The following is a 339480-nucleotide window of genomic DNA, read 5'->3' on the forward strand; positions in this document are numbered from 1 at the left end:
GGCCCCGCGAGCAATCGCGGGGCCCGGGGCCGTTCGGTGGTGCGGCGAGGTCAGCCGTCCGAGGGGTCCTCGTCCGGTCCGGCCGACGGGTCGTCGGGTGTGCCGCCGTCGCCGTCCTTGGGCTTTCCCCTGTCCGGCCGCTGCGGCTTGGGCGGTCTCGTACGCCCGCTCGACGTGTCCCGCAGGTACGGCGCGTCGCCGCTCTCGGTGGCGTGGCCGCCGGGTGCCTGGCCCGGCCCGCCGACGTCCCGGCGCCGGAGATACCGCTCGAACTCCCGCGCGATGGCCTCGCCGGACGCCTCGGGGAGCTCGGCGGTGTCCCGCGCCTCCTCCAGCGTCTGCACGTACTCCGCGACCTCGCTGTCCTCGGAGGCCAGCTGATCGACCCCGAGCTGCCAGGCACGGGCGTCCTCGGGCAGTTCTCCCAGCGGGATCCGCAGCCCGAGCAGGTCCTCCAGGCGGTTCAGCAGCGCCAGCGTCGCCTTCGGGTTGGGAGGCTGCGACACGTAGTGCGGCACCGCCGCCCACAGGCTGACGGCCGGCACGCCGGCGTGTGTACAGGCCTCCTGGAGGATGCCCACGATCCCGGTCGGACCCTCGTACCTGGTCTCCTCCAGGTCCATCGTCCTGGCCAGGTCCGGGTCCGAGGTGACCCCGCTGACGGGCACCGGCCGGGTGTGCGGGGTGTCACCGAGCAGCGCGCCGAGGATGACGACCATCTCGACGCCCAGTTCATGGGCGAAGCCCAGGATCTCGTTGCAGAACGAACGCCAGCGCATGGAGGGTTCGATGCCTCGGACCAGCACCAGGTCGCGCGGTTTCTCCCCGCCGATCCTGACCACGGACAGCCGTGTGGTCGGCCAGGTGATCTTTCGCGTGCCACTGTCCAGCCACACCGTGGGGCGGTTGACCTGGAAGTCGTAGTAGTCCTCGGCGTCGAGCGCCGCGAACACCTCGCCCTTCCATTCCCGGTCCAGATGTCCGACCGCGGTGGAGGCTGCGTCACCGGCGTCGTTCCAGCCCTCGAACGCGGCCACCATGACCGGGTCGACCAGCTCGGGTACCCCCTCGAGCTCGATCACCCAGGCCTCCTTCCCAAGTTCCCTTGTGTACGGACCAACCTTACGGCTTCCGGCACCCTCGGCAGCAGCCCGTTTGCGTCCGGTGGGGAACCGTGCACGGCTGTGATTCATCCGAGCTGTGTCGGGCCGTCGCCGATACGGATTCGCCGGATCCCTGGACTGTGTCCACCACATGGGGTTATACATCGGATGACCGACAAGAGATCCGATGTTATTCCCCTGGGGGCGCACATGAGTCCGACCGTCACGGATCTCGCGGTCGAGGACGTCCGGTTCCGCACCTCGGAGTACCTGGACGGCTCGGACGCCATGAACCCCGACCCCGACTACTCCGCCGCGTACGTCGTCCTCCGCACGGACGGCGAGGCGGAGGGGCACGGCTTCTGCTTCACCATCGGCCGCGGCAACGATGTCATGGCCGCCGCCATCGCGGCCATCGGGCCACACGTGGCCGGGCGCCCCGCGCCGCGCACGGCCGCCGACCTCGCCGATCTGTACCGCGCGCTCACGCACGACTCCCAGCTCCGCTGGCTCGGCCCCGAGAAGGGCGTGATGCACATGGCGGCCGGTGCCGTCGTCAACGCGGCCTGGGACCTCGCGGCAAAGCTGGCGGGCATGCCCGTCTGGCGGTTCCTCGCCGGGATGACGCCGGAGGAACTCGTCTCGCTCGTCGACTTCCGTTACCTCACGGACGCGCTCACCCCGCAGGAGGCGCTCGCCGTCCTGCGTGCCGCGGAACCCGGGCGCGCCGAACGCACCGAGCGGCTGCTGGCCGAGGGCTATCCCGCCTACACGACCTCCCCCGGCTGGCTGGGATACGACGACGACAAGCTCGTACGCCTGGCCGAGCAGGCGGTCGCCGACGGCTTCACGCAGATCAAGCTGAAGGTCGGCGCCGATCTCGACGACGACGTCCGCAGACTCTCGCTCGCCCGCCGGGCCGTCGGCCCCGGCATCCGGATCGCCGTCGACGCCAACCAGCGCTGGGACGTGGCCGGCGCCGTGGAGTGGATGAAGGTCCTCGCGCCGTACGACCCGTACTGGATCGAGGAGCCCACCAGCCCCGACGACGTACTCGGCCACGCGGCCGTCCGCGCCGGGCAGCCCGTCAAGGTCGCCACCGGCGAACACGTCGCCAACCGGGTCGTGTTCAAACAGCTCCTCCAGGCCGGCGCGGTCGACTTCGTCCAGATCGACGCCGCGCGCGTCGCGGGGGTCAACGAGAACCTCGCGATCCTGCTGCTGGCCGCCAAGTTCGGCGTACCGGTGTGCCCGCACGCCGGAGGCGTCGGACTGTGCGAACTCGTCCAGCACCTCGCGATGTTCGACTACGTCGCGGTCTCCGGCAGCTGGGAGGACCGGGTCATCGAGTACGTCGACCACCTCCACGAACACTTCGCCGACCCGGTCGTCATCAGGGGCGGCCGCTACGTCGCCCCGCGCGCACCCGGCTTCTCGGCCCGCATGCTCCCCGCGTCGATCGCCGACCACCGCTACCCGCAGGGCCCTGTCCGGCAGGCCCGCCACACCCCCGAGGAGACCGGCCGATGACCACCACACAGGATTTCGACGGACTGTCCGCCCTGGTGACGGGCGGTGCCTCCGGGATCGGGGCCGCCGTGGCCGCCCTGCTGCTCTCCCGGGGCGCCCGCGTCGCCGTGCTCGACCGCGACCCGAAGGACGCCCCCGCCGGGACGCTCGCGCTCGAGGCCGACGTGAGGGACGACGGGGCCGTGCGCAGGGCGGTCGACCGGGCCGCGGGGGAACTGGGCGGTCTGCACACCCTGGTGTCCAACGCCGGGATCGGCTCGGTCGGCACCGTCGAGGACAACGCCGACGACGAGTGGTCCCGCGTCCTGGACGTCAACGTGCTGGGCATGGTCCGCACCGCCCGCCACGCCATGCCGCACCTGCGCCGGGCCGCGGCGGGGCGCCCCGGGGCCGTGTCGATCACGCAGACCTGCTCGATCGCGGCCACCGCCGGGCTGCCGCAGCGAGCGCTCTACAGCGCGAGCAAGGGCGCGGTGCTCTCCCTCACCCTGGCGATGGCCGCGGACCACGTCCGCGAGGGCATCAGGGTCAACTGCGTCAACCCCGGCACCGCGGACACCCCGTGGATCGGCCGGCTGCTCGGGCAGGCCGAGGACCCGGCCGCGGAGCGTGCCGCGCTCGATGCCCGGCAGCCGCTGGGACGGCTGGTGTCCGCCGACGAGGTGGCCGCCGCCGTCGTCTACCTGGCGAGCCCGGCCGCGGCGTCCGTCACCGGCACCGCGCTCGCCGTGGACGGTGGGATGCAGGGGCTGCGCCCGCGGCCGGTCCCGCCGGCACCGCGCTGAGGGCGGGGCGCCGGGTGCGGACAGCGCCCGGCCCGGACGTCACAGGGCCGAGCGCAGCCACTGCTCCACACTCGCCACGTGCACCGTCGCCCAGGACCGAGCCGCCTCCGCGTCCCGGTCCCGCAGCGCCGCGAGGATCGCCCGGTGTTCGCGCAGCGTACGGCCGACCGCGTCCTCCTGGGTCAGGCCGCGCCACACCCTGGCCCGGGTGGTGGGGCCGGACAGGCCGTCCAGCAGGGAACACAGCACCGAGTTGCCGGAGGATCGGGCGATGCCGCGGTGGAACTCCAGGTCGCAGGCGACCAGTTCCTCCACCGAGGGGTCGTCCCCCAGCGCGTCCAGCTGGGTGGTCAGGGCCTCCAGCTGGGCTTCCTCGATCCGCTGCGCCGCCATCGCCGTCGCCGCGGGCTCGAGGATCCGGCGGACCGCCAGGAACTCCAGGACCGTGTCGTCGCGATGGAAGTCCACCACGAAGCCGATCGCCTCCAGGAGCAGTTGCGGGGCCAGGCTGGTGACGTAGGTGCCGTCGCCCTGGCGGACGTCCAGGATCCGGATCAGCGACAGCGCGCGCACCGCTTCGCGCAGCGAGTTGCGCGACAGGCCGAGCTCGGCCGCGAGTTCGCTCTCCTTGGGAAGCCGGTCCCCGGGGGCCAGCGCACCCGAGACGATCATTCCCTTGATCTTCTCGATCGCTTCGTCGGTGACGGCCATGAAGGGCCTCCTCGCACACAAGACATCCGATGTATCGCCTCATTATGCGTCCACCGGCCCGGGGCGCGTTTCACCGGGCGCCCACCCAGGACTCCGGCCGTCCCGGACCCGGCCCGCCGGCGCCCCGCGTCACTCCCAGAGCGTGGAAGGAGCCTCGCGCCGGACCGGAGCCGTGGCGGCCGTGCGGCACGTCCACCGCGCACGCCGAAGGGCGGCCCCCCGATCCGGGGGACCGCCCCTGCGCGGGCGTACCGCGCCGTCAGCGTCCGTCCGCCAGCATTCCCTCGACCCGCGCCCGGATGTCGTCGGTGGCCAGACCCCGGATGGTCAGCGTCGTCCGGCGCCGCAGCACGTCGTCCGCCGTCTCGGCCCACTCGCGGTCGCGCGCGTACGCGACCTGCGCCCAGATCTCCGGGGCGTCGGGGTGGATGCGCTCGCCGAGCGACGGGTCCTCGTCCGCCATCCGCGCGATGTCGAAGGAGAGCGAGCCGTAGTGGGTGGCGAGGTGCCGGGCGGTGTCGGCCGACATCCGCGGTCCAGGCGTACCGCCGCCGGCCAGCAGCCGGTGGGCGACCGCGTCCGGGTTGGCGATGCCGGGCAGCGGCACCTTCTTCGGCAGCCTGGCCATCGGCTCCATGTCCTCGGCGAGCGGCTGTCCGGGAAGCTCGGCGAGCTTGTTCATGACCGTACGGCCGATGTGCCGGAACGTCGTCCACTTGCCGCCCGCGACCGACAGCATGCCCCCGCGGCCCTCGGTCACCACCGTCTCGCGCTTGGCCTTCGACGTGCTCCCGGGGCCGCCGGGCAGCACCCGCAGGCCCGCGAACGAGTAGGTGATCAGGTCGCGGGACAACTGCTGGTCCCGGACCGAGAACGCCGCCTCGTCCAGGATCTGCGCCGTGTCCTTCTCGGTGACCGCGACGTCGGCCGGGTCGCCCTCGTACTCCTCGTCGGTCGTGCCGAGCAGCAGCATGTCCTCCCACGGCAGGGCGAACGTGATGCGGTACTTGTCGATGGGGGTGGCCAGCGCGGCCTTCCACGGCCGGGTGCGCTTCAGGACCAGGTGCGCGCCCTTGGACAGGCGGATGGAGGGCGCCGAAGCCGGGTCCTCCAGCTTCCGCAGGTGGTCGACCCACGGCCCGGTGGCGTTGAGCACCAGACGGGCGTCGATGCCGAACTCCGTACCGTCCTGACGGTCCTTCAGTTCGGCGCCGGTCACCCGGCCCCTGGTGAACCGCAGCCCCGTGACCGCGGCGTGGTTGAGGACCTCGGCACCCGCGTCGACCGCCGCGCGGACCGTCATCAGCGCCATCCGGGCGTCGTTCATCTGGTCGTCGCCGTAGACCGCGACGGCTTTCAGGTTGTCCGTGCGCAGCTCCGGCACGTCGCGCCGTGCCCGGGCCGGGCTGATCACGTGGCCGACGCCGTCACCGAAGGCGGACAGCGCCGAGTACGCGAAGACACCCGCGCCGAGCTTGGCGGCGCCGTGCGGGCCGCCCTTGTAGACCGGCAGGTAGAAGGTGAGCGGGTTGGCCAGGTGCGGGGCGACCTGGCGCGAGACCGCGCGCCGCTCGAAGTGGTTCTCCGCGACCAGCTTCACCGCGCCGGTCTGCAGGTAGCGCAGACCGCCGTGGAGCAGCTTGGAGGATGCGGAGGAGGTGGCGCCGGCGAAGTCGCCGGCGTCCACCAGGGCCACCCGCAGTCCGGACTGCGCCGCATGCCAGGCGGTGGAGATGCCCAGGATGCCGCCGCCGATCACCAGGAGGTCGTACGTCGCCTTGGAAAGCCGCTCCCGGGTCTCGGCGCGGCTCGGGAGGGAGCCGGAGGCCGGATGCGTCCCGAGGGCGGGGACGCTCTGCAGGGTGGTCATGTCGTGTGCTCCTCAGCTCTCTTCGTCCTCGATCCAGCCCATGGTCCGTTCGACGGCCTTGAGCCAGCTCTTGTACTCGCGGTCACGCGTGGCCGCGTCCATGCGGGGTGTCCACTCGGCGGCCCGGCGCCAGTTGGCGCGCAGCGCGTCGGTGTCCGGCCAGAAGCCGACGGCGAGACCGGCGGCGTAGGCGGCGCCGAGGCAGGTGGTCTCGGCGACCATGGGGCGCACCACGGGCGCGTCCAGGAAGTCGGAGAGGGTCTGCATCAGCAGGTTGTTGGAGGTCATTCCGCCGTCGACCTTGAGCGCGCTCAGTTCGACGCCGGAGTCCTTGGTCATGGCGTCGCTGATCTCGCGGGTCTGCCAGGCGGTGGCCTCGAGCACGGCACGGGCGATGTGCGCCTTGGTGACGTAGCGGGTCAGGCCGGCGATCACCCCGCGGGCGTCGGGGCGCCAGTACGGCGCGAACAGGCCGGAGAACGCGGGCACGAAGTACGCGCCGCCGTTGTCCTCGACGGAGGAGGCGAGTGTCTCGATCTCGGCCGCGGACTTGATCAGGCCCATCTGGTCGCGCATCCACTGGACCAGCGAACCGGTGACGGCGATGGACCCTTCGAGGGCGTACACCGGCTTCTGGTCGCCGATCTGGTATCCGACGGTCGTCAGCAGCCCGTTGTACGAGTTCACCGGGGTGTGGCCGGTGTTCATCAGCATGAAGGTGCCGGTGCCGTACGTGGACTTGGCCTCGCCCTGGGCGAAACACGTCTGGCCGAACAGCGCGGCCTGCTGGTCGCCGAGTGCGGAGGCGACCGGGACGCCGTCGAGGACGCCGCCCTTGGCGTTGCCGTACACCTCGGCGGAGGACCGGATCTCCGGCAGGACGGCCGCCGGGATGTCCAGCGACTGGACGATCTTGTCGTCCCACTGCATCTTGTGCAGGTTCATCAGGAGGGTGCGCGAGGCGTTGGTGACGTCGGTGACGTGGACCCCGCCGTCGGTGCCGCCGGTCAGGTTCCAGATGACCCAGGAGTCCATGGTGCCGAAGAGGATGTCGCCCCGCTCGGCGCGCTCGCGCAGCCCCTCGACGTTGTCGAGCAGCCAGCGGACCTTGGGGCCGGCGAAGTACGAGGCGAGCGGCAGGCCGGTCTCGCGGCGGAAGCGGTCCTGGCCGACGTTGCGGCCGAGCTCCCGGCAGAGCGCGTCGGTGCGGGTGTCCTGCCAGACGAGGGCGTTGTGGACGGGCTCACCGGTGTTCTTGTCCCAGAGCAGGGTGGTCTCGCGCTGGTTGGTGATGCCGATCGCCTTGACGTCGGCGGAGGTGATGCCCGCCTTGACGATCGCTCCCGCGACGACTTCCTGGACGTTCTCCCAGATCTCCGTGGCGTCGTGCTCGACCCACCCCGGCTTGGGGAAGATCTGCTCGTGCTCCTTCTGGTCGACGGAGACGATCCGGCCGTCCTTGTCGAAGACGATGCAGCGGCTGGACGTGGTGCCCTGGTCGATGGCCGCGATGAACGGCCCGGTGGTGTGTGCGTCGGTCACGGTGTGCTCCCGGAGGTCTGTGTGGTGTGCGGGTCTGGCTCAGGCGAAGGCGAGGTTGTAGAGACCGCCCGCGAGTGCGGCCCCGATGAGCGGTCCTACCACCGGTACCCAGACGTAGCCCCAGTCCGAACCGCCCTTGTTCGGAAGCGGCAGCAGCGCGTGCACGATCCGCGGCCCGAGGTCGCGCACCGGGTTGATCGCGTAGCCGGTCGGGCCGCCGAGCGACAGACCGATGCCGACGACCACCAGCGCGGTGATCAGGGCACCGAGCGCGCCCAGGCCGTTGCCCTCGTCGTTGAGGCCCTGGGTCAGGATCGCCAGGACCAGCACGAAGGTCGCGATGATCTCCGTGACCACGTTCTGTACGCCGTTGCGGATCTCCGGACCCGTGGTGAAGACACCGAGCACGGGGCCGGCCTCGGGCGCGGACTTCTGGTCGACCATGCCTTCCTCGGCCGGCCGGCCGCGCACGATCTCGGGGTCGGTGAGGTGCGCGTGGAACTGTCCGTAGTAGACGGCCCACACGAGCACCGCGCCGATCATGGCGCCCAGCAGCTGGGAGGCGAGATACAGGGGTACGTCGCCCCAGGGGGTGCCCCCCTGGATCGCGAGCCCGATCGTGACCGCCGGGTTGAGGTGTGCACCGGATACACCGGAGGCTATGTAGGCGCCGGTCAGCACGGCGAAACCCCACCCGAAGGTGATGGCCAGCCAGCCGGCGTTGTGCGCCTTCGAGCGCTTGAGGGTGACGGCGGCACAGACACCGCCGCCGAGCAGTACGAGTATGGCGGTACCGATGGTCTCGCCGATGAAGATGTCGGAGCTGGACACCCGCGACTCCTTTGTCCTTCGTCCAGGGGGGAATGCGAAACACCGGGTCTCTCCGGTGGATCGCGGCCCCAGGCGGGTACCCGTCGAGCGTGGGTACGTCACCTGTAGGGCTTGACCGGCCCTCGGCACTGTCACACCCTAACGCGTATTGCCGTTAGGTGTTCGACAATGCCGACCGGTGAGCGGCAATGTTTCTCCCCGGCGGGTGGTGAGTCAAGGGGTGTGTGACGCGCGACTCGATCGTTACCGACGCCGCGGGGCGGGTTCAGAAGCGCCCGGCGCCCAGATCCCGGGATACGGCGCGTGCGCAGTCCCGCACGGCCGCGACGAGCTCGGGGCGCAGCTCGCCCCCCGCGCAGACGCGCTCCACGGCGCCCGTCACCGCCACGGCGCCGACCGGCATGCCGCGCCGGTCGTGGACGGGGGCTGCCACCGCGGAGACGCCCTCCCAGGTCTCCTCCACGTCGGACGCCCAGCCCTGCGCCCGGATCAGGTCGAGCATCGACTCGAAATCCTGCTCGTCCGTGACGGTGCGCGGCGTGAAGGACCTGCGCTCGACCTCCGTGGCCTCGCTGTGCGCGACGGGGTCGTAGGCGGAGAGCACCTTGCCCAGGGCCGTCGAGTGCAGCGGCTGCATGGCGCCGACCTCGAGCACCTGGCGGCTGTCGTCGGGGCGGAAGACGTGGTGGACGATCAGGACGCCGTGCTGGTGGAGCACGCCGAGGTGCACGCTCTCGCCGCTCGACCGGGCCAGGTCGTCGGTCCATACGAGCGCGCGGGCGCGCAGCTCGTGGACGTCGAGGTAGCTGTTGCCCAGGCGCAGCAGCTCCGCGCCGAGCTGGTAGCGGCCGGACGCGGCGTCCTGCTCGACGAAGCCCTCGTGCTGGAGGGTGCGCAGGATGCCGTGCGCGGTGCCTTTGGCCAGGCCCAGTGAGGACGAGATGTCGGACAGGCCGAGCCGACGCTCGCCGCCTGCCAGCAGACGCAGCATCGCCGCTGCCCGCTCGAGCGACTGGATGTTCTTCGCCATCGCGCCGTACTCCTCCACCTCGGTTCGACAATGCTGAACACTATCGGTCGATGCCGACCTGTGTCCGGTCGCGCGACGATTCTCCGCCACCCCGTGGTCGGGGCCGTTCCCCGCACAGCATGCAGTCCGCCCCGTGGGACGCGACGACCGGCCCGGGCGCCACCCGGCTACGCTGGCCGCGTGCCCCCTCCGCAGAGGGGCGCAAAGCCGACAGCCGTCGCACCCCAGGGAGAACATCCATGGCCTCGTTGCCGACCCCCTCAGCTGACAGCCGGACCCGAGCCGCGGCGCTCCGTGAGGCGCTCGCCACCCGGGTGGTGGTGGCGGACGGTGCCATGGGCACCATGCTCCAGGCCCAGGACCCGACTCTCGAGGACTTCGAGAACCTCGAGGGCTGCAACGAGATCCTCAACGTCACCCGCCCCGACATCGTGCGTTCGGTGCACGAGGAGTACTTCGCGGTCGGTGTGGACTGCGTGGAGACCAACACGTTCGGTGCCAACTCCTCCGCCCTGGGCGAGTACGACATCCCCGGCCGGATCCACGAGCTGTCCGAAGCCGGCGCCGGCATCGCCCGGGAGGTCGCCGACCGGTTCACCGAGTCCACCGGACAGCAGCGCTGGGTGCTCGGCTCCATCGGCCCCGGCACCAAGCTGCCGACGCTCGGCCACGCCCCGTACACGGTCCTGCGCGACGGTTTCCAGCAGAACGCCGAGGGGCTGATCGCCGGCGGCGCCGACGCGCTCATCATCGAGACCACGCAGGACCTCCTCCAGACCAAGGCCGCCGTGCTCGGCGCCCGGCGCGCCCTCGAGGCGACCGGCAGCGACCTGCTGGTGCTGTGCTCCCTGGCCTTCGAGACGACCGGCACCATGCTGCTCGGCAGCGAGATCGGCGCCGCGCTGACCGCGCTGGAGCCGCTCGGCGTGGACATGATCGGCCTGAACTGCTCGACCGGCCCCGCCGAGATGAGCGAGCACCTGCGCTACCTCACCCGTCACTCCCGCATCCCGCTCCTCTGCATGCCGAACGCCGGACTGCCCGTACTCACCAAGGACGGGGCGCACTTCCCGCTCGACGCCGAAGGCCTCGCCGACGCCCAGGAGACCTTCGTCCGGGAGTACGGGCTCTCCCTAGTCGGCGGCTGCTGCGGTACGACGCCGGAACACCTGCGACAGCTCGTCGAGCGCGTCCGCGGCACGGCTCCCTCGGCCCGCGAGCCGCGCCCCGAGCCGGGTGCCGCCTCGCTCTACCAGACCGTCCCGTTCCGGCAGGACACCTCGTACCTCGCGATCGGCGAGCGTACGAACGCCAACGGGTCCAAGAAGTTCCGCGAGGCCATGCTGGAGGCGCGCTGGGACGACTGTGTGGAGATGGCCCGCGACCAGATCCGCGAGGGCGCGCACATGCTCGACCTCTGCGTCGACTACGTGGGCCGCGACGGCGTCGCCGACATGGAGGAGCTGGCCGGCCGCTTCGCCACCGCCTCCACCCTGCCGATCGTCCTCGACTCCACCGAGGTGCCCGTCCTGCGGGCCGGTCTGGAGAAGCTCGGCGGCCGTGCCGTGCTGAACTCCGTCAACTACGAGGACGGGGACGGCCCGGAGTCCCGCTTCGCCCAGGTCGGCAAGCTGGCGGCCGAACACGGCGCCGCGCTGATCGCGCTGACCATCGACGAGGAGGGCCAGGCCCGCACCGTCGAGCACAAGGTCGCCATCGCCGAGCGGCTCATCGAGGACCTCACCACCAACTGGGGCATCCACGAGTCGGACATCCTCATCGACTGTCTGACCTTCACGATCTGCACCGGCCAGGAGGAGTCCCGCAAGGACGGGATCGCCACCATCGGCGCCATCCGTGAGCTGAAGCAGCGTCACCCCGACGTGCAGACCACGCTCGGCCTGTCCAACATCTCCTTCGGCCTGAACCCCGCCGCCCGCGTCGTGCTGAACTCCGTGTTCCTGGACGAGTGCGTCAAGGCCGGTCTGGACTCCGCGATCGTGCACGCCTCCAAGATCCTGCCGATCGCCCGGCTGGAGGAGGAGCAGGTCAAGGTCGCCCTCGACCTGATCCACGACCGCCGGGCCGAGGGCTACGACCCCCTCCAGCGGCTCATGGAGCTCTTCGAGGGCGTCAACACGAAGTCCATGAAGCAGGGCAGGGCCGAGGAGCTCCGGGCCCTGCCGCTCGACGAACGGCTCCAGCGCCGCATCATCGACGGCGAGAAGAACGGCCTGGAGGCCGACCTCGACGAGGCGCTGCGGACCCGGCCCGCCCTCGAGATCGTCAACGACACCCTCCTGGCGGGCATGAAGGTCGTGGGCGAGCTCTTCGGCTCCGGCCAGATGCAGCTGCCCTTCGTGCTCCAGTCCGCCGAGGTCATGAAGACCGCGGTGGCGCACCTCGAACCGCACATGGAGAAGTCGGACGCCGACGGCAAGGGCACGATCGTGCTGGCCACCGTCCGCGGCGACGTCCACGACATCGGCAAGAACCTCGTCGACATCATCCTGTCCAACAACGGCTTCAACGTCGTGAACCTGGGCATCAAGCAGCCGGTCTCCGCGATCCTGGACGCAGCGGAGGAGCACCGGGCCGACGTCATCGGCATGTCCGGCCTGCTCGTGAAGTCCACCGTGATCATGAAGGAGAACCTCCAGGAGCTGAACCAGCGCAAGCTGGCGGCCGAGTACCCGGTGATCCTCGGCGGCGCGGCCCTCACCCGCGCCTACGTCGAGCAGGACCTGCACGAGATCTACGAGGGCGAGGTCCGCTACGCCCGCGACGCCTTCGAGGGCCTCCGCCTGATGGACGCGCTCGTCGCGGTCAAGCGCGGGGTGCCCGGCGCGACCCTCCCCGAGCTGAAGCAGCGCAGGGTACCCAAGCGTGAGACCCCCGCGGCGGAGGTCGCGGAGCCCGAGGAGGGCGTGCGCTCCGACGTCTCGGTCACCAACCCCGTGCCGGAGCCGCCCTTCTGGGGCACCCGCGTCGTCAAGGGCATCCAGCTCAAGGAGTACGCCTCGTGGCTCGACGAGGGCGCGCTCTTCAAGGGCCAGTGGGGCCTCAAGCAGGCCCGGGCCGGCGACGGGCCGACGTACGAGGAGCTCGTGGAGACCGAGGGGCGCCCGCACCTGCGTGGCTGGCTCGACAAGCTCCACACCGAGAACCTGCTGGAAGCCGCCGTCGTCTACGGCTACTTCCCCTGCGTGTCCAAGGGCGACGACCTGATCCTGCTGCACGAGGACGGCTCCGAGCGCACCCGCTTCACCTTCCCGCGCCAGCGCCGCGGCCGCCGCCTCTGCCTCGCGGACTTCTTCCGCCCGGAGGACTCGGGGGAGACGGATGTGATCGGACTCCAGGTCGTCACCGTCGGCTCGAAGATCGGCGGGGCCACCGCCGAGCTCTTCGAGGCGAACTCCTACCGCGACTACCTGGAGTTGCACGGGCTGTCCGTGCAACTGGCCGAGGCCCTCGCCGAGTACTGGCACGCGCGGGTCCGCAGCGAGCTCGGCTTCGCCGGTGAGGACCCGTCCGACGTCGAGGACATGTTCGCGCTGAAGTACCGCGGCGCGCGGTTCTCCCTGGGCTACGGCGCCTGCCCCGAGCTGGAGGACCGCGCGAAGATCGCCGATCTGCTGGAGCCCGAACGGATCGGGGTGAAGCTCTCCGAGGAGTTCCAGCTGCACCCCGAGCAGTCCACGGACGCGATCGTCATCCACCACCCCGAGGCGAAGTACTTCAACGCACGGTAGAACGCTGTTCGACGCGCGGTCACGCACCGGTGCGCGCGCCGTGGGCGGGCGAGTCGTAGAATGGTCGGTCCAGTGCAGGCCGGTCGCCGCTCCCACCGGGAAGGCGGCCGGCCTTCTCGTCCCTCATGGAGGTGTGCCGGATGACCAGTACGGTCCCCGCGTCCCTGACCCGCACGACCGACGGGTCGTCCCTGCAAGCGGTTCTCCTCGACATGGACGGCACGCTGGTCGACACCGAAGGCTTCTGGTGGGACGTGGAGGTCGAGGTCTTCGCCGACCTCGGCCACCGGCTGGAGGACGCCTGGCGCGACGTGGTCGTCGGAGGGCCGATGACGAGGAGCGCCGGCTACCTCATCGAGGTCACCGGCGCGGACATCGCCATGGAGGAACTCACCGTGCTGCTCAACGACCGCTTCGAGAAGCGCATCAGCCGCGGCGCGCCGCTGATGCCCGGGGCCGCCCGGCTGCTGGCCGAGCTCGCCGCGCACGGGGTGCCCACCGCGCTGGTATCCGCCTCGCACCGGCGCATCATCGACCGGGTCCTGGAATCGGTGGGCCGTCACCACTTCGCCCTCACGGTCGCGGGGGACGAGGTGGCCCGGACGAAGCCGCACCCCGATCCCTACCTCGCGGCGGCGGCCGGCTTCGGGGCGGACCCGTGGCGCTGCGCGGTCGTGGAGGACACCGCGACGGGTGTGGCCGCGGCCGAGGCGGCGGGCTGCCGTGTCGTCGCCGTGCCGTCCGTCGCGCCCATCGCACCCGCTCCCGGCCGGGTCGTCGTACCGTCGCTGGAGCACGTGGATCTCGCTTTCCTGCGCGGGCTGGTCACGGAAAGGCGATAGCCGGTACACCGAGGGTGCTTCGTGGAAATGCGACAGGATTCCCGCTCCGAATCCTGTCCGTTCCGGACTTTCCCGGTGTTCGAAAATCAGGTCCATGTCAATGCGCGTGATGGTGTGCGAACGTGATTTGCGTCACTACGTGTGACGTCCGGAGTTCAGGTGGATGGACTCGTGCGCCCGTTTCGTACACCCATAAGTCCGGTTGATCTAGTGGTGTACGAAACATTCCCGGGCGTGGCATGGACAACCCGTCATCGGCGATCACCCAATGAATACGCGGCTGTTCCAGGCGGTCGGGCCGCCTTGCGGCGCCTACTAATCTCGGTTTTCTCACATGCCGGAATGAGGGAGACCGCCCAGATGAACCGCAAGACGCTGGTGCTGCCGGCCGTAGTGGGCCTGCTCGCGCCCGTGCTCGCCGCCTGTGGCGGGTCGGACGAGGGGGGCGATGCCATCGTGGTCGGGACGACGGACCAGTTCATCGCCTCGGCGGACACCCCGGCACCGTTCGATCCGGCCATCGGCTACGACGCGGGCATCTGGAACGTACTGCGGCAGACCGTGCAGACGCTGACCCACATACCGCGCGGCGGCGGTGAGCCGGTGCCCGAGGCCGCCCAGAGCTGCGCCTTCACCGACACGGAGAACGAGAGCTACCGCTGCACACTGCGCGACGGGCTCACCTTCTCCGACGGCACGCCCGTCACCCCGGAGGACGTGAAGTACTCCATTCAGCGCGTCATCGACATCAAGGACGAGAGCGGCCCGGTCGGTCTGCTCGACAACATCGACACGATCGAGACCAAGGGCGAGAACCAGGTCGTCTTCCACCTGAGCACCCCCGACGCGACGTTCCCGTACAAGCTCGCCACGCCGCCGGCCGGCATCGTCCCGAAGGACAAGTACCCGGCGAAGTCGGCCCGGGACGGCTTCCAGATCGACGGATCCGGCCCGTACACGATGAAGCCCGAGGTCAAGGGCGGCAAGATCGTCAAGGTGGTCTTCACCAAGAACCCGAAGTACAAGGGTGACCTGAAGATCAACAACGACAAGGTCGAGCTCGCGTCCTTCCCCGACGCCGTGGCGATGGGCAAGGCGCTGGACGACAAGAAGATCGACATGATGACCCGCACCATGTCGCCCCAGCAGTCCCAGGACATGCTGGCGAAGCCGAAGGAGGGCATCAAGCTCACCGAGATGCCCGGCCTCGCCATCAGCTACCTCGCGTTCAACACCGAGGACCCGGTGGTGAAGGACAAGGCCGTGCGCCAGGCCATCGCCCAGGTCATCGACCGCGGACCCATCGCGAGCAAGGTCTACGGCAGCACCGCCGAGCCGCTCTACTCGCTGATCCCGTCCGGCATCACCAGCCACACCACCTCGTTCTTCGACAAGTACGGCGAGCCCGACGTCGCCAAGGCCGCGCAGTCCCTGGACAGGGCCGGCATCAGCACGCCGGTGAAGTTCACGCTGCACTACACGACGGACCACTACGGCCCCGCCACCAAGACCGAGTTCGAGACGCTGGCGAAGCAGCTCAACGCCACGAAGCTGTTCGACGTCGACGTCCAGGGCACGCCGTGGGACAAGTACCGTCCCGCGCAGAAGAAGGGCGACTACGCGGTCTACGGCATGGGCTGGTTCCCCGACTTCCCGGACCCGGACACCTACACCGCGCCGTTCCTCGACAAGAACAACTTCCTCAACACGCCGTACCGGTCGGCGCTCGCCCAGGACACGCTCATCCCGCAGTCCCGCCGCGAGGCCGACCGCAGCGCCGCGAGCCCGGCCTTCGAGAAGCTCCAGGACATCGTTGCCAACGACGTGCCCGTGCTGCCGATCTGGCAGGGCAAGCAGTACGTCGCCTCGCTCGACGGACTGACCGGCGTCGAGTACGCCGTCAACTCCTCGGCCGACCTCCAGCTCTGGGAGCTGGGTCGCGGCGCCATCTGACGCGGCACCACCCCGAGAACCGGTGCGGTCCGGAGCCATGGCTCCGGACCGCACCGGTTCTCGTCCGTCAGCGACCCGTCGTCACTGGGCCCCGGGACGCACCAGACCGCTCTCGTAGGCGTATACGGCGGCCTGCACGCGGTCGCGCAGGCCCAGCTTCGTCAGCACATGGCCCACATGCGTCTTGACCGTGGTCTCGCTGACGAACAGGTCGGCGGCGACCTCCGCGTTGGACAGCCCGCGCGCGACCAGCTTCAGCACCTCCACCTCGCGTTCGGTGAGGGTGTGCAGGGCGTCCGGGACGGGCTCCTCGCCCGAGGGCAGATGGTCGGCGTACTTGTCGAGCAGCCTGCGCGTGATGCTGGGTGCCAGCATCGCCTCGCCCGCGGCCACCACCCGAATGGCCTGCACCAGCTCGTCGGCCGGCGCGTCCTTGAGCAGGAAGCCGCTGGCCCCGGCGCGCAGCGCCTCCACCACGTACTCGTCGAGATCGAACGTCGTCAGGACCAGCACCTTCGCCGGGCCGTCGCGGCCGGGGCCGGTGATCTGACGGGTCGCCTCCACACCGTCCATCCGCGGCATCCGGATGTCCATCAGCACGACATCCGGCTGGAGCGCCCGGACCTGGTCGATCGCCTGCAGGCCGTCCCCGGCCTCACCGACCACCGCCAGGTCGCCCTCCGCCTCCAGGATCATCCGGAACCCGGTGCGCAGCAGCGGTTGATCGTCGACGAGCAGGACGCGGATAGCCACGGAATCTCCTTAAGGGCCTTCGAGGGCCACCGGTTGTCCGGCCTCGGGCAGGACCGGTTCCATTCTGCCCTGCACACCCTCCACCGGGTCCGCCGGGCGGACCGACAGCGGATATACCGGGGGAGTCCCGCCGAACTCCGGACAGACCGCCCGGTGATCGCACCAGCCGCACAGTTTCGTCGGCCTCGGCCGCCACTCACCGGTCTCCGTCGCCACCCGGATGGCGTCCCACAGGGCCAGCAGCTTGCGCTCCACGCGCTCGAGATCGGCCGGCACCGGGTCGTACGTCAGCACGTCCCCACTGCCCAGGTAGACCAGCTGCAGCCGGCGCGGCACGACCTTCTTCAGCCGCCAGACCACCAGGGCGTAGAACTTCATCTGGAACAGGGCGCCCTCCGCGTACTCCGGGCGCGGCGCCTTGCCCGTCTTGTAGTCCACGATGCGGACGTCGCCCGTCGGGGTCACGTCGACCCGGTCGATCACCCCGCGCAGCCGCAGCCCCGAATCCAGCTCCGTCTCGACGAACAGCTCGCGCTCGGCCGGCTCCAGGCGGGTCGGGTCCTCCAGCGAGAACCAGCGCTCCACCAGCCGCTCCGCCTCGCCCAGCCACCCCGCGAGCCGCTCGCCCTCCGGGTCCCCCGCGAACAGGTCCGTCAGCTCGGGCTTCGACTCGACCAGGCGGTCCCACTGACCGGGGATCAGGGCCTTGGCCCGGGGAGCCGTACGGTCCACGGCCGGCGCGTCGAACAGGCGCTCCAGCACCGCATGCACCAGCGTGCCGCGGGTAGCGGCCTCACTGGGCTTCTCGGGCAGTCTGTCGATGACCCGGAAGCGGTAGAGCAGGGGGCACTGCATGAAATCGCTCGCGCGCGACGGCGACAGGGACGAGGGTGGCCGAGGCGGGCGCGGTACTGACGTCATGCAGCAGACCCTACGGCCCGCCACCGACACCCAGCGGCATACCATCGACCACAGAGCTCGTACACAGCATGACCGTGGCAGAGGAACCGACCGAAGGGACCCCGTGGACGAGAGCGGCGACAGCGGGCGCCCGCAGGACGGCGCGGGGGGTTCCGACCCCGGCACCGGACCTGACAAGGGAAAACCGCGACGTCCGGCGGACCCGGGCGGCGGCCTTCTCATGGGCCGTCCGTTCGGCGTGCCCGTGTACGTGGCACCGAGCTGGTTCGTCGTGGCCGCGCTCATCACCTGGGTGTTCGGCGGCCAGCTCGACCGGGTCCTGCCCGAACTCGGCGGAGCCCGCTACCTGGTCGCGCTGTTCTTCGCGATCGCCTTCTACGCCTCCGTCCTGGTCCACGAGCTCGCCCACACCGTCGTGGCCCTGCACTACAAGCTGCCGGTACGCCGCATCCAGCTCCAGTTCTTCGGCGGCGTCTCCGAGATCGAGAAGGAGTCCGAGACCCCCGGGCGCGAGTTCGTCCTCGCCTTCGTCGGCCCCCTGCTCTCGCTGGTACTCGCCGGGGTCTTCTACGTCCCGCTGCAGTTCGTCGAAGCGGGCACCGTCCCCGGTGTGCTCCTCGCCGGCCTGATGATCTCCAACCTCATCGTCGCCGCGTTCAACCTGCTGCCCGGTCTGCCCCTGGACGGCGGACGGATGCTCCGTGCCGTCGTCTGGAAGATCACGGGCAAGCCCATGAGCGGCACCGTCGCGGCCGCGTGGGTCGGCAGGGGCCTGGCCGTCACCGTCCTGATCGGCCTGCCCCTCCTCACGCACACCGGCGCCCTCGGCAACGCCACCGGCGACATCGGCGGTGTGGAGACCGTCACCGACGCGCTGCTCGCCGCGATCCTCGCCGGAATCATCTGGACCGGAGCCGGGAACAGCCTCCGCATGGCCCGACTGCGCGAACACCTCCCCGACCTGCGGGCCCGCACCCTCACCCGCCGTGCCGTACCCGTCGAGTCCGCCACCCCGCTCTCCGAGGCGCTCCGCCGCGCCAACGAGGCGGGCGCCCGTGCCCTGGTCGTCGTCGACGGACTGGGCAGCCCCAAGGGCGTCGTGCGGGAGGCGGCCATCGCCGGCGTACCCGAGCACCGCCGCCCCTGGGTGCCCGTCAGCGGCCTGGCCCAGGACCTCACCGAGGGCATGAGGGTCCCCGCCGAGCTCGCGGGCGAGGCACTCCTGGACCGGCTCAAGGCCAGTCCCGCCACCGAGTACCTCGTGGTCGAGGAGACCGGCGAGATCTACGGCGTCCTGTCCACCGCCGACGTGGAGCGCGCCTTCGTCAAGGCCATGGCCCGTCCCTCGGCCTGAGGGGCCCGGAAGGCGGCCCCCGAAATACCGGTAGGCTGGCCGCATGTCCGAACCGACCGGTGCCGCCCGCCGTCGCGGCCCATTCAAAGTCGGGGACCAGGTCCAGCTCACCGACCCCAAGGGACGCCACTACACCTTCACTCTCGAGGCCGGGAAGAACTTCCACACCCACAAGGGTTCTTTCCCCCACGACGAGCTGATCGGTGCTCCCGAGGGCAGTGTTGTCCGTACCACGGGAAACGTCGCCTACCTCGCGCTGCGCCCCCTGCTCCCCGACTACGTCCTGTCCATGCCCCGCGGCGCCGCCGTGGTCTACCCCAAGGACGCGGGCCAGATCCTGGCCTTCGCCGACATCTTCCCCGGCGCACGTGTCGTGGAGGCGGGAGTCGGCTCCGGAGCGCTCAGCACCTTCCTGCTGCGCGCGATCGGCGAGCAGGGCATGCTGCACTCCTACGAGCGCCGCGAGGACTTCGCCGAGATCGCCCAGCAGAACGTGGAGCGCTACTTCGGCGCCCCGCACCCCGCCTGGGAGCTCACCGTCGGCGACCTCCAGGACAACCTCTCGGACACCGACGTCGACCGTGTCGTCCTGGACATGCTCGCGCCCTGGGAGTGCCTCGACGCCGTCTCCAAGGCCCTGGTGCCCGGCGGCATCCTCTGTGCCTACGTCGCGACCACCACCCAGCTCTCGCGGACCGTCGAGTCCATCCGCGAGATCGGCTGCTTCGCCGAGCCGCAGCCCTGGGAGTCGATGATCCGGAACTGGCACGTCGAGGGCCTGGCCGTCCGGCCGGACCACCGGATGATCGGCCACACCGGCTTCCTCGTCACCGCCCGCCGTCTCGCGGACGGCGTCGAGCCCCCGCTGCGCCGCCGTCGCCCGTCCAAGGGTGCCTACGGCGAGGACTACAAGGGTCCCGGCAGCCGGAACGCCGACGCGAACAGCGACTGACCAACCGCGGCAACGCACAGGCGCCGCCGCCGAGTTCCCCGGACCGACCCGGGGCCGGCCGCGGCGCCTTCGCGCTGCCCGGGACCGTTCCGCCGCGACCCCGCCGTTCCCTCCCCGGTGTGAGGTGTGGCACGATGCTGGCCACCCCCGCCCGCCGAGGTCCGCTCGGCACCCGCCCCCACGGGCTTCCAGGAACCATCAGGAGACATACCGCGTGCAGACCTCCGTGCTCCCGGACCTCGCGCACACCGACGCCAAGGCGGTGCACTGGCTCGCCACGGCCACGGCGATGGCCGCCGTGGTCGCCCTTGCGGGGCTGCTCCAGCCCGACGCGGCCACCGCGACCGCCTCGGCCTCCGAGCACGGCGCCACGGCTCGGAAGGGCGGCGCGCCCGCCGCGACGGCGCCCGACCCGGCCGGCGTGACCTTCCCGCTCGACTGCGGCGGCGCCGGACAGACCGTGGCCGACAGCGCCCCCGGGGACCTCGACGGGGACGGCGCGCCCGAGACGGTCGCCGTCGTCCGCTGCGCAGCCGGGTCGGGCACCCCTCCCAGCGGCGTGTACGTCCTGACACGGCGGAGCGGGGCCGCACCCCGGGTCGTGGCGACCCTGGTGGACCCCGCTCAGCGGCTCGCGGTGACCGGTCTCACCGTCCGCGACGGCCGTATCTCGGCCAACCTGCTCGGCTACTCCTCGCCCGACGTACCGCGCTGCTGCCCGGACGAACTGGACAGCGCCTCCTGGAAGTGGAAGGGCAACGCGTTCGTCAGGTCCGCCGGCCCGGCCGGGGACGGCGCGCGGGCGGCCTGAGCCGTCAGTCCGCGTCCGGCCCGAAGACCTCGACGCTGTCCGAGACCCGGCGTACGTGAATACAGTCGCCCGGGCACTCCTTGGCCGAGTCCACCACGTCCTGGAGCAGGGGCAACGGCACCGGAGTGGTGGCCCCCTTGTCCTGGAGCAGCTCGTCCTGCGTGCTCTTCACGTACGCCAGGCCGTCGATGTCCAGCTCGAACACCTCGGGCGCGTACTGCACGCAGATGCCGTCGCCGGTACAGAGGTCCTGATCGATCCAGACCTCGAGGTCCTGGGTGTCGCCGCTGCCCGGAGCGTCCTGCTGCACGGTCATCTGTCCTGCCGTTCCCTGCGTATCTGCACCAATTGAAGCCAGCCCTGACGGGTGTTGAACACTTCGACGATACAACCGGCTGCTTTCCGATGCCGAAGGGTGGGTATTCCCTTGGCGTGAGTAAGGGCGCAAGGGTGAAGATCGGACCGACTCCCGGGTCTTTGTGATCTAGGGGTTTCAATCATCACCCACCCAGGTAGGGTCAGGAAGCGTCCAGCTCCCCTTGGAGGAGGTGAGGACCGTGGCAGCCCACGACGACGAAATCAACCGCGGCACCCGGCCCGCGCGCGGGTCAGAAGACCCGGCCGGCCAGGTCGCCTATCTCGAGCAGGAAATCGCCGTCCTGCGACGTAAGCTCGCCGACTCTCCGCGTCATACGAGGATTCTCGAAGAGCGGATCGTCGAGTTGCAGACCAGCCTGGCCGGCGTGTCCGCTCAGAACGAGCGGTTCGCCAACACGCTCCGCGAGGCCCGCGACCAGATCGTGGCCCTCAAGGAGGAGGTCGACCGGTTGGCCCAGCCACCGGCAGGCTTCGGAGTCTTCCTGCAGGCCAACGAGGACGACACCTGCGACATCTTCACCGGGGGCCGCAAGCTCCGGGTGAACGTAAGCCCCAGCGTGGAGCTCGAAGGCCTCCGGCGAGGCCAGGAGGTCATGCTCAACGAGGCGCTCAACGTGGTCGAGGCCATGGAGTTCGAGCGGGCCGGGGACATCGTCACCCTCAAGGAGATCCTTGAGGACGGCGAGCGCGCCCTGGTCGTCGGGCACACGGACGAGGAACGGGTGGTGAGGCTCGCCGAGCCGCTCCTGGACATCACCATCCGCCCCGGCGACGCCCTCCTGCTCGAACCCAGGTCCGGCTACGTCTACGAAGTGGTCCCCAAGAGCGAGGTCGAGGAGCTCGTCCTCGAAGAGGTCCCGGACATCGACTACAACAAGATCGGCGGCCTGGGCGACCAGATCGAGCTGATCCGAGACGCGGTCGAGCTCCCGTACCTCCATCCGGACCTCTTCAAGGAGCACGAACTGCGTCCGCCGAAGGGCATCCTGCTCTACGGCCCCCCCGGCTGCGGCAAGACACTCATCGCCAAGGCCGTCGCCAACTCACTGGCCAAGAAGGTCGCCGAGGTCACCGGACAGCCCGCGGGGAAGAGCTACTTCCTCAATATCAAGGGTCCCGAGCTCCTCAACAAGTACGTCGGCGAGACCGAGCGGCACATCCGCCTCGTCTTCCAGCGTGCCCGGGAGAAGGCGAGCGAGGGCACCCCCGTCATCGTCTTCTTCGACGAGATGGAATCGCTCTTCCGCACCCGGGGTTCCGGAGTCAGCTCGGACGTGGAGAACACCATCGTCCCCCAGCTGCTCGCCGAGATCGACGGCGTGGAGGGCCTGGAGAACGTCATCGTCATCGGTGCCTCGAACCGTGAGGACATGATCGACCCCGCGATCCTGCGGCCCGGCCGCCTCGATGTGAAGATCAAGATCGAGCGTCCGGACGCGGAGGCCGCGAAGGACATCTTCGCCAAGTACCTCACCCCTTCGCTGCCGCTCCACTCGGACGACCTGGCCGAGCACACGGGCTCGAAGGAAGCAGCCGCCCACGCGATGATCCAGTCCGTCGTGGAACGGATGTACACGGAGTCCGAGGAGAACCGCTTCCTCGAGGTCACGTACGCGAACGGCGACAAGGAAGTCCTGTACTTCAAGGACTTCAACTCCGGAGCGATGATTCAGAACATCGTGGACCGGGCGAAGAAGATGGCCATCAAGGCATTCCTCGAGCAGGGCCAGAAGGGCCTGCGCGTCTCCCATCTCCTCCAGGCATGTGTGGACGAGTTCAAGGAGAACGAGGACCTGCCCAACACGACCAACCCGGACGACTGGGCCAGGATCTCCGGAAAGAAGGGTGAGCGGATCGTCTTCATCCGCACACTCGTCACCGGAAAGCAGGGCGCGGACACCGGTCGCTCCATCGACACGGTGGCGAACACCGGGCAGTACCTGTAAAACGCAGACCGGCTGCGGATGCCCGGCAGGGCATCCGCAGCCGGCTGTTTTCCCCGCAGGTCCGGCCACACCCGAACAATGACGCAATTGATCTCCCCACCGGCGCAGAGGCGCTCTAGGCTCTGCGGTACCGCCGAGTCGCGCAGTGCGGGGACGGGCACCGCGGACCAGCAGCGGTACTTGAGCGCCGTTCCCGGACGGGAGCGGCGCCGGGCAAGGAGGGCCGCATGACCGTACGGCGAGTGATGGGCATCGAGACGGAGTACGGGATCTCCGTTCCCGGCCAACCCAACGCCAATGCCATGCTCACCTCGTCCCAGATCGTCAACGCCTACGCGGCGGCGATGCACCGGGCGCGCCGCGCCCGATGGGACTTCGAGGAGGAGAACCCGCTGCGCGACGCGCGAGGCTTCGACCTCGCCCGTGAGACCGCGGACTCCAGCCAGCTCACCGACGAGGACATCGGCCTGGCCAACGTGATCCTCACCAACGGTGCGCGACTGTACGTCGACCACGCGCACCCCGAGTACAGCTCACCCGAGATCACCAATCCGCTGGACGCGGTGCTGTGGGACAAGGCCGGCGAGCGGGTGATGGCGGCGGCTGCCGAACGGGCCGCCGCGATCCCCGGCGCCCAGCCGATCCACCTCTACAAGAACAACACCGACAACAAGGGCGCCTCCTACGGCACGCACGAGAACTACCTGATGAAGCGGGAGACCCCGTTCTCGGACATCGTGCGCCACCTGACGCCGTTCTTCGTCTCCCGGCAGGTCGTCACCGGCGCCGGGCGCGTGGGTATCGGCCAGGACGGCCACGAGCACGGGTTCCAGATCAGCCAGCGCGCCGACTACTTCGAGGTCGAGGTCGGCCTCGAGACGACGCTCAAGCGCCCCATCATCAACACCCGCGACGAACCGCACTCCGACGCGGAGAAGTACCGCAGGCTGCACGTGATCATCGGCGACGCGAACCTCTCCGAGATCTCGACCTATCTGAAGCTCGGCACCACCTCACTGGTACTGGCCATGATCGAGGACGGCTTCATCAACGTCGACCTCGCGGTCGACCAGCCGGTCCGCACGCTGCACCAGGTCTCGCACGACCCCACACTGAAACAGCTGGTCACGCTCCGCAGCGGACGGACACTCACCGCTGTCCAGCTCCAGATGGAGTACTTCGAGCTGGGCCGCAAGTACGTCGAGGAGCGGTACGGGGCGGACGCCGACGAGCAGACCAAGGATGTCCTGGCCAGGTGGGAGGACACCCTGAACCGCCTGGAGAACGATCCGATGAGCCTGTCGGGTGAGCTGGACTGGATCGCCAAGCGGGAGCTCATGGAGGGCTACCGGCGCCGTGACGGCCTGGACTGGGACGCCCCGCGCCTGCACCTGGTGGACCTCCAGTACGCCGACGTACGGGCCGACAAGGGCCTGTACAACCGTCTGGCGGCCCGCGGCAAGATCAAGAGGCTGTTGGACGAGAGTGACGTCGAGCGGGCCCGGACGAAGCCCCCGGAGGACACCAGGGCCTATTTCCGGGGCCGCTGCCTGGAGCAGTACGCGGACGACGTCGCCGCGGCCTCCTGGGACTCGGTCATCTTCGACCTGCCGGACCGTGACTCCCTGCAACGTGTGCCCACCATGGAACCGCTGCGGGGTACACGCGCTCACGTCAAGGAGCTCCTGGACCGCTGCCGTACGGCGGAAGAGCTGGTCCGGACCCTGACGGGGGCCTGAAAGGCGCTCCGGCTGGGAATCAATCAGATGACCTCCTGACGTTGAGGAAAGTACCGGGCCAATGTCGGACCCCGTAGGTAGGGTCTGATCAAGTGCTTCGAACCGAGCGGGGTGAGCTACATGGCGACCAAGGACACCGGCGGCGGACAGCAGAAGGCGACACGTTCCACCGAGGAGACCGAGGAGCAGGCGCAGGAAGCGCAGGGCTCCGAGGACCTCAAGGAGCGGCAGGAGAAGCTCAGCGACGACGTCGACGACGTCCTGGACGAGATCGACGACGTGCTCGAGTCCAACGCTGAGGACTTCGTTCGAAGTTTCGTGCAAAAAGGCGGACAGTAAGCGAAAATGTCCGAATCGGGAAAAGAGAAGTGGTGCTCCGGCTGTAAGAGGGATCTGCCACTTCCCTCGTTCACGGCGGACAAGAATCGACGCGATGGGCTTCAACCTCGGTGCCGGGGGTGCGTGGCTGCGTATGGGGCCGCGCACTACCGGCGCCGCCGGGAGGCTCAAGGCAAGCCGGTAAGGGAGCGCGTGGACGTTCCACAGGGGCACAAGGAGTGTCGGACGTGTGGCGAAGTCAAGCCGCACAGCGAGTGGCACCGCAACTCCACCGCCACCGACGGGCTGGCGACGCGCTGCAAAGCGTGCAAGGCCGTTCAGGGACGCGCAGGTCACCTGAAGCGCCACTACGGCATGACCGAGGCCCAGCGCGACGCCATGATCTCGTCGCAGTCGGGCGTCCGCACGGTCTGCCTAGCTGCTCCCGCCGTTCATGTGGATCACTGCCACAAGACGGGTAAGGTCCGGGCGTACTGTGCTTCAACTGCAATTCGGCCATCGGCAAGTTGGGGGATGATCCTGACTCCCTGCGCAGGGCCGTCGCATACCTGGAGGGAAACGCGTGGAAGCCAACACTCGTAGCACCGGGCGTCTACCAGCTGCCTTCCTGACGCCGGGATCGTCCTCGTTCATGGACTTCCTGTCCGACCAGTCGCCCGGCATGCTTCCGGGCAACCGGCAGCTGCCGCCCATGGCGGGCGCCGTCGAGGCGCCGCACGGCACCACGATCGTCGCGGCCAGCTTCCCCGGCGGCGTGGTGCTCGCCGGTGACCGGCGGGCGACCATGGGGAACATGATCGCCCAGCGCGACATCGAGAAGGTGTTCCCGGCCGACGAGTACTCCGCGGTGGGAATCGCCGGCACGGCCGGTCTCGCCGTGGAGATGGTCAAACTCTTCCAGCTGGAGCTGGAGCACTTCGAGAAGGTCGAGGGCGCCACGCTCTCCCTGGAGGGCAAGGCCAACCGCCTCTCCACGATGATCCGCGGCAACCTGGCGATGGCCATGCAGGGCCTGGCGGTCGTCCCGCTGTTCGCCGGGTACGACGTCGACCGGGAGAAGGGCCGGATCTTCTCCTACGACGTGACAGGCGGGCGTTCCGAGGAGCACGGCTACGCGTCCACCGGCTCCGGTTCCGTCTTCGCGCGCGGGTCGATGAAGAAGCTGTACCGCGAGGACCTGACGGAGGAGCAGACGCTCACCCTGGTCGTACAGGCGCTGTACGACGCGGCCGACGACGACTCGGCGACCGGCGGGCCGGACGTGGCCCGCCGGATCTATCCGATCGTCACCGTCATCACCGACGAGGGCTTCCGCAGGCTCGACGACACGGAATCCTCGGAGATCGCGCGCGCGATCCTGGAGCGCCGGCTCGAGCAGCCCGACGGCCCCCGTGCCGCGCTGCTCTGACCGGTCCGATGCTTCTCCGATGCACTCGTCACTGACAGAAAGGGACGGATAGCCGGTGTCGACGCCGTTCTATGTCTCACCTCAGCAGGCCATGGCCGACCGGGCGGAATACGCCCGGAAGGGCATCGCCCGTGGTCGCAGCCTGGTTGTGCTGCAGTTCGCCGACGGCATTGTGTTCGTCGGCGAGAACCCGTCCCGCGCGCTGCACAAGTTCAGCGAGATCTACGACCGGATCGGTTTCGCCGCCGCCGGCAAGTACAACGAGTACGAGAACCTCCGGATCGGCGGAGTGCGCTACGCGGATCTGCGGGGATACACCTACGACCGTGACGACGTGACGGCCCGTGGGCTGGCCAACGTCTACGCGCAGACGCTCGGCACCATCTTCTCCAGCGCGGCCGAGAAGCCGTACGAGGTGGAGCTGGTGGTGGCCGAGGTGGGCGCGGGCCCCGAGGGGGACCAGATCTACCGGCTCCCGCACGACGGGTCGATCGTGGACGAGCACGGCTCGGTCGCGGTCGGCGGCAACGCCGAGCAGATCAGCACCTTCCTGGACCAGCGCCACCGCGACGGGATGTCGCTCGCCGAGGCCCTCAAGCTGGCCGTGCAGGCCCTGTCCCGCGAGGCCAACGGCAACGAGCGGGAGATCCCCGCCGAGCGGCTCGAAGTCGCGGTCCTGGACCGCACGAGGCCGCAGCAGCGCAAGTTCAAGCGGATCGTCGGACGGCAGCTGGCCCGGCTGCTGGAGGCGGACGGTGCCGGGGCGACTCCGACGGACGCCCCGTCCGACACGGAGGAGCCCGCAGGCGGCGACGCCACGGCCGCGGACGCCGAGGCTCCCGCGAAGGGGACCGACGCCCCCGGCGAGGGCACGGACGGTTCCACGAAGAAGTAGCACGCTCCGCAGAAGCACCCCAGGTGCCCCCGGCCGTTGCACGCGGCGCCCGGGGGCACCCTCACGTGGTGGGCGGGGGAGCGGTGGAGCCGCGTACCACCAGGCTCACCTGGATGTCCCGGTCCTCGGCGTGCCGCCCGTCCAGGACGGCCAGCAGGGCCGACATACCGCGTCGGCCGACCTGTTCGGCCGGCAGGCGCACGGTGGTGAGCTCGGGCTCCACGGCGGTGGCGAGCGCGAGGTCGTCGAAGCCGGTCACGGAGATGTCGTCGGGCACCCGCAGCCCTCTTCTGCGGACCGCCTTGCAGGCACCGGCCGCCAGGATGTCGTCGTCGCAGACGATCGCCGTCGGCAGCGGCCCCGAGGACGTCAGGACGGCCTCTGCGGCCTCGCGGCCCGCCCGGACGCCCAGCGCGGAGGTGACGGTGCGCAGGGCGGCGCCGGGGACCTCGCGCACGGCATCCTCCAGCGCCCGGGCGCGTACCGCGAAGGTCCAGGTGTCCACGGCGGAGGCCAGGTGCACGATCCTGCGGTGGCCGAGACCCAGCAGATGCTCCGTCACCTGGCGCATGCCGTCCGCGATGTCGAGGTTCACCCGTGCCGCCGCGCCCTGGTCCTCGGGATCGCTGTCCAGCATCACGAGCGGGAGCTCCGCGGCCCTGAGCGCCCCCAGCGTGCCGGTGGCCATGGACGAGGCGATCACCCCGTCGAGAGCCGCGCGCGCCGAGGCGAACGGGTCCCTGGCGGGTCCGGCCCCGTCGGGCGACGGGTACAGGACGACGCCGAAGTCGTGCTCGGCCGCGACGGCCGCGGCGCCGGTGTAGACCCGGGCGAAGAACTCGTTGGTGAGGGCGGGCACGACGAGGAGCGCGGTGCGGGTGCGGCCCAGCCGGAGACTGCGGGCCGCGAGGTTCGGCCGGTACCCCAGCTCCCGTGCGCTGTCGCGCACCCTGTCGGCGGTCGCCGCCGACACCCGCCCGCGCCACTTGTCGCCCAGCACGAGCGAGACCGTGGCCTGGGAGACGCCCGCGGCCCGGGCCACGTCACGGCTGGTGGGCCGGGGTGGGGCGGGTTGCCGGGCGCTGCTCAATCGTGCCTCCGTGCTGTGCCGGCCGGGCGTCCCGGGATGGACTCGCGGACTGCCCACATGGTACGTATGGACGCGGACGTTATACGTAAAACCCCGAGGGTGCGACTCCCGGCGGGGGAGAGGGGCGGACATGGCCGCGGGGTATCTGGACATCCTCCGGGCGCGGCACGCCGCCCGGCTCCTGGCGGGAACACTGGTGGGGCGGCTGCCGAACGGCACCGCACACATCGCGATCGTCCTGTTCACCCGGGCCGAGGGGGGCAGCTACACGCTGGCCGGTGCGCTCGCCGCGGCGTACGGTCTCGCCACGGCCGTGGGCCAGCCCCTGCTCGGCCGGGCCGTGGACCTGTACGGCCAGCCGCGCGTCCAGCTGCCCGCCGCCGTCCTCTCCGCGCTGGGCATGGCCGGGCTCGCGCTGGCCGGTCTCGGCTCGCTCCCGGCGGCGTACGCGGCGGTCGTCATGGCCGGGGTGTTCACGCCACCGCTCGAGGGCGGCCTGCGTGCCCTGTGGCCCACGGTGCTCGGCCGCGAGGACCGGGTGCACCGGGCGTACGCCATGGACGCGGTGGCCCAGGAGATCATGTTCACCCTGGGGCCGCTCCTGGTGATGGTCCTGGTGTCGCTCCGGTCGCCGGCCGCCGCGCTGCTGGTCATCAACGCCGTCGGAGTGCTGGGGGCGCTGTCCGTCGTCCTCTCCGAACCGTCCAGGACCTGGCGTTCGGCGCCCCGTGAGGCCCACTGGCTCGGCGCCCTGCGGTCGCCGGGGCTGCTGGCCCTGCTCGGCGCCTTCTTCTTCGTCGGGCTCGCACTCGGCTCGATCACGGTGGCCGGTGTCGCGTACGCCGACGACCACGGCCGGGAGTCCGTGTACGGCTGGCTGATGGCCGCGCTCGGCCTCGGGGCCCTGATCGGCGGAGTGGCGTACGGCGCGCGGGAGTGGGCCGGTGCACCCGAACGGAGGCTGCGGGGCATCGTCGCGCTGCTGGCCGTCTGCTACCTGCCGCTGACACTGACGCCCGGTGTGCCCGCGATGACCGCGCTGGCCGCGCTCGCGGGTGTGTTCCTGGCGCCGGCGATCGCCTGCTCCTTCATCGTGGTGGACCGGCACGCGCCGCGCGGCACGGTGACCGAGGCGTTCTCCTGGCTCGTGACGACCTTCGGGGTGGGCGCGGCGGCCGGAACGGCGGTGGCCGGCCCGGCCGTCGAGCTCGGTGGCACGGCGTGGAGTTTCGCCGTCGCGGGGGCCGGTGGAGTGGCGGCGCTACTGGTTCTCATGACCACCGGAAGGGTCCTCGCAGCTCCCGGGCGTACGGCCGCTGTCGTGGCCGGTTCGGAAAATGATCGAAACGGTGCCGCCGAACCCGGTTTCAGCTCAGGCCATAAGGCGTAATGTTCAGTCATGGACCGCCGCATTTTCGGGCTGGAGAACGAGTACGGCGTCACGTGCACGTTCAGGGGACAGCGCCGACTGTCACCTGACGAAGTGGCGCGCTACCTCTTCCGCCGTGTTGTGTCATGGGGCCGCAGCAGCAATGTCTTCCTGCGGAACGGCGCCCGCCTCTACCTCGACGTGGGATCGCATCCGGAATACGCAACTCCCGAATGCGACAACGTGGCCGAACTGGTCACGCACGACAAAGCAGGCGAACGCATTCTCGAAGGTCTGCTCGTCGACGCCGAACGCCGCCTGCACGAGGAGGGAATCGCGGGCGACGTCTATCTCTTCAAGAACAACACCGACTCGGCCGGAAACTCCTACGGCTGCCACGAGAACTACCTCGTGGCGCGACACGGAGAATTCTCCCGGCTCGCGGACATCCTCATTCCGTTCCTCGTCACCCGGCAGCTGATCTGCGGTGCCGGAAAGGTGCTGCAGACGCCGCGCGGGGCCGTCTACTGCGTGAGCCAGCGGGCGGAGCACATCTGGGAGGGCGTCAGTTCCGCGACGACCCGCTCCCGTCCGATCATCAACACCCGGGACGAACCGCACGCCGACGCGGAGCGGTTCCGCCGCCTCCACGTCATCGTCGGCGACTCCAACATGTCCGAGACGACCATGCTCCTCAAGGTCGGTGCCACCGACCTCGTGCTCCGCATGATCGAGGCGGGCACGGTCATGCGCGACCTCACCCTGGAGAACCCGATCCGGGCCATCCGCGAGGTCAGCCACGACATCACGGGACAGCGCAAGGTGCGTCTGGCCAGCGGCCGTGAGGCCTCGGCCATCGAGGTCCAGCGCGAGTACTACGAGAAGGCCGTCGACTTCGTCGAACGCCGTGGCATCCGCACCGGCACCGTCGACCAGGTCCTCGAACTGTGGGGCCGCACGCTGGACGCCATCGAGGCCGAGGACCTCGACCGGATCGGCACCGAGATCGACTGGGTCATGAAGTACAAGCTCATCGAGCGGTACCGGGCCAAGCACAACATGACCATGTCGAATCCGAGGGTCGCTCAGATAGACCTCGCCTACCACGACATCCACCGCCGGCGCGGGCTCTACTACCTCCTGGAGCGCAAGGGACAGACCGCCCGCATCTGCAACGACCTGAAGATCTTCGAGGGCAAGTCGGTTCCCCCGCAGACGACCAGGGCGCGGCTGCGCGGCGACTTCATCCGCCGGGCCCAGGAGCAGCGGCGGGACTTCACTGTCGACTGGGTCCATCTCAAGCTCAACGACCAGGCGCAGCGCACCGTGCTGTGCAAGGACCCGTTCCGCTCCGTCGACGAGCGGGTGGAGAAGCTCATCGCGGGCATGTGACCGGACACCGGATGTCCCGGCCCCGGATGCGACCGGGCCCCGTACGTTCCTCGTACGGGGCCCTTCGCTCGGCCTAGAGTGTCGGGAACATTCATGTGCCGTCTGAGATCTGAGGAACCAGTGCGCCGACTTGCCGGCCTTCTCGTCGTCCCCCTTCTGCTGCTGTCCACAGCGGCATGCGGCGACGACAAGGCCTCCGACTCCGCCTCGACCGAGAAGGGCGTTCCCGCGATCACCGCGGGAGCCAAGTTCGGCGAGAAGCCCACTCTGGCCAAGGGTGAGGGTAAGCCCCCCAAGGAACTGAAGACCGACGTCATCAGTGAGGGTGACGGCGCGAAGCTCAAGAACGGCGACGCGATCCAGGTCAACTACCTCGGACAGGCCTGGGACTCCACCAAGCCGTTCGACAACAGCTTCGACCGCAAGCAGCCCTTCGACCTGACGCTCGGCGCGGGCATGGTCATCCAGGGCTGGGACAAGGGTCTCGTCGGTCAGAAGGTCGGCAGCCGCGTCGAGCTGGTCATCCCGCCGGACCTCGGTTACGGCAAGCAGGGGCAGGGCGACATCAAGCCCAACGCCACGCTGGTCTTCGTCATCGACATCGTGAAGGCGACTCAGATCCCGGCCTCGGCCAAGGGCACGGCCGTCGCCCAGGACAACATCGACCTGCCGAAGGTCGGCACCAAGACCGACGGCAAGGCCCCGACGGTCACGATCCCCAAGAGCGACCCGCCGAAGAAGCTCGTCTCCAGCTACGTCCTGGAGTCCGAGGGCGAGGTCATCAAGGAGTCCGACAGCGTCGTCGTGAACTACGTGGGTCTGCTCTGGAAGGGCAGCAAGCCCTTCGACAGCACCTACGAGGCGGGCAAGACGCAGACCTTCCCGCTGGCGCAGGTCACCCTCAAGGGTCTGAAGAACGGTCTGGTCGGCAAGAAGGTCGGCAGCCGTGTCCTGCTGGTCATCCCGCCGGACCAGGGCTTCGGCAACGAGGCGCAGCAGACCATCCCCGCGAAGTCCACGCTCGTCTTCGCCGTGGACCTCCTGGCAAAGATGTAAGACTGTCCCGGTTGCCCAGTTCATCAGTAAGAGGAGAAAGTCAGTGAGCATCGAGAAGCCCGAGATCGACTTCCCGGGTGGCGAGCCGCCGGCCGACCTGGAGATCAAGGACATCTGGGAGGGCGACGGACCGGTGGCCGAGAAGGGCCGGACCGTCTCCGTGCACTACGTCGGCGTGGCCTTCTCCACCGGCGAGGAGTTCGACGCCTCCTGGAACCGCGGTACGCCGTTGCAGTTCCAGCTCGGTGGCGGACAGGTCATCGCGGGCTGGGACCAGGGCGTCCAGGGCATGAAGGTCGGCGGCCGTCGCCAGCTGACCATCCCCGCGCACCTCGCCTACGGCGACCGCGGCGCGGGCGGCGGAGTCATCGCCCCGGGTGAGACGCTTATCTTCGTCTGCGACCTCGTCGCGGTCTGATCCGTCCCGTACAGGAGCCAGGGCCCGCGCCGCAAGGCGCGGGCCCTCGCTTTGGCCCGGACACCCGGGGGCGGTACGGTCGACGGTCGGAGAGCACGTCGAGAAAGGGCGTCGATGGCGATTGCCAAGGCCGAACGGCTGATGAACCTGGCGCTGTGTCTGCTGGGTACCCGGCGCCCGCTCAGCAAGCGTGAGCTCCGCGGGTCCATCGAGGCCTACCTGGAGGCGGGCTCCGACGAGTCCTTCAACCGGATGTTCGAGCGCGACAAGGACGATCTGCGCGAACTCGGCCTGGTCATCGAGACCGTGGAGAACCTGGACGGCGACACCGGCTACCTCGCCCGCCGCGACAGCAACCGGCTGCCCCCCATCACCCTCGACGCCGAGGAGGCCGCGGCCCTCGGGCTCGCCGCCAAGGTCTGGCAGCAGGCCCGCCTCGCCGGGGCCGCCAGCGGGGCCCTGCAGAAACTGCGCGCCGCCGGGATGCCCGAGACCGAGGACGCCTACGAGGTGCACAGTCCCCTCGAACCCCGTATCCCGGTCCACGAGGCCGCGTTCGAGCCCCTCATGCTCGCCTGCCGTGACCGCCGCCCGGTCACCTTCGACTACCGCAAGGGGAACGCCGCCCGGCCCGAGCAGCGCCAGGTCGAGCCCTGGACGCTGGAGTGCTGGCGCGGCCACTGGTACCTGGCCGGCTGGGACCGGGACCGGGGAGCCGAGCGGGTCTTCAGGCTCTCCCGCATCTCGGGCCGGGTGCGCTCCCGCGCCGGGGTGTTCACAGCCCCCGTTCCCGACGCCGTCACGGTCCGCGAGACCGTGGAGAGCTGGGCCGGCGAGACCGCGACCAGGACCGCCGCCATCCGCCTGCGCGCCGGCGCCGGCTACCCGCTGCGCTCCCGCGCCGTATCGGTCCGGGAGACCGGCGACGGCTGGGACGAGCTGGAGATCCCGTACGGACACGGACTGGACGCCTGGCTCGTCGAGTTCGGGCCCGACGTGATCGTCACCGGACCCGCCGATCTGCGGGCCGACGTGATGGACCGGCTGCGCGCCGTGGCCAAGGACTGAGGGGGACCCGTACATGGCCACGAACGCGATCGACCAGACCAGGCGGATGCTCTCCCTGGTCACGTATCTGCGGGAGCGTCCCGGAGCGCACGTCCAGGACGTGGCCCGGGCCTTCGGCATCACCGAGGACGAGCTCATCTCCGACCTGGACGTGCTCCCCATGTGCGGGACCAGCTTCCGGGGCGGGGACCTGCTCGACATCGACACCGACGGCGACCGGATCTGGTGGCACAACCCGGACGACGTCGCCGAGCCGCTGCGGCTCGCCGCGGACGAGGCCACCGCGCTGCTCGTCGCGGCCCGCGCCGTCGCCACCCTCCCGGGCCTGCGCGAGAGCGACCGGCAGGCACTGGTGCGCGCGACCGCGAAGCTGGAGACCGCGGCCGGTGAGGTGGGGGCCGCGAGTTCCCGGCTCTCGGTGACCTTCGAGTCGGAGGGGGGCGTCTTCGCCGACGTGGACCGGGCGATCTCCGAGCGGCGCCGGCTCTGGCTGCGCTACTACTCCCCGGCCCGCGACGAGCTCACCGAGCGCGAGGTGGACCCGATCCGGCTGTTCGCCGTCGGACACACCTACATGGAGGGCTGGTGCCGGCTCTCCGAGGCGCGGCGGACCTTCCGCCTCGACCGGGTCGCCGAGATCAGGCTGCTCGACGCCCCCTCCGCCCCGCCCGAGCTGGAGCTCCGCGACCTCTCCGAGGGACTGGTCCAGCCGGCGGCCGAGGATCCGGAGGTCGTGGTCGAGGTCGGCCCCGGCGGCCGGTGGGTCGCCGAGTACTACCCCCACGACAGTGCGGAGGAGCTTCCCGACGGCGGGCTGCGGATCACCCTGCGCACCCCCGACCCGGCCTCGCTGCGCAGGCTCGCGCTGCGGCTGGGCGGCGAAGGGCGCATCACCGCTCCGCAGGAGCTGGCCGAGAGCGCCCGGCTGGCGGCGCGCGAGGCACTGGCCGGCTACGACGACGCGCCCTGAGCGGAGGGCGCCCGGTGCACCGAGGAGACGGAGGTCCCATGACCGCGACATCGAGTACGCAGACCGGCCCGGTGCCGGTCGCGGTGCCCGACGCCGTACTGTTCCGGGCCGCCTGCCCGGACTGCCGTGAGCGGTTCGAGCTCTCGGCAGGCGCGCTGCGGCTGGCGATAGGGGCCAGTCGCCGTACGACGTTCTACTCCTTCACCTGCCCCGCCTGCGGCTCCGCCGTCCGCAGGCCGGCGGGGGAGCGCATCATCGAACTCCTCAGCGGCGGCGGAGTGCGGACCCTGCGCCTGCACACCGCCCTGCGGTAACCCACCGGCCGCCCCGCGGCACACGACACACATCGAGGCTCCGTCCATGTTCTGGCCCATGCTCGCCATCGCTCTGGGATTCCTCGGCCTGGCCGTGCTGGGGGTGCTGGCCGTCAAGGTCTTCGTCGAGGCACAGCGCCTCGCGAAGCAGGTGTCCGCGACCACCCGGCGGATCAACCGAGCGGCGGAGGATCTCGAACGAGCGGCAACCACCCTCGCCGACACAGGTGAAGCCCTGCGTTGACAGGAGCGCGGCCTCCGGATTCACCGGTTCGGGGGGTACGCTGCTGGAGCGGCCCAGGCAGGGAGGTGTGGGCCGCAAGCGGGAGTACGCACGGGCATTGCCTCACGTTTACCCCTGCGGGTTACGATCGCTCCAGCGCGCAAGTCGGACGTATGTCCGGGCGAACAGGTAGCGAGCCCACCCCCCAGACGCCTCAGTTGAGAAGGAAGTCGCACATGATCGGCAATCTGAAGCCCCTCGAGATCGTTCTGATCATCGCTGTCGTCCTGCTGCTCTTCGGTGCCAAGAAGCTTCCCGACATGGCGCGCTCGCTGGGCAAGTCGGCCCGCATCCTCAAGAGCGAGGCCAAGGCCATGAAGAAGGACGACGAGCCCGCGGCACCCACCACGGAGACCGTCGCCGACACCCCTCCGACCGCGGCCACCGCGCGTACGATCCAGGCCGCTCCGGGAGACGTCTCCAGTTCCCGTCCCGTCGGCGAGGCCAAGCCCACCACCCAGAGCTGACAGCTGATCCGCACGACCGGCAGCTGCCGTACGAGACGAGGGAAGTGGGTTGCTCAAGTCTGCCCGCAAGCAGGAGAAGGACGACGAGGGGCGGATGCCCCTCCTCGATCACCTGCGTGAGCTGCGCAACCGGCTGCTGAAGTCGGTCCTGGCGATCGTGATCGCCGTGATCGCCGCGGCGTTCTTCCAGAAGGAGATCTTCGAGTTCCTGATGAAGCCGATCCTTGACTCGGTCGGCTGCAGGAACGGCGCGTTGACCATGATCAACGGTCGCCCGTGCGCGGAGATGACCACCAACGGTCTGCTGTCCCCCTTCACCATCGCGCTGAAGGTGTCCCTGATGGCGGGTGTGCTGGTGGCCACCCCCGTCTGGCTCTACCAGCTCTGGGGCTTCGTCGCCCCCGGCCTGCACAAGCAGGAGAAGCGCTACTCGATCGCCTTCGTCGTCGCCGGGGTGCCGCTCTTCCTGGCCGGCGCGTACCTGGCGTACGCGATCCTGCCGCAGACCGCCCAGATCATGCTGGGGTTCACGCCCGACAACGTGAAGAACCTGCTGCCCCTCGACGACTTCCTCGACCTGATCACCCGCATGGTGATCGTCTTCGGGCTGGCCTTCGAACTGCCGCTGCTCCTGATCCTCCTCAACATGACCGGTGTCCTGTCCGGCGCCCGCATGCTGCGCTGGTGGCGCGGCATGATCGTCGGACTGACCGCCTTCGCCGCCATCGCCACGCCGGGCGGCGAGCCCATCTCGATGCTGCTGCTCGCCGGCCCGCTCGCGGTGCTGTACTTCATCGCTGTCGGTATCTCCCTGCTCAACGACAAGCGCAAGCGGCGTGCGGACCCCGACGCCGAGCTCGACGACGACGAGGCCTCGCGGCTCGACCTCACGCCCGAACCCGTCGGTGCCGTAGAGGGGGTACCCACCCCGCGGGCTGCCCTGCCGGAGCAGGCGGGCGGCGAGCCGGACGGCGGCCGTTCCCACCGGCTCAACGGTTACGACGACATCACCTGACCTTGTAGGGTCCCGCACGTGACCAGCGAGATCACCCTCTTCGTCAATCCCACCGCAGGAGGCGGCCGGGGCGCGCGCGCCGCGCAGCCGGCCGCCTCCGCGTTGCGGGACGCCGGCTTCTCCGTCCGCACCGTGCTCGGTGAGGACGCCGACGACGCCCTGCGCCGGGCCCGGGAAGCCGTGGCGGGCGGGACCGGCGCCCTGATCGCAGTCGGCGGGGACGGCATGATGTCCCTCGCCCTGCAGGCCGTCGCCGGTACCACGACCCCCCTCGGTGCGGTGGCGGTCGGCACCGGCAACGACTTCGCCCGTGCCCTCGGGCTTCCGGTACGGCACCCGGCGGCGGCCGGCCGTCTGGCCGCCGAGGCCCTCAGGTCGGGGTCGGTGCGCGAGATCGACCTCGGCCGGGTCGGGGAGCGGTGGTTCGGCTCCGTGCTGGCCTCCGGCTTCGACTCCCGGGTGAACGACCGGGGCAACCGGATGCGCTGGATCGGCGGGCGGTTCAAGTACGACCTGGCCATCCTCGCCGAGCTGGCGGCGTTCAGACCGGTCCCGTACCGCCTCAGGCTGGACGGCGGTCCGGTGACCGAGATCGAGGCCACGCTGATCGCGGTGGGCAACGGGACCACGTACGGCGGCGGCATGCGGATATGCGCCGACGCGGTCATGGACGACGGGCTCTTCGACGTGACCGTCGTGGGGGACTGCAGCCGGACCACCCTGCTCAAGGTGTTCCCGAAGGTGTACCGGGGCACGCACCTGGACCACCCCGTCGTGACCGTGCACCGGGTGGCCTCGATAGAGCTGGCCGCCGCCGGTGTCACTGCCTACGCGGACGGCGAGCCGATGGGCCCGCTGCCGCTCACCGCCACCTGCGTACCCCGCGCGGTCCGGGTCCTCGCACCGTGAAACAAAGATCGGGCTGACTGTCGTACGAGGCGGGTAGGCTCGTATCAAGATGACAGAGGACCTCTCACCAGCTGAGCGATACCAGGCCTCCCGGGTGCGTGCCGCCGAGCAGGCGACGGCCCTCGGGCCCTTCCGCGAGATGTACGAATTCGGCCTGGACCCGTTCCAGATCGAGGCCTGTCAGGCCCTGGAGGCGGGCAGCGGGGTGCTGGTCGCGGCCCCCACCGGGTCGGGCAAGACGATCGTCGGCGAGTTCGCCGTCCACCTCGCCCTGCTGCAGGGCCGCAAGTGCTTCTACACCACCCCCATCAAGGCCCTGTCCAACCAGAAGTTCACCGACCTCGTGCGGCGCTACGGCGCGGACAAGGTCGGTCTGCTGACCGGCGACAACAGCGTGAACTCGGACGCACCCGTGGTGGTCATGACCACCGAGGTCCTGCGCAACATGCTGTACGCGGGCTCCCAGTCCCTCACCGGCCTCGGCTACGTGGTCATGGACGAGGTGCACTACCTCTCCGACCGCTTCCGCGGCGCCGTGTGGGAGGAGGTGATCATCCATCTGCCGGAGTCCGTCACCCTGGTCTCCCTGTCGGCGACCGTGTCCAACGCCGAGGAGTTCGGCGACTGGCTGGACACCGTCCGCGGTGACACGCAGGTGATCGTCTCCGAGCACCGCCCCGTGCCGCTGTGGCAGCACGTCATGGCCGGGCGCCGGATGTACGACCTCTTCGAGGAGGAGTCCGACCACGGCGGCCGGGGCACCGGCCGGCGCGAGGTCAGTCCGGATCTCGTCAGGCTCGCCCGCATGGAGAACCAGCGCGGGTACAACCCGCGTGAGCGACGGCGCGGCAAGATGGTGCGCGAGGCCGACCGAGAGCGCGAGCGCCGTCAGCGCAGCCGCATCTGGACGCCGGCCAGGCCCGAGGTCATCGACCGGCTCGACGCCGAGGGGCTGCTGCCCGCCATCACCTTCATCTTCAGCCGGGCCGGCTGCGAGGCCGCGGTCCAGCAGTGCCTGCAAGCCGGACTCCGGCTGAACGACGACGGCAAGCGGCATCTCGTGCGGGAGATCGTGGAGGAGCGGACCGCGTCCATCCCTCCCGAGGACCTCCATGTCCTCGGTTACTACGAGTGGTTGGAGGGCCTGGAGCGCGGCATCGCGGCGCACCACGCCGGGATGCTCCCGACCTTCAAGGAGGTCGTGGAGGAGCTCTTCGTCCGGGGCCTGGTCAAGGCGGTCTTCGCCACCGAGACCCTGGCGCTCGGCATCAACATGCCCGCGCGCTCGGTGGTGCTCGAGAAGCTGGTGAAGTGGAACGGCGAGCAGCACGCCGACATCACCCCGGGCGAGTACACGCAGCTGACCGGGCGTGCCGGGCGTCGCGGCATCGACGTCGAGGGCCACGCGGTAGTGCTGTGGCAGCGGGGCATGGACCCCGGAGCCCTCGCCGGACTCGCGGGCACGCGTACGTATCCGCTGCGCTCCAGCTTCCGGCCCTCGTACAACATGGCCGTCAACCTTGTGCAGCAGTTCGGGCGGCACCGCTCGCGCGAGTTGCTGGAGACCTCCTTCGCGCAGTTCCAGGCGGACCGTTCCGTGGTCGGGATCTCCCGGCAGGTCCAGCGCAACGAGGAGGGTCTGACCGGCTACAAGGAGGGGATGACCTGCCACCTCGGGGACTTCGAGGAGTACGCGCGGCTGCGCCGCGACCTCAAGGACCGGGAGACGGACCTCGCGAAGCAGGGGGCGGCCCAGCGCAGGGTGGCGGCTGCCTCGTCGCTGGAGAAGCTGAAGCCCGGTGACGTCATCCACGTGCCCACCGGCAAGTTCGCCGGCCTCGCTCTGGTGCTGGATCCGGGGCTGCCCGCGGGGCGGACCAACGGGCATCGCGGGCTGGAGTACCACGACGGGCCGCGTCCCCTGGTGCTGACCGCCGAGCGGCAGGTCAAGCGGCTGGCCCACATCGACTTCCCGGTGCCGGTCGAGGCGCTGGAGCGGATGCGGGTGCCCAAGTCCTTCAACCCGCGCTCCCCGCAGTCCCGCCGTGACCTGGCCTCCGCGCTGCGGAGCAAGGCCGGGCACCTCGACCCGGGACGGCACCGCAAGCAGCGGGCCGCCGCGGCCGACGACCGCGAGATCGCCCGGCTGCGCACCGAGCTGAGGGCCCACCCCTGCCACGGGTGCGACGAGCGTGAGGACCACGCCCGCTGGGCGGAGCGGTACCACCGGCTGCAGCGCGACACGCGGCAGCTGGAGAACCGTATCGAGGGCCGGACGAACACCATCGCCCGGACCTTCGACCGCATCGTCGCGCTCCTCACCGAACTGGACTACCTGCGCGGCAACGAGGTCACCGACAATGGCCGCCGGCTGGCCCGGCTCTACGGCGAACTCGACCTGCTCGCCAGCGAATGTCTGCGGGAGGGTGTCTGGGAGGGTCTGAACCCCGCCGAACTCGCCGCCTGCGTATCGGCGTTGGTCTACGAGGCGCGCCAGGCGGACGACGCGGTCGCACCGAAGCTGCCCTCCGGTCCCGCGAAGGTCGCGATGGGCGAGATGGTCCGTATCTGGGGGCGGCTCGACGCCCTGGAGGAGGACTTCAAGATCAGCCAGACGGAAGGGGTCGGCCAGCGCGAGCCCGACCTCGGCTTCGCCTGGTCGGTCTACATGTGGGCCTCCGGCCGCACCCTGGACGAGGTGCTCCGGGAAGCGGGGATGCCGGCGGGCGACTTCGTGCGGTGGTGCAAGCAGGTCATCGACGTACTCGGTCAGGTCGCGGCCGCGGCGCCCCGGGACGGCGGTTCGGTGGCCAAGAACGCGCACAAGGCCGTCGACGCGGTACTGCGGGGAGTGGTGGCGTACAGCTCCGTGGGCTGACGGAGGACCGGCACGGCGGGGTGGCCGCAGGCGGATGACAGTCGCCTGTGGCCACTCGTGTGTGCTCCCCTCTCAGGTTTTCTTGTTCTTCACGGCGACTCCCGCGCAGACCGCCCCCAGCACGACCGCCAGTCCGCCGACGATGACGTTGTTGAGGATCACGCCCATGTCCGGGCTCGAGCCCACGATCCACGTCGACACGATGAGCCAGGCGCCCAGCGCGCAGATGGCCAGGCTCATGCCGGTCATCCGCTCGGGCATGGCGGTGAAGCAGAGTGCCAGTACGGCTATCGCGATGCCGATGACGAGGTTGTGGGTCACCAGGGAGGGCTGGCTCGCGGTGAAGTGAAGCACCCACGGCGAGACGGCGCAGTACAGACCGAGCAGGAACACGGGTGCGTCCGCCATGGCGGTGGAGCGTCCGCCGCTCATCACGCGGTCGTGGCGCGCTCGCATCTCGTCGGCGTCGGGGTGCCCCGAGATGTCCCGGCCGGTGGTGTCCGCCCGCCCGGTATCGCGCCCGGTACCCCTTCCGGTGTGTGAGAGGTTACTCATGAGGATGGTCTCCTTCGCACTTGCTGGAGCGACCGCGGTCAGGCACGCGGTCCTTCGCTCTCCTGACAAGTGTGCTCTTACCTGTCCCTTATGTGTAGTTTTCCGGGTGGCTGCTTCCTGCGATTACGTCGAGCCGCCCCGCCGGCCACTCCGGCGCCGCCCACCGCCGCGCCGGCCCCCGGCCCCACGGCACGAGCCCCGAGGTCCGCGCTTCCGTGACCAGGGAGTGGTCGCGGAGCGTGGCCCTCGGGGCTCGTCGGCGTCATCCCGTCAGCGTGCTGACGGGTCGCGGGTTCAGCTGGCCGGCATCAGGACGGTGTCGACGATGTAGACCGTGGCGTTGGAGGTCGGGACGTTGCCGCAGACGACCTTGGAGGAGTCGTTCACGGTGTAGTCCTCGCCCGAACCGGCGGTCGTCAGCTTGGTCTTGGCCAGGGTGTCGAACGAGCCCTTCTCCAGCTGCTTCGGCGTCAGCTTCTCGCCGACGACGTGCGCGGTGAGCACCTTGGTGAGGGCGGCCTTGTCGGCGAGCAGCTTGTCCAGGTCGGCCTTCGGGATCTTGGCGAAGGCGTCGTTGGTGGGCGCGAACACCGTGATGTTCTCGGCGCTGTTCAGGGTGTCGACGAGACCGGCCTGCTTGACTGCGGCGACCAGCGTGGACAGGTCCTTGTTGTTCGACGCGGCCGTGGCGACCGGGTCCTGGGCCATGCCCGCGAACGAGCCCGCACCCTCGGCCGGGACCGAGGCACAGCCCGGGCCGAACGGCTCGTCCATGGTCGCGGCGCTCTCGGTCTCCTTGGCCGGCGCGCTCGACGCGGCCTTGTCCGCACCGGAGTCGGTCGACTTGTCGGAGTCGCTGGAGCAGGCGGTCAGCGCGAGCGGCAGCATGGCCGCGGCGGAGACGGTGAGGGCGATGCGACGAAGGTGACGGTTGTTCATGGTGTTCTCCTGGATGGATCGTTGTTCAACAGAGGGAAGGGAAGGAATGGGGCGGGCGGCCGGTTCGGGGATTCAGGTCACGTCGACCACCACCGAGTGCCACCCGGTCGCACCGTCGGGTACGGTGCCGACCCGCTTGTCGGTCTGTGTGGCGCCGGTACGGTCCGTCGCCCGTACCTCGAGGGTGTGGTGACCGGCCTTCGCCGGCCACTCCCACACCCACTGGCGCCAGGTGTCACGGCCGGCCTCCGCGCCGAGTCGCGCGGTGTGCCACTCGCCGCCGTCGACCCGGACCTCGACCCGGGCGATTCCCCGGTGCTGGGCCCAGGCGACACCGGCCACCGGCACCGTCCCCGCTCGCGGAGCGGCGAAGGGGCGGGGCGTGTCGATCCGTGACTGGGTCTTGATCGGAGCCTCGCGGGACCAGTCGCGCTTGACCCAGTAGGCGTCGTACGCGTCGAACGTCGTGAGTTCGATGTCCTGGATCCACTTGCACGCCGATACGTAGCCGTACAGGCCGGGGACGACCATCCGGACCGGGAAGCCGTGGTCGAACGGCAGCGGTTCGCCGTTCATACCGACCGCGAGCAGTGCGTCGCGGCCGTCCATGACCTCCTCGACCGGAGTGCCGATCGTCATCCCGTCCACGGAACGCGCGACGATCTGGTCCGCGCGCCCGCCCTTGGACGGGGGCTTCACCCCGGCCTCGCGCAGCAGATCGGCCAGTCGTACGCCGATCCACCTGGCAGTGCCCACGTAAGGACCGCCCACCTGGTTGGACACGCAGGTCAGCGTGATGTCGCGCTCGACGAGCTCGCGTCCCAGGAGGTCCTGGAAGTCGAGCGTGACGGGCCGCGCCACTCCCTTGCCGTGGATCCGCAGCCGCCACTTGTCGGCGTCGACGCGCGGGACCACCAGAGCGGTGTCCACCCGGTAGAAGTCCTTGTTCGGGGTGGTGAAGGAGCTCAGACCCCGGATGTCCAGATCCGCTCCGCCGGGTATCGCGGGAGCGGCCGAGGCCGGCGACGGGAGGACGATGTCACCGCGCGAGGCGGAGACCCCGGCCAGTTGGGACGCCTGGAGCCGTCGGCCCAGGAGGCCCGCACCGGCCGAGGCCGCCGCGGCGGCGGTCGCCGCGATGACGAATCCACGGCGGTCGAAGGTGCCCTGGTCCCCGCCGTCCGTCTCCCCAGCCGCGGGAGACGGGACGGTGACCGGGGCCAGCCGTCCGGCCAGGAAGTACAGCACTCCTGCGGCCACCAGCGCGCCCACGACCGAAGGCAGTACGTCCCCCGGCCGGCCTTCCGGCCGTCCGGCGGCGGACACTGCCCCGACCACGCCGAAGACCAGTACGGCCGCAGCGCCGATCCACCGGTGCCTCAGCGCGAGGACCCCGACCGCCATGGCGAAGAGCGCCAGGAGTACGAGGATCCCGAGCTGCAGCACCAGCTTGTCGTCGGTGCCGAAGTTCCGTACGGCGAAGTCCTTTACGGCCGGGGGAGTGCGGTCGATGACGGCACCGCCCACTGCCGTGACCGGACCGGCCTCGGGACGGACGGCGGCCGCGACCAGTTCGGCGACGCACAGGGCGGTGAACCCGGCGATCAGACCGCTGAGCGCGGCGAACGCGGCGCGTGCCCAGCGGGATCCCCGGGACCACGGGGCCCCTTGCTTCTGCGAATCGTCTCGGTCTGTTCTCACACCAGGGGTTCGGCGCCGATCGCCCGGCGGATTGGTCGTTCACTCGATCGAAGGAAGTCCGATCATCGGCCAATCCGCGGCGGCCGCTGCCACGAATGACCTCTGAGGGGCACTCCAGCAGTGCCCCGGCCAGGCATGCAACACCGGAAGGAACCCGAATGACACGGGAGCGGCGGCGCACAGCCGTAGTGGGTAGCGGGGTGGCGGGACTGACCGCCGCGCACGTCCTGGGGAGGGCGCACGACGTGACACTCCTCGAGGCGGACCAGCGTGTGGGGGGTCACGCGCACACCCACGACCTGACCTCCTCGGACGGCCGGACACACCGCGTCGACTCGGGGTTCATCGTGCACAACCGCCGGACGTACCCGAACCTCCTGCGGCTCTTCGACGAACTCGAAGTGGCCACGCAGGAGTCGGAGATGAGCATGTCCGTGCGCTGCGAGGGGTGCGGGCTCGAGTACGCGGGCGCCAAGGGCGCCGCGGGCCTGTTCGCCCGCCCCGGATCCGTGGTCCGGGGCCCCTACCTGAGGATGCTGACCGAGGTCCTGCGGTTCCACCGGGCGGCCAGGGCACTGCTCGCCATGCCCGAGGGCACCGGGATCATGACCCTGGGCGAGTTCGCGGCCCGCGGACGGTTCTCCCCCTACTTCTGCGCGCACTTCCTGACACCCATGGTCTCCGCGGTCTGGTCCTGCGACCCGGTGACCGCGATGCGCTACCCGGCCCGCTACCTCTTCCGGTTCCTGGAGCACCACGGGATGCTCTCGATCGGCGACTCGCCGGTCTGGCGGACCGTCACCGGCGGATCACGCGAGTACGTCGACCGCATCGCCAAGCAGGTGCACTCCGTGCGGACCGCCACCGGGGTCAGGACGATCCGCCGGCACAGCGACGGCGTGGAGGTCGTCACCGAGGACGGGACGACCGAGGACTTCGACGCGGTGGTCGTGGCGACCCACCCCGACCAGGCACTCCGGCTGCTCGCTGACCCCAGCGACGAGGAGCGGGCGACCCTCGGGGCGTTCCGCTACTCCCACAACCCCACACTGCTGCACACCGACACCAGCCTGCTGCCGCGCAGCCGGGGTGCGGCAGCCTCCTGGAACTACCTGATGCCGTCCTGCGCGGCCGACGCCGACCGGGTCACCGTCAGCTACGACATGAACCGCCTCCAGCGGCTGGACGCGCCCGAGCGGTACGTCGTCACGCTGAACGGCGCGGACCGGGTCGACCCGGGCCTCGTACAGGCCCGCATGGTCTACGAACACCCCGTCTTCACGCCCGAATCGGTCGCCGCCCAGGCCAGGCTGCCCGCGCTCTCGGGCCCGGTCACCGCCTACGCGGGGGCCTACCACGGCTGGGGGTTCCACGAGGACGGCTGCCGCTCCGGGGTCGAGGCCGCCGCCGCGCTGGGAGTGGAGTGGTGAGCAGCGCCCTCTACCCCTGCACGATCACCCATGTACGGACCGCCCCCCGCAAGTACGGCCTGCGGCACCGCACCTATCTGTGGCTCATCGACCCGGACCGCCCGCCGCGGCTGCCCGCCCTGCTCCGCCCGCTGGCCGGCTTCGACGCCCGCGACCACTTCGGCGGCACGGCGCCCACCGTCCGGGCCGGGCTCGAACGATTCCTCCGGGCGCGTGGCGTGGACCTCGGCGACGGCAGCGTCACCATGCTCACGCAGGCCCGGGTGTTCGGCCACGTCTTCAACCCGCTCACCGTGTACTGGTGCCACCGCCCCGACGGCACCCCGCTCTGCGTGGTCGCCGAGGTCCACAACACCTACGGCGAACGCCACTGCTACCTGTTGGACCCGGACGCCGCCGACCGGGCGGTGACCGCCAAGGACTTCTACGTGTCGCCGTTCTTCCCGGTGGACGGCCACTACCGGATGAGGCTGCCCGAGCCGGACCTGAGGCTGAGCCTCACGGTCCACCTGGAGCGTGAGGACGCACGCCCGTTCACGGCGACCGTGCTGGGCACCAGGCGCCCCGGCACCCCCGCCCAGTTGCTCCGGCTGTTCCTGCGCCACCCCTTCTCCACGCTGGTCGTATCCGTCGCCATCCGGCTGCACGGCATCCGGCTGTTCCTCCGCAGGCTGCCCGTGCAGCCACGTCCCCGTCATCGCACCCAGGAAGGCATGCAGTGAAGGTGCCCACCTCTCCCACCCCGCCCAGCTCCCCCGCCACCTCGCCCGTGGTTCCCGTCCGCAGCGGCACGATCCCGGCCCAGACCCGGGCCGTCACGACCCCGCACACAGGCGTGGATCCGGACCGATGGCCCGACGTCGCCGCCCAGCCACGGGCGTCGGGGGTGAGGACCGCCATCGCCGAACGGCTCGTGCGGCATGCCTTCTCCCGGCTCCCGCTGCGCGCCCGGCTCGCCGGCCGCGACAGCATCGGGCTGGGCGGACCGCTCATGGAGATCCGCCGTCCCGACGCGTTCTTCCGGCGGATCGGAGCGGGCGGGCTCGTCGGCTTCGGCGAGTCGTACATGGCCGGTGAATGGGACTCGCCCGACCTCGTCGGCGTCCTGACCGTCCTCGCCGGGAACGCCGCCGAGATCGTGCCCGCGCCGCTGCAGAAGCTGCGGAGCCTGTGGGCCCTGCGGCAGCCGGCCGCGCAGGCCAACACCCCCGAGGGCTCGCGCGACAACATCAGCCACCACTACGACCTGTCGAACGAGCTCTTCGCGCTGTTCCTCGACGACACGCTGACGTACTCCTCCGCCGTCTTCCGCGGGTTCCCGGCGGAGCACGAGCTGCTGCCCGCCGCCCAGCACCGCAAGATCGACCGGCTGCTCGATCTCGCCTGCGTGGGCCACGGCACCGAACTGCTGGAGATCGGCACCGGCTGGGGCGAACTCGCCCTCAGTGCCGCCGCGCGGGGCGCCCGCGTCACGAGCCTCACCCTCTCGCGGGAACAGCAGGAGCTGGCCCGGGCCCGGATCCGGGAGGCCGGCCTCGACGACCGGGTCGACGTGCGGCTCTGCGACTACCGGGACGTCACCGGGCAGTACGACGCGGTCGTCAGCGTGGAGATGATCGAGGCCGTCGGCGTGGAGTTCTGGCCCGTCTACTTCCGCACCCTGGAGCGCTGCCTCGCCCCCGGCGGCCGGATCGCGCTCCAGGCGATCACCATGCCGGACGACCGGATGCTCGCCAGCCGCAGCACCTACACCTGGATCCAGAAGTACATCTTCCCGGGCGGGTTCCTCCCCTCCACCGAGGCCGTCGAGCGCGTCACCACCGCGCACACCGGCCTGCGGATGAGGCAGCGCAGCACCTACGGCATGCACTACGCCGAGACCCTGCGGCTGTGGCGTGAACGCTTCGAGGAGCGGGCCGCGCAGGTCGACGCACTCGGCTTCGACGCGACCTTCCGGCGTATGTGGACCTTCTACCTCGCTTACTCCGAGGCCGGTTTCCGGTCCGGTTATCTCGATGTGCAGCAGATTCTCCTGACTCATGAGGACACCGCGTGAACACCTTTACCGAAACCCCGGGAACCGGCGCCGCGCAGCGGATCGCGCCGGTCATCGAGCAGTTCCTCGGCGGTCCTCCGCCGGTCAGGATCAGGATGTGGGACGGTAGCGAGACCGGTCCCGAGGACGCCCCCACGGTGCACGTCCGTTCCCGCCGGGCGCTGCGCCGGCTTCTGTGGCAGCCGGGGGAACTCGGCCTCGCCGAGGCCTACATCACCGGTGACATCGACATCGCCGACGACCTCGCGGAGGGACTGCGCGCGATGCGCCGCGCGTCCCGGGAGCAGGGCATGCGGCTGCCCCGGCCCCGCATGGCCGACCGCCTCAAGGCGGCCCGCACAGCGCTGCGCCTCGGTGCGGTCGGCCCCCGCCCGCCGGTACCCGCGGCCCGGGCCGGACTCAGCGGCGCGCTGCACAGCAAGGCCCGCGACCGGGCCGCCATCAGCCACCACTACGACCTGTCCAACGCCTTCTACTCCCTGCTGCTGGACGAGACCATGGCGTACTCGTGCGGCTACTGGACCGGCACCGGCCCGGACTACGCACCGGCCGACGCCCAGCGCGACAAGCTGGAGCTGATCTGCCGCAAGCTCGGGCTTCGGTCCGGTGCGCGCCTCCTCGACATCGGCTGCGGCTGGGGTTCCCTGACGCTCCACGCGGCCGGCATGCACGGGGTCCGCGTCACGGCCGTCACCCTGGCCAAGGAGCAGGCGGCGTACGTACGCGCACAGGTCGAGGAGCGCGGGCTGCAGGACCTCGTCGAGGTGCACAACTGCGACTACCGCGACGTCGCGGGCATCCCCGGCTTCCGGGGCGGGTACGACGCGGTGTCCACCGTCGAGATGGGGGAGCACGTCGGGGACGCCGAGTACCCGGCCTTCACCGCGCTGCTCCACTCGGTGCTCCGGCCGCAGGGGCGTGCCCTGGTCCAGCAGATGTCCCGGGGCACCACCGCCCCGGGCGGCGGTGCCTTCATCGAGTCGTACATCGCGCCGGACATGCACATGCGCCCGCTCGGCGAGACGGTCGGCCTCCTCGAAGGGGCCGGGCTGGAGGTCCGTGACGTGGAATCGATGCGTGAGCACTACGTGCTGACCGTCGAGGCTTGGCACCGGACCCTGGAGGAGCGCTGGCCCGAGTTCGTCGCACTGGTCGGTGAGGAGACCGCCCGCGTCTGGCGGCTCTACCTGGTGGGCGGTGCTCTGGCGTTCGAGGAGCGGCGCATGGGGGTCGACCAGATCCTGTCCGTGCGGCCGGACGCGGACGGATCGGCGGGCATGCCCGCCACCCGGCACGGCTGGTACGCGGGACTCGGCGCGGGGGCCGAGCCTGCCGTCCACACCCCGGCCGAACCGGTGGTCGCCGGGCAGCGCCACGGTTCCGGCCTGTGAACGGCTTCGCCTGGTCGGCGTGGGCCGCGAACCTGGCCGCGTCGGCGGGTGCCGCCCTAGCGGTCATGCTCGTGACGTTCCTGATCGCCCTGCGCAAGCGGATGCACCGGATCGTCGACGTGGCGTGGGGCCTGGGCTTCACGGCCGTGGCCCTCGCCTCGTACGCCATGTCGGCCGGCGACGGGGACGACGCCCGGCGGCTCCTGGTGACGGTGCTGACGGCCGTCTGGGGCGTGCGGCTCGCGGTGCACATCGGCAGGCGGGGCCGGGGCCACGGTGAGGATCCTCGCTACGAGGCCATGCTGGCCAAGGCTCCGGGCAATCCCGACCTGTACGCCCTGCGCAAGGTGTACCTGTTGCAGGGCGGGCTGGTCTGGCTCATCTCCCTGCCGGTGCAGGCCGGTTACTACCTGCCGGGGCCGCTCGACGGGTGGGCCTGGGCCGGTGCCGCGCTGTGGGCGGTGGGACTCGCCTTCGAGGCGGTGGGCGACGCCCAGCTGGCCCGGTTCAAGCGCGATCCGGCGAACAAGGGGCGGATCATGGACCGGGGGCTGTGGTCCTGGACCCGGCACCCCAACTACTTCGGGGACTTCTGCGTCTGGTGGGGGCTCTTCCTCGTCGTGTGCGCCGACCCCGCGGTGGCGGCCGCGACACTCGTCTCGCCCGTCGTGATGAGCCTTCTGCTGACCAAGGGCAGCGGCAAGGCGCTGCTGGAGCGGCACATGGAAGGACGGCCCGGATACGCGGAGTACCTCGCACGCACCAGCGGCTTCTTCCCCCTGCCACCCGGCACGCTCCGCCGGCGCTGAGTCGGCGGACGCCGGACCAACGGGAAAAGGGTCTGCCCCCGGCCTCGAGTCGAGGCCGGGGGCAGACCCTTGTACGGAACGGCTCAGGCGTCCCGGAACTCCATCAGGGCCAGCGGCTGCGAGGTCGGCTGCTCGGAACCGCCCGCCGGTTCCACGGTGATGCCCATGCCGGACGCGTGGTCCACGGGGCCGTCCAGCAGCACCGTCTCGTCGGTGGTCGACGGGTTCATCAGACCGGCGGAGCGCATCGCGCCCCCGTCGTTGAACCAGAGCTGGTACACCTTGCCGCCGGGCGGCTGCGCCATGTCCGAGGCCAGGAACACCGCGCGGTTCACGCTCTCCGAGACCACCACCGTGCCCCGTGCCCCGTCCGCCAGGTCCGAGGCGCTCGTCGTGGCGTCCGGTGCGGTCAGCACCTGCGCCACCTGCTCGTTGTGCCGTTGGGCCAGGTCCGCCTCCTGCCGGGCGTCCTGCGCGACGTTGTTCTGCCACACGGCCACCCCGCCGAACGCCGCGGCGGCGGCGACACACGCGGCCAGCGCGTACGTCGACCAGCGTCCGGCCCGGCCGGTGGCGGACGCGGAGCGGGAACCCCGCGCGTGGGACGGCGCCTCCTGCCGTACGGTCGTGATCTCCCTCAGTACCCGGCTGCGCAGTGCGGGCGACGGGACGGTGGACACCGCGAGCCCGAGCCGGGCGGCGGTGGCGGTCAGCTCCCGTACCTCCTGGCTGCAGGCCTCGCAGGCCCCCAGATGCCGTTCGAACGCGACCCGCTCGTCGTCCGGCAGCGCGTGCAGGGCATAGGCCCCGGTCAGCGTGTGCAACTCGGCGGTGCTCATGCGTTCACCCCCAGGCAGTCGCGCAGCCGGATCAGTCCGTCGCGCAGTCGTGTCTTGATCGTTCCCAGTGGTACGGACAGCAGTTCGCCCACCTCGCGGTAGGTGAGCCCCTGGTAGTACGCCAGCGTCACGGACTGCCGCTGGAGCTCCGAGAGCGTGCGCAGACAGCGCCGCACCTGTTCCCGCTCCAGCCGGGTCTCGACCTGCTCGGACACCTCGTCGAACTCCGGCGTGCGGTCGAGCAGCGCAGCCTTGTGCTCACGCGCTGACGTGGCCTCGGCGGAACGGACCCGGTCGACGGCCCGGTGGTGCGCGAGCGTCAGCACCCAGTTCATCGCGCTTCCGCGGGACGGCTGGAAGCGGGGCGCGGTGCGCCAGACCTCGACGAGCACTTCCTGCGCCACCTCCTCCGACTGGGCCGGATCACGGAGCACACTCCGTACCAGGCCGAGAACCGGCCCACTGACCTGGTCGTACACCCGGGTGAAGGCGTCCTGGTCGCCCCGGGCGACCTGGACGAGCAGCTCCTGAAGGTCGGGCCCCGCTGAGGGGATCCCGCTGATGTGTACGGCTTCTTTCACGCGGAGGTTCCTCCCGGAGCACGCATCGGTTTCCCAGGTGGTTCGGAGCCGACGGCCATGCGGATTGGTGGGCGACCCGATATCCTCGCACGCCCTGCCCTCGAACACGTACGCGTCAGCGTGATGCTCCGCTCCGCTCGTACGGAGGATGGCGACCGTGTCCCGTCACGCTCCGCCGGGCTCCCGCGGAAAAACGCGGAGCCCGGTCGCCGTCGGGAGACGGCGACCGGGCTCACGTGGACCGGGGTGCGGCGGCGCTAAGCGGCGCTCTCCTGCTCGCGCTCCACCTGCTCGTTCCATTCGCGCTTGACCGCGCGCCACGCGTCGTCGTTCTGGCCGAGGCGCCAGTAGCCCGAGATCGACAGCTGCCCGAGCGGGACACCGCGCTCCAGGCGCAGGTGGCGCCGGATCTCCTTCACGAAGCCCGCCTCCCCGTGGACGAAGGCCTGCACCGCGCCCTCGGGGAAGTCCAGCCCTCGCACGGCGGCGACCAGGCCCTCGCCGACCGGGCGCGCGCCACGGTGCAGCCAGGTCAGCGAGACGCCTTCGGGCGCCTCCAGCTTCTGCTCCTCCGAAGGGTCGGGCACCTCCACGAAGGCGTGGACCAGCGCGCCCGCCGGCATCCGCTCCAGCGCCGCGGCGATCGCGGGCAGCGCGCTCTCGTCGCCCACCAGCAGGTGCCAGTCCGCCGAGGCCTCCGGGGCGTAACCGCCGCCGGGGCCCAGGAAGGTCACCTGGTCACCGGGGCGCGCCCGTGCGGCCCAGGGGCCGGCGAGGCCCTCGTCGCCGTGCACCACGAAGTCGACGGCCATCTCACGGGCGACCGGGTCCCAGGAGCGCACCGTGTACGTCCGGGTGGTCGGCCACAGCTCGCGCGGGTACGCGTCGCGGATCGCGGCCATGTCGAAGGGGTGGGCGTAGTCCGCGCCCTCGGGCGCGAAGCACAGCTTGATGTAGTGGTCGGTGAAGCCCGCGAGGGCGAAATCGGCCAGGCCCTCACCTCCGAGGACCACACGCACCATGTGCGGGGTGATCTGCTCGGTGCGCAGCACCTGCGCCCCCTGCGCCTTGGGTGTCCGGCGTTCCGGCCGCTCTGCCACGAGGTTCTCCCTGCGTCCGCACATATACGAGGTCCTGGGTACTTAGGCTTACCTAAGCTAGCACCCTCACGGCTGGAGCGTCAGCAGGAGTCGCTGCAACGAGCCCCCCAGGCCCCAGCGCGTCGCGAGATCCTCCAGGGCGGCGGGGTCGAGCGGTTCGCGGGGGAGTGCGGCGTCGAACACCGGCAGGGGCACGTCTCCGGCGACCCGGACCACCTTCGGGGCCACCGCGACGTAGTCCCGGGCCTCGTCGAGACGCTTGCGCTGGGACGGGGTCAGCCGGGCGGCCGGGTCGTCCACCGCCGCCATGATCCCGGCCAGGTCGCCGAAGGCGTCCAGCAGCTTCGCCGCGGTCTTCTCGCCGATCCCGGGGACGCCGGGCAGGCCGTCGCTCGGATCGCCGCGCAGCAGGGCCAGGTCGACGTACCCGGGGCCGTCCACGCCGTACCTGCCGCGCAGCCAGTCCTCGTCGGTCACCTGGAGCGTCCCCACGCCCTTCAGCGGGTAGAGGACCCGGACCCCGCGGGCGTCGTCGACCAGCTGGTAGAGGTCGCGGTCCCCGGTCACGATGTCCACGGGCCCGGTGGCCCGCCCGGCCAGCGTGCCGATCACGTCGTCGGCCTCGTACCCGGCGACCCCCACCCGGGCGATGCCGAGCGCGTCCAGCACGGCCTCGATCACCGGGACCTGGGGGGAGAGGGTGTCGGGGACCTCCTCCTCGTCGGGCACGCCCCCGGTGGTCTCGACGGCCACCCGGTGCGCCTTGTAGGTCGGGATCAGGTCGACCCGCCACTGCGGGCGCCAGTCGGCGTCCATGCAGGCGACGAGCTCGTCCGGCCGGTGGTCCTGGACGAGCCGGGCGATGAAGTCGAGCAGTCCGCGCACGGCGTTCACCGGTGTCCCGTCCGGTGCGCGCACCGAGTCCGGGACGCCGAAGTAGGCGCGGAAGTACAGGGAGGCGGTGTCGAGGAGCATCAGGCGTCGCGTCACACCCCGATGATGCCGCACCCCACTGACACGGCCGCGGTCGGCAGGCGCGCGGTTCCCGCATTCCGGACACGTTCGAGTGGCCTGGGTCACACATGTGTTTGGTTCGCGTAAGTGGGGGCAGGCGCGGCATCGGAGCGGACCACGTCCATTTCTCTACGGATGTACGTGCTCTGCGGACCGAATCCGCACCGCTCCACGGTCTGTCGAAGGGGGTGGCAGACCGTTTTCGGTTCAACGCGTGAGGTGTATGTGTCAAGGCTGCAAGCCGAACACTTGTACAAGGTGTTCGGCAGACGACCCGATCAAGCCGTGCAGAAGCTCGAGAGCGGCACCCACCGCGACGAGTTGCGCGCCGACGGAACGACCGCAGCGGTGATCGACGCATCGTTCACCGTGGAACCGGGCCACATCTTCGTCGTCATGGGACTCTCCGGATCCGGCAAGTCCACACTGCTGCGGATGCTGAACGGGCTGTTGGAGCCGACGTCCGGACGCGTGCTCTTCGACGGACAGGACCTGACCGCCCTGAGCCCCCGTGAACTGCGCGGTGTCCGTTCCAAGAAGATCAGCATGGTCTTCCAGCACTTCGCGCTCTTCCCCCACAGGAGCGTCCTCGAGAACGCCGCCTACGGCCTGGAGGTGCAGGGCGTCCCGCGCGCCGAGCGTGAGTCGCGGGCCGCCGAGGCCCTGCAGATGACCGGGCTCGGCGGCTGGGAGAAGTCCTGGCCGGACGAGCTCTCCGGCGGTATGCAGCAGCGCGTGGGCCTGGCCCGCGCGCTCGCCACCGACGCCGACCTGCTGCTGATGGACGAGTCCTTCAGTGCGCTCGACCCGCTGATCCGCCGGGACATGCAGGACCAGCTCCTGGAACTGCAGAAGCGGCTGAAGAAGACCATCGTCTTCATCACCCACGACCTCAACGAGGCCATGCGCCTCGGTGACCGCATCGCGGTGATGCGGGACGGCGAGATAGTCCAGCAGGGCACCGCCGAGGACATCCTCGTCCGGCCGTCCGACGACTACGTGGCGTCGTTCATCCAGGACGTGGACCGCTCCCGGGTGCTCACCGCCGGCTCGATCATGCAGGCGCCCGCCGCGGGCCGCTCCCACGCGGACCTGCTGGCCGAGGCGCCCGCGACGGTCACCTCGGAGACTCCCGTCGCGGAGCTCTTCGCCCCCTGCTCCACCAGCGGTGCCGACGTCGCCGTCACCGACGCGGAGGGCGGCGTCATCGGCGTCGTCCCGCGTGAGCGGCTCCTCGCCGCGCTCGGCGAGGAACCCAAGGTCGACACCCAGGTGCCGGCTGCCCGCAGCGAGGACAAGAAGGTGATCGCCGGTGCCTAGGCTCTCCTTCGGTGCGTGGGTCGAGGACGCGGTCGACTGGCTGCAGTCGAACCTCACCTGGATCTTCGACGCGATCAAGACCGTGCTCGGCGGGATGTACGACGGTGTCAACGCCGTGCTCGGCGGCGGCGAACCGCTCCTGATGGCCGGCATCTTCGCCGTCATCGCCTTCTGGCTGCGCGGCGTGTTCCCCGCCGTGCTCACCTTCGCCGGATTCGCGCTCATCGACTCCCTCGCCCTCTGGGACGAGGCGATGGCGACCCTCTCGCTGGTCGTCGTTGCCGCCGTCATCACGATCGTGATCGCGGTGCCCACCGGCATCTGGGCCGCGCGCAACAACAGGGTCAGCGCCGCGCTGCGGCCGGTCCTCGACGTCATGCAGACGATGCCCGCCTTCGTCTACCTGATCCCCGGCGTCATGTTCTTCGGTGTCGGCGTCACCCCCGGTGTCATCGCCACGATCGTCTTCGCGATGCCGCCCGGCGTCCGTATGACCGAGCTCGGCATCCGCCAGGTCGACGGCGAGCTCGTCGAGGCCGCCGCGGCGTTCGGCACCTCGCCCAAGCACACCCTCACCCGGGTGCAGCTCCCGCTCGCCCTGCCGACGATCATGGCCGGAATCAACCAGGTCATCATGCTGGCGCTGTCGATGGTCGTCATCGGCGGCATGGCCGGCGCCGGCGGCCTCGGCGAGAAGGTGTACGCCGCGATCACCCAGCTCCAGGTCGGCCTCGCCGCCGAGAGCGGTATCGCCGTCGTCATCCTCGCCATGTACCTGGACCGGATGACCGGCGCGCTCAACGAGCGCGTCTCGCCGCTCGGCCGCCGCGCGGCCGCCAAGGTCGCCGCCGGTGCGCGGCGCCTGAAGTTCGCGCACTACAAGCCGGGAACCGCCGTCGCGATGACCGGTGTCGTCGTGCTCGCGCTCGTCGCGGGCGGCCTCAACATCGCCGGCTCCGACGACTCGAAGACCGCGCAGGCCGGCAGCGCCGACGTCGGCGACGGCCAGAAGATCAACCTGGGCTACATCCCCTGGGACGAGGGTATCGCCTCCACCTTCCTCTGGAAGGAGATCCTGGAGCAGCGCGGTTACGAGGCCGGGATCACCCAGCTCGACGCGGGACCGCTCTACTCCGGTGTCGCCCGCGGCGACATCGACTTCCAGACGGACTCCTGGCTGCCGACCACGCACAAGGACTACTGGGACAAGTACAGCGACCAGCTGGACGACCTCGGCTCCTGGTACGGGCCGACGTCGCTGGAGCTGTCGGTTCCCTCGTACGTCAAGGGCATCGACTCGCTCGAGGACCTCAAGGGCCAGGGCAAGAAGTTCGACGGCAAGATCATCGGCATCGAGTCGAGCGCCGGGATGATGGGCACCCTGAACAAGAAGGTGCTCAAGGAGTACGGCCTCGAAGGGGAGTACAAGGTCGTCTCCTCCAGCACCTCCTCGATGCTGGCCGAGCTCAACGCCTCCATCAAGAAGAAGGAGCCTGTCGTGGTGACCCTGTGGTCGCCGCACTGGGCCTACGGCAAGCACGACCTGAAGAAGCTCAAGGACCCGAAGGGCGCCTGGGGCAAGGGCGAGCAGATCCACACCGTCGCCCACAAGGGCTTCGCGAAGAAGGCGCCCGCGGTCGCCAAGTGGCTGAAGGACTTCAAGCTCAGCGAGAAGCAGCTCACCGGTCTCGAGAACGAGATCCAGGGGGCCGGCCAGGGCAAGGAGCAGGACGGCGTCCGCAGCTGGCTGAAGAAGAACCCCGACGTCGTCGACAAGCTGGCGCCCGTGCCGGGCGGCGCCGGCGGCTCGCAGCAGGGCAAGGACGCGGGCAAGACCGTCGACATGGGGTACTTCCCGTGGGACGAGGCCATCGCCAGCACCTACCTGTGGCAGAACATGCTGGAGGACCGGGGCTACAAGACGTCGGTCAAGCAGCTCGACCCGGGGCCGCTCTACACCGGTCTCGCGCAGGGGCAGCTCGACGTCCAGTTCGACTCCTGGCTGCCGACGACGCACAAGGACTACTGGGACCGGTACAAGGACAACCTCACCGACCTCGGTTCCTGGTACGGGCCGACGTCGCTGGAGCTGTCGGTTCCCTCGTACGTCAAGGGCATCGACTCGCTCGAGGACCTCAAGGGCCAGGGCAAGAAGTTCGACGGCAAGATCATCGGCATCGAGTCGAGCGCCGGGATGATGGGCACCCTGAACAAGAAGGTGCTCAAGGAGTACGGCCTCGAAGGGGAGTACAAGGTCGTCTCCTCCAGCACCTCCTCGATGCTGGCCGAGCTGAACCGGTCGATCAAGAAGAAGGAGCCTGTCGTGGTGACCCTGTGGTCGCCGCACTGGGCCTACGGCAAGCACGACCTGAAGAAGCTCAAGGACCCGAAGGGTGCCTGGGGCAAGGGCGAGCAGATCCACACCGTCGCCAAGAAGGACTTCGCCAAGGACTTCCCGGAGCTGACCGGCTGGCTGAAGGACTTCAAGCTCAGCGAGGCGCAGCTTGCCTCGCTCGAGGTGGAGATCCAGAAGGGCGGCGCGGGCAAGGAGAAGGAGTCCGCCCGTCGCTGGATGGACGCCAATCCGGACGTGGTGGCGAAGCTGGCGCCCGTCAGCGGCTGATCCACGATCCCGTCACGGCCTGAAGGGGACGGTCCCGGTAGCGAACCGGGGCCGTCCCCTTCAGGCTGGTCCGAGGGAGTCCCCGAAGGTTCCCGACCGTCTGCTTGGGCTCCATCACGCAAACGACATGCGTAGGGTGCTGGCAACCGGGAGGATGGCGAACCGGGGAGGGAGCCGGACATGGATGACAAGGAAGCCCTTCGAGTGGGTGCCGCGGTTCGCCGACGCCGCAGGGCCCTCGGACTCACCCTGGCCGTGGTGGCCGGGCGCAGTGGTCTGTCCGTACCGTTCCTCAGCCAGATCGAGAACGAACGGGCCAGACCCAGCCCCAGGTCACTGGACCGGGTGGCCGACGCGCTGGAGACCACGACCGAGCGGTTGAAGGCCGCGGCGGACTCGGCGCGCGCCGTGGACGTCTCACGGGCGGACGACGGGGAAGGTGTGCGGCGCCTGGTGCGCGGCCGGCACCAGCTCAGCGCGCTGGAGTTCATCGGCGAGCACGACCTCGGGCGTGAGTTCCAGCACCGCAACGACGAGGTGATGTACGTCGTGGAGGGTGCCGTCGAGGTCGAGGCCGAGGGACAGGCCCACCGGCTGGGCCGGGGCGACAGCCTCTTCCTCTCCGGCGGGGTCCGCCACCGGTGGCGGGCGACCGTCCCCGGCACCCGGCTGCTGGTCGTCTCGGTCGCCGAGCACATCGACGCGACGTACGACGCGCGGCGCTGACGGGGAGCGCCATGCGTGTCGTCTCCCTCGTCCCTTCGCTCACGGAGGCGGTCGCCGTCACCGCCCCCGGCCTGCTCGTCGGTGTCACCGACTGGTGCACCCGTCCCGCCGGGCTGACCGCCGCCCGGATCGGTGGGACGAAGAACCCGGACACCGCCGCCGTGGTGTCGCTGCGCCCCGACCTCGTCGTCGCCAACGAGGAGGAGAACCGGGAGGTAGACCTGGCCGCCCTGCGTGCCGCCGGCCTGAACGTCCTGGTCACCGAGGTGCGCACCCTCGACCAGGCCTTCGCCGAACTGGAGCGGGTCCTCACGGCGTGCGGGCTGCCGGAACCCCGCTGGCTGGCGGAGTCCCGGGCGGCCTGGGCGGCGCTGCCGTCCCCTCCCGCCCCACGCCCCGCGGTCGTCCCCGTCTGGCGCAGGCCCTGGATGGTGCTGGGCCGCGACACCTTCGCCGGGGACCTGCTGGCCCGGCTCGGGGTACGGAACGTCTACGCCGGCCACCACGAGCGCTACCCCCGGGTCGCCCTGGCCGAGCTGAACGCCTCGGAGGCCGAACTGGTCGTCCTGCCCGACGAGCCCTACCGCTTCACCGCCGCCGACGGGCCCGAAGCCTTTCCCGGACTGCCCGCCGTGCTCGTCGACGGGCGTCACCTCACGTGGTACGGGCCGTCACTGGCCGAAGCGGCCGTGGCGCTGCGAGCAGCGTTCCGCTGAACAGCCCGCCCAGGGTCCGTACGCCGGCGACCGCCCAGGCCGTCACCAGCAGCGCGTAGAGAGCCACGGCCAGCCAGGTGAAGGCGGTCAACCCGGTGTGCCGGGCCAGCCCCGCCGCGCCCGTGACGCACGTGCCGACCGGGAAGGTGAAGCCCCACCACGTCATCGTGAACCGCATGCCCCGCCGCGCCGCGCGCACCACCATCGCCCCGGACAGTGCCAGCCAGAACAGCGCGAAGCCCATCACCGGAACCCCGTAGAGCACGGCGAACGCGCCGAAGGCCGAGGCGTACCGCGGCCCGATCGCGCCCTGTGCCACGTCGGCCAGCTGGTTGACCGCGGTGGTGGACTGGCCCAGCGGCCCGAGCACCAGGAAGAGCGTCGGCGTCAGCGCGAGCGGCAGCGGGCCCCGGTGCACCAGCCGCGCGAAGACCAGGGGAAGGACCACCAGGGTGGCCAGCAGAGACAGCCCGAACATGCCGTAGCAGGCCAGCAGCAGCGTCTCACGCCACTGGCCCGGTGGCAGCTCGGGCACCAGCAGAGGACCGACCGCGGCCGAGACCATCGGGGCCACCAGCGGGAGCAACCACACCGGCGACGCGCTCCCCGGCTCAGGGCGGTGGCGTACGACCATCAGGTAGGGGATCGCCACCGCGGCGGCCAGGGCCGCACAGGTGCCCGCGGTGAACAGCAGCGCGTCCACGGCGACCGCTGCCCTGTGCCCGATGACGTCCCGCCCGGCCACCAGCGTGCCCGCGCCGACCGCGAGCAGCGCCATGGACGTGCAGCCGTGGAAGGGGGCGACGGCGGGATCGAGCAGATGTGCCCTGGCCTGGTCCCGGTGCAGGAGCCAGTGCCCGGTGCGCGCCGCCAGCAGGACCACGAGCAGAGCGGCCGACAGCGCCCACACGACGACGCAGACGGCCCGCAGCCCCGGCACGTCCACGGGCAGCGCGACGCCCGCGGTCGCGACGACGGCGGTGCCCATGACCGTCGCGTACCAGTTGGGGCCGAGGTACCGCAGGGAGGGGAGCCGGGGAGCGGCGGTACGGGGCGCGGACACCCCTGTCTTGGTCTGCGGAAAGATGGCCATGCCACGATTCTCCGCGGCCGGGCCGCGGCTCACCAGGGAGCACACGGCTATGAGGTCATAGGCTGGCCTTATGCCCAGTCCCGTGCCCTCCTCGCTGCCCCACCGGGTCCCCGACCTCGGTGCCATGGTGCTCCTGCTCGCCGTCGCACGGCACGGAAGCCTGGGCCGGGCTGCCAGGGACGTCGGCATCAGCCAGCCCGCGGCGTCCGGCCGGATCAGGTCGATGGAGCGGCAGCTGGGCGTCGCGCTCCTGGACCGTTCGCCCCGCGGCTCCCGGCTGACCGACGCGGGCGCGCTCGTCACCGACTGGGCGCGCAGGGTCGTCGAGGCCGCTGAGGCGTTCGACGCCGGCGCCCAGGCGCTGCGGGACCGGCGTGACTCCCGGCTCCGGGTGGCCGCGAGCATGACCATCGCGGAGTACCTGCTGCCCGGCTGGCTGATCGCGCTGGGGGCGGAGCGGCCGGGGACGGCCGTGTCGCTGCTCGCGGGCAACTCGGCCGCGGTCGCGCTGCGGCTGCTGGCCGGTGAGGCGGACCTCGGTTTCGTCGAGGGCCTCTCGATACCGGAGGGACTGGACGGCACGGTCATCGCTCACGACCGGCTCGTGGTGGTGGTCGCCCCCTCCCACCCCTGGGCGCGCCGCAGTCGGCTGAGCCCGCGCGAACTCGCCCAGGAGCCGCTGATCCTGCGCGAACACGGCTCGGGCACCCGCCAGGTCCTGGACGCCGCGCTGGCCTCGCACGGCGGACTGGCGCGCCCGCTGCTCGAACTCTCCTCGACCACCGCGGTGAAGGGTGCTGCGGAGAGCGGCGCCGGTCCCTGCGTGCTGAGCGAACTCGCCCTGGGCGAGGAGCTGTCGGCGCGGCGCCTGGTCAAGGTCCCGGTCGAGGGCGTACGCCTGCGCCGCCAGCTGCGCGCGGTCTGGCCCGCTGGCCACCGGCCCACGGGGCCGGCCCGTGACCTGCTCTCCCTGACGGCGCGTAAGCCTGACGGTGCGTGAGTCCTGATCCCGTGCAGGCCACGACTGGTGTGGGCCGGTTGCCCGGCGGCCGAGGGCGCGTTCCTCCGGTGCGGATCTCAGGCGGGTGTCTCAGGCGGAGGCCACGGCCGCCGCGGCCCCGGCCGCTTCCACCAGGGCCCGCATGATGCGGAGGTCGTCGCCCATCTCGGGGTGCCACTGCACGCCGAGCACCCACGGCTCACCCGGCAGTTCGACCGCCTCCACCGTGCCGTCCGCCGCGTGCGCGGAGACCACGAGTCCCGGCGCGAGGCCGTCCACGGCCTGGTGGTGGTAGGTCGGTACCGACGCCTCCTCGGGCACGAGCGAGGCGTAGAGCGTCCCCGGGACCGGAGTGACCGTGTGCTCGCCCAGCACGCCGGCCTTGCCGAACGGGCCCGTGTGGCCGTCCAGATGCTGGGTGAGCGTGCCGCCCAACGCCACGTTCAGCAGTTGCATCCCTCGGCAGATGCCCAGTACCGGGGTGCCGGCCGCCCGCGCGGCGCGGAGCAGGGCCACCTCCCAGGTGTCGCGCTCGTGGGCCGGCGGGCCCGTCCTGAAGTCGCGCTCCGCGCCGTACAGTCCGGGGTCGACGTCGGCGCCGCCCGCGATCACCAGGCCGTCCACCCGGGCGACGGCCGCCGCCGCGCGCGACGGGTCGTCCGGCGGCAGCAGCGCGGCGAGTCCGCCGGACCGCTGGACCAGCCGGGGATAGGCGGAGGGGAGCACCGCCGCGGGGAGCTCCCAGACGCCCCAGCGAGCCGCCGGCTCCAGATAGGTCGTGACGCCGATCAGCGGTTCGTGCATGGTGCGGTCCCTCCGGCGGCCGGTCTGCGGACCGGCCCGGTGCAATGGTGTCGCGTCATACCTTTGTTCGTACCGGGCCGTCGCGCAAGAGCAGTGATCCGGAAGGGCAAGATCAAGCCAGGAAGCCCCGCAGCAGTGCGGCCGTCCCCGCGCAGTGCTCACGCGTCACGGCCCGCGCCCCCTCCTCGTCGCCGTCGAGCACCGCCTCGACGACCGCCGTGTGCTGGTGCTGCGAGTGTTCGAGGTTCCGTACGAGCAGGGGTATGCAGTCCAGCAGGTCGTTGACGGTCGCCCGGACGGCCGCGTACCGGGTCGCCAGGGAGGGGGAGCCGGACAGCTCGGCGAGTTCCAGGTGGAAGAGGGTGTCGAGCCTGCGGTAGTCGGGCAGATGTGCTTCGTGTGTCGACGCCAGAGCCCTGCGCAGCCGGTCCGCGCCCTCGCCGTCGAGGCCGCGCGACGCGCACAGCCCCGCGGCACCCGTCTCCAGCACCTCGCGGAACAGCAGGACGTCCTCGATGTCGACGTCCGCCACCCGGCGCCGCAGTTCGAAGGGGTCGGACGGGCCGGTGCGGGGAAGCACGAACGTGCCGCCGTAGCGGCCCCGCCGGGACTCCACCAGGCCCTGGTCCTGGAGCACCTTGAGCACCTCGCGAAGCGTCACGCGGCTTATGCCGAGGAGGCCGGCCAGCTCGCGCTCGGCGGGCAGCCGCCCGCCGCCGGGCACCAGCCCGAGCCTGACCACCTGGAGGATCTGCTCCAGCGCCTCCTCGAAGCCGTTGCCCGCCCGCACCGGCCGCAGCGTGGGCAGCAGTCGGTCGAGGGAACCTGCTTCCCCGGTCTCCTCCGCCACGTCACGATTCCCTTCCCCCCAATGGTTTTCTCCCATACCTTATGCCTTCCGGCTGACCGAACGAGGAGTATCCCGTGGCAGACCGAACACCCCCGCTCCACGTCGAGGAGCTGCGCGTGCTCGTCGAGAGCGGTGAGATCGACACCGTCGTCCTCGCCTTCCCCGACATGCAGGGCCGGCTCCAGGGCAAGCGGTTCGCGGCCTCCTTCTTCCTCGACGACGTGCTGGAGCACGGCACGGAAGGCTGCAACTACCTGCTCGCCGTCGACACGGACATGAACACCGTCGACGGATTCGCGATGTCCTCCTGGTCGGGCGGCTACGGCGACTTCGCGATGCGCCCCGACGTCAGCACCCTGCGCCGCATCCCCTGGCACGACGGGACCGCCCTGGTCATGGCGGACCTCTCCTGGGAGGACGGCTCGCCGGTCGTCGCGGCGCCGCGCCAGATCCTCCGGCGGCAGTTGGAGCGGCTCGCCGCGTACGGGCTGACCGCCCACGTCGGCACGGAGCTCGAGTTCATCGTCTTCAAGGACACCTACGAGCAGGCCTGGGACCGCGACTACCGCGGGCTGACCCCGGTCAACCAGTACAACATCGACTACTCCGTCCTCGGCACCGGGCGCGTCGAGCCCCTGCTGCGCCGTATCCGCAACGAGATGGCGGCCGCCGGGCTCACCGTCGAGTCGGCCAAGGGCGAGTGCAACCCCGGCCAGCACGAGATCGTCTTCCGCTACGACGAGGCCCTCGTGACCTGCGACCAGCACTCCGTCTACAAGACCGGTTCCAAGGAGATCGCCTCGCAGGAAGGCGTCTCGCTCACCTTCATGGCCAAGTTCAACGAGCGCGAGGGCAACTCCTGCCACATCCACCTCTCGCTCCAGGACACCGACGGACGAAGCGTCATGGCCGGCGAGGACGGCACGATGTCGCCCCTGATGCGGAGCTTCCTCGCGGGCCAGCTCGCAGCCCTGCGCGACTTCTCCCTGCTGTACGCACCGAACATCAACTCCTACAAGCGGTTCCAGCCCGGCTCCTTCGCCCCGACCGCCGTCGCCTGGGGCCACGACAACCGCACCTGCGCCCTGCGGGTCGTGGGCCACGGCCGCTCGATGCGCTTCGAGAACCGGGTGCCGGGTGGTGACGTCAACCCCTACCTCGCCGTCGCCGGACTCGTCGCGGCCGGGATCCACGGCATCGAGAACGAGCTCGAACTCCCCGAGGCGTGTGAGGGCAACGCCTACACGGCCGGGTACGAGCAGGTACCGACCACCCTCCGCGAGGCCGCCGGCCTCTGGGAAGCCAGCGAGGTGGCCCGGGACGCCTTCGGCGAGGAGACCGTCGCGCACTACCGCAACATGGCACGCGTCGAACTGGAGGCGTTCGACGCCGCCGTCACCGACTGGGAGCTCCGCCGCTCCTTCGAACGGCTGTGAGGCACACCGTGATCCACGAGCACCGGGTCCTGGACCCCGCGACCGAACAGCTCGTCGCCACCGTCCCGGCCACCACCGCCGCCGAGGTCGGCACCGCCGTCACCCGCGCCGCCGCGGCCCAGCGGACCTGGGCCGCCCTGGCTCCCGCCGACCGTGCGCGGCTGCTCCGCCGCTTCGCCGTCCTCGTGGACGAGAACGCCGAACAGCTGGCCCGGCTGGAGGTCACCGAGGCGGGCCACACCCTGGGCAACGCCCGTTGGGAGGCCGCCAACGTCAGGGACCTGCTGGACTACGCGGCCGGGGGAGTGGAACGCCTGACCGGCCGCCAGATCCCCGTACCGGGAGGGATCGACCTCACCCTCCTCGAACCGCTCGGTGTCGTAGGGGTGATCGCCCCGTGGAACTTCCCCATGCCGATCGCCGCCTGGGGCGCCGCACCCGCCCTCGCCGCCGGCAACGCCGTACTCCTCAAACCGGCCGAGACCACGCCCCTCACCGCCCTGCGCCTGGCCCGCCTCGCGCTCGACGCCGGACTGCCGGAACACCTCTTCCAGGTACTGCCCGGCGCGGGCGACGTGGCCGGCGACGCCCTGGTCGAACACCCCGGCGTGGCCAAGATCGTCTTCACCGGTTCGACCCGCGTCGGCAAACAGATCATGGCCAGGTGCGCGGACCGGGTGAAACGGCTGACGCTCGAACTCGGCGGCAAGAGCCCCAACATCGTCTTCGCCGACGCCGACATCGAAGCCGCCGCCACCGCCGCGCCCATGTCCTTCCTGGACAACGCCGGCCAGGACTGCTGCGCCCGTACCCGCATCCTCGTGCAGCGCTCCGTGTACGACCGGTTCCTCGAGCTGCTCGTCCCGGCCGTCGCCTCCGTCGTCGTGGGCGACCCCTCGGACGAGAGGACGCAGATGGGGCCGCTGATCTCCCGGACCCAGCTGGAACGTGTCCGCGCACTCGTCCCCGAGGGCGCGGACGGCATCCGGGGCAGCGCCCCCACCGGACCCGGCTTCTGGTTCCCGCCGACCGTCCTCACCGGGACCGCACCGGACGCGCCCGTCGCCACCGAGGAGGTCTTCGGACCGGTCGCCGTCCTGCTGCCCTTCGACGACGAGGCCGACGCCGTCCGGCTCGCCAACGCCACCGACTACGGCCTGGCCGGATCGGTCTGGACCCGTGACGTGGGCCGCGCGCTGCGCGTCTCCCAGGCGGTCCGCGCCGGCAACGTGTCCGTCAACTCGCACTCGGCCGTCCGCTACTGGACGCCGTTCGGCGGGTACAAACAGTCCGGGCTCGGCCGTGAACTGGGGCCCGACGCCCTCACGGCCTTCACCGAAACCAAGAACGTCTTCATCGGCACGGAGGCCTGAGCACGCATGAGCAACGACACCGGGAACGTCTGCCGCCGTCTGACCGGCCGCACCGCGGTCATCACCGGGGCCGGCAGCGGCATCGGCCTGGCCACCGCCCACCGGCTCGCCTCGGAAGGGGCCCACGTCGTCTGCGGCGACATCGACGAGAACGCGGGCAGGGCCGTCGCGGAGGACGTCGGAGGCACCTTCGTCCGGGTCGACGTCACCGATCCCGACCAGGTCGAGGCGCTCTTCGCCGCGGCGCACGACACCTACGGCTCCGTCGACATCGCCTTCAACAACGCCGGGATCTCCCCGCCCGACGACGACTCGATCCTCACGACCGGGCTGGAGGCGTGGAAGCGGGTCCAGGACGTCAACCTCACCTCCGTCTACCTCTGCTGCAAGGCCGCCCTTCCGTACATGCGGCGCCAGGGCCGCGGCTCGATCATCAACACCGCGTCCTTCGTGGCCCGGATGGGCGCCGCGACCTCCCAGATCTCGTACACCGCGTCCAAGGGCGGCGTCCTCGCCCTGTCCCGCGAACTCGGCGTGCAGTTCGCCCGCGAGGGGATCCGGGTCAACGCCCTGTGCCCCGGCCCGGTCAACACCCCGCTGCTCCAGGAGCTGTTCGCCACGGACCCGGAACGAGCCGCCCGCAGGCTCGTGCACATCCCGCTGGGCCGGTTCGCCGAGGCGACGGAGATCGCGGCGGCCGTCGCCTTCCTGGCCAGCGACGACTCCTCCTTCGTCAACGCCAGTGACTTCCTCGTCGACGGAGGCATCTCGGGGGCGTACGTGACCCCGCTCTAGAAGCCCCTGTCCGCGTCCCCCGAGGGGATGCGGCTCAGAGGCCCGCGGGGCCGCGCCTCAGAGGAAGGTGCGGCCCTCACCGCGGTACGTCGGCACGGTCGCGGTGATCCGGTCTCCCTCGATCAGCCGCAACTCCTCGAAACGCTCGCACAGTTCACCGGCCTTGGCGTGCCTGAACCACACCTTGTCGCCGATCAGCAGATCGTCGGCGGGAGCGCCGAGCAGTGGCGTCTGCACCTCTCCGGGACCCTCCTGGGGGTCGTAGCGCAGCCCGTCGGGCAGATACGGCACCGGCAGCCGGTCCGGGCCGGTGGCGCCCGAAGCCGGGTACCCGCCGCCGAGCACCGTCACCACGCCGACGCCCGGCCGACGCACCACCGGAAGGGCGAACAGCGCGGCCGGACGGCCCGTGAACGACGTGTAGTTGTCGAACAGTCGGGGCACGTAGAGCCCGGACCCGGCCGCTATCTCGGTCACCGCGGACTCGGCAGCCGTGTGCTGCACGCTCCCGGTGCCGCCCCCGTTCACGAACTCCAGGTCCGGGGCCACGGCCCTTACCGCCCGCACGACCTCCGCGCGCCGGGCCGCCAGTTCCCGCCGGGCCGTCGCCTGCATCAGGCGGACCGCACGCGACCGCAGCGGCCGGCCGGCCACCGAGTCACCGACACCCGCGACATGCCCCTCGTACGCCATCAGACCCACCAGCCGGAAACCCGGCCTGCGCGCCACCGAACGTGCCAGGTCCGCCAGTTGGGCGGGGGAGCGCAGCGGTGAACGCAGTGCGCCGATCCTGACCCGGCCGCCCAGCAGCCGCAGCGACGTGTCCAGCTCCAGACAGACCCGGATCTCCTCGGTGCCGCCTGCCCGCGCCGCGTCGATCAGCTCCAACTGCGCCCGGTCGTCCACCATCACCGTCACGGAGGCGGCCAGCTTGGGATCGGCGGCCAGTTCCGCGTAGGCCGCCCGGTCCGCCGACGGATACGCGAGCAGTACGTCGTCGAATCCCGCCCTGGCCAGCCACAGCGACTCGGCCAGGGTGAAGGACATGATCCCGGCGAACCCCGGACGCGCCAGGACCCGTTCCAGCAGCGCCCGGCAGCGCACCGACTTGCTCGCCACCCGTACCGGCTTCCCGCCGGCACGGCGCACCAGATCGTCGGCATTGGCGTCGAAGGCCTCCAGGTCGACCACGGCCAACGGGGCGTCGAGATGGGCGGTGGCCCGGTCGTACCGGCCCCGGTCAGCGGTGCGCACAGTCATGGCCGCAGCTTGCCAGACCGGTAGTACCAGTGGGTAGGGCATGTCCGGCCCGGATCCCGCCGGGGCCCGCGTCCCGTTGCCCACCGGGCGCCGTCCACCCCGTAGAGTGACCGTCACGCGATGGACGGACGGACCCCCGCGTACCGGTGGTCCGTGTGCGGTACGGGACGTGGACCAGGGGGACGGATGAGTACCGAGGCGCGACGCGCTCCAGTGCCGCCCCGCCCGGCCACCCCGCCCTCCGTACCCGGCCCGCCCCCACCGCGCACGGAGCCCGCACCGCCCTTCCAGGGCGCGCGAACCGGGGCGCCCGTACCGCCCGTGGAGACCACCACCCGGCTGCGCCCCGTGCCACCCCCGCCCTCCGGGCCCCCGCCCGCGCCCCGGCGAAGGCCCGTCGGCGCGGTGGGCCTCACCCCGCGTCCCGGCGCCACACCGGCCCCGCCCGGCGCCCGGCACGCGTACCCTGAGACCCCCGCCGAGACCACCACCCGGCTGCGCCCCGTCAAGGCGCGCGGCCCCGGCCGGGCCGCGGCCGCCGTCGTGTGCGCGGTGCTCGGCCTCGGGCTCGTCGGCGGCGCCGTCACCGGCAGTCTGCTCACCGGCGACTCCGCGGCGGAGCCCGGCGACGACGACCCGTACGCGGCGAGCCGCTCCGCCTGGCACAGCGTGCCCGTGGACACCCTCTTCCCGCGCACCCTCAAGGGCGACGGCGCGGGTCCGGGAGCGACCGACCGCGTCTGGACCCGGATCGGCGTCGCGGCCGACGGCGGATGCGCGGCCGGCCTCGACCCGCTGCTGCTCGAAGCCCTCGGCCCGGTCGGCTGCGAGAGGCTGGTGCGCGCCACCTACACCGACGCCACACGCAGCAGCGTCACCACCGTCGGCCTGGTCTTCACCGAGGCGGACGCGGAAGGGATGGGCGCGCTGGGCACCCGGTTCACCACACAGGAACTCGCCGCGCGCTCCGACCTGATGCCCCGCACCTATCCGGTCGAGGGCACCGCGGCCGCCGGATTCGGCGACCGGCAGCGCGCCAGCTGGACGGTCCACGTCCTGACCGAGGCACCCGTCGTCGTGTACGCGGTCTCAGGCTTCGCCGACGGCCGTACCGTCGACGAGCCCCAGCCGGCCGCCGAGGCCATGGCGGCCGACGCGACATCGGCCCCCGCCCAGGCCGGGCTCGGCCATGAGGCGAAGGGCGTCGCCGACCGGGTGGAGCGCGCCCTGCGCAGGACCGTCGCCGACCTCGCGGAGCAGCCGGGATGACCCGCTCCCGCCACAGGGCCCTCACCGCGGTGGCCGCGGCCGCCGCCTTCGCGGTGCTGCCCGCCGTGCCCGCCCACGCGGACGCGATCCGGGACCAGCAGTGGGGCCTGGAGGCCCTCCACACCGAACGCGCCTGGCAGACCACGAAGGGCCGGGGGATCACCGTCGCGGTCCTGGACACCGGCGTCGACGACGAGCATCCCGACCTGGCCGGCCAGGTGCTTCCCGGCAAGGACCTCATAGGCCTCGGGGCCGAACGCGGCGAACGCTCCTGGGCCCTGCACGGCACCGCCATGGCAGGCATCATCGCGGGCCACGGCAGCGGCCCCGGACGGGGCGACGGCGTGCTCGGCGTGGCCCCGGAGGCGCAGATCCTGCCGGTCCGGGTGATCCTCGAGTCCAACGACCCCTCGCGCGCCGAGGCCCGGAAGTCACGCGGCGCGGCGCTCGCCGACGGCATCCGCTGGGCCACCGACCAGGGTGCGGACGTCATCAACCTCTCGCTCGGCGACGACAGCAAGTCCGCGCACCCCGAACCCGGCGAGGACGCGGCCGTGCAGTACGCCCTCGGCAAGGGCGTGTCCGTCGTCGCCTCCGCCGGCAACAGCGGCGAGAAGGGCGACCGGGTCTCGTACCCCGCCGCCTACCCGGGCGTCATCGCGGCCGCCGCCGTCGACAGGTACGGCACGCACGCCGCGTTCTCCACGCGCCGCTGGTACGCCACCGTCAGCGCCCCCGGTGTCGACGTCGTCGTCGCCAACCCCGACCAGCACTACTACATCGAGTGGGGCACCTCCGCCGCGTCGGCCTTCGTCTCGGGCGCCGTGGCGCTGGTCCGCGCGGCCCACCCGGGTCTCTCGCCCGCCCAGATCAAGACCCTGCTCGCGGACACCGCGCGCAACGCACCCGCCGACGGCCGTGACGACGCCCGGGGCTACGGGCTGGTCGACCCGGCCGCCGCGATCGAGGCAGGGACGAAGCTGCGCCCCGACGAGCTGAGCGCCCGGTCCGCCGAGGCCGGCTACCGCAAGCGGTACTTCGGCGGCGGCCCCACCCCGAAGCCGAAGGCCGAGGACTCGGCGAGCCGGCTCGCACCCTCGGCCGGCGGTCTCGGAGCCGTACTCCTCGCCGTGGCGGTGGTGCTGTGGCGGGGGAGGAACCCCGGCAGCGGCCGCCGGAACACCCCGTACGCTCCCGGCACCGGCGCGCCCCGCTGACGAGGCCGGGTCCGGCACGACGGCTCGCCCCGCCCACCCGGGCCGGCTGCGTGCGACGGGCCGGCTGACCAGGCCGGGTCGGCCGGCTCCGTGCGACGGGCCGGCCACCCCTCGCCGCGCTCCGGCCTGACCGGCACCGGGTCCGCCGGGCTTCGGCCGGGCGCCCGACACTCAGCCCGCCGCGCCCGTCACGCCTGCCGCGGCCCTCGCCACGGACTCCACGAGCGCGATGCCGGCCTCCTTCGTCGTGTGTCCGCGCGACAGCACCGCCATCAGCAGGGTGTGGCCGCCGCTCTCCACCCGCCCGATGCTGTTGACGTCCCAGAGCCCCGTCGTCGTCCGGGGCATCCAGCCGTTCTTGAGCGCGCAGCCGGTGCCGGCGGCGGACACCCCCCATCGCTGGTCCGCCTCGACCTGTCCCATCAGCTCGGTCAGAAAGGCCCGCGAGGTCGCGGACAGCTCCGAGGCCGTGCCGAAGACCGCCCGCAGCAGTCGCACCTGGTCCGCGGCCGTGGTGCGGGTCAGTCCCCAGGCATGAGCGGCCTTCGTCCCGGTCAGGCCGAGCCGTTCGTTCGCCGTGTCGAGCGCGTCCTCCCCGCCGACGGCCCGGAGCAGCTCGGTGGCCGAGGCGTTGTCGCTGCGCGTGATCATGGCCTCCGCCCGCGCCTGCTCGGCGCCGTTCAGCATCCGTCCCTCGTCCTGGGCGCGCAGCAGCAGCGCCGCCAGGATGTCGACCTTGACGATGCTCGCGGTGTCGTACGCCCCGTCCCCGTAGGACGCGTTCGCCCCGTTCGTGGTGTCCAGCACCGCGACCGACACGTCGGCGTCGACGGCCGGCGCCGCCAGCGCGGCGGCCAGCTCGGCGTCGAGATCCACCTCGGGCTCCTCGCTCCGGTCCGCCGCGGCCGGCGGACTCGACGCGGACGATACGGCGGCCACGGCGGCGGGTGCGCCATCCGGCGGACGACCCACCGGCTACGCACCCCCCGCGGCGGAACCGGCCGGCGTGACGACCGCGGTCGTCACGGACGCGGACAGCACCGACCCGCGCGTTCTGCGGCGGGGTGTGGCCCGGACGCCAGGAGCCGCAGCCGGCGGGGGTCCGTGCTCCCTGTGCCCGACCTGTCGCCCGGGTGGGAGAACCGACCCACTACGCTCGTCGTGTGGCGCTCAAGAACATTCCGGACTCCGGCTTCTCCGACGACGACGGCACCGCCTCGCCCGAGCTGACGGCGGCCCTCGCCGCCTGGGCGGGCGACCGGTCGGCCGTCGCCCCCGTCCTCGCGGCGCTCCGCGACGCCCGGCTGCTCGTCCCGGTCGTCGCGGTCCTGGGCGAGGTCGAGGAGGACGGTGAGGAGCAGCGCGAAGCTCCCGGCAAGGGCGGTGGCGGGCGACGGGGGAGCGGGCTGCGCCGAGAGAAGACCAGCGACATGGCCGTGCCCACCCTGCAGGCCGGTGACCGCCGCGCTCTGCCGGCCTTCACCTCGACCGCCTCGCTCGCCCGGTGGGACCCGCGGGCGCGCCCTGTCGCCGTACCCCTGCACCAGGCGCTCCAGGCCGCCGCGCACGAGAAGGCCGACACCGTGGTGCTCGACCTCGCGGGACCCGTCGCCTTCGAGCTGACCGGTCCGGCACTGCTGGCGCTGGCCGAGAACCGGAGCAGCGCGGACCCGCTCGACGACCCCGCCGTGATCGGCGCGGTGCGGGAGGCCGTGGCCGCCGAACCCGCGGTCCTGAGCGCCTGTCTGGGCCCCGGCCGGGCCGACGGCACCCTCGCCCTGGTCCTCGCCCAGGACGCGGTGCCCGCCGATGCCGCGCGCCGGGTCGCCGACGCCCTCTCGGCCAGCGAGGTGCTGCGCGCCCGGCTCGTGCGTGGTCTCGACCTCGCGCTGCTGCCGGCCGGTGCCGAGGCCCCCGGCGAACCGCTTTTCACCCGTTGACGCGCCAGAGCCCGCCACCCGTGAACGGGCGGCGGGCTCGAAGTGACGCGCGGACGGCCCGGCCCTCGTCGGGCCCGGCCGGGTCCCGACCTCAGCCGTAGACGGGGCCCGTGTACTTCTCGCCGGGGCCCTGGCCCGGCTCGTCCGGCACGAGCGACGCCTCGCGGAAGGCGAGCTGGAGCGACTTCAGGCCGTCGCGCAGCGGCGAGGCGTGGAAGGTGCTGATCTCGGTGGCGCTCGCGTCGAGCAGCCCGGCCAGTGCCTGGACCAGCTTGCGGGCCTCGTCCAGGTCCTTGTGCTGCTCGCCCTCCTCGGTCAGGCCGAGCTTCACGGCTGCCGCGCTCATCAGGTTGACGGCCACGGTCACGATCACCTCGACCGCGGGAACCTCCGCGATGTCGCGGGCCATGTCGTCGAAGCCGGGGTTCTCGGTGCTGGGGGTGGTCGCGTCGCTCATGCCCCACACGATAAGGCCAGGCCGAGCGCGTCCCCGCGCCGGGAGCGGGGCGGGGACGGGGGATTAGCGCCCGCGGGGGCGGGCTGCTAACCTTGTGTAACGACCGGCCGGACACCTATGTGCTCGGCCCACAAGTGGAGGCTCCGATCTCCCACCTGACCGTCCCCCGGGACGGCGGGTCACCGGTCAGGCGGTAGCCATCGTTCCGTACGGACGATGGGTCCGCTCGACAGCGCCCCGCGGTTGCACGCGGCGGTGTTCCGGTATTTTCAGGAGCCCCGCCTGTGTCCCGTCCGGGGCATTTCTGTTTTCCCCGCTCGGTTGGTCCCAAGAATGACGTTACGCGGCTGTCCGCCAGGCGGTCGCGTGGTGCTACCGAGGAGGATCCATCAGCGCCGAGCCCCGCATCAACGACCGGATTCGCGTTCCCGAGGTGCGACTTGTCGGCCCCAGCGGCGAGCAGGTCGGGATCGTTCCGCTTGCCAAGGCCCTGGAGCTCGCACAGGAGTACGACCTGGACCTGGTCGAGGTGGCGGCGACAGCCCGTCCCCCCGTGTGCAAGCTCATGGACTACGGGAAGTTCAAGTACGAATCGGCCATGAAGGCCCGTGAGGCGCGCAAGAACCAGGCGCACACGGTCATCAAGGAAATGAAGCTCCGGCCGAAGATCGACCCGCACGACTACGACACCAAGAAGGGTCACGTCGTCCGGTTCCTCAAGCAAGGGGACAAGGTCAAGATCACGATCATGTTCCGTGGCCGCGAGCAGTCCCGTCCCGAGCTGGGATTCCGACTGCTCCAGCGTCTCGCTTCGGATGTCGAGGACCTCGGCTTCATCGAGTCCAACCCGAAGCAGGACGGCCGGAACATGATCATGGTTCTGGGCCCGCACAAGAAGAAGACCGAAGCCATGGCCGAAGCCCGCGAGGCCCAGGCCGCCCGCAAGGCGGAGCGTCAGGGGACCACCCCCGACGCCGAGTCCGAGGGCGAGACCGCTGAGGCCCCCGCCGCAGCGGCCGAGGCTCCGGCCGAGACACCTTCCGAGGCGTGACCTCCGGGGGCTGCCATCCAGGCGCCCCCGGGTCCCCCGGAAACCACCCAGAGATCTGACGCCCCTGCAGTCCGGTGCCCGCACCGTGAGGGTCGCCACTGACGAGGAGATAACGGCGCCATGCCGAAGAACAAGACGCACAGCGGTGCCAGCAAGCGCTTCAAGATCACCGGCTCCGGCAAGGTGCTGCGTGAGAAGGCGGGCAAGCGCCACCTGCTCGAGCACAAGTCTTCCAAGAAGACCCGCTCGCTGAGCGGCACGGTCGTAGTGGCTCCGGCCGACGCCAAGAAGATCAAGAAGCTTCTCGGCAAGTAGGGGCCGACGCCTCCGGTGAGTCCGGAGGCACGACCTCCAACCGACCGGGACCAATTCGTTTCCGGGCCGTGTGAGTTCAACCACGGCCCCGCTGCAAGGAGTCAAAAGTGGCACGCGTCAAGCGGGCGGTAAACGCCCACAAGAAGCGCCGGGCGATCCTCGAGGCCGCCAAGGGTTACCGCGGTCAGCGTTCGCGCCTGTACCGCAAGGCCAAGGAGCAGGTCACCCACTCCCTGGTCTACAACTACAACGACCGCAAGAAGCGCAAGGGCGACTTCCGTCAGCTCTGGATCCAGCGCATCAACGCGGCCGCTCGCCAGAACGGCATGACGTACAACCGCCTCATCCAGGGTCTGAAGGCCGCCAACATCGAGGTGGACCGCAAGATCCTGGCCGAGCTCGCGGTCAACGACGCCAACGCGTTCGCCGCCCTCGTCGAGGTCGCCCAGAAGGCCCTCCCGAGCGACGTCAACGCCCCGAAGGCCGCCTGACCCGGGCAGCACTTCAGTCGTTCCAGTGTGTGGAGCCGGACCCGCAGGCGTGTGCCGTCTGCGGGTCCGGTGCGTTGCACCACGTGCCGCGTACGTAGTCAGCCGTACGCGGAGAAACGTACGCAGAGAAGCCGACTTACGCAGAGAGGCTCGCCGCCGACCATGGGCACCCCCGAACTGATCTCCGCGCGATCGCCGCGAATCGCCGCCGCACGCCGACTGGCCAGGCGCAACTTCCGCGGCAAGGAGCGCAGGTTCATCGCCGAGGGGCCGCAGGCCGTACGCGAGGCCGCCGCGCACCGGGGCGGCGACGGCGGGCCCACGCTGACCGAGCTCTTCGCCACCGTCGAGGCCGCCGACCGGTACGCCGACATCGTCGCCGCCGCTCACGACGCCGGCGCCCGCGTACACCTCGCGGACGCGGACGTCCTCGCCGACGTCTCGCAGACCGTCACCCCGCAGGGCCTGATCGGCGTGTGCCGCTTCCTGGACTCGCCCTTCGAGGACGTCCTCGCGGCGAAGCCCACCCTGGTCGCCGTCCTCGCCCACGTACGCGACCCCGGCAACGCCGGTACGGTGCTGCGCTGCGCGGATGCCGCCGGCGCGGACGCGGTCGTGCTCACAGACGCCTCCGTCGACCTCTACAACCCCAAGTCGGTCCGCGCCTCCGTCGGCTCCCTCTTCCACCTGCCGGTGGCCGTCGGCGTACCCGTCGAGCAAGCGGTGCGGGGGCTGCGGGACGCCGGTGTGCGCATCCTGGCCGCCGACGGCGCGGGTGACAGGGACCTGGACGACGAGCTCGACGCCGACACCATGGGCGGGCCCACCGCCTGGGTCTTCGGCAACGAGGCCTGGGGCCTGCCGGAGGAGACCCGCGACCTGGCCGACGCGGTGGTCCGGGTGCCGATCCACGGCAAGGCCGAGAGCCTCAATCTGGCCACCGCCGCAGCCGTGTGCCTCTACGCCTCGGCCCGCGCCCAACGCCCCCGCCGCACCCGCTGAGCCACCTCCCCGCCGGCCCCCGACCGCTCGATACAGGCCACACCCGGTGGTGCGCGCCCACAGGGTGTCGCTCGTCCGCCGACGCCTAGTAGGGTGACGAACTCGGGGGCCCACTGCACCGGTTCGAGAGGTGGGGTACGGGATATGGCTGTCGGCACGAGCGGGCCGCGAGCGGCACACACGGCCGCCGTGCGCGACCTCTCCGACGCGGCCGGCGAGAGCGCCGCCATCGGCGACCCGGTCACCGGCATCGGCCCGGACGACCTCCCCGACGGCCTCGTCGTCGCCGACGAGACCGGCCGCGTCATCTGTTTCAACGCCGCCGCGGCCCGGATCACCGCCACACCCCAGGCCGCCGCGCTCGGCCGCGACCTGGACCAGGCGCTGCCACTCGAGGACCTCAAGGGACGGCGCTGGTGGACCCTGACCGACCCGTACGGCGGTCTCGCCACCCGGGTCGGCCAGCCCGAACGCAATCTGCTGCTGCCCGGCGGCCGCGAGGTCCTCGTCACCGCCCGGTACGTGCGCGAAAGCCCGACCGGTCCGGTCCGCAGGCTGGTCGTGTCGCTGCGCGGTACCGAGGCGCGGCGCCGCACCGAGCTCAGCCACGCCGAGCTGATCGCCACCGTCGCCCACGAGCTGCGCTCGCCGCTCACCTCGGTCAAGGGTTTCACCGCGACGCTGCTGGCCAAGTGGGGGCGGTTCACCGACGACCAGAAGCGGCTGATGCTGGAAACCGTCGACGCCGACGCCAACCGCGTCACCCGGCTCATCGCCGAGCTGCTCGACATCTCCCGTATCGACTCCGGCCGGCTCGAACTGCGCCGCCAGCCCGTCGACGTCTCCGCGGCCGTCGAACGCCACGTCCAGGCCCTCACCGCGACCGGCCAGGCGCCCGACCGCTTCCTCGTGCACACCCGGCAGCCGCTGCCGATGCTCTGGGCGGACCCGGACAAGGTCGACCAGGTGCTCGGCAACCTGCTGGAAAACGCGGTGCGCCACGGCGAGGGAACCGTCACCATCGAGGTGGCCCCCGCGCCCGCGCCGGGCAAGAGCGACGAGATCGGAACGGCGGTCACCGTGAGTGACGAAGGCCCCGGTATCCCCGAGGAGTCGATGGCGCGCGTCTTCACCCGCTTCTGGCGGGGGAGCAAGCGCGGCGGGACCGGCCTGGGCCTCTACATCGTCAAGGGGATCGTCGAGGCGCACGGCGGCACGATCACGGTGGACCGGGGGCCGGGCGGCGGCGCCGAGTTCCGGTTCGTCCTGCCCGTCAGCGCCCCGGCCTATCTGACATAAGGGTTTCGCGGAGCGAAACCACTCGGGGTGGTGGCGGGCTGCGCGGGGGCCCGGACGGCCCGCGGGCCTCTTCGTCCCCCGGCGGCCCGTAGACTCGACTTTTGGCACCTTTGCGCCCTCAGTCGTCGAGCGGGGGACCGCGGGGTCCGGGGTTTTCCCGGTTCAGCGCAGTATCAGCCAATCGGAAGCACGGGAAGAGATGTCGGCACCGAACAAGTCGTACGACCCAGTCGAGGTCGAGGCACTGAAACCGGAAGAGATCGAGCGCATGCGGGACGAGGCGTTCGCCGCCTTCGCCGCCGCGGGCGACCTCGACGCGCTCGCCCAGGCGAAGACCGCGCACACCGGTGGTACCTCGCCCCTGTCGCTCGCCAACCGCGAGATCGGCGCCCTGCCGCCGCAGGCCAAGGCCGAGGCGGGCAAGCGCGTGGGCCAGGCCCGCGGCGCCGTCTCCAAGGCGCTGGCCGCCCGGCAGACCGAGCTGGAGGCCGAGCGTGACGCCCGGGTGCTCGTCGAGGAGGCCGTGGACGTCACGCTGCCCTACGACCGCACACCCGCGGGCGCGCGCCACCCTCTGACGACCATCATGGAGCGCGTCGCCGACGTCTTCGTAGCCATGGGCTACGAGGTCGCGGAGGGCCCCGAGGTCGAGGCGGAGTGGTTCAACTTCGACGCCCTGAACTTCGTGCCCGACCATCCGGCCCGGCAGATGCAGGACACCTTCTTCGTCCAGGGCGCCGACGGTGCCAGGACCGACGAGTCCGGCGTCGTGCTGCGTACCCACACCTCACCGGTCCAGGCGCGCTCCCTGCTCAGCCGCAAGCCCCCCGTCTACGTGGTCTGCCCCGGCCGGGTCTACCGCACCGACGAGCTCGACGCCACGCACACCCCGGTCTTCCACCAGATCGAGCTGCTCGCGGTCGACGAGGGCCTCACCATGGCCGACCTCAAGGGCACTCTCGACCACATGGTCCAGGCACTGTTCGGTCCGGACATGAAGACCCGGCTGCGGCCGAACTTCTTCCCGTTCACCGAGCCGTCCGCCGAGATGGACATGGTCTGCTACGTCTGCCGCGGCGAGTCCGTCGGCAACCCGGACCGCCCCTGCCGCACCTGCGGCAGCGAGGGCTGGATCGAGCTCGGCGGCTGCGGCATGGTCAACCCGAAGGTGCTCGTCGCCTGCGGTGTGGACCCCGAGAAGTACAGCGGATTCGCCTTCGGGTTCGGCATCGAGCGGATGCTGATGTTCCGCCACAACGTCGAAGACATGCGAGACATGGTCGAGGGTGACGTCCGGTTCACCCGGCCGTTCGGGATGGAGATCTGATGCGCGTCCCGCTTTCCTGGCTGCGGGAGTACGTCGACCTGCCGGCGACCGAGACAGGCCGTGACGTACAGGCCGAGCTCGTCTCCGTCGGGCTCGAGGTCGAGACCGTGGAGCAGACCGGCGCCGGCCTCAAGGGCCCCCTGGTCGTCGGACAGGTCCTGACCATCGAGGAGCTGGAGGGCTTCAAGAAGCCCATCCGCTTCTGCACCGTCGACGTCGGTGCCGCCAACGGCACCGGCGAACCGCAGGAGATCGTCTGCGGCGCCCGCAACTTCTCCGTCGGCGACAAGGTCGTCGTCGTCCTCCCCGGCGCCGTGCTTCCCGGTGACTTCGCGATCGCCGCGCGCAAGACGTACGGCAAGACCTCGCACGGCATGATCTGCTCCACCGACGAGCTCGGCATGGGCGACGACGGTACCCACGGCATCATCGTGCTGCCGCCGGAGTACGAGCCCGGCACCGACGCTATCGAGCTCCTCGAACTCGTCGACGAGGTCCTCGACATCGCCGTCACACCGGACCGCGGCTACTGCCTGTCCATGCGCGGTGTCGCCCGCGAGACCGCCATCGCGTACGGCCTGCCGCTGCGCGACCCGGCGCTCCTGGACGTCCCCCCGCCGAACGCGCACGGCTATCCGGTGAAGGTGTCCGACCCGATCGGATGCGGCAACTTCACCGCGCGCACGGTCACCGGTCTGCGCCCCGAGGCGCGCTCCCCGATCTGGATGCAGCGCAGGCTGCAGAAGGCCGGGATGCGCACCGTCTCGCTCGCCGTCGACATCACGAACTACGTGATGCTCGAACTCGGCCAGCCGCTCCACGCCTACGACCGCGCCCGGGTCGACGGGCCGATCGGGGTACGGCGGGCCCAGCAGGGCGAGAAGCTCACCACGCTGGACGGTGCCGTCCGCGTGCTGGACGCCGAGGACCTCGTCATCACGGACAACCGCGGGCCGATCGGTCTCGCGGGCGTCATGGGCGGCGCCGACACCGAGATCGCCGACCTGCGGGCCGAGGAGACCGGTACCACCGAGGTCGTCATCGAGGCCGCGCACTTCGAGGCCATCGCCATCGCCCGCACCGCGCGCCGTCACAAGCTGACCTCGGAGGCCTCCAAGCGCTTCGAGCGGGGCGTCGACCCGAAGGCCGCAGCCGCCGCCGCGCAGCGCACCGTCGACCTGCTGGTCCTGCTGGCGGGCGGCACGGCCGAGGCCGGGGTCACCGAGATCACCGCCCCGTCCGCACCGCACACCATCGCGATGCCCGCGAACCACCCCGACAGGGTGGCTGGTGTCGCCTACGGCCGCGAGACCGTCGTACGCCGTCTGCAGGAGGTCGGCTGCGACGTCTACGGCCAGGACGAGCTGATCGTCACGGTGCCGTCCTGGCGCCCCGACCTCGCCGCGCCGAACGACCTCGCCGAAGAGGTCATCCGGCTGGAGGGTTACGAGAACCTCCCGTCCACCCTGCCCACGCCGCCGTCCGGTCGGGGGCTCACCGACCGTCAGCGGCTGCACCGCCGCATCGGCCGGGCCCTGGCGGGCGCGGGTTACGTCGAGGCGCTGAACTACCCGTTCATCGGCGGTGCCGTCCTCGACCAGCTCGGCCTGGAGCAGGACGACGCCCGCCGTCGTACGGTCACCCTCGTCAACCCGCTGTCCGACGAGGAGCCGGCGCTGCGCACCACGCTGCTGCCCGGCCTGCTGGGCGCGCTGCGGCGCAACGACGGCCGCGGCAGCCACGACCTGGCGCTCTTCGAGACCGGGCTGGTCTTCAGGCCCTCCGGTGAGGAGACCAGGGCCGTGCGGCTGCCCGTCGACCGCCGTCCCACCGACGAGGAGATCGCCGGACTGGACGCGGCGCTCCCGCGCCAGCCGCGCCGCGCCGCCGTCGTCCTCGCGGGCGCACGGGAGCAGGCCGGCTGGTGGGGCAGGGGCCGCCCCGCCGACTGGGCGGACTCCGTCGAGGCGGCGCGCACCATCGCCCGCGAGGCGGGTGTCGAGGTGACGGTCCGAGCCGACCGCCACGCCCCCTGGCACCCCGGCCGCTGCGCCGCGCTGTACGTCACGGTCGACGGCGAGGAGACCCTCTTCGGTCACGCGGGCGAACTGCACCCGCGTGTCGTCAAGGAGCTCCACCTGCCCGAGCGGACCTGTGCCATGGAGGTCGAACTCGACGTCCTGGAACAGGCCGTCGACGGCGCGCTCCAGGCGCCGAGGATCTCCGCCTTCCCGGTGGCGACCCAGGACGTCGCCCTCGTCGTCGGTGCCGACGTGCCCGCCGACGCGGTGGAGCAGGCGCTGCGCGAAGGCGCCGGTCAGCTGCTGGAATCGCTCCGGCTGTTCGACGTCTTCACCGGCGAGCAGATCGGTGAGGGCCGCAAGTCCCTGGCGTACGCGCTGAGGTTCCGCGCCCCGGACCGGACGCTCACCGTCGAGGAGGCCTCCGCCGCACGTGACACGGCGGTCGCCCTGGCAGCCGAGCGCACGGGAGCCGTGCTGCGCGGCGCGTAGCCACCCGGAAGGTGAGGAGGGGCGTATCCGGCCACCGGATACGCCCCTCTCTGTCTCGCCGGACGGCCCGGTGACCGCACACGGCCCGTCTGTCATCGGGGCAGTGGGCTGTGCGATCCGGCGCCGTCCGCTCTGCCACGGAGTGTCGGGCAGGCCGGCAGAACGGACGGCGCGGGTGCGGGTCGTCGAACTTTACGAGGGGGAGCCGACGACCCGGCCGCCTCTTGCGAGGGACTCATTCAACCGAGCGGTGTCCCGGAGCGGCAGAGTGCACAGCGGGACGGTTCGGGCATTGCGTTCACACCCCGTGTGAATCGTGCTCCACTAGGGTCGTTGCGACACGCACATGGGGGGGGCAATGGAGCCCAACGTCCTGCTCGAATCCCTGATCGACGAGGCCGGCGTGTCCCGGGCGGGACTCGCCGGCCACGTCAACCAGGCCGGCCGCGCACGCGGGCTGTCCCTGCGGTACGAACACACGGCGGTCTCCCGCTGGCTGAAGGGTCAGCGCCCGCGCGGGCAGGTCCCCGACCTGATCTGCGATGTCCTCGGGCGCCGGCTGCGACGGCCGGTGACGCTCGACGACATCGGCATGGGCGTCACGGGGGTGTCCACTCCCGCACGCGACGGCGGCCTCTCCGGGTTCGTCGAGCACGCGACCGCCCTGTGGCGCTCCGACGACCAGCAGCGCCCGCACCTCGCCGCCGTGCCGGTCGTCACCGGTACGACGGCGGTGATGCCGGTGTGGGAGTGGGAGAACCCTCCCGAGGACGCCGATGTGGCACGCCCCGGCCCCTCGCGGGTGGGCAGGGCCGACATAGCGATGCTCCGCGCCGCCCGCGCCCACTACGAACAGATGTACAGGAAGACGGGCGGCATCGCGACCAGGTCCCGGGTCGTCGGATTCCTCAACGCCGAGGCCGCGCCGCTGCTGCGCGGCGGGTACGGCGACGCCACGGGCCGTCAGCTGCACCGGGCGACCGCCGGGCTGGTGGCGGTCGCGGGTATCTGCGCCTACGACTCCGACGCCCACGGGCTGGCGCAGCGGTACTTCCACCAGGCGCTGCGGCTGGCCAAGGCCAGCGGGGACCGGGGGCTCGGCGGCTATGTCATCGCACTACTGGTGAACCAGTCGCTCCACCTGGCGGACTTCCGCCGGTCCGTGGCCTTCGCCGAGGCGGCGCTGCGGGCGGCGGGCCCGCACATCACCCCGGCACTCGCCGCCGACCTGCACGCGATGCAGGCCAAGGCCTATGCCCGGCTGGGCGACAGCCGCGCCGCCCTGGAGTGCATCCGGCACGCGGAGGCGGAGGCCGGCCGTATCCGTACGTGCGGCGAGCCGGACGAGACGGGCTACGTCCAGCCCGGCCTCGTCAACGTCCAGGTGGCCGAGGCGCTGCTGAGCCTCGGAGATCTCGCCGGAGCCCGGGAGCACGCGGCGCTGGCCGTACGCTCCCCGGCGCACGATCGCGGGACGGTGCACCGGCTCGCCATGCTCACCCACCTCGAACTGCTCCAGGGGGAGGCGGAGAAGGCGGCCGGCACGGCCTGTGAGATGGCGGAACGCGCCCGGGGCATGGAGTCCCGACGCCTCCGGGACCGACTGCGGTCCGTGCGGGAGCACCTGGCCGCGAGTGGCTGCGCGGACGCCGAAGCCGCCGCCGACGTCATCGGCGGAGCGCTGCGCGTGCCTCTGTGAGCCTCGTGCGGGGGGCCTGCGCGCGTTCCGCTGCGCGGCCGAGCCTGCTCGGATGTTGCCATCGACCAGTCGGAAGGTGGCAGAACTGTGCAGTGGGCGAACTTAAGCGAACAGACCGTGTATGAGAACCGTTGGTTCCGGGTCAATCTGGCGGATGTCGAACTCCCTGACGGGCGCCGTCTGGACCACTTCCTGATCCGCCTCAGGGCCGTGGCCGCCGCGACCGTCGTCAACGAGGCCAACGAGGTCCTGCTCCTGTGGCGGCACCGGTTCATCACCGACAGCTGGGGATGGGAACTCGCCGCGGGCGTGGTCGAGGACGGCGAGGACGCCGCGGCCGCGGCAGCCCGGGAGATGGAGGAGGAGACCGGTTGGCGCCCCGGCGCACTGGTCCCGCTGATGACCGTCGAGCCGGCCAACGGCCTCATCGACGCACGGCACCACCTCTTCTGGACACGTGAGGCGACCTGGACCGGCGACCCGGTGGACGACTTCGAGTCCTCGCGCCGCGAGTGGGTCCCGCTCAAACTGGTGCCGGACATGATCGCGCGCGGTGAGATCCCGGCGGCCAACATGACGGCCGGTCTGCTGATGCTCCATCACCTGCTGCTGAGCTGACCGCGTGCCCGTGCGGTGGAGCGGACCGGGTGATGTCCGGCTCCACCGCAGGGGAGGCGGTTCAGCCGTACGGGTAGAAGCCCGAGCCCGTCCTGCGGTCGAGCCGCCCGGCGGCGACCATCCGCTGGAGCGGCGGGGGAGCAGCGGCGTGCAGCGGCTCCTTTTATTGCGCGTACCACCACTGGTCGGCGCTGCGTACAGCCCTTTCGGACGTTCGACCAAGCTTCGAGGAAGGCTTTCCGCCCGCTAGGGCCGTCCGACCTGCGGTCGGCGTGCAGGACGTGCCAGGCGGTCTGCTCGGCTCCCGACGGCCAACCGACGTCGGGGGTCGCGGGGGCCTGCTGCGATCGGCAAGACCTACGAGGTTCCGTGCGGCCTTCCGAGTGCCGGCAGAGTTGCCGCCGAAGGGACAGGTGAGACGTCGAGGCTCATCGTGTCCATCGGGCCACCCTGATCTCCGTCGTCCGTACGGGAGGAGTCCTGTCCGACCGGGGGCCTGTGCCCCGGCTGCGGTGCGTGCGCTCCGCCCATGGTCCAGACAGACAGTCTTCCTGGCCGGCCACTGAAAATCTATGCTGGCCGAGGTAGACATCGAGGTGCTGGGTGGTTATGGTTTCTCTCGTAGCCAAGAAGGTCAGCGAAGCCTGGCAGATATGAACTGCCAGGCAGTAGTAGTCAGCAGTTGCAGTGCGCAGGTCGGTGCGGTGGTGGAGTTCCGAAGCCGGGGTTCTTGCAGGATGGCGACGGGGCTGGCGACCGGACCGGGCGGCCGCATCTTTCAGGGGCTGCCATGAGTAGGACCGTAGGACGTAAGTGCAGTCCGCAGTACCAGTGGTACCTCGGTAAATGGCGTCAGGCTGCGGCGCGCGTACCGGGAAGTTCGGCAGTGGGGTTCCAAGCCGGAGCAGACGCAGGACGGGCGACGGGGCTGGCTGTCGAAGTGGCGCTGTGAGAGGCCACCAGAAGCACGGAAGTGTTTGTCCAGAGGGAAAGAACGGAGGAGTTGAACGCCATCAGGATCGCCCGGGCGGAAGTGTTGGGCCCGGGTACCGCAGGACATCGCAAGTGAGGTGGTCTCCGGTCAAGCAACCGCGATCCCCGCAACCCCCGGACCTCTTCCAGGCAGGTATGCGGAAACACAGAGTCGGCGCAGCCGATCAAGGCCGGCTGATGGTGTAGCAGTTCCTTCGGGGCCCTGGTGCCATTGGCACCAGGGCCCCTCCGACGTGTGTGCCACAGGAAGGTGCAGATGGCAGCAGGCGACTCGTTCGGCCGGCTCGACGACGACTACCCCGCCTGCACCATGGGTCGGGCAGCCGAGATGCTCAACACCGCGCAAGGGTTCCTCCGCGCCATCGTCGAAGCCCGCCTCATCACCCCCTGCGCTCCGTGGGCGGCCATCGCCGTTATCCCCGCTACCAGCTCCGCATCGCCGCCCCGCGCCCGCGAACTCGTCGACGGCGGTACCCCGATCGAGGCCGCCTGTCGCATCGTCATCCTCGAGGGCCGACTCGAGGAAGCCCAGCGCATCAACGCCGAACACCGCAGAGACGCCAGGCCCCCCGGAACGGCCTGCCTCGGTCTGAAGCCCTGCGCGTCCGGTGGGAAACCGGCGGGTGCCGAACCCGCCTGGCCTAAGCGCGCTCAAGGGCCGTTCCCCTGAGGTTGCCACGCTCGAGAGGATGCTCTCGTCCTCGGCGCTGCGAAGGTACGTATTCTTTCTGCAACGCTGTGCCCGGGGAGGGGCGATATCTATGGCCGCGGCGTGAGGGTTCAATGCGCCGCCCCGGGAGTGTTTTTGCCGCAGTGAAGAGAATGAGATTTCTCGCTGCATGCGGACCATTACGGCATGCTACTGTCTGTCTCGGTTGCAGTTGTGGTTCCCAAAACTTCAAGCTTCTGCGTGGGTATTTTCGACCAGTGGAAGCTTCATTGTATTTCCGGTATCTCTCCGGGCGGGGCATCATCGCGGCGACGCGGCGTCCGTGCATGACGGATTCCGACGTACCTGCCCCTCGAAGGAGACATGACATGGCGTCAGGCACTGTGAAGTGGTTCAACGCGGCCAAGGGTTTCGGCTTCATCGAGCAGGACGGTGGCGGCGCTGACGTGTTCGCCCACTTCTCGAACATCGCCGCCCAGGGTTTCCGTGAGCTGCTCGAAGGTCAGAAGGTCACCTTCGACATCGCACCGAGCCAGAAGGGCCCGACGGCCGAGAACATCGTTCCCGCCTGACGTTGCCGCGCACTTCGTAGCTGGGGCCCACATCCTTCGGGGTGCGAGCCCCAGCTCCGGGCATTCTCCGGCAGTGGTGCCACCTGCGGTGGAGTCTTCTCCGCCCGCAGAACCTTCTCGCTGCCCACTCCTCCCGAGTCCACCTGTCGGTGGAACTGGATTCCCCGCCCACGCGGCGTTACTCATTCCAGGGTCTGTATCCCGCTCCGGGGCCAATCGCAGATCTCATTTGACTTCGCATTCCGCTCGGCCCGTTCTTGTGATTCCCCGCGCTGTTCGTCCGCTGCGAGAATTCCTTGATACGTGCCGTATCAAGGAAGGTTCTGAATGAACCCCACACGTACGAACAATTACTCTTCCCGCAGCCGTGCCGCCGACTCCGGCCGGGGCGGTGGCCGTTTCAACTCGACCGCCTCTACCCGTTCCGCTGCCCCGGCCCGTTCCGGCGGTTCGGGCCGCTCAGCCGGCAAGGGGCGGCGTCCCGCCGCGGTTCAGGGCGAGTTCGCCCTGCCGGTCACGGTCACTCCCGCGCTGCCCGCCGTCGAGGCGTTCGCCGACCTCGACATGCCGGGGCAGTTGCTGGCGGCGCTGACCGCCCAGGGTGTGAGCGTTCCTTTCCCGATCCAGGGGGCGACCCTGCCCAACACCCTCGCCGGTCGCGACGCCCTGGGACGTGGGCGCACCGGCTCCGGCAAGACCCTCGCCTTCGGCCTGGCTCTGCTGGCCCGCACCGCCGGTCAGCGTGCCGAGCCCCGACAGCCGCTGGCCCTGGTCCTCGTGCCGACGCGTGAGCTGGCCCAGCAGGTGACCGACGCCCTGGCCCCGTACGCCCGCTCGGTGCGGCTGCGCATGGCCACCGTCGTCGGCGGCATGTCGATCGGCCGGCAGGCCAACGCGCTGCGCGGTGGCGCCGAGGTCGTCGTGGCGACACCGGGCCGGCTCAAGGACCTCATCGACCGGGGTGACTGCCGACTCGACCAGGTCGCGATCACCGTGCTGGACGAGGCCGACCAGATGGCTGACATGGGCTTCATGCCCCAGGTCACCGCACTGCTGGACCAGGTCCGCCCCGAAGGCCAGCGGATGCTGTTCTCCGCCACCCTGGACCGTAACGTCGACCGCTTGGTCCGCCGCTACCTCACCGACCCGGTCGTCCACTCCGTCGACCCCTCCGCCGGTGCGGTCACCACGATGGAGCACCACGTGCTCCACGTCCACGGAGCGGACAAGAACCGTACGACCACCGAGATCGCAGCCCGCGACGGCCGGGTGATCATGTTCCTGGACACCAAGCGGGCCGTGGACAAGCTCACCGACCACCTGCTGGCCAGCGGGGTCCGTGCCGCAGCACTGCACGGCGGGAAGGCGCAGTCGCAGCGCACCCGGACCCTGACCCAGTTCAAGACCGGGCACGTCACCGTGCTCGTGGCCACGAACGTCGCCGCCCGCGGCATCCACGTCGACAACCTCGACCTCGTCGTCAACGTCGACCCGCCGACCGACCACAAGGACTACCTCCACCGCGGCGGCCGAACCGCACGGGCAGGGGAGTCCGGCAGCGTCGTCACCCTCGTCACCCCCGACCAGCGCCGAGACATGACCCGCCTCATGACCGCTGCCGGCATCGTGCCCCAGACCACCCAGGTCCGCTCCGGCGAAGAGGCACTCGGCCTCATCACCGGCGCCCAGACCCCCTCGGGTATTCCCGTGACGATCACCGCGCCGGTGGTCGAGCGGCGCCGGCGCAGCGCGCCCTCACGAGGCCGGCGCAGCCCCGCCTCCACGGCCCGGCGCGTGACCGCGCATCAGTCCTCCTTCGACGCCGCTGCCTGAGAACGGGACATCCTCGGCGACCGAGGACCGTTCACCTCACCGCTGACCACCATGGCCGAAGCCGGGCACATGATGCGCCACAGCCACGTCGATGCCCTGCCTGTGGTCGACGAACACGGCAGTGCCCTGGGCGTCCTCGCCCTCGCCGGCTGAGCCGCCCCATCCGCGGCAGTACCACTCCCCCTTCGTTCCTCTCCCTGTGAGGCATCATGCGCTGTGTCATCGCCCGCTTCCCGTTCGACCTGACCAGGAGCGGCGTCCTGGAATCGATGAAAGGCATCAAGCCCGAGCACGCTGCCGGCGAGTCCGTGATCATCGGCCGGCGCACCTACCCCGTCAAACAGGTCGGCCAGGTCATCACACGCCAGGACCGCCGCGACTTCAGCGCAGGAGAAGTCGTGCGAGCCATGACCCAGCTCGGCTTCACGTGCTCCGAACGCCCCCATGCCCCCGCACCCGCCCGGGTGCTGAACCCGTTGCAGCAGGCGGCCGCGATGCTCGGCGCCCCTGTGGCCGTTTGAGCGATGGGCAGGCGCGAGCTGCCTACAGAGCTGTGGTGAGGGTCCGGCCGACACACTTGGGTCGGACCCTCACCGCGTATCGAGGTCTCTCGGCGCGGGCGATGGGGTCAGTGCTCGGAGTAGCTGAAGTCGCCCACCGCCCAGGCGCTGACGTCCTCGATCGCGACCCGGTACACCCGCCCGTCTTCGGGCACGCGCATCCTCACCGTCGCTCCGTAGCGCTCCGGCACGGCGCCGGTAGGCAGTGGAAGACGAGGCTCCCTCGGGGCAGCGCGCGGTCCTGACCTCGGGGAACGTGCCCCGGCGGGCCCGCCGGTAGGACGGTCAGTAGGCGTAGAACCCCGAGCCCGTCCTGCGGCCGAGCCGGCCCGCGTCGACCATCCGCTGGAGCAGCGGGGGAGCGGCGTACAGCGGCCCCTTGTACTCCGCGTACAACTGGGCCGCGTTGCGCGTAGCCCTGTGACCTGCGGTTTCGCCGGTTGTGTGGCGGCTTTGTCAGCGCCAGGGACTTCTCGGGGACTTTCGATCCCGCATCACACGAGCCACGTATCCATCGCGGCCAGTCCGCGCTTGCCTGCGCCCGGCATGAAGTGAGCGTAGTAGTCGAGCGTGACCTTCGGGGAGGAGTTCCCCAGCCAGGTCGCCACGCTCACGATGGACTCGCCGGCCTGCAACTGCACACTCGCGAAGGTATGGCGCAGAACGTGGAACATGTCCGGCCGTGAGCGCTCGTAGACGGGGTGGAGGCGGACGCGGGAACCGTAACTCTCCGCCTTCTCGCCGACCTGGCGCAGAACCCCTGCGGCTACGAGAGCGGGCTTCCAACTGCGCTCGTTCCAAGTCCCGGGATTGATCCGAAGCCCGTGGGAGGTGCTCAGCACGAGTCGCAGGGTGATCGGCTTGCGCTGACGCTCTTCCAACTCGGTCGCCGGCGTCTCGGGATTACGCCACGGCAGGGTGCACTCGACCGGCGGAAAGCGCTGGTAGTGGAGCCGAACGCGGCGGGCGAGGTTCGGCGGAAGGGGAACATCACGGGTCTTTCGGCCCTGGGGAGGCAGAAGTACGGCCACCCCTTCCCGTCCCAGCGGAGCTGGCGCCGTATGTGGACCACCTCCGCCCTGAAGGCGAAGTCCTCTTCCGCGAGGCCGAACGCCTCGCCTTGGCGAACTCCGAGGGCGAGCCTGAGGTCGCGCGTGGGCTTTGTCCCGCAGGCCAAGCGCTGGGTGGTGGAGCAGACGAACGGGATCGTGATGTTCTACCGGCGGCTGGTCCGCGATTACGAACACCGACCCGCCAGCTCCCGCTCCCGCGTCTTCTGGGCGATGACCTCCGTGATGGCCCGCCGCCTCACCGGCGCCACCACCCCCGCCTGGAGGACACCGTGACCGAAAACCCACAGATCAGTGCCGTCCTGGAGTACATCGAGGCGCGCGAGCGCGAACTCGGTGAGCAAGCCGTACAGCTCCGCTCCCGCATCGGGGAACTCACCGCGCGGCTCGGCGAACTTGACGCGGAAAGCGAGAACCTGCGCATCACCCGCAAGACTCTCCACGCCATCCCCGCTCCGGCGCCCGCCGAGGAGACGCCCCGCCCTGAGGTGCCGGACCACCCGGCCTACCAGCAGATACTCACCGCCCTCACCGACGCCGGACGGCCGATGCGGGCCCGCGACCTGTGCCAGGCCCTCGACCTGCCGATCCTCCCGAAGAACACCGAAGGCATCCGGCCCAAGCTGAAACGCCTGGTCACACGAGGCATCCTCACCGAACCCGAACCCGGCCTGTTCACTCAGCCCCGCACCTGACCCCCGGCTTACCCCGTCGACCAGGACTCCTCACCCAACCCCCAAACCCGAAACGGGCATTACGTCACGTACCGCACTCTCAGAGCGGCTCGCGCCTTGGGCGCGTGCAGCGGGTTGAAGTGCGGGTTGATCGTCAGGGCCTTGGTGAGGTCGTCGCGGGCAGCGTCGGTGTTGCCGAGGGACTGCTGGATCATGCCGCGGTGGTAGTGGAAGAGGGCGTTGCGGGTGCCCAGTGCGAGTGCCTTGTCCGAGGCGGTGAGGGCTTCTTCGTCCTGGCCGTTGGTGTGGAGGGCCCAGGCGAGGGCGTCCTGGGAGTCGAGGAAGGGCCGGCTCTTCAGGCTTTTTCGGGCGAGGGCGAGCGCTTGTTCGTGGTCTCCGTGGTCGGCTTCGAAGAGGGCGGCGTCGGAGTCGAGTGTGACGCCGTTGGCCGCGAAGAGTTTCTGTTCGGCGCGGAAGATGTCGTACTGCTGGTCTGCTTGCTTCGTGCGGCCGAGTGACTCGTAGAGCTCGCCGAGTTGGAGCACGTATTCGGGTAGAGGCAGGCGCTGTCCGGCCCGGGTGAGGTCGGTGAGGGCTTCGGTGTTCTTTCCGAGGGCGGCCTCGGCCCTGGCTTTGATCTGGAGCAGGGGGGCGTCGTCGGGGACGGCGCGCAGGCCCTGTTCGGAGTCGGTGAGTGCCTGGTGTGCGTCGCCGTTGTTGAAGGCCATCTCGCTGAGGTAGTAGCGGGCGAATGCCCGGTCCGCCGGACTGCCGGCGCTCTGCAGGGCTCGTTGCATGTCGCTGCGCGCGGTGGTGGTGTCTCCCCGCAGTTCCGCGGCGTAGGAGGCGCGGGCAAGGGACGGGGTGCCGGGTTTGAGGTCGACCATCTTCTGCACGGCGTCGGCAGCTTCGGAGTAGCGGCCCAATTGTGTGTAGGCGTCGGCGAGCGTCCCGTAGAGCGTGGCGTTGTAGGGGTTGACGGCGACAGCGCGCTTGGCCCAGGACAGTCCCTGGGAGAAGTTGTGCCGGGCCGATTCGAGTGCGGCCATGCCGCCCATCGCGGCGAAGTTGTCCGTGCTGTCCAGCGTGAGTGAACGCTTGAGGACTTCTTCGGCCTTGGGGTAGTACGTCGGGTCGGCAGTGATCTTCGCCTGCTGGACGTAGTTCAGGCCGAGCGTCCCGAGCGCGACGGGATCGCGGGGATTGCGCCGTGCGCGGTCCTGGAGCGTGCTGATGTCGGCAGCCAGCGGGTCAGCGCCGGTGGCGGGGCCTCGGCCCGAGTTGGCTTCGGACGTGCCCGGGACGCTCTGCGACGCGGGCCACGGGGACAGCCCGAGTCCGCCGGCGAGGAACAGAGCCGCGGCGAGAACGACGGCCACCGTGGCGGACAGCAGGAAGCTTCGACGCGTGGGCAGTTGGCGCAGTTGCATGGTCTCTTCCCGCTCTTAGGGGTGTGGCCGGGCCCGGTGGTCAGCGGGCAAGGGTGGCGTAGACGACGAGGTTGTCGAGGTACTCGCCTTGCGTCCGGTCGTAGGTGCCGCCGCAGGTGATCAGCCTCAGTGCCGGTGGACCGGTGGTGGCGTAGACCTGGCTGTCGGGGAAGGCGTCCTTCTCGTAACTCCGCAGCGCCCGGACGGTGAAAGCCAGTTCCCTGCCGTTGTCGCTGCGGATGGTTATCCGATCGCCCGGCCGCAGTGAGGACAGTCCGTAGAAGGCTGCTGGTCCGGTGGCGGAGTCGACGTGTCCGACGAAGACCGCCGCACCCGGGTCACCGGGCCGCGGGCCGTCACTCCACCATCCGACTTCCGCGGGATCCCCCGGTGCGGCGAGCCTGCCGTCCTGCTGGACGCGGAGGCCGGTAAGTGGCTTGTCGAGGCCGATCGAGGCTATGCGTATCCGCTGGGGCGGCGCCCCGGGTGCGGTTTCAGTCATGGTGTTGTCCGACCCCGGCTGGACAGGGACCTCTCCTATGTCGATGTCCCTGACAGCGTGGGTCGTCGGATCGAGCAGGACCCAGGTACCGGCGCCGCCGAGCCCGATACCCGTGGCGACGGCGACCGCTGCGATGATGCGGCGGCGGCGCTTCGGGTGGTGTCCCTGGTCGCGCCGCGGTCGCCCGCCCTCGGAGTCCGAGGGCGGGCGACCTGTGGCGGCGGGGCTGGTCATGCCTGGTTCGCGCGCCGCCGGCGCAGGGCCAGCGCTCCCGCGCAGGCCAGGAGTGCGCCGCCGCCAACTGCGGTGACGGCCGCGACGGGGAATCCGTCGCCGAAGGCGGTGCCGCCGAAGCCCGCTCCGACGCCGCCGTCGGGGTGCAGGGAGTCGGCCTGGTTGACGGCTGCGGTGTTGGGCAGCGCAACGTAGGGGAAGGAGTTCCCGGGCTGACGGTAGGGGGTGTCGACCGCGTCGCCCGCTGCCAGGCCCTTGACGATCTTGCCGGTCTGGGCGGCGCCTTCGAGGGCCTGGAGCTCGATGTCGACGACGTCGTCGTTGAGCCGGCGGCCGTTGGGGAAGCCGCCCAGGTCCTGGGCGAGAACGCCGAGGCGGTTGGGCTTGGCTGTGACGGGCACGGACATGTTGAGCCGCAGTTCCTCTGCCGGGACGAACGCGGCCTTGTCGACGTCGGCGTTCAGCAGCTGTGAGTTCAGGTCCGCCTTGATCGGGCCGCATGCCTTGCAGATACCGGTGAGGAAGATCTCGACCAGGTCGTTGCGCGGCGTCGCCGGTGCCGGGATCCCGTAGATGCTCTGGATCAGCTTGGGCACGATCGGGTCCTTGACCTTGTCGACCACCGGGGTGACCGAGGCATCCTTGTCAGGGCTCAGCGCGTTGAAGGCGTCCTTGTACTTCAGCGGGACGACCACCTCGTTGACCAGCGGGTTCCCGAGTCGTGAGACCTGGCGCCACTCCGACTCGCTGCCCTGGTCGGGTGCGGTGTCCTTGTCCGGTCCCTTGGCGTCCCCGGCCGAGGACGACTCCCCGCCCTTGTCACCGGCACCGACGACGGCCGCGCCCTTGCGGTCAGTGGTGGACCAGACGCCGATCACGGGGTTGCGGGTGGCGTCGCCCTTGAGTGCCAGATCCTTCTTCGGCACCTGGAGGGCGATGGTGTTGACGTTGTAACCGGCGAGCGTGTTGTGCCCGGTCTCCTTCAGATTGCCTCCGTACAGGAGGTCGAAGATCCGAAGGTCCAGGAAGAACGGGTCGGACGCCTGCCCGGCGAATGTCTGGCCGCCGTTCGGCAGGTCCAGGACGGCCTGCTTGCGCAGCGAGGCGTAGTCGGGCATCGACGCGATACCCACGTTCGACGGAGCCGCCGGCGCGTCCTTGAGGAGCGTCTTGGTGCTGCCGTGCGCGTCGGTCGCCGTCAGGGTGTAGGTCTGACGGAAGTTGAGGGTCGGGTCGTCCAGCTTCTTCACGACACCGGTGTTGTAGAGGAACTGGTCGGCGGCGTCCCGGATGTGGTCGGTGAACGCCCACGTGTAGGTGGTGTCGGGTTTGCCGTCACCGTTCGCGTCGATCTTGATGTGGTAGCGGGCGTCGTTGGCGAACGGGTAGAAGTTCGGTCCGCCGTTGGGCTCCTCGAAGGGAATCCAGTTGGCCACCAGTGTGACGGTGTCCGGCTTGTCGGGGCTGGTGAAGGCGTAGACGTCGGTGTTGTCGGCCTTCGGGTCGCCCGAGGTGAGGGGCGCCTCGCGGTGGCTGGAGGCGGAGCTGGTGCCGGGCGCCAGGCCGGTGAGCGCCATGGCGCTCACCAGGGCGAGGGTTCCAGAGGCTGCGAGCGCTCGTTCGAGGCTGCGAGCCGGGCGTTTCGATCGGGGGCGGCAGGACTGCATGGGCCATCCGTTTCCGGTGAGAGCCGCGGCCCTCCGGAAGCTGAAGGTAGGCGGCTGGGGTCTGCGCTCGAAGAGCCACCTGGGAGCAAGCCGGGCCCAACCCGGAGGTGAAAACCACGCGGCACACGCCACACAATGTGACTAAGAGCTACGTAAAGAGCACCACGCGTGGGAAGCCTGCGCGCGGCGGAAGGGCCGAACGGGGACTTGGCAGGAACGTCCTCTGCCCCCGGGCGGAGGGGCGCTGTGAGCCGCGCGGGTGACGAGGCGACCAGGACCGGCACTCGCAGAGAACGAACGGGTACCACTGTGGTCCGCCCCCTCGGGCGGACCAAGCCATCAAACTGCAGGCCGCGCCAGCCATCCAGGCGTTCCCCTGCGCCCCCTCGCCGGAGGCGAAACGGATGAATTCCCTGCTCGGAAGCCGTCCTGTGGTGACCGCTCACCGTGTCCTCGCGCGGCGTGTGGCCCTGCTGGCCACCGCCGTGGTCTCGCTGTTCGCCGTGGCCGTACCCACAGCCGAGGCACATCCCCTCGGTAATTTCTCGATCAACGAGTACGCCGGATTCACCCTCCACCCCGACCACGTCGATGTGCTGACGGTCACCGACACCGCCGAGATCCCCACACTCCAGGCCACCCCGGCCATCGACACCGACGGCGACCGTCAGACGAGCAGCAGCGAACGCACCACCTGGGCCACTACTCAGTGCGCCGCCACCTCGGCAAAACTCACCGTCACTACCCCGCAGCGCCTGGTCTGGACGACACGGTCGGCAACCTTCCGCTTCCAACCGGGCCAAGGCGGTCTGCGCACCGGGCGACTGGAGTGCCGGCTGCGCGCACCGCTGGACCTGACAGTCGGGGCGGTGACCTTGCGGGTCGACACCGGCGCCGACAGGAAGCGGGTCGGCTGGCACGAGATCACCGCAACGGGCATCGGAACCCGCCTCCAGCACTCCACCGTCCCCCAGACCTCCTCCACCCATGAGCTGCGCAGCTACCCGCGCGACCTTCTCTCCACGCCGCGCGGCGACACCACTGCACAGGTGACAGCCGGCCCGGGTGGCCAGACCGCCGGTACCCCCCTCAGCAACACCGCAGAGGCGGGAGAAGGAGGCGGCCTCACCGGACGCGTCGAAGCGCTGTCGCAGCGCCTCACCTCGATGACCGGAGCGCGCGACCTCACCCTGCCGATCGGCCTGCTGGCGGTACTGCTCTCGCTCGTGCTCGGCGCGGGTCACGCGCTGCTGCCAGGGCACGGAAAGACCGTGATGGCGGCCTATCTCGCAGGGCGCCGCGGCAACGTGCGCGACGCGGTCACCGTCGGAGCAACCGTGACAGTCACCCACACCGCCGGCGTCATCATCATCGGCCTCTGCCTCACCACCTTCTCCTCCCTGGCCGGAGACACGGTGCTGAACTGGCTCGGGGTCATCAGCGGCGCCCTCGTCACCCTCGTCGGCGCCACACTCCTCACCGACGCCACCCGCCGCTCCCGCCACAACACTGCCGCCGCTGCCCGCCCGGCTGAAATGTCACCCCTCGCAATGGCCGGCGCCGGTGCACATGGCCACGTCTCCGCGACCACCGAGATGCCCCACATGCACGACCACCCGGTCCACACGCACGAACCACACGCGCATCCCCACAGCCACGGACACGACCACGAAAAGCCCCACCGCCACGGCCTGTTCGGACACACCCACCACCACGCGCACCCCCACGCACCCGTCGAAGGCGGCGCACAGCCCTTCACCACGCGCGGACTCATCGGTCTGGGGGTCGCCGGCGGACTGGTGCCCAGTCCTTCCGCGCTCGTCGTGCTTCTCGGTGCCATCGCCTTGGGCCGTACCGGCTTCGGCGCGGCACTCGTCCTCGCCTATGGCATCGGCATGGCGGCCACCCTCACAGCCGTCGGAATCCTCCTCGTCAAGCTCGGCAACCGAGCCGAATCCCTTACCTCCCGACCCGCGTTCGCACTCATCCGCAGGGTCGCGCCCTACACCGCTCTCCTGACCGCGGCACTCGTCCTCGTCGTCGGACTCAGCCTGGTCGCGCGCAGCCTCCCGCTGGCCTTGTAATCAGCGGCCATACGCCTGCGGCAGTGACTCCGACCCGGCAGACTCCCGAATGCATCGACGTGCACCGTCACCCGACGGGACCAGGCACAAAGCACGACAACCGCCCCCGTCCTGGCTCGGGCGGGGGCGGTCAGGGCGCGCGTCTTGGCCGACTGACACCCGGACATGCGCAGCGCGCATACCGAGGGCCGAATCATGCACGCATGTCATCTCAAGCCGGCGGGTCGGCCCGGAGTCACGGGCCGGTACGCTCGCTCACCCGACTGGCGGCAGAGACCTGCGGAGAGCGCGCGAAAGATGCGGCAAGGCCCCAGGTTGCGGCTGGGGGCATTACCACCGAAGGCTTGGCTGCGGACCGACCGTGGCCGAACGATCAGCGGTCTCAGCGGTGGTTGTACTTGCCGTGCTTCTCGTGCTTCCAGTCCTTCTTGCCTTCGTGCTGTTTGCCACCGTCGTGGTGCTGCTGACGGCCGTAACCGCCGTTGACACAGGTGTTGCCGAAGCTCGGGTTGAGCAGTCCGAGCACGTTGACGGAGTTGCCGCACGCGTTGATCGGGACGCTGATCGGGATCTGCACCACGTTGCCGGACAGGACGCCCGGCGAGCCGTAGGCCAGACCCTGCGCGCCAGCGTCGGCACTGGCCACACCGGAACCGGCAAACGCCAGCGCCCCGGCGGCCACGGTCAGGACGACCGCGCTTCCAAGCTTGAACATGAAACCTCCACGAGGAACGAATGCCGCCGCAACCAAGGCGACGAACTCCGCTCCACGATGCGCGCCCGTCCCCGCATGGCCCCTAGGCGCGCCCACAGGCCGACCGCAATCCCACGAATGGTCGCCCTTGCAGCGAGAGTTGATCAATACAGGCGCGCCGCAAGGATCACCCAGCCCTGCTCGCCAGACGAAGGAAGGCGAGCTGCCATTGCGCCGATTTCTCCACGCCACACTGCGTGAAAGGCCGCTTTGCATCGTCTCGCACACCTGGATCGAGAAGGATTCGGGACTGCTGCACGGATGGGTGACACCTGACTGTCACGACGTCAACGGTTGTGTCCTGCTTGTTCGGCGTAGTGGATGGCTCGTGCCGCGTTGATGAGGCCGATGTGGCTGAACGCCTGCGGATAGTTTCCGAGCGCCTCCCCGGAGGTGGGGGAGATCTCTTCGGCGAGGAGGCCGACGTCGTTGGCGCAGGCGAGGGCGGTTTCGAAGACTGTGCGTGCGCGCGGAACTTCGCCGGTAAGAGCCAAGGCGTGGGCAAGCCAGAAGGTGCAGAGCAGGAACGCCCCTTCGTCGGATGCGAAGTCGTCCCGGAGGTAGCGGCGTACCTGTCCGCGTGTGTCCGAGAGCTGGTCCGCGATCGCGGACACGGTGGCGCGGATGCGGGGGTCGTCGCCGGGAAGGAATCCGACGAGGGGAAGCATGAGGGCTGAGGCGTCGAGCTCGCTGGATCCGAATGCTTGAGTGAAGGCGCCGAGGCGGGGGTTCCACCCTTCGGTTTCAATGGCTGTGCGAATGGTCTCGCGGGCTCGTCGCCAGGCATCGACGCGTTCAGTTGCCGCCCCGAGCGCGGGTGCGAGATCAATGGCCCGGTCGAGGGCGACCCAGCACATGAGTTTCGAGTAGAGAAAGTGACGGCTGGGCCCTCGTACTTCCCAGATTCCCTGGTCGGGCTCCTTCCAGCGTCGAGCGGCGGTCTCGGCGGCCTGGAGGAGGAAGTTGCGGGTGGGCTGGTCGAACCACTCGGTGCGGGGGTGGGTCTGGTGTGCGGCGTCGAGCAGTTCGCCGTAGACGTCGAGTTGGTGCTGGCGCCAGGCGTCGTTGCCGGTGCGCACCGGTGTGCTGCCCCGCCATCCCGAGAGGTGGGGCAGGGTGCGTTCGCTGAGGTCTCTTTCGCCGCCGATGCCGTACATGACCTGCAGGTCGACGCCTCGTTCCAGCTGGGTGGCTGCGGCCTGCGCGAGGAATCCGAAGTAGGCGGCCTTCTCCTTGTCGCAGGCGGAGGTGGACAGGGCTTGGAGGGTGAAGCTGGCGTCGCGGACCCAGGTGTAGCGGTAGTCCCAGTTGCGGTCGGCTCCGATGCTTTCCGGGAGGGAGGTGGTGGCGGCCGCGACGATGGCGCCCGTGGGTGTGAAGGTCAGTGCCTGCAGCACGCGCCCGCTGTGGGCAACCTCGTCCCTCCACCGGCCTTGATAGCCCTGATGGATCCCCGTCCAAGACCTCCACCCCTTGATCGTGTCGTTCAGGCGACGGTGGATGCGCCCACCTCGCCAGGATTCCGGTTGCGCCTCGCCCCAGGCAGGCAGGGACGACAGCGCGAACCCGATCCGCCGGCCCGCCCTCAGTACCGTCTCCCCGTGCGCGGTCGCGCCTTCGATCCGCAGCGGGAGCGGTGCGGACAACACGAGACGCTGTGCGCCTCCGTACGCGCTGAGTCCGCCACGTACGAGGGACATCACCGGGTGAACGAGGCCGAACTCCGGGCGGGGCGCGAAGCTGGTCTCCACCGCCACCGATCCACTGGTACAGGTGATCTGGCGCAGCAGCACGCCGGGGGAGGACGCCCCCAGCGCGTGCCCGCGCTCGCGGTGTCCCATCGCGAGTGCGTCGAGGAGAACCACCGTGCCCGAGGAGGTATGGAAGGTGGTCTCCAGCGCCAGGGTCTCGGGTACGTAGCGGCGGGTGACCTCACTCGGTCCGCTGGGCCGGATCGTCCAGTGCCCGGCCTCCTCGTCGAGCAGACGGGCGAAGACCGCCGGGCTGTCGAAGCGCGGCAAGCACAGCCAGTCCACCGACCCTGCCGTGGACACCAGCGCGGCCGAACGGCAGTCCGACAGCAGCGCGTAGTCACCGATCGGGCGCGTGCTCACGTCAGTCCTGCCTGCCGAGCGCGGATGGGGCCCGGTCCTGATCGCCGGGTCACGGGGCGGACTCGTGGCCAGGAGTGCCGTTGGCAGGTCCCGTCCGTGCCGCGCCGGGCCGTTTCACACCCGACTCCGGTGTGGGGCGGGAGCGCCCCATACGGATCAGCAGGGTGAGCGCGGAGATCGCGAACAGTGCGGCGGTGATGAGTAGCCAGCGGCCGAGGTACACGTCGGTGGAGAGCGTCGTGTACAGGGTGAAGCGGTGGCTGACCCGCTGCAGGATCAGGGGAAAGTAGGTCAGGAACAGGACTCCGGAGAGGAAGACCGGGACCCGGACGTAGTTGATCCAGCGCATTGCCGGGCGGGCGGTTTCACCCGGTGCGGCTGGTTCCCGGCGCTCGCCCAGCAGGGTCTGGGCGGCGCGGTCGGTCACGGTGTAGAGGGGCAGCAGCACCAGGTCGTGCAGCAGGGCCGCTCCGACGAACCAGAGGACCACCTTCCACGGCTCGGAACCGGACAGCAGCCGGATCCCCGCGTAGCCGGTCAGCGCGAATGAGCAGAGCACCAGGAGCAGGTGCAGCGGCGAGGCTCCGTAGAGACTGCGGAAGCGGTTCATAGGTTCTCCCCGAAGGTCAGCCGGGTGACCCATTTGGTGTTGTGGACACCCGGATTGGCCGGGACGATGATGCGCGCCGGGTAGCCGTGGTCCGGCGACAGATCGGCTCCGTTGACTCGCAGAGCCAGCAGTGAGCGGGGGTCGCGGACCTGGTTGTCGCGCAGTGTGGTCGAGCGGAAGGAACCGCTGAGCTGGGCGGACTGGACGAAGACCCCGGGCGGGCTGTCGGTGAACCCGACGAGGGCGGCCAGATCGGCCAGCCGGACTCCGCTCCACTCCTGGTCCTCGGTGGACCAGCCCTCCACGCAGGCGATCGGCAGGGCCGCGCTGTGTTGTGGGAGCGCCAGGACCTCGTCACGGGTGAGGACCCGCTCGCGGGCCCCGCCCCGAACGACCAGACGCCAGGCCGCACCGGTGTCGACGGCGCGGATGCCCACGCTGGCCGCGGTCTTGTTGATCTGGAAGCCGTTGGGACCGGGGCCCGGGTCCTGGCTGCGCGGCGCGAGCAAGGCGGTGGGCCGGACCCAGCCTCCGATGCTCTGCCCTGCCGTCACGGCGAGCAGCACCAGGGAGCCCGCCCCCACCATCCCCAGCGCACCCCGGCGGGACATGGTCGGCGCGGCAGGGCGAGGAGTGACCAGACCCGTGGAATCCGGACGGGAGGTCTCGCCGGTCTTGGGCCGGCTGCGTAGTTCCTCGCGGAGACCGCCGCTGCGCAGCATCCGGACCATGAGCGGGATCCGGAAGGCGATGTGGACGACGAACGCGCCGATGAAGACCCAGGCCCCGTAGAAGTGCAGGGGGTAGAAGGAGCCGGGGAAAATGTAGTCCAGCTGGATGTTGAGTACCCCGGTGGCGAATTCGAACAGCACCCCGCCCACGAGGAGGAGCACCGAAATCCGCTCCAGCGCGTGACTGACGGACTTGACCGGGGGCCAGGAGAACAGCTTGGGGACCACCGACCACAGCTTCGCGAGCAGTACTGGAATCAGCACGATGCCAAGCGTGATGTGAACGCCCTGGGTGAGCCGGTAGAGCCAGTACGGATGTGTCGGCCAGGAGAACAGATAGAAACCCAGCCAGCCCCGGTCCGGAGTCTTGTCGTTGGCACCGAGGTCGGGGTTGTACGCCGCGTACGAGAGCAGTCCCGTGACGAACATCAGGGTGATGCCCACCAGCAGCACCGCGCCGAGCACCGACGTCAACCAGGGCCCGCGCAAGGGACTGCGCCAGAACCCCGGCCGGGTCGGACCGGACGGCGGCCCCTCCCGCAACAGGCCCTCCAGACGGGCCCGCGGCGAACTCTTCGCCACGGCCACCGGCCGCGCAGACGAGCCGGTCCTGGGCGCGGAGGATGCATAGCCGGTGCCGGCATCTCCATCCCCGTTCGGCGGGCCGGGTGAGGAGAGGCGGCCGCTACCGCTGCGCGGGCCCTCTTCGCTTCCATCAGGGGGCGGGGCCGGGTTCCGAGTCCGACCGGGGCCACCGGCCGGTGCGGCTCCGGCCCGAGGCGGCGGCTCGTGGATGCCGGACGTATCGGGACCGTCCGCGCTTCCATGCCCGGCGTCCTGGGGCCTTGGGCCCTGGTCTTGTGAGTCACCCATGGGATTCCTTGTGCTTCAGCAGACGGAAGATCACCGAATGGCATCGCACAGTAACCCTGGAATTTGCATCCGCCGTGTTCCTGAGGGCGGACGTAATAATTTGTTCCCCAACCAGCTCGCACCAGTCGGTTCTACTTATCAGCGCGAGATCCGAAAATCCGAACTGCCCCGTATGAATGGGTGACGAGCCCGTGTGTGCATGCAAAGCCCGGGCCCCGTTGTGCGACCGTGGGCGACGTGACGGGAGCAAAGAATCGTCCTGGTCGTTCCCCGGGCAGTGACGCAATCTCAATGGCCGGCCGATCAGCCGGCCGCGCCGGGGAGTCCGCTGTCATTCCTGGATCGGTACAGCCTGACGCCCGGACTGCAGCTCCGGAATTCCAGACTGTCGTGAGTACAGCGGAGTCACCTGAGACCAGCCCTGGCCCTTGGCATGAGGAGACCTACACGGTCGCCGTCACCTCGGGCCTTGGCCCTCTCTTCCTGCAGTGCGCGGACGGGGCACGGGTCCCTTTGGACGTTGAGCGGTGGTCCAGCACCGCGGACGCCGCAGACATGACCGTCCTCCAGCGTTGCGAGAAGAGCGTGCTCGACATCGGCTGCGGCCCCGGCCGTTTAGTCGCAGCCCTCTCCAAGACCGGGCGCACGGCACTGGGTATCGACATCAGTCCAGCAGCCATCACGCGGGCCCAGGGCGCGGGCGGGTCGGCACTGCACCGATCAGTCTTCGATCCGCTCCCCTCCGAGGGTCAGTGGGGCACCGCCCTGCTCATCGACGGCAACATCGGCATCGGCGGAAACCCAGGCAGACTACTCAAACGAGTGGCGGAGATCGTCCAGCCCGGCGGGCTGCTCCTCGCAGAGGTGTCGCAGCCCGACGTCGACGAACGCTTCAACGCCCGGATCGGACAACCGAGGGAGTTTTCGCAGTACAAGCAGGGAAGGCTGCGACAGCGCCGAAAGGCCCAGGGCTTCGGGCCCGCGCATCCGCGCCGTCGCTCCATAGCGCTCCGGCACGGAGTCGGGTCGGTAGCAGAAGACGAGGCTCTTTCGGGGCCGCACACGGTCCTGACCTCGGGGAACGTGCCCCGGCGGGCCCGGCGTGAGCGCCGGGCCCGCCGGTGGGACGGTCAGTAGGCGTAGAACCCCGAGCCCGTCTTGCGGCCGAGCCGGCCCGCGTCCACCATGCGCTGGAGCAGCGGGGGAGCGGCGTACAGCGGCTCCTTGTACTCCGCGTACATCGAGTCGGCGACCGAGGCCACGGTGTCCAGGCCGATCAGGTCGGCGAGCTTGAGCGGACCCATCGGGTGGGCGCAGCCCATCTCCATGCCGTTGTCGATGTCCTCGCGGCTGGCGATACCCGACTCGAACATCCGGATCGCCGAGAGCAGATACGGGATCAGCAGTGCGTTCACCACGAAGCCGGACCGGTCCTGGGCGCGGATCGCGTGCTTGTCGAGCACGTTCTGCACGACTGCCTCGGCACGCTTTATCGTCTCGTCGGACGTCGTCAGCGCGGGGATCAGCTCGACGAGCCGCTGTACCGGGGCGGGGTTGAAGAAGTGGATGCCGATGACCTGGTCCGGGCGGGAGGTCGCCACGGCCAGCTTCACCAGCGGGATCGACGAGGTGTTCGAGGCGAGGATCGCGTCGGGACGAGTCACGACCTGATCGAGTACCTGGAAGATCTCGGTCTTGACCTGCTCGTTCTCCACCACGGCCTCGATCACGAGATCGCGGTCGGCGAACTCGCCGAGGTCGGTCGTGAAGCTGAGGCGGGCGAGGGTCTCGTCGCGCTCCTCGGCTGTGATCTTGCCGCGTTCGGCGGCCTTGGAGAGCGAGTTGTGCAGCCGGGTACGCCCTATCTCCAGAGCCTCGCCGGTGGTCTCGGCCACCTTGACCTCGAGGCCGCTGCGGGCGCACACCTCCGCGATGCCTGCGCCCATCTGGCCACAGCCGACCACTCCGACGCGTGCAATGTCGGCCATAGAGTCCGTCACCTCGTGCCTTTCGCTGATCTCCGTGCGGCGTTCCCGTTTGATTCCGGTGCCCGCCTCGACCCCACGACGTTACTCCGCGATCGGGTTCCGGTGAGCTGCGGGTCGCGTCGAGCCGATGCGGGCATGATCCGCGTCACATGCTGCGGAAACGGCATATGAGGACGAAGAAGTGAAAGGTGCACACATGCGTGTTCTGGGTCGGAGATCCTTCGTACTGGGTGCGGCGAGCACGGTGGCCGCGCTGACGACAGCGGGTGACGCCGTGGCGGCACACCGGCCGGGCGCCCGCCGGCACCGGCACCGCAGGGCGGGCCAGGGCGAGATGCGCGGCATGTGGATCGCCACGGTCGCGAACATCGACTGGCCGTCGGCGACCGGCCTGAGCGCCGCCGCCCAGGAGGCCGAGCTGACCGCCCATCTGGACCGGGCGGTGGACCTCAGGCTCAACGCCGTGGTCCTCCAGGTCCGGCCGACCGCCGACGCGCTGTGGCCGTCGTCGTTCGAGCCGTGGGCGCAGTGCCTGACGGGCGTCCAGGGCAAGGACCCGGGCTGGGACCCGCTGGGGACGGCGGTGCGTGAGGCGCACGCCCGAGGTCTGGAACTCCACGCGTGGTTCAACCCCTACCGGGTGGCCAACCACACGGACCCCTCGAAACTGGTCGCCACCCACCCCGCCAGGATCCACCCGGACTGGGTCCTGCCGTACGGCGGCAAGCTCTACTACAACCCGGGGCTGCCCGAGGTCCGCAGGTTCGTCCAGGACGCGATGCTCGACGCGGTCGGCCGCTACGCGATCGACGCCGTCCACTGGGACGACTACTTCTACCCCTACCCGGTGGCGGGCCAGGTCTTCGACGACGACGCCGCCTTCGAGGAGCACGGCGGGGACTTCACCGACAAGGCGGCCTGGCGGCGCGACAACACCGACCGGCTGGTGAGCGAGACCGCCGCGCGCATCAAGGAGGTCAGGAGCGGCGTCCGGTTCGGGATCAGCCCGTTCGGTGTCTGGCGCAACGCCTCGACCGACCCGCTGGGCTCCGACACGGCGGCCGGCGTACAGACGTACGACGACCTGCACGCCGACACCCGGAAGTGGGTGAAGGAGGGCTTGATCGACTACATCTGCCCCCAGATCTACTGGAACATCGGCTTCCCCGCCGCCGACTACGCGAAGCTGCTGTCCTGGTGGGCCGGGACGGTCAAGGGCACGGGTGTCGACCTGTACGTCGGCGAGGCGCTCCACAAGGCGGGTGACCCCGCCCAGCCGGCCGCCTGGCAGGATCCGGCCGAACTCTCCCGTCACCTCGACCTGGCGGCCGGCCATCCGGAGGTGGGCGGCCACGTGTACTTCTCCGCGAAGCACGTGAAGGCCGACCGCATCGGGGCCATGGCCCGGGTGGTCGCCGACCACTACCAGGTGCGGGCCCGCACTCCACGCTGACGGCCGGACCGCCGGGGGGCGGCCTGCCCGGCCGGGCCGTGGGACTCCGACGTCTTCCCGTGCGCGCGGTGCGGACCCGTTCACCGGTCCGCACCGCGCGCACGCGTGCGCCGGGAGCCGCTCGTGCCCCCGGCGCACACGGCCCCTACCTGTGAGGGTCCTCGGGGGCGGAGTGCTGGACGACGCTGTCGGGGCCCGGGGACCTGATCGTCTCGTGCCCGTCCTCGAAGCGCAGCCGGTACGGGGGGCCGCCCCCGTCGCCGAGCACTTCGATGATCTCTGCGACCTGGTCGTGCTGTCCCACGGTCCTGCCGTGCGTCAGCAGCCGGTCGCCCGTGTGTGCGTCCATCGGGAGTGACCTCCTCGCGAGTGGCGGTCCATGTCGACAAGTCTATGACCCGATGCGCTCGCCGCCTCCTGCGCGGCCCCTCGCCGCAAGCCCTGGCCGGGGGGTGCGCCGGCTCCCCGCCCGCTGGGTGGCGGCGATGCAGACGAGGACGGCCACCGCCGCCACCGGCGCCGCCGCGGAGACCTCCTCGCCGAGCGCGAGGAACGACCAGACGAGGGTCAGCAGGGGCTGGGCCAGCTGGAGCTGACTGGCCCGCGGGACGCCGATCTCGGCCATGCCCCGATACCAGACGTACAGGCCCAGGAAGGTCGACCCGGCGGCCACCCAGACCAGCCCGATGATCCCGTGCGCCGTCAGGTGGACCGGTTCGAAGGGCAGTGCCACGGCCGTGCCGGCCACCGCGAGGGGCAGGGCGAGGATCAGTGCCCACCCGATCACCTGCCAACCCGGCATCACCCTGGCCAGCCTGCCGCCCTCGGTGTAGCCCGCCGCGCAGACCAGGAGCGCGCCGAACAGGTACAGATCCCCGCCGGAGACCGTGCCCCCGCTCTGCTGGACCGTGAAGACGATCACCACGGCGGCCCCCGCCAGCGCCGCCGCCCAGAAGGCCCGCGGCGGGCGCGACCCGGTGCGCAGCGCGGAGAACAGCGCGGTGGTCAGGGGTAGCAGCCCCACCACGACGGCCGCGTGCGAGCTGGTCGAGGTCCGCAGGGCCAGTGTCGTCAGCAGGGGGAACCCCACGACCACCCCGCCCGCGACCACCGCGAGGCCCGGCAGGTGGCGCCGGGCCGGCAGCGGCACCCGGCCCGCCAGCAGCGCGCCCGCGGCGATCAGGCCGGCCAGCAGGCTGCGCAGCGCGACCAGTGACCAGGGGCCGAAACTCTCCAGCCCCCACACCGTCGAGGGGAACGTGAGGGAGAAGGCGACGACGCCGAGTCCGGCGAGCAGGACGCCGCCGCCCGGAGTCCGGTGCGCCGCGTGGCTGTCCTCGTCGACCGCTATCGCCGTCCGGTCGATAGCGCTATCCTGTGCTGTCATGCAAGAGCGTAGCAGCGTCGCAGAGCTGGCGAGTTCCCTGCGGAGGGAGCTCAACCGCTACTCACCAGGTGGAAAGCTGCCATCCAGTCGTGCACTCGTCGAGCGCTTCAAGGTGAGTCCGGTGACCGTCTCCCGGGCCGTCGCGCAGCTCGCCGCCGAAGGGCTGGTCGTCACCCGGCCCGGGTCCGGAGCGTTCCGGGCCGAACCGCCCGCCACCGCGCCCGACCCGGGCGACACCTCCTGGCAGGAGGTCTCCCTCAGCGGCGACAGCGGACCCGAGGTCGTCCCGCGTACCGTCGACGCCTCCGGAGTCCTCGTCACGCTCGCGGCGCCACCGCCCGGGGTCGTCGAGTTCAACGGCGGCTACCTCCACCCCGGCCTCCAGCCCGAGCGGGCTCTGGCCGCCGCGCTCGCCAGGGCCGGCCGCCGGCCAGGGGCCTGGGGGAGGCCGCCCACCGACGGACTGGCCGAGCTGCGCGCCTGGTTCGCCCGCGAGATCGGCGGCACACTCGGCGGGTCCGACGTACTGATCACGGCCGGTGGCCAGAGCGCCCTGGCCACCGCGCTGCGGGCGCTCGCCCCGCCCGGCGCCCCCGTCCTCGTCGAGTCGCCCACCTACCCGGGCATGCTGGCCGCGGCGCGCGCCACCGGTCTGCGGCCCGTACCCGTGCCGGTGGACGCGGACGGGGTGCGCCCCGAACTCCTGGAGTCGGCGTTCCGTGCGACCGGGGCCCGGGTCTTCGTCTGCCAGCCGCTGTTCCAGAACCCCACCGGCTCGGTGCTCGCCCCCGAGCGGCGCGAGCGGATCGTCCGTGCCGCCCGCGCGGCGGGCGCGTTCGTGGTCGAGGACGACTTCGCACGCCACCTCGTCCACGAGGACGCCGGCCCGCTGCCCGAACCCCTGGCGGCCCACGACCCCGACGGAGTCGTCGTCCATGTGCGCTCCCTCACCAAGATCACGTCACCCAGCCTCCGCGTCGGCGCGCTGGCCGCACGCGGACCCGTCCTGGAACGACTGCGCGCCATCCAGGTCGTCGACAGCTTCTTCGTGCCGCGTCCGCTCCAGGAGGCCGCTCTCGAACTCGTCGGCTCCCCGGCCTGGGAGCGCCATCTGCGCGCCGTGGCCGCCGAACTCGCCACCCGCCGCACCGCGATGACGGCCGCGCTGCGCACCCGGCTGCCCGAACTCGCCCTGCCGCACGTGCCGTCCGGCGGCGGAAGCGTCTGGCTCAGGCTGCCCGGGCAGGAAGCCGAGCCCGTGCTGGTCTCGGCCGCGCTGCGGGCCGGCGTCGCGGTGGCGCCCGGCCGGCCGTACCACTGCGCCGAACCACCGGCCGGTCACATCAGGCTGAGCTTCGCCGCGGTGTCCGGGCCCGCCGAGATCGCCGAGGGGGTACGCCGGCTGCGGGCCGCCTGGGACGAGGCGCGGCCGCGGGCGCGATAGCGTCCCGCGCATGACCGACAGAGACATGTCAGAGCAGCGCCACGAGATCTCGTCCGACCCGGCACGGCTCGACCACGCCCGTATCCACCACTGGCTCTCCACGGACGCCTACTGGGCGCTCGACCGCACCCGCGAGAAGCAGGACCTGGCCGTCGCCGGCTCCCTCAACTTCGGTGCCTACGACCGCGCGACGGGCGAACAGGCCGCCTACGCCCGGGTGGTGACCGACCACGCCACCTTCGCGTGGATCTGCGACGTGTACGTCGACCGAGGTGCCCGCGGGCAGGGCCTGGGCACCCGGATCGTCACCGCGGCCCGGGACCACCTCGCACCCCTGGGCGTGAGCAGGTTCCTCCTCGCGACGAAGGACGCCCACGGCGTCTACGCGAACATCGGCTTCGCCCCGCTGGAGGTACCGGACATGTGGATGGCCCTCCAGGTGAGCTGACGGCAAGCGCTTGTACACGCCGCCGCGCCGCCCTCTTGACCGGCGCGGCGTTCGGCTCCACGATCCGCCCATGAGTGTTCGCGTCTCACTGGTCGCCGCAGCACGCAGTTCGGCCCTCCTCGCCGAGCGCTTCGACGACGACCGGCCGCTCGACGAAACGGGCTGGCACGAGGTGAGGCTCGCCGCGCACGCTCTGGTACCGCTCGGCGCCGCCGAGATGCGCTACTGCTCACCCACCCCGCGCAGCCGCGCCACCGGCGACGCCCTCGGCTACGCCCCGCTGGTCCAGCCCGCGCTCCGCGACTGCGACATGGGCCGATGGCGGGGGTACACGTTCGCCCAGGTCGCGGCCGGTGAACCGGCCGGCGTCCACACCTGGCTCACCGACCCGCGCTCCGCCCCGCACGGCGGCGAATCCCTCCTCGCCTTCATCTCCCGCATAGGGGGCTGGCTCGACACCCGCCCGGTCCAGGACGGTTCCATCGTGGCCGTCGCCGAACCCGCGGTCGTCCGTGCCGCCCTCGTGTACGCGCTCAGGGCCCCGCCGTCGACGTACTGGAACGTCGAGGTGCGCCCGCTGTCCACGCTGACGCTCACCGGGCTGCCCGGCCGCTGGAGTCTCAGCCTCGAAGGGCTCCCGTACTGACGGGCCCGGCCGGACGTACGTCCCGGGGGCCCTCCGGTCGGAGGAACGGTGTGCCCGGCGCCTTCCCGCCGGTCCGACCAGTCGGTATGGTGCGAGCCACCGAGACGAGGAGAGACCCGTGCCGCAGATCCACGGCCACTGTGACGACCGCTTCACGGCGGTGCGCGACGCGTTCGCGGCGAACTTCGCCGAACGCGACGAGCTCGGCGCGGCCGTCACCGTCCTGCTCGACGGAGCACCCGTCGTGGACCTCTGGGGCGGCTGGGCGGACGGCGGCCGGACCCGGCCGTGGGAGCGGGACACCGTGGTCAACGTGTGGTCCACGACCAAGGGCCCGACCGCGCTGTGCGCTCACATCCTCGTCGACCGGGGACTCCTCGACCTGGACGCCCCGGTGGCCGCCTACTGGCCCGAGTTCGCGGCCGAGGGCAAGGAATCCGTACGCGTGCGCCACCTGCTCTCGCACCGTTCGGGCGTCGCGGGCCTGCGCGATCCGCACACCCTGGCCGAGCTCTACGACTGGGAGCTGACCACGGCCCGCCTCGCGGCCACCGCCCCGTGGTGGGAGCCGGGCACCCGCTCCGGGTACCACGCGATCTCGTACGGCTTCCTCGTCGGCGAGGTCGTCCGCCGCGTCACCGGCCTGCTGCCGGGGGAGTTCCTGCGGCAGGAGGTCACCGGACCGCTCGGCATCGACTTCACCGTCGGGCTCCCCGAGGAGGACGCCGGTCGGGTCGCCGAACTCGTCCAGCCGGCGACCGTCTCACGCGAACAGGCGGCGCTCTTCGCCCGCATGGAGCTCGTCGCCCTCGCCTCCCTGCTGAACCCCGGCACGGGCATCGCCGCGGCCAACACCCCCGAGTGGCGGGCCGCCGAGATCCCCGCCGCCAACGGACACGGGACCGCACGCGCGGTCGCCGCCCTCTACGGCGTCCTCGCCGGACGCGGCACCCTCGACGGCCGGCGGATCCTGTCCGAGGAGGCGGCCGAGCGGGTCCGCGAGGGGCAGGGCAGCTGCCGGGACCTCGTACTGGGGGCGGGATTCGCCCACGACACCGAGCTGGGCCTCGGCCTCTGGCTCAGCGGCCCGAACGCGTCGTACGGCCCCAACCCCCGCGCCGTGGGGCACGACGGCGCGGGCGGATCCTGCGGCCTCGCCGACCCCGAGGCCGGAATCTCCCTCGGCTACGTCATGAACCGCATGGGCCCGAACATCGCCGACGACCCGCGCAAGATGGCCCTGGTCGACGCGGTGTACGGCGCGCTCCCGCAGGCCCGGTAGCCGCTCGGTGACCCGCCGCGCGTGCGCCTGCCGACCCGCCGCAACCACGAGGGGCAGCGCGGGCGCAGGTCACCGCTACGGCCGGCGGCGGGGCTTTCCGCGCTTGCCCGCGGCCTTGGGGTTCTTGGCCCCGCCCTTGGGGTTCCTGGTCCCGCCGGCGCCGCCCCGGGGGGTCTGGCCCGCCGCGGTCCTCCTCGGCGCGGACGCCTTCTTCCTGTCCTTGGGCTGCGGCGGTGTCGGGGGCCGCCCCCGGGTGCTGTTCACGGTCCGGCCGCGGACGATCCCGATGAACTCCTCGACCAGGTCGGTGGTCTTCTCCTCCGGCCACGACAGGGCGATCCGCGACTCGGGGACACCGGTCAGCGGCCGGTAGGTGAGGTCCTTGCGGTGGTTCAGCCGGGCCAGCGACTGGGGAACCACGAGCAGGCCCACCCCCGCCGCCACCAGCTCGGCGGCATCGGCCGTCGTCGCGGGCCGCTCCGACGCGGGCCGGCCCGGCGGGCGCTCCCAGTCGAGGGTGTCGTCCAGGGGATGCAGCACGATCTCGTCGGCGAGGTCCTCCACCGACATCTCCTCGACGGCTGCCCCCGCGTGGTCCTTGGGGAGCACGACGACCGTGGTCTCCGTGTAGAGGGGGATCGCGCTGAGGTCCGTTCGGTCGACGGGCAGCCGTACGAATCCGGCGTCCGCCCCGCCGTCACGCAGCAGACCGGCCGCCTCGGCCGCGGGCACGCCGACGAGGGAGAGCGAGGTGCCGGGCAGCCGCTCGTTCCACACGCGTACCCACTTGGTCGGGGTCACGCCGGGAACGTAGGCGAGCCGGAACACAGGGGGTACCTCCGAGCCAGTCACCCCGCCAGGTTACCGGCCGTGGTCGGAGGGGGCGCACATGCTCGATACCCTGGACGGCATGACGTCGCACCAGACCACCCAGACCATGAAGCCCGCCACCGCGGCGAAGAAGCTGGGTGTGTACCTCGAAGCCACCCCCGCAGAGTTCCAGGAGGGCGTCGTCTCGCGCGCCGAGCTGAACACGCTGCAGTCCGACCCGCCCCAGTGGCTCCAGGAGCTGCGCCGCAACGGCCCGCACCCCCGCCCGGTGGTCGCCTCGAAGCTGGGCGTCTCCATCGCCGGCCTCGCGCGGGGCGGTGTCACCGAGCCGCTCACCACGGAGCAGATCGAAGCCCTCAAGCAGGAGGGCCCGGAGTGGCTGCAGAAGGAGCGCGCCACCCAGGCGGACGTCCGCAAGGAGACCGTGCGCATCAAGGAGCGGGACGCGGCCAGGGCCGAGCAGGGCGACCGCGACGCCTGACCTTGATGTGAACCGCGGGGACGTCCGCGTCGCGGGCTCCCGACCGCCGGCGAGGTCCGCGGACACGGCCGGTCCGGGCAGCGCCGCCCCGGCCTCCCGTCAGCCCGAGGCGAGAAGCTCGAGCGTGTCGATCACACGGTTCGAGAAGCCCCATTCGTTGTCGTACCAGGCGACCACCTTGACGTGGCGGCCGTCGACGCGGGTGAGGGCCGAGTCGAAGATCGACGAGGCCGGATTGCCCGTGATGTCGGATGACACGAGAGGGTCCTCCGAGTACTCCAGGACGCCTGAGAGCGGCCCCTCCGCCGCGGCGCGGTACGCCGCCAGCACGTCCTCGCGCGTCACGTCGCGGGCGACGGTCGTGTTGAGTTCGACGATCGAGCCGACCGGAACCGGTACGCGGATCGAGTCGCCCGACAGCCTGCCGTCGAGGTTCGGCAGCACGAGGCCGATCGCCTTGGCGGCGCCCGTCGTCGTCGGCACGATGTTGACGGCGGCGGCGCGGGCGCGGCGGGCGTCGCGGTGCGGACCGTCCTGAAGGTTCTGCTCCTGGGTGTAGGCGTGCACCGTCGTCATGAAGCCGTGCTCGATACCCGCGAGTTCGTCCAGCACCGCGGCCAGCGGGGCGAGCGCGTTGGTCGTGCACGAGGCGTTCGAGACGATCGTGTGCGACGCCGGGTCGTACGCGTCGGTGTTGACGCCGAACGCGAGCGTGACGTCGGCGCCGTCCGCCGGAGCGCTGACGAGTACCTTCTTCGCGCCCGCGTCGAGATGACCGCGGGCGGCCTTGGCCGACGTGAAGCGGCCGGTCGCCTCGAGCACGATGTCGACGCCCAGTCCGGCCCACGGCAGCTGGGCCGGTTCACGCTCGGCGAGCACGGCGATGCGACGGCCGTCGACGACCAGGGTGTCCCCGTCGGCGTTCACCGGACGGCCGAGCCGGCCCGCCGTCGTGTCGTAGGCGAGCAGCCGCGCGAGGGTGGCGGGCTCCGTGAGGTCGTTGACGGCGACGACCTCCAGGCCACTGTCGCGTTCGAGCAGCGCGCGCAGCACGTTGCGTCCGATGCGGCCGAATCCGTTGATGGCGATGCGAGTCATGAGTGGTGTCCCTTCCGGTTCACCATCAGGTTCGCGCGCGGCGCCCGCCGGTGACAGCGGCGTGATGGCCACGGTCCGAAAGGATCGTGCCACCTCGCGCGGACGGGCTACTCCCCCCGGCCGAAGGTGCGCCGGTACTCGCTCGGTGTGGTGCCGAGGATGCGATGGAAGTGCAGCCGCAGGTTGGTGCCGGTTCCGAGGCCGACGTCGGCGGCGATCTGCTCGACGCTGCGCTGCGATCGCTCCAGGAGTTCGCGTGCCACGTCGACGCGGGCGCGCATGACCCACTGCATCGGCGTGTACCCCGTGTCCTGGAGGAAGCGCCGCGAGAAGGTGCGCGACGACACCGCCGCGTGCCGGGCGAGCGCTTCGAGGGTGAGGGGCTCGCCGAGCCGGCGCAGTGCCCACTCCCTGGTCGCGGCGAACCGCTCGCCGAGCGGCTCCGGCACGCTGCGCGGCACGTACTGCGCCTGACCGCCGCTGCGGTACGGGGCCGCCACCAGGCGTCTGGCCGCGTGGTTCGACGCGGCCACCCCGAGATCGCCGCGCAGGACGTGCAGGCACAGGTCGATGCCCGAGGCGGCGCCGGCCGACGTCAGCACGCTGCCCTCGTCGACGAAGAGGACGTTCTCGTCGACCGAGACGAGCGGATGCTTCGCCGCGAGTGCCCGCGTGTAGTGCCAGTGGGTCGTGGCGCGCCTGCCGTCGAGCAGGCCCGTGGCGGCGAGCGCGAAGGCGCCGGTCGAGATGGCGGCGAGCCGCGCGCCCCGGTCGTGGGCGCCGACCAGCGCGTCGACGACGGCCCGCGGCGGGTCCTCTCGGTCCGGGAACCGGTAGCCGGGGACGAAGACGATGTCGGCCCACTCAAGTGCCCGGAGGCCGTGGGCGACGAGGTACGACAGGCCGTCGCCGCCGGTCACGGGACCTGGTTCCGCACCGCACACCCGCACCTCGTACGGCATGCTCGCGCGGGTCGTGAACACCTGCGCCGGAATGCCGACATCGAGGGGCTTCGCGCCTTCGAGCACGAGCACGGCGACGTGATGGGGGGACGGGGCGGTCACGGGACGAGGGTACGCGGGGGCGCGGGGCGCACCGGCCGGGTTCCGGAAGCCGGGCGCGGTCCGCCGTGGGTGCCCGGAGTCCTTGGGCGCCGGCTTGCCGGGCCTGTGCCGGACGGTGGATCGGACAGCCGGGAGATCTTTGCATAAAACTGCATTGCTGCGTATAGTCATGCCATCAATGAGGAGGATTTCCGATGGTGGTACGCGTGGCAGTGGCAGGGGCGAGCGGATACGCCGGAGGCGAACTGCTCCGTCTGCTCCTCACCCACCCGCAGGTCGAGATCGGGGCCCTGACCGCCCACTCCAACGCGGGAGAGCGCCTCGGCGCGTTGCAGCCGCACCTCAGGCCGCTCGCCGACCGGGTGCTCGCGCCGACCACCGCCGAGGTGCTCGGCGGCCACGAAGTCGTCTTCCTGGCGCTGCCGCACGGGCAGTCCGCCGCCGTCGCGGAGCAGCTCGGTGACGACGTGCTCGTCGTCGACATGGGCGCCGACTTCCGACTGCGGGACCCGGCTGACTGGGAGCGGTTCTACGGCTCACCCCACGCCGGCACCTGGCCCTACGGCCTGCCCGAACTCCCCGGTGCCCGCGCCGCGCTCGCGGGTGCCAAGCGGATCGCCGTGCCCGGCTGCTACCCGACCGCGGTGTCCCTCGCCCTCTTCCCGGCGTACGCGGCCGGCCTCGCCGAACCCGAGGCCGTCGTCGTGGCCGCGTCCGGCACCTCCGGCGCCGGCAAGGCGGCCAAGCCGCACCTGCTCGGCTCCGAGGTCATGGGCAACATGACCCCGTACGGCGTCGGCGGGGTCCACCGGCACACCCCCGAGATGATCCAGAACCTCGGTGCCGCGGCGGGGGAGCCCGTCACCGTGTCCTTCACCCCCACCCTCGCGCCGATGCCCCGCGGCATCCTCGCTACGTGCAGCGCCAAGGCGAAGCCGGGTGTGGGCTACCGGTCGCTCCGCGAGGCGTACGAGAAGGCCCTCGCCGCCGAGCCGTTCGTCGATCTGCTGCCCGAGGGGCAGTGGCCGGCCACCGCCGCCGTGTACGGATCCAACGCCGTACAGATCCAGGTCGCCCACGACGAGGCGGCCGGCCGGATCATCGCGATCAGCGCCATCGACAACCTCGCCAAGGGCACCGCCGGAGGCGCCCTCCAGAGCATGAACATCGCCCTCGGTCTCCCCGAGGACACGGGTCTTTCCACGATCGGAGTCGCACCGTGAGCGTCACGGCAGCCAAGGGATTCACGGCGGCGGGTATCGCCGCCGGAATCAAGGAGAGCGGCGGGCCGGACCTGGCCCTCGTGGTCAACAACGGCCCCCGCCGCGCCGCCGCCGGCGTCTTCACCTCCAACCGCGTCAAGGCCGCACCCGTCCTCTGGTCGCAGCAGGTGCTCAGGGGTGGCGAGGTGACCGCCGTCGTACTCAACTCCGGTGGTGCCAACGCCTGTACGGGACCCCAGGGCTTCCAGGACACCCACGCCACGGCTGAGAAGGCCGCCGAGGTGCTCCCCGGTCACAGCGCGGGGGAGATCGCGGTCGCCTCGACCGGGCTGATCGGCCTGCTCCTCCCGATGGACAAGCTCCTGCCCGGCGTCGAGAAGGCCGCCGCCGCCCTCAGCGAGCACGGCGGCGAGCGCGCCGCCATCGCGATCAGGACCACGGACACCGTCCACAAGACCTCCGTCGCGGGCGGCGAGGGCTGGACGGTGGGCGGCATGGCCAAGGGCGCGGGCATGCTGGCCCCCGGCCTCGCCACCATGCTGGTCGTCCTCACCACCGACGCCGACGTGGACGCCCCCGCGCTCGACGCGGCCCTGCGCGACGCCACCCGCACCACCTTCGACCGGGTCGACTCCGACGGCTGCATGTCGACCAACGACACCGTGCTGCTGCTCGCCTCGGGCGCCAGCGGGATCACCCCCGCTCGGGCCGAGTTCGACCAGGCCGTGGGGAGCGTCTGCGCCGACCTCGCCCGTCAGCTGATCGGCGACGCGGAAGGAGCCTCCAAGGACATCCGCATCGAGGTGGTCAACGCGGCGACCGAGGACGACGCCGTCGAGGTGGGCCGCAGCATCGCGCGCAACAACCTCCTCAAGTGCGCCATCCACGGCGAGGACCCCAACTGGGGCCGGGTCCTCTCCGCGATCGGCACCACGCGGGCCGCGTTCGAGCCGGACCGGCTGAACGTCGCCATCAACGACGTATGGGTGTGCAAGGGCGGCAGCGTCGGCGAGGACCGCGACCTGGTCGACATGCGCTACCGGGAGGTCAGGATCACCGCGGACCTCGCCGAGGGCAGCGAGTCCGCCGTGATCTGGGCCAACGACCTCACCGCCGAGTACGTCCACGAGAACAGCGAGTACAGCTCATGAGCGCCGCGAGGAAGCACACCGCGCTGCCCAAGGCACAGATCCTCATCGAGGCGCTGCCCTGGCTCACCCGGCACAACGGCAGGACCGTCGTCATCAAGTTCGGTGGCAACGCCATGATCGACGAGGAGCTGAAGGCCGCCTTCGCCCAGGACGTCGTCTTCCTGCGGCACGCCGGCCTCAAGCCGGTAGTCGTGCACGGGGGCGGCCCCCAGATCAGCGCCCAGCTCGACAAGCAGGGCCTGGTCAGCGAGTTCAAGGCCGGGCTCCGCGTCACCACGCCCGAGGCCATGGACGTCGTACGCATGGTGCTGGCCGGACAGGTCCAACGCGAGCTCGTCGGCCTGCTCAACCAGCACGGTCCGCTCGCCGTCGGCATGACCGGCGAGGACGCGCACACGATCACCGCCGTCCAGCACCGCCCGGTGATCGACGGCGAGGCCGTCGACATCGGCCGGGTCGGCGAGATCACGGCCATAGACACCGGGGCGATCCAGGCGCTGCTGGACGACGGCCGGATCCCGGTCATCTCCTCCATCGCCCGCTCCGCCGAGGACAACCACGTCTACAACGTCAACGCCGACACCGCTGCCGCCGCACTCGCCGCCGCGCTGAACGCCGAGACGCTGATGGTCCTCACGGACGTCGAGGGCCTCTACGAGGACTGGCCGAACAGCGACGACGTGATCAGCCGCCTCACCGCCGCCGAACTGGAGAAGCTGCTGCCGTCGCTCTCCAGCGGCATGGTGCCCAAGATGCGGGGCTGCCTCCACGCCGTACGCAACGGCGTCGAGACCGCCCGCGTCATCGACGGCCGCGTCCAACACTCGATCCTGCTGGAGATCTTCACCGACGAGGGGGTCGGCACGATGGTCGTGCCCGACGCGGTCCCCGCCGCACAGCCCGGTACCGAGGGGGAGTCATGAGCAACCAGGAGTTCGCCCGGCGCTGGCAAGGCGCCCTGATGGACAACTACGGCACTCCGCAGCTGCCCCTGGTGCGCGGCGCCGGCGCACGGGTCTGGGACGCCGAGGGGGCCGAGTACCTCGACTTCGTCGGGGGGATCGCGGTCAACGCGCTGGGCCACGCCCACCCCGCGGTGACCGAGGCGGTCTCCAGGCAGATCGCCTCGCTCGGGCACGTGTCCAACCTGTACACGGCCGAGCCGCCCATCGCCCTGGCCGAGCGGCTGCTCCAGCTCTTCGGACGGCCGGGCAGGGTCTTCTTCTGCAACTCCGGTGCCGAGGCCAACGAGGCGGCGTTCAAGATCGGCCGGCTGACCGGGCGTACGCACATGGTCGCCACCGACGGCGGCTTCCACGGCCGGACCATGGGCAGCCTCGCCCTGACCGGCCAGCCCGCGAAGCGCACCCCGTTCCTGCCGCTGCCCGGCGACGTCACACATGTGCCGTACGGCGACGCCGACGCGCTCCGGGCCGCGGTGACGACCGACACCGCGCTGCTGGTCGTCGAACCCGTACAGGGCGAGAACGGCGTGGTCGTACCGCCCAAGGGCTATCTGGAGGCGGCCAGGGAGATCACCCGGGCCACCGGCACGCTGCTCGTCCTGGACGAGGTGCAGACCGGGATCGGCCGCTGCGGCCAGTGGTTCGAGCACCAGGCGCACCAGGGCGTCGAACCCGACATGGTCACGCTCGCCAAGGGGCTCGGCGGCGGACTGCCGATCGGCGCCACCGTCGCGTTCGGCGCTGCTGCCGACCTCCTGAAGCCCGGTCAGCACGGTACGACGTTCGGCGGGAACCCGGTCGCCTGCGCCGCGGGTCTCGCGGTCCTGGACACCCTCGCGGCCGACGGCGCCCTCGACCAGGTCAAGCGGCTCGGCGAGCGGATCAGGGACGGCGTCGAGAGCCTCGGACACCCGTTGGTCTCCCACGTCCGCGGCGCCGGACTGCTGCTGGGTATCGTGCTCACCGGGCCCCTCGCACCGCAGGTGCAGCAGGCGGCTCAGGGAGCCGGACTCCTGGTGAACGCGCCCGCCCCCGACGTCGTGCGGCTCATGCCGCCGCTGATCATCGGTGACGCGGAGGTGGACGGGTTCCTGCGGATTCTGCCGGGAGCTCTCGACGCGGCTTACGGGGACGGACGATCCGGGGAGTGACGATCCGGAGAATGAGGCGACGACGATGACCGAGGCGCAGGACACCGAGCACGGCGGGCCGTCGGTGCCGCAGACCCGCACCGCACGCCACCGCAGGATCGTGGACATCCTCAACCGGCAGCCGGTGCGCTCGCAGAGCCAGCTGGCGCGGCTGCTGTCGGACGACGGGTTGAGCGTCACCCAGGCGACGCTCTCCCGGGACCTGGACGAGCTCGGCGCGGTGAAGATCCGCAACACCGGAGGCGAGCTGATCTACGCGGTGCCGAGCGAGGGCGGCTTCCGCACCCCCCACGCCCCGCTGGGCGGGTCGGCCAAGGAGGAGCGGATGCGCAGGCTCTCCGCCGAACTGCTCATCTCCGCGGAGGCCTCGGCCAACCTGGTGGTCCTGCGCACGCCTCCCGGCGCCGCCCAGTTCCTCGCTTCGGCCATCGACCAGGCCGAACTCCGGGCGATCCTGGGCACGATCGCGGGGGACGACACGCTGATGCTGATCAGCCGCGATCCGAACGGCGGCCAGGCGCTGGCCGACCATCTGCTGAGGCTCGCCCAGAACGACCGCTGAGCGGCGGCCGGTTCAGTAGCGGGTGACCGCGGTCGGACCCGACGCCGTCCCGACCGCGATGTGCGGACGCCGGGCCGGATCGGCCCAGGCCAGGATCCGGTCCATGGCGGCCGCCGGCACGGAGACGCAGCCGGCGGTCGCGCCCTTACCGTCGACGTGGAGGAAGATCCCGGCGCCCCTGCCGCGCACCGGCCGGCGGTAGTTGAAGCCGATGACGAGCGCGCGGGCGTACTGCGCGGAGTAGGCCACCAGGTGTTCGGCCTCCGCCGCCCGGCAGTCGGCGGGCAGCGGTCGTACCCAGCGGTTGTAGGAACCGGACTCGTTGTCCTGGCACCACCACGCACGGTCGTCGACGCGGCGGTAGGGGTAACGGGTCCCGGGCGAGGGCGCCCCGACACCGAACGCGAACGGCAGGTCGTACAGCCCGGTGGGTGTGGTGTCCGTGCCCTGGGTCCGGGTGGTCCCCTCGGCCAGACCGTTCGCCCCGAAGCGGGCGGGCGCCGAACCCGCCGCCGTCCATCCCTCCGGGCGCCGGTCCCACCAGGTGACCGTGCCGGTGGTGGCGCCCGTGCCGGGGGCCTCGGCCGTGATCAGCTGGGTGCCGCCCCCGGTGTCGGCCATCCGGTCGGGGAGGGGCAGGTCCGTGGGCCCGGCCGGCGGTGCCGCGAGAGAACCCGCGAGTGCCAGCAGGACCGACCCGGTGACCAGGAATCCGCGCATGCTCCGGACCGTACGGCGCGGGGAGGAACACCCCCACCGCGCCTGCTCCGTACGGCCCAGCGCCTCACCCCGTGGGTGTGGGCGGCATGGCCGGCAGCGGCAGGGGGAGCCCCGGCAGCCCGTCGATGCTGGTGGCGATGTCGGACTTCTTCTCGAAGTACTCGCTCAGGCTGTCGTCGTCCTCGCGCGCGAACCGGTCGGAGTGCAGGGAGCGGTCCTCGTCGTACGACATGAAGGGCACCGCGTACCCGCAGGTGTCCCGGATCAGTTCGGCGGTCACCACGATGACCGCCCTCAGCCCGTGGCGGGCGTGGTCGACACCCGGGAAGTGGCCCAGCAGCCCGGCGAACCTCGGGTCGTCGCGGAAGACCGGCTCACCGCGGCCGTGCACCCGGACGATGTTCGGTGGCCCCTGGAAGGCGCACCACATCAGCGTCACGCGTCCGTTCTCGCGGAGGTGGGCGATGGTCTCGGCGTTGCTCCCGGCGAAGTCGAGGTAGGCCACGGTCCGTTCGTCGACGACGGCGAACGACCCGCTCACGCCCTTGGGCGAGAGGTTGACCGTGCCGTCGGCGCCCAGCGGCGCCGTCGCGGTGAAGAAGACGGGCTGCTCCTCGATGAAGGTCCTGAGTCGTCCCTCGATGCGTTCATGCGTCTTTCCCATACGTCGATTATCGGGTCGGAGGTGCCGCCGCATCGCAGGGTTTCAACTGGTGGAACCGGCCGGCGGCAGAGGCTCGTAGCGGGCGCGCTGCGCCTCGTGGGCGACCTCGGGATCCTCGTCGTCCTCCAGCGCCGCCAGGACCCGCTTGCGCAGGGCGAGGCTGTGGGCGCAGAGCAGCCGCAGGCCCGACCGGCGTACGTGCCGGGGGCGTCCGGGGGCGACCAGCGAGACCAGCCACTCCTCCGGTACGAGCAGGACGTACGGGACGAGCGCCTTGGTGGCGGTGCGTACCACCGGGGGATGCGGATCCTCCATCGCGGCCATGAGCTCGTCGGGCGAGACCGCGTCGAGCATGCGCAGCGACGCGAGCGCCGCGGCGCGCACCCGGCCTTCCGGGTGGGCCGCGAGGGGCCGCAGGAGCGCCGGCGCGTCAGGGGCGCCCGACTCGGCCAGACCGAACGGGGCTCCCGGCGGCAGGCCGGGCGCGGCCGCGCCGGCGCACAGCGCGCGGTAGCGGGCAACCGGGTCCTCGCCGTCGAGACGCAGGACGAGCCGGGCCGCGGAACGTACGACGGCGGACGGGTCGGCCAGGTGGGCGGCGGCCTCCGGGCCGCGTCCCGCGCGGTGCAGCGCCGTCACCGCGGAGGAGCGTGTCACCGCCGAGGACGCGCCTAGCAGCGGGTCCAGCAGCCGCTCGGGATCACCGGGGGCCACCCGGCCCAGCAGCGCGCCGGTGCACAGGTGGCGGACGCTCCGGTCGCGGGCGGTGAGCGCTAGTTCCGTCAGCGTTCCGGGGGTGAGGAGCCCCCGTTCCAGGGAGAGACGCACCCCGAGGAGCCGCACGGCAGGCAGCGGACTCGCGCGGAGGGCCACCGCCAGGGCGGCCGGCGGGAGGTCCGCCGCGCCGAGTACCCGCTCCAGCGCCCAGGTGCCGTGCGGGCGCAGGGACAGGCGCAGCGCGGTCGGCAGCAGTCCGCGGGCCGGCGCCCCGGGTCCGTCCAGGGCCGTGGCCAGCATTCGCCGGGCCCGCTCGCGAACCTCAGGGCGGCTGTCGGCGCAGCGTACGAGGACCAGCGGCAGCAGGACGGGGCGCCCGGGGGTGAACGCCAGCGCGGCCTCGCGCGCCTGCCACCGGTGATGGCACAGGACGACGGCGGTCTCCGGTTCGGAGGGTGGGAAGCGCGACCAGGTGACGTCCTCGGCCTCCTCGTCCCAGCGTGGTGCGGCTGCCCAGTCGACGGACCCGCTCCCGTCGCGGCGGCCCTCCCGGACCAGCTCCTCCAGGGGGCCGGCTCCGGGCCGAAGCGCGGTCGCCGACCGTGTCCGCCGGTCGAGCGCGGTCCACGCCTCCGGATCGGCCGTGTCCAGGGCCGTGGCCAGAGGTTTTCCCAGGAGGAGCCGGTCCTGGGGAGGGAGGAGCAGCGCGGGGGACAGGGGGATCAGGTGCCGCATGGGTGCAGCCTAGAACCGGGACGGACGGCCATCCGCCCCGGCCCGGTCACGCGCGCGGGCCGCGCCGCCCGCTTTGACAAAACATACGGACCATTGCATAGTTATACCTGCCTGTTCGTGGCGCCCCCGGTCCGTCCTCGAAGACCGTGGCGAGCGCGACCCGGCTCGCGCCACCGTTCCACCGCCGCCTTCCCCCTCGCGACCGGGCGGGCGGCAGCCCATCCCACCTCGCACCCCCTTGCACTCCGAGGAGCACGCAGTGAGCAACGGCACCGGCAACAGCGACGTACGCCTGTGGGGCGGCCGTTTCGCCGACGGTCCTGCCGAGGCGCTGGCCAAGCTGTCCGCCTCCGTCCACTTCGACTGGCGGCTCGCGCCGTACGACATCGCCGGCTCCCGTGCGCACGCCCGCGTGCTCAACAAGGCGGGCCTCCTCACGCAGGACGAGCTGACCCGCATGACCGCCGGACTCGACGCGCTCGAAGCGGCCGTCGCCGACGGCTCGTTCACCGGCACCATCGCCGACGAGGACGTCCACACCGCCCTGGAGCGCGGCCTGCTGGAGCGCCTCGGCCCGGACCTCGGGGGCAAGCTGCGGGCCGGCCGGTCGCGCAACGACCAGGTGGCCACGCTCTTCCGGATGTACCTGCGCGACCACGCGCGGATCATCGGCGGTCTGCTCGCCGAACTCCAGGACGCGCTCGTGGGGCTGGCCGAGGCACACCCGGACGTCGCCATGCCCGGCCGCACCCACCTCCAGCACGCCCAGCCCGTCCTCTTCGCCCACCACGTCCTGGCGCACGTCCAGTCGCTCTCCCGGGACGCCGAGCGGCTGCGCCAGTGGGACGAGCGGACCGCGGTGTCGCCGTACGGCTCGGGCGCGCTGGCCGGGTCCTCGCTCGGGCTCGACCCGGAGGCGGTCGCGGCGGACCTCGGCTTCGAGCGCGGCTCCGTCGCCAACTCCATCGACGGCACCGCGTCCCGTGACTTCGTCGCCGAGTTCGCCTTCGTCACCGCGATGATCGGGATCAACCTCTCCCGGATCGCCGAGGAGATCATCATCTGGAACACGAAGGAGTTCTCCTTCGTCACCCTCCACGACGCCTTCTCCACCGGCTCCTCGATCATGCCGCAGAAGAAGAACCCGGACATCGCCGAGCTGGCCCGGGGCAAGTCCGGCCGGCTCATCGGCAACCTGACCGGCCTGATGGCCACGCTGAAGGCGCTCCCGCTCGCCTACAACCGCGACCTCCAGGAGGACAAGGAGCCGGTCTTCGACTCCTGCGACCAGCTCGAGGTCCTGCTCCCCGCCTTCACCGGCATGATGGCCACGCTCACGGTCAACCGGAAGCGCATGGAGGAGCTGGCGCCGGCCGGCTTCTCGCTGGCGACGGACATCGCCGAGTGGCTGGTGAAGCAGGGCGTGCCCTTCCGGGTGGCCCACGAGGTCGCGGGCGAGTGCGTCAAGGAGTGCGAGCACCAGGGCATCGAGCTGGACGAGCTGACGGACGAGCAGTTCGCGAAGATCTCCGAGCACCTCACGCCCGAGGTGCGCACGGTCCTCGACGTACCCGGTGCCCTCGCCTCCCGTGACGGCCGCGGCGGGACGGCCCCCTCGGCCGTGGCCGTCCAGCTCGCCGAGGTGAAGGCCGACCTGGCGACGCAGCACGCCTGGGCCACCGCGCGCGGATGATTCCGAAGGCATCGCGGGCTACGTTGACGGGAAGGCGTTCGGAACCGACCCAGAGGAGCCCGCGATGCCCTTCGCCCGCCTGAACCGAGCGACCACCCCGACCTCCCACATCGGGCTCGGCCTGGCCGCAGTCGGCAGGCCCGGCTACATCAACCTGCGGCGCGACCGGGACCTTCCCGCCGACCGCGGCGTCGAGGTGCTGCGCGCCCGTACCCACGAACTCCTGGACGCGGCCTACGCCCAGGGCGTCCGGTACATCGACACGGCCCGCTCCTACGGCCGGGCCGAGGAGTTCCTCGCCGAGTGGCTCACCGCCCGCCCCGACGCGGCGGACCTGGTCGTCGGCAGCAAGTGGGGCTACACCTACACCGCCGACTGGCGCGTGGAGGCCGAGGCCCACGAGGTGAAGGACCACGGCCTCGCCACCTTCGAACGGCAGTACGGCGAGAGTGCGGGAATCCTCGGCGACCGGCTCGACCTCTACCAGATCCACTCGGTGACGGCCGACAGCCCGGCACTGAGCGACAAGGACCTGCACGCGCGCCTCGCCGAACTGGCCGCCGGCGGAACCACGGTCGGCTTCTCCACGAGCGGCCCCGCCCAGGCCGACGCCATCAGGTCCGCGCTCGCCGTGACGGTGGACGGCGAACCCCTCTTCCGGACGGTCCAGGCGACGTACAACGCCCTGGAGACCTCAGCGGCGCCGGCGCTCGCCGACGCGCACGACGCCGGGCTCACGGTCATCGTCAAGGAGGCCATGGCCAACGGGCGGCTCGCCGGTACCGAAGCACCCGCCGTCGTCCGGGAGATCGGCGCCGAGGCCGGACTGGACGCGGACGCCGTCGCCCTGGCGATCGTGCTCCACCAGCCGTGGGCCGGCGTCGTCCTGTCCGGCGCGGTCACGGTCGCCCAGCTCGCCGGCAATCTGCACGCGCCGCTGCTCGACCTCGACCCGGAACGGCTCGACCGGCTGTCCGCCCTGGTCGAGGAGCCGGATGCCTACTGGCGCCACCGGGCCTCACTGCCCTGGAGCTGAACCCGGGCTCCCGGCCGTGATGCCCGCGGCCGGGAGCGCTCCGCGTACGCCGACCGGCCCGGGAGAGGCCCGACCGTGATCCCGCGCGGCGTAGGCGCACCCCGCCCGGCCGGGCTCACCCCTCCCACTCCGCGAGTGCGTCGAAGTCCGTCCGCGACAGGCCCACCCCGGGGTCGACCCGCAGCAGCAGGGCGTGCCCGGGGTGATGCGCCGCCACCCAGTCCCTGTCGATGCCGGAGATCTCGTCGTCGACCCAGGCGAACGGCCTTCCGTCGGCGTGGTGGACGACGTGGCGCGTCTTCCAGTACGTCCCGTCCGCCGGGGTGCCGTGCATCGAGGGCCAGTCGATGTACGGCAGCGGTGGCAGCCCGAGGCGCGGACCGACCCACTCGTTGGCCTCGTCCTTCCAGGTGGTCGCCCAGACGAGTTCGTACCGGGCCGAGAGGGTCAGCAGCTCCTCCCCGTGCTCCGCGCTGAGGAGGACCGGCAGGGGCGCCCCCGTCTTCCACCCCGTCGGCCGCATCCGGTGGAGTGCGTAGCCCTCCGGGACCGGACGGTGCGCGAGCGCCGCGAACGGGTTGAGCGGACCGTCGATGTCGATCAGCAGCAGCGGCTTCATCGCGCCATGGTGCCCCTTCGGCCGCCCGGCGGCCGTGAATTCTCACCGGTTGCTGCGGGATGGGCCCGGCATCCGGGTGCCCCGGTACCCCCTGCCGCTCAGGGCGTCGGCAGGGGTTGGCGTACGGCCGAATGGGACACTGGTGTCTCACATGGGCTAGTGTCGTCTCATGACTCTTGATCGCCAGCAGGTACTGCGGAGCGCCGCGGCACTGCTGACCCGCAGATCCACCGCGACCATGGACGAGGTCGCCAGGGCGGCGGGAATCGGGCGTGCCACGCTCCACCGCCACTTCGCCGGCCGGGACGCCCTGGTCGGAGCGCTGGAGGACCTCGGGATCCAGGAGTTCGAGGCCGCGCTGGACGCCGCCGAGCTCGACGAGGGAACCGCCGAGGACGGACTCCGTCGACTGATCGCGGCCGTCGAGCCCAGCGCGGGACTGCTGTCCTTCCTCGTGACCGAGAACCAGCTCTTCGAGGGCGACGACGTCAACGAGGGATGGAACCGTCTCGACGCCCGCGTCTCGGCCTTCTTCCGGCGCGGCCAGGAGCGCGGCGAACTCCGGATCGACCTCACCCCCGCCTGGCTGACCGAGGCGCTGTACGGCCTGATCGGCAGCTGCGCGTGGTCCGTCCAGACCGGCCGGGTCGCCGCGCAGGACTTCCCGTACATGATTGTCGAGTTGCTCCTGGGTGGAGCACGCCGGAGCGTGGAGAAATGAGCAGCACCGACCAGCGGGCGGGAACCACCGGCGACGTGCACCACCCGGGACGGTGGGTCGCCCTCGCCGTCCTCGTCCTCGCGGTGCTCCTCGTCGCGGTCGACGCCACCGTCCTCGGCCTCGCGACCCCGTTCCTCAGCGAGGACCTCGAACCGACCGGCACCCAGCTGCTCTGGATCGGTGACATCTACTCCTTCGTCATCGCGGGTCTCCTCGTCTCCATGGGCAGCCTCGGTGACCGCATCGGCCGCAAGAAGCTGCTGCTGACGGGGGCCACCGCCTTCGGCGCGGTGTCCGTGCTCAACGCGTACGCCTCCAGCCCCGAGATGATGATCCTGGCCCGGGCGCTGCTCGGTGTCGCGGGCGCCACCCTGATGCCGTCCACCCTGGCCCTCATCCGGAACCTCTTCCACGACCCGCGCGAACGCAGCCTCGCCATCGGCATCTGGGGGGCGATGGCCTCCGCCGGCGCCGCCGTCGGGCCGGTCGTGGGCGGCCTGCTGCTGGAGCACTTCTGGTGGGGGTCGGTCTTCCTGATCAACCTGCCGGTGATGGCGGTCCTCGTCGCCGTCGGCAGCAGGATGATCCCCGAGTCCAAGAACCCGGCGGCGGGCCCCTGGGACCTGCCCAGCGTGGGGCTGTCCCTGGTCGGAATGATCGGCATCGTGTACGCCATCAAGGACGTGGCCTCGCACGGACTCAGCTGGCAGGTCGCCGCGGTGGCCGTCGCCGGCGCGGGTGCGCTCGTCTGGTTCGTGCGCCGACAGCTGAGACTGCCCGTCCCGCTGCTGGACATGCGGCTCTTCCACCACCGGGGCTTCTCGGGAGCGGTACTCGCCGACCTGCTGACCATCCTCGGCCTGTCCGGGATCGTCTTCTTCCTGTCCCAGTTCCTGCAGCTCGTCCAGGGGCGGGGCCCGCTCGAGGCAGGCCTCGCCGAACTGCCCGCGGCGGTCGGCGCGGTGACCGCCGGGCTCATGGCCGGCACGGTCGCGCGCCGCTACACCGTGCGCTCCGTGGTCGCCGGCGGGCTGGGGGCCATCGGCGTGTCGCTCGCCGTGGTCACCGTGATCCACAAGGAGACGGGTTATCCGCTGATCGGCGCCCTGCTCCTGGTGGTGGGCGTCGGCGCGGGCTTCGCGTTCACCGTGACCTCCGACGTGATCCTCTCCAGTGTTCCGAAGGAACAGGCGGGCTCGGCGTCCGCCGTGTCCGAGACGGCGTACGAGCTCGGGGCCGCCCTCGGCATCGCGCTGCTCGGATCCATCGTCACGGGCGTCTACCAGGGCTTCGGCACCCCCGAGGGCATCCCGGACCGTGCCGCTGCCGCCGCCCACGAATCACTGGGCGGCGCGGTGGAGACGGCCGGACGCCTGCCCGCCCAGCAGGGCGACGCGCTCGTCGTCGCGGCGCAGGAGGCCTTCGTCAACGGATTGCGGGTGTCCGCGGCGGTCGGCGCCGTCGTACTGCTCGCGACCGCGGTGGCCGCGTGGTTCCTGCTGCGGAGCGAGAAGCTGGAAGAGGGCATCGTCGCGGACGAGTGAGCGGCCCGGCGCGTTCGCGCCGGGCCGCCCGAATGCACTCGTTCGGCTCAGGCGGCCTTCGCCTTGGTGGCGTACATGTCGACGTACTCCTGGCCCGACAGGCGCATCACCTCGGCCATCACTGAGTCGGTCACCGCTCGCAGCACGTAGCGGTCGCGGTCCATGCCCTCGTAGCGCGAGAACTCCATCGGCTCACCGAAGCGGACCGTGACCTTGCCCGGGCGGGGCAGACCCGAGCCGCCCGGCTGCAGCTTGTCGGTGCCGATCATCGCGAACGGGACGACCGGGGCACCCGTCATGAGCGTCAGCCGCGCGATGCCCGTACGGCCGCGGTAGAGCCGGCCGTCGGGGGAGCGGGTGCCCTCGGGGTAGATGGCGAAGGCGTTGCCCTCGTCCAGCACCCGGCGGCCCGTCATGAGTGCGGCGACACCGCCGCGCCCGCCGTCACGGTCCACGGGGATCATGCCGCAGCCAGTGAAGAACCAGGCCATCAGCCTGCCCTTGAGGCCCTTGCCGGTGACGTACTCGTCCTTGCCGATGTAGAACACCGGCCGGTCGCAGCAGATCGGCATGATCATCGAGTCGATGAACGTCAGGTGGTTGCCCGCGAGGATCACCGGCCCGGTCCCGGGGATGTTCTCGACACCCTCCACCTGTGGCCGGAAGAGAAGGCGCAGGATGGGTCCGAGCACTGCCTTGATGACCGTGAGTCGGGACAACGCTTCCTCCGGTGACGTGGCCGGGCGGCCGGGGCGGGAATTCGTGAGGGTCTGTGCAGGTGAGGACGATACTCGCGGGTTCGCTCTCCGCGCACATCGGGTTCACGGAGCGGATACGCAGTGTTGACGTGTGTTTCCGCCATGTTCGTCCACGGGCCGCCCCGCCGATGGCGTAGCCGCCTACGATCAAGCCTTCCCCGAAGGTGCCGGACATCACATGCGAGGAGCATTCATGACAGAGCGCGCGTGGACGGGCCCCGGCCGTAGGACTCTCCTGGGAGCGGCCGTCCTCGGCCCGGCGGCCCTCGGGATCTCCGGAACGGCGAACGCGGCCGGGCGTGGCGCGGCGGACGCGAAGGGCGCGGGTCACCGCCCACTCCGCGGGCTCCCCGTACCCACCGTCATCGGTCACCGGGGTGCCAGCGGCTACCGTCCCGAGCACACGCTCGGCTCCTACCAGCTGGCCCTCGACCTCGGCGCCCACATCGTCGAGCAGGACCTCGTGCCGACCAGCGACGGCCACCTCGTCTGCCGCCACGAGAACGACATCACCGCCACGACGGACGTCGCCGACCATCCCGGGTTCGCGAGCCGCAGGACCACCAAGCAGGTCGACGGCGTCACACTCACCGGCTGGTTCACCGAGGACTTCACCCTCGCGGAGCTGAAGACGCTCCGTGCCAAGGAGCGCATCCCCGGCAACCGCCAGGAGAACACCCTGTACGACGGCCGCTGGGAGATCCCCACCTTCGAGGAGGTCCTGCGCTGGGCCGACAAGGAGGGCCGCAGGCGCGGCAGGCCCGTCTGGCTGTACGTCGAGACCAAGCACCCCTCGTATTTCAGGGGGCTCGGGCTCGGACTCGAGGAGAAGGTCGCCCGGCTGCTGCGCAGGTACGGCCGGCACCGCGCGGACTCCCCGCTGATCCTGCAGTCCTTCGAGCCGAGCTCGATCCAGCGGCTGGCCGAACTCGTCGCCGTTCCGCGCGTCGTCCTGCTGGCGGGCCCCAAGGAGAGGCCCTGGGACTTCGTGGAGGCCGGGGACCCCCGCACGGTGGCGGATCTGGTCGAGCCCGCAGGACTGAAGTGGATCGCGTCCTTCGCCCAGGGCATCGGCCCCACGCTCGACCTGGTCATCCCCAAGGACGCCTCAGGCCGGCTCACCTCACCGACCACCCTGGTCGCGGACGCGCACGCCCGGGGGCTGATCTTGCACCCGTACACCATGCGCAACGAGAACACCTTCCTCCCCGCGGACTTCCGGCGCGGCACCGATCCGAACGCGTACGGCGATGCCTTCGGAGCCTTCCGGACGTACTTCGGGACCGGTATCGACGGGGTGTTCTCCGACAACCCGGACACGGCCCTGCTCGCGGCGGCCGACTTCGGCGAGGACTGAGCCCCACCTCCGCCACCGGTACGGCCCGTCAGCCGTCTGGCCGGGATGCCACGGTCGGGTGGAGCTCCCCGTGTGCGGCAACCGCCCGCGCGCGGGGAGCGTTGACGGGGCATGACATTTCTTGATCATGTTCTGTACGTCGGTGGGCACGGGCGCGAGCAGGCAGGGGCTCCGGTCCAATCACCGTCACGGTCACCGGCCGTGGCTCCCGGCGACGCCGGGCGGGCCCTCTTCCACGCCCTGCACGCCCTCGTCCGCGCCGAGGCGACAGCCGAGGCCCACGCCGCCGGTGTCGAGGCCGCCGACCTGGAACAGGCGGTGTGGCTGCGGCTGCTGGAGCGCCGGGCCGGGCCGGAGGCGCCGGCCGATCCCGCCCGCCGGGTCCGCGCCGCCGTACGGGCGGAAGTCCGTACCGCCCGCCGCAGGGCCCGCTGGGAGCGCGCGTATCCGGCGGGCGGATCCCCGGGGGACTGGGCCGGCTGCCCCGAACGGATCACGGTGAGGGCGGAGGAACGCCGGGCGCTGCGTGGCGCGGTGGGCCGGCTCCCCGGACGATGCCGTCGGTTACTCGAGGCGATGCTCGCTCCCCACGATCCGACCTACCGGGAGATCGCAGGGGAGTTGGGTATGTCACAGGGCAGTTTGGGCCCGATGCGTTCCCGATGCCTCGGATGTCTGCGCAGAATGCTCGCGGCGGAGGTTGTAGCTCCTGAACTGCGGGGAATGGAGCGGTAGACAACCGGCGGATGCAGGTGAGCGGGAGGCATGCGCACATGGGCATGAGCGTGACCATCTCGGCGGCGGCGGCACAGGACGTCGAACAGATCTTCAGACTCCAGTACCTCTGTTTCCAGAGCGAGGCGGAGCTCTACGGCAACTACCGGATCGACCCACTGATCCAGACCCTGGACTCCGTGCGTGACGAGGTCGCCACCGACCTCGTGTACGTGGCCCGGCTCGGGGAGGAAGTCGTCGGCTCCGTACGGGGCTTCACCGACGAGGAGGGCGTGGGCCGGATCGGCAAGCTCTGCGTCCACCCCAGGCTCCGCAACCACGGCCTCGGGACCAGGCTCCTGACCGCCGCCGAATCGGGTCTGGCGCACGGACGTTCCGCCACGCGCTTCCGCCTGCACACGGGGGAGCGCAGCGAGGGCAACCTGCGGCTCTACCGCAAGGCGGGCTACGCCAGGGTGGGCGGCACCACCGGGGGCGACGGTGTCCGGCTGGTCCTGCTGGAGAAGGACCGGCCGGACACCGACGCCCCCGCCTTCGTGGCCAGTGCCTGAACCGCCGTCGTGACGGCCGGTGTCAGGCGTTCCGCGCGCGGCGCAGCCAGAGCATCCCGGTGACCGGAAGGATCACCGGGATGAAGAGGTAGCCCATGCCGAACTCCGACCACACCGTGCTGTCGGGGAAGGCGGACGGCTCCACCAGCGTCCAGGTACCCACGATCAGCACCCCCGCGAGCTCGGCGGCGCAGCACATCAGCGCCGCCCTGCGCGCCTTCTCGCCGCCCCGCACCAGCGAGTACGTGATGAAGCCGTATACGACCGCGGCGACGGCCGACAGGGTGTACGCGAGCGGTGCCCTCCCGAAGTCCAGGACCATCTCGACGATCGAGCGGGACGCGGCGGCCACCGTGAACACCCCGTAGAACCAGACCAGCACCCGCCCCGGGCCGGTACCGAGCTCGAACCGCTGCTTCTGCCGAAGGCCGGGGGAGCCGGGAGCCTCTGTACGGCCGGTGTCGCTCATGGTCAGTTTCCCCAGATGTCGTAGAGCCGCACTTCGAGGACGGCGAGCACGATCGCACCCGCTGCCACCGTCACCGAACCCCACCGGGTCCGCTCCGTCAGCGACAGGAAGGCCGCCGCGGGCACGGCGGCGAAGGCGCCGATCAGATAGGCGATGAAGATCGTCATGCCCTGGTCGGGCCGCTCACCCCGCGCGAGCTGCACGACCCCCACGACCAGCTGTGCCAGTGCCAGCACGGAGACGAGGGCCATGCCGATGAAGTGCCAGTCCTTCGTGGGCTGGTCCCGGTAGGCGGCGTATCCGCACCAGGCGGCGAGGGCGAGCGCGGTCACGGCGACCGCGACCGTCAGGGCGACGAGCATGGGGTCGAGGGTATTACGGACCCGGGGAGGGGCCGCGTGCGGGCCCGGGTGGACGGCCCGTGTCCGCGCACCGTGGCCTTTGCCACAGCGCTCGGACGGCATGATCGTTCCAGGCCCGACCGAGGCCGCGCCGCCCGCTCCGCGTTCACGCAGGTCACAGGGGTGCACACGGGCGACCGGCGCGAGCGGCGCACCCGTCCACGGCCGTCCGCTATACGGACACGGTGGCCGGGCCGAAAGTTACGTCTGTTTTACTTGGGACATGACCACGACGAGCTACCGCAGCCCTGCGACCGAGGCGATCACGACGCCCGGTGCTCGTTGTATGTGTCGAATGCGCGCCTTCTGAGGGCCCCCGCCTGAGCCTCGCGCCCCGAAGCGAGACCGGGCCCGTGCCGTCCGCGACCGGCGGACCGAGCCGGCCCGGGCATGTCCCGCGCCCGCCGAGGACGGCACATGCCGGGACTCCCACCGGTCGACCACCGAGAGCAGTCCCACCAGACGTATGCCCCGTGCCCGGCGGACACCGCGCCGCGCACTCGACAGTGACGGAAACCCTGTGATCACCACTTCGGGCCTCACGAAGGTCTACCAGTCACGCGGCCGCGAGGTCACCGCCCTGGACGGCGTGGACCTGCACGTCCGCGAAGGCGAGGTCTACGGCGTCATCGGACAGAGCGGCGCCGGCAAGTCCTCGCTCATCCGCTGCGTCAACCTCCTGGAACGCCCCACCTCGGGCACCGTGACGGTCGCGGGCCAGGACCTCACCGCCCTGGCCGGCCGCGGCCGGCGCGCGGGCAGGGAACTCCGCCGGGCCCGCAGCCGGATAGGCATGGTCTTCCAGCACTTCAACCTGCTGGACTCACGCACCGTCCGGGACAACGTCGAGCTCCCCCTGGAGATCCTCGGCGTCTCGGGACAGGAACGCACCCGCAAGGCGCTGGAACTGCTCGACCTCGTCGGCCTCTCCGACAAGGCCAAGGCCTACCCCGGCCAGCTCTCCGGCGGCCAGAAACAGCGCGTCGGCATCGCCCGCGCCCTGGCCGGCGACCCGAAGGTGCTCCTCTCCGACGAGGCGACCTCCGCGCTCGACCCCGAGACGACCCGCTCCATCCTGCAGCTCCTGCGCGACCTCAACCAGGAGCTCGGCCTCACCGTCCTGCTCATCACGCACGAGATGGACGTGGTCAAGACGGTCTGCGACTCCGCCGCGCTGATGAAGAAGGGCCGCGTCGTCGAGTCGGGCACGGTCGGCGACCTGCTCGCCACCCCCGGTTCCGAACTGGCCCACGAGCTCTTCCCCGTCGGAGGCACCGCCACCGGCCCCGACCGCACCGTCGTCGACGTCACCTTCCACGGCGAGGCCGCGGCCCGACCGGTCATCTCCCAGCTGTCCCGGACCTACAACATCGACATCTCGATCCTGGGCGCCGCGATGGACACCGTCGCCGGCAAGCAGATCGGCCGCATGCGCATCGAGCTGCCCGGCCGCTTCGAGGAGAACGTCGTACCGATCGGCTTCCTGCGCGAGCAGGGCCTCCAGGCCGAGGTCGTCGACGGCGCCGCCGCCGACACCACCGGGATCCCCGCCCAGACCCCCGCCGCGATCACCAAGGAGGTGGCGAAGTGACCTGGTCCGAAATGCAGCCGCTGCTCTCGCAGGGAACCATCGACACGCTCTACATGGTGCTCTGGTCCACGCTCGTCACCGTCGTCGGCGGACTGCCGCTCGGCATCCTGCTCGTCCTCACGGACAAGGGCGGACTGCTGCAGAACACGGTGGTGAACAAGGTCATCGGCGTGGTCGTGAACATCGGCCGCTCGCTCCCCTTCATCATCCTGCTGATCGCCCTGATCCCCTTCACCACCTGGGTCGTCGGCACCTTCATCGGCCCGTCCGCGATGATCGTGCCGCTCGCCGTCGGCGCCATCCCCTTCTTCGCGCGGCTCGTCGAGACGTCCGTACGCGAGGTCGACCACGGGCTCGTCGAGGCCGCGCAGTCCATGGGCGGATCCATCCCGACGATCGTCCGCAAGGTCCTGCTGCCGCAGGCACTGCCCTCGCTCGTCTCGGGCGTCACCACGACCGTCATCGTGCTCATCGGCTACTCCGCGATGGCCGGAGCGGTCGGCGGCGAAGGACTCGGCTCCAAGGCCGTCACCTACGGATTCCAGCGCTTCGACAACCAGTTCATGCTCATCACCGTCGCGCTGCTGATCGTCATCGTGACCGTGGTCCAGCTCGTCGGGGACGGAGCCGTACGCCTGCTGGCCCGCCGGGGACGCACCACCACCTGATCCTCACCTCCCCATGAAGCCCCGAACTCCTTGTCCGGGCGCACCACCATCACCACCGGAAAGAGGCACTCTTCGTGCGTAAGAGCATCAAGATCACCGCTGCCGCCGCAGCCACCGCCGCCCTCGCCCTCGGCCTGAGCGCCTGCGGCACGGACTCCGACCCGGCCGCCAAGGGCGGGACCGGCGCCAAGGCGGACACCTCCAAGGCCCTCGTCGTCGCGGCGTCCCCGACGCCGCACGCCGACATCCTCGACTACGTCAAGAAGAACCTGGCGGACAAGGCCGGCCTCAAGCTGGAGGTCAAGGAGTTCACGGACTACGTCCTGCCGAACACCGCCACCGAGAACGGCCAGGTCGACGCCAACTTCTTCCAGCACAAGCCCTACCTGGACGACTTCAACAAGAAGAACAAGACCCACATCGTCCCGGTGGTGAACGTCCACCTCGAGCCCCTCGGCCTCTACGCCAAGAAGCTCAAGGACGTCAAGGACATCAAGCCCGGCCAGACGGTCGCCGTCCCGAACGACACCACCAACGAGGGCCGTGCGCTCCAGCTGCTCGCCGAGAACGGGCTGATCACCGTCAAGGACGGCGTCGGCACCAACGCCAAGCTCAGCGACATCACGGACAAGAAGGGCCTGGAGTTCAAGGAGATCGAGGCCGCGACCGTGCCCCGCGCCCTGGACGACGTCGACGCCGCCGTCATCAACGGCAACTACGCCATCGAGGCAGGCCTGAAGCCGGGCCAGGACTCCCTGGTGCTGGAGAAGGCCGACGGCAACCCGTACGCCAACTTCCTGGCGGTCAAGGACGGCAACGAGGACGACCCCCGGGTCCAGAAGCTCGCGAAGCTCCTGAACTCCGACGAGGTCAAGAAGTTCATCGAGGACACCTACAAGGGATCGATCATCCCCGCCTTCGGCGCGCCCGCCAAGTCCTGACCCCAGGGCGCCATTTGCACCGTGAGCCCCGCACACCTCCACACGGTGTGCGGGGCTCCGCCGCGCGGACCCGGCCATGCGCGCCATCGGTCCGATGCTGCATGCTGTGTCTTCACACGGTCTTCGGCATGGAGCTGCGCATGACTACCACCTTCCCGTCCATCTCCATCAGCACGGACAGGTTGGTGCTGCGCCCCTTCGACATGGCGGACGTGCCGGCGTACATCGAGATGATGAACGACGAACTGGTCACCGCCTGGACCGAGGCGCCGTATCCCTACACCCAGGTCGACGCCGAAAGGTGGGTGCGCAGGATCGCCCCCGCCGAGCGGTCCCAGGGCCACGGCATCGTCTTCGCCGTCACCGAGTTCCTCACCCAGCGCCTGGTCGGCTCCGTCCGGCTCCTCAACACCGACCGCCGCACCCTGGCCACCGAGGTCCGCTACATCACGGCTCCCTGGGCACGCGGCGAGGGGTACGCCACCGAGTCCGTGCTGGCGCTCGCCGAGTGGCTCTTCCGCGACCAGGGCTTCGAACGCATCGAGTTGCGCACCCCCGCCGGGAACACCGCCTCCCAGGAGGTCGCCCAGAAGCTGGGCTGCATCAGCGAGGGCGTCCTGCGCAACGCCCGTATAGCCCGGACCGCGACCGAGGACGGCGGCTGGACCGACATCAGGACCGACCTCATCGTCTGGGGACTCCTGCCCGAGGACCTGGAGGGCGTCGCCGAACAACTGGCCGAAGCGGGCGGATACGGCACGTACCAGGACTGGAACTGACCCCCGTACCGGGCCCGGGGAGTCACTGAAGGGGCGCTGGTACGGACCGGATACGCTCACCCTTGCTCCGCACGCATCCCGCGGACAGCCCCCGCTTGTGAGACCCCAGGAGACTCGACGATGGCCGACCGGGTCACGGTGATCGGCTGCGACGGCTCGCCACTGACCAGAGCGGCGACGGCCGCGCTCTCGGCCGCCACGCTGGTCGCCGGCGCCGCCCACCACCTCGCGCTCGCCGAAGTCCCCGAGGGCGCCGAGCGCATACGCCTCGGCAGTGTCGAACTGGCGGCCCGGAGGATCGCGGGCCACCGCGGCAGCGCCGTCGTCCTCGCGGACGGCGACCCGGGTTTCTTCGGCGTCGTACGGGCGCTGCGCAAGCCGGAGCACGGCCTCGAGGTCGAGGTCGTCCCCGCCGTCTCCTCGGTGGCAGCCGCCTTCGCCCGCGCCGGGATGCCCTGGGACGACGCCCAGATCGTCGTAGCCCACCCGCGCACCCTGCGCCGCGCGGTCAACGTCATCCGCGCCCACCACAAGGTTGCCGTTCTCACGTCCCCCGGCGCCGGTCCGGTCGAACTCGCCCTGCTCCTCGACGGAGTGCACCGCACCTTCGTGATCTGCGAGGAACTGGGCTCCGCGCGCGAGCGGGTCACCGTCCTCACCTCGGACAAGACCGCCGACCACACCTGGCGCGACCCCAACGTCGTGATCGTCGTGGGCAGCGGGCCCGAGGCCGTCGCCGACGGAGTCTGGATCGCCGGCCGCCGGCCCGAGGTGGTCCGGGGCTGGGCGCTGCCCGACGCCTCCTACGGCGAGCGGGAGGGGGGCGAAGGCGAGTCGCCCGGACTGCGAGCCGCCCAGCTGGCCCGGCTCGGCCCGCGCACCGGCGACCTGGTCTGGGACATCGGCTCCGGTGGCGGGGCCCTCGCCGTGGAGGCGGCCCGCTTCGGCGCCGCCGTGATCGCGGTCGACAGCGACCCGGACGCCTGCGCCCGTACGGCGGCCGCCGCCCGTACCTTCCAGGTCGCCGTCCAGGTCGTCCGCGGCTCGGCTCCGCACGTTTTGGAACGCCTGCCCGAGCCCGACGTCGTACGGATAGGCGGCGGCGGTGTCCCCGTCGCCACAGCGGTCGCCGAACGACGGCCGGAACGTATCGTCACCCATGCCTCGAACCGGGACGAGGCGGAGGCCCTGTGCGGGGCCCTCGCGGAGACCGGCTACACGGTCGAGTGCGCGCTGCTCCAGTCCGTCGAACTGGACACATCCGACTGGGCGGAGCGCGAACGCTCCGTCGTCTTCCTTCTCTCCGCGGTGCGTTCCGACCTCGCCCCCTGAACGTTTGCGGCCCCGCGCGAGGTAGGCTGACCGATTGTTGTACCGCGCCCGGCCGTTCGACAGTTCGTTCGTCAATGTCCGGAAAGGTGGACCGTTTTGGTCCGCGATGTGGTACAGCGCAACCGGGGGACGCGCAACGTGGCGTAGTCCACAGCGAGCCGAGGCGGAACTGTCTGTCGCGGTGGTGACCGCCCGCGAGAACATGTGGCTCCGCGCGCGTTCCGTGCCGCGCGGCGAGCCCGCTCGTTCTCGTTGACGAGCGCCGGCGTGCTGTGGTTCGGACATCCCGGGCGTAGGGCGAAGGAGCACTGACGATGGGCGAGGGGTACGCATGACTGACACCGGCCGGATCCCGGGCGAGGGACTGCCGGAGGACGCAGGCATGGTGGAGCAGCCTGGCGTCCCCGCACCGGACGCCTACACCTACCTCGAACCCTCCGGGCAGACACCCGAGGACGACGACCTCCTCCTTATGCCCGCGGCGCAGGGCGCGTGGAGCGACGCGCCGGCCACGGGCCAGTACGAGCACACGGGCCAGTACGAGCACGGTGCCGCGCAGCAGTTCCCGGCGCAGGGCCAGGCCGCTGCGAACGGCGCGCACGCGTCCGGATCCGCCGAGGTGAACGGCGTGCGCGTCCCGGCGCACCCGCCCGTGCAGGTCCCGGTGGCGGCCACGCAGCCCCGGCGCCCGCTGCACCGGGGCCCCGCGTCCACCGAAGCGCCCAGCTACGGGCGCACGCCCACCGGCGTGGTCCGCTCGCTCGCGGACCGCGGACCGGCCGGCGCACCGCGCAACCCCATGCCCGTACGGCACGCGGGACCGCCGACGACGGGCCCCGAGTACTTCGAGGTGCCGGCGGACGACGGCGCGCTGCTGCCCGGTCCGCAGCTGGGGGAGATCCCGCCCCAGGGCGCTCCCGCGTGGGGCGCGCCCGAGCCGGCCCCGGCGCCGGAACCCGCACCCGAGCAGGTCGCGGCCCCCGTGCAGGAGGCCGCTGTGGCTGCTGAGCCGGTCGCCGCGGAGCCGCCGGTCGCGGTTGAGCCCGCCGCCGTCGCCGAGCCCGCGCCGGCGGAGCCCGTGGCCCAGGCCGCCCCGATCGCCGACGCCGAGGAGCAGCCGCCCGTGACCGCGCCGGCCGCGGCGGAGCCGGTGGTCACGGCCGAGTCCGCTGTCACCGCGCCCTCCGCCGTCCCCGTGGAGGCCGTGCCCGCGGAGGCCGTGCCGACCGAGCCCGCAGAAACGGTCGCCCCCGAGCAGCCGGTGCCGGCCGTCGCGCCCGGGACACCTGCCGAACCGCCGACGGAGCCCGGCGAGGAGATTCCCGCGGCGGCCTTGGTCGAGGCTCCCGCCGAGGTCCTGGAGGCACCGCCGGCCGAAACCCCCGCCGAGCCGATCGCCGAGGCCGCCGCCCCGGCCCAGTTCGCTCCGCCCACGCCCGTGGACGGCGCCGTGCCGACGCCCGCGTACGCCGGCACGGCGCTCGCCGACGTCCGGCCGGACGTCGCCCTGGAGGCCGTCCCCGCCGATCCCGAGCAGACAGCCGCGCCCGAACAGGAGCCCGCCCCCCTGGTGGAGCCGGAGCCCGAGCCCCCGGTGGAGGCACCGGCCGCCGCCGAGCCCGAACCGCTCCCGGTTCCTGAGGCGCCCCAGCCCGTCGCCGCCGTGCCCGAGCCGGAGCCCGAGCCCCCCGTGGAGGTCCCGGAGCCGGTCGCCCCGGAGCCCGTGCCGGTCGCGGTCGAGGAGACGGCCGGCACGACGGTCGAGCAGGAGCCGGTGGTCCCGCCCGAGCACCACGCCGTCGTGGAAGCCGAGCCCGTGACCGAACCGGTGGCCGAGCCCGTGACCGAGCCGCAGGCCGAGTCCCAGGACCCCGCCGAGCCGGAGCCCGGCACCGGGCCCGAGGTCATCGAGACCCCCGGGGCCGAGGCACGGGAGGCCGGGGCCGCCCACCCCGCGGAAGTGCCCGTGACGGCGGAAGCACCCGCGGCTTCAGAACCGGCCGTGGCACCCGAACCGGCCGACGCACCCGAACCGGCCGTGGCACCCGAACCGGCCGACGCACCCGAGGCGACCGGAGCGGCCGAGCCCGCCGAGGCGGCCCCGGTGTCCCCACCCGCCCCCGGCTACGACGACGCCGAGCGCGAGGCCGTCCTGCGTGTGATGCGTGAGCGTCGCGACATCCGCAACGGCTTCCGCGGCGACCCCATCCCGCACGAGGTCCTCCTGCGCGTCCTGGAGGCCGCGCACACGGCGCCGAGCGTCGGCCACTCGCAGCCCTGGGACTTCGTCGTCATCCGCTCCGCGGAGACGCGGCGCTCCATGCACGAGCTGGCGCAGCGCCAGCGGGAGGCGTACGCCAAGTCGCTCCCCAAGGCCCGGGCCAAGCAGTTCAAGGAACTGAAGATCGAGGCCATCCTCGACACCCCCGTGAACATCGTGGTGACGGCCGACCCCACCCGTGGCGGCCGCCACACCCTCGGCCGTCACACCCAGCCGCAGATGGCGCCGTACTCGTCGGCGCTCGCCGTGGAGAACCTGTGGCTCGCCGCCCGCGCCGAGGGCCTCGGCGTCGGCTGGGTCAGCTTCTTCGACGAGCGTGAGATGGTCCGCGCGCTCGGCCTGCCCGAGCACCTCGAGGTCGTCGCCTACCTCTGCGTCGGTTACGTCGACGAGTTCCCGGAGGAGCCCGAGCTGATGCAGGCGGGCTGGGCCAAGCGCCGTCCCCTGTCCTGGGTCGTCCACGAGGAGACGTACGGCCGCCGCGCCCTGCCCGGCGAGGAGCCGCACAACCTGCTCCAGGAGACCATCGCCGGTATCCGCCCGCTCGACGCCAAGGCCCTCGGCGAGGCGTGGGAACGGCAGAAGCGGATGACGAAGCCCGCCGGTGCGCTGGGCATGCTGGAGATCATCTCCGCCCAGCTGTCCGGTCTCTCCCGGCTGTGCCCGCCGCCCGTCCCCGAGCCCGCGGCCGTCGCGATCTTCGCCGGTGACCACGGGGTGCACGCCCAGGGTGTCACGGCGTGGCCGCAGGAGGTGACCGGCCAGATGGTCGCCAACTTCCTCGGCGGCGGCGCCGTCTGCAACGCCTTCGCCGCGCAGGTCGGTGCCGAGGTCTGCGTCGTCGACGTCGGCGTGGCGTCCGAACTCCCCGCGACCCCGGGTCTGCTGCCGAGGAAGGTCCGTCCCGGTACGGCCGACTTCACCACGGGGCCCGCGCTGTCCCGCGAGGAGGTGCTCGCGGCGATCGAGGTCGGCATCGAGACCGCCCGCGACCTGGTCGCCGCCGGCAACAAGGGCCTCCTCACAGGTGAGATGGGCATCGCCAACACCACCGCCTCGGCCGCGCTGATCTGCGTCTACACCGGCATGGACCCGTCGGAGGTGACCGGTCGCGGCACCGGGATCAACGACGAGATGCACGCCCGCAAGGTCGATGTCGTACGCCGGGGCCTGGAGCTGCACCAGCCCGACCCCGCCGACCCGATCGGCGTCCTCGCCGCGGTCGGCGGCCTGGAGCACGCCGCTATGGCCGGCTTCCTGCTGGGCGGTGCCTCACTGCGTACGCCGGTGATCCTGGACGGCGTGAGCGCCGGTGCGGCCGCGCTGGTCGCCCGCGCCATCGCCCCCGAGGCACTCGCCGCCTGCATCGCCGGCCACCGCAGCGCGGAACCGGGTCATGTCGCGGCCCTCAACAAGCTGGGGTTGCGCCCGCTGGTCGACCTGGACCTCCGCCTCGGTGAGGGCACCGGCGCGCTGCTCGCGCTCCCGATCGTGCAGAGCGCGGCCCGCGCGATGCACGACGTGGCGACGTTCGACTCCGCGGGCGTCACCGAGAAGTAGCACCCCCCGTGCCCGGACGAGCCCGACCGGCCCGTCCGGGCGCCCCCTCACGGTGCCCGGGCGGGCCCGCCCGGCGGAGGCCGGTCCGCGAGCGCCCGGCACCGGCCGGAAGTCCGCCGCCGGGTGTGCTCCGGACCGCACGGCACCGCACCGGCCACCGCGGGCACCACCCCGTATCGTGGTCCCACGCGCCACTGCCCCACTCAGCCCACGTCACAGCCGCTCCACCGCCGCAGCGGCCCGCAGCACACCGCACCCTGCACGAGGAGCCCGTACGAGCATGGCCGAGTACGACGATCACCCTGCCTACCCCGTCGGTCTGCGCCTCAACGGGCGCCGCGTCGTCGTCGTCGGCGGCGGCCAGGTCGCGCAACGCCGGCTCCCCGCGCTGATCGCGGCCGGAGCCGACATCACCCTGGTCTCCCCGTCCGCGACCCCCTCAGTCGAGGCCATGGCCGACACGGGCGAGATCCGCTGGGAGCGCCGCAGGTACCAGGACGGGGACCTCGCCGACACCTGGTACGCCCTCGTCGCGTCGTCCGACGCGGTCGCCAACGACGCCGCGTCCGCCGAGGCCGAACGCACCCGCACCTGGTGCGTCCGCAGCGACGACGCCGAGGCGGCCACCGCCTGGACGCCCGCCACCGGCCGCAGCGAGGGCATCACCGTCGCCGTCCTCACCACCACCTCGGAAGGCCGGGACCCCCGGCACTCCGCCGCGGTCCGGGACGCGATCGTCGAGGGCCTGCGCGACGGGACCCTGGCCGCCCCGTACCACCGCACCCGCGCCCCCGGCGTCGCTCTGGTCGGCGGCGGACCCGGCGATCCCGACCTGATCACGGTCCGGGGCCGCCGCCTCCTCGCCGAGGCGGACGTGGTCATCGCGGACCGGCTCGGTCCCCGTGACCTGCTCGACGAGCTCCCGCCGCACGTCGAGGTGATCGACGCCGCGAAGATCCCCTACGGCCGCTTCATGGCCCAGGAGGCGATCAACCGGGCGCTGATAGACCACGCGAAGGCCGGCAAGTCCGTGGTCCGGCTCAAGGGCGGCGATCCGTTCGTCTTCGGCCGGGGCATGGAGGAGGCCCAGGCCCTCGCCGCCGAGGGGATCGCCTGCACCGTCGTCCCCGGTATCTCCAGTTCGATCTCCGTGCCCGGTGCGGCCGGGATCCCCGTCACCCACCGCGGTGTCGCGCACGAGTTCACCGTGGTCAGCGGTCATGTGGCACCGGAGGACCCGCGTTCCCTCGTCGACTGGCGGGCCCTCGCGCAGCTGCGCGGCACCCTGGTCCTCCTGATGGCCGTCGACAAGATCGGCGCCATCGCCCGCGCGCTCATCGCCCACGGAAAGTCCCCCGACACCCCCGTCGCCCTGGTCCAGGAGGGCACCACCGCCGCCCAGCGCCGGGTCGACGCCACCCTCGCGAACGTCGGGGAGCGGGCCGTCACGGAAGAGGTGCGGCCCCCCGCCGTCATCGTCATCGGCGACGTCGTCGCCGTCGGCACGGAACCGGCGGCGCGGCCCGAAGGCTGACCCGCCGGCCTCCCGACCTACCCCCACACCACCCGACAAGGCAGTAGCACCCGTGGCAGAACTCATCACCGTCGACGACCCGGACGACCCGCGCCTGGGCGACTACACCGGCCTGACCGACGTCGCGCTCCGGCGCAGGCGGGAGCCCGCCGAGGGGCTCTTCATCGCCGAGGGCGAGAAGGTCATCCGGCGTGCGGCGAACGCCGGTTACGAGATGCGTTCCATGCTGCTCTCCGCCAAGTGGATCGACGTCATGCGCGACGTGATCGACGAGGCCTCGGCCCCGGTGTACGCCGTCTCGCCCGAGCTCGCGGAGCGCGTCACCGGCTACCACGTGCACCGCGGGGCCCTCGCCTCCATGGGCCGCAGGCCACTGCCGGACGTAGCGACGCTGCTGGCCCCGGCGCGGGCCGAGGTACGCAGGGTCGCCGTCTTCGAGGACATCGTCGACCACGCCAATCTCGGCGCCGCCTTCCGCAACGCGGCCGCGCTCGGCGTCGACGCCGTCCTGCTGACCCCGCGCTGCGCCGACCCGCTCTACCGCCGGGCGGTGAAGGTCTCGATGGGGTCCGTCTTCCACGTCCCGTGGACCAGGCTGGCCTCCTGGCCCGAGGACATGGGGCTGCTGCGCGAGGCGGGCTTCACCACGGCCGCGCTCTGTCTCGGCGACCGGTCGATCACCCTGGACGAACTCGGCGCGCGGCGGCACGAGAGGCTGGCGCTGGTCTTCGGCACGGAGGGCGACGGCCTCACCCCCGAGGCACTGGCCGCGGCCGACGTCCATGTGCGCATCCCGATGGACGCCGGGGTCGACTCGCTCAACGTCGCCGCGGCCTCCGCCGTGGCCTTCTACGCGACCAGGGTCACGCCCGCCTGACCCGACCGCGTGCCGACCGGGTCAGGGTGGCAGGGACCGGGTTCCTCAGGACCCGTCCGACAGTTCCGCGTGCGCGGTGGCCGCGTCGTACGTCTGCGACGGCGGGCCGTCCAGCCCTCGGGCGGGTCCCTGGCAGCCCTGAGCGGCCGCGATGCCCAGAGCCACGAGCAGCGTCACCACGACGAAGACGACCAGGCGCTGACGCAGCAGCCGGGGATTCGCCGGCCTCCGCTTCCCGGTCTTCCCCGCCGAGGTCGTCCGTACCCCGGGCCGGGTGCCGGACCTCGGTCCTGCGCCCTTCTGCCCCTGCGGATGCTGACCTGAGCGGGTGGACCCCCGGGTGCCCTGAGGATGCGAACCGTCCGTGCGGGGAGGCCCCGAGCGCGACGGCGCCGGACGCCGGCCCCTGGAGCGCGGCAGGGGTCCGCCGCCTGTCGCACGACGGGTGGACTGCTCGGTGTACGGGCCTTCCAGCCGGCCGGTCGGCCGGTCGAGCTCCTGCGCGTTCCGCTGCGCGGGGGGCCGGCGCTCGTGCAGCCCCTGAGCCTCGCGTGCCGCGATCTCCTTGAGCCGCATGGAGAGCTGCAGCGTGCTCGGCCGCTCCTCCGGGTCCTTCGCGAGACAGGCCCGCACGAGCGGCGCGAGCGCGTCGTGCACGTCCAGCAGATGCGGCTCCTCGTGGACCACGCGGTAGAGCATCACCTCGGAACTGCCGTGCCCGAAGGGCGAGTCGGCCATCGCCGCGTACGCGAGGGTCGCCCCCAGCGAGAAGACGTCCGTGGCGGGCGTCACCGCCGCGCCGCGCACCTGCTCGGGGGCCAGGAAGCCGGGCGAGCCGACGGCCGTTCCGACATGGGTCAGTGTGCTGGCGCCCGTCGACCAGGCGATGCCGAAGTCGATGATCCGGGGGCCCTTGGGGGAGAGCAGGATGTTCGACGGCTTCAGGTCGCGGTGGACGACCCCCGCCTCGTGCACCGCCACCAGGCCCTCCGACAGGGCCGCGCCGATCGAGGCGACCTCGGCGGCCGGGAGCGGACCCTCCTCGGCGACCTTGTCGTGGAGCGAGGGGCCGGGCACGTACTGGGTCGCGAACCACGGGCGGTCCGCCTCCAGGTCCGCGGCCACCAGCCGGGCCGTGCAGCCGCCGCGGATCCTCCGTGCGGCCGACACCTCGCGCGCGAAGCGCGAGCGGAACTCCTGGTCCTCGGCCAGATCGGGCCGGATCACCTTCAGCGCGACCCGCTGGCCCCTGCGGTCGGAGCCCAGGTAGACGACACCCATGCCGCCGGCCCCGAGCCGCCGGTGCAGCCTGAACGAGCCGACGACACGCGGGTCCTCGCGCCGGAGCCGCATCATCGCCATCGTCTGCCCATCCCCGCTGCCTGGTCCGCCTGACGAGGCACAGCTTACGTACCCGTGGCGCGGCGCGCTCAGAGGCCGCGCCCTCGCCCGCTGAACGATTGTCAGTGCCCGGTGAGAGAATTGAGCAGTGGTCAGGGAGCCGGAGATCCACGCTCCGTGGCCCGTGCGAGATCTCAAAGGACCGTCGCAGAAGGGGGATTGGATCAATGAAGGGCGATCGTGTGGAAATAGTCGTGGACGCGGGTGACACGACCAGGACGTACGAAGTGGTGGCCTCCAGGGCAGGCCGCCGGGTGGAGACAGCGGTCCGTCGGGGTGTGGTGGAAGTGAGTGAAGTCACCCGAAGTGGATCAGTTGTCCGTACCGCCCGCTTCATGGCGACCCGGGTGCTCGCCCTGGTCGAACAGCCGGTCCCCAGGGAGGACGCCTCCGAGCGCTCGCACCTGGACGATCCCAGGGCGGCATAGCGCCACCGGCCGGGCCGCCCCGGTCCGCGAGCCCTCCTGTCGCGCACCGGTCCGGCCCGGCCGCACTCCGGGGCGCCGGTCCGCCGGCCGTCGGACCGGTCCGGGGCGTTCCCTAGGTGGCCTGCCTCCGGTCTCCACCCAGGGGAGTACACGCGGAGCGGTCGGCTCATCCTCCGGGAGGCCCGCCATTCGGTACGCGGGCATGACGCCGGACGGCCCCGGCCTCCCTAATGTTTAAGTCATGCGGTGGGCGGCGAACTCGTCCCCCGAGGCCAACGCCCGCCGCTCCGGAACAGGTCAGGAGAGGAACCATGGCGGACACGGCTGCGCGGACCATGATCCGCACGCAGGGACGCAGGGCTTACACCTCGTTCGGCGTACGCCCGTCCGGGACCCGTCACCCGCTGGTGGCGACCGCCATGGTCCTTCCCCTGGCGGCCCTGCTCGTAGTCGTCTTCGGCGGCTGGGACGCAGTGGTCACACAGGCGTCGTCCGTGGGCGTGATGCTGGGGCGCTGAGCGGCGCCCCGGGTCCGGAAGAGCGGTCCGGACCGGGACATCCGGCCAACAGCCCCGTGGGGACGGGGGTGCGGCGGGCGGCAGCGTTTGTCCGGTCAGCTGGGGAGCTGGCCGGACATCGCGCTGTCCGGGCCCGTGAGGCCGCGTACGATCGGCGCCGGTACCGGCCGCATCGCCGGCCGATCACCGCTGTGGAGCCGAGCAGATGACCACCACCACCGTCGTACGCCTGCTGGGCGACCTCGCGCACGGCGGCGCCCACGCCGCCGGCGCCGCGTGCGCGTGCCCCCCGCCGGAGTTGCTCGCCGACCGCCCCGACGCCACGGTGGTCCGCAGCGGGCAGGTCGTGGCCAAGGCCCACGCCGCCGATTCTGAGTTCCCCGCCCTCACCGCCCGGCTGGAGCTGGCCGCCTCACCGGTCATGGCCGGCATCCTGCTTCCGCCGCTGCCGTCCCCGGCCCCGCCGCCGGGCGGCGCCGACGGCCGGGCCGTCAGCCTCTGGCCCTACGGCGTACCCGTCGACCCCGCCGACCCCGACGCGGCCCCCTGGGAGGAGGTCGCCGTCCTGCTGGCGGGGCTGCACCGCACCCCGCCGCCGCACGCGCTCCCGCCGATGCGCGGGCCGGCCAAGGCGGCCCGCGCGGTCGCCCGGATGACCACCGCCCGCCCGGAGGACCCGACGACCCTCCCGGTGCTCGCGGCCTGGCACGGGCTGCCCGGCTGGGCCCGCGGCGAGGGCCCGGCACCCGGGCACCGGGACGGCTTCCTCTGCCACGGCGACCTGCACCTCGGCCAGCTCGTCCGGGATCCGGGCCGGCCCGCCGGGTGGCTGCTGATCGACATCGACGACGTCGGCCTGGGCGATCCCGCCTGGGACCTCGCGCGGCCCGCGGCCTGGTACGCGGCCGGGCTGCTCGCCCCGGAGGTCTGGCTGCGCTTCCTGGAGGCATACCGGGCCGCCGGGGGACCGGCGGTGCGTGCCGAAGGCGACCCGTGGCCCGAGCTGGACGCCGTCGCGCGGGCCCTCACGGTGCAGACGGCCGCCCTCGCCCTGGCCAAGTCCGCGGCGGAGGAGCGTAGTCCGGATGAGGTGGAACAGTTGATGATCGATGCATGTGTCCGAATTGCCTCCCTCCCGCCCGAGTTGGCGGCCGGATCCTCGTCGTAGGGTGAAGCGATCGTCGCCGGGCGCGGATACCGGTGACGTCGTCACGACTGAGGAGCCGACCCGATGATCCAGTGCCCCAAGTGTCACGCCCAGATGAACACGTACAACCGCAACGGCGTCCAGATCGAGCAGTGCAGCGGCTGCCGGGGGATATTCCTGGACTACGGCGAGCTGGAGTCCCTGACGCGTCTTGAGTCGCAGTGGGCGCAGCAGGCCCCGCCGGCCCCCCAGGCCTACCCGTCCGCGCCGGCCCCGCAGGCCTACCCGTCCGCGCCGGCCCCCGCCTGGGGGGCTCCGCACCACGGCGGCCACCACGGCCACCACCGTCAGAAGAGCTTCGGCCGGATGCTGTTCTCCTCCTGACCGGTCTGCTGAGCGGCCGTCGCCGCGGGCGGGTCCGTGCCTCGGGCGCGGACCCGCATTGCATACGGTCGACGGATTTCCGCTCATGATCTGGTCACGGCACCGACCGGTGCCTAGAGTGCGGGTGCATGAACTTCCTCGACAGGTCCCGAACTGTCGCGCCCCCGGGGTGGAGCCGTTGGCTCGTACCGCCCGCCGCGCTCGCCGTGCACCTCTCCATCGGACAGGCCTACGCCTGGAGCGTGTTCAAGCCCCCGCTCGAATCCGCCCTCGACCTCTCCGGAACCGCCAGCGCCCTCCCGTTCCAGCTGGGCATCGTCATGCTCGGCCTCTCGGCCGCCTTCGGCGGCACCCTGGTCGAACGCAACGGCCCCCGCTGGGCGATGTCCGTCTCCCTGGTCTGCTTCTCCACCGGCTTCCTCGTCGCCTCGCTCGGCGCGGCCACCGGGCAGTTCTGGCTCGTCGTCCTCGGGTACGGCTTCATCGGCGGCATAGGCCTCGGCATCGGCTACATCTCGCCCGTCTCCACCCTCATCAAGTGGTTCCCCGACCGCCCCGGCATGGCTACCGGCATCGCCATCATGGGCTTCGGCGGCGGCGCGCTGATCGCCTCGCCCTGGTCGACCGGGATGCTGGAGAGCTTCGGTACCGACCGCTCCGGCATCGCGACGGCATTCCTCGTCCACGGTGTCGTCTACGCCGCCTTCATGACACTCGGCGTCCTCCTCGTGCGCGTGCCGCCGGACGGCTGGCTGCCCGACGGCTGGGAACCGAAGCAGGAGACCCGCAGGCTCGTCACCAACGCCCAGGTCTCCGCCCGCAACGCCCTGCGCACACCGCAGTTCTGGTGCCTGTGGGTGGTCCTGTGCATGAACGTCACGGCGGGCATCGGCATCCTCGAGAAGGCCGTGCCCATGATCCAGGACTTCTTCACCGACACCTCCACGCCGGTGTCCGTCTCCGCCGCGGCGGGCTTCGTCGCGCTGCTCTCCCTGGCCAACATGGGCGGCCGTCTCCTGTGGTCCTCCACCTCGGACCTGATCGGCCGTAAGAACATGTACCGGGTCTACCTCGGCGTCGGCGCGCTCATGTACGTGATGATCGCCCAGCTGGGCAACGACTCCAAGCCGCTCTTCATCTGCTGCGCGCTGGTGATCCTGTCCTTCTACGGGGGCGGCTTCGCGACCGCCCCCGCCTACCTGCGGGACCTCTTCGGCACCTTCCAGGTCGGAGCCATCCACGGCCGCCTGCTGACCGCCTGGTCGACGGCCGGCGTGCTCGGACCGCTGATCGTCAACAGGGTCGCGGACGCGGGGGAGAAGGCCGGCCACAGCGGCCCCAGCCTCTACACGACCTCCTTGACGATCATGATCGGGCTGCTGGTCGTCGGCTTCGTCGCCAACGAGTGCATCCGCCCGGTCCACGCACGCTTCCACGAGGCACCGGAAGGGAGCCCCCGTGTCCACCAGCAGTCGTAAGCCGCTCATGGTGTTCGTCTGGCTCTGGGTCGCCCTGCCGTTCGGCTACGGGCTGTACGAGCTCGCGCGCAAGGCCACCCAGCTCTTCACCGGTTGACGGGAACGGGGTGGCGCGGACCGGCTGATCCGCGCCACCCACGACGAAACCCCCGGTCGTCGAGACGACCGGGGGTTTCGGATGGTGCGCGATACTGGGATTGAACCAGTGACCTCTTCCGTGTCAGGGAAGCGCTCTCCCGCTGAGCTAATCGCGCAGGGCGACCCTGCGTGTACTGCGTGCGCGATACTGGGATTGAACCAGTGACCCCTTCCGTGTCAGGGAAGTGCTCTCCCGCTGAGCTAATCGCGCGGGGGTCCTTGCGGACCGGTGGACGATACTGGGATTGAACCAGTGACCCCTTCCGTGTCAGGGAAGTGCTCTCCCGCTGAGCTAATCGTCCTTGGAGGTGGAGACGGGATTTGAACCCGTGTAGACGGCTTTGCAGGCCGTTGCCTCGCCTCTCGGCCACTCCACCAGGGACGGGGGTTCGGGAAGATCCCCCGTCTACTGCGAGCGGACGACCAGGTTCGAACTGGCGACCTCAACCTTGGCAAGGTTGCGCTCTACCAACTGAGCTACGTCCGCTTGTCTTTCCCGGTCGGCTCGCGCGTCCCGGTGACGTGTTGAACTCTAGCGGATTACCGGGCCAGCACAAAAACGCGTTTGCGCAGCGTGCTGCGCCACCACCGCCCCGCCGCAGGTCACCGCGCCCGGTCCTAGACTCGGTGGTGTGCACGAGCTCACCCCCCTGGCCCGCTTCGGTGGCCTTGTCGCCTCCGGTCTGCGGGATGTCACCAGCGACCCCGAGGCTCTTGAATCATCCGGTTTCTGGGCCGTCTGCGCCGATTTCGAGGGCCGGCTCGTCTGCGCCCGCTTCGCCGACGTACGGTCCGAGCGGGTTCCGCCGCCCGTGCCGGGCGCCTGGCACGGGCCCGCACCGGCCGACTGGACGTCCTCGCTCGACGAGGACGCCTACCTGGACGGCGTACGGCGGATCCGTGGACACATCGCGGCCGGCGAGGTCTACCAGGCCAACCTCTGCCGGGTGCTGTCCGCGCCGCTGCCCGACCCGCGGGCGGACGTGGACGCCCTCACGGCCCTGCTGGCCCGGGGCAACCCGGCGCCGTACGCGGGGACGATCCGGCTGCCAGGCCACGGCGTCGAGATCGCTACCGCCTCACCCGAGCTCTTCCTGGCGCGCGACGGCCGCACCGTGGAATCCGGACCGATCAAGGGCACCGGGCGCACCGAGGGCGATCTGCTGGAGAAGGACCACGCGGAGAACGTGATGATCGTGGACCTGGTCCGCAACGACCTGGGCCGTGTCTGTGCGCCCGGCAGCGTGGAGGTGCCCGATCTCTGTGTGGTGGAGAAGCATCCGGGACTGGTCCACCTCGTCTCCACCGTGCGGGGACGCCTCGCCGAGGGCGCGGGGTGGCCGGAGCTGCTGACCGCGGCGTTTCCGCCCGGGTCCGTCACCGGCGCCCCCAAGTCCAGCGCGCTGGGGATCATCGCGACGCTGGAGACGGCGCCGCGCGGCCCCTACTGCGGAGCCGTCGGCTGGGTGGACGCCGACCGCGCCACCGCGGGACTCGCCGTCGGGATACGGACCTTCTGGATCGACCGCACCGGCCCGGCGCCCTTCCTCCGCTTCGGTACCGGGGCCGGAATCACCTGGGGGTCCGACCCGGGGCGTGAGTGGGCGGAGACCGAACTGAAGGCGTCGCGGCTGCTCGCTGTAGCGTCGGGCGCCTACGAGGAGACAGGAAGGACCGCGTCATGAGGATTTGGGTCGACGGCGCACTGCGTGACGCCGATGACGCCCGGCTGTCCGTGCTCGATCACGGACTGACCGTCGGGGACGGCGTCTTCGAGACGGTCCGGGTGGCCGAGGGCCGCTCCTTCGCCCTCACCCGGCACCTCGACCGGCTGACCCGCTCGGCCAGGGGCCTGGGGCTGGCCGACCCCGACCACGAGGAGGTCCGCCGCGCGGTGGCCGCCGTCGTCGAGGGCAACCCCATGGGGCTGGGCAGGCTGCGGATCACCTACACCGGCGGCATCTCCCCGCTCGGCTCGGACCGCGGCGACGCGGGGCCGACCCTGGTCGTCGCTATGGGAGAGGCCGCACGCCGCCCCGACAGCACCGCGGTGGTCACCGTCCCCTGGACGCGCAACGAACGCGGAGCGGTGACCGGCCTCAAGACGACCTCGTACGCCGAGAACGTCGTCGCCCTCGCGCGCGCCCACGGGCAGGGCGCCTCCGAGGCGCTGTTCCCCAACACGGTCGGGCGGCTCTGCGAGGGCACCGGATCCAACGTCTTCGTCGTCCTCGACGGCCGCATCCACACGCCCCCCGTCGCCTCGGGGTGCCTCGCCGGGATCACCCGGGCCCTTGCCGTCGAGTGGACCGGCGCGCGGGAGACCGACCTCCCGATCGACGTGCTCGAGCGGGCCGACGAGATCTTCCTGACCTCGACCCTGCGTGACATCCAGGCCGTCCACCGGGTCGACGGGCGGGAACTGCCCGGTGCGCCGGGCCCTGTGACGTCCAAGGCCATGCGGATCTTCGACGAGCGCGCGGCGGACGACCTCGACCCGTGAGCGGACCCGCGTGAATCCGGGCCGGGGGAGCGGCGTCGGGTGAACCGGCATCCGTGAACGGGGGTGACGGACGGCCGTCCAGCGGATAGAACACCCTGATGACCACGACCCTCAGGCCCACCGGGCCGATCGAGCAAGGCGCCGACGGCGCACGGGCACGCGCGTACGACGTGTGCGACAACGGGCGGCCCGTCGGCGCCGTCGGCATCGCCACCGACCCCGAGTTCGGGACCTCGGCGGGCGTCGTCCACTCGCTGCACATCGAAGAGGCCGACCGCAGGCGCGGCCGCGGCACCATCGCCGCGCTCGCCGCCGAGGAGGTGCTGCGCGGCTGGGGCTGCAACCGGGTCCGCCTCGTGGTCCCCGCCGGTGACGCCGCGGCCCTGGGGCTGGCGGCCGTGCTCGGCTACACCGAGCGCAGCCGGAACATGCTCAAGACCCTCCGGCGGACCGCCCCCGCACTGCCGGACGGGGTCACCGGCCGCCCCATGACGGAGCCGGAGTTCGCCGAGTGGGCGGTCACGAGCGTCGAGACGTACGCACGGAGCTGGGCGGAGCGGGGGGTGACGGACGAGCAGGCCCGGTACAAGGCCGAGGCCGACCACGGCAGGCTGCTGCCGGACGGTCTCGCCACCCCGGGGATGTACTTCCACGTCCTGGTGAGCGACGAGGCGGTCGTCGGCCACGTCTGGGTCGCCCGGCACCGGACACCGGAGGACGAGGACATCGGCTACGTGTTCGACGTCGAGGTGCGCGAGGCCCACCGGGGGCGCGGGTTCGGCCGCGCGCTGATGCACCTCGCGGAGGACATCACGCTCGACGCCGCCCTCGACCGTCTAGGCCTGCACGTCTTCGCCTCGAACACGCCCGCACTCCGGCTGTACGAGTCCCTCGGGTACGGGACGACGCGGTACAACCTGGCCAAGGCCCTCTGACGGTCCTGGCCGGCGCGTCGGCACCGGGTCAGGCCGTCGGGCCCCGGGCGGCCCGTCAGTCCCGGGCGGCGAGCAGGCGGTCGGCGATCTCCTCGATCCGCTCGCGCAGCCCCTCCTGGCTCTTCCCGCCGTCCAGCCGCTCGTCGCCGATGACGTAGGTCGGGGTCCCGGTGACACCGATGGCCTTGCCCTCGGCCTGGTCCGCGTCCACGATCAGCAGATGCCGGCCGTCGATCAGCGCCGTGTCGAACTCTTCCGCGTCCAGGCCCAGTTCGCCCGCCACCTCGAGCAGCAGGGGCTCACCGGCGTGGGCGAGGTCGCCGGCCCTGGCGAGTACGGCCTCGATGTAGGGCCACCCCTTGCCCTGTACGACCGCCTCCTCGGCGGCCTGCGCCGCCGCGTACGCGTGCTTGTGCTTCTCCAGCGGGAAGTGGCGCAGCCGGATCTCCATCCGGTCGCCGTAGCGTGCGCGCAGGGCGTGGACGTCGCCGAGGGCCCGATGGCAGTCGGGGCACTGGAGCTCGCACCAGACGTCGAGGACGACCGGCGCTGCGTAGGGGGAATCGCTCATGGAACCAGTCTTCCAGCCCGGACCCGCGCTACCCAATCGGGACCTGGGGAGGAAAACAGCCCTGAGATGTCCCTGATCCGGTCCCGGGACGTGGCCCCGCCACCGGTCGCCGGTGCAGGATGGAAGGGACGTTTCCCTACGGCTGGAGGCCACGATGCTTGCCGAGACCATCTGTTCCGCGGTGTCGGCGGCGGGCCTGGGTATCGCCGCGATCACGGCGTACCGGAAGCGGTACCTCGCCGCGACGCGGATCGCCGCGTACGCCCTGGTGCCGGTGGGCCTGGTGATGACCGGTGTCATCGACTGGGTGTCGGGCATCGTCTTCGACCCGAGCGTCTGGATCGGCTTCGGCCTGCTGGGTCTGGCCTGGCTGCTTTTCATGGCGACCCGCGCCGTGGAGCGCCGGGGCGGCTCGACCCGCAGGGAGCGCAAGGCGGCGCGGGCCGCGTCGAGAAGCGGCGCCGTCGCACCCGCGGCCTCCTCACCCACGCTGACCTCCGGTGCGGGAGCGTCGGCCGCTCAGCCGCAGGACCGTTCCGGGAAGAAGCCGCAGCGGGGTTCCGGTGGCGACGACTTCAGCGACATCGAGGCGATCCTGAAGAAGCACGGCATCTGACCCGGTCCCGGGACCCCGTCGGCCCGGCTGCGGGGGCGCTGAAGGGGTGAATCGATTCACGCGGAGTGCCGGACGTCGGCCCGGGCTCGGCATGCCGGTATATTCGGCTTGCCAAGATCCGATCTTGACGGTATCCCGTGGGTACGGTTAGCGTCCCGAGATGGATTGAAACAATTCAATCCTGTGGGACCGCGGTCCGCGCGGCAGCGCGACGGCCATGCCGGACGTCCGTACACCAGGGCCGGGCGCCGATGTGCGGCGGTCGGCGAACGCATCAGTGGGGCGGGCAAGTGGGGCGTGTGGCAGGGATCAAGGACGTGGCCCGGCAGGCCGGAGTCTCGGTCGGCACGGTCTCCAACGTGATCAACCGTCCCGAGGCGGTGCTGCCCGACACCCGTGCGCGGGTGCTCGCGGCCATCGAGGAACTCGGGTACGTGCGCAGCGAGTCGGCCAGGCAGCTCAGGGCCGGGCGAAGTCGCATCATGGCCCTCCTGGTGCTGGACATGGGCAACCCGTTCTTCGTCGACGTCGCCCGTGGCGCCGAGCGTGCGGCGCGGGACGCCGGTCTCGGCGTCATGGTCTGCAACAGCGGCCAGAGCCCGGAGGAGGAGGCCGAGTACCTCGGCCTCTTCGCCGAGCAGCGGGTGTGCGGGGTCCTGGTCACGCCGGCCGACGCCACCGGCGGCAATCTCGAGGCCTTCGCCCGTCACCGGATCCCGTACGTACTGGTCGACCGGGTGGCGTCGTCCACCGACACCTGCGCCGTCTCCGTGGACGACGTGCGTGGCGGGATGCTCGCCGTCGGGCACCTGGTCTCGGCCGGCCACAGTTCCGTCGCCTACGTGAGCGGGCCCGGCGACCTGCACCAGATCAGGGACCGCCGCGAGGGTGCCCTCGCGGCCCTCGCCGAGGCCGGGCTCGGCCCCGAGGCGCTCGTCGAGATCCCCTCCGACCGCCTGGACGTGGCGGCCGGCCGTGACGCCGGGGCCAGGCTGCTCGGCCTGGTGCCGCGGCCCACCGCCGTCTTCTGCGCCAACGACCTGCTGGCACTGGGCGTCCTGCAGTCGTTGTACGCCGCCGGGGTGCGGGTGCCGCAGGACGTGGCCATCGTCGGCTACGACGACATCGAGTTCGCCGCGGCCGCCGCCGTGCCGCTCACCTCCGTGCGTCAACCCGCCGTGGTGATGGGGAGGATGGCCGCCGAGCTCCTCCTGGAGGAGGCGGACGACGGTGACGGCAGCCACCGGCACCGCAGCGTCGTCCTCCAGCCGGAACTCGTGGTGCGCGCGTCGAGCGCCGCCCCGCGCTGAACCCCGCCGGGCGGCGGCGGGCCGTGTCCTCGGTCCGCCGCGGCCGGGTGGGCGCCGGACGCACGAGTCACGTGCTCTCGGAGAGCCTGGTGGGGCGAGAGGTGCGAAAACTTGACGGGCGTTCGGACGGGGGAGCGAAATCCGTTCATCCCTGAGGGGGTGAACTCGCCCTGTAAGAAACCCTGTTGATCACAGGGCGGGCGACTCTGGGTCATGATCGCTTCGAGATGGTGGACACATCCCGGGGCGAAGCCCCCGCACCCAGTGCCGAGGAACCGCGAGGTTGCCTCTTCGCGCTTTCCCAGCCGCCCCTGATGATCTTCCTCACGGTCGTCGGCGGCCTGTTGCTGATGGCTGCCCTGCACGACCTCTTACTCCTGTGAGCAGCCGTACGGCGACGCGCCCCCGCTCCTTCCGCGCGGTGCCGGTCGGCCCGTCACGGGGCGCTCCCGCACCGAGGGAGCCTTTGGTCCTCCCCTCCCCGGCTCCGGCCGCGTGTCGTGTCCCGCGACGCCGGCGGGTCAGCCCGCCGCCTCCTTGCGGCGGGCCCGGTAGGCGGCGACGTGGAGCCGGTTGCCGCAGGTGCGGCTCGAGCAGTAGCGACGGGACCGGTTGCGCGAGAGGTCCACGAAGGCGTCCCGGCAGTCCGGTGCCTCGCAGCGCCGCAGCCGTTCCTGCTCGCCCGCGACGACGATGAAGGCCAGTGCCATGCCGCAGTCGGCCGCCAGGTGGTCCGAGACCGAGGCGTCCGGTGCGAAGTAGTGGACGTGCCAGTCGTAGCCGTCGTGGTTCGTCAGCTGGGGGGTCGTGCCGGCCGCGGCGACCAGGCCGTTGACGAGTTCCGCCGCGGTCCTGGCGTCGGGCGCCGCGAATATCTCGGCGAACCTGCTCCGTACGTCCTGCACGGCGCGCAGGTCCTTCTCCCCGAGCGCGCCGACCCCGCTGATGTGGTGGCGCTCGGCGAAGCCGTAGAGCGCGGGGATGTCGGCGAGCCCGTCGCCGGCGCCGGGCTCCGCCGCGGTGTTCACCAGATCGACCACCGTTTCGAGGGCGATCCTGGTGTCGTGTGGGATCAGCACGCTTCGCTCCCTGGCCTCCGGCGGGCGGGCGCCCACCGATGCGGGCTGACTCTACTGGCTCACGGAAGGGCCTCAGGGCCGGGTGCGGGCTCGCCGGCGGCGGGCGGTGCTTCCTGCCGGGTCGCGAGCGCCCGGGGCCCTCCCGGCCGCACAGGGGGCCGTCCGGACGGCCCCGCCGATGGCGGTGGGGCTGATGGTGCGGGTGCAGCGGTGATCCGCCCGGCGATCCGGTCGGCGTGCCGGGCCTGCCACCGCCCGGCGATCAGCCCGGTGCGGTCGCCGTGCCGCACCGCGTCGTGCCGGCCCGCCCCGGTTGCCGCGCCCGCCACCAGGCCCGTCCGCGGCCCGACGTGTCGTGCCCGGCACCGGGACGGGGCGCACCGGAGCGGCAGAGCACGCATCGGCGCCGCCGCCGCGGTGGGTTCCGCGGCGACGGCGCCGGTGTAAGCCCTATGAGGTTGTCCGCGCGACGCCGTCTCCCCGAGTCGGACGGCGTTCCGGAGCTCCTGGCCTGGCTCAGCTCTCGGCCAGGATGTGTGAGAGCTCCGTATCGAGGTCGAAGTGACGGTGCTCTGTGCCCGGCGGAACCGCGGCGTCGGTCCTCTTCAGGAACGACTCCAGGGCTCTCGCCGGAGCTTCCAGCAGGGCTTCGCCCTCCGGGGAGCTCAGTGCGATGCATACGACGCCTTGACCGTGACTACGAGATGGCCAGACGCGGACGTCTCCGGTGCCGGTGGGCCGGTGCAGCCCCTCGGCAAGGAGGTCACGGGCGAAAACCCACTCGACCGTCTCCTCCGCTCCGGTGTGGAAGGTGGCGTGCACGGCATAGGGATCGGCCGTGTCATACCGCAGGCCCGCGGGTACAGGCAGTGACGACTCGCTCGACACAACGAGGCGCAGGTGCAGCTCGCAGCTGACCGTGGTGTTCATAAGCGCCAGGGCCTTTCGCTCAGTGTGCGCTCGGGGATTCGCACGTCGGCGAAATCGACATGCCACCTACGGTGGCGTTGTAAACCCCTCTGACCTATTTGTGATGTTTCAGGTCGCTCGTACAGCGGTGTGTAACTTTGGGTTATGCGTCCATTCCAGTGACGATCGACGGTCCGGTAGGTTGGAGTTCATGAACGCGGAGAGTGACGAGCGGAGAGGGACCGCCGCGACGGTGGTCCCCGGGTCCGTCTCGGGTGACGGGCAGAAGTCGGAGCGGGAGCTGGGGTCGCGGGCGCCCCGGTTCATCCGGTCGTCGAGGGTGCTTCATCTGAGCTGGCAGGTCGGGATCTTCGTCGTCGGCCTCGCCGTGGTCGGGGCGGGCATCGTGATGCTGCCGCTGCCGGGCCCCGGATGGCTGGTGATCTTCGGCGGCATGGCGATCTGGGCGACCGAGTTCGTCTGGGCGCAGCTGGTGCTTCGATGGACCCGGCGCAAGGTCACCGAGGCCGCCCAGCGGGCCCTCGACCCCAAGGTCCGGCGGCGCAACATCGTCCTGACCGCGGTGGGTCTCGTGATCATGGTGGTGCTGGTCGGGATCTATGTCTGGAAGTTCGGCGTGGTGATGCCGTGGAAGATCGACGAGTGAGCGCACGGTGGTCCGGAGGCGCCGCTCACATGGGGTAATGTTTGCGGTGCGCCGGGGCGATTAGCTCAGTGGGAGAGCGCTTCGTTCACACCGAAGAGGTCACTGGTTCGAACCCAGTATCGCCCACCCGGACAGATGGCCCGGAAGCTTCTCAGAAGCTTCCGGGCCATCCGCGTTCTCCGTATGCGCCTCTCGGCTCCCGCCCGAGGGCTTTCCCTCGGGCGGGAGCCGGTGTCACCGCATCCGGCCGAAGCTCTCCTTCACCCGGCGCGCGTCGCGCAGCCGCTGTTCGTACGTCGCACCCACGCCGAGCAGCAGCAGCCCGGCGAGAGCCGGGGGTGCCCAGCGGGGGAGCGCGTCGAAGACCTGCACCACGTGCGGTGCCAGTTCGTGCAGACCGACCAGCGCCAGCACCGACCCGCCCAGCACCAGCGGCGCCTGCAGCCGCCGGCGGGCGCCCACCAGCGTCACCACGAGTGCGCCGGCCCCCAGCAGCAACGGCCGCAGCCAGTGCGGGTCGCCCCAGGCCACGAAGAGGCTCGGCACCATGGTCAGGGAAAGGGCGGGGCCGTAAGCCGCCCAGGACGAGGCGGCCGGATCCCTGCGGCGACGTACGTACCCGACCCCGAACGCGGCCAGGGAGACCGGCAGGGTGTACGCCTCCGGGGCCGACACCCCGGAGGCCGCCAGCCGCACCCACGACGCCGCCACGAACAGTGCCGCGGCCACGTGGCCCGCCACCGTCCGCCGCTCGGGCCGCAGCGCCGTCACCGCGGCCAGCACCCCGCACAGCCCCAGGACCAGTGCCAGGACCGGCGGGTCGGTCACCGCGAGACCCACGGCCACCAGAGCGCCGGCCGCCCCGGCGAGTTCCACCGGCAGCGCGAGCGCCGGCTGCCGCAGCCTTCCCCCGAGGAACACCGTCGCAGCCGTCACCACCAGCACGACCGGGGCGGTGTGCGGAGCGTTCCAACCCAGCGAGGCACCCAGAGCCGTGGCCACCGCGATCGCGCACAGCACCGAACCGCAGGCGAGCAGCGCCTGCACCGCGGCCACCCGGGACCGTGTCGCCGCCGCGGCGAAAAGCACCGTCAGCGTCCCGTACACCGCGTAGGACGCCGGTTCGGCCGCCAGCCCCAGCAGTCCCGCGCTCGCCGCGCCCACCAGCGCGCACACCAGCCAGGTCACGGCGAGCGCGTCGGCACCGCGCCGCACCGAGGCGATCAGCAGCACCGCCGCCAGCAGCAGCTCCACGGCCACCGCCACCGCGTACGCGGCGTCCGCCGCGGCGAGCAGCGTCAGGACCGACCCCCAGGCCAGGACGGACGCGACCACCCCGGACGCGACGCGCCACCCCGTGCCGGGGAACACCCGCGGCCACCTCGTGTGCAGCGCTGCCGCCAGGCCCGCGGCCAGTGCGAGCACCACCGCGGCGGCGGGCGGGCCCGACCACGTCGTCGAAGGCCCGAGAGCACCCCGGAAACCGTCCGGCGCGCCCGCCCACACATCCGCGAGCGACGACGCCGGCCCCAGCAGCACCGCGCCCATCACGGGCGACGCCCACAGCACCGCAACCGCCACCACCGCGCCCGATGCACCCAGCACGCCCCGTACCACCGGCAGCGGGAGCCTGAGCCGCAGCACCACCGGCAGCGCCGCACCGCAGACCAGGTACACCACGACGGCCCAGTCCCACGGCAGCGGCGTACGCAGCACTCCGCCGACGGCCGCCACCACCGCGAGGCCGGCGACCACACCCGCGAGCACGGCCGTCTCCTTCGGCGCGCGCCAAGCCCCCAGGAGCGCCACCCCCGCACCGGCCAGCAGCAACGCCCCCGCGCCCACCGCCTCCACCGGGCCCCCGGACGACACGGACAGTCCCAGGCCCAGTCCCAGCGCGATCAGCCCCGTGAGCCACGCCCCCGCGCAGGCCGTGACCCGCACCGCGAGCCTCCGGCCCCGCACGGCCACCACGGCATCGGCCCCAGCGGTCAGTACGAGCGCCCAGCCGAAGCCGGTCGCGGAGGCCCCCGCCGCCCACGCGCCCAGCACCAGCGGCAGTTGCCCGGCCGCCACGGCCGAAGGCAGCGGCATCCGCAGGCGGCCGAGCAGCAGCCCGTACGCCGTCCAGACCACGACCAGCACCGCGCAGGAGACCGCCGCGAACGTGAGCCCGTCCGAGTCCGGTGCCGCCACGGCATGCAGGGCGAATGCGTCCAGCACCGTCAGGACCAGGGCCAGCGCGGCCACGGACTCCGCCGTCGCGGGCAGCCTGCGGCCCAGCAGCAGCGCGGGCGCCACCAAGGCGCCTGCCGTCACCGCCGCCAGCACCGCCGAACGTCCGGCGATGCCCATCTCACCCCAGCTGAACAGGGTGAACGCGATCGCGGCGACCGTCAGCAGCAGACCGCCAAGGACCAGCAGCACGTTCTGCACCCCACGCGCCGGAGCGGCCGGAGCGGCGGGCGCGGGCGGCACGAACGGCCCGGGGCGGGCGGCGGGCGCGGGGAAGGGCGGCGGGACGGTCGGCGTACGCAGCACGCTCAGCAGCCAGGCGCGGCGGTTCAGCAACTGCAGCCGGCGGGCGTCCAGCCGGGCGAGTTCACGGTCGAGGAGGGGCAACTCCTCGGCGGGTGGCGGCACATGTCTCATACAGGGGAGTGTGGCGGCGGCCGGCCCCGACCGGCATGCGCTCGGATACTCAGTTCCGCCCCTGAGTAGGAGTTTGAACCCGGGGTCCCGGTCCCTGTATGGTTCAACCCGTTCCCGGGCGATTAGCTCAGTGGGAGAGCGCTTCGTTCACACCGAAGAGGTCACTGGTTCGAAACCAGTATCGCCCACCCGGGAAGAGCCGGTCCGTCAGCACCACCGACGGACCGGCTCTCGCGTACCCGGCCCCCGATCAGGCCGCGGCCGGCAGCTCCGGGCGCAGCGGCCACGCCGGATCCACGGCCTCCGGCGCGCCGTTCTTCTCGAACCACGCCTGCAGGCCCCGCGCCTGGGCCGCGTGCCACACGGCCTGCAGCGAGTGGACCTCGGCCGCTGAGAGCCGCTCCAGCCGGGTGGAGAACCGCCGCCCCACCGCGCGTACCAGCTCCAGCGACGCCGCCGCGTCGGCCGCCGCGTCATGCGCCCCCTCCAGCGTCACCCCGTACAGCCGGCACAGGTCCGTGAGCGTGCGCCGGCCCTTGCGGTAGCGGTCCAGATGCTTGTCCAGCACCCGCGGATCCAGCACGCACAGCGGGGCGTTGCCCAGGTAGCCGGCCAGCGAGGACGCGCGGTGGCGCCTCAGCTCCCGGTCCAGCAGCGTGAGGTCGAACGGCGCGTTCATCACGACCAGTGGCCGGCCCGTCGCGCACTGCTCCGCCAGTGCCCGCGCTATCTCCTCGACCACCGGTGCCGGCCACCGCCCGTTGCGCCGCAGATGGTCGTCGGTCAGACCGTGGACCTCGGTGGCGCCGGGCGGCACCGGAATCCCCGGGTTGACCAGCCAGCGGGTGACGCGCGGCCGGCCGGCCGCCGCGTCCTGGACGACGAGGGCGGCCGACACGATCCGGTCCTCCTCGACGTCAACGCCTGTCGTCTCGGTGTCAAAAGCCGCCAGCGGCCCCTCGAACCAATGCATCATCCCCGAACTCCTCGCACCGGCTTGACAGATGGCGGGAATCCTCCGCCCGATTCGGTGATACCCGCGCCCTATGCCTGATACGCCGTTTACGGGACCTCTCCTGCGGTGACAACACAATTGACGGGCAAGGAAGTTGACCGGCCCGCCAGCGGAGACCGGGCAACCGGTCGGCACAGCCCGGAAGGCACGGAGCCATGGCGCTCGCGCAGCCGAACCCAGGGAGTCCCGCCCGCGCCGAGGCCCCCGGGGCAACGCCGCCGCCGCAGCGGAACACGGCGCCGCTGCGCGGCACCCTCGCCACCACCGCCTGCATGGAGACCCTCCAGGTGGGCTACCTCCACGCCGTCGCCGCCGCGGCGGGCTGCTCGCTCTCGCAGCCCTTTCCCGACAACGGCATCGACTGGCACGTCAGCCACGGGGCGCCCGACCACACCGTCGACGACGAAGTGACCGTCAAGGTGCAGCTCAAGTGCACCTACCAGATTCCTCCGCACCCGCCCGGCGCCGCCTTCTCCTTCACCCTGGACAACGCCCACCTGGTGAAACTCGCGCGCACCCCCGTGTCGGTGCACAAGATCCTGGTCGTGATGCTCGTGCCCCGCAGCCAGGACGACTGGCTCCGCGCCGGCCACGAACGGCTCGACCTGCGCCACTGCTGTTACTGGACGAACCTGGCCGGCCACCCGGTGACGGGCCGGAACCGGACCACCGTGCGTATCCCGACCTCGCGGATCTTCGACGACCGCGCGCTCTGCGACATCATGGCGCGGGTCGGGGCGGGAGGGAGACCCTGATGCACCGCTCGACGGACGAGCCGGCCGGAGCAACACCCCCGGCGAACAAACGAGCCCACCCGTACGCCGACGATCCGGACCTCCGGCCGTACGCGGCCGAGACCGGCCCCCGCCCGCACGCCGAGCCGGTCCCCGACCCCGCACACGTCGACCCCGCCGTCCTCGGTGCCCTGCTGCTCCGGCACGGCTGGCGCCGCCGAGGAGGCGCCCGCGGACGCTACGGCCGGTGGACCCCGCCGGGTCCGGCGGGGTCCGGCACGAGCCTCCTGGTGCCGGACAACTCGGCCTTCCCCGACAGCGAGGACCTGCTCGCCGAAGCCCTCACCGCCCTCGGCCGCGGTGCCGACCCGTCCGCCCGCGACATCCTCGTCGCCCTCACCGTGCCGAGCGACGAGATCCGCTGGCTGCTGGACGGGCCCGAGGGGGCTGGTGGAGCCGCCGACTGGACCGGCGCCGACCAACTGCGCTCGGCGGCGCGGCAGATCCTGCTCGCGGGGGCCCTCGCCGTACGCGGCCGGACCGGCTACCACGGTGCCCGTCACCGGAGGAAGGCGCGGGCGGCGCTGGACGGCACCCTCGTCGGGACCGCTCACGGCGGCCGCGGCCTCACCGCGTTCGTCCCCGTGACCGGGGGGAGGGAGGTCGCCGTACAGCTCTACGGCGCACTGCAAGCCACCCGGGAGGCGGTGGACTACCAGCGGGCGACCGGCGGGACGGAGGCATTCGACGCCGCCGTCGCCGCCGGGGTCAGCCGGGAGCTGACGGAGGCGGTCGTGGCTCTGGTGCGGGGAGCCGAGGGCGCCGTGATCACACTGGCCTGGGCGCCCGCGGCCGGAACGCCGCGGGGGTGCCCGGCGAACCCCGAGCCCGTCGAGTTCTCCCCGGGCGACCTGCCCGCCCTCCGCCTCGCGGGGGTCCGGTACCTCCGGGACGAGCCCGCCGTGCCCGTACGCATCACCGGGGCCGTCGTACGGCTGAGGCGCCAGGGCCCGCGAGGGCCCGGAGTGGTACGGCTGCGGGTCCTGGCGGGTGCCGAGATCGCGCACGTACGCATCGAGCTCGACGAGGAGGCCTACCGGATCGCCGCCCACGCCCACCTCGTCGGACTGCCGCTGCGGGTGGAGGGCCGACTGGAGAACCGGGGCGGATTCCGCCGGCTCACCGGTGCCTCGCAGGTCGCACCGGTCCAGGTGGACGAGGCGGAGCGGGACCGCCTGATGAAGTCGCTCAAGGAGAACGTCGACTTCTTCGAGGAGGCCTGCACGGGGGACGACGGGTAGTCCCCGCAGGATCCCTTTCGCGTCCGGGGCCTCCGGCTCGGTACGATTCCTCTGCGCGCAGAGGAAAGCGACGCACCCCCTCAGTCAGGAGAGACCGGTGTCAGACGTCCGTGTGATCATCCAACGCGATTCCGAGCGGGAAGAGCACGTGGTGACGACGGGAACGACGGCCGCCGAACTCTTCCCCGGACAGCGCACCGTCGTCGCCGCCCGGGTCGAGGGCGAGCTGCGGGACCTGGCGTACGAGCTCAAGGACGGCGAGGTCGTCGAGCCCGTCGAGATCTCCTCCGAGGACGGCCTGGACATCCTGCGGCACTCCACCGCGCACGTGATGGCCCAGGCCGTGCAGGAGCTGCACCCCGACGCCAAGCTCGGCATCGGCCCGCCGGTCAAGGACGGCTTCTACTACGACTTCGACGTCGAGAAGCCGTTCACGCCCGAGGACCTCAAGGCCGTCGAGAAGAAGATGCAGGAGATCCAGAAGCGGGGGCAGCGGTTCTCCCGCCGGGTCGTCACCGACGAGGCCGCCCGCGAGGAGCTCGCCGACGAGCCCTACAAGCTGGAGCTCATCGGCATCAAGGGCTCGGCGTCGTCCGACGACGGCGCGGACGTCGAGGTCGGCGGCGGCGAGCTGACGATCTACGACAACCTCGACGCGAAGACCGGCGAGCTGTGCTGGAAGGACCTGTGCCGCGGCCCGCACCTGCCGACCACCCGGTTCATCCCCGCCTTCAAGCTGATGAGGAACGCGGCGGCGTACTGGCGGGGCAGCGAGAAGAACCCGATGCTCCAGCGCATCTACGGCACCGCGTGGCCCACCAAGGACGAGCTCAAGGCGCACCTGGAGTTCCTGGAGGAGGCCGCCAAGCGCGACCACCGCAAGCTCGGCAACGAGCTGGACCTCTTCTCCTTCCCCGACGAGATCGGCCCCGGCCTCGCCGTCTTCCACCCCAAGGGCGGCGTCATCCGCCGTGCCATGGAGGACTACTCGCGCCGCCGCCACGAGGAGGAGGGCTACGAGTTCGTCTACAGCCCCCACGCCACCAAGGGCAAGCTCTTCGAGAAGTCCGGCCACCTGGACTGGTACGCCGACGGCATGTACCCGCCCATGCAGCTCGACGACGGGGTGGACTACTACCTCAAGCCGATGAACTGCCCGATGCACAACCTGATCTTCGACGCGCGTGGCCGTTCCTACCGCGAACTGCCGCTGCGCCTCTTCGAGTTCGGCACGGTGTACCGGTACGAGAAGTCGGGCGTCGTGCACGGGCTGACCCGTTCGCGCGGCTTCACGCAGGACGACGCGCACATCTACTGCACCAGGGAGCAGATGGCGGAGGAGCTCGACCGGACGCTCACCTTCGTCCTGAACCTCCTGCGCGACTACGGTCTGACGGACTTCTTCCTGGAGCTCTCCACCAAGGACCCGGAGAAGTTCGTCGGCTCGGACGAGGCCTGGGACGAGGCCACCGAGACGCTGCGCCAGGTCGCCGAGAAGCAGGGCCTCCCGCTGGTCCCGGACCCGGGCGGAGCCGCGTTCTACGGCCCGAAGATCTCCGTGCAGTGCAAGGACGCCATCGGCCGCACCTGGCAGATGTCGACCGTGCAGCTCGACTTCAACCTGCCGGAGCGCTTCGACCTGGAGTACACGGGTCCGGACGGCGCGAAGCAGCGCCCGGTCATGATCCACCGCGCCCTGTTCGGCTCCATCGAGCGCTTCTTCGCCGTGCTCCTCGAGCACTACGCGGGCGCGTTCCCGGTGTGGCTGGCCCCGGTCCAGGCCGTCGGCATCCCGATCGGTGACACCCACGTCCCGTACCTCCAGGAGTTCGCCGCCAAGGCGCGCAAGCAGGGGCTGCGGGTCGACGTGGACGCGTCGTCGGACCGGATGCAGAAGAAGATCCGCAACCAGCAGAAGCTGAAGGTGCCCTTCATGATCATCGCGGGCGACGAGGACATGGCCAACGGCGCCGTCTCCTTCCGCTACCGCGACGGTTCCCAGGAGAACGGCATCCCGGTCGACGAGGCCATCGCCAAGATCGCGAAGGCCGTCGAGGACCGCGTCCAGGTCTGACCCGCATCGAGGGAGGCCCCCGGGGAGCGCTACGCGTCCCCCGGGGGCCTCTCCTCGTCCTCCCGCCTGAACACCTGCACCAGCCACGACGAGAACGAACCCGTCACCGCCCCCAGCAGCGCGAGTCCGCAGGCCATCAGGCCCACCGCGACCACCCGGCCGCCGAAGGTGACCGGGACCGCGTCGCCGTAGCCCACCGTGGTCAGCGTCGCGCAGGCCCACCACACCGAGTCGCCGAACGTACGGATCGATGCCCCCGGAGCGTCGTGCTCCTGGTGGTAGACCGCGAGTGCCGCGGAGAGGCCGAGGAGGACGGCCGTGAGGCCCGCGTACGTGATCACCCGCGCGTAGAGGCTCAGCCGGGGCCGCTCCCGCCGGTTCTGGACCGCCGAGTACACCTGCACCATGCGCAGCGGGCGCAGCAGGGGCAGCAGCAGGACCACCGTGTCCAGCCAGTGGACGTGCACGAACCGTCCGCCCAGGCCACTCAGGTGGAGCCTCGTGCCGTAGTCCACGGCGAAGACCAGCCAGGTCGCGCAGACCAGGGCGAGGGCGAGGTCGCGAACGGTGCCGTCGTCGTGCGGGGCGAGGACGCGGACCGCGTAGCCGACGAGGAACAGCATGGCCGCGACGAAGAGAGGTGCCTCCGTGCGCTGCTCCCACTCCTGGAGCCGAGTGGGGACTGGGGGCTCGGTGCGCTCGCTCATGGCGCCAGCATCCCGGTGCGCCGACCGGGTCCGCCCCGGCGACACGCGCGGCGGGAGTGACGCAATATGCTGACCGGCATGACGAGTGAGCCGGAGCAGCAGATCGGAGTGGGGACGCCCGACGCGTTCCAGCGCCTGTGGACACCCCACCGGATGGCCTACATCCAGGGCGAGAGCAAGCCGAGCGGCCCGGGAGCCGGGGACGGCTGTCCGTTCTGCGAGATCCCGTCGAAGTCGGACGAGGACGGGCTCATCATCGCGCGAGGCGACATGGTCTACGCCGTGCTGAACCTCTACCCGTACAACGGCGGGCACCTCATGGTGGTGCCGTACCGGCACGTCGCCGACTACACGGAGCTGGACGGTCCGGAGACGGCGGAGCTGGCTGACTTCACGAAGCGGGCCATGGTCGCGCTGCGGGCCGCGTCCGGGGCGCACGGCTTCAACATCGGGATGAACCAGGGTGCCGAGGCCGGGGCGGGCATCGCCGCCCACCTGCACCAGCACGTGGTGCCGCGCTGGGGCGGGGACACCAACTTCATGCCGGTCGTCGGGCACACCAAGGTGCTTCCGCAGCTGCTCGGGGACACCCGGAAGATGCTGGCCGGTGTGTGGCCGGCCGAGCTCCCGTCCGGCTGAGCTCGCGGCTGGCCGAGTCCCGGCCGTGCTCGGGCCGGGCGGTGCCGCCGCGCGGCGCCCCGGGGGAGATCACGCGTCGTAGACGTCGGCCTTCCTCGGGGAGGCGTCCTGCACCATGCCGCTGAGGACCATGGAGCGGTTGTCGAAGCGCTCGGTGTCGACCCCGTGCTCCTTCAGCACCCGCTTCGCGGCGGAGTGCACGACGCGCAGGACGGGGGTGGCCGCCCGCATGGCGTCGTCGGCCATGAAGCGGTGGCCCCAGGGCTTGGCCGCCCACGCGTGGCGCAGGCCGAAGGGCTCGGGCAGGACGATCTTGCCGCCCAGGTAGTCGAGCAGCGGCGGGTACCAGGTCAGCGGCGCGCGCAGGGCGAGCCTGACCACCTCGTCCGCCTTGACCAGCGGGAGCGCGACCTTCCTGGTCTCCCAGAACCTGACGGCCTTCTTGACCGTCCGGGTCGGGGCCTCGGGCTTGCTGAGGAAGAGCGAGTGGACCGGACCGAGGGCGTGCCCGGTGACCTCGATCCGCAGGGTCTCGTGCAGCACCGTGACGGTGATCAGCATCGTGATCACGAGCTGGCCGTCCCACAGGGTGAACTGGACGCCCAGGTAGTGGCGGTCGCCGCTGCCGAACTGCTGGTGGTTGCAGATCCGCTGGATCTCGTGCGGCTTGATCTGGAACGTGGCGACGTCCTCGCCCTCGGGGCGCGAGACGGAGTCCGCGTTCTCGCCTACGGGCGAGACGACCCAGTGCTTGACGGACGGGGTGGGGAAGCCGCCGGTGTTCAGCGGGCCGCGCTCCAGCATCTTGAGCTGGTCGTGGATGGCGCGTACGACGTCCCAGCTCCGGAACTGGTGGATCTCCTTCGCGGGGTCCTCGGGGACGAGTTCCTCGGCGAGCTGCCAGCTGCCCCAGCGCGTGCCCATGCCGAGGATGCCCTTGGGGCCCGCGTAGAAGATCGAGTTGGACTGCTGCTCGGCCGAGAGTTTCTCCAGCCCCTGCCGCAGGGCCTCGCGGGCGGTCTCGTTGGGGTTCTTCGGCACCGCCTCGGGGATCTTCGCGCTCACGCCGGTACCGGAGAGCAGCCCGTCCCAGCGGGCGCGCAGGTCCCGGACGGAGGTCTCCGCGATCCGCTTGGCGAGCAGCCAGCCGACCAGCGGTGCGAGGGCCGAGGCGCGCAGGTAGAGCGCGGGCAGCCCGGTCAGCGGCATGGCGACCAGGAAGACCGCGGCGAGAACGCCGAGCACGGCGAGCAGGAGGCCGCCCAACGTCTGGAAGAACTTGTCCTTGGACTTGTTGAGGGAGTCACGCAGCCGGAAGGCGAGGACCCAGAAGAGCAGGCCGGGCAGGAAGACGATGCCGAGGACGGCGGTGATCAGGGTCAGCCTGGTGTCGCGCGCCTTGCGCAGCCGGGTGGCGGACAGGCAGTGCTCGACGACCGTCCGGGGGTCGGTGCCGAACGACTGGACGAGTGCCTTGCGGCCACCGCCGAGCATGCGTTCCTGCACGGCCCGGGAGAACGCCTCACCCAGATTCGGCCTGAAGTAGACGGACTTGAACAGCTTGGACTCGCCCGGCTTCACCTCGGACTTGTGCCACTCGCTGTTGGCCTTGAGGATCTCCTGCACATCGCTGTCGCGGTACGCCGCCGAGGCAAGGGCGTTGGTCGCCACCTCCTGCCCGCCCGAACCCTGGAGCGGAATCTGCGCTCCAGGAGAGAAATCGAATCCGTTGTCGGCCACTGTCGCCCCCACTCGCCCGCACGGCCTGCCTCTGCGGCTGTTCCCAACTACCGTACTTCGCACACCTTCTGAGCTGGGATCACAGCGTATCGTCCGGACCGGGCGGGCGCCCGCCCCTTGTGCCGGAAGAGGTCTCAGGTCCCGTTCGTCCGGCTTTTCGGTGATTCGCGGAGGTGGTCGGCGAGTCGTGCGGGCATGGGTTCGTGCCGGGCGTACGCCCGGTCGAAGCGCCCCGTGCCGTGCGTGAGCGAGCGGAGACCGATGGTGTAGGTGCCGATCTCGGCCTCCGGCACCTCGGCGCGCACGAGCGTGCGGCCATCGGTCGCCTGCTCGGTGCCGACGACCCGGCCGCGGCGGCCCGAGAGGTCGCCCATGACGGCCCCCACGTAGTCGTCCGGCACCAGGACGCCCAGCTCCGCGACGGGCTCGAGGAGTTCGACGCGGGCGCCGGCCGCTGCCTCGCGCAGTGCCAGCGCGCCCGCGGTCTGGAAGGCCGCGTCGGAGGAGTCGACCTGGTGCGCCTTCCCGTCGAGCAGGGTGACGCGCACGTCCACGAGCGGGTGACCGGCGACCACCCCGCGCGCGGCCTGGGTGCGTACGCCCTTCTCCACGGAGGTGACGAACTGGCGGGGCACGGAGCCGCCGACCACCTTGTCGACGAACTCGATACCCGCGCCCGCCGGCAGCGGCTCCACCTCGATCTCGCAGACGGCGAACTGGCCGTGGCCACCGGACTGTCTGACGTGCCGGCCGTACCCGGTGGCGCGCGATGCGAACGTCTCGCGGATCGGGACCCGGTGCGGCTCGGCGTCGACCTGTACGCCGTACCTGGTGCGGAGGCGTTCCAGGGCGACGTCCGCGTGGGCCTCGCCCATGCACCACAGGACCACCTGACGGGTGTCCCGGTTCTGCTCCAGCCGCATGGTGGGGTCCTCGGCGACCAGGCGGCCCAGGGCCTGCGAGAGCTTGTCCTCGTCGGTCCTGCCGTGGGCGCGGACCGCGAGCGGCAGCAGCGGGTCGGGCATGGTCCACGGCTCCATCAGCAGCGGGTCGCCGGTACCGGAGAGCGTGTCACCGGTCTCCGCCCCGCCCAGTTTGGACACGCAGGCCAGGTCTCCGGCGACACAGCTGTCCAGCGGGCGCTGCCGCGCACCGAACGGACCGGTGAGTGCGCCCACGCGTACGTCGGCCTCGTGGCGGGGGCGTGTGCCGCCGCCGGGGCCGGTGAGACCGTGACCGCACACGTGCACCGCCTCGTCGGGCCGCAGTGTGCCGGAGAAGACCCGTACGAGGGAGACCCGTCCCACGTACGGGTCGGACGCGGTCCTCACCACCTCGGCGACCAACGGCTCCCCCGGATCGCACACCGGGGCGGGGCGTGCGGCGCCCTCCGGGGTGGTGACGGCCGGTGGCACACGCTCCACGGGGGAGGGGAAACCAGCGGTGACCAGGTCCAGCAGCTCCACGGTGCCGATTCCCCGGCGGGCGCCCCTGACGGCCGGGGCCGCGGCGAGGACGGGGTGGAAGGAGCCGCTCGCGACGGCGCGTTCCAGGTCGCCGACGAGTGTCCCGGTGTCGATCTCGCCGCCGCCGAGGTAGCGGTCCATCAGGGTCTCGTCCTCGCTCTCGGCGATGATCCCCTCGATGAGCCGGTCACGGGCCTCCTCCAGCGTTCCCCGCTGGTCAACGGCGGGCGCTGCCTCCTGCCGTTCCCCCGAGGAGTGGTCGAGGACCCGCCGGGTGAGCAGCCCGGTGAGCCCGGTGAGCGGCGCGTGCCCGTCGGGGCCCTCGGGGCCCTGCACCGGCAGGTACAGGGGGAGCACGGCGTCGGGGTCGTCGCCCCCGAAGAGGCGGCCGCACACCCGGGTCATCTCGTCGAACGGCGTACGGGCGGTGTCCAGGTGGGTCACCACGACGGCCCGTGGCATCCCGACCGCCGCGCACTCCTCCCAGAGCGCGCGGGTGGTGTCCGCCACGGCACCGGCCTCCTGGGCGGCCGAGACCACGAAGAGGGCCGCGTCCGCCGCGCGCAGACCGGCCCTCAGTTCCCCGACGAAGTCCGCGTAGCCGGGGGTGTCCAGGAGATTGATCCGGTAACCGTTCCATTCGACCGGCACCAGGGAAAGCTGCACGGAGCGTCGTCCGCGCTGCTCGATCTCGTCGTGGTCGGAGATCGTGGAGCCGTCCTCGACCCGGCCGGCCCGGTTGACGGCACCGGCCGTCAGCGCGAGGGCCTCGACCAGGGTGGTCTTCCCCGAGCCGCTGTGGCCGACCAGCACGACGTTCCGTATCGAATCGGGCCGGCCGGCCGCCGTCGCCCTGCCGGCGGCCCCGGTGTGCGTGTGTGTCCTGTCGCCCATGACGCGTGCCTCCCGGTCGGTGGTCCTCCTCGGGAACCGAGGCGGACGCACGGGCGGGGGAGCCGCCGCGGCGGCTTCGGCGACGCCCGCGGTCATTCGAGCGTCGCACCCGCGCCGGACCCCGTCCATACGTCGGGTGGGGCCCGGCATGACTTCCGGGAGAGCGGACCGGACGGGGTGCCCCGCAGTTGCCCGGCACCGCTCGTGACTACGATGGGGCGGCCGGTGGCCGAAGTGGCCGCGCGGCGCCCACCGAACCTCGGGAAGGCCATGCTGAACAAGTACGCGCGTGCATTTTTTACGCGTGTCCTCACACCGTTCGCCGCTCTGCTGCTCCGCCTCGGGGTCAGCCCCGACGCGGTCACACTCGTCGGTACGGCCGGAGTGATGGCAGGTGCGCTGGTCTTCTTCCCGATGGGGGAGTTCTTCTGGGGCACGATCGTGATCACGCTCTTCGTCTTCTCGGACCTGGTCGACGGCAACATGGCCCGGCAGGCCGGTGTCTCCAGCCGGTGGGGCGCGTTCCTGGACTCGACCCTCGACCGGGTGGCGGACGGGGCGATCTTCGCCGGGTTCGCCCTCTGGTACGCGGGCGGCGGTGACGACGACGTGCTGTGCGCGGTGGCGATCTTCTGCCTGGCCAGCGGCCAGGTGGTCTCCTACACCAAGGCCCGGGGCGAGTCGATCGGGCTGCCGGTCGCGGTGAACGGTCTGGTGGAGCGCGCCGAGCGGCTGGTGATCTCGCTGGTCGCGGCGGGGCTCGCCGGACTGCACGGCTTCGGCGTACCCGGGATCCAGATCCTGCTGCCGATCGCCCTGTGGATCGTGGCCGTGGGCAGCCTGGTGACCTTGGTCCAGCGGGTGGTGACCGTGCGCAGGGAGGCGGCCGAGGCCGACGCCGCCGCCGTCCGGAGCGGGACCACGGAACAGGGGAGCGGGACCGCACAGTGAGCGGCACGGTGTCCGACATGAGGGAACGCCTGACCGACGGGCTCTACGGGCTCGGCTGGGGCGCCGTCAAGAAGCTCCCCGAACCGGCCGCCACCGCGCTCTTCCGCACCCTGGCCGACCAGGTGTGGAAGCGCCGCGGGAAGTCCGTGCTGCGCCTGGAGTCGAACCTCGCCCGAGTGGTGCCCGACGCGGACGCCGCCCGGCTGGCCGAGCTGTCCAAGGCCGGGATGCGCTCGTACATGCGCTACTGGATGGAGTCCTTCCGGCTGCCGGCCTGGAGCCCGCGGCGGATCAAGGAGTCCATCGACGTCCAGGACGTCCACCGGCTCACGGAGGCCCTGGAAGCGGGCAAGGGCGCCGTCATCGCGCTGCCGCACCTGGGGAACTGGGACCTGGCGGGAGCCTGGGTCACCACGGACCTCGGGCTGCCCTTCACCACGGTCGCCGAACGGCTCAAGCCGGAGACCCTCTACGACCGGTTCGTCGCCTACCGCCAGGGCCTGGGCATGGAGGTCCTCCCGCACAGCGGAGGCTCCGCCTTCGGGACGCTCGCCCGGCGGCTGCGATCGGGCGGGCTCGTCTGCCTGGTCGCCGACCGCGACCTGTCCGCCTCCGGCGTCGAGGTCGACTTCTTCGGGGACACCGCGCGCATGCCCGCCGGACCGGCCCTGCTGGCCCAGCAGACCGGTGCGGCCCTGCTGCCCGTCACGCTCTGGTACGACGGCACGTCCGTGATGCGGGCACGCATCCATCCGCCGGTCGCCCAACCGGAGACGGGCACCCGTGCCGAGAAGACGTCCGCCATGACGCAGGCCCTGGCCGATGCCTTCGCCACGGGCATCGCGGAGCACCCGGAGGACTGGCACATGCTCCAGCGCCTCTGGCTCTCCGATCTGGAACCCCAGGAGGAAGCGCCGTGAAGATCGGCATCGTCTGCCCGTACTCCTGGGACGTCCCCGGCGGGGTGCAGTTCCACATCCGCGACCTCGCCGAGCACCTGATCCGCCTCGGCCACGACGTCTCGGTGCTCGCCCCCGCCGACGACGACACGCCGCTGCCCGCGTACGTCGTCTCCGCGGGCCGGGCGGTTCCCGTCCGCTACAACGGCTCGGTCGCCCGGCTGAACTTCGGCTTCCTGTCCGCCGCGCGCGTCAGGCGCTGGCTGAACGACGGCACCTTCGACGTCATCCACATCCACGAGCCCACCTCGCCCTCGCTGGGGCTGCTCACCTGCTGGGCGGCGCGGGGGCCGATCGTGGCCACCTTCCACACGTCCAACCCGCGCTCCCGCGCCATGATCGCCGCCTATCCGATCCTCCAGCCCGCGCTGGAGAAGATCAGCGCCCGGATCGCGGTGAGCGAGTACGCGCGGCGGACCCTGGTCGAGCACCTCGGCGGTGACGCGGTGGTCATCCCCAACGGCGTCGACGTGGACTTCTTCGCCGGCGCCGAACCCAAGGCCGAATGGCAGGGCGGGACGCTCGGCTTCATAGGGCGCATCGACGAGCCGCGCAAGGGCCTGCCCGTCCTGATGAAGGCGCTCCCCGCGATCCTCGCCGCCCGCCCGGAGACCCGGCTGCTGGTCGCGGGACGCGGCGACGAGGAGGAAGCGGTCGCCTCCCTGCCGAAGGAGATGCGCTCGCGCGTCGAGTTCCTCGGCATGGTCAGCGACGAGGACAAGGCACGGCTGCTGCGCAGTGTCGACGTCTACGTGGCCCCGAACACCGGCGGCGAGAGCTTCGGCATCATCCTGGTCGAGGCGCTCTCGGCGGGCGCTCCCGTACTCGCCAGCGACCTGGACGCGTTCGCGCAGGTCCTCGACCAGGGCGCCGCCGGCGACCTCTTCGCCAACGAGGACGCGGACGCGCTGGCCACGGCCGCGGTCCGGCTGCTCGGCGACCCGGAGCGCCGTGCCGGACTCCGGGAGCGGGGCAGCGCGCATGTGCGCCGCTTCGACTGGAGGACGGTCGGCGCGGACATCCTCGGCGTGTACGAGACGGTGACGGACGGCGCGGCGGCGGTGGACGCCGACGAACGCACGGGGCTGCGCGCACGCTTCGGTCTCGCCAGGGACTGAGCCCGGGCGCTGACGGCACGGGCCGGCGGCCGGCCGGCCGCGCGGCCGCCGGGAAAGCGGGTGCGGGGCGAACCGGCGGCCGCCGCCGACGGTAGCCTTTCCGCCCGTGATCGAAATCCTCATCTGGACCGTCGCCGCGCTCTTCGCGATCGGCCTGTACCTGAGCTGGACCGCCGGACGGCTCGACCGGCTCCACGCCCGTATCGACGCGGCGCGCGCGGCGCTGGACGCCCAGCTTCTGCGCCGCGCCTCGGTCACCCAGGAACTGGCCACCTCCGGTGTCCTCGATCCCGCGGCGTCGATCGTGCTGTACGAGGCGGCGCACGCGGCCCGGCAGGCCGAGGAGGAGCAGCGCGAGGTCGCCGAGAGCGAGCTGAGCACCGCCCTGCGGGCCGTGTTCGGCGAGACCGCCCAGGTCGAGGCGGTGAAGGAGTTCCCGGGAGGCGAGGACGCGGCCAGGGAACTCGCCGCCGCCGTGCGCCGCGTACCGATGGCGCGCCGCTTCCACAACGACTCGGTGCGTGCCGCCCGTGCGCTGCGCAGGCACCGGACGGTGCGGCTCCTCCGGCTCGCGGGCCACGCCCCGTTCCCGCTGGCGTTCGAGATGGACGACGAGCCGCCGGTCGCCCTGGCGGACCGGCCCGGGAGCTGACCGCGGGCGGGGAACGATCCACGGGGTGTCCATTGGCCCTTGCTGTGGACCGGTCCCGGGGCGTTTGCTCGGGGCTGCAGCATCCAGAGTCTTTCACCCCCAGTGAGGTCGATCCGTGTCCACGCTTCCCAGCACCCCGCAGTCCACCGAGACCCCGGCCACCGGCACCGCCCGCGTCAAGCGCGGCATGGCCGAGCAGCTCAAGGGCGGCGTGATCATGGACGTCGTCAACGCCGAGCAGGCGAAGATCGCCGAGGACGCGGGCGCCGTGGCCGTCATGGCGCTGGAGCGGGTGCCGGCCGACATCCGCAAGGACGGTGGCGTGGCCCGGATGTCCGACCCCAACATGATCGAGGAGATCATCGAGGCCGTCTCCATCCCCGTCATGGCCAAGTCCCGTATCGGCCACTTCGTCGAGGCCCAGGTGCTCCAGTCCCTCGGCGTCGATTACATCGACGAGTCCGAGGTCCTCACCCCGGCCGACGAGGTCAACCACAGCGACAAGTTCGCCTTCACGACCCCCTTCGTCTGCGGTGCCACCAACCTGGGCGAGGCACTTCGCCGGATCGCCGAGGGCGCCGCGATGATCCGCTCGAAGGGTGAGGCCGGCACCGGCAACGTCGTCGAGGCCGTCCGGCACCTGCGTCAGATCAAGAACGAGATCGCCCGGCTGCGCGGCTACGACAACAACGAGCTGTACGCCGCCGCCAAGGACCTCCGTGCCCCGTACGAGCTGGTCAAGGAGGTCTCCGAGCTGGGCAGGCTGCCCGTCGTCCTGTTCTCGGCCGGTGGTGTCGCCACCCCCGCCGACGCGGCCCTCATGCGTCAGCTCGGTGCCGAGGGCGTCTTCGTGGGCTCCGGCATCTTCAAGTCCGGCGACCCGGCCAAGCGTGCCGCCGCCATCGTGAAGGCCACCACCTTCTACGACGACCCGAAGATCATCGCGGACGCCTCGCGGAACCTCGGCGAGGCCATGGTCGGCATCAACTGCGACACGCTGCCCGAGGGCGAGCGCTACGCCAACCGCGGCTGGTAAGCACCGATGACCGACACCCCTGTCATCGGAGTCCTGGCCCTCCAGGGCGACGTACGGGAACACCTGATCGCCCTGGCCTCGGCGGACGCCGTGGCCAGGCCGGTCAGGCGGCCCGAGGAGCTCGCCGAGGTGGACGGGCTGGTCATCCCCGGCGGCGAGTCCACCACGATGTCCAAGCTGGCCGTGCTCTTCGGCATGATGGAACCGCTGCGCGAGCGGGTGGCCGCGGGGATGCCGGTCTACGGCTCCTGCGCCGGGATGATCCTGCTCGCCGACAAGATCCTCGACCCCCGCTCGGGCCAGGAGACCGTCGGCGGCATCGAGATGATCGTGCGCCGTAACGCTTTCGGGCGGCAGAACGAGTCCTTCGAGGCGGCCGTGGAGGTCGCGGGAGTGCCCGGCGGACCCGTCGAAGGCGTCTTCATCCGTGCCCCCTGGGTGGAGTCGGTGGGCGCGGGCGCCGAGGTCCTCGCGGTGCACGGCGGGCACATCGTGGCCGTACGCCAGGGAAACGCGCTGGCCACGTCGTTCCACCCGGAACTGACCGGAGACCACCGTGTGCACGCGCTCTTCACCGAGATGGTGCGCGCCATGGGCTGATCCGATCCCGGTAGGATCTCTCGGGTTCGGATCGATTTTGGTGACGCGAAGGAGAAGGCAGATGTCCGGCCACTCTAAATGGGCTACGACGAAGCACAAGAAGGCCGTGATCGACGCCAAGCGCGGCAAGCTCTTCGCGAAGATGATCAAGAACATCGAGGTCGCGGCCCGCACGGGCGGCGCCGACCTGTCCGGTAACCCGACCCTCTTCGACGCCATCCAGAAGGCCAAGAAGAGCTCGGTCCCGAACAAGAACATCGACTCCGCGGTCAAGCGCGGCGCCGGCCTGGAGGCCGGTGGCGCCGACTACGAGACGATCATGTACGAGGGCTACGGCCCGAACGGCGTCGCGGTGCTCATCGAGTGCCTCACCGACAACCGCAACCGTGCCGCGTCCGACGTCCGTGTCGCCATGACCCGCAACGGCGGTTCGATGGCCGACCCGGGCTCGGTCGCGTACCTGTTCAACCGCAAGGGCGTCGTCATCGTCCCCAAGGGCGAGCTGGCCGAGGACGACGTGCTCGGGGCCGTCCTCGACGCGGGTGCCGAGGAGGTCAACGACCTCGGAGACTCCTTCGAGGTGCTCAGCGAGGCCACCGACATGGTCGCGGTCCGCACCGCGCTCCAGGAGGCCGGCATCGACTACGACTCGGCCGAGGCCAACTTCGTCCCGACCATGCAGGTCGACCTCGACGAAGAGGGCGCACGCAAGATCTTCAAGCTGATCGACGCGCTCGAGGACAGCGACGACGTGCAGAACGTCTTCGCCAACTTCGACGTCTCCGACGAGGTCATGGAGCAGGTCGACGCCTGAGGGCGGCGGTAGGCGGTACACGGACGGGCCGACGGGACACACCCCGTCGGCCCGTCGCATTGTCGGTGCGACCCGATAGCCTGCGGGAACAGGTGACCGAGCGGTGGAGGGGGCCCTCAGATGCGGGTGTTGGGCGTGGACCCGGGGCTGACCCGGTGCGGTGTCGGGGTCGTCGAGGGCGTCGCCGGCCGGCCGCTCACCATGGTCGGCGTCGGCGTCGTGCGGACCCCGGCCGACGCGGAACTCGGCCACCGGCTGGTCGCCATCGAGCAGGGCCTGGAGCAGTGGCTCGACGAGCACCGGCCCGAATTCGTCGCGGTGGAGCGGGTGTTCAGCCAGCACAACGTCAGTACGGTGATGGGCACCGCCCAGGCAAGCGCGGTGGCCATGCTCTGCGCCTCCCGCCGCGGCATCCCCGTCGCCCTGCACACCCCCAGTGAGGTCAAGGCCGCCGTCACCGGCTCGGGCCGCGCCGACAAGGCGCAGGTCGGGGCGATGGTGACCCGGCTGCTGCGGCTCGCCGCCCCGCCGAAGCCCGCGGACGCCGCCGACGCCCTCGCCCTCGCCATCTGCCACATCTGGCGCGCACCCGCGCAGAACCGACTGCAGCAGGCCGTCGCCGCCCACCGCACGCTGAAAGGCCGCACCGCATGATCGCCTTCGTCTCCGGCCCGGTTGCCGCCCTGGCCCCGACCACTGCCGTGATCGAGGTCGGAGGGATCGGCATGGCAGTCCAGTGCACCCCCGACACCCTCGCCGGCCTGCGGATCGGCAAGGAGGCCACACTCGCCACCTCCCTGGTCGTCCGCGAGGACTCGCTGACCCTGTACGGCTTCGCCGACGACGACGAGCGGCAGATCTTCGAACTGCTCCAGACCGCCAGCGGTGTCGGCCCCCGGCTCGCCCAGGCCATGCTCGCCACCCATCGCCCGGACGCCCTGCGCATCGCGGTCGCCACGGGGGACGAGAAGGCGCTCACAGCGGTGTCCGGCATCGGCAAGAAGGGTGCGCAGAAGCTCCTCCTGGAGCTCAAGGACCGGCTCGGGGAACCCGTCGGCGCACACATCGGCCAGCAGGGCATCGGCGCCGCGGTCAGCTCCTCCTGGCGCGACCAGCTGCAGGCGGCCCTGATCGGCCTCGGCTACGCGACCCGCGAGGCCGACGAGGCCGTGACCGCCGTGGCGCCGCAGGCCGAGGCCGCGATCGCCGACGGCGGACAGGCCCCCGTGCCCCAGCTGCTGCGCGCCGCCCTTCAGACGCTCAACCGCGCACGCTGACCCCAGGGGCCCCACGCGGTCCCGTACGCCGGCCGGGACACCGCACGGACCGGCACCGATACACCCGAGGCGGGACTGACGAGATGAACTGGGACGAGACCGGGTCCGACACCGGTGAACTGACCGACGAGCGGCTGGAAGAGCGCCTGGTCGCCGCCGGCGCGGACGGCGAGGACACCGCGGTCGAAGCGGCCCTGCGCCCCAAGGACCTTCACGAATTCGTCGGCCAGGAGAAGGTGCGCGAGCAGCTCGACCTGGTCCTCAAGGCCGCCCGCGCCCGTGGTGCCACCGCAGACCACGTCCTGCTCTCCGGCGCCCCCGGCCTCGGCAAGACGACGCTGTCCATGATCATCGCGGCGGAGATGGGCGCCCCGATCCGGATCACCTCCGGCCCCGCGATCCAGCACGCCGGAGACCTCGCGGCCATCCTCTCCTCCCTCCAGGAGGGTGAAGTCCTCTTCCTCGACGAGATCCACCGCATGTCGCGGCCGGCCGAGGAGATGCTCTACATGGCGATGGAGGACTTCCGGGTCGACGTCATCGTCGGCAAGGGGCCGGGCGCCACGGCCATCCCGCTCGAGCTGCCGCCGTTCACGCTGGTGGGCGCCACCACCAGGGCCGGACTGCTGCCTCCCCCGCTCCGAGACCGCTTCGGCTTCACCGGCCACATGGAGTTCTACGCCCCCACCGAGCTGGAGCGGGTCATCCACCGGTCCGCAGGCCTCCTCGACGTCGCCATAGACACCGAGGGCGCGGCCGAGATCGCCGGACGCTCCCGAGGCACGCCCCGTATCGCCAACCGCCTCCTGCGCCGCGTACGGGACTACGCCCAGGTCAAGGCCGAGGGGTACATCGACCGTGACATCGCCGCCGCCGCCCTGCGGGTGTACGAGGTCGACGCCCGCGGGCTCGACAGGCTGGACCGCGCGGTGCTCAGCGCCCTGCTGAAGCTGTTCGGCGGAGGGCCGGTGGGACTCTCGACCCTCGCCGTGGCCGTGGGGGAGGAACGCGAGACGGTCGAGGAGGTCGCCGAGCCCTTCCTCGTACGCGAGGGACTGCTCGCCCGGACCCCGAGGGGCAGGGTCGCCACCCCCGCCGCCTGGGCGCACCTGGGGCTGGTGCCCCCGCAGCACGGCGCAAAGGGACAACAGGGCCTGTTCGGGGCGTGAGGCGCGACGCTTTGGCCAGCAGGGGAACCTCGGTGCCATGCTGGACGTTGTTCCAACGATGCGGACTCGCTTAGACTCCGCCGATGCCGCCCGTTCAGGTCGGTGTACCCACCCCCGTAGACCAGGCCGCGTGAAACCAGCGTGGTCGTGCGAAGGAAGTTCCGTCCCGTGAGTCTCGTGACCCTCCTCCCCTTCATCGTGCTCATCGGGGCCATGTTCCTGATGACCCGGTCCGCCAAGAAGAAGCAGCAGGCGGCTGCGCAGATGCGCAACGACATGCAGCCCGGCACCGGCGTCCGGACGATCGGGGGCATGTACGCCACCGTCAAGGAGATCCAGGACGACACGGTCATCCTCGAGGTCGCGCCCGGCGTTCACGCCGTCTACGCCAAGAACTCCATCGGTGCCGTCCTGGACGACGCGGAGTACAACCGCATCGTGCACGGCGACGAGGCCGACGGCACGGTCGTGCCCGACGACGCCTCCTCGCTCACCGACGGAGAGCCCGTCGAGGCGGCCGACGACGATGTCGCGAGGATCGACCTGGGCAAGAAGGCCGAGGACGAGACCGTCACGGAGGACGCCGAGGTCAAGGCGGCGGACGTCAAGGGCGCCGAGGTCAAGGACGTCAAGTCCGACGGCGAGGGCGACGCGAAGTAGTTCCACGACCCTGAGACGCCGGACACCCACAGGTGTCCGGCGTCTCAGGGGCCGTGCGGTCTTCTGCGGGGGCGGGTCCCCACAACACTTCGTGGCCGCTCGGGCGCGTACCCGGCGCGGGGCGGTTGGACACAGGGAGAAACGAAAAGGTGGCAGCACCGAAGAAAGGCCGGGGTTCAACCGGTGGACAGGGCAGGCCGGGCCGCGCCCTGGCGCTGATCCTGATTGCCATGGTCGCCCTGACCGGCGGGATGTTCCTGTCCGGTCACACCACGCCCCGGCTCGGTATCGACCTGGCCGGCGGCACATCGATCACGCTCAAGGCGAAGAGCCAGCCCGGCAAGCCTGACGCGATCAACGAGACCAACATGAACACCGCGGTCAGCATCATCGAACGCCGTGTCAATGGTCTGGGCGTCTCCGAGGCCGAGGTCCAGACCCAGGGCGCATCGAACATCATCGTCAACATCCCCAAGGGGACGAACTCGGCACAGGCCCGGGAGCAGGTCGGCACGACCGCCCAGCTCTACTTCCGGCCCGTGCTGACGGTCGCCGGCGGCGGACCCACCCCGGAGGGCTCCGCGAGCCCGTCCGCGAGCGGTTCCGACAAGCCGAGCGCGAAGGCGACGGACCCGGAGACCGCGTCCGGTTCGAAGGCGACGCCCTCGGCGAGTGCCACCACCCAGGGCCGTGCCGTCACCGACGCCCTGAAGAAGGACGCGACACCGACCCCCAAGGCCAGCACCTCGGGAGCCGCCGGGTCGGAGAGCCCCGCCGCCACCGGGACGCCGGACCCGGCCACCGCGGCGCTGGAGAAGAAGTTCACGGCGCTGGACTGCACCGACAAGAAGGCCCGCGCGGCCGCCGGCGACGGCGTCAAGCCCACCGACCCCGCGGTCGCGTGCAGCTCCGAGGGCGACGCCAAGTACCTCCTCGGCCCGGCCGAGGTCTCCGGTACGGACGTCGACGACGCGAAGGCGCAGTTCGACCAGCAGCGCGGCATCTGGCTCGTCTCGATGGAGTTCACGGACAAGGGCTCCAAGAAGTTCCAGACGATCACGAAGAAGCTGTCCGCCCAGCAGTCCCCGCAGAACCAGTTCGCGATCTCCCTCGACGGCGAGGTCGTCTCCGCGCCCCAGGTGAACGAGACCCTCAGCGGCAGCGCCGAGATCTCCGGCAGCTTCACCCAGCAGTCCGCGGAGGACCTGGCCAACGTCCTCTCCTACGGCGCGCTCCCGCTGTCCTTCACCGAGGACACGGTCACCACCGTCACCGCCGCACTCGGCGGCGAGCAGCTCGAGGCCGGTCTGATCGCCGGCGCCATCGGACTGGCCCTGGTCGTCATCTACCTGGTGGCCTACTACCGGGGTCTGGCGCTCATCGCCCTCCTCAGCCTGCTGGTATCCGGCATCCTGACCTACACGATCATGGCGTTGCTCGGCCCGGCCATCGGCTTCGCGCTGAACCTCCCGGCCGTCTGCGGTGCGATCGTCGCGATCGGTATCACGGCGGACTCGTTCATCGTCTACTTCGAACGCATCCGTGACGAGATCCGTGAGGGCCGTACGCTCCGTCCGGCCGTCGAGCGTGCCTGGCCCAGGGCCCGTCGCACCATCCTCGTCTCCGACTTCGTGTCGTTCCTCGCCGCGGCCGTGCTCTTCCTCGTCACGGTCGGCAAGGTCCAGGGCTTCGCGTTCACGCTGGGTCTCACGACCCTGCTCGACGTGGTCGTCGTGTTCCTCTTCACGAAGCCCGTCATGACGCTGATGGCCCGCACTAAGTTCTTCGGCAGCGGTCACCCGTGGTCCGGCCTGGACCCGAAGCGGCTCGGCGCCAAGCCGCCGCTGCGCCGCTCGCGCCGCGTCAACGCCCGCACCGACCACCCGAAGGAGGCGTGAGATGTCGCGACTCGGCAACCTCGGCGCCCGGCTCTACCGTGGCGAGGTCGGTTACGACTTCATCGGCAAGCGCAAGATCTGGTACGGCGTCTCGATCCTGATCACCATCACGGCCATCCTCGGCGTGGTGGTCAGCGGCCTGAACATGGGCATCGAGTTCAAGGGCGGCGCGGTCTTCACGACCGACTCCAAGGCCAAGGTGTCCGTCTCCCAGGCCCACGAGGACGCTGTCGCGGCCTCCGGGCACGAGGCGATCGTCCAGGAGCTCGGCAACGGCGGACTCCGGATCCAGATCACCGAGGTCGACACCGCCAAGGCCGACCAGATCAAGACCCAGCTCTCCAAGGACCTCGGTATCCCCGAGGCGGAGATCAACGCGGACCTCGTCGGCCCGAGCTGGGGCGAGCAGATCGCCAACAAGGCCTGGGCCGGCCTCGGCATCTTCATGGTCCTCGTGGTGGTCTACCTGGCCATCGCCTTCGAGTGGCGCATGGCCATCGCGGCCCTCGTCGCGCTGATCCACGACATCACCATCACGGTCGGTGTCTACGCGCTGGTCGGCTTCGAGGTCACGCCTGGCACCGTGATCGGTCTGCTGACCATCCTCGGTTACTCCCTCTACGACACGGTCGTCGTCTTCGACAGCCTCAAGGAGGGCACGAAGGGGATCACCAAGCAGACCCGCTGGACCTACAGCGAGATCGCCAACCGCTCCATCAACGGCACGCTGGTGCGCTCCATCAACACCACCGTCGTCGCGCTGCTGCCGGTCGCCGGTCTGCTGTTCATCGGTGGCGGTGTCCTCGGCGCGGGCATGCTGAACGACATCTCGCTGTCGCTCTTCGTCGGCCTCGCCGCAGGCGCCTACTCCTCGATCTTCATCGCCACTCCGCTGGTCGCCGACCTCAAGGAGCGCGAGCCGCAGATAAAGGCACTGAAGAAGCGCATCCTCGCCAAGCGTGCCGCGGCCGCGGCCAAGGGCGAGTCCGCCGAGGACGAGCGCGACGACCTCACGCAGGACGTCGACGAGGACTCCGAACCCGCCGGGGCGGTCGTCGGCCAGCGCCGGCAGGCCGGGGGCCACGGCCGCACTCCCAGGAACCGCCGATGACGAGCACCGACGTCACCGACGCGACCAGGGAGCTGCTGCTCAGCCGGATCCGTGACGTGCCGGACTATCCGAAGCCCGGAGTGCTGTTCAAGGACATCACCCCGCTGCTCGCGGACCCGGTCGCCTTCAGCGCGCTCACCGACTTCTTCGCGGAACTGTGCACACGGCACGGAGCCACCAAGATCGTCGGCCTGGAGGCGCGCGGGTTCATCCTGGCCGCACCGGTCTCCGTCCGGTCCGGGATCGGGTTCGTGCCCGTACGCAAGGCCGGCAAGCTGCCCGGCGCCACCCTCGGGCAGGCGTACGAGCTGGAGTACGGCTCGGCGGAGATCGAGATCCACGCCGAGGACCTGTCCGCCGGTGACCGGGTCATGGTCATCGACGACGTCCTGGCCACCGGCGGCACCGCGGAGGCCTCGCTGGAACTCATCCGGCGGGCCGGTGCACAGATCGCGGGGGTCTCGGTCCTCATGGAGCTCGGCTTCCTCGCGGGCCGTGCCCGGCTGGAGTCCGGGCTGCGGGGCGCCCCGCTGGAGGCTCTGATCACCCTCTGACCTGCGCCGTGCGACAGCCGCACGGGTGTGGAGACGTACAGGACGGGTATCCGGGAACATCCGGGTACCCGTCCTGTGTCGTGCGGGGTTCCGCAGTCCCGGGGCGAGGACCCGCTCAGGGGTCGATACCATGGGCTTTCCGGTAGCCCGGATCCGTACGAGGAGCGCTCTTGCCAGACGAGGTCCAGCCAGTCGCCGCCCCGCAGCCCGAAGAGCCCGCGGAGGCCTCAGCCATGCCCGGGAAGGCGCAGCCCGACCGGGAGGGCGAGCCCGGGGCCGCGGCCGAGCGCGCGCAGGACCCCGCGGGGACACCGGACCACCGGACGCCCGCCACGTCGGCCAAGCCCACGCCGCCTCCCGGCACGAAGGCGGCGCCGCCCGGCGGCCCGAAGCCCGCCACGTCCGCCGGAGAGAAGCCCACGCCGCCCTCCGGGACGCCGGCGGAAGCGTCTCCCGCCGAGCCCGCGCCGTCCCCCGGCACGAAGCCGACCCCGTCCGCCGGGGAGAGGTCCGGGCCGGTCTCCGGAGCGAAGGCCGAACCGGCACCCGGGACCGGTTCCCCGACGGCACCCGCGGCACCGGCTCCCGCCGCGAAGCCCCCGGCCAGGCCCGCCACCAACCCGCCGGCCGCCCCCGGCCGCTCGGGTGGCTCCTCCAACCGGGTCAGGGCGCGGCTCGCCCGACTGGGTGTACAGCGCTCCAGCCCGTACAACCCCGTCCTCGAACCCCTTCTGCGCACGGTCCGCGGCAACGATCCCAAGATCGAGTCCGCCACGCTGCGCCAGATCGAGCGCGCCTACCAGGTCGCGGAACGCTGGCACCGCGGGCAGAAGCGCAAGAGCGGCGACCCGTACATCACCCATCCGCTCGCCGTCACGACCATCCTCGCCGAGCTCGGCATGGACCCGGCGACGCTGATGGCCGGACTTCTGCACGACACGGTCGAGGACACCGAGTACGGCCTCGACACCCTGCGCAAGGACTTCGGGGACCAGGTCGCGCTGCTGGTCGACGGGGTCACCAAGCTGGACAAGGTGAAGTTCGGCGAGGCCGCCCAGGCGGAGACCGTGCGCAAGATGGTCGTCGCCATGGCCAAGGACCCCCGGGTCCTGGTCATCAAGCTCGCCGACCGGCTGCACAACATGCGCACGATGCGCTACCTCAAGCGGGAGAAGCAGGAGAAGAAGGCCCGCGAGACCCTGGAGATCTACGCGCCGCTGGCCCACCGCCTGGGCATGAACACCATCAAGTGGGAGCTGGAGGACCTCGCCTTCGCGATCCTCTACCCCAAGATGTACGACGAGATCGTCCGCCTCGTCGCCGAGCGCGCGCCCAAGCGCGACGAGTACCTCGCCATAGTGACCGACGAGGTCCAGGCCGATCTGCGTGCCGCCCGGATCAAGGCCACCGTCACCGGCCGTCCGAAGCACTACTACAGCGTCTACCAGAAGATGATCGTGCGAGGCCGGGACTTCGCCGAGATCTACGACCTGGTGGGCATCCGCGTCCTCGTCGACACCGTCCGCGACTGCTACGCGGCGCTCGGCACCGTCCATGCCCGGTGGAATCCGGTACCGGGGCGGTTCAAGGACTACATCGCGATGCCCAAGTTCAACATGTACCAGTCGCTGCACACCACGGTGATCGGTCCCAGCGGCAAGCCCGTAGAGCTCCAGATCCGCACGTTCGACATGCACCGCCGCGCCGAGTACGGCATCGCCGCGCACTGGAAGTACAAGCAGGAGGCCGTCGCGGGTGCCTCCAAGGTCCGTACGGACGTCCCCAAGCACGCGGGCGGCCGGGGCCAGGACACCGTCAACGACATGGCGTGGCTGCGCCAACTGCTGGACTGGCAGAAGGAGACCGAGGACCCCAGCGAGTTCCTGGAGTCCCTGCGCTTCGACCTGTCGCGCAACGAGGTCTTCGTCTTCACGCCGAAGGGCGACGTGATAGCGCTGCCCGCCGGCGCGACGCCGGTCGACTTCGCGTACGCGGTCCACACGGAGGTCGGCCACCGGACCATAGGGGCACGGGTCAACGGACGCCTCGTACCGCTGGAGTCGACGCTCGACAACGGCGACCTGGTGGAGGTCTTCACCTCGAAGGCCGCGGGCGCCGGGCCCTCCCGGGACTGGCTCCAGTTCGTCAAGTCCCCCCGGGCGCGCAACAAGATCCGTGCCTGGTTCTCCAAGGAGCGCCGCGACGAGGCGATCGAACAGGGCAAGGACGCCATCGCGCGGGCCATGCGCAAGCAGAACCTGCCGATCCAGCGGATCCTGACGGGCGACTCCCTCGTCACGCTGGCGCACGAGATGCGTTACCCCGACATCTCGTCGCTGTACGCGGCGATCGGCGAGGGCCATGTCGCGGCCGCCGGCGTCGTCCAGAAGCTCGTCCAGGCGCTGGGCGGCGAGGACGCGGCCAACGAGGACCTGGCGGAGAGCTCCCCGCCCTCGCACGGCCGCAACAAGCGTCGCGCCAAGGCGGATCCGGGCGTGGTCGTCAAGGGCGTCGACGACGTCTGGGTGAAACTCGCCCGCTGCTGTACGCCCGTTCCCGGCGACCCGATCATCGGGTTCGTCACCCGGGGCAGCGGCGTCTCCGTCCACCGGGCGGACTGCGTCAACGTGGACTCGCTCTCGCAGCAGCCCGAGCGGATCCTCGATGTGGAGTGGGCGCCCACCCAGTCGTCGGTCTTCCTCGTCGCCATCCAGGTCGAGGCACTGGACCGCTCGCGACTGCTCTCCGACGTCACGCGGATCCTGTCCGACCAGCACGTGAACATCCTGTCGGCGGCCGTCCAGACGTCCCGCGACCGTGTGGCCACCTCCCGCTTCACCTTCGAGATGGGCGACCCGAAGCACCTGGGACACGTTCTGAAGGCCGTACGGGGCGTGGAGGGCGTCTACGACGTCTACCGGGTCACCTCGGCGCGGCGGCCTTAGCGGGAGCTGCGCCTGGGGGTCCGGCACCGGACCTCCCAGGCGTACCCGAGGAACGGCGGGTGTCAGCCCTCCAACTCGTACTGCCCGTACTCCAGGAAGTACCGCATCTCCTCCGGTGTGCCGCCGATCGCCTCGCCGACCGCCGCGCGGAGGGCGTCGCTGATGTCAGGGCGGGCGAGGATGCGGAAGAGGGCGACACGGTCGTCCTCGGCCTGCGCGAGCCGGTGGCCGGTCTCCAGCCACTGCCTGATCTCCTGCGGGCTGCCGCTGTCCAGCAGGGCGTCGACCTCCCTGGTGACCCGCTTGCCGGAGTCCGGATCGGCGAGGATCCGCAAGAGGGCGACACGGTCGTCCTCGGCCTGCGCGAGCGGGTAGCCGGTCTCCAGGAAGTACCGCATGGCCTCCGGGGTGCCGTTGTCGAGGGCCGCGTTCGCCTCCCGGACGACCCTCCTGCCGCTGTCCTCGTCGGCCAGGATGCGGAGGATCGCCGCACGGAGGTCGTCGTCCGACATCTGGCCCACCGGTGTGGTGGCACCGTCGGCAACCGCTGTGGCGGCAGGCGCCGACGGTGCGGGCCCGGCGGCGAAGACCGGTCCGGCCAGCAGGAGGGCCGGGAGCAGGGCGGTGGCGGTGGCGGTCAGAGCGGCACGGGTCGATCTCATGTGTGGGCCTGCCTCAGGGATGCGGAGCTTACGGTCCCGGCAGTCGTACGGCTCCTGCCGGTCCCAGGATCCTCGCGTCCGGGCAGGCCCGGCCGCACTGCGGGATCCCGGCAGTCGTGACGCCCCTTCACTGCCGCCCGCACGCGCCCCACCGGGCCACCGAACGAGACGCGGGGCGGGCGCCGCACGTGGAAGGGCTCCCGTACGCCGTGCGTACGGGAGCCCTTCCACGTGCGGTCGTGCGGAGAGCGTCAGCCGCCGAACTCCTCCACGCCCTTGAGCGCCTGGTCGAGCAGCGCCTGCCGGCCCTCGAGCTCGCGCGAGAGCTTGTCCGCCTTGGCGTTGTTGCCCGAGGCGCGTGCCGCGTCGATCTGCGTACGCAGCTTGTCGACGGCCGCCTGGAGCTGACCGGTCAGACCCTGGGCACGCGCCCGCGCCTCCGGGTTCGTCCGGCGCCACTCGGACTCCTCGGCCTCCTGGAGAGCGCGCTCCACCGCGTGCAGCCGGCCCTCGACCTTGGGGCGGGCGTCGCGCGGCACGTGGCCGATGGCCTCCCACCGCTCGTTGACGGAACGGAACGCAGCCCGGGCCGCCTTCAGATCCGTCACCGGGACCAGCTTCTCCGCCTCGGTGGCGAGTTCCTCCTTGAGCTTGAGGTTCTCGCCCTGTTCGACGTCCCGCTCGGCGAAGACGCCGCTGCGTGCCGCGAAGAACACGTCCTGGGCACCGCGGAAGCGGTTCCACAGATCGTCCTCGGCCTCGCGCTGGGCGCGGCCCGCAGCCTTCCACTCGGTCATCAGATCGCGGTAGCGGGCAGCGGTCGTGCCCCAGTCGGTCGAGCCGGAGAGCGACTCGGCCTCGGTGACCAGCCTCTCCTTGACCTTGCGGGCCTCCTCGCGCTGGGCGTCCAACGCGGCGAAGTGCGCCTTGCGGCGCTTGGAGAAGGCGGAGCGGGCATGCGAGAAGCGGTGCCACAGCTCGTCGTCGGACTTGCGGTCCAGACGGGGCAGGCCCTTCCAGGTGTCGACGAGTGCCCGCAGGCGCTCACCCGCCGACCGCCACTGGTCGCTCTGCGCCAGCTCCTCGGCCTCGACGACCAGCGCCTCCTTGGCCTGCCGAGACTCGTCGGTCTGCTTGGCCTTCTGGACCTTTCGCTCCTCACGGCGCGAGTCGACGGTCGCGACGAGGGTGTCCAGCCGCTTGCCGAGCGCGGCGAGGTCACCGACGGCGTGGTGCTCGTCCACCTGCCGGCGCAGGTGCTCGATCGCGGTCGTCGCGTCCTTGGCCGACAGGTCGGTGGTCTTCACCCGCCGCTCGAGGAGGCCGATCTCGACCACCAGGCCCTCGTACTTGCGCTCGAAATAGGCCAGAGCCTCCTCGGGGGAACCGGCCTGCCACGATCCGACGACCTGTTCGCCCTCGGCTGTACGCACGTACACGGTGCCCGTCTCGTCGACACGGCCCCACGGGTCGCTGCTCACAGCGCCTCCTCCACCTGATGCATCGAAGGGGGTTCACACCCCCCGTGCATCGTCCACAGTTTCCTGGGGCGGGCAGCGCCCGCCCTGCACAACGCCAATCTAGGCGACCGGCCGCCCGGCTGTCCGCACTCAGCGCGGCTGAAATTCTCCGGTCCGGCCGTGAAGCCGGGCGCCGGCCCGCCGACGGGACGGTCAGGCCTTGCCGACGGTCGCCTTCTCGACGGTGACCGCCTTCTTCGGAGCACCGTCACCGGCCCCGTCCGCCACGCCTGCCTCGGCGACCTTCTTGACGGCCTTCAGGCCGGCGTCGTCCATGGTGCCGAACGGGGTGTAGCTGGGCGGCAGTTTGGTGTCCTTGTAGACCAGGAAGAACTGGCTGCCGCCGGTCCCCGGCTGGCCGGTGTTCGCCATCGCGACGGTGCCCGCCGGATACGTCACCGAGCCGTCGGCACCCGCCTTGCCCAGAGCGGTCAGGTTCTCGTCCGGGATCGTGTAGCCGGGACCGCCCGTGCCGTCGCCCTTCGGGTCACCGCACTGCAGCACGAAGATGCCCTCCGTGGTCAGCCGGTGACACTTCGTGTCGTCGAAGTACCCCTTGTCCGCGAGGGCCTTGAACGAGTTCGTGGTGTGCGGGGTCTTCGCGGCGTCCATCGTGATGCCGATGTCGCCCTGGCTCGTCTTCAGCGACATCGCGTACTTGGCCTTCTTGTCGACGGCCATCTTCGGCTCGGGCTCACTGCTCTCGCTCGCCGAGGGGGACGCCGAGGGGCTCGCGCTCGCCGCCGCGTCGGCGGAGCTCTTCGAGTCGTCACCGTCGAGGAAGAGGTACGAGCACACGCCGATGACCGCCACCACGGCCACCGCGGAACCGATGACCGCCGTGAGGCGCCTGGTCCTCCGGCGTGCTTCCTCCCGGCGCTGCTGCTGCCGCTCGAACTTCTCCCGGGCGAGCTGCCGCCGCCGCTGATCGCTGCTGACCACCGGATGGTCTCCTTGTACGTCGTGTGATCGGGCCTGGATTGCCCCGTACGGTATATGGGTTAGCTGTGTAATGAGGAGCGCCGGTAGGCTCTGATCTGCCGCATTCCTCTCCGCGGCCCTCCTCGTCGGACGAACTTTAAGGACGATCGTGCTCATTGCCGGGTTCCCCGCCGGGGCCTGGGGGACCAATTGCTACCTGGTCGCCCCCGCCGCCGGTGAGGAGTGCGTGATCATCGACCCGGGCCACCAGGCCGCCCAGGGCGTCGAGGAAGCGCTCAGGAAGCATCGGCTCAAGCCCGTCGCCGTCGTGCTGACCCACGGCCACATCGACCACGTCGCCTCCGTCGTCCCCGTGTGCGGCGCCCACGACATCCCCGCCTGGATCCACCCCGAGGACCGCTACATGATGAGCGACCCCGAGAAGGCACTGGGCCGTTCCTTCGGGATGCCGCTCATGGGCGAGCTCACCGTCGGTGAGCCGGACGACGTGAAGGAGCTGTCCGACGGCGCCGCGCTGAAACTGGCGGGCATGGAGTTCGGCGTCGCGCACGCACCCGGCCATACGAAGGGGTCGGTGACGTTCAGGATGCCCGAGGCCGCGGACGTACCGCAGGTCCTGTTCTCGGGCGACCTGCTCTTCGCCGGCTCCGTCGGACGCACCGACCTGCCCGGCGGCGACCACGCCGAACTGCTCCAGTCGCTGGCCCGTGTGTGCCTGCCGCTCGACGACTCGACCGTGGTGCTGTCCGGCCACGGCCCCCAGACGACCATCGGCCGCGAGCGCGCCTCCAATCCGTACATCCACGGACTGGACGCGCCCCGCCGAGGAATGTGACGAGAGAAAAACCTGTGAGCACCTTCCAGGCCCCCAAGGGCACGTACGACCTGATCCCGCCGGACTCCGCGACGTACCTCGCGGTGCGTGCGGCGCTCGCCGAGCCCCTGAAGAACTCCGGCTACGGCTACATCGAGACACCCGGCTTCGAGGACGTCGCGCTGTTCGCCCGTGGCGTCGGCGAGTCCACCGACATCGTGTCCAAGGAGATGTACGCCTTCGAGACCAAGGGCGGTGACAAGCTGGCGCTGCGCCCCGAGGGCACCGCCTCCGTGCTGCGCGCCGCCCTGGAGGCCAACCTGCACAAGGCGGGCAACCTCCCCGTCAAGCTCTGGTACTCCGGCTCCTACTACCGCTACGAGCGCCCGCAGAAGGGCCGGTACCGTCACTTCTCGCAGGTCGGCGCCGAGGCCATCGGCACCGAGGACCCGGCGCTGGACGCCGAGTTGATCATCCTCGCCGACCAGGCGTACCGCTCGCTCGGCCTCGCCCAGTTCCGCATCCTGCTGAACTCCCTGGGGGACAAGGAGTGCCGGCCCGTCTACCGCGAGGCGCTCCAGACGTTCCTGCGCGACCTCGACCTCGACGAGGAGACCCGCCGACGCATCGAGATCAACCCGCTGCGGGTCCTCGACGACAAGCGTCCCGACGTCCAGAAGCAGCTGACCGGCGCCCCGATGCTGCGCGACTACCTCTGTGACGCCTGCAAGGCGTACCACGAGGAGGTCCGCGACCTGCTGACGGCGGCGGGCGTGGTGTTCGAGGACGACGAGAAGCTGGTCCGCGGCCTCGACTACTACACGCGCACCACCTTCGAGTTCGTGCACGACGGTCTCGGCTCGCAGTCCGCGGTGGGAGGCGGCGGCCGGTACGACGGGCTGTCCGAGATGATCGGCGGCCCCGCGCTGCCGTCCGTCGGCTGGGCGCTCGGCGTGGACCGTACGGTGCTCGCGCTGGAGGCCGAGGGGATCGAGCTCGACATCCCCGCCACCACCAGCGTGTACGCGGTGCCGCTCGGCGAAGAGGCACGGCGTGTCCTCTTCGGCCTGGTCACCGAACTGCGCAGGGCCGGTGTGGCCACGGACTTCGCGTTCGGCGGCCGTGGGCTCAAGGGTGCGATGAAGAGCGCGAACCGCTCAGGCGCCCGCTACACCGTCGTCGCCGGTGAGCGGGACCTCGCCGAAGGCAACGTCCAGCTCAAGGACATGGAGTCCGGCGAGCAGGAGGCCGTGGCGGTCGGCGATCTGGTGACCGCGATCCGGAGCCGACTGGCCTGAGACCGCCTGCCGCAGTCCACCGTGCCCGCCCGGTCCGCCCGGGCGGGCACGGTGCGTCCGGGCCCTGCCGTCAACTCGGCGGAGCCGATTCATCCTGCCGGACGATGCCGATCCGGAAGCGCCCCCGGTGGTGGCCGGATCGGCCCCGGGCAGCTCGACCACGCCGCCGGTTCGGCCGCTGCGACTCGGGGTATCCCCACCGCGGTGGCCATCCCCACCCGGGCCGCGGTCGCCTCACCTGGACGGATCCGCAGGTCGAGACCGTCCATGGCGGTCAGCTCGCCGCACCGTTCGCACAGCCCGCGCACGTCGGCCGCGGGTTCCTCGGTGCGGCCGAGGGCCTCCAGGAGTGCCACGTTCCTGACCGCACCCGGGAACACTTTTATGTTCATCGAACGGATGGCCGCACAGGCGGTGCGGCACAATGACCCTGCCCGGCCGGCTACTCAGTGATGGAACGGCGATATGACGATGGCAGCGGTAGACCACCCCTCCTCACAGCAGGACGAGGACAGCGGCGCGAAGACCTTCGGAGGCAGTCGCGCGCTCGCGCTGCTGCTGGTGATCACGGGAGCGGCCGGACTGCTCGCCGCCTGGGTGATCACCATCGACAAGTTCAAGCTGCTCGAGGACCCGAGCTTCACACCCGGCTGCAGCCTGAACCCGGTCGTCGCCTGCGGCAACATCATGAAGAGCGAGCAGGCCGCCGCCTTCGGCTTCCCCAACCCGATGCTCGGGATCGCCACCTACTCCGTGGTCATCGGCATCGGCATGGCGCTCCTCGCCGGCGCCCGGTTCCGCGCCTGGTACTGGCTCGGCCTCAACGCGGGCACGCTGTTCGGCGTCGGCTTCTGCACCTGGCTGCAGTACCAGTCGCTGTACAACATCAACTCGCTCTGCCTCTGGTGCTGCCTGGCCTGGGTCGCCACGATCGTCATGTTCTGCTACGTCACGACGCACAACATCAAGCACGGCGTCATCCCCGCCCCCGCCGGGCTGCGGAACGCCCTCACCGAATTCCACTGGGTGCCCCCGGTGCTGTGGATCGGGATCATCGGCATGCTGATCCTGACCCGCTGGTGGGACTTCTGGACCAGCTGACTCGGCCCGCGGTCCTGTCAGCGGGGTGACATAGGGTTCTGAGCGTGGAGCCCGACCTCTTTACCGCAGCAGCCGAAGACCGCCAGGAGAAGGACCCGTCCAGCAGCCCCCTCGCTGTCCGGATGCGTCCTCGAACGCTGGACGAGGTCGTCGGCCAGCAGCACCTGCTCAAGCCGGGGTCGCCACTGCGCCGCCTGGTGGGCGAAGGGAGCGGCGGGCCGGCCGGGCCTTCGTCGGTGATCCTCTGGGGCCCGCCCGGCACGGGCAAGACGACCCTCGCGTACGTGGTGAGCAAGGCGACCAACAAGCGCTTCGTCGAGCTCTCCGCGATCACCGCGGGCGTCAAGGAGGTCCGTGCCGTCATCGAGAGCGCGCGCCGCGCCACCGGTGGCTTCGGCAAGGAGACCGTCCTCTTCCTCGACGAGATCCACCGCTTCTCCAAGGCCCAGCAGGACTCCCTGCTCCCCGCCGTCGAGAACCGCTGGGTGACGCTGATCGCGGCCACCACGGAGAACCCGTACTTCTCGATCATCTCCCCGCTGCTGTCGCGCTCACTGCTCCTCACCCTGGAGCCGCTCACCGACGACGACCTGCGTGCCCTGCTCCGTCGGGCCGTGTCCGACGGACGTGGGCTGGCGGAAGCCGTCGGGCTGCCCGAGGAGGCCGAAGCACATCTGCTCCGGATCGCCGGTGGCGACGCGCGGCGTGCACTGACCGCGCTGGAGGCGGCCGCCGGCGCGGCCCTGTCCAAGCACGAGCCGGAGATCACGCTCGAGACGCTGGAGGAGACGGTCGACCGCGCGGCCGTGAAGTACGACCGGGACGGCGACCAGCACTACGACGTCGCGAGCGCCCTGATCAAGTCGATCCGCGGGTCCGACGTGGACGCCGCCCTGCACTACCTGGCCCGGATGATCGAGGCGGGGGAGGACCCGCGCTTCATCGCGAGGCGGCTGATGATCTCGGCCAGCGAGGACATCGGGCTCGCCGACCCCACGGCGCTGCCCACCGCCGTGGCGGCGGCCCAGGCCGTCGCCATGATCGGTTTCCCGGAGGCGGCCCTCACCCTCAGCCACGCCACGATCGCGCTGGCGCTCGCGCCCAAGTCCAACGCGGCGACGCTGGCGATCTCGGCCGCGCAGGAGGACGTGCGCCGGGGCCTCGCCGGCCCGGTGCCGGCCCATCTGCGCGACGGTCACTACAAGGGCGCGGCCAAGCTGGGCCACGCCCAGGGCTACGTCTATCCGCACGACGTGCCGGGAGGCATCGCCGCCCAGGAGTACGCCCCGGAAGCCGTGCGCGGCCGTCGCTACTACGAACCCACGCGGTACGGCGCGGAGGCGCGCTACGCGGACGTGGCGGACCGGGTCCGCGAGCGGCTCGGCCGCGCCGAGCCGGGCGGCAACCCGCCTTCGTGACGGCCGCGGCTCAGCAGGCCGCGGCCTCGAAGAGCGTGTACATGGCGCGGCGCAGCTCACCGACGTCGCGTACGGGGTCCGGGAACTCGAAGCGGGCATCGAAGCAGGCACCGCTCTCCTCGACGAACCGCACCCGCAGGCCGAAGCGGTCGAGGGCGACCGGCACGGCCTCGGGCAGGCTCCTGCCGTCGGCGCGCTCCTTCCGCCCGCCGAGCAGCGCGGACAGCGATCCCATCTGCTCGCCGTGGGCGGCGTGCAGATGCTGGAGCAACTCGGTCTCATGGGTCACCAGCGGGTCGGCGACCGCGTCCCGGAACGCCTCGGGCTCCACCTCCTCGGCTCCCCAGAGGTCGTCGACCGACGCCTCGCCCGTCTCCAGGCGGAGCATCACCCCACCGGGCCCCGCCAGACCCGGCACGGCGGTGAGCCAGCCGGCGATCCGGGCACGGCCGCGGATCCTGTGGGGGACGGACACGGGTGCGACGTCGGTGATCTCCAGCACCGCCGTCAGCTCGTCCCCCTGGGCGCGCGTCGCGGCCCGTACCACCGGGGAATCGGCGGGGAAGCCGAGGAACAGATCCCCTTCCGGGCCGATGCTCCTGCTGTCCGGCATCAGCTGGTCGGGATGGATCACATTCAGCCCCGGTACGAGCAGCACCGCGGAGCAGGTACTCTGTACGAGAGTTCGTGTGCGCTCGGCTGCTGACGGCATCCGAGTGTTTTCAAGCCCGCTGGGACGCGGCTGACCACGATCAGATCGGCCTTCCGTCGTTACGGCGCCTTCGTGTGCGCCGTCGCTGTCTGTGCTGTCCGTGACGTGTGTGGTGTTCCCAGGGCGAGACATGCGATCTCCTTGAGTAAGGTAAGCCTAACCTAACCTACAACGGAGGTCTGGAGAACGTGCCTAACCAGTCGCGTCCCAAGGTCAAGAAGTCGCGTGCCCTCGGCATCGCCCTGACGCCGAAGGCTGTCAAGTACTTCGAAGCCCGCCCCTACCCGCCGGGCGAGCACGGCCGTGGCCGCAAGCAGAACTCGGACTACAAGGTCCGTCTGCTCGAGAAGCAGCGTCTGCGTGCGCAGTACGACATCAGCGAGCGCCAGATGGCGCGTGCCTACGACCGCGCCCGTAAGGCCGGCGGCAAGACGGGCGAGGCGCTCGTCGTCGAGCTCGAGCGCCGCCTCGACGCCCTGGTCCTGCGTTCGGGCATCGCCCGCACCATCTACCAGGCCCGTCAGATGGTCGTCCACGGCCACATCGAGGTCAACGGTGGCAAGGTCGACAAGCCGTCCTTCCGCGTGCGCCCCGACGACGTCGTGCAGGTCCGCGAGCGCAGCCGCACCAAGGTCCCCTTCCAGGTGGCCCGTGAGGGTGGCTACGACACCGACGGCGAGACCCCGCGCTACCTCCAGGTGAACCTGAAGGCCCTGGCCTTCCGCCTGGACCGTGACCCGAACCGCAAGGAAATTCCGGTCATCTGCGACGAGCAGCTCGTCGTCGAGTACTACGCCCGCTGATCCAGGCGTAGCGCTCAACCGAGCTCGGGCCCGCCCCTCCCTGTCGTACGGGAGGCGGCGGGCCTTCGCGTTTCCCCGCCGCCGCCGTCCCCGCCGCCCGGCGGTCCCTCCCTCGGCGGTTCACCCTCCGCCGGCCCTCCGTCCGTCGTCCCTCCGCCGGTGCGGGCGGCGAGCGCGCGTGCCACAGCGGCCTTGGCGTCCAGCCGGCGGCCCGATCTCCGTTGCGACTCGTAGCGCGCGTCCCCCAGTTCCGTCCGGGCCAGCTCCTCGCAACGGGCCCGCGGCCTCCCGTAGTGCACCGAGCCGAACAGCGGCAGTCCCACCGAGGGCCAGATCCGGTCGGCGGCTCCCTGGAGCACCGCCGCCTCCGCCGCGTCGCCCTCCGTCACGGTGACCAGGGCCAGCAACTCCAGGGAGAGGGCCGTGCCGAGCAGGTCGTGGAAGGCGTGCGCGATGGACAGGGCCTCGCCGAGCATCCGGCGCGCCCGCCCGCTCAGCCCGGCGTGCAACGCTCCGTAGGCCAGGACGTACAGCGCGTACGCCATCGCCCACCGCTCGCCGTGGTCCTGGCAGATCTCGCGGACCTCCTCGCAGATCTCGGCCGCACCGTCGAGGTCCCCGAGGAAGGCCACGGCCATGCCCAGTTCGACCTGCGCCATCAGCACGTTGCTGTTCAGCTCCCCGATCTCCCGGTAGCGGCCCAGGGCCTCTCGCAGCAGCTCCTGGGCGCGGGCCGGGTCGTCCGTCACGATCGACAGGCAGCCCGTCCGGTGCACGGCGTAGGCGACGGCCGACGCGTCCCCCGCGAGTTCGCCCTCCTCCCGGCACTCGTGCAGGGCCGACACCGCGCCCACCGCGTCGCCCTGGAGCACGGCGACGTAGCCGAGCACCCACAGGGCCTTCAACCGGGCGTGGTCGTACGGCGACTCCTCCTCCAGCACGTGGTCCAGCCAGTGGCGGCCCTCCGACAGGCGTCCGCAGCCGACCCAGTAGAACCAGAGGGTGCCGGCCAGGTACTGCGCGAGGTGGACCTCGTCGGGGCTCTCCATCGAGCACTCCATGGCCCGGCGGAGATTGGGCAGTTCGCAGTCGATCCGGGCCGCCGCCTCCGCCTGCCGGGGACCGAACCAGTCCAGCTCGCACCAGGTCGCGAGCCCCAGATACCAGTCCCGGTGCCGACGCCGCAGCCGCTCCGTGTCCCCGGTCGCCCGCAGCCACTCCGCGCCGTACTCACGCACGGACTCCAGCAGCCGGTACCTGCTGCCGACGGCCGAGTCCTCGCGCAGCACCACGGACTGCGACAGCAGTTCGTCCAACACGTCCAGCACGGAGTCCGCCGGCAGGCCGGGACCGCTGCAGACGTATTCCACGGCCTCCAGGTCGAACTGTCCGGCGAACACCGAGAGCCGTGCCCACAGCAGCCGCTGCTCCGGTGCGCACAGCTCGTGGCTCCAGCCGATCGCCGTACGCAGCGTCTGGTGCCGGGGGAGTGCGCTGGGGCTGCCCCCGGTCAGCAGCCGGAACCGGTCGTCCAGACGGTGCAGCACCTGTTCCGTGCTCAGGGCGCGCAGCCGTCCGGCGGCCAGCTCCAGGGCCAGCGGAATGCCGTCGAGGCGGCGGCACAGCTCCCGCGAGGTCTCCAGGTCGGCGCCCTCCGGCGTGAACCCGGGGCGCACCGAGGCCGCTCGCCGGGTGAAGAGCTCCATGGCGTCGCCGTCGGTCATCGGCGGGAGTGGAAAGGCGAGTTCACCGTCCACCCGCAGAGGGCGGCGGCCCGCGGCGAGCACCTGGAGCCCCGGTGCCCGGCGCAGCATCTCCCGTACGAGGCCGGCGCAGTCGTCGGCGAGATGTTCGAAACCGTCGATCACGAGCAGGAGTCGGCGTCCCGCGCAGTGTTCCAGCAGCACGGTCCGGGGCGGCCTGCCGGTGTGGTCGGTGAGTCCCAGTGCGCCGACAAGGGTGTGCTCCAGCAGGCCGGGATCGTGGACGGTCGACAGCTCGGCGATCCAGACGCCGTCGCAGTACCGTTTCTCCACCAGCGCCGCGACGCGGGTGGCGAATCGGGTCTTGCCGATCCCGGCGCCGCCCACCACGGTGACCAGCCGGGACTCCCGCAGGAGCGGTTCGAGTTCGGCCAGTTCTTCGTCGCGTCCCACGAAGGCGGTCAGCTCCGCCGGGAGATTTCCGCGCACGGGGGCGGGCTCCGTGTAGCCGGCTGCGGGGTAGGGGCGCTGAGGGCGTCGCATGAAACACGCAGAGTACTGGCACATAAGCTCTCCGTACAATCTCCCCGCCTCCGGGGCCCGCACCGCCCGCCCGTAATGCGGTACGGCGCCTGACGCCCGGCGCGATAGGCTCGGGGGACGACGATCGGCGGTGGCAGCACGCTCCTGCCGGACCGAGACAGGCAGGCAGGCCGGGGAGGGATCCCGGCCCGTGCGGGCGACGAACAGAGAGCGGTGCACTGTGTCCGGTGGAGAGGTGGCCGGCATCCTGGTGGCTGTCTTCTGGGCGATCCTGGTTTCCTTCCTCGCCGTGGTACTGGTGAGGCTGGCCCAGACGCTCAGAGCGGCCACCGCGCTGGTGGCGGACGTGACGGAGCAGGCGGTTCCACTGCTTGCCGACGCCTCCGCCACGCTCCGCTCCGCGCAGACCCAGCTGGACAAGGTCGACGCCATCGCGAGCGACGTCCAGGAGGTCACGTCCAACGCCTCCGCGCTCTCCACGACCGTCGCGTCGACGTTCGGCGGGCCGCTCGTGAAGGTCGCGGCCTTCGGCTACGGAGTGCGGCAGGCCATCGGCCGCCGTACGTCCGCGGAACCGGAGCCGGCCCGCCGCGCCGTCATCGTCGGCCGTACCGTGCCGTCCGCCCGCAGGAAGCGGAACGGCCGAAGCTCCCGTGGACAGAAGGACTGACGCAGCGATGTTCCGCCGTACGTTCTGGTTCACCGCCGGCGCAGCCGCCGGTGTCTGGGCCACCACCAAGGTCAACCGCAAGATCCGGCAGCTGACTCCCGAGAGCCTTGCGGCGCAGGCCGCCGACAAGGCGGTCGAAGCGGGGCACAGGCTGAAGGACTTCGCCCTCGACGTGCGTGAGGGCATGGTCAGGCGCGAGGCCGAACTGGGCGGGGCGCTCGGCATCGAGGCCTCCGACGAGCCCGAACGCGTCACCTACCGATCGCTTCCCTACAGGTCGAACAACCGGAATGAGGACCACTGATGGAGTCGGCTGAAATTCGCCGCCGCTGGCTGAGCTTCTTCGAGGAGCGCGGTCACACCGTCGTCCCTTCGGCGTCGCTCATCGCGGACGACCCGACTCTGCTGCTGGTCCCCGCGGGCATGGTCCCCTTCAAGCCGTACTTCCTCGGCGAGGTGAAGCCGCCCGCCCCGCGCGTCACCAGCGTGCAGAAGTGCGTGCGTACACCGGACATCGAAGAGGTCGGCAAGACCACCCGGCACGGCACGTTCTTCCAGATGTGCGGCAACTTCTCCTTCGGCGACTACTTCAAGGAAGGCGCCATCGAGTTCGCCTGGGCGGCGCTCACGGACTCGGTCGAGGACGGCGGCTTCGGGCTCGACCCCGAGCGTCTCTGGATCACCGTCTACCTGGACGACGACGAGGCCGAACAGATCTGGCGCGACAGGATCGGCGTCCCGGCCGAGCGCATCCAGCGCCTGGGCAAGAAGGACAACTTCTGGTCCATGGGCGTCCCGGGCCCCTGCGGCCCGTGCTCCGAGATCAACTACGACCGCGGCCCCGAGTTCGGGGTCGAGGGCGGCCCCGCCGTCAACGACGAGCGTTACGTGGAGATCTGGAACCTGGTCTTCATGCAGTACGAGCGCGGTGCCGGTGACGGCAAGGAGGACTTCCCGATCCTGGGGGACCTGCCGTCGCAGAACATCGACACCGGACTCGGCCTCGAACGCCTCGCCATGATCCTGCAGGGCGTACAGAACATGTACGAGACCGACACCCTGCGCGTCGTCATGGACCGGGCCACCGAACTCACCGGTGTGCGCTACGGCGCCGAGCACGGCTCGGACGTCTCGCTGCGCGTGGTCGCCGACCACATCCGCACCTCGGTGATGCTCATCGGCGACGGCGTCACCCCCGGCAACGAGGGGCGCGGTTACGTCCTGCGCCGCATCATGCGCCGGGCCATCCGCAACATGCGGCTGATGGGTGCCACCGGCCCCGTCGTCCGCGAGCTGGTCGACGTCGTCGTCGACACCATGGGGCTGCAGTACCCGGAGCTGATCACCGACCGCAAGCGCATCGAGACCGTCGCCCTCGCCGAGGAGGCCGCCTTCCTCAAGGCCCTCAAGGGCGGCACTAACATCCTCGAGACCGCCGTCACCGAGACGAAGGCCGCCGGCAGCCAGGTCCTGGCCGGGGACAAGGCGTTCCTGCTCCACGACACCTGGGGCTTCCCGATCGACCTCACGCTGGAGATGGCCGCCGAACAGGGCCTCTCGGTCGACGAAGAGGGCTTCCGCCGCCTGATGCAGGAGCAGCGGGACAAGGCCAAGGCCGACGCCAGGGCCAAGAAGACCGGTCACGCCGACCTGTCCGCCTACCGCGAGGTCGCCGACAGGTCCGGTGTCACCGAGTTCACCGGCTACACCTCCACCGAGGGCGAGTCGACGGTCGTCGGCCTCCTCGTCGACGGGGTGCCCTCCCCGGCCGCGAGCGAGGGCGACGAGGTCGAGGTCGTCCTCGACCGCACCCCGTTCTACGCCGAGGGCGGTGGCCAGCTCGCCGACCAGGGCCGCATCAGGCTCGACACCGGCGCCGTCATCCAGGTACGCGACGTACAGCAGCCCGTGCCCGGCGTCTCGGTCCACAAGGGCTCGGTCCAGGTCGGCGAGGTGACGCTCGGTGCCTCGGCCCACGCCTCCATCGACAACACCCGCCGCCGGGCCATCGCCCGCGCCCACAGCGCCACCCACCTCACGCACCAGGCCCTGCGCGACGCGCTCGGCCCCACGGCCGCGCAGGCCGGTTCGGAGAACTCGCCCGGCCGCTTCCGCTTCGACTTCGGCTCGCCCGCCGCCGTACCCGGCACGGTGCTGACCGACGTCGAGCAGAAGATCAACGAGGTCCTCGCCCGGGAACTCGACGTCCAGGCCGAGGTCATGTCCATCGACGACGCCAAGAAGCAGGGCGCCATCGCCGAGTTCGGCGAGAAGTACGGGGAGCGCGTCCGGGTCGTCACGATCGGCGACTTCTCCAAGGAGCTGTGCGGCGGCACGCACGTGCACAACACCGCCCAGCTGGGTCTGGTGAAGCTGCTCGGCGAGTCGTCGATCGGTTCCGGCGTGCGCCGCATCGAGGCCCTCGTCGGGGTCGACGCGTACAACTTCCTCGCCCGGGAGCACACGGTCGTCGCCCAGCTCCAGGAGCTGCTCAAGGGCCGGCCCGAGGAGCTCCCCGAGAAGATCTCCGGGATGCTCGGCAAGCTCAAGGACGCCGAGAAGGAGATCGAGAAGTTCCGCGCGGAGAAGGTCCTCCAGGCCGCCGCCGGGCTGGTCGACTCCGCCAAGGACGTCAAGGGTGTCGCCCTGGTCACCGGGCAGGTGCCGGACGGCACCTCGGCCGACGACCTGCGCAGGCTGGTCCTCGACGTGCGCGGGCGGATCCAGGGCGGCCGGCCGGCCGTCGTGGCCCTGTTCACCACGGCGAACGGGCGCCCGCTGACCGTCATCGCCACCAACGAGGCGGCCCGCGAGCGCGGCCTCAAGGCCGGCGACCTGGTCCGTACGGCCGCCAAGACCCTCGGCGGCGGTGGCGGCGGCAAGCCCGACGTCGCCCAGGGCGGCGGCCAGAACCCGGCCGCCATCGGCGACGCGGTCGCCGCCGTCGAACGCCTCGTCACCGAGACGGCATGACGTCGGACCTGCCGAAGATGCGCCGCGGCCGCCGGCTCGCGGTGGACGTCGGGGACGCCCGCATCGGGGTCGCCTCGTGCGACCCCGACGGGATCCTCGCCACGCCGGTGGAGACCGTGCCGGGACGTGATGTCCCGGCCGCCCACCGGCGGCTCGGCCAGATCGTCGAGGAGTACGAGCCGATCGAGGTCATCGTCGGTCTGCCCCGCTCCCTGGGCGGCGGCGAGGGCCCGGCGGCCGTGAAGGTGCGCGCCTTCACCCAGGTCCTCGCCCGCGCGATCGCACCGGTCCCCGTGCGCCTGGTGGACGAGAGGATGACCACAGTGACGGCCACCCAGGGGCTGCGCGCTTCGGGTGTGAAGTCCAAGAAGGGCCGGTCTGTCGTCGACCAGGCTGCCGCTGTGGTGATCCTCCAGAACGCTCTGGAGTCCGAACGGGCGTCAGGTACTGCTCCGGGCGAGGGCGTCGAAGTGGTTGTCTGATCGCGATACGGTAACGTTCCGCGCGATGCGCCGGTGTTCGAACAGACACCGCACAGCCAAGCGAAGAGGCGGAGCGTCGTCTCGCGGCTCAAGGGGATCGATGACTGAGTATGGCCGGGGCTCCGGCTCCGAACCGTGGCATCCCGAGGACCCCTTGTACGGGGACCAGGGATGGGACGGCCGTCAGGCCGCCCACGGCCAGGGCCAGTACGACGGCCGGCAGCAGCCCTACGCGCAGGACCCCTACGCCCAGCAGGGTTACCAGCAGGACCCGTACGCGCAGCAGCCGCAGCACCCGCAGGACCCGTACGCGCAGCAGCAGCAGTACCAGCAGCACGAGTACCAGCAGTACGGCACTCCGCAGGACCCCTACGCCCAGCAGCAACAGCAACAGCAACAGCAACAGCAGCAGCAGCAACAGCAACAGCAGCAGCAGCCGCAGTACGACGGCGGCTGGGACACCGGCCGGCAACCCGCGATGCCCTACGACGCCCAGCCGCCCTACGGCGAGAACCAGCCCGGCGGTTACGGGGAACAGGCCGACTACTACGGCACCCCCGAGGCCTACCCCCCGCCGCAGCCCCCGGGCCGCCGTGAGGAGGCGCCCCGGCAGCAGAGCCCGGACTGGGATCCGGACGCGCCGCAGGAGGAGACGCATCCTTTCTTCACGGATGCGGACGAGCCCGCCCAGGGCCGTGGATCGCGGGGTTCCGGGGACTCCGGGGACGACGACGAGTACGACGACGACCCCCGCGGGTCCCGGCGTGGCGGTGGCGAGCGCCGGGGCAAGGGCAAGAAGAAGAACCGCAACGGCTGCGCCTGTCTCGGCGTCGCGGCGGTCCTCGTCGGCGGCCTCGGCGGGGTGGCCTACTTCGGCTACTCGTACTACCAGAGCCAGTTCGGTGAGGCGCCCGACTACGTCGGCAGCGGCAAGGGACCGGTCGAGGTGGAGATCCCGGAGGGAGCCTACGGGAACGAGATCGCGAGCATCCTCAAGAAGGCCGGCGTCGTGAAGTCGTCCGGTGCCTTCATTTCCGCCCAGAACGGAAAGTACAAGGGGAAGTCCATTCAGGCCGGCGTGTACAGCCTGAAGGAGGAGATGTCCGGCGAGAGCGCCATGGCTCTGATGCTCGATCCGAAGAGCCAGAACGCGCTGGTCTTTCCCGAGGGCACGAGTACCACGGCTGTCTACGCCGCGATCGACAAGAGGCTTGAACTCAAGAAGGGCACCACCGCCGCCGTCGCGAAGACGAAGGCCCAGAGCCTCGGGCTGCCCGCATGGGCCGATGACGATCCGCAGGTCAAGGACCCGCTGGAAGGATTCCTCTTCCCGGCCGCGTATGCGGTCCCCAAGGGCTCGAAGCCCGAGGACGCGTTGAAGAAGATGGTCGCCCGTGCCAACAAGGAATACGGGAAACTCGACCTGGAGCAGAACGCGAAGAAGCTGAATCTGAAGTCGCCGCTCGACGTCATCACCGTGGCGAGCCTCGTGCAGAAGGAAGGCAAGTACAAGCACGACTTCGACAAGGTCGCGAGAGTCGTCTACAACAGGCTCAAGCCGGACAACGTCGAAACCGTCGGAAGGCTCGAATTCGACTCGACGGTCAACTACATCCGCGCGGAGAGCACGCTGGACGTGGGCGCCGTCGACGACCTGCGGAAGATCGACGACCCGTACAACACGTACAGCATCAAGGGCCTGCCGCTCGGCCCGATCTCCAATCCTGGCGCGGACGCCCTGCATTCGGCGATCAGCCCCGCGTCCGGTCCCTGGTACTACTTCGTCTCCGTCACCGAGGACAAGACACTGTTCGCCGTGACGAACGAGGAGCACGAGCGCAACCGCAAGGAGTACGAAGAGAACAAGGCGGACCAGTGAGCACCCTCCGGCGCGCGGCCGTCCTCGGCTCGCCCATCGCCCACTCCCTCTCGCCCGACCTGCACCGTGCCGCGTACGCGGCACTGGGCCTCGACAGCTGGTCGTACGAGCGCTTCGACGTCGACGAGGCGGCACTCCCCGGCTTCGTCGGTGGACTGGACTCCTCCTGGGCGGGGCTCTCCCTGACCATGCCGCTCAAGCGGGCGATCATTCCGCTGCTGGACGGGATCAGCGACGCCGCGGCCTCGGTCGGGGCGGTCAACACCGTGGTGCTCGGCGAGGACGGCCGGCGGATCGGCGACAACACCGACATCCCCGGCATGGTGGCGGCGCTGCGCGAGCGCGGTGTGGAGAAGGTGGAGTCCGCCGCGATCCTCGGCGCCGGCGCCACGGCCTCCTCCGCGCTGGCGGCACTCTCCCAGATCTGCACAGGGCCGGTCACGGCCTATGTGCGCAGCGCGGCGCGGGCCGACGAGATGCGCGGCTGGGGCGAACGCCTCGGCGTCGACGTACGGACCGAGGACTGGTCTGCGGCGGACCGGGCCCTGCACGCCCCGCTGGTCGTCGCCACGACACCGGCCGGGTCCACGGACACGCTGTCCGGCGCGGTGCCCGATGCCCCGGGCACGCTCTTCGACGTGCTCTACGAGCCCTGGCCGACCGAGCTCGCCTCCCGCTGGGCGGCGGCCGGGGGAACCGTCGTCGGCGGCCTCGACCTCCTCGTCCACCAGGCCGTACTCCAGGTCGAGCAGATGACCGGACACGGCCCGGGACCCCTCGCCGTCATGCGGGCGGCGGGCGAGCGGGCCCTCGCGGCGAGGGAGCGCCGGTAGGCACAGGTGGCGGACGTGGTCCGGACAGGCCGTGAAACGTCCGTCTGATGGACCGGCGACCGGACCGCACCCCCGGACATGGGAGGATCGGGGGCGGCGGGCCAGGGCCGCGCACCCGGTCGCGCCGCCGCAGTTTCAGGCGCGAGCATGAGGAGCACCGTTGAGCAGGTTGCGCTGGCTGACCGCGGGGGAATCGCACGGCCCCGCACTGGTGGCGACGCTGGAGGGTCTTCCCGCCGGTGTCCCGGTCACCACGGAGATGGTGGCGGACGCCCTCGCCCGGCGACGGCTCGGTTACGGGCGCGGCGCGCGGATGAAGTTCGAGAGGGACGAGGTCACCTTCCTCGGCGGCGTACGGCACGGCCTGACCATGGGCTCGCCCGTCGCCGTGATGGTCGGCAACACCGAGTGGCCCAAGTGGGAGCAGGTCATGTCGGCCGACCCGGTCGACCCGGAGGTGCTGTCCGCCCAGGCCCGCAACGCCCCGCTGACCCGCCCCCGGCCCGGTCACGCCGACCTGGCGGGGATGCAGAAGTACGGCTTCGACGAGGCCCGGCCGGTCCTGGAGCGCGCCAGCGCCCGCGAGACCGCGGCCCGGGTTGCCCTCGGCGCCGTGGCCCGCTCCTACCTCAAGGAGACGGCGGGCATCGAGATCGTCAGCCACGTCGTGGAGCTGGCCGCGGCCAAGGCGCCCTACGGCGTCTACCCCGAGCCCTCCGACGTCGAGCGGCTCGACGCCGACCCGGTGCGCTGCCTGGACGCCGACGCGTCCAAGGAGATGGTCGCGGAGATCGACCAGGCCCACAAGGACGGCGACACCCTCGGCGGAGTCGTCGAGGTCCTCGCGTACGGCGTGCCCGTCGGGCTCGGCTCGCACGTGCACTGGGACCGCAGGCTGGACGCCCGGCTCGCCGCCGCGCTGATGGGTATCCAGGCGATCAAGGGCGTCGAGGTCGGAGACGGCTTCGACCTGGCCCGGGTCCCCGGGTCCAAGGCGCACGACGAGATCCTCGCCACCGAGCACGGCATCAAGCGCGCCTCCGGCCGTTCAGGCGGTACCGAGGGCGGGCTCACCACGGGTGAACTGCTGCGGGTCCGCGCCGCGATGAAGCCCATCGCCACCGTGCCCAAGGCGCTCGCCACGGTCGACGTGGTGACCGGCGAGGCCGCCAAGGCCCACCACCAGCGCTCGGACGTCTGCGCGGTTCCGGCCGCCGGGATCGTCGCCGAGGCCATGGTCGCCCTGGTGCTGGCCGACGCGGTCGCGGAGAAGTTCGGCGGCGACAGCGTCCCCGAGACCCACCGCAACGTGCAGTCCTACCTCTCCCACCTCCAGATCCGGTGACCGCGCCACTGATCGTCCTCGTCGGCCCGATGGGCGTCGGCAAGTCCACCGTGGGGGAGCTGCTGGCCGAGCGCCTCGGCACCGGGTACCGCGACACGGACGCCGACGTCGTGGCCACGGCGGGCAAGGCCATCTCCGAGATCTTCATCGACGAGGGCGAGGAGCGCTTCCGCGCGCTGGAGCGGGAGGCCGTACGGGCCGCCGTGGACCGGCACACGGGCGTACTCGCGCTCGGCGGCGGCGCCGTACTGGACGACGGGACCCGGGCCCTGCTGGCCGGCCTGCCGGTCGTCTACCTCTCGATGGACGTGGACGAGGCCGTGCGGAGGGTCGGGCTGAACACCGCGCGTCCCCTCCTCGCGGTCAACCCCCGACGGCAGTGGCGCGAACTCATGGACGCCCGGCGCCACTTCTACGAGGAGGTGGCCCGCGCCACCGTCGCCACCGACGACCGCACCCCCGAAGAGGTCGCCCTGGCGATCCTCGACGCACTGGAACTGCCGGAGCGCACGGGAGAGCCCGTACCGTCCGGCCGGGAGAGCACAGGCATGACTGAGAACGGCACCACGCGCATCCGGATCGACGGGACGGCGGGCACCGACCCGTACGACGTGCTGGTCGGCCGACAGCTGCTCGGCGAGCTGCCGGGCCTCATCGGCGACCGTGCCAAGCGCGTCGCCGTCCTGCACCCCGAGGCGCTCGCCGGGACCGGCGAGGCGGTCCGCGAGGACCTCGCCTCCCAGGGCTACGAGGCGATCGCGATCCAGCTTCCGAACGCCGAGGAGGCCAAGACCGTCGAGGTCGCCGCCTACTGCTGGAAGGCGCTCGGCCAGACCGGTTTCACCCGCACCGACGTCATCGTCGGTGTGGGCGGCGGAGCCACCACCGACGTCGCGGGCTTCGTCGCCGCCTCCTGGCTGCGCGGGGTCCGCTGGATCGCCGTACCGACGACCGTGCTCGGGATGGTCGACGCGGCGGTGGGCGGCAAGACCGGCATCAACACCGCCGAGGGCAAGAACCTCGTCGGCGCCTTCCACCCGCCGGCCGGCGTGCTCTGCGACCTCGCGGCCCTGGACTCGCTGCCGGTCAACGACTACGTCTCCGGCATGGCCGAGATCATCAAGGCCGGATTCATCGCCGACCCGGTGATCCTGGACCTGGTCGAGGCCGACCCCCAGGGCGCCCGTACGCCCTCCGGAGCGCACACCGCGGAGCTCATCGAGCGCTCCATCCGGGTCAAGGCGGAGGTCGTCTCCAGCGACCTCAAGGAGTCCGGGCTCCGGGAGATCCTCAACTACGGGCACACACTGGCCCACGCCATCGAGAAGAACGAGCGCTACAAGTGGCGTCACGGCGCGGCGGTCTCGGTCGGCATGGTCTTCGCCGCCGAGCTGGGCCGGCTCGCCGGACGCCTCGACGACGCCACCGCCGACCGGCACCGCGCCGTCCTGGAGTCGGTCGGGCTGCCGCTCACCTACCGCGGTGACCAGTGGCCCAAGCTGCTGGAGAACATGAAGGTCGACAAGAAGTCCCGCGGCGACCTGCTGCGCTTCATCGTCCTGGACGGCATCGGCAAGCCCACCGTGCTGGAGGGCCCCGACCCGGCCGTCCTGCTCGCCGCCTACGGTGAGGTCTCCGCGTGAGCACCCGCAGGGTCCTCGTGCTCAACGGGCCGAACCTCGGGCGCCTCGGCTCCCGAGAGCCCGACGTGTACGGGGCGACCTCCTACGCCGGTCTCGTCGACGCCTGCCAGGCCCTCGGCAAGGAGCTCGGCTTCGACGTCGAGGTCCGCGAGACCAACGACGAGGGCGAACTGATCCGCTGGCTGCACGAGGCGGCCGACGACTCGCTCCCGGTCGTCATCAACCCTGGTGCCTTCACGCACTATTCGTACGGAATGCGGGACGCCGCGGCCCAGCGCACCGCCCCGCTGATCGAGGTGCACATCTCGAATCCGTACGCACGCGAGGAGTTCCGGCACACCTCGGTGATCGCCCCGGTGGCCACCGGCACCGTCGCGGGGTTCGGGATCGGCTCCTACCGGCTCGCCCTGCGCGCCCTGGCCGACGAACTGACGGACTGAAACCGGGCACTCCCTACCTTCCCCGCCCGTTCACCGGGTGGCGGCCGGGGAAGGTACGGTTGCCGTCGACCAGCGCCAGTTGCCTGTACGAGACGGAGTGCCACCGGATGCAGCACGCAGTGGGGGCCCCGCTGCCGCCACCCCAGGGTCCCGGAGACGGACCGTGGGCGCACCAGGCCCAGCACTCAGACCGGCCCGGCGGGCCGGGAACGCCGCCTCCCGTGGCGCCCCCCGCGCCGCCTCCCATGGCACCGGCGCCCCCCGCGCCGCCAGGGCCCAGGCACGCCCCGGTGCCGCCCGCCGGGGAGACGACAGGGCACGTCCAGCTGCCGCCCGGCGGCCCCGTCCCGCTGCCCGCGCCGCACGCCGAGCAGGGCACCGGAGCCGCGACCCTGGCCGTGCTGCTGATCGGCCCCGCCGGAGCGGGCAAGACCACGGTCGCCAAGCTCTGGGCGGCCCGCCGCCGCGTCCCCACCGCGCACGTCTCGCTCGACGACGTCCGCGAGTGGGTGTGCTCCGGCTTCGCCGACCCGCAGGCCGGATGGAACGACCACTCCGAGGCCCAGTACCGCCTGGCCCGGCGCACCTGCGGCTTCGCCGCACGCAACTTCCTCGCCAACGGCATCTCCTGCATCCTCGACGACGCGGTGTTCCCGGACCGGCCCGTCGTCGGCCTCGGCGGCTGGAAGCGCCACGTCGGTCCCGGCCTGCTCCCCGTCGTCCTCCTGCCCGGCCTGGAGGTCGTCCTGGAGCGCAACGCGGCCCGCAGCGGGAACCGCAGGCTCTCCGACGAGGAGGTCGCGCGGATCCACGGCCGGATGGCCGGCTGGTACGGATCGGGCCTGCCGATCATCGACAACTCGACCTACGACGTCGAGACGACCGCCCGGGTCCTCGACGACGTCCTGGCCCGCTCCATAGCCAGCCCGCCCACCTGGTAGCGGCCGCACGGCCCCCGGTCGGATGCGCTGACCGGGCGGGCCGCGGCGAGCGCTCGTAGGCTCGAAAGCATGTCAGAGCTGTACGCCGTCCGACGCGGGCTGCTGCGTGACCGGTACGCCGCCGCCGGGTCCGCGGCCGCCCTGGTCTCCCACCCCGCCAACGTCCGTTACCTCGCGGGCGTCGCCCCGCCCGGCGCCGTGCTGCTGCTCGGCCCCGGCGAGGACGTCCTGCTCTGCCCCCGCGCTCCGGCCGGGGACCCCGCGCACGGCCGCCCCGACGAACAGCTGCGGCTGGAGCTCCTGCCCGATCCGGCTGGCGACCCGGTCGTCGCGGCAGCCGGCCTGGCGCTCTCCCTGGACGCGGACTCGCTCGCCGTCGAGGAGCACGACCTGACGGTCTCCCGGCACCGCGCCATGCTCTCGGTCGCCCCCCGGCTGCGCCTGGCCGACCTCGGCTCCACCGTGCAGCAGCTGAGGGTCGTCAAGGACGAGGAGGAGCTCGCCTGCCTGCGGATCGCCGCCGAGATCACGGACCAGGCCCTCGGAGAGCTCCTGGAGTCGATCCTGGTCGGCCGCACCGAACGCCACCTCGCCCTGGAGCTGGAGCGCCGGCTGGTGGACCACGGGGCGGACGGGCCGGCCTTCCCGACCTCCGTCGGGACCGGCCCCAACTCGGGTCGCGGGCGGCACCGGCCCTCCGATCGCAGGGTCGAGGAGGGCGATTTCCTCTCCGTCTGCCTGGGGGCGAGCTATCGCGGATACCGCTGCGAGATCGGGCGGACGTTCGTGATCGGGACCAGCCCGGCGGACTGGCAGATCGAGCTCTACGACCTCGTTTTCGCCGCTCAGCGGGCCGGTCGGGAGGCTCTCGTACCCGGTGCCGCCTACCGTGACGTGGACCGTGCGGCCCGCCATCTCCTGGACTCGGCCGGTCATTCGGAGGGCCTCCCGGAGAGCACCGGGCACGGGGTCGGGCTCGAAATCGACGAGGACCCGCAGTTGGCACCGACAGCCATGGGTAAACTGGACGCTTGTGTGCCGGTCACCGTCGAACCGGGGGTCCACCTCCCGGGCCGGGGCGGTGTCCGGATCGATGACACGCTCGTCGTGCGCCCCGAGGCGGACGGCGGACCCGAGCTACTCACCATTACGACCAAGGAGCTGCTCGCGCTCTAGGGGAACTCCTCACGGATACTCCCGGGCGCGCGTCCTCGGTCGTCCACCAGCTTCAGTCCAGGAGATTCCGCAACCGTGGCTTCCACGAACGACCTCAAGAACGGCCTGGTGCTCAAGCTCGACGGAGGCCAGCTCTGGTCCGTCGTCGAGTTCCAGCACGTCAAGCCCGGCAAGGGCCCCGCCTTCGTGCGCACCAAGCTCAAGAACGTGCTGTCCGGCAAGGTCGTCGACAAGACGTTCAACGCCGGTGTGAAGGTCGAAACGGCCACCATCGACCGCCGGGACATGCAGTTCTCGTACATGGACGGCGAGTACTTCGTCTTCATGGACATGAACACGTACGACCAGCTCATGGTCGACCGCAAGGCCGTCGGCAACTCCGCCAACTTCCTGATCGAGGGCTTCACCGCCTCCGTCGCCCAGCACGAGGGCGAGGTGCTCTACGTCGAGCTGCCCGCCGCGGTCGAGCTGACCATCCAGCACACCGACCCGGGCGTCCAGGGCGACCGCTCCACCGGCGGCACCAAGCCCGCCACCCTGGAGACCGGTTACGAGATCGGTGTCCCGCTCTTCATCTCCACCGGCGAGAAGATCAAGGTCGACACCCGTACGGGCGACTACCTCGGCCGGGTGAACAGCTAACCGTGGCTGCCCGGAACAAGGCCCGCAAGCGCGCCTTCCAGATCCTTTTCGAGGCCGACCAGCGCGGTGAGTCCGTGCAGACGGTCCTCGCGGACTGGGTGAGGCTCTCGCGGACCGACGACCGTCAGCCCCCGGTCGGTGAGTTCACGATGGAGCTGGTCGAGGGGTACGCGGAGTACGCGGACCGCATCGACGACCTCATCGTCACCTACGCGGTGGACTGGGAGATCGACCGCATGCCGGTCGTCGACCGGAGCATCCTGCGGCTCGGCGCGTACGAGCTGATCTGGATGGACGCGACCCCCGACGCCGTGGTGATCGACGAGGCGGTCCAGCTCGCTAAGGAGTTCTCCACCGACGACTCCCCGGCCTTCGTGAACGGCCTGCTGGCCCGGTTCAAGGACCTCAAGCCGAATCTCCGCCGGGAGCAGCAGTAGTGGTCCGGCGGCGTTGAGCCGAACGAAGGGCCCACGGCCGATCACCCGGCCGTGGGCCCTTCGGCGTTCCCGGTCCCGGCGTTCTGCTGCCAGAGCCGGTCCTCGGTCCCGGCGTCGGCCGCCAGGACCGCGTCGGCCGCCAGGACCGGTCCTGGCACGGAAAAGCCGGACCGGCGGGGTTCCCTGAGGACCCCCGCCGACCCGGCGGTACGTTTCTGCGGAGGCTGGTCAGCCCTCGTCGTGGGCCACCGCGCGGCGCGCGTCCGCGTCCAGCACGCCCCAGCTGATCAGCTGCTCCGTGAGCACGGAAGGCGACTGGTCGTAGATCACGGCCAGGGTGCGCAGGTCGTCCTGGCGGATCGAGAGCACCTTGCCGTTGTAGTCGCCGCGCTGGCTCTGGATGGTCGCCGCGTAGCGCTGGAGCGGACCCGCCTTCTCCGGCGGCACGTGGGCGAGGCGCTCCAGGTCGAGGACCAGCTTCGGCGGCGGCTCGGCGGCACCGCCGGGCGTCGTGCCGGGCAGGAGCTCCTGGACCGGGACGCCGTAGAAGTCGGCCAGCTCGGCAAGGCGCTGAACGGTCACGGCGCGGTCGCCGCGCTCGTAGGAACCGACCACGACGGCCTTCCAGCGGCCCTGCGACTTCTCCTCCACGCCGTGGAGGGAGAGGCCCTGCTGGGTGCGGATGGCGCGGAGCTTGGCCCCGAGCTGCTTTGCGTATTCGCTGGACATAAGGCTCCCCGGACGCTGGAACGTTCGCGGCTGGGCCGCGTGGCTGGTAACTCACTGTGAGGTTACGCAGCGTTACTTGGCTGCGTCAAGCCGAGAGGTCCGCAGTGCCACCTCCTGGGGGCGGGGCCGGGGGCTCGCGCAAGCCCTGGTAACGTGGATGACGCAATTTCGACGTCCTTTAACGTCCGTCCAGTGAGGCGGAGAAGGAGGTCCGTTTCTTATGGACGCACAGCATGACCACACCGGCAATGCGGCACGCCCCGTTCTCGAGGCTCCCGACATCGCACGGGCCCTGACCCGAATCGCCCACGAGATCGTCGAACGCGCCAAGGGCGCCGACGACGTGGTGCTGCTCGGCATCCCGACCCGCGGGGTCTTCCTGGCCCGTCGGCTCGCCGGGAAACTCGAGGAGATCACCGGCCGGAAGACGCCGGTCGGGTCACTCGACATCACGATGTACCGCGACGACCTCCGTATGCGCCCCGCACGTGCCCTGGCACGCACGGAGATCCCCGGTGAGGGCATCGAGGGCGCGCTCGTCGTCCTGGTCGACGACGTGCTCTTCTCCGGCCGCACGATCCGCGCGGCGCTCGACGCCCTCGGCGACATCGGCCGCCCCCGCGCCGTGCAGCTCGCCGTCCTGGTCGACCGCGGCCACCGCGAACTCCCGATCCGCGCCGACTACGTCGGCAGGAACCTCCCCACGTCGCTGCGGGAGACGGTCCGGGTCCAGCTCTCCGAGGAGGACGGCCGCGACGCCGTGCTGCTCGGCGTCAAGCAGACCGCCCCGACGGGCGAGCAGTAGCCGCGGTCCGCTCCCACGCGCGCCTCACCGGCCGCCCGGCTGCTTCCGCACGCCCGTTCGCCTGATTCCTCCACCCTCACGGAGATCCCAGATGCTGCGTCCTCCCGGGGAATCCCCCCGGACTCCCCGTCACCTCATCTCGGCCGCAGACCTCACCCGCGACGACGCCGTCCTGATCCTCGACACCGCCGAGGAGATGGCCCGGGTCGCGGACCGGCCGATCAAGAAGCTTCCCACCCTGCGCGGCCGTACCGTCGTCAACCTGTTCTTCGAGGACTCGACACGGACCCGTATCTCGTTCGAGGCCGCGGCCAAGCGGCTCTCCGCCGACGTCATCAACTTCTCCGCGAAGGGCTCGTCGGTCTCCAAGGGCGAGTCGCTCAAGGACACCGCCCTGACGCTGGAGGCCATGGGGGCGGACGCCGTCGTGATCCGGCACGGCGCGTCCGGAGCCCCGTACCGCCTCGCGACGTCCGGCTGGATCAACAGCGCCGTCGTCAACGCCGGTGACGGTACGCACGAGCACCCCACCCAGGCACTGCTGGACGCGTTCACGATGCGCCGCAGGCTGGTCGGCCACGACGCCGGGATCGGCCGGGACCTGGAAGGCCGCCGGATCACGATCGTCGGCGACATCCTGCACAGCCGGGTGGCCCGCTCCAACGTCCACCTGCTGCACACGCTCGGCGCGCACGTCACCCTGGTGGCCCCGCCCACCCTGGTGCCGGTCGGCGTGGAGCAGTGGCCCTGCGACGTCAGCTACCGCCTCGACGACGTGCTGCCGAAGTCGGACGCGGTGATGATGCTCCGTGTGCAGCGTGAGCGCATGAACGCCGCCTACTTCCCGACCGAGCGCGAGTACTCCCGCCGCTACGGCCTGGACGGCGAACGCATGGCCCGGATGCCCGAGCACTCCATCGTCATGCACCCCGGCCCGATGGTCCGCGGGATGGAGATCACCGCCGAGGTCGCGGACTCGGACCGCTGCACGGCGGTCGAGCAGGTCGCGAACGGTGTCTCCACCCGTATGGCCGTCCTGTACCTGCTGATGGGCGGCTCCGAGACCGCCCTGACCTCCGCCGCCGCCCGTACCGAGGAGAACAAGTAACCATGAGCAAGATCCTTATCCGCGGTGCGAAGGTACTCGGCGGAGAGCCGCAGGACGTCCTCATCGAGGGCGAGACCGTCACCGGTACCGGCACCGGGCTCGACGCCGCGGGCGCCACCGTCATCGAGGCGGCGGGCCTCATCCTGCTGCCCGGCCTCGTCGACCTGCACACCCACCTGCGCGAGCCCGGCCGCGAGGACTCCGAGACCGTCCTCACCGGCACCAGGGCCGCGGCCGTCGGCGGTTTCACCGCCGTCCACGCCATGGCCAACACGTTTCCCGTCGCCGACACCGCCGGCGTCGTCGAGCAGGTCTGGCGGCTCGGCAGGGAGTCCGGCTACTGCGACGTGCAGCCCGTCGGCGCCGTCACCGTCGGCCTGGAGGGCAAGCAGCTCGCCGAGCTCGGCGCCATGCACGACTCCGCCGCCGGGGTGAAGGTCTTCTCCGACGACGGCAAGTGCGTCGACGACGCCGTGATCATGCGCCGGGCCCTGGAGTACGTGAAGGCCTTCGACGGCGTCGTCGCCCAGCACGCCCAGGAGCCCCGCCTCACCGAGGGCGCGCAGATGAACGAGGGCGTCGTCTCGGCCGAGCTCGGTCTCGGCGGCTGGCCCGCCGTCGCGGAGGAGTCGATCATCGCCCGGGACGTGCTGCTCGCCGCCCACGTCGACTCCCGGGTGCACATCTGCCACCTCTCGACCGCCGGCTCCGTCGAGATCGTGCGCTGGGCCAAGTCCAAGGGCTGGAACGTCACGGCCGAGGTCACCCCGCACCACCTGCTGCTCACCGACGAGCTCGTACGGTCCTACGACCCCGTCTACAAGGTGAACCCGCCGCTGCGCACCGAGGCCGACGTCATGGCCCTGCGCGAGGCGCTCGCCGACGGCACCATCGACTGCGTCGCCACCGACCACGCCCCGCACCCGCACGAGGACAAGGACTGCGAGTGGGCGGCCGCCGCCATGGGGATGGTGGGCCTGGAGACCGCGCTCTCCGTGGTCCAGCAGACGATGGTGGACACCGGGCTCATCGACTGGGCCGGCGTCGCCGACCGCATGTCGTTCCGCCCCGCGGCCATCGGCCGGCTCGAAGGACACGGCCGGCCCGTCTCGGCGGGTGAGCCCGCCAACCTCACCCTGGTCGATCCGGCATACCGTGGAGCAGTGGACCCCGCGGGCTTCGCCTCCCGCAGCCGCAACACTCCGTACGAGGGTCGCGAGCTGCCCGGCCGAGTGACCCACACCTTCCTGCGGGGCCGTGCCACGGTCGTCGACGGGAAGCTCGCGTGACAACACTCAACCCCAGTTATCAGCTGTACCGGCTGGCCGCCGACCAGAAGTCGGCCGAGGTGACCGACTGGTCCGCCCGCATCAGCTGGGTGCTCGCACTGGTCGTCCTCATCGCGTTCGTCTACTGGCTGATGCGCCAGGGATGGAAGTGGCGGGGGAGCCTGCAGTCCGGTCTGCCCGAGCTCGCCACCACCCCGTCAGGCTTCACGGACGGCGAGAAACTGCTCACACTGACCGGCCGCTACCACGCGTCGACGACCGCCGGGCAGTGGCTCGACCGGATCGTGGCGCACGGCCTCGGTACCCGCAGCCGGGTCGAGATGACCCTCACCGAGCAGGGTCTCGACGTCGTACGCCCGGGCGCGGCCGACTTCTTCGTACCGGCCGCCGCCCTGCGCGAGGCGCGGCTCGACAAGGCGCTCGCCGGCAAGGTCCTGCCCGAGGGCGGCCTGCTGGTCATCACCTGGGCGCACGGCGACCAGCTGATCGACTCCGGTTTCCGCTCCGACCACGCGGCCGAGCACCTGGCGTGGGTCGAGGCCGTCAACCACCTCGGCGGCACGGCCGCCGACCACCCCACCAGCACGACGGAAGGCACCGCACGATGACGATCTCCACCCGGGGAGCCGGAAAAGCTCCCGCCGTACTCGTCCTGGAGGACGGCCGCTCCTTCCGCGGCCGCGCCTACGGGGCCGTGGGGGAGACCTTCGGCGAGGCGGTGTTCTCCACCGGCATGACCGGCTACCAGGAAACGCTCACCGACCCCTCGTACCACCGCCAGGTCGTCGTCATGACCGCCCCGCACGTCGGCAACACCGGCGTCAACGACGAGGACCCGGAGTCGAAGCGGATCTGGGTCGCCGGCTACGTCGTGCGCGACCCCGCCCGGGTGCCCTCCAACTGGCGCTCCCGCCGGTCGCTGGACGACGAACTCGCGAGCCAGGGCGTCGTCGGCATCAGCGGTGTCGACACCCGCGCCCTCACCCGCCACCTGCGTGAGCGCGGCGCGATGCGCGTCGGGATCTTCTCGGGCGACGCGATCTCCGACGAGGACACGCTCCTCGCCCGGGTACGCCAGGCCCCCGAGATGGCGGGCGCCGACCTCGCGGCCGAGGTCGCCACCCAGGAGGCGTACGTCGTCCCCGCCATCGGCACCAGGAAGTTCACCGTCGCCGCGATCGACCTCGGCATCAAGGGCATGACCCCGCACCGCATGGCGGAGCGCGGCATCGAGGTGCACGTCCTGCCCGCCACGGCCACCCTGGACGAGGTGTACGCGGTCGCACCCGACGGCGTCTTCTTCTCCAACGGCCCGGGCGACCCGTCCACGGCCGACCACCCGGTCTCCGTCATGCGGGGCGTCCTGGAGCGCAGGACCCCGCTGTTCGGCATCTGCTTCGGCAACCAGATCCTGGGCCGCTCGCTCGGCTTCGGCACGTACAAGCTGAAGTACGGCCACCGGGGCATCAACCAGCCGGTGCAGGACCGCACGACCGGCAAGGTCGAGGTCACCGCGCACAACCACGGGTTCGCCGTCGACGCGCCGCTGGACAAGGTCTCCGACACGGAGTTCGGACGCGCCGAGGTCTCCCACGTATGCCTGAACGACCAGGTCGTCGAAGGGCTGCAGCTGCTCGACCAGCCGGCCTTCAGCGTCCAGTACCACCCCGAAGCGGCCGCCGGCCCGCATGACGCCGCGTACCTCTTCGACCGTTTCGTCACCCTGATGGAGGGCCAGCGTGCCTAAGCGCTCCGATATCCAGTCCGTCCTGGTCATCGGCTCGGGCCCGATCGTCATCGGTCAGGCCGCAGAGTTCGACTACTCCGGCACCCAGGCCTGCCGCGTCCTCAAGGCCGAGGGCCTGCGCGTCATCCTGGTGAACTCCAACCCGGCGACGATCATGACCGACCCGGAGATCGCCGACGCCACCTACGTCGAGCCGATCACCCCCGAGTTCGTCGAGAAGATCATCGCCAAGGAGCGCCCCGACGCGCTCCTCCCGACCCTGGGCGGCCAGACCGCGCTCAACACCGCGATCTCCATGCACGGGAACGGTGTCCTGGAGAAGTACGGCGTCGAGCTCATCGGCGCCAACGTCGAGGCCATCAACAAGGGCGAGGACCGCGACCTCTTCAAGGGCGTCGTCGCGGCCGTCAAGGCCAGGATCGGCTACGGCGAGTCGGCCCGCTCCGTCATCTGCCACACCATGGACGACGTCGTCGCGGGCGTCGACACCCTCGGCGGGTACCCCGTCGTCGTCCGCCCCTCCTTCACGATGGGCGGCGCCGGCTCCGGCTTCGCCCACGACGAGGAGGAGCTCCGCCGCATCGCCGGACAGGGCCTCACCCTCTCGCCGACCACCGAGGTGCTCCTGGAGGAGTCCATCCTCGGCTGGAAGGAGTACGAGCTGGAGCTGATGCGCGACAAGAACGACAACGTCGTGGTCGTCTGCTCCATCGAGAACTTCGACCCGATGGGCGTCCACACCGGCGACTCCATCACGGTCGCCCCGTCGATGACCCTCACGGACCGTGAGTACCAGCGGCTGCGCGACATCGGCATCGCGATCATCCGGGAGGTCGGTGTCGACACCGGTGGCTGCAACATCCAGTTCGCCATCGACCCCACCGACGGCCGGGTCATCGTCATCGAGATGAACCCGCGCGTCTCCCGCTCCTCGGCCCTGGCCTCGAAGGCCACCGGCTTCCCGATCGCCAAGATCGCCGCCAAGCTGGCCGTCGGCTACACGCTCGACGAGATCCCCAACGACATCACCGAGAAGACGCCGGCCTCCTTCGAGCCGACCCTCGACTACGTCGTGGTCAAGGCCCCGCGCTTCGCCTTCGAGAAGTTCCCCTCCGCCGACTCCACCCTCACCACGACCATGAAGTCCGTGGGCGAGGCCATGGCGATCGGCCGGAACTTCACCGAGGCGCTGCAGAAGGCCCTGCGCTCCCTGGAGAAGAAGGGCTCGCAGTTCGCCTTCACCGGCGAGACCGGCGACAAGGCCGAGCTGCTCGCGGAAGCGGTCCGCCCCACGGACGGGCGCATCAACACCGTCATGCAGGCGATCCGGGCCGGCGCCACCCAGGAGGAGGTCTTCGACGCCACGAAGATCGACCCCTGGTTCGTCGACCAGCTCTTCCTGATCAAGGAGATCGCGGACGAGCTGGCCGCCGCCGAGCGCCTCGACACCGACCTGCTCGCCGAGGCCAAGCGGCACGGCTTCTCCGACGCCCAGATCGGCGAGATCCGCGGCCTGCGCGAGGACGTCGTGCGCGAGGTCCGGCACGCCCTCGGCATCCGCCCGGTCTACAAGACGGTCGACACCTGCGCCGCGGAGTTCGCCGCGAACACGCCGTACTTCTACTCCTCCTACGACGAGGAGAGCGAGGTCGCGCCCCGGACCAGGCCCGCGGTGATCATCCTCGGCTCCGGCCCGAACCGCATCGGCCAGGGCATCGAGTTCGACTACTCGTGCGTCCACGCCTCGTTCGCCCTGCACGACGCCGGCTACGAGACCGTGATGGTCAACTGCAACCCGGAGACCGTCTCCACGGACTACGACACGTCCGACCGGCTGTACTTCGAGCCGCTCACGCTCGAGGACGTCCTGGAGATCGTGCACGCGGAGTCGCTGGCCGGTCCGATCGCGGGTGTGATCGTGCAGCTCGGCGGCCAGACCCCGCTCGGTCTCGCGCAGGCGCTCAAGGACAACGGCGTCCCCGTGGTGGGCACGTCTCCCGAGGCCATCCACGCCGCCGAGGACCGCGGCGCCTTCGGCCGGGTGCTGGCCGAGGCCGGACTGCCCGCCCCGAAGCACGGCACCGCCACCACATTCGCCGAGGCCAAGGCGATCGCCGACGAGATCGGCTACCCCGTCCTCGTACGCCCGTCGTACGTGCTCGGCGGCCGGGGCATGGAGATCGTCTACGACGAGGCCCGGCTCTCCTCCTACATCGAGGAGTCCACCGAGATCAGCCCCACCCGGCCGGTCCTGGTCGACCGCTTCCTCGACGACGCGATCGAGATCGACGTGGACGCGCTCTACGACGGCACCGAGCTCTACCTCGGCGGCGTCATGGAGCACATCGAGGAGGCCGGGATCCACTCCGGCGACTCCGCCTGCGCGCTGCCCCCGATCACGCTCGGCGGCTTCGACATCAAGCGGCTGCGGACCTCGACCGAGGGCATCGCCGCGGGAGTCGGCGTACGCGGGCTGATCAACATCCAGTTCGCCCTCTCCGGCGACATCCTCTACGTCCTCGAGGCCAACCCGCGCGCCTCGCGGACCGTCCCCTTCACCTCGAAGGCGACCGCCGTGCCGCTCGCCAAGGCCGCTGCCCGGATCTCGCTGGGCGCGACCATCGCGGAACTGCGCGCCGAGGGACTGCTGCCCAAGCAGGGCGACGGCGGCACGCTGCCGCTGGACGCGCCGATCTCCGTCAAGGAGGCCGTCATGCCGTGGTCGCGCTTCCGCGACATCAACGGCCGTGGCGTCGACACCGTCCTCGGCCCGGAGATGCGCTCCACCGGCGAGGTCATGGGCATCGACTCGGCGTTCGGCACGGCGTACGCCAAGTCGCAGGCGGGCGCCTACGGTCCGCTGCCCACCAAGGGCCGCGCCTTCATCTCCGTCGCCAACCGCGACAAGCGCTCGATGATCTTCCCGGCGCGCGAACTGGTGGCCCACGGCTTCGAACTGCTGGCCACCTCCGGTACCGCGGAGGTCCTCAAGCGCAACGGGATCAACGCCACCGTGGTGCGCAAGATCTCCGACGGCGAGGGCACCGACGGTGAGAAGACCATCGTCCAGCTGATCCACGAGGGTGCGGTCGACCTCATCGTCAACACGCCGTACGGCACCGGCGGCCGGCTCGACGGCTACGAGATCCGCACCGCGGCCGTCGCCCGGTCCGTGCCGTGTCTGACGACGGTCCAGGCGCTCGCCGCGGCCGTCCAGGGCATCGACGCGCTCAAGCAGGGCGACGTCGGCGTACGTTCCCTCCAGGAGCACGCCGAACATCTGACCGCGGCCCGCGACTGAGGGCCTCGCGTCCGGGTCGGGCCGGGCTCACGAGCCCTGGTCCCGCCTGACCCGACCTCGAGTACCCAGCCGCCCAGCAGGGGGACACCGGAAGCGGTGTCCCCCTCTTCATGAGGACACCGTGATGTACAAACTCTTCTTCCAGCTGGTCTTCAAGCGCATGGATCCGGAGCGCGCCCACCACCTGGCGTTCCGCTGGATCCGCCTCGCCGCCCGGACCCCCGTGCTGCGCACGTTCGCCGCCGCCGCGTTCGCCCCCCGCCACGAGGAGCTGCGCACCGAGGCACTCGGCCTGCGGATGCACGGCCCCTTCGGGCTCGCCGCCGGCTTCGACAAGAACGCGGTCGCGATCGACGGCATGGCGATGCTCGGCTTCGACCACGTCGAGATCGGCACGGTCACCGGTGAGCCGCAGCCCGGCAACCCGAGGAAGCGGCTGTTCCGCCTGGTCGCGGACCGGGCCCTGATCAACCGGATGGGCTTCAACAACGAGGGCTCGGCGGCCGTGGCGGAGCGCCTCGCCACCCGTGTCCCGGTCTTCCGTACGACCGTCGGCGTCAACATCGGCAAGACCAAGGCCGTCCCCGAGGCCGAGGCCGTGGGCGACTACGTGAAGTCCACCGAGCGGCTAGCGGCCCACGCCGACTACCTGGTCGTCAACGTCTCGTCGCCCAACACGCCCGGGCTGCGCAGCCTCCAGGCCACCGAGGCGCTCCGCCCGCTGCTCACGGCGGTGCGCGAGGCGGCCGACCGAACCGTCACCGACCGGCGCGTCCCGCTGCTCGTCAAGATCGCGCCGGACCTCGCGGACGAGGACGTCGACGCCGTAGCCGACCTGGCCGTCGAGCTCGGTCTGGACGGCGTCATCGCCACCAACACCACCATCGCCCGCGACGGCCTCGGCCTGAAGTCGGACGCGTCCCTGGTGCGCGAGACGGGCGGACTCTCCGGCGCGCCCGTCAAGGAGCGCTCGCTGGAGGTCCTGAGCCGCCTGTACGCCCGTGTGGGGACCCGGATCACCCTGGTGGGCGTCGGGGGAGTCGAGAACGCCGAGGACGCCTGGCAGCGCATCCTCGCCGGTGCCACGCTCGTCCAGGGCTACAGCGCCTTCGTCTACGAGGGGCCGTTCTACGCCCGCGCGATCCACAAGGGGCTGGCCGCCCGGCTCGCCGCATCCCCCTACGCCACCCTCGCCGAAGCCGTCGGCGCCGAGACACGGAAGGCCCCGCGGTGACCCCCGAACCCTTCGGCGCGCGCCTGCGCCACGCCATGGACACCCGCGGGCCGCTCTGCGTCGGCATCGACCCGCACGCCTCCCTGCTCACCTCCTGGGGCCTGAACGACGACATCGCCGGTCTGGAGCGCTTCACGCGCACGGTCGTCGAGGCCCTGGCCGACCGGGTCGCCGTGCTCAAGCCGCAGTCCGCCTTCTTCGAACGCTTCGGCTCGCGCGGGATCGCGGTCCTGGAGAAGGCCGTCGAGGAGGCCCGCGCCGCCGGGGCCCTGGTGCTCATGGACGCCAAGCGCGGGGACATCGGATCCACCATGGGCGCCTACGCGGCCACCTACCTCGACAAGGACTCGCCGCTCTTCTCCGACGCGGTCACCGTCTCGCCCTACCTCGGCTTCGGTTCCCTGCGTCCGGCGCTCGACGCCGCCGCCGCTTCCGGCGCCGGGGTCTTCGTGCTCGCCCTCACCTCCAACCCGGAGGGCGCGGAGGTGCAGCGGGCCACCGTCGCCGACGGCCGGACGCTGGCCCAGGTGATGCTCGACCACATGGCCGCGGAGAACGAGGGTGCGACGCCGCTCGGATCCGTCGGCGCGGTCGTCGGCGCCACTCTCGGGGAGACGGGCGTCGATCTGTCCGTCAACGGTCCGCTGCTGGCTCCCGGCATCGGCGCGCAGGGCGCGACGCCCGCGGATCTTCCCCGCGTCTTCGGGGCGGCGGTGCGCAATGTGGTGCCCAGCGTGAGCCGGGGCGTGCTCCGCCACGGACCGGACGCGTCAGGGCTGCGCGAAGCCGCCGTACGGTTCGCGGACGAGGTCCGTTCGGCCGTTCCGGAAAGCTGACCATGCCACGTAACAGCCTGTTGAAGGAATCCTGACCTGAATTCCGGGTTGTTATGGCCGAAATGTCCCGGTCGGCCAAGGCTGACCAGGACTTTTCGTCTGTTCTCGCTGACTCAGGCGGCCTCTGCCGCTAGTCTCCGTCGAGGGCCAACGAGCACAGGTTGTTCGTTGCTCACCAGGTGTGGAGCCACCAGGTTCCACACCGGTCCGTATCCGACAGATCGACATCCGAGGTGACGTAGGCGTGGCTCTTCCGCCCCTTACCCCTGAACAGCGCGCAGCCGCGCTCGAGAAGGCCGCCGCGGCTCGCCGGGAGCGCGCCGAGGTCAAGAACCGACTGAAGCACTCCGGCGCCTCGCTCCATGACGTGATCAAGCAGGGCCAGGAGAACGACGTCATCGGCAAGATGAAGGTCTCCGCCCTTCTCGAGTCGCTGCCCGGCGTCGGCAAGGTCCGTGCCAAGCAGATCATGGAGCGGCTCGGCATCTCCGAGAGCCGCCGGGTCCGGGGTCTTGGCTCCAACCAGATCGCATCCCTGGAGCGTGAGTTCGGCGGCAGCCCCGCCTGACGTTCTCAGGCACTCCTGAGAACCTGGATAATCGCCGCATGGCTGCAACATCCCGGGGGACGTCCCCCGTACCCCCGGACGTACGTCCGCGGCTGACCGTGCTCTCCGGCCCCTCCGGGGTCGGCAAGAGCACGGTCGTCGCTCATATGCGCAAGGTTCACCCCGAGGTGTGGCTCTCCGTGTCGGCCACGACACGCAAGCCGCGCCCCGGTGAGCGCAACGGAGTCCACTACTTCTTCGTGGACGACGAGGAGTTCGACAAGCTGATCGCCAACGGCGAGCTGCTGGAGTGGGCCGAGTTCGCGGGCAACCGCTACGGCACGCCACGCCGTGCCGTGCTCGACCGCCTGGAGGCGGGCGAGCCGGTGCTGCTGGAGATCGACCTGCAGGGCGCCCGGCTGGTCCGCCTGTCGATGCCCGAGGCCCAGCTCGTCTTCCTGGCACCCCCGAGCTGGGACGAACTGGTGCGCCGGCTCACCGGCCGCGGGACCGAGGCGCCCGACGTGATCGAGCGCAGGCTCACGGCCGCGAAGGTCGAGCTGGCCGCCGAGGCCGAGTTCGACAGGACCCTCGTCAACACCTCCGTCGAGGACGTGGCACGCGAGCTGCTAACGTTGATGCTGCAGGCTTCCGGCCTCCGCGGCACCGACGACTGATCCCACCGGTCCACCTCGCCGGTCACCATCGCCGGTCCCGGACGCATCACCACTGCGGAACCAGCATGATCAAAGATCTCTTTGATCTCTATCCCCTTCGGAAGGCAGAGAGTGTCCTCTTCCATCACCACGCCCGAGGGCATCATCAACCCGCCGATTGATGAGCTCCTCGAGGCCACCGACTCGAAGTACAGCCTTGTGATCTACGCCGCAAAGCGCGCGCGCCAGATCAACGCGTACTACTCGCAGCTCGGTGAAGGCCTCCTCGAGTACGTCGGTCCGCTCGTCGACACCCACGTGCACGAGAAGCCGCTCTCGATCGCGCTCCGCGAGATCAACGCGGGTCTGCTGACGTCCGAGGCCATCGAGGGCCCCGCGCAGTAAGCAGGCGGTACAGACGCACGTTCACCACCGGCCCGGCGGTCCTCACCGCCGGGCCGGTGGTGTGTCCGGGGCCGGACCCGCCGGAGACACTCCGGCACTGTGAGGCAGCATGGAGCCGACACGTCACGAGGCCGCCGAGGGCCTGGTGCGCGGAGACACGAGTGCGGGGAGACGCAGTGGACAAGCCGAGGGTCGTCCTGGGGGTCAGCGGAGGCATCGCCGCGTACAAGGCGTGCGAGCTGCTGCGCCGGCTGACAGAGTCCGGCCATGACGTGCGGGTCGTACCGACCGCCGCGTCCCTGAACTTCGTCGGGGCCGCCACCTGGTCGGCCCTCTCCGGGAACCCCGTGTCGACCGAGGTCTGGGACGGCGTGCACGAGGTGCCGCACGTGCGCATCGGCCAGGGGGCCGATCTCGTCGTGGTCGCACCCGCCACCGCGGACATGCTGGCCAAGGCCGCCCACGGCCTCGCCGACGACCTCCTCACCAACACGCTCCTCACCGCCCGCTGTCCGGTCGTCTTCGCGCCCGCCATGCACACCGAGATGTGGGAGCACCCCGCCACCCAGGAGAACGTCGCCACGCTGCGCCGTCGCGGGGCCGTCGTCGTCGAGCCCGCCGTCGGCCGGCTCACCGGCGTCGACACCGGCAAGGGCAGGCTGCCGGACCCGGTGGAGATCTTCGAGGTCTGCCGGCGCGTCCTGACCCGGGGCCCCGGCACCCCCGACCTCGCCGGGCGACACGTGGTGATCAGCGCGGGCGGCACCCGTGAACCCCTCGACCCGGTCCGCTACCTGGGCAACCGCTCCTCGGGCAAGCAGGGCTACGCGCTCGCGCGCACCGCCGTCGCCCGGGGCGCCAGGGTGACGCTGGTCGAGGCCAACACGGGCTTCCCCGACCCGGCCGGAGCCGACGTCCGCCACGCCGGGACGGCCCTGCAGTTGCGGGAGGCCGTGCTGAAGGCCTCGGCCGACGCCGACGTGGTGGTGATGGCGGCGGCGGTGGCGGACTTCCGTCCGGCCGAGTACGCCACCGGCAAGATTAAGAAGAGGGACGGCCAGGAGCCCGCGGCCGTCGCCCTCGTCCGCAACCCCGACATCCTCGCCGAGGTCGCCGCGGAACGCGCCCGCCCGGGGCAGATCGTCGTCGGCTTCGCGGCCGAGACGGACGACGTCCTCGCCAACGGCCGCGAGAAGCTGCTCCGCAAGGGGTGCGACCTGCTCGTCGTCAACGAGGTGGGGGAGCGCAAGACCTTCGGGTCGGAGGAGAACGAGGCGGTCGTACTGGCGGCGGACGGGGCCGAGACCGCTGTGCCGTACGGGCCCAAGGAAGCGCTCGCCGACACGGTGTGGGACCTGGTTGCGGCCCGGTTCCGCTAGATTGCGCATCCGGATCCGGTGGAACGGTAATCCTGGAAGAAAGCCCATAACTTGCACCCGAAGGGAGGGGTTATCGTACCGTCGTCAACAGTGCCGCAGGTCACAGACCTCCCAAAGGGCGAGACGTGTGGCCCATTCACCGGATGCGACCGATAAACTGGTCGACGGAATGTGCCGGGCGCAGCTCCCGGCCGTCCACCAATGATCAGCCAGCAGCCGCTGCAACCCCAGGGAGCGATGTGTCCCGCCGCCTCTTCACCTCGGAGTCCGTAACCGAGGGTCACCCCGACAAGATCGCTGACCAGATCAGCGACACGATTCTCGACGCGCTCCTGCGCGAGGACCCTTCCTCGCGCGTCGCCGTGGAGACCTTGATCACCACTGGTCTGGTGCACGTCGCGGGTGAGGTCACGACCAAGGCCTACGCCGACATCCCCAACCTCGTGCGCAACAAGGTGCTGGAGATCGGATACGACTCCTCCAAGAAGGGCTTCGACGGTGCCTCCTGCGGCGTCTCGGTGTCCATCGGTGCACAGTCCGCGGACATCGCCCAGGGCGTCGACACCGCTTACGAGAAGCGTGTCGAGGGTTCCTCGCCGAGGGGCGAGGACGACGAGCTCGACAAGCAGGGCGCCGGCGACCAGGGCCTGATGTTCGGGTACGCCTGCGACGAGACCCCCGAGCTGATGCCGCTGCCGATCTACCTGGCGCACCGGCTCTCCCGCAGGCTGTCCGAGGTGCGCAAGAACGGGACCATCCCGTACCTGCGCCCCGACGGCAAGACCCAGGTCACCATCGAGTACGACGGCGACAAGGCCGTCCGCCTCGACACGGTCGTCGTCTCCTCGCAGCACGCCTCGGACATCGACCTGGACTCGCTGCTCGCCCCCGACATCCGTGAGTTCGTCGTGGAGCACGTCCTGTCGCAGCTCGTCGGCGACGGCATCAAGCTGGACACCGAGGGCTACCGCCTGCTGGTGAACCCGACCGGCCGCTTCGAGATCGGCGGCCCGATGGGCGACGCCGGCCTGACCGGTCGCAAGATCATCATCGACACCTACGGCGGCATGGCGCGGCACGGTGGCGGCGCCTTCTCCGGCAAGGACCCGTCCAAGGTCGACCGCTCGGCCGCGTACGCCATGCGCTGGGTCGCCAAGAACGTCGTCGCCGCGGGTCTCGCCACCCGCTGCGAGGTCCAGGTCGCCTACGCGATCGGCAAGGCCGAGCCGGTGGGTCTGTTCGTCGAGACCTTCGGCACCGCCGCCGTCGAGACGGAGAAGATCGAGCACGCCATCGGCGAGGTCTTCGACCTGCGCCCGGCCGCGATCATCCGCGACCTCGACCTGCTCCGCCCGATCTACGCCCAGACCGCGGCGTACGGCCACTTCGGCCGCGAGCTCCCCGACTTCACCTGGGAGCGCACCGACCGCGTGGACGCGCTGCGCGCGGCGGCGGGCCTGTAGTACCTCGTTTCGTCGTCCTTCACGCCGGGGCCCGGACACCAGCACGCGGTGTCCGGGCCCCGGCGCGTCCCCGGCAGCGGCGGACCCCGCCGCGACCGGGCCCGGTCGCCCGTGCCGTGCCGCCGTCCGGCCCCGCTGTCGGTGGCGTCTGGTAGGAATTCAGCTGTGAGCAGCGACAACGAGCGTCCCGACGGGCCCGGACCGGGGGCACCGGAGCAGCTTGCGCTCATCCGGGAGACGGTGCGCAAGGCCGAGGTGCCGCGTGCCAAGCCCAGGACCTGGCGGGGAGCGGCTCTCGCCGGGGAGCTGCCGGTCGCCCGTGTCCTGGTGAACAAGGGCGCGCTCCACCTCGATCAGTACTTCGACTACGCCGTCCCCGAGGAACTCGACGCCGACGCGCAGCCAGGGGTGCGGGTGCGGGTGCGCTTCGGAGCCGGCGGGCGCCAGGTCCGCGGCGGGAGGCGCGAGGGCGGCGGGCTCATCGACGGCTTCCTGATCGAGCGCCGTGCCTCGTCCGACTACCAGGGCGCCCTCGCGGCCCTCGCCTACGTCGTCTCCCCCGAGCAGGTGCTCGGCCCGGAGCTGCTGGAGCTCTCGCGCGCCGTCGCCGACCGTTACGCCGGAAGCCTCGCGGACGTGCTCCAGCTCGCCGTGCCGCCCAGGAACGGCCGCGCGGAGTCCAAGCCGTCGCCGTCGCCGCTGCCCCCGCCTCCCGTCCCCTCGCCCGGAACCTGGGAGCGGTACGCCCAGGGGCCCGCGTTCCTGCGTGCCCTGAGCGAAGGCGGCGCGCCGCGAGCCGTGTGGACGGCGCTCCCCGGACCGCACTGGCCCGAGGAGATCGCCCGCGCGACGGCCGCGACGCTCGCCTCCGGCCGGGGCGCGCTCGTCGTCGTACCGGACGGGAGGAGCGCGGGGCGGGTCGACGCCGCGCTGACCGCGCTGCTGGGGGAGGGGCGCCACGCGCTGTTGACCGCCGACTCCGGCCCCGAGAAGCGCTACCGCCAGTGGCTCGCGGTCCGCAGGGGCTCCGTGCGCGCGGTGGTGGGCACCAGGGCCGCGATGTTCGCCCCGGTCGCCGACCTGGGTCTGGTGGCCGTGTGGGACGACGGCGACTCCAGCCACAGCGACGACAACGCCCCCTTCCCGCACGTCCGGGAGGTCTTGGAGCTGCGGGCCGCCCACGGCCGGTGCGCGTTCCTGCTGGGCGGGACGAACTGCACGGTGGAGGCCGCCCAGCTGGTCGAGAGCGGCTGGGCCCTGCCCCTGCGAGCCGACCGCGACCAGCTGCGGATCGCGGCACCACTCGTGCGCACGGTCGGCGACGGGGAGCTCGCGCGGGACGGCGCCGCCCGCTCCGCGCGGCTGCCCAGCCTGGCCTGGCAGACCGTACGTGACGGGCTGCGCAGCGGTCCGGTGCTCGTCCAGGTGCCCCGTCGGGGGTACGCACCACGGCTGGCCTGCGAGCGCTGCCGCGAACCGGCGCGCTGCGCCCACTGCGCGGGCCCGCTCCAGGCACCGGACCAGCGGGATCTCGACTGCGCCTGGTGCGGTCGGGCCGAGACGGCCTGGAGCTGTACCGCCTGCGGCGGCCGGCGGCTGCGTGCGCAGATCGTCGGGGCCCGGCGGACCGCTGAGGAGCTCGGGCGCGCGTTTCCCGCGGTTCCGGTGCGGACGTCGGGCCGGGACCACGTGCTGGACTCCGTGCCGGACCAGCCTGCCCTGGTGGTCAGCACACCCGGGGCCGAGCCGGTGGCCGAGGGCGGTTACGCGGCCGCCCTGCTGCTGGACGGCTGGGCGATGGTGGGGCGGCCGGACCTGCGGGCGGGGGAGGAGGCGCTGCGGCGCTGGACCGCCGCCGCCGCACTGGTGCGAGGCCAGCCGGAGGGGGGCACCGTGGTGATCGTGGCCGAGCCGACCCTGCGGCCCGTCCAGGCGCTGGTCCGCTGGGATCCGGTCGGCCACGCCCGCCGCGAGCTGGCGGAGCGCGCCGAACTAGGCTTCCCGCCCGTGTCCAGGATGGCCTCGGTGGCAGGTCCGCGCGAGGCGGTGGCCGCCTACCTCGCCGGTGCGGAACTCCCGGCCGAGGCGGAGGTGCTCGGGCCCGTCCCGGTGCAGCGACCCGCACCCGGCAGGCCCCGCAGGCAGGGTGACGGCCCACCCGGCGAGACCTGGGAGCGGGCGCTGATCAGGGTCCCGCCGGGCCGCGGAGCGGCGTTGGCGGCCGCGCTCAAGGTCGCGCAGGCGGCCAGGACCGCACGCGGCACCGGGGACCCCGTGCGGATCAGGATCGACCCGCCGGACATCGGCTGACCGGGACACCGGCCGGCCCGGACGTCCGCCGACCCGCAAATCGTCCGACCCGGACAGCGGTCGATCAGGCCGGAACGGTCCGCGCCGTCCGCCACGTGCCCGCGCCCGGACCTCGGCCCGGCGCGGGCACGTGGGCGGACGCTCCGGTCGGCCCGCCCGCGGTCAGCCGTTGCGCGGGCCGGGGAAGGCTCCCGGGCGCAGGTCCTCGCGCGGACGGTCCGACGGCTGGGGCGGCATGGAACGGGCGGCGGGCACGGCCGGTACCGCCGAGTCCGCCGGCAGGGGGGCAGGGCGGCTCGCCGTCTCCGAGGTCTCCGCCGCACCCGGCTGCGGGGTGTTCCTGCGCGCGCCGTAACGGCGGTGCACCGCCTGCTTGGTGACACCGAGCGCGGAGCCCACCGCGTCCCACGAGAAGCCGAGCGAGCGGTCGAAGTCAACCGCCGCGGTGACGAGTGTCTCGACGCTGTCCCGCAGTTCCTGGGCGAGCCGGACCGTGGGTGCCGGCGCCCTGCCGTAGACGACGAAGCCCGCGGACGGGCCGGAGCGGCGCGGACGGTAGACGTTGCCCAGCTGCGCAGTGAGGGTACGCAGGGCGTCCACCTGCCGCCGGACCCGCTCGATGTCCCGCACCAACAGGTGGAGACTGGCACGCGCTTGGGCGTCGTGGGTTGCGTGGTCGGCCATGAAGAAGCCTCTCGAACCGGCGTTGAAAGGGATCGGACCGCGCGGTGGCGGCCCACTTCGGTCAATCTCACTTGACCAACGCGTCACCCGGCCATGTGGTCACGCAACAGGGGCGTATGCGCAACTGTGAGGGGCGCACGGGCGGGCGTACGCCCCCCGGCCGCGGGCTCTAGGATGGTGTGCTGCTCGCCACGTACATCCGGCCCGAGAGGCAGTGCGCCACCCATGAAGCTCGTCTTCGCAGGTACCCCCGAGGTCGCCGTTCCCGCTCTGGACGCGCTGATCGCCTCCGACCGCCATGAGGTCGCCGCGGTGGTCACCCGCCCCGACGCGCCCGCCGGACGCGGCCGCAGGCTGGTGGCCAGCCCGGTGGCCGAGCGCGCGGAGGAGGCGGGGATCGAGGTGCTCAAGCCCGTCAAGCCGCGCGACGAGGACTTCCTGGCGCGGCTGCGGGAGATCGCGCCGGACTGCTGCCCCGTCGTCGCCTACGGGGCGCTGCTGCCGAAGACCGCGCTGGACGTGCCCACCCGTGGCTGGGTCAATCTGCACTTCTCGCTGCTGCCCGCCTGGCGCGGGGCCGCGCCGGTCCAGCACGCGGTCATGGCCGGGGACGAGGTCACCGGAGCCTCGACCTTCCTGATCGAGGAGGGTCTCGACTCGGGGCCGGTGTACGGGGTGCTGACCGAGGAGGTCCGCCCCACCGACACCAGCGGTGACCTCCTCACCCGGCTCGCCTTCGCGGGCGCGGGACTGCTCGCGGCGACCATGGACGGCATCGAGGACGGCACCCTGCACGCGGTGCCGCAGCCCACCGGAGGGATCACCCTCGCACCCAAGATCACCGTGGAGGACGCCGAGGTCCGTTGGTCGGAGCCCGCGTTGCGCGTCGACCGCGTGGTGCGCGGATGCACCCCCGCCCCCGGTGCGTGGACCCTCTTCCGCGGGGAGCGCCTCAAGCTGGTCCAGGCCGTGCCGGTCCTGGACCGCACCGACCTGGCCCCGGGAGAGCTGTCGGTGGGCAAGAACAACGTCTACGCGGGCACCGGTTCGCACGCGGTGGAGCTCCTCTGGGTCCAGCCGCAGGGCAAGAAGCCGATGCGGGCCGCCGACTGGGCCCGAGGCGTGCGCATCGCCCACGGGGAGCTGCTGGGCCTCTGAGGCCGCGGGGAGCTGCTGCGTCTCCGAGGCCGCGGCAGGCGGCCGGCCCCGGCACCCCCGGACGGAGGCACCGGCCGTCGGTGCCGGACCATCGGGACCCTCAGGGCCGGGCGGCCGGGCCGGGCGACGTACGCTGGACGGGTTCGCCCCCTCACCATCAGCGGAGCACCTTTCACGTGAACGACCAGCAGCGTCGCCGTCCCTCCAAGCCCCACCGCCGTCCCCAGAAGGACCCGGTGCGCTTCCTCGCCTTCGAGGCGCTGAGGGCGGTCGACGAACGGGACGCGTACGCCAACCTCGTCCTCCCCCCGCTGCTGAAGAAGGCACGCGCCAAGGGCGACTTCGACGGCCGGGACGCGGCGCTGGCCACCGAGCTGGTCTACGGCACCCTGCGTCGCCAGGGCACGTACGACGCGATCGTCGCCGCCTGCGTCGACCGTCCGCTGCGCGAGGTCGACCCGCCGGTGCTCGACGTACTCAACATGGGCGTCCACCAGCTGCTCGGCACCCGGATCCCCACGCACGCGGCGGTCTCCGCGAGCGTGGAGCTGGCGCGGGTGGTGCTCGGCGAGGGGCGCGCCAAATTCGTCAACGCGGTGCTGCGCAAGGTCACGGCCCACGACCTCGACGCCTGGGTGGAGCGTGTGGCCCCCTCCTACGACGAGGACGCGGAGGCGAACCTCTCCATCGTCCACTCCCACCCACGCTGGATCGTCTCCGCGCTGTGGGACGCCCTCGGCGGCGGTCGCGCCGGGATCGAGGACCTGCTGGAGGCGGACAACGAACGGCCCGAGGTGACGCTGGTCGCCCGCCCCGGCCGCTCGACCACCGACGAGCTGCTGTCGGCCCTCGGCGAGGAGAACGGCCTTCCCGGCCGCTGGTCCCCGTACGCCGTGCGGATGGCGGAGGGCGGCGAACCCGGGGCCCTGGCCGCCGTGCGGGACGGCAGCGCGGGCGTCCAGGACGAGGGCAGCCAGCTCGTCGCCGCCGCCCTGGCCGCCGCCCCCGTCGAGGGCGCCGACACCCGGTGGCTCGACGGCTGTGCGGGTCCCGGCGGCAAGGCCGCCCTGCTCGCCGCGCTGGCCGCCGGACGCGGCGCGACGCTGCTCGCCGCGGAGAAGCAGCCGCATCGTGCCCGGCTCGTCGAGCGCGCGCTGGCCGGCAACCCCGGTCCCTACCAGGTGATCACCGCCGACGGCACCAGGCCGCCGTGGCGGCCCGGCTCCTTCGACCGGGTCCTGATGGACGTGCCCTGCTCCGGACTCGGCGCGCTGCGGCGGCGCCCCGAATCCCGCTGGCGGCGCCGCCCGGCCGACCTGGAGAGCTTCGCGCCGCTGCAACGCGGCCTGCTGCGCGAGGCGTTGAAGGCGGTACGGGTCGGTGGGGTCGTCGGCTACGCGACCTGTTCGCCGCACCTCGCGGAGACCAGGGTCGTCGTCGAGGACGTACTCAAGGGGCGCGGCGGGGCGCCCGTCGAGGCGGAGTGGATCGATGCCCGCCCGCTGCTGCCGGGCGTGCCCGCGCTGGGCGAGGGACCCGACGTCCAGCTGTGGCCGCACCTGCACGGCACCGACGCGATGTACCTCGCCCTGCTGCGGCGCACGGCCTGACGCGGCCGGCGCCTCGGCGTCGCCGCCCGGGTCGGGCCGTCAGCGGGGACGGTCGCCCGCGATCGCGACGCGTTCGGCCACCCGCCGGTGCGGGGCGTAGTCGTTCACCGCGTAGTGCTGCGTCGCCCGGTTGTCCCAGAACGCGACGTCACCTGCGCGCCATCCGAAGCGCACCTGGTACTCGGGCACATGCGCCTGCTGGAACAGCAGGCGCAGCATCCGGTCGCTCTCGTCCCGGTCCCAGCCCACGATCCGGGTGGTGAACGAGGTGTTGACGAAGAGCATCCGGCGTCCGGTGGCGGGATGTGTCCGCACCACCGGGTGCTCGACCGGCGGGAAGCGGTCCTGGAAGGGTGCCAGCCGCTCCGCGGGGGTGAACCGTGCGAACCCCGGTACGAAGTCGTGCACCGCCCTCGCCCCTTCGAGACGTTCCTTCACCCGGGGCGGAAGGTTGTCGTAGGCGGCGGCCATGTCGGCCCACATCGTGTCGCCGCCGTACGGGGGGACCTCGCGCACGTGGATAACCGCGCCGAGTGCGGGCCGCTCGCGGAACGTCACATCGGTGTGCCAGACGTTCTCGAAGCCAGGGGTGGTCGTGCGGTCGAAGCGAGCGACCTCCGGATCGTCCCCGGCGGCCAGCAGGGGGTTGGTCTCCAGCTCACCCCAGTTGCGGGCGAAGGCCCGCTGCTCGGCCGAACCGGGGTGCTGCCCACGGAAGAAGAGCACCTTCCACTCCAGCAGCGCCCGGTCGAGCTCCTCGCGTACGCCGGGTGCGAGCGGACGGGTCAGGTCGACACCGCCGACCTCGGCCCCGATGACCGGGCCGAGCGGAACGACGTCGAACAGCGTGTAGGGCCGGTCGGCCTGTCCCGGCGCCAGCCGGCGCAGCTCACGGGGGCCTTCGTACAGGCCGTCCGGAGGCAGCCGGGACGCGCGCAGCGCGGGGCCGGAAGCGGTGGACGTGGTGAGTGACATGGGGACTCCTGTCTGCGTGCGGCGTGCGGGGCCGGCCGCTCGGAACGTCCGGCCCCGTCTCGGCTCAGCGGGCAGCCTCGCGTACCGCCGCGCCGATCTCGGCGCGCAGCGCGGCGTACTCGGGCAGCCCCCGCAGCCCGTCCGGGTCGTCGCTCCCGGTACGCGGCAGCGGGATGGGGACGTCCAGTGCGACGGTACCCGGACCGGCGCTCAGGAGGACCGCCCGCGTACAGAGGAAGACGGCCTCGTCCACCGCCGCGAGGACGGGGCTCTGGAGGGAGACCGCCGGCTCACCCGAGGGGCGGCCGGAAGGCGGGCGGACGACGCCGCACAGTTCTGGAAGCGCTCAGCGCTGCCGGGCCAGGCTCAACAGGAGCAGCTGGTCGCACGGCAGAGATCGATGCTGAGGCGCTCCTTCAGGAACTGGTCGCTGATCACGGTGAGTTTCTAACACAGCCTCAGGGCGCGCACCAGAGGCTGTCCGCGACCTGGTACGGACCGGAGCGGGTCCCAAGGGCTCCGCGGGCCCCACCGGCCCCACGGCGCCGAGGCGGGTGCGGGCCGGGGCCTGTGGGTCCCGGCGTACGGGCCCCACAGGAGTCCGTGGGCGGGCGGGACGGCGGGGGACAGGACGCCGGGGCCGGTGACGCCGGAATCGCGCGACAGGGGACCGGGATCGTACGAACCGTAATGATCCCGTGAGGCTTCGGGGCGCACCGGGGCGGGGGAAGTGGCGCGGAGCATGGCAGGCTTGGGGCATGGCCCAGATCAACCCCAGCATCCTGTCCGCCGACTTCGCGCGTCTCGCAGAGGAGGCGAAGGCCGTCGACGGTGCCGACTGGCTCCATGTGGATGTCATGGACAACCACTTCGTGCCCAACCTCACGCTCGGCGTGCCCGTCGTGGAGGCGCTGAGCAAGGCCACGGACATCCCGCTGGACTGCCACCTCATGATCGAGAACGCGGACGTCTGGGCGCCCCGGTACGTCGAGGCCGGTGCCGGCTCCGTCACCTTCCACGCCGAGGCCGCCGCCGCACCCGTGCGCCTGGCCCGGGAGATCCGGGCGAAGGGTGCCCGCGCCTCCATGGCGCTGAAGCCCGCGACGCCCATCGAGCCGTACGAGGACCTGCTCCCCGAGCTCGACATGCTCCTGATCATGACGGTGGAGCCCGGCTTCGGCGGCCAGGCGTTCCTGGACATCATGCTGCCGAAGATCCGCCGCACCCGTGATCTGATCTCCAAGCACGGTCTTGAGCTGTGGCTGCAGGTCGACGGTGGCGTCTCCGCCGCGACCATCGAGCGGTGCGCCGAGGCCGGTGCCGACGTGTTCGTGGCCGGATCGGCCGTCTACGGGGCCGAGGACCCGGCCGAGGCGGTGCGCGCGCTGCGCGCGCAGGCGGAGACGGCCACGGCCTCCGCACCCTGGGCGTGCGGCCACTGAGACAAGCGTGGATGAACGCGGCCCGACGGGCCGGATCAAGGATCGCCGGATCTGACAGGATGAAGGCGTATCGGGCGTGTGAACAGCAGTGAGGAGATCGCGTTGTCTGGCATCTCGGCGGGTCGGTCAGCCATGCGGATGGGACCCGCTGAGCTGGTGCAGGCGGCGGCCATGGCGCGTCGTTTCTACCTGGAGGGAAAATCCAAGATCCAGATCGCCGAGGAGTTCGGCGTCAGCCGCTTCAAGGTGGCACGGGTCCTGGAGACGGCCCTGGAGCGTGATCTCGTACGCATCGAGATCCGGGTACCGGCGGAGCTGGACGCGGAGCGCTCCGACGCGCTCCGGGCACGCTACGGCCTGCGGCACGCCGTCGTGGTCGAGTCCCCGGCGGAGGAGCAGGACGACGCCGCCGACCCGGAGAACCTCGGTGAGGTGGCGGCCGAGCTCCTCGGCGAGCTGGTGGCCGAGGGCGACGTGCTGGGGCTGGCCTGGGGCCGCTCCACCATCCACATGGCGGCCGCGCTCGACCGGCTGCCGCCGTGCACGGTCGTGCAGCTGACCGGGGTGTACGACGCGGGGACGGCCGAGCGCGGCTCGGTCGAGGCGGTCCGCCGGGCCGCGCAGGTCTCCGGCGGCGAGGCGCACCCGATCTACGCCCCGATGCTGCTGCCCGACCCCGCGACGGCGGCCGCCCTGCGCCACCAGACGGGTATCGCCCGCGCCTTCGAGTACTTCGACAAGGTGACGGTCGCGGCGGTCTCCATCGGGTCCTGGGAACCCGGCATCTCCACCGTCCACGACATGCTCTCGGACGAGGAGCGGGCCCACTACGCGTCGCTCGGCGTGGCCGCGGAGATGTCCGCGCACCTCTTCGACTCGGACGGCCGCCGGGTCGGCCGGGATCTCGGTGAGCGGTGCATCACGGTGGAGGCCGACAGGCTGCGCCGGATCCCCGAGGTCGTGGCCATCGCCGGGGGCCAGCGCAAGGCCGCCGCGATCGGTGCGGTACTGCGATCGGGCCTGGTCACCAGCCTCGTCACGGACACCGCCGCGGCCGACTTCCTCCTGACCGACTCCGCCGCCGGAGAGCGGCCCGCCCTGGAGAGGGCAGACCCCGACGACTGAAAGCGGGTACGGCGGAGGCCGGGCACCCGCGCGGGCGCCCGGCCTCCGCCGTGTTCGGTTCAGGACGCTGTCGGGCCCGCTGTCCGCCCGGCGTGGTCCGCGCCAACGCCGAAGACGGTCTCCTCCAGGTACGCCCCGGGCTCCGAGTACTGGCTGACGTCCGCCGGGTTGTAGCGGGGGGTCTGCCGCGACCAGTCCAGATTGCCGCGCATCCAGCTCCGCATCCCGTCGAGGTACGGCACGAGAACGGCCGACAGCCTCGGGTACATGTCGAGCAGCTCCTCCTCGGCGGTGAGGAAGCGCTCGGTCTCGGTGGCGATCTCGGCGCACACGTGCTCCAGCGCCTGCCGCTCCCCGTGACCGCGATGGTGCCGGACCAGGTGGACGAGGTTGTGGATCTCGCCGAGCACCTGCTCCTTCTCGTAGGAGTAGACGTCGTTCGCCCAGCACACGACGTTGCAGGAGGCTTCCAGGGCCGTGATGAACCGGGGGTCGTTGTGGACCCACTCCGGCGCCTCCACGCCCGCCACGATCTCGATCAGGTCCATGCACACGTGGATCGCCCCGGTGTGCCGCCGCCGGGCGATGTAGGTCGCCTCCGACGGCACGATCCCGTTGGCGCGGTTGCCCGCCTCCCAGGTGGTCGTGGTCGTCAGGTACATCATGAGGTGCCAGACGAAGCGGGCGCGCCAGTGCGGGGCGGCCTGCGGAATCGTGCGTTCCCACAGATCCACCAGGGCGACGAGTGCGGCGGGTGCCCCCTCGCCGGGCCGGGGGCCCGGGGCCGTGCCCTCGACCACGGAGCGCATCCGCTCCACCACGTCGCGTACGCGCTCGGGGCTGCGGCCCAGGTGTCCGTCGTCGAGCTGGTCGTCGACGAGGAAGAGCCAGACGAACCAGTCGGCCACCAGGTCGAGGTGCTCGCTGTCTGCCGTCGGGTAGACCATGCCCACGAAGGCGCCGAAGTCGGCCTGTTCGAAGCGTTGCCTGGCGGACTCCCGGTGTACCAGGCCGGTGTGCCGCGTCCAGGTGTCGAGGTGCTCACGGGTGTGTCCCACATACGGATTGCTCCGCTGGGGGAACGGGCAGAAGATGTCCGGCAGTTTGTTCTCCACAGGCGGATCCCCATCCTCTCCGGTCAAGCACGTGACAGGTGTTCCGGGCCCATCGGCCGCGTTGTCGCTACCTCAGGGACCTGCGAATTTCAAGTTACCTGACACTTTGTCACCCGGTCCAGGGATAGTGATCGCAGAGAGGCGAATCCCGTTCGGGTAGGGTCCGTGGGTAAGGCAGGTTTCCACTTGCCCGGCCCCCGGGCGGTTCCCTTGGAGGAACTGACGAACGCGGGGGTCCTTTGCTGTGTCTTCGTGGAAACGACCTGCACCGTTTCGTATGAAAAAATGGGTGTTATGCGTTTTCTTGAGCCCGGCACCGGTCGTTACACGGCCGCTCCCTCGGTCCCCCACGACCTCACGTACGACGACGTCTTCATGGTCCCCGGCCGCTCGGCGGTCGGGTCCCGGCAGGCCGTGGACCTCTCCTCACCGGACGGCAGCGGCACCACCATCCCCCTCGTCGTCGCCAACATGACCGCGATCGCGGGCCGCCGGATGGCCGAGACGATCGCCCGCCGCGGCGGGCTGGTCGTGATCCCCCAGGACATCCCGATCGAGGTCGTCACCGAGGTCATCGGCTGGGTCAAGAAGCGCCACCTCGTGCTCGACACGCCGATCGTGCTCGCCCCCGGCCAGACCGTCGCCGACGCGCTGTCCCTGCTGCACAAGCGGGCCCACGGTGCCGGCGTCGTCGTGGACGCGGAGAACCGGCCGGTCGGCGTCGTCACCGACCACGACCTGACCGGCGTGGACCGCTTCACCCAGCTGTCCGAGGTCATGACCAAGGACCTGGTCGTGCTGGACGCGTCCATCGACCCGCGCGACGCCTTCAACAGGCTCGACGGTGCCAACCGCAAGCTCGCCCCCGCCGTCGACGCGGACGGCCGGCTCGTCGGCATCCTCACCCGCAAGGCCGCGCTGCGCGCCACGCTCTACACACCGGCCACGGACGCGGGCGGCAGGCTCCGGATCGCGGCGGCCGTGGGGATCAACGGTGATGTGGCGGGCAAGGCCGCACAGCTCATCGAGGCCGGCGCCGACACGCTGGTCGTGGACACCGCGCACGGCCACCAGGAATCCATGATCAGCGCGGTCGCCGCCGTGCGCGCGCTGAACCCGTCCGTACCGGTCGTCGCGGGCAACGTCGTCGCCGCCGAGGGCGTGCGCGACCTGATCGAGGCCGGCGCCGACATCGTCAAGGTCGGTGTGGGACCCGGTGCCATGTGCACCACGCGCATGATGACCGGTGTCGGCAGGCCGCAGTTCTCCGCCGTACTGGAGTGTGCGGCCGAGGCGAGGAAGCACGGCAAGCACGTCTGGGCGGACGGCGGTGTCCGGCACCCGCGCGATGTCGCCATGGCGCTCGCCGCCGGTGCGTCCAACGTCATGATCGGGTCCTGGTTCGCCGGCACGTACGAGTCACCCGGTGACCTCCAGCAGTCAGCCGACGGGCGGTACTACAAGGAGTCCTTCGGGATGGCCTCGGCGCGCGCGGTGAAGAACCGCACCTCGGACGAGTCCGCCTACGACCGCGCCCGCAAGGGGCTGTTCGAGGAGGGCATCTCCACGTCGCGGATGTTCCTCGACCCGGGCCGTCCCGGTGTGGAGGACCTGATCGACTCGATCATCGCCGGCGTCCGCTCCTCCTGCACCTACGCGGGTGCCGCCTCGCTCGAGGAGTTCTCGGAGAAGGCCGTCGTGGGCGTGCAGAGCGCCGCCGGCTACGCCGAGGGCAAGCCGCTGCACGCCAGCTGGAGCTGAGCCCCCGGGCCGCTGACGCCCCGTGCAGAAGGTGCCCCTCCCGGGTGTACGAGCCGGAAGGGGCACCTTCGCGTGCACGGACCCGAAGGCTTCGCCACGGCCGTTCGACTTCGTGTCCGGGCGTTCCTTTTCACCCTCAACTCAGTGGAAGAATCAGTAATATGAGTGTCCGTCAACCACCCGCTCCTCTGCGGTAAGGGATCTCATGTCCTCCTTCTTCACCGACCTGGCCCAGCAGTACGTCGACGGCGAGTGGAGGCAGGGGAAGGGGTCCTGGGACATCATCGACTTCAACCCGTACGACGGGGAGAAGCTCGCGTCGATCACCGTCGCCACGTCCGACGAGGTCGACCAGGCGTACCGGGCCGCGGAGCGCGCCCAGCAGGGGTGGGCCGACACCAACCCCTACGCCCGCAGGGCGGTCCTGGAGAAGGTGCTGCGGATCGTCGAGGAGCGGGAGGCCGAGATCGGCGAGGCGATCGTCGCGGAGCTCGGCGGCACCCTGCTGAAGGCCGGGTTCGAACTGCACCTGGCCAAGGAGTTCCTGCGCGAGGCGGCGCGGCTCGCGCTGCGCCCGGGCGGGCAGATCCTCCCCTCGCCCACCGAGGGCAAGGAGAACCGTGTCTACCGGGTGCCCGTCGGCGTGGTCGGTGTCATCAGCCCCTTCAACTTCCCCTTCCTGCTGTCCCTCAAGTCGGTCGCGCCCGCTCTGGCCCTCGGCAACGCCGTCGTCCTCAAGCCCCACCAGAACACCCCGGTCTGCGGCGGCACGCTGATCGGCAAGCTCTTCGAGGACGCCGGGCTGCCCGCCGGACTGCTGAACGTCGTGGTCACCGACATCGCCGAGATCGGCGACACGCTCATCGAGCACCCCGTCCCGCAGGTCATCTCCTTCACCGGCTCCGACAGGACCGGCCGTCACGTCGCGACGGTCTGCGCGTCCAACTTCAAGCGCGCCGTGCTCGAACTGGGCGGCAACAGCGCACTGATCGTCCTGGACGACGCCGATGTGGACTACGCCGTGGACGCGGCCGTCTTCAGCCGCTACGTCCACCAGGGCCAGGTCTGCATGGCGGCCAACCGGATCCTGGTAGACCGTGCGGTGGAGCGGGAGTTCACCGAGAAGTTCGTCGCCAAGGTCGCCTCCCTGCGCGTCGGGGACCCGGCCGACCCCGCCACCCACATCGGCCCGCTGATCAACTCCTCGCAGGCCGACGCGGTGTCCAAGCTCGTCGACGAGACCGTCGAGGCGGGCGCCACGGCGCTGCTGCACGGCCGCGCCGACGGGAATCTCGTCAGCCCCTCGGTGCTGACCGGACTCGCCCCCGACTCGCCCGTCCTGCACCAGGAGATCTTCGGGCCCGTCGCCCTCCTCGTCCCCTTCGACGGCGAGGACGAGGCCGTGCGCATCGCCAACGACACCCCGTACGGGCTGAGCGGTGCCGTCCACACCGGCGACATCGAGCGCGGGGTACGGGTGGGGCAGCGGATCCGCACCGGCATGATCCACATCAACGACGGCACGGTGCACGACGAGCCCGTCGTCCCCTTCGGCGGGGAGAAGAGCTCGGGCCTCGGACGGTTGAACGGCGATTCGATGATCGAGGCGTTCACCACCCAGAAGTGGATCTCGGTCCAGCACGGACGCTCGCGGTTCCCCTTCTGACCGGCCGCGCTCCGCGGTGGGCGCGCCCCGCGCGGGGGTGCGCGTGGTCTACTTCGGGGGCGGCACCTGCCGCCCCCGAATCGTCCCCCGCAGAGAATTGATCCACCCGAAGTGCGCCTGAACGACCTCGACGAACGCATCGTCCACGCCCTCGCCGAAGACGCCCGCCGCTCCTACGCCGACATCGGCGCGCTCATCGGCCTCTCCGCGCCCGCGGTCAAGCGCCGTGTGGACCGGCTGCGCGCCGAAGGCGCCATCACGGGCTTCACCGTGCGGGTCGACCCGGCGGCGCTCGGCTGGGAGACCGAGGGCTTCATCGAGATCTACTGCAGTCGCAACACCGCCCCCGAGGCGATCAAGCGGGGCCTCGCCGCCTATCCGGAGGTCGTGTCCGCCTCCACCGTGACGGGCGACGCCGACGCGATCGTGCAGGTCTTCGCCGCGGACATGCGCCACTTCGAGCAGGTACTGGAACGCATCGCGGGGGAGCCGTACGTGGAGCGGACGAAGTCCGTGCTCGTGCTGTCCCCGCTCCTGCGGCGCTACTCCTCGGCCCCTCCGGCCTGACGACGGGCCCTCGGGTCCGGTGCGGGGCCGTCCGGGTCGGAGGTCCTCCCGCCCGACCACGCGCGGTCCCCGCCGACGGCTGCGGACCGGTTCCGGCGACGGCCGGCGCCGAGACCGAGATCACTCGTTTGACCTGCGGAAACGCCCTACGCAACGAATCGCCGCGGCAGCGGCTCCGCACGCAACGGATCGACGGTGGACGCGCAACATCCGCGCCTTGTCCGGTGCGATCCCCGCGCCGTACCTTCGATACGTCTCCCCGCTCAACCCGCCCCGCCGAGGTCAGCCATGCCACCGTTGCGCACCGCCCTGCTCCAGAGCTCCGGACGACCCGGTGCCGTCGCCGAGAACCTGAAGGTGCTGGACGAGGCCGCCGCGCGGGCCGCCGACGCGGGCGCCCGGCTGCTGGTCTCGCCCGAACTGTTCCTGACCGGGTACGCCGTCGGCGACGCCGTCCCCGAGCTGGCAGAGCCCGCCGACGGGCCCGGTGCGCGAGCGGTCGCGGAGATCGCCGTACGCCACGGGCTCGCCGTCCTGTACGGCTACCCGGAACGCGACGGCGACCGGATCTTCAACGCCGCCCAGCTCGTCGGCCCCGACGGCAGCCCGCTCGCCGGCTACCGCAAGACCCACCTCTTCGGCCCCTTCGAGCGGAAGTGGTTCACCCCCGGTGACGTACCCGTCGTCCAGGCCGAGCTGGACGGCGTACGGATCGGGCTGCTGATCTGCTACGACGTCGAGTTCCCCGAGAACGTGCGCGCGCACGCCCTGGCCGGGACCGAGCTGCTGCTCGTGCCCACCGCGCTGATGCACCCCTTTCCCTTCGTCGCCGAATCCGTCGTCCCGGTCCGCGCGTTCGAGAGCCAGATGTACATCGCCTACGTCAACAGGACGGGCACGGAAGGTGAGTTCGAGTTCACCGGACTGAGCTGCCTCGCCGGACCCGACGGCACGGTCCGCGCCCGGGCCGGCCGGGGCGACGACTTCGTCCTCGGGGACGTCGACCCGGAGTACCTCACCGCCTCGCGCGCCGCCAACCCGTATCTGCGAGACCGCCGCCCCGCCCTGTACCGCTCCCTCGCCTGAGCCCCCGCCCCGCCCTGAGCCACCCCCATTCGCAAGGAGTCCGTACCCCATGACGTCCACGGTGCCCAACGCCGTCCCGCACTCCGACGCGCAGCAGCCGCCGATCACCATGTTCGGGCCGGACTTCCCCTACGCGTACGACGACTTCCTCGCCCACCCCGCGGGCATCGGACAGATCCCGGCGACCGGGCACGGGACCGAGGTCGCCGTCATCGGCGGCGGGCTCTCCGGCATCATCGCGGCGTACGAACTCATGAAGATGGGTCTGAGGCCCGTCGTCTACGAGGCGGACCGGATCGGCGGGCGGCTGCGCACCGTCGGCTTCGAGGGCTGCGAACCCTCACTGACCGCCGAGATGGGCGCCATGCGCTTCCCGCCCTCGTCCACGGCGCTCCAGCACTACATCGACCTCGTGGGCCTGGAGACCCGGCCGTTCCCCAACCCGCTCTCCCCGGCCACCCCGTCGACCGTCGTCGACCTCAAGGGCGAGTCCCACTACGCGCGGACCATCGACGACCTGCCCCCGGTGTACCGCGAGGTGATGGACGCCTGGAACTCCTGCCTGGAGGAGGGTGCCGACTTCTCCGACATGAACCGTGCCATGCGCGAGCGCGACGTGCCGCGCATCCGGGAGATCTGGGCGAGGCTCGTCGAGAAGCTCGACGACCAGACCTTCTACGGCTTCCTCTGCGGTTCGGACTCCTTCGCCTCCTTCCGGCACCGCGAGATCTTCGGCCAGGTCGGCTTCGGAACCGGAGGCTGGGACACCGACTTCCCGAACTCGATCCTGGAGATCCTGCGCGTCGTCTACACCGAGGCCGACGACCACCACCGCGGCATCGTCGGCGGCAGCCAGCAACTGCCGCTGCGCCTTTGGGAGCGCGAGCCGCAGAAGCTCGTCCACTGGCCGCTCGGCACGTCGCTCTCCTCCCTGCACGACGGGCAGCCGCGTAGCGCCGTCACCCGGCTGGACCGCACGGCCGGCAACCGGATCACTGTCACCGACGCCACCGGCGACATCCGCACCTACGGTGCCGCGGTCTTCACCGGACAGTCGTGGCTGCTGCTCTCCAAGATCGCCTGCGACGACGCGCTCTTCCCGATCGACCACTGGACGGCGATGGAGCGCACCCACTACATGGAGTCGTCCAAGCTGTTCGTGCCGGTCGACCGCCCCTTCTGGCTCGACAAGGACGCCACCACCGGCCGGGACACCATGTCCATGACGCTCACGGACCGGATGACCCGGGGGACGTACCTCCTCGACGACGGACCGGACAGGCCGGCCGTGATCTGTCTCTCCTACACGTGGTGCGACGACAGCCTGAAGTGGCTGCCGCTGTCCCCGAGGGAGCGCATGGACGTCATGCTCAAGTCGCTCGGTGAGATCTATCCGGGCGTCGACATACGCAAGCACGTCATCGGCAACCCCGTGACCGTCTCGTGGGAGAACGAGCCCTACTTCATGGGCGCGTTCAAGGCCAACCTGCCCGGCCACTACCGCTACCAGCGGCGCCTGTTCACCCACTTCATGCAGGACCGGCTGCCCGCCGACAAGCGGGGCCTGTTCCTCGCGGGCGACGACATCTCCTGGACGGCGGGCTGGGCCGAGGGCGCCGTGCAGACGGCGCTGAACGCCGTCTGGGGCGTGATGGCCCAGTTCGGCGGGGCGACCGACCCCACGAACCCCGGGCCGGGCGACGTCTTCGACGAGATCGCCCCCGTCGAGCTCCCGGAGGGCTGAGCCGGAGGCCCCCGGGCACCAGGGCGCCCGCCGGGCCCGCGTCGGCCGGGCGGTCGCACGCGCGGTCCGTGTGCCGGGGGCGATTCGGATGATCGGCTGAACGTCTTGTACTTTTCTCCGGGGCTTTCGTGAACGGAGAGTACAAAATGGCGGGTTTCGGCTGGAAGCTGCACGGGGACGGTCGGCACCTGAAACCGGGTGAGATCGTCAGGCCGGACGAGCGGCTCACCTGGACCCGGACGATCGGGCTCGGCGCCCAGCACGTGGTGTCGATGATCGGGGCCTGTTTCGTCGCCCCCGTGCTCATGGGCCTGAACCCCAGCCTCGGACTCATGGCCTCGGGAGTGGCCACCCTGCTCTTCCTCGTCATCACACGAGGCCGCGTCCCCAGCTACCTCGGCTCCTCGCTCTCCTTCGTCGGCGTCGCCGCGGTCATCGGCAGTCAGGGGGGCGGCCCCGCCGAGGTGACCGGCGCGCTGTTCGTCGTGGGCCTCGCGCTCACGGTGGTCGGCATCGTGGTGCAGCGCCTCGGCGCCAGGATCATCCACGCGGTGCTCCCGCCCGCGGTCACCGGCGCCGTCGTCATGCTGATCGGCTTCAACCTCGCCCCCGTCGCGGCGGGTACCTACTGGCCGCAGGACCAGTGGACCGCGCTGGCCACGATGCTGTTCACCGGCCTGGCCCTGGTGGTGCTGCGAGGCTTCCTGTCACGCATCGCGATCTTCCTCGGCCTGGTCTTCGGTTACGCACTCTCCTGGATCCTCGACCTCACGCTGGGCAGGATCCACTCCGCCGACGGCAGCGGCAAGGTCGTCGACCACTGGCGCCTCGACCTGACCCCGGTCAAGGAGGCCGACTGGCTCGGCTTCCCCGATCTGCACGGTCCCTCCTTCAGCGCCTCCGCGATCGTCGTCGCCCTGCCCGTCCTGATCGCCCTGGTCGCCGAGAACACCGGGCACATCAAGGCGGTCGGCGAGATGACCGGCGACTCGCTCGACGACCGGCTCGGTACCGCCATCGCCGCCGACGGAGCGGCCACCATGGTCTCCACGGTCGCCGGCGGCCCGGCCACCACCACGTACGCCGAGAACATCGGCGTCATGGCCGCCACCCGCGTCTACTCGACCGCCGCATACATGTGTGCCGCGTTCTTCGCCCTGCTGTTCGGCCTCTGCCCGAAGTTCGGCGCGTTCGTCGTCGCCATCCCGGGCGGCGTCCTCGGCGGTATCACCGTCATCCTCTACGGCATGATCGGCCTGCTCGGGGCCCAGATCTGGATCCGCAACAGGGTCGACTTCAGCCAGCCGCTCAACCTGATCCCCGCGGCGGCCGGTGTCATCGTCGGAATCGGTGGAGTGAGCATCAAGTTCACCGACGACTTCGAGCTCAACGGCATCGCCCTCGGCACCCTCCTGGTGCTCACCGGCTACCACGCCCTCCGCCGGCTCGCCAAGGCCTCCGGCACCTACCAGCCGGCGCTCCTCGACGCCGGGGCGACGGAGTACGACGACGAGCCCGGGAAGCGGCCGGACCCGGCGTAGCACCCGGGCGCGGGCGGGAGCCGGCGCGGCTCCCGCCCGCGCCCGCACTACGCCCCGGTGTCCGCCGCCACGGACTCCCACAGCCTCACGGTCACCTCGTCCAGCCGGTCGAACCGCTGCGTGATCCGGTTCAGCACCGACGCGGAGGACGTCGCCTCGTAGCGCAACGCCAGCACACCCATCGCCTCCCAGTGCCGCACCGCCTCCTCGTGCAGGGCGAGGCTGCCCTCCGACGCTCCCGCGGCGTGCAGCGAGGAGGACATCAGTTTCAGACTGGGCACCGCGTAGAGGACCGAGGCGTGGTGGAACAGACGGCGGGCGCCGCGGGTGGCGCGCTCGGGTGACCCCGCGAAGCACTCCTCGCACAGTTCCTGGTAGTCGCGGATCGCTTTGCGGAACCGCTCCTCCGCGAAGAACCGCTCCGCCTGACGGGTCAGGGCGCCGCTCAGCCCGGCTCCGGCACCGTCGCTCCCGCCGGGGGACGCGGCCAGGTCGTCGGAGACGGCGTAGAAGAAGCCCATCGCGTCGTGGGCCTCGCTCCTGATGCGGTCGCCCGCCGACCGGACCAGGTCGTCGAGGGTCACCGCGGCCCGGCAGCTGAACGGCTTCAGGTCGACGACGAGGCTGTCGTGCACCTCCACGTGGCTGTGGTCGTCGGCGATCCTGTCGACGACGACCGCGTGCAGGTAGGGGGCGTTCTCGCGGTACACATCGGCGTAGTTCAGGTGGGCCGTGTTGACCCACACGATGACCGCCCTGTGCCGACGCAGGAGCGCTTCGAGCTGCGCGCCTGGAGCGTCGAAGTCGACGGGCTCCTTGTGCACCGTGAACGCCGACCGGGTCATGCCGAGCGCACCGGCCTCCTCCACCGGGAAGATGTACTCCGGGTAGCCGGACTCGTCCAGGCCCGCCTGGAACAGGTAGCCGTCGCCACGCTCGAAGACGGCCTGTTCCTCGACCGCGCGGCCGGCGACGGCGGCGAGGACCGAGTAGCTTCCGGTCAGGCAGTTGACGGCGGTCTGCTCGTACCGCTCGATGATGTGACTGTTCATCGGCTCAGTCCCGCAGTTCGAGCGTGCAGCACTTCACGCTGCCGCCGGCCTTGAGGAGCTCGGTGAGGTCGACCCCGATCGGCTCGAAGCCCCGCTCGGAGAGTTGCCGCGAGAGCTCCGTGGCCGCCTTCGGCAGCAGCACGTGCCGGCCGTCGGAGAGCATGTTCAGGCCGAACACCGCTGCGTCCTCGTCGGTCGCCAGGATCGCGTCCGGGAACATCTCACGCAGCACCGCCTGGCTGCCCTCGGAGAACGCCTGCGGGTAGTAGGCCACTTCGTCCGGCGACAGCACCGCGAGCGCGGTGTCCAGGTGGTAGTACGAGGAGTTCACCAGCTGAAGGCCCGTGACGGGCAGCCCGAAGAACTCCTGTGCCTCGAAGTGCGAGCGCTGGTCGGTACGGAAGCCCGTGCCGGCGAGCAGCCGGCGCCCGACCACCAGGTAGTCGCCCTCGCCCTCGTTGATGTGCTCGGGCCAGCACAGCTCCTCGTACCCCTGCCGCCGGAACCACTCCAGGTAGGCGGGGCCCTCGGCGGTGCGCTCGACGTGTCTGAAACGGGCACCGAACACCTTGCCGTCGACGACGGTCGCGCCGTTGGCCGCGAAGACCATGTCGGGCAGTCCGAGGACGGGGTCTATCTCCAGCACCGTGTGGCCCAGGTCCTGGTACAGGGCGCGAAGCCCCTCCCACTGGCGCAGCGCGAGGGCGCCGTCCACGGGCTTGCCCGGGTGCATCCACGGGTTGATGGAGTAGGTGACGTCGAAGTGGCTGGGGCGGCACATCAGGAACCGGCGCGGGGTCGCCGTGCGGGTCCTGGTCCGTGCGACGGACTGGTTCGCAGTCATGTCTGCTGCTTTCCTGAGTAGGGGAGGGGAGAGGTGCCGTCGCCGCTGTCGACGACGGGTGTGATCCGGGCGACGGCGGCCGCCGTGACGGCGCCGTCCGGGCTGCTCCAGTCGAGGAACCGCCAGCCGGACAGCGAGTCGGGGTCCATGAGGTCGAGCTCGCGCAGTGCGCCGAGTGTCGCCACGCCCACCTTCACCAGGGCCTCCTTGCGCACCCAGAGGCGGAGGAAGGCAGCCGCGGGGTCGGGGTCGGCGCGGACCACGGCGAGTTCGGCGGGTGCGAGCACCCGGGCGGCCACCCGCGGGTCGAACACCGCCCCCGATGCGTCCTCCACATCGACGCCCACGGGGCCCGGACCCGCGGCGGCGGCGACGGCACCGCGGGCGTGGGAGAGGCTGACCCCGACGTCGGGACGGCCCCGCAGGAACGGCCTGCCGTGGTCCTCCGCGCCGCAGTCGTCGCAGATCTGTCCGAGTACGAGGGTGGCCGCGGGCGCGCCCGTGAACCGTGCCGCGCACAGTCTGACCAGCACGTGCGCGGCCACGAAGTCGTCGCGGCGGGGCCCTTCGGGGAGACGGGCGGCGCGCTCCTGTTCGTACGGGGCGAGACGGACCGAGTCCGCGAGAGGCAGGACGTCCGCGGTGGGGCGGACCATCACGAGAGGGCCGGGCGGTCCCGCGGCGGCACGCGCGGCCCGCGCCGCGGCCGATCGCGTGCGGCAGCCCGCGGACGTGTCGGGGCCCTCGCCCGGCAGCCGCGGCAGTCGAGTGAGCACCGCCGGTCCTTCCTTCCTCATGTCGTTCGTCCGGTTGTCCGGGACGGTGCCGGGTGGTGCACGGGGTCAGTGGCCCATGCCGATCCCGCCGTCGACCCGCAGGACCGTGCCGGTGACGTACCCCGCGTCCTCGCCGGTGAGATAGCCGACCGCGGCCGCCACCTCGTCGGACGTGGCCATCCGGCGCATCGGCACCGTCGCCAGCAGACCCTTCCGCTTCTCCTCCGGCATGGCGGCGACCATGTCCGTGTCCGTGTAGCCCGGAGCGACGACGTTGACGGTGATGCCCTGGGCCGCCACCTCCAGCGCCAGCGACCTGGCGAAACCGATGAGACCGGCCTTCGAGGCCGCGTAGTTGGTCTGTCCCACCGCGCCGGAGAGTGCCACGGTCGAGGACATCAGGACGATCCGCCCCCACCGGGCACGCATCATGCCCCGCAGCACCGGCTTGACCCCGTGGAACGCGCTGAGCAGATTGGTGCGCAGCGGTGCCTCGAAGTCCTCGGCGGTCATGGCCGCGAACATCCGGTCCCGGGTGATGCCGGCGTTGAGGACGAGTACCTCCACCGGGCCCAGTTCCTCCTTGACCCGCGCACAGGCCGCGGCCACCGCCTCGGCGTCGGTGACGTCGCACCGCACACCGAACAGCCGCTCGGGCGGATCACCCGTACGGTAACTGACCGCGACCTGGTCCCCGCGGGCGGCCAGATGCCGGGCCACGGCGAGGCCGATGCCGCGGTTCCCACCGAGGACCAGTGCGGTACGGGGCATGTGGTTTCCTTCTCCGTCTCCGGGGCTTCCGACTTCCGACACGGGTTCCGTGCCGGCGGTGTTCGCACGGGGCGGCCTCAACCGCGCGGTCCCGGCGTCGCGTCCCCGAGCGGGTCCAGCGCCTTGGTCACCTGGTCGGCGATCTCGCGGGCCGGGCGGGAGTTCATCATCTCCAGATGGGTGCAGGCGACGCGGTGTTCGACCAGCCGGCCGCCGACGTACGGCACCCATGGTTCACCCACCGGGGCCGTGCGGCCCGGTTCGTCCGCGGCGGTGAAGTGCAGCACGTCGCCGCGGAACCGCTCGGGACGGAACTCGGCCCGCAGCCGGATCAGGTTCTCGACGACTGCCATCAGCCGCTGCGCGTCGGGCACCACCTGGCGCACGGCGGCGGTCTCGGTCTCGATGAGCCGGCGCATCTCCCGGGGTTCCAGCTCCTCGTCGGTGCCGACCATGGCCGTGTCCAGCATGGCGAGCAGTTCGACCTCCTCGCCCTCGGCCTGGAGCCGGGTCGCCAGCGAGTGGGCGACCAGACCACCGAAGGACCAGCCGAGCAGCCGGTACGGCCCGTGGGGGCGTACCGCGCGGACGTGGCGCAGATACTCGTCGAGCAACTCCTCGTAGGAGGAGGGGAGTGCTTCCTCGGAGGCGATACCGCGCGCCTGGAGCGCGTACACCGGCTGGTCCGGGGCGAGCCTGCGCATCAGCGAGGCGTAGCTCCAACTGAGCCCGAATCCGGGGTGGAAGCAGAACAGCGGGGGCCTGCCGCCCTGGGTACGCAGCGGGAGGAGGACGCCGAAGTCGTCGGCCGGGGCACTCGCGGGCGCCGCGCTGTCCGGGCGCAGCCGCTGTGCCAGCCCCTCGACGGTCGGCGTCTCGAAGAGGTCGCGCACGGTCAGCCCGGTACGCAGTTCCGCCCGGATGCGGCCGACGAGCCGGATCGCCATCAGCGAGTGCCCGCCGAGGTCGAAGAAGCTGTCGGTGGCCGACACCTCGGGCAGGCCGAGCGCGTCGGAGAACAGCGCGGCGAGGCCGAACTCCTCGGGGGTGCCGGGGGCCCGGCCCTCCGAGGCTCCGAAGCCGGGGTCGGGCAGCCGGGCGCGGTCGAGCTTTCCGCTGGGCGAGAGCGGCAGCACGTCCAGCGGCACGACCGATGCCGGAACCATGTACTCGGGAAGCAGCCGGGCTGCGGCGGCGCGCAGCCGCGCCGGGTCGGGCGCGGCGCCGGGCGCGGGAGTGACGTAGGCGACGAGCCGGCGTTCGCCGTGCCGGTCCTCGTGCGCCACGACGACGGCCTGCGCCACCTCCGGCCGCTCGGCGAGTACGGCCTCCACCTCGCTCGGCTCGACGCGGAAGCCGCGCAGTTTGACCTGCTGGTCGGAGCGTCCGACGTAGTGCAGCTGTCCGTCGGGACCGCGCAGCACCACGTCGCCGGAGCGGTACATGCGCTCGCCAGGTGCCCCGAAGGGGTCGGTCACGAATCGGGACGCGGTCAGGTCGGGGCGGTTCAGATAGCCCTGCGCCACGCCCGCGCCCGCGATCCAGAGCTCGCCGGGGACCCCGACGGGCACCGGCCGCCCCTTGCCGTCGAGCACGTACAGACGCGTGTTCCGCAGGGGACGGCCGATGGACGGCGTGTCCTCCTCCGGGTCACCCTCGCCGTGCCGCCCGGTGGCCGACGCGCTGGCGTACACGGTGGTCTCGGTGGGGCCGTACGCGTTGACGAGCCGCGCGCCCGGCACGGCGGCCCGCAGCCGCGCGGCCACCTGCGGGGACAGCGCCTCGCCCGCCAGGACGAGATGGCCGGCGCGCAGTTCGCAGCCGCCGTCGGCGATGAGCCTGGCCAGCACCGAGGGGACGCCGCTGACGAGCGTGCCCTGCCATCCGCCCCGTTCGCCTATCTCCAGCAGGTCGCGGACGATCTCGATGCTGCCGCCGTTGAGGAGCGGCCCGAGGATCTCGAACACGGAGACGTCGAAGTTGAGGGAGGTCGCGGCGAGTACCCGGTCCAGTCCGTCACCGAAGGCGTCCGCGGCCCACGCCGCGAGGTTGACGACGTTGCGGTGGGTGACGGAGACCCCCTTGGGGCGGCCCGACGAGCCGGAGGTGAAGATGACGTACGCCGTGTGGTCCGGGGTCACCTCCCGCTCGAACGGGCCGTCTTCGTACGCGTCGAGGGCCTCCGACACCGCGGGGTCGTCCAGCAGGACCAGCGGCGGGGTGCCGTCGCCGGCCGGGAGACTGCCCACCGCGGACGACTCGGTGAGCACCAGTGCGGGCACGGCGTCCTCCACCATGAAGGCCAGCCGCTCCGACGGGTAGGCCGGGTCCAGCGGCACATAGGCGGCACCGGCCCTGAGCACGGCGAGTACGGCGACCACGGTGGCGGCGGAGCGGTGCAGCGAGATACCGACCAGCGAGCCCGCTTCCACGCCGCGATCGGCGAGCAGCCGTGCCAGACGGGCGGAACGCTCGTCCAGCGCCCGGTAGCCGAGGCTCTCCCGGCCGCAGACGACGGCGGTGGCGTCGCCGCGCCGGGCCGCCTGCGCGGCGAACAGGGACGGCACGGTGTCGCCGGTGACCGGCGCACCGGTGTCGTTCCAGTGGTGCAGGACGCGCTGCCGTTCCGTATCGTCCATCAACGCGAGGTCGGCGAGGGGGAGGTGCGCGTCGGAGGCGACACCGGCGAGGAGGCTCGCCAGGTGTTCCCCGAGGGCGTGCACGGCATCCGCGCCGAAGCGCTCGGTGTCGTACTCGATGTACACGCGGACGTCGTCGTCCGACTCCACGAAGGTCAGCATCAGCTCGAACGCGGCCGTCGCGTTGGCGATCGGCATCACCTCGATGAGCAGCGCGGCCCCGGGCGGGGCCGCGGGACCGGTCCGCACGTGGTTGAGCCCCAGCTGGAACACCGGCTGACGACCCGCCGAGCGGGGCGGGTTGAGGACCTGGACCAGCTCGTGGAAGGGCACGCCCTGGTGACGCATCGCCTGGAAGGTGCGGCCCTGGACGTGGCGCAGCAGCGGCAGGAAGCCCTCGTCCGCGTCGAACCTGGCACGCAGCGGCATGGTGTTGACCGTGAGCGCGACCAAGCCCTCCGAGCCCGGCTCCAGACGGGTGGAGAGGGGAACGCCGAGCACGATGTCGCTCTCGCCGGTGTAGCGGCCGTAGAGCGCGAAGGCGCCCGCGGCGAGTACGGAGAAGAGGCCGGCACGGTGTTCGACGGCGAGCTCGCGCAGTCGGGCCACGACCGGTCCCGGCAGGTCACGGCGGTGCGTGGCCGCGCGCCGGCCGGTGGTGCCGCTCAGCCTGGCCATGGGCAGGTCCAGGGCGGCCGGAGCGCCGTCGAGTTCGGTGCGCCAGTGCTCCAGGGCCCGGGCGCGGCGCCGGTCGGACACCCCGGAGAGCGTGGCGCCGACGTGCTCGGCGTAGCTCAGGAGCGGCGTGCCGAGCGGATTCGGCCGGCGCTCGGCGGATGCCTCGTACAGCGCCGCGAACTCGCCCGCCACGACGTCCATGGACTGGCCGTCGGCGACGCTGTGGTGTGCGACGAGCAGGAGTACGTGCCGCTGCGCGCCGAGGCGGAACAGGGTGGCGCGCAGCAGCGGCGCCCGGTCGAGCCGGAACGGACGGTCCTGTGCCTCGGTGAAGTACCGGTCCAGGTCCGTGCCGTCCTGGTCCGCCGCGGTGAGGTCGACCTTCTCGACGGCGACGGTGACGCCGGCGGCCACCGTCTGCCGCGCCTCGCCCTCGTGCTCGGTGACGCTCACCCGCAGCGCCTCGTGCCGCACGGTCAGCGCGTGCAGCGCGGCGTCGAGGGCGTCCCGGTCCAGCGGCCCGGTGAGCCGCAGCGCCAGGGCCAGGTTGTGGGTGCCCGGCCGGCCGTGCGCCGCCTCGGCGAACAGCACGCTCTCCTGGGCGGGGAGGAGGGGGAGAATCCTGGCCTCGTCGTTCATGGTGATGTCCCGTCGGCAGGGGTGAGGGCAGCGCGATGGTCCGGACGACGCGGGCGCGGGCGTCGTCCGGCGCGGCGGTACGCGCACGTACCGTGCGGTGACGCGGGGCCGTACGGCGGTACCGGGCGGCGTGGGCCGTACTCCGGGGAGCACGGCCCACGGGTTGGGCCGGGGTCCTCGTTCGGACCGGCCCGCGGGGACAGAGCTCAGGCCGGGACGGCCACGGGCGTGTTCGGGTCCGTGGCGAGGAGCTCGACGGCGCGGGCCGCGAAGTCCTCGATCGTCTCGTCAGTCGTCTCGGCGGACACGTACATCGGCTCCTCGATGTCCGGGGCCAGGTGGTAGCCGGCCTCGCGCATGCCCGCGTACAGCGTGGTGTACGGCGACTGCGCCTGCGCGGCGACGTCCGACTTCACACGGATCGGCGAACCCTGCGGCACGAAGATGAACGCGAAGATGCTGCCGGTCCTGGCGAAGGTGAAGTCGAGCCCCCGGTCGACGCGGTGGCGCTCCACAGCGGCCTGCAGGAGGGCGCTCCTGCGCTCCAGCTCCTCGTAGAAGCCGGGGCTCGCCAGCACGTCGAGGGTGGCGAGGCCGGCCGCCATGGTCAGCGGGTTGCCGGCCAGTGTGCCGCCTTGGAGCACCCGCTCCTCGTCGAGCAGCCGCATGATGTCGCGACGGCCGCCGAACGCGCCCACGGGGGTGCCGCCACCGATGATCTTGCCGAAGGCGGTGAGGTCCGGGGAGACGCCCAGCAGGTTGCTCGCGGGACCGTAGGTGAGCCGGAAGCCGGTGATGACCTCGTCGAAGATCAGCACAGCGCCCTCGCGGTCGCAGATGCGCCGCAGATCGGCGAGGAAGCCCTCCTCGGGCAGGACGAGGGACATGTTGCAGGCGATGGGCTCGACGACGACGGCCGCGATCTCGCCGGGGCTGTCCGCGAACGCCCGCTCGACGCTCGCGGCGTCGTTGTACTCGGCGAACACGTTGGAACGCATGGCGTCCGGGTCGAGGCCGGCGTCGCGCATACGGGTCTCGTCCTTGTTCTGGACCAGGTCGAAGTGGCCGTGGTAGCCGCCGTTGAAGCGCAAGACACGGGTGCGTCCGGTGTAGGCGCGGGCCAGCCGCAGGGTGGACATCACGGCCTCGGTGCCACTGCACACGAAGCGCAGCTGCTCCAGGTGGTCGGCGGTCGCCGTGATGCGCTCGGCGAGCTCGACCTCCTGCGGGCAGTAGGTGCCGAACAGCGTGCCCTTGACCGCCTGCTCGGCTATGGCGGAGCTGACGGCCTCCGGGGCGTGTCCGAGGATCAGCGGACCGAACCCGTACATGAAGTCGACGTACCGCGTGCCGTCGACGTCGTGGAGGTACTGACCGTGCGCCTCGGCCACGACCAACGGGTCGGTCTCCACGTTGCGGCAGGCGCGCAGCGGCGAGCTGGCACCGACGGGAATGGTGTGCTGAGCACGCTTGATTTCCGGCCTCATGAGGATTTTTCCGTTTCGGTGTCGATGGTGCAGTCGGTCATCAGGACGTCCAGCAGCGCCTCTGCCTCTTCGCGGGTGTCGCGGGCGAAGTAGGCGGTCAGGACCGTCTCGAAGTTGAGCGGCGGGGCGAGCACGAACTGGCCGTCCGGGCGGTGCAGGTGCACCGTGGTGACGTCGTTCTTGTGGCAGACCTCGACCGCGCGGGCGGTGTTCCTGAGGAACCCGCTGCGCTCGATCGGGGCGTCGTACTCCAGCGCCACCCGGTGGTGCAGCGGCTCGGGTGCGAGGGCCTCCCGGCCCAGCCGGTGCAGCAGGTCGTACGCGTCCAGCCCCGTGCAGATGCGCAGTTGCTGGTACGTGGTGGTACCGCCGCCGCACAGTCGGGGGGCCAGTTCGAGGATCCGCAGCCGGCCCTGGCCGTCGAAGCGGAACTCGGCGTGGAAGGGGGAGTTGTCCAGGCCGACGCCCGGGATCACGCTTTCCAGCAGAGCGGTGAAGTCACGGCCCAGCTCCGCGTCGAACGGCTCGGTCAGGTAGGCCACCTCGTGGAACAGGGGGCCGACCAGGGGCGGAAGCTTGCGGTGGATCTGGAGCGGGACGACCCGTCCTTCGCTGACCACGCCGTCGATGGCGTACTCGTTGCCGTCGAGGTACTCCTCGGCGAGCATCCGCGACTCGCCCGAGCTCTCCCGCAGCACCGTGCAGACCCGCTTGGTCTGGATGAACGCCTTGGGGAACTCCGCGGGCGTCTCGGCCTTCACCACGCCCGCGCTGTAGAAGCCGTTCGACGGCTTGACCACGAGGGGGAAGGTGAGCGCCGCCTCGGCGGCCGCCAGCGCCTGGGGCGCCTTGGCCGAGGTGTCCAGCTCGATGTGGCGGGTGATGTGGTCGCGGACCGCGGGGTGCGCCTTGAACCGGGTCTTGTCGACGAGGCACAGCAGCGTGTCGATGTCGCGGGTGGGCATGCCCAGTTCGCCGCGCAGCAGCTCGAGCTGGATCTGGAAGCTGTCGTGGAAGGAGATGACGTCGTCGACGTCAGCCAGGTCCGCCGCTTCGCGCGCGGCGTCGGCGACCGTCCGCCGCCAGTTCTCCCGGTCGTCCGCGGCCAGCCGCGGCGGGGCGAAGAACTGGACGGTGAAGCCCCGCTCGTGCGCGTAGTCGAGGTAGTCGCGGCAGTCTTCCTCGCGGCCGAGGATCAGTACGTTCACGGAAAAGGCCACACTCTCTGTCTGGTGGTCGGTCAGGCGGACTGCTGGACCGGTTCGTCGGTGTGGAGCCGGTTCTCCTCGTTGCTGACGGCCCGCCTGATGCGCCACAGGCAGAGCGCGGCCATCACGGCCTCGAAGGCGGAGAAGATCACCCACATGCCCGGCAGCATGTCCGGGTCGTCGCGGTTGAGCAGCACGAACGCGATGATCGTGGGGACGCACAGACACCACATGAGGACGATCCGTGCGATGAATCCGAAGCGCGCCAGACCCAGGCACTCCAGCACGGCCGAGCCGACCATCGAGAACATGAACGCGAAGGAGTACGTCCACAGCACCCGTGAGGTGTCCACGGCGTGGGCGGTCACCGAGGTGCCGGCGCCGTCGAGGCCGAACGGGCTCAGCAGCAGGGACGGGGTGAGGATCTGGAAGACCGCGACCACCGCCACGTACAGGCCCGAGACGGCGAGGGTGACCCGCATGATGTGCGGGATGTTCCGGTGGAGTCCGGCGCCCACCGCCTGACCGCACAGGATGTTGCACCCCAGGCCGAGACCGATCAGGGGGATGACGGCTGCGTAGTTGAGCGCCAGCGCGACGTTGTTGGCGGCGAGCGCCACCGGGCCGAGGACCGCGGCCAGCCACACGAACGCGGTCTGGCCCAGTTCCTCCAGACTCAGGGAGCCGCCGGCGGGCGCGCCGCGCCGCAGCCGGAGCCACAGCACCCCGGTCACCTTCCGGCCGCCCCGGCGCATGAGCCGGCCGAAGCCCGCGACGTAACCCTTGGGCAGGTACACGGCGTACCCGACGAACATGACGGACACGGCGCTGAGCGTGCCGAGCGCGGAGCCGCGCATGCCGAGCTCCGGCAGCCCGAAGCGGCCGAAGACCAGGCCGACCGTCATCACGACGCCGACCACCTGGCCGATGATGCCGACGACCATCGGCACCCGGGTCCTGCCCATGCCGTTGAAGTACGAGGACAGGGCCATGTTCAGGGTCATGACGGTGCCGTAGAGGGTGGAGAGGCCCAGGAACTGCGCCTCCAGTTCCTGGATGTGCGCGGGCTGCCCGCTCAGCGTCGGCACCCACGTCAGCAGCGGGGTGGACAGGAGCAGCAGCGCCGAGAGCAGCAGGCCGAGGGCGAAGCCGTTGGCGCCCTCGTCCATGGCCTCGCGCTTCTCACCGCGGCCGTTGGCCTGCGCCACGTAGGAGCGGGTGATGCCGACCGCCCCCGTGGTCACCATGATCACCGTGGTCGCGGTGAAGACGGCCGGGCCGGAGGCCGCGAGCGTGTCCTCGGAGTAGCGGGCCAGGCAGATCCGGTCGACGAGCAACAGGATCAGGTTCCCGACCATGCCGAACATCAGTGGCACCGAGATGCGTACGACCTCGCGCACCGTGTCCAGGTCGAGCAGCCGTCCCCGGGTGACGCTCATCGGCGGACACCCCGGCGGGGGTGCCCGCCCCGCCGGAGCGGGGCGGGCGGACGGGCGCGGCTCACAGGCTCACCCCGGACTCGACCAGCAGCTCCCGCACGCTCTCGAGCAGCGCTTCACGGCCCGACAGGTCGAAGGGCAGCACGTCGCCGACGTCCAGCATCTCGTCGAGCCGCTCCTCCAGGCCGACCAGGAACCGCATCTGGTCGAGCGAGCTGACGATGATCTGCGACGGTTCGGCGTCGGCCGGAACATCCCGTGCGGCCGCGAGTTGCCGGAGCAGGTCGTCGACGACGGTCCTCAGGTCTTCCATGGATTTCATTTCCTCGATGGGTCGGATTCGGGAACCGGCTCGTCAGGCCGATGTGCCGAGCAGGCCGTACGACAGCAGCGCGTAGGTGAGCCGGTCCAGGCCGATCCCTGCGCAGCAGGTCGCGTCGGCTCCGAGGCCGCGCAGCCCGAACGAGTCGGCGAACACCTCGCCGTGCGCGTTCACGCTGGCCACGGACAGCTCGCCGTCGGCGAGCGGCACCCGCACCTCGAACTTGCTCTTGTTGAGCAGCTGGGCCTCGCGGGTCATGGTCGGAGCGTCCCCGAAGAAGGCGTCGGAGGCGCTCACCACACGGTGCGGCACCCCGAGTTCCGCGAAGAAGTCCGTGAACGCGCCGAGGATCCGCTCGTAGTCGTGCGCGACCTCCTCGGCGCTGCCCATCCGGACGAGCTCGAACATCCTGAACTCGCCCAGCCGGGTGGCGCTGTGGTTGCGCGACTCGTGCCGGAAGACCGGTCCGTCGATGGCGAAGAGCCCGGTGTCGTAACGGTGCTTCAGCTCGGCCGCGTTCGCGTACACGTGGTAGCACGTGACCGGGGTGAGGACGGTGTCGGCCGGTGTGTAGAAGGAGCCCAGTGCCTCGGGCTGGTCGGCCCTGAGCTGGGACACGGTGACCCCGTCCCAGTAGCGGTCCCGGATACGGGCGACCGCGTTCACGAGGTTGGGGAACTTCTGGTAGTAGCCGGCCCGGACCAGGACGTCGCGGGCGATCTGCGCCGATCCCGCCAGCAGCGGTGCGCCGAAGGCCTCGGCGAACCGCTCCCGGCACAGCCGGCGCACATGGTCCATCGCCGCGGTCCACTCCGGCCCGTGCAGGTAGACGCCCCTGGCGACGGCGATCCGGTCGTCGTCGGGGAGAGCGCAGGACAGGCCGGGACGCCCGGCCTGCTCGGTGACGACAGTGGCGGGCACCTCACGGTGGCCGCGCAGGAAGTGGCGGACCATCTCGCCGATTTCCCGTTCGGAGGGGCCGTCGGGCACCGCGACCTCGATGCCCCTGTCAAGCTGCTCCACGGTCACGCCGTCGTGGTGGAACGCCAGGGCCTTGCGCAGTTCGTCGGCGGTCCCGGCGTCGACCGGGCGTTCGTAACGGTAACGCGCGCCGTTCACGTTGTGCCTTTCAGATGCGGTGACGCATGGGGACCCAGTCGGCCAGGAGGATGGCGCGTTCGCCGGGCTCCGGGTCGCTGCCCTTGCGGATGGGGCCGACGTAGTGGCTGACGAGGTCGTCCGTGATGGCGTACGCCTCCAGCGGGCGCTCCATCTGGAACTCGGCGAGCCGGTCCGCCGGCGGCACGTCCTCCGGCTGCTTGCCCCGGTAGTCGGGGGTGGCGATGAGGTTGGCGCCGCCCTCGGCGTTGTGACGGTAGATCAGGTGGGCGAAGACGTAGGGCTCGCCGTCCTGGTGCAGCTCGTTCGGGGAGGACACGGCCTCGCGGTCGTCCTCCTCGATGTGCAGCTTGATCAGGTGCACGCCGACGTAGAGCGGCCAGACCGCGTCGTCCTCGCTCCAGCGGGTCTGGGAGAAGTCGAACTGGATCATGTCCAGGAGGAGCTTGTTCTCGCACACCTCGTCGCTGATCGCGGGAAGGTTGCGGGTGACGTTGACGTACTCGGGGTTGTTGTCGCCCTGGTAGTAGCCGTTCATTCCTTCACGTGCCTGGCTCTCGGTGGCCGGCATCCAGAAGAATTCTTTGGACCAGGGCAGGAATACGCCGCGTGCATATCGACGGTAGCGGCCTGAGCCGGTCGCGTAGGGATCCTCCGGAAGATCCTCGTAAGCCGCCCTGAGTTCTTTGTAATCCGCGCTTTCCTCGTCGATACCGAAATGGGAGGCGAGGTCCCATCGGTCGTATCCCTGGCGCGCGAGATCTGAAATGTTTTCGGGCACAGCAGAAGTCCCCCCGGAGCAAATGTGTCTGTCGAGCCCGAGATTAGTTGACTGGATACATCATCACAATGTGAACAAGGTCACAAAGTTTTCCGGCCGAACTGGCCGGCTGGCGGAAGGAATCGGGCGTCATGGCTCAAAAGGCGCTGTTCTTTCAGGCTTTTTCCTGAATGTGCTGGCCAGTGGGTCGATGGGGGTTCAATTCCGGCCAGGCTGGAGAAGGTCGAAAGCGGGCGTTCCGCATGTCCGGGGACGAAAAGTTTCACACTTATTGCGTTGACATGTCGCCCACGTCGTGCTTATCTTCGTCGCCAGCAACCTGAAAACATGGGGGAAGAATGTCGGACAGTGTGATCGACGGACGAATTTCCGAGGTACTGAAGCAGATCGCCGAACTGCCCGATTCTTTCGAGGTGTCGGCCGATCAGAATCTCAGGGCCGATCTGGATATCGATTCCCTCAAGCTGATCGATGTGGTCGTCCAGGTGGAGGCGGCCCTGGACATCGAGCTCGGTGACGAATTCTCCCGTGACCTCGTGACGGTCGGGGACCTGCAGCGACACGTCAGCGAACAGGTCGGCGGCTGACCGTCGCGCGCGCCCTGCCCACCCGATTCCAGCGCCACGGAGAATTGAGTTGTTCGAGTTCACCCTGGGTCCGGTCGCGCTGTGCGCGCCCGGACCGACGGACGGCCAGGACGAACACGCGGGCCTCCCGCCCGACCTGCACGAGGTGATCGGCACCGCCGGCGACCGGTTCCGCGATCCGTTCACCCGGATCTGCCTCTACCTCGCCCTCGGCTGCGCGGAGACCGCCGGAGAACGTGACGACGACACCGTCGTGATCGGCACCGAGTACGGCAACACCGCCGCGCTTGTCGGCCTGCAACGCGAAGCGGCGACCAAGGGGCGGCTGCTCTCCGCCCAGAACTTCCCCAACGCCACGTCCAGTTCGGCGTCGGCGTTCGTCAACCTGCGCATCGGCTCGACCGGACGCAACATGACGATCAACGCGGGCGTACTCACCCCGGTCATGGCCATGTGGCAGGCGCTGTCCGCCCTCGACCAGGACCGCTCCGCCGTCAGCCGGCTCCTCATCGGAGACGTCTACGCGCCGGAGGCCGCCGAGGACGCGGCGCTCGACACCGGGGACGCGCCCTGCACTGACGGCGTCGCGCACGCCTTCCTGCGCAAGGGGGCCGAGTTCACCGCCGAGTTCGTCTTCGGTGCCACCGGCGAGCCGCACCCGGGCCCGGTGCGCTCCGTCCTCCGGGCCGGTGCCCTCGGATCGGAGGCCGGTGACGCGGAGCCCGTCCCCTTCGCGGAGCGCAACAGCGCCTTCGCCACCCGGGCCTTCCTGGACCTGGTCCACACACTGGCGCCCGCCGAGGCGGCGGCCCTCGAATGCCACGCCCCGGACGGTCGCCACGCCACCGTGACGGTGACCCGGCAGCACGCGAACAGCACGAACGGGAGGTCCTTGTGAACCGGGGAACAGCAAGGGTCTTCATCACCGGGCTCGGCGTGATCTCGCCCGCCGGTGCGGGTGTCGAGCCCTTCTGGGACGACCTGTGCGCGGGCCGCAGCCGATTCGAGCAACTGCCCCCGCTCTACGCCGGTATGAAGTCCGGGATCCTCGGCGGACGGGTGCCCCGGGAGGCTCGCGAGACCGCCCTCGCCCAGGTGGACGCGGTCACCCGGGAGAACCCCCGGGCCGCCTCGCTCTTCGCGGAGTTCGCCGCCCTGGAGGCGCTGCGGGACGCCGGGCTGGCCCCCGGGGACGACGCGCTGCGCAACGCCGTCGTCTGTGTCGGCAGCAGCGACGGCCAGGCCGAGGTGCTGGAGGACCTGGTCGCTGAGCGCCGGGGCATCGCCGGGAGAGGCGGCTTCTCCAGCTATTCCATCGCCCATGGTGTGGCGCGCACGGTGGGGGCATCGGGCCCGGCCCTGCTGCTCCAGAGCACGTGCGCCTCCGCGAACGTCGCGCTCTCCTGCGCGCTCGAGATGCTCCGCGCGGGCATCGCCGACACCGCCGTCGTCGGCGGCTGCGACCCGTACTCGGAGAAGAACATCATCGGGTTCAACACCCTCCAGGCGATCGGGCCCTCGCCCTGCAAGCCCTTCACCAGGAGCCGGCGCTACGTCACGCCCTCGGAGGGTGCGGGCATGTTCGTCCTGCAGACCGAGCGCGCCCTGCGCCCGGGGGCGACCCCGTACGCCGAAGTGCTGGCCACCGCCATCAGCAACGACGCCAGCCACCCGACCGCCCCGGACCGTGACGGGGTGGCCTCATGCCATCGGCGCTCGCTCGACGAGGCCGGCCTCAAGGCCGAGGACATCGACGTGATCTTCGCGCACGGCACGGGAAGCCGGGCCAACGACACCATCGAGGGCGGCATCTTCGCGGAGCAGTACCCGCGGACCGCGGTCACCGCGATCAAGAGCACCATCGGGCATCTGATGGGCGCGGCCGGCGCGGCCGGAGCCGTGGCCGCTTGCCTGACGATGCGTCACCGGCTGGTGCCGCCGACCGCGGTCGATCCCGACGACATCGAGCTGGACGTGAACCTGGTCACCGGAGAGCCGCTGCCGGTGCCGGACCTGCGGCACGTCCAGAACAACGCCTTCGGCTTCGGCGGCAACAACGCGATCAGTATCTTCCGGAGCGTGTCATGACGCTCCCCTCGTCCCTCACGGGCGAGAAGGCGGTACTGCGGCTGGAGTTCGACGGTCCGCTCGCCGTCCTCACCATGGACAGCGCGCCGATGAACCTGTTCGACCTGGCGATGTGGGACGCGTGGGAGGACGCGGTCGGCCGGCTGACCGCCCGTCCGCCCCGCGCCCTGCTGGTCCGGGCGGAGGGCCGCGTCGTCAGCGCGGGTGTGGACGTGAGCGTCTTCGCCGGGCTCGCCCCCGAGGACGCGGCGTCCTTCTGGCGGGCCAAGCTGGGCATCACACAGGCCCTGGAGGCGCTGCCCTGCCCCGTGGTGTTCGCCGCGCACTCGCTGACCCTGACCGCGGCCTTCGAGCTCGCCCTGGCGTGCGACCTCGTGGTGGCGACGCCGCAGGCCAGGTTCGGCCTGGTCGAACGGAAGATCGGCTTCACTCCGGCCATGGGCGGCACCCAACGCCTGGCCCAGCGCGCCGGACCGTCCCGCGCCCGTGAACTCGTCATGACCGGCGACCTCTACCGCGGGACGGTGCTCGCCGACTGGGGTGTGGTCAACGCGCTCTTCCCGCCGGCCTCCTTCGACGCCGACGCCCGCGCCTACGCCATGCGCCTGGCCACGGGTCCCACCCGCGCCCACGAGGCGACCAAGGGCATCGTCCGCCGATGCCTCACCGGCGGCGTTCCGGCGGCGGACACCGCACTCCCCGACGTCGCCGCGGAGGTGGCCGCCACCGCCGACCACCGTCACGCCGTCGCCGCGTTCCTGGCGGACGGCCCGGAGCACACGGCGGAGTACCTGGGCCGCTGACCGCTCCCCGGCCGGACCGCTGATCCACGGCGTACCGACCGGGCCGGCACCGTCAGTTGCCCGTCGGGCTCCTGTCCGGTGCCGGCCGCGGTACGCCGCTCACCGTGACCTCGCGGTCGCCCGCCCGCAGCACACCGGCGCCCAGGACGAGCCCGAACGCCAGCACCGTCACCAGGCCGAACGACACGATGAGCGAGGTGGCCTCGGCCAGCGACCCGATGGCGGACGGCGCGATGAGCCCGGAGGTGTACGTGATCGTGGCGACGCCCGCGATGGCCCGGCTGGGGTTCGTGCCGCTGCGGCCCGCCGCGGCGAACGCCAGCGGCACGACCACCGCCACGCCCAGGCCGAGCAGCCCGAAACCGCACAGTGCCGGGGTGGGGCCGTCGGACAGCACCACGAGCAGTCCGCCGGCCGTGGCCAGGACGCCGCCCACCCGCACCGTCCGCACCGCGCCGAACCGGTCGACGACCCGGTCGCCGGCGATCCGGGCGATGGCCATGGTCAGCGCGAACGCTGTGGTCGAGGCCGCCGCGAGCCCGGCGGAACTGCCCATGACGTCCTTGAGGTAGACGGCCGACCAGTCGAGACTCGCCCCCTCCGCGAACACCGCGCAGAAGCCCACCGCACCGATGACCAGCGCCGACTTCGGCGGCAGCGTGAAGCGCGGCGGCGGCTCCGCGCCGGGTGCGCTGCGCAGGTCGAGCACGCGGTGGCAGGCGGCCAGGCCGAGCACGGTCAGCAACAGCGCGGCCAGGGTGTGGTGCAGCCGGGCGTCGGCCCCGACGTGTGCGGCGACCGTGCCGGCCGCGGAGCCGACCAGGGCGCCCAGGCTCCACATGCCGTGCAGCCCGGACATGATCGACTTGTCGAGCCGGTTCTCCACCTCCACGCCGAGCGCGTTCATCGCCACGTCCGACATCCCCGCGCAGGCGCCGTAGACGAAGAGCGCGGCGCAGAGCGTGAGCAGGTTCGGGGCCAGGGCCGGCAGGATCAGCGCCAGCGTCCACAGTGCCAGTAGCCCGCGCAGTGCCGTGCGGGCGCCGAAGCGGTGGCTGACACCGCCGGCCAGCGGCATGGCCAGTGAGGCGCCGATGGCGGGAAACGCGAGGGCGATCCCGAGCTGGCCGGCGCTCACCGAGGCGTGGTCCTGGATCCACGGGACCCGGGTCGCGAAGCTGCCGGTCACCGCTCCGTGCACGGCGAAGACCGCAGCGACCGCGTATCTGGCCCGCCTGACCTGCTCCGTGCCGAAGACCGGGACCGCTGGATCCTTCGTCATGCGCCGTGCCCTCCCCTGGGAAATCCTCGCCGCCGGTGTCCCCGGCGTCCGTCGCGCGGTGCGGCCGTAAACTATCAGGAACCCTGCCTGATAAATAACCCCGCAACGGCGGGAACGCAGTGATCTGGAAGGATCCCGGCATGCCCGCATCCCCGAGCACCGCCCGGGCCATCAACGACCGGCTCGCCCTGCGACTGCTCCAGCAGGACGGCCCGCTGACGGCCACTCAGCTGAAGACCATGACCGGACTGTCCCGCCCCACGGTCGCCGATCTGGTCGAGCGGTTGCAGGACGCCGGTCTGGTCCGGGTCGTGGGGGAGAGCGGCTCGGACCGCCGCGGCCCCAACGCCCGGCTCTACGGGATCGTCGCCGACCGTGCGCATCTCGCCGCCCTCGACGTCCGCACGGACAGCGTGGCCGTCGTCGTCGCCGACCTGCTCGGTGTCACGCTCGCCGAGGCCACCCTGCCGATCGGCAGCGACACCGGGACGCGGCCCGCCGTCGAACTGGCCGTGGCCGTGGTGGAGCGCGCCGCCCGCGCCGCGGGCACGGCCCCGCTGCACAGCGTCGGCATCGGCGCCCCCGGCCTCATCGACCCGGTCACCGGCGAACTCAGGGACACCGCCGGGCTCCCGGCCTGGCACCGCGGCCTGGTCAAGGAGCTCCAGCGGCGGCTGTCCGCGACCGTCCTCGTGGAGAACGAGACCAACCTCGCCGCCGTCGCCGAACACCGGATCGGCGCGGCGCGCGACCGCGACACCTTCGTCATGCTCTGGCTCGGCCAGGGCGTGGGCGCCGCCGTCATGCTCGACGGCAGGCTGCGCCGGGGAGCCTCCGGCGGCGCGGGCGAGATCGGCTTCCTGCCGGTGCCCGGCACCACCGGGCTCCCCTCGGCCGTCAATTGCGACGGAGGTTTTCACTCCCTGGTGGGCTCGGCCGCCGTCTGCGAGCTGGCGGCGGACCACGGCATCAGGACCTTGGATCCGGCGGCGGACGGGACGCACGAGCAGGACCCCGCAGCCGCGTTCGCCGTCCGTGCCGCGCTGCGCGCCGACGACGCGGCCGGTGCCGCGTTCCTGGGGGCGCTCGCCGACCGGCTCACGCTCGGCGTCGCCGCCGTCGTGTCCGTGCTCGACCCCGGCTGTCTCGTGCTGGCCGGCGAGGTGGGGCGCGCCGGCGGTGACGTGCTGGCCTCGATGGTGGAGGAGCGGCTGGCCCGGATGTCACCGTTGCCCACCGAGGTCAGGGCGGGGGCGCTGGGCGGTGGCGCTGTCCTGCGCGGTGCGCTGTTCGCCGCCCGGGAGGCGGCGCAGGACGCACTTTTCGCCCCGGGAGCATGACGCGCCCCGGAGATGCCCCGGAGGTGCGGGGACGGCAGCGGCCTATCCGGCCGGGTGGCTTGAGCGCAGGACGGGCAGGCCCATGGGCAGGACGCCGCCGAGACCTGGGACAGCGGCGGGCGGAGGGGAGGAAGCTCTGCGCCCGATGCCCGAGGTGCGATCGCCCACCGGGCGGCGGCGATCAGGCCCGAGGGGCACGTCGACGCGAACGGCTCCGCACCCGGACGCCTGCAGTCTCGCAGGGCCTGCGGTACGTGGGCCTGCGGTACGTGGTTGAGCACGGCACGCACGTGCCTGAGTACTGCTGGGGCCGCCGGTACGCGTGTATGCGTCGGCCAGAGCGTCGAATTCCGGCAACGCCGCATGTCCGGTCCAGCGGTGCCGGGGCCGTGCGCGCGTCGCCGAACGATTCCGGTCAGGGGAGCGGGGGACGGACCGTCGGCGGTTCGTATCGGTCGGTTCGTCAAATCCCGCGCGGATGCGCAGGGTTCGTGCCGTTCTTGTGGAAGTCGGCCGTAGGCTGTCGCCGGAGAACAAGGGGAGACGATGTCTGACGACCACGAGGCAATCATTCCGGTGTGGACGCTGGCGACCGGGGACGTCCGGGTGCCCGCAGTGGCCGGCGACGGGCCGATGACGGCTGAGCGACTGACCGAACTGCGCAGTGTGCTGGCCGGACTGGCCGACGAGCCGATCGCCACACTCGAGGTACATCCGCTGCCTGGCAAGCTCGACCGCAGCCGAGGTCTCCCGCTCGATGCCGCGAGCCCCTTGGCGCAGCACCTGTCGCAGCTCATCACGCAGTCAGCGCGAGCGAAAGCCGCCGGCGAGGGCCTCTACCGCATGGTGGTTCCGGCGAAGGTTGCCGCCCAGCTCGGTCAGGGTGTGGTTCGCCCGATGGCGGCGAAGGGGTTCGCCTGTGGCTTTCGCGGTCCAATCGTGAACTCGACGGGCCAGATCGTCACCGGTGCGACGTTCGTACCAGTCGGAAAAGTGGCAGCAGCAGGCGCAGTCGGCGGAGCCGGTGCTACAGCCGGAGTCGCGGCAGCAGGCAGCGCTGCGCTAACCGTCGCGGCGCCGCTCGTGCTCATGGCCGTAGCGGTGGGGGTGAGCGCGCACGCCGACCAGAAGCGCCAGCAGGCCATCGAGCACATCACAGAACTGCTGGAGCAACTGCGCGAAGAGAAGCTGGACGCCGAGCACAGCGAACTCGACGGCTGCCGCGACGCCATCGACAAAGCTACGGCCATCCTGCTCGACCAGGGCAAGCTCGGTGCCTCTCTGGGGCTGGACTCCGCGGTGCACGCCATCAACACGGCGCTGGGCGCCGCCGACCGTCGCCTCGCGCAGTGGCAGAGCGCACTCGACAAGCTGCCCGAGGGGAAGGGCGTCGACATCGGCACGCTGGCGAAGGCGTTCCCCGGCATCGACGACGAGGGCGGCACATTCCGTGCCCACCTCGAACTCGCCGCCCTGGCCATCGCGCTGAAGCAGCGGGTCATCGTCCTGCAGGCCGTCGAGCATGCCCAGAGCGACCCCGACAACCTGTTCAGTAACTTCTCGCGCGCGCTCAAGGCCGACCACAAGCGCCTCGAAGCACTGGAGACGAGCATCGCCGGTGTCCTGGAACGCCTGTCGGCGCTTGAGCTGGCACGCCCGCAGAGCCTGCGGCCCGTCTTCACGACCGGCGAGGTGGACCGCCTGATGCGCGCGGCCAACCGGATTCACAAGCTGGGCGACGGCGCGATGGTCGACAACCGCAAGGCCGACGTGGCGATCGAGATCGCCCGCGACAAGGACGGCTCGGTGGTCGTGTTCCCTGCGCTGCCCGTGTAGGCGCGGACGCGTCGCCATCGCCCTCGCACGGTGAGTGGTGCGGAAGTGCCCGAACCGGCGAGCGCGCATTGGCTTTCGACGTGTCGTGCAGCAGTGTGACCGACAACAGGGCCGTCGCACCTGCGGAAGGCGTACCGGCTATGCGGAGAGCTCCAGTACGGCCCAGACCGTCTTGCCCGGTCCGTCCTCCGCGCAGTCAGAAGGCTGTACGTGATGTGCACCGGCCTGTACGCAGGAGGGGGACCGCGCCGGCGCCCCTCCGTGGTTGGACAGCCGGAGTCGGCTGGGCGGCCTCCGAGGTCCGTGGCTGCCGTCTGCGAGGGCGCTGTGGTCAGGGCAGCCGTGTCAGCTCGCGGAGCTGGCTGACCAGCGCGTGGACATCGCGTTCGGCCGGCGGACCGGCGGGCGCTGTCGGAGTGGTGTCCGACGCGGCGGTGCGGCAGCCCCGGCACAGGCCGTCGGGCAGTGCTTCGGGCGCGCCGGGACGGCCGACTGGGTGCGCCACCGCAGAGGCTAGGTGATCCACGGGTGGCGGGGACGGATGAGTATCGGCCCGCTTGTACTCACTCTTTGGAGGGACCTGCCTGCGAACGCCGTGCAGGCGTGCGAGCGGTTGATTACGGTGCCCGAGCGGGACATGGCAAGGCGGGCGCGGTGGTTCGGGGGCCGCCGACGCGGGTGATGTCGTCCTGTCGGTTGAGCTGTGAAGTGCTGGCTGTTGTGTGACGGTTGGGCGCGACGGACGCGGTGCGTGTGCGTACGGGGACAGGCGGTGGCGGATGACGCAGGACGAGATGGATGCGGGCGTGGGTACGACGGAGGGCGTGGAGCGCTCTTCGGGCACCGCCGCTCAGCCGGAGGGCAAGGCGGAGAACGGGGTTGCGGTCGCGTTCGGGCGGCAGTTGAAGCTGCTGCGGGTGAGGGCGGGGCTGGACCGGGTGGAGTTCGGCAAGCGGCTGGGGTACGCGGCGCAGTCGGTGGCCTCGTTCGAGCAGGGGCGACGGATTCCGCAGCCGGAGTTCGTCGACAAGGCGGACCGGGTGCTGGACGCCGGGGGACTGCTGGTGGCGTTGAAGGAGGAGCTGGCTCGGTCGCAGTATCCGGCGTTCTTCCGGGACGCTGCCCGGTTGGAAGCCGAGGCGCTGGAGCTCTTCCTATACGCGGTGAGTGCCGTACCTGGGCTCCTGCAAACCGAGGAGTACACCCGTGCTCTGCTTGCGATGCGGCGGCCACTGCTGGACGAGGACATCATTGAGCAGCGTGTGTTGTCTCGCATTGCTCGACAGCAGGTACTCAACCGATGGCCCGCTCCCCTGATCAGCTTCGTGATCGAGGAAGCCGTTCTGCGGAGGCCGTTCGGCGGAAATTCCGTACTGCGGGGCGTGCTTGAGCAGATTCTTCTTGTGGGGCGTCAGCGAAGCGTTGAGATTCAGGTCATGCCGACGGTCCGAGAGGACAACGCCGGACTGGATGGACCGTTCACCCTGATCACGCGCAGGAGCGGTGAGCAGCTCGCGTACTTGGAGGTACAAGGACGCAGCATCCTGCTGACCGATCGCGACGAGGTGCGCTCTGTGGCGGCACGCTATGGGATCATCCGTTCGCAGGCTCTGACTCCGCAGGAGTCTCTGGTATTCATCGAGAAGTTGCTGGGAGAGCTATGAAGACCACTGATGCTCCTGTCACGCAGGAGCTGGCTTGGGTCAAGAGCAGCTACAGCGGGGCTGAGGGCGGCGAGTGTGTCGAGGTGGCTGCCGCAGCTGCCCAGGTGTTCGTCCGTGACTCGAAGCAGGTCAATGGTCCTGTGCTGACCGTCGGGCCCGGCGTGTGGGTCGGCTTCGTGGGACTCGTCACTGGCTGAGTGGCGTACGCCGGAGAGCCCCGCCGCGTGCCGATCAGGCGATGCGGCGGGGCGCTCCTGTTACGTAGGGGCCCTACTCGTCCACGTTCTCCTCGCGGCGGATCATCCGCCACGCCGCGTGCGCTGCGGTCCAGGTTGGACCGAAAGCTCTTGTCGGGGCCGAAGTACTGGCGCCCTATGCCGGCGGTCGTCTCGATGTGGTCGGCCACGTCGTCGGCGAAGGCCCTGTCCCAGACCTTGCCGAAGTTGGCCTCGTCGTTGACGACGGCCGCTGCTCGGGCCTTGGGGTCTTCCTTGGTCTTGTTGAACGGCTTGCGGACGTCTTCCTCGGTAAGGTCCGTGCCGAACTTGGCGTTGAACGCCTCGATCAGTTCCGACAGCAGTGACTTCTCCGCCTCCGCCGCGCCGCCCGTGCCGTCACCGAAGCCGGGGAGCTGGGCGTAGCCCTCGGGGGAGAGGGAGACGTCGTACTCGCCCGTCTTCTCCACCCGCAGGTGACTGACGTCGATCTCGCCTATGTCGACGCCACCGTCCGCGCGGCGCGGGAGCCGGTTGAGGAGGTACGCGGTGCTCTACCCGGGAGGCGGGACGGCGCATCCGGGGCCAGTGACCGCCGGACCGCCCTCGCCTCGACCGCCGACGCCCGGTCGCGACGACCAGGAGCCCGCACGATGAATTCCGGAGCGGAAGCGCGTCGGCCGAGCAGCACCGGGACGGTGGCTGCAGCAGGTGGGCGCCGGTGCTGCGCCGGCGTCCGGGTGGGACGCGCCAAGCCGGACGGGGGTGCGCCCGCCCGGGCACGCACGTGCCCCGCGGTGACCGGCGGTGCCGGTCACCGCGGGGCTGTGTCGTGCCGGAGCGGTGTCAGCAGGCCCCGAGGTCCTGCCAGACGCCCCACTCACCCGTGGTGCCGGGGGTCTCGCCCTTGGTCCACCACCGGGCCTTCCAGGTGTGCGAGCCGTGGCTCACCGTCGTACCGCCTCCGTACTCGGCCGTCGCGCTCCACGCCGCCGCGGAGCAGCTGCCGCCGCCCGGGGTCGGGGTCGGGCTCGGCGTCGGAGTCGCCGTCGCCGTCGGGGTCGGCGTGGGAGTCGCCGTGGGTCCGGTGCCCGTACCCGGTTGGACCACGGTGGTACCGCGTGCCAGGTCGCCGGCGAGTGAGTACGTGGACCCGCCGAAGGCCACCGTCCAGTTGGACGGGGTCGACGTCGGCAGGTAGTACACGAAGTCCAGCTGTACGGAGGCGCCCGGAGCCAGCGTCTGCCAGGTCGGCAGCTTCAGCGAGACGCGGTTGAAGTCGCCCTTCAGCCCGCCGACGTTGTTCGCCGCGGTGTGGTCGCTGCGCACGATCCTCGTGCCGAATCCGGACTGGTCCTTGGCGTTGGCCGGAGCGGAGGTCGCGTAGTCGAACTGGAACTCCGTGCCGCCGGGCAGCGTCGCCGAGGTGTTGTTGGTGATCTTGAGCTTCGGGCCGATCGGGTAGTTCGAGTCACCCAGCGGGAACTGCTCGAACGACACGTCGATGTCCAGTGCCCGGGAGGGCAGGTCGATGCCGGACCGCTTCGCGCCGTACGGGGCGGCCGACCTGAACTTCTCGTACATGGCCGAGGTCAGTGTGGAGCCCGGCTCGTACTGCCCCTTGGCCGCGTTCCAGGCGTAGTCGCCCGCGAGCTCCCAGATCATCGTGCCGCCGATGCCCTTGTCCACGACGTAGTCGGCCTTGGCGGCCACCGACTGCTCGTCCTCGGTGGACAGGAACACCTTCTTCTGGGCGTTCCACAGCCAGGGTGCGACGAGCGTCGAGTCGTAGTTGCGGGCGTAGGTGCCGGTCAGCTTGGTGGACGCCGGGAAGCCGTACCGCGTGACGTAGTCGCCGACGACGCCCTTCTCCAGGTTCTTCGCGTGCCACATCGGGTTGGAGCCGGCCGGGGACTCCTTGCCGTTCGTGTCGAGGTCGTGCCAGAGGTTGTCGATGCCGACCGCTCCGTCACCGCACTTGGTCAGGCCCGCGCCGGCCGGGCAGTCGGTCGTGGCGGCCTTGCCCCACAGGCCGTTCGTGCCGCCCTGTACGTTCTTGAAGCCGCGCGTGTAGTACGGCAGCCCGATGTTGATCCGGCCCGCCGGCATGGAGCCGCGGAAGTAGTGGTAGGCCCAGTCGGTGTTGAGGTATCCGACGCCCCCGTACTGGGACGTCGAGTAGACGCCCGCCTGTGCCAGTTCGGCGTCCTTGCCGTCGTCGAAGAGCGAGGCGTTGGGGCCGACGTACTCGTTCCAGGCGCCGTGCAGGTCGTAGGACATGATGTTCACGTAGTCCAGGTACTTCTGGACCTGGAAGGTCTCCATGCCGCGCAGCAGGTAGCCGGACGAGGGTGCCGCGACGGACAGCAGGTAGTGCTTGCCGTCGGCGGCGGACGCACGGTCGAGCTTCTCGCGCAGCGTCTTCATCAGGGCGCCGTAGCCCTTGACGAGACCGGCGCGGCGGGCGTTGGCGAGCGTGTGGTCCAGCGGGTTGCCCGCGTCCTTCATCGTCGTCGGGTACTCGTAGTCGATGTCGACCCCGTTGAACCCGTACTTCTTGACGAAGGCGACGGCGGAGTCGGCGAAGGTGTTGATGCCGCTCTGGTTCACCGAGCCGTCGGCGTTGGTGGCCATCGAGTAGAAGCCGCCGGAGTCCACCCGGTCGCCGCCGTCGTCGAAGTAGCCGCCGGTCTCGGCCCATCCGCCCACGGAGACCAGGGTCTTCACGTTCGGGTGCTGCTTCTTGAACTTGTTGAGCAGGTTGAAGTGGCCCTTGTAGGGGAGGGCGGGGTCCATCTCGGCCCCCGCGACGCCGGGCCAGGTCATCCCGGTGGAGGCGTTCTCGGGGCCGTCCGTGCCCACGGAGATCTTGTTGGCTCCGTCGACGTGGGCGAACGCGTAGTTGAGGTGGGTGACCTTGTCCCACGGGATGTCCGAGGCGAGGTAGGCCGGCTTGCCGTCCTTGCCGGTACGCCAGTTGGTGAAGTACCCGATGACCCGGCGCTGGTGGTCGGCGCCCATCTTCTCGCGGCCTTCGGTGTCGTAGACGGAGCAGTACGGCACGTCGACGCCGGGCGTCCGGTAGAGCCCGTCGGGGCGACAGGACTCCTGGTCGGCGGCGGCGGCCGACGGGGTGGCGGTGAGCGAGCCCAGCAGCAGCCCGGCGGCGGCTGCGCCGACTGCGAACAAGGTGGCTCTCGCACGGATGGGGGACAGCATGTGTCGTTCCTCCTGGGGAGGTCTGCGGAACACAACAACTGGCATGGGTGGCTCGCGCGGTACGTCCGGGTGTGCGCACACCCGGCGGGCGTTCCTCGGAGGTGACGCAGAGATTAAGAGGACTAGACCAATGAGTCAATAGGTATGGACCATCTCGACCGCGGCTGGAGTTCCGCCGGCTTGTGTGAGCGGCCCCACGGAGGACGTCTGTTCGGCCCGGGCCCGGTCGTGGCACAATGTGTCCTGTACCAGTAGCAGCGCACTCCGGGGTCGGTGCAATTCCGAACCGGCGGTTATAGTCCGCGACCCGTCCGCATCCAGCGGCCGGTTGACCAGGTGGGATTCCTGGACCGACGGTTAAAGTCCGGATGGGAGGCAGTGCGCGGCGGCACGTCACAGGTACGCCGCCGTAGGCGGATGCGTTCCCGGGATCTCCGGGGCGATCACATCCGGTCCACGGATCTTCGGCGTTCGTCTGTCGCGTTCCGCTTCATCTGTCGTCATCGACAGGCCCCGGAGTCCGTGCCCGAAGAGGCAGGAGGACCCGGTGGCCACCGCAGCCGAAACGACCGCCATGCGGCGCGCGATCACGCTCGCAGCCCGCGGACTCGGCGCCACCAGCCCCAATCCGGTCGTCGGATGCGTCGTCCTGGACGCAGCAGGGGAACAGGCCGGCGAGGGCTTCCACCAGCGCGCCGGAGGGCCGCACGCCGAGATCCACGCCCTTCGCGAGGCCGGCGGAAGGGCCCGTGGCGGCACCGCCTGCGTCACCCTCGAACCCTGCAACCACACCGGACGCACCGGTCCCTGCGCCCAGGCGCTCGTCGAGGCCGGCGTCCGCCGGGTCGTGTACGCGGTCGGTGACCCGAACCCGCAGGCCGAGGGCGGTGCGGACACCCTGGTGGCCGCGGGCGTCCAGGTGGAGCGGGGACTGCTCGCGGACGAGGCGGAGACCGTCAACACCGCATGGCTCACCTCGGTCCGGCTCGGCCGCCCGTACGTCCTGTGGAAGTACGCCGCCACGCTCGACGGCCGGGTGGCCGCCGCCGACTCCACCAGCCGCTGGATCACCTCGCCCGAGTCCCGGGCGGACGTCCACCGCCTGCGTGCCGAGGCCGACGCGGTCGTGGTCGGCTCCGGCACGGCCCGCAGCGACGACCCGCAGCTGGGCGTGCGCGGCATCGAAGGAGCCACCCAGCCCCTCCGCGTGGTCGTCGACACCGGGGCCACCGCCGTACGGCCCGGGGCCCGGGTCCTCGACGGGACCGCCCCCACCCTGGTCGCGGTCGCCGACGGCGCCGAGGCCGGCCACCTCCCCGCCGGAGCCGTGCTGCGCCTGCCGCGCGCGGCGGCCGGACCCGGTCTGGACATCCAGGCCCTGCTCGCCGCGCTGCACGGGCGCGGGATCCGCTCCGTACTCCTGGAAGGCGGTCCGGTCCTGGCCGGCTCCTTCGTCGCGGCGGGAGCGGTCGACACCGTCGTCGGCTACCTCGCCCCGGTCCTCCTCGGCGCGGGCCCGGCGGCCCTCGCCGACGCCGGAATCTCCACCATCTCCCAGGCGTTGCGCCTCGACGTGACCGAGACCGTCCGAATCGGCCCCGATCTGCGCATCACCGCCGTCCCCGTTCCTGCTCGGAAGGGAAACTGAGTGTTCACCGGAATCGTCGAAGAACTGGGTGAGGTCACCGCCGTCGAGGAGCTGGGCGACGCCTCCCGCTTCCGGCTGCGCGGCCCCGTGGTCACCGAAGGCGCCAAGCACGGCGACTCGATCGCCGTGAACGGCGTCTGCCTCACCGTCGTGGACACCGGGGACGGTGAGTTCACCGCCGACGTGATGGCGGAGACGCTGAACCGTTCCAGCCTCGGCGCCCTGAAGACCGGCTCCCGGGTCAACCTGGAGCGCCCCATGGCACTCGGCGGCAGGCTCGGCGGGCACATCGTCCAGGGCCACGTGGACGGCACGGGGCACATCGTCGAGCGCCGGGTCTCCGAGAACTGGGAGATCGTGAAGGTCTCCCTGCCCGGCGGCCTGACCCGCTACGTGGTGGAGAAGGGCTCGATCACGGTCGACGGCGTCAGCCTCACCGTCGTCGACGCGGGCTCCGACCACTTCACCATCAGCCTCATCCCCACCACCCTCGCGCTGACCACGCTCGGCATCAAGGAGCCCGGCGACCCGGTCAACCTGGAGGTGGACGTCCTGGCGAAGTACGTCGAGCGGCTGCTCGGCACGAGCACATCGCCCGAGCGCGGGGAGCCGGTCTCATGAGCGCCCTGGACTGGCTGAACTCGGAGGCGTTCACCGCCTTCGGGCAGCACATCATCTGGTCCGACATGCTCGGCAACACCATCGGGCTGATCGCGCTCGCCCTCGGCTGGCTCCGCTCGGTGTGGACCTGGCCCGCCCAGCTCCTGTCGGGTGTCGTCCTGGTCGCCGCCAACGTGTCCGTGCAGCAGGCGGGCAGTGTCGGCAAGCAGCTGGTCGTCATCGCCGTCGCCGTCTGGGGCTGGCAGCAGTGGACCCGCGGCCGGCAGAAGGCGCAGGACGGATCCATCGCCGTGCGCTTCGCCACCTGGCGCGAGCGCGCCTACCTGGTCGGCGGCGCCGTCGTGGGCACCCTCGCCGTCGGCGGACTCTTCACGGTCTTCCCGTCGCTGTCCTGGAGCCCGTGGGCGGACGCCTACATATTCGCCGGCACGCTCGTCGCGATGCTCGCCCAGGCCCGCGGCATGGTCGAGTTCTGGTTCGCCTGGCTGCTCGTCGACCTCGTCGGCGTGCCGCTGAACTTCCACAGCGGACTCGCCTTCTCCGGTCTCATCTACGTCGTCTACGGCGCCCTCGTCCTGTGGGGCATGCGCGACTGGTGGCTGCGTACGCGGACACCCGCTCTGGAAGGAGCCACGGCATGACTGCCCAGCCCGCCTGGTTGCACGAACGCACCATCGACGACCTCTCGCTGGACCCGGTCGAGCAGGCGGTCCGCGACATCGCCGCCGGACGGCCCGTCGTCGTCGTGGACGACGAGAACCGGGAGAACGAGGGCGACCTCGTCATCGCCGCCGAGAAGGCGACACCCGAGATCGTCGCCTTCATGATGAGCGAGTGCCGGGGCCTGATCTGCGCTCCCATGGAGACCGACGAGCTGGAACGCCTCGACCTCCCCCAGATGGTCACCCACAACACCGAGTCGATGCAGACCGCCTTCACGGTCTCCGTCGACGCCTCGGCGGAGCACGGGGTGACCACCGGGATCTCGGCGGCCGACCGCGCCACCACCCTGAGGATGCTGGCCGGCGGCCGGGCCGGACCCGGCGACTTCGTGCGCCCGGGCCACGTCTTCCCGCTCCGCGCGAAGGCCGGGGGAGTCCTCGTCCGCAACGGGCACACCGAGGCGGCGGTCGACCTGGCCCGCCTCGCCGGACTGCGCCCCGCCGGCGCCATCGTGGAGATCGCGGGCGAGGACGGCGTGATGCTGCGGCTGCCCGAACTCGTCCCCTTCGCCCGGAAGCACGGCCTCACGATCATCTCGATCGAGGACCTGATCGCCTACCGGCGCAGCGCCGAGCCGACCGTCCGCCGTGAGGCCGAGGTGCGGCTGCCCACCACCTTCGGGCCCTTCACCGCGTACGGATACCGCTCCGTCGTCGACGGCGTCGAACACGTGGCGCTCGTGCACGGCGACATCGGCGACGGCGAGGACGTACTCGTCCGGGTCCACTCCGAATGCCTGACCGGCGACATCTTCCGGTCCCAGCGCTGCGACTGCGGGCCCCAGCTGCACGCCTCCATGGAGCGCGTCGTCGCCGAGGGCCGCGGAGTCGTCGTCTACCTGCGGGGACACGAGGGACGCGGCATCGGGCTGGTGTCCAAGCTGCGCGCGTACGAGCTCCAGGAGCGAGGCTCCGACACCCTCGACGCCAATCTCGAACTCGGCCTGCCCGCCGACGCCCGGGACTACGCCGCGGGTGCGCAGATCCTGAGCGACCTCGGCGTCCGCACCCTGCGCCTGATGACCAACAACCCGGACAAGACCGCCGCGCTCGTGCGGCACGGACTCGGGATCACCGGACGCGAACCCATGCCCGTCCAGGCCGGCGAGCACAACCTGCGGTACCTGCGCACCAAGCGGGACCGCATGGGGCACGACCTGCCCTGGCTCGACGCCACCGCCGCGTCGGCCTGCGGCAACCAGTAACCACCGACGAACACACAGGGAGAGACATGAGCGGCAAGGGCGCACCCGAACTGTCCGTACGCAACTGCGGGGACCTGCGGGTGGCGGTGATCGCGGCCCAGTGGCACGAGAAGGTCATGGACGGACTCGTCGACGGGGCCCTGCGCGCCCTGCACGACCTCGGCATCGACGAGCCGACGCTGCTCCGGGTCCCCGGCAGTTTCGAGCTCCCGGTGGTGGCCAAGGTGCTCGCCGGCCGCGGCTACGACGCGATCGTCGCGCTCGGCGTGATCATCCGCGGCGGCACCCCCCACTTCGAGTACGTGTCCCAGGGCGTCACCAACGGCCTCACCCAGGTCACCGTCGACACCGGGGTCCCCGTCGGCTTCGGCGTGCTGACCTGTGACACCGAGGAACAGGCCCTGGACCGGGCCGGACTCGAGGGTTCGCACGAGGACAAGGGGCACGAAGCGGTCACCGCGGCCGTCGCCACCGCGGCCACACTGCGGACCGTCAGCGAACCCTGGCGCTGAGCAGCGCCCCCGGACCCCGTATTCTAAGGACCATCATGGCGAACAAAACCTTCGAAGAGCTCTTCGCCGAGCTCCAGCTCAAGGCCGCCGACGGCGACCCCTCCACCTCCCGCACCGCCGAGCTGGTGGACAAGGGCGTGCACGCCATCGGCAAGAAGGTCGTCGAGGAGGCCGCCGAGGTCTGGATGGCCGCCGAGTACGAGGGCAAGGAGGCCGCCGCCGAGGAGATCTCGCAGCTGCTCTACCACGTCCAGGTGATGATGGTCGCCCGTGGCATCTCCCTCGACGACGTCTACGCCCACCTCTGAGCACGCCCGCCGCACGTCCCTGAACTCCCTCCGCACAAAGGAAACCCGACCTCATGCTGCGCATCGCCGTCCCCAACAAGGGTGCAATCTCCGGGCCTGCGATGGCGATGCTCCATGAGGCGGGCTACCGGCAGCGCAAGGAGTCGAAGGAGCTCGTCCTCGTCGACCCCACCAACGAGGTCGAGTTCTTCTACCTGAGGCCGCGCGACATCGCGATCTACGTCAGCTCCGGGCGGCTCGACATCGGCATCACCGGCCGCGACCTGCTGCTCGACTCCGGAGCCGAGGCCGAGGAGATCCTCCAGCTCGGCTTCGCACGCTCCACCTTCCGATACGCCACGAAGCCCGGCACGGCCAACGGCCCCAAGGACTTCGACGGCATGACCATCGCCACGTCCTACGAGGGCATCGTGGCCAGGCACCTCGCGCGGGAGGGCGTCAACGCCTCCGTCGTCCACCTCGACGGCGCGGTCGAGACCGCCATCGAGCTCGGTGTCGCGCAGATCATCGCCGACGTCGTCGAGACCGGTACCAGCATGCGCAACGCGGGCCTCGAGGTCATCGGCGAGCCGATCATGAAGTCGGAAGCGGTGGTGATCCGCCGCAAGGGCGCCCCCGAGGACGACCCCAAGGTCCAGCAGTTCCTGCGCCGGCTCCAGGGCGTCCTGGTGGCCCGCAGCTACGTGATGATGGACTACGACTGCCGGGTCGAGCACCTGGAGCGCGCCGTCGCCCTCACCCCGGGCCTGGAGTCGCCGACCATCTCCCCGCTGCACCACGAGGGCTGGGTCGCCGTGCGTTCCATGGTCGCGTCCAAGGAAGCCCAGCGGATCATGGACGACCTGTACGAGCTGGGCGCACGCGCCATCCTCACGACGGCCATCCACGCCTGCCGCCTCTGACGGCCGGACCACCACACCCCAAGGACGACAGCGCCGCCATGTCCGCCTCCACGCCCCGGCCCCCCGGGCTCCCCGACCTCCCGGTCACCTTCAGGCCCACCCGCACCAGGGTGGTCCTGCTGACCGTGGGGGTGGCCATGTTCGTCGTCATCACCGCCGTCGCGATGGTCCTGGAGAACCTCGGCCCGGGGGAGCGGACCAGCTTCGTCTTCGTCGCCCTGCTCTTCTTCGGCGTACTCGCCCTGCTCAGCAGGCCCCGGGTCACCACCGACGTGACCGGGGTCACCGTCGTCAACATCACCCGCACCCGCCGACTGGCCTGGGCGGAGATCCTGCGCGTCAACCTGCGCGCCGGCGACCCGTGGGTCTTCCTCGACCTCAGCGACGGCACCAGCATGCCCGTCCTCGGAATCCAGCCCGGAATCGCCCGGGAACAGGCCATCCGGGACGCCCGTACACTCCGCGCTCTCGTCGACTTCCACGGCAGCGGAGTGAACGGCGCCACCGAGAACAGCTGAGCCCCCTGCCCCACTCGGCCGAATCCCGATTATTCTGGAGAGCGGCGGCGCACCCGGTGTGCCGCCGCCCCGCACCAGAAGGCCTTCGAGGCCCGCGGGGCTCTTTCCTGCGACCCAAGGAGTGACTCCCTCCAGCAATGGACGGATCGTCCGGTAGTACCTGCGCCGCCCCCTCTCCGGAGGCGGCGGCATGACCACCCCCCTGTTGCTGCTTCTCGCGGCATTCCTTCTCATCCTCGCCAACGGGTTCTTCGTGGCAGCCGAGTTCGGGCTCGTCACGGTGGAACGGCCGGACGCCGAACGCGCCGCCGCCGAAGGCGACCGCCGGGCCCGTACCGTCGTCGCCGCCCTGCGCGAACTCTCCTTCCAGCTGTCCGGCACCCAGCTCGGCATCACGATCACCTCACTGGTCGTGGGCATGCTGGCGGAGCCGGCGCTCGCCCAACTGCTCGCAGGGCCACTCGGCGCCACCGGGCTGCCCGACGGGGCCGTACCCGGGGTGAGCGTGGTGACCGGCATGCTGCTCGCCTCGGCCGTCCAGATGGTGATCGGCGAACTCGTACCGAAGAACTGGGCGGTCTCGCGGCCGCTCCAGGTCGCCAGGTTCGTGGCCGGGCCGCAGCACCGCTTCTCCGCCCTCCTGCGCCCGGTGATCACCCTGCTGAACACCGTCGCCAACCGGCTGGTGCGGATGCTCGGTGTCGAACCCACCGACGAACTGGCCTCCGCCAGGACCCCCGGTGAACTCGTCTCGCTCGCCAGGCACTCCGCCGAGGCCGGCACCCTGGAACAGGACACCGCCGACCTCTTCGTGCGGACCCTGTCCCTCGCCGGTCTCACCGCCCAGCACGTCATGACCCCGCGGGTGAAGGTCAGCGCACTGCAGTCGTCGGCGACGGCGGCCGACGTCCTCAACCTCACCCGGGCCACGGGGCTGTCCCGCTTCCCCGTCTACCGGGACCGCATCGACGAGGTCGTCGGCATGGTCCATCTCAAGAACGCCCTGGCCGTCCCCGCCCAGGACCGGCTGCGTGTCCCGCTCAGCAGGATCGCCGTGCCGCCGCTCCTGGTCCCGGAGACACTCCCGGTCGAACAACTGCTCCAGCGGCTGCGCAGTGAGCAGCCGATCGCCGTCGTGGTCGACGAGTACGGCGGCACCGCGGGCGTCGTCACCCTCGAGGACATCATCGAGGAGCTGGTCGGCGAGGTCAGGGACGAGCACGACGCCGAGGGCGCCGACCGCCCCGAGCTCACCCCCGTCGTCGCCGACGACGGCCGGGCCGGCTGGGACGTGGAGGGCAGCTGCCGGGTCCTGACCCTGCACCGGATAGGCCTCGACGTACCCGAAGGGCCGTACGAGACCGTGGCGGGTCTGGTCGCCGACCTGCTGGGACGCATCCCCGCACCCGGTGACCGGGCCGAACTGCCCGGCTGGCGCGTCTCCGTCCGCCAGGTCGGCCACTACCGGGCCGAGCGGGTCAGGTTCGTCCGGCTCACCGACATACCGCACAAGCCGGAGCGGCCTTCCCAGGATCTGCTGGAGGCCGTGCGATGAGTCTCGTACAGCTGATGTTCGCAGGCCTCCTCGTGCTGGCCAACGGCTTCTTCGTCGGCGCGGAGTTCGCGCTCGTCTCCGTACGCCGCAGCCAGGTCGAGCCGCTCGCCGCGAGCGGGTCCAGCAGGGCCAGACAGGTCATGTACGGCCTGGAGAACCTGCCGCAGATGATGGCCGCCGCACAGTTCGGCATCACCGTCTGCTCCCTCACCCTCGGCGCCGTCGCCGAGCCGACCGTCGCCCACCTCCTGGAGCCGGTCTTCCACGCGGCACACGTGCCCGAGGGGTTCGTCCACCCGCTCGGCTTCGCTCTGGCCCTCGTCTCCGTGGTCTTCCTCCATCTCGTCATCGGCGAGATGGTCCCGAAGAACCTGGCGATGGCCGCGCCGGAGAAGACCGCGATGTGGCTCAGTCCCGGACTGGTCGGCTTCGCCCGGCTGTGCCGGCCGGTCACCTCGGCGCTCGGGGCCTGCGCCCGGCTCGTGCTGAGGCTCTTCAAGGTCGAGCCGAAGGACGAGGTCGAGGCCGTCTTCACCAGCGAACAGCTCAACCGGCTGGTGGAGGACTCAGGCCTCGCCGGGCTGCTGGAGCCGGAGGCCCAGGAGCGCCTTGAGGACGCCCTGGAGCTCGGGAGCAGGCACGTCACCGACGTACTGCTCGACCGTGCGTCCCTGGTGACCGTGGATCCCTCCGTCACCCCGCGCCGCCTGGAGGAGCTGACCGTGCGGACCGGCTACTCGCGCTTCCCCGTCTGCGCGGAGGGCGGCGGCCCGTTCATGGGCTACCTGCACGTCAAGGACGTCCTGGAGCTGGAGGACGGCGAACGGGCCGTTCCGCAGCAGATCTGGCGTCCGATGGCGACCGTGCGGGCGGAGCTCCCGCTGGACGACGCCCTCACGGTGATGCGCCGCGCTGCGACGCACCTGGCCCAGGTCGCCGACGCGTCGGGCAAGGTGCTCGGCCTGGTCGCCATGGAGGACGTCCTGGAGATGCTGGTGGGGGAGGTCCGCGACCCGGCCCACCGGGTCTCGGTGCCCCGCCGCACGGTGGAGGTGCCGAAGACCATGGCTCCCACGGGCTGATCCCCTCCGGCGCCGGATGCCCCGCCAGGGCCTCCGGCGCCGGAGACCGTGCTCCTACAGGGCGCCGGGCTCCTGCGTGCCCCGGTCCACCGGGCCGCGCCCGGACAGCACCTCGCCGTACGCCTGCATCAGATCAGGCAGCCGCAGGGTCGCCAGATCGTCCCGGGTGGGCGTCACCGTGTAGCCGGACAGCCGCAGGTCCCGGTACGCGCAGCTCTTCTCGTACAGGGTGCGCAGGAAACGGCCGTTGCCCAGTTCGTCGATCCAGCCCTGGCCGGTCACGTGCCCGCTGATGCTGCGCAGCTCGTCCAGGGACTCCTCGTCCCACGCGTCGCCGTTCTCGGCGGCCAGCACCCCGCCGATCGCGGTGAGTTCGAGGGGCCGGTAGCTCGGGAAGTCGACCCGGGTGGTGAAGCGCGAGGACAGCCCCGGGTTGGCGGAGAGCAGTCTGTCCATGCCCTCCGGATAGCCGGCGAGGATGACGACCAGGTGGTCCCTGTTGTCCTCGGCGCGTTTCAGCAGGACCTGCAAGGCCTCGTCGCCGTACGCGTCGCCCTTGCTGTAAGCGGAGTTGGCGAGGCTGTACGCCTCGTCGACGAACAGCACCCCGCCGAGCGCCGAGTCGATCAGTTCATTGGCCTTCACCGCGGTCTGCCCGAGGAACTCGCCCACCAGATCGGACCGCTGGGCCTCCACCAGGTGATCGCCGCCGAGGAGCCCGAGCGCGTAGAACACCCGGCCCAGGATGCGGGCCACCGTGGTCTTGCCCGTCCCGGACGGGCCGGAGAACACGAAGTGGCGCTTCGGCGGCTGCACCGGAAGCCCCTGGTCGGCGCGCAACCGGGCCATGTTCAGCTGCGCCGAAAGGGCTTTGACCTGGCGTTTCACGGGTTCCAGTCCGACCATCCGCTCAAGTTCCGCGAGCGCCTCCGCGAGCAGCGCGGGATCACTGGGACCCGCCGGGAAGACCGCTGCCCGTGGCGCGCCCGGCTTCTCCCGCGCCCCGACGGGCCCTGACGCAGGGGCGGAGGCCCCGGGCACGACGACCTCCGGATCCCCACCGAGCCAGGACTCACGGCCCTCCACCAGGTCGGTTCCCAGCACCATGTCGCCGTCCGGCTGGGTCTCCACCGCCGTGCCGTCCGCACCGAAGCCGGCCAGCGAGACCGCGGCCAGGTCGGCGGCCTCGTCGTATCCGTCCCCCTCGGATATCGCCGCCAGCCGGGCCGAGGTGTCCATGAAGGCCGGGTCGACACGGTGGACCGCCCGGTACAGCGGCAGAGCGGCGGCGCTGCGCCCGGTGCCCTCGTGGGCCCGCGCCAGCCAGTAGCGCAGTTCCTTGCGCTGCGGCTGCTCGCTGCGACACCGCATCAGGGCTGCGGAGAGGAGGGGCTCCGCCTGCCCGTACATCTCCAGGCGCACCCTGGCCATGCCGCCGAAGAGGCCCGCCTCGATTCCGAGCAGCGGATCGTCGACGAGCTGCTCCGTGGTCCGTACGAGCAGCTCCCAGTCCTTCACCAGATAGGAGCGACAGGCGTGCAGGAACCGCACCTGGGGATCCGCGTCGATCGGCGGGAGGCCGGCCAACGCGCGGTCCAGGTCGGGGACATGGCGTCCGTCCAGCCAGTGCGAGGCATGGGCGAGCAGCAGGTCGCGCGGGCTCTCCAGCACCGGCTGGACCCACCATCCCAGCCAGTACCAGGAGTTGAGCGTGCGGCGGTGGCGGGTGCGCTGTTCGCCGAAGCGGTCGCGGTGGCGGTACATGCGCAACAGTGCCGTGGTGGTGTCGATCCGCAGTGCGTGCAGGCCGAGCCAGCCGTCCGCCATGCCCGGATCCAGGCGCACCGCGGCCCGGAACTCCTCCTCCGCCTGCGGATACGCGCCCATGGTGTACGCGTCCACCCCGCGCAGCCAGGCGAGGTCGGCCGGGGCACGCATGCCCTGAGCGCCGATGTCCATCAGGTCCCCCACAAACCGTGCCCCCAGAATGTCCCGCCCGCACAGCATGCCCAGCGCAGCGCGCCTAATCACCGTCGAGGGGACGGGAATTGACCACACCGAGACGCATCGTACCGGCACAGGGAGTGAGCGGTTAAGGCCGTTACCGGCGCTTCGGAGGCCGTGACCGAGGGTGATCGGAAAGGGTGTTCGGGTGGCGGAAGAGGGTGGGGCGAGGCCCTGACCGGGTGCGAACGGCTGTGGGCACCGCCTCTGCGGGGCCTCGGGAGGCCGATGCCGAGAACGCCGCAGCCCCTGCCGGTACTCGGTCGAGCCGGGTTCGGAGCGCTTCCCGCACCCCTGTCCGCACCCTTGCCCTCGGCCGGCGAGCCCGGTCGGCCTCAGTCCTGACCGTCCGTCACGATGTGGCTCGCCCGCGCTTTCGCCCGAGGTCCTTCCAGCCACGCGTATCCCGCGGGATCCTGCCGTATCACCGCGTCCGCGAAGGGATATGACGGATCGTCGGCGAAATGCCGCCGCTCCGCGACCGTCCAGCCGTCCCAGAACCCGGCGAGTCCGGGACCGTCGCGGAGCCTGCCCCGCTCCCAGGAGGCCTGGCTGTCCCCCTCGATCCACAGCAGTGCCGAGAGGAACGGCCGCACCGCAGCGCGACCGGCCCCCACCCCTTCGATCAGCATCACCGGCGCGGGTGCCAGTGTCCTCGGCGCCCCGAAGCGCCGTGTCGTCCAGTCGTACGGGGCGTACCGCGCGCACTCGCCCTGGGAGAGCGGGTCCAGGACCTGTGCCCGGAGCCGGCCGGGCCAGCCGAAGAGCTCCTCATGGGTGGCCAGGTCGTCCAGGTGCAGCACGGGCGCGTCACCCAGGGCGGCGGCCATCCGGCCGGCGAACGTGCTCTTGCCCGACCCGGCGTGTCCGTCGACCGCGACCAGCCGGACCGGCCCGCAGGACGGCGGGAGGAAGCGCAGCCGGCGCGCGTGGTCCGCGAGGTCGTTCATGGTCCCACCCTACGAGAGGCGGTCACCCGGCCCTGAGCATGCGCAGGTCACGCCAGTGGACCAGACCAATATTGCTCCCGCGGCGCGGGAGCAATCACTGGCCGGATCCGGTACCGACCCGCGATAGTTGGAGCACCGATCGGCACCCGCAGCCCCAATCCGCCCAACGACCGGGGGTCTCGCCCATGACCAGACCGACTTCACGCAGGACCGTGCTCACCGCCGCGCTCGCGGCCGGGGCGGGCGCCGTCGCCTCCGCCGGCCCGGCGGACGCCGTCCCCTCCGGTACCCCCTCCTCCCCGGCGGTCGCCTCGCTCGTGGACAACCGTTTCTGGACCACGTACGCCGACTGGCGCTTCGGCTCGTCCGCCGGGACCCGGCCCGTCGCCGGTCTCCGGCCGGGCCTGGTGATCGCCACCCCGGCCGGACGCACCGACTACACCGACCCGCACACCGGGAGGACCGGCACCTGGGAGTACGGGACCTGGACCTCCCCGGTCCACCGCTCCGACGTCCCGGCCACCGAGGTGATCGCCTCCTGGAACGCGCACACCCCTCAGGGGACCTGGATCCAGATCGAGCTGCGCGGGCGCTACACGGACGGCACGGACACCCCCTGGTACGTCATGGGCCGATGGGCCTCGGGCGACACCGACATCCGGCGCACCTCCGTCGACGACCAGACCGACGGGAAGAGCACCGTCTGGACGGACACCTTCTCGGTGGACGACGCTGCGAGCGGACTCCGTCTGGTCTCGTACCGCCTGCGGCTCACCCTCCACCGCACGCCGGGCACCCGCCTCACCCCCACGGTCCACCGCGTCGGCGCCATGGCCTCGGACGTCCCCGACCGCTTCACCGTCCCGGCCACCACGCCCGGCGGTGCCCGCGAGCTCGCGGTACCCCGCTACTCGCAGAACGTCCACGTGGGGGAGTACCCGGAGTACGACAACGGGGGCGAGGCCTGGTGCAGCCCCACCTCCTCGCAGATGATCATCGAGTACTGGGGCCGGCGCCCCACCGCGGAGGACCTGGCCTGGGTGAAGCCGGGCCTCGCCGACCCCCAGGTCTGCCACGCGGCCCGCTACACCTTCGACCACCAGTACGACGGGTGCGGCAACTGGCCCTTCAACGCCGCGTACGCCTCCACGTACAAGGACATGAGCGCCGCCGTCACCCGGCTCGGCTCGCTGTCCGAGCTGGAGAGGCTGATCGACGCCGGTATCCCGGTCATAACGTCACAGTCCTTCCTCAAGGGTGAGCTGACGGGCGCGGGTTACGGGACGTCGGGCCACCTGATGACGGTCATCGGCTTCACGGCCGACGGCGACGTGATCGCCAACGACCCGGCATCACCGGACAACGACGCGGTCCGCCACGTCTACGCGCGGCGCGAGTGGGAGAACATCTGGTTGAGGACCAAGCGCTACGACGCGAACGGCGCGGTCCGAAGCGGCACGGGCGGGGTCTGCTACGTCTACTGGCCCACTGCCCCGACCCCGGGTCAGCGCCGCGTGCTGCGGTCGCTCGGGCTGGCCTGATCCGGCAGGCCCCCGGCCCTCGTGGTGGTGCGCCGGCGCCTGGGAGCGGGACCACGGACGGCATGCCTGAGGGCGTGCCGTCCGGAGGTGCCGTGCGGCGGCGCCCCGCAACACCGGACCGTGTGGCGCCGAGCCCTGTCACGAGCCGCAGCAGCCAGGGCCGGCCGGTGCCTCCTCTGCCGCCGCCGCGGTGGCACCGATCAGTAGCGGTGCGGGTTCCGGCGAGGCGCAGCACCCTGACCCGGCCGCCTGCTCGGCGGCAGGGTCGTCGAACAGGCCGGCGCCGCCGCAGACCCCGGTCTCCGGGAGGCTGAGTTCGACCCGGTCGGCAGCTTCGAGGTCGCCGGCGACGGCTGCCGCGACGGAGCGGACCTGCTCGTAGCCCGTCATGGCCAGGAACGTCGGGGCCCTGCCGTACGACTTCATGCCGACCAGGTGGACCCCCGCCTCGGGGTGGGACAGTTCGCGGTGGCCGTGCGGGGGGACGCTGCCGCAGGAGTGCTGGTTGGGATCGATCAGCGGGGCCAGCACCGCGGGTGCCTGGAGGCGCTCGTCGAGACCGAGGCGGAGCTCGGAGAGGAACGAGAGATCGGGGCGGAAGCCGGTCAGCACGATCACCTCGTCCACCGGGTCCAGGCGGCGGCCGTCCTCGTCGACCAGGACGATCCGGCCCTCACCGTCGCGTTCGACGGCTTCGGTGCGGAAGCCGGTGACGGCGTCGGCGTGACCCTGGTCGACCGCGGCCTTCGCGGCGAGTCCGAGAGCGCCGCGGGCGGGGAGCTGGTCGGAGTCTCCGCCGCCGAAGGTGGAACCGCCGATGCCGCGCCTGAGGATCCAGACCGCGTGGGTGCCCGGTTCGTCCCTCGCGACACCGGCGAGCTCGGCCAGCGCGGTGAAGGCGGAGGCACCGGCGCCGATCACGGCAGTGCGCCGGCCCGCGTAGCGGGAGCGGACCGCCGGATCGCCGAGATCGGGGACACGGTAGACGAAGCGGTCGGCCGCGGCCTTCTCCCCGAGTGCGGGCAGACCGCTGCCGCCGGCAGGGCCCGGGGTCCTCCAGGTGCCCGAGGCGTCGATGACCGCGCGGGCCAGGATGCGCTCCTCGTGCCCGCCGGCGGACTCGACGTGGACGACGAACGGCCGGCTCTCGCGGCCGGCGTCGACGATCCGGTCGCGGCCGGCCCGTGAGACGCCGGTGACCGTGGCGCCGGTGCGGACCCTGTCGCCGAGCACGTCGGCGAGCGGCCGCAGGTACTGCCGGGCCCAGTCCCCTCCGGACGGGTACGTCGTCGGATCCGGCCTGGCCCAACCGGTGGGAGCCAGCAGCTTCACGGCGGCGGGGTCGACGACTTCGCCCCAGGTGGAGAACAGGCGCACGTGGCTCCACTCGCGGACGGCCGCACCCGCGGTGCCGCCCGACTCCAGGACGACGGGCTCGACGCCTCGCTCGACGAGGTGGGCTGCGGCGGCGAGTCCGGTGGGGCCGGCTCCGATGACGACGACGGGAAGCTGCTGGAAGCTCATGGTGCTCGGTCTCCTCGGGGAGTGCGGGGAGTCGGCGGTGCGCGCGGACGAGGGTGGTCGGTCCGCCCGCCGGCTTGCCCGGGCGGTGCCGGTGTCGAAGCGCGCGGCTCCGACGGAAGCGCACATCGACGTGGCGGACGGTGCGCCGTTCGGACGGCTGCCGTGGCGACGACCCGCTAATTCGATGCTTGTCGATATGTTGGAGATTGCCACTCGTATCGACGGGTGTCAACATAGACATATGTCGAAGTCGGAGATTGTGGAGCTGCCCGTCCCGCAGGGCAGCGTCGATGTGCCGTGCTGCCCGCCCATCACGGCGGGGGAGTTGTCCCGGACGGATGCGGAGAGGATGGCCGCCATGTTCAAGGCGCTGTCGGATCCGGTGCGCCTGCGGCTCTTCTCCAGGGTCGCCTCCCACCCGGGCGGCGAGGCGTGTGTGTGCGACATCGCTGACGTGGGTGTCTCGCAGCCGACCGTCTCGCACCACCTGAAGAAGCTGCGCGAGGCCGGCCTGCTCACCTCGGAGCGGCGCGGGACCTGGGTCTACTACCGGGTCGCACCGTCCGTCGTGGCCGCGATGTCAGCCATGCTCGACCTGCGTACCTGACGTGCCTGCCTGACCCGGCCGTGACGCCTGCGCCGCGCTCCGGAGGGCGGCGCTTCAGCCGTTGCCGCCCCGTGTGGTGAGTGCTGTGGGCGCGAACCTCCCGCGCCAGGCAAGCGCGACGTACACCAGCCCGATGAGGACGGGCACCTCGATGAGCGGGCCGACCACTCCGGACAGCGCCTGGCCGGAGGTGACGCCGAAGGTCGCGATCGCGACCGCGATGGCCAGCTCGAAGTTGTTGCCCGCCGCGGTGAACGCGAGCGTGGTCGTACGGTCGTAGGCCAGGCCGAGGCCCTTGCCGAGGAGGAAGGTGCCGAAGAACATGATCGCGAAGTACACCAGCAGCGGCAGTGCGATCCGTGCGACGTCCAGCGGCTGCGAGGTGATCGTCCTCCCCTGCAGGGCGAACAGGACGACGATCGTGAACAGCAGTCCGTACAGCGCGAAGGGGCCGATCCTCGGCAGGAACGTCGTCTCGTACGACTCGCGGCCCATCTTCCTCTCGCCGATGCGGCGGGTGAGGAAGCCGGCGAGCAGCGGGACGCCGAGGAAGACGACGACGTTCAGCGCGATGTGCCACACGGGTACGTCCAGCCCCTGCCCGTCCCCGAGGCCCAGCCACCGCGGCAGCAGATCCAGGTAGAACCAGCCCAGCACGCCGAACGCGAGCACCTGGAACACCGAGTTGAGCGCTACGAGTACGGCGGCGGCCTCGCGGTCGCCGCAGGCGAGGTCGTTCCAGATGACGACCATGGCGATGCAGCGGGCGAGGCCGACGATGATCAGGCCGGTGCGGTACTCGGGCAGGTCCGGCAGGAAGATCCATGCCAGGGCGAACATGACCGCCGGGCCCGCGATCCAGTTGACGGCCAGCGAGGACGCCATCAGCTTCCGGTCGCCGGTGACGCTGTCGAGCCTGTCGTAGCGGACCTTGGCCAGCACCGGGTACATCATGACGAGCAGGCCCAGCGCGATGGGCAGTGAGATTCCGCCGACCTCGATCTTCGCCAGTGCGCCGTTCAGGCCCGGGACGAGTCGGCCCACGGAGAGGCCGGCGGCCATGGCGACGAGTATCCACACCGCGAGGTAGCGGTCGAGGGTGGAGAGTCTTCCGGTGACCGACTCCTCTCCGGTGCCGGGGAGTGTGCTCGGCTCGGTGGAGGTCACGGGCAGGCCCTCTTGTTCCGGACGGCGGTACGGGCGGATTCGGCGAGCTCGGCGAAGTGCGCGGACACCGAGGCCAGTGCCTCGGGGCGCAGTTTGAAGTAGGTGAACCGGCCGCAGGGCTCGGTATCCACCAGCCCGGCCTCGCGCAGCACCTTCATGTGGTTGGACAGGTTCGTCTGCCTCGCGCCGGTCTCCTCGACCAGGTGGGACATGCAGAGCGTCTCCCGGGACAGCAGGGTGACGACCCGCATGCGGAGCGGATCGCCCAGAACCCGGACCACATCAGCGTCGACTGAAGTCATCATGGGCTGATACTTTCACATCAGCAGTCGCTGATGCCAGCAGGTGCTGACGTCAGCACTTCCTGATTCGATTCCGTTGCGAGACGAGAGATGCCCACCGATGTCCGACAAGCCCTCCGTCCTGTTCGTCTGTGTCCACAACGCCGGCCGCTCCCAGATGGCAGCCGCCTGGTTGACCCACCTGGCAGGGGACCGCGTCGAGGTCCGCTCCGCGGGCTCCAGCCCGGGCGACTCGGTGAACCCGGCCGCCGTCGAGGCGATGGCCGAGGCCGGCATCGACATCTCCGCCGAGACGCCAAAGATCCTGACCGTCGAGGCGGTCGAGGAGTCGGACGTCTGCGTCACCATGGGGTGCGGTGACACCTGCCCGGTCTTCCCCGGCAAGCGCTACCTGGACTGGAGGCTCGAAGACCCCGCCGGTCGGGGCGTGGTGGCGGTGCGTGCGATCCGGGACGAGATCAAGGCCATGGTCGAGGGACTGATCGAGGAGATCGCGCCGGGCGCGTCCGGATGACGGCCGACGCGGGCGGCCGGAACGCCGTCGCCGCACCGGGCCTCGACCGCACCGGACTCCGACCGCGCCGGGTGCCGGCGGCACCGGGCCTCGACCGCGCCGGGTGTTGACGGTGGCCACGCGGCCCACCTACTTCGCAGACGGCTGACCACCCCGGCCGTCGACCACCCCCGCCGGCCACCGCTGCCCGGCCCCGGTCTCCGTCAGCCGCGCACCCCCTCGAAGTCCGCGCCGACCGTGAGCGTCACCACCCCGGGCGCGGCTTCGGGGTCCGTCCGAGGCTTCGCGGGCTTGCGCAGCCTCTGCGCCACCGCGCGCGCCTGCTCCTCGAGTCCCGGGGGGCAGGTGACCGCGGTCTTCCCGTCCGGCTCCTGGGCGTTGCCGGTCCCCGCGACGGAGTAACCCGCCAGGCGGAGTTGCTCCGAGGCCCCGGCGGCGGCTCCGGACGTGCCGGTGCCGTTGAGCACCTGGACGCTGATGCTCCGCGCCGTCAGTGGCGTCGGCGTCGTCAACCGGTCCTTCTCGACCTCCTCGTCCCCGGCGAGAGCGCTGAACAGGTCCTGAGCCTGGGGGTACTGCCAGGCGATGTTGGCCTTGTCCGCCGGGACGTCGAGCTCTCGCGGGTAGTTCGGCACGGTCAGGAAGGTCAGCCTGTCGGAGGGGATGGACCGGATGTCCGACGCGAGCGCGGTCAAGGGCTTGATCCCGGCCAGTTCCGGATCCGTGGTGACCGACTTGGTCGCCGAATCCAGTACGTCGTACATGGCGCCGGGGCTGGTCAGCTTCTTCCGCGCCTTCGCCGCCAGCGCCTCCATGAACTCCTGCTGGCGGCCTATCCGGCCGATGTCGGAGCCGTCGCCGACGCTGTACCGGGTACGGACGTAGCCGAGGGCCTCCTCGTCCTTGACGGTCTGGCAGCCCGCGTCCAGTTCCAGGTGGGCCTTCTCGTCCCGTATGGCCTGCTCGGGGCAGACCTCGATGCCGTCGACGGCGTTGACCATCCCCTTGAACCCCTGGAAGTCGACCGACAGGAAGTGGTCGATGCGCAGACCCGTGTTCTGCTCGATGGTCCGGATCGTGCAGGCGGCCGCGCCGCCGACGTCGCCCTTCGTGCCTCCGATGGCGAACGCCTCGTTGACCTTGGCCCGGTGCGGGGTCGAGGTGGTGCCGTCCCCGCGGTCGCACGCCGCTATCGGCACCCAGGAGTCACGTGGCAGGGAGACGACCGTGCCCCACTTCCGGTCGGCCGACAGGTGCAGGACCATCAGTGTGTCCGACTGCATGGTGTCCAGGTCCCTGCCGTACGCGGCGTTCGCGCCGTCGCGGCTGTCCGAACCCACGACCAGGATGTTCAGGGCACCCGGGCTGAGGTTGGCGGGCCGGTCCCCGCCGATCTTCCCGTCGATGTCGCCCGCGTGGATGTTTCCCTCCAGGCTCTGGTAGACCCATGTTCCGGCACCGCCGGCGCCGGCCAGCAGCACCGCCAGGACGCCGACGGTCCACGCGAGGTACCTGCCGCGCCGTGTGAGCCGGACGGCCCCGGCGCCCCCGCCGCGCCCACGGCGCTCCCGCCCCTGTGCCCCTTGCATGCGCTTCCCCTCCGGTCGTGGGACAGCACGGTCCATGCCGCCCTGATGCATTCTCACCCGCGGCCGGGAATGCTCCGATCTCCATCGCTGCGGACGCCCGCCTCCCGATGGCGTCCCGGCGGCACCGTCGGTCCCCTGCGGCGCGGGCGTTCACCTACCTGGTGCGTGAACGCCACCGGTACGGCGCGCGAACAGCCGCTCGCATCTCAGTACGATGAGCGGCCCAGGCGCCGGGCATCTCCGGGCGGCCGCGGCAGGAGGGAGACGGCATGACGGGCCAGAACCAGGACGGTGCCGCTCGGCATCCCCGCCGCAGGGGCCAGGGAGAGCTGGAGAGCCAGGTGCTGGCCGAGTTGCGCCGCGCGCCGCACCCGGTGAACGCCGGATGGGTCCAGGAGCATCTCGGCGGCGGGCTCGCCTACACGACGGTGATCACCATCCTGACCCGTCTGCATGCCAAGGGCGCCGTCGAACGGGAGCGCTCGGGGCGATCGTTCGAGTGGACGGCGACGGCGGACGAGGCGGGCCTGGCCGCTCTGCGGATGCGCCGGGTACTGGACGCCGAGGCGAACCGTGAGGCGGTGCTGGCGAGTTTCGTGACCGCGTTGCCCCCGGGCGACGAGCGGCTGCTGAGGGATCTGCTGGCGCAGGCGGCCGGCGAAGAGGAAGACTGACCGCATGGGCATCTTCGTCTTCCTGCCGATGGTGCTGCCGCTGAGCGCCTGGCCGGTCGCACGCCTGGCCGAGCAGCACCTGCACCCGCGTACGGCGACCTGGCTCCTCTCGGGCGTCGCCTCGGTCCTCGCCGTGTGCAGCACGCTGTCGCTCGTCCTGATGGTCGTGGTCGGTACGGCCCAGCTTCCGGGCAATCCCCTGCCGGACGGCTGGTCCGACCCCGAGGTGAGAGAGGCCGTTCCCTACGACGAGTTCGCGGGGAGGGTGGCCATCCCGCTCCTGCTCGTGGTGTCGGTCTGCTGCGGCTGGACGACGGCGCACCACTTCCTGGTACGCCGACGGGCCGGCCTCGCCCTGTCGGGGCTGCCGTCGACGCAGGTTGCGCTCCTGCCGGACGCGACACCGTACGCGTACGCCCTGCCGGGCCGTCCGCGTGGAAGGGTCGTCGTCACCACCGGCATGCTCGCCGCCCTCGACGCGCCGGAGCGGCGGGCGCTGTTCGCGCACGAGAGGGCGCACCTGGCCGGCGCCCACCACCGCTTCCTGCTGACGGTGCAACTGGCGGCCCGCGCCAACCCGTTCCTGCGCCCACTGCGCACCGCCGTCGGATACACCAGTGAGCGCTGGGCCGACGAGGAGGCGGCGCTCGCCGTGGGCAGCCGGCGCAGCGTGGCCAGGGCGATCGGCAAGGCGGCCCTGATGTCCCCGGGAGCCCCCGCTCCGACGCTCGCGGCGCTGGCGGCCCCCGGCCCGGTGCCGCGCCGGGTCGCCGCGCTGCTCGGTCCCGCGCCCGCGGCGCGCGCGTGGCCGCCGCTGTCCACGACCGTGGGGCTGGCGGTGTGGGGTGCGGCCGCGGGTGCGGCGTTCTCCGCCCTGGCGTCGGCGAACTCGGCCGTCACGCTCTTCTTCATCCTCAAGGCCGCCACACCGCTGTAGGCCGTCGGCCGGCCGCGCGCACGGCCGGACGGTGATCCGCACGACATCACCTCCTACGAGCTTTGCCGTTCCTTTACAGTGTTGTAGAAGTTCGTGGCGCCGGGCGGACGCTTTCGTCATCACTGTGAACGCAGTGGCAACCGGTCGGCCGCGGATCATCGCATCGGAAGCCGGAACCTGTCGCGACGCGCAGGGTCGTCCGGCACCTTCCAGACACAAGGAGAGCTCGTGTCCGCCCTACCGACGGACCTACCGGGGCCGTGCCCCGGGCCCTGCCGCCGTGCACACGGCCCCCGGCGCGGCGGTGCGCGATGAGCGCCGTACTCGGCCTGGTCGCCGTCCTGGTCCTGACCGCCGGTACCGGCTACTTCGTCGCCCAGGAGTTCGCCTACGTGGCCGCGGACCGGCTCGCCCTCGCCCGTGAGGCCGAGGACGGCGACCCGAGGGCCGCCCGCGCGCTCAAGGTCCTCGAACGCCTCTCGTTCATGCTCTCCGGAGCTCAGCTCGGCATCACCGTCACCGGGCTGGTGGTCGGGTTCCTGGCCGAGCCGTCCGTCTCCGCGCTGATCAGGCCGGTCCTCGAAGGCATCGGCCTGTCGGGCGGGGCGGTCCCGGTGATCTCCGTCGTCCTGGCCTTCGTCGTGGCGACCGTGGTGCAGATGGTGCTCGGCGAGCTCGCCCCCAAGAACCTGGCACTCGCCGTACCGGAGAGGCTGGCCAAGTCGCTGTCCGCGTCGACTCTCGCGTACCTCAAGGTCGTGGGCCCCCTGGTCCACGTCTTCGACGGTGCCGCCAACAGGCTGCTGCGCAAGGTGGGTGTCGAGCCGGTCGAGGAACTGCACCACGGCGCCACGCTGGAGGAGCTGAGCCACCTGATCGGGGAGTCCCACGAGCAGGGCCATCTGCCGCCGGACACCGCCGAACTGCTCGACCACGCCGTGTCCTTCTCGGAGCGGACCCTGCACGCGGTCATGGTGCCCCGGTCCGACGCCGTCTTCGTGCGCGAGGATGCCACAGCGGCCGACGCCGTACTGCTGATCGCCCGGCACGGGCACTCCAACTACCCCGTGCTGGGGGACCACCCCGACGACGTCGCCGGGGTGCTCGGCGTACGTGACCTGATGCGCCTGCCCGCGGACGGCTTCGACCGGAGCGCCGCCGGTGACGCGGCGCGGAGGCCGCTGCTGCTGCCCGAGACGCTTCCGCTCCCGGACGCCGTCGCCCGGATGCGGGAGCGGGACGACGAGTTCGCCGTCGTCCTCGACGAACACGGCGGTGTCGCGGGTGTCGTCACCTACGAGGACATCGCGGAGGAGCTGGTGGGCGACATCGCCGACGAGTCCGACACCGTCGTGGAACTCGCCGTCGCGGACCGCGGCGGCTGGCTCGTGGACGCCGGCCGCCGCCTCGACGAGGTCGCGTCGGCCACCGGTATCGCGCTCCCCGAGGGGCCGGACTACGACACCGTGGCCGGGCTGATCATCGACCGGCTCGGACGGTTCCCGGGCATCGGCGACCGCCTCGCCGTGGCGGACGTCGACATCGCCGTTCTCACCCTTGACCGCCACGTGCCCGAACGCGTACGCGTCGAGCGGCGCACGCCGCCCGCCGGGCCCTCGACCGAGGAGACACAGGCGTGAGCTTCCCGTTGGCACTCTTCATCACCGTGCTGCTCCTGATCGGCAGCGGATTCTTCGTGGCGGCCGAGTTCGCGCTCGTCGCGGCCAAGCGCCACCGCCTGGAGAAGGCGGCGGAGGAGGGGAGGAGAGGCGCGAAAGCAGCCCTCGCGGGGATGCGCGAGCTGTCGTTGATGCTCGCCGGGGCCCAACTCGGCATCACCGTCTGCACCCTGGGTCTGGGTTCGATCTCCAAGCCCGCCATCTCCCACGAGGTGGACCCGCTGCTGCACGATCTCGGACTGCCCAGTGGCCTCAGCTACGGCATCGCCTTCGCGTTCGCCATGACCGTCGTCGTCTTCCTGCACATGGTGGTCGGTGAGATGGCCCCCAAGTCCTGGGCCATCGCCCACCCGGAGCGCTCGGCGATGCTGCTGACGCCCCCCTTCCGGGCCCTGGTGAAGTGCGTCCGCCCGCTCATCTGGCTCCTGAACAGGATCAGCAACACCCTGGTGCGGATGTGCCGGGTCGAGCCGCGCGACGAGCTCGCCGACGTGCACAACCGGGAGCAGCTCACACATCTGGTCGCCGAGTCCGAACGCCTCGGCCTCATCAACAGGACCGACTCGGAGCTGATCACCCGGTCCCTGACCGAGCCTCGGACACCGGTCACGGAACTGCTCACGCCCGCCGAGGACATCATCACCGTGCCCGCCGGGGCCGACCTCGACGCCATCCTGGACCGGGCGCGCCTCGCCGACCGTACGCGCCTCCTGGTCAGCGACGGCGAGCGCATCCTCGGCTCGCTGCACGCGCGGGACGCCCTGGTCGCGCGCACCCGGGGCCGGAAGGTCACGGCACGCCTGCTGGCCAGGCCCGTCCCCGAGCTGCTCACCGACGACACCGTCGCCCACGCGGTGGAGGAACTCCGCCGCAACAGGGCTTCGCTGGCCGTGATCCGGGACGGGAACGGACGCCTCGTCGGCCTCGTCAGCCTCGACGACCTGATCGCCCGGTTGATGGGGCTTCAGCCGGCCTGAGCCGCGCGGTGCGATCGCCCGGGGGTGCCCTGTGGGCGCCCCCGGGGCCGATCTGTGCGCGAGGCCTCGCCTGCCGGGGGATCGGGAGGCGAGGAGGCATGCGCGGGGCGGCCCGGGGCATTCGTACTTCGACAGTGCTGTCGAAGAAGAGCGGCAGCCGGAGTGCGGAGGCGGAAAGACATGGAAATCTCGAGCATCATCGGGGCGATCTTGATCGGGATCATCATCGGCATTCTGGGGCGCCTGGTCGTTCCCGGCCGTCAGCGCATCGGCATCCTGCTGACGATCGTGGTGGGCATCGTCGCGGCGTTCATCGGTACGGCGATCGCCGCCGCCCTGGACGTCTCCGGTACCAACGGCATCGACTGGATAGAGATCGCCATCCAGGTCGGCGTGGCCGCACTGGGCGTCGCCGTCCTCGACCGGGCGACGTCGCGTCGCTGACGGCTCCGTCCGACCGTTCACGGTGACGCCGGTCCGGCGGTCCCGGCCCGCCCGCGGCGGCCCGGGACCGCCCGCGGCGGCCCGGGACCGCCCGGCCGACGGTGAGGACGCCGGCCCCCGCGCGCAGGTGTGGAACGGCCCACAGCCGTGCCGGGTCCGTAGGGGCCGGGATCCCTTGTGGGGAACGGGAGGCGGGTCCCGCAGAGGGGTCCCGCCGGTGGGCCGCTGTGACCCGGGTCTCTACCCCGCAGCCCGTTTCTGCTGCACTGTGTTCGGGTCACGGGGGGCGACCGTCACCGATCGACCGAGCGAGATGCCATGACCGCAGCAGCCGCAAGCGAGAACACCACCCGCGCCCGCCGCGCCCGTACGGGCGGTCCCGGCGACGGGCCCGACATCCTCGAACACGTCCTGGGCTGGACGCTCGTCGTCGTGCTCGCCGTGTTCGTCACCGGTGCGGGACTCATGTGACGCGTGACCGCCGTGGCCGACCGGTGGGGTGGGGCGCCCGCCCGGCACCCCACCCCTGACCCGCCCTGCGGTCCGTGTACCCCCTCGGGGCTAGTTGATGGCCTTGATGAGCTCACCGTTCGCCGTGTCGCCGCTGAGCTCCCAGAAGAAGGTGCCTCCGAGGCCCTGGTCGGCCTTGTAGTCCATCTTCGTGGCGATCGTGGCCGGGGTGTCGTAGCTCCACCAGTTGGTGCCGCAGTGGGCGTACGCGGTGCCGGCGACCGTGCCGGTGACCGGGCAGCTGTTCTTCAGGACCTTGTAGTCCTCGATGCCCGCCTCGTACGTACCGGGCGCGGCGCCCGTCGCCGTACCGCCCGGCTCCGACTGCGTGACGCCGGTCCACCCGCGCCCGTAGAAGCCGATGCCGAGGAGCAGCTTCTCCGAGGGGACGCCCAGTTCCTTGAGCTTGGAGATGGCCGCGTCGGTGTTGAAGCCCTCCGTCGGGATGCCCGGGTAGGAGGTCAGCGGTGAGTGCGGGGCCGTCGGTCCCTTCGCCGCGAAGGCGCCGAAGAAGTCGTACGTCATCGGGTTGTACCAGTCGAGGTACTTCGCCGCGCCCGCGTAGTCGACCGCGTCGATCTTGCCGCCGTCGGAGCCGTCCGCGGTGATCGCCGAGGTGATCAGGTTGCCGGTGCCGAACTTGGTGCGCAGCGCCGACAGGAGGTTGCCGTAGGCGTCACGGCCGCTGGTGTCACAGGTCAGGCCGCAGGCGTTGGGGTACTCCCAGTCGATGTCGATGCCGTCGAAGACATCGGCCCAGCGGGGGTCCTCTACCAGGTTGTAGCAGGACTCGGCGAATGCGGCCGGATTCTGCGCGGCCTCACCGAAGCCTCCGGACCAGCTCCAGCCGCCGAACGACCAGATGACCTTCAGGTCGGGGTGGAGCTTCTTCAGCTTGCGCAACTGGTTGAAGTTGCCCCGCAGTTCCTGGTCCCAGGTGTCCGCGACCCCGTCGACCGACTGGTCCGCGGTGTAGGCCTTCTCGTAGTCGGCGTAGCTGTCGCCGATGGTGCACTTGCCGCCCTGCACGTTCCCGAAGGCGTAGTTGATGTGCGTCAGCTTGTCGGCCGAGCCCGACGTCTCGACGTTCTTTACGTGGTAATTGCGGTCGTAGACACCCCAGTTGGTGAAGTATCCGACCACCTTGCCACCCGCGGCCGCCGGGGCCGCTTCGGCGGCCGCGGGCGCGGCGGTGGGGGCCGCTCCCGCCGTCGAAGTGCCGGCCACGCCGAGCAGGGCGGCTCCGAGCGCGGCGGTACAGAGGGTTGCGGCGAGCGCCCGGAGGCGGGCGCCGCGGGGACGGTGAAGTCCGGTCATTGTGGCTCCTCGTGGGGGAGGGCTTGGTTGAAGGTGCCGACCGGTCCACCACACTTGGCATGGACGCGGTGAGGCATTGGGGGAGACCGTAGAAGGACTAGACCAGTTGGGTCAATGGTTCGGACCAATTTCCCCGCTCAGGGGCACGGGTGCCCGGTGACGCGGGCGCTCCGATCGGGCATACTCAACGCGCCACAGCCGCTGACCGGCGCCTCCCGTGATCCGGGAAGGCAGGATCGGCTGGGGAGCCGTAGATTTCCGGGCATCGCCCGGGACCGTCCGGCGTCGCCGCTCACACCCCGCGCGCGCGACCGCCGAAACCCCCGACAGGGAGGAGAGCGCAGTCATGTCCGACCGTGCCCCGCAGCCGGTGGAACGCCGCCTGCCCACCGAGGAGTCCCGGCAGCTCGTCGAGCTCGTACGCGACATCGTGTCGAAGGAGATCGCTCCCCGGGCGGCCGACGAGGAGGAGGCGGGACTCTTCCCGCGTGAGGTCTTCACCCTGCTCTCGGAGGCCGGACTGCTCGGACTCCCCTACGACTCCGCGCACGGCGGCGGCGACCAGCCGTACGAGGTCTACCTCCAGGTGCTCGAGGAGCTGGCTGCCGCCAGGCTCACGATCGGCCTCGGCGTCAGCGTCCACTCGCTGGCCTGTCACGCGCTCGCCGGATACGGCACCGAGGAGCAACGGGCCGCCCACCTCCCGGCGATGCTCTCGGGCGGCCTGCTGGGCGCCTACTGCCTCTCCGAGCCCTCCTCGGGCTCCGACGCCGCCTCGCTCCGCACGAAGGCCGTGCGCGATGGCGAGGGCTGGGTCCTCACCGGCACCAAGGCCTGGATCACGCACGGCGGCGTAGCCGACTTCTACACGGTGCTGGCCCGGACCGGGGTGGAGGGCCCCAGGGGGATCACCGCCTTCCTCGTGCCCGGCGACGCCGAGGGGCTCGACGCGGCCGTGCCCGAGAAGAAGATGGGCATGAAGGGGTCGCCCACCGCCCAGCTCCACTTCGACGGTGTGCGGATCCCGGACGACCGCCGCCTCGGTGAGGAGGGGCAGGGTTTCGCCATCGCGCTGTCCGCGCTGGACTCCGGGCGCCTGGGAATCGCGGCCTGCGCCGTCGGCGTCGCCCAGGCGGCCCTGGACGAGGCGGTCGGCTATGCCACCGGGCGGCACCAGTTCGGCCGTCCGATCGCGGACTTCCAGGGGCTGCGCTTCATGCTCGCCGACATGGCCACCCAGATCGAGGCCGGCCGTGCGCTCTACCTCGAGGCGGCCCGGCTCCGCGACGCGGGCCTGCCGTTCTCGCGGCAGGCTGCGATGGCCAAGCTGTTCTGCACCGACGCCGCCATGCGGGTGACCACCGACGCCGTCCAGGTCCTCGGCGGCTACGGCTACACGCTCGACTTCCCCGTCGAGCGGCTGATGCGCGAGGCCAAGGTGCTCCAGATCGTGGAAGGCACCAACCAGATCCAGCGCATGGTCATCGCCCGTCACCTCGCGGGTCCCGAGACGCGCTGAGCCGGACCGGGCGGTCCGACCACACGGGTGTCGTCATGATCCGGTTCCACTCCTGGTCATGGCGCCCCGGAAGTGTCAGACCCGCGCTCTCCCAGTTGCGGAGCATGGCGCGGTAGATGGGCGGATCGGTGGTGTGCGGCACCGACTGCCGTGCGGACTCCCGGGACTGCGGTCCGGGAAGCGGAACCGATTCTCCGGCCGTCGGTGCGGCGAGGCGGCGGCGTACGGTGCCGGCCGTTGAATGCAGCGTGGTCATGCAGGACCAACGCCGGTACAGGGCCCCAGGTCACTGTCCCGCCGAATCGTGCGCCCGTTCCTCGGGGTCCGCGCCCGCAGCGGGGGCGGCGAGCCGTCCGTACCAGGCCGGGCCTGGTACGGACGGGGATGCGCGGGAGCTCAGGCGGCGTGGCGCTGGGCCAGCGGCACGTACCGCACGGGACGCGAGCCCGGACCGCCGGCGTGCGAGAAGGGCTGCATCCGCCAGTCGAGTCCCTGAGGGAGCGTCAGAAGCAGTGCGGTCTCCTGCTCCTGGGCCTCGAGGGTCTCGTCGGCGGGGCGCGCGCCGGAGGCGTCGCGGTTGGTGCCGGGGCACACGGTGAGGACGAACGGGTTCCAGGGCGAGGGGCACAGGGCGTGCTCCGGGAGCACGGCCTCGTCCGCCAGCAGGGCGATCGGCCGGGCGCAGTCCGGGCAGACCACCCGGTACATCTCGAATGTGTCGTACGCGTCGGGAGCGCTGTCCTCGTCGCGGGCGGCGTACTCGTCGGGATCCGGTTCGGTACGTCCGGTGAGCTTCAGGCTCTGCATGGGATCTTCCCCCTCAGGTGGGCCGGCCAGGCGCCACGGCCTCGGCCACAGCAAGCACTTCCCGTCGCGCGTCGGCCGTAACCGCGAGCCCGTCGGCTACCCACCCGTAAACATGTGGCATTCATCACATGCCCCTCGAAGCGGCCCCTCCGGGCCGCTCACGACTGTGCGTGGAGGGACCCGGGGCCATAGGTTGATCCGCATGGAGGAGCTGGACCGTCAGATCGTGGAGTTGCTCGTCAAGGACGGGCGGATGAGCTACACCGACCTGGGCAAGGCCACCGGCCTGTCCACCTCGGCCGTTCATCAGCGTGTCCGCCGCCTGGAGCAGCGCGGGGTGATCCGGGGCTACGCCGCCGTCGTCGCCCCCGAGGCGCTCGGCCTGCCCCTCACCGCGTTCATCTCGGTGAAACCCTTCGACCCGAGCGCCCCCGACGACATCGCCGAGCGGCTCGCCGGTGTACCGGAGCTCGAGGCGTGCCACAGCGTGGCGGGCGACGAGAACTACATCCTCAAGGTGCGGGTCTCCAGCCCCCTGGAACTGGAGCACCTGCTCACGCGCATCCGTACGCTGGCCGGCGTCTCCACCCGCACGACGGTCGTCCTCTCCACCCCGTACGAAGCACGTCCACCGCGCATCTGAGGTGGAGGGGAGGGGGTGCGGGCCGGACCGCCCCCGGCAGGCGCGAGACTGGTCCCATGACCGAGAGCACCGCCCCCCAGAGCGAACACCGCACCGTGCTGCTGCGCGGTGGAGACGTCCACAGCCCCGCCGATCCGTTCGCCACCGCGATGGTCGTCGAACGCGGCCATGTCGCCTGGGTCGGGTCGGAGGGCGCGGCCGACGCCTTCGCGAGCGGCGTCGACGAGGTGATCGACCTGGAAGGCGCCCTGGTCACCCCCGCGTTCACCGACTCCCACGTCCACACCACGTCGACCGGGCTGGCGCTCACGGGACTGAACCTCTCCGGTGCGCGCACCCTGGCCGAGGCACTCGGGCTCGTCCGCGCGTCCGTCGGCGACCGGGCGGGGGACCGGGTGGTCCTCGGCCACGGATGGGACGCCGCCCGCTGGCCCGAGCGGCGGCCCCCCTCGCGCGGTGAACTCGACGAGGCGGCGGGCGGGCGGGCCCTCTACCTGCCCCGCGTGGACGTCCACTCCGCCGTCGTCACCACCGCTCTGCTCGACCTCGTCCCGGGTGTCACGTCGATGCCCGGATACCACCCCGAAGGCCCGCTCACCGGCGACGCCCACCACGCCGTGCGCGCCGCCGCCCACGGCGCGGTCACACCCCGGCAGCGGGCCGAGGCCCAGCGCGCCGCGCTGGCGCACGCCGCCTCGCTCGGGATCGGCACCGTGCACGAGTGCGCCGGCCCGGACATCTCCGACGAGGAGGACTTCACCGGGCTGCTGAAGCTCGCCACCGAGCTGCCCGGCCCCCGTGTCTTCGGTTACTGGGCCGAACGGATCGAGGACGCGGAGGGAGCCCGCCGCGTCCGTGGGCTCGGTGCGGTCGGCGCGGCGGGCGACCTCTTCGTCGACGGTTCGCTGGGTTCCCACACGGCCCTGCTGCACGAGCCCTACGCCGACGCCCCGCACTCCGGCACCGGGCGGCTCGACGCCGCCGGAATCGCCGCGCACGTGACGGCGTGCACCGAGGCGGGACTGCAGGCCGGCTTCCACGCCATCGGTGACGCGGCGGTGTCCACCGTCGTGGCGGGTGTCCGGGCAGCCGCCGAGACCCTCGGGCTCGCCCGTGTCCGGGCCGCCAGGCACCGGGTGGAGCACGCCGAGATGCTCACCCCGGAGACCGTCGCCGCCTTCGCCGAACTGGGCCTCACCGCCTCGGTCCAGCCTGCCTTCGACGCCGCCTGGGGAGGCCCCGACGGAATGTACGCCAGGCGCCTTGGCGCGGAGCGCGCCGCGACCCTCAACCCCTATGCCGCCCTGCTGCGCGCCGGGGTTCCCCTGGCCTTCGGTTCGGACAGCCCCGTGACACCGCTCGACCCCTGGGGAACGGTGCGGGCCGCGGCCCACCACCGCACTCCGGAGCACCGCATCTCCGTACGCGCCGGCTTCACCGCCCACACCCGCGGCGGCTGGCGCGCCGTCGGCCGCGACGACGCGGGTGTGCTCGTGCCCGGAGCCCCGGCCGACTACGCGGTCTGGCGCACCGGTGAACTGCTGGTCCAGGCCCCCGACGACCGGGTGGCGCGCTGGTCCACCGACCCCCGGTCCGGCACCCCCGGCCTGCCCGATCTCACACCCGGAGCGGACCTCCCGGTCTGCCTCCGCACGGTGGTCCTCGGACAAACTGTCTACCTGAGGCCGAACGAGTGACGTCCTCGGATTCCGTACCGCCGATCGATGGCGCGGCTACTCTGCCGCGACCTGCGATTCAGCGCCACTGACCAGGCGCTTTCGGAGGAAACCGCAGGTAGGACGGCTGTTGACAGAAAGCGCCCAAGGGCCGGTAGGTTCGGCCGGGTCCACCACTGGACGTCCGACCGGGCAGACCTCCACGCAGTCGTCGAACGCCGCTGGGTCATGGGGTGGTGTGCCGCACCGGCGCACCACCACTGACAGCCAGGTTCAGCGCCGACGCCTCGGGGCGAGGGCAGGTCTCGTCCGGACGGCAGGTGTGACCCGGGTGGGGCCCGGAGGTTCAGTAGACAACGGCTTTCGGTCGACCCGCAGCCAGCGGGTCCCAGGTCGGCCCGAAGGACACCGGGCCCCGACCCGCAGTGCTGTGCTTCTGTCCGCAGTTCCACGCATCTGTCCTCGGCGCCGCCCGCAGCCCCGCGACCGCGTCGGAGTCGGGCTCCCGCACGCTGGATATGGTGTGCACCTGCGTACGGACTTTAAGGGGCAGTAGTGAACGACGGCGGTCAGAGGCAGTTCGGCCCGCTCGGCAGAGTCCTGGTGATCATTCCCACCTACAACGAGGCCGAGAACGTCAGGCTCATCGTGGCCCGGGTGCGCGCCGCCGTCCCGGACGCGGACATCCTCGTCGCCGACGACAACAGCCCCGACGGCACGGGCAAGGTCGCCGACGAGCTCGTGGCGGGCGACAGCCAGGTGCACGTCCTGCACCGAAAGGGCAAGGAAGGGCTCGGCGCCGCGTATCTCGCCGGGTTCCGGTGGGGTGCCGAGCACGACTACGGCGTCCTGGTCGAGATGGACGCGGACGGCTCCCACCAGCCCGAGGAACTGCCCCGCCTCCTCACCGCGCTCAAGGGCGCCGACCTGGTCCTCGGCTCGCGCTGGGTCCCGGGTGGCCGGGTCGTCAACTGGCCGCGCCACCGCGAGATGATCTCGCGCGGCGGCAGCCTGTACTCCCGGATGCTGCTGGGGCTCTCGGTGCGGGACGTCACCGGTGGCTACCGCGCCTTCCGCACGCCGACGCTTGACGGCCTCGGCCTGGAGGAGGTGGCCTCGCAGGGGTACTGCTTCCAGGTCGACCTGGCCCGGCGCGCCGTCGAAGCCGGCTTCCACGTCGTCGAGGTGCCGATCACCTTCATGGAGCGCGAGATCGGTGACTCGAAGATGAGCCGCGACATCCTCGTCGAGGCGCTGTGGCGGGTCACCGGCTGGGGCATCACCGGCCGGGCCAACAAGGTCCTGGGGCGCAAGACGCCCTGACCCGTCCGCCGCGGCCCTCAAGATCACCCCCTTACGCCGCTTGCACGCCCGTGCAGGCACACTGGGTGCATGACGACCGGCACACCGCCTCCGAACCGTTCACGGCGCTCACGCGCCCGTACCCTTCTGCCCCTGGGCGTCGCCGCCTGGCTGGTGCTGGAGATCTGGCTGCTGACCGTGGTGGCCGGCGCGGCGAACGGGTTCACCGTGCTGCTGATCCTGGTCGCCGGTGCCGTGCTCGGCGCCGCGGTGATCAAGCGGGCCGGACGGCGGGCCTTCCGCAACCTCACCGAGACCCTCCAGCAGATGCCCGGACAGCCCGGCGCCGCCGATGGCGCGCCTGCCGCCTCCACGGGCGGCAAGGGGAACGGCCTGCTCATGCTGGGCGGCCTGCTCCTCATGATCCCCGGAATGATCTCGGACGTGGCGGGGCTCCTGCTCCTGCTGCCCCCGGTCCGCGCCGTCCTCGGGCGCTACGCGGAGCGCTCGCTGGAGCGCCGTATGCGGGCGGCGGCGCCCGGCGGCTTCTCGGACGCCTTCCAGCAGGCGCGTATCCACCGGCCGGACGGCAAGGTGGTCCAGGGAGAGGTCATCCGTGAGGACGGTGCGGCCCCGCACCGGCGTCCCGACGACGGGCCGGGCGCGGACCGCCCGCCGCTGACTCCCTGAGACCGCTCGCCCGCCGCGGGCAGGCAGACGAAAGCCGCGGGCCGCGACACATGTTCTGTGTCGCGGCCCGCGGCTCTTGATCTTTGCGCTGTTCGCGGTCAGGCAGACTTCCTGCTGTCGCGCGGATGCACGGCGATGTTCATGGCTCCGGAGCGCAGAACCGCCAGCCTCTCGGCCAGCACCTCCTCCAGCTCCTCGCGGGTGCGCCGCTCCATGAGCATGTCCCAGTGCGTACGCGCAGGCTTGCCCTTCTTCTCCTCGGGGCCATCCCCGTCCACAAGGAGTGCCGTGGCGCCGCACGCCTTGCACTCCCACTCCGGCGGAATTTCCGCCTCTACCGAGAACGGCATCTCAAATCGATGTCCGTTCGGGCATGCGTACTCCACCGCCTGGCGCGGGGCCAGATCGATGCCGCGGTCCGTCTCGTAGCTGGTAACCACGAGTCGCGTGCCGCGGAGAGCTCGCTCACTCATGAATCGTGCCTCCCGGGCTTGTCGCCCACAGGACAGATGTCGCTGTCGTCGTCATCCGGTCAACGTCCGGTCGGCGGGAAAGATTCCCGTTTCCGGTCATGCGTCGCCCGTCGTGGCGCTGCCATTGTCTGGGTGCTTACCCACCGGTGCCCGTTTTGTCACATGTGGTCGAAGTTGTCACCCAACGGTTTGACTTCTTCCACTCGCAGTAACGGTCCTCCGGGCAGGCCAAAGGCGTACACTACCGGCCTTTCACTTCAACGTCTAAATCCTGTCCGGAACCGGGTTGCCCGCGGCGGCCACCGCGGCCCGCACGGGCACCCTCGCGAGCAGTACCGAACCCAGCGCGAAGAAGACCACCAGGGACAGGATCGCGTCCCGGTAGCTGCCGGTGAGCTGGTAGCCGAGACCGAAGACCAGGGGGCCCAGCCAGCTGAGTCCCCGGTCGCTCATCTCGTAGGCGGAGAAGTACTCCGCCTCCTTGCCGCGCGGGACCAGGTGCGAGAACAGCGACCGCGACAGGGCCTGGCTGCCGCCGAGCACCAGGCCGATCGCGGCGGCCAGCGAGTAGAAGAACACCGGTGCGTCGGCCGGCAGCACGTAGGCCGCGGCGAGGATCAGTGTCCACACGGCGAGCGAGGCCAGGATCGTGCGTTTCGCGCCGTGGACCCGGGCGAGTCGCCCCATCCCCAGCGCGCCCGCCACCGCGAGCACCTGGACGAGCAGTACCGCGGTGATCAGCGTCGTCTGGTCGAGGCCCAGCTCCTCGGAGCCGTAGAGCGACGCCTGTGAGATCACCGTCTGGATGCCGTCGTTGTAGATCAGGTAGGCGAGCAGGAAGGACAGGGTGAGCGGGTGGCGGCGCATGTCGCGCAGCGTCGCCCTCAGCTGTCGCCAGCCGGAGCCGACCGCGCCCTCGCCGCCCGATGTCACCCGGCGGTCGCGCAGCCGGCGCAGCGGTACGAGCGAGAACGCCCCCCACCAGACCCCGGCCGAGGCGATGCAGATCCGGACAGCGTCGGACTCGGAGAGCCCGAACGAGTCGTGGCCCGAGTAGAGCACCAGGTTCAGGACGAGGACGAACGCCCCCGAGGTGTAGCCGAAGGCCCAGCCCCGGGAGGAGACGGCGTCGCGTTCGTCCGGGGTGGCGATCTGCGGAAGGTAGGCGTTGTACAGGGCCATCGACACGGATATCGACGCGTTCGCCACGATCAGCAGGAACGCCCCCAGCAGATAGCGTTCGCCGTCCAGGAAGAACATGCAGGCCGTCGCGGTCGCGCCCGTGTACGCGGCCGCCGCGAGCAGCGGCTTCTTGCGTCCGGTGCGGTCCGCCGCCGCGCCGACGACCGGCATCACGATCACGGCCACGACGATGGAGACCGACACGGCGTACGCGAAGAGCGAGCCGGCCCGCACGGGTATGCCCAGGGGGTGCACGAAGCCGTCCGCGTCGGCGGCGGCCTTGGCCACCGACGTCAGATAGGGGCCGAGGAACACCGTGAGCACGCTGGTCGAGTACACGGAGCACGCGAAGTCGTAGAAGTACCAGCCGCGTTGCTCGCGCCTGCGGTCCGTGTCCCCAGCCGGCTGTTCGGCCGGCCCCGCAGTTCCTGTCGTACCGGTGCTCACACCGGGCCCCCTCGCTCGTCCCGTGCGGACGGAGCGGGTCCCGGCGTCAGGCCCAGGCCCCACGCCCGCTCAGCACCGTGCGCAGCGTCTCGATGTGATCGGTCATGATGCCATCCACCCCGAGGTCCAGGAGCGCCGCCATCCGTTCCGGTTCGTTGACCGTCCAGACGTGGACCTGGAGACCGCGCGCGTGTGCGGCGCGGACGAAGCGGCGGTCGACGACGCGCACGCCGCTCTGGCTCTCCGGGACCTGCGCGCAGACCGCGCCGGCCCGGAGCGCCGCCGGTATGCCGTACGAGCGCAGCCGCAGGCCGAGTACGCCGCGCACCCCGTAGGAGGTCGCCAGGCGAGGGCCCGCGAGGCGGTGCGCCCTGGCCACCCTTGCCTCGGAGAAGGACCCCACGCACACCCGGTCCCAGGCGCCGGTCCTGCGGATCAGTCCGACGAGCGGGACGAGTGCCCGCTCCGCCTTGATGTCCACGTTCCAACGGGCGTCGGGGAACGCCTCCAGCAGTTCCTCGAAGAGGGGGAGCGGCTCGCTGCCCGCCACCCTCGCCCGGCGCACCTCGTCCCAGGGGAGGTCGGCTATCCGGCCGCGCGAGTCCGTGACCCGGTCCAGCGTCGGGTCGTGGAAGGCGACCAGTCGGCCGTCGGCGGTGGAGTGCACATCGGTCTCGAAGTAGCGGTAGCCGGCGCCGGCCGCCCGCCGGAACGCGGCGGCGGTGTTCTCCATGCCGTCCGCCGCCCCGCCGCGGTGGGCGAAGGGGATCGTCGAAGGATGGTCCAGATAGGGGTGGCGCCCCGAGGTCGCTGCGGTCACCGCGGAAGTATCGCCCCTCGCGGCGACCGTCCCGCGACGGGCGGGGTGCCCGCGTCCGTCGCGGAGAGGTCGAAGACGCGTAGGAAGACCTGTGCGAGCGGGCCGATCGCCAGGGCGTACAGGACCGTGCCGGCGCCCAGCGAACCGCCGAGGAGGAAGCCCGTCACGACGACGGCCACCTCGATCGCCGTACGCACCAGCCTGATGGAACGCCCCGTGAGCCGGTGCAGCCCGGTCATCAGCCCGTCGCGCGGCCCGGGACCGAACCGCGCGGAGATGTACAGCCCGGTGGCGACGCCGTTGAGCACGATGCCAGCGGCCATCAGCGGGATCCGCGCCCCGAGCCCGTGCACGTCCGGCACGAGGGCGAGCGTGCCGTCCATCGCGATGCCGACGGCGAAGACGTTGGACACCGTGCCGAGCCCCGGCCGCTGCCTGATGGGGATCCAAAGGAGCAGCACGACCGCTCCGACGATGATCGAGACGACTCCGATCGACACGCCGGTCCGCTCGGCGATCCCCTGGTGCAGCACCCCCCACGGTTCGAGTCCCAGCCCGGCCCTGACCAGGAGCGCCGAGCTCGCCCCGTACAGCGCCAGGCCCACGTACAGATGGGTCAGTCGCCGAGCGGTCCTGGTGCCGCTCCGGGCGGTGGTGTCGGACAAGTGGTGCCCCCTGTGTAGTGGTAGTGGACTGCTCCGTGTCACTCTGTGGCGGGGGATCGGCCGCCAACTACGGCCAATCCGAGGAAGGTGGACTGATTTTCATGGCGCAGTGGACTTCTACGGTCGGTGCGGCTCAGCTCGCCCGGCAGCTACGGGCGCAGCAGCCCCGTCCCCTGGCCCCGGGCGGCCGTAAACCGCCCGCCTACCGCGCCCTCGCCGACGGGGTGCGCCTGCTCGTCCTGGAGGGCCGGGTCCCGGTCGCCGCGCGGCTCCCCGCCGAGCGTGAACTCGCGCTCGCGCTGTCCCACAGCCGCACCACCGTCGCCGCAGCCTACGAGGCGTTGCGCGCCGAGGGGTTCCTGGAGTCGCGACGTGGAGCCGGCAGCTGGACGGCGGTCCCGGCGGGCAACCCGCTGCCTGCCCGTGGACTCGAACCGCTGCCGCCCGAGTCGCTCGGCTCGGTCATCGACCTGGGCTGCGCCTCGCTGCCCGCCCCGGAGCCGTGGCTGACCCGCGCCGTCCAGGGTGCGCTGGAGGAGCTCCCGCCGTACGCGCACACCCACGGGGACTACCCGGCGGGGCTGCCCGCGCTGCGGCAGATGATCGCGGACCGCTACACGGAGTCGGGCATCCCCACGATGCCGGAACAGATCATGGTCACCACCGGGGCGATGGGAGCCATCGACGCCATCTGCCATCTCTTCGCCGGACGCGGTGAGCGCATCGCCGTGGAGTCGCCCAGTTACGCCAACATCCTCCAGCTGATGCGGGAGGCGGGCGCCCGGCTGGTACCCGTGGCGATGGAGGAGGGGCTCGGCGGCTGGGACATGAACCGCTGGCGACAGGTGCTGCGCGACGCGGCGCCCCGGCTGGCCTACGTCGTCGCCGACTTCCACAACCCCACCGGCGCGCTGGCGGACGAGCAGCAGCGCCGCGCCCTCGTCGAGGCCGCCCGCTCGGCCGGCACGGTCCTGGTGGTCGACGAGACGATGCACGAACTCCATCTGGACGAGGACGTCGAGATGCCCCGCAGGGTCTGCGCGTTCGACCCCGCCGGCAGCACGGTCCTGACCGTCGGATCCGCCAGCAAGGCGTTCTGGGCCGGGATGCGGATCGGCTGGGTCCGGGCGGCGCCGGACGTCATCCGGAGCCTGGTCGCGGCACGCGCCTACGCGGACATGGGCACGCCGGTGCTGGAACAGCTGGCCATCAACTGGCTGATGAGGACGGGTGGCTGGGAGCAGGCCGTCGACGTCCGGCGCGGGCAGGCGCGGGAGAACAGGGACGACCTGGTACGGGCGCTGCGCAGGGAACTCCCGGGGTGGGAGTTCGAGGTGCCTCGCGGCGGACTCACGCTCTGGGTCCGTACCGGCGGGCTCTCCGGTTCCCGGCTGGCCGTCGCCGGCGAGCGGGTCGGCGTACGGGTCCCCTCCGGTCCGCGCTTCGGGGTCGACGGGGCCTTCGAGGGCTATGTGCGGCTGCCGTTCACCGTGGGCGGTCCGGTGGCGGACGAGGCTGCCCTGCGGCTCGCCGCCGCTGCCGAGCTGGTCGGTTCCGGGGCCGGCGCGGGAGCCGAGGCGCCCAGGTCTTTCGTGGCCTGAGACGCCCCGGCGCTTCACCCCTCCGCTACGGCGGGAGCCGCGACGAGCGGATCCGCCCGGACGGGTACCGGCTCGGCGGCGCCCTCCGGGGCGGTCTGCTCCACGGCCGGCGCCCCACCGGGCAGCAGGTCGAGGACCGCCTGCCGGTGCGCCTCGCTCGTGGCGCCGTCGTACGGGTCGGGCGTGGCCGGGACCTGGAGGCGCAGGACCGGCCCTGTGCCCAGCCGGGTGTAGCCGCGGCCGGGCGGCACGTCGTCGGTCGGCGTGGTGTGCGGCTGGACGCCCAGCACCGACTCGACCTCCTCGCGGTTCGCCGGACCCAGCACGGCCCGCGCCCTGGTGTGGGTCCGTACGGTCTCGGTGAGTGCGTCGAGGCTGTCGGTCTGTTCCGCCACCACGACCGTCACCCCCGCGGCGCGCCCGTGCCGCAGCGGCACCTCCAGCAGCCCCTGCGGATCCTGCCGGCCGTCGGCCGCCGCCAGGTGTCCCAGCGCGCTCGGCCGGTCCAGCAGGATCCAGAGGGGACGCCTGATGTCCTCGGGCTCGGGATGTCCGGCCTGCCGGGCCCGGTTGGCGGCGATGAGCCGTCGCTCGGTCTCGTGCGCGGCCCATTCCAGTGTCGCCAGAGCCCCGGAGAGGCCGCACTCCACGGCCAGCACGCCGTCCCGCCCGGTCAGGAAGCCGTACTCGCCCGTGCCGCTCCCCTCGACGACGAGCACGTCGCCGTACTGGAGGGCCTGGAGGGCGAGGGAGCGCATCAGCGTCGTGGTGCCGCTGCCCGGGTGCCCGGCGATCAGCAGATGGGGTTCGGTGGAGCGGGCGCCGGTGCGCCAGATGACCGGCGAGGCGTCGCGCGTCACGTCGCCGTCCTGGACCGGGACGGTGCGCCGCACGGCGTCCGCGTCGGTGAACCCCAGCACCGTCTCGCCCGGGGCGGTGACGAACCGCTGGGCGGTGATGCCGGTGGGCAGGGCGGCGAGCACGGTCATCAGGAGGTGGTTGCCCTCCTCGTCCCAGGCGAAGTGGTATTCGCGGCCCCGCCCCGACTTGGCGTGGAGCACCTGCTCGACCCGGGCGCGGGACGCGGGGTCGCCGTCGGTGAAGTACGCGGGGTAGTTGACCCGGAGCCGCGTGAGCCGCCCGTCGTCGTCGAAGGCGTACGACGCGTCGAAGGCCTTCTCCCAGTCGCCGCCGTGGGAGAACAGCGGACCGGGGTCGTCGGCCACGGAGAAGTGCGGGACGAGCGCCTCGTACAGCGCCCGCAGCCGAGCCGTCCCGGCCTCGTCGGGGCCGGTCCTCGCGGGGGCGCGCTCGCGTCCCCGCCACGCGGCGGCGCCCATCACCGAGATGAGGGCCAGCAGGGGCCCGTAGGGGATGAGCGCCACCACCATCACGCAGGCCGCGACGAGGAACAGCACGTGTCCGCGCCGGTCCCTGGGCGTCGCGGCCCACTTCTGCCGTCCTGTTCCCGCCAGCAGCCGCAGACCACGGGTGACCGTGATCAGCGGATGGAGGACGTCGGTGGCATTGTCGGCCGCCGTGCGCGCGATCTCGCGACTGCGGGTGATCGAAGCGCTGCCGCTGCTCAGAATGCGGGGGAGTGGTCGCCGGGCCACGTCGGTCTCCTGGAGAGGTGGGAGCGGTTTCGGAACGTCAGAACTTGATCCCGCCCAGCATGCTGGCGAGGCTCGCCCCGCCGGCCGTGATGCTGGGGGCGATGGCCGTGCCGGCCAGGTAGAAGCCGAACAGGGCGCAGATGAGGCCGTGGGACGCCTTGAGCCCGTCCTTCTTGAAGAACAGGAAGACGATGATGCCGAGCAGTACCACGCCCGAGATGGAGAGGATCATGAGCGGTTCTCCTGGTTGAGGGGACAGTCACCATGAGTACTTCCAGGATCACAAGATGTATCAATACGATAAAAGGTGCAACTGGGTGAATATCTTGTGATTTCACCCGACTGGTGGGCGAAAAGCGGGCACTCGGGAGCCCCGTGGGCCGGGCGTCGCCCGCTCTGCCCCGAACCGACGCCCGCGCCCGTGGTCCTCCGCCGCATCGGGGCAGGCTCACGACCGTCCCGGAGCAGTACCCTGTCGATTCACCCGTACGGCCCCTGGCGCACCCCCGACCAGGGCGGCAACCGAGACAACGGCGATGGAAGGCGGTCCGTCCGATGAGCGAGTCCCCCGATCCCGAGGTGGTCGAGCTGGCGACCAAGGTCTTCGACCTGGCCCGCCGTGGCGAGACCGACACCCTCGCCGCCTACGTCGACGCGGGCGTCCCGGCGAACCTCACCAACGACCGGGGCGACACCCTGCTCATGCTCGCGGCGTACCACGGGCACGCGCCCGCCGTCGTGGCACTCGCGGACCGCGGCGCGGACCCCGACCGTGCCAACGACCGGGGGCAGACCCCGTTGGCCGGAGCGGTCTTCAAGGGCGAGCGCCCGGTGATCGACGCGCTGCTCGCTGCGGGGGCGGATCCGGCGGCCGGAACGCCGTCCGCGACGGACACCGCGCGCATGTTCGGCAAGGACGACCTGCTGGAACTCTTCGGTGCGCGCTGAGAGGCCGTCCCGGCCGCCCGTCGGTCGTTGCGCCGTAAATGTGGTCGCGTCGGCGAAATGGCTGGGTCATCATGACGTCGCGGGCCCGCTCCGGGCCACCGACGAGAGGCAGAGGAAGATGAGCACCAGGCAGAAGACGGCAGTCGGCCGATCATGTTGCTGCGCGGCCTAGGAGATGTCTCCCCGGCAATGGAACAGCACAGTCCCGGTCGCGTCGACAGCTTGATGTGAGGCTTCCCCCATGTTCGATCCGTTCATAGCGCCGAGCGGCACACTGCTCGGCCTGCTGCAGAGGGGCCGTGGCGACGGCACGCTCCACGCACTCGCCGCCCCGCGCCCCGAGGCCCTCGAGGCACTCAACCACTGCGTCCTGAGCGATCCGCGCCATGACTGGCAGGTGGAGAACCGCAGCCTCTACTACGCCCGTCTCTACCTCGACCTCGACGGTGGCACCGAGGAGATCGAGCGGCACCTGTGGGACCCCGAGGACCGGCTCGACACCGATGACTCACGCACCGGGCTGGCCCTCGCCGTGCTCGGACACCTCGCCTCCTACGGGCGCGCCGACGCCCTCGCCCTCCTCCGGCGCTACGCCGCGACCGGTGCCAACTGGGCCTGGGCGCTCGACGAGCTGGCCCTGCGCGACGACGACGCCGGGCTGCGCTCCCTCGCCGGCCCGGTACTGGCCCGCTTCCCCGCCACCGCCGCCGGTGCCGCCGAGCTGGCCGCCACCGTGCGTGACGCCTTCGAGCCCCGCCCGTGGCGACTCTGGGCCGACGACCCGCGCGAAGCGGTGGGCGCCCGGATCAGGACGGCGACGGAACAGGGCTCCTTCGACCGCTGGCACCGCCAGATGAGCCCCCGCGGTCCCCGTCCGGGCTGGAGCGTCCAAGCGGTCCTCGACTGGGCCCACGAAGGCCTGGAGCGCGGCAGCGTCCTCCACGTCCCCGCGGCCCGCTGCCTCTCGGCCGTCGCGGGCGCCGAGGACCGGCCCGTCATCGTCGAGGCCGCCCGTAGCGGCTCCGAGGGCGCCCGGTGCGCGGCCCTGCACTATCTGGCCGAGATCCGTGACCCCGCCGTGCTCGACCTCGTCGAGCGGGCGGCCGCCGACCCGTCCCACGTCGTCGCCGAGGCCGCCCTGGCCGCTTTCGAGCGCATGTGCGGGGAAGCCGCGGTCGAGCGTGCCCGGCAGTGGGCCCACCGGCCCGACGCCCTCGGGGCATCGTCGGCGGGAGTGCTCGCCTGCCGGGGCGCGGCGCGGGACGCCCCGCTCGTCCTCGCCGCGCTGCGGGAGGCTGTCCGCGGAGACGGCCCCGACGCCCCGCGCCTGTGGACGCTCGTCGACGGGGCGGGCCGCCTGGGCATCGTGTGTGCCGCACCGGTTCTGCGGCACGTGTACCGGGAGACGTCCTCGTCGCACCTGCGCGGACGGGCCGCCCGCGCGCTGGCCGCCACCGACCCCACGTTCCCCACCGGATTCGCCGTCGAGTGCCTCTGGGACTGCGAGGAGACCACCCGGGAGGTGGCCGCCCTGCACGCGGAGACCGGGGACATCCGGGTCGCCGAGCGCCTGCGCCGGCTCGCCGCGGACCCGGCCGAGGAGGCCGAGGTCCAGACCGCGGTACGGAGCAGGATCGGACCGGACGCACCCGCGGTCTGAGCCCGTGGCTCCCGGGCGCCCGGGAGCGGACGCCGCGCGGCGGGGGCGCGCGGCACGAAGCCCGCAGGCGGAACGGCCCGCGCGCGGCTGCCCCGGCCCCGGCCGGGCGATGCGCCCCTTGTGCGGCCTTTCGTCCCTCGCGCCAGTATGGAGGGATGACCGGGCGCTGGGAGTTCTGGATCGACCGCGGCGGCACCTTCACGGACGTGGTCGGACGCGACCCCGGGGGACACCTGGTCTCCCGCAAACTCCTGTCGCACGACCCCGACCGCTACCCTGACGCGGCCGTCGCCGGAATCCGGCTCCTGCTCGGCCTCGCCCCCGGTGAACCGGTACCCGCCGACAGGGTCGCAGGCGTCAAGATGGGCACCACCGTCGCCACCAACGCCCTTCTGGAACGGCGGGGCGAGCCGACCGTCCTGGTCATCACCGAAGGGTTCCGGGACGCGCTGAGGATCGCGTACCAGAACCGGCCCCGCCTCTTCGACCGCCGCATCCTGCTCCCGGAGGCTGTGTACGACCGGGTCGTCGAGGTCCCGGAGCGCGTCGACGCGCGGGGGACGGTCCTGAGGCCCCTCGACCGCGCCGCGGTGGCGGGGAGCCTGAGGGCGGTCGCCGACGACGGCATCCGCAGCGCCGCCGTCGTACTCATGCACGGCTACCGCCATCCCGGCCACGAGCGCGCCGTCGCGGAGGAGGCCAGGGCGGCCGGCTTCACACAGGTGAGCTGTTCCCACGAGGTCAGCCCGCTGATCAGGATCGTGCCGCGCGGCGACACCACGGTCGTCGACGCGTACCTCTCGCCGATCCTGCGCCGGTACGTCGAGGAGGTGGCGGGTGAACTCGCCGGGATCCGGCTGATGTTCATGCAGTCCAACGGCGGACTGCGCGAGGCCGCCCACTTCCGGGGCAAGGACGCGGTGCTCTCCGGCCCCGCCGGGGGCGTCGTCGGCATGGTGCGCACGTCGCGACAGGCGGGGTACGACCGGGTCATCGGCTTCGACATGGGCGGCACCTCCACCGATGTGTCCCACTACGCCGGCGAGTTCGAGCGCGAGCTCGGCACACAGGTCGCCGGAGTGCGGATGAGCGCCCCGATGATGAGCATCCACACCGTGGCCGCCGGTGGCGGCTCCGTCCTGCACTTCGACGGACGGCGCTACCGGGTCGGCCCCGACTCGGCCGGTGCGGACCCGGGCCCCGCCTGCTACCGGCGGGGCGGGCCGCTCACCGTCACCGACGCCAACGTGATGCTCGGCCGCGTCCGCCCCGAGCACTTCCCCGCGGTCTTCGGCGCCGGGGGCGACCAGCCGCTGGACGCCCGTCTCGTGGCCGAACGGTTCGAGGCGCTGGCCGACGAGGTGTCCGCCGCCACGGGCCGGGCCCGCACCGCCGAGGAGGTGGCCGCGGGCTTCCTGGAGATCGCCGTGCTGAACATGGCGAACGCCGTCAAGAAGATCTCCGTCCAACGCGGTCACGACATCACCCGCTACGCGCTCACCGGCTTCGGCGGCGCGGGCGGGCAGCACGCCTGCGCCGTCGCCGACGCGCTGGGCATCGACACCGTCCTCGTACCGCCGCTCGCCGGGGTCCTCTCGGCGTACGGGATCGGCCTCGCCGACGCGACGGCGATGCGCGAACAGTCCGTCGAGGCCGAACTGGACGGGGGGAGCGCCGCTCCGCTGAGCGGCATCTGCGAGGGCCTGGCCGGACGTACGCGGGCCGACCTCCTCGCCGACGGCGTACCGGGGGACGCCGTCCGCACCCGGGCCAGGATCCTCCTGCGCTACGCCGGGACGGACGCCCCGCTGCCCGTCGACCACGGCACACCCTCGGCCATGGCGCAGGAGTTCACCCGAGCCCACCGCGCGCGCTACGGCTTCACGATGGACAAGCCCCTCGTGATCGAGGCCGTCTCCGTGGAAGCCACCGCCGCGGCCGGACCGCACGCCCCGCCCGAGACCCGCACGAGCCCCCGTGAGGGACCCTCGACGCCCCTCGGCGACATCCCCGTCTTCACCGGCGGCCGATGGCGCGACGCGGGCCTGTACCGGCGGGCGGAGCTGCGCCCCGAGGACACGGTGGCCGGCCCCGCCGTCGTCACCGAGGACGACGCCACCACCGTCGTCGACCTCGGCTGGCAGGCCACGGCCGGCCCGGCCGGACACCTGGTGCTGAAGCGGGCGGACCCACGGCCCGGACGTACCGCCGTCGGCACCCGCGTGGACCCCGTCATGCTCGAAGTCTTCAACAACCTGTTCATGTCGATCGCCGAACAGATGGGCGTCCGGCTGGAGAACACGGCGCACTCCGTCAACATCAAGGAGCGGCTGGACTTCTCGTGCGCGCTGTTCGACGCGGACGGCGAACTGGTCGCGAACGCCCCGCACATCCCGGTCCACCTGGGATCGATGGGGGAGTCCATCAAAGAGGTGCTCAACCGGAACCGGGGCTCCCTGCGCCCCGGCGACGTCTATGCCGTCAACGACCCGTACCACGGCGGAACCCACCTGCCGGACGTGACCGTCGTGACCCCCGTGTTCGACGAGCCGTCGGACGGCCCCGGGCCCCGGCTGCGCTTCCTGGTCGCCTCGCGCGGCCACCACGCCGAGATCGGCGGGATCACCCCGGGCTCCATGCCCGCCTTCAGCCGCACGATCCACGAGGAGGGAGTCCTGTTCGACAACTGGCTCCTCGTCCGCGACGGAGCCCTCCGCGAGGCGGAGACCAGGCACCTGCTCACCACCGCGGCCCATCCCTCGCGCGACCCGGACACCAACCTCGCCGACCTGCGCGCCCAGATCGCGGCCAACGAGAAGGGCATCGCGGAACTGCGGCGGATGACGGCCCAGTTCGGCCAGGACGTCGTCGAGGCCTACATGCACCACGTCCAGGACAACGCGGAGGAGTCGGTACGCCGCATCGTGGCGGGACTGCGCGACGGCTCCTGCCGTTACGAGACCGACGACGGGGCCGTCATCGGCGTCCGCGTCACGGTGGACCACGACGCCCGCCGCGCCGTCATCGACTTCGCGGGCACCTCGCCCCAGCGGAGCGGCAACCTCAACGCCCCGAAGTCCGTGGTCACGGCCGCCGTCCTCTACGTGTTCCGGACACTCGTCGACGAGGACATCCCGCTCAACAGCGGCTGCCTGAAGCCCCTGGAGGTCCGCGTCCCGGACGGCTCGATGCTCGCTCCCGTCCACCCGGCGGCGACCGTCGCCGGCAACGTCGAGACCTCGCAGGCCGTCACCGGCGCCCTCTACGCCGCCCTGGACGTCCAGGCCGAGGGCTCCGGCACCATGAACAACCTCACCTTCGGCAACGACCGCATCCAGTACTACGAGACGATCGCGAGCGGATCCGGTGCGGGCGACGGCTTCGACGGCGCCGACGCCGTACAGACCCACATGACCAACTCCCGGCTCACCGACCCCGAGATCCTCGAGTGGCGCTACCCCGTGCTCCTGGAGAGCTTCCGCGTACGCGAGGACAGCGGCGGCCCGGGCCGGTGGCACGGCGGCCGGGGGGTGGAACGCAGGATCCGCTTCCTCGAACCCGTCACCGTGGCCCTGCTGTCGGGCCACCGGCGGGTGCCGCCGTACGGCATGGCGGGCGGCGGCACCGGCGCGCTCGGGGACCAGCACGTCGAACGCGCCGACGGCACCGTCACCCCGCTCGAGGGCCGTGACACCGCGGAGCTGGCCGCCGGCGACGTCCTGGTCGTGCGCACCCCCGGTGGCGGGGGCTACGGGCCAGCGTGACCGGTCCGGTGCCGGCCGGGCACGGGCGCTCAGGTGCTCGCGCGACGGGTCGCTTCTGCGCCGTTTCGACCGTTGTCGGTGTGAGGACCTAATCTGTGCAGCGTGACTTCGCCTGCCGACACCTTCAGTGCTGCGCCCCAGCTCAGCGCGGGACCGAGGCCCGCCCCGGGCCCCGCCGCCGACGAGGGGCTCTCGCGTCGGCTGCGCGCGCTCGCCTGCACCGCCCCCCTGCACGACCTCGACGTACGCAAGACGAATCTCGCCGGCGAGTACACGGTCTACGCGATGGCCGAGGTCGCCCTCGCGGCCATCGACCTGGTCACCCTCAACATGGACTTCGACACCGGGGCCGACCACGACCAGATAGTGGCCAGACTCCTCCCGCGGATCGCCGCCCAGGCTCCGCGCCGGCCCGTCACCGAGCACGAGCGCGTTGCCCGCTGGGTGCTGGAGAACCTCATCAACGTCGGGAGCGTGGACCGCGGTTTCCGCGCCGTCTACGGAACCTTCGGGCCCGACGGTGTCTACGTCCGCAGGGACTACGACTTCAAGCTCATCGAGGAAGTGCCCGGACACGGCGGCAGCGTCTACCTCCGGGCCACCGACGAGGCGGTCAACGTACTGGTGGGCGCCCTGGACACGGACGTCACGAGCGCCCAGATCGCCGCCGAGGTGAAGCTCGAGGTCCTGATCAGCAGGGGGCGCCTCGCCGACGCCCAGCTCGCCGCCGAACAGGCCCGCTACCGCACCGTGCAGTACGCCGAGACGCTCCGCAGGACGCTGGAGGCGACCCGCCGCAACGTCCGCGCCGTGGACTGGCTCAACGCGGTCCCGGACATGATCACCGAGGCGCTGGACCACGTGGCCGACCGCTACCGCCACGAGAACGCGATCCTCACCAACATCCGCAAGGCCAGGGACGAGGCGGAGGAACCCGAGCACAAGCGCCGCGCCGCCGAACTCGTCGACATCGTCAAGGACTGCATCCGCCGCCACACCCAGCTGCAGTCCAGACTCCTGGAGGCCGGACCGCTGTTCCGCGCCGAGCAGGACCGGCAGGCCTTCGCCACCCCCACCGCGCAGGCGGGCCTCGACCTCTACGGGCAGCTCGTCGTACCCCTGCTCCCGCTCCCCGTCGAGCAGGCCATCCGCGCCACCGACGCCTTCTTCGCCCAGGGCACCGGACTGCGCACCCCCACCTCGGTCCGGGTCGGCGACCTCGTCGACCTGCTGCTGATGCCCCCGGTCGAACGGGAACACCTGGGGGCCGAGATGCCCGAGCCCGACCTCATCGCCACCCCGGACGACAGCCGGTTCAGCGAGGAACAGCTCGGGCACGCCATGGAGCTGCTCGACCTGGAGCACGACGCCCCCCGCCGGCTCTCCGGACTCCTCGCCGAGGCCCGGCTGCGCGACCCCGAACTGCCCTATCTGGTCGCCCTGCTCGCCGTGCACGCGGCGAGCCCCCCGGTCGGTACGGCATACCGCCAGGGCGAGCGCCGGCTGCTGTTCGCGGTCGACGACGGAACACCGCTGGAGGACCACGAGTTCGGCGGAGCCGACCTGATAGTGGGCATGGCCCTGCTGGACGCGGCGGGCATGGCCGCGGACCGCAAGGACGCCTCGTGAACGTCCCCGGACCAACCCCCCACCCGCTGCCGCCCGAGAGCGGCACCCGTACCGAGGAGTCACCGAGTTGAGCGAGCAGCACGCCGAGCACACCGACGCGTGGGGCGATCAGGACCTCACGCACGCGGCCGACGCCGCCCGGCCGGCCGCTCCCGCAGCTGTGACCCCCGCCGACGCGGCCGACGCCGCCCGGCTGGTCTCCTTCGGACTGCAGCCCAAGCTGATGCCTGCCCGGGACGCCGAGTACACCGAGCTGCTCCGCCGCTACCGTGAGGAGTCCGCATTCGCCCGGCTCGCCGACGCCGTCGCCACGGGGCTCGGACTCATCGTGCTGGAGGTCTCCACTCGCGCCGGGATGGCCGTGACCGCCGGCGAGGACTCGGTCTTCGCCGTACGCATGGGCGACTACGCGCGGCGCGCGTCCCCCGACTCGGCCGACCGGTTCCTGCACGGACTCGCCCACCTCGCCGTCGCCGCCATGTGCTTCCCCCGCCCCGAGGACCTGGCCGACGACTCCTACATCGGCCGCATCACGGTCAACGGCGTCGACGCCTTCGTCCGCCAGGCATGCCGACGCCTGGAGGAGCGCGCCGAGGAGCAGGGCGACAACACCGACCCCGCCACCGAAGCGCCCGGCCTCGAATCGGGATGGCGCGTCTACGCCCGCCGCAGCTCCACCGGGGCGACCAAGGACGCCCGCAGGCTCGCCGGATCCACCACCGGCATCATCGGCAAGGCGGTCGCCTTCCTCACCGAGTCCGGCTTCCTCCAGCGCACCGGGGACGACGCGGGCGGCGCGTACCGCACCACCGCCCGCTACCAGCTCCAGGTGCGCGACATGGCGGGCGGCGCCGCGATGGCCGAACTGCTGGAGCTCGGCGTCGTCCCCGTCACGGACGGCTCGGCCACCCTGTTGCCACCGCCCGACGCCGAAGGCCTGGAGCTGGCCGCCGACGCGGGCCTTCCCTTCCACTCCTGACCCCCGCAGCCCGCCCCTCCGAACCGCGCCACCGGCAGCCGCCCGCTCCGAACCGCACCGGCTGCCGCAGCCGTCCGCCCGCCGCCTGAACGACGAGAGTCCGCCGCCATGTACGAGTTGTCCCGGGTCCGCCTCTACTCCATCGGACCCGCGGGTGCGCGCTACGCCGACACCGTGCTCGACCTCCGCGGAGTCGGCAAGCCCGTGCCCAGGCCCGCCCCGGCGCAGGCGGAGTTCTTCGAGGACGAGCCCGTCGGCCCGCCGCGCCGCCCGGCGCCGGCCGGCGTGCTCTTCCTGGAGAACGGCGGGGGCAAGTCCGTCCTGCTCAAACTGATCTTCTCGGTGATGCTGCCCGGTCACCGCAACACCCTGGGCGGCGCGAGCTCCGGCGTCCTGCGCAAGTTCCTGCTCGCCGAGGACTGCGGACACGTCGCCCTGGAATGGCAGCACACGCTCACCGGCGAGTGCGTGGTCGTCGGCAAGGTCAGCGAATGGCGCGGACGCCAGGTCTCCAACGACCCGCGCAAGTTCGCCGAGGCCTGGTACTCCTTCCGCCCCGGGCCCGGCCTCAGCCTCGACAGCCTTCCCGTCGCCGAGGCCACCTCGGTGGGACGGCCCGCCGAAGGCGTCTCCGGAGCCCGTGGCCGGCGCCGGACGATGAAGGGCTTCCGGGACGCCCTCACGGACGCCGGCAAGTTCTACCCGCACCTCGACGTGCACTGGGAGGAGATCCACGACCGCTGGAACGAGCACCTCGGCGACCTCGGGCTCGACCCCGAACTCTTCCGCTACCAGCGCGAGATGAACGCAGACGAGGGCGAGGCGGCCGGCCTCTTCGCCGTGAAGAAGGACTCCGACTTCACCGACCTGCTGCTGCGGGCGGTCACCGACACCCGTGACACGGACGGTCTCGCCGACCTCGTCAGCGGCTTCGGCAACAAGCTCGGCCGCCGCGCCGAACTCACCGCCGAGCGCGACTTCACCGCCGGATCCGTCGATCTGCTGGGCCGGATCGTCGAGGCCACCGCCACCAGGGCCCGCAGCCGTGACGTCCACGCCGGTGCGGAACGGCGCACCCGGACCCTGGTCCGCAGGCTCTCCGGCCGCGCCGCAGAGGAGCGCGGCCGTACCGCCGAGCTCTCCCAGCAGGTCACGGCCGCCGCCCACACGGTCGACGAGGCCGAGGCGGCGCGTGGCCACCGGGACCGGATCGCCGCCGAACTCGCCTACCGGCACGCCTCCCTGGCGTTGACCGCCGCGGAGAAGAGCGCCGCGGCGCAGCGGCGCGAGCTGGGTGAGGCGCGCACCCTGCACGCCGCCTGGCAGGCCGCCGAAGCCGTCCTGCGCCACCGTGCCTCCGCCGACCGCTCCGTCCGCGTCGCGGTGGCCATCCGCGAAGCCGAACGCGACGCCGCCCCGGCCCTCGCCGCCCGTGCCACGGCCGCCGCCGACCTCGTACGCGCCCTGCACACGGCTGCAGAGGAGGGCGAGCGCGTGGCGAACGAGGAGGAGGAGCGGTCCGCCCTCCTTCAGACCACCGGCGAGACCGCGCACAGGGACGCCACCACCGCCGCCACCGAGGCCCAGCGGGCCCGTAGCGAGGCCGGCCACCTGCGCCAGCGGCTCGCAGAGGTCGAACAGGAGACCGCGGAGGCGGTACGGGCCGGCTGGCTCGACGACAGCGCGCCGGACGCCGACCCGGCCCGCGCCGCCCTCGCCGCGAACGACGCGGAGAAGTCCGCGGTCGCCGCCTGGGACACCGCACGGGAGGCCGCCCGCGCCACCGCGGACCGCGCGCGTGAGGCGGCGTCCGAGGAGAGCCGTGCCGAGCTCGCCGCTGCCCGCGCCGCCGACGGCGCGCAGGCAGCCGAGCAGTCCTACGAGACGGAGCGCAGGGCCGCCGAATCGATCGCGGCCGACCACCGCCTCACCGACCTGCTGGGACTCCCGACGGCCCCTGGCCCCGGCGTACCGCGACCCCGAGGTGCGGCTGCCGCCGGGACGGGCGAGGAGGCTCGTGACGGCTCGTACGAGGCCCCCGGCGACCTGCGGTCCCTGACGGCCGAGGAGTTCGACAACAGCGCCGACGAACTGCGGGAACTCCTCGACCAGGGGATCACCGCCGCCGAGCGCAGGCTCTTCGACCTCCGTACCGCCGCGGCCGACGACTCCCGAATCCTCGGCGCCCTCGGAGACGGCGGACTGCTGCCCCCGGGACCCGACGTGCTCGCCACCGTCGAACACCTCGGTGAGCACGGCATCCCGGCACTGCCGGGCTGGCGCTACCTCGCGCAGGCGGTCGCCCCGGCCGACCACGCCGCGGTCCTGGCCGCACGGCCCGAGCTGGTCGACGGCGTCGTCATCACCGACCCCGACGCCCACACACGCGCCCGTGAGGTGCTCGCCGCCGCCGCGCTGCTGCCCCGTTCGGCCGTGGCCGTCGGGACGACCGCCGCCCTCCTGGCCCCCGTCCCGGCATCCGGTGGCGACGACGTCTTCCTGGTCCCGCCGAACCCGGCCATGCACGACGAACACGCCGCGGACGAGGAGCGCCAGGCGCTCCGGGCCCGCGCCGCCGCACGCGACGAGGACATCAGGTCCCTCGCGGCACGGCTCACCGCCGACCGCTCCCTCGCCGCCCGTATCGGCTCCTGGCGCGCCGACTGCCCGCCCGGCATGCTCGGCGAGCTCGGTGAGGCCGCGCACACCGCCCGCACCACCGCGGAGACCGCCGAAGCCACGCTGACCGAGGCGCGCACGGTCCGTGCGGAGGCCGACGAGGCCGCAGCCGACGCCTCACGCGTCCGCGACGAGCGGCAGGACACCGCTCAGCGCGCCCGACGCGCCGCCGACGCGCTCGCGGGGCTCGCCCACCGCCTCCGCGACCGGGCCGGCTGGCAGGCGCGGCTGCGCGAACTGACCGACGAGGCGGCCGAGTCCGAGGCACGCGCGACGACTCTCCTGGAGCGGGCACGTGCCGCGGACGAGGACCGCAGGGCCGCCCAGCGCGCCGGTGACGACGCCCACCGCACCTCCCGCGCGCTGCGCGCCGAGCGGGCCGAGATCGCGGGCGCCCCGGAGACCCTTCCGGAGCCCGCGGCCGCCGCCGAACGCACCTCCCTCCCCGCGCTGCGCGAGGCCTACCGCGCGGCCTCCCAGTTGTACGAGAAGGTGGGTGTCGGCGCCGACCTGCGCGCCGAGCAGGCGCGGGCCGAGAGCGACGAGAGCGCCGCCCTGGCCGAACTCGACCGGCTCACCAACAAGGTCCGAACCCGCGCCGCCCAGCTCCTCGAAGGCACCGACGGTGCCGACGGACCTTCCCGCCAGGCGGCCGCCGCCCGCGCCGAATCCCTCGTCCAGCTCCTGGAGACCAGGGCTTCCACGGCCAGCGAGCAGCTCGGCAGGCTGCGGGGCGAGGCGGAGCGGCTCGCCCCCGCCGACGAGGCGTCCCGCCACACCGAGCTCCCCGACGGCCTGGTTCCCGTCGACGCCGAGCAGGCCCAGACCCTGCTGCGAACGGCAGCGGCCGAACTCGCCTCCGTCACGGCGGCGCTCGACGCCGCCCGGGCCGCCCACGCCCAACTCCTGCGCGCCCACCGCACCGCCGAGGACTCGGCCGGCGGCTTCGACGAGACGGCCGCGCTCCTGCGCGACCTGCTCAGGGACCACGGCGCTGACGACGACGCCGAAGGCCCCGACCCGTACTCCGGCACCCTGGAGGAGGCCAGGCAGTCCGCCGCGGAGGCCCGCAGGTCGCTGCGCGGCTGTGCCACCGACCTGTCGGCGGCCGAGAGTTCCGTGCGGGAGACGAGTGACGTCCTCGTACGGCACGCCAACTCCACCCGCTACGAACAGGTCCGCACTCCGGCGCGGCAGCAGATCCGGGAACTCCCGGCGGCGGCGCTGCCCGACCACGCCGAGAAGTGGGCCGCGGCCTTCGCCCCCAGGCTGCGGGTGCTCACCGACGAGCTGGCCCAGCTGGAGCGCAACCGTGACTCCATCGTCGACAGGCTCCGCGGGCTCGTCGACTCCGCGCTCACCACGCTCCGCTCGGCCCAGCGGCTCTCCCGACTGCCCGAAGGCCTCGGCGAGTGGTCCGGCCAGGAGTTCCTCCGGATCCGCTTCGAGGAACCCGATCAGGCCACCCTCACCGAGCGGCTCGGTGAGGTCGTCGACGAGGCCACGCACGCCGCTCTCAAGAAGAACTCCGACCTGCGCAGGGACGGCATGTCCCTCCTGCTGCGCGGTGTGCGGGCCGCGCTGCAGCCCAAGGGCATCGCGGTGGAGATCCTCAAGCCCGACGCGGTGCTGCGCGCCGAGCGCGTCCCGGTCGGACAGATGGGCGACGTCTTCTCCGGTGGCCAGCTGCTCACCGCCGCGATCGCGCTCTACTGCACGATGGCGGCGCTGCGCAGCAACGACAGAGGGCGCGACCGGCACCGTCACGCGGGCACGCTCTTCCTCGACAACCCCATCGGGCGCGCGAACGCGACCTACCTGCTGGAGCTGCAGCGCGCGGTGTCCGACGCACTGGGAGTCCAACTGCTCTACACGACCGGGCTGTTCGACACCACGGCACTCGCCGAGTTCCCGCTCGTCATCCGGCTCCGCAACGACGCCGACCTCCGGGCGGGACTGAAGTACATCAGCGTCGAGGAGCACCTGAGGCCTGGTCTGCCGCAGCAGGACCCCGAGGGCGAGACCGTCCACGGCGAGATCACCGCGACCCGCATGTTCAGGCGGAACAGCCAGCCATCCGCCGGGTCCGTCGTCCCCGAGATGCGTTCGGAGATGCGCGCGGGGACGGAGACGGAGGCGCGCACGGGGACGGAGGTGCGCGAGGGGACGACAGGCACCCCGTCGCAGCCGACCGAGGCATCGCAGACGCCGTAGCGGTCACCGGGGCGCAGGCCGGTCAGGCCCGGGAGAGCCTGCCTTCGCCCCGGCGTCGTATCCGGTCCTCCGTACGCCCCCGTGCCCTGGCCGAGCGCCTGGCCGTCCTGCGCTCCCGGCGCATACGGCGGGCCGTACTGCTGGGGACGGAGACCACCCCGTTGCGCTGGTTCCACACCTGCCGGGTCACCCAGACGTCCAGCACCGACCACGTCGCGACCACCGTGCCCGCCACACCGCTCAGCACCATCGGGAAGGCGAGCCAGGATCCGGCCAGGGTGCACAGGAAGGCCACCATGGCCTGAATCATCGTCAGCGACATGATCAGGACGGCGCGCACGGCCGCCCGGCGCACCGGATCGGGCATCCTGCGACGTATCGCCGGTTCCTCCACCCACAGCTGCCGCTGCCGCGGGATCGTGGCGCCGGTCTCCGACGACGCGGCCTCCGGTGCCGACGACGCCGTCCCCCGGCGCTCTTCCGTATCCAAGGACGTTCAACTCCCCACCGCTGGCCGACTCAAGGGTGGCTGCCCGGCCGGCGCCCGTTCTACGCGGCGGAGCCGCTCGCCCGTGGCGCATATCCCCCGCGAGGTGCTTCTGCCCCCGTACATCTGGACGAACGCCGGGACGCGAAGATTCCCGCCGAGCACGCCCAATCAGCCCACAAAGGTCACGGAGCGAAAAATTCCAGCCAACTGCCTTGTGAGGATGTAGCGCGTCCGGCCGGGACTCCTCTGTCGCTTTCGCGAGTTTCTTCACCGGTAATACCAGGACAACTGGTCGGTAACTCAGGGAAGCCCGGCCGGAAATCACCCGGACACGCCTTCGAGTTGGCGGTAGGTCAGTAGTAGGCTCGCGCCGTTTGTTGACGGAACACCGACGGACGCTCGATGGGCCCCGCAGGCCTGCCGGACGACGGCCGGCCGGGGAACACCCCACCGACCGGAAGACCGGAAGACCACACCGACCGGAGCACCGACGCGACCACCCCGCGACGCGGGACCGAGCTGGGGGAGGCCATGCGCTTTCGCGGGAAGTCCATCCGCAGGAAGATCGTGGCGTTGCTCATGGTGCCGCTCGCCTCCCTCACGGGTCTGTGGGTCTTCGCCACCTACGTCACAGGCCGTGAGGCCGACGAGCTGATGGGCGCGAGTGCCATCGTCGAGGAGGTCGGTCACCCCCTCGAGGACACGATCCGAGCCGTCCAGGACGAGCGCCGCCAGACACTCGTCTTCCTCGCCGACCCGCGGGCCTCGGACGCCCTGCCCCTCCTGCGCCGTCAGCGCGCGGCGACGGACCGGGTCGTGGCCGACGTCCGGCGGAGCGCGACGAGCAAGGACGTCCGCGACAAGCTGAGCGCCGAGTCCGAGGCCAGGCTCGACTCGATCCTCGGTGAGGTCGACGGTCTGGACGCCCTGCGCGGTGCGGTGGAGAAGCGCACCATCGACCGGACCAGGGCGCTGGCGTTCTACAACGGTCTCGTGGACCCCTGCTACCGCTTCCTGAACGGCCTCCACACGATGGAGAACGTGTCGATGGACAAGCAGGTCCGCGCCCTGGTGGGGATCTCCCGCGCCCGCGAGATGCTCTCCCGCGAGGACGCCCTGGTCGCGTCGGGCCTCATCGCGGGCCGGCTCGGCGCCCCCGAGCTGCGTGTCATGTCCGACCTCGCCGCCAGCCGCACGCTCCTGTACGACGTCAACCTCGAACTCCTGCCGGAGAGCGAGCGCGCGCGCATGGAGCAGTACTGGACCAGCCCCGACTCCGAACCCCTGCGCACGGCGGAGCAGAAGCTCATCGCCGCAGGCCCGTTCACCAAGCCGGGCACCATCGACGCCGATCGCTGGCAGGAGGCCGCTCCGCCGGTCCTGGAGCACCTGGCCAACGACGGCACCGAGATGTCCAACCGCTTCCAGGACCGCGCCGAGCCCGCCGGGTACCGCGTCCTGATCCGGGCGGGAGTCGCCGGAGTCCTCGGTTTCGTCGCCCTGCTCGTGTCGGTCTTCGTCTCCGTACGCGTCGGACGCGAGCTCGTCCGCGACCTCTCCCGCCTCCGCAAGGACGCGCACGAGGTGTCCGGGGTGCGCCTGCCCAGCGTGATGCGGCGGCTTGCCGCCGGCGAGCAGGTCGACGTCGAGACCGAAGCACCTCACCTGAATTACGAACGCGACGAGATCGGCCAGGTCGGCCAGGCACTCAACACCCTGCAACGTGCCGCCGTCGAGGCCGCGGTCAAGCAGGCCGACATGCGCCGCGGTGTCTCCGAGGTCTTCGTCAACCTCGCCCGCCGCAACCAGGTGCTCCTGCACCGCCAGCTGACACTCCTGGACGCCATGGAGCGGCGTACGGACGACGGTGACGAGCTCGCCGACCTCTTCCGCCTCGACCACCTGACCACCCGCATGCGCCGCCACGCGGAAGGTCTCGTGATCCTCTCCGGCGCCGCACCGTCCCGGCAGTGGCGCAAGCCGATCCAGCTGATGGACGTGGTGCGCGCGGCGGTCGCCGAGGTGGAGGACTACGAGCGGATCGAGGTCCGCCGCCTGCCCCGCATCGGCGTCGGCGGCCCGGCCGTCGCCGACCTCACCCACCTGATCGCGGAACTCCTGGAGAACGCCACGGTGTTCTCGCCCCCGCACACCGCGGTCCAGGTGCACGGCGAACGCGTGGCCAACGGCTTCACCCTGGAGATCCACGACCGCGGTCTGGGTATGGCACCGGAGGTCCTCCTGGACGCCAATCTGCGCCTCGCCGAGACCCCCGACTTCGAACTGTCCGACACCGACCGGCTCGGCCTCTTCGTCGTCAGCCGGCTCGCCCAGCGGCAGAACGTCAGGGTGTCGCTCCAGACCTCGCCGTACGGAGGGACGTCCGCGGTCGTCTTCATTCCGTCGCAGCTGCTCACCGACGCCCCGGACACCCACGGCACCGGCTTCCGCCTCGACCGCAGGGCCGAGAAGGCGATCGGCGGCCGGCCCGGTGCCGGAGTGCCCGGCAGCGACAAGGCCCGCAGGGACGGCGTCGCCGACATGGACATCCCCGGCAGGCCGTCCGGACTCGCCCCGGTTCCCACCGGCCTCACCGACCCGTCGGTGCTCGACGGCCCCATCGAGATCGAGGGCCCCGTCGGCGCACTGGAACTCACCGACGACCCTTCGCTCGACCGGGCGCTCGACCCGGCACTCGCCCCCGTCCTGGACGGTGTGTCCGACCTCGAGGACACCGAGAGCGAGCGCGGCGGCATCTTCCGGGCCCGCGAACTGCGTCGGGACGCCGATCGCGAGCAGCACCAGCAGGCCTCCGACCCCTCCGACGGCCGGTCGGCCGACGTCCGGCCGATGCGGCGGCCCTCGGGCCCCGTCCCGCTGCCCCGGCGCAAGCCGCCGACGCTCGTCACCGACCGGGGACGCCGCGTCGGCGACGGCGGGCGCTCCCGCCCGGCGCCCTCCGAAGGCCGCACGTCCGCCCAGGGCTCCGACCCCTTCCCCGCGGGCTCCGGGAACCCTTCCGCGGGTGCCGGGACGCCGCGACGCCCCGCCCCCGGACGGTCCGCGCCGGACACCGTGGGCGGGCTCCCTCGCCGGGTCCGGCAGGCCAGCCTCGCCCCACAGCTCCGGGAGGACTCCGCAGCGCGGACTCCCGGAATCGTCCCCGCCGTGACCGACGACGACCTCGAACGTGACGCGGACGAAGTACGCAATCGCATGGCTTCGCTTCAACGCGGCTGGCAGCGCGGCCGCAGGCAGAACGCCGAGGACGTGACCGGCCACGGCGAGACAGCACCAGGAACCACTCCGGGAGGGGACGGTCCATGACCGCACCGAACGCCGCAGCACACAACACCGCACGCCAGGGCTCCGGTGAACTCAACTGGCTCCTCGACGAACTCGTCGAGCGCGTCGCGAGCATCCGCAAGGCGCTGGTGCTCTCCAGTGACGGCCTCGCCACCGGTACGTCCCAGGACCTGACGCGCGAGGACAGCGAGCACCTGGCGGCCGTGGCCTCCGGATTCCACAGCCTCGCCAAGGGTGTGGGCCGCCACTTCGAAGCGGGCCGGGTGCGGCAGACCGTCGTCGAGCTCGACGAGGCCTTCCTCTTCGTCACGGCGGCCGGTGACGGCAGCTGTCTCGCCGTGCTCTCGGACTCCGACTCGGACGTCGGCCAGGTCGCGTACGAGATGACCCTCATGGTCAAGCGCGTGGGGGTCCACCTGGCCAACGCCCCCCGGACCACCGGTATGCCCGCCGGAGGGTGAGGGCAGGGCATGAGCGCCGACTCCGTCCGGGACGCCGCGTCCGAGGCACCGTCCGCAAGCGCCGGTGCGGACCCCTCCCGCTGGTACGACGCCGAAGCGGGCCCTGTGGTCCGGCCCTACGCGATGACCCGCGGGCGCACCAGCAGCGCGACCCGTCACCGTCTCGACCTGATCGCGATCGTCGTCCCCGAGCCGGCGGCCGACGATCCCGGCCGGGACCAGACGCTCTCCCCGGAACACGTGGAGATCGTCGAACTGTGCAGCGACATGCCCCAGTCGATCGCCGAACTCGCCTCCGGACTGGACCTCCCCGTCGGGGTGGTCCGGGTCCTGGTCGGTGACCTCGTCGAGGACGAACTGGTGCACGTCACACGTCCCGTTCCGCCGGCCGAGCTGCCGGACGTGAACATTCTTCGCGAGGTGATCAATGGCCTTCGGGCGCTCTAGCCGCAGCAAGCGGCCCGTCGAGCCCGTCACCCTGAAAATCCTGGTTGCGGGCGGCTTCGGAGTGGGCAAGACGACCCTGGTGGGGGCGGTCAGCGAGATCAGACCCCTGCGCACGGAGGAGCGGCTCAGCGAGGCGGGCCGCCCCGTCGACGACGTCGCGGGGGTCGAGGGCAAGAACACCACCACGGTGGCGATGGACTTCGGCCGCATCACCCTGCGCGAGGACCTGGTCCTCTACCTGTTCGGCACCCCGGGGCAGGACCGCTTCTGGTTCCTCTGGGACGAGTTGGCCCAAGGCGCCCTCGGGGCCGTGGTCCTCGCGGACACCCGCAGGCTTGCGGACTGCTTCGCGGCGGTCGACTACTTCGAGAGCCGGCGCATCCCCTTCACGGTGGCGGTGAACGTGTTCGACGACGCCGGCGAGTTCTCCACCGGGACGGTGCGGGCGGCGCTCGACCTCGACCCCGAGGTGCCCGTACTGCTCTGTGACGCACGCGACCGGAACTCCGCGAGGGACGTACTGGTCGCCGTCGTGGAACACGCCCTGGCCCGTGCCGACCAGCTCCGGGAACCCGTCAGGACATGACACCGGGAACGCGGCCCGTACCCCCGCCGACCGGGGTACGGGCCGCGCGTACGGTGCCGCCCGCAGCGGGCGTGGAAGGAGTCTTCACCCGGGGTGACGGGCCGTCAACCCTGTGCGTGCAGGGGATCGTCAGGTGTTCTCCGCGAGCCACTCGGACGCGGTGTCCGCCAGCTCCCTGTCGCGTCCGGCGAGCATCATCCCGATCATCTGCGCGTCACCGCGCAGTGACCACGCGGGGTGCCCGAACGTCGCCGGATTGTTCCTCTCGATGAGGAAGTGCGCCGGCCACGCGGTGCCGTACCCGATCAGCGGCAGCGCCAGCGCGTACCGCTTCCGGCCCCGGGCCAGCCCGTGGACGGTGATCGCCAGCCCGGTCAGAGTCCCGGTCAGATGAATCCACCGGGTGGCGGTCCGGGAGTGCATGGCGACGTAATAGGGCCAGAACTCTTCATATGAACCGAACGTCTGCTGTGACATGGAGGCACCGTAACTGCTCGGACGGCAACCGGACACGCCTGTTCGGCGTCCGAGAACAAGAACGGGCGGCCGGAGCCCACGGGGGTGGTCCCGGTCGCCCGTTCCCCTCGCAGCAGGTCCGTTCAGCGGCCCGCGACGGAACGCCTGCTCACCGGGAAGTCGAAGTAGGTGTCGGGGAAGAGCTCGGGCTTGTAGGTGAAGTGCCACCACTCCTCGGCCAGGTTCACGAAACCCAGGCCGGTGAGCGTGGTCTTGAGGAACTGCCGGTTGGCGCGCTGGGGGCCCTGGACCCGCGGGTCGTCGGTGTGCGACAGGGTGTCGAAGCAGTCGTAGCCCGTGCCCATGTCCACCGAGTTGTCGGGGAACCGCTCGGCCTTGGGCGCGTAGCAGGGTGCCAGCTCCTCACCCGGCTCGTACGGCCTGGTCGGCAGCGCGGGCAGTCTCACGAGGGTGAGGTCCACCGTGCTGCCCCGGCTGTGCCCGGACTTCTCCGCGATGTAGCCGTCCTCGAACAGCCGCGTCTTGTCGACCTTGGGATAGAACTCGTTCTTCATCGCCTGGTCGTCGAGATCCTTCGCCCAGCGCACGAAGTGGTCCACCGCCCGCTGCGGCCGGTAGCAGTCGTAGACCTTGAGCGAGTAGCCCTCGCGCAGCAGGCTGCGCTGAGCGGTGCGCAGTGCCCGGGCGGCCGGGCGGGTCAGGATGCAGACCGGCCGGCGGTAGCCGTCCACCGGCTCTCCCATGAAGTTGTGCGCGGTGGTGTAGCGCATCTCCGTGATGATCGTCGGATCGACGGAACGGAGGTCGACGAACTCCGGGGGAGCCTTGGGTTCGGACGCGGCCGTCGCCGCCGGGGCGGCGGCCGCCACGGCGAGCAGGGCCGAGCAGGTGGCGGTCAGGGTGCGGAGGGCACGAGCAATTCCTGTCATGGCCACACCGTCTATCAGCTTCGGGGCCGCAAGAGAAGAGTGATCGGACACGGCCCGCCCCGCGAAGCCGATACAGTCCGCCCCGTGAAGGACTCCCACTGCGGCAACTGCGGAGCCCGGTACGCCGCCGGCACCTGGCCCCGTACCTGCACCGCCTGCGGCCACACCGCCTACCGCAACCCGCTGCCCGTCGCCGTCGCGCTCCTGCCGGTCACCTCACCGCACGGCACCGGCCTCGTCGTCATCACCCGCACCATCCCACCGCACCAGGGCGGCATCGCCCTGCCCGGCGGCTTCATCGACGGGACCGAGGACTGGCGCCACGCCGTCGTGCGCGAACTGCGCGAGGAGACCGGAATCCTGGCGGACGAGGCGGACGTACGCCTCGCCGACGCACTCAGCTCGCCGGGCGGCCACCTGCTCCTCTTCGGACTGCTCCCGGCGCGCCCCGCCGAGGAGCTCCCGCCCCCTGCCCCGACGGACGAGACAGCGGGACACCACCTGCTCCACGCGCCGGACGAACTCGCCTTCCCTCTGCACACCGAGGCCGTACGCGCCTGGTTCGCAGGCCGCTACCGCTGACCGGGGTCCGCCGCCCCCCGCACGCGCACCGGATACGCCACCGCCCCCTCCTCGCCGTCCCGCTCGACCACCACCCGCCCGGCCACCAGCCGCGACGTGTAACGCTCGACCTCCGCCGGCGCCCACCCGTCGCCCGAGTCCCGCACGACCGTCCCGCCGCCGGCCCGCCCCGGAGACGGAGCCCACACCTCCAGCTCCAGGCCCCCGTCCGCGCCCCGCACCGGAATCACCGCACCGGCCCGCGCCAGCACCGGAATCCGCGCCCGCGGGGCGTCCACCACCACCTGCCCCGGCCCCTCGTACGCCCGCCCGGTCGCCGTGTCGTACCACCTGCCCCGGGGCAGCCGGACCGCCCGCCGCTCCGCGCCCTCCTCCAGCACCGGCGCCACCAGCAGCGCGTCACCCAGCAGGAACGCGTCCTCGCACTCCCGCAGCGCGCGGTCGCCGGGCGCGCTCCACCACAACGGCCGCACGTACGGCGCACCCGTCAGCCGCGCCGTCTGCGCCAGTGTCACGAAGTACGGGCGCAGCCGCTCCCGCTCCTCCAGCGCGGCCCTCGCGTGCGTGAGCACCTCCGGCCCGAACTCCCACGGCTCCCGGCGCCCCGCGTCGATGGCCGAGTGCGTACGGAACAGCGGCATGTACGCACCCAGCTGGAACCAGCGCAGGTACAGCTCCGGCGACGGCGACCCGTCGAACCCGCCCACATCGGGCCCCGAGTACGGAACCCCGCACAGCCCCAGCCCCAGCACCAGCGCCAGCGACGCCCGAAGACCCGGCCACCCCGTGGCCACGTCGCCTGACCAGGTACCGCCGTACCGTTGCATCCCTGCCCAGCCCGAACGGGAGAACAGGAACGGCCGCTCGTCGGGGCGCAGCCTGCGCAGCCCCTCGTACCCGGCTCGCGCCATCGCCAGGGCGTACACGTTGTGGGCCTCCCGGTGGTCACCGCCCCGGCCCTCCATCACGTGCCGTGCCGAAAGCGGCAGCGACGGATCCCCGAAGGCCGAGAACGACACCGGCTCGTTCATGTCGTGCCACACCCCGGAGAACCCCTGGCCCAGCCGCTCCTCGTACAGCCCGCCCCACCACTCCCGCACCAGCGGATCGGTGAAGTCCGGATACACGCACTCACCCGGCCACACCTCTCCCAGCACCGGACACCCCGCCGCGTCACGCACGAACGCGCCCTCTGCGCCGACCTCACCGCCGCTGTCGTACACCGCGTTACCCGTCGACGCCCGCACCGCCGGATCGACGATCGACACCAGCCGGACACCGTCCTCCCGCAGCTCCTCGGCCAGCGTCGGCAGCTCCGGGAACCTCTCCCGGTCGACGGTGAAGACCTGGTGCGCGTCGTAGTGGTCGATGTCCAGGTGCAGCACCGACAGCGGAAGCCCCCGCTCCCGGTACCCGGCCACGATCCGCCGCACCTCCCGCTCGCCGCCGAACCCCCACCGCGCGTGCTGCGGACCCAGCGCCCACGACGGCGGCAACGCCGGCGCACCCGTCAGAGCCGTCCAACTCCGCAGCACCCTGGCCGGAGTGCCCACGACCACCCAGCAGCGCAGCGGACCGCCCTCCATCCGCACCTCGCAGGTGCCGGGGCGGTCGTGTCCCGACCCGGCGCCCTCCTCGCCCTCCCGCAGCGTCACCCGGCCCGCCCAGGAGTTGTCGTGGAACGCCAGATGGGTCCCCGCGTCCGAGACCACCACCTGCACCGGCATCGTGAGGTACAGCGGATCGTCCCCGGGACCGAAACGCCCGCCGGGGTCGGTGTTCCACAACCGGTACGTCCCCGCCCGCAGCCTCGGCCCGCCCGCCCGGCCGCCCAGCCCGAAGAAGCGGGCATCGGCAGGGACCTCCGACCGCTGCACCCACCGGGCCGTGCCTCCCGCCACCGTCTCCCACCAGCGCGGCGGCAGGTCACGCCGCAGCACCACCCCGCCCGGCGTACGCAGTTCCACCGCCCCGTGCCGCGACACGGCGACCGTCAGCCGCTCCGACACCACCTGCCAGCCACCGTTCTTGTCCGGCTCCAGCCGCGCCCGCCGGTCCGGCTCCGGCTCGTCCCCCGGCAGTGCGTACGAGGGCAGCGGTTCCGCACCCTCCCAGGACCAGAACACCGCACCGCCCACCGCGACCCGGACCCGCAGCTCCGAGCGGGCGAACCGCACCACCCCGCCGCCCGGACCCGGCTCCGCACCGACGAGGAGCCCCGGCACCCGGGCCCGCTCCGCACCGCGCGGCGCAAGCGCCCGGGCATCCGCACGCCGACGCCGCCAGGCCGAGCGCACCGTGCGCACCCCCCGCACGGAGCCGACCAATTTCACCGAGCGCACCAGGTCACGACCATCCATACGGGCCACCCTGCCATCCGCCCGGACGGAAGAGTGCTCCGTTCAGCTTCCGTTCACCTGTGGCTCCACCACACAGCCGGACACGCAACCATGGCCGGGGGACCCTGGTGCGCAAGACGATCACATGGCATCGTCCGTAGGTGCCGTTCACGCGCACACCCCAGCCCGTGCGCGACGCACGCAGACCCCGCGTAGACCCCGAAAGGCCAGGGAACCTCCATGACCTCAGCAGCCGGCGACGCCCCCCTCTGGCAGCCCGAGCCCGAGCGCATCGAGGCCGCCGCCGTCACCCGCTTCCAGCGATGGGCGGCCGAGCACCACGGAGCACCGGCCGACGGGGGATACGCGGCGCTGCACCGCTGGTCGGTCGACGCCCTCGACACCTTCTGGCAGGCCGTCGCCGAGTGGTTCGACGTACGCTTCTCCACCCCCTACGAAGCCGTCATCGGTGACCGCGCCATGCCCGGCGCCCAGTGGTTCCCCGGCGCCACCCTCAACTACGCCGAGCACGCCCTGCGCACGGCCGACGACCCGCTCCGCGCCGACGCCCCCGCCCTGCTGTACGTCGACGAGACCCACACCCAGGTCTCCGTCAGCTGGAACGAACTCCGCCGCCAGGTGGGCTCGCTGGCAGCCGAACTCCGCGCCCTGGACGTCCGCCCCGGCGACCGGATCAGCGGATACCTGCCCAACATCCCGCAGGCCGTCGTCGCGTTCCTCGCCACCGCCGCCGTCGGCGGCGTATGGACCTCCTGCGCCCCCGACTTCGGCGCCCGCAGCGTGCTCGACCGCTTCCAGCAGGTCGAACCCGTCGTACTGTTCACCGTCGACGGCTACCGCTACGGCGGCAAGGAACACGACCGCACCGCCACCGTGGCCGAGCTCCGTGGTGAGCTCCCCGGCCTGCGCGCCGTCGTGCACATCCCGCTCCTCGGCACGGACGCGCCCGAAGGCGCCCTCGAATGGTCCGCGCTCACGGCCGCCGACCTCGAACCGGTCTTCGAGCAGGTCCCCTTCGAGCACCCGCTCTGGGTCCTCTACTCCTCCGGCACGACGGGGCTCCCGAAGGCGATCGTCCAGTCCCAGGGCGGCATCCTCCTCGAACACTTCAAGCAGATCGGCCTGCACTGCGACCTCGGTCCCGACGACCGCTTCTTCTGGTACACCTCCACCGGCTGGATGATGTGGAACTTCCTCGTCTCCGGGCTGCTCACCGGCACCACCCTCGTGCTGTACGACGGCAGCCCCGGCCACCCGGACGTGGGAGCCCAGTGGCGGGTGGCCGAACAGACGGGCGCGACCCTCTTCGGCACCTCGGCCGCCTACGTCATGGCCTGCCGCAAGGCCGGCGTCCACCCCGGCCGCGACCACGACCTCAGCCGCGTCCAGTGCGTCGCCACCACAGGCTCGCCGCTCCCGCCCGACGGCTTCCGCTGGCTGCACGACCAGGTCTCCGAGGACCTCTGGATCGCCTCGGTCAGCGGCGGGACGGACGTCTGCAGCTGCTTCGCCGGGGCGGTTCCCACCCTGCCCGTCCACATCGGCGAGCTCCAGGCCCCCTGCCTCGGCACGGACCTCCAGTCATGGGACCCGGCCGGCCAACCGCTCACCGGCGAGGTCGGTGAACTGGTCGTCACCGCGCCGATGCCCTCGATGCCGGTGCGCTTCTGGAACGACCCCGACGGCAGCCGGTACCACGACAGCTACTTCGACATGTACCCCGGCGTCTGGCGCCACGGGGACTGGATCACCCTCACCGACCGCGGATCGGTCGTCATCCACGGCCGCTCGGACTCCACCCTCAACCGGCAGGGGGTGCGCATGGGTTCCGCAGACATCTACGAGGCGGTCGAACGGCTCCCCGAGATCCGCGAGTCCCTCGTCATCGGCCTCGAAGAACCGGACGGCGGCTACTGGATGCCACTCTTCGTCCACCTCGCCGACGGCGCCACACTCGACGACGGCCTCCGCGACAGCATCAAGCGCACCATCAGGGAGAACCTGTCGCCACGGCACGTGCCGGACGAGGTCATCGAGGTCCCCGGGATCCCGCACACCCTCACGGGCAAGCGCATCGAGGTCCCGGTCAAGCGGCTGCTCCAGGGCACGGCGCTCTCCAAGGCGGTCAACCCGGGCTCGGTCGACGACATCGAACTCCTGCACTTCTACGAGGAACTCGCCCGCGCCCGCCGCTGATACCGCTCCGGAGCGGACCGTTGTCAGTCCCCCTGATTACGCTGAGTGAGCATCGTTCGACAGCGCACAGGGGGACACATGGCGCACATCAAGCAGACCAGGCGCACCCGGCACCAATCCGGAACGTCCATGCGGCGAGCGCTCCGCCGCGAAGTACCCAGCACCGTCGGCCTCCTGGTCGACCCCGAGGACTTCGCGGCGATGCGTCACTACCGGAGCTTCACCTTCGACGACCACGCCGTCTACCTGCGGCAGGTCGAATCCCTGCTGCGTACACTCGCCGCACAGGGCACGCACACCACCGTCGCCCTCTTCGACCCCGAGGACTACGCGGACTTCTGTACGGAATCGGGCCTCGACCCGGACGCGCACGCGAGCCGCAGCCGCTTCACCGCCGAGATCGCCGCCTCCGGGGCCACGGTCGCGTACACCGGCCAGCCCATCGACGCCCTCGTCCCACTCCTCGTCTCACGCGCCGTCCGCCGCGCGACCTGGGAGTACGCCACCATGCTGCTCGCCGGCCTCGGCGACTGCGCGGACTGCGGCCAGGACATCGGCCGGGCCTCCTTCGACCGGGCCTCGCACCTCCTGTCGCGGTTGCTGGCCGCCGCAGGTCCGGGCACCCACCACATCGTCTGCAGCACGCCGACGGAGTCCGAGCAGCTCCTCGCCGTGCTCCGCACCAGGCGGGACACGGACGGACCGGCCGACCTGGAGCCGTCGGAAGGGGCGGAGTTCGCCACCGTGCTCGCTGTCGGTGTGGCACTCGAGACCCGGGGCGGCGTCGTCCTGCGCACCACGGCACCGGACATCCCGGACCGCGTGCACGGCTGGCGGCTGAACCGCGGAACCCTCGTACCCCTCACGGAGGGCGAGGTCTTCGGCGCCTACTGCACCGACGCCGACACCGGCGAGCCCGTACCGCCCGAACCCGGTGTCGAGTACCGCGCCGGGTTCGACCTCGGAGCCGACGAACCGGAGGCCCACCACTGACGCACGAAGGGGGTCCCACCGCCCGCGGTGGGACCCCCTTCACACCCGGCGCGCATCCGCGAGCCCGCGGATGTCACTCGCCGGACAGCACCGCCTGCGCCGCGAGCCGTGCTTCCGCGGCGGAGTCCGCCGCGCGCGCCGCGGAGGCCGCGCGCTCGCACTGCGCGAGCGTGTGCTTCGCCAGAGTGGCCCGCACGTAGGGGATGGACGCGGCGCCCATCGACAGGGAGGTGACACCCAGACCGGTCAGCACACACGCCAGCAGCGGGTCCGAAGCGGCCTCGCCGCAGACACCGCAGCTCTTGCCCTCGGCCCTGGCCGAGTCGGCGGACATGGCGACCAGGTCCAGCAGCGCCGGCTGCCAGGGGTCCTGCAGCCGCGACACGGCGCCCACCTGACGGTCTGCGGCGAAGGTGTACTGCGCCAGGTCGTTGGTACCCAGCGACAGGAACTCCACCTCCTGCAGGATGGAGCGGGCCCTCAGCGCGGCGGACGGAATCTCCACCATCGCGCCGAACTTCGCCTGGAGTCCGGCCTCACGGCAGGCATCGGCGAACGCCTTGGCATCCGCACGGTCGGCGACCATCGGGGCCATGACCTCGAGGTAGACAGGCAGCCCCTCGGCAGCCCGCGACAGCGCGGTCAGCTGTGTCCGCAGCACATCGGGGTGGTCCAGCAGGCTGCGCAGCCCCCGCACACCCAGCGCCGGATTCGGCTCGTCCGCGGGTGTCAGGAAATCCAGCGGCTTGTCCGCGCCGGCGTCCAGCACCCGCACGACGACACGCCCCTCGGGGAACGCCTCCAGCACCGCGCGGTACGCGGCGATCTGCTTCTCCTCGGAGGGTGCCTGCTTGCTGTCGTCCAGGAAGAGGAACTCCGTACGGAACAGCCCGACGCCCTCCGCACCCGCCTCGACCGCCGCCGGCACGTCGGCGGGACCGCCCACATTCGCGAGCAGCGGGACCTTGTGACCGTCGGAGGTGGCGCCGGGACCGGTCACGGCGGTCAGAGCCGCCTTGCGGGCGGCCGAGGCGCTCTCCATCTCGGCGCGCTTCTCGGCGCTCGGCTCGACGAAGACCTCACCGGTGCTGCCGTCGACGGCCACGACCGTGCCCTCGGCGATCTCGCCGGCTCCGGGAAGCGCCACGACGGCCGGCACCCCGAGCGCCCGCGCGAGGATCGCGCTGTGGCTGGTGGGCCCGCCCTCCTCGGTGACGAAACCCAGCACCAGCGCGGGGTCGAGCAGGGCCGTGTCGGCGGGAGCCAGGTCACGCGCGATCAGCACATAGGGCTCGTCGCTGTCCGGCACGCCCGGCATCGGGACACCGAGCAGCCTGGCCACGATCCGGTTCCGCACGTCGTCGAGGTCGGCAACGCGCCCCGCCAGGTACTCCCCGGCGTTGGCCAGCAGAGCCCGGTAAGCGGCGAACGCGTCGTACACCCCGCGCTCGGCGGTGCTGCCGACAGCGATGCGACGGTCGACGTCGGCGATGAGCTCGGGGTCCTGCGCCATCATGGCCTGGGCCTCCAGCACGTGCTGTGCCTCGCCACCCGCCAGATTGCCGCGCGCGATGAGGTCGGCCGCAACAGCTTCGACCGCCTGACGGGCACGCCCCTGCTCGCGCCCTGCCTCTTCCGCGGGAATCTGCTTGGCCGGCGGCTCCAGCACGGCCGTACCCATGTGCCGAACTTCGCCGATCGCCACACCGTGACTCACGCCGACGCCTCGCAGCGTTGTCTCCATTTCACCGTCTCCGATTGTGCGGTGACTGCGCCACCACGGTTGATGCCCAACTGGCCGGGTACCGCGCTACACCGCGCGGAATGGGGTCACTGCCAGCCGAACAGTGCGTCGCCGATCTTCACGTCTCCGTCCTCGCGGACCTCGGAGAGGGATTCAGCCGTGGCCTCCAGAGCCACGACCGGACAGATCGCCGACTTGCCGGCGGCTTCCACGGCGGCCGGGTCCCAGCGCACGATGCCCTGGCCACGGGTCACCGTGTCCCCCTTGTTGACGAGAAGCTCGAAGCCCTGGCCGTTGAGCTGCACGGTGTCGATCCCGAGGTGGGTCAGTACTCCGTGCCCCTGGTCGTCGACGACCACGAAGGCGTGGGGGTGGAGGGATACGACGATTCCGTCGACCGGCGAGACGGCCTCGGAAGGCTCGCGCACGGGGTCGATGGCGGTACCGGGACCGACCATCGCTCCGGAGAACACCGGGTCGGGAACCGCAGTGAGTCCGATGACGCGGCCGGCGAGAGGGGACGTCACTGTTGTCATGGAGAGCCTCCAGGGGGTGGGGGTCCGTAGGTCACCGCCACGGCTGATGTAGGGCGGCGTACTGATCAGCAGCGTAAGTCATATGAAGTCCTGGTTCCGCCCGAGAGCTACCGGTTGACGGACCTAGGGACGCTCCGGAAACGATTTGCCTCGCCTCACAGAGGCCTGTACTGTCGTACCCCTGCCTGACCCCAACGGGACTTCGAGCCCGGAGTCGGCAGCGACTTCCAAGCCCAGACTCTAACCCTGATCCTCCTCCGGCATGCCCGCGAGACGTGGTCAAGGGAATAGGAAAAGGCCTGATAGAGTCGGACTCGCCGGAAAGGGAAACGCGAAAGCGAAGAACTGGAAAGCGGAACAAGTATTACCCGCTTCGGCCGGGAATCGGACGCGAAAGAGTCTGATAGAGTCGGAAACGCAAGAACGAAGGGAAGCGCCCGGAGGGGCCCGGTGAAACGGGACCGAAGGAAGCGTCCGTTCCTTGAGAACTCAACAGCGTGCCAAAAGTCAACGCCAGATATGTTGATACCCCGGCCTGTTTCGGCAGGTTGGTGGTTCCTTTGAAAAAGTCCTGTGGGGTCTTCGGGCCTGGCAGGCAACAACAGCGAGGACGCTGTGAACAGCCGGTCTTATTCCGACCTGGTTGTTCCGCTCTCGTGTTGTGATCCCGATTACGGGAAAACATTCACGGAGAGTTTGATCCTGGCTCAGGACGAACGCTGGCGGCGTGCTTAACACATGCAAGTCGAACGATGAAGCCTTTCGGGGTGGATTAGTGGCGAACGGGTGAGTAACACGTGGGCAATCTGCCCTTCACTCTGGGACAAGCCCTGGAAACGGGGTCTAATACCGGATAACACTCTGTCCCGCATGGGACGGGGTTAAAAGCTCCGGCGGTGAAGGATGAGCCCGCGGCCTATCAGCTTGTTGGTGGGGTGATGGCCTACCAAGGCGACGACGGGTAGCCGGCCTGAGAGGGCGACCGGCCACACTGGGACTGAGACACGGCCCAGACTCCTACGGGAGGCAGCAGTGGGGAA

297 protein-coding genes, 7 tRNA genes, 1 rRNA gene, 9 pseudogenes and 1 riboswitch are annotated in these 339480 nt (G+C 71.4%); of the genes and pseudogenes, 209 read left to right on the forward strand and 105 right to left on the reverse strand.

Going from position 1 to position 339480, the window contains the following annotated elements:
• Window positions 1–50: 50 nt before the first annotated feature.
• Window positions 51–1082, reverse strand: coding sequence for a PAC2 family protein (locus AB0I83_RS15065; protein ID WP_363304881.1), 1032 nt, complete (start codon window positions 1080–1082; stop codon window positions 51–53).
• 231 nt (window positions 1083–1313) lie between these two features.
• Here AB0I83_RS15065 and AB0I83_RS15070 point away from each other — a divergent pair, with 231 nt between their 5' ends.
• Together AB0I83_RS15070 and AB0I83_RS15075 are read left to right on the forward strand one after the other, a co-directional pair.
• Entirely contained in the window at window positions 1314–2633 is a 1320-nt protein-coding gene (locus AB0I83_RS15070; RefSeq protein ID WP_363304882.1) for an enolase C-terminal domain-like protein, read from the forward strand.
• A complete protein-coding gene (locus AB0I83_RS15075; RefSeq protein WP_363304883.1) occupies window positions 2630–3418 on the forward strand; it encodes an SDR family oxidoreductase in 789 nt (262 codons plus the stop codon). Before AB0I83_RS15070 ends, AB0I83_RS15075 begins: the two co-directional genes overlap by 4 nt.
• 39 nt (window positions 3419–3457) lie before the next feature.
• Here the strand turns inward: AB0I83_RS15075 and AB0I83_RS15080 are convergent, their stop codons facing one another.
• The 5 genes from AB0I83_RS15080 to AB0I83_RS15100 form a co-directional block, all read right to left on the reverse strand.
• A complete protein-coding gene (locus tag AB0I83_RS15080) occupies window positions 3458–4129 on the reverse strand; it encodes a FadR/GntR family transcriptional regulator (RefSeq protein WP_356538040.1) in 672 nt (223 codons plus the stop codon).
• Window positions 4130–4388: 259 nt separating this feature from the next.
• Complete coding sequence (locus AB0I83_RS15085; protein WP_363304884.1) at window positions 4389–5999, reverse strand: glycerol-3-phosphate dehydrogenase/oxidase; 1611 nt, start codon at window positions 5997–5999, stop codon at window positions 4389–4391.
• A 12-nt stretch (window positions 6000–6011) separates the two neighbouring features.
• Complete coding sequence (gene glpK / locus AB0I83_RS15090) at window positions 6012–7541, reverse strand: glycerol kinase GlpK (protein ID WP_356538045.1); 1530 nt, start codon at window positions 7539–7541, stop codon at window positions 6012–6014.
• A gap of 39 nt (window positions 7542–7580) precedes the next feature.
• Window positions 7581–8372 (reverse strand): MIP/aquaporin family protein, encoded by a 792-nt coding sequence (locus tag AB0I83_RS15095; protein WP_356538047.1) that lies wholly within the window; start codon window positions 8370–8372, stop codon window positions 7581–7583.
• A gap of 265 nt (window positions 8373–8637) precedes the next feature.
• Window positions 8638–9402 carry an IclR family transcriptional regulator gene (locus AB0I83_RS15100; protein WP_363304885.1) on the reverse strand — a complete coding sequence of 255 codons (765 nt, stop codon included), beginning with the start codon at window positions 9400–9402 and terminating at the stop codon, window positions 8638–8640.
• A 239-nt stretch (window positions 9403–9641) separates the two neighbouring features.
• On the opposite strand from AB0I83_RS15100, the gene metH reads away from it, so the two are divergent.
• From metH to AB0I83_RS15115, 3 genes are all read left to right on the forward strand, one after another.
• The gene (gene metH, locus AB0I83_RS15105) at window positions 9642–13154 is read left to right on the forward strand and encodes a methionine synthase (RefSeq protein WP_363304886.1); all 3513 of its coding nucleotides are present in this window, start codon (window positions 9642–9644) and stop codon (window positions 13152–13154) included.
• A gap of 140 nt (window positions 13155–13294) precedes the next feature.
• Window positions 13295–13996, forward strand: coding sequence for an HAD family phosphatase (locus tag AB0I83_RS15110; RefSeq protein WP_356538051.1), 702 nt, complete (start codon window positions 13295–13297; stop codon window positions 13994–13996).
• Window positions 13997–14356: 360 nt separating this feature from the next.
• Entirely contained in the window at window positions 14357–15949 is a 1593-nt protein-coding gene (locus AB0I83_RS15115) for an ABC transporter substrate-binding protein (protein ID WP_356538053.1), read from the forward strand.
• 81 nt (window positions 15950–16030) lie between these two features.
• On the opposite strand, the gene AB0I83_RS15120 is transcribed toward AB0I83_RS15115, so the two are convergent.
• Entirely contained in the window at window positions 16031–16702 is a 672-nt protein-coding gene (locus AB0I83_RS15120; RefSeq protein ID WP_356536348.1) for a response regulator transcription factor, read from the reverse strand.
• A gap of 9 nt (window positions 16703–16711) precedes the next feature.
• The gene (locus AB0I83_RS15125) at window positions 16712–17557 is read right to left on the reverse strand and encodes a PD-(D/E)XK nuclease family protein (protein WP_356536393.1); all 846 of its coding nucleotides are present in this window, start codon (window positions 17555–17557) and stop codon (window positions 16712–16714) included.
• Between the two features lie 169 nt (window positions 17558–17726).
• Here AB0I83_RS15125 and AB0I83_RS15130 point away from each other — a divergent pair, with 169 nt between their 5' ends.
• From AB0I83_RS15130 to AB0I83_RS15140, 3 genes are all read left to right on the forward strand, one after another.
• On the forward strand, window positions 17727–18977 hold the full coding sequence (locus AB0I83_RS15130) for a site-2 protease family protein (RefSeq protein WP_356536349.1): 1251 nt from the start codon (window positions 17727–17729) through the stop codon (window positions 18975–18977).
• 43 nt (window positions 18978–19020) lie between these two features.
• A complete protein-coding gene (locus tag AB0I83_RS15135) occupies window positions 19021–19929 on the forward strand; it encodes a tRNA (adenine-N1)-methyltransferase (RefSeq protein WP_356536350.1) in 909 nt (302 codons plus the stop codon).
• Between the two features lie 214 nt (window positions 19930–20143).
• A complete protein-coding gene (locus AB0I83_RS15140; RefSeq protein ID WP_363304887.1) occupies window positions 20144–20740 on the forward strand; it encodes a hypothetical protein in 597 nt (198 codons plus the stop codon).
• A 4-nt stretch (window positions 20741–20744) separates the two neighbouring features.
• Here the strand turns inward: AB0I83_RS15140 and AB0I83_RS15145 are convergent, their stop codons facing one another.
• Complete coding sequence (locus AB0I83_RS15145) at window positions 20745–21056, reverse strand: ferredoxin (protein ID WP_356536352.1); 312 nt, start codon at window positions 21054–21056, stop codon at window positions 20745–20747.
• A gap of 241 nt (window positions 21057–21297) precedes the next feature.
• On the opposite strand from AB0I83_RS15145, the gene arc reads away from it, so the two are divergent.
• The 6 genes and pseudogenes from arc to prcA all read left to right on the forward strand — a co-directional run bounded on the left by arc (window position 21298) and on the right by prcA (window position 27445).
• Entirely contained in the window at window positions 21298–23064 is a 1767-nt protein-coding gene (arc, locus tag AB0I83_RS15150; RefSeq protein ID WP_356536353.1) for a proteasome ATPase, read from the forward strand.
• Window positions 23065–23291: 227 nt separating this feature from the next.
• On the forward strand, window positions 23292–24803 hold the full coding sequence (gene dop / locus AB0I83_RS15155; protein ID WP_356536354.1) for a depupylase/deamidase Dop: 1512 nt from the start codon (window positions 23292–23294) through the stop codon (window positions 24801–24803).
• Window positions 24804–24923: 120 nt separating this feature from the next.
• Window positions 24924–25142, forward strand: a complete 219-nt coding sequence (locus tag AB0I83_RS15160; RefSeq protein ID WP_356536355.1) for a ubiquitin-like protein Pup — start codon at window positions 24924–24926, stop codon at window positions 25140–25142.
• Between the two features lie 6 nt (window positions 25143–25148).
• A pseudogene (locus tag AB0I83_RS15165) lies at window positions 25149–25753 on the forward strand (endonuclease VII domain-containing protein).
• On the forward strand, window positions 25705–26550 hold the full coding sequence (prcB, locus tag AB0I83_RS15170) for a proteasome subunit beta (RefSeq protein ID WP_356536356.1): 846 nt from the start codon (window positions 25705–25707) through the stop codon (window positions 26548–26550). Before AB0I83_RS15165 ends, prcB begins: the two are co-directional and overlap by 49 nt.
• 55 nt (window positions 26551–26605) lie before the next feature.
• Entirely contained in the window at window positions 26606–27445 is an 840-nt protein-coding gene (gene prcA / locus AB0I83_RS15175; RefSeq protein ID WP_356536357.1) for a proteasome subunit alpha, read from the forward strand.
• A 61-nt stretch (window positions 27446–27506) separates the two neighbouring features.
• Here prcA and AB0I83_RS15180 read toward each other — a convergent pair whose 3' ends face one another.
• Window positions 27507–28535, reverse strand: a complete 1029-nt coding sequence (locus AB0I83_RS15180) for a LacI family DNA-binding transcriptional regulator (protein ID WP_363304888.1) — start codon at window positions 28533–28535, stop codon at window positions 27507–27509.
• Window positions 28536–28665: 130 nt separating this feature from the next.
• Between AB0I83_RS15180 and AB0I83_RS15185 the strand changes: the two genes are divergently transcribed.
• The 12 genes from AB0I83_RS15185 (at window position 28666) to AB0I83_RS15240 (ending at window position 40674) form a co-directional block, all read left to right on the forward strand.
• Window positions 28666–29925: an MFS transporter gene (locus AB0I83_RS15185; protein ID WP_363304889.1), complete on the forward strand. Its 1260-nt coding sequence runs from the start codon at window positions 28666–28668 to the stop codon at window positions 29923–29925.
• A 9-nt stretch (window positions 29926–29934) separates the two neighbouring features.
• Window positions 29935–31296, forward strand: coding sequence for a Pup--protein ligase (pafA, locus tag AB0I83_RS15190; protein ID WP_356536360.1), 1362 nt, complete (start codon window positions 29935–29937; stop codon window positions 31294–31296).
• A gap of 120 nt (window positions 31297–31416) precedes the next feature.
• Entirely contained in the window at window positions 31417–32352 is a 936-nt protein-coding gene (locus AB0I83_RS15195) for an FKBP-type peptidyl-prolyl cis-trans isomerase (protein ID WP_356536361.1), read from the forward strand.
• 43 nt (window positions 32353–32395) lie between these two features.
• A complete protein-coding gene (locus AB0I83_RS15200) occupies window positions 32396–32770 on the forward strand; it encodes an FKBP-type peptidyl-prolyl cis-trans isomerase (protein ID WP_356536362.1) in 375 nt (124 codons plus the stop codon).
• Window positions 32771–32884: 114 nt separating this feature from the next.
• Window positions 32885–33838 (forward strand): WYL domain-containing protein, encoded by a 954-nt coding sequence (locus AB0I83_RS15205; protein ID WP_356843530.1) that lies wholly within the window; start codon window positions 32885–32887, stop codon window positions 33836–33838.
• A gap of 13 nt (window positions 33839–33851) precedes the next feature.
• Window positions 33852–34808, forward strand: a complete 957-nt coding sequence (locus tag AB0I83_RS15210) for a WYL domain-containing protein (RefSeq protein WP_363304890.1) — start codon at window positions 33852–33854, stop codon at window positions 34806–34808.
• 38 nt (window positions 34809–34846) lie between these two features.
• Complete coding sequence (locus AB0I83_RS15215) at window positions 34847–35122, forward strand: hypothetical protein (protein ID WP_363304891.1); 276 nt, start codon at window positions 34847–34849, stop codon at window positions 35120–35122.
• Between the two features lie 46 nt (window positions 35123–35168).
• Entirely contained in the window at window positions 35169–35366 is a 198-nt protein-coding gene (locus AB0I83_RS15220) for a hypothetical protein (protein ID WP_356536366.1), read from the forward strand.
• 215 nt (window positions 35367–35581) lie between these two features.
• A complete protein-coding gene (gene tatA, locus AB0I83_RS15225) occupies window positions 35582–35872 on the forward strand; it encodes a Sec-independent protein translocase subunit TatA (protein WP_356536367.1) in 291 nt (96 codons plus the stop codon).
• Window positions 35873–35921: 49 nt separating this feature from the next.
• Window positions 35922–36887, forward strand: a complete 966-nt coding sequence (gene tatC / locus AB0I83_RS15230) for a twin-arginine translocase subunit TatC (protein ID WP_356843534.1) — start codon at window positions 35922–35924, stop codon at window positions 36885–36887.
• Between the two features lie 18 nt (window positions 36888–36905).
• On the forward strand, window positions 36906–37796 hold the full coding sequence (locus tag AB0I83_RS15235; RefSeq protein ID WP_356536369.1) for a diacylglycerol kinase: 891 nt from the start codon (window positions 36906–36908) through the stop codon (window positions 37794–37796).
• A 49-nt stretch (window positions 37797–37845) separates the two neighbouring features.
• Window positions 37846–40674 (forward strand): DEAD/DEAH box helicase, encoded by a 2829-nt coding sequence (locus AB0I83_RS15240; RefSeq protein WP_356843536.1) that lies wholly within the window; start codon window positions 37846–37848, stop codon window positions 40672–40674.
• 72 nt (window positions 40675–40746) lie between these two features.
• On the opposite strand, the gene AB0I83_RS15245 is transcribed toward AB0I83_RS15240, so the two are convergent.
• The 3 genes from AB0I83_RS15245 to AB0I83_RS15255 all read right to left on the reverse strand — a co-directional run bounded on the left by AB0I83_RS15245 (window position 40747) and on the right by AB0I83_RS15255 (window position 43776).
• A complete protein-coding gene (locus AB0I83_RS15245; protein ID WP_356536395.1) occupies window positions 40747–41130 on the reverse strand; it encodes an SPW repeat protein in 384 nt (127 codons plus the stop codon).
• A 393-nt stretch (window positions 41131–41523) separates the two neighbouring features.
• Window positions 41524–42168 carry a fasciclin domain-containing protein gene (locus AB0I83_RS15250; RefSeq protein ID WP_356536371.1) on the reverse strand — a complete coding sequence of 215 codons (645 nt, stop codon included), beginning with the start codon at window positions 42166–42168 and terminating at the stop codon, window positions 41524–41526.
• 72 nt (window positions 42169–42240) lie between these two features.
• Entirely contained in the window at window positions 42241–43776 is a 1536-nt protein-coding gene (locus AB0I83_RS15255; protein WP_356536396.1) for a molybdopterin-dependent oxidoreductase, read from the reverse strand.
• Between the two features lie 251 nt (window positions 43777–44027).
• Here AB0I83_RS15255 and AB0I83_RS15260 point away from each other — a divergent pair, with 251 nt between their 5' ends.
• The 5 genes from AB0I83_RS15260 to AB0I83_RS15280 all read left to right on the forward strand — a co-directional run bounded on the left by AB0I83_RS15260 (window position 44028) and on the right by AB0I83_RS15280 (window position 49555).
• Window positions 44028–45299, forward strand: a complete 1272-nt coding sequence (locus AB0I83_RS15260; protein WP_363304892.1) for an FAD-dependent oxidoreductase — start codon at window positions 44028–44030, stop codon at window positions 45297–45299.
• On the forward strand, window positions 45296–46021 hold the full coding sequence (locus AB0I83_RS15265; RefSeq protein ID WP_356536373.1) for a DUF1365 domain-containing protein: 726 nt from the start codon (window positions 45296–45298) through the stop codon (window positions 46019–46021). The genes AB0I83_RS15260 and AB0I83_RS15265 overlap by 4 nt, the downstream gene beginning before the upstream one ends.
• A gap of 71 nt (window positions 46022–46092) precedes the next feature.
• Window positions 46093–47355 carry a cyclopropane-fatty-acyl-phospholipid synthase family protein gene (locus tag AB0I83_RS15270; protein WP_363305041.1) on the forward strand — a complete coding sequence of 421 codons (1263 nt, stop codon included), beginning with the start codon at window positions 46093–46095 and terminating at the stop codon, window positions 47353–47355.
• The gene (locus AB0I83_RS15275; RefSeq protein WP_363304893.1) at window positions 47352–48746 is read left to right on the forward strand and encodes a cyclopropane-fatty-acyl-phospholipid synthase family protein; all 1395 of its coding nucleotides are present in this window, start codon (window positions 47352–47354) and stop codon (window positions 48744–48746) included. Before AB0I83_RS15270 ends, AB0I83_RS15275 begins: the two co-directional genes overlap by 4 nt.
• Window positions 48743–49555 (forward strand): DUF1295 domain-containing protein, encoded by an 813-nt coding sequence (locus AB0I83_RS15280; RefSeq protein WP_363304894.1) that lies wholly within the window; start codon window positions 48743–48745, stop codon window positions 49553–49555. The genes AB0I83_RS15275 and AB0I83_RS15280 overlap by 4 nt, the downstream gene beginning before the upstream one ends.
• An 83-nt stretch (window positions 49556–49638) precedes the next feature.
• On the opposite strand, the gene AB0I83_RS15285 is transcribed toward AB0I83_RS15280, so the two are convergent.
• The 4 genes from AB0I83_RS15285 to AB0I83_RS15300 all read right to left on the reverse strand — a co-directional run bounded on the left by AB0I83_RS15285 (window position 49639) and on the right by AB0I83_RS15300 (window position 53050).
• Window positions 49639–50394: an anti-sigma factor gene (locus AB0I83_RS15285; RefSeq protein WP_356536376.1), complete on the reverse strand. Its 756-nt coding sequence runs from the start codon at window positions 50392–50394 to the stop codon at window positions 49639–49641.
• Complete coding sequence (locus AB0I83_RS15290; protein WP_363304895.1) at window positions 50391–50975, reverse strand: sigma-70 family RNA polymerase sigma factor; 585 nt, start codon at window positions 50973–50975, stop codon at window positions 50391–50393. Before AB0I83_RS15290 ends, AB0I83_RS15285 begins: the two co-directional genes overlap by 4 nt.
• A 257-nt stretch (window positions 50976–51232) precedes the next feature.
• Window positions 51233–52075: a siderophore-interacting protein gene (locus AB0I83_RS15295; protein WP_363304896.1), complete on the reverse strand. Its 843-nt coding sequence runs from the start codon at window positions 52073–52075 to the stop codon at window positions 51233–51235.
• Window positions 52076–52141: 66 nt separating this feature from the next.
• Window positions 52142–53050, reverse strand: coding sequence for a 5'-3' exonuclease (locus AB0I83_RS15300; protein ID WP_363305042.1), 909 nt, complete (start codon window positions 53048–53050; stop codon window positions 52142–52144).
• A 264-nt stretch (window positions 53051–53314) separates the two neighbouring features.
• Between AB0I83_RS15300 and AB0I83_RS15305 the strand changes: the two genes are divergently transcribed.
• The 4 genes from AB0I83_RS15305 to AB0I83_RS15320 all read left to right on the forward strand — a co-directional run bounded on the left by AB0I83_RS15305 (window position 53315) and on the right by AB0I83_RS15320 (window position 58474).
• Entirely contained in the window at window positions 53315–54409 is a 1095-nt protein-coding gene (locus AB0I83_RS15305; RefSeq protein WP_356536379.1) for a glycine betaine/L-proline ABC transporter ATP-binding protein, read from the forward strand.
• A complete protein-coding gene (locus AB0I83_RS15310; protein WP_356536380.1) occupies window positions 54402–57032 on the forward strand; it encodes an ABC transporter permease/substrate binding protein in 2631 nt (876 codons plus the stop codon). The genes AB0I83_RS15305 and AB0I83_RS15310 overlap by 8 nt, the downstream gene beginning before the upstream one ends.
• A 180-nt stretch (window positions 57033–57212) precedes the next feature.
• Window positions 57213–57758: a helix-turn-helix domain-containing protein gene (locus tag AB0I83_RS15315; protein ID WP_356536381.1), complete on the forward strand. Its 546-nt coding sequence runs from the start codon at window positions 57213–57215 to the stop codon at window positions 57756–57758.
• 11 nt (window positions 57759–57769) lie between these two features.
• Window positions 57770–58474 carry a helical backbone metal receptor gene (locus AB0I83_RS15320; protein ID WP_363304897.1) on the forward strand — a complete coding sequence of 235 codons (705 nt, stop codon included), beginning with the start codon at window positions 57770–57772 and terminating at the stop codon, window positions 58472–58474.
• Here the strand turns inward: AB0I83_RS15320 and AB0I83_RS15325 are convergent.
• A complete protein-coding gene (locus AB0I83_RS15325; RefSeq protein WP_363304898.1) occupies window positions 58413–59567 on the reverse strand; it encodes a TDT family transporter in 1155 nt (384 codons plus the stop codon). The two genes, AB0I83_RS15320 and AB0I83_RS15325, sit on opposite strands and share 62 nt — an antisense overlap.
• A 70-nt stretch (window positions 59568–59637) precedes the next feature.
• Here AB0I83_RS15325 and AB0I83_RS15330 point away from each other — a divergent pair, with 70 nt between their 5' ends.
• Window positions 59638–60567 carry a LysR family transcriptional regulator gene (locus tag AB0I83_RS15330; RefSeq protein ID WP_363304899.1) on the forward strand — a complete coding sequence of 310 codons (930 nt, stop codon included), beginning with the start codon at window positions 59638–59640 and terminating at the stop codon, window positions 60565–60567.
• 90 nt (window positions 60568–60657) lie between these two features.
• Here the strand turns inward: AB0I83_RS15330 and AB0I83_RS15335 are convergent, their stop codons facing one another.
• Both AB0I83_RS15335 and AB0I83_RS15340 read right to left on the reverse strand, forming a co-directional pair.
• The gene (locus AB0I83_RS15335; protein ID WP_356536385.1) at window positions 60658–61371 is read right to left on the reverse strand and encodes a gamma-glutamyl-gamma-aminobutyrate hydrolase family protein; all 714 of its coding nucleotides are present in this window, start codon (window positions 61369–61371) and stop codon (window positions 60658–60660) included.
• A gap of 112 nt (window positions 61372–61483) precedes the next feature.
• Complete coding sequence (locus AB0I83_RS15340; protein ID WP_363304900.1) at window positions 61484–62221, reverse strand: FCD domain-containing protein; 738 nt, start codon at window positions 62219–62221, stop codon at window positions 61484–61486.
• A 74-nt stretch (window positions 62222–62295) separates the two neighbouring features.
• Here AB0I83_RS15340 and AB0I83_RS15345 point away from each other — a divergent pair, with 74 nt between their 5' ends.
• From AB0I83_RS15345 to AB0I83_RS15355, 3 genes are read left to right on the forward strand one after another with little or no spacing between them, the layout of a single operon-like run.
• Window positions 62296–63657 (forward strand): glutamine synthetase family protein, encoded by a 1362-nt coding sequence (locus AB0I83_RS15345; RefSeq protein ID WP_356536387.1) that lies wholly within the window; start codon window positions 62296–62298, stop codon window positions 63655–63657.
• 8 nt (window positions 63658–63665) lie between these two features.
• Window positions 63666–65030, forward strand: coding sequence for an aldehyde dehydrogenase family protein (locus AB0I83_RS15350; protein WP_363304901.1), 1365 nt, complete (start codon window positions 63666–63668; stop codon window positions 65028–65030).
• A 6-nt stretch (window positions 65031–65036) separates the two neighbouring features.
• Window positions 65037–65825 carry a 3-oxoacyl-ACP reductase gene (locus tag AB0I83_RS15355; RefSeq protein ID WP_356536389.1) on the forward strand — a complete coding sequence of 263 codons (789 nt, stop codon included), beginning with the start codon at window positions 65037–65039 and terminating at the stop codon, window positions 65823–65825.
• Window positions 65826–65882: 57 nt separating this feature from the next.
• Here the strand turns inward: AB0I83_RS15355 and AB0I83_RS15360 are convergent, their stop codons facing one another.
• Window positions 65883–67085: an amino acid deaminase/aldolase gene (locus AB0I83_RS15360; protein ID WP_356536390.1), complete on the reverse strand. Its 1203-nt coding sequence runs from the start codon at window positions 67083–67085 to the stop codon at window positions 65883–65885.
• 405 nt (window positions 67086–67490) lie between these two features.
• On the opposite strand from AB0I83_RS15360, the gene AB0I83_RS15365 reads away from it, so the two are divergent.
• Window positions 67491–68354 (forward strand): hypothetical protein, encoded by an 864-nt coding sequence (locus tag AB0I83_RS15365; protein ID WP_363305043.1) that lies wholly within the window; start codon window positions 67491–67493, stop codon window positions 68352–68354.
• Entirely contained in the window at window positions 68351–69571 is a 1221-nt protein-coding gene (gene mycP / locus AB0I83_RS15370; RefSeq protein ID WP_356536392.1) for a type VII secretion-associated serine protease mycosin, read from the forward strand. Before AB0I83_RS15365 ends, mycP begins: the two co-directional genes overlap by 4 nt.
• A 171-nt stretch (window positions 69572–69742) precedes the next feature.
• Here the strand turns inward: mycP and AB0I83_RS15375 are convergent, their stop codons facing one another.
• Entirely contained in the window at window positions 69743–70543 is an 801-nt protein-coding gene (locus AB0I83_RS15375) for a serine hydrolase (RefSeq protein WP_363304902.1), read from the reverse strand.
• 191 nt (window positions 70544–70734) lie between these two features.
• Between AB0I83_RS15375 and AB0I83_RS15380 the strand changes: the two genes are divergently transcribed.
• Window positions 70735–71511 (forward strand): SseB family protein, encoded by a 777-nt coding sequence (locus AB0I83_RS15380; protein ID WP_363304903.1) that lies wholly within the window; start codon window positions 70735–70737, stop codon window positions 71509–71511.
• A gap of 91 nt (window positions 71512–71602) precedes the next feature.
• On the opposite strand, the gene AB0I83_RS15385 is transcribed toward AB0I83_RS15380, so the two are convergent.
• Window positions 71603–71968: a DUF1844 domain-containing protein gene (locus tag AB0I83_RS15385; RefSeq protein WP_031097477.1), complete on the reverse strand. Its 366-nt coding sequence runs from the start codon at window positions 71966–71968 to the stop codon at window positions 71603–71605.
• A 388-nt stretch (window positions 71969–72356) separates the two neighbouring features.
• On the opposite strand from AB0I83_RS15385, the gene infC reads away from it, so the two are divergent.
• The 9 genes from infC to AB0I83_RS15430 all read left to right on the forward strand — a co-directional run bounded on the left by infC (window position 72357) and on the right by AB0I83_RS15430 (window position 82283).
• Window positions 72357–73019 carry a translation initiation factor IF-3 gene (gene infC / locus AB0I83_RS15390; RefSeq protein WP_078850715.1) on the forward strand — a complete coding sequence of 221 codons (663 nt, stop codon included), beginning with the start codon at window positions 72357–72359 and terminating at the stop codon, window positions 73017–73019.
• Window positions 73020–73139: 120 nt separating this feature from the next.
• Entirely contained in the window at window positions 73140–73334 is a 195-nt protein-coding gene (rpmI, locus tag AB0I83_RS15395; protein ID WP_173311612.1) for a 50S ribosomal protein L35, read from the forward strand.
• 107 nt (window positions 73335–73441) lie between these two features.
• Window positions 73442–73825 carry a 50S ribosomal protein L20 gene (gene rplT / locus AB0I83_RS15400; RefSeq protein WP_007457565.1) on the forward strand — a complete coding sequence of 128 codons (384 nt, stop codon included), beginning with the start codon at window positions 73442–73444 and terminating at the stop codon, window positions 73823–73825.
• 162 nt (window positions 73826–73987) lie between these two features.
• Window positions 73988–74827 (forward strand): RNA methyltransferase, encoded by an 840-nt coding sequence (locus tag AB0I83_RS15405; protein ID WP_356537744.1) that lies wholly within the window; start codon window positions 73988–73990, stop codon window positions 74825–74827.
• Between the two features lie 144 nt (window positions 74828–74971).
• Window positions 74972–76126, forward strand: coding sequence for a PAS domain-containing sensor histidine kinase (locus AB0I83_RS15410; protein WP_363304904.1), 1155 nt, complete (start codon window positions 74972–74974; stop codon window positions 76124–76126).
• Window positions 76127–76325: 199 nt separating this feature from the next.
• A complete protein-coding gene (pheS, locus tag AB0I83_RS15415) occupies window positions 76326–77453 on the forward strand; it encodes a phenylalanine--tRNA ligase subunit alpha (protein ID WP_356843553.1) in 1128 nt (375 codons plus the stop codon).
• The gene (gene pheT, locus AB0I83_RS15420) at window positions 77453–79966 is read left to right on the forward strand and encodes a phenylalanine--tRNA ligase subunit beta (protein WP_363304905.1); all 2514 of its coding nucleotides are present in this window, start codon (window positions 77453–77455) and stop codon (window positions 79964–79966) included. Before pheS ends, pheT begins: the two co-directional genes overlap by 1 nt.
• Before the next feature lie 358 nt (window positions 79967–80324).
• The gene (locus tag AB0I83_RS15425; RefSeq protein ID WP_363304906.1) at window positions 80325–81665 is read left to right on the forward strand and encodes a transcriptional regulator; all 1341 of its coding nucleotides are present in this window, start codon (window positions 80325–80327) and stop codon (window positions 81663–81665) included.
• Between the two features lie 87 nt (window positions 81666–81752).
• Window positions 81753–82283: an NUDIX domain-containing protein gene (locus AB0I83_RS15430; RefSeq protein WP_356537735.1), complete on the forward strand. Its 531-nt coding sequence runs from the start codon at window positions 81753–81755 to the stop codon at window positions 82281–82283.
• Between the two features lie 61 nt (window positions 82284–82344).
• Here the strand turns inward: AB0I83_RS15430 and AB0I83_RS15435 are convergent.
• A pseudogene (locus AB0I83_RS15435) lies at window positions 82345–82458 on the reverse strand (3-hydroxybutyryl-CoA dehydrogenase); the annotation flags it as partial.
• Window positions 82459–83532: 1074 nt separating this feature from the next.
• On the opposite strand from AB0I83_RS15435, the pseudogene AB0I83_RS15440 reads away from it, so the two are divergent.
• The 5 genes and pseudogenes from AB0I83_RS15440 to AB0I83_RS15460 all read left to right on the forward strand — a co-directional run bounded on the left by AB0I83_RS15440 (window position 83533) and on the right by AB0I83_RS15460 (window position 86872).
• A pseudogene (locus tag AB0I83_RS15440) lies at window positions 83533–83946 on the forward strand (MerR family transcriptional regulator).
• 368 nt (window positions 83947–84314) lie between these two features.
• The gene (locus AB0I83_RS15445; RefSeq protein WP_056786685.1) at window positions 84315–84518 is read left to right on the forward strand and encodes a cold-shock protein; all 204 of its coding nucleotides are present in this window, start codon (window positions 84315–84317) and stop codon (window positions 84516–84518) included.
• Window positions 84519–84845: 327 nt separating this feature from the next.
• Window positions 84846–86351 carry a DEAD/DEAH box helicase gene (locus AB0I83_RS15450; protein ID WP_363304907.1) on the forward strand — a complete coding sequence of 502 codons (1506 nt, stop codon included), beginning with the start codon at window positions 84846–84848 and terminating at the stop codon, window positions 86349–86351.
• 3 nt (window positions 86352–86354) lie between these two features.
• Window positions 86355–86504 (forward strand): annotated as a pseudogene (locus tag AB0I83_RS15455) (CBS domain-containing protein); the annotation flags it as partial.
• A gap of 56 nt (window positions 86505–86560) precedes the next feature.
• A complete protein-coding gene (locus tag AB0I83_RS15460) occupies window positions 86561–86872 on the forward strand; it encodes an SCO5918 family protein (protein WP_363304908.1) in 312 nt (103 codons plus the stop codon).
• 324 nt (window positions 86873–87196) lie between these two features.
• Here AB0I83_RS15460 and AB0I83_RS15465 read toward each other — a convergent pair.
• A pseudogene (locus tag AB0I83_RS15465) lies at window positions 87197–87337 on the reverse strand (3-hydroxyacyl-CoA dehydrogenase family protein); the annotation flags it as partial.
• A 68-nt stretch (window positions 87338–87405) separates the two neighbouring features.
• On the reverse strand, window positions 87406–87753 hold the full coding sequence (locus tag AB0I83_RS15470; protein ID WP_363304909.1) for a hypothetical protein: 348 nt from the start codon (window positions 87751–87753) through the stop codon (window positions 87406–87408).
• Between the two features lie 315 nt (window positions 87754–88068).
• On the opposite strand from AB0I83_RS15470, the pseudogene AB0I83_RS15475 reads away from it, so the two are divergent.
• Both AB0I83_RS15475 and AB0I83_RS15480 read left to right on the forward strand, forming a co-directional pair.
• Window positions 88069–88257, forward strand: a pseudogene (locus tag AB0I83_RS15475) (IS5/IS1182 family transposase); the annotation flags it as partial.
• The gene (locus AB0I83_RS15480) at window positions 88254–88676 is read left to right on the forward strand and encodes a hypothetical protein (protein WP_363304910.1); all 423 of its coding nucleotides are present in this window, start codon (window positions 88254–88256) and stop codon (window positions 88674–88676) included. The pseudogene AB0I83_RS15475 and the gene AB0I83_RS15480, both read left to right, overlap by 4 nt.
• 59 nt (window positions 88677–88735) lie before the next feature.
• Here AB0I83_RS15480 and AB0I83_RS15485 read toward each other — a convergent pair whose 3' ends face one another.
• From AB0I83_RS15485 to AB0I83_RS15495, 3 genes are read right to left on the reverse strand one after another with little or no spacing between them, the layout of a single operon-like run.
• The gene (locus AB0I83_RS15485) at window positions 88736–90085 is read right to left on the reverse strand and encodes a tetratricopeptide repeat protein (protein WP_363304911.1); all 1350 of its coding nucleotides are present in this window, start codon (window positions 90083–90085) and stop codon (window positions 88736–88738) included.
• 40 nt (window positions 90086–90125) lie between these two features.
• A complete protein-coding gene (locus AB0I83_RS15490) occupies window positions 90126–90821 on the reverse strand; it encodes a class F sortase (RefSeq protein WP_363304912.1) in 696 nt (231 codons plus the stop codon).
• On the reverse strand, window positions 90818–92488 hold the full coding sequence (locus tag AB0I83_RS15495; RefSeq protein WP_363304913.1) for a DUF4331 domain-containing protein: 1671 nt from the start codon (window positions 92486–92488) through the stop codon (window positions 90818–90820). The genes AB0I83_RS15490 and AB0I83_RS15495 overlap by 4 nt, the downstream gene beginning before the upstream one ends.
• 434 nt (window positions 92489–92922) lie before the next feature.
• Here AB0I83_RS15495 and AB0I83_RS15500 point away from each other — a divergent pair, with 434 nt between their 5' ends.
• Entirely contained in the window at window positions 92923–94572 is a 1650-nt protein-coding gene (locus AB0I83_RS15500) for a high frequency lysogenization protein HflD (RefSeq protein ID WP_363304914.1), read from the forward strand.
• Window positions 94573–94954: 382 nt separating this feature from the next.
• On the opposite strand, the gene AB0I83_RS15505 is transcribed toward AB0I83_RS15500, so the two are convergent.
• The 4 genes from AB0I83_RS15505 to AB0I83_RS15520 form a co-directional block, all read right to left on the reverse strand.
• Window positions 94955–95287, reverse strand: coding sequence for a chaplin (locus AB0I83_RS15505; RefSeq protein WP_356535314.1), 333 nt, complete (start codon window positions 95285–95287; stop codon window positions 94955–94957).
• Window positions 95288–95613: 326 nt separating this feature from the next.
• A complete protein-coding gene (locus AB0I83_RS15510) occupies window positions 95614–97440 on the reverse strand; it encodes a glycoside hydrolase family 15 protein (protein WP_363304915.1) in 1827 nt (608 codons plus the stop codon).
• Window positions 97441–97489: 49 nt separating this feature from the next.
• The gene (locus AB0I83_RS15515) at window positions 97490–98050 is read right to left on the reverse strand and encodes a hypothetical protein (protein WP_363304916.1); all 561 of its coding nucleotides are present in this window, start codon (window positions 98048–98050) and stop codon (window positions 97490–97492) included.
• Complete coding sequence (locus tag AB0I83_RS15520; protein WP_363304917.1) at window positions 98047–99270, reverse strand: molybdopterin-dependent oxidoreductase; 1224 nt, start codon at window positions 99268–99270, stop codon at window positions 98047–98049. The genes AB0I83_RS15515 and AB0I83_RS15520 overlap by 4 nt, the downstream gene beginning before the upstream one ends.
• On the opposite strand from AB0I83_RS15520, the gene AB0I83_RS15525 reads away from it, so the two are divergent.
• Together AB0I83_RS15525 and AB0I83_RS15530 are read left to right on the forward strand one after the other, a co-directional pair.
• Window positions 99218–99412 (forward strand): hypothetical protein, encoded by a 195-nt coding sequence (locus AB0I83_RS15525; protein ID WP_363305045.1) that lies wholly within the window; start codon window positions 99218–99220, stop codon window positions 99410–99412. The two genes, AB0I83_RS15520 and AB0I83_RS15525, sit on opposite strands and share 53 nt — an antisense overlap.
• A 533-nt stretch (window positions 99413–99945) precedes the next feature.
• Window positions 99946–100545: pseudogene (locus AB0I83_RS15530) on the forward strand (class I SAM-dependent methyltransferase); the annotation flags it as partial.
• 239 nt (window positions 100546–100784) lie between these two features.
• Here the strand turns inward: AB0I83_RS15530 and AB0I83_RS15535 are convergent.
• Entirely contained in the window at window positions 100785–101642 is an 858-nt protein-coding gene (locus tag AB0I83_RS15535; RefSeq protein ID WP_356843172.1) for a 3-hydroxybutyryl-CoA dehydrogenase, read from the reverse strand.
• Window positions 101643–101838: 196 nt separating this feature from the next.
• On the opposite strand from AB0I83_RS15535, the gene AB0I83_RS15540 reads away from it, so the two are divergent.
• Window positions 101839–103095: a family 10 glycosylhydrolase gene (locus tag AB0I83_RS15540; RefSeq protein ID WP_363304918.1), complete on the forward strand. Its 1257-nt coding sequence runs from the start codon at window positions 101839–101841 to the stop codon at window positions 103093–103095.
• Window positions 103096–103240: 145 nt separating this feature from the next.
• Here AB0I83_RS15540 and AB0I83_RS15545 read toward each other — a convergent pair whose 3' ends face one another.
• Window positions 103241–103444 (reverse strand): DUF1918 domain-containing protein, encoded by a 204-nt coding sequence (locus AB0I83_RS15545; RefSeq protein WP_356535320.1) that lies wholly within the window; start codon window positions 103442–103444, stop codon window positions 103241–103243.
• A gap of 42 nt (window positions 103445–103486) precedes the next feature.
• Complete coding sequence (locus AB0I83_RS15550; protein WP_363304919.1) at window positions 103487–104482, reverse strand: DMT family transporter; 996 nt, start codon at window positions 104480–104482, stop codon at window positions 103487–103489.
• Here AB0I83_RS15550 and AB0I83_RS15555 point away from each other — a divergent pair.
• The 4 genes from AB0I83_RS15555 (at window position 104481) to AB0I83_RS15570 (ending at window position 108302) form a co-directional block, all read left to right on the forward strand.
• On the forward strand, window positions 104481–105926 hold the full coding sequence (locus AB0I83_RS15555; protein ID WP_363304920.1) for a PLP-dependent aminotransferase family protein: 1446 nt from the start codon (window positions 104481–104483) through the stop codon (window positions 105924–105926). The two genes, AB0I83_RS15550 and AB0I83_RS15555, sit on opposite strands and share 2 nt — an antisense overlap.
• A 10-nt stretch (window positions 105927–105936) precedes the next feature.
• A complete protein-coding gene (locus AB0I83_RS15560; RefSeq protein ID WP_363304921.1) occupies window positions 105937–106374 on the forward strand; it encodes a GNAT family N-acetyltransferase in 438 nt (145 codons plus the stop codon).
• A gap of 70 nt (window positions 106375–106444) precedes the next feature.
• Entirely contained in the window at window positions 106445–107020 is a 576-nt protein-coding gene (locus AB0I83_RS15565; protein ID WP_363304922.1) for a histidine phosphatase family protein, read from the forward strand.
• Between the two features lie 118 nt (window positions 107021–107138).
• Window positions 107139–108302, forward strand: coding sequence for a serine hydrolase domain-containing protein (locus tag AB0I83_RS15570; protein ID WP_363304923.1), 1164 nt, complete (start codon window positions 107139–107141; stop codon window positions 108300–108302).
• A gap of 75 nt (window positions 108303–108377) precedes the next feature.
• On the opposite strand, the gene AB0I83_RS15575 is transcribed toward AB0I83_RS15570, so the two are convergent.
• Window positions 108378–109154: a LysR family substrate-binding domain-containing protein gene (locus AB0I83_RS15575; RefSeq protein WP_363304924.1), complete on the reverse strand. Its 777-nt coding sequence runs from the start codon at window positions 109152–109154 to the stop codon at window positions 108378–108380.
• A 37-nt stretch (window positions 109155–109191) separates the two neighbouring features.
• Between AB0I83_RS15575 and AB0I83_RS15580 the strand changes: the two genes are divergently transcribed.
• The gene (locus AB0I83_RS15580) at window positions 109192–109614 is read left to right on the forward strand and encodes a DUF5997 family protein (protein WP_363304925.1); all 423 of its coding nucleotides are present in this window, start codon (window positions 109192–109194) and stop codon (window positions 109612–109614) included.
• A 99-nt stretch (window positions 109615–109713) separates the two neighbouring features.
• On the opposite strand, the gene gap is transcribed toward AB0I83_RS15580, so the two are convergent.
• Both gap and AB0I83_RS15590 read right to left on the reverse strand, forming a co-directional pair.
• On the reverse strand, window positions 109714–110712 hold the full coding sequence (gap, locus tag AB0I83_RS15585; RefSeq protein WP_363304926.1) for a type I glyceraldehyde-3-phosphate dehydrogenase: 999 nt from the start codon (window positions 110710–110712) through the stop codon (window positions 109714–109716).
• Between the two features lie 107 nt (window positions 110713–110819).
• Window positions 110820–111776, reverse strand: coding sequence for a helix-turn-helix domain-containing protein (locus AB0I83_RS15590; RefSeq protein ID WP_363304927.1), 957 nt, complete (start codon window positions 111774–111776; stop codon window positions 110820–110822).
• A gap of 194 nt (window positions 111777–111970) precedes the next feature.
• Here AB0I83_RS15590 and argC point away from each other — a divergent pair, with 194 nt between their 5' ends.
• From argC to AB0I83_RS15615, 5 genes are read left to right on the forward strand one after another with little or no spacing between them, the layout of a single operon-like run.
• The gene (gene argC, locus AB0I83_RS15595; RefSeq protein ID WP_363304928.1) at window positions 111971–112999 is read left to right on the forward strand and encodes an N-acetyl-gamma-glutamyl-phosphate reductase; all 1029 of its coding nucleotides are present in this window, start codon (window positions 111971–111973) and stop codon (window positions 112997–112999) included.
• Window positions 112996–114150, forward strand: a complete 1155-nt coding sequence (argJ, locus tag AB0I83_RS15600; protein WP_356535331.1) for a bifunctional glutamate N-acetyltransferase/amino-acid acetyltransferase ArgJ — start codon at window positions 112996–112998, stop codon at window positions 114148–114150. The genes argC and argJ overlap by 4 nt, the downstream gene beginning before the upstream one ends.
• Window positions 114147–115073 carry an acetylglutamate kinase gene (argB, locus tag AB0I83_RS15605; protein ID WP_356535332.1) on the forward strand — a complete coding sequence of 309 codons (927 nt, stop codon included), beginning with the start codon at window positions 114147–114149 and terminating at the stop codon, window positions 115071–115073. Before argJ ends, argB begins: the two co-directional genes overlap by 4 nt.
• On the forward strand, window positions 115070–116266 hold the full coding sequence (locus AB0I83_RS15610) for an acetylornithine transaminase (RefSeq protein WP_363304929.1): 1197 nt from the start codon (window positions 115070–115072) through the stop codon (window positions 116264–116266). Before argB ends, AB0I83_RS15610 begins: the two co-directional genes overlap by 4 nt.
• A 25-nt stretch (window positions 116267–116291) precedes the next feature.
• Window positions 116292–116828 (forward strand): arginine repressor, encoded by a 537-nt coding sequence (locus AB0I83_RS15615; RefSeq protein WP_356535334.1) that lies wholly within the window; start codon window positions 116292–116294, stop codon window positions 116826–116828.
• 12 nt (window positions 116829–116840) lie between these two features.
• Here the strand turns inward: AB0I83_RS15615 and AB0I83_RS15620 are convergent, their stop codons facing one another.
• The 3 genes from AB0I83_RS15620 to AB0I83_RS15630 all read right to left on the reverse strand — a co-directional run bounded on the left by AB0I83_RS15620 (window position 116841) and on the right by AB0I83_RS15630 (window position 119664).
• Window positions 116841–117548 (reverse strand): L,D-transpeptidase family protein, encoded by a 708-nt coding sequence (locus AB0I83_RS15620; RefSeq protein WP_363304930.1) that lies wholly within the window; start codon window positions 117546–117548, stop codon window positions 116841–116843.
• A gap of 64 nt (window positions 117549–117612) precedes the next feature.
• On the reverse strand, window positions 117613–118212 hold the full coding sequence (locus AB0I83_RS15625; RefSeq protein WP_356535336.1) for a pyridoxamine 5'-phosphate oxidase family protein: 600 nt from the start codon (window positions 118210–118212) through the stop codon (window positions 117613–117615).
• Window positions 118213–118254: 42 nt separating this feature from the next.
• A complete protein-coding gene (locus AB0I83_RS15630; protein ID WP_363304931.1) occupies window positions 118255–119664 on the reverse strand; it encodes a hypothetical protein in 1410 nt (469 codons plus the stop codon).
• Window positions 119665–119923: 259 nt separating this feature from the next.
• On the opposite strand from AB0I83_RS15630, the gene argH reads away from it, so the two are divergent.
• Both argH and AB0I83_RS15640 read left to right on the forward strand, forming a co-directional pair.
• Complete coding sequence (argH, locus tag AB0I83_RS15635) at window positions 119924–121357, forward strand: argininosuccinate lyase (protein WP_363304932.1); 1434 nt, start codon at window positions 119924–119926, stop codon at window positions 121355–121357.
• Window positions 121358–121421: 64 nt separating this feature from the next.
• Window positions 121422–122393 (forward strand): aldo/keto reductase, encoded by a 972-nt coding sequence (locus tag AB0I83_RS15640; RefSeq protein WP_363304933.1) that lies wholly within the window; start codon window positions 121422–121424, stop codon window positions 122391–122393.
• A gap of 115 nt (window positions 122394–122508) precedes the next feature.
• Here the strand turns inward: AB0I83_RS15640 and AB0I83_RS15645 are convergent, their stop codons facing one another.
• Window positions 122509–123012, reverse strand: a complete 504-nt coding sequence (locus AB0I83_RS15645) for an HAD domain-containing protein (protein WP_363304934.1) — start codon at window positions 123010–123012, stop codon at window positions 122509–122511.
• Between the two features lie 169 nt (window positions 123013–123181).
• Between AB0I83_RS15645 and AB0I83_RS15650 the strand changes: the two genes are divergently transcribed.
• Together AB0I83_RS15650 and AB0I83_RS15655 are read left to right on the forward strand one after the other, a co-directional pair.
• Entirely contained in the window at window positions 123182–123733 is a 552-nt protein-coding gene (locus tag AB0I83_RS15650; protein ID WP_363304935.1) for a TetR/AcrR family transcriptional regulator, read from the forward strand.
• On the forward strand, window positions 123730–125277 hold the full coding sequence (locus AB0I83_RS15655; protein ID WP_363304936.1) for an MFS transporter: 1548 nt from the start codon (window positions 123730–123732) through the stop codon (window positions 125275–125277). Before AB0I83_RS15650 ends, AB0I83_RS15655 begins: the two co-directional genes overlap by 4 nt.
• A gap of 47 nt (window positions 125278–125324) precedes the next feature.
• Here AB0I83_RS15655 and AB0I83_RS15660 read toward each other — a convergent pair whose 3' ends face one another.
• Window positions 125325–125996: a lysophospholipid acyltransferase family protein gene (locus AB0I83_RS15660; protein WP_356535343.1), complete on the reverse strand. Its 672-nt coding sequence runs from the start codon at window positions 125994–125996 to the stop codon at window positions 125325–125327.
• Window positions 125997–126228: 232 nt separating this feature from the next.
• Between AB0I83_RS15660 and AB0I83_RS15665 the strand changes: the two genes are divergently transcribed.
• From AB0I83_RS15665 to AB0I83_RS15675, 3 genes are all read left to right on the forward strand, one after another.
• Window positions 126229–127392 carry a glycerophosphodiester phosphodiesterase gene (locus AB0I83_RS15665; protein WP_363304937.1) on the forward strand — a complete coding sequence of 388 codons (1164 nt, stop codon included), beginning with the start codon at window positions 126229–126231 and terminating at the stop codon, window positions 127390–127392.
• A gap of 201 nt (window positions 127393–127593) precedes the next feature.
• Window positions 127594–128127, forward strand: coding sequence for a sigma-70 family RNA polymerase sigma factor (locus AB0I83_RS15670; RefSeq protein WP_363304938.1), 534 nt, complete (start codon window positions 127594–127596; stop codon window positions 128125–128127).
• 38 nt (window positions 128128–128165) lie between these two features.
• Entirely contained in the window at window positions 128166–128678 is a 513-nt protein-coding gene (locus tag AB0I83_RS15675) for a GNAT family N-acetyltransferase (protein WP_356535346.1), read from the forward strand.
• Window positions 128679–128700: 22 nt separating this feature from the next.
• On the opposite strand, the gene AB0I83_RS15680 is transcribed toward AB0I83_RS15675, so the two are convergent.
• Together AB0I83_RS15680 and AB0I83_RS15685 are read right to left on the reverse strand one after the other, a co-directional pair.
• Window positions 128701–129147, reverse strand: coding sequence for a hypothetical protein (locus tag AB0I83_RS15680; RefSeq protein ID WP_363304939.1), 447 nt, complete (start codon window positions 129145–129147; stop codon window positions 128701–128703).
• A gap of 2 nt (window positions 129148–129149) precedes the next feature.
• Window positions 129150–129509, reverse strand: a complete 360-nt coding sequence (locus tag AB0I83_RS15685) for a hypothetical protein (protein ID WP_356535348.1) — start codon at window positions 129507–129509, stop codon at window positions 129150–129152.
• Between the two features lie 559 nt (window positions 129510–130068).
• On the opposite strand from AB0I83_RS15685, the gene AB0I83_RS15690 reads away from it, so the two are divergent.
• The 8 genes from AB0I83_RS15690 to AB0I83_RS15725 all read left to right on the forward strand — a co-directional run bounded on the left by AB0I83_RS15690 (window position 130069) and on the right by AB0I83_RS15725 (window position 141111).
• Window positions 130069–131139 carry an ATP-binding cassette domain-containing protein gene (locus AB0I83_RS15690; protein ID WP_356535349.1) on the forward strand — a complete coding sequence of 357 codons (1071 nt, stop codon included), beginning with the start codon at window positions 130069–130071 and terminating at the stop codon, window positions 131137–131139.
• Window positions 131136–131807, forward strand: coding sequence for a methionine ABC transporter permease (locus AB0I83_RS15695; protein ID WP_363304940.1), 672 nt, complete (start codon window positions 131136–131138; stop codon window positions 131805–131807). The genes AB0I83_RS15690 and AB0I83_RS15695 overlap by 4 nt, the downstream gene beginning before the upstream one ends.
• A 74-nt stretch (window positions 131808–131881) precedes the next feature.
• Window positions 131882–132748, forward strand: a complete 867-nt coding sequence (locus AB0I83_RS15700) for a MetQ/NlpA family ABC transporter substrate-binding protein (protein WP_363304941.1) — start codon at window positions 131882–131884, stop codon at window positions 132746–132748.
• A 101-nt stretch (window positions 132749–132849) separates the two neighbouring features.
• A complete protein-coding gene (locus tag AB0I83_RS15705) occupies window positions 132850–133527 on the forward strand; it encodes a GNAT family N-acetyltransferase (protein WP_356535352.1) in 678 nt (225 codons plus the stop codon).
• 120 nt (window positions 133528–133647) lie between these two features.
• Entirely contained in the window at window positions 133648–134859 is a 1212-nt protein-coding gene (gene cbiE, locus AB0I83_RS15710; protein WP_356535353.1) for a precorrin-6y C5,15-methyltransferase (decarboxylating) subunit CbiE, read from the forward strand.
• 331 nt (window positions 134860–135190) lie between these two features.
• Window positions 135191–138700 (forward strand): nicotinate-nucleotide--dimethylbenzimidazole phosphoribosyltransferase, encoded by a 3510-nt coding sequence (gene cobT / locus AB0I83_RS15715; RefSeq protein ID WP_363304942.1) that lies wholly within the window; start codon window positions 135191–135193, stop codon window positions 138698–138700.
• A gap of 280 nt (window positions 138701–138980) precedes the next feature.
• Window positions 138981–140234 (forward strand): uroporphyrinogen-III C-methyltransferase, encoded by a 1254-nt coding sequence (cobA, locus tag AB0I83_RS15720; RefSeq protein WP_356843202.1) that lies wholly within the window; start codon window positions 138981–138983, stop codon window positions 140232–140234.
• A 52-nt stretch (window positions 140235–140286) separates the two neighbouring features.
• Entirely contained in the window at window positions 140287–141111 is an 825-nt protein-coding gene (locus AB0I83_RS15725; RefSeq protein ID WP_363304943.1) for an RNA methyltransferase, read from the forward strand.
• 45 nt (window positions 141112–141156) lie between these two features.
• Here AB0I83_RS15725 and AB0I83_RS15730 read toward each other — a convergent pair whose 3' ends face one another.
• Entirely contained in the window at window positions 141157–142473 is a 1317-nt protein-coding gene (locus AB0I83_RS15730; protein ID WP_363304944.1) for a serine/threonine-protein kinase, read from the reverse strand.
• A 206-nt stretch (window positions 142474–142679) separates the two neighbouring features.
• Here AB0I83_RS15730 and AB0I83_RS15735 point away from each other — a divergent pair, with 206 nt between their 5' ends.
• The 5 genes from AB0I83_RS15735 to AB0I83_RS15755 all read left to right on the forward strand — a co-directional run bounded on the left by AB0I83_RS15735 (window position 142680) and on the right by AB0I83_RS15755 (window position 146467).
• Window positions 142680–142940, forward strand: coding sequence for a hypothetical protein (locus AB0I83_RS15735; protein WP_356535358.1), 261 nt, complete (start codon window positions 142680–142682; stop codon window positions 142938–142940).
• A gap of 311 nt (window positions 142941–143251) precedes the next feature.
• Complete coding sequence (locus tag AB0I83_RS15740; RefSeq protein WP_356535359.1) at window positions 143252–143458, forward strand: hypothetical protein; 207 nt, start codon at window positions 143252–143254, stop codon at window positions 143456–143458.
• Between the two features lie 205 nt (window positions 143459–143663).
• On the forward strand, window positions 143664–144626 hold the full coding sequence (locus AB0I83_RS15745; protein WP_363304945.1) for an aminoglycoside phosphotransferase family protein: 963 nt from the start codon (window positions 143664–143666) through the stop codon (window positions 144624–144626).
• Between the two features lie 63 nt (window positions 144627–144689).
• Entirely contained in the window at window positions 144690–144989 is a 300-nt protein-coding gene (locus tag AB0I83_RS15750) for a zf-TFIIB domain-containing protein (RefSeq protein ID WP_356535361.1), read from the forward strand.
• A gap of 128 nt (window positions 144990–145117) precedes the next feature.
• Window positions 145118–146467 (forward strand): OFA family MFS transporter, encoded by a 1350-nt coding sequence (locus tag AB0I83_RS15755; protein WP_363304946.1) that lies wholly within the window; start codon window positions 145118–145120, stop codon window positions 146465–146467.
• 179 nt (window positions 146468–146646) lie between these two features.
• On the opposite strand, the gene AB0I83_RS15760 is transcribed toward AB0I83_RS15755, so the two are convergent.
• The 5 genes from AB0I83_RS15760 to AB0I83_RS15780 form a co-directional block, all read right to left on the reverse strand.
• A tRNA-Val gene (locus AB0I83_RS15760) sits at window positions 146647–146721 on the reverse strand.
• Window positions 146722–146744: 23 nt separating this feature from the next.
• Window positions 146745–146816, reverse strand: a tRNA-Val gene (locus AB0I83_RS15765).
• 19 nt (window positions 146817–146835) lie between these two features.
• Window positions 146836–146907, reverse strand: a tRNA-Val gene (locus tag AB0I83_RS15770).
• A 1-nt stretch (window position 146908) separates the two neighbouring features.
• A tRNA-Cys gene (locus AB0I83_RS15775) sits at window positions 146909–146982 on the reverse strand.
• Window positions 146983–147019: 37 nt separating this feature from the next.
• Window positions 147020–147092, reverse strand: a tRNA-Gly gene (locus AB0I83_RS15780).
• Between the two features lie 145 nt (window positions 147093–147237).
• Here AB0I83_RS15780 and AB0I83_RS15785 point away from each other — a divergent pair.
• The 3 genes from AB0I83_RS15785 to AB0I83_RS15795 all read left to right on the forward strand — a co-directional run bounded on the left by AB0I83_RS15785 (window position 147238) and on the right by AB0I83_RS15795 (window position 150043).
• The gene (locus AB0I83_RS15785) at window positions 147238–148290 is read left to right on the forward strand and encodes a chorismate-binding protein (protein WP_363304947.1); all 1053 of its coding nucleotides are present in this window, start codon (window positions 147238–147240) and stop codon (window positions 148288–148290) included.
• On the forward strand, window positions 148287–149108 hold the full coding sequence (locus tag AB0I83_RS15790; RefSeq protein WP_356535364.1) for an aminodeoxychorismate lyase: 822 nt from the start codon (window positions 148287–148289) through the stop codon (window positions 149106–149108). The genes AB0I83_RS15785 and AB0I83_RS15790 overlap by 4 nt, the downstream gene beginning before the upstream one ends.
• Before the next feature lie 98 nt (window positions 149109–149206).
• Complete coding sequence (locus tag AB0I83_RS15795) at window positions 149207–150043, forward strand: GNAT family N-acetyltransferase (protein ID WP_363304948.1); 837 nt, start codon at window positions 149207–149209, stop codon at window positions 150041–150043.
• A 55-nt stretch (window positions 150044–150098) separates the two neighbouring features.
• Here the strand turns inward: AB0I83_RS15795 and AB0I83_RS15800 are convergent, their stop codons facing one another.
• Window positions 150099–150614: a DsbA family protein gene (locus AB0I83_RS15800; protein ID WP_363304949.1), complete on the reverse strand. Its 516-nt coding sequence runs from the start codon at window positions 150612–150614 to the stop codon at window positions 150099–150101.
• A gap of 154 nt (window positions 150615–150768) precedes the next feature.
• Between AB0I83_RS15800 and AB0I83_RS15805 the strand changes: the two genes are divergently transcribed.
• The 3 genes from AB0I83_RS15805 (at window position 150769) to AB0I83_RS15815 (ending at window position 152923) form a co-directional block, all read left to right on the forward strand.
• Window positions 150769–151230, forward strand: a complete 462-nt coding sequence (locus AB0I83_RS15805) for a hypothetical protein (protein ID WP_363304950.1) — start codon at window positions 150769–150771, stop codon at window positions 151228–151230.
• A 290-nt stretch (window positions 151231–151520) separates the two neighbouring features.
• Window positions 151521–152540: a LacI family DNA-binding transcriptional regulator gene (locus AB0I83_RS15810; RefSeq protein WP_356535368.1), complete on the forward strand. Its 1020-nt coding sequence runs from the start codon at window positions 151521–151523 to the stop codon at window positions 152538–152540.
• 227 nt (window positions 152541–152767) lie between these two features.
• Window positions 152768–152923, forward strand: coding sequence for a hypothetical protein (locus tag AB0I83_RS15815; RefSeq protein WP_356535369.1), 156 nt, complete (start codon window positions 152768–152770; stop codon window positions 152921–152923).
• Between the two features lie 138 nt (window positions 152924–153061).
• Here AB0I83_RS15815 and AB0I83_RS15820 read toward each other — a convergent pair whose 3' ends face one another.
• Window positions 153062–153619, reverse strand: a complete 558-nt coding sequence (locus AB0I83_RS15820) for a CGNR zinc finger domain-containing protein (protein ID WP_356535370.1) — start codon at window positions 153617–153619, stop codon at window positions 153062–153064.
• 516 nt (window positions 153620–154135) lie between these two features.
• Window positions 154136–154549 carry an SsgA family sporulation/cell division regulator gene (locus AB0I83_RS15825; RefSeq protein WP_003959770.1) on the reverse strand — a complete coding sequence of 138 codons (414 nt, stop codon included), beginning with the start codon at window positions 154547–154549 and terminating at the stop codon, window positions 154136–154138.
• A 190-nt stretch (window positions 154550–154739) separates the two neighbouring features.
• Between AB0I83_RS15825 and AB0I83_RS15830 the strand changes: the two genes are divergently transcribed.
• Both AB0I83_RS15830 and AB0I83_RS15835 read left to right on the forward strand, forming a co-directional pair.
• Window positions 154740–155195 (forward strand): TIGR02611 family protein, encoded by a 456-nt coding sequence (locus AB0I83_RS15830; RefSeq protein WP_363304951.1) that lies wholly within the window; start codon window positions 154740–154742, stop codon window positions 155193–155195.
• A 54-nt stretch (window positions 155196–155249) separates the two neighbouring features.
• Window positions 155250–155321, forward strand: a tRNA-Val gene (locus AB0I83_RS15835).
• Between the two features lie 108 nt (window positions 155322–155429).
• Here the strand turns inward: AB0I83_RS15835 and AB0I83_RS15840 are convergent.
• Complete coding sequence (locus AB0I83_RS15840) at window positions 155430–157847, reverse strand: hypothetical protein (protein WP_363304952.1); 2418 nt, start codon at window positions 157845–157847, stop codon at window positions 155430–155432.
• 116 nt (window positions 157848–157963) lie between these two features.
• Here AB0I83_RS15840 and AB0I83_RS15845 point away from each other — a divergent pair.
• Window positions 157964–158035, forward strand: a tRNA-Val gene (locus AB0I83_RS15845).
• 62 nt (window positions 158036–158097) lie between these two features.
• Here the strand turns inward: AB0I83_RS15845 and AB0I83_RS15850 are convergent.
• Window positions 158098–158823: a 3'-5' exonuclease gene (locus AB0I83_RS15850; RefSeq protein ID WP_363304953.1), complete on the reverse strand. Its 726-nt coding sequence runs from the start codon at window positions 158821–158823 to the stop codon at window positions 158098–158100.
• Between the two features lie 194 nt (window positions 158824–159017).
• Here AB0I83_RS15850 and AB0I83_RS15855 point away from each other — a divergent pair, with 194 nt between their 5' ends.
• The 3 genes from AB0I83_RS15855 to thrS all read left to right on the forward strand — a co-directional run bounded on the left by AB0I83_RS15855 (window position 159018) and on the right by thrS (window position 162971).
• Window positions 159018–159617: a DUF4365 domain-containing protein gene (locus AB0I83_RS15855; RefSeq protein ID WP_363304954.1), complete on the forward strand. Its 600-nt coding sequence runs from the start codon at window positions 159018–159020 to the stop codon at window positions 159615–159617.
• Window positions 159617–160897, forward strand: coding sequence for a hypothetical protein (locus AB0I83_RS15860; protein ID WP_363304955.1), 1281 nt, complete (start codon window positions 159617–159619; stop codon window positions 160895–160897). Before AB0I83_RS15855 ends, AB0I83_RS15860 begins: the two co-directional genes overlap by 1 nt.
• Window positions 160898–160994: 97 nt before the next feature.
• Complete coding sequence (thrS, locus tag AB0I83_RS15865; protein ID WP_356535376.1) at window positions 160995–162971, forward strand: threonine--tRNA ligase; 1977 nt, start codon at window positions 160995–160997, stop codon at window positions 162969–162971.
• A gap of 29 nt (window positions 162972–163000) precedes the next feature.
• Here the strand turns inward: thrS and AB0I83_RS15870 are convergent, their stop codons facing one another.
• Entirely contained in the window at window positions 163001–163678 is a 678-nt protein-coding gene (locus tag AB0I83_RS15870) for a potassium channel family protein (RefSeq protein ID WP_363304956.1), read from the reverse strand.
• Window positions 163679–163744: 66 nt separating this feature from the next.
• Here AB0I83_RS15870 and AB0I83_RS15875 point away from each other — a divergent pair, with 66 nt between their 5' ends.
• Complete coding sequence (locus AB0I83_RS15875; RefSeq protein ID WP_363304957.1) at window positions 163745–164317, forward strand: HIT domain-containing protein; 573 nt, start codon at window positions 163745–163747, stop codon at window positions 164315–164317.
• A gap of 69 nt (window positions 164318–164386) precedes the next feature.
• On the opposite strand, the gene AB0I83_RS15880 is transcribed toward AB0I83_RS15875, so the two are convergent.
• Window positions 164387–166057 (reverse strand): hypothetical protein, encoded by a 1671-nt coding sequence (locus AB0I83_RS15880; protein ID WP_363304958.1) that lies wholly within the window; start codon window positions 166055–166057, stop codon window positions 164387–164389.
• Between the two features lie 134 nt (window positions 166058–166191).
• A complete protein-coding gene (locus AB0I83_RS15885) occupies window positions 166192–168417 on the reverse strand; it encodes an elongation factor G-like protein EF-G2 (protein WP_363304959.1) in 2226 nt (741 codons plus the stop codon).
• Window positions 168418–168687: 270 nt separating this feature from the next.
• On the opposite strand from AB0I83_RS15885, the gene pgsA reads away from it, so the two are divergent.
• The 15 genes from pgsA (at window position 168688) to AB0I83_RS15960 (ending at window position 184161) form a co-directional block, all read left to right on the forward strand.
• Window positions 168688–169368, forward strand: coding sequence for a phosphatidylinositol phosphate synthase (pgsA, locus tag AB0I83_RS15890; protein WP_363305044.1), 681 nt, complete (start codon window positions 168688–168690; stop codon window positions 169366–169368).
• A 17-nt stretch (window positions 169369–169385) separates the two neighbouring features.
• Window positions 169386–170288 (forward strand): phosphatidylinositol mannoside acyltransferase, encoded by a 903-nt coding sequence (locus AB0I83_RS15895; RefSeq protein ID WP_363304960.1) that lies wholly within the window; start codon window positions 169386–169388, stop codon window positions 170286–170288.
• Entirely contained in the window at window positions 170285–171445 is a 1161-nt protein-coding gene (locus AB0I83_RS15900) for a glycosyltransferase family 4 protein (RefSeq protein WP_356535382.1), read from the forward strand. The genes AB0I83_RS15895 and AB0I83_RS15900 overlap by 4 nt, the downstream gene beginning before the upstream one ends.
• Window positions 171446–171551: 106 nt before the next feature.
• Window positions 171552–172097, forward strand: coding sequence for a hypothetical protein (locus tag AB0I83_RS15905; protein WP_363304961.1), 546 nt, complete (start codon window positions 171552–171554; stop codon window positions 172095–172097).
• A gap of 115 nt (window positions 172098–172212) precedes the next feature.
• Window positions 172213–173133 (forward strand): pyridoxal 5'-phosphate synthase lyase subunit PdxS, encoded by a 921-nt coding sequence (gene pdxS, locus AB0I83_RS15910; protein ID WP_356535384.1) that lies wholly within the window; start codon window positions 172213–172215, stop codon window positions 173131–173133.
• Window positions 173134–173139: 6 nt separating this feature from the next.
• Window positions 173140–173733 carry a pyridoxal 5'-phosphate synthase glutaminase subunit PdxT gene (gene pdxT, locus AB0I83_RS15915; RefSeq protein ID WP_356535385.1) on the forward strand — a complete coding sequence of 198 codons (594 nt, stop codon included), beginning with the start codon at window positions 173140–173142 and terminating at the stop codon, window positions 173731–173733.
• A gap of 61 nt (window positions 173734–173794) precedes the next feature.
• Window positions 173795–174547, forward strand: coding sequence for a YebC/PmpR family DNA-binding transcriptional regulator (locus tag AB0I83_RS15920; protein WP_356535386.1), 753 nt, complete (start codon window positions 173795–173797; stop codon window positions 174545–174547).
• Window positions 174548–174667: 120 nt separating this feature from the next.
• Window positions 174668–175201 carry a crossover junction endodeoxyribonuclease RuvC gene (gene ruvC, locus AB0I83_RS15925; protein ID WP_356843223.1) on the forward strand — a complete coding sequence of 178 codons (534 nt, stop codon included), beginning with the start codon at window positions 174668–174670 and terminating at the stop codon, window positions 175199–175201.
• A complete protein-coding gene (gene ruvA / locus AB0I83_RS15930) occupies window positions 175198–175824 on the forward strand; it encodes a Holliday junction branch migration protein RuvA (protein WP_363304962.1) in 627 nt (208 codons plus the stop codon). Before ruvC ends, ruvA begins: the two co-directional genes overlap by 4 nt.
• An 83-nt stretch (window positions 175825–175907) precedes the next feature.
• Window positions 175908–176993, forward strand: a complete 1086-nt coding sequence (gene ruvB, locus AB0I83_RS15935) for a Holliday junction branch migration DNA helicase RuvB (RefSeq protein ID WP_363304963.1) — start codon at window positions 175908–175910, stop codon at window positions 176991–176993.
• Between the two features lie 168 nt (window positions 176994–177161).
• A complete protein-coding gene (yajC, locus tag AB0I83_RS15940) occupies window positions 177162–177653 on the forward strand; it encodes a preprotein translocase subunit YajC (RefSeq protein WP_363304964.1) in 492 nt (163 codons plus the stop codon).
• A gap of 149 nt (window positions 177654–177802) precedes the next feature.
• Complete coding sequence (gene secD / locus AB0I83_RS15945) at window positions 177803–179551, forward strand: protein translocase subunit SecD (RefSeq protein ID WP_356535391.1); 1749 nt, start codon at window positions 177803–177805, stop codon at window positions 179549–179551.
• Window position 179552: 1 nt separating this feature from the next.
• A complete protein-coding gene (secF, locus tag AB0I83_RS15950; RefSeq protein ID WP_363304965.1) occupies window positions 179553–180662 on the forward strand; it encodes a protein translocase subunit SecF in 1110 nt (369 codons plus the stop codon).
• Window positions 180659–181216, forward strand: coding sequence for an adenine phosphoribosyltransferase (locus AB0I83_RS15955; protein ID WP_356535393.1), 558 nt, complete (start codon window positions 180659–180661; stop codon window positions 181214–181216). The genes secF and AB0I83_RS15955 overlap by 4 nt, the downstream gene beginning before the upstream one ends.
• Window positions 181217–181386: 170 nt before the next feature.
• Window positions 181387–184161 carry a RelA/SpoT family protein gene (locus AB0I83_RS15960; RefSeq protein WP_363304966.1) on the forward strand — a complete coding sequence of 925 codons (2775 nt, stop codon included), beginning with the start codon at window positions 181387–181389 and terminating at the stop codon, window positions 184159–184161.
• A gap of 62 nt (window positions 184162–184223) precedes the next feature.
• On the opposite strand, the gene AB0I83_RS15965 is transcribed toward AB0I83_RS15960, so the two are convergent.
• The 3 genes from AB0I83_RS15965 to AB0I83_RS15975 all read right to left on the reverse strand — a co-directional run bounded on the left by AB0I83_RS15965 (window position 184224) and on the right by AB0I83_RS15975 (window position 187285).
• Window positions 184224–184823, reverse strand: coding sequence for an ALF repeat-containing protein (locus tag AB0I83_RS15965; RefSeq protein ID WP_363304967.1), 600 nt, complete (start codon window positions 184821–184823; stop codon window positions 184224–184226).
• A 251-nt stretch (window positions 184824–185074) separates the two neighbouring features.
• Window positions 185075–186304, reverse strand: coding sequence for a DUF349 domain-containing protein (locus tag AB0I83_RS15970; protein WP_356536026.1), 1230 nt, complete (start codon window positions 186302–186304; stop codon window positions 185075–185077).
• Window positions 186305–186496: 192 nt separating this feature from the next.
• Complete coding sequence (locus AB0I83_RS15975) at window positions 186497–187285, reverse strand: peptidylprolyl isomerase (protein ID WP_356536025.1); 789 nt, start codon at window positions 187283–187285, stop codon at window positions 186497–186499.
• A 148-nt stretch (window positions 187286–187433) separates the two neighbouring features.
• Between AB0I83_RS15975 and AB0I83_RS15980 the strand changes: the two genes are divergently transcribed.
• The 4 genes from AB0I83_RS15980 (at window position 187434) to AB0I83_RS15995 (ending at window position 191916) form a co-directional block, all read left to right on the forward strand.
• A complete protein-coding gene (locus AB0I83_RS15980) occupies window positions 187434–188120 on the forward strand; it encodes an MBL fold metallo-hydrolase (RefSeq protein ID WP_363304968.1) in 687 nt (228 codons plus the stop codon).
• Window positions 188121–188134: 14 nt separating this feature from the next.
• Window positions 188135–189397 carry a histidine--tRNA ligase gene (hisS, locus tag AB0I83_RS15985; RefSeq protein WP_363304969.1) on the forward strand — a complete coding sequence of 421 codons (1263 nt, stop codon included), beginning with the start codon at window positions 188135–188137 and terminating at the stop codon, window positions 189395–189397.
• Window positions 189398–189862: 465 nt separating this feature from the next.
• Window positions 189863–190498: a vitamin K epoxide reductase family protein gene (locus AB0I83_RS15990; RefSeq protein WP_356536022.1), complete on the forward strand. Its 636-nt coding sequence runs from the start codon at window positions 189863–189865 to the stop codon at window positions 190496–190498.
• A 44-nt stretch (window positions 190499–190542) separates the two neighbouring features.
• Entirely contained in the window at window positions 190543–191916 is a 1374-nt protein-coding gene (locus AB0I83_RS15995; RefSeq protein WP_363304970.1) for a replication-associated recombination protein A, read from the forward strand.
• Between the two features lie 10 nt (window positions 191917–191926).
• Here the strand turns inward: AB0I83_RS15995 and AB0I83_RS16000 are convergent, their stop codons facing one another.
• On the reverse strand, window positions 191927–192628 hold the full coding sequence (locus AB0I83_RS16000) for a DUF2470 domain-containing protein (protein ID WP_363304971.1): 702 nt from the start codon (window positions 192626–192628) through the stop codon (window positions 191927–191929).
• Window positions 192629–192816: 188 nt separating this feature from the next.
• On the opposite strand from AB0I83_RS16000, the gene rpsD reads away from it, so the two are divergent.
• A complete protein-coding gene (gene rpsD, locus AB0I83_RS16005) occupies window positions 192817–193431 on the forward strand; it encodes a 30S ribosomal protein S4 (RefSeq protein ID WP_356536019.1) in 615 nt (204 codons plus the stop codon).
• 14 nt (window positions 193432–193445) lie between these two features.
• Here rpsD and AB0I83_RS16010 read toward each other — a convergent pair whose 3' ends face one another.
• Entirely contained in the window at window positions 193446–195677 is a 2232-nt protein-coding gene (locus tag AB0I83_RS16010) for an AAA family ATPase (protein WP_363304972.1), read from the reverse strand.
• A 235-nt stretch (window positions 195678–195912) separates the two neighbouring features.
• On the opposite strand from AB0I83_RS16010, the gene AB0I83_RS16015 reads away from it, so the two are divergent.
• From AB0I83_RS16015 to nusB, 13 genes are all read left to right on the forward strand, one after another.
• A complete protein-coding gene (locus tag AB0I83_RS16015) occupies window positions 195913–196347 on the forward strand; it encodes a DUF948 domain-containing protein (protein ID WP_356536027.1) in 435 nt (144 codons plus the stop codon).
• 7 nt (window positions 196348–196354) lie between these two features.
• Window positions 196355–196651, forward strand: coding sequence for a DUF6167 family protein (locus AB0I83_RS16020; RefSeq protein ID WP_356536017.1), 297 nt, complete (start codon window positions 196355–196357; stop codon window positions 196649–196651).
• Entirely contained in the window at window positions 196651–199320 is a 2670-nt protein-coding gene (gene alaS / locus AB0I83_RS16025) for an alanine--tRNA ligase (protein ID WP_356536016.1), read from the forward strand. Before AB0I83_RS16020 ends, alaS begins: the two co-directional genes overlap by 1 nt.
• Complete coding sequence (gene ruvX, locus AB0I83_RS16030; RefSeq protein WP_356536015.1) at window positions 199317–199802, forward strand: Holliday junction resolvase RuvX; 486 nt, start codon at window positions 199317–199319, stop codon at window positions 199800–199802. The genes alaS and ruvX overlap by 4 nt, the downstream gene beginning before the upstream one ends.
• A 100-nt stretch (window positions 199803–199902) precedes the next feature.
• Window positions 199903–201681 carry an endolytic transglycosylase MltG gene (gene mltG, locus AB0I83_RS16035; protein WP_363304973.1) on the forward strand — a complete coding sequence of 593 codons (1779 nt, stop codon included), beginning with the start codon at window positions 199903–199905 and terminating at the stop codon, window positions 201679–201681.
• Entirely contained in the window at window positions 201678–202514 is an 837-nt protein-coding gene (locus AB0I83_RS16040; RefSeq protein ID WP_363304974.1) for a shikimate dehydrogenase, read from the forward strand. Before mltG ends, AB0I83_RS16040 begins: the two co-directional genes overlap by 4 nt.
• Window positions 202515–202674: 160 nt before the next feature.
• The gene (aroC, locus tag AB0I83_RS16045) at window positions 202675–203859 is read left to right on the forward strand and encodes a chorismate synthase (RefSeq protein ID WP_363304975.1); all 1185 of its coding nucleotides are present in this window, start codon (window positions 202675–202677) and stop codon (window positions 203857–203859) included.
• Window positions 203856–205502 carry a 3-dehydroquinate synthase gene (gene aroB / locus AB0I83_RS16050; protein ID WP_363304976.1) on the forward strand — a complete coding sequence of 549 codons (1647 nt, stop codon included), beginning with the start codon at window positions 203856–203858 and terminating at the stop codon, window positions 205500–205502. The genes aroC and aroB overlap by 4 nt, the downstream gene beginning before the upstream one ends.
• Window positions 205499–205942 carry a type II 3-dehydroquinate dehydratase gene (aroQ, locus tag AB0I83_RS16055; RefSeq protein WP_356536010.1) on the forward strand — a complete coding sequence of 148 codons (444 nt, stop codon included), beginning with the start codon at window positions 205499–205501 and terminating at the stop codon, window positions 205940–205942. The genes aroB and aroQ overlap by 4 nt, the downstream gene beginning before the upstream one ends.
• A gap of 107 nt (window positions 205943–206049) precedes the next feature.
• A complete protein-coding gene (locus AB0I83_RS16060) occupies window positions 206050–206883 on the forward strand; it encodes a Pro-rich N-terminal domain-containing protein (protein WP_363304977.1) in 834 nt (277 codons plus the stop codon).
• A 69-nt stretch (window positions 206884–206952) separates the two neighbouring features.
• Window positions 206953–208059, forward strand: coding sequence for an aminopeptidase P family protein (locus tag AB0I83_RS16065; RefSeq protein ID WP_356536008.1), 1107 nt, complete (start codon window positions 206953–206955; stop codon window positions 208057–208059).
• 75 nt (window positions 208060–208134) lie between these two features.
• Complete coding sequence (gene efp, locus AB0I83_RS16070; protein ID WP_356536007.1) at window positions 208135–208701, forward strand: elongation factor P; 567 nt, start codon at window positions 208135–208137, stop codon at window positions 208699–208701.
• A gap of 2 nt (window positions 208702–208703) precedes the next feature.
• A complete protein-coding gene (nusB, locus tag AB0I83_RS16075) occupies window positions 208704–209138 on the forward strand; it encodes a transcription antitermination factor NusB (RefSeq protein ID WP_356536006.1) in 435 nt (144 codons plus the stop codon).
• A gap of 228 nt (window positions 209139–209366) precedes the next feature.
• On the opposite strand, the gene bldD is transcribed toward nusB, so the two are convergent.
• Window positions 209367–209867, reverse strand: a complete 501-nt coding sequence (gene bldD / locus AB0I83_RS16080; protein ID WP_014157378.1) for a transcriptional regulator BldD — start codon at window positions 209865–209867, stop codon at window positions 209367–209369.
• Between the two features lie 220 nt (window positions 209868–210087).
• Between bldD and pyrR the strand changes: the two genes are divergently transcribed.
• The 14 genes from pyrR to AB0I83_RS16150 all read left to right on the forward strand — a co-directional run bounded on the left by pyrR (window position 210088) and on the right by AB0I83_RS16150 (window position 226947).
• Window positions 210088–210672: a bifunctional pyr operon transcriptional regulator/uracil phosphoribosyltransferase PyrR gene (pyrR, locus tag AB0I83_RS16085; protein ID WP_356536005.1), complete on the forward strand. Its 585-nt coding sequence runs from the start codon at window positions 210088–210090 to the stop codon at window positions 210670–210672.
• A gap of 91 nt (window positions 210673–210763) precedes the next feature.
• On the forward strand, window positions 210764–211780 hold the full coding sequence (locus AB0I83_RS16090; protein WP_356536004.1) for an aspartate carbamoyltransferase catalytic subunit: 1017 nt from the start codon (window positions 210764–210766) through the stop codon (window positions 211778–211780).
• A 2-nt stretch (window positions 211781–211782) separates the two neighbouring features.
• The gene (locus tag AB0I83_RS16095; RefSeq protein WP_356536003.1) at window positions 211783–213069 is read left to right on the forward strand and encodes a dihydroorotase; all 1287 of its coding nucleotides are present in this window, start codon (window positions 211783–211785) and stop codon (window positions 213067–213069) included.
• Window positions 213066–213677: a hypothetical protein gene (locus tag AB0I83_RS16100; protein WP_363304978.1), complete on the forward strand. Its 612-nt coding sequence runs from the start codon at window positions 213066–213068 to the stop codon at window positions 213675–213677. The genes AB0I83_RS16095 and AB0I83_RS16100 overlap by 4 nt, the downstream gene beginning before the upstream one ends.
• Window positions 213674–214816, forward strand: coding sequence for a glutamine-hydrolyzing carbamoyl-phosphate synthase small subunit (gene carA / locus AB0I83_RS16105; RefSeq protein WP_356536001.1), 1143 nt, complete (start codon window positions 213674–213676; stop codon window positions 214814–214816). Before AB0I83_RS16100 ends, carA begins: the two co-directional genes overlap by 4 nt.
• Window positions 214809–218117, forward strand: a complete 3309-nt coding sequence (carB, locus tag AB0I83_RS16110) for a carbamoyl-phosphate synthase large subunit (RefSeq protein ID WP_356536000.1) — start codon at window positions 214809–214811, stop codon at window positions 218115–218117. Before carA ends, carB begins: the two co-directional genes overlap by 8 nt.
• Window positions 218118–218241: 124 nt before the next feature.
• Window positions 218242–219351, forward strand: coding sequence for a quinone-dependent dihydroorotate dehydrogenase (locus tag AB0I83_RS16115; RefSeq protein ID WP_363304979.1), 1110 nt, complete (start codon window positions 218242–218244; stop codon window positions 219349–219351).
• Window positions 219348–220187 (forward strand): orotidine-5'-phosphate decarboxylase, encoded by an 840-nt coding sequence (gene pyrF / locus AB0I83_RS16120; RefSeq protein WP_356535998.1) that lies wholly within the window; start codon window positions 219348–219350, stop codon window positions 220185–220187. The genes AB0I83_RS16115 and pyrF overlap by 4 nt, the downstream gene beginning before the upstream one ends.
• Before the next feature lie 244 nt (window positions 220188–220431).
• Window positions 220432–220755: an integration host factor gene (locus AB0I83_RS16125; protein WP_040019917.1), complete on the forward strand. Its 324-nt coding sequence runs from the start codon at window positions 220432–220434 to the stop codon at window positions 220753–220755.
• A gap of 38 nt (window positions 220756–220793) precedes the next feature.
• On the forward strand, window positions 220794–221411 hold the full coding sequence (gene gmk / locus AB0I83_RS16130) for a guanylate kinase (protein WP_356535997.1): 618 nt from the start codon (window positions 220794–220796) through the stop codon (window positions 221409–221411).
• A gap of 111 nt (window positions 221412–221522) precedes the next feature.
• A complete protein-coding gene (gene rpoZ / locus AB0I83_RS16135) occupies window positions 221523–221795 on the forward strand; it encodes a DNA-directed RNA polymerase subunit omega (RefSeq protein ID WP_003970369.1) in 273 nt (90 codons plus the stop codon).
• Between the two features lie 176 nt (window positions 221796–221971).
• The gene (gene coaBC / locus AB0I83_RS16140; protein WP_363304980.1) at window positions 221972–223174 is read left to right on the forward strand and encodes a bifunctional phosphopantothenoylcysteine decarboxylase/phosphopantothenate--cysteine ligase CoaBC; all 1203 of its coding nucleotides are present in this window, start codon (window positions 221972–221974) and stop codon (window positions 223172–223174) included.
• A 239-nt stretch (window positions 223175–223413) separates the two neighbouring features.
• Complete coding sequence (gene metK / locus AB0I83_RS16145) at window positions 223414–224637, forward strand: methionine adenosyltransferase (protein ID WP_356535995.1); 1224 nt, start codon at window positions 223414–223416, stop codon at window positions 224635–224637.
• Window positions 224638–224802: 165 nt separating this feature from the next.
• A complete protein-coding gene (locus AB0I83_RS16150) occupies window positions 224803–226947 on the forward strand; it encodes a primosomal protein N' (RefSeq protein WP_363304981.1) in 2145 nt (714 codons plus the stop codon).
• A gap of 162 nt (window positions 226948–227109) precedes the next feature.
• On the opposite strand, the gene AB0I83_RS16155 is transcribed toward AB0I83_RS16150, so the two are convergent.
• Window positions 227110–227631: a hypothetical protein gene (locus AB0I83_RS16155; protein ID WP_356535993.1), complete on the reverse strand. Its 522-nt coding sequence runs from the start codon at window positions 227629–227631 to the stop codon at window positions 227110–227112.
• A gap of 225 nt (window positions 227632–227856) precedes the next feature.
• Here AB0I83_RS16155 and fmt point away from each other — a divergent pair, with 225 nt between their 5' ends.
• Window positions 227857–228789, forward strand: coding sequence for a methionyl-tRNA formyltransferase (gene fmt / locus AB0I83_RS16160; protein ID WP_363304982.1), 933 nt, complete (start codon window positions 227857–227859; stop codon window positions 228787–228789).
• A gap of 176 nt (window positions 228790–228965) precedes the next feature.
• Window positions 228966–230399, forward strand: coding sequence for a transcription antitermination factor NusB (locus tag AB0I83_RS16165; RefSeq protein ID WP_363304983.1), 1434 nt, complete (start codon window positions 228966–228968; stop codon window positions 230397–230399).
• Window positions 230400–230438: 39 nt separating this feature from the next.
• Here the strand turns inward: AB0I83_RS16165 and AB0I83_RS16170 are convergent, their stop codons facing one another.
• Together AB0I83_RS16170 and AB0I83_RS16175 are read right to left on the reverse strand one after the other, a co-directional pair.
• The gene (locus AB0I83_RS16170) at window positions 230439–231374 is read right to left on the reverse strand and encodes a TauD/TfdA family dioxygenase (RefSeq protein ID WP_356535990.1); all 936 of its coding nucleotides are present in this window, start codon (window positions 231372–231374) and stop codon (window positions 230439–230441) included.
• Window positions 231375–231438: 64 nt separating this feature from the next.
• Window positions 231439–231630: pseudogene (locus AB0I83_RS16175) on the reverse strand (ABC transporter ATP-binding protein); the annotation flags it as partial.
• Window positions 231631–232132: 502 nt separating this feature from the next.
• Here AB0I83_RS16175 and rpe point away from each other — a divergent pair.
• Both rpe and AB0I83_RS16185 read left to right on the forward strand, forming a co-directional pair.
• Window positions 232133–232816, forward strand: coding sequence for a ribulose-phosphate 3-epimerase (rpe, locus tag AB0I83_RS16180; RefSeq protein ID WP_363304984.1), 684 nt, complete (start codon window positions 232133–232135; stop codon window positions 232814–232816).
• 78 nt (window positions 232817–232894) lie between these two features.
• A complete protein-coding gene (locus tag AB0I83_RS16185) occupies window positions 232895–233941 on the forward strand; it encodes a sugar-binding domain-containing protein (protein WP_363304985.1) in 1047 nt (348 codons plus the stop codon).
• Window positions 233942–234000: 59 nt separating this feature from the next.
• Here the strand turns inward: AB0I83_RS16185 and AB0I83_RS16190 are convergent, their stop codons facing one another.
• Window positions 234001–235056 (reverse strand): terpene cyclase, encoded by a 1056-nt coding sequence (locus tag AB0I83_RS16190; RefSeq protein WP_356535984.1) that lies wholly within the window; start codon window positions 235054–235056, stop codon window positions 234001–234003.
• A 294-nt stretch (window positions 235057–235350) separates the two neighbouring features.
• On the opposite strand from AB0I83_RS16190, the gene AB0I83_RS16195 reads away from it, so the two are divergent.
• The 6 genes from AB0I83_RS16195 to AB0I83_RS16220 all read left to right on the forward strand — a co-directional run bounded on the left by AB0I83_RS16195 (window position 235351) and on the right by AB0I83_RS16220 (window position 243421).
• The gene (locus AB0I83_RS16195) at window positions 235351–236817 is read left to right on the forward strand and encodes a GuaB1 family IMP dehydrogenase-related protein (protein ID WP_363304986.1); all 1467 of its coding nucleotides are present in this window, start codon (window positions 235351–235353) and stop codon (window positions 236815–236817) included.
• A gap of 205 nt (window positions 236818–237022) precedes the next feature.
• The gene (locus AB0I83_RS16200; protein ID WP_363304987.1) at window positions 237023–238483 is read left to right on the forward strand and encodes an aldehyde dehydrogenase family protein; all 1461 of its coding nucleotides are present in this window, start codon (window positions 237023–237025) and stop codon (window positions 238481–238483) included.
• A 111-nt stretch (window positions 238484–238594) separates the two neighbouring features.
• Window positions 238595–239050, forward strand: coding sequence for an Lrp/AsnC family transcriptional regulator (locus AB0I83_RS16205; protein WP_356535981.1), 456 nt, complete (start codon window positions 238595–238597; stop codon window positions 239048–239050).
• Window positions 239051–239338: 288 nt separating this feature from the next.
• Window positions 239339–240136 carry a carbon-nitrogen hydrolase family protein gene (locus tag AB0I83_RS16210; RefSeq protein WP_363304988.1) on the forward strand — a complete coding sequence of 266 codons (798 nt, stop codon included), beginning with the start codon at window positions 239339–239341 and terminating at the stop codon, window positions 240134–240136.
• Window positions 240137–240185: 49 nt separating this feature from the next.
• Window positions 240186–241880, forward strand: a complete 1695-nt coding sequence (locus AB0I83_RS16215; RefSeq protein WP_363304989.1) for an NAD(P)/FAD-dependent oxidoreductase — start codon at window positions 240186–240188, stop codon at window positions 241878–241880.
• Window positions 241881–242026: 146 nt separating this feature from the next.
• On the forward strand, window positions 242027–243421 hold the full coding sequence (locus AB0I83_RS16220) for a solute carrier family 23 protein (RefSeq protein ID WP_363304990.1): 1395 nt from the start codon (window positions 242027–242029) through the stop codon (window positions 243419–243421).
• Window positions 243422–243468: 47 nt separating this feature from the next.
• On the opposite strand, the gene AB0I83_RS16225 is transcribed toward AB0I83_RS16220, so the two are convergent.
• The 11 genes from AB0I83_RS16225 to AB0I83_RS16275 all read right to left on the reverse strand — a co-directional run bounded on the left by AB0I83_RS16225 (window position 243469) and on the right by AB0I83_RS16275 (window position 257176).
• Complete coding sequence (locus AB0I83_RS16225) at window positions 243469–244473, reverse strand: hypothetical protein (protein WP_356535977.1); 1005 nt, start codon at window positions 244471–244473, stop codon at window positions 243469–243471.
• Between the two features lie 4 nt (window positions 244474–244477).
• Window positions 244478–245317 (reverse strand): dimethylargininase, encoded by an 840-nt coding sequence (ddaH, locus tag AB0I83_RS16230; protein ID WP_363304991.1) that lies wholly within the window; start codon window positions 245315–245317, stop codon window positions 244478–244480.
• The gene (locus AB0I83_RS16235) at window positions 245314–246093 is read right to left on the reverse strand and encodes a 4'-phosphopantetheinyl transferase superfamily protein (RefSeq protein WP_363304992.1); all 780 of its coding nucleotides are present in this window, start codon (window positions 246091–246093) and stop codon (window positions 245314–245316) included. The genes ddaH and AB0I83_RS16235 overlap by 4 nt, the downstream gene beginning before the upstream one ends.
• A gap of 66 nt (window positions 246094–246159) precedes the next feature.
• Window positions 246160–246864: a 3-oxoacyl-ACP reductase FabG gene (gene fabG, locus AB0I83_RS16240; RefSeq protein ID WP_363304993.1), complete on the reverse strand. Its 705-nt coding sequence runs from the start codon at window positions 246862–246864 to the stop codon at window positions 246160–246162.
• Between the two features lie 77 nt (window positions 246865–246941).
• On the reverse strand, window positions 246942–250820 hold the full coding sequence (locus AB0I83_RS16245) for an amino acid adenylation domain-containing protein (protein ID WP_363304994.1): 3879 nt from the start codon (window positions 250818–250820) through the stop codon (window positions 246942–246944).
• A gap of 206 nt (window positions 250821–251026) precedes the next feature.
• Entirely contained in the window at window positions 251027–252307 is a 1281-nt protein-coding gene (locus AB0I83_RS16250) for a glutamate-1-semialdehyde 2,1-aminomutase (protein WP_363304995.1), read from the reverse strand.
• Window positions 252304–253515: an ATP-grasp domain-containing protein gene (locus tag AB0I83_RS16255; RefSeq protein ID WP_356842612.1), complete on the reverse strand. Its 1212-nt coding sequence runs from the start codon at window positions 253513–253515 to the stop codon at window positions 252304–252306. Before AB0I83_RS16255 ends, AB0I83_RS16250 begins: the two co-directional genes overlap by 4 nt.
• Window positions 253516–253547: 32 nt before the next feature.
• Window positions 253548–254954 (reverse strand): MATE family efflux transporter, encoded by a 1407-nt coding sequence (locus tag AB0I83_RS16260; protein ID WP_356537238.1) that lies wholly within the window; start codon window positions 254952–254954, stop codon window positions 253548–253550.
• 61 nt (window positions 254955–255015) lie between these two features.
• Window positions 255016–255267 carry a hypothetical protein gene (locus AB0I83_RS16265; protein WP_356842615.1) on the reverse strand — a complete coding sequence of 84 codons (252 nt, stop codon included), beginning with the start codon at window positions 255265–255267 and terminating at the stop codon, window positions 255016–255018.
• A 42-nt stretch (window positions 255268–255309) separates the two neighbouring features.
• Window positions 255310–256395 (reverse strand): hypothetical protein, encoded by a 1086-nt coding sequence (locus AB0I83_RS16270; protein ID WP_363304996.1) that lies wholly within the window; start codon window positions 256393–256395, stop codon window positions 255310–255312.
• Between the two features lie 10 nt (window positions 256396–256405).
• Window positions 256406–257176, reverse strand: a complete 771-nt coding sequence (locus AB0I83_RS16275) for a 2OG-Fe dioxygenase family protein (RefSeq protein ID WP_363304997.1) — start codon at window positions 257174–257176, stop codon at window positions 256406–256408.
• 338 nt (window positions 257177–257514) lie between these two features.
• Here AB0I83_RS16275 and AB0I83_RS16280 point away from each other — a divergent pair, with 338 nt between their 5' ends.
• Genes AB0I83_RS16280 through AB0I83_RS16295 form a run of 4 tightly spaced genes read left to right on the forward strand, consistent with a single transcriptional unit; the run spans window position 257515 to window position 260654 of the window.
• Window positions 257515–257763 (forward strand): acyl carrier protein, encoded by a 249-nt coding sequence (locus tag AB0I83_RS16280; RefSeq protein WP_356537245.1) that lies wholly within the window; start codon window positions 257515–257517, stop codon window positions 257761–257763.
• Between the two features lie 49 nt (window positions 257764–257812).
• On the forward strand, window positions 257813–258661 hold the full coding sequence (locus AB0I83_RS16285) for a hypothetical protein (RefSeq protein ID WP_363304998.1): 849 nt from the start codon (window positions 257813–257815) through the stop codon (window positions 258659–258661).
• Window positions 258658–259851 carry a beta-ketoacyl synthase N-terminal-like domain-containing protein gene (locus AB0I83_RS16290; RefSeq protein ID WP_363304999.1) on the forward strand — a complete coding sequence of 398 codons (1194 nt, stop codon included), beginning with the start codon at window positions 258658–258660 and terminating at the stop codon, window positions 259849–259851. Before AB0I83_RS16285 ends, AB0I83_RS16290 begins: the two co-directional genes overlap by 4 nt.
• On the forward strand, window positions 259848–260654 hold the full coding sequence (locus AB0I83_RS16295) for an enoyl-CoA hydratase/isomerase family protein (RefSeq protein WP_363305000.1): 807 nt from the start codon (window positions 259848–259850) through the stop codon (window positions 260652–260654). Before AB0I83_RS16290 ends, AB0I83_RS16295 begins: the two co-directional genes overlap by 4 nt.
• 52 nt (window positions 260655–260706) lie before the next feature.
• Here the strand turns inward: AB0I83_RS16295 and AB0I83_RS16300 are convergent, their stop codons facing one another.
• Window positions 260707–261936 carry an MFS transporter gene (locus AB0I83_RS16300; protein WP_363305001.1) on the reverse strand — a complete coding sequence of 410 codons (1230 nt, stop codon included), beginning with the start codon at window positions 261934–261936 and terminating at the stop codon, window positions 260707–260709.
• Window positions 261937–262076: 140 nt separating this feature from the next.
• Between AB0I83_RS16300 and AB0I83_RS16305 the strand changes: the two genes are divergently transcribed.
• Window positions 262077–263276: an ROK family transcriptional regulator gene (locus AB0I83_RS16305; protein ID WP_363305002.1), complete on the forward strand. Its 1200-nt coding sequence runs from the start codon at window positions 262077–262079 to the stop codon at window positions 263274–263276.
• Window positions 263277–263822: 546 nt separating this feature from the next.
• A complete protein-coding gene (locus AB0I83_RS16310; protein ID WP_363305003.1) occupies window positions 263823–265112 on the forward strand; it encodes a hypothetical protein in 1290 nt (429 codons plus the stop codon).
• A gap of 331 nt (window positions 265113–265443) precedes the next feature.
• Here the strand turns inward: AB0I83_RS16310 and AB0I83_RS16315 are convergent, their stop codons facing one another.
• Window positions 265444–265617, reverse strand: a complete 174-nt coding sequence (locus AB0I83_RS16315) for a hypothetical protein (protein ID WP_363305004.1) — start codon at window positions 265615–265617, stop codon at window positions 265444–265446.
• A gap of 274 nt (window positions 265618–265891) precedes the next feature.
• On the opposite strand from AB0I83_RS16315, the gene AB0I83_RS16320 reads away from it, so the two are divergent.
• Together AB0I83_RS16320 and AB0I83_RS16325 are read left to right on the forward strand one after the other, a co-directional pair.
• Window positions 265892–266776: a helix-turn-helix transcriptional regulator gene (locus tag AB0I83_RS16320; protein WP_363305005.1), complete on the forward strand. Its 885-nt coding sequence runs from the start codon at window positions 265892–265894 to the stop codon at window positions 266774–266776.
• Entirely contained in the window at window positions 266773–266973 is a 201-nt protein-coding gene (locus AB0I83_RS16325; protein ID WP_363305006.1) for a DUF397 domain-containing protein, read from the forward strand. The genes AB0I83_RS16320 and AB0I83_RS16325 overlap by 4 nt, the downstream gene beginning before the upstream one ends.
• Window positions 266974–267046: 73 nt before the next feature.
• Here AB0I83_RS16325 and AB0I83_RS16330 read toward each other — a convergent pair.
• Both AB0I83_RS16330 and AB0I83_RS16335 read right to left on the reverse strand, forming a co-directional pair.
• Window positions 267047–267536 (reverse strand): annotated as a pseudogene (locus AB0I83_RS16330) (type I restriction endonuclease subunit R); the annotation flags it as partial.
• Window positions 267537–267837: 301 nt separating this feature from the next.
• Window positions 267838–270210 carry a chitinase C-terminal domain-containing protein gene (locus AB0I83_RS16335; protein ID WP_363305007.1) on the reverse strand — a complete coding sequence of 791 codons (2373 nt, stop codon included), beginning with the start codon at window positions 270208–270210 and terminating at the stop codon, window positions 267838–267840.
• 255 nt (window positions 270211–270465) lie between these two features.
• Window positions 270466–270596: riboswitch (FMN riboswitch) on the forward strand.
• Window positions 270597–270757: 161 nt separating this feature from the next.
• Between AB0I83_RS16335 and ribD the strand changes: the two genes are divergently transcribed.
• From ribD to AB0I83_RS16385, 10 genes are all read left to right on the forward strand, one after another.
• Window positions 270758–271858 (forward strand): bifunctional diaminohydroxyphosphoribosylaminopyrimidine deaminase/5-amino-6-(5-phosphoribosylamino)uracil reductase RibD, encoded by a 1101-nt coding sequence (gene ribD / locus AB0I83_RS16340; protein ID WP_363305008.1) that lies wholly within the window; start codon window positions 270758–270760, stop codon window positions 271856–271858.
• Complete coding sequence (locus AB0I83_RS16345) at window positions 271859–272479, forward strand: riboflavin synthase (RefSeq protein ID WP_356537258.1); 621 nt, start codon at window positions 271859–271861, stop codon at window positions 272477–272479.
• Window positions 272476–273120, forward strand: coding sequence for a nicotinamide mononucleotide transporter family protein (locus AB0I83_RS16350; RefSeq protein ID WP_356537260.1), 645 nt, complete (start codon window positions 272476–272478; stop codon window positions 273118–273120). Before AB0I83_RS16345 ends, AB0I83_RS16350 begins: the two co-directional genes overlap by 4 nt.
• A complete protein-coding gene (locus AB0I83_RS16355) occupies window positions 273117–274406 on the forward strand; it encodes a bifunctional 3,4-dihydroxy-2-butanone-4-phosphate synthase/GTP cyclohydrolase II (RefSeq protein WP_356842626.1) in 1290 nt (429 codons plus the stop codon). Before AB0I83_RS16350 ends, AB0I83_RS16355 begins: the two co-directional genes overlap by 4 nt.
• Window positions 274407–274432: 26 nt before the next feature.
• A complete protein-coding gene (ribH, locus tag AB0I83_RS16360; RefSeq protein ID WP_356842627.1) occupies window positions 274433–274918 on the forward strand; it encodes a 6,7-dimethyl-8-ribityllumazine synthase in 486 nt (161 codons plus the stop codon).
• Between the two features lie 35 nt (window positions 274919–274953).
• Window positions 274954–275226, forward strand: a complete 273-nt coding sequence (locus AB0I83_RS16365; protein ID WP_031097852.1) for a phosphoribosyl-ATP diphosphatase — start codon at window positions 274954–274956, stop codon at window positions 275224–275226.
• 53 nt (window positions 275227–275279) lie between these two features.
• Window positions 275280–276128: an ATP phosphoribosyltransferase gene (gene hisG / locus AB0I83_RS16370; RefSeq protein ID WP_363305009.1), complete on the forward strand. Its 849-nt coding sequence runs from the start codon at window positions 275280–275282 to the stop codon at window positions 276126–276128.
• A gap of 38 nt (window positions 276129–276166) precedes the next feature.
• Entirely contained in the window at window positions 276167–276646 is a 480-nt protein-coding gene (locus AB0I83_RS16375; RefSeq protein ID WP_363305010.1) for a PH domain-containing protein, read from the forward strand.
• Window positions 276647–276836: 190 nt separating this feature from the next.
• Window positions 276837–278201, forward strand: a complete 1365-nt coding sequence (locus tag AB0I83_RS16380) for a hemolysin family protein (RefSeq protein WP_363305011.1) — start codon at window positions 276837–276839, stop codon at window positions 278199–278201.
• A complete protein-coding gene (locus AB0I83_RS16385) occupies window positions 278198–279283 on the forward strand; it encodes a hemolysin family protein (protein WP_356537273.1) in 1086 nt (361 codons plus the stop codon). Before AB0I83_RS16380 ends, AB0I83_RS16385 begins: the two co-directional genes overlap by 4 nt.
• Window positions 279284–279337: 54 nt before the next feature.
• Here AB0I83_RS16385 and AB0I83_RS16390 read toward each other — a convergent pair whose 3' ends face one another.
• Window positions 279338–281242, reverse strand: coding sequence for an AAA family ATPase (locus AB0I83_RS16390; RefSeq protein ID WP_363305012.1), 1905 nt, complete (start codon window positions 281240–281242; stop codon window positions 279338–279340).
• Between the two features lie 380 nt (window positions 281243–281622).
• Complete coding sequence (locus AB0I83_RS16395; protein ID WP_363305013.1) at window positions 281623–282237, reverse strand: hypothetical protein; 615 nt, start codon at window positions 282235–282237, stop codon at window positions 281623–281625.
• A gap of 185 nt (window positions 282238–282422) precedes the next feature.
• Between AB0I83_RS16395 and AB0I83_RS16400 the strand changes: the two genes are divergently transcribed.
• A complete protein-coding gene (locus tag AB0I83_RS16400) occupies window positions 282423–283778 on the forward strand; it encodes a peptidase C39 family protein (protein WP_363305014.1) in 1356 nt (451 codons plus the stop codon).
• Between the two features lie 138 nt (window positions 283779–283916).
• On the opposite strand, the gene AB0I83_RS16405 is transcribed toward AB0I83_RS16400, so the two are convergent.
• Window positions 283917–285302 (reverse strand): NAD(P)-binding domain-containing protein, encoded by a 1386-nt coding sequence (locus AB0I83_RS16405; protein WP_363305015.1) that lies wholly within the window; start codon window positions 285300–285302, stop codon window positions 283917–283919.
• Between the two features lie 241 nt (window positions 285303–285543).
• On the opposite strand from AB0I83_RS16405, the gene AB0I83_RS16410 reads away from it, so the two are divergent.
• Window positions 285544–285909 (forward strand): metalloregulator ArsR/SmtB family transcription factor, encoded by a 366-nt coding sequence (locus tag AB0I83_RS16410; protein WP_363305016.1) that lies wholly within the window; start codon window positions 285544–285546, stop codon window positions 285907–285909.
• Window positions 285910–285963: 54 nt separating this feature from the next.
• Here AB0I83_RS16410 and arsB read toward each other — a convergent pair whose 3' ends face one another.
• Together arsB and AB0I83_RS16420 are read right to left on the reverse strand one after the other, a co-directional pair.
• On the reverse strand, window positions 285964–287076 hold the full coding sequence (arsB, locus tag AB0I83_RS16415) for an ACR3 family arsenite efflux transporter (protein ID WP_363305017.1): 1113 nt from the start codon (window positions 287074–287076) through the stop codon (window positions 285964–285966).
• Window positions 287073–287381, reverse strand: a complete 309-nt coding sequence (locus AB0I83_RS16420; protein ID WP_363305018.1) for a metalloregulator ArsR/SmtB family transcription factor — start codon at window positions 287379–287381, stop codon at window positions 287073–287075. Before AB0I83_RS16420 ends, arsB begins: the two co-directional genes overlap by 4 nt.
• A 97-nt stretch (window positions 287382–287478) precedes the next feature.
• Between AB0I83_RS16420 and AB0I83_RS16425 the strand changes: the two genes are divergently transcribed.
• Entirely contained in the window at window positions 287479–287892 is a 414-nt protein-coding gene (locus AB0I83_RS16425) for an arsenate reductase ArsC (RefSeq protein WP_363305019.1), read from the forward strand.
• Window positions 287893–288095: 203 nt separating this feature from the next.
• On the opposite strand, the gene AB0I83_RS16430 is transcribed toward AB0I83_RS16425, so the two are convergent.
• A complete protein-coding gene (locus AB0I83_RS16430; RefSeq protein ID WP_363305020.1) occupies window positions 288096–289481 on the reverse strand; it encodes an LCP family protein in 1386 nt (461 codons plus the stop codon).
• Window positions 289482–289750: 269 nt separating this feature from the next.
• Between AB0I83_RS16430 and AB0I83_RS16435 the strand changes: the two genes are divergently transcribed.
• From AB0I83_RS16435 to AB0I83_RS16460, 6 genes are all read left to right on the forward strand, one after another.
• A complete protein-coding gene (locus AB0I83_RS16435; protein ID WP_363305021.1) occupies window positions 289751–290155 on the forward strand; it encodes a BlaI/MecI/CopY family transcriptional regulator in 405 nt (134 codons plus the stop codon).
• Window positions 290156–290159: 4 nt separating this feature from the next.
• Window positions 290160–291092 carry a M56 family metallopeptidase gene (locus AB0I83_RS16440; protein ID WP_363305022.1) on the forward strand — a complete coding sequence of 311 codons (933 nt, stop codon included), beginning with the start codon at window positions 290160–290162 and terminating at the stop codon, window positions 291090–291092.
• Window positions 291093–291403: 311 nt separating this feature from the next.
• On the forward strand, window positions 291404–292732 hold the full coding sequence (locus tag AB0I83_RS16445) for a hemolysin family protein (protein ID WP_363305023.1): 1329 nt from the start codon (window positions 291404–291406) through the stop codon (window positions 292730–292732).
• A complete protein-coding gene (locus AB0I83_RS16450) occupies window positions 292729–293748 on the forward strand; it encodes a hemolysin family protein (RefSeq protein WP_356537294.1) in 1020 nt (339 codons plus the stop codon). The genes AB0I83_RS16445 and AB0I83_RS16450 overlap by 4 nt, the downstream gene beginning before the upstream one ends.
• Before the next feature lie 180 nt (window positions 293749–293928).
• Complete coding sequence (locus AB0I83_RS16455) at window positions 293929–294192, forward strand: GlsB/YeaQ/YmgE family stress response membrane protein (protein WP_356537296.1); 264 nt, start codon at window positions 293929–293931, stop codon at window positions 294190–294192.
• A 318-nt stretch (window positions 294193–294510) separates the two neighbouring features.
• Window positions 294511–294663 carry an SCO1431 family membrane protein gene (locus AB0I83_RS16460; RefSeq protein ID WP_356536942.1) on the forward strand — a complete coding sequence of 51 codons (153 nt, stop codon included), beginning with the start codon at window positions 294511–294513 and terminating at the stop codon, window positions 294661–294663.
• Window positions 294664–294753: 90 nt separating this feature from the next.
• On the opposite strand, the gene AB0I83_RS16465 is transcribed toward AB0I83_RS16460, so the two are convergent.
• A complete protein-coding gene (locus AB0I83_RS16465) occupies window positions 294754–296019 on the reverse strand; it encodes a glycoside hydrolase family 18 protein (RefSeq protein ID WP_363305024.1) in 1266 nt (421 codons plus the stop codon).
• A 346-nt stretch (window positions 296020–296365) separates the two neighbouring features.
• Here AB0I83_RS16465 and AB0I83_RS16470 point away from each other — a divergent pair, with 346 nt between their 5' ends.
• Complete coding sequence (locus tag AB0I83_RS16470) at window positions 296366–297538, forward strand: acyl-CoA dehydrogenase family protein (RefSeq protein ID WP_363305025.1); 1173 nt, start codon at window positions 296366–296368, stop codon at window positions 297536–297538.
• 396 nt (window positions 297539–297934) lie between these two features.
• On the opposite strand, the gene AB0I83_RS16475 is transcribed toward AB0I83_RS16470, so the two are convergent.
• Entirely contained in the window at window positions 297935–298345 is a 411-nt protein-coding gene (locus AB0I83_RS16475; RefSeq protein ID WP_356536946.1) for a hypothetical protein, read from the reverse strand.
• Between the two features lie 202 nt (window positions 298346–298547).
• Between AB0I83_RS16475 and AB0I83_RS16480 the strand changes: the two genes are divergently transcribed.
• The 4 genes from AB0I83_RS16480 (at window position 298548) to fxsA (ending at window position 302656) form a co-directional block, all read left to right on the forward strand.
• Entirely contained in the window at window positions 298548–298988 is a 441-nt protein-coding gene (locus tag AB0I83_RS16480) for an Lrp/AsnC family transcriptional regulator (RefSeq protein ID WP_356536948.1), read from the forward strand.
• 56 nt (window positions 298989–299044) lie between these two features.
• Entirely contained in the window at window positions 299045–300685 is a 1641-nt protein-coding gene (locus AB0I83_RS16485; RefSeq protein ID WP_363305026.1) for an amidohydrolase, read from the forward strand.
• Window positions 300686–301219: 534 nt separating this feature from the next.
• On the forward strand, window positions 301220–301987 hold the full coding sequence (locus tag AB0I83_RS16490) for a polyprenol monophosphomannose synthase (RefSeq protein ID WP_363305027.1): 768 nt from the start codon (window positions 301220–301222) through the stop codon (window positions 301985–301987).
• Window positions 301988–302056: 69 nt separating this feature from the next.
• Window positions 302057–302656 carry an FxsA family membrane protein gene (gene fxsA / locus AB0I83_RS16495; protein ID WP_356536954.1) on the forward strand — a complete coding sequence of 200 codons (600 nt, stop codon included), beginning with the start codon at window positions 302057–302059 and terminating at the stop codon, window positions 302654–302656.
• A gap of 98 nt (window positions 302657–302754) precedes the next feature.
• On the opposite strand, the gene AB0I83_RS16500 is transcribed toward fxsA, so the two are convergent.
• From AB0I83_RS16500 to AB0I83_RS16515, 4 genes are all read right to left on the reverse strand, one after another.
• Window positions 302755–303129 (reverse strand): RNA polymerase-binding protein RbpA, encoded by a 375-nt coding sequence (locus AB0I83_RS16500; protein ID WP_014044757.1) that lies wholly within the window; start codon window positions 303127–303129, stop codon window positions 302755–302757.
• Window positions 303130–303393: 264 nt separating this feature from the next.
• Window positions 303394–304758: an MFS transporter gene (locus AB0I83_RS16505; RefSeq protein ID WP_356536956.1), complete on the reverse strand. Its 1365-nt coding sequence runs from the start codon at window positions 304756–304758 to the stop codon at window positions 303394–303396.
• A gap of 46 nt (window positions 304759–304804) precedes the next feature.
• Window positions 304805–305578 (reverse strand): glycerophosphodiester phosphodiesterase, encoded by a 774-nt coding sequence (locus tag AB0I83_RS16510; RefSeq protein WP_356536957.1) that lies wholly within the window; start codon window positions 305576–305578, stop codon window positions 304805–304807.
• Window positions 305575–306243 (reverse strand): hypothetical protein, encoded by a 669-nt coding sequence (locus AB0I83_RS16515; RefSeq protein WP_363305028.1) that lies wholly within the window; start codon window positions 306241–306243, stop codon window positions 305575–305577. The genes AB0I83_RS16510 and AB0I83_RS16515 overlap by 4 nt, the downstream gene beginning before the upstream one ends.
• A 101-nt stretch (window positions 306244–306344) precedes the next feature.
• Between AB0I83_RS16515 and AB0I83_RS16520 the strand changes: the two genes are divergently transcribed.
• The gene (locus AB0I83_RS16520; RefSeq protein WP_363305029.1) at window positions 306345–307844 is read left to right on the forward strand and encodes a PLP-dependent aminotransferase family protein; all 1500 of its coding nucleotides are present in this window, start codon (window positions 306345–306347) and stop codon (window positions 307842–307844) included.
• 14 nt (window positions 307845–307858) lie between these two features.
• Here AB0I83_RS16520 and AB0I83_RS16525 read toward each other — a convergent pair whose 3' ends face one another.
• Window positions 307859–309460 (reverse strand): hypothetical protein, encoded by a 1602-nt coding sequence (locus AB0I83_RS16525; protein WP_363305030.1) that lies wholly within the window; start codon window positions 309458–309460, stop codon window positions 307859–307861.
• A gap of 37 nt (window positions 309461–309497) precedes the next feature.
• Complete coding sequence (locus AB0I83_RS16530; RefSeq protein WP_277335051.1) at window positions 309498–309692, reverse strand: hypothetical protein; 195 nt, start codon at window positions 309690–309692, stop codon at window positions 309498–309500.
• A 323-nt stretch (window positions 309693–310015) separates the two neighbouring features.
• On the opposite strand from AB0I83_RS16530, the gene AB0I83_RS16535 reads away from it, so the two are divergent.
• The 6 genes from AB0I83_RS16535 (at window position 310016) to AB0I83_RS16560 (ending at window position 323333) form a co-directional block, all read left to right on the forward strand.
• Window positions 310016–310408 carry an ankyrin repeat domain-containing protein gene (locus AB0I83_RS16535; protein ID WP_356536964.1) on the forward strand — a complete coding sequence of 131 codons (393 nt, stop codon included), beginning with the start codon at window positions 310016–310018 and terminating at the stop codon, window positions 310406–310408.
• 241 nt (window positions 310409–310649) lie between these two features.
• Window positions 310650–312068, forward strand: a complete 1419-nt coding sequence (locus AB0I83_RS16540; protein WP_363305031.1) for a HEAT repeat domain-containing protein — start codon at window positions 310650–310652, stop codon at window positions 312066–312068.
• Between the two features lie 155 nt (window positions 312069–312223).
• On the forward strand, window positions 312224–315832 hold the full coding sequence (locus tag AB0I83_RS16545; protein WP_363305032.1) for a hydantoinase B/oxoprolinase family protein: 3609 nt from the start codon (window positions 312224–312226) through the stop codon (window positions 315830–315832).
• 102 nt (window positions 315833–315934) lie between these two features.
• The gene (locus AB0I83_RS16550) at window positions 315935–317461 is read left to right on the forward strand and encodes a hypothetical protein (RefSeq protein ID WP_356536970.1); all 1527 of its coding nucleotides are present in this window, start codon (window positions 315935–315937) and stop codon (window positions 317459–317461) included.
• Window positions 317462–317528: 67 nt separating this feature from the next.
• Window positions 317529–318440, forward strand: a complete 912-nt coding sequence (locus AB0I83_RS16555) for a hypothetical protein (protein WP_356536972.1) — start codon at window positions 317529–317531, stop codon at window positions 318438–318440.
• Window positions 318441–318548: 108 nt separating this feature from the next.
• Entirely contained in the window at window positions 318549–323333 is a 4785-nt protein-coding gene (locus AB0I83_RS16560) for a hypothetical protein (RefSeq protein ID WP_363305033.1), read from the forward strand.
• Window positions 323334–323355: 22 nt separating this feature from the next.
• On the opposite strand, the gene AB0I83_RS16565 is transcribed toward AB0I83_RS16560, so the two are convergent.
• Window positions 323356–323823, reverse strand: a complete 468-nt coding sequence (locus AB0I83_RS16565) for a hypothetical protein (RefSeq protein WP_356536975.1) — start codon at window positions 323821–323823, stop codon at window positions 323356–323358.
• Between the two features lie 531 nt (window positions 323824–324354).
• Here AB0I83_RS16565 and AB0I83_RS16570 point away from each other — a divergent pair.
• Genes AB0I83_RS16570 through AB0I83_RS16585 form a run of 4 tightly spaced genes read left to right on the forward strand, consistent with a single transcriptional unit; the run spans window position 324355 to window position 328623 of the window.
• Window positions 324355–327150, forward strand: a complete 2796-nt coding sequence (locus AB0I83_RS16570; RefSeq protein WP_363305034.1) for a nitrate- and nitrite sensing domain-containing protein — start codon at window positions 324355–324357, stop codon at window positions 327148–327150.
• Window positions 327147–327590: a roadblock/LC7 domain-containing protein gene (locus AB0I83_RS16575; RefSeq protein ID WP_356536979.1), complete on the forward strand. Its 444-nt coding sequence runs from the start codon at window positions 327147–327149 to the stop codon at window positions 327588–327590. Before AB0I83_RS16570 ends, AB0I83_RS16575 begins: the two co-directional genes overlap by 4 nt.
• Window positions 327591–327599: 9 nt before the next feature.
• Window positions 327600–328037 carry a DUF742 domain-containing protein gene (locus AB0I83_RS16580; protein WP_356536980.1) on the forward strand — a complete coding sequence of 146 codons (438 nt, stop codon included), beginning with the start codon at window positions 327600–327602 and terminating at the stop codon, window positions 328035–328037.
• Complete coding sequence (locus tag AB0I83_RS16585; RefSeq protein WP_356536981.1) at window positions 328018–328623, forward strand: ATP/GTP-binding protein; 606 nt, start codon at window positions 328018–328020, stop codon at window positions 328621–328623. Before AB0I83_RS16580 ends, AB0I83_RS16585 begins: the two co-directional genes overlap by 20 nt.
• 129 nt (window positions 328624–328752) lie before the next feature.
• Here AB0I83_RS16585 and AB0I83_RS16590 read toward each other — a convergent pair whose 3' ends face one another.
• Together AB0I83_RS16590 and AB0I83_RS16595 are read right to left on the reverse strand one after the other, a co-directional pair.
• Window positions 328753–329100, reverse strand: coding sequence for a DUF962 domain-containing protein (locus AB0I83_RS16590; protein WP_356842649.1), 348 nt, complete (start codon window positions 329098–329100; stop codon window positions 328753–328755).
• Window positions 329101–329222: 122 nt separating this feature from the next.
• The gene (locus AB0I83_RS16595; RefSeq protein ID WP_363305035.1) at window positions 329223–330029 is read right to left on the reverse strand and encodes a M15 family metallopeptidase; all 807 of its coding nucleotides are present in this window, start codon (window positions 330027–330029) and stop codon (window positions 329223–329225) included.
• Between the two features lie 84 nt (window positions 330030–330113).
• On the opposite strand from AB0I83_RS16595, the gene AB0I83_RS16600 reads away from it, so the two are divergent.
• Window positions 330114–330611, forward strand: coding sequence for an NUDIX domain-containing protein (locus AB0I83_RS16600; protein WP_356536987.1), 498 nt, complete (start codon window positions 330114–330116; stop codon window positions 330609–330611).
• Here the strand turns inward: AB0I83_RS16600 and AB0I83_RS16605 are convergent.
• The gene (locus AB0I83_RS16605; protein ID WP_363305036.1) at window positions 330602–332971 is read right to left on the reverse strand and encodes a glycoside hydrolase family 31 protein; all 2370 of its coding nucleotides are present in this window, start codon (window positions 332969–332971) and stop codon (window positions 330602–330604) included. The genes AB0I83_RS16600 and AB0I83_RS16605 overlap by 10 nt on opposite strands.
• Window positions 332972–333190: 219 nt before the next feature.
• Here AB0I83_RS16605 and AB0I83_RS16610 point away from each other — a divergent pair, with 219 nt between their 5' ends.
• Both AB0I83_RS16610 and AB0I83_RS16615 read left to right on the forward strand, forming a co-directional pair.
• The gene (locus AB0I83_RS16610) at window positions 333191–335167 is read left to right on the forward strand and encodes an acetoacetate--CoA ligase (protein ID WP_363305037.1); all 1977 of its coding nucleotides are present in this window, start codon (window positions 333191–333193) and stop codon (window positions 335165–335167) included.
• A gap of 78 nt (window positions 335168–335245) precedes the next feature.
• On the forward strand, window positions 335246–336160 hold the full coding sequence (locus AB0I83_RS16615) for a hypothetical protein (protein WP_363305038.1): 915 nt from the start codon (window positions 335246–335248) through the stop codon (window positions 336158–336160).
• A 73-nt stretch (window positions 336161–336233) separates the two neighbouring features.
• Here AB0I83_RS16615 and ptsP read toward each other — a convergent pair whose 3' ends face one another.
• Together ptsP and AB0I83_RS16625 are read right to left on the reverse strand one after the other, a co-directional pair.
• Window positions 336234–337904 carry a phosphoenolpyruvate--protein phosphotransferase gene (gene ptsP / locus AB0I83_RS16620; RefSeq protein ID WP_363305039.1) on the reverse strand — a complete coding sequence of 557 codons (1671 nt, stop codon included), beginning with the start codon at window positions 337902–337904 and terminating at the stop codon, window positions 336234–336236.
• 86 nt (window positions 337905–337990) lie between these two features.
• Complete coding sequence (locus AB0I83_RS16625) at window positions 337991–338440, reverse strand: PTS glucose transporter subunit IIA (protein ID WP_363305040.1); 450 nt, start codon at window positions 338438–338440, stop codon at window positions 337991–337993.
• 684 nt (window positions 338441–339124) lie between these two features.
• Here AB0I83_RS16625 and AB0I83_RS16630 point away from each other — a divergent pair.
• Window positions 339125–339480: ribosomal RNA gene (locus AB0I83_RS16630) — 16S ribosomal RNA — on the forward strand; the annotation flags it as partial.

The organism is Streptomyces sp. NPDC049970 (assembly GCF_040660235.1).
Classification (GTDB): domain Bacteria; phylum Actinomycetota; class Actinomycetes; order Streptomycetales; family Streptomycetaceae; genus Streptomyces.

Bases quoted from the DNA above. Each gene is read 5' to 3' on its own strand.
- AB0I83_RS16390 (WP_363305012.1), bottom strand. From the start codon at position 281,242: ATGGACATCGGCGCTCAGGGCATGCGTGCCCCGGCCGACCTCGCCTGG.
- carA (WP_356536001.1), top strand. From the start codon at position 213,674: ATGACGATCTCCACCCGGGGAGCCGGAAAAGCTCCCGCCGTACTCGTC.
- pyrR (WP_356536005.1), top strand. From the start codon at position 210,088: ATGGACGCACAGCATGACCACACCGGCAATGCGGCACGCCCCGTTCTC.
- alaS (WP_356536016.1), top strand. From the start codon at position 196,651: ATGGAGTCGGCTGAAATTCGCCGCCGCTGGCTGAGCTTCTTCGAGGAG.
- AB0I83_RS15185 (WP_363304889.1), top strand. From the start codon at position 28,666: ATGGCCGCGGGGTATCTGGACATCCTCCGGGCGCGGCACGCCGCCCGG.
- pheS (WP_356843553.1), top strand. From the start codon at position 76,326: ATGTCGGCACCGAACAAGTCGTACGACCCAGTCGAGGTCGAGGCACTG.
- AB0I83_RS16475 (WP_356536946.1), bottom strand. From the start codon at position 298,345: ATGCAGAGCCTGAAGCTCACCGGACGTACCGAACCGGATCCCGACGAG.
- AB0I83_RS15730 (WP_363304944.1), bottom strand. From the start codon at position 142,473: ATGGCGATGATGCGGCTCCGGCGCGAGGACCCGCGTGTCGTCGGCTCG.
- AB0I83_RS16595 (WP_363305035.1), bottom strand. From the start codon at position 330,029: ATGACAGGAATTGCTCGTGCCCTCCGCACCCTGACCGCCACCTGCTCG.
- AB0I83_RS16445 (WP_363305023.1), top strand. From the start codon at position 291,404: ATGAGCGCCGTACTCGGCCTGGTCGCCGTCCTGGTCCTGACCGCCGGT.
- AB0I83_RS15840 (WP_363304952.1), bottom strand. From the start codon at position 157,847: ATGAGACATGTGCCGCCACCCGCCGAGGAGTTGCCCCTCCTCGACCGT.
- AB0I83_RS16385 (WP_356537273.1), top strand. From the start codon at position 278,198: ATGAGTCTCGTACAGCTGATGTTCGCAGGCCTCCTCGTGCTGGCCAAC.
- AB0I83_RS15410 (WP_363304904.1), top strand. From the start codon at position 74,972: ATGGCTGTCGGCACGAGCGGGCCGCGAGCGGCACACACGGCCGCCGTG.
- AB0I83_RS15680 (WP_363304939.1), bottom strand. From the start codon at position 129,147: ATGAGCGACACCGGCCGTACAGAGGCTCCCGGCTCCCCCGGCCTTCGG.
- rpmI (WP_173311612.1), top strand. From the start codon at position 73,140: ATGCCGAAGAACAAGACGCACAGCGGTGCCAGCAAGCGCTTCAAGATC.
- AB0I83_RS16350 (WP_356537260.1), top strand. From the start codon at position 272,476: ATGAGCGCCCTGGACTGGCTGAACTCGGAGGCGTTCACCGCCTTCGGG.
- AB0I83_RS16115 (WP_363304979.1), top strand. From the start codon at position 218,242: ATGTACAAACTCTTCTTCCAGCTGGTCTTCAAGCGCATGGATCCGGAG.
- ddaH (WP_363304991.1), bottom strand. From the start codon at position 245,317: ATGACTGCGAACCAGTCCGTCGCACGGACCAGGACCCGCACGGCGACC.
- AB0I83_RS16280 (WP_356537245.1), top strand. From the start codon at position 257,515: ATGTCGGACAGTGTGATCGACGGACGAATTTCCGAGGTACTGAAGCAG.
- fabG (WP_363304993.1), bottom strand. From the start codon at position 246,864: ATGCCCCGTACCGCACTGGTCCTCGGTGGGAACCGCGGCATCGGCCTC.
- AB0I83_RS15965 (WP_363304967.1), bottom strand. From the start codon at position 184,823: ATGAGATCGACCCGTGCCGCTCTGACCGCCACCGCCACCGCCCTGCTC.
- AB0I83_RS16215 (WP_363304989.1), top strand. From the start codon at position 240,186: ATGACGTCCACGGTGCCCAACGCCGTCCCGCACTCCGACGCGCAGCAG.
- AB0I83_RS16245 (WP_363304994.1), bottom strand. From the start codon at position 250,820: ATGAACGACGAGGCCAGGATTCTCCCCCTCCTCCCCGCCCAGGAGAGC.
- AB0I83_RS15870 (WP_363304956.1), bottom strand. From the start codon at position 163,678: ATGAGCGAGCGCACCGAGCCCCCAGTCCCCACTCGGCTCCAGGAGTGG.
- AB0I83_RS15750 (WP_356535361.1), top strand. From the start codon at position 144,690: ATGATCCAGTGCCCCAAGTGTCACGCCCAGATGAACACGTACAACCGC.
- AB0I83_RS16065 (WP_356536008.1), top strand. From the start codon at position 206,953: ATGTCAGAGCTGTACGCCGTCCGACGCGGGCTGCTGCGTGACCGGTAC.
- AB0I83_RS16220 (WP_363304990.1), top strand. From the start codon at position 242,027: ATGGCGGGTTTCGGCTGGAAGCTGCACGGGGACGGTCGGCACCTGAAA.
- AB0I83_RS15955 (WP_356535393.1), top strand. From the start codon at position 180,659: ATGACGAGCACCGACGTCACCGACGCGACCAGGGAGCTGCTGCTCAGC.
- AB0I83_RS15565 (WP_363304922.1), top strand. From the start codon at position 106,445: ATGAGTGTTCGCGTCTCACTGGTCGCCGCAGCACGCAGTTCGGCCCTC.
- AB0I83_RS16265 (WP_356842615.1), bottom strand. From the start codon at position 255,267: ATGGAAGACCTGAGGACCGTCGTCGACGACCTGCTCCGGCAACTCGCG.
- AB0I83_RS16310 (WP_363305003.1), top strand. From the start codon at position 263,823: ATGTCTGACGACCACGAGGCAATCATTCCGGTGTGGACGCTGGCGACC.
- AB0I83_RS16000 (WP_363304971.1), bottom strand. From the start codon at position 192,628: ATGCCGTCAGCAGCCGAGCGCACACGAACTCTCGTACAGAGTACCTGC.
- ruvB (WP_363304963.1), top strand. From the start codon at position 175,908: ATGAACTGGGACGAGACCGGGTCCGACACCGGTGAACTGACCGACGAG.
- AB0I83_RS16195 (WP_363304986.1), top strand. From the start codon at position 235,351: ATGCGTTTTCTTGAGCCCGGCACCGGTCGTTACACGGCCGCTCCCTCG.
- AB0I83_RS16440 (WP_363305022.1), top strand. From the start codon at position 290,160: ATGGGCATCTTCGTCTTCCTGCCGATGGTGCTGCCGCTGAGCGCCTGG.
- AB0I83_RS15385 (WP_031097477.1), bottom strand. From the start codon at position 71,968: ATGAGCGACGCGACCACCCCCAGCACCGAGAACCCCGGCTTCGACGAC.
- AB0I83_RS15675 (WP_356535346.1), top strand. From the start codon at position 128,166: ATGGGCATGAGCGTGACCATCTCGGCGGCGGCGGCACAGGACGTCGAA.
- AB0I83_RS15830 (WP_363304951.1), top strand. From the start codon at position 154,740: ATGAACGCGGAGAGTGACGAGCGGAGAGGGACCGCCGCGACGGTGGTC.
- pheT (WP_363304905.1), top strand. From the start codon at position 77,453: ATGCGCGTCCCGCTTTCCTGGCTGCGGGAGTACGTCGACCTGCCGGCG.
- AB0I83_RS15135 (WP_356536350.1), top strand. From the start codon at position 19,021: ATGTCCGAACCGACCGGTGCCGCCCGCCGTCGCGGCCCATTCAAAGTC.
- AB0I83_RS15745 (WP_363304945.1), top strand. From the start codon at position 143,664: ATGACCACCACCACCGTCGTACGCCTGCTGGGCGACCTCGCGCACGGC.
- AB0I83_RS15740 (WP_356535359.1), top strand. From the start codon at position 143,252: ATGGCGGACACGGCTGCGCGGACCATGATCCGCACGCAGGGACGCAGG.
- AB0I83_RS15800 (WP_363304949.1), bottom strand. From the start codon at position 150,614: ATGAGCGATTCCCCCTACGCAGCGCCGGTCGTCCTCGACGTCTGGTGC.
- AB0I83_RS16090 (WP_356536004.1), top strand. From the start codon at position 210,764: ATGCTGCGTCCTCCCGGGGAATCCCCCCGGACTCCCCGTCACCTCATC.
- AB0I83_RS15645 (WP_363304934.1), bottom strand. From the start codon at position 123,012: ATGAAGCCGCTGCTGCTGATCGACATCGACGGTCCGCTCAACCCGTTC.
- AB0I83_RS15615 (WP_356535334.1), top strand. From the start codon at position 116,292: ATGACCGAGGCGCAGGACACCGAGCACGGCGGGCCGTCGGTGCCGCAG.
- AB0I83_RS16410 (WP_363305016.1), top strand. From the start codon at position 285,544: ATGTCGAAGTCGGAGATTGTGGAGCTGCCCGTCCCGCAGGGCAGCGTC.
- AB0I83_RS16465 (WP_363305024.1), bottom strand. From the start codon at position 296,019: ATGACCGGACTTCACCGTCCCCGCGGCGCCCGCCTCCGGGCGCTCGCC.
- AB0I83_RS16470 (WP_363305025.1), top strand. From the start codon at position 296,366: ATGTCCGACCGTGCCCCGCAGCCGGTGGAACGCCGCCTGCCCACCGAG.
- fxsA (WP_356536954.1), top strand. From the start codon at position 302,057: ATGACGACCGGCACACCGCCTCCGAACCGTTCACGGCGCTCACGCGCC.
- AB0I83_RS15545 (WP_356535320.1), bottom strand. From the start codon at position 103,444: ATGGACGCACACACGGGCGACCGGCTGCTGACGCACGGCAGGACCGTG.
- AB0I83_RS15795 (WP_363304948.1), top strand. From the start codon at position 149,207: ATGACCACGACCCTCAGGCCCACCGGGCCGATCGAGCAAGGCGCCGAC.
- AB0I83_RS15075 (WP_363304883.1), top strand. From the start codon at position 2,630: ATGACCACCACACAGGATTTCGACGGACTGTCCGCCCTGGTGACGGGC.
- AB0I83_RS16585 (WP_356536981.1), top strand. From the start codon at position 328,018: ATGGCCTTCGGGCGCTCTAGCCGCAGCAAGCGGCCCGTCGAGCCCGTC.
- AB0I83_RS15485 (WP_363304911.1), bottom strand. From the start codon at position 90,085: ATGCAACTGCGCCAACTGCCCACGCGTCGAAGCTTCCTGCTGTCCGCC.
- AB0I83_RS16430 (WP_363305020.1), bottom strand. From the start codon at position 289,481: ATGCAAGGGGCACAGGGGCGGGAGCGCCGTGGGCGCGGCGGGGGCGCC.
- AB0I83_RS15705 (WP_356535352.1), top strand. From the start codon at position 132,850: ATGCTGTGTCTTCACACGGTCTTCGGCATGGAGCTGCGCATGACTACC.
- AB0I83_RS15815 (WP_356535369.1), top strand. From the start codon at position 152,768: ATGGTGGACACATCCCGGGGCGAAGCCCCCGCACCCAGTGCCGAGGAA.
- AB0I83_RS15625 (WP_356535336.1), bottom strand. From the start codon at position 118,212: ATGGGAAAGACGCATGAACGCATCGAGGGACGACTCAGGACCTTCATC.
- fmt (WP_363304982.1), top strand. From the start codon at position 227,857: ATGAAGCTCGTCTTCGCAGGTACCCCCGAGGTCGCCGTTCCCGCTCTG.
- ruvX (WP_356536015.1), top strand. From the start codon at position 199,317: ATGACGTCGGACCTGCCGAAGATGCGCCGCGGCCGCCGGCTCGCGGTG.
- AB0I83_RS15735 (WP_356535358.1), top strand. From the start codon at position 142,680: ATGAAGGGCGATCGTGTGGAAATAGTCGTGGACGCGGGTGACACGACC.
- AB0I83_RS16300 (WP_363305001.1), bottom strand. From the start codon at position 261,936: ATGACGAAGGATCCAGCGGTCCCGGTCTTCGGCACGGAGCAGGTCAGG.
- AB0I83_RS15895 (WP_363304960.1), top strand. From the start codon at position 169,386: ATGAGGGAACGCCTGACCGACGGGCTCTACGGGCTCGGCTGGGGCGCC.
- AB0I83_RS15610 (WP_363304929.1), top strand. From the start codon at position 115,070: ATGAGCAACCAGGAGTTCGCCCGGCGCTGGCAAGGCGCCCTGATGGAC.
- AB0I83_RS16010 (WP_363304972.1), bottom strand. From the start codon at position 195,677: ATGCGACGCCCTCAGCGCCCCTACCCCGCAGCCGGCTACACGGAGCCC.
- AB0I83_RS15630 (WP_363304931.1), bottom strand. From the start codon at position 119,664: ATGCGGCACCTGATCCCCCTGTCCCCCGCGCTGCTCCTCCCTCCCCAG.
- AB0I83_RS16395 (WP_363305013.1), bottom strand. From the start codon at position 282,237: ATGAACGACCTCGCGGACCACGCGCGCCGGCTGCGCTTCCTCCCGCCG.
- AB0I83_RS15250 (WP_356536371.1), bottom strand. From the start codon at position 42,168: ATGAACAACCGTCACCTTCGTCGCATCGCCCTCACCGTCTCCGCCGCG.
- pgsA (WP_363305044.1), top strand. From the start codon at position 168,688: ATGCTGAACAAGTACGCGCGTGCATTTTTTACGCGTGTCCTCACACCG.
- AB0I83_RS15790 (WP_356535364.1), top strand. From the start codon at position 148,287: ATGAGGATTTGGGTCGACGGCGCACTGCGTGACGCCGATGACGCCCGG.
- AB0I83_RS15115 (WP_356538053.1), top strand. From the start codon at position 14,357: ATGAACCGCAAGACGCTGGTGCTGCCGGCCGTAGTGGGCCTGCTCGCG.
- AB0I83_RS15560 (WP_363304921.1), top strand. From the start codon at position 105,937: ATGACCGACAGAGACATGTCAGAGCAGCGCCACGAGATCTCGTCCGAC.
- ruvC (WP_356843223.1), top strand. From the start codon at position 174,668: ATGCGGGTGTTGGGCGTGGACCCGGGGCTGACCCGGTGCGGTGTCGGG.
- AB0I83_RS16380 (WP_363305011.1), top strand. From the start codon at position 276,837: ATGACCACCCCCCTGTTGCTGCTTCTCGCGGCATTCCTTCTCATCCTC.
- AB0I83_RS15515 (WP_363304916.1), bottom strand. From the start codon at position 98,050: ATGAACCGCTTCCGCAGTCTCTACGGAGCCTCGCCGCTGCACCTGCTC.
- AB0I83_RS15070 (WP_363304882.1), top strand. From the start codon at position 1,314: ATGAGTCCGACCGTCACGGATCTCGCGGTCGAGGACGTCCGGTTCCGC.
- AB0I83_RS15335 (WP_356536385.1), bottom strand. From the start codon at position 61,371: ATGCACGAACCGCTGATCGGCGTCACGACCTATCTGGAGCCGGCGGCT.
- AB0I83_RS15490 (WP_363304912.1), bottom strand. From the start codon at position 90,821: ATGACCAGCCCCGCCGCCACAGGTCGCCCGCCCTCGGACTCCGAGGGC.
- AB0I83_RS15160 (WP_356536355.1), top strand. From the start codon at position 24,924: ATGGCGACCAAGGACACCGGCGGCGGACAGCAGAAGGCGACACGTTCC.
- AB0I83_RS16095 (WP_356536003.1), top strand. From the start codon at position 211,783: ATGAGCAAGATCCTTATCCGCGGTGCGAAGGTACTCGGCGGAGAGCCG.
- AB0I83_RS15220 (WP_356536366.1), top strand. From the start codon at position 35,169: ATGTTCTGGCCCATGCTCGCCATCGCTCTGGGATTCCTCGGCCTGGCC.
- AB0I83_RS15580 (WP_363304925.1), top strand. From the start codon at position 109,192: ATGCTCGATACCCTGGACGGCATGACGTCGCACCAGACCACCCAGACC.
- AB0I83_RS16485 (WP_363305026.1), top strand. From the start codon at position 299,045: ATGACCGAGAGCACCGCCCCCCAGAGCGAACACCGCACCGTGCTGCTG.
- secF (WP_363304965.1), top strand. From the start codon at position 179,553: ATGTCGCGACTCGGCAACCTCGGCGCCCGGCTCTACCGTGGCGAGGTC.
- AB0I83_RS15540 (WP_363304918.1), top strand. From the start codon at position 101,839: ATGCGTGTTCTGGGTCGGAGATCCTTCGTACTGGGTGCGGCGAGCACG.
- AB0I83_RS16540 (WP_363305031.1), top strand. From the start codon at position 310,650: ATGTTCGATCCGTTCATAGCGCCGAGCGGCACACTGCTCGGCCTGCTG.
- AB0I83_RS16060 (WP_363304977.1), top strand. From the start codon at position 206,050: ATGCAGCACGCAGTGGGGGCCCCGCTGCCGCCACCCCAGGGTCCCGGA.
- AB0I83_RS16610 (WP_363305037.1), top strand. From the start codon at position 333,191: ATGACCTCAGCAGCCGGCGACGCCCCCCTCTGGCAGCCCGAGCCCGAG.
- AB0I83_RS16375 (WP_363305010.1), top strand. From the start codon at position 276,167: ATGTCCGCCTCCACGCCCCGGCCCCCCGGGCTCCCCGACCTCCCGGTC.
- tatA (WP_356536367.1), top strand. From the start codon at position 35,582: ATGATCGGCAATCTGAAGCCCCTCGAGATCGTTCTGATCATCGCTGTC.
- AB0I83_RS15320 (WP_363304897.1), top strand. From the start codon at position 57,770: ATGCGTGTCGTCTCCCTCGTCCCTTCGCTCACGGAGGCGGTCGCCGTC.
- AB0I83_RS15550 (WP_363304919.1), bottom strand. From the start codon at position 104,482: ATGACAGCACAGGATAGCGCTATCGACCGGACGGCGATAGCGGTCGAC.
- mycP (WP_356536392.1), top strand. From the start codon at position 68,351: ATGACCCGCTCCCGCCACAGGGCCCTCACCGCGGTGGCCGCGGCCGCC.
- dop (WP_356536354.1), top strand. From the start codon at position 23,292: ATGACCGTACGGCGAGTGATGGGCATCGAGACGGAGTACGGGATCTCC.
- cbiE (WP_356535353.1), top strand. From the start codon at position 133,648: ATGGCCGACCGGGTCACGGTGATCGGCTGCGACGGCTCGCCACTGACC.
- AB0I83_RS15425 (WP_363304906.1), top strand. From the start codon at position 80,325: ATGGAGCCCAACGTCCTGCTCGAATCCCTGATCGACGAGGCCGGCGTG.
- AB0I83_RS15245 (WP_356536395.1), bottom strand. From the start codon at position 41,130: ATGCGAGCGCGCCACGACCGCGTGATGAGCGGCGGACGCTCCACCGCC.
- AB0I83_RS16435 (WP_363305021.1), top strand. From the start codon at position 289,751: ATGACGGGCCAGAACCAGGACGGTGCCGCTCGGCATCCCCGCCGCAGG.
- AB0I83_RS16250 (WP_363304995.1), bottom strand. From the start codon at position 252,307: ATGAGGCCGGAAATCAAGCGTGCTCAGCACACCATTCCCGTCGGTGCC.
- ribH (WP_356842627.1), top strand. From the start codon at position 274,433: ATGAGCGGCAAGGGCGCACCCGAACTGTCCGTACGCAACTGCGGGGAC.
- AB0I83_RS15315 (WP_356536381.1), top strand. From the start codon at position 57,213: ATGGATGACAAGGAAGCCCTTCGAGTGGGTGCCGCGGTTCGCCGACGC.
- AB0I83_RS16420 (WP_363305018.1), bottom strand. From the start codon at position 287,381: ATGATGACTTCAGTCGACGCTGATGTGGTCCGGGTTCTGGGCGATCCG.
- gap (WP_363304926.1), bottom strand. From the start codon at position 110,712: ATGACTCGCATCGCCATCAACGGATTCGGCCGCATCGGACGCAACGTG.
- AB0I83_RS16605 (WP_363305036.1), bottom strand. From the start codon at position 332,971: ATGGATGGTCGTGACCTGGTGCGCTCGGTGAAATTGGTCGGCTCCGTG.
- AB0I83_RS15805 (WP_363304950.1), top strand. From the start codon at position 150,769: ATGCTTGCCGAGACCATCTGTTCCGCGGTGTCGGCGGCGGGCCTGGGT.
- AB0I83_RS15650 (WP_363304935.1), top strand. From the start codon at position 123,182: ATGACTCTTGATCGCCAGCAGGTACTGCGGAGCGCCGCGGCACTGCTG.
- AB0I83_RS16625 (WP_363305040.1), bottom strand. From the start codon at position 338,440: ATGACAACAGTGACGTCCCCTCTCGCCGGCCGCGTCATCGGACTCACT.
- AB0I83_RS16545 (WP_363305032.1), top strand. From the start codon at position 312,224: ATGACCGGGCGCTGGGAGTTCTGGATCGACCGCGGCGGCACCTTCACG.
- AB0I83_RS16170 (WP_356535990.1), bottom strand. From the start codon at position 231,374: ATGTCACTCACCACGTCCACCGCTTCCGGCCCCGCGCTGCGCGCGTCC.
- AB0I83_RS15355 (WP_356536389.1), top strand. From the start codon at position 65,037: ATGAGCAACGACACCGGGAACGTCTGCCGCCGTCTGACCGGCCGCACC.
- AB0I83_RS15405 (WP_356537744.1), top strand. From the start codon at position 73,988: ATGGGCACCCCCGAACTGATCTCCGCGCGATCGCCGCGAATCGCCGCC.
- AB0I83_RS16020 (WP_356536017.1), top strand. From the start codon at position 196,355: ATGTTCCGCCGTACGTTCTGGTTCACCGCCGGCGCAGCCGCCGGTGTC.
- AB0I83_RS16570 (WP_363305034.1), top strand. From the start codon at position 324,355: ATGCGCTTTCGCGGGAAGTCCATCCGCAGGAAGATCGTGGCGTTGCTC.
- pafA (WP_356536360.1), top strand. From the start codon at position 29,935: ATGGACCGCCGCATTTTCGGGCTGGAGAACGAGTACGGCGTCACGTGC.
- AB0I83_RS16295 (WP_363305000.1), top strand. From the start codon at position 259,848: ATGACGCTCCCCTCGTCCCTCACGGGCGAGAAGGCGGTACTGCGGCTG.
- AB0I83_RS15885 (WP_363304959.1), bottom strand. From the start codon at position 168,417: ATGGGCGACAGGACACACACGCACACCGGGGCCGCCGGCAGGGCGACG.
- AB0I83_RS15460 (WP_363304908.1), top strand. From the start codon at position 86,561: ATGCGCTGTGTCATCGCCCGCTTCCCGTTCGACCTGACCAGGAGCGGC.
- gmk (WP_356535997.1), top strand. From the start codon at position 220,794: ATGGCTGCAACATCCCGGGGGACGTCCCCCGTACCCCCGGACGTACGT.
- AB0I83_RS16615 (WP_363305038.1), top strand. From the start codon at position 335,246: ATGGCGCACATCAAGCAGACCAGGCGCACCCGGCACCAATCCGGAACG.
- AB0I83_RS15640 (WP_363304933.1), top strand. From the start codon at position 121,422: ATGCCCTTCGCCCGCCTGAACCGAGCGACCACCCCGACCTCCCACATC.
- AB0I83_RS16575 (WP_356536979.1), top strand. From the start codon at position 327,147: ATGACCGCACCGAACGCCGCAGCACACAACACCGCACGCCAGGGCTCC.
- AB0I83_RS15110 (WP_356538051.1), top strand. From the start codon at position 13,295: ATGACCAGTACGGTCCCCGCGTCCCTGACCCGCACGACCGACGGGTCG.
- AB0I83_RS15300 (WP_363305042.1), bottom strand. From the start codon at position 53,050: ATGCTCCTCGACACCGCCTCCCTGTACTTCCGCGCCTACTTCGGCGTC.
- bldD (WP_014157378.1), bottom strand. From the start codon at position 209,867: ATGTCCAGCGAATACGCAAAGCAGCTCGGGGCCAAGCTCCGCGCCATC.
- AB0I83_RS16535 (WP_356536964.1), top strand. From the start codon at position 310,016: ATGAGCGAGTCCCCCGATCCCGAGGTGGTCGAGCTGGCGACCAAGGTC.
- AB0I83_RS15665 (WP_363304937.1), top strand. From the start codon at position 126,229: ATGACAGAGCGCGCGTGGACGGGCCCCGGCCGTAGGACTCTCCTGGGA.
- AB0I83_RS15085 (WP_363304884.1), bottom strand. From the start codon at position 5,999: ATGACCACCCTGCAGAGCGTCCCCGCCCTCGGGACGCATCCGGCCTCC.
- AB0I83_RS15620 (WP_363304930.1), bottom strand. From the start codon at position 117,548: ATGCGCGGATTCCTGGTCACCGGGTCGGTCCTGCTGGCACTCGCGGGT.
- AB0I83_RS15860 (WP_363304955.1), top strand. From the start codon at position 159,617: ATGCACCGCTCGACGGACGAGCCGGCCGGAGCAACACCCCCGGCGAAC.
- AB0I83_RS15685 (WP_356535348.1), bottom strand. From the start codon at position 129,509: ATGCTCGTCGCCCTGACGGTCGCGGTCGCCGTGACCGCGCTCGCCCTC.
- AB0I83_RS15525 (WP_363305045.1), top strand. From the start codon at position 99,218: ATGCCCACCAGCAGCACCGCGCCGAGCACCGACGTCAACCAGGGCCCG.
- AB0I83_RS15360 (WP_356536390.1), bottom strand. From the start codon at position 67,085: ATGACTGTGCGCACCGCTGACCGGGGCCGGTACGACCGGGCCACCGCC.
- cobT (WP_363304942.1), top strand. From the start codon at position 135,191: ATGACTGACACCGGCCGGATCCCGGGCGAGGGACTGCCGGAGGACGCA.
- AB0I83_RS15445 (WP_056786685.1), top strand. From the start codon at position 84,315: ATGGCGTCAGGCACTGTGAAGTGGTTCAACGCGGCCAAGGGTTTCGGC.
- AB0I83_RS15330 (WP_363304899.1), top strand. From the start codon at position 59,638: ATGCCCAGTCCCGTGCCCTCCTCGCTGCCCCACCGGGTCCCCGACCTC.
- argC (WP_363304928.1), top strand. From the start codon at position 111,971: ATGGTGGTACGCGTGGCAGTGGCAGGGGCGAGCGGATACGCCGGAGGC.
- AB0I83_RS15215 (WP_363304891.1), top strand. From the start codon at position 34,847: ATGACCGCGACATCGAGTACGCAGACCGGCCCGGTGCCGGTCGCGGTG.
- AB0I83_RS16455 (WP_356537296.1), top strand. From the start codon at position 293,929: ATGGAAATCTCGAGCATCATCGGGGCGATCTTGATCGGGATCATCATC.
- AB0I83_RS16480 (WP_356536948.1), top strand. From the start codon at position 298,548: ATGGAGGAGCTGGACCGTCAGATCGTGGAGTTGCTCGTCAAGGACGGG.
- AB0I83_RS16155 (WP_356535993.1), bottom strand. From the start codon at position 227,631: ATGGCCGACCACGCAACCCACGACGCCCAAGCGCGTGCCAGTCTCCAC.
- AB0I83_RS15080 (WP_356538040.1), bottom strand. From the start codon at position 4,129: ATGGCCGTCACCGACGAAGCGATCGAGAAGATCAAGGGAATGATCGTC.
- metH (WP_363304886.1), top strand. From the start codon at position 9,642: ATGGCCTCGTTGCCGACCCCCTCAGCTGACAGCCGGACCCGAGCCGCG.
- AB0I83_RS15555 (WP_363304920.1), top strand. From the start codon at position 104,481: ATGCAAGAGCGTAGCAGCGTCGCAGAGCTGGCGAGTTCCCTGCGGAGG.
- AB0I83_RS16425 (WP_363305019.1), top strand. From the start codon at position 287,479: ATGTCCGACAAGCCCTCCGTCCTGTTCGTCTGTGTCCACAACGCCGGC.
- pdxT (WP_356535385.1), top strand. From the start codon at position 173,140: ATGACCGACACCCCTGTCATCGGAGTCCTGGCCCTCCAGGGCGACGTA.
- AB0I83_RS15495 (WP_363304913.1), bottom strand. From the start codon at position 92,488: ATGCAGTCCTGCCGCCCCCGATCGAAACGCCCGGCTCGCAGCCTCGAA.
- AB0I83_RS15920 (WP_356535386.1), top strand. From the start codon at position 173,795: ATGTCCGGCCACTCTAAATGGGCTACGACGAAGCACAAGAAGGCCGTG.
- AB0I83_RS15210 (WP_363304890.1), top strand. From the start codon at position 33,852: ATGGCCACGAACGCGATCGACCAGACCAGGCGGATGCTCTCCCTGGTC.
- AB0I83_RS15505 (WP_356535314.1), bottom strand. From the start codon at position 95,287: ATGTTCAAGCTTGGAAGCGCGGTCGTCCTGACCGTGGCCGCCGGGGCG.
- AB0I83_RS16590 (WP_356842649.1), bottom strand. From the start codon at position 329,100: ATGTCACAGCAGACGTTCGGTTCATATGAAGAGTTCTGGCCCTATTAC.
- AB0I83_RS16460 (WP_356536942.1), top strand. From the start codon at position 294,511: ATGACCGCAGCAGCCGCAAGCGAGAACACCACCCGCGCCCGCCGCGCC.
- AB0I83_RS16400 (WP_363305014.1), top strand. From the start codon at position 282,423: ATGACCAGACCGACTTCACGCAGGACCGTGCTCACCGCCGCGCTCGCG.
- AB0I83_RS16200 (WP_363304987.1), top strand. From the start codon at position 237,023: ATGTCCTCCTTCTTCACCGACCTGGCCCAGCAGTACGTCGACGGCGAG.
- argB (WP_356535332.1), top strand. From the start codon at position 114,147: ATGAGCGCCGCGAGGAAGCACACCGCGCTGCCCAAGGCACAGATCCTC.
- AB0I83_RS16530 (WP_277335051.1), bottom strand. From the start codon at position 309,692: ATGATCCTCTCCATCTCGGGCGTGGTACTGCTCGGCATCATCGTCTTC.
- AB0I83_RS16320 (WP_363305005.1), top strand. From the start codon at position 265,892: ATGACGCAGGACGAGATGGATGCGGGCGTGGGTACGACGGAGGGCGTG.
- AB0I83_RS15825 (WP_003959770.1), bottom strand. From the start codon at position 154,549: ATGAACACCACGGTCAGCTGCGAGCTGCACCTGCGCCTCGTTGTGTCG.
- ruvA (WP_363304962.1), top strand. From the start codon at position 175,198: ATGATCGCCTTCGTCTCCGGCCCGGTTGCCGCCCTGGCCCCGACCACT.
- AB0I83_RS15100 (WP_363304885.1), bottom strand. From the start codon at position 9,402: ATGGCGAAGAACATCCAGTCGCTCGAGCGGGCAGCGGCGATGCTGCGT.
- AB0I83_RS15205 (WP_356843530.1), top strand. From the start codon at position 32,885: ATGGCGATTGCCAAGGCCGAACGGCTGATGAACCTGGCGCTGTGTCTG.
- AB0I83_RS15450 (WP_363304907.1), top strand. From the start codon at position 84,846: ATGAACCCCACACGTACGAACAATTACTCTTCCCGCAGCCGTGCCGCC.
- AB0I83_RS15655 (WP_363304936.1), top strand. From the start codon at position 123,730: ATGAGCAGCACCGACCAGCGGGCGGGAACCACCGGCGACGTGCACCAC.
- AB0I83_RS15325 (WP_363304898.1), bottom strand. From the start codon at position 59,567: ATGGCCATCTTTCCGCAGACCAAGACAGGGGTGTCCGCGCCCCGTACC.
- AB0I83_RS15755 (WP_363304946.1), top strand. From the start codon at position 145,118: ATGAACTTCCTCGACAGGTCCCGAACTGTCGCGCCCCCGGGGTGGAGC.
- AB0I83_RS16500 (WP_014044757.1), bottom strand. From the start codon at position 303,129: ATGAGTGAGCGAGCTCTCCGCGGCACGCGACTCGTGGTTACCAGCTAC.
- AB0I83_RS16305 (WP_363305002.1), top strand. From the start codon at position 262,077: ATGCCCGCATCCCCGAGCACCGCCCGGGCCATCAACGACCGGCTCGCC.
- ptsP (WP_363305039.1), bottom strand. From the start codon at position 337,904: ATGGAGACAACGCTGCGAGGCGTCGGCGTGAGTCACGGTGTGGCGATC.
- AB0I83_RS16260 (WP_356537238.1), bottom strand. From the start codon at position 254,954: ATGAGCGTCACCCGGGGACGGCTGCTCGACCTGGACACGGTGCGCGAG.
- cobA (WP_356843202.1), top strand. From the start codon at position 138,981: ATGGCCGAGTACGACGATCACCCTGCCTACCCCGTCGGTCTGCGCCTC.
- AB0I83_RS16225 (WP_356535977.1), bottom strand. From the start codon at position 244,473: ATGAACAGTCACATCATCGAGCGGTACGAGCAGACCGCCGTCAACTGC.
- AB0I83_RS15990 (WP_356536022.1), top strand. From the start codon at position 189,863: ATGACGATGGCAGCGGTAGACCACCCCTCCTCACAGCAGGACGAGGAC.
- AB0I83_RS15260 (WP_363304892.1), top strand. From the start codon at position 44,028: ATGACACGGGAGCGGCGGCGCACAGCCGTAGTGGGTAGCGGGGTGGCG.
- AB0I83_RS16210 (WP_363304988.1), top strand. From the start codon at position 239,339: ATGCCACCGTTGCGCACCGCCCTGCTCCAGAGCTCCGGACGACCCGGT.
- AB0I83_RS15855 (WP_363304954.1), top strand. From the start codon at position 159,018: ATGGCGCTCGCGCAGCCGAACCCAGGGAGTCCCGCCCGCGCCGAGGCC.
- AB0I83_RS15125 (WP_356536393.1), bottom strand. From the start codon at position 17,557: ATGCAGTGCCCCCTGCTCTACCGCTTCCGGGTCATCGACAGACTGCCC.
- AB0I83_RS15875 (WP_363304957.1), top strand. From the start codon at position 163,745: ATGCTGACCGGCATGACGAGTGAGCCGGAGCAGCAGATCGGAGTGGGG.
- AB0I83_RS15240 (WP_356843536.1), top strand. From the start codon at position 37,846: ATGACAGAGGACCTCTCACCAGCTGAGCGATACCAGGCCTCCCGGGTG.
- AB0I83_RS16335 (WP_363305007.1), bottom strand. From the start codon at position 270,210: ATGCTGTCCCCCATCCGTGCGAGAGCCACCTTGTTCGCAGTCGGCGCA.
- hisG (WP_363305009.1), top strand. From the start codon at position 275,280: ATGCTGCGCATCGCCGTCCCCAACAAGGGTGCAATCTCCGGGCCTGCG.
- AB0I83_RS16520 (WP_363305029.1), top strand. From the start codon at position 306,345: ATGGCGCAGTGGACTTCTACGGTCGGTGCGGCTCAGCTCGCCCGGCAG.
- AB0I83_RS16365 (WP_031097852.1), top strand. From the start codon at position 274,954: ATGGCGAACAAAACCTTCGAAGAGCTCTTCGCCGAGCTCCAGCTCAAG.
- AB0I83_RS16355 (WP_356842626.1), top strand. From the start codon at position 273,117: ATGACTGCCCAGCCCGCCTGGTTGCACGAACGCACCATCGACGACCTC.
- AB0I83_RS16405 (WP_363305015.1), bottom strand. From the start codon at position 285,302: ATGAGCTTCCAGCAGCTTCCCGTCGTCGTCATCGGAGCCGGCCCCACC.
- AB0I83_RS15285 (WP_356536376.1), bottom strand. From the start codon at position 50,394: ATGAGCACCGCCGAGTTGCACACGCTGACCGGGGCCTATGCCCTGCAC.
- rpe (WP_363304984.1), top strand. From the start codon at position 232,133: ATGGCCCAGATCAACCCCAGCATCCTGTCCGCCGACTTCGCGCGTCTC.
- AB0I83_RS16325 (WP_363305006.1), top strand. From the start codon at position 266,773: ATGAAGACCACTGATGCTCCTGTCACGCAGGAGCTGGCTTGGGTCAAG.
- AB0I83_RS15145 (WP_356536352.1), bottom strand. From the start codon at position 21,056: ATGACCGTGCAGCAGGACGCTCCGGGCAGCGGCGACACCCAGGACCTC.
- AB0I83_RS16580 (WP_356536980.1), top strand. From the start codon at position 327,600: ATGAGCGCCGACTCCGTCCGGGACGCCGCGTCCGAGGCACCGTCCGCA.
- AB0I83_RS16560 (WP_363305033.1), top strand. From the start codon at position 318,549: ATGTACGAGTTGTCCCGGGTCCGCCTCTACTCCATCGGACCCGCGGGT.
- mltG (WP_363304973.1), top strand. From the start codon at position 199,903: ATGACTGAGTATGGCCGGGGCTCCGGCTCCGAACCGTGGCATCCCGAG.
- AB0I83_RS15535 (WP_356843172.1), bottom strand. From the start codon at position 101,642: ATGGCCGACATTGCACGCGTCGGAGTGGTCGGCTGTGGCCAGATGGGC.
- AB0I83_RS15850 (WP_363304953.1), bottom strand. From the start codon at position 158,823: ATGATGCATTGGTTCGAGGGGCCGCTGGCGGCTTTTGACACCGAGACG.